Annotated in this window: 441 protein-coding genes, 24 tRNA genes, 6 rRNA genes and 1 pseudogene (2 of these 472 only partly in view); 307 read left to right on the top strand and 165 right to left on the bottom strand. The window is 28.6% G+C overall.

The window, feature by feature from the left end:
• From ATR_RS08590 to argB, 3 genes are all read right to left on the bottom strand, one after another.
• Positions 1-409 carry the 5' portion of a Rieske 2Fe-2S domain-containing protein gene (locus ATR_RS08590; protein ID WP_115429015.1) on the bottom strand. Its footprint begins 92 nt before the window's first position, so 409 of the gene's 501 nt are visible here — the first part of the coding sequence; it begins with the start codon at positions 407-409; the stop codon falls past the left edge of the window.
• A gap of 158 nt (positions 410-567) precedes the next feature.
• Complete coding sequence (gene thrC, locus ATR_RS08585) at positions 568-2,049, bottom strand: threonine synthase (RefSeq protein ID WP_115429014.1); 1,482 nt, start codon at positions 2,047-2,049, stop codon at positions 568-570.
• 8 nt (positions 2,050-2,057) lie between these two features.
• Positions 2,058-2,957: an acetylglutamate kinase gene (gene argB / locus ATR_RS08580; RefSeq protein WP_115429013.1), complete on the bottom strand. Its 900-nt coding sequence runs from the start codon at positions 2,955-2,957 to the stop codon at positions 2,058-2,060.
• 79 nt (positions 2,958-3,036) lie between these two features.
• Between argB and ATR_RS08575 the strand changes: the two genes are divergently transcribed.
• Complete coding sequence (locus tag ATR_RS08575; RefSeq protein ID WP_115429012.1) at positions 3,037-5,766, top strand: RecB-like helicase; 2,730 nt, start codon at positions 3,037-3,039, stop codon at positions 5,764-5,766.
• Here ATR_RS08575 and ATR_RS08570 read toward each other — a convergent pair.
• The 5 genes from ATR_RS08570 to ATR_RS08550 all read right to left on the bottom strand — a co-directional run bounded on the left by ATR_RS08570 (position 5,763) and on the right by ATR_RS08550 (position 10,345).
• Positions 5,763-6,329: a thiamine phosphate synthase gene (locus tag ATR_RS08570; protein ID WP_228254223.1), complete on the bottom strand. Its 567-nt coding sequence runs from the start codon at positions 6,327-6,329 to the stop codon at positions 5,763-5,765. The genes ATR_RS08575 and ATR_RS08570 overlap by 4 nt on opposite strands.
• Positions 6,330-6,385: 56 nt before the next feature.
• Positions 6,386-7,069 carry a F0F1 ATP synthase subunit A gene (locus ATR_RS08565; RefSeq protein WP_115429011.1) on the bottom strand — a complete coding sequence of 228 codons (684 nt, stop codon included), beginning with the start codon at positions 7,067-7,069 and terminating at the stop codon, positions 6,386-6,388.
• Positions 7,070-7,160: 91 nt separating this feature from the next.
• Positions 7,161-8,366, bottom strand: coding sequence for a threonine ammonia-lyase (gene ilvA, locus ATR_RS08560; RefSeq protein WP_115429010.1), 1,206 nt, complete (start codon positions 8,364-8,366; stop codon positions 7,161-7,163).
• 89 nt (positions 8,367-8,455) lie between these two features.
• Complete coding sequence (gene fbaA, locus ATR_RS08555) at positions 8,456-9,523, bottom strand: class II fructose-bisphosphate aldolase (protein ID WP_115429009.1); 1,068 nt, start codon at positions 9,521-9,523, stop codon at positions 8,456-8,458.
• 9 nt (positions 9,524-9,532) lie between these two features.
• On the bottom strand, positions 9,533-10,345 hold the full coding sequence (locus ATR_RS08550; protein WP_115429008.1) for a peptidylprolyl isomerase: 813 nt from the start codon (positions 10,343-10,345) through the stop codon (positions 9,533-9,535).
• A 193-nt stretch (positions 10,346-10,538) separates the two neighbouring features.
• Between ATR_RS08550 and hsrA the strand changes: the two genes are divergently transcribed.
• The 3 genes from hsrA (at position 10,539) to serS (ending at position 13,927) form a co-directional block, all read left to right on the top strand.
• Positions 10,539-11,219, top strand: coding sequence for a homeostatic response regulator transcription factor HsrA (gene hsrA / locus ATR_RS08545; protein ID WP_066156397.1), 681 nt, complete (start codon positions 10,539-10,541; stop codon positions 11,217-11,219).
• 17 nt (positions 11,220-11,236) lie between these two features.
• The gene (locus ATR_RS08540) at positions 11,237-12,493 is read left to right on the top strand and encodes a sensor histidine kinase (RefSeq protein WP_115429007.1); all 1,257 of its coding nucleotides are present in this window, start codon (positions 11,237-11,239) and stop codon (positions 12,491-12,493) included.
• 192 nt (positions 12,494-12,685) lie between these two features.
• Positions 12,686-13,927, top strand: coding sequence for a serine--tRNA ligase (gene serS, locus ATR_RS08535; RefSeq protein ID WP_115429006.1), 1,242 nt, complete (start codon positions 12,686-12,688; stop codon positions 13,925-13,927).
• A 300-nt stretch (positions 13,928-14,227) separates the two neighbouring features.
• Here serS and ATR_RS08530 read toward each other — a convergent pair whose 3' ends face one another.
• The 11 genes from ATR_RS08530 to ATR_RS08480 all read right to left on the bottom strand — a co-directional run bounded on the left by ATR_RS08530 (position 14,228) and on the right by ATR_RS08480 (position 24,959).
• The gene (locus ATR_RS08530) at positions 14,228-14,602 is read right to left on the bottom strand and encodes a hypothetical protein (RefSeq protein WP_115429005.1); all 375 of its coding nucleotides are present in this window, start codon (positions 14,600-14,602) and stop codon (positions 14,228-14,230) included.
• Position 14,603: 1 nt separating this feature from the next.
• Complete coding sequence (locus tag ATR_RS08525; protein WP_115429004.1) at positions 14,604-16,223, bottom strand: EAL domain-containing protein; 1,620 nt, start codon at positions 16,221-16,223, stop codon at positions 14,604-14,606.
• Positions 16,224-16,319: 96 nt separating this feature from the next.
• On the bottom strand, positions 16,320-16,706 hold the full coding sequence (locus ATR_RS08520; RefSeq protein WP_115429003.1) for a chaperone NapD: 387 nt from the start codon (positions 16,704-16,706) through the stop codon (positions 16,320-16,322).
• Between the two features lie 3 nt (positions 16,707-16,709).
• Positions 16,710-17,675: a WD40 repeat domain-containing protein gene (locus ATR_RS08515; protein ID WP_115429002.1), complete on the bottom strand. Its 966-nt coding sequence runs from the start codon at positions 17,673-17,675 to the stop codon at positions 16,710-16,712.
• Positions 17,672-18,154 (bottom strand): 4Fe-4S binding protein, encoded by a 483-nt coding sequence (locus ATR_RS08510; protein ID WP_115429001.1) that lies wholly within the window; start codon positions 18,152-18,154, stop codon positions 17,672-17,674. Before ATR_RS08510 ends, ATR_RS08515 begins: the two co-directional genes overlap by 4 nt.
• On the bottom strand, positions 18,154-18,756 hold the full coding sequence (locus ATR_RS08505) for a nitrate reductase cytochrome c-type subunit (protein WP_115429000.1): 603 nt from the start codon (positions 18,754-18,756) through the stop codon (positions 18,154-18,156). The genes ATR_RS08510 and ATR_RS08505 overlap by 1 nt, the downstream gene beginning before the upstream one ends.
• A complete protein-coding gene (gene napH, locus ATR_RS08500; RefSeq protein ID WP_115428999.1) occupies positions 18,753-19,559 on the bottom strand; it encodes a quinol dehydrogenase ferredoxin subunit NapH in 807 nt (268 codons plus the stop codon). Before napH ends, ATR_RS08505 begins: the two co-directional genes overlap by 4 nt.
• Positions 19,552-20,358 (bottom strand): ferredoxin-type protein NapG, encoded by an 807-nt coding sequence (napG, locus tag ATR_RS08495; protein ID WP_115428998.1) that lies wholly within the window; start codon positions 20,356-20,358, stop codon positions 19,552-19,554. Before napG ends, napH begins: the two co-directional genes overlap by 8 nt.
• A gap of 11 nt (positions 20,359-20,369) precedes the next feature.
• Positions 20,370-23,180: a nitrate reductase catalytic subunit NapA gene (gene napA / locus ATR_RS08490; protein ID WP_115428997.1), complete on the bottom strand. Its 2,811-nt coding sequence runs from the start codon at positions 23,178-23,180 to the stop codon at positions 20,370-20,372.
• Between the two features lie 121 nt (positions 23,181-23,301).
• On the bottom strand, positions 23,302-24,297 hold the full coding sequence (locus ATR_RS08485) for a type IV pili methyl-accepting chemotaxis transducer N-terminal domain-containing protein (RefSeq protein ID WP_115428996.1): 996 nt from the start codon (positions 24,295-24,297) through the stop codon (positions 23,302-23,304).
• Positions 24,294-24,959, bottom strand: coding sequence for a Crp/Fnr family transcriptional regulator (locus ATR_RS08480; protein ID WP_115428995.1), 666 nt, complete (start codon positions 24,957-24,959; stop codon positions 24,294-24,296). Before ATR_RS08480 ends, ATR_RS08485 begins: the two co-directional genes overlap by 4 nt.
• 86 nt (positions 24,960-25,045) lie before the next feature.
• Between ATR_RS08480 and ATR_RS08475 the strand changes: the two genes are divergently transcribed.
• The 7 genes from ATR_RS08475 to ATR_RS08445 all read left to right on the top strand — a co-directional run bounded on the left by ATR_RS08475 (position 25,046) and on the right by ATR_RS08445 (position 30,561).
• Positions 25,046-25,963 (top strand): glycosyl transferase, encoded by a 918-nt coding sequence (locus ATR_RS08475; protein WP_115428994.1) that lies wholly within the window; start codon positions 25,046-25,048, stop codon positions 25,961-25,963.
• Positions 25,964-25,978: 15 nt separating this feature from the next.
• Positions 25,979-26,950, top strand: coding sequence for a GTP 3',8-cyclase MoaA (moaA, locus tag ATR_RS08470; RefSeq protein WP_115428993.1), 972 nt, complete (start codon positions 25,979-25,981; stop codon positions 26,948-26,950).
• A gap of 80 nt (positions 26,951-27,030) precedes the next feature.
• Entirely contained in the window at positions 27,031-27,303 is a 273-nt protein-coding gene (gene rpsO / locus ATR_RS08465; RefSeq protein ID WP_115428992.1) for a 30S ribosomal protein S15, read from the top strand.
• Positions 27,304-27,420: 117 nt separating this feature from the next.
• Complete coding sequence (locus ATR_RS08460) at positions 27,421-27,819, top strand: RrF2 family transcriptional regulator (RefSeq protein ID WP_115428991.1); 399 nt, start codon at positions 27,421-27,423, stop codon at positions 27,817-27,819.
• Positions 27,816-28,859: a DHH family phosphoesterase gene (locus ATR_RS08455; protein WP_228254222.1), complete on the top strand. Its 1,044-nt coding sequence runs from the start codon at positions 27,816-27,818 to the stop codon at positions 28,857-28,859. Before ATR_RS08460 ends, ATR_RS08455 begins: the two co-directional genes overlap by 4 nt.
• 10 nt (positions 28,860-28,869) lie before the next feature.
• Complete coding sequence (locus tag ATR_RS08450; protein WP_115428990.1) at positions 28,870-29,307, top strand: CoA-binding protein; 438 nt, start codon at positions 28,870-28,872, stop codon at positions 29,305-29,307.
• A gap of 246 nt (positions 29,308-29,553) precedes the next feature.
• On the top strand, positions 29,554-30,561 hold the full coding sequence (locus tag ATR_RS08445; RefSeq protein WP_206731849.1) for a DUF438 domain-containing protein: 1,008 nt from the start codon (positions 29,554-29,556) through the stop codon (positions 30,559-30,561).
• Positions 30,562-30,574: 13 nt separating this feature from the next.
• On the opposite strand, the gene ATR_RS08440 is transcribed toward ATR_RS08445, so the two are convergent.
• The 7 genes from ATR_RS08440 to ATR_RS08410 form a co-directional block, all read right to left on the bottom strand.
• Positions 30,575-31,411 (bottom strand): DUF5718 family protein, encoded by an 837-nt coding sequence (locus tag ATR_RS08440; protein ID WP_115428989.1) that lies wholly within the window; start codon positions 31,409-31,411, stop codon positions 30,575-30,577.
• 144 nt (positions 31,412-31,555) lie between these two features.
• Positions 31,556-33,055 (bottom strand): fumarate hydratase, encoded by a 1,500-nt coding sequence (locus tag ATR_RS08435; protein ID WP_115428988.1) that lies wholly within the window; start codon positions 33,053-33,055, stop codon positions 31,556-31,558.
• 159 nt (positions 33,056-33,214) lie between these two features.
• A complete protein-coding gene (locus tag ATR_RS08430) occupies positions 33,215-34,198 on the bottom strand; it encodes an HpcH/HpaI aldolase/citrate lyase family protein (protein ID WP_115428987.1) in 984 nt (327 codons plus the stop codon).
• Between the two features lie 28 nt (positions 34,199-34,226).
• Positions 34,227-35,312 carry a MaoC family dehydratase gene (locus tag ATR_RS08425; RefSeq protein WP_179948455.1) on the bottom strand — a complete coding sequence of 362 codons (1,086 nt, stop codon included), beginning with the start codon at positions 35,310-35,312 and terminating at the stop codon, positions 34,227-34,229.
• Between the two features lie 9 nt (positions 35,313-35,321).
• The gene (locus ATR_RS08420) at positions 35,322-37,844 is read right to left on the bottom strand and encodes an aldolase/citrate lyase family protein (protein WP_115428986.1); all 2,523 of its coding nucleotides are present in this window, start codon (positions 37,842-37,844) and stop codon (positions 35,322-35,324) included.
• An 18-nt stretch (positions 37,845-37,862) separates the two neighbouring features.
• Positions 37,863-38,993: an HpcH/HpaI aldolase/citrate lyase family protein gene (locus ATR_RS08415; RefSeq protein ID WP_115429481.1), complete on the bottom strand. Its 1,131-nt coding sequence runs from the start codon at positions 38,991-38,993 to the stop codon at positions 37,863-37,865.
• Positions 38,994-39,239: 246 nt separating this feature from the next.
• A complete protein-coding gene (locus ATR_RS08410) occupies positions 39,240-39,956 on the bottom strand; it encodes a GDSL-type esterase/lipase family protein (protein ID WP_115428985.1) in 717 nt (238 codons plus the stop codon).
• A gap of 152 nt (positions 39,957-40,108) precedes the next feature.
• Here ATR_RS08410 and ATR_RS08405 point away from each other — a divergent pair, with 152 nt between their 5' ends.
• Positions 40,109-40,297: a helix-turn-helix domain-containing protein gene (locus ATR_RS08405; RefSeq protein WP_115428984.1), complete on the top strand. Its 189-nt coding sequence runs from the start codon at positions 40,109-40,111 to the stop codon at positions 40,295-40,297.
• Positions 40,298-40,350: 53 nt separating this feature from the next.
• Here the strand turns inward: ATR_RS08405 and bioD are convergent, their stop codons facing one another.
• Positions 40,351-40,989, bottom strand: coding sequence for a dethiobiotin synthase (bioD, locus tag ATR_RS08400; RefSeq protein ID WP_115428983.1), 639 nt, complete (start codon positions 40,987-40,989; stop codon positions 40,351-40,353).
• Between the two features lie 87 nt (positions 40,990-41,076).
• Between bioD and ATR_RS08395 the strand changes: the two genes are divergently transcribed.
• From ATR_RS08395 to rimM, 28 genes are all read left to right on the top strand, one after another.
• Positions 41,077-41,376: an ATP-dependent Clp protease adaptor ClpS gene (locus ATR_RS08395; protein ID WP_115428982.1), complete on the top strand. Its 300-nt coding sequence runs from the start codon at positions 41,077-41,079 to the stop codon at positions 41,374-41,376.
• Positions 41,377-41,379: 3 nt separating this feature from the next.
• Positions 41,380-43,572 (top strand): ATP-dependent Clp protease ATP-binding subunit ClpA, encoded by a 2,193-nt coding sequence (gene clpA / locus ATR_RS08390; RefSeq protein WP_115428981.1) that lies wholly within the window; start codon positions 41,380-41,382, stop codon positions 43,570-43,572.
• 62 nt (positions 43,573-43,634) lie between these two features.
• Positions 43,635-44,108 (top strand): c-type cytochrome, encoded by a 474-nt coding sequence (locus tag ATR_RS08385; RefSeq protein ID WP_115428980.1) that lies wholly within the window; start codon positions 43,635-43,637, stop codon positions 44,106-44,108.
• Positions 44,109-44,557: 449 nt separating this feature from the next.
• Positions 44,558-46,075, top strand: a 16S ribosomal RNA gene (locus tag ATR_RS08380).
• A 125-nt stretch (positions 46,076-46,200) separates the two neighbouring features.
• Positions 46,201-46,277, top strand: a tRNA-Ile gene (locus ATR_RS08375).
• 9 nt (positions 46,278-46,286) lie between these two features.
• Positions 46,287-46,362, top strand: a tRNA-Ala gene (locus tag ATR_RS08370).
• A gap of 373 nt (positions 46,363-46,735) precedes the next feature.
• Positions 46,736-49,649: ribosomal RNA gene (locus tag ATR_RS08365) — 23S ribosomal RNA — on the top strand.
• Between the two features lie 158 nt (positions 49,650-49,807).
• Positions 49,808-49,923: ribosomal RNA gene (rrf, locus tag ATR_RS08360) — 5S ribosomal RNA — on the top strand.
• The 16S, 23S and 5S rRNA genes sit together here with 2 tRNA genes alongside, the layout of an rRNA operon.
• 289 nt (positions 49,924-50,212) lie before the next feature.
• On the top strand, positions 50,213-52,282 hold the full coding sequence (locus ATR_RS08355; RefSeq protein ID WP_115428979.1) for a TonB-dependent receptor plug domain-containing protein: 2,070 nt from the start codon (positions 50,213-50,215) through the stop codon (positions 52,280-52,282).
• Between the two features lie 190 nt (positions 52,283-52,472).
• On the top strand, positions 52,473-52,853 hold the full coding sequence (rpsL, locus tag ATR_RS08350) for a 30S ribosomal protein S12 (RefSeq protein WP_066154936.1): 381 nt from the start codon (positions 52,473-52,475) through the stop codon (positions 52,851-52,853).
• A gap of 15 nt (positions 52,854-52,868) precedes the next feature.
• Positions 52,869-53,336: a 30S ribosomal protein S7 gene (gene rpsG / locus ATR_RS08345; RefSeq protein WP_115428978.1), complete on the top strand. Its 468-nt coding sequence runs from the start codon at positions 52,869-52,871 to the stop codon at positions 53,334-53,336.
• Between the two features lie 9 nt (positions 53,337-53,345).
• On the top strand, positions 53,346-55,454 hold the full coding sequence (gene fusA, locus ATR_RS08340) for an elongation factor G (protein WP_115428977.1): 2,109 nt from the start codon (positions 53,346-53,348) through the stop codon (positions 55,452-55,454).
• 119 nt (positions 55,455-55,573) lie between these two features.
• On the top strand, positions 55,574-56,437 hold the full coding sequence (locus ATR_RS08335) for an NAD(+)/NADH kinase (RefSeq protein ID WP_115428976.1): 864 nt from the start codon (positions 55,574-55,576) through the stop codon (positions 56,435-56,437).
• 1 nt (position 56,438) lies between these two features.
• Positions 56,439-57,971, top strand: a complete 1,533-nt coding sequence (locus ATR_RS08330) for an AAA family ATPase (RefSeq protein ID WP_115428975.1) — start codon at positions 56,439-56,441, stop codon at positions 57,969-57,971.
• Between the two features lie 64 nt (positions 57,972-58,035).
• Positions 58,036-60,903 (top strand): cache domain-containing protein, encoded by a 2,868-nt coding sequence (locus ATR_RS08325; protein WP_115428974.1) that lies wholly within the window; start codon positions 58,036-58,038, stop codon positions 60,901-60,903.
• Positions 60,904-61,011: 108 nt separating this feature from the next.
• A complete protein-coding gene (locus ATR_RS08320; RefSeq protein ID WP_115428973.1) occupies positions 61,012-62,301 on the top strand; it encodes a peptidase U32 family protein in 1,290 nt (429 codons plus the stop codon).
• Positions 62,302-62,306: 5 nt separating this feature from the next.
• Positions 62,307-63,563, top strand: a complete 1,257-nt coding sequence (locus ATR_RS08315; RefSeq protein ID WP_115428972.1) for a glycosyltransferase family 9 protein — start codon at positions 62,307-62,309, stop codon at positions 63,561-63,563.
• 40 nt (positions 63,564-63,603) lie between these two features.
• Entirely contained in the window at positions 63,604-64,098 is a 495-nt protein-coding gene (purE, locus tag ATR_RS08310; protein ID WP_115428971.1) for a 5-(carboxyamino)imidazole ribonucleotide mutase, read from the top strand.
• Complete coding sequence (locus tag ATR_RS08305) at positions 64,099-64,329, top strand: glutaredoxin family protein (RefSeq protein WP_115428970.1); 231 nt, start codon at positions 64,099-64,101, stop codon at positions 64,327-64,329. It begins immediately after the preceding gene.
• Between the two features lies 1 nt (position 64,330).
• Positions 64,331-65,212, top strand: coding sequence for a glycine--tRNA ligase subunit alpha (gene glyQ, locus ATR_RS08300; RefSeq protein ID WP_115428969.1), 882 nt, complete (start codon positions 64,331-64,333; stop codon positions 65,210-65,212).
• Positions 65,213-65,214: 2 nt separating this feature from the next.
• Positions 65,215-65,958 carry a Nif3-like dinuclear metal center hexameric protein gene (locus tag ATR_RS08295; RefSeq protein WP_115428968.1) on the top strand — a complete coding sequence of 248 codons (744 nt, stop codon included), beginning with the start codon at positions 65,215-65,217 and terminating at the stop codon, positions 65,956-65,958.
• A gap of 10 nt (positions 65,959-65,968) precedes the next feature.
• Positions 65,969-66,697 carry a zinc ribbon domain-containing protein gene (locus tag ATR_RS08290; RefSeq protein WP_115428967.1) on the top strand — a complete coding sequence of 243 codons (729 nt, stop codon included), beginning with the start codon at positions 65,969-65,971 and terminating at the stop codon, positions 66,695-66,697.
• A 1-nt stretch (position 66,698) separates the two neighbouring features.
• A complete protein-coding gene (gene waaA / locus ATR_RS08285; RefSeq protein WP_115428966.1) occupies positions 66,699-67,847 on the top strand; it encodes a lipid IV(A) 3-deoxy-D-manno-octulosonic acid transferase in 1,149 nt (382 codons plus the stop codon).
• Positions 67,838-68,590, top strand: coding sequence for a pseudouridine synthase family protein (locus ATR_RS08280; protein WP_115428965.1), 753 nt, complete (start codon positions 67,838-67,840; stop codon positions 68,588-68,590). Before waaA ends, ATR_RS08280 begins: the two co-directional genes overlap by 10 nt.
• A 149-nt stretch (positions 68,591-68,739) precedes the next feature.
• Positions 68,740-70,092, top strand: coding sequence for a signal recognition particle protein (ffh, locus tag ATR_RS08275; protein WP_115428964.1), 1,353 nt, complete (start codon positions 68,740-68,742; stop codon positions 70,090-70,092).
• A gap of 75 nt (positions 70,093-70,167) precedes the next feature.
• A complete protein-coding gene (gene rpsP, locus ATR_RS08270) occupies positions 70,168-70,395 on the top strand; it encodes a 30S ribosomal protein S16 (RefSeq protein WP_115428963.1) in 228 nt (75 codons plus the stop codon).
• Positions 70,396-70,409: 14 nt separating this feature from the next.
• Entirely contained in the window at positions 70,410-70,649 is a 240-nt protein-coding gene (locus ATR_RS08265; protein WP_115428962.1) for a KH domain-containing protein, read from the top strand.
• A gap of 1 nt (position 70,650) precedes the next feature.
• Entirely contained in the window at positions 70,651-71,178 is a 528-nt protein-coding gene (gene rimM / locus ATR_RS08260) for a ribosome maturation factor RimM (RefSeq protein WP_115428961.1), read from the top strand.
• A 9-nt stretch (positions 71,179-71,187) separates the two neighbouring features.
• Here rimM and ATR_RS08255 read toward each other — a convergent pair whose 3' ends face one another.
• The 3 genes from ATR_RS08255 to flgG are packed head-to-tail and all read right to left on the bottom strand — an operon-like array spanning position 71,188 to position 73,241.
• Positions 71,188-72,060, bottom strand: a complete 873-nt coding sequence (locus ATR_RS08255) for a hypothetical protein (RefSeq protein WP_115428960.1) — start codon at positions 72,058-72,060, stop codon at positions 71,188-71,190.
• Positions 72,047-72,433 (bottom strand): hypothetical protein, encoded by a 387-nt coding sequence (locus ATR_RS08250; protein ID WP_115428959.1) that lies wholly within the window; start codon positions 72,431-72,433, stop codon positions 72,047-72,049. The genes ATR_RS08255 and ATR_RS08250 overlap by 14 nt, the downstream gene beginning before the upstream one ends.
• Before the next feature lie 19 nt (positions 72,434-72,452).
• A complete protein-coding gene (flgG, locus tag ATR_RS08245; RefSeq protein WP_115428958.1) occupies positions 72,453-73,241 on the bottom strand; it encodes a flagellar basal-body rod protein FlgG in 789 nt (262 codons plus the stop codon).
• A gap of 158 nt (positions 73,242-73,399) precedes the next feature.
• On the opposite strand from flgG, the gene ATR_RS08240 reads away from it, so the two are divergent.
• From ATR_RS08240 to ATR_RS08080, 32 genes are all read left to right on the top strand, one after another.
• On the top strand, positions 73,400-73,771 hold the full coding sequence (locus ATR_RS08240; protein ID WP_115428957.1) for a response regulator: 372 nt from the start codon (positions 73,400-73,402) through the stop codon (positions 73,769-73,771).
• A gap of 12 nt (positions 73,772-73,783) precedes the next feature.
• On the top strand, positions 73,784-74,668 hold the full coding sequence (locus tag ATR_RS08235) for a hypothetical protein (RefSeq protein ID WP_115428956.1): 885 nt from the start codon (positions 73,784-73,786) through the stop codon (positions 74,666-74,668).
• Between the two features lie 10 nt (positions 74,669-74,678).
• The gene (locus tag ATR_RS08230; protein ID WP_115428955.1) at positions 74,679-75,398 is read left to right on the top strand and encodes a flagellar hook-basal body protein; all 720 of its coding nucleotides are present in this window, start codon (positions 74,679-74,681) and stop codon (positions 75,396-75,398) included.
• Positions 75,398-75,793 carry a flagellar basal body rod protein FlgB gene (gene flgB / locus ATR_RS08225; protein ID WP_115428954.1) on the top strand — a complete coding sequence of 132 codons (396 nt, stop codon included), beginning with the start codon at positions 75,398-75,400 and terminating at the stop codon, positions 75,791-75,793. The genes ATR_RS08230 and flgB overlap by 1 nt, the downstream gene beginning before the upstream one ends.
• Positions 75,794-75,808: 15 nt before the next feature.
• Positions 75,809-77,521, top strand: a complete 1,713-nt coding sequence (gene fliF, locus ATR_RS08220) for a flagellar basal-body MS-ring/collar protein FliF (RefSeq protein ID WP_115428953.1) — start codon at positions 75,809-75,811, stop codon at positions 77,519-77,521.
• 9 nt (positions 77,522-77,530) lie between these two features.
• Complete coding sequence (gene fliG / locus ATR_RS08215; RefSeq protein WP_115428952.1) at positions 77,531-78,541, top strand: flagellar motor switch protein FliG; 1,011 nt, start codon at positions 77,531-77,533, stop codon at positions 78,539-78,541.
• Positions 78,541-79,275, top strand: a complete 735-nt coding sequence (locus ATR_RS08210; protein ID WP_115428951.1) for a FliH/SctL family protein — start codon at positions 78,541-78,543, stop codon at positions 79,273-79,275. The genes fliG and ATR_RS08210 overlap by 1 nt, the downstream gene beginning before the upstream one ends.
• Positions 79,276-79,323: 48 nt before the next feature.
• A complete protein-coding gene (locus ATR_RS08205; RefSeq protein ID WP_115428950.1) occupies positions 79,324-79,611 on the top strand; it encodes a FliM/FliN family flagellar motor switch protein in 288 nt (95 codons plus the stop codon).
• A gap of 21 nt (positions 79,612-79,632) precedes the next feature.
• Positions 79,633-80,313 (top strand): flagellar hook assembly protein FlgD, encoded by a 681-nt coding sequence (locus ATR_RS08200; protein ID WP_115428949.1) that lies wholly within the window; start codon positions 79,633-79,635, stop codon positions 80,311-80,313.
• Positions 80,314-80,325: 12 nt separating this feature from the next.
• Complete coding sequence (locus ATR_RS08195) at positions 80,326-82,005, top strand: flagellar hook-basal body complex protein (protein ID WP_115428948.1); 1,680 nt, start codon at positions 80,326-80,328, stop codon at positions 82,003-82,005.
• A 96-nt stretch (positions 82,006-82,101) separates the two neighbouring features.
• The gene (locus ATR_RS09885; protein WP_170126888.1) at positions 82,102-85,194 is read left to right on the top strand and encodes a flagellar hook-basal body complex protein; all 3,093 of its coding nucleotides are present in this window, start codon (positions 82,102-82,104) and stop codon (positions 85,192-85,194) included.
• 63 nt (positions 85,195-85,257) lie between these two features.
• Positions 85,258-85,584: a hypothetical protein gene (locus ATR_RS08180; protein WP_115428947.1), complete on the top strand. Its 327-nt coding sequence runs from the start codon at positions 85,258-85,260 to the stop codon at positions 85,582-85,584.
• Positions 85,585-85,592: 8 nt separating this feature from the next.
• Complete coding sequence (locus tag ATR_RS08175) at positions 85,593-87,620, top strand: tetratricopeptide repeat protein (RefSeq protein ID WP_228254221.1); 2,028 nt, start codon at positions 85,593-85,595, stop codon at positions 87,618-87,620.
• A gap of 56 nt (positions 87,621-87,676) precedes the next feature.
• Positions 87,677-87,991, top strand: a complete 315-nt coding sequence (locus tag ATR_RS08170) for a flagellin (RefSeq protein ID WP_115428946.1) — start codon at positions 87,677-87,679, stop codon at positions 87,989-87,991.
• 11 nt (positions 87,992-88,002) lie between these two features.
• Positions 88,003-88,878, top strand: coding sequence for a FliM/FliN family flagellar motor switch protein (locus tag ATR_RS08165; protein ID WP_115428945.1), 876 nt, complete (start codon positions 88,003-88,005; stop codon positions 88,876-88,878).
• Between the two features lies 1 nt (position 88,879).
• Entirely contained in the window at positions 88,880-89,191 is a 312-nt protein-coding gene (locus ATR_RS08160) for a rod-binding protein (protein ID WP_115428944.1), read from the top strand.
• A 9-nt stretch (positions 89,192-89,200) separates the two neighbouring features.
• A complete protein-coding gene (locus tag ATR_RS08155) occupies positions 89,201-89,578 on the top strand; it encodes a hypothetical protein (RefSeq protein WP_115428943.1) in 378 nt (125 codons plus the stop codon).
• Positions 89,562-89,957, top strand: a complete 396-nt coding sequence (locus ATR_RS08150; RefSeq protein ID WP_115428942.1) for a hypothetical protein — start codon at positions 89,562-89,564, stop codon at positions 89,955-89,957. The genes ATR_RS08155 and ATR_RS08150 overlap by 17 nt, the downstream gene beginning before the upstream one ends.
• The gene (gene flhF / locus ATR_RS08145) at positions 89,954-91,123 is read left to right on the top strand and encodes a flagellar biosynthesis protein FlhF (RefSeq protein WP_115428941.1); all 1,170 of its coding nucleotides are present in this window, start codon (positions 89,954-89,956) and stop codon (positions 91,121-91,123) included. The genes ATR_RS08150 and flhF overlap by 4 nt, the downstream gene beginning before the upstream one ends.
• Positions 91,123-91,944 (top strand): P-loop NTPase, encoded by an 822-nt coding sequence (locus tag ATR_RS08140; protein ID WP_115428940.1) that lies wholly within the window; start codon positions 91,123-91,125, stop codon positions 91,942-91,944. Before flhF ends, ATR_RS08140 begins: the two co-directional genes overlap by 1 nt.
• Before the next feature lie 13 nt (positions 91,945-91,957).
• A complete protein-coding gene (locus tag ATR_RS08135; RefSeq protein ID WP_179948453.1) occupies positions 91,958-92,335 on the top strand; it encodes a hypothetical protein in 378 nt (125 codons plus the stop codon).
• A gap of 14 nt (positions 92,336-92,349) precedes the next feature.
• On the top strand, positions 92,350-92,670 hold the full coding sequence (gene fliE / locus ATR_RS08130) for a flagellar hook-basal body complex protein FliE (RefSeq protein ID WP_115428939.1): 321 nt from the start codon (positions 92,350-92,352) through the stop codon (positions 92,668-92,670).
• Positions 92,671-92,685: 15 nt separating this feature from the next.
• On the top strand, positions 92,686-93,153 hold the full coding sequence (flgC, locus tag ATR_RS08125) for a flagellar basal body rod protein FlgC (RefSeq protein WP_115428938.1): 468 nt from the start codon (positions 92,686-92,688) through the stop codon (positions 93,151-93,153).
• A 10-nt stretch (positions 93,154-93,163) separates the two neighbouring features.
• Positions 93,164-95,017: a flagellar hook-length control protein FliK gene (locus ATR_RS08120; RefSeq protein WP_115428937.1), complete on the top strand. Its 1,854-nt coding sequence runs from the start codon at positions 93,164-93,166 to the stop codon at positions 95,015-95,017.
• Positions 95,017-95,766 carry a flagellar biosynthetic protein FliR gene (locus ATR_RS08115; protein WP_115428936.1) on the top strand — a complete coding sequence of 250 codons (750 nt, stop codon included), beginning with the start codon at positions 95,017-95,019 and terminating at the stop codon, positions 95,764-95,766. Before ATR_RS08120 ends, ATR_RS08115 begins: the two co-directional genes overlap by 1 nt.
• 8 nt (positions 95,767-95,774) lie before the next feature.
• The gene (gene flhB, locus ATR_RS08110; RefSeq protein ID WP_115428935.1) at positions 95,775-96,824 is read left to right on the top strand and encodes a flagellar biosynthesis protein FlhB; all 1,050 of its coding nucleotides are present in this window, start codon (positions 95,775-95,777) and stop codon (positions 96,822-96,824) included.
• 4 nt (positions 96,825-96,828) lie between these two features.
• The gene (locus ATR_RS08105; RefSeq protein WP_115428934.1) at positions 96,829-98,829 is read left to right on the top strand and encodes a tetratricopeptide repeat protein; all 2,001 of its coding nucleotides are present in this window, start codon (positions 96,829-96,831) and stop codon (positions 98,827-98,829) included.
• Positions 98,826-100,130 carry a flagellar protein export ATPase FliI gene (gene fliI / locus ATR_RS08100; RefSeq protein ID WP_115428933.1) on the top strand — a complete coding sequence of 435 codons (1,305 nt, stop codon included), beginning with the start codon at positions 98,826-98,828 and terminating at the stop codon, positions 100,128-100,130. Before ATR_RS08105 ends, fliI begins: the two co-directional genes overlap by 4 nt.
• Positions 100,127-101,257, top strand: a complete 1,131-nt coding sequence (flgL, locus tag ATR_RS08095) for a flagellar hook-associated protein FlgL (protein ID WP_115428932.1) — start codon at positions 100,127-100,129, stop codon at positions 101,255-101,257. Before fliI ends, flgL begins: the two co-directional genes overlap by 4 nt.
• A 19-nt stretch (positions 101,258-101,276) precedes the next feature.
• On the top strand, positions 101,277-103,388 hold the full coding sequence (gene flhA, locus ATR_RS08090) for a flagellar biosynthesis protein FlhA (RefSeq protein WP_115428931.1): 2,112 nt from the start codon (positions 101,277-101,279) through the stop codon (positions 103,386-103,388).
• Between the two features lie 36 nt (positions 103,389-103,424).
• A complete protein-coding gene (locus ATR_RS08085; RefSeq protein WP_115428930.1) occupies positions 103,425-104,609 on the top strand; it encodes an MFS transporter in 1,185 nt (394 codons plus the stop codon).
• A 26-nt stretch (positions 104,610-104,635) separates the two neighbouring features.
• Complete coding sequence (locus tag ATR_RS08080) at positions 104,636-105,199, top strand: flavin reductase family protein (protein ID WP_115428929.1); 564 nt, start codon at positions 104,636-104,638, stop codon at positions 105,197-105,199.
• A gap of 54 nt (positions 105,200-105,253) precedes the next feature.
• Here ATR_RS08080 and ATR_RS08075 read toward each other — a convergent pair whose 3' ends face one another.
• Positions 105,254-105,658, bottom strand: coding sequence for a DUF350 domain-containing protein (locus tag ATR_RS08075; protein ID WP_115428928.1), 405 nt, complete (start codon positions 105,656-105,658; stop codon positions 105,254-105,256).
• Between the two features lie 186 nt (positions 105,659-105,844).
• On the opposite strand from ATR_RS08075, the gene ATR_RS08070 reads away from it, so the two are divergent.
• The gene (locus ATR_RS08070) at positions 105,845-108,754 is read left to right on the top strand and encodes a methyl-accepting chemotaxis protein (RefSeq protein WP_115428927.1); all 2,910 of its coding nucleotides are present in this window, start codon (positions 105,845-105,847) and stop codon (positions 108,752-108,754) included.
• A 58-nt stretch (positions 108,755-108,812) separates the two neighbouring features.
• On the opposite strand, the gene metE is transcribed toward ATR_RS08070, so the two are convergent.
• Complete coding sequence (metE, locus tag ATR_RS08065; RefSeq protein WP_115428926.1) at positions 108,813-111,074, bottom strand: 5-methyltetrahydropteroyltriglutamate--homocysteine S-methyltransferase; 2,262 nt, start codon at positions 111,072-111,074, stop codon at positions 108,813-108,815.
• A 157-nt stretch (positions 111,075-111,231) separates the two neighbouring features.
• Positions 111,232-111,573, bottom strand: coding sequence for a hypothetical protein (locus ATR_RS08060; RefSeq protein ID WP_115428925.1), 342 nt, complete (start codon positions 111,571-111,573; stop codon positions 111,232-111,234).
• Positions 111,574-111,682: 109 nt separating this feature from the next.
• Between ATR_RS08060 and trmD the strand changes: the two genes are divergently transcribed.
• The 3 genes from trmD (at position 111,683) to ATR_RS08045 (ending at position 113,427) form a co-directional block, all read left to right on the top strand.
• Positions 111,683-112,360 carry a tRNA (guanosine(37)-N1)-methyltransferase TrmD gene (gene trmD, locus ATR_RS08055; RefSeq protein WP_115429477.1) on the top strand — a complete coding sequence of 226 codons (678 nt, stop codon included), beginning with the start codon at positions 111,683-111,685 and terminating at the stop codon, positions 112,358-112,360.
• The gene (gene rplS, locus ATR_RS08050) at positions 112,357-112,713 is read left to right on the top strand and encodes a 50S ribosomal protein L19 (RefSeq protein ID WP_115428924.1); all 357 of its coding nucleotides are present in this window, start codon (positions 112,357-112,359) and stop codon (positions 112,711-112,713) included. Before trmD ends, rplS begins: the two co-directional genes overlap by 4 nt.
• Before the next feature lie 99 nt (positions 112,714-112,812).
• Complete coding sequence (locus ATR_RS08045; RefSeq protein ID WP_115428923.1) at positions 112,813-113,427, top strand: DedA family protein; 615 nt, start codon at positions 112,813-112,815, stop codon at positions 113,425-113,427.
• Between the two features lie 11 nt (positions 113,428-113,438).
• On the opposite strand, the gene ATR_RS08040 is transcribed toward ATR_RS08045, so the two are convergent.
• A complete protein-coding gene (locus ATR_RS08040) occupies positions 113,439-114,545 on the bottom strand; it encodes an aminotransferase-like domain-containing protein (RefSeq protein ID WP_115428922.1) in 1,107 nt (368 codons plus the stop codon).
• 117 nt (positions 114,546-114,662) lie between these two features.
• Here ATR_RS08040 and ATR_RS08035 point away from each other — a divergent pair, with 117 nt between their 5' ends.
• From ATR_RS08035 to ATR_RS08020, 4 genes are read left to right on the top strand one after another with little or no spacing between them, the layout of a single operon-like run.
• Positions 114,663-115,538 (top strand): AraC family transcriptional regulator, encoded by an 876-nt coding sequence (locus ATR_RS08035; protein ID WP_115428921.1) that lies wholly within the window; start codon positions 114,663-114,665, stop codon positions 115,536-115,538.
• Between the two features lie 12 nt (positions 115,539-115,550).
• Positions 115,551-116,327, top strand: coding sequence for an NUDIX hydrolase (locus ATR_RS08030; RefSeq protein WP_115428920.1), 777 nt, complete (start codon positions 115,551-115,553; stop codon positions 116,325-116,327).
• A gap of 35 nt (positions 116,328-116,362) precedes the next feature.
• Positions 116,363-116,746 carry a RidA family protein gene (locus ATR_RS08025; RefSeq protein WP_115428919.1) on the top strand — a complete coding sequence of 128 codons (384 nt, stop codon included), beginning with the start codon at positions 116,363-116,365 and terminating at the stop codon, positions 116,744-116,746.
• 7 nt (positions 116,747-116,753) lie between these two features.
• Positions 116,754-117,089, top strand: coding sequence for a hypothetical protein (locus tag ATR_RS08020; protein ID WP_115428918.1), 336 nt, complete (start codon positions 116,754-116,756; stop codon positions 117,087-117,089).
• Position 117,090: 1 nt separating this feature from the next.
• Here ATR_RS08020 and ATR_RS08015 read toward each other — a convergent pair whose 3' ends face one another.
• On the bottom strand, positions 117,091-117,960 hold the full coding sequence (locus tag ATR_RS08015; RefSeq protein WP_115428917.1) for a 1-aminocyclopropane-1-carboxylate deaminase: 870 nt from the start codon (positions 117,958-117,960) through the stop codon (positions 117,091-117,093).
• A gap of 60 nt (positions 117,961-118,020) precedes the next feature.
• Between ATR_RS08015 and ATR_RS08010 the strand changes: the two genes are divergently transcribed.
• Positions 118,021-118,500 carry a MotA/TolQ/ExbB proton channel family protein gene (locus ATR_RS08010; RefSeq protein WP_115428916.1) on the top strand — a complete coding sequence of 160 codons (480 nt, stop codon included), beginning with the start codon at positions 118,021-118,023 and terminating at the stop codon, positions 118,498-118,500.
• A complete protein-coding gene (locus ATR_RS08005; protein ID WP_115428915.1) occupies positions 118,497-118,889 on the top strand; it encodes an ExbD/TolR family protein in 393 nt (130 codons plus the stop codon). The genes ATR_RS08010 and ATR_RS08005 overlap by 4 nt, the downstream gene beginning before the upstream one ends.
• Positions 118,890-118,947: 58 nt before the next feature.
• Here ATR_RS08005 and ATR_RS08000 read toward each other — a convergent pair whose 3' ends face one another.
• Positions 118,948-120,444: an aldehyde dehydrogenase family protein gene (locus ATR_RS08000; protein WP_115428914.1), complete on the bottom strand. Its 1,497-nt coding sequence runs from the start codon at positions 120,442-120,444 to the stop codon at positions 118,948-118,950.
• Between the two features lie 131 nt (positions 120,445-120,575).
• Here ATR_RS08000 and ATR_RS07995 point away from each other — a divergent pair, with 131 nt between their 5' ends.
• On the top strand, positions 120,576-121,115 hold the full coding sequence (locus ATR_RS07995) for a manganese efflux pump MntP (protein ID WP_115428913.1): 540 nt from the start codon (positions 120,576-120,578) through the stop codon (positions 121,113-121,115).
• A gap of 64 nt (positions 121,116-121,179) precedes the next feature.
• A complete protein-coding gene (gene trpS, locus ATR_RS07990; RefSeq protein ID WP_115429475.1) occupies positions 121,180-122,145 on the top strand; it encodes a tryptophan--tRNA ligase in 966 nt (321 codons plus the stop codon).
• Positions 122,146-122,154: 9 nt separating this feature from the next.
• Here the strand turns inward: trpS and ATR_RS07985 are convergent, their stop codons facing one another.
• From ATR_RS07985 to ATR_RS07950, 8 genes are all read right to left on the bottom strand, one after another.
• Positions 122,155-123,471 carry a methyl-accepting chemotaxis protein gene (locus tag ATR_RS07985; protein WP_115428912.1) on the bottom strand — a complete coding sequence of 439 codons (1,317 nt, stop codon included), beginning with the start codon at positions 123,469-123,471 and terminating at the stop codon, positions 122,155-122,157.
• A gap of 35 nt (positions 123,472-123,506) precedes the next feature.
• Positions 123,507-124,675 (bottom strand): IS3 family transposase gene (locus ATR_RS07980; protein WP_115427962.1). Its coding sequence is split into 2 segments (ribosomal slippage): positions 123,507-124,423 and positions 124,423-124,675, totalling 1,170 coding nucleotides; the frame shifts between segments, so codons are not numbered across the junction.
• A 68-nt stretch (positions 124,676-124,743) separates the two neighbouring features.
• Positions 124,744-124,944 carry a hypothetical protein gene (locus tag ATR_RS07975; protein WP_115428911.1) on the bottom strand — a complete coding sequence of 67 codons (201 nt, stop codon included), beginning with the start codon at positions 124,942-124,944 and terminating at the stop codon, positions 124,744-124,746.
• 151 nt (positions 124,945-125,095) lie between these two features.
• The gene (locus ATR_RS07970; RefSeq protein ID WP_228254220.1) at positions 125,096-125,950 is read right to left on the bottom strand and encodes an SdiA-regulated domain-containing protein; all 855 of its coding nucleotides are present in this window, start codon (positions 125,948-125,950) and stop codon (positions 125,096-125,098) included.
• Positions 125,947-126,654 (bottom strand): class I SAM-dependent DNA methyltransferase, encoded by a 708-nt coding sequence (locus tag ATR_RS07965; RefSeq protein WP_115428909.1) that lies wholly within the window; start codon positions 126,652-126,654, stop codon positions 125,947-125,949. The genes ATR_RS07970 and ATR_RS07965 overlap by 4 nt, the downstream gene beginning before the upstream one ends.
• Positions 126,654-127,262, bottom strand: a complete 609-nt coding sequence (hisG, locus tag ATR_RS07960; protein ID WP_115428908.1) for an ATP phosphoribosyltransferase — start codon at positions 127,260-127,262, stop codon at positions 126,654-126,656. Before hisG ends, ATR_RS07965 begins: the two co-directional genes overlap by 1 nt.
• Positions 127,240-127,875, bottom strand: a complete 636-nt coding sequence (locus ATR_RS07955) for a type III pantothenate kinase (protein ID WP_115428907.1) — start codon at positions 127,873-127,875, stop codon at positions 127,240-127,242. Before ATR_RS07955 ends, hisG begins: the two co-directional genes overlap by 23 nt.
• Positions 127,876-128,000: 125 nt before the next feature.
• Positions 128,001-129,230: a major outer membrane protein gene (locus ATR_RS07950; protein WP_115428906.1), complete on the bottom strand. Its 1,230-nt coding sequence runs from the start codon at positions 129,228-129,230 to the stop codon at positions 128,001-128,003.
• Between the two features lie 213 nt (positions 129,231-129,443).
• On the opposite strand from ATR_RS07950, the gene ATR_RS07945 reads away from it, so the two are divergent.
• Genes ATR_RS07945 through ATR_RS07910 form a run of 8 tightly spaced genes read left to right on the top strand, consistent with a single transcriptional unit; the run spans position 129,444 to position 137,561 of the window.
• Positions 129,444-129,965: a shikimate kinase gene (locus tag ATR_RS07945; RefSeq protein WP_115428905.1), complete on the top strand. Its 522-nt coding sequence runs from the start codon at positions 129,444-129,446 to the stop codon at positions 129,963-129,965.
• Positions 129,952-131,247, top strand: a complete 1,296-nt coding sequence (hisD, locus tag ATR_RS07940; RefSeq protein WP_115428904.1) for a histidinol dehydrogenase — start codon at positions 129,952-129,954, stop codon at positions 131,245-131,247. Before ATR_RS07945 ends, hisD begins: the two co-directional genes overlap by 14 nt.
• Positions 131,247-131,549 carry a DUF2018 family protein gene (locus ATR_RS07935; protein WP_115428903.1) on the top strand — a complete coding sequence of 101 codons (303 nt, stop codon included), beginning with the start codon at positions 131,247-131,249 and terminating at the stop codon, positions 131,547-131,549. Before hisD ends, ATR_RS07935 begins: the two co-directional genes overlap by 1 nt.
• Before the next feature lie 9 nt (positions 131,550-131,558).
• On the top strand, positions 131,559-132,449 hold the full coding sequence (locus ATR_RS07930; protein WP_179948452.1) for a polyprenyl synthetase family protein: 891 nt from the start codon (positions 131,559-131,561) through the stop codon (positions 132,447-132,449).
• 1 nt (position 132,450) lies between these two features.
• On the top strand, positions 132,451-133,740 hold the full coding sequence (gene hemA / locus ATR_RS07925) for a glutamyl-tRNA reductase (RefSeq protein ID WP_115428901.1): 1,290 nt from the start codon (positions 132,451-132,453) through the stop codon (positions 133,738-133,740).
• Positions 133,741-133,788: 48 nt separating this feature from the next.
• Positions 133,789-135,492 carry a proline--tRNA ligase gene (locus ATR_RS07920; RefSeq protein WP_115428900.1) on the top strand — a complete coding sequence of 568 codons (1,704 nt, stop codon included), beginning with the start codon at positions 133,789-133,791 and terminating at the stop codon, positions 135,490-135,492.
• A 10-nt stretch (positions 135,493-135,502) separates the two neighbouring features.
• Positions 135,503-136,369 carry a mechanosensitive ion channel family protein gene (locus ATR_RS07915; protein ID WP_115428899.1) on the top strand — a complete coding sequence of 289 codons (867 nt, stop codon included), beginning with the start codon at positions 135,503-135,505 and terminating at the stop codon, positions 136,367-136,369.
• Positions 136,329-137,561: a CCA tRNA nucleotidyltransferase gene (locus ATR_RS07910; RefSeq protein WP_228254219.1), complete on the top strand. Its 1,233-nt coding sequence runs from the start codon at positions 136,329-136,331 to the stop codon at positions 137,559-137,561. Before ATR_RS07915 ends, ATR_RS07910 begins: the two co-directional genes overlap by 41 nt.
• Before the next feature lie 15 nt (positions 137,562-137,576).
• On the opposite strand, the gene ATR_RS07905 is transcribed toward ATR_RS07910, so the two are convergent.
• A complete protein-coding gene (locus tag ATR_RS07905) occupies positions 137,577-138,809 on the bottom strand; it encodes an apolipoprotein N-acyltransferase (protein WP_115428897.1) in 1,233 nt (410 codons plus the stop codon).
• 27 nt (positions 138,810-138,836) lie between these two features.
• On the opposite strand from ATR_RS07905, the gene yajC reads away from it, so the two are divergent.
• The 4 genes from yajC to ATR_RS09880 are packed head-to-tail and all read left to right on the top strand — an operon-like array spanning position 138,837 to position 141,871.
• Positions 138,837-139,103: a preprotein translocase subunit YajC gene (yajC, locus tag ATR_RS07900; protein ID WP_115428896.1), complete on the top strand. Its 267-nt coding sequence runs from the start codon at positions 138,837-138,839 to the stop codon at positions 139,101-139,103.
• 57 nt (positions 139,104-139,160) lie between these two features.
• Positions 139,161-140,726 carry a protein translocase subunit SecD gene (gene secD / locus ATR_RS07895; protein ID WP_115428895.1) on the top strand — a complete coding sequence of 522 codons (1,566 nt, stop codon included), beginning with the start codon at positions 139,161-139,163 and terminating at the stop codon, positions 140,724-140,726.
• Positions 140,726-141,694: a protein translocase subunit SecF gene (gene secF, locus ATR_RS07890; protein ID WP_115428894.1), complete on the top strand. Its 969-nt coding sequence runs from the start codon at positions 140,726-140,728 to the stop codon at positions 141,692-141,694. Before secD ends, secF begins: the two co-directional genes overlap by 1 nt.
• A 6-nt stretch (positions 141,695-141,700) precedes the next feature.
• On the top strand, positions 141,701-141,871 hold the full coding sequence (locus ATR_RS09880) for a hypothetical protein (RefSeq protein ID WP_164966704.1): 171 nt from the start codon (positions 141,701-141,703) through the stop codon (positions 141,869-141,871).
• Here the strand turns inward: ATR_RS09880 and ATR_RS07885 are convergent.
• From ATR_RS07885 to motA, 3 genes are read right to left on the bottom strand one after another with little or no spacing between them, the layout of a single operon-like run.
• A complete protein-coding gene (locus ATR_RS07885) occupies positions 141,864-142,283 on the bottom strand; it encodes a hypothetical protein (RefSeq protein WP_115428893.1) in 420 nt (139 codons plus the stop codon). The genes ATR_RS09880 and ATR_RS07885 overlap by 8 nt on opposite strands.
• Positions 142,283-143,026: a flagellar motor protein MotB gene (gene motB, locus ATR_RS07880; protein WP_115428892.1), complete on the bottom strand. Its 744-nt coding sequence runs from the start codon at positions 143,024-143,026 to the stop codon at positions 142,283-142,285. Before motB ends, ATR_RS07885 begins: the two co-directional genes overlap by 1 nt.
• Before the next feature lie 9 nt (positions 143,027-143,035).
• The gene (gene motA, locus ATR_RS07875; RefSeq protein WP_115428891.1) at positions 143,036-143,788 is read right to left on the bottom strand and encodes a flagellar motor stator protein MotA; all 753 of its coding nucleotides are present in this window, start codon (positions 143,786-143,788) and stop codon (positions 143,036-143,038) included.
• A 155-nt stretch (positions 143,789-143,943) separates the two neighbouring features.
• On the opposite strand from motA, the gene ATR_RS07870 reads away from it, so the two are divergent.
• The 6 genes from ATR_RS07870 (at position 143,944) to ATR_RS07845 (ending at position 151,163) form a co-directional block, all read left to right on the top strand.
• Positions 143,944-144,288 carry a DUF6394 family protein gene (locus tag ATR_RS07870; RefSeq protein WP_115428890.1) on the top strand — a complete coding sequence of 115 codons (345 nt, stop codon included), beginning with the start codon at positions 143,944-143,946 and terminating at the stop codon, positions 144,286-144,288.
• Entirely contained in the window at positions 144,288-146,753 is a 2,466-nt protein-coding gene (gene leuS / locus ATR_RS07865; protein ID WP_115428889.1) for a leucine--tRNA ligase, read from the top strand. The genes ATR_RS07870 and leuS overlap by 1 nt, the downstream gene beginning before the upstream one ends.
• A gap of 1 nt (position 146,754) precedes the next feature.
• On the top strand, positions 146,755-147,267 hold the full coding sequence (gene lptE / locus ATR_RS07860) for an LPS assembly lipoprotein LptE (RefSeq protein ID WP_115428888.1): 513 nt from the start codon (positions 146,755-146,757) through the stop codon (positions 147,265-147,267).
• Positions 147,268-147,269: 2 nt separating this feature from the next.
• On the top strand, positions 147,270-148,442 hold the full coding sequence (locus ATR_RS07855) for a Mur ligase family protein (RefSeq protein WP_228254218.1): 1,173 nt from the start codon (positions 147,270-147,272) through the stop codon (positions 148,440-148,442).
• A complete protein-coding gene (locus ATR_RS07850; protein WP_115428886.1) occupies positions 148,429-150,546 on the top strand; it encodes a DEAD/DEAH box helicase in 2,118 nt (705 codons plus the stop codon). Before ATR_RS07855 ends, ATR_RS07850 begins: the two co-directional genes overlap by 14 nt.
• 101 nt (positions 150,547-150,647) lie before the next feature.
• A complete protein-coding gene (locus ATR_RS07845) occupies positions 150,648-151,163 on the top strand; it encodes a rhodanese-like domain-containing protein (RefSeq protein ID WP_115428885.1) in 516 nt (171 codons plus the stop codon).
• A 46-nt stretch (positions 151,164-151,209) separates the two neighbouring features.
• On the opposite strand, the gene ATR_RS07840 is transcribed toward ATR_RS07845, so the two are convergent.
• Positions 151,210-151,620: a hypothetical protein gene (locus ATR_RS07840; RefSeq protein ID WP_115428884.1), complete on the bottom strand. Its 411-nt coding sequence runs from the start codon at positions 151,618-151,620 to the stop codon at positions 151,210-151,212.
• A 120-nt stretch (positions 151,621-151,740) separates the two neighbouring features.
• On the opposite strand from ATR_RS07840, the gene ATR_RS07835 reads away from it, so the two are divergent.
• The 5 genes from ATR_RS07835 to ATR_RS07815 are packed head-to-tail and all read left to right on the top strand — an operon-like array spanning position 151,741 to position 160,173.
• On the top strand, positions 151,741-152,043 hold the full coding sequence (locus ATR_RS07835; protein WP_115428883.1) for a hypothetical protein: 303 nt from the start codon (positions 151,741-151,743) through the stop codon (positions 152,041-152,043).
• Positions 152,043-155,027: a transcription-repair coupling factor gene (gene mfd / locus ATR_RS07830; protein ID WP_115428882.1), complete on the top strand. Its 2,985-nt coding sequence runs from the start codon at positions 152,043-152,045 to the stop codon at positions 155,025-155,027. The genes ATR_RS07835 and mfd overlap by 1 nt, the downstream gene beginning before the upstream one ends.
• A 27-nt stretch (positions 155,028-155,054) precedes the next feature.
• Positions 155,055-155,582 (top strand): GNAT family N-acetyltransferase, encoded by a 528-nt coding sequence (locus ATR_RS07825; RefSeq protein ID WP_115428881.1) that lies wholly within the window; start codon positions 155,055-155,057, stop codon positions 155,580-155,582.
• 17 nt (positions 155,583-155,599) lie between these two features.
• On the top strand, positions 155,600-157,288 hold the full coding sequence (locus ATR_RS07820; protein WP_115428880.1) for an autotransporter assembly complex protein TamA: 1,689 nt from the start codon (positions 155,600-155,602) through the stop codon (positions 157,286-157,288).
• Positions 157,285-160,173, top strand: coding sequence for a translocation/assembly module TamB domain-containing protein (locus tag ATR_RS07815; protein ID WP_115428879.1), 2,889 nt, complete (start codon positions 157,285-157,287; stop codon positions 160,171-160,173). The genes ATR_RS07820 and ATR_RS07815 overlap by 4 nt, the downstream gene beginning before the upstream one ends.
• Here ATR_RS07815 and ATR_RS07810 read toward each other — a convergent pair.
• Genes ATR_RS07810 through gpmI form a run of 3 tightly spaced genes read right to left on the bottom strand, consistent with a single transcriptional unit; the run spans position 160,170 to position 164,324 of the window.
• Positions 160,170-162,161 carry a penicillin-binding protein 1A gene (locus ATR_RS07810; protein ID WP_115429473.1) on the bottom strand — a complete coding sequence of 664 codons (1,992 nt, stop codon included), beginning with the start codon at positions 162,159-162,161 and terminating at the stop codon, positions 160,170-160,172. The two genes, ATR_RS07815 and ATR_RS07810, sit on opposite strands and share 4 nt — an antisense overlap.
• Before the next feature lies 1 nt (position 162,162).
• Complete coding sequence (locus ATR_RS07805) at positions 162,163-162,852, bottom strand: ATP-binding cassette domain-containing protein (RefSeq protein ID WP_115428878.1); 690 nt, start codon at positions 162,850-162,852, stop codon at positions 162,163-162,165.
• Positions 162,849-164,324: a 2,3-bisphosphoglycerate-independent phosphoglycerate mutase gene (gene gpmI / locus ATR_RS07800; protein ID WP_115428877.1), complete on the bottom strand. Its 1,476-nt coding sequence runs from the start codon at positions 164,322-164,324 to the stop codon at positions 162,849-162,851. The genes ATR_RS07805 and gpmI overlap by 4 nt, the downstream gene beginning before the upstream one ends.
• 70 nt (positions 164,325-164,394) lie before the next feature.
• Between gpmI and mraY the strand changes: the two genes are divergently transcribed.
• The 24 genes from mraY to rpiB all read left to right on the top strand — a co-directional run bounded on the left by mraY (position 164,395) and on the right by rpiB (position 184,655).
• On the top strand, positions 164,395-165,456 hold the full coding sequence (gene mraY, locus ATR_RS07795; RefSeq protein WP_115428876.1) for a phospho-N-acetylmuramoyl-pentapeptide-transferase: 1,062 nt from the start codon (positions 164,395-164,397) through the stop codon (positions 165,454-165,456).
• A 2-nt stretch (positions 165,457-165,458) separates the two neighbouring features.
• Positions 165,459-166,619 (top strand): UDP-N-acetylmuramoyl-L-alanine--D-glutamate ligase, encoded by a 1,161-nt coding sequence (gene murD / locus ATR_RS07790; protein WP_115429471.1) that lies wholly within the window; start codon positions 165,459-165,461, stop codon positions 166,617-166,619.
• Positions 166,620-166,661: 42 nt separating this feature from the next.
• Positions 166,662-166,737: transfer RNA gene (locus ATR_RS07785), tRNA-Phe, on the top strand.
• Positions 166,738-166,750: 13 nt separating this feature from the next.
• Positions 166,751-166,827: transfer RNA gene (locus tag ATR_RS07780), tRNA-Thr, on the top strand.
• Positions 166,828-166,885: 58 nt separating this feature from the next.
• A tRNA-Tyr gene (locus tag ATR_RS07775) sits at positions 166,886-166,970 on the top strand.
• A gap of 10 nt (positions 166,971-166,980) precedes the next feature.
• Positions 166,981-167,057: transfer RNA gene (locus tag ATR_RS07770), tRNA-Gly, on the top strand.
• 216 nt (positions 167,058-167,273) lie between these two features.
• A complete protein-coding gene (gene tuf, locus ATR_RS07765; protein WP_115428875.1) occupies positions 167,274-168,482 on the top strand; it encodes an elongation factor Tu in 1,209 nt (402 codons plus the stop codon).
• Between the two features lie 18 nt (positions 168,483-168,500).
• Positions 168,501-168,659, top strand: coding sequence for a 50S ribosomal protein L33 (rpmG, locus tag ATR_RS07760; RefSeq protein ID WP_066154917.1), 159 nt, complete (start codon positions 168,501-168,503; stop codon positions 168,657-168,659).
• A gap of 42 nt (positions 168,660-168,701) precedes the next feature.
• Positions 168,702-168,777 (top strand) — tRNA-Trp (locus ATR_RS07755).
• 75 nt (positions 168,778-168,852) lie between these two features.
• Complete coding sequence (gene secE, locus ATR_RS07750; RefSeq protein WP_115428874.1) at positions 168,853-169,035, top strand: preprotein translocase subunit SecE; 183 nt, start codon at positions 168,853-168,855, stop codon at positions 169,033-169,035.
• Positions 169,036-169,044: 9 nt separating this feature from the next.
• Positions 169,045-169,572 (top strand): transcription termination/antitermination protein NusG, encoded by a 528-nt coding sequence (nusG, locus tag ATR_RS07745; protein WP_115428873.1) that lies wholly within the window; start codon positions 169,045-169,047, stop codon positions 169,570-169,572.
• A 100-nt stretch (positions 169,573-169,672) separates the two neighbouring features.
• Positions 169,673-170,098, top strand: a complete 426-nt coding sequence (rplK, locus tag ATR_RS07740; RefSeq protein ID WP_115428872.1) for a 50S ribosomal protein L11 — start codon at positions 169,673-169,675, stop codon at positions 170,096-170,098.
• Between the two features lie 79 nt (positions 170,099-170,177).
• The gene (rplA, locus tag ATR_RS07735) at positions 170,178-170,876 is read left to right on the top strand and encodes a 50S ribosomal protein L1 (protein ID WP_115429469.1); all 699 of its coding nucleotides are present in this window, start codon (positions 170,178-170,180) and stop codon (positions 170,874-170,876) included.
• 160 nt (positions 170,877-171,036) lie between these two features.
• Positions 171,037-171,525, top strand: coding sequence for a 50S ribosomal protein L10 (gene rplJ, locus ATR_RS07730; protein WP_115428871.1), 489 nt, complete (start codon positions 171,037-171,039; stop codon positions 171,523-171,525).
• Positions 171,526-171,571: 46 nt separating this feature from the next.
• A complete protein-coding gene (gene rplL / locus ATR_RS07725) occupies positions 171,572-171,943 on the top strand; it encodes a 50S ribosomal protein L7/L12 (RefSeq protein WP_115428870.1) in 372 nt (123 codons plus the stop codon).
• A gap of 166 nt (positions 171,944-172,109) precedes the next feature.
• Positions 172,110-176,255, top strand: a complete 4,146-nt coding sequence (gene rpoB, locus ATR_RS07720; protein ID WP_115428869.1) for a DNA-directed RNA polymerase subunit beta — start codon at positions 172,110-172,112, stop codon at positions 176,253-176,255.
• On the top strand, positions 176,248-180,774 hold the full coding sequence (gene rpoC, locus ATR_RS07715; RefSeq protein ID WP_115428868.1) for a DNA-directed RNA polymerase subunit beta': 4,527 nt from the start codon (positions 176,248-176,250) through the stop codon (positions 180,772-180,774). The genes rpoB and rpoC overlap by 8 nt, the downstream gene beginning before the upstream one ends.
• A gap of 27 nt (positions 180,775-180,801) precedes the next feature.
• Positions 180,802-181,185: a hypothetical protein gene (locus ATR_RS07710; protein ID WP_115428867.1), complete on the top strand. Its 384-nt coding sequence runs from the start codon at positions 180,802-180,804 to the stop codon at positions 181,183-181,185.
• Positions 181,186-181,228: 43 nt separating this feature from the next.
• Positions 181,229-181,516: a YciI family protein gene (locus ATR_RS07705; RefSeq protein WP_115428866.1), complete on the top strand. Its 288-nt coding sequence runs from the start codon at positions 181,229-181,231 to the stop codon at positions 181,514-181,516.
• Between the two features lie 377 nt (positions 181,517-181,893).
• The gene (locus tag ATR_RS07700) at positions 181,894-182,109 is read left to right on the top strand and encodes a cold-shock protein (RefSeq protein WP_115428865.1); all 216 of its coding nucleotides are present in this window, start codon (positions 181,894-181,896) and stop codon (positions 182,107-182,109) included.
• Positions 182,110-182,168: 59 nt separating this feature from the next.
• Positions 182,169-182,309 carry a hypothetical protein gene (locus ATR_RS09875; protein WP_164966702.1) on the top strand — a complete coding sequence of 47 codons (141 nt, stop codon included), beginning with the start codon at positions 182,169-182,171 and terminating at the stop codon, positions 182,307-182,309.
• A 247-nt stretch (positions 182,310-182,556) separates the two neighbouring features.
• The gene (gene folD, locus ATR_RS07695) at positions 182,557-183,417 is read left to right on the top strand and encodes a bifunctional methylenetetrahydrofolate dehydrogenase/methenyltetrahydrofolate cyclohydrolase FolD (RefSeq protein WP_115428864.1); all 861 of its coding nucleotides are present in this window, start codon (positions 182,557-182,559) and stop codon (positions 183,415-183,417) included.
• Positions 183,418-184,200 (top strand): signal peptidase I, encoded by a 783-nt coding sequence (gene lepB / locus ATR_RS07690; protein ID WP_115428863.1) that lies wholly within the window; start codon positions 183,418-183,420, stop codon positions 184,198-184,200.
• On the top strand, positions 184,200-184,655 hold the full coding sequence (gene rpiB, locus ATR_RS07685) for a ribose 5-phosphate isomerase B (RefSeq protein ID WP_115428862.1): 456 nt from the start codon (positions 184,200-184,202) through the stop codon (positions 184,653-184,655). The genes lepB and rpiB overlap by 1 nt, the downstream gene beginning before the upstream one ends.
• Positions 184,656-184,714: 59 nt before the next feature.
• Here rpiB and ATR_RS07680 read toward each other — a convergent pair whose 3' ends face one another.
• On the bottom strand, positions 184,715-186,220 hold the full coding sequence (locus ATR_RS07680) for an aminotransferase class I/II-fold pyridoxal phosphate-dependent enzyme (RefSeq protein ID WP_115428861.1): 1,506 nt from the start codon (positions 186,218-186,220) through the stop codon (positions 184,715-184,717).
• Entirely contained in the window at positions 186,217-187,368 is a 1,152-nt protein-coding gene (locus tag ATR_RS07675; protein ID WP_115428860.1) for an aminotransferase class I/II-fold pyridoxal phosphate-dependent enzyme, read from the bottom strand. Before ATR_RS07675 ends, ATR_RS07680 begins: the two co-directional genes overlap by 4 nt.
• Positions 187,369-187,486: 118 nt before the next feature.
• Between ATR_RS07675 and ATR_RS09870 the strand changes: the two genes are divergently transcribed.
• The 5 genes from ATR_RS09870 (at position 187,487) to ATR_RS07655 (ending at position 191,630) form a co-directional block, all read left to right on the top strand.
• Positions 187,487-187,651, top strand: a complete 165-nt coding sequence (locus ATR_RS09870) for a hypothetical protein (RefSeq protein WP_164966701.1) — start codon at positions 187,487-187,489, stop codon at positions 187,649-187,651.
• Positions 187,652-187,749: 98 nt separating this feature from the next.
• Entirely contained in the window at positions 187,750-188,304 is a 555-nt protein-coding gene (locus tag ATR_RS07670; RefSeq protein ID WP_371273106.1) for an adenine phosphoribosyltransferase, read from the top strand.
• Positions 188,301-189,512, top strand: a complete 1,212-nt coding sequence (gene trpB / locus ATR_RS07665) for a tryptophan synthase subunit beta (protein WP_115428858.1) — start codon at positions 188,301-188,303, stop codon at positions 189,510-189,512. The genes ATR_RS07670 and trpB overlap by 4 nt, the downstream gene beginning before the upstream one ends.
• A gap of 8 nt (positions 189,513-189,520) precedes the next feature.
• Positions 189,521-190,222, top strand: a complete 702-nt coding sequence (locus ATR_RS07660) for a DedA family protein (protein WP_115428857.1) — start codon at positions 189,521-189,523, stop codon at positions 190,220-190,222.
• Entirely contained in the window at positions 190,212-191,630 is a 1,419-nt protein-coding gene (locus ATR_RS07655) for a leucyl aminopeptidase (RefSeq protein ID WP_115428856.1), read from the top strand. The genes ATR_RS07660 and ATR_RS07655 overlap by 11 nt, the downstream gene beginning before the upstream one ends.
• 213 nt (positions 191,631-191,843) lie before the next feature.
• On the opposite strand, the gene ATR_RS07650 is transcribed toward ATR_RS07655, so the two are convergent.
• From ATR_RS07650 to ATR_RS07640, 3 genes are all read right to left on the bottom strand, one after another.
• A tRNA-Gln gene (locus tag ATR_RS07650) sits at positions 191,844-191,918 on the bottom strand.
• 19 nt (positions 191,919-191,937) lie between these two features.
• A tRNA-Thr gene (locus tag ATR_RS07645) sits at positions 191,938-192,014 on the bottom strand.
• A 12-nt stretch (positions 192,015-192,026) separates the two neighbouring features.
• Positions 192,027-192,103, bottom strand: a tRNA-Met gene (locus tag ATR_RS07640).
• 219 nt (positions 192,104-192,322) lie between these two features.
• On the opposite strand from ATR_RS07640, the gene ATR_RS09865 reads away from it, so the two are divergent.
• Positions 192,323-192,466 carry a hypothetical protein gene (locus tag ATR_RS09865; RefSeq protein WP_164966899.1) on the top strand — a complete coding sequence of 48 codons (144 nt, stop codon included), beginning with the start codon at positions 192,323-192,325 and terminating at the stop codon, positions 192,464-192,466.
• Between the two features lie 664 nt (positions 192,467-193,130).
• Here the strand turns inward: ATR_RS09865 and ATR_RS07635 are convergent.
• The 3 genes from ATR_RS07635 to ATR_RS07625 form a co-directional block, all read right to left on the bottom strand.
• Positions 193,131-193,207, bottom strand: a tRNA-Met gene (locus tag ATR_RS07635).
• A 30-nt stretch (positions 193,208-193,237) separates the two neighbouring features.
• Positions 193,238-193,314, bottom strand: a tRNA-Gly gene (locus tag ATR_RS07630).
• Positions 193,315-193,458: 144 nt separating this feature from the next.
• Entirely contained in the window at positions 193,459-194,019 is a 561-nt protein-coding gene (locus tag ATR_RS07625) for a YkgJ family cysteine cluster protein (protein WP_115428855.1), read from the bottom strand.
• 74 nt (positions 194,020-194,093) lie between these two features.
• On the opposite strand from ATR_RS07625, the gene ATR_RS07620 reads away from it, so the two are divergent.
• From ATR_RS07620 to ATR_RS07535, 18 genes are all read left to right on the top strand, one after another.
• Positions 194,094-194,867: an inositol monophosphatase family protein gene (locus tag ATR_RS07620; protein ID WP_115428854.1), complete on the top strand. Its 774-nt coding sequence runs from the start codon at positions 194,094-194,096 to the stop codon at positions 194,865-194,867.
• Between the two features lie 61 nt (positions 194,868-194,928).
• Complete coding sequence (gene glmS / locus ATR_RS07615) at positions 194,929-196,731, top strand: glutamine--fructose-6-phosphate transaminase (isomerizing) (protein WP_115428853.1); 1,803 nt, start codon at positions 194,929-194,931, stop codon at positions 196,729-196,731.
• A gap of 168 nt (positions 196,732-196,899) precedes the next feature.
• Positions 196,900-198,108, top strand: coding sequence for a methionine adenosyltransferase (metK, locus tag ATR_RS07610; RefSeq protein ID WP_115429468.1), 1,209 nt, complete (start codon positions 196,900-196,902; stop codon positions 198,106-198,108).
• A gap of 47 nt (positions 198,109-198,155) precedes the next feature.
• A complete protein-coding gene (gene accD, locus ATR_RS07605; protein ID WP_115428852.1) occupies positions 198,156-199,019 on the top strand; it encodes an acetyl-CoA carboxylase, carboxyltransferase subunit beta in 864 nt (287 codons plus the stop codon).
• Positions 199,019-199,630, top strand: a complete 612-nt coding sequence (locus tag ATR_RS07600; RefSeq protein ID WP_115428851.1) for a thiamine phosphate synthase — start codon at positions 199,019-199,021, stop codon at positions 199,628-199,630. Before accD ends, ATR_RS07600 begins: the two co-directional genes overlap by 1 nt.
• A complete protein-coding gene (locus ATR_RS07595) occupies positions 199,620-200,075 on the top strand; it encodes a 23S rRNA (pseudouridine(1915)-N(3))-methyltransferase RlmH (RefSeq protein WP_115428850.1) in 456 nt (151 codons plus the stop codon). The genes ATR_RS07600 and ATR_RS07595 overlap by 11 nt, the downstream gene beginning before the upstream one ends.
• Before the next feature lie 62 nt (positions 200,076-200,137).
• A complete protein-coding gene (locus ATR_RS07590; RefSeq protein WP_115428849.1) occupies positions 200,138-201,148 on the top strand; it encodes a hypothetical protein in 1,011 nt (336 codons plus the stop codon).
• Between the two features lie 2 nt (positions 201,149-201,150).
• A complete protein-coding gene (locus ATR_RS07585) occupies positions 201,151-202,083 on the top strand; it encodes a tRNA dihydrouridine synthase (protein WP_115428848.1) in 933 nt (310 codons plus the stop codon).
• 67 nt (positions 202,084-202,150) lie between these two features.
• A complete protein-coding gene (locus ATR_RS07580) occupies positions 202,151-202,957 on the top strand; it encodes a 50S ribosomal protein L11 methyltransferase (RefSeq protein ID WP_115428847.1) in 807 nt (268 codons plus the stop codon).
• Between the two features lie 10 nt (positions 202,958-202,967).
• A complete protein-coding gene (gene ftsH, locus ATR_RS07575) occupies positions 202,968-205,019 on the top strand; it encodes an ATP-dependent zinc metalloprotease FtsH (RefSeq protein ID WP_115428846.1) in 2,052 nt (683 codons plus the stop codon).
• Positions 205,020-205,368: 349 nt separating this feature from the next.
• Positions 205,369-206,922 (top strand): 2-isopropylmalate synthase, encoded by a 1,554-nt coding sequence (locus ATR_RS07570; protein WP_115428845.1) that lies wholly within the window; start codon positions 205,369-205,371, stop codon positions 206,920-206,922.
• Positions 206,923-206,954: 32 nt separating this feature from the next.
• Positions 206,955-207,281: a thioredoxin family protein gene (locus tag ATR_RS07565; RefSeq protein WP_115428844.1), complete on the top strand. Its 327-nt coding sequence runs from the start codon at positions 206,955-206,957 to the stop codon at positions 207,279-207,281.
• 1 nt (position 207,282) lies between these two features.
• The gene (locus ATR_RS07560) at positions 207,283-207,702 is read left to right on the top strand and encodes a heme-binding domain-containing protein (protein WP_115429465.1); all 420 of its coding nucleotides are present in this window, start codon (positions 207,283-207,285) and stop codon (positions 207,700-207,702) included.
• Positions 207,702-210,671: a MutS-related protein gene (locus ATR_RS07555; protein WP_115428843.1), complete on the top strand. Its 2,970-nt coding sequence runs from the start codon at positions 207,702-207,704 to the stop codon at positions 210,669-210,671. Before ATR_RS07560 ends, ATR_RS07555 begins: the two co-directional genes overlap by 1 nt.
• Before the next feature lie 203 nt (positions 210,672-210,874).
• Positions 210,875-212,043, top strand: a protein-coding gene (locus ATR_RS07550; protein WP_115427962.1) for an IS3 family transposase whose coding sequence is annotated in 2 segments (ribosomal slippage) — positions 210,875-211,127 and positions 211,127-212,043 — 1,170 coding nt in all. Because the reading frame shifts where the segments join, the coding sequence is not laid out codon by codon here.
• Positions 212,044-212,354: 311 nt separating this feature from the next.
• On the top strand, positions 212,355-213,632 hold the full coding sequence (gene eno / locus ATR_RS07545) for a phosphopyruvate hydratase (RefSeq protein ID WP_115428842.1): 1,278 nt from the start codon (positions 212,355-212,357) through the stop codon (positions 213,630-213,632).
• The gene (locus tag ATR_RS07540; RefSeq protein ID WP_115428841.1) at positions 213,632-213,874 is read left to right on the top strand and encodes an FtsB family cell division protein; all 243 of its coding nucleotides are present in this window, start codon (positions 213,632-213,634) and stop codon (positions 213,872-213,874) included. Before eno ends, ATR_RS07540 begins: the two co-directional genes overlap by 1 nt.
• Positions 213,871-214,608 carry an AMIN domain-containing protein gene (locus tag ATR_RS07535; RefSeq protein ID WP_115428840.1) on the top strand — a complete coding sequence of 246 codons (738 nt, stop codon included), beginning with the start codon at positions 213,871-213,873 and terminating at the stop codon, positions 214,606-214,608. Before ATR_RS07540 ends, ATR_RS07535 begins: the two co-directional genes overlap by 4 nt.
• 1 nt (position 214,609) lies before the next feature.
• On the opposite strand, the gene ATR_RS07530 is transcribed toward ATR_RS07535, so the two are convergent.
• From ATR_RS07530 to ATR_RS07505, 6 genes are all read right to left on the bottom strand, one after another.
• A complete protein-coding gene (locus ATR_RS07530) occupies positions 214,610-215,521 on the bottom strand; it encodes an AEC family transporter (protein WP_115428839.1) in 912 nt (303 codons plus the stop codon).
• A gap of 3 nt (positions 215,522-215,524) precedes the next feature.
• A complete protein-coding gene (locus ATR_RS07525) occupies positions 215,525-216,757 on the bottom strand; it encodes a glucose-6-phosphate isomerase (RefSeq protein WP_115428838.1) in 1,233 nt (410 codons plus the stop codon).
• Positions 216,757-217,626: a UTP--glucose-1-phosphate uridylyltransferase GalU gene (gene galU / locus ATR_RS07520; protein ID WP_115428837.1), complete on the bottom strand. Its 870-nt coding sequence runs from the start codon at positions 217,624-217,626 to the stop codon at positions 216,757-216,759. Before galU ends, ATR_RS07525 begins: the two co-directional genes overlap by 1 nt.
• A gap of 1 nt (position 217,627) precedes the next feature.
• Positions 217,628-219,004 (bottom strand): phosphomannomutase/phosphoglucomutase, encoded by a 1,377-nt coding sequence (locus ATR_RS07515; RefSeq protein WP_115428836.1) that lies wholly within the window; start codon positions 219,002-219,004, stop codon positions 217,628-217,630.
• A gap of 258 nt (positions 219,005-219,262) precedes the next feature.
• Positions 219,263-220,279: an OmpA family protein gene (locus ATR_RS07510; RefSeq protein WP_115428835.1), complete on the bottom strand. Its 1,017-nt coding sequence runs from the start codon at positions 220,277-220,279 to the stop codon at positions 219,263-219,265.
• Positions 220,280-220,358: 79 nt separating this feature from the next.
• Complete coding sequence (locus ATR_RS07505; protein WP_115428834.1) at positions 220,359-221,288, bottom strand: ribose-phosphate pyrophosphokinase; 930 nt, start codon at positions 221,286-221,288, stop codon at positions 220,359-220,361.
• Positions 221,289-221,460: 172 nt separating this feature from the next.
• Here ATR_RS07505 and ATR_RS07500 point away from each other — a divergent pair, with 172 nt between their 5' ends.
• Positions 221,461-222,672 (top strand): Opr family porin, encoded by a 1,212-nt coding sequence (locus tag ATR_RS07500; RefSeq protein WP_115428833.1) that lies wholly within the window; start codon positions 221,461-221,463, stop codon positions 222,670-222,672.
• A 25-nt stretch (positions 222,673-222,697) separates the two neighbouring features.
• Here ATR_RS07500 and mnmA read toward each other — a convergent pair whose 3' ends face one another.
• The 3 genes from mnmA to ATR_RS07485 all read right to left on the bottom strand — a co-directional run bounded on the left by mnmA (position 222,698) and on the right by ATR_RS07485 (position 225,316).
• Positions 222,698-223,741 (bottom strand): tRNA 2-thiouridine(34) synthase MnmA, encoded by a 1,044-nt coding sequence (gene mnmA / locus ATR_RS07495; protein WP_115428832.1) that lies wholly within the window; start codon positions 223,739-223,741, stop codon positions 222,698-222,700.
• The gene (folK, locus tag ATR_RS07490; protein WP_115428831.1) at positions 223,692-224,219 is read right to left on the bottom strand and encodes a 2-amino-4-hydroxy-6-hydroxymethyldihydropteridine diphosphokinase; all 528 of its coding nucleotides are present in this window, start codon (positions 224,217-224,219) and stop codon (positions 223,692-223,694) included. Before folK ends, mnmA begins: the two co-directional genes overlap by 50 nt.
• Before the next feature lie 71 nt (positions 224,220-224,290).
• Positions 224,291-225,316, bottom strand: coding sequence for a M24 family metallopeptidase (locus tag ATR_RS07485; protein WP_115428830.1), 1,026 nt, complete (start codon positions 225,314-225,316; stop codon positions 224,291-224,293).
• 77 nt (positions 225,317-225,393) lie between these two features.
• Between ATR_RS07485 and aroQ the strand changes: the two genes are divergently transcribed.
• The 3 genes from aroQ to sppA are packed head-to-tail and all read left to right on the top strand — an operon-like array spanning position 225,394 to position 227,992.
• The gene (gene aroQ, locus ATR_RS07480) at positions 225,394-225,885 is read left to right on the top strand and encodes a type II 3-dehydroquinate dehydratase (protein WP_115428829.1); all 492 of its coding nucleotides are present in this window, start codon (positions 225,394-225,396) and stop codon (positions 225,883-225,885) included.
• Positions 225,886-225,891: 6 nt separating this feature from the next.
• Positions 225,892-227,115 carry an aminofutalosine deaminase family hydrolase gene (gene mqnF / locus ATR_RS07475; RefSeq protein ID WP_115428828.1) on the top strand — a complete coding sequence of 408 codons (1,224 nt, stop codon included), beginning with the start codon at positions 225,892-225,894 and terminating at the stop codon, positions 227,113-227,115.
• Entirely contained in the window at positions 227,108-227,992 is an 885-nt protein-coding gene (gene sppA, locus ATR_RS07470; protein ID WP_115428827.1) for a signal peptide peptidase SppA, read from the top strand. The genes mqnF and sppA overlap by 8 nt, the downstream gene beginning before the upstream one ends.
• A gap of 42 nt (positions 227,993-228,034) precedes the next feature.
• On the opposite strand, the gene ATR_RS07465 is transcribed toward sppA, so the two are convergent.
• From ATR_RS07465 to ATR_RS07350, 24 genes are all read right to left on the bottom strand, one after another.
• Positions 228,035-229,243: an acetate/propionate family kinase gene (locus ATR_RS07465; RefSeq protein ID WP_115428826.1), complete on the bottom strand. Its 1,209-nt coding sequence runs from the start codon at positions 229,241-229,243 to the stop codon at positions 228,035-228,037.
• A gap of 27 nt (positions 229,244-229,270) precedes the next feature.
• The gene (pta, locus tag ATR_RS07460) at positions 229,271-230,266 is read right to left on the bottom strand and encodes a phosphate acetyltransferase (RefSeq protein ID WP_115428825.1); all 996 of its coding nucleotides are present in this window, start codon (positions 230,264-230,266) and stop codon (positions 229,271-229,273) included.
• A 182-nt stretch (positions 230,267-230,448) separates the two neighbouring features.
• The gene (locus tag ATR_RS07455) at positions 230,449-231,639 is read right to left on the bottom strand and encodes an acetate kinase (RefSeq protein ID WP_115428824.1); all 1,191 of its coding nucleotides are present in this window, start codon (positions 231,637-231,639) and stop codon (positions 230,449-230,451) included.
• A 90-nt stretch (positions 231,640-231,729) separates the two neighbouring features.
• A complete protein-coding gene (locus ATR_RS07450) occupies positions 231,730-233,565 on the bottom strand; it encodes a putative nucleotidyltransferase substrate binding domain-containing protein (protein WP_115428823.1) in 1,836 nt (611 codons plus the stop codon).
• A 72-nt stretch (positions 233,566-233,637) separates the two neighbouring features.
• Positions 233,638-235,305, bottom strand: coding sequence for a cation acetate symporter (locus ATR_RS07445; protein WP_115428822.1), 1,668 nt, complete (start codon positions 235,303-235,305; stop codon positions 233,638-233,640).
• Positions 235,305-235,622, bottom strand: coding sequence for a DUF485 domain-containing protein (locus ATR_RS07440; protein ID WP_115428821.1), 318 nt, complete (start codon positions 235,620-235,622; stop codon positions 235,305-235,307). Before ATR_RS07440 ends, ATR_RS07445 begins: the two co-directional genes overlap by 1 nt.
• A 229-nt stretch (positions 235,623-235,851) precedes the next feature.
• Positions 235,852-237,489 carry a cation acetate symporter gene (locus ATR_RS07435; RefSeq protein WP_115428820.1) on the bottom strand — a complete coding sequence of 546 codons (1,638 nt, stop codon included), beginning with the start codon at positions 237,487-237,489 and terminating at the stop codon, positions 235,852-235,854.
• Complete coding sequence (locus tag ATR_RS07430; RefSeq protein ID WP_228254216.1) at positions 237,489-237,803, bottom strand: DUF485 domain-containing protein; 315 nt, start codon at positions 237,801-237,803, stop codon at positions 237,489-237,491. Before ATR_RS07430 ends, ATR_RS07435 begins: the two co-directional genes overlap by 1 nt.
• 121 nt (positions 237,804-237,924) lie before the next feature.
• Complete coding sequence (locus ATR_RS07425) at positions 237,925-238,551, bottom strand: 3'-5' exonuclease (RefSeq protein WP_115428818.1); 627 nt, start codon at positions 238,549-238,551, stop codon at positions 237,925-237,927.
• 1 nt (position 238,552) lies between these two features.
• Positions 238,553-240,373, bottom strand: a complete 1,821-nt coding sequence (locus tag ATR_RS07420; protein WP_115428817.1) for a putative nucleotidyltransferase substrate binding domain-containing protein — start codon at positions 240,371-240,373, stop codon at positions 238,553-238,555.
• Positions 240,374-240,402: 29 nt separating this feature from the next.
• The gene (locus tag ATR_RS07415; protein WP_115428816.1) at positions 240,403-242,073 is read right to left on the bottom strand and encodes a VC_2705 family sodium/solute symporter; all 1,671 of its coding nucleotides are present in this window, start codon (positions 242,071-242,073) and stop codon (positions 240,403-240,405) included.
• Positions 242,074-242,331 carry a sodium/substrate symporter small subunit gene (locus tag ATR_RS07410; RefSeq protein ID WP_164966711.1) on the bottom strand — a complete coding sequence of 86 codons (258 nt, stop codon included), beginning with the start codon at positions 242,329-242,331 and terminating at the stop codon, positions 242,074-242,076.
• A 67-nt stretch (positions 242,332-242,398) separates the two neighbouring features.
• Positions 242,399-243,061 (bottom strand): response regulator transcription factor, encoded by a 663-nt coding sequence (locus ATR_RS07405; protein WP_115428814.1) that lies wholly within the window; start codon positions 243,059-243,061, stop codon positions 242,399-242,401.
• The gene (locus ATR_RS07400; RefSeq protein ID WP_115428813.1) at positions 243,042-244,625 is read right to left on the bottom strand and encodes a sensor histidine kinase; all 1,584 of its coding nucleotides are present in this window, start codon (positions 244,623-244,625) and stop codon (positions 243,042-243,044) included. The genes ATR_RS07405 and ATR_RS07400 overlap by 20 nt, the downstream gene beginning before the upstream one ends.
• 69 nt (positions 244,626-244,694) lie before the next feature.
• Positions 244,695-244,771: transfer RNA gene (locus ATR_RS07395), tRNA-Asp, on the bottom strand.
• A 12-nt stretch (positions 244,772-244,783) separates the two neighbouring features.
• Positions 244,784-244,859, bottom strand: a tRNA-Val gene (locus tag ATR_RS07390).
• A 32-nt stretch (positions 244,860-244,891) separates the two neighbouring features.
• A tRNA-Glu gene (locus tag ATR_RS07385) sits at positions 244,892-244,966 on the bottom strand.
• Positions 244,967-244,986: 20 nt separating this feature from the next.
• A tRNA-Lys gene (locus ATR_RS07380) sits at positions 244,987-245,062 on the bottom strand.
• A gap of 10 nt (positions 245,063-245,072) precedes the next feature.
• Positions 245,073-245,149, bottom strand: a tRNA-Asp gene (locus tag ATR_RS07375).
• A 12-nt stretch (positions 245,150-245,161) separates the two neighbouring features.
• A tRNA-Val gene (locus tag ATR_RS07370) sits at positions 245,162-245,237 on the bottom strand.
• Positions 245,238-245,253: 16 nt separating this feature from the next.
• Positions 245,254-245,328, bottom strand: a tRNA-Glu gene (locus ATR_RS07365).
• A gap of 20 nt (positions 245,329-245,348) precedes the next feature.
• A tRNA-Lys gene (locus tag ATR_RS07360) sits at positions 245,349-245,424 on the bottom strand.
• A gap of 56 nt (positions 245,425-245,480) precedes the next feature.
• Positions 245,481-245,984 carry a CinA family protein gene (locus ATR_RS07355; RefSeq protein ID WP_115428812.1) on the bottom strand — a complete coding sequence of 168 codons (504 nt, stop codon included), beginning with the start codon at positions 245,982-245,984 and terminating at the stop codon, positions 245,481-245,483.
• Positions 245,985-246,026: 42 nt separating this feature from the next.
• Positions 246,027-247,385, bottom strand: a complete 1,359-nt coding sequence (locus tag ATR_RS07350) for an FAD-dependent oxidoreductase (RefSeq protein ID WP_115428811.1) — start codon at positions 247,383-247,385, stop codon at positions 246,027-246,029.
• Between the two features lie 180 nt (positions 247,386-247,565).
• On the opposite strand from ATR_RS07350, the gene ileS reads away from it, so the two are divergent.
• The 9 genes from ileS to gmk all read left to right on the top strand — a co-directional run bounded on the left by ileS (position 247,566) and on the right by gmk (position 256,848).
• Positions 247,566-250,304: an isoleucine--tRNA ligase gene (gene ileS, locus ATR_RS07345; protein ID WP_115428810.1), complete on the top strand. Its 2,739-nt coding sequence runs from the start codon at positions 247,566-247,568 to the stop codon at positions 250,302-250,304.
• A 116-nt stretch (positions 250,305-250,420) separates the two neighbouring features.
• The gene (locus ATR_RS07340; RefSeq protein ID WP_115428809.1) at positions 250,421-250,696 is read left to right on the top strand and encodes a NifU family protein; all 276 of its coding nucleotides are present in this window, start codon (positions 250,421-250,423) and stop codon (positions 250,694-250,696) included.
• Position 250,697: 1 nt separating this feature from the next.
• Positions 250,698-251,294 carry a hypothetical protein gene (locus tag ATR_RS07335; RefSeq protein ID WP_115428808.1) on the top strand — a complete coding sequence of 199 codons (597 nt, stop codon included), beginning with the start codon at positions 250,698-250,700 and terminating at the stop codon, positions 251,292-251,294.
• On the top strand, positions 251,272-252,549 hold the full coding sequence (locus ATR_RS07330; protein WP_115428807.1) for a UDP-N-acetylmuramoyl-L-alanyl-D-glutamate--2,6-diaminopimelate ligase: 1,278 nt from the start codon (positions 251,272-251,274) through the stop codon (positions 252,547-252,549). Before ATR_RS07335 ends, ATR_RS07330 begins: the two co-directional genes overlap by 23 nt.
• Positions 252,550-252,829: 280 nt before the next feature.
• The gene (gene rpsB / locus ATR_RS07325) at positions 252,830-253,627 is read left to right on the top strand and encodes a 30S ribosomal protein S2 (RefSeq protein WP_115428806.1); all 798 of its coding nucleotides are present in this window, start codon (positions 252,830-252,832) and stop codon (positions 253,625-253,627) included.
• Positions 253,624-254,670: a translation elongation factor Ts gene (tsf, locus tag ATR_RS07320; protein WP_115428805.1), complete on the top strand. Its 1,047-nt coding sequence runs from the start codon at positions 253,624-253,626 to the stop codon at positions 254,668-254,670. The genes rpsB and tsf overlap by 4 nt, the downstream gene beginning before the upstream one ends.
• 38 nt (positions 254,671-254,708) lie before the next feature.
• Positions 254,709-255,392 (top strand): ABC transporter ATP-binding protein, encoded by a 684-nt coding sequence (locus tag ATR_RS07315; RefSeq protein WP_115428804.1) that lies wholly within the window; start codon positions 254,709-254,711, stop codon positions 255,390-255,392.
• Entirely contained in the window at positions 255,389-256,177 is a 789-nt protein-coding gene (locus ATR_RS07310) for a hypothetical protein (RefSeq protein WP_115428803.1), read from the top strand. The genes ATR_RS07315 and ATR_RS07310 overlap by 4 nt, the downstream gene beginning before the upstream one ends.
• A gap of 47 nt (positions 256,178-256,224) precedes the next feature.
• The gene (gene gmk, locus ATR_RS07305; protein ID WP_179948451.1) at positions 256,225-256,848 is read left to right on the top strand and encodes a guanylate kinase; all 624 of its coding nucleotides are present in this window, start codon (positions 256,225-256,227) and stop codon (positions 256,846-256,848) included.
• Between the two features lie 74 nt (positions 256,849-256,922).
• Here the strand turns inward: gmk and ATR_RS07300 are convergent, their stop codons facing one another.
• The 3 genes from ATR_RS07300 to hisH all read right to left on the bottom strand — a co-directional run bounded on the left by ATR_RS07300 (position 256,923) and on the right by hisH (position 260,162).
• Positions 256,923-258,779 (bottom strand): GGDEF domain-containing protein, encoded by a 1,857-nt coding sequence (locus tag ATR_RS07300; RefSeq protein WP_115428802.1) that lies wholly within the window; start codon positions 258,777-258,779, stop codon positions 256,923-256,925.
• A gap of 63 nt (positions 258,780-258,842) precedes the next feature.
• Positions 258,843-259,550: a 1-(5-phosphoribosyl)-5-[(5-phosphoribosylamino)methylideneamino]imidazole-4-carboxamide isomerase gene (gene hisA, locus ATR_RS07295; protein ID WP_115428801.1), complete on the bottom strand. Its 708-nt coding sequence runs from the start codon at positions 259,548-259,550 to the stop codon at positions 258,843-258,845.
• A gap of 9 nt (positions 259,551-259,559) precedes the next feature.
• Complete coding sequence (gene hisH, locus ATR_RS07290; protein WP_115428800.1) at positions 259,560-260,162, bottom strand: imidazole glycerol phosphate synthase subunit HisH; 603 nt, start codon at positions 260,160-260,162, stop codon at positions 259,560-259,562.
• A gap of 117 nt (positions 260,163-260,279) precedes the next feature.
• Between hisH and ATR_RS07285 the strand changes: the two genes are divergently transcribed.
• On the top strand, positions 260,280-262,028 hold the full coding sequence (locus ATR_RS07285; RefSeq protein WP_115428799.1) for a Na/Pi cotransporter family protein: 1,749 nt from the start codon (positions 260,280-260,282) through the stop codon (positions 262,026-262,028).
• The gene (locus ATR_RS07280; RefSeq protein ID WP_115428798.1) at positions 262,018-262,269 is read left to right on the top strand and encodes a hypothetical protein; all 252 of its coding nucleotides are present in this window, start codon (positions 262,018-262,020) and stop codon (positions 262,267-262,269) included. The genes ATR_RS07285 and ATR_RS07280 overlap by 11 nt, the downstream gene beginning before the upstream one ends.
• Here ATR_RS07280 and ATR_RS07275 read toward each other — a convergent pair.
• Positions 262,244-262,816, bottom strand: coding sequence for a ComF family protein (locus ATR_RS07275; protein ID WP_115428797.1), 573 nt, complete (start codon positions 262,814-262,816; stop codon positions 262,244-262,246). The two genes, ATR_RS07280 and ATR_RS07275, sit on opposite strands and share 26 nt — an antisense overlap.
• Positions 262,817-262,826: 10 nt before the next feature.
• On the bottom strand, positions 262,827-264,614 hold the full coding sequence (gene lepA / locus ATR_RS07270; protein ID WP_115428796.1) for a translation elongation factor 4: 1,788 nt from the start codon (positions 264,612-264,614) through the stop codon (positions 262,827-262,829).
• Positions 264,615-264,752: 138 nt separating this feature from the next.
• Here lepA and ATR_RS07265 point away from each other — a divergent pair, with 138 nt between their 5' ends.
• The 7 genes from ATR_RS07265 (at position 264,753) to ATR_RS07235 (ending at position 274,563) form a co-directional block, all read left to right on the top strand.
• Positions 264,753-267,272, top strand: coding sequence for a heavy metal translocating P-type ATPase (locus tag ATR_RS07265; RefSeq protein ID WP_115428795.1), 2,520 nt, complete (start codon positions 264,753-264,755; stop codon positions 267,270-267,272).
• 490 nt (positions 267,273-267,762) lie between these two features.
• Positions 267,763-269,280 (top strand): 16S ribosomal RNA (locus ATR_RS07260).
• A 125-nt stretch (positions 269,281-269,405) separates the two neighbouring features.
• Positions 269,406-269,482: transfer RNA gene (locus tag ATR_RS07255), tRNA-Ile, on the top strand.
• Between the two features lie 9 nt (positions 269,483-269,491).
• Positions 269,492-269,567 (top strand) — tRNA-Ala (locus ATR_RS07250).
• A 373-nt stretch (positions 269,568-269,940) separates the two neighbouring features.
• Positions 269,941-272,854, top strand: a 23S ribosomal RNA gene (locus ATR_RS07245).
• A gap of 158 nt (positions 272,855-273,012) precedes the next feature.
• Positions 273,013-273,128: ribosomal RNA gene (gene rrf, locus ATR_RS07240) — 5S ribosomal RNA — on the top strand.
• 266 nt (positions 273,129-273,394) lie between these two features.
• A protein-coding gene (locus ATR_RS07235) for an IS3 family transposase (protein ID WP_115427524.1) occupies positions 273,395-274,563 on the top strand; the annotation gives its coding sequence in 2 pieces (ribosomal slippage) (positions 273,395-273,647 and positions 273,647-274,563; 1,170 coding nt in all).
• Here the strand turns inward: ATR_RS07235 and ATR_RS07230 are convergent.
• The 10 genes from ATR_RS07230 to ATR_RS07185 form a co-directional block, all read right to left on the bottom strand.
• On the bottom strand, positions 274,552-275,424 hold the full coding sequence (locus ATR_RS07230; protein ID WP_115428794.1) for a tyrosine-type recombinase/integrase: 873 nt from the start codon (positions 275,422-275,424) through the stop codon (positions 274,552-274,554). The two genes, ATR_RS07235 and ATR_RS07230, sit on opposite strands and share 12 nt — an antisense overlap.
• A 175-nt stretch (positions 275,425-275,599) precedes the next feature.
• Positions 275,600-275,676 (bottom strand) — tRNA-Ile (locus ATR_RS07225).
• Positions 275,677-275,678: 2 nt separating this feature from the next.
• A tRNA-Ser gene (locus ATR_RS07220) sits at positions 275,679-275,768 on the bottom strand.
• A gap of 77 nt (positions 275,769-275,845) precedes the next feature.
• Positions 275,846-276,544, bottom strand: coding sequence for an orotidine-5'-phosphate decarboxylase (gene pyrF / locus ATR_RS07215; RefSeq protein WP_115428793.1), 699 nt, complete (start codon positions 276,542-276,544; stop codon positions 275,846-275,848).
• A 1-nt stretch (position 276,545) separates the two neighbouring features.
• Positions 276,546-276,941 carry a transcription antitermination factor NusB gene (gene nusB / locus ATR_RS07210; protein ID WP_115428792.1) on the bottom strand — a complete coding sequence of 132 codons (396 nt, stop codon included), beginning with the start codon at positions 276,939-276,941 and terminating at the stop codon, positions 276,546-276,548.
• A gap of 1 nt (position 276,942) precedes the next feature.
• On the bottom strand, positions 276,943-277,413 hold the full coding sequence (gene ribH, locus ATR_RS07205; RefSeq protein ID WP_115428791.1) for a 6,7-dimethyl-8-ribityllumazine synthase: 471 nt from the start codon (positions 277,411-277,413) through the stop codon (positions 276,943-276,945).
• Positions 277,414-277,577: 164 nt separating this feature from the next.
• On the bottom strand, positions 277,578-279,005 hold the full coding sequence (gene glnA, locus ATR_RS07200) for a type I glutamate--ammonia ligase (RefSeq protein ID WP_115428790.1): 1,428 nt from the start codon (positions 279,003-279,005) through the stop codon (positions 277,578-277,580).
• 35 nt (positions 279,006-279,040) lie between these two features.
• On the bottom strand, positions 279,041-279,832 hold the full coding sequence (gene hisJ / locus ATR_RS07195) for a histidinol-phosphatase HisJ (protein ID WP_115429461.1): 792 nt from the start codon (positions 279,830-279,832) through the stop codon (positions 279,041-279,043).
• 8 nt (positions 279,833-279,840) lie between these two features.
• Entirely contained in the window at positions 279,841-280,290 is a 450-nt protein-coding gene (locus tag ATR_RS07190; RefSeq protein ID WP_306457774.1) for a molybdopterin synthase catalytic subunit, read from the bottom strand.
• Between the two features lie 2 nt (positions 280,291-280,292).
• The gene (locus tag ATR_RS07185; RefSeq protein ID WP_115428789.1) at positions 280,293-280,514 is read right to left on the bottom strand and encodes a MoaD/ThiS family protein; all 222 of its coding nucleotides are present in this window, start codon (positions 280,512-280,514) and stop codon (positions 280,293-280,295) included.
• A 70-nt stretch (positions 280,515-280,584) separates the two neighbouring features.
• Between ATR_RS07185 and ATR_RS07180 the strand changes: the two genes are divergently transcribed.
• The 5 genes from ATR_RS07180 to ATR_RS07160 all read left to right on the top strand — a co-directional run bounded on the left by ATR_RS07180 (position 280,585) and on the right by ATR_RS07160 (position 284,986).
• Entirely contained in the window at positions 280,585-281,250 is a 666-nt protein-coding gene (locus tag ATR_RS07180) for an MqnA/MqnD/SBP family protein (protein ID WP_115428788.1), read from the top strand.
• Positions 281,247-282,014, top strand: a complete 768-nt coding sequence (locus tag ATR_RS07175; RefSeq protein WP_115428787.1) for an undecaprenyl-diphosphate phosphatase — start codon at positions 281,247-281,249, stop codon at positions 282,012-282,014. Before ATR_RS07180 ends, ATR_RS07175 begins: the two co-directional genes overlap by 4 nt.
• Positions 282,015-282,148: 134 nt before the next feature.
• Positions 282,149-283,141, top strand: coding sequence for a DctP family TRAP transporter solute-binding subunit (locus ATR_RS07170; RefSeq protein WP_115428786.1), 993 nt, complete (start codon positions 282,149-282,151; stop codon positions 283,139-283,141).
• Between the two features lie 13 nt (positions 283,142-283,154).
• Positions 283,155-283,703 carry a TRAP transporter small permease gene (locus tag ATR_RS07165; RefSeq protein WP_115428785.1) on the top strand — a complete coding sequence of 183 codons (549 nt, stop codon included), beginning with the start codon at positions 283,155-283,157 and terminating at the stop codon, positions 283,701-283,703.
• The gene (locus tag ATR_RS07160; protein WP_115428784.1) at positions 283,703-284,986 is read left to right on the top strand and encodes a TRAP transporter large permease; all 1,284 of its coding nucleotides are present in this window, start codon (positions 283,703-283,705) and stop codon (positions 284,984-284,986) included. Before ATR_RS07165 ends, ATR_RS07160 begins: the two co-directional genes overlap by 1 nt.
• A gap of 25 nt (positions 284,987-285,011) precedes the next feature.
• Here ATR_RS07160 and ATR_RS07155 read toward each other — a convergent pair whose 3' ends face one another.
• Positions 285,012-286,490: a cache domain-containing protein gene (locus tag ATR_RS07155; protein WP_115428783.1), complete on the bottom strand. Its 1,479-nt coding sequence runs from the start codon at positions 286,488-286,490 to the stop codon at positions 285,012-285,014.
• A gap of 66 nt (positions 286,491-286,556) precedes the next feature.
• On the opposite strand from ATR_RS07155, the gene ATR_RS07150 reads away from it, so the two are divergent.
• Complete coding sequence (locus ATR_RS07150) at positions 286,557-287,237, top strand: response regulator transcription factor (RefSeq protein WP_115428782.1); 681 nt, start codon at positions 286,557-286,559, stop codon at positions 287,235-287,237.
• Positions 287,238-287,243: 6 nt separating this feature from the next.
• Here ATR_RS07150 and ATR_RS07145 read toward each other — a convergent pair whose 3' ends face one another.
• Complete coding sequence (locus tag ATR_RS07145; protein WP_228254214.1) at positions 287,244-288,194, bottom strand: endonuclease/exonuclease/phosphatase family protein; 951 nt, start codon at positions 288,192-288,194, stop codon at positions 287,244-287,246.
• Between the two features lie 105 nt (positions 288,195-288,299).
• Here ATR_RS07145 and ATR_RS07140 point away from each other — a divergent pair, with 105 nt between their 5' ends.
• The 38 genes and pseudogenes from ATR_RS07140 to ATR_RS06960 all read left to right on the top strand — a co-directional run bounded on the left by ATR_RS07140 (position 288,300) and on the right by ATR_RS06960 (position 323,582).
• Positions 288,300-288,623, top strand: a complete 324-nt coding sequence (locus ATR_RS07140; protein WP_228254213.1) for a MarR family EPS-associated transcriptional regulator — start codon at positions 288,300-288,302, stop codon at positions 288,621-288,623.
• A gap of 17 nt (positions 288,624-288,640) precedes the next feature.
• On the top strand, positions 288,641-289,687 hold the full coding sequence (gene galE / locus ATR_RS07135; protein ID WP_228254212.1) for a UDP-glucose 4-epimerase GalE: 1,047 nt from the start codon (positions 288,641-288,643) through the stop codon (positions 289,685-289,687).
• The gene (locus tag ATR_RS07130; protein WP_228254211.1) at positions 289,684-290,499 is read left to right on the top strand and encodes an ABC transporter permease; all 816 of its coding nucleotides are present in this window, start codon (positions 289,684-289,686) and stop codon (positions 290,497-290,499) included. Before galE ends, ATR_RS07130 begins: the two co-directional genes overlap by 4 nt.
• Entirely contained in the window at positions 290,499-291,689 is a 1,191-nt protein-coding gene (locus tag ATR_RS07125) for an ABC transporter ATP-binding protein (protein ID WP_115428781.1), read from the top strand. Before ATR_RS07130 ends, ATR_RS07125 begins: the two co-directional genes overlap by 1 nt.
• Positions 291,682-292,869 carry a class I SAM-dependent methyltransferase gene (locus tag ATR_RS07120; protein ID WP_115428780.1) on the top strand — a complete coding sequence of 396 codons (1,188 nt, stop codon included), beginning with the start codon at positions 291,682-291,684 and terminating at the stop codon, positions 292,867-292,869. The genes ATR_RS07125 and ATR_RS07120 overlap by 8 nt, the downstream gene beginning before the upstream one ends.
• Complete coding sequence (locus ATR_RS07115; RefSeq protein WP_115428779.1) at positions 292,869-294,074, top strand: glycosyltransferase; 1,206 nt, start codon at positions 292,869-292,871, stop codon at positions 294,072-294,074. Before ATR_RS07120 ends, ATR_RS07115 begins: the two co-directional genes overlap by 1 nt.
• The gene (locus ATR_RS07110) at positions 294,071-294,973 is read left to right on the top strand and encodes a 6-hydroxymethylpterin diphosphokinase MptE-like protein (RefSeq protein ID WP_115428778.1); all 903 of its coding nucleotides are present in this window, start codon (positions 294,071-294,073) and stop codon (positions 294,971-294,973) included. The genes ATR_RS07115 and ATR_RS07110 overlap by 4 nt, the downstream gene beginning before the upstream one ends.
• Positions 294,974-294,985: 12 nt before the next feature.
• A complete protein-coding gene (locus ATR_RS07105; protein ID WP_115428777.1) occupies positions 294,986-296,461 on the top strand; it encodes an MBOAT family O-acyltransferase in 1,476 nt (491 codons plus the stop codon).
• Between the two features lie 7 nt (positions 296,462-296,468).
• Positions 296,469-297,602: a hypothetical protein gene (locus ATR_RS07100; protein ID WP_115428776.1), complete on the top strand. Its 1,134-nt coding sequence runs from the start codon at positions 296,469-296,471 to the stop codon at positions 297,600-297,602.
• Complete coding sequence (locus ATR_RS07095) at positions 297,599-298,273, top strand: acylneuraminate cytidylyltransferase family protein (protein WP_115428775.1); 675 nt, start codon at positions 297,599-297,601, stop codon at positions 298,271-298,273. Before ATR_RS07100 ends, ATR_RS07095 begins: the two co-directional genes overlap by 4 nt.
• A gap of 13 nt (positions 298,274-298,286) precedes the next feature.
• A complete protein-coding gene (locus ATR_RS07090) occupies positions 298,287-299,051 on the top strand; it encodes an HpcH/HpaI aldolase family protein (protein WP_115428774.1) in 765 nt (254 codons plus the stop codon).
• Positions 299,051-300,004: a phosphoglycerate dehydrogenase gene (locus ATR_RS07085; protein WP_115428773.1), complete on the top strand. Its 954-nt coding sequence runs from the start codon at positions 299,051-299,053 to the stop codon at positions 300,002-300,004. The genes ATR_RS07090 and ATR_RS07085 overlap by 1 nt, the downstream gene beginning before the upstream one ends.
• A complete protein-coding gene (locus tag ATR_RS07080) occupies positions 299,997-300,878 on the top strand; it encodes an NAD-dependent epimerase/dehydratase family protein (protein ID WP_115428772.1) in 882 nt (293 codons plus the stop codon). The genes ATR_RS07085 and ATR_RS07080 overlap by 8 nt, the downstream gene beginning before the upstream one ends.
• Positions 300,865-301,542 (top strand): cyclase family protein, encoded by a 678-nt coding sequence (locus ATR_RS07075; RefSeq protein ID WP_115428771.1) that lies wholly within the window; start codon positions 300,865-300,867, stop codon positions 301,540-301,542. The genes ATR_RS07080 and ATR_RS07075 overlap by 14 nt, the downstream gene beginning before the upstream one ends.
• On the top strand, positions 301,543-302,031 hold the full coding sequence (locus ATR_RS07070; RefSeq protein WP_115428770.1) for a YhcH/YjgK/YiaL family protein: 489 nt from the start codon (positions 301,543-301,545) through the stop codon (positions 302,029-302,031).
• Positions 302,028-302,654: an HAD family hydrolase gene (locus ATR_RS07065; RefSeq protein WP_115428769.1), complete on the top strand. Its 627-nt coding sequence runs from the start codon at positions 302,028-302,030 to the stop codon at positions 302,652-302,654. The genes ATR_RS07070 and ATR_RS07065 overlap by 4 nt, the downstream gene beginning before the upstream one ends.
• Before the next feature lie 2 nt (positions 302,655-302,656).
• On the top strand, positions 302,657-303,463 hold the full coding sequence (locus tag ATR_RS07060; RefSeq protein ID WP_115428768.1) for a 6-hydroxymethylpterin diphosphokinase MptE-like protein: 807 nt from the start codon (positions 302,657-302,659) through the stop codon (positions 303,461-303,463).
• Between the two features lie 38 nt (positions 303,464-303,501).
• Positions 303,502-304,446, top strand: a complete 945-nt coding sequence (locus tag ATR_RS07055) for a glycosyltransferase (protein WP_170126887.1) — start codon at positions 303,502-303,504, stop codon at positions 304,444-304,446.
• Positions 304,443-305,258, top strand: coding sequence for a glycosyltransferase (locus ATR_RS07050; protein ID WP_115428766.1), 816 nt, complete (start codon positions 304,443-304,445; stop codon positions 305,256-305,258). The genes ATR_RS07055 and ATR_RS07050 overlap by 4 nt, the downstream gene beginning before the upstream one ends.
• Before the next feature lie 13 nt (positions 305,259-305,271).
• Complete coding sequence (locus ATR_RS07045) at positions 305,272-306,126, top strand: NAD-dependent epimerase/dehydratase family protein (protein WP_115428765.1); 855 nt, start codon at positions 305,272-305,274, stop codon at positions 306,124-306,126.
• Positions 306,123-307,085 (top strand): MraY family glycosyltransferase, encoded by a 963-nt coding sequence (locus ATR_RS07040; protein WP_115428764.1) that lies wholly within the window; start codon positions 306,123-306,125, stop codon positions 307,083-307,085. The genes ATR_RS07045 and ATR_RS07040 overlap by 4 nt, the downstream gene beginning before the upstream one ends.
• Entirely contained in the window at positions 307,082-307,543 is a 462-nt protein-coding gene (locus ATR_RS07035; RefSeq protein WP_328587391.1) for a dTDP-4-dehydrorhamnose 3,5-epimerase family protein, read from the top strand. The genes ATR_RS07040 and ATR_RS07035 overlap by 4 nt, the downstream gene beginning before the upstream one ends.
• 136 nt (positions 307,544-307,679) lie before the next feature.
• A complete protein-coding gene (gene pglF / locus ATR_RS07030; protein WP_115428763.1) occupies positions 307,680-309,413 on the top strand; it encodes a UDP-N-acetylglucosamine 4,6-dehydratase (configuration-retaining) in 1,734 nt (577 codons plus the stop codon).
• Between the two features lie 109 nt (positions 309,414-309,522).
• Entirely contained in the window at positions 309,523-309,987 is a 465-nt protein-coding gene (locus tag ATR_RS07025; RefSeq protein ID WP_115428762.1) for a Spy/CpxP family protein refolding chaperone, read from the top strand.
• 24 nt (positions 309,988-310,011) lie between these two features.
• The gene (locus ATR_RS07020) at positions 310,012-310,692 is read left to right on the top strand and encodes a response regulator transcription factor (protein WP_115428761.1); all 681 of its coding nucleotides are present in this window, start codon (positions 310,012-310,014) and stop codon (positions 310,690-310,692) included.
• Complete coding sequence (locus ATR_RS07015; RefSeq protein ID WP_115428760.1) at positions 310,689-311,903, top strand: ArsS family sensor histidine kinase; 1,215 nt, start codon at positions 310,689-310,691, stop codon at positions 311,901-311,903. Before ATR_RS07020 ends, ATR_RS07015 begins: the two co-directional genes overlap by 4 nt.
• Positions 311,904-311,957: 54 nt before the next feature.
• Complete coding sequence (locus ATR_RS07010; protein WP_164966901.1) at positions 311,958-313,067, top strand: aminoacetone oxidase family FAD-binding enzyme; 1,110 nt, start codon at positions 311,958-311,960, stop codon at positions 313,065-313,067.
• 49 nt (positions 313,068-313,116) lie between these two features.
• Positions 313,117-314,055: pseudogene (locus tag ATR_RS07005) on the top strand (methyl-accepting chemotaxis protein); the annotation flags it as partial.
• Positions 314,056-314,058: 3 nt separating this feature from the next.
• Positions 314,059-314,523, top strand: a complete 465-nt coding sequence (locus ATR_RS09985; RefSeq protein ID WP_407923298.1) for a CZB domain-containing protein — start codon at positions 314,059-314,061, stop codon at positions 314,521-314,523.
• On the top strand, positions 314,520-314,891 hold the full coding sequence (locus tag ATR_RS07000; RefSeq protein ID WP_115428757.1) for a response regulator: 372 nt from the start codon (positions 314,520-314,522) through the stop codon (positions 314,889-314,891). Before ATR_RS09985 ends, ATR_RS07000 begins: the two co-directional genes overlap by 4 nt.
• Before the next feature lie 35 nt (positions 314,892-314,926).
• On the top strand, positions 314,927-316,810 hold the full coding sequence (locus ATR_RS06995; protein WP_164966902.1) for a PAS domain S-box protein: 1,884 nt from the start codon (positions 314,927-314,929) through the stop codon (positions 316,808-316,810).
• A complete protein-coding gene (locus ATR_RS06990; RefSeq protein ID WP_115428755.1) occupies positions 316,794-319,211 on the top strand; it encodes a sensor histidine kinase in 2,418 nt (805 codons plus the stop codon). The genes ATR_RS06995 and ATR_RS06990 overlap by 17 nt, the downstream gene beginning before the upstream one ends.
• On the top strand, positions 319,208-320,032 hold the full coding sequence (locus ATR_RS06985; protein WP_115428754.1) for a TIGR00282 family metallophosphoesterase: 825 nt from the start codon (positions 319,208-319,210) through the stop codon (positions 320,030-320,032). Before ATR_RS06990 ends, ATR_RS06985 begins: the two co-directional genes overlap by 4 nt.
• A gap of 49 nt (positions 320,033-320,081) precedes the next feature.
• Positions 320,082-320,873 (top strand): P-loop NTPase family protein, encoded by a 792-nt coding sequence (locus ATR_RS06980; RefSeq protein WP_115428753.1) that lies wholly within the window; start codon positions 320,082-320,084, stop codon positions 320,871-320,873.
• Between the two features lie 5 nt (positions 320,874-320,878).
• Positions 320,879-321,118, top strand: a complete 240-nt coding sequence (locus tag ATR_RS06975; protein ID WP_228254210.1) for a hypothetical protein — start codon at positions 320,879-320,881, stop codon at positions 321,116-321,118.
• A gap of 38 nt (positions 321,119-321,156) precedes the next feature.
• The gene (ubiE, locus tag ATR_RS06970; RefSeq protein WP_115428751.1) at positions 321,157-321,867 is read left to right on the top strand and encodes a bifunctional demethylmenaquinone methyltransferase/2-methoxy-6-polyprenyl-1,4-benzoquinol methylase UbiE; all 711 of its coding nucleotides are present in this window, start codon (positions 321,157-321,159) and stop codon (positions 321,865-321,867) included.
• Positions 321,868-323,061, top strand: a complete 1,194-nt coding sequence (gene xseA, locus ATR_RS06965) for an exodeoxyribonuclease VII large subunit (protein WP_115428750.1) — start codon at positions 321,868-321,870, stop codon at positions 323,059-323,061.
• A 41-nt stretch (positions 323,062-323,102) separates the two neighbouring features.
• A complete protein-coding gene (locus tag ATR_RS06960; RefSeq protein ID WP_115428749.1) occupies positions 323,103-323,582 on the top strand; it encodes a chemotaxis protein CheW in 480 nt (159 codons plus the stop codon).
• Between the two features lie 16 nt (positions 323,583-323,598).
• Here the strand turns inward: ATR_RS06960 and ATR_RS06955 are convergent, their stop codons facing one another.
• Positions 323,599-324,147, bottom strand: a complete 549-nt coding sequence (locus ATR_RS06955; protein ID WP_115428748.1) for a peptidylprolyl isomerase — start codon at positions 324,145-324,147, stop codon at positions 323,599-323,601.
• 78 nt (positions 324,148-324,225) lie between these two features.
• Here ATR_RS06955 and panD point away from each other — a divergent pair, with 78 nt between their 5' ends.
• From panD to ATR_RS06905, 10 genes are all read left to right on the top strand, one after another.
• Positions 324,226-324,609, top strand: a complete 384-nt coding sequence (panD, locus tag ATR_RS06950; protein ID WP_115428747.1) for an aspartate 1-decarboxylase — start codon at positions 324,226-324,228, stop codon at positions 324,607-324,609.
• On the top strand, positions 324,602-324,931 hold the full coding sequence (locus tag ATR_RS06945; RefSeq protein ID WP_115428746.1) for a YbaB/EbfC family nucleoid-associated protein: 330 nt from the start codon (positions 324,602-324,604) through the stop codon (positions 324,929-324,931). Before panD ends, ATR_RS06945 begins: the two co-directional genes overlap by 8 nt.
• Positions 324,932-325,804, top strand: a complete 873-nt coding sequence (locus ATR_RS06940; protein ID WP_115428745.1) for a polyprenyl synthetase family protein — start codon at positions 324,932-324,934, stop codon at positions 325,802-325,804.
• A 120-nt stretch (positions 325,805-325,924) separates the two neighbouring features.
• Positions 325,925-326,182: a co-chaperone GroES gene (gene groES, locus ATR_RS06935; protein WP_115428744.1), complete on the top strand. Its 258-nt coding sequence runs from the start codon at positions 325,925-325,927 to the stop codon at positions 326,180-326,182.
• Entirely contained in the window at positions 326,182-327,813 is a 1,632-nt protein-coding gene (gene groL, locus ATR_RS06930) for a chaperonin GroEL (RefSeq protein ID WP_115428743.1), read from the top strand. Before groES ends, groL begins: the two co-directional genes overlap by 1 nt.
• A gap of 131 nt (positions 327,814-327,944) precedes the next feature.
• Complete coding sequence (gene hsdR / locus ATR_RS06925; protein WP_115428742.1) at positions 327,945-330,332, top strand: EcoAI/FtnUII family type I restriction enzme subunit R; 2,388 nt, start codon at positions 327,945-327,947, stop codon at positions 330,330-330,332.
• A complete protein-coding gene (locus ATR_RS06920) occupies positions 330,329-331,984 on the top strand; it encodes an HNH endonuclease (protein WP_115428741.1) in 1,656 nt (551 codons plus the stop codon). Before hsdR ends, ATR_RS06920 begins: the two co-directional genes overlap by 4 nt.
• Positions 331,981-333,036: a Fic family protein gene (locus tag ATR_RS06915; RefSeq protein WP_115428740.1), complete on the top strand. Its 1,056-nt coding sequence runs from the start codon at positions 331,981-331,983 to the stop codon at positions 333,034-333,036. The genes ATR_RS06920 and ATR_RS06915 overlap by 4 nt, the downstream gene beginning before the upstream one ends.
• Before the next feature lie 187 nt (positions 333,037-333,223).
• A complete protein-coding gene (locus ATR_RS06910) occupies positions 333,224-334,711 on the top strand; it encodes a type I restriction-modification system subunit M (protein ID WP_115428739.1) in 1,488 nt (495 codons plus the stop codon).
• On the top strand, positions 334,704-335,906 hold the full coding sequence (locus tag ATR_RS06905; protein ID WP_115428738.1) for a restriction endonuclease subunit S: 1,203 nt from the start codon (positions 334,704-334,706) through the stop codon (positions 335,904-335,906). Before ATR_RS06910 ends, ATR_RS06905 begins: the two co-directional genes overlap by 8 nt.
• A gap of 36 nt (positions 335,907-335,942) precedes the next feature.
• On the opposite strand, the gene ATR_RS06900 is transcribed toward ATR_RS06905, so the two are convergent.
• Genes ATR_RS06900 through exbB form a run of 3 tightly spaced genes read right to left on the bottom strand, consistent with a single transcriptional unit; the run spans position 335,943 to position 337,462 of the window.
• The gene (locus ATR_RS06900) at positions 335,943-336,659 is read right to left on the bottom strand and encodes an energy transducer TonB (protein ID WP_115428737.1); all 717 of its coding nucleotides are present in this window, start codon (positions 336,657-336,659) and stop codon (positions 335,943-335,945) included.
• Positions 336,660-336,672: 13 nt separating this feature from the next.
• Positions 336,673-337,050 (bottom strand): TonB system transport protein ExbD, encoded by a 378-nt coding sequence (gene exbD / locus ATR_RS06895; RefSeq protein ID WP_115428736.1) that lies wholly within the window; start codon positions 337,048-337,050, stop codon positions 336,673-336,675.
• The gene (exbB, locus tag ATR_RS06890; RefSeq protein WP_115428735.1) at positions 337,031-337,462 is read right to left on the bottom strand and encodes a TonB-system energizer ExbB; all 432 of its coding nucleotides are present in this window, start codon (positions 337,460-337,462) and stop codon (positions 337,031-337,033) included. The genes exbD and exbB overlap by 20 nt, the downstream gene beginning before the upstream one ends.
• 152 nt (positions 337,463-337,614) lie before the next feature.
• Between exbB and ATR_RS06885 the strand changes: the two genes are divergently transcribed.
• Genes ATR_RS06885 through ATR_RS06870 form a run of 4 tightly spaced genes read left to right on the top strand, consistent with a single transcriptional unit; the run spans position 337,615 to position 341,996 of the window.
• Positions 337,615-338,832, top strand: a complete 1,218-nt coding sequence (locus ATR_RS06885; RefSeq protein ID WP_115428734.1) for a TolC family protein — start codon at positions 337,615-337,617, stop codon at positions 338,830-338,832.
• A gap of 2 nt (positions 338,833-338,834) precedes the next feature.
• Complete coding sequence (locus ATR_RS06880; protein ID WP_115428733.1) at positions 338,835-340,094, top strand: efflux RND transporter periplasmic adaptor subunit; 1,260 nt, start codon at positions 338,835-338,837, stop codon at positions 340,092-340,094.
• Entirely contained in the window at positions 340,084-340,785 is a 702-nt protein-coding gene (locus ATR_RS06875) for an ABC transporter ATP-binding protein (RefSeq protein ID WP_115428732.1), read from the top strand. The genes ATR_RS06880 and ATR_RS06875 overlap by 11 nt, the downstream gene beginning before the upstream one ends.
• A complete protein-coding gene (locus ATR_RS06870; protein ID WP_115428731.1) occupies positions 340,785-341,996 on the top strand; it encodes an ABC transporter permease in 1,212 nt (403 codons plus the stop codon). The genes ATR_RS06875 and ATR_RS06870 overlap by 1 nt, the downstream gene beginning before the upstream one ends.
• 1 nt (position 341,997) lies before the next feature.
• Here the strand turns inward: ATR_RS06870 and ATR_RS06865 are convergent, their stop codons facing one another.
• Positions 341,998-342,579 carry a ribonuclease HII gene (locus ATR_RS06865; protein ID WP_115428730.1) on the bottom strand — a complete coding sequence of 194 codons (582 nt, stop codon included), beginning with the start codon at positions 342,577-342,579 and terminating at the stop codon, positions 341,998-342,000.
• A 122-nt stretch (positions 342,580-342,701) separates the two neighbouring features.
• Between ATR_RS06865 and ATR_RS06860 the strand changes: the two genes are divergently transcribed.
• The 8 genes from ATR_RS06860 (at position 342,702) to ATR_RS06825 (ending at position 350,366) form a co-directional block, all read left to right on the top strand.
• A complete protein-coding gene (locus ATR_RS06860) occupies positions 342,702-345,281 on the top strand; it encodes an ATP-dependent Clp protease ATP-binding subunit (RefSeq protein ID WP_115428729.1) in 2,580 nt (859 codons plus the stop codon).
• Positions 345,282-345,357: 76 nt separating this feature from the next.
• Positions 345,358-345,492, top strand: a complete 135-nt coding sequence (rpmH, locus tag ATR_RS06855) for a 50S ribosomal protein L34 (protein ID WP_024775877.1) — start codon at positions 345,358-345,360, stop codon at positions 345,490-345,492.
• Positions 345,480-345,815 carry a ribonuclease P protein component gene (rnpA, locus tag ATR_RS06850; RefSeq protein WP_115428728.1) on the top strand — a complete coding sequence of 112 codons (336 nt, stop codon included), beginning with the start codon at positions 345,480-345,482 and terminating at the stop codon, positions 345,813-345,815. The genes rpmH and rnpA overlap by 13 nt, the downstream gene beginning before the upstream one ends.
• Positions 345,812-346,138 carry a membrane protein insertion efficiency factor YidD gene (gene yidD, locus ATR_RS06845; RefSeq protein ID WP_115428727.1) on the top strand — a complete coding sequence of 109 codons (327 nt, stop codon included), beginning with the start codon at positions 345,812-345,814 and terminating at the stop codon, positions 346,136-346,138. The genes rnpA and yidD overlap by 4 nt, the downstream gene beginning before the upstream one ends.
• A gap of 1 nt (position 346,139) precedes the next feature.
• The gene (gene yidC, locus ATR_RS06840) at positions 346,140-347,723 is read left to right on the top strand and encodes a membrane protein insertase YidC (protein ID WP_115428726.1); all 1,584 of its coding nucleotides are present in this window, start codon (positions 346,140-346,142) and stop codon (positions 347,721-347,723) included.
• Positions 347,724-347,733: 10 nt separating this feature from the next.
• Positions 347,734-348,609 carry a Jag N-terminal domain-containing protein gene (locus ATR_RS06835; protein WP_115428725.1) on the top strand — a complete coding sequence of 292 codons (876 nt, stop codon included), beginning with the start codon at positions 347,734-347,736 and terminating at the stop codon, positions 348,607-348,609.
• Between the two features lies 1 nt (position 348,610).
• Positions 348,611-349,954 carry a tRNA uridine-5-carboxymethylaminomethyl(34) synthesis GTPase MnmE gene (gene mnmE / locus ATR_RS06830; protein ID WP_115429449.1) on the top strand — a complete coding sequence of 448 codons (1,344 nt, stop codon included), beginning with the start codon at positions 348,611-348,613 and terminating at the stop codon, positions 349,952-349,954.
• Position 349,955: 1 nt separating this feature from the next.
• Positions 349,956-350,366 (top strand): hypothetical protein, encoded by a 411-nt coding sequence (locus ATR_RS06825; RefSeq protein WP_115428724.1) that lies wholly within the window; start codon positions 349,956-349,958, stop codon positions 350,364-350,366.
• Between the two features lie 17 nt (positions 350,367-350,383).
• Here ATR_RS06825 and ATR_RS06820 read toward each other — a convergent pair whose 3' ends face one another.
• A complete protein-coding gene (locus tag ATR_RS06820; RefSeq protein ID WP_115428723.1) occupies positions 350,384-350,863 on the bottom strand; it encodes a SixA phosphatase family protein in 480 nt (159 codons plus the stop codon).
• 94 nt (positions 350,864-350,957) lie between these two features.
• Here ATR_RS06820 and ATR_RS06815 point away from each other — a divergent pair, with 94 nt between their 5' ends.
• Entirely contained in the window at positions 350,958-351,644 is a 687-nt protein-coding gene (locus ATR_RS06815; protein ID WP_228254209.1) for a TIGR02117 family protein, read from the top strand.
• 42 nt (positions 351,645-351,686) lie between these two features.
• Here ATR_RS06815 and ATR_RS06810 read toward each other — a convergent pair whose 3' ends face one another.
• From ATR_RS06810 to ATR_RS06765, 10 genes are all read right to left on the bottom strand, one after another.
• Complete coding sequence (locus ATR_RS06810) at positions 351,687-352,991, bottom strand: diguanylate cyclase (protein WP_115428721.1); 1,305 nt, start codon at positions 352,989-352,991, stop codon at positions 351,687-351,689.
• Between the two features lie 62 nt (positions 352,992-353,053).
• On the bottom strand, positions 353,054-354,124 hold the full coding sequence (locus tag ATR_RS06805) for an ATP-binding protein (RefSeq protein WP_115428720.1): 1,071 nt from the start codon (positions 354,122-354,124) through the stop codon (positions 353,054-353,056).
• Complete coding sequence (gene pdxA / locus ATR_RS06800) at positions 354,121-355,047, bottom strand: 4-hydroxythreonine-4-phosphate dehydrogenase (protein WP_115428719.1); 927 nt, start codon at positions 355,045-355,047, stop codon at positions 354,121-354,123. The genes ATR_RS06805 and pdxA overlap by 4 nt, the downstream gene beginning before the upstream one ends.
• A complete protein-coding gene (locus ATR_RS06795) occupies positions 355,044-355,826 on the bottom strand; it encodes a pyridoxine 5'-phosphate synthase (protein WP_115428718.1) in 783 nt (260 codons plus the stop codon). The genes pdxA and ATR_RS06795 overlap by 4 nt, the downstream gene beginning before the upstream one ends.
• A 21-nt stretch (positions 355,827-355,847) precedes the next feature.
• Positions 355,848-357,260 carry an anthranilate synthase component I family protein gene (locus ATR_RS06790; RefSeq protein ID WP_115428717.1) on the bottom strand — a complete coding sequence of 471 codons (1,413 nt, stop codon included), beginning with the start codon at positions 357,258-357,260 and terminating at the stop codon, positions 355,848-355,850.
• A gap of 9 nt (positions 357,261-357,269) precedes the next feature.
• On the bottom strand, positions 357,270-358,274 hold the full coding sequence (locus tag ATR_RS06785; protein WP_115428716.1) for an SPOR domain-containing protein: 1,005 nt from the start codon (positions 358,272-358,274) through the stop codon (positions 357,270-357,272).
• A gap of 24 nt (positions 358,275-358,298) precedes the next feature.
• Entirely contained in the window at positions 358,299-359,561 is a 1,263-nt protein-coding gene (locus tag ATR_RS06780) for a serine hydroxymethyltransferase (protein ID WP_115428175.1), read from the bottom strand.
• Positions 359,562-359,582: 21 nt separating this feature from the next.
• Positions 359,583-361,106: a lysine--tRNA ligase gene (lysS, locus tag ATR_RS06775; RefSeq protein WP_115428715.1), complete on the bottom strand. Its 1,524-nt coding sequence runs from the start codon at positions 361,104-361,106 to the stop codon at positions 359,583-359,585.
• Positions 361,107-361,117: 11 nt separating this feature from the next.
• Entirely contained in the window at positions 361,118-361,807 is a 690-nt protein-coding gene (locus ATR_RS06770; RefSeq protein ID WP_115428714.1) for a CvpA family protein, read from the bottom strand.
• Positions 361,808-361,866: 59 nt separating this feature from the next.
• Positions 361,867-363,861: a PAS domain-containing sensor histidine kinase gene (locus tag ATR_RS06765; protein WP_164966726.1), complete on the bottom strand. Its 1,995-nt coding sequence runs from the start codon at positions 363,859-363,861 to the stop codon at positions 361,867-361,869.
• 176 nt (positions 363,862-364,037) lie between these two features.
• Between ATR_RS06765 and ispG the strand changes: the two genes are divergently transcribed.
• The 7 genes from ispG to ATR_RS06730 all read left to right on the top strand — a co-directional run bounded on the left by ispG (position 364,038) and on the right by ATR_RS06730 (position 372,670).
• Positions 364,038-365,099, top strand: coding sequence for a flavodoxin-dependent (E)-4-hydroxy-3-methylbut-2-enyl-diphosphate synthase (gene ispG, locus ATR_RS06760; RefSeq protein WP_115428712.1), 1,062 nt, complete (start codon positions 364,038-364,040; stop codon positions 365,097-365,099).
• Positions 365,099-366,547: a replicative DNA helicase gene (locus ATR_RS06755; RefSeq protein ID WP_115428711.1), complete on the top strand. Its 1,449-nt coding sequence runs from the start codon at positions 365,099-365,101 to the stop codon at positions 366,545-366,547. The genes ispG and ATR_RS06755 overlap by 1 nt, the downstream gene beginning before the upstream one ends.
• A 64-nt stretch (positions 366,548-366,611) precedes the next feature.
• Positions 366,612-367,007, top strand: coding sequence for a type II secretion system protein (locus ATR_RS06750; RefSeq protein ID WP_115428710.1), 396 nt, complete (start codon positions 366,612-366,614; stop codon positions 367,005-367,007).
• Between the two features lie 63 nt (positions 367,008-367,070).
• Positions 367,071-368,174 carry a DegT/DnrJ/EryC1/StrS family aminotransferase gene (locus ATR_RS06745; RefSeq protein WP_115428709.1) on the top strand — a complete coding sequence of 368 codons (1,104 nt, stop codon included), beginning with the start codon at positions 367,071-367,073 and terminating at the stop codon, positions 368,172-368,174.
• Positions 368,168-369,157, top strand: coding sequence for a Gfo/Idh/MocA family protein (locus tag ATR_RS06740; protein ID WP_115428708.1), 990 nt, complete (start codon positions 368,168-368,170; stop codon positions 369,155-369,157). Before ATR_RS06745 ends, ATR_RS06740 begins: the two co-directional genes overlap by 7 nt.
• Positions 369,158-369,354: 197 nt before the next feature.
• Entirely contained in the window at positions 369,355-371,379 is a 2,025-nt protein-coding gene (locus ATR_RS06735; protein WP_115428707.1) for a TonB-dependent receptor domain-containing protein, read from the top strand.
• A 145-nt stretch (positions 371,380-371,524) separates the two neighbouring features.
• Positions 371,525-372,670 carry a PepSY-associated TM helix domain-containing protein gene (locus tag ATR_RS06730; protein ID WP_115428706.1) on the top strand — a complete coding sequence of 382 codons (1,146 nt, stop codon included), beginning with the start codon at positions 371,525-371,527 and terminating at the stop codon, positions 372,668-372,670.
• A gap of 53 nt (positions 372,671-372,723) precedes the next feature.
• On the opposite strand, the gene kcuS is transcribed toward ATR_RS06730, so the two are convergent.
• Both kcuS and ATR_RS06720 read right to left on the bottom strand, forming a co-directional pair.
• Positions 372,724-372,921, bottom strand: coding sequence for a KCU-star family selenoprotein (gene kcuS / locus ATR_RS06725; protein ID WP_115428705.1), 198 nt, complete (start codon positions 372,919-372,921; stop codon positions 372,724-372,726).
• 2 nt (positions 372,922-372,923) lie between these two features.
• The gene (locus tag ATR_RS06720; protein WP_115428704.1) at positions 372,924-375,023 is read right to left on the bottom strand and encodes a carbon starvation CstA family protein; all 2,100 of its coding nucleotides are present in this window, start codon (positions 375,021-375,023) and stop codon (positions 372,924-372,926) included.
• A gap of 297 nt (positions 375,024-375,320) precedes the next feature.
• Here ATR_RS06720 and ychF point away from each other — a divergent pair, with 297 nt between their 5' ends.
• On the top strand, positions 375,321-376,424 hold the full coding sequence (gene ychF / locus ATR_RS06715) for a redox-regulated ATPase YchF (RefSeq protein WP_115428703.1): 1,104 nt from the start codon (positions 375,321-375,323) through the stop codon (positions 376,422-376,424).
• A gap of 30 nt (positions 376,425-376,454) precedes the next feature.
• A complete protein-coding gene (locus ATR_RS06710) occupies positions 376,455-377,279 on the top strand; it encodes an HDOD domain-containing protein (protein WP_115428702.1) in 825 nt (274 codons plus the stop codon).
• A gap of 8 nt (positions 377,280-377,287) precedes the next feature.
• Here ATR_RS06710 and recO read toward each other — a convergent pair whose 3' ends face one another.
• The 5 genes from recO to ATR_RS06685 all read right to left on the bottom strand — a co-directional run bounded on the left by recO (position 377,288) and on the right by ATR_RS06685 (position 382,243).
• Positions 377,288-377,902 carry a recombination protein RecO gene (gene recO / locus ATR_RS06705; RefSeq protein WP_115428701.1) on the bottom strand — a complete coding sequence of 205 codons (615 nt, stop codon included), beginning with the start codon at positions 377,900-377,902 and terminating at the stop codon, positions 377,288-377,290.
• Between the two features lie 13 nt (positions 377,903-377,915).
• Positions 377,916-378,179, bottom strand: a complete 264-nt coding sequence (locus ATR_RS06700; RefSeq protein ID WP_115428700.1) for a hypothetical protein — start codon at positions 378,177-378,179, stop codon at positions 377,916-377,918.
• Positions 378,180-378,403: 224 nt separating this feature from the next.
• Positions 378,404-379,572 (bottom strand): IS3 family transposase gene (locus ATR_RS06695; RefSeq protein ID WP_115427962.1). Its coding sequence is split into 2 segments (ribosomal slippage): positions 378,404-379,320 and positions 379,320-379,572, totalling 1,170 coding nucleotides; the frame shifts between segments, so codons are not numbered across the junction.
• Positions 379,573-379,654: 82 nt separating this feature from the next.
• Positions 379,655-379,915 carry a hypothetical protein gene (locus tag ATR_RS06690; protein WP_115428699.1) on the bottom strand — a complete coding sequence of 87 codons (261 nt, stop codon included), beginning with the start codon at positions 379,913-379,915 and terminating at the stop codon, positions 379,655-379,657.
• A 63-nt stretch (positions 379,916-379,978) separates the two neighbouring features.
• The gene (locus ATR_RS06685) at positions 379,979-382,243 is read right to left on the bottom strand and encodes a GLUG motif-containing protein (protein WP_115428698.1); all 2,265 of its coding nucleotides are present in this window, start codon (positions 382,241-382,243) and stop codon (positions 379,979-379,981) included.
• Positions 382,244-382,555: 312 nt separating this feature from the next.
• Here ATR_RS06685 and ppnP (ATR_RS06680) point away from each other — a divergent pair, with 312 nt between their 5' ends.
• Positions 382,556-382,870, top strand: coding sequence for a pyrimidine/purine nucleoside phosphorylase (gene ppnP / locus ATR_RS06680; RefSeq protein ID WP_115428697.1), 315 nt, complete (start codon positions 382,556-382,558; stop codon positions 382,868-382,870).
• 33 nt (positions 382,871-382,903) lie between these two features.
• On the opposite strand, the gene ATR_RS06675 is transcribed toward ppnP (ATR_RS06680), so the two are convergent.
• Complete coding sequence (locus ATR_RS06675) at positions 382,904-383,419, bottom strand: nitrous oxide reductase accessory protein NosL (RefSeq protein ID WP_115428696.1); 516 nt, start codon at positions 383,417-383,419, stop codon at positions 382,904-382,906.
• 118 nt (positions 383,420-383,537) lie between these two features.
• Here ATR_RS06675 and ATR_RS06670 point away from each other — a divergent pair, with 118 nt between their 5' ends.
• The gene (locus ATR_RS06670) at positions 383,538-383,894 is read left to right on the top strand and encodes a hypothetical protein (RefSeq protein WP_115428695.1); all 357 of its coding nucleotides are present in this window, start codon (positions 383,538-383,540) and stop codon (positions 383,892-383,894) included.
• Here the strand turns inward: ATR_RS06670 and ATR_RS06665 are convergent.
• The 7 genes from ATR_RS06665 to ATR_RS06635 are packed head-to-tail and all read right to left on the bottom strand — an operon-like array spanning position 383,891 to position 390,013.
• On the bottom strand, positions 383,891-384,631 hold the full coding sequence (locus tag ATR_RS06665; RefSeq protein WP_115428694.1) for a sulfite exporter TauE/SafE family protein: 741 nt from the start codon (positions 384,629-384,631) through the stop codon (positions 383,891-383,893). The two genes, ATR_RS06670 and ATR_RS06665, sit on opposite strands and share 4 nt — an antisense overlap.
• Positions 384,632-384,633: 2 nt before the next feature.
• Positions 384,634-385,389: a serine O-acetyltransferase gene (cysE, locus tag ATR_RS06660; RefSeq protein WP_164966725.1), complete on the bottom strand. Its 756-nt coding sequence runs from the start codon at positions 385,387-385,389 to the stop codon at positions 384,634-384,636.
• Positions 385,379-387,190 carry a biosynthetic arginine decarboxylase gene (gene speA / locus ATR_RS06655; protein WP_115428693.1) on the bottom strand — a complete coding sequence of 604 codons (1,812 nt, stop codon included), beginning with the start codon at positions 387,188-387,190 and terminating at the stop codon, positions 385,379-385,381. The genes cysE and speA overlap by 11 nt, the downstream gene beginning before the upstream one ends.
• A gap of 1 nt (position 387,191) precedes the next feature.
• Positions 387,192-388,412, bottom strand: a complete 1,221-nt coding sequence (gene hisS, locus ATR_RS06650; RefSeq protein ID WP_115428692.1) for a histidine--tRNA ligase — start codon at positions 388,410-388,412, stop codon at positions 387,192-387,194.
• Entirely contained in the window at positions 388,405-388,971 is a 567-nt protein-coding gene (tmk, locus tag ATR_RS06645; RefSeq protein WP_115428691.1) for a dTMP kinase, read from the bottom strand. Before tmk ends, hisS begins: the two co-directional genes overlap by 8 nt.
• On the bottom strand, positions 388,962-389,456 hold the full coding sequence (coaD, locus tag ATR_RS06640; RefSeq protein ID WP_115428690.1) for a pantetheine-phosphate adenylyltransferase: 495 nt from the start codon (positions 389,454-389,456) through the stop codon (positions 388,962-388,964). The genes tmk and coaD overlap by 10 nt, the downstream gene beginning before the upstream one ends.
• A gap of 2 nt (positions 389,457-389,458) precedes the next feature.
• Positions 389,459-390,013, bottom strand: coding sequence for a UbiX family flavin prenyltransferase (locus tag ATR_RS06635; protein ID WP_115428689.1), 555 nt, complete (start codon positions 390,011-390,013; stop codon positions 389,459-389,461).
• A 163-nt stretch (positions 390,014-390,176) separates the two neighbouring features.
• Between ATR_RS06635 and ATR_RS06630 the strand changes: the two genes are divergently transcribed.
• The 14 genes from ATR_RS06630 (at position 390,177) to ATR_RS06565 (ending at position 399,696) form a co-directional block, all read left to right on the top strand.
• Positions 390,177-390,812 carry a recombinase family protein gene (locus ATR_RS06630; protein ID WP_115428688.1) on the top strand — a complete coding sequence of 212 codons (636 nt, stop codon included), beginning with the start codon at positions 390,177-390,179 and terminating at the stop codon, positions 390,810-390,812.
• A 62-nt stretch (positions 390,813-390,874) separates the two neighbouring features.
• Positions 390,875-391,321, top strand: coding sequence for a 50S ribosomal protein L9 (gene rplI / locus ATR_RS06625; RefSeq protein WP_115428687.1), 447 nt, complete (start codon positions 390,875-390,877; stop codon positions 391,319-391,321).
• A gap of 3 nt (positions 391,322-391,324) precedes the next feature.
• A complete protein-coding gene (hslV, locus tag ATR_RS06620) occupies positions 391,325-391,861 on the top strand; it encodes an ATP-dependent protease subunit HslV (RefSeq protein WP_115428686.1) in 537 nt (178 codons plus the stop codon).
• An 8-nt stretch (positions 391,862-391,869) separates the two neighbouring features.
• On the top strand, positions 391,870-393,198 hold the full coding sequence (gene hslU, locus ATR_RS06615) for an HslU--HslV peptidase ATPase subunit (RefSeq protein WP_115429445.1): 1,329 nt from the start codon (positions 391,870-391,872) through the stop codon (positions 393,196-393,198).
• Positions 393,199-393,248: 50 nt separating this feature from the next.
• Positions 393,249-393,554, top strand: coding sequence for a hypothetical protein (locus ATR_RS06610; RefSeq protein WP_115428685.1), 306 nt, complete (start codon positions 393,249-393,251; stop codon positions 393,552-393,554).
• Positions 393,555-393,564: 10 nt separating this feature from the next.
• Complete coding sequence (locus ATR_RS06605) at positions 393,565-394,353, top strand: TatD family hydrolase (RefSeq protein WP_115428684.1); 789 nt, start codon at positions 393,565-393,567, stop codon at positions 394,351-394,353.
• 35 nt (positions 394,354-394,388) lie between these two features.
• Positions 394,389-395,654, top strand: a complete 1,266-nt coding sequence (locus ATR_RS06600) for a lytic transglycosylase domain-containing protein (protein ID WP_115428683.1) — start codon at positions 394,389-394,391, stop codon at positions 395,652-395,654.
• Positions 395,638-396,534, top strand: coding sequence for a septal ring lytic transglycosylase RlpA family protein (locus ATR_RS06595; RefSeq protein WP_115428682.1), 897 nt, complete (start codon positions 395,638-395,640; stop codon positions 396,532-396,534). Before ATR_RS06600 ends, ATR_RS06595 begins: the two co-directional genes overlap by 17 nt.
• A gap of 9 nt (positions 396,535-396,543) precedes the next feature.
• Positions 396,544-397,116, top strand: a complete 573-nt coding sequence (gene hisB, locus ATR_RS06590) for an imidazoleglycerol-phosphate dehydratase HisB (RefSeq protein WP_115428681.1) — start codon at positions 396,544-396,546, stop codon at positions 397,114-397,116.
• Positions 397,113-397,610, top strand: a complete 498-nt coding sequence (locus ATR_RS06585) for a KdsC family phosphatase (RefSeq protein WP_115428680.1) — start codon at positions 397,113-397,115, stop codon at positions 397,608-397,610. The genes hisB and ATR_RS06585 overlap by 4 nt, the downstream gene beginning before the upstream one ends.
• A complete protein-coding gene (locus tag ATR_RS06580; protein ID WP_115428679.1) occupies positions 397,601-398,131 on the top strand; it encodes an LPS export ABC transporter periplasmic protein LptC in 531 nt (176 codons plus the stop codon). The genes ATR_RS06585 and ATR_RS06580 overlap by 10 nt, the downstream gene beginning before the upstream one ends.
• A gap of 3 nt (positions 398,132-398,134) precedes the next feature.
• Positions 398,135-398,635 (top strand): LptA/OstA family protein, encoded by a 501-nt coding sequence (locus tag ATR_RS06575; protein ID WP_115428678.1) that lies wholly within the window; start codon positions 398,135-398,137, stop codon positions 398,633-398,635.
• Between the two features lies 1 nt (position 398,636).
• Positions 398,637-399,239: a ribosome biogenesis GTP-binding protein YihA/YsxC gene (gene yihA, locus ATR_RS06570; protein ID WP_115428677.1), complete on the top strand. Its 603-nt coding sequence runs from the start codon at positions 398,637-398,639 to the stop codon at positions 399,237-399,239.
• Positions 399,229-399,696, top strand: a complete 468-nt coding sequence (locus ATR_RS06565; protein WP_115428676.1) for an N-acetyltransferase — start codon at positions 399,229-399,231, stop codon at positions 399,694-399,696. Before yihA ends, ATR_RS06565 begins: the two co-directional genes overlap by 11 nt.
• Here ATR_RS06565 and ATR_RS06560 read toward each other — a convergent pair.
• Genes ATR_RS06560 through ATR_RS06540 form a run of 5 tightly spaced genes read right to left on the bottom strand, consistent with a single transcriptional unit; the run spans position 399,693 to position 404,449 of the window.
• Complete coding sequence (locus tag ATR_RS06560) at positions 399,693-400,637, bottom strand: hypothetical protein (RefSeq protein WP_115428675.1); 945 nt, start codon at positions 400,635-400,637, stop codon at positions 399,693-399,695. The genes ATR_RS06565 and ATR_RS06560 overlap by 4 nt on opposite strands.
• Positions 400,634-400,912, bottom strand: a complete 279-nt coding sequence (locus tag ATR_RS06555) for an EscU/YscU/HrcU family type III secretion system export apparatus switch protein (RefSeq protein ID WP_228254208.1) — start codon at positions 400,910-400,912, stop codon at positions 400,634-400,636. Before ATR_RS06555 ends, ATR_RS06560 begins: the two co-directional genes overlap by 4 nt.
• Position 400,913: 1 nt before the next feature.
• Positions 400,914-402,605, bottom strand: a complete 1,692-nt coding sequence (locus ATR_RS06550) for a flagellar hook-length control protein FliK (RefSeq protein WP_115428674.1) — start codon at positions 402,603-402,605, stop codon at positions 400,914-400,916.
• 35 nt (positions 402,606-402,640) lie between these two features.
• On the bottom strand, positions 402,641-403,609 hold the full coding sequence (locus ATR_RS06545; protein WP_115428673.1) for an aldolase catalytic domain-containing protein: 969 nt from the start codon (positions 403,607-403,609) through the stop codon (positions 402,641-402,643).
• 48 nt (positions 403,610-403,657) lie between these two features.
• Positions 403,658-404,449, bottom strand: a complete 792-nt coding sequence (locus ATR_RS06540; protein ID WP_115428672.1) for a ribonuclease H family protein — start codon at positions 404,447-404,449, stop codon at positions 403,658-403,660.
• Positions 404,450-404,562: 113 nt separating this feature from the next.
• Here ATR_RS06540 and ATR_RS06535 point away from each other — a divergent pair, with 113 nt between their 5' ends.
• Positions 404,563-406,785 carry a methyl-accepting chemotaxis protein gene (locus ATR_RS06535; protein WP_115428671.1) on the top strand — a complete coding sequence of 741 codons (2,223 nt, stop codon included), beginning with the start codon at positions 404,563-404,565 and terminating at the stop codon, positions 406,783-406,785.
• Positions 406,786-406,800: 15 nt separating this feature from the next.
• On the opposite strand, the gene ATR_RS06530 is transcribed toward ATR_RS06535, so the two are convergent.
• Complete coding sequence (locus ATR_RS06530; RefSeq protein WP_115428670.1) at positions 406,801-407,268, bottom strand: DUF2721 domain-containing protein; 468 nt, start codon at positions 407,266-407,268, stop codon at positions 406,801-406,803.
• Positions 407,269-407,371: 103 nt separating this feature from the next.
• Here ATR_RS06530 and ATR_RS06525 point away from each other — a divergent pair, with 103 nt between their 5' ends.
• Both ATR_RS06525 and ATR_RS06520 read left to right on the top strand, forming a co-directional pair.
• Positions 407,372-407,716: an ArsR/SmtB family transcription factor gene (locus ATR_RS06525; RefSeq protein ID WP_115428669.1), complete on the top strand. Its 345-nt coding sequence runs from the start codon at positions 407,372-407,374 to the stop codon at positions 407,714-407,716.
• A complete protein-coding gene (locus tag ATR_RS06520) occupies positions 407,713-409,779 on the top strand; it encodes a heavy metal translocating P-type ATPase (protein WP_115428668.1) in 2,067 nt (688 codons plus the stop codon). The genes ATR_RS06525 and ATR_RS06520 overlap by 4 nt, the downstream gene beginning before the upstream one ends.
• Positions 409,780-409,809: 30 nt before the next feature.
• On the opposite strand, the gene ATR_RS06515 is transcribed toward ATR_RS06520, so the two are convergent.
• A complete protein-coding gene (locus ATR_RS06515; protein WP_115428667.1) occupies positions 409,810-410,187 on the bottom strand; it encodes a DUF302 domain-containing protein in 378 nt (125 codons plus the stop codon).
• Positions 410,188-410,618: 431 nt separating this feature from the next.
• Here ATR_RS06515 and ATR_RS06510 point away from each other — a divergent pair, with 431 nt between their 5' ends.
• From ATR_RS06510 to ATR_RS06500, 3 genes are all read left to right on the top strand, one after another.
• Positions 410,619-412,598, top strand: a complete 1,980-nt coding sequence (locus ATR_RS06510; protein ID WP_115428666.1) for a methyl-accepting chemotaxis protein — start codon at positions 410,619-410,621, stop codon at positions 412,596-412,598.
• A gap of 146 nt (positions 412,599-412,744) precedes the next feature.
• Positions 412,745-413,620 (top strand): ABC transporter substrate-binding protein, encoded by an 876-nt coding sequence (locus tag ATR_RS06505; protein ID WP_115428665.1) that lies wholly within the window; start codon positions 412,745-412,747, stop codon positions 413,618-413,620.
• Positions 413,617-415,605, top strand: a complete 1,989-nt coding sequence (locus tag ATR_RS06500; protein WP_115428664.1) for a putative bifunctional diguanylate cyclase/phosphodiesterase — start codon at positions 413,617-413,619, stop codon at positions 415,603-415,605. The genes ATR_RS06505 and ATR_RS06500 overlap by 4 nt, the downstream gene beginning before the upstream one ends.
• Positions 415,606-415,656: 51 nt before the next feature.
• Here the strand turns inward: ATR_RS06500 and ATR_RS06495 are convergent, their stop codons facing one another.
• The 5 genes from ATR_RS06495 to ATR_RS06475 form a co-directional block, all read right to left on the bottom strand.
• Entirely contained in the window at positions 415,657-416,253 is a 597-nt protein-coding gene (locus tag ATR_RS06495; RefSeq protein WP_228254207.1) for a hypothetical protein, read from the bottom strand.
• On the bottom strand, positions 416,189-416,497 hold the full coding sequence (locus ATR_RS06490) for an AtpZ/AtpI family protein (RefSeq protein ID WP_115428662.1): 309 nt from the start codon (positions 416,495-416,497) through the stop codon (positions 416,189-416,191). Before ATR_RS06490 ends, ATR_RS06495 begins: the two co-directional genes overlap by 65 nt.
• A gap of 12 nt (positions 416,498-416,509) precedes the next feature.
• A complete protein-coding gene (gene ppnP / locus ATR_RS06485; RefSeq protein ID WP_115428661.1) occupies positions 416,510-416,824 on the bottom strand; it encodes a pyrimidine/purine nucleoside phosphorylase in 315 nt (104 codons plus the stop codon).
• A complete protein-coding gene (gene hemL, locus ATR_RS06480; protein WP_115428660.1) occupies positions 416,817-418,109 on the bottom strand; it encodes a glutamate-1-semialdehyde 2,1-aminomutase in 1,293 nt (430 codons plus the stop codon). Before hemL ends, ppnP (ATR_RS06485) begins: the two co-directional genes overlap by 8 nt.
• Before the next feature lie 203 nt (positions 418,110-418,312).
• A complete protein-coding gene (locus tag ATR_RS06475; RefSeq protein ID WP_115428659.1) occupies positions 418,313-418,906 on the bottom strand; it encodes a cytochrome b/b6 domain-containing protein in 594 nt (197 codons plus the stop codon).
• Between the two features lie 91 nt (positions 418,907-418,997).
• Here ATR_RS06475 and ATR_RS06470 point away from each other — a divergent pair, with 91 nt between their 5' ends.
• On the top strand, positions 418,998-419,783 hold the full coding sequence (locus ATR_RS06470) for an energy transducer TonB (RefSeq protein WP_115428658.1): 786 nt from the start codon (positions 418,998-419,000) through the stop codon (positions 419,781-419,783).
• A 3-nt stretch (positions 419,784-419,786) separates the two neighbouring features.
• Here ATR_RS06470 and ATR_RS06465 read toward each other — a convergent pair whose 3' ends face one another.
• Positions 419,787-420,896 (bottom strand): FtsW/RodA/SpoVE family cell cycle protein, encoded by a 1,110-nt coding sequence (locus ATR_RS06465; RefSeq protein WP_115428657.1) that lies wholly within the window; start codon positions 420,894-420,896, stop codon positions 419,787-419,789.
• Positions 420,897-420,915: 19 nt separating this feature from the next.
• Between ATR_RS06465 and ATR_RS06460 the strand changes: the two genes are divergently transcribed.
• The 17 genes from ATR_RS06460 (at position 420,916) to ATR_RS06380 (ending at position 439,776) form a co-directional block, all read left to right on the top strand.
• Positions 420,916-421,902: an RluA family pseudouridine synthase gene (locus ATR_RS06460; RefSeq protein WP_115428656.1), complete on the top strand. Its 987-nt coding sequence runs from the start codon at positions 420,916-420,918 to the stop codon at positions 421,900-421,902.
• A complete protein-coding gene (locus tag ATR_RS06455) occupies positions 421,850-423,133 on the top strand; it encodes a fibronectin type III domain-containing protein (RefSeq protein ID WP_115428655.1) in 1,284 nt (427 codons plus the stop codon). The genes ATR_RS06460 and ATR_RS06455 overlap by 53 nt, the downstream gene beginning before the upstream one ends.
• A gap of 1 nt (position 423,134) precedes the next feature.
• Positions 423,135-424,328, top strand: coding sequence for a tRNA (guanosine(46)-N7)-methyltransferase TrmB (gene trmB, locus ATR_RS06450; protein WP_115428654.1), 1,194 nt, complete (start codon positions 423,135-423,137; stop codon positions 424,326-424,328).
• A complete protein-coding gene (locus ATR_RS06445) occupies positions 424,325-424,987 on the top strand; it encodes a cell division ATP-binding protein FtsE (RefSeq protein ID WP_115428653.1) in 663 nt (220 codons plus the stop codon). The genes trmB and ATR_RS06445 overlap by 4 nt, the downstream gene beginning before the upstream one ends.
• Entirely contained in the window at positions 424,974-425,792 is an 819-nt protein-coding gene (locus ATR_RS06440) for an FtsX-like permease family protein (RefSeq protein WP_115429441.1), read from the top strand. The genes ATR_RS06445 and ATR_RS06440 overlap by 14 nt, the downstream gene beginning before the upstream one ends.
• A complete protein-coding gene (locus tag ATR_RS06435; protein ID WP_115428652.1) occupies positions 425,785-427,026 on the top strand; it encodes a murein hydrolase activator EnvC family protein in 1,242 nt (413 codons plus the stop codon). The genes ATR_RS06440 and ATR_RS06435 overlap by 8 nt, the downstream gene beginning before the upstream one ends.
• An 8-nt stretch (positions 427,027-427,034) precedes the next feature.
• Positions 427,035-427,463: a hypothetical protein gene (locus tag ATR_RS06430; protein ID WP_115428651.1), complete on the top strand. Its 429-nt coding sequence runs from the start codon at positions 427,035-427,037 to the stop codon at positions 427,461-427,463.
• Complete coding sequence (gene mrdA, locus ATR_RS06425; protein ID WP_115428650.1) at positions 427,460-429,238, top strand: penicillin-binding protein 2; 1,779 nt, start codon at positions 427,460-427,462, stop codon at positions 429,236-429,238. Before ATR_RS06430 ends, mrdA begins: the two co-directional genes overlap by 4 nt.
• Before the next feature lie 52 nt (positions 429,239-429,290).
• Entirely contained in the window at positions 429,291-430,022 is a 732-nt protein-coding gene (gene fliP, locus ATR_RS06420; RefSeq protein WP_115428649.1) for a flagellar type III secretion system pore protein FliP, read from the top strand.
• A gap of 27 nt (positions 430,023-430,049) precedes the next feature.
• Positions 430,050-432,002: an HD domain-containing phosphohydrolase gene (locus ATR_RS06415; RefSeq protein WP_115428648.1), complete on the top strand. Its 1,953-nt coding sequence runs from the start codon at positions 430,050-430,052 to the stop codon at positions 432,000-432,002.
• A gap of 106 nt (positions 432,003-432,108) precedes the next feature.
• Positions 432,109-433,470 carry a TolC family protein gene (locus ATR_RS06410; protein ID WP_115428647.1) on the top strand — a complete coding sequence of 454 codons (1,362 nt, stop codon included), beginning with the start codon at positions 432,109-432,111 and terminating at the stop codon, positions 433,468-433,470.
• Entirely contained in the window at positions 433,467-434,183 is a 717-nt protein-coding gene (locus ATR_RS06405; RefSeq protein ID WP_115428646.1) for an efflux RND transporter periplasmic adaptor subunit, read from the top strand. Before ATR_RS06410 ends, ATR_RS06405 begins: the two co-directional genes overlap by 4 nt.
• Positions 434,180-435,733 carry an efflux RND transporter permease subunit gene (locus tag ATR_RS09955; protein WP_115428645.1) on the top strand — a complete coding sequence of 518 codons (1,554 nt, stop codon included), beginning with the start codon at positions 434,180-434,182 and terminating at the stop codon, positions 435,731-435,733. The genes ATR_RS06405 and ATR_RS09955 overlap by 4 nt, the downstream gene beginning before the upstream one ends.
• Positions 435,730-437,385, top strand: a complete 1,656-nt coding sequence (locus ATR_RS09950) for an efflux RND transporter permease subunit (protein ID WP_115428644.1) — start codon at positions 435,730-435,732, stop codon at positions 437,383-437,385. Before ATR_RS09955 ends, ATR_RS09950 begins: the two co-directional genes overlap by 4 nt.
• 77 nt (positions 437,386-437,462) lie before the next feature.
• Positions 437,463-437,960: a redoxin domain-containing protein gene (locus tag ATR_RS06390; RefSeq protein ID WP_115428643.1), complete on the top strand. Its 498-nt coding sequence runs from the start codon at positions 437,463-437,465 to the stop codon at positions 437,958-437,960.
• Positions 437,961-438,037: 77 nt separating this feature from the next.
• The gene (locus tag ATR_RS06385) at positions 438,038-439,114 is read left to right on the top strand and encodes a PAS domain-containing sensor histidine kinase (RefSeq protein WP_115428642.1); all 1,077 of its coding nucleotides are present in this window, start codon (positions 438,038-438,040) and stop codon (positions 439,112-439,114) included.
• Positions 439,111-439,776 (top strand): response regulator transcription factor, encoded by a 666-nt coding sequence (locus ATR_RS06380; protein ID WP_115428641.1) that lies wholly within the window; start codon positions 439,111-439,113, stop codon positions 439,774-439,776. The genes ATR_RS06385 and ATR_RS06380 overlap by 4 nt, the downstream gene beginning before the upstream one ends.
• Here the strand turns inward: ATR_RS06380 and ATR_RS06375 are convergent, their stop codons facing one another.
• On the bottom strand, positions 439,777-440,259 hold the full coding sequence (locus ATR_RS06375; protein WP_115428640.1) for a MarR family winged helix-turn-helix transcriptional regulator: 483 nt from the start codon (positions 440,257-440,259) through the stop codon (positions 439,777-439,779). It lies immediately after the preceding gene.
• Positions 440,260-440,359: 100 nt separating this feature from the next.
• Here ATR_RS06375 and ATR_RS06370 point away from each other — a divergent pair, with 100 nt between their 5' ends.
• From ATR_RS06370 to ATR_RS06360, 3 genes are read left to right on the top strand one after another with little or no spacing between them, the layout of a single operon-like run.
• Positions 440,360-441,592, top strand: coding sequence for a TolC family protein (locus ATR_RS06370; RefSeq protein ID WP_115428639.1), 1,233 nt, complete (start codon positions 440,360-440,362; stop codon positions 441,590-441,592).
• Positions 441,589-442,659 (top strand): efflux RND transporter periplasmic adaptor subunit, encoded by a 1,071-nt coding sequence (locus ATR_RS06365; RefSeq protein ID WP_170126886.1) that lies wholly within the window; start codon positions 441,589-441,591, stop codon positions 442,657-442,659. Before ATR_RS06370 ends, ATR_RS06365 begins: the two co-directional genes overlap by 4 nt.
• 1 nt (position 442,660) lies before the next feature.
• Positions 442,661-445,813 carry an efflux RND transporter permease subunit gene (locus tag ATR_RS06360; RefSeq protein ID WP_115428638.1) on the top strand — a complete coding sequence of 1,051 codons (3,153 nt, stop codon included), beginning with the start codon at positions 442,661-442,663 and terminating at the stop codon, positions 445,811-445,813.
• A gap of 162 nt (positions 445,814-445,975) precedes the next feature.
• Here the strand turns inward: ATR_RS06360 and ATR_RS09995 are convergent, their stop codons facing one another.
• The 4 genes from ATR_RS09995 to ATR_RS06345 form a co-directional block, all read right to left on the bottom strand.
• Complete coding sequence (locus ATR_RS09995; protein ID WP_456236513.1) at positions 445,976-446,671, bottom strand: methyl-accepting chemotaxis protein; 696 nt, start codon at positions 446,669-446,671, stop codon at positions 445,976-445,978.
• A gap of 257 nt (positions 446,672-446,928) precedes the next feature.
• Positions 446,929-447,972 carry a HAMP domain-containing protein gene (locus ATR_RS09990; RefSeq protein WP_456236508.1) on the bottom strand — a complete coding sequence of 348 codons (1,044 nt, stop codon included), beginning with the start codon at positions 447,970-447,972 and terminating at the stop codon, positions 446,929-446,931.
• A 115-nt stretch (positions 447,973-448,087) separates the two neighbouring features.
• Positions 448,088-448,585 (bottom strand): type II toxin-antitoxin system antitoxin SocA domain-containing protein, encoded by a 498-nt coding sequence (locus ATR_RS06350; protein ID WP_115428637.1) that lies wholly within the window; start codon positions 448,583-448,585, stop codon positions 448,088-448,090.
• An 8-nt stretch (positions 448,586-448,593) separates the two neighbouring features.
• Entirely contained in the window at positions 448,594-449,022 is a 429-nt protein-coding gene (locus tag ATR_RS06345) for a J domain-containing protein (protein ID WP_228254206.1), read from the bottom strand.
• Between the two features lie 86 nt (positions 449,023-449,108).
• On the opposite strand from ATR_RS06345, the gene ATR_RS06340 reads away from it, so the two are divergent.
• On the top strand, positions 449,109-449,375 hold the full coding sequence (locus ATR_RS06340; RefSeq protein WP_115428635.1) for a DnaJ domain-containing protein: 267 nt from the start codon (positions 449,109-449,111) through the stop codon (positions 449,373-449,375).
• Between the two features lie 8 nt (positions 449,376-449,383).
• A complete protein-coding gene (locus tag ATR_RS06335) occupies positions 449,384-450,472 on the top strand; it encodes a glycoside hydrolase family 3 N-terminal domain-containing protein (protein WP_115428634.1) in 1,089 nt (362 codons plus the stop codon).
• On the opposite strand, the gene ATR_RS06330 is transcribed toward ATR_RS06335, so the two are convergent.
• Positions 450,465-451,241 (bottom strand): TIGR02757 family protein, encoded by a 777-nt coding sequence (locus tag ATR_RS06330; protein WP_115428633.1) that lies wholly within the window; start codon positions 451,239-451,241, stop codon positions 450,465-450,467. The genes ATR_RS06335 and ATR_RS06330 overlap by 8 nt on opposite strands.
• Positions 451,242-451,296: 55 nt before the next feature.
• On the opposite strand from ATR_RS06330, the gene ATR_RS06325 reads away from it, so the two are divergent.
• The 5 genes from ATR_RS06325 to lptB are packed head-to-tail and all read left to right on the top strand — an operon-like array spanning position 451,297 to position 454,520.
• Positions 451,297-452,118, top strand: a complete 822-nt coding sequence (locus tag ATR_RS06325; RefSeq protein ID WP_115428632.1) for an SDR family NAD(P)-dependent oxidoreductase — start codon at positions 451,297-451,299, stop codon at positions 452,116-452,118.
• 37 nt (positions 452,119-452,155) lie between these two features.
• Positions 452,156-452,404: a S4 domain-containing protein gene (locus ATR_RS06320; protein WP_115428631.1), complete on the top strand. Its 249-nt coding sequence runs from the start codon at positions 452,156-452,158 to the stop codon at positions 452,402-452,404.
• A complete protein-coding gene (gene trpD, locus ATR_RS06315) occupies positions 452,405-453,391 on the top strand; it encodes an anthranilate phosphoribosyltransferase (RefSeq protein ID WP_115428630.1) in 987 nt (328 codons plus the stop codon).
• Positions 453,392-453,805: a tRNA (adenosine(37)-N6)-threonylcarbamoyltransferase complex ATPase subunit type 1 TsaE gene (gene tsaE / locus ATR_RS06310; RefSeq protein WP_115428629.1), complete on the top strand. Its 414-nt coding sequence runs from the start codon at positions 453,392-453,394 to the stop codon at positions 453,803-453,805. It begins immediately after the preceding gene.
• Positions 453,798-454,520: an LPS export ABC transporter ATP-binding protein gene (gene lptB, locus ATR_RS06305; protein WP_115428628.1), complete on the top strand. Its 723-nt coding sequence runs from the start codon at positions 453,798-453,800 to the stop codon at positions 454,518-454,520. The genes tsaE and lptB overlap by 8 nt, the downstream gene beginning before the upstream one ends.
• A gap of 23 nt (positions 454,521-454,543) precedes the next feature.
• Here the strand turns inward: lptB and kdsB are convergent, their stop codons facing one another.
• Positions 454,544-455,266, bottom strand: a complete 723-nt coding sequence (kdsB, locus tag ATR_RS06300; protein ID WP_115428627.1) for a 3-deoxy-manno-octulosonate cytidylyltransferase — start codon at positions 455,264-455,266, stop codon at positions 454,544-454,546.
• Positions 455,267-455,337: 71 nt separating this feature from the next.
• A complete protein-coding gene (locus ATR_RS06295; protein WP_115428626.1) occupies positions 455,338-456,213 on the bottom strand; it encodes a DUF234 domain-containing protein in 876 nt (291 codons plus the stop codon).
• A gap of 209 nt (positions 456,214-456,422) precedes the next feature.
• Here ATR_RS06295 and ATR_RS06290 point away from each other — a divergent pair, with 209 nt between their 5' ends.
• Together ATR_RS06290 and ATR_RS06285 are read left to right on the top strand one after the other, a co-directional pair.
• Positions 456,423-457,109 carry a response regulator transcription factor gene (locus tag ATR_RS06290; RefSeq protein WP_228254205.1) on the top strand — a complete coding sequence of 229 codons (687 nt, stop codon included), beginning with the start codon at positions 456,423-456,425 and terminating at the stop codon, positions 457,107-457,109.
• A gap of 13 nt (positions 457,110-457,122) precedes the next feature.
• A complete protein-coding gene (locus ATR_RS06285; RefSeq protein WP_115428624.1) occupies positions 457,123-457,338 on the top strand; it encodes a hypothetical protein in 216 nt (71 codons plus the stop codon).
• Between the two features lie 13 nt (positions 457,339-457,351).
• On the opposite strand, the gene lgt is transcribed toward ATR_RS06285, so the two are convergent.
• Positions 457,352-458,167, bottom strand: a complete 816-nt coding sequence (gene lgt, locus ATR_RS06280; protein WP_115428623.1) for a prolipoprotein diacylglyceryl transferase — start codon at positions 458,165-458,167, stop codon at positions 457,352-457,354.
• A 4-nt stretch (positions 458,168-458,171) separates the two neighbouring features.
• The gene (locus ATR_RS06275; RefSeq protein ID WP_115428622.1) at positions 458,172-459,455 is read right to left on the bottom strand and encodes a (Fe-S)-binding protein; all 1,284 of its coding nucleotides are present in this window, start codon (positions 459,453-459,455) and stop codon (positions 458,172-458,174) included.
• A 144-nt stretch (positions 459,456-459,599) separates the two neighbouring features.
• Between ATR_RS06275 and ATR_RS06270 the strand changes: the two genes are divergently transcribed.
• Positions 459,600-460,673 carry a GGDEF domain-containing protein gene (locus ATR_RS06270; protein WP_115428621.1) on the top strand — a complete coding sequence of 358 codons (1,074 nt, stop codon included), beginning with the start codon at positions 459,600-459,602 and terminating at the stop codon, positions 460,671-460,673.
• An 8-nt stretch (positions 460,674-460,681) separates the two neighbouring features.
• Entirely contained in the window at positions 460,682-461,236 is a 555-nt protein-coding gene (locus tag ATR_RS06265; RefSeq protein WP_115428620.1) for a hypothetical protein, read from the top strand.
• On the opposite strand, the gene ATR_RS06260 is transcribed toward ATR_RS06265, so the two are convergent.
• The gene (locus tag ATR_RS06260) for an IS3 family transposase (RefSeq protein ID WP_115427962.1) occupies positions 461,225-461,373 on the bottom strand (it continues 1,020 nt past the right edge of the window). Within the gene, positions 461,225-461,373 belong to an annotated coding region that runs on past the window's edge; the region does not span the whole gene. The genes ATR_RS06265 and ATR_RS06260 overlap by 12 nt on opposite strands.

Raw genomic sequence — 461,373 nt, 5'->3', positions numbered from 1 at the left:
CAAGAGGTCTAGGTGGTGGTCCAAAAGTTTGATGACCACTTGCATCGAATTCTCCACCATGACAGGCGCATTTCCATGTACCTTTTTTCCAAGCTGGAATACACCCTAGATGTGTACAAAGACCAATTGCAACAGTATATCTATCGCTTCCTACTATTAAGTCTCTAGTACTATCATCCATATCACTACTTTTCTTTAAAACAAAGATAGGTTTACCCCTCCATGTAAAAGTCTCTGGTTCTCCTGCTTTTAATGCAGTTAAATCAATAGTTGTAAATCCACCAGCTAGAACGCTAGGAAGTGGATCCCATACCTGCTTCATACCATACAAAGATGCGGCTCCTCCAACTGCAGCAACTGCTGCAAATGAGTAGCCAATAAAATCTCGTCTATTTGTATTATTAGACATATTTGGCTTCCTTTTTTTAAAATTAGAATAACTTCGATTTTATTATAAAGATACTTAATAGTTATTGATTTTGGTCAATTTTATAAATGAAAGATTAATGAAATGTATAAAAATAGAAGTTTTTTAAGAGTGATTTTTTTGATAAGTATTAGAAAATCTTATGACTTTCTAATAAACTTAATAATTTCTGATTCAATATTTTCTTTCTCTATAATTGAATCATGTACAATTTGTGATGAAAATAGTTTTTTTATACTATTTGGTAAATTTGCTCCAAATTTAGAACTAATCTCATCTAATGCCTCTTTATCACTATATTTTGTACTATTTTCATTTAGTGAATTTAAAACTGTTGGAGAAAATTTTGTCCATTCAGCAGTTGAATAAATAACAGTTTTAAGAACTTTGTTTCTTAAATCATTATATGCTTTTATACAAGTCGCTGTGTGTGGATCCATCAAATAGCCATTATCTAAAAACTCTTTTATAGTTTTTTTACCAAATATATCGTTACTAAAAGTAGCACTAAAATATTTCTGCAACTCTTTTGTCTCATCCTTGCTCATTTCAAATCTACTGTTTTTGTTTAAATCTTCCATTAACTCTTTTGTTCTAGCACTTCCAAAAAGGTCATAAATAACTCTTTCAATATTTGAAGATTTTAAGATATCCATAGCTGGAGATTTTGTTAATTTTAGACTCTTTTCTCTAATATCGTAAATACCAGTATTTATCCACTCTGTTAATATATTATTCTCATTTGAAGCAACTAAAAGTTTCTCTATTTGTAAACCCATTTTTTGTGCATAATAAGCTCCTAAAACATTTCCAAAATTTCCACTAGGAACTATTAAATAGATTTTTTCTCCATTTTTAATAGCATTTTGTCTAACTAACTCTAAGTATGACCAAAAATGGTAGATAATTTGAAAAATAATTCTTCCAAAGTTTACACTATTTGCTGCACTAAGATTAATATTCTCTTTTTTCAACTCTTCTTTAAAACTATTTGAAGCTAAAAGATTTTTCAAAGCATTTTGTGCATCATCAAAGTTTCCTTTTATTCCTAAAACTTTTAAGTTTTTTCCACTATCGCAAACCATTTGTAGTCTTTGAACATCACTTGTTCCACCATCTGGATATAGACAAACAACTTCTATGTTTTTTTTATCTCTAAATGTATCTAAAGCAGCTGGTCCAGTATCTCCGCTTGTTGCTGCAAGAATTAAATATTTCTCATCTTTTTTTTGAGCAATAGAGCTAAATATACTTCCAAATGGTTGAAGTGCCATGTCTTTAAAGGCTCTTGTTGGACCATGATATTGTTCATTTACATATAAATCATCTTTTACTTTTACTACTGGGCTTGGGTTATTTGGATTATCAAAATTATCATATAAATCTAGTGCTTTTTGAATTTCATTATCATCGATATCAATTTTAAATGCTTTTAAGATATCAAATGCTAACTCTTTATAGCTTTTATTTAAATACTTTTCTATAAAATCTTCACCTAGATTTGGTAAAGTTTTTGGTACATAAAGCCCACCAAAAGAGCTACTTGGATTTAAAATAGCTTCACTAAATGAAACTTCAATAGGTTTAATTCCATCATTTCCTCTTGTCTCTACAAAACTCATATCTTCTCCTAACTATTAAGTAACTTTTCTATATCAATTCCATTATTTGGATTATCAACTCTTATAAATTGTGTTCCTATACCATCGCTTGTAAAAAGCTCAAGTAATATTGAGTGTTCAACTCTCCCATCAATTATATGAGCTTTATTCACTCCATTATGAATTGCTTCTATACAAGAATCAACTTTTGGAATCATTCCACCAGCAATTGTTCCATCTTTTTTAAACATCTCAACATTTGCTTTATCTAAAGTTTGGATTAGCTCTCCTTGCTTATTTAAAACTCCTATTGTATCAGTTAAAAAGATAACTTTTTGGGCTTTTACTGCCATTGCTATTTCACAAGCTGCAACATCTGCATTTATATTGTAACCTGGATGGTTTGGTTCATCTCCGTTTGCAATAGGTGCAATTACTGGAATAAACCCCTCTTTTATTAGATTGTTGATTATATCTCCATTTACTTCTGTAATATCACCTGTATAACCAAATTTTCCACCATCTTTTGGAACAGCTTTGATTATTCCACTATCTTTTCCAGATATTCCAATAGCTTTTGCCCCATGATGATTTAAAAGTGAAGCAAGATTTTTATTTATCTCTCCACTTAGAACCATTTCAACAACTTTCATACTCTCTTTACAAGTGACTCTATAACCATCTACAAAATGAGAAGGAATCTCAAGTTTTGTTAAAAGTTCTGTAATTCTTGCCCCTCCACCATGAACAACTATAGGTTTTATTCCTAAAAGTGTTAATAAAACTATATCCTGAGCAAATTTCTCTTTTAAATCATCGCTTGTTTGAGCACTTCCACCATATTTTATAACTATTGTTTTTCCATAAAATTTTTTAAAATATGGAATAGCATCTATTAAAGTTTGAACTTTTGAATTTATTTGTGCCATACAAAATATCCTTGTAAATTTTAAAGCTTTGATTATATCTAAAAATCTCTTTTAAAATGAAATATAGTAAAATCTTTATATGGAAAAATATTTAGCATTAAAAGCAAGTGCAGGAAGTGGAAAAACTTTTGCATTAACAGTAAGGTATATTAGTTTACTTCTTTTAGGAGCAAAACCTAGTGAAATTTTAACTTTAACTTTTACAAATAAAGCAGCTCTTGAGATGAGCCAAAGAGTCTTTAAAACTTTACAAACTTTAGGAGATGATGAAGCATATTTAAGTGAAATTGTAAGAGTTTCAAACTTTACAAAAGAGCAGATTTTAGGAAAAAAATCATTTCTTATAAAACTTTTTATAAATGATAGTTCAAGTATATTTACTATTGATAAGTTTGTAAATAAGATTTTACGAGAGTTTTGTGGATATATTGGAATAAGTGATGATTTCAAAATTCTAAATGATGATATGGAGATTTTGAGTTATAAATTTTTGCAAAGCCTAGATGAAAATAGATTTAAAGATTTAGTTGAATTCTCTTTATATGAGAAGAAAAAATTTAACTCCATTTTTGAACTATTTAAAAGTTTGATTGAAAAAAATGAAAATATAAATCCTGTTGAAATAGATGCAAAGCTACTTAATCTAATAAAAAATGATATTTTAGAAAAAGCTTATAAGATAAAAGAGCATATTTTAAACTGTAAAGAAGCAAGTAACAGTGCAATTAAAGCTGTGAATTTTACAAATTTTGATGAACTTTTTTCAAATACATGGATAGAAAAAGAGACAATTTATGATTATTCATATTTTAAAAAATGTGCAAATGATGAGATAAATAGTGTTTTTTTAGAGCTAAAAGAGAGTTTTTCAAATTACTACAAATTAAGAGCGACATATAGTTTAAATAAGATTTTTAAGCTTTATATAAATTTTAAAGAGTTCAAAAAGAGTTTTAATATAGATAAGAATTACTTTGAGTTTAATGATATTTCAAATTTAGTTTATGAACTTCTAAATAATAAAATTAATAAGGATTTCCTATATTTTAGGCTCGATAGTAATTATAATCATATTTTAATAGATGAGTTCCAAGATACTTCTATTTTACAGTATAAGATTTTGAAGCCTTTGATTGATGAGCTTATATCAGGAGATAGTGAAAAATTTAAAACATTTTTCTATGTTGGTGATCCAAAACAGAGTATTTACAGGTTTCGTGGAGGGAAGAGGGAACTTTTTGATTATGTTTTAGAGCAGAATCATATAATTAAACTTGAAAACTTAAATACAAACTATCGTTCTAGTAAAAATATTATTGATTTTGTAAATAATACTTTTTTAAACCTTTCAAACTATGATTATATTTCACAAATGAGTGTTAGAAAAGATGGATTTGTTGAGCTTATAGAAGATATAAATTTACAAAGTGAAGATAAGTTTTTAGGTATTGTAAATAAAATAAAAGAGCTATTAGAAAGTGGAATAAATGCAGAAGATATCGCAATTTTATGTTATACAAATAGTGATGTTTTAGAGCTCTTTTACTATTTAAAAGAGAGTTTGCCAAATCTAAAAATAAGAACTGATATGAGTTCTAAATTAATTAATCAACAAAATGTAAAAGCACTTATAAATGCTATAAAATATCTCTATTTTAAAGAGAGTATATATAAGGAGAATTTTAATGTTCTTATTGGAAAAGAGATAGATAGTGAGTTTTTACTTGATATTGATTTAAATGAGTTTAGTGTAGAAAAAGTCTTATATCTTGTTGCTAGTTATTTTGATATTATTGATGAAAATATTATAAAATTAATAGAGCAATTAGATAATTATTCAAATATTGTTGATTTTGTTTATGAGATTGATAAATTGGATATTAGTATTGAAAATATTGAAAATTCTGGTCTTCAAATACTTACCATTTTTAAATCAAAAGGCTTAGAGTTTCATACAACAATTTTAATTGATAGAATAAAGAGGAAGAATCATGATAAAAGCTCACTTCTATTTGATTATGAAGATATTAACTTAAAAAATATCTACTATAAAATTTCTGCTTATGAGAGTTTTGATGAGAGTTATAAAAAAGCTCTAGAAAAAGAGAAAAGCTTAAATCTTGATGATGAAAAAAATGTTCTTTATGTAGCACTAACACGAGCTAAAAATAATTTAATTATCTTTAAAAAAGAGAAAAATAGTGTATTTGATATATTAAATTTAACTACATTTAAGAGTGGAAATTTAATCTCTAGCCAAGTTATAGAACAAAAAGAGATTAGGCAAGAGATTACTTATAAATCTTTAGATTTAGGTAAGCAAGAGTTTAAAATATCAAATGAAAGTAGTACAAATAGTGAAATATTAAAAGCAAAATATTTTGGATTAGCTACTCACTATACTTTGGAGATGATGATTCAGTTTGATGATGAAAATTTAGAACATAGTTTAAATTTGTCAAAAACTAAATATTTCAATTACTTAGAGGAGCTTGATTTTTTAGCTATAAAAAAGCTTATTCAAAATTTAATCAAAGAAGAGAAATTCAAAAATTTAATTAAAGATGCCCAAATTGTGCATGAACAAGCTTTAGTTTATAATAAAGAGATAAGAGTTTTAGATTTACTTTTATATAAAAATGGTAGATTTATTATTGTTGATTATAAAACGACAACACAAGTTTTATCTTCTCATAAAACTCAAGTAGAGTATTATAAAAAGGCTATTTGTGAAATTTTTAATACAAATAATGTAGATGGCTATTTGATTTATTTAAAAGAGGAAGGTATCCTTTTTGTAGATATTTAAATGAAATATCGAATAGAAGCAAAACCATAGGCATTTGCTTCTTCTATCTCTTGTATTTGCTCATTTGTGATTATTCCACCTAGTGCAATGATTTTTAGATTTGGGAAGCTTTTTATAGCTTCTTTTAATTTCTCAGTACCTTTAGCTTCACCTTTGTTTGGAGTGTCAAAAATTGGAGAGTATGTTACAAAATCTATATTTTCTTGCATTGCATTTTCTAACTCTTTTAATGTATGACAAGAGATAATTGTAAGGAGATTTGATTTTTTTGCACTTTTTATTTTGTCAAACTGCTGTGAATTTAGATGAACTCCATCAAATTTCAGTGTTATTGCTAAAGTGATATTTGAGTTAATTAAAACATTTTTTACTTTAAATTTTTTACAAGTTTGTAAAAATATATTTGCTAACTCTTCTATATTTTGTGAACTTTTGTCTCTAAAACAAGCAAAATCAATTTTATGATTTTTTAGAACTTCTTTTAATTTTTTCTTAAACTCTTCTGGGTTATTTGAAAAATAATTTGGATCAGATATTAGATAAGATTTTATATTTTTCTCCAATAAAAAAGGGAATAAGTAAAAACTTATTCCCTATATTTGACTGATTAAGAGAGCTATTAATGCTCTTCTTCCATCATAATAGATCCAGCAATATAAACATATGTTAGGATACTAAAAATAAATGCTTGTAAAACACCCATTACTGCTAAAAGGAAAAACCCTGGTAATGGTAAAATCCATGGAACTAGCATTAAAAGTACCATTAAGAACATATCATCTCCTCTTACAGATCCAAATAATCTAAAAGATAGTGAAATAATTCTTGAAAAATGAGAAATTATTTCTATAGGGAACATTAGAGGAGCTAATATTGGTAAAGGTCCCATAAAGTGTTTAAAATAGTTAATAAAACCATTCTTTTTGATTCCTAAATAGTTATAATATACAAAAACTATGATAGCTAAAGAAGCAGTAAAGTTAATATTACTTGTTGGTGCTTCAAATCCAGGGATTACACCCATCATATTACTAATGAATATAACTAAAGCTAAACTACCAATCAGTGGCATATAAATTCTTGAGTTTTTTTCTCCCATAGAATCTGTACCGATTGATACAATTCCTCCTACAAAAGCTTCCATAACATTTTGACTTCCTGTTGGAACTAGTTGCATTTTTCTTGTAGCCATTCTAGAAACTAGAAAAATAATTCCAATTACTAAAACAAAGTGAGATAAAATTATCCACTCTTGCCCGTGACCACCAATAGTTCCTAAGAATGTAAACAATCTTCCTTCCATTTTCTTCCTTTTTTCTTTTTCTACAAATACTAAATTATGTGCGGATTATAATATTTATTTTCTAAAATCTTTATAAATATAATGAATTAAACTAAATTTGTTTAAATCTATAACCATTTTGTTTCAAATTTTCTCTTATTTGTTCTTGATGCTCTTTTCCTTTAGTTGCTAATGCAATAGTTACATAAGCTTCACCAAACTCTAATTTTACAGAATTTCTATCAAAATCAATCTCTACAATATTTGCAGAACACTCTGTAAAGATATCAGTTAAGTGCATTAAAGCTCCTGGTTTATCCATTAAGGTTACTATTAGATTCATCTTTCTATGAGATTTTATTAAACCTTTTTCAATAATTATTGAGAGCATTGTAACATCAATATTCCCACCACTTACAATTGCGCAAACTTTTTTATTTTCAATACTAACTTTGTCATGTATAATAGCAGCAACACTAACAGCTCCTGCTCCTTCAACCATGAGTTTATGTCTCTCTAATAAAAATAAAATTGCATTTGCAGTTTCATTATCACTTACTTCAACAATTTCATCAACATATTCTAAAATAATATCTAGTAATTTTGGAGTAACATCTCTTACGGCAATTCCATCTGCAATTGTTCGTACACTTGATGAGTCAATTGGTACTCTAGCTTCAAAACTTTCTTTCATACCTTTTGCACCACTTGCTACAACACCAGTTATTTTTATATTTGGATTTATACTTTTTGCAGCAATTGCCACTCCAGCAATTAATCCACCTCCGCCAATTGGCACTATTATTTGGTCAATATCAGCTATTTTATCTAAAATCTCTAATGCGATTGTTCCTTGCCCTGCTATTACTTCATCATCAGCAAATGGGTGAACGAACTCTTTGTTGTTTTCTTTTGCAAACTCTATAGCACTAGCATAGGCTTCATCAAAGTTTTCTCCTGTTAAAACAACATTTGCACCATAAGATTTTACTCCTAAAACTTTTGTAAGTGGAGTTGCTTCTGGCATAAAAATAGTTGCTTGACATTTAAAATATGAAGCAGCAAATGCTAATCCTTGAGCATGATTTCCAGCACTTGCAGCTACTACACCAGATGCTTTTTTTTCATTATCAAGCATAGCAACTTTATTAAAAGCTCCTCTTATTTTGAAACTTCCTGTTACTTGAAGATTGTCCTCTTTGAAGAAAATTTCAGCATTTTTTTCAAGGCTTAAAAAAGGAGCTTTCATAAGAGGAGTTTTATATACCGTCCCAGTTAGCCTTTTTTGAGCATCTTTTATATCATTTAAAGTAATCATTTTTTATCTTTATTTTGAGAATTTTGAGAATATTTTAGCAAAAATTGATTAAAAGCTAGTTTTAATCAATTTTTATAAGATTTTTGATTTTAGTTTTTATTTAAAGCTAATAGATCTGAAAAAGCAGTTTCAAGCCTAGAAATCATTGTTTCTTGTCCTGATCTTAACCATTTTCGTGGATCATAGTAGTTTTTATTTGGTTTATCTTCCCCTTCAGGGTTTCCAATTTGTCCTTGTAAATAGCCATGATGTTTTTTTTCATAAGCTCTCACTCCATCCCAAAATGCCCATTGAGTATCTGTATCAATATTCATTTTTATAACACCATATGATATAGCTTCTCTAATCTCACTTAAAAGAGAACCACTCCCACCATGAAATACAAAATCAACTGGATTCTTAGAAGTGTTATATTTCTCTTCTATAAACTTTTGAGAATTATCTAAAATTTTTGGACTAAGTACTACATTCCCTGGTTTATAAACACCATGAACATTTCCAAAACTAGCAGCTATTGTAAAATTCTCTCCAACTTTACTTAAATTTTCATAAGCAAATGCTACTTCACTAGGCTGTGTATATAAAAGTGCATTATCAACATCTGAGTTATCAACTCCATCTTCTTCTCCACCAGTAATTCCTAGCTCAATTTCAATCATCATATCAATTTCATTCATTTTTTTAAAATATTCAACACAAATTTCTATATTTTCTTCTAAGCTCTCTTCGCTAAGATCAAGCATATGAGAAGTAAAAAGTGGTTTTCTATTCTCTTTAAAAAAATCAGAACCCGCATCTAACAGAGCATCAATCCAAGGAAGAAGTTTTTTTGCTGCATGATCTGTATGTAAAATTACTGGAATTCCATAAGCTTTTGCCATAAGATGAACATGTTTTGCTCCACTAATAGCTCCTAAAACTGCTGCATCATTAGATTTTAAACCTTTTCCCGCATAAAAACCAGCTCCTCCATTTGAGAACTGAATAATAACAGGAGATTTTACCTTTGCTGCAGCTTCTAAAACAGCATTTATAGAGTCAGTTCCTACAATATTAACAGCTGGAATTGCGAATCCTTGTTCTTTTGCATAAGTGAAAAGTTTTTTTGCTTCGCTTCCTGTTAGAACACCAGCTTTTACAACATCTAAAACACCCATATTCTTTCCTTATTTAATTACTATCTTTGCGTCTTTTCTTAATTCAGTTGTTAGTTCATCAACTTTTTTATTAAACTTTTCACCTATCATAGCTTGATTTATATTCTCTTTTACTTCATCAAAAGATAGTTGCTTACCAGGGAAAACATCTTTAACAAAGATTACATGATAACCAAATTGAGTTTTTGTTGGAGTTTTAGAGTGTCCACCTTTTGGAAGAGCTTTTACTGCCATTGCAAATTCAGGAACCATTTGTTCAGCTGCAAATTTACCTAAATATCCACCATTTTTATTTGTAGCATCTTTTGATTTACTATTTGCTAAATCTTTAAATTTTGTCTCTTTAACATTTAAAGCAGCTTTTTCTAACTCTTTTATAACTGCTGTTGCTTCAGCTTCTGTATTAACTAGAATATGAAATGCCTCATACATTTCTGGAATATTAAATTTTGCTTTGTTTGCATCATAAAAAGCTTTTTTCTCAGTATCACTAAACTTGATTTTGTCAATCTCTTTTTTTTGCCAAACTTGAAGAGCTAAATCCTCTTTGATTTTTGTTATAGCTTCTACATATTGAGCATCTTTTTCAATTCCATCCTTAATTGCTTTTTTAGCAATTAATTTTCTATTTATTGCACCTTCAAGGATTTGAGATTTTGCATCTTGTGGAAGTTTATCAAAATCAATTCTTGGGTCTTGCAAAAGAACATTAATATCATCTTTTGTAATTTTATCACCATCTACTGTAGCATAAAACTCTGCTGCATTTAGTGTAGAAACTAGAGTAATTGAAGCTATAAAGCTCATAACTATTTTTTTCATTTTATTCCTTAAAATTAAATTGCAGTATTTTATCCATTTGGAGTTAATAAATAGTTTATTTTTTTAAAAAAATTGCAATTTTTCCAAAAATATTTACGAAATTTAACATTTAACTTAAAAAAGCTTTAAATATTTCAAAATTTGTGTTATACTTGCAAGCAATTTTAAGATTAAATTTAACTTAAGGATTTTTATGAGAATTTTAATTATTGAAGATGAAATTACTTTAAACAGAACACTACAAGAGGGACTTATTGATTTTGGTTATCAAGTTGATACTGCAGAAAATTATAAAGATGCTGAGTATTTTATTGATATTAGAAATTATGATTTAGTTTTAACAGATTGGATGTTACCAGATGGTGATGGAATAGAGCTTTGTAAAATTGTAAAAAATAGAAGCTCTAGAACTGCTGTTGTAATTATATCTGCAAGAGATGATAAAGAGAGTGAAATAGAGGCTTTAAAATCAGGTGCTGATGATTTTATTAAAAAACCATTTGATTTTGATATTTTACTTGCAAGAATTGAAGCACGATTAAGATTTGGTGGAACAAATATTATAGAAATAGATGATTTGATTATTAATCCAGATGAAGAAAAAATTGAATATGCTGGAGAAGAGATAGAGTTAAAAGGGAAACCTTTTGAAGTTTTAACTCATCTTGCACGACATAGAGATCAAATTGTAAGTAAAGAGCAATTACTAGATGCTATTTGGGAAGAGCCAGAACTTGTGACTCCAAATGTTATTGAAGTTGCAATTAATCAAATTAGACAAAAAATGGATAAACCTTTAAATATCTCAACTATTGAGACAATTAGAAGAAGAGGTTATAGATTCTGTTATCCAAACCAAGTAGAAGAAAAATAGAATTAAATTAATTTATTATGGAGAGTAGAAGCATATATAGAGAGTTTTATCTAAAACTTATATTTGCTACCTCTTTATTTGTTGTTATACTATCCTTTATATTTTTTGAGTATTCAAGAGTTTCATTTTATGACAATCTTCAAGATAACCTATTATTTCAAGCAAAACAGATAGAAAAAGGTTATATACGTTTTGATAAGTTTCAAAATGTAGTCTCACACTCTCAAATAATAGAACTTTCTACAAGCAAAAAAATAGATAATTTTAAATTTTCTAAATTTGTAAATAAAAATAGAGCCTTCATTAAAATAGAGTTTCCAATGCATGATGGAGCAACATTAGAGATTACAAAAGATATAACTTTAGAGAAAGATATTTTATATTCTGTTATTATCAAGAACTTTTTTGCTCTTGCAATTCCAGGTTTTATTCTAATGATTATTTACTCTTTAGTGGTTTCAAAATCACTTTTAAAACCAATTATAGGGATTAATAAAAAATTATCAAATATGGATGAAAACTCTCTTTCACAAGTTGATACAAAAGGCTTACCTCAAGAGTTCTTAACACTTGCAACTTCTATAAATTCACTTACAAATAGAATAGGAACTTATTTAAAATTTAAAAAAGAGCTTTATATAGGAATAGCTCATGAACTTAAAACACCACTTGCAGTTATGAAACTAAAAAATGAGTTAATGCTTAAAAAACCTAGAGAAATTTCTCAATATGAAGATGCAATAAAGCTTACAATAAAAGAGATAGATGGAATGAATATTATGATTAGCTCTATCTTAGATATTGGAAGAACTGAAGGTGCCCAATTTGAACAACCAAAAAATATTGATTTAGTAGAGTTTATAAAATATAAAACAAATGATTATAATATGTTAGCCTCTAAAAAGAGTATTATAATTAAGTTTAGCTCAAATGTCTCTAGTTTTCAACTTCTTATTCAAGAGACACTTTTTAATCAGATTTTGCAAAATTTTGTACAAAATGCCATAAAATTTACGCCAAACGGTAAAACTATAAAAATTAAATTTAAAAAAATAGAGAATAAAATAGTATTAAGTGTAATTGATGAAGGAATTGGAATAAACGAAAATATAGATGTTTTTGCCCCATTTAAGAAGCTTGGAAAAGAGAATGGGGTAGGGCTAGGATTGTATTTGGCAAAAATAGCAAGTGATGCACTAAATGCAAAAATCTCTATAAAAAATAGAGAAGATGGTAAAAGTGGTGCTATTGCAAGGTTAGAATTAAATTTATAATATTTTTTAATTAATCTTAAAAGTCCTAATTTATCAAATTATTTATAGACCATATAGTAGAAGATGTAATTATTTAAACTAAGTCGTAAAATAAAATTTTAGTTTAATACAATTTGGTTTCATATTAACTATTTCAGTTTTATTGCTGAGTTTTTTTGATATAATCGGCAAAAAATTAGACAAAGAGACAATATGATAGATATAAAACTACTACAAAATGATTTTGAAAAGATTAGTCAAGCTTTACAAAAAAAAGGTGTAAGTAATGAACTTTTAAATAGTTTAAAAGATTTAGCTCTAAAGACAAAGCAAAAAAGACAAGAGATGGAAGAGATAACAGCTTCTCAAAATGTTCTATCAAAAGAGTTTGGAAAATATAAAAAAGAGAATCTTGATATTAGTGAACTTCAAGCAAAAATTAATGCTTTAAAAATTAAAAAACAAGATATGGAAGAAGAAGTTAGGAATTTAGAAAATGATTTAAGCTCTATTATTTTAGGAGTACCAAATACTCCTGATAATAGTGTTCCACTTGGAGCTGATGAGAGTGAAAATGTGGTTTTAGAACTTGTTGGAGTTAAGCCAGAATTTTCTTTTATCCCTAAAGAGCATTGGGATTTAGAGTGCGATTGGCTAGATTTTGAAAGAGGTGTAAAACTAGCAAAATCAAGATTTACAGCACTTAAAGGAGAAGGCGCAAGACTTGAAAGAGCTTTAATTAATTATATGCTTGATTTTAATAGAGAGAGAGGATTTAATGAGTGGTATGTTCCATTTATGGCAAACTCAAATACTCTTTTAGGAACAGGGCAACTTCCTAAGTTTGCTGATGATCTGTTTAAAATAGAGGGTGAGGATTTATACTTAATCCCAACAGCTGAAGTTACTTTGACAAATCTATACAATGATGAGATTTTAGACAAAAGTGAATTGCCTATTTTACTTACATCTTATACTCCTTGCTTTAGAAAAGAAGCAGGAAGTGCAGGACGTGATACAAGAGGACTTATGAGACAACATCAGTTTGATAAGGTTGAAATGGTAGCGATTACATCTCAGGAAAGTTCAGATGAGGTTTTTTCTAAAATGGTTCAAACTGCGAGTGATTTACTAACTAGTCTTGGTCTTTGTCATCAAAAAGTGCAGCTTTGTAGTGGAGATTTAGGATTTAGTGCAGCAGTTACAATTGATTTGGAAGTTTGGTTACCTGGACAAAATAGATTTAGAGAGATTTCAAGTATCTCAAATACTAGAGATTTTCAAGCAAGAAGAGCAAAAATTAGGTATAAAGATGAAAAGAAAAATATCTTTGCTCATACTTTAAATGGTTCTAGTTTAGCTGTTGGAAGAACACTTTTAGCAATTATGGAAAATTATCAAAATGAAGATGGAAGTGTAAGAATTCCAGAAGTCTTGAAACCATATATTAAATAAATATAAAAGTATAAAAAAGGTGGAAAAACCACTTTTTTTAATTATTAAGGGAGAAAAAAAGGGGTTGAGAGACCCCCCCCCTTTAAAATTAAGTTTTAAATAATAAATTAAAATTCTACATAAACTTAATATTTAACAGAACGACCTTTGAAAGAGGTTTTATCCAAAATTGCTACATTTTAACTAAGGAGAGATAAGTTATAGATAAAACCTCTTGATCAATGAAATAGTACACTTTATAAACTTAAAGTTTGCTATTTTAATGCTACACTTGTAAGAAAACAGACAGTTTGGTAAAAATTATTTTACAAAAACCTTTGTATCGTATAGTTTATCATCTATAAAAATTTCAAAATAACCTTTTCTTACATCTAAATGCTTGAAAGTTAGTTCATACCCATATATCTTTTTTGTTATGTTATTGTAAAGTGCTTTTGTATCTATTAACTTACCTTTTGAACCATTTATTTTTGTAACAATATTTGTATTTTTATTGTAAGAACCTATAATAGCTACTATAAAAAAGATTTCTCCTTTATATTCAAAATCTGTTTTTATCTTATGTTGTACATTTTCAACTCTGTTTTTATCATAAATTGCTACCAAAAAAGCTTTTTGAATATTTTGTGAGTTTAAAAAGGTAAAAAATAAAATAATAAATAGTAATCTTTTCATATCAAAGTTGCCTTGGTTGTCCTATATGATACCCCTGAGCACAGCTTATTCCTATCTCTTTTATAATATCTAAAATATTATCATCACTTACGAATTCAGCAACTGTTTTAATTCCTATTTTTTTTGCAAAACTTACAATAGTCTCAACTATTAATTTATGTTTATCATCTGAGACTATGTTTCTAATTAAAGAGCCATCTATTTTTATATAATCAACATCTAATCTTAGAAGATGCTCGAAGTTTGAATATCCTGTACCAAAATCATCTATTGCAATCCTAGCTCCCAAATATTTTATTTGATTTATAAATGAGATAACCTCTTCATAATTCTCAATACCTTCAGATTCTAGAATTTCAAAAGTTACCCTTGAAGCTGTATTTGTATCTTGTATAGTTTTTAAGATATATTCAACTGTATTTTTATCTTTTATATCATCAACACTTAGATTTATAGAGAATTTTTCATCTCTATTTTGAAATGTTTTACAAGCTTCACTTATAACTATCTTTGTGATACTTGAGTATAGCTTTATCTTTTTTGAGAACTCTAAAAACTTATATGGAGATATTATAGTTCCATCTTTATTTAATATTCTTACTAAACTATCATAAGAGTATATTTCACTTGTTTCAATATCTAGTAAAGGTTGATAGTGACAAATAACTCTTTTTTCTAGAATTGCTTCTTTTATTTTAGTTGCAAGTTCAATATTTTCTTTGTATTTCTCTTCAATATTTTCACTCTCTTCGTATAAAGATATACGATTATTTGAAGTTTTTGCATTGTTTACTGCGATATCTACTTTTGTTAAAAGTTTTTCACTACTTTTTGCAATGCCAACTGAAAAGGTGATTAAAATAGTTTTATCTTCTATATAAAAAGGTTCACTATCTAATAACTTTATAATCTTTTTTGCCTCATTTTGTAGCTCATCTAGATTTCTGTCATCAAAAAATAGGATAGCAAACTCATCACCATCTATTCTATAAGTTGTATAATTGTATTTTATAAATCTTAGGGCTATATCTTTTAAGATTTTATCAGCATTTTGTGTACCAAAAAAATTATTTAGCTCTTTAAAATTATCAATATTAAAAACAATAGAAGAGTTAGGTTTTTTATTTTCAATATCTAAAATTATCTTTTGTCTATTTGGAAGTGTTGTAAGTTGATCAAAATACATAAGATGTTTATTTCTCTTTTTTAATAAAACCGCTTCAGTAGTATCTCTTGCTGTTCCTATAACTCCTATTAAATTCTTATGTTCGTCAAAAAATGGAGCTTTATCTACTTCAAAATATGTTAGTTTCCCTTTTATATTTCCATGTTCCAAAAATCTTAGTGGTTTCATGGCTTTTATAGTTTCTAAATCTGTATTAGTACACAATTCTCCAAAGGTATGCCAATCTTTTACCTCTTTATATTTTTCTTTTTCTCTTAATGCAAAAAAAACATCAGTTTTTCCAATAACTTCATCCGGCTTTGCCATTAATAAACCATTACAAATAGCACTATTTGCATATAGATAACGACCTTCTAAATCTTTTATCCAGAGCATATCAGGAGAGTGTTTGGTAATTAATTCTAAAAGAGTTTTAGAACTTAGTAGAGTTTTCATATGTTCCCCTAAATTAATTAATAATTTAGGAGAGTTTATCAAAAATCATAAAAAAATTAGATTAATTTTAATTTAATAATTTTTATATATCAGCTATTATTTATTTGCAGAATCAAAAATTTTGGCAAATCCTATTAAATCTTTTTTCTTTAAATCGCCTCTATATACTATATCTTCCACTTTGATATTTTCATCAGTTAAAACTTTTGGAACCAAATCAGCATTTTCTAAAACTTCCATATGACTTGATAATTCCTCCTCGCTATAGCTCATCTGCATATCTGCACTACTAATATGTGGAATAGCTTCAATTACTTTAAGTTTCTTTAACTCTTCCTCTACATTTACACCTTCTATAGTAACAATTACTCTACCTTTTTCATCATGCATATGATACTCACATACACCAGATTTTTTAAGATTTTCTACTACACTATCGAGATATTTTGGTAAAGTTTGTACCACTATACTTGAAATATTCATTTTTTACTCCTTTAAATTGTAAACATTTATATTAAAATCATCACTTGAAACAAAAATTTCGTCTTCATTTAAAAATAAGATATTTGTCAGAATTGACTTATTATCTACTAATTTATATAAAATCTCTTTTGTAACTGTATTGAAAACTGCGACACTATTTTTTTCATCAAAACAAAATGCTGCTTTATTTGAACTAGGGCTTAAAGCTACTGTATAGATTAAAAAATCAGTTGATAAAAAGTAAGGCTTTTCTAAACCTAAAGAGTAAATAGCTGCTCTTCTATCTTGACCTGCAGTTAAAATTGTATCTTTTTTTATATCTACTTGAAAAACTCTATCAACATTTTGTCCTTTAAAGGTTTTTGTTTTTTGTAGGTTTTTTATATCTATTTGAGAGATTATTCCACTCTCATCTGCTACAAAAAGAGTATCTTTTTTCTCATTTAAAACAAAGTGTGAAAAAGATGATTGAGATACTTGAAGCTCTTTTTTTATCTTTTTATCTTTTATATTATATATAAAAATCTGATTTGACAAAAGAGCATAGATTATATTTTCATTATCAATAAATTTTGCATAGGCTATGAAAAGTCTATCATTCGCATCTATTATATTCTCAAATTTATTATTCTCATAGATAAAAATATCTCTTCCACCACTTTCACCTTGAGATAAAATTAGTATTTTATCATCAATAATATCTGTGCTATAAATTTTACTATTGATTGTTTTATTTGTAAAATCTTTTATCTTTTCTAATTCTATTTTTTTTAATAAAGTTTTATTATTTATATCAAAAATATCAATAGTTCCAACTACTGTTGAAGCTAAAAGAAGGTTATCTTTTAATACCAAATTTGTAACTCCACCACTAGCTTTTAAACTATATTTTGGTTTTAGCTCTTTTATATCATTTGAATATAGATTTAGAGTTAAAATAAAAATAAAAATATATTTTATTAATTTCATAAGTTTTTTACCTTTATTGCATTTGTTGGACATACTTTTATACAAAATCCACAAGATGTACAGCTATTTTGTATAGATGGTCTAAACATTCCTAAAAATTCAATAGCATTATCAAGACATGGGTCTTTGCACGAAAAACACATTGTATTTTGCCAAGAAAGACAAGTTAATATATCTATCTCTATTTTAACTTCTATTTGCTTTTTATCTTCTATTTTTAGAACTTCACCACTACAAGATATAGCGCATAAATCACAATATGTACAGCCACTTTTAGAAAAATCTAAACTAGGTGTTTCATCATCTAAAATTATTATAATACTCTCTTGGCAAACTTCTGCGCACTCTTTAGAACTACATAAAATACAGTTTGTCAAAAAAAGATTACTATCTTTGAAGTAAGGTGGTCTTATAGCTCTTAATTCATCTTTTTGCTTAAAAGATTTAGAAAGAGAGCTAAAAAGCTCTCTTCTTTGCACTATTTAACACCCTCTGATACATTGTCCATAAGATTTGATTTATTATTCAAATCAGTACCTCTAAAATCAGGGATAAAGTTGTTTTTTGGAACAATTTTACTATCTGATTGTGGTGCATGACATGCTGAACAGTTAAATCTAGCATTTGATAAATGGTCAAGTGGTTTTACAATAGTTTTTATGTCACTACTATTTGCTAAAATTTTACCATCTCTTTCAAGTTCACCTTTTTTATCAATACTTACATCTTCTCTAAAATTTGTAAAGTGAGATTTCGGAATTGAAGTTGCATTCACACTAGGAGCAACCATTGGATCATGACAAGAGATACATTGGTTATTATCTATTGTTATTGGAAGCATACCTTCTGTATCATGTGAAATCATTGGTGGAGCATTTTCAAATGCTCTATCTATTTTTGTACTAGTTCCAGCTGCATCTGTATTATATTGAGTTTTATCTCCTACAACATTATCTTCTTGAAAAAGACTACCTTGTCTAATACCAATAGAGTCATCTTTTATAGTCTTGTTTGCTGCATAAGCAAAAGTAAAAAGAGTTGCAATGGCAACTAGGCTCAAAGCTAATTTTGTTAATTTCATTTTTTCTCCTTCATATAATTTCTTAATTCGAAATTTAGTGCATCATCATCACAAACCTCAATACATCTAGCACACGAAGTACACTCTTGTAAAACAGGTTCACTACTTTTATCTATCATATGTAAAACTTGAATTTCAGGGCATACAACTTTACACTTCATACAAGCAGTGCATTTTTCATGATTATGATGGACTCTTAACAGGCTAAATCTTCCAATTAGTGAATAAAATCCACCAAGAGGGCAAATATGCCCACACCAACCATTTTTTAAAACAAATAGATCAAATAAAAATATTACAATAATTGTTGCAAGTCCAAATCCTAGACCAAAAACTAAACCTCTATGAACCATAGATACTGGTGAGATAAGTTCAAAAGCTGCAACTCCCATAAAATATGAGATTATAAAACTAATTAAAATCAGCCAATATCTTAAGTTTCTAGTTGCTGGTTGTTTTTTTTGTACTTCATCAAATTTTAGAACTCTTCTTAAATAGTTTGCACTATCAGTTATAATATTTACAGGGCAAACCCAAGAGCAAAATGACCTTCCACCTATTGTAAAGTAGAATATTGCAACTATAAATGCTCCTAAAGCTATATCGAAAGAGATAATAGCTCCTGCAAAAATCATTTGCATTACTGCAAATGGGTCACTTAATGTTATAGTATTTAAAACCAAAGAGGTACTTAAATTACCCATTAAGATATTTATCCCATAAATATTTGCTACAATATAAAGAGCCATAATAGAGATTTGACTTACTCTTCTTGCTATTAAAAATCTATATTTTTTAATCATTTAGTAAATCCTCCATACCACTATTTAAAGACTCAACTGCACTTTTTTTATTTATTTTTGTTTTCCCAATCTCAACAGAAGCATCTTTTACTCTTCGCTCATCTGCTTCATCCCACCCTTTTATGTAGTGGTCTCCCACTTTTCCTAAAGCATTTTCTCTAGGAAGTACAAAAATTGCTGGTTTTTCAGTAATACAAGCTTTTTCACAAAGTCCGCAACCTGTACAAATATCACTATCTACAACAGGTTTTAAAAATGCATGCTTTCCTGTTCGTTCATTTTTTTCATATACTATATCTATAGCTTCACCTAAAAGTGGACAAGCTCTATAACATGCATCACATTGAATTCCCCAAAAAGCTACACAAGATTTTACATCTACAACTGCAACTCCCATTTCCATCTGTCTTATTTCAAAAGCCCCATTTTCATCTTTGACCTTTTTTTCATCAAGGGCATCTGTTGGACAAATAGGAACACAAGGAATATCAACACACATATAGCAAGGAATATCTCTAGGAACAAAATAAGGAGTTCCTAAAGGTAAATTATCCCCTGGTTTTGCCAATTTTAGTGTATCAAAAGGACATGCCTCTACACAAAGCCCACATTTTATACAAGTAGCCAAAAAATCATCTTCTTTTATGGCAGCTGGTGGTCTTAAAATTAGACTACTAGCTTTTACTTCACTTAAATATGCACTCCATGTTAAACTACCAAGAACTACTAAACCAATAGTTCTAGCACTTTTTAGAAGAAACTTCCTTCTATTTTCTTGATAGTTTTTTACTATATTCATCTATTTACCTTTTAAGCTTTATAAACTTTTACCGCACATTTTTTGAAGTCAGTTTGTCCTGATTGTGGACAAGTTGCATCTAAACAAACTTTATTTATAAACACTTTTTCATCAAACCAAGGAACATATACTAATCCTCTTGATGGTCTATTTCTTCCTCTTGTTTCAACTCTTGCTTTTACTTTTCCTCTTCTACTTTCAACCCAAGCTAGTTCACCTTGTTTTACACCATATTTATTTGCATCTTCAGGGTGCATATAGCAAAGTGCTTCTGGAACTGCTCTATAAAGTTCAGGAACTCTCATAGTCATAGTTCCACTATGCCAATGTTCTAGAACTCTTCCTGTGCTAAGCCAAACTGGATACTCAGAATCTGGCTTTTCTGGTGGATCCATATAAGGACGTGCAAATATTTTTGCTTTATTTTTTAGAGATTTTTTAGTTTTATCTTTAATTCCTGTTAAATCACCTTGAGCTAACTCTTTTGCTAAAGTTCCATAAAATGCGAAATTACCATTTGGGTTTTCAGCTTTTGCATATGGGTCATATTTTGTATTAAATCTCCATGATGTCTCTTTTCCATCAACAACTGGCCATTTAAGTCCTCTTACTTTGTGGTAAGTATCAAAATCTGCTAAATCGTGTCCGTGTCCTCTTCCAAAATCTGCATACTCTTCGAATAGATATTTTTGAACAAAGAATCCATACCCTTTCCATGGTTTTCCATCACTTCCTTGTACATTTCTACTATCTCCAAATGCTTCTGTATTATCATAACCAGCTTGGATAGGGTCTTTTAAATCAGCCTTATATGATTTTGCTCTATCATTTGCAAATAAAATATCATACATTGTTGAGTTTTCATTATATCCCATAGCTTTTGCTGCTTCAATCATGCTAGGAAGTTTTACTTCACCTTTTGTGCTAAGTAAACTTTGCTCACCCCAAACATCTTTAACCGTAAATCTTTTTGATAATTCAACCCATTGCCATGTATCACTCATAGAATCACCAATTGGAAGAACTTGTTGTCTCCATAGTTGTGTTCTTCTTTCTGCATTTCCATAACCACCCCATTTTTCATAAATCATTGCTGAAGGTAGAATTAAATCTGAAACTTTTGCAGATATTCCAGGATATGCTTCTGAAGTTACTATAAAGTTATCCATCTCTCTTGCAGCTTTTAACCAGTGGTTTGCATTTGCAGTATTTTGCCAAGGATTATTTACATTTACCCAAGCAAATTTCATATTTCCATCTTCTAAATCTCTCATGATTTTCATAAAAGGTTGAGTTCCTTTTGGATTTAATGTTCCAAGTGGTACATTCCATACTTTTTCAGTGATTTCTCTATGTTTTGGATTTTCTGTCATCATATCAGCTGGAAGTCTATGTGTAAATGTTCCTACTTCTCTTGCTGTTCCACATGCACTAGGTTGTCCTGTTAGTGAAAATGCTCCACTTCCTGGATGTGCTTGTTTATTTAATAAAAAGTGAACATTATAAGATAGTGTATTTACCCAAGTTCCACGTGTATGTTGGTTCATTCCCATCGTCCAGAAACTTACAACTTTTCTATCTTTTTCAATATACCAATTTGCAAGTTGTTGAAGTTTTTTCTTAAACTCTTCAATGTCCTCATCAGGATTCCCTTTTGCAATTTTTGCAACATAATCAAGAGTATAAGGCTCTAAAGATTTTTTGTACTCTTCAAAGCTAATTTCCCAGTGAGCAAGACCTGTATTTTTATGAGTCATTTTATCACCAGCTTTATACCCATAAGGTGCAAGTGCTGGAGCTTCTGTTTCAGAAACAATAGTTTCCATCTCTTTATTTACAATCTCCATCTCTTTACTTGAGTATTTTCCATCTTTTATAGATTTCTCATCACTTCTTCTCATACCATAACCAATATTAACTGGACTTGCAGCAAATACTATATTCTCTTTTATAAAATCCCAATCTATTGATTCAGGACGATTATATACTATCTCTCTTGCTATATAGTTCCATAAAGCTAAATCTGTATTTGGTGTGAAAATTATTTCCATATCAGCAATATCAGAAGTTCTATGTCTATATGTTGAAATATTTATTACTTTTACTTTATCTGGATTACTTAATTTTCTATCAGTAACTCTTGACCATAAAATAGGGTGCATTTCAGCCATATTTGAACCCCAACAAACAACTGTATCTGTTAGTTCAATATCATCATAACAACCACTTGGTTCATCTATTCCGAAAGTTTGATAAAAACCAACAACAGCACTAGCCATACAGTGTCTTGCATTTGGATCAATTGCATTTGATCTAAATCCTGCTTTCATCATTTTAAGAGCTGCATAACCTTCCATAATAGTGTATTGTCCACTTCCAAATACACCAATTCCTTCTGGACCTTTCTCTTTTAAAGCTGCTTTTATGTGTTTTTCCATCTCATCGAAAGCTCTTTTCCAAGAAATAGGAGTAAATTCACCTTTTTTGTCAAACTCACCTTTTTTGTTTACTCTTAAAAGTGGAGTTTTTAGCCTATCTGCTCCATACATAATTTTTGCATTAAAATATCCTTTAATACAGTTAAGCCCTCTATTAACTGGAGCAGCTGGGTCACCCTTTACGGCAACAATTTTTCCCTCTTTTGTTGCAAGCATAATTCCACAACCTGTTCCACAAAATCTACAGGCTGCTTTATCCCAACGCCAACCACTTTCAGCTGTATTTGCTTGTGCTTGAAGCTCTGTTGGTACACTCATACCAATGGCTGCTGCCGCACTTGCTGCTGCTGAACTTTTTAGAAAATCTCTTCTTGAAAGTGACATTCCTTCTCCTTTGAAATAAATTTATAAACAATTAGATATTACTAAGAAGTAGAGATAAAAGAATTGACATTGGTCAAATTCCTAAGTTTTTAAGTTAAGATTAATCTTTTTGAGTAAAATCTCAACTCTTTTTTTCTACAAAAAGAATAATCTTTTCAAGCTCATTTTTAAGCTCATTTAATCTTTTACCAGAGTGTAAAAGTTGCTCTTGTGTTTGTATTGCAATATCTTCACTTCTATTTAACTGTTTTGATATTTCACTTTTATTTTGTAGTTCATTTATAATTTCATCAAATTCATTTGAAATCTCTTCTAATTTTATAGAAGCATTTTTTGATTGTTCTAAAGCACTATTTGAGTCTATTATTGCACTATTTATTTTGTTTAAAAATCTATTAAACATATATGAAGCTTCTATTAATTCACCTTCAGCTTCAATTTTTATAGGCTTTAAGGGCTCTTCTAAATCTTGTTCCATAACTCTTTTTGATTCTTCAAGAAAATTTAGGGCATTTTTTTCCATAGTTTTTAATTCAAGAAAACTATAAATAATTAGAAGTAGAATTAAAATAGCGAAAAAGTATTGACTATTTTTTAATAATTTTATTTTTTGTTCACTATTTATTGTATGAAGGCTAACAAGTGCATCTACTTCATAAAGAAGATTTGGATTTGTTTCGTATATTATATTTACAATCTTTTCTAACTCTTCTTGATTTTTATTACTTGAGATTAACTCTTTAAACTTAACTATATTTTTGTAAAAAATAGACCACAAAAGTTCTACTTGTAACATCTGCTTATCTATATGAATATTAGGAGCTTCTTTTAATTTTGATAAACTATTTCCGCCTTTTAAGCTTTCAAGATTGTAAATAAACTCTTCAACACTAGAATCTAACTCTTGCTGTGAAGATTTTGGGTTTAAATATATGTAGAATATATTTTTTGAGATATTTTGGCTTAACATTCTTTGTTTCCCAGCGATATTTACAATCATTGCATCTTTTTCATTTTTATTATTTAAGTAGATAGTTGTTGCAACAATGCTTGCCATTAGAAGTACAAAAAGTATTCCAATAACTTTTATTTTCGTGCTAATAGTACTTTTTTTCATATTCCTACTCCTTTAAAAATATAGTTTAATGCAGTTTTATCTTTAATCATAACTTGTTGATTTTCAACTTCAATGATATTATCTCTTGACAATTTTTTTAAAACTCTTGATAGAGTTTCAGGTTGAATATGTAGCATAAAACTAACATCTTGTCTTTTTAAGCTATTAAACATCTCTAAATCACTAACTAACATATAAGCAACTTTTGCAGTAGCATCAAAAACCAACTCTCTATTTACTAAACATTGGAGTTGATGAGTTTTGTTTAGTAGAGAATTCATTAGCTCTTTTACAAGCAGGTTGTTATCTAAAAAATGTTCTTGTAGTTTTAGGAAATCTACAGATAAAACTATAGAATCTTCCATAAAAGATGCATTTGAAAAGCAGTAGATTTCGTTTGTATTTAGATTGCTTAGTTCGCTTATTAAAGAGTTTGAATGTATGTGATATAAAAATATTTCATTGTCAAATTTATCGTATTTATAAACTTTTATTAAACCTCTTACTAAAAAAAGAAGATTAGTTTTTAAATCTGTTTCATAAAATAAAATAGAATCTCTTTCGTATTTTGAGATAAAGGAGAAATTGCTTAGAAAATCAATTTGCTTATCATCTAGATTTGCAAAAAAATCCAAACTTTTTATACTTTGGTTCAATGTCATAAATTATCCTACAAATGTTTTGTTTAAGCAAGTATATATTAAGCTTGTAAAATAAATAATAAAACCGCTATAAAATAGGATATATAATGGACTTTAAAATATTTTTAAAAGCAGTGGGGACTGGACCTAAAGGAAATAGAGATTTAACTCTAAACGAGAGTTTTGAAGCTATATCTCAGATTTTAAATAAAGAACCAACACAGGCACAAATAGGTGCTTTTTTAATTGCATGGAGAGTAAAACTAGAAACTATAGAAGAGTTTAAAGGAGCCATAAAAGCCTTAAATAGTTTTATAAAATATAAAGAGGTTCCAGACTCTTTAATGTTAGGCTATAACTTTGATGGAAGAGATACAAATCCATATCTCTTTCCTTTATATGAAGATATTTTGGATGGTTTTTTCAAAAAAAATAGTGATGTAAGAAGATTAAATCTTGTAATTAGTGGGGATTTAGTTCAACCAACAAAAAATGGAATTTGTACAAAAGATATATTTACAAAATTTGATAAGGGTCAATATTTACACTATTTTGATAGAGTAGAATATCTGCAAGAGTTAAGTGAACTTACACCTTTAAGGAGAGAGTTTGGCTTAAGAACAGCCTTTAATACAGTTGAAAAACTTTTAAACCCATCTTTGAGTGAGTATGGAATTTGTGGAGCTTTTCACAAACCTTATGTCTCAAAATATATTGATATGTATAGAGATGATTTTAAAGATATTACAGTTGTTAGAGGAGCCGAGGGAGATATTGAAGTTTTTAAAGACTCTAAGTTTTGGCAAAAAAAAGATGATCAGATTGTTGAATTTGAGTTTTGTTTAAAAGATTATGGAGTTAATTATTCGAAAGTTTTTGAAAATATCACTTTGGAAGATAACTTAAATATTTTAAAAAATTATGATGATGAGATTTTGAATTTGGCTAAGTTTAACGTTGCATTGTATTTGCTATTTGCTAAAAGAGTTAGCTCTTTGGATGAAGCTTGGCAAAGATTAAATTAAAAAAGGGTTTATAATATGTTATTAGATGGATTTGGAAGAAAGCATGATTATTTAAGAGTATCAGTTACTGAAAGATGTAACTTTAGATGTCAATATTGTATGCCTGAAAAACCTTTTTCTTGGGTTCCTAAAGAGAATTTATTATCTTATGAAGACCTTTTTAAATTTATAAAAATTGGTATTGATGAGGGTATAAAAAAAGTAAGAATTACTGGTGGAGAGCCACTATTAAGAGATGACTTAGATTATTTTATAAAGTTAATAAGTGATTATAAAAATGATATAGATTTGGCTCTTACAACAAATGGATTTTTGCTTCCACAAATGGCACAGAAATTAAAAGATTCTGGTCTTAAAAGAATAAATATCTCACTTGATACACTAAATCAAGAAAGAGCTATGAAAATAGCGCAAAAGGATGTCTTACCTACTGTTTTAGATGGAATTTCTAAAGCAAAAAATGTTGGGCTTAAAATAAAAATAAATTGTGTACCTCTTAAAAATATAAATGATATTGATATTATAGATGTTTTAGATTTTTGTAAAGAAGAGGGCTTTACTGTACGATACATAGAGTTTATGGAAAATAGTTTTGCAAAAAGTGGAGCAAAGGGTTTAAAAGCGGATGAGATTTTAAATATTATAAAAACAAAATATCCAAATATTAAAAAAGTTCCAAGAGATACTAGCTCACCAGCTCAATATTATATGCTTGAAGATGGCTATGAATTTGGTATAATAGAACCACATAAGGATGATTTTTGTTCTTCATGTAATCGTATTAGATTAACGGCAGAAGGGTTTTTAATACCTTGTTTATATTTTGAAGATGCTATGAGCATAAAAGATGCAATAAGAGCAAATGATATAGAAAAAGCTACACAAATTTTGAAAAAAGTTTTACAAAATAAGCCAGAAAAAAATAAGTGGTCAACTAAAGATGATAACAAAGTATCAAGTAGAGCTTTTTATGAAACTGGTGGATAAGTAAAATTAAAGCAAAATTTATATAGAATTCGCACCTATTTTAAATAGAACAAAATAACTATACCTATTAGGAGGTCAAAATGGCTTTAGATCAGGAATTAAAAGCGAGTATTGTTGCAAAATATGGAAGAAAAGATGGTGACACAGGTTCTGCCGAGGTTCAAATTGCACTATTAAGTGAACAAATTAAAACTTTAACAGAGCATTTAAAAGTGTTTAAAAAAGACCACTCTTCAAGACTTGGACTACTTAAAATGGTAGGAAAAAGAAAAAAACTTTTAACATACTTAAAAAAATCAGACTATTCAAGATTTACATCTGTAGTTGAGAGCTTAGGAATTAGAGCTAAATAAGTTTAGACTCTAGTTTTTAAAAGGGATTATGGTTTTTCCATAATCCCTTTTTTTATGCCAACTTAAATTAATAAGAACTTCTGTACAATATAGATAAAAATTATATAGGATATAAAGATGTTATTAACAAAAAAGAGTGAATATGCGCTACTATCTTTGATTTCTATATCAAAGCACAATGAACCTGTAAATGTAGATATTTTATCAAAAGAATTAGAAATCTCAAAATCATTTTTAGCAAAAATTATGCAAAGCTTGGCAAAAGCTGATTTAGTAATATCTCATAGAGGGGTAAATGGTGGTTTTGTTTTAAATAAACCAATAGATGAACTTACAATTTTGGAAATTGTTGTTGCTGCTGAAGAGAAAAATCCAATGGTTTTTGAGTGTTCAGATGCAATAAGCTCTTGTCCAAACAATAAAGCAAAGCTTTGTACAATTTGGCCACTTTTAAATAATTTACAATTTAAAGTAAATGACTTTTTAGCAAAATTAACACTAAAAGATATTGCATGAATAGTATAAGACTTTTTCATATTTCTCATACAGATTTAGATGGATATACTTGTCAATTTCTGACAAATAAGATTTTTAAAGAGAAGCACTTTTACAATGCAAACTATGGTTTAGAAGTTAAACAAGCTCTCAAACAAGCTATTATTGATATTAAAAATTATCAAGATGAAAAGCTACTATTTTTAATAAGTGACTTAAATTTAAATCCTCAAGAGAGTATAGAACTAGATAAAGAGATAAAAACTCTAAAAGATAGTGGTTTTGATATAACTTTACAACTTTTAGATCATCATATAACAGGAAAGGTAAGTGCAGAAAAGTATGATTGGTATTTTTTGGATGACAAAAGATGTGCTACAAAAATAGTTTTTGACTATCTTGTAGAAAACTTTTCAAAAGATATAAATGAGTATGAAGCTCTTATAAACTGTGTAAATGCTGTTGATATTTGGCTAGAAAAGGAAAAAGAAAACTTTGAATTTGGAAAAGTTTTGATGAGTTCTGTTATAAAAGCAAGAGAGATAAATCAAATACTTTTTTCTTCACTTGATAGAGAGTATAAATTTTTTATTTTAGAAAAATCAAAAGAATTTTTAAATTTAGAAAATCGTCATATAGTTTTTGATAATAGTATTCACTCAATAAAAAAAGAGTTTTTGAAAGATAGTTTTGATGATACTTTGGACAATCTAAGTGCTACTTATTTGGTAAAATCATTAGATAAAATAAAAGAGGATTTAACTATATTTTATAATGGTCAAAAAGGACTTATGACTTACTGTCTTGGTTCTATTTCAATTCCTGCAAATAGTTTTTTAAGAGCCAATAGTGATTATGATTTTTTTGTAGATATAAGTAGAAAAGGAAATGCCTCTTTTAGAGCTGATGGAAAGCTAGATGTTTCACAACTAGCCTCTAAGTTAGGAAATGGTGGAGGGCATGTAAATGCAAGTGGTTGTAAATTTGATGATTTTGTTGATACAATAAATTTACAAGAAGTAAAAGCTTATATTCAAAAAAAATTGGATAATTTGAAATAAAGGAGAGAAGATGGAGTGTGAATTTCCAACAGTAAACTCAAATAAAGATGAGATTAAAGCTATTTTTGAAGAGACAAAAACTATTGCAATAGTAGGTCTTTCACCAGATAGTGAAAAAGCTTCAAATAAAGTGGCAGCTTATTTACAAAGTAAAGGTTTCAAAATTATTCCTATTTATCCAAAAGAGGATGAAATTTTAGGAGAGAAAGTTTATAGAAGTTTGGCTGAAATACCTTTTGATATTGATATTGTTGATATTTTTAGAAAACCAGATGCTATAGCAAAGGTTGTAGATGAGGCAGTAGCTTTAAAAAATGAGAAAAATATAAAAACTGTTTGGTTTCAACTAGGGCTTTCAAATAATGAAGCTGCTAAAAAAGCTCTTGATAATGGTTTAAAAGTTGTACAAAATAAGTGTACAAAGATTGAGCATAAGGCAATTTATTAAGTAGGATTTAGAAGTTTTAAAACTTCTAAAAACTCTTTTTTTTGATATTATCATCTCCTTGCTACTTTTATTTTAAATATTTATTTATTCTTCATATTTTTTATTTTTTGAAAGTCTCTTAATAAAATAGGGAGTTAAATATAAATAAAATCTACTTTAAACTTTTTGTTTACTCTTGACTAAAATCATTAATATAGGATTTTAAATAGGATAATATTTGTCCTATATAAAACTAAAGGATTAAAGATGATAAGTGATTTAACTAATAATATAGAACAATTCCCACAAGGACATCCTGTACGTGTATATTTAGAAGAAAATATTTTAATAAAAGAGCTATTTTCTGAGCTTTTTAAAACAGACCCAGAAAAGGATTATCAAAAGTTTTATAATATTTTTAACCAAATTTGTGAAGTTGAAAAACACTTTGCAAGAAAAGAGAACCAACTTTTTCCTTATCTTGAAAAATATGGTTGGACTGGTCCTTCTCAAGGAATGTGGTCTTTTCATGATGATATAAGAGCAATAATCAAGGATACAAGAGCCTGTATTGAAGCAAAAGAGTTTGAAAATATTATAGAGAAAACTACAAATGTATATAATAATTTAATACACTTAATAAATGTAGAAGAGAATAGATTACTTCCAAATGCTTTACAACTCTTAAAAGATGAAGATTGGGAAGAGTTTTATGAAGGTGATAGTGAAATTGGTTGGATGTTTACAACACCGCCTCCTAGATATCCAGAAATTTTAGAAAAAAAGAGTGAAGATATAAATAATGAGCCTGAATATATTCACCCTAGTATGGATAAAAAAAGACGAAAACTTCCATTTTCTCTTGAAGGGCGACATCACTATGATGAGGGGTATTTAACTCCTGAGCAGGTAAATTTTATATTTAAGTTTCTACCTGTTGATATTACTTATGTAGATGAGAATGATAGAGTAATCTTTTATAACCGTGGAGATGAAAGAGTTTTTCCTCGAAGTGCTGGAATAATTGGAAGAGAAGTTAAATTTTGCCATCCACCAAAAAGTGTAGATCAGGTTTTAAAAATTCTTGAAGAGTTTAAAGCAGGTAGGCAAGACGTGGCTGATTTTTGGATTACGTTTAAAGGAAAATTTGTACATATTAGATATTTTGCCATAAGAGATGAGCAGAAAAACTATAGAGGTGTTATAGAGATGAGTCAAGATGTTACAGATATAAGAGCATTACAAGGAGAGAAACGACTTTTAGATTGGGAGTAGCAGATATAATCTGCTACTTTACTATTTGGTGAAGTTTTGAACACTGCCCTAAAAATGTATCCATTCCACACATATCATTCATAATATCTTGAAAACTATGAGCATGAGCATTATAAACATATACAAAAATCTCATCACCTTTTTTTAGAAAGTTCTTTTTACCAAAATCTGTATATGCTGTTGCACCTGCAGCTATTAAAATACCTTTTGAATTGTGAGCATATTTTAGAAATTGTCCTAACTCTTCAAGTGGTCCACAATCTTCTTGGCAATTTAAAATATCAATCATCCAGTATTTTAGCTTTTCAAAAAAATAGCTGTAAGATTTTACTGCACTAGTTGTTCCATAATCACAAACAATACCATCTCTTTTTATAAATGAAGAGATATGATATTTACCTAAAACTCCATTTTCACTAAAGTTATCAATAGCTATAATGTCTTGTGAAATTCCTTTTGTATTTGTTCCCCAGTTCTTCTTTGTACTAAGTTTGCTACCATCTTGAACTCGAATAGAGCAATCATTGAATGCTGTAAAGTATTTGGGAATAATATCTACTATTTTTTCGCTTTCATATACAAAATCACAAATTAAAGCTACTTCTGCTTCAACTTGAAGATTATCACACTCTCTTCCATGAGTTAAAATAACTTCATCACAAATAGGGTAAGTTCCTAGAAAACTATCATGACCTTTTATATAAAAAGGGAACATACCCTTTGGAGCATCTTTTTCTTTTGTCTCTATAATAGAAAACTCATCCGCTTCTCCAGCTTCTCCTAAATGATTTGCAAAGTTTCCGGCAACTGCAAATCCTAAATAATCTTTTAAATCTTCTAATAAATTCATAATAATATAGTCCTATTATTTTTTTAAACTGAAATGGTATCAGAAATTTTTATGATAAAAGTCAAAAATGAGATATAGTTTAAAGAGTTAAGAATGATTTAAGAAATATTCTATAAAGAGATTTCCTCCTTATAGAATATAAGTTTACTTATTAATAGTTCTCCATTTTGCAGGTCCTGTTGTATGAATAGAGTTACCTTCTGTATCAACAGCAACAGTTACAGGCATATCTTTTACTTCAAACTCATAAATAGCTTCCATTCCTAGCTCTTCAAATGCTAGAGTTTTTGCACCTTTAATTGATTGAGCGATTAAGTAAGCAGCACCACCAGTTGCAATAAGATAGATAGATTTATAATCTTTTATTAAATCAATTGTTGGTTGTTTTCTCTCACCTTTTCCAATCATTCCCATAATACCAATTTCCATCATATCTTTTGTAAATTTATCCATTCTTGTAGATGTTGTTGGTCCTGCTGGTCCTACAACTTCACCTTTAACAGGATCAACCGGACCTACATAGTAGATAAATTTATCTTTTAAATCAACTCCATTTGGAAGTGGTTTTCCAGCATTTTTATACTCAACTATTTTTTTATGAGCAGCATCTCTAGCAGTTAATATTTTTCCAGAAAGTAAAAGTGTATCTCCTGATTTAAATTGAGATAAATTCTCTTTTGTTAAATCTTCAATATTTACTCTTTTAATTGTGTCCATTGGAAGTTTAATATCTGGCCAAAGGTCTAAATCAGGTTTATTAAACTTAGCTGGTCCATTTCCATTTAGTTCAAAATGAATATGTCTTGTTGCTGCACAGTTTGGAATCATAGCAACAGGTAAAGAAGCAGCATGACAAGGATAATCTAAGATTTTAACATCTAAAACTGTTGTAAGACCACCAAGACCTTGAGCTCCAATTCCTAGTTTGTTTATATCTTCATAAAGTTTTAGTCTTAACTCTTCAAGTGGATTTTGTGGACCTCTTGCTTTTAGTTCGTGGATATCAACATGTCCCATTAAAGACTCTTTTGCTAAAAGCATTGATTTTTCAGGATTTCCACCAATTCCAATTCCTAAAATTCCAGGAGGACACCATCCTGCACCCATATCTTTTACATTTGCCATAACCCAATCATAAATACTATCACTAGGATTTAAAACAGCAAATTTAGATTTATTTTCACTTCCTCCACCTTTTGCTGCAACTGTAATATCAAGTCTATCAGAGTTATCAACACTTACATGAATTACTGCTGGTGTATTATTTTTTGTATTTACTCTTTTTCCTGCAGGATCTGCTACAACTGAATATCTAAGAGTATTATCAGGATCAGTATAACCTTTTGCTACACCTTCATTTAATAAATCTTCTAAATTTTTTGTAATATCTAAGTTAGCTTTTAAACCAACTTTTACAAAAATATTAACACTTCCTGTATCTTGGCATAATGGTCTATGACCCATAGCACACATTTTTGAGTTTATTAATATTTGCCCAATTGCATTTTTAGCAGCATCGCTTTTCTCATTTTCATATGCTTCAACCATACCTTTTACAAAATCTTCTGGATGATAAAACGAGATAAATTGACAGGCACTTGCAACTGAATCAATAATATCTTGTTCTGTGATCTTTTTACTCATAGTTTTTCCTTTATTTTTTAGAAATTCTAAAATTATATCAATGCCCTTTATAAATTTTGCTTTTATATGGGAGTAAATCTATAAAATTATTTTAAATTGTTTAGTTTTGAAATAAAAAAAGCTACCCTTAAAAAGAGTAGCTTCCAAAAACTTTAAAGATTAAGCAAAAAATCTTTGCTCAACTATATCTTGAAGTTTTGCTCCTGAGTATTTAGCTCTTTGAACTAATTCCCAAAAATATCTATAAGTTGCTCTATCGTGTAACTCACCATCATATTGGATTGGTCCCCACTCAGCATCTTGAGCTTTGATTAGGATATTTTGTGCAGCTTCAAGTTCTGTAAAGTCTGGTTTCATAGCATCTACAATTGCTTGAACTTGTGTTGGGTAAATTGACCACATTCTCATAAATCCAAACTCATTTCTAGCTCTTTCAGCATCTTTATATGTTTGGTATGGATTTTTAAGATCAAGTGTTACATTATGACAAGGAATTACACAATTTTGAATAGCAGCTTGTGCAACTCTTGCTTTTGCAGCACCAATAAGTCTGTGCTCAAATTGTCCAGGACTTCTCATATTTATTGCAGGAATAGCTCCTTGATAACCACTTACAAAGTCCATTAAACCAAAATCAAGTACTTGTAGCCAAGGAAGAGTTGCTAATTTTTCAACATCTTGTAGAGCTCCGTGAGTTTCTATTAAGATATGAATTGGAATCTCTCTTTTAATTCCAGCTTTTTTTGCAACAGCTTGAATATACTCAATTTGAGTTTTTGCATCTTCATAACAAGTTGATTTAGGAAGTGTAATATATGCTAAATTTTCTCCAGCACCAGCTACTAAAATATCAACATCTTGTCTCCAATCTGGATGAGAGTGGTCATGAATTCTTGTACCTGCCATTTTATATGGGTTTTCAGCAGAGTTTACAACTCTTACAATCATTTGAGCATGTTCAACTTCTTTACCAGTTTCTGCACCATCTTCACAATCACAAGTAATATCAAAAACAGGTCCTAGTTTTTTTTGCATTTCAAAACCTTTTAGGATTAGCTTTTCGCTTCCTGCAAAGTGTTCACAAGTTGGAATAATTGGTAAAGATTTACCAGATTCAAATAAAGCTTCTTTTGGGTGTGTCATTTTTTTTCCTTTTTATTAAATTAAATTTTTATTTTTTTGTTGATTTTTTTGGGATTACAACTGTGTAATCTAAATCTAAAACTACATTTGGAAGATACTTTCCATCTTCACCTTTTGCATTTTCTATCTCTTTTGGATTTTCTATCTCTTTTGGATTTTGATTTTTAAGTGCAATTGTTCTTACTCTTAAAAGAGCAATATCATCTCTATTTACCTCAATCTTCTCTAAAATTTCAGTGTAAGCATAAATAGTATCTCCAGCATATGTAGGATTACTATGGCTTCCACTATTTATTGCATATACCCACTGAGCATTAAAAAGCCCATTATGTGAGATTGCTCGTGCTATTGAGATAATAATTCCACCATACATAAGTCTTTGACCCATAGGAGTTGATTTCATCATATGGTCATTGAAATGTACCTTTGCATTGTTTTGGTAAAGTTTTGTTGCAAGGGTATGATCACTATTATCAATAGTAATTCCTTCAGGATGATTAAGTCTCTCTCCTACTTCATAATCTTCAAAGAAAAACTCTCCACCACTTGCATCTGTATCAACTTTTTTAATAGTTGGAATATTTACAATATTTATTGGGGCACTTTTTTCAAAAGTAGGAACAACATTTATATCACTTTTTATAGAGTGGTCTTTTTTGTGAACCATAACCCATCTTTTGAAGTTTAAAACCTCATTCCCATCTTGATTTACTCCAATAGAGTGAACATAAACAACTCCACTCTTTCCATTTGAGTTCTCTTTTAGTCCAATTACAGATGAAGTCATACTAACTGTATCTCCAACATAAACAGGATTTACAAAAGATACTTCAGCATATCCTAAATTTGCAATTGCATTTAAAGATATATCTTGAACAGATTTTCCAAATGTTAAATGAAACATTAAAATATCATCAATTGGTCTTTTATTATATCCCATCTCTTTTGCCACAATATCACTTGAATGTAGAGAGAATCTACTTCCAGTAAAGGCTATGTATAAAGATACATCACCTTCGCTAATAGTTCGTGGAAGTGGATGAACTATTTTTTGACCAATAGAGAAATCTTCAAAATAGTTACCAAAATTTATTTTATTACTAATCTTTGACAAGAAAACTCCTTATTTACCAAATAAATTTTGACCAAGAGCTTTATAAGTCTCATAAAGTTTAATCATTTTTCTAGCCCAAGCTATTCTTGAAGAATCAACAAGTTTATTATTGTACATAATTACCTCTTTACCTTGTTTATTCGCATCTTCATATCTTCTTATCATCTCTTCATAATCTTCAACTTCCGCTTGTTTTGGAGTGAAAATATCATTTATATACTCAATTTGAATTGGATGGATAAGTGATTTTCCATCAAATCCTAGATTAAATGCATCTTTTGTAGAGTCTTCACAAGCAAATTCATCTAAAACATCAAAGTGTGGACCATCTATTACAGTTTTATTATAAGCTTTTGAAGCAAGTGCAATTTGAGCTAAATATGTAACAATAGCTTTTGAACCTCTTTTAATATCAATTTGAAGTCTATTTGCAAGTTTATTTGAACCAACAACTACAACTTCAACTTTTGAACTAGCTGCACAAATCTCTTGAATATTTAAAACAGATAGTGGAGTTTCAATCATAATCATCAAAGTTAAGTTTGGATTAACAGCTTCTATAAGTTTAACGGCCTCTAATACATCCTCTTTTTTATCAATTTTAGAGAATAGTAAACCATCTAGCTCTATATCTTTTGCTAAAGCTAAATCTTTTTTCAAATCTTCACTTCCTAGATTGTTTATTCTTAATACTCTTTCACTCTCTCCAAATTTAGTTCCACCCTCTTTATAAACCTCTCTTAAAGTCTCTCTTGCAATCTCTCTTTGGTCTTCTAAGATAGCTTCTAAATCGAAAATAAGTGTATCAGCAAGAACAGTTCTAGCTTTTTCTACATTGTGTTTGTTATATGCAGGAACTAGTAGCATTGATCTTCTAGCTTTGTATTCAACTATCTCTTCACCTTTTACTATTGCAAAATATTGTTCATGTAGATCTTTTACAAGCTGTTTTCTAAGAACTTTTCCATTTTTTGTTCTAGGATAATCACTCATTGTAAAGATCTCTTTTGGAGCTTTGTATTTTGCAAGATTGTTTTGAGCAAATTTTAAAATATTTTGCTCTTGCTCTTTACTTAGTGTAGAGTGCCCAACAACAGCAATTGCAACAATTGTTTTCTCTTTTTCAATATCAAGACCAAAAGCAACACAATCAGCAACATCAGGATGAGTTTTTACAACTCTTTCAATTTCATGTGGACTTACTCTAAATCCAAAAGTGTTGATAATATCATCTTTTCTACCGATAAACCAGATATATCCATCTTTATCTTTTCTTGCATAATCACCTGTAAAGAAATATCCATCATGTTTTGCTTTTAAAGTCTCTTCTTCTAGTTGCCAATACTCTAAAAATAGTCCGGGATCATCTTCTCCTATACAAATCATACCTTCTTCTTCAATACCAACTTCTTCAAGTGTCTCTGGATTTAATAGTTTTACAATATGTCCTGGTTGTGGGAAACCGGCACTTCCTGGTCTTATTGGATTGTTTTTTGAGTGTGAAATATAGTATGAACACTCACTCATACCAATTGCTTCAAAAATATCTTGTTTAAATCTATCTCTCCAAAGCCCCAACATCTCATCACTTAAATGCTCTCCAGCACTCATACAATATCTTAAACTTGGACAATCATCTAGTGTAAAGTCTGTTTTTTGGATAATTTGTCTATAAATAGTTGGAACTCCAATAAAAATTGTACAGTTATGTTTTTTGATTAGATTAATCCATGTTGAAGCATCATTTGAACCTTCATAAGCAATAACTGTGTGACCGTTAAATAGTGGATCCATTAAAGCTGAACCTAATACATAAGTCCAGTTAAATTTCCCAGAGTGCATAATTCTATCATTCTCTTTAAAATCAAACCAAAAATCTGTTGCTGGTTTTCTTCCAATTAGTGATCTATGAGAGTGTAAAACTCCTTTTGGATAACCAGTTGTTCCAGATGTATATACTAAATATGCAGGTTCTCCTGATTTTGAATTGTAGTGATTTGCACTTTTTTCACATTTTTCAAAAATCTCATTTAGTGCAAAAACCTCTATATCTTTTGGTTTATTTAGATTTTCAACACTATCAATTCCTGCTACAACTATTGTTTTTAAATTATCTAAGTTTTCTAAATATGGAACTAGGTTTTCAAACATAGAAGCAGATAAAACTATTGCTTTTGCTTGAGAATCTTCAGCTAAATATTTAACTTCACTACCACTTAAAAGTGTTGAAGTAGGAACTGCAATCATTCCACCTTTCATAACTCCAAAAAATGATATTGGGTATGCTAAAGAGTTTTTAAGACAAACTAAAACTCTATCTCTAGGCTTTAGACCAATTTTGTTTGTAAAGAAGTTTGAAACTTGATCTGATTTTGTTGCTAAATCTTTATAAGTTACTGTATCAGTTCCTAGTTTATCATCTTCAATAATCATAGCAACATTATCTTCTTTTGCTGTACCAACCCAAGCAGATGTACAAGCGACTCCAATATTTAAAAATTCAGGTATATCTAATTTTACTGTTTGACTCATTTTAATCTCCTATGATTATTATAATTGACCATATGGCCAGTTTTCTTTAAATGTATTAATAGGCATTTTATTTAATACTGAAAGAGCAAAAAGCTCGTCCTCTTTTGTTAAACTCTTAAGTGCATAAGCTCTTAAAATATTTTGTAAAGATTTACCAAACATTGGAGGATCAAGCATTTCACCCTCATATCTAATTGCTCCACTTAAAAGTGCATCAGCTTCAAGAGCTGCTTTTAAGATAGATACATCTTTTGCTATCTCATTTGGACTAGGAGTAAATGCAACTTTACAGATATTAATATGATTTGGTGTTATTACTTGTTTACCTGTTAATCCCATAGAACTCTCTCTTAAAGCATGTGAATATACATATTTACTAGCTTCATCACCATGTAAATCTAACCATCTTCTAATATCTTTTTTCTCAACACAACTACTTGGTAGTGAGTGTGGTGTAAGCATAACTTCAACTCCACCAATTACCCCTTTTCCTTTAATTCTTGCTTCAAGTGTTAGCATATCAAAGTAAGTTTCAAGTTCATCAATCCAATTTTTTGGAGTGATTTTATATGCCATAGCTTTTGAAAAGTCATGAATTCCAAATACAATATGTTTTACAGTTGAGTACTCCATTAATCTATCAGCAATTTTTAAAGATTTTGGGTGTTCAACGATTGGTTGAATTGTAAGATTACTTCCAATAGAGATAAGCCAAGATGATAAATCTCTAATCTCAGCACTTCCATAAACTTCTCCAGCTTTTGCTAAAACAATTACATCTATATATTGATGAATTTGTTTAAGCATTTTTAAATCCTCTTCATACTCTTCAGTTCTAAAAGGGTTTATTCTAATAGCTATTTGAAACTCTCTTTCTGGAAATTTTGGTAACTCTTGAATTAAAAGCTCTCTACTCATAGCTTTTTGTCTACATCCATCTTCTAAGTCAAATAGAACTGTGTGAGCTCTTGTATTATAAGCATGTTTTTGAAGTCTTAATTTCGCTTGTTCTATACTCTCATAAGAACCATCTAGAGGATTAAACTTTATAGGGGGATAATAAATTTGAATCCCTGGCCAATAACCACCAAGAACTGGAGTTAAGTCATCTTTTGCTGTAAGTTTTGATAAATCTATCGCAGAAGTCATCATATTTTCAACCTTTCTTTAAATTTCTTTTGATTTTTTACGAAATGAAATTATTACATAAAAAACTAATAGTGAAGTTATACACAATTTAAAATGAAATCAATTTATATGTTTTGAAATAGAAAATATTTTTAAGCTTATTATAATAATTGAGATTTTATAAAAAAATGAAAGAACTATAATTTGGAGTTCTTTCAAAAAAATAGTTTAATCTTTATAGTCCATTTATGCAATTTTTGATTTATTTTATTCCAATATATATTTTTGAATTTCATTTGCCCACAAAATATATGCTTTTCCATTTAGATGTATTTCATCATCAGTATATATTCTTTTTAAATAATTATTAGGAGCAAAAATATAATTTAAATCAATAAAGTCTATATTTTTATCCTTTGCCATTTTCTCAAGTTTTTTATTTAAATTTTTTACTTCTTTATTAAAATGAACAGAGTTTGGATAATTTGTTCCTACAAATAAAACTGATTGAATATATACTTTAATATTCTTTTTTTCTAAATTTTCTAAAATTTTTGTATAGTTATTATAAATTTCATCAACTTCTTTGTATCCAGCTATATCGTTTATTCCTATCATAATGAATGCTTTTTTAATAGATTTATTTATAGTATCTAATCTATCTAAAACTCCATTTGTTGTATCTCCTCCAATACCTCTATTTTGGACTTCATTATTCTTTAATAATTCATACCATTCTGCTCCATCTGTAATTGAATCACCAATCATAATAATTGAAAAATCATTACTATTTTTTAATTCATTAAATTGGGAAACTTTACTTAAATAATAAGGGCTATAATTTATAAGATTACTATTTTCTTTAACATAATTTCTTATTTTAACTATTTCGCTAAATGGAAATAATTTATATTGAACCGTTAATGCTCCAAAAAAATAAGAAATTCCTCCAATAAATATAAGTAAAAAAGACTTTTTTAACATTATGTTACCTTTTAAATTAATTTTATGGGGAAATAATACCTCATAAAGAATTAAAAAGGGAAATAAGTTCATTTTTTTGAAATAAAGAGGGTATTTGTTCCTTGTTGAATATAAAAAGAAACTCTTGTATTTTTCTATAAAAAAGGTAAAAAATGACACAAAGAGATATGGCGGGATTTTTAAATATAGATGTTAAAACTTTGAGAAATTGGAGGAAGAATAAACCAAATCTTTATAAAATTATAATTCAAGGTTTTGCTATTGAAGATGCTATAAAGAAAGCTGAAGAAAATGCAATTGAGCTTAAAAAAATATTTGAAGGATTAAATGATAAAAAATAGGATTAAATTTAAATAATAAATTAAAAAAGAGATAGAGCCTTAAACTCTATGTTCTATAAATCCTGTAAAAACTTCAATTCACCAAAATAATCTTTTAAAAATGGTTTTGAAACCTCTTCAAAACTATCTTTATCTTCATACAAATTTATAAAAAAGTCAAAATCTAGTTCTCTATTTTTTAAAGCTTCATGTGAAAGTAAGGTATCATTTATAGATCCTAGTTTTGAAGAAGTTATCAAAAATGTTTTAACTCTTAGCTCTTTTATAAAATCAATCATAAAAAAATCTTTTTTAATAGGAACCATCAAGCCACCAGCTCCTTCAATAATCAAAATATCGCACAAAGTTTGTAAATACTCTTTCTTCTCTATCAAAAAATCAATATCTAAAAAGGTGTTTTGTTTTGCAACATAAGGAGAAGCAGGAAGAGTAAATTGGTAAGGAACAATATCATTTATAGTAAGTTTTAAAAAATTAGGATTTAGTTTTTTTACAAGTTCAAACATTTTTACTCCATCAAGAGGAGAGTTGTTTTCTACTCCTGTCTCAATTGGTTTAAAATATCCAACTTTCAAACCCTGTTTTGCAAAATATTTTAAAAAAACTTCACTAGCATAGGTTTTACCTACATTTGTGTTAGTTGCTGTTATAAATATCGCTTTTCCTACATAATCATTTGGGTTGATTTTCATAATAATCTCTTTTTTGATATAATATTTGGTTTTTTTAAAAAGTGATATTATCATAATTAATATATTAATAGTTTTAAGGATTTTTTAGTGAGTAATGAGATAGAAATTGAGTTAAATGAAGATTTAGAGGTAGTTGAACCAAAAAAATACAATGTTTTTTTACTAAATGATGACTACTCTACTATGGATTTTGTAATAGAGGTTTTGGTAAAAGTATTTAGAAAAAACACAAGTGAAGCAGAAGCTATAATGCTAGATGTTCACAATAACCAAAAAGGGCTTTGTGGAGTTTATAGCTTTGAAATTGCTTCTACAAAAGTGGCACAAGTAAAAAATATGGCTAGAGAGAAAGGTTTTCCTTTAAAAGCTGTTATGGAAGAAGAGTAAGAGATGATAAGTAAAGAATTAAGACATATTTTTGCACAAGCAATAAGTTATGCAAAAACAAATAAACATGAATATTTGACATTAGAACATATTTTTTTGATGCTTATAAATAGCACAACAATAGAGGATATGTTTATAGATTTAGGAGTTGATACAAAAGCTTTGTTTGATGATTTAAAAACCTATATAGAGGCAAATACTCCAATGCTTCCAGATGGTTTTAGTGATGAACCAATAGAGACAATAGCTCTCTCTTCAACTATTGAATATATGATAGCTCATACTCAAAGTAGTGGAAAAACAAAAGCAAATGTTGAAGATATGTTTGTAGCAATATTAAAAGATGAAAAAGCCTATGCTACATATTTACTAAAGAAATTGGGAATTCAAAGAGTTGATATTTTAGAAGAGATTTCTCATAAAGATGATGAAGAAACAGATACAAAAGAGCAAAAAGAGAAAAATGACAAGGTATTAGAAGAGAACTCTAGTGAATTAGTAAATTTAGCAAAAAATCAAAAAATAGACCCAGTAATTGGAAGAGATAGTGAGTTATCAAGAGTTATTGAGATTTTAGGAAGAAGAAAAAAGAATAATCCTCTTTTAGTTGGAGAGCCAGGAGTTGGAAAAACTGCAATTGCTGAAGGTTTGGCATTGAAAATAGCAAATGGTGAAGTTCCAGAGTTTTTAAAAGATTCACAACTATTTTCACTAGATATGGGTTCAATGTTAGCTGGAACTAAATATAGAGGAGATTTTGAGAAAAAACTAAAATCACTCTTAAAAGAGATAATTAAAATTCCAAATGCAATACTGTTTATAGATGAAATTCACACAATTGTAGGAGCTGGAAGTGTTGGTGGAAGTGCTATGGATGCTTCAAATATATTAAAACCACTTTTAGCAAATGGAAGTTTAAAATGTATTGGAGCCACAACTTTTGCTGAGTATAGAAATGACTTTTCAAAAGATAAGGCTCTTAATAGAAGGTTTGCAAAAGTTGATATAAAAGAGCCTAGTATCGAAGATGCAATAACTATTTTAGATGGATTAAAAGGGGAGTATGAAAAATACCATGGTGTAAAATACTCTAAAAAAGCCATAATAAGTGCAGTTGAACTTAGTAAAAAATATATCAATGATAAATTTCTTCCAGATAGTGCAATAGATGTAATAGATGAGGTTGCTGCTAGTAAAAAGATAAATAAAAAAGATGCTAAAGAGATATTAATAGATGAAAAAGATATAGAACTAACTATCTCTAAAATAGCACAAATTCCACCAAAAAGTGCAACAAAGTCAGATTTATCTTTACTAAAAAGCCTTGAAAAAAATATGAAAAAAAGAGTTTTTGGACAAGATAGTGCAGTACAGCAAATAGTAAAAGCTATAAAGATAAATAAAGCAGGTTTAGGAGTTGATAAAAAACCAATAGGAAGCTTTCTATTTACTGGACCAACAGGAGTTGGAAAAACAGAGGTAGCAAAAGAGTTGGCTTTACAAATGGGAATTCATTTTGAGAGATTTGATATGAGTGAATATATGGAAGCTCATGCTATTTCAAGACTTATAGGGGCACCAGCTGGGTATATTGGATTTGAACAAGGTGGACTTTTGACTGAAAGTATAAGGAAACATCCACATACAGTATTGCTTCTTGATGAGATAGAAAAAGCTCATCCTGATTTGATGTCAATTTTACTTCAAGTTATGGATAATGCAGAACTGACAGATAATAGTGGAAATAAAGCAGATTTCCAAAATGTTATTTTGATAATGACTTCAAATTTAGGAGTAGCTGAAGCAAATGTTATGGGGTTTGCAAAAAATGAGAAGCTAAATGAGAATAGGGCAATAAATAGATTTTTTGCACCTGAATTTAGAAATAGACTTGATAGTATCGTTAGTTTTGATAGTCTTAGCCTTGATATTGTCTCAAAAGTTGTAGGAAAATTTATAGAAGATTTAGAGATACAACTTGAAAATAAAAAAATTAAAATTGAGATAACAAAAAAAGCAAAAGATGAATTAGCAAAGTTAGGTTATGATAAAACTATGGGAGCTAGACCATTAAATAGAGTAATTGCGACAAAAATAAAAGAGCCTCTTACAGATGAAATCTTATTTGGAAAGCTTAAAAATGGTGGAGTTGTAAAGATAGATTTTAAGAGTGAATTTGTTTTTATCTATGAATAACACAATTATTTTACAATCAATTTGATACAATTTCAAAAGAATATTTAAAAAAAAGGGATGAAATGAAAAAAGGTCTTATAGTAGCAGCAACTTCATTATTACTATTTATTGGTTGTACAGAAGATAAAAAAGAGATAAAAGAGCAAGTGCCTTCAAAACAAGAAGTTACACAAGAAGTTGAAAAAAAGCCTGAAGAGGTAAAACCAGAAGTTAAAGTAGAAGAGAAAAAAACTGAAGTAAAGGTTGAACCAAAAGTTGAAGAGCCAAAACAAGTAGTAGAAGTTGCGACAACTGAACTAAGTGGTGAAGCTCTATTTAAAACATGTGCATCTTGCCATGGATTAAAAGGTGAAAAAGAGGCTTTAGGTAAATCTCAAGCAATTACAGGTTGGGATAAAAATAGAGTTATAAAAGCTTTAAATGGTTATAAAGATGGAACTTATGGTGGAGTTATGAAAAATCTTATGAAAACTCATGTTGAGACAAAAACACCAGAAGAAATTGAAATTCTAGCAGATTATATTTCAAAACTTTAAAGGAAGTTGGACAAAAAGTCCAAATTTCTTATAAAAACCAATTAAGCAAAATTAAGCAATAAAAAAACTACAGATAATTTTAAAAACCCCAAAAATACGACATTAAGAAGAGAAAAGAATTAAAAAAGCTATAAAATTCAGAATTTAAGCGTATATTAAGTGATAAGCTCTTGACAAAGAGGAAAAAAGGCACTATAATTCCCGTCCAATTTGACCGAGGGGTTAGATTAGAGTTCTTTAAAAGAGATATTGAGAGTTTAATGAAGTAATCTTTGTAAACTAAATATCATGATTGTTAAAAGTAAAAAAAATTGAACAAGAGATAAATATTGAAGAGTATTTATTAACTTGTCTATAAATTTGAGTGATAATTTTGTAATTAAGTAATTAAAAACAAAAAAGTCAGATTCAACTACTACATAAAGATTAAATTAGATTTAATCAAAAAATTTATGGAGAGTTTGATCCTGGCTCAGAGTGAACGCTGGCGGCGTGCTTAACACATGCAAGTCGAACGAGAACGGGTTATAGCTTGCTATAATTGTCAGCTAAGTGGCGCACGGGTGAGTAATGTATAGGTAATATGCCTCTTACTAAGGGATAACAAATGGAAACGTTTGCTAATACCTTATATTCCTTTTATACAGAAGTATAAAAGGGAAAGATTTATTGGTAAGAGATTAGCCTGTATTGTATCAGTTAGTTGGTGGGGTAATGGCTTACCAAGACAATGACACATAACTGGTTTGAGAGGATGATCAGTCACACTGGAACTGAGACACGGTCCAGACTCCTACGGGAGGCAGCAGTGGGGAATATTGCACAATGGACGGAAGTCTGATGCAGCAACGCCGCGTGGAGGATGACACATTTCGGTGCGTAAACTCCTTTTATATGAGAAGATAATGACGGTATTATATGAATAAGCACCGGCTAACTCCGTGCCAGCAGCCGCGGTAATACGGGGGGTGCAAGCGTTACTCGGAATCACTGGGCGTAAAGAGCATGTAGGCGGATTGATAAGTTTGAAGTGAAATCCTATAGCTTAACTATAGAACTGCTTTGAAAACTGTTAATCTAGAATGTGGGAGAGGTAGATGGAATTTCTGGTGTAGGGGTAAAATCCGTAGAGATCAGAAGGAATACCGATTGCGAAGGCGATCTACTGGAACACTATTGACGCTGAGATGCGAAAGCGTGGGGAGCAAACAGGATTAGATACCCTGGTAGTCCACGCCCTAAACGATGTACACTAGTTGTTGTGAGACTTGATCTTGCAGTAATGCAGTTAACACATTAAGTGTACCGCCTGGGGAGTACGGTCGCAAGATTAAAACTCAAAGGAATAGACGGGGACCCGCACAAGCGGTGGAGCATGTGGTTTAATTCGACGATACACGAAGAACCTTACCTGGACTTGACATAGTAAGAACTTTCAAGAGATTGATTGGTGTCTGCTTGCAGAAGCTTATATACAGGTGCTGCACGGCTGTCGTCAGCTCGTGTCGTGAGATGTTGGGTTAAGTCCCGCAACGAGCGCAACCCTCGTGTTTAGTTGCTAACAGTTCGGCTGAGAACTCTAAACAGACTGCCTACGCAAGTAGGAGGAAGGTGAGGACGACGTCAAGTCATCATGGCCCTTACGTCCAGGGCTACACACGTGCTACAATGGGGTATACAAAGAGCTGCAATACGGTGACGTGGAGCAAATCTTATAAAATATCTCCCAGTTCGGATTGTAGTCTGCAACTCGACTACATGAAGTTGGAATCGCTAGTAATCGTAGATCAGCTATGCTACGGTGAATACGTTCCCGGGTCTTGTACTCACCGCCCGTCACACCATGGGAGTCGAACTCATTCGAAGCGGGGATGCTAAAGTAGCTACCTTCCACAGTGGATTTGGCGACTGGGGTGAAGTCGTAACAAGGTAACCGTAGGAGAACCTGCGGTTGGATCACCTCCTTTCAAAGAAAAAATATTAAGATTTGGTTCTTAATATAAAAAATGAATAAAGAAACTTACTTTTAACAACATATATTTAGTTTGTAAAGATTATTTGAAGAACAACAGATAATTTATAGGTAAATATGGGGCCTATAGCTCAGCTGGCTAGAGCGCTCGACTGATAATCGTGAGGTCTCAGGTTCAAGTCCTGATAGGCCCACCAGATTATTATGGGGAATTAGCTCAGCTGGGAGAGCGCCTGCTTTGCACGCAGGAGGTCAGCGGTTCGATCCCGCTATTCTCCACCATATAGAGATAAAGAAAGAGAAGTTAGATATAAGCTTTTATAAATAAGAGTTTATATCTGGTTTTAATCAGAAAGCGTTACCTTGAGATAACTTTAGTTATTTGAAGTAGCAAGATATTTAAAAATATAATGTTAAAGTCTTTAAAATTTTTTCGTAAAGTTAAATAGAAGTATTTAATTTTAAATAAAAAAATTTCATATCTAAGATTTAATGTAATAATTAAATTTAACTATAGATAACACAACTAAATTATTAGACTTTATGTTTAATAAGATAGTAGCCAAAGAATATTATCAAATTTATAAATATAAGGAATTATATTTATAGGCAAGAAAAACTAATCTAAATAAAGTTGTAAGATTTTATTAGATTTTAATAAGCTATTAAGGGCTAATGGTGGATGCCTTGACTGTAAGAGGCGAAGAAGGACGTATTAGGCTGCGATAAGCCACGGGGAGCTGCCAAAGAGCTTTGATCCGTGGGTTTCCGAATGGGGCAACCCAATATATAGAGATATATATTACTCTACGGAGAGCGAACTTGGGGAAGTGAAACATCTCAGTACCCAAAGGAAGAGAAATCAAATGAGATTCCCATAGTAGCGGCGAGCGAACTGGGATTAGGACAAACCCTATACTTGTATAGGGGGTTGTAGGACCATAATATAAGATTAAAGAGGATAGATGAACTAGTTGGAAAGCTAGAGCGTAGAAGGTGAAACTCCTGTAATTAAAATTCTCAATAACTTTAATGGTATCCTGAGTAGGTCGGAACACGTGATATTTTGACTGAAGCTGGGGGGACCACCCTCCAATCCTAAATACTACTTACAGATCGATAGTGAACAAGTACCGTGAGGGAAAGGTGAAAAGTACTGCAGCGAGCAGAGTGAAATAGAACCTGAAACCATTAGCTTACAATCATTCAGAGCCCTATGATTTATCAGGGTGATGGACTGCCTTTTGCATAATGAGCCTGCGAGTTGTGGTGTCTGGCAAGGTTAAGCCAAGTGCGAAGCCGTAGCGAAAGCGAGTCTTAATAGGGCGACATAGTCAGATGCTGCAGACCCGAAACGAAGTGATCTATCCATGAGCAGGTTGAAGCTGGTGTAAGAGCCAGTGGAGGACCGAACCCATTGACGTTGAAAAGTCTCGGGATGACTTGTGGATAGGGGTGAAAGGCCAATCAAACTTCGTGATAGCTGGTTCTCTCCGAAATATATTTAGGTATAGCCTTGTGTTGTAGCATATAGGGGTAGAGCACTGAATGGGCTAGGGCTGCTTACCGCGGTACCAAACCCTATCAAACTATGAATACTATATGTGGAATCACAGGAGTCAGGCGGTGGGTGATAAAATCCGTCGTCGAGAGGGGAACAACCCAGACTAACAGCTAAGGTCCCTAAGTTACATCTAAGTGGAAAACGATGTGGAGTTACTGTGACAACCAGGAGGTTGGCTTAGAAGCAGCCATCCTTTAAAGAAAGCGTAACAGCTCACTGGTCTAGTGATTCTGCGCGGAAAATATAACGGGGCTAAGATGTACACCGAAGCTTTAGATTCAATTTTTAATTGAGTGGTAGGAGAGCGTTCTATTCAGCGTTGAAGGTATACCGGTAAGGAGTGCTGGAGCGGATAGAAGTGAGCATGCAGGCATGAGTAGCGATAATTAAGGTGAGAATCCTTAACGCCGAAAACCCAAGGTTTCCTACGCGATGCTCGTCATCGTAGGGTTAGTCGGGTCCTAAGTCGAGACTGAAAAGTGTAGACGATGGCAAATTGGTTAATATTCCAATACCAACATATAAGCGCGATGTGGGGACGCATAGAGTTAATCGAGCTCACTGATGGAATAGTGGGTCGAAGGATGTAGGTTGTTAAGTAGGCAAATCCGCTTAACAATAGACCGAGATCTTACAGGCTCTTGACACTCTTCGGAGGAGATGGAGAATCGATGATACTGTCGTGCCAAGAAAAGCCACTAAGTATATTATATGTTGCCCGTACCGTAAACCGACACAGGTGGGTGGGATGAGTATTCTAAGGCGCGTGGAAGAACCCTCTTTAAGGAACTCTGCAAAATAGCACCGTATCTTCGGTATAAGGTGTGCCTACCATGGTATAGAAACTTGCTTTCAAAAGCCAAGGAGGTTGCAACAAAGAGTCCCTCCCGACTGTTTACCAAAAACACAGCACTTTGCTAACACGTAAGTGGATGTATAAGGTGTGACGCCTGCCCGGTGCTCGAAGGTTAACTGATGATGTCAGCGCAAGCGAAGCATTTGATTGAAGCCCGAGTAAACGGCGGCCGTAACTATAACGGTCCTAAGGTAGCGAAATTCCTTGTCAGTTAAATACTGACCTGCATGAATGGCGTAACGAGATGGGAGCTGTCTCAAAGAGGGATCCAGTGAAATTGTAGTGGAGGTGAAAATTCCTCCTACCCGCGGAAAGACGGAAAGACCCCGTGCACCTTTACTACAGCTTGACACTGTAGCTTGGATATTCATGTGCAGGATAGGTGGGAGGCTATGATGACTAGACGCAAGTAGAGTCGGAGCCATCCTTGAGATACCACCCTTGAATATTTGAGTTACTAACTGCGATGAGTTATCCTCATTCAGGACAATGTCTGGTGGGTAGTTTGACTGGGGCGGTCGCCTCCTAAATAGTAACGGAGGCTTACAAAGGTTAGTTCAAAGCGGTTGGAAATCGCTTGTTGAGTATAATGGCATAAACTAGCTTGACTGTGAGACCAACAAGTCGAACAGAGACGAAAGTCGGTCATAGTGATCCGGTGGTTCTGCGTGGAAGGGCCATCGCTCAAAGGATAAAAGGTACGCCGGGGATAACAGGCTGATCTCCCCCAAGAGCTCACATCGACGGGGAGGTTTGGCACCTCGATGTCGGCTCATCGCATCCTGGGGCTGTAGTCGGTCCCAAGGGTATGGCTGTTCGCCATTTAAAGCGGTACGCGAGCTGGGTTCAGAACGTCGTGAGACAGTTCGGTCCCTATCTTCCGTGGGCGTAGGAAAGTTGAAGAGATTTGTCCCTAGTACGAGAGGACCGGGATGAACCAACCACTGGTGTACCAATTGTTCTGCCAAGAGCATCGTTGGGTAGCCACGTTGGGATGTGATAAGAGCTGAAAGCATCTAAGCTCGAAGCCAACTCTAAGATGAACTTTCCCTGAAGTTCCCAGCAAGACTAGCTGGTTGATAGGCTGGATGTGTAATGGGTGTAAGCCCTTTAGCTGACCAGTACTAATAGAACGTTTGGCTTATTTTTAACAATTTTTCTTTGGTTTACTATCTTATTAAGCATATTTATTATGTTTAATATGTGTTGAATATATATAGATATACAAAAAAGACTTTAGCATTAAATTTCTCAATCTCGCAATTTGAGTGTTAAGAGTTTATCTCAAGCTTTTAGCACTCAAATTTGCTGGTGGTTAAAGAGAAGTGGAAATACCCAGCCCCATTCCGAACCTGGTAGTCAAGCACTTCATCGCCGATAATACTGCAGGGTCCCCCTGTGGAAACGTAGGTCGCCGCCAGCTTATTGAGTTTTTAACTTTTACAATAAGCTTACCTTCTTTTACTCTTTCTTAGTAATTCAAGGTAAGCTTTTTTATTCCCTACAATCCTCTCTTTTAAAATATATTCTTATTTTATCAAACTATATACCTCTTCTTCGACTTTTACAACCTACAATTATATTTAAATTACAAGATATCTTATTTATGAAGAAAATAAACTAGAAAAATATATTAAATTGTTGATATAAATCAAGAAAATACAATATCTTATCTATTATGATACAAATTATCATTATTAAAAGGATTAAAATTGAAAAAGCGAATTATTGTTTCTAGTTTCGTTTCGTTTATTGTTTTAGAGAGCTTAAATGCTACTGAAGTAAGGTTAGATGAAGTAAAAATTACAACAGCAACAAAAACTGAAAAGAGTATAGACGGTGTTAGTGCATCTACTGTAATTATTACAAAAGAGGATATAGAAAAAGTTGGTGCTACAACCATTGGAGAAGTGTTAGAAAAAGTTCCATCTATAAATGTACAATTAGGAAGATTTCCACATCCAAGCTCAGCATCAAAAGGTTCTGTTTCTATAAGAGGAGTTAGTCCAAATGGAACTTTGATACTGCTTGATGGAAAAAGATTAAGTGGAGAGACGGAACAACCGTATGAGATGAATAGAATTCCAACTTCAATGATTGAAAGAATTGAAATTGTAAAGGGTTCTATGAGTACACTTTATGGGAGTGATGCTATTGGTGGAGTTATAAATATTATTACAAAGAGAGATTTAAAAGATAGAAACTATACCACTATTGATTTAAAATATGGTTCAAATGCTTATTCAAAAGCTAGACAAAAAAATGCAAATTTTACAACAATGGGGAATATAGATGGTTATAAATATAAGGTTTATGCTTCTACTTTAGATACATCTTCATTTAAAAAAGATAAAAATTATTCTCAAAAGGTAATAAACCCACAAAATGGAACTCCTATTCCACAACATTCTCAAAATGGTAAAAGTGGAGTTTTAGGAGTAAGCTATGGAGATAGTTCAACTCTAAATAGTGTGGGAGTTGCTTTGGAAAAAAATGTTACAGACAGCTTAACTTTAGGAGCTGATGTTAACTATTTCAATGAAGATAGAGAAGGAGATTATATAGGAAGTTCTCAACAAATAGGTCAAAATGGAATGGTTTTGAATACGCCGATAAACTCAAAAGATAAAAATCATAGATATGATAGTTCGATATTTGTAAAATATGATATAAGTGATGATTTAAGCACAACATTGAGATATTATACATCTATATATAAAAAAAGAAATGAGACAAAGGCTATAAATTTTGATAGTGCTGTAAGTAAGAAATTTAGTGCAAATGTAAGAATTGATGATGTAGAAAGTATTACAACTTACTCTTTGAATAACTCAAATTTACTTACTTTTGGGCTTGATTATAGAAAAGAGAGAAGAGATAGTGCAGCAATTAATAAAAATCCACAATCTAGTGAATTTGTTAGAAAAGAAATAGAGTATAAAGCTATATATTTGCAAGATGAGATAGAGTTTACTGATAGCTTAAATGCAACTGTTGGAGTAAGATATGATGATATCTCAAATGCAAATAATAAAACAACATTTCAAGCAGGAGTTGTGCAAAAACTAGGAGAAAACAATAAAATAAGAGCAAACTTTTCTCAAGGTTATAGAAGTCCTGATATTGCAGAACTTTATGTAGTAAGTCCACTTTACAAAGATGGAAAAAGATATGGAGCAGATGTTATTTTCCCACCATTTAAAACGAACTCTTATGATTTAAAGCCAGAAGAGTCAAATAGCTATGAGATAGCTTATGAAAATAATTTCAATGGTTTTATTAGTGAATTTGTAATTTTTAGAACAGATATTAAAAATAAAATAGATTTAAAAGCATATGGAACTGGTGGGACTAAATATTATACTAGTGAAAATTTAGATAAAGTAAATATAAATGGGCTAGAGTTAAATTTGGATTATAAGTTTACAAATAGTTTTGAAAGTAGTTTTAATCTTACATATCTTGATACAAAAGATAAAAGTACAAATAAAGAACTTACATTTACTCCTAGTATAAGTGCAGCTTTAAATCTTAGTTACAAAATAATAGAACCTTTAAAATCAAATATAAATATTAGATATATTGGAAAACAGTATGAAGATGCTCAAAATAAAGAGAAGATAGATGATTATACTTTAGTTGATTTGGGGCTTTCTTACGATATAAATAAGATTTTTACATTATATGGTGGAGTTGATAATATATTTAACCAAAAAGTAGATACAAATGCTGATATAAATGTAGGAACATACTATTTTGCAGGAGTTAAAGCTAGATTCTAAATAAAATAAAATGTGCTAAAGGTAGAGTAATAAAGCAAAACTTAAATATATTTAGATATAATGCAAAACTTTTTTAGAAAACACTACAGTAGTTTCCTAGAATGGTAGTATCGCTTCAAAATATTTTGAAGATTACGAGAAGCATGAGTGGGGCTATAACTACTCAAACCAAATATTATAAAGGAAAGAAATGCCTACAATACAACAGCTTGTAAGAAAAGAGCGAAAAAAAGTGGTTGAGAAATCAAAATCACCAGCTCTTAAAAAATGTCCACAAAGAAGAGGAGTATGTACAAGAGTATATACAACAACTCCAAAAAAACCTAACTCGGCTTTAAGAAAAGTTGCAAAAGTTAGATTAACAACTGGATTTGAAGTTATTTCATATATCGGTGGAGAGGGACATAACCTTCAAGAACACTCAATAGTGTTAGTAAGAGGGGGAAGAGTAAAAGATTTACCTGGGGTTAAATACCACATTGTAAGAGGTGCGTTAGATTCAGCTGGAGTTAACAACAGAACTGTATCTAGATCTAAGTATGGTACAAAAAGACCAAAAGCTAAAAAATAAGTAGAAGGATAGAAAATGAGAAGAAGAAAAGCTCCAGTTAGAGAAATAATGGCTGATCCTATCTACAATAGTAAAGTGATCACAAAATTTGTAAATGCAATTATGCTAGATGGTAAAAAATCTGTTGCTGAAAAAATCCTTTATGGTGCAATAGAAAACCTTGATAAAAGAGGTGAAGAAAAAGGTTTTGACCTGTTTGAAAAAGCAGTTGAAAATGTTAAACCACTTTTAGAAGTAAGAAGTAGAAGAGTTGGAGGAGCTACATACCAAGTTCCTGTTGAAGTAAGAGCTGTAAGAAGACAAACTTTGGCTTTAAGATGGTTAATTGATGCTTCAAGAAAAAGAAATGAAAGAACAATGGTAGAGAGATTAGCAAACGAGCTATTCGAAGCTGCAAACGAAAGAGGAGCATCTTTTAAGAAAAAAGAAGATGTACATAGAATGGCAGAGGCTAACAAAGCATTTGCACACTACAGATGGTAGGAAAAAATTATGGCAAGAAAAGTACCCTTAAATAGAGTAAGAAACATAGGAATTGCAGCTCATATCGATGCTGGAAAAACAACAAGTACAGAGAGAATCCTTTTTTATACAGGTATTTCTCATAAAATTGGTGAGACTCATGAAGGTACTGCAACAATGGACTGGATGGAGCAAGAGCAAGAAAGAGGTATTACAATTACTTCTGCTGCAACAACATGTTTTTGGAATCATCCAAAAACAAATGAGCAGTTACAAATAAACATTATTGATACTCCAGGTCACGTTGATTTTACTATTGAAGTTGAGAGATCAATGAGGGTTCTTGATGGTGCTGTTGCAGTATTTTGTTCAGTTGGTGGAGTTCAACCACAATCTGAGACTGTTTGGAGACAAGCAAATAAATATGGAGTTCCTAGAATTATCTATGTAAATAAAATGGATAGAACTGGTGCAAACTTTTTAAATGTTATGGCTCAAGTAAGAGATAGATTAAAAGCTAATCCAGTTCCTCTTCAAATTCCAATTGGTGCTGAAGACCAATTTAGAGGAATGATTGATTTAGTAAAGATGAAAGCTTATACTTATACATTAGATGCTCAAGCTGGTGAAATGTATAAAATTGAAGAGATTCCAGCTGATTTAGCTGATATGGCTGCTGAGTATAGAGAAAAACTTGTTGAAGCTGCTTCTGAATCAAGTGATGAGCTTATGGATAAATATCTTGAAGGTGTTGAATTAACTGAAGAAGAGATTGTGTCTGGAATTAAAAAAAGATGTTTAGCTATGGAGATAACTCCAATGGTTTGTGGAACATCATTTAAAAATAAAGGAATTCAACCACTTCTTGATGCAGTTGCTATGTATTTACCAGCACCAACAGAAGTTGCTGATATTAAAGGTGAAACTCAAGATGGAGAGGCTGTACTTGTTCCTTCAACTGATAAAGGTGAAGTTGCTGCCCTTGCATTTAAAATTATGACTGACCCATTTGTTGGACAATTAACATTTACAAGAGTTTATAGAGGAATTCTAGAGTCTGGAACTTATGTACTAAACTCTACAAAAATGAAAAAAGAGAGAATCGGAAGATTACTTAAAATGCATGCAAACTCAAGAGAAGAAGTTAAAGAACTTTATGCTGGTGAAATTGGTGCAGTTGTTGGTCTTAAAGATACAATCACAGGTGATACACTTGCTAGTGAAAAAGATCCTGTAATCTTAGAAAGAATGGATTTCCCAGATCCTGTTATCTCTGTTGCTGTTGAGCCAAAAACAAAAGCTGACCAAGAAAAAATGGGTATTGCTTTAGGGAAATTAGCAGAAGAAGATCCATCATTTAGAGTAAATACTGATGAAGAGACTGGACAAACTATTATTTCAGGAATGGGTGAGTTACACCTTGAAATTCTTGTAGATAGAATGAAAAGAGAGTTCAAAGTTGAAGCAGAAGTAGGGGCTCCTCAAGTTGCATATAGAGAAACTATTAGAAATGCTGTTAAGCAAGAGTATAAATATGCAAAACAATCTGGAGGTAAAGGTCAATATGGACATGTTTACTTAGAGATTAAACCAATGGAAGCTGGAAGTGAACCAACATTCAAATTTAATAATGATATTAAAGGTGGGGTTGTTCCAAAAGAGTATGTTCCTGCTGTTGAAAAAGGTTGTTTTGAAGCGATGCAAGGTGGTATTTTAGCTGGTTATCCAATGGTTGATATTGAAGTTACACTTTATGATGGAAGCTACCATGAAGTTGACTCATCTGAAATGGCATTTAAATTAGCTGCTTCAATGGGATTCAAACAAGGGTGTAGAAGTGCAGCTGCTGGTGCAGTTTTACTTGAGCCAATTATGAAAGTTGAAATTGAAACTCCAGAAGAGTACATGGGAGATGTAATTGGTGATTGTAATAAAAGAAGAGGACAAGTTCAATCTATGGATGATAGAGCTGGTATCAAACTTGTAACTGCTATGATTCCATTATCTGAACTATTTGGTTACTCAACAGATTTAAGATCTATGTCTCAAGGAAGAGCAACTTACTCTATGTTGTTTGACTCATACCAAGAGGTTCCTAGAAATGTTTCTGAAGAGATTATGAAAAAAAGAAATGGGTAAATAGTATTTACAAATTTTAAATTTAAGGGGAAGTGTGATTTCATGCTTCCCTTTTTTATTAGGTTTATACAAGAGATGTTGTAGAATACTTTTGTTTAAATTTAAGAAAAGAGGATTCTTTGAGATTAGAAGAAAGCTATAAGCACCTAGAAAAAATAGAGAATATTGGAGTAGTTTTAAGACCACAAAGTCCAAACCTAAAAGAGGCATATCTAAAAATAGAGAGGCTATTTAAAGAAAATAGTATAAATGTACTTTTAGAAGAAAATAGTGCAAATATGATAGATAAGAGTGGAATTAATTTTGATACTCTTTGTAAAAATATTGATTTCTTAATAAGTGTTGGTGGAGATGGAACTTTAATAGGAGTTGTAAGGAAATCTATTGGATATAATCTTCCAGTTTTAGGGATAAATTTAGGAACTTTAGGTTTTTTAACAGATATAAAACTTGAAGAGTTAGAGAATTTTATAGAGGATTTAATAAAAAATAACTACACAATAAGTCCAAGAATGATGATAGAAGCCACAATAAATGGTGAAAAAATTATGGCATTTAATGATTTAGTAATTGCTAGAAAAAACCTTTCAAGTATGCTTGAAATTAGAGCAAAAATTGATAATAAAGCCTTTAATACATATTTTGGAGATGGTTTAATTGTAGCAACTCCTAGTGGTTCAACTGCTTATAATCTCTCAGCTGGTGGTCCAATCGTACATCCACTCACAAATGCTTTTATTTTAACTCCAGTTGCTGCACATTCACTTACTCAAAGACCAATAGTAGTACCTGTTGATTTTGAAATAGAGTTTAAAACGCCAAATGATAAAGCAGCTGTAATAGTTGATGGACAAGAACTGTATGAGTTAAAAGAAGATGAATTAATAAGTATTAAAATATCAGAACAAAAAGCTTTAATGCTTCATAGATGTAGTAGAGACTATTTTGAAGTGTTAAGTGAAAAATTAAGATGGGGAAATTAGTTTGATAACTAGATTATATATAAAAAACTGCCTCTCTTTTCAAGAGGTGGAGTTAGAGTTTAATGGTGGATTAAATATTTTTACAGGTCCTAGTGGGGCTGGAAAATCAATACTTATGAGAGAGATACTGGCAATATTTGGTTTAGAAGATGTAAAATCTGAAATTGCTGAAATTAATTTAAACGACTCAAGAGTAAAAAATGAAGAGTTTGATATAAGTTTTGAAGAAGATATTATAATAAAAGCTATCAAAAAAGAGAAAACTAGATATTTTTTAAATAGTCAATCTTTATCAAAAAAAACATTGGGTGAAGTATCAAATAGCTTGATAAAATACTTAAGCCTTAGAGATACAAGTGATTTTAAAAGTGAAACTTTGATTGAATTCTTAGATAGATATGCAAATAAAAATTTTACAGAGTTTAAAGGTATAAAAACAGATTTTGATACAAGATATAAAGAGTTTATTGAAACTGAAAAAAGCTTAGCAAAATTAAAAGAAGATGAGAAGAATTTAGAAGATTTAAAAGAGTTTGCAAGATTTGAGATAGCAAAAATTGAAGAGATTAACCCAAAAGAGAATGAGTATGAAGAGTTAAATTTACTAAAAAAAGCTTTAGCAAAAAAGGAGAAGATAGAAGTTGCTAGCAAAAAAGCTTCAATAATTCTTGAAAATGTAAGCTCTGTAAATGAGCTACTTGAACTTTTAGAAGTTGATTCAAATTTTTTTGATGAAGCTATAAATGAGTTTACAAATATCTTAGAAAAAGCAAATGATACTTTAAGTGATCTTGAAGAGATAGATATTGAAGAGACCTTAAATAGAATAGAAAAAATCTCAGCACTTTTAAAAAGATTTGGAAGTATAAAAGAGTGTTTAGAGTACAAAGAGCAAAAACAAAAAGAGCTTGAAAATTATAATAATATTAGCTACAAAAAAGATGAATTAGAACAAAATTATAGTAAGTTAAATGAAATAGTTACTAATTTAGCTGGTAAAATTTCAGAATTTAGAGAGAAAAGTGTAGAGAATTTAGAGAAAAGTGTTAATTATTATTTGGAATTTTTATATTTAAATAGTGTAAAAATTAGTTTAAAAAATAAAAAACTGGATTTTAGTGGAGTTGATTTTGTTGAATTTGAGCTAAATGGAGTTGCTCTTTCAACTATAAGTAGTGGAGAGTATAATAGACTAAGATTGGCACTTCTAAGTGCAATTAGCCAGTTTGACATAGCAGACAATGGAGTACTTTTTTTAGATGAGATAGATGCAAATTTAAGTGGAAAAGAGAGTGAAGCTATATCAAAAGTTCTTATAAATTTAAGCAAAAATTACCAGATTTTTGCAATTTCTCATCAAATACAGTTAGCAAGTAGTGCAAATCAGCACTTTTTAGTAGAAAAAATAGATAATAATTCAACTGTCAGGATTTTGGATAATAATCAAAGAGTAAAAGAGATAGCAAGAATGATAAGTGGGGAAAATGTTACAAATGAAGCTTTAGATTTTGCCAAAAACTTATTAAAAATTTAAAATAATATAGCTTTTCTATAAAAAGTGCTATAATCATAGCATTTTATTGCATTGGAGCTACAAAATGTTAAAAAGTATATCTATAAAAGCAAAATTATTAATATTATCAATCGCTACAATTGTTTTAATATCTATAATTATTGCTATTGACTCAATATATTCACTGAAATCTTTTTCAGCTGATACTATAAATAAATACAAAGAAGAAGCTTATGCAAAAAAAGAGGAAGAGCTTAAAAATTATGTTTCACTAGCAATGAAAACAGTTGAAGCTTATTATGCAAGAACTTCTGTGGAGAAAGTTAAAGTAGAACTTGAAGAGGAGCTTCAAAAACAGACAATGTTCCTATTTTCTATCTTAGAAGCTGAATATGAAAAGTATAAAAATAGTCTTTCAGCTGAGGCTTTACAAGATAGATTGAAATCTATAGTAAACTCAACTAGATATGGCAAAACTGGCTATTTTTGGATAAATGACTTGAGTGCAGTTGTTTTAATTCATCCAATTAATCCAAAATTAAATAATAAAGATATGTATGATTATAAAGATCCAAATGGTAAACAAATCTTTAAAGAGTTTGCAGATATTGCGAAAAAAGACAAAGAGGGATTTATTGATTATGTTTGGCCAAAACCAGGCTTTGATTCTCCACAACTTAAAGTATCTTTTGTAAAGCTATTTACTCCTTATAATTGGGTTATTGGAACTGGTGAATATGTTGAAAATGCAACTGCAAAGATACAAGCAGAAGCTTTGAAAACAATAGGAGATATGAGATATGCAAATGGGGACTATTTTTGGATAAATGATTCCCATCCAAAGATGATACATCATCCAAATACTAAATTAAATGGGACAGATTTAAGCACTTATGCAGACCCTTATGGAACTAAGCTTTTTGTTGAAATGTCAAAAATTACAAATGAGAAAAAAGATGGTGGACTTGTAAAATATTATTGGGATAAGCCAGACAAAAAAAATGATCCAAAGGCTAAATTCTCTTATGTACAAAGATTTGCTCCATGGGATTGGATAATTGGAACAGGAGCTTATGTAGATGATATTGAAGCAGAAGTTGCTTTAATGGAGAAAAATACAAATAACCAAATAAAAAATATTATAGTTAGTATTTTTATATTCTCTTTAATTTCAGCAATTATTGCTATTGCTATTTATAATTTCTTTGTAAATAGAGGAATTATAAAACCACTAGATGAGTTAGATAGGGCTATAAATGATATTGCAAGTGGAAATGAGCAAACAAGCACTATAGCTAAAAAATCAGATGATGAGATAGGTAAAATTGTTGATAGTTTTAATGCATATATATCAAAATTAAAAGATGGATATATTGAAGATGGAAAAGTTATTGAAAATGTAGATAAGGTAATTGATAAGATTTCACAAGGTTTCTATGTATATAAGATAGAAAAAACATCTTCAAATCCACAAATTCAGAGATTAAGAGATTCTATTAATCATATGATTGAAAGAACAAATGATAATTTAACAAATCTAAATAACATACTAATAGAGTATGGAAACTCAAACTTCAAAGGAATTGATTCAAAAATTGATACTGGAAAAGTAAATGGCGTTATGAGTTCATTAGCAACTAGTACTCAATTAATAGGTCATACAGTTTCTGAATTTTTATCAATGATAGTTGCAACTGGAACAAAGTTAAATAATGATACAGGAGTCCTATCAAAATCAGCAAGAGAATTATCAACTTCTGCCAATGAACAAGCTGCTTCTTTGGAGCAAACGGCAGCTGCAGTTGAAGAGATTACAGCTATTATAAAACAAAGTGTTCAAAAAACTTCTCAAATGTCTATTTTGGCAAATGAGCTTCAAAAATCTTCAAAACAGGGTGAGAGTTTAGCCTCTCAAACAAATACTGCAATGGATGAGATAAATAAAGAGGTAAGCTCTATAAATGAAGCTATTGAGGTAATTGACCAAATAGCATTTCAAACGAATATTCTTTCACTAAATGCAGCAGTAGAAGCAGCAACAGCAGGAGAAGCAGGAAAAGGATTTGCGGTTGTTGCACAAGAGGTAAGAAATTTGGCAAATAGAAGTGCAGAAGCTGCAAAAGAGATAAAAGATATAGTAGAGAAAGCAACTTCAAAAGCAAATGAAGGAAAAGGTATAGCAAATAGCATGAAAGATGGCTATACAGAGCTTAATAAAAGGATAAATGAGACAATAGTTCTAATAGAAGATGTATCAAAAGGGAGTAAAGAAGAAGAAATAGGAATACTTCAAATAAATGATACAATAAATGTCCTAGATAGAGTAACACAAGTAAATGCTCAATCTTCAAGAGTAATAAGTAATTTAGCTCATGAAGCTTCTGATTTATCAAATAATCTTCTAAAAATTGCAGATAGAGCTAAGTTTAAACAAATAGACCCAAATACTATAGAAGATATAGAATTGGTATTTAAAGTTTCAAAACTTAAAAATGACCATATCAAATTTAAACTTGTAAACTTTGACAAAATAGGGCAAACTAAAACACCTTGGAGTGTTACAAAACCAACTGATTGTGATTTAGGGAAATGGATTAGTGAACAAGAACAAAAAGGTATGAATTTTACAAAAAATCAAAGTTGGAAGCATTTAAAAGAGCATCATGAGCTAGTTCATAATAGTGTACAAAACTATATAAATGAAGATTGTAAAGATGAACCAAATAGAGATTTATTAAAAAAATTATCTGAACAACTTGATATTTCAACTATTGAAGTATTTAAATCTTTAGACCAAGTAAAAGTTGATAATATAGTGCTTGTAAGTGAACAAAGTACTAAAGAGCTTGAAAAAGAAGTAAGTATAACAACAACTCCTAAGGAGAGTAATAAAAAAATAGAAGCAAAAGAGTTTAAATCAAACTCTAAAGATGATGAATGGGAGAGCTTTTAAGCTCTCTTCTTTTTACTAGATACTTAAAACTGAATATTTATTAAAAAATAGATATAATCTTCACTTAATTTTAATCAAAAATTTATTAAAAATAATCAAAGGAATTTTATGAATAAGCAAAAAGTAGAGTTGCTTAGCCCCGCTGGAAATTTAGAAAAATTAAAAATTGCAATAAATTATGGTGCAGATGCTGTATATGGTGGAGTTAGTCACTTTAGTTTAAGAATACGAGCTAGTAAAGAGTTTACATTTGAAACTTTTAAAGAGGGAATTAAATATGCTCATGAAAGAGGAAAAAAAGTATATGCCACAATCAATGGTTTTCCTTTTAATTCACAAATAGAGTTATTAAAAAAACATATTAAATCTATGGCAGAGTTAAAACCAGATGGATTTATAGTTGCAGCTCCTGGAGTTGTAAGACTTTGTAGAGAAATAGCTCCAGAGATAGATATTCATCTATCAACTCAAGCAAATGTTTTAAACTATCTTGATGCCCAAGTTTTTTGGGATATGGGTGTAAGAAGAATAGTTGTTGCTAGAGAGATATCTTTGAAAGATGTAGTTGAGATAAAAAAACATCTTCCAGATATGGAGATTGAGATTTTTGTTCATGGTTCTATGTGTTTTGCTTATAGCGGAAGATGTCTAATAAGTGCTGTTCAAATGGGAAGAGTTCCAAATAGAGGAAGTTGTGCAAATGATTGTAGGTTTGAATATACTTTATATGCTGGAAATGATGAGCATGGAAGTCTATTTAGACTTGAAGAAGAAGAGGGTGTTGGAACTTATATTTTTAACTCAAAAGATATGAATTTAGCATCTCATATTAAAGAGATACTTGATAGCGGAGCTGTTGATAGTTTAAAAATAGAAGGAAGAACAAAATCACCATACTATGCTGCTGTTACAGCAAAAGCATATAGAAGTGCAATTGATGATTATTATCTTGAAAAATTTGATGCACAAAAGTATCAAAAAGAGCTTTATACTACAAAAAATAGAGGTTTTACAGATGCTTATTTAATTCATAAACCATTTGAGAAAACTGATTCACAAAATCATAAGTATGCTCTAAGTAAAGGAAGTTATGAAGTAACTGGGCTTGTGACTGAAGATGAAAACCACTTTTTATGTAAATATAAAGTATATCCAAAGGAAGATATAGAGATTTTTACTCCACATAATACAGTTCTACAAGAGTGTGATAATGAGATAGGGAAAGTCTTTAAAAAAGATGATGGACTATATTATATAAATTTCAAAAAGATCTTAACAGAGAGTGGAAAAGAGTTAGATAGTGTTCATAGTGGAAATATAAATAAGATACAACTTCCTTGTTCTTTGCCTTATCTTACAATGTTTAGAGTAGAAAATATTGAAGATAATATAGATTAAGAAAAATGATATTTTTTAGAGTTACAAATAGTATAAATATTAAAATTACAGATGGAACTATTCTTAAGTATAATAGATTTAAAGCTCCTATTGGAATAGAAAATGAGACTATATATCTTACAACTTATGATGACTTCAATGATTTAAAAGATATTTTTTCAAAAGTTGATAAAAATAAATATAGTGCAAAAAGTATAAATGAGCAAAGTGTATTAAAGAATCAATCATTCCCAACACAATTGGGAGTAATTGTAGAAAATGAGAATATACAAAGAGTTGAATTTGAAGATCTAAAATTTTTAGAGTTAAAAGAGCAAAATCTTTTAAATCAATTAAAAAGTTTTCATAAAAGTAGTATAAAAGTTGCTATTATTGGAAGTTTAGGAAGTAGTATTAGCCAAATGATAAGTGGAATGGCTGCTCTTAGAATTTTTTATGATAAGTTAAAAGAGATATATAAAGTTGTAAAACTAGATATTTATATAAAAGCTTCAAATAACAGTTACTATAATAGGGATAAAAGTATATATTCAACTCAGGAGTATATAAATGATATTTTACCACTAGCAATAAATAGTAAAACTATTTGTGAATATGACTATTTTGTTGATAATAGTATTGATATTACAAAGATTTTGGATATAAATCCTGTAGATGCTTGGCTTTTTAAATTTGGAATAGATTATAAAAAAATACCAAATTTAGAAAAATTTTCACAACTTAAAACAGAACACTTTGAGCTTACTAAAGGTTTGAAAGAGAGAATACAAGAGAGTAAAAAAAGAGGAAAACTTCTTCTATTTCATCCATATAGTGCAAATATAAATAAATCTATTCCTCAAAACTTTGCTATAGAGATTTTAAAAGGTTTAATAGAAAAATTAGATGATTATATGATAGTTTCAACTCTTTTTATTGATAGTAAAATAAAAGCAGACAATTTCTTAGATTTATCAGCTTATTCAAAAACAATTGAAGATTTTATCTATATTGTATCATCATCAGATAAGTTAATTACTGCTTATACATCTGCTTTACATATTGCAGATTGTTTTATGATACCAACAGTATGTATAGCAACTTTTAAAGAGTACGAAGAGCAGCTAAAATATTATAACTATACAAAGACTATTTTTGTAAAAGATAGTTCAAAAAATCTATCAAAGTTTATCTATGAAAATGATATTTTAACTATAAATAAATTTGAAGAGTGGAAAAAACTAAAGCTAGAAAAGATTGTAGAACTCTTAGAAAGTTTTTGATATAATAGAGACTTTTAAAAATAAATAAATAGGAAAAAAAATGAAATTTGTATCAATAATTATGGGTAGTAAATCAGATTATGAAATTATGAAAAACTGTGCAGATACTTTTGAACAGTTTAATGTAAAGTATGAATTAATAATATCTTCGGCTCACAGAAGTCCAGAAAGAACAAAAGAGTATGTAAAAGATGCAGAAGAAAAAGGAGCAGTTGCATTTATAGCTGCTGCTGGAATGGCAGCTCACTTAGCAGGGGCATTAGCAGCAACTACAACTAAACCAATTATTGGAGTTCCTATGAAAGGTGGAGCAATGGATGGTATGGATGCTATGCTTTCAACTGTTCAAATGCCAGCAGGTATGCCTGTTGCTACAGTAGCTCTAGGACGTGCAGGGGCTATTAATGCGGCATATTTGGCAATGCAAATTTTAGCAATTAGCGATAAAGATTTAGCGATAAAACTAAAAGAAGATAGAATAGTAAAAGCAAAAGCTGTAGAGAGTGATTCAAAAGATATTGAAGTGATTTTATAATTGAAACCTATTGCACTATTTACTTTACCAAATTGTAAATGGTGCAAAGAGGCTATTATCTACTTAAAAAGTAAAAAGCTAAAATTTAATCAAATAGACTTAACAAAAAATAAGAAAGCCTTAAATGATTGCCAAAAAAGATGTTCTGGTGCACCAGTTTTTTTAGTTGGAGATGTTTGGATATGTGGCTTCGATAAAGATAAATTAAATAAAGAGTTAGGAATAAAATAAGATGATTACCTTTTCACAAATGTTATTAAAGCTTCAAGAGTTTTGGGCAAATGAGGGTTGTAATATTGTACAGCCTTATGATATACCATCGGGTGCAGGAACATTTCATCCAGCAACACTTTTAAGAAGTTTAGATAGTACTCCATGGAGTGTTGCATATGTGGCACCATCAAGAAGACCAACAGATGGAAGATATGGTGAAAACCCAAATAGGCTAGGAAGTTATTACCAGTTTCAAGTTTTAATAAAGCCTAGTCTTGAAAATATTCAAGATTTGTATCTTAAATCTTTGGAGTATCTAGGGCTTGATTTGAGCAGACACGATATTAGATTTGTAGAAGACAACTGGGAATCGCCAACATTGGGAGCTTGGGGCTTAGGTTGGGAAGTTTGGCTTGATGGTATGGAAGTTACTCAATTTACATATTTTCAACAAGTAGGAGGTATAGCTTGTGAACCTGTTGCTGTTGAGATCACTTATGGTACAGAGAGACTTGCTATGTATTTGCAAGGAGTTGATACTGTTTTTGATATTGTTTGGAATGAGAATAAATTTGGTAAAACAACTTATGCAGATGTTCATAAAGAGGGTGAGTACCAATTTTCAAAATATAACTTTGAAGTAGCAAATACAACTATGCTTTTTAGACATTTTGAAGATGCTTTTCTTGAATGTAAATCTTGTTTAGAAGCAGAGCTTCCACTTCCTGCATATGATCAATGTATGATAGCAAGTCATGCTTTTAATACACTAGATGCTAGAAAAGCAATAAGTGTAACTGAGAGACAAAACTATATTTTAAAGGTGCGAGAACTAGCTCAAAGTTGTGCTGTTATGTATAAAAACCAAGAAAAAGAGCGTCTAAAAAGAGTTGGTAAATAGTTTTGGCAAATTTAAAGATAAGTGAGATATATGATTATTTAAACACTATTAGTCCATTTGAATTACAGGAGAAGTGGGATAACTCAGGACTTCTTGTAGGAAATATGGAAGATAGTTTTGAAAACTTATATTTGAGTATGGATTTAGATTTGGAATTAGTACAAGTTTTAAAACCAAACTCTCTTGTAATTACACATCATCCGCTTATTTTTACTGGTTTAAAAAGATTAAATTATGATACATACTCATCAAAAATACTAAAAGAGTTAATAAAAAAAGATATAAGCCTTATATCAATGCACACAAATATAGATAAAACACACCTAAATAGATTTGTTGTTGAGGAGATTTTGAATTTTAAAATAAAAAATCAAAATGAATTTATTGCAAATGTTGAAGTAGATTTTAGTTTTGAAGAGCTTTTAAACTATTTGAGCAAAAAATTAAATTTAAAAAATATAAAGTATGTAAAAACTAAGGAAGATATTAAAACTTTGGCAATTTGTACAGGTTCAGCTATGAGCTTAATAGATGAGGTAGAAGCAGATTGCTTTATAACAGGAGATATAAAATATCACGATGCTATGGAGGCAAGAGCTAGAGGTTTGTCTTTAATTGATATAAGACACTATGAAAGTGAAAATCATTTTAATATACTTTTGGAAAAGCTATTAGAAGAGTATTTGAAAAAAAATAAATTAAAAGCTATAATAACAGCTTCAAAAAATCCATTTGAGTTTTTTTAAGGAGAAAACATTGAATAAATATTTACAAGATTTAATTGCTTTATCAAAGTATGATACAAGTATTAGTCAATTTGACCCAAAAATAGAGAATCAAAGAGCAAAATTAGCTGTTTTTGTAGAAACAGCAGAAGCACTAAAAGTTTCAATAAACAGTGTTTATTTAGAGATTGATGAGTTAAAATCTAAAAGAACAAAAAACAATATTCATTTAGCAGAGCTAAAAACAAAGCTAGATCAAATCGCTAAAAAGAACAAAGAAGTGACAAATGAGAAAGAGCTAAAAGCTTTACAACTTGAAGAAGAGATAGCAAAAGAACAAGTTAGCTTTGCAAATGAAGAGATTGAAAGATTTGATAAATTAACAGTTGCAAAAGAGGATAAACTCAAAGAACTTCAAGAGAAGTTAAAAACGGAAGAAGAGGATATAAAAGAGGTTAAAGTTGCCGTTGATAATGAGATTGAGGCAATAAATAAAGATAGAAATATTGTTTATGATAAAAGAAATGAGCTTTTAGGTCAATTTGATAAGAAAATTTTAACTTTTTATGAAAAAATAAAAAGATGGGCAAAAGACACAGCTGTAGTTCCTGTAAAACAACAAGCTTGTTATGGATGCTTTATGAAAATAAATGACAAAACTTATTCTGAAGTAATCAAAGGCGAAGAGATAGTAAACTGTCTTCACTGTGGAAGAATTCTTTATAAAGGCGAAGAAGAAACAACTGCAACAGAGGCTTAATTTGAGCCTTTTTGCCATTTTTTATAATTTTATATTATTTTCAGTATATATAGTATTAATACCATATCTACTTTATAAATCAAAAAATCAAAAATATAAAGATGCAATTCCTGCAAAATTTTTCTTAAAAAATAACCCAAAATTTGAAAAATCTGGTGTTTGGTTCCACTCTTGTTCTATGGGTGAAGTAAGGGCTATTAAGCCAATTATCAAAGAGTTTGAAGATAAAGCAAACATTAGTGTTATTACAAATACAGGATTTAATGAAGCAAAGGCTATTTGTAAAAATGTTAGATTTTTACCCTTTGAGATATTTTTACCATTTTGGATAAATAAACAGAAGGTTTTGGTGGTTATGGAAGCTGAGCTTTGGTATATGCTTTTTTTATTTGCCAAAAAAAAAGGTGCAAAAACTTTACTTATTAATGCTAGAATTTCAGATAAATCATATAAATCATATCTTAGATTTAGATTCTTTTATAAGAAAGTTTTTGAAAATATAGATAAAGTTTTTGCACAAAGCGAAATTGACAAGAGAAGATTAGAAGAGCTTGGAGCTTTAAATGTGGAAGTAGTGGGAAATATAAAACTAGCCCAACTACCACAAAGAAAAGCTCTTTTTAAAAAACCAAATATTACAACAATAGTTGCAGCAAGCACGCATGAAGGTGAAGAAGAGCTAATTTTAAATGCTTATAAGAAGGAGTTTGGGAAATTAATTATAGTTCCTAGACATCCAGAGAGATTTATAAAAGTTGAAGAGATAATAAAAGATTTTATAAAAGATAAAAACCTTGAGTTTCATAAGTTTAGTGTTAAAGAGGATTTCTCTAGTGATATAGTTTTGGTAGATAAATTAGGAATTCTAAATGATATTTATGAAATAGGAGATATCACAATTTTAGGTGGAGCATTTGCTAAGGTTGGTGGACACAATCCTATAGAACCTGCTTTTTTCAAAAATGTGATTATTAGTGGAAAAAATATTTTTAATCAAAAATCACTTTTTGAGTGTATAAAAAACTACTATTTAATAGAAAATAGTGAGTTAAAAGAGTATTTAGAAAAAGCAAATACTCTTTTAAAACCAGAATTAACAAAAGAGGGCTCTTTTGAGCCTATAATAAAGGAGATAAAAAGATGGCAGTAGGATATGATAAAGCATACAAACTTTTAGCAATACAAGAGAAAATATCAAATGCAAAAGCAAAAGATTTAATTGATAGAGGTTTGGTAAAAGTTGGTGATAAAAAAGTAATGATTGCTAGAGGAGAGATTAAAACTGATACAAAATTTAGTGTAAAAGAGTTAGCAAAAACAAAGATTATTTTTGAAGATGATAATATCTTAGTAGTTGATAAACCAGCATTTGTAACAGCAGATGAAGTTGCAAAGAGTTTTAAAAATGCAATACTTCTAAATAGACTTGATAAAGAGACAAGTGGTGTTATGATGTTTGCAAAAAATGAAGAGTTTCAAAAAAAAGCTATAAAAGAGTTTGCACAAAATAGGGTTTATAAAGAGTATGTAGCTATTGTTGAAGGTAAAGTAATTGAAGAGATAGTAATAGATAAACCAATTTTAACAACAAAAGATAGAGGGGTTGCTAAATCAAAAGTTGATAAAAATGGAAAAAGTGCGAAAACAACTGTTTATCCGCTTTTAGTTGAAGGAAATAAGTCAAAAATAAAATTAGTAATTGAAAGTGGAAGAACTCATCAAATAAGAGTTCACCTGAATTTTGCTGGTTTACCAATAATTGGAGATGCTATTTATGGAAGAGTGGCTTCAAATGTAAATAGAGTATTACTTCACTCAAAAATTACAAAAATTTTCGATTACACATTTGAAGCAAAGGAACCAAAAGAGTTTAAAGTGTATGACTTTAGCTAGTTTTAAGTTATATAAAATACAAAAGCCTTATAAATAGGCTTTTTTTAAAAATATAAACTAAAGAAATACTTAAAATTTTATTTTTATTTTAAACTATATTAAAGTAAAAATTAAATAAAATCCAAAAATAAAAAATATGGAGAAGCATTTTGTTTGATTCAATAACAGGTTCGTTAAAAGGAATAATAGGAAAGATTAGACATCAAGATGATGTAGCATCGTTAAATCGTGCTACATCTGAGCTGAAAAAAGCTTTTCTAAAAGCTGATGTTCATCATAAAACTACAAAAGATTTACTAAACTCTATTGAAATTGAGACAAAAAAGTTAGGAATTGGACAAAATAACTTCATAAAGGTATTAAAACAAGAGCTAGAGAGAGTTTTAACAGCAAATGGAAATCAAGGTTTTGTATTTGCTTCAACACCTCCAACTGTTATTTTAATGACAGGACTTCAAGGAAGTGGAAAGACAACAACGACTGGAAAATTAGCAAACTATTTGAAAGTAAGAAATAAAAAAGTTATGGTAGTTGCTTGTGACTTACAAAGATTAGCGGCAGTTGAACAGTTAAGACAAATTGCAAATCAAATTGATGTTGAGATATATTTTGATGAGAATGAAAAAAATCCTATAAAAATTGCTAAAGCTGCAGTTGAAAAGGCAAAAAAAGAGCATTTTGATGTAGTCTTAGTAGATACTGCTGGACGACTTGCTATTGATGAAGAGCTTATGGATGAGCTAAAAGATATTAAAAATGGTATAAACCCAAATGAGATATTTTATGTTGCAGACTCAATGACAGGCCATGATGCTACAAAAACTGCTATCACATTCAAAGAAAAAATTGGAATTGATGGGGTAGTTTTATCAAAATATGACGGAGATACAAAAGGTGGAGTGGCCCTAAGTATTGCTTCTCAAGTTGAAGTTCCTTTAAGATTTATTGGTATTGGTGAAAAAATGCCAGACTTAGAAGTTTTTATTCCAGATAGAATTGTTTCAAGACTTTTGGGGCTTGGGGATATCGCTGGTTTAGCTGAGAAAACATCAACAATTTTTGATGAGAAAAAAGCAAAAGAAGTTAGCAAAAAAATCAAAAAAGGTGAGTTTAACTTTAATGATTTTTTAGAGCAACTATCTATGATGAGTAAATTAGGTAGTTTAAAATCAATTATTGGAATGATACCAGGATTAAGTAGTGCAATGCCAGCTTTAAAAGATATGGATTTTGAAAACTCTGTTGAGATAAAAAGAATTAAAGCACTTATTTCATCTATGACACCAAAAGAGAGAGAAAATCCTGATTTACTAAATCCTAGTCGAAAAAAGAGAATCTCAAGTGGAGCAGGACTTAGTGAAGTTCAAGTAAATAAGATTTTAAAACAGTTTAAGAGTGCTTCAAAGATGGCGAAACAGCTTTCAAGTAAAGGTGGAATGAAAGGTTTACATAATATGCTTTCTCAAGTAGGAGCAAATGGAATGCCAAAAATTCCAAGATAATAAAATAAATAGTGTTGAGCTATAAACTTTTTGGGAGTTTAAAGCTCAATACTATAAATAAAAAAAGGATAAAACATGACAGTGATTAGATTAACAAGAATGGGAAGAAATAAAAAACCATTTTACAGAATAGTTGTAACAGACTCAAGAAAAAGAAGAGATTCAGGATGGATTGAATCAATTGGTTATTTTAACCCAGTTGTAGAGCCTCAAGTTCTTAAAATTGATGAAGAGAGATATAACTATTGGATAAGTGTTGGTGCAAAACCATCTGAAAAAGTTAAAAAATTAGCTTCAAGATAATAGTTTAAGCTAAAATGATAATAAATTTTATAGAAAACTATGCAAAACTAGTTGTTGCAGTCCCAGAAGATGTTGTTGTAACAAAAGAGCAGATTGATGATAATTTTATTGAAATTACAGTAAGTGTAAATAGTGTTGATATAGGAAAGCTTATTGGAAAGAATGGAAATATGATAAATGCTTTAAAAACAATTGCAAATGGTTGTAAAGCAAAAGATGGAATATCTTATAAAATACAAGTAGTTACAAAATAGAATGAGTAAAGTTTATGTTGCAAAACTTGGGAAAGCAGTTGGTCTTCAAGGTCATTTACGACTTTTTATAGACTCTGATTTTCCAGAACAGTTTAAAAAGGGTGCTGTTTTTACAACAAATAGGAATTTAGAGATTAAAGTTCTTGATTATAATAAAGAGAGAGAGCTAGTTAGATTTGAAAACTATTTAGATGTAGAAGTAGCTAAAAAACTTACAAATAGTGAACTATTTACCACTCAAGAAGCTACAAAAGAGTTTTGTAAATTAAAAGAGAATGAGTTCTTTTGGTTTGATTTAATTTCTTGTGAGATTTTTGAAAATGATTTACTGCTAGGAAAAGTAAAGGATATTCATAGATATCCACTCAATGATTATTTAGAGATAGAGACTTCTAGAGAGCTTATTTCAAAAGAGCTCCCAAAAGTATTTTTGATACCACATATTTTTGATAAGTTTATAGAAAAAGTAGATATAGAGAACAAAAGAATTTTTGTAAAAAATGCTTTTGATATTTTAGAAAACTCTTAAACTCTTTTTTTAATAGTTACATCTTTTATCAAACTCTTCTTTTGTCATCTCTAAAGAGTAAGCCTCTTTAAACCCATTCTTAAGAAGACTAGAGAGCAAATTGTCTCTTATACTATCTTCCAAAAACGGACCATAGTATAATTCTATTATATTTTCATCATCTCTACAAAGAAGTATATCTGCATTTACTATAACTATTTTATCTAAATATTTTTTGTTTAGATTACCTTTTATTTTAGCAACATTTATAAGTTTTAGAAATTCTAATGAGTCTGTTTGTGTAGAATTTTGACTAATTATTTGTATCTCATCTTTTATTGATTCTACTTGCTTTTTATCTTCATCTTTATTTAGGATAGTTAAATTTTCTTTATTGTTAATATCATTCTTTTTAGATTCTTCTATACTATTAGCTTCATTTAAAGGTAAAGGAAGTTCTTCTTTTCCCTCATTTTTATCTTTTAAATTATTTACAAGATTAAAAACAGGAGATAACTTTTTCTCCTCTTCAAGAAGTTTTTGTTCTTTCTCTTTTTGGTACTCTAAATTTTTATTTGTAAGTAGTTCTAGTTGTTCATTTAATTTTTCTGGCTCAAGATTATTAAAATCAAATTTCTTTTCAGAAATTTCTTCTTCTTGTGTTATGTTTTCAACAATATTTTCAGTTTTCTCTATAGAAGATAAAACCTCATTTTGAACTTTATCATCTTTATCGTCTTTAAAAATAAACAAGAGAATTAAGATTATTAAAAATATGATTAAAATACCAATTACAGCAAATAGTATTTTTTTTATAAGAAGAGTTTTATCTCTCTTCGCCTCTTCTTGTTCCTCACTATTTTGTATTACTTGCTCTTCACTATCTTTATTAGTTGTTTCCATTTTTTACTTCTTCTAATTTTTTCTCTTTTTGTTTTTCGTAATATCTTTGCCTATACTCTTTTAGTTGTTCTTTTTTTCTCTCTCTATACTCTTTATCGTACTCAAGTCTCTTCTCTTTATTTTGCTCGTAGTAATCTTTCTTTGAAGTTTTATACTCTTCTATCTTCTTTTTGATAGTCTCTTGTCTGCTATCCATATATAACTTTTGACTTTTTACAATTTCTTTCATTTTTTGCAAAAAGCCATCATCTTTTAGTTCATTTTCGTAATCTATCTCTTTTTTGAGCTTACTTTTTAGGTAATAAGCTCTTTTCTTCTCTTTATGCTTTGAGAAATTTCTCTCTCTTCTTTTTTTTAACTCTTCTAAATTCATAATTACTTAAAAGCTATAGTTAATTTTTCAACCTATTTACAGTATCAAGCATACTATCAGCAGTTGTGATAGCCTTTGAGTTTGCCTCATAAGCTCTTTGTGCTGTAATTAAATCAACCATTTCATTTACAAGTTTAACATTTGAACTTTCAACCATAGCTTGTCTTAATCCACCAAATTGATCTGTTGTAGGATTTCCTTCAACAACATCTCCGCTAGCATCTGTTTGTAAGAAAAGAGAATCTCCCAAAGGTGCTAAACCAGCAGGATTTATAAAATCAGCTAAAATAATTTGTCCTAAATCTATTGTATCTCCAGTCTGAGGATCTCTAGCTGTTACAATTCCATCATTTCCAATGCTTATATCTTTTGCATTTTGAGGAACAACTATTTCAGGTTCAAGAGCATAACCATTTCCATTTACTATTGTTCCATCAGCATCAAGTTTGAAGTTACCATTTCTGCTATATGCTATTTCACCACTAGGAAGTGTAATTTGGAAAAAACCTTTTCCAACAATAGCAATATCAAGTGGATTTCCAGTTGGTTTTAAGTCACCTTCTGTGAAGTTTTTTTGAATATTTGCCAATCTAACACCAAGACCAACATCAATTCCTGTCGGGTTTAAAGTGTCTTGAGTTGTTTGACCAGCTGTATAGTTTAAAGATTCATAAATTAAATCTTGAAACTCTGCTCTATCTTGTTTAAAACCAGTTGTATTTACATTTGCAATATTGTGTGAAGTTACATCAATTTGGCTCTGCATAGCATTCATTCCAGTTGCTGCTGTATAAAGTCCTCTTATCATAGGAAATCTCCTTTATTAATGATTATATATTATATTTTAAGAAGGATTAATTTTAGATAAATCTAAATCCTTAAAAAAACTATTTTTAAGTAAAATTTTAAAACAAATTAAATATAATGCATACTTTATTGGAATAATTTTAATATAAAGAGGGAAAAATGAGAATTCTAATAGTTGATGATAGTTCAACAATGAGAAGAATTATTGGAAACGTTGTAATGCAACTAGGTTTTAGCAAAGAGAGTTTTGATGAAGCTGAAGATGGATTGAAAGCTTGGAAACTTCTTACTGAAGGGCATTATGATATTATTTTAACAGATTGGAATATGCCAAATATGAACGGCCTTGAGCTTGTTAAAAAAGTCAGAAGTGAAGGAACACATCAAAAAACACCAATTATTATGATTACAACCGAAGGTGGAAAAGGAGAGGTTATTGCAGCTTTAAAAGCTGGTGTAAATAACTATATTGTAAAACCATTTAATGCGGAAGTTTTAAAAGAGAAATTAGATGGGGTTATTAAAAAATAAAAAAGGTTTATTATGAGTATGAGTCAAGAAGATATTGAAGCCTTAATGAATGGTTTAGATATACCAGCTCAAGATAGTGCTGAAGTTACCAAGGAAGAAGCTGTAGAAGAAGAGAAGGTAAACACAAAAGAGATAGAAGAGCTTTTATTACAAGTAGAAAAAAGTGAAGAAAAAGAGAGTGTTGTACCAGCTACTGAAAAAAAGATAAGTGAGATAGGTGAACTTTTAAATGATATTGAAGATGGTATTTTAACAGAAGATAATGTTTTGGACGCTAAAGACTCTTTAGAAAAAGAAGAGGTAATAAATAAATCTAAGACAGATGATGACATTGTAAAAGAGTGGTCTTCTTCAAAAATAAGTGAAGGAGTTTTCCCTTTTCCTGCTGAAAATGATACAAAAGTTGTAAGCCAATTAAGCCAAGTAGCAAATGACTCAGAAGAGAAAGTTTCTCAGATATTTGATGTCTTAAGTCTCACATTGGATAATAATACAGAGGTGAGAAAAAAGATAAAAGAGTATGAAGAGTTTATTCTGTCTCAAAATAAACTTTTAAACTCTTTATCAAATAAGTTTCCAAAAATTGGCGTTTTTCAAGAGCAATTAGATAAAGTAAAGAGTTTTGAAAGCTCAATTAAGGGTTTAAAAACCCTTTTAGATGATGAAGATATGCATATTTTTCAAGGTATGGAACTTATGCAGTTCAACGATATAAATAGACAAAAAATTGAAAGAGTTATGTCAGTTATTAGAAAACTATCTATATATCTAAATAACCTTTTTGAAGATGAAAATCCAAAAGATTTGCCAATGGCTAGGCATATCCATGGAGATAAGGATACTGAAGATCTTGTGGGTGATGATTTAGATAAGCTAATAGCTGAATTTAATAAATAAGGAAATATAAATGAACCAAGGTGTTTATCCATTAGCAGCATCAATGGTAAATCAGATCAATAGATTAGATCAAATAAGTAATAACCTAGCAAATGCAGATACCTTTGGATTTAAACAAGAGGGGACTGCTGAGACTACTTTTAATTGGTATTTAAAAAGAGCTCAAGATGAAGGAAAAAATCCATTTGTTGAATCAATTACGATAAATAATATTCCTAAAATTGATACAAGATATACAGATCCTTTGATGGGACCAATGAAAATGACTGGAAATCCTCTTGATTTTGCACTCAATGCTCCAGATACTTTTTTTAAAATTCAAAATGAAAATGGTGATATAGTATATACAAGAGATGGAGCTTTTAAAAATTTAGATGGGTTCTTAGTAGATGGAAATGGAAATAATGTCTTAAATGCAGATAATGAAGCTATTGTTGTTGAAGATGGCTTTGAGTTACAAATTGGGGTTGTTCAAGCATCTTTTAAAAATCTTGAAAAAGTAGGAGATAATACATATATAGCTTTAGTAGCTGAGGATGTTGAAAATTTTGAAAACAACGATAACAAGATTTTAAATGGAACAGTTGAACAATCAAATGTAAATAGGGTAAGTACTATGGTTGAGCTAATAGACGCTCACAGAAGATTTGATCAATCTCAAAGAGCGATTAAAACAATAGATGAGCTAAATGCTGGTTTAATAGAAAAAATTGGAGGAAATACTAGATAATGCATGCAAGTGAAGTATCAGGCAAACTTTTTGAACAACTAAATTTTAGAGGTGAAAGACAAAAAGTAATATCTAGTAATATTGCAAATGTAAATACACCAGATTATAAAACAAAAGATTTAGTTTTTGATGAAGAGCTAAAAGCACAAAATATTTTAAAATTAAAAAGAACATCATCAAATCATATGCACAATCTTGATTATAGAGGAAGTAGTAATCCAAGATTGGTTCAAGTTCCAGATTTAATAGAACAAAATGATGGGAATAATGTAAATTTGGATAGTCAAATGAGTGAACAATCAAAAAATAAAGTAATTTTTGATGCAATACAATCATCTATTAAAAAAGATTCAAGGCTTTTTAGATCAGTGATTGATGCTTCAGGTAAGAGCTAATAGGATGATTTTTTAATGAATCAACTATTAAAGTTTATAAATAACTTAAATAAAGCCCAAAGAATAGCGATTGTTGGTGGTTTTGCATTTCTAGTACTTCTGCTTGTTGGATTTTTAGTATATTCAAATGTAAAGGCTGAAGATAAAAAATTAAGCTATACAATAGCTTCAAATCTCACTCAAGCTGATGTTATGAGAGCTAGTGAAGAGCTTGAAAGTGCCGGTATTACATTTATTGTAACAGGAACTGGAAATAATCTCACTTTAAAAACTTCTAAAGAGTTTATAAATATTGCCAAAATAAAATTGGTAACAAGTGAAGCCTCAACAAATAAACATGTTGGTTGGGAAATTTTTGAAAAATCATCAATTGGTACAACAAATTTTGAAAATAAAGTAAAATATTTAAGAGCTTTAGAGGGAGAGCTTAGTAAAAGTTTAGAGTCTTTAAGCGGAGTTTTAAAGGCAAATGTAAAAATAGCAATTCCAAAAGAGACAATTTTTACAGAAAAAAAGAGTGATACGACTGCTTCTGCTGTTTTAACACTAAAGCAAGGAATATTTTTAACTCAAAAGCAGTTAGATGGGATTAAAAATTTTATAGCATCAGCTGTTCCTGATTTAAAACAATCAAATATACAATTAATTGACCAAGATGGGAATTTACTTGAGGTATCAGCTGAGGATATGAATACTCAAAGATCTACGGTTCAAACAAAGTTTAAAGATAAGATTGAAGAGGATTATGAGCAAAAAATTATATCTCTTTTAGAGCCAGTTGTTGGAGCTGGAAGAGTTATGGCAAAAGTAAATGTAATTTTAGATTTTACTAAAAAAGATATTGAAGAGGAAATTTATAGCCCAGAAGGAAGTATAAGGTCTCAACAAGTTATTGAAAATACAGCAAATGCTCAAGGATTAGGTAATAATACAGGTGGAATTGCAGGAGTTGATAATAATATTCAACCACCACAACAATTAAATGATAGCAGTAAATTATCATCAAATAGTGAAAGTTCAAATACTGTTACAAACTATGAGATTTCAAGAAAATTGATATCACAAAAAGATAGTAATTTTACAAATATTAGAAGAATTACAGCTTCAGTTACATTTGATTCAGGTGTTTTAAAAGATCATCCAGATAAAGCAGAGTTTTTGGCATCTTTAGAGTCGTTATCGGCAGATGCTATAGGCTATGATAAAGGAAGAGGCGATACAATTACTGTTAAAGATTTTAAATTTGTAGGAGTTAAATCGTACAATGAAAAAGGTGAATTAATAGACGAGAATGGAAATGTAATTGGAGGAAGTGGATATTTAAGTAGTATGAGTGTTAAAGGTATCCTTGATGAATACAAAGATTATATTCAATATCTTATAGTTGGACTTTTACTATTTATTTTTTATAGAAAATTTATAGCAAGTAGTGATATGGTAGTTTTAGGTGACCCTAAGAAAAAAGAACTTGGTGTTGATGATGAAGATTTAGTGAAAGATATGTTAGCAGGTCTTGATGATGTTTTAGATCAAAACACAGCTCACGGAAGATTAAAATCTAAAGTGAAAAGCCAAATTATAAATAATATTGATGGTTTAGATGAAGAGTCTGCAGCAAAATATGAGGTGTTTATTGAAGAGCTTGATAGAGAAATAAATAACAACCCAGCTGATATAGCTCGAATGATAGAGTTACTTTTAAGTGAAGGTAATGTTAATTTTAAATAGGAAAAATAAATGGCAGTAGATGTTTACAGTGATATTGATATTTTAAAAGGAATGTCAATGATAGAAAAAATCGCAAGATTTTTTGTCCTAATAGGAGAAGATTCAACTGTTAAAATATTTCAATTCTTAGATAAACAATATGTTGAACAAATATCAACTGCTATTACTCAAATTCAATCTATAAACAAAGAGGTATCTTTGGCTATTTTAGAGGAGTTTCATCTATATACTAGAACTAAAGGGTTTATTAGTTCTGGTGGATATGACTTTGCAAAAGAGATTTTATATAAATCTATTGGTCAAGAAGCTGCTGATGAAGTTTTAGAAAAACTTTCAAGAATGAAATTAGCAAACCAAGCTTTCTCTTATCTTGATGGAGTTAATCCAAAACAGTTAAGTGATTTTATTAAAGATGAATCCCCACATACAATAGCAGTTATTTTGGCACATATGGATCCATCTAAATCAGCAGATGTATTAATGGAACTTGATGAAGAAATTCGTGTAAAAGTAAGTATTCAAATAGCAACCATAAAAGATGTTTCACCAGATGTTGTAAGAACTATTTCAGCTGTTTTAGAAAGAAAACTAGAGTCATTACTATCTTCTATTGTAGATGTTGGTGGAGTTAAAGTTGTTGCTGATATGTTAAATAAGATGGGACCAAAGGCTGTTGATATTCTAAAAAACATAAATGGTATTGATACTTCACTTGCAACAAGAATAAAAGATAATATGTTTGTATTTGAAGATTTACTTAACCTTGATAGTGAATATATTATGAAGATTATTCAAGGTGTAGAGTCTGCTGATGTTGTAGTTGCTATGAAAAATGCAACTGAAGAACAGATAGAGAAAGTAACAGGAGCAATGTCACAAAGAGTTAAAGATAGATTTTATGAAGAGAGTGAAATGCTTACAAAAGTTAAAATCAAAGATATTGAAGCTGCCCAAAGAAGAATGTTGGCAATTGCTCAAAAGATGATGGATGATGGTATTATTGAAAGAGAGAATACATAATGGCTGAAAATGTTTACTCAAGTGCAAAAGTTATAAAAGATGATAAAAGTGTTCAAAAGTTTGAGTTGTCAAGCTTTGGAAAATCGAAAAAAAAAGAACTAGAGCCTGAACATTTTACTGAGACAAAACTTCTAGATGAACAAAAAAATGGAGAAGATGAAAATAAGATTTCACAAATAGTTCCTATACAAAATATAGTAGATAACACGACAGTTTTAGAGAAGATTGAGCCAATCTTTAGTGAATTTGAGAAATTAACAAAAAAAATTGAAGAGGTATCTTTAAAGGTTACATCTATTGAACAAGATGCTATTACAAAGGGAAAAGATTTAGATGCTCAAGTGGTAAAAGCTATAAAAGATTTAAAACAGTATGCAACATTTTTTGAACAAGCTTCTTTTCAACTTGAAAATAAACTATTAAAAACATCTATTGCAATAGCTCAAAAAATTATAAATATTGAAGTTGGAGAAAACTCTTCTAAAATAGCTAAACAGACGATAAGTCAGCTACTTTTAAAGTTAAAAAATGCTTCTAAAGTAAAAATTCATTTAAATCCAAAAGATTACTATATTTTAAAAAAAGAGTTGGAGCTAGAGCCATTTATAGATTTATATGAAGATGCAAATGTGGTAGTTGGTGGGGTTGTAATTGCTAGTGATTTGGGAAATTTTGATGGAAGTATTGAGGCAAAAGTGTCTTCAATGCTTGAATCTTTAGATTTAGTTATATGAAATCGAAATTATGATACAATCATAAGATAACACTAAAAAGTATTAAAAATGGAAATAAGTGAAAGAATTTACGATTTATTAGTAGATACAGAGATTGTTGTTGATGTTATGCTTGGCAGTACAAATATATCTATTGGTGAGTTTCTAAAACTAACAGAAGGCGATATAATATCTTTACATAAACCAGCAGGAAGTGGTGGTGAGATATATGTAAACTCAAGAATAATTGGAACAGGTGATATAATTGTTATGGATGAAAAATTAGCAGTTAGAGTTCAAGATGCTATGGATTCAGATAATGTTGTTCAATATTTCTTTGAAGAGCATATGATTTAATCTTAAACTAAGGAGTTTAAAATGGCAGATGTAAATAGTCTTAATGGTATAACAGGTACTGATGGTTATGGAAATAAATATACTGAAAGTATAACTAATGACTCTTTGACAACAAATGATTTTTTAAAGTTAATGATTGAAGAGTTAAAGCTTCAAGATCCAACAAAACCAATGGATTCAGCAAAAATGTTATCAACTCAAATGCAAATGAGTACATTAAATGCAAATATGGAGATGATTAAAGCTTTACAAAATATCCAAACAGCCTTTTCACAAAATGCATTATCTACTGCAACAGGAGTAATGGGTAAAAATATTGAAAATGGGAGTACAAATGCTGAAGGTGCATTAAAAGCATTTACTGTTGAGTCAATTGAAGTTATAGATGGTGAAGTTATGGTTGTTGCAAGAGAGTGGTTATATATGCATAATGGAATTGCATTTAAAGATGGCGATGATATAAAGGGTGCAAACTATGATGAAGCTGGGAATCTTTATGATGAAAATGGTGAAAAAACAGGACAAACTATAGTTTTAGAAGGTTTAGGAAAACCAGCTATTAAAGATGGAAAACTTATAATTAAAGATGCCGATGGAAATGAAGTAACAGATCATAAATATGTTGCAAGTGGACAAAATACAGTTGTTGTTTCTGATGATACACATACTATTCCATTTTCATCAATAACAAGAATCTTCTAAGAGGAGTATGAAATGATTGGAGCTATCTGGAATGGTGTTGCTGGAATTTGGCAACAAGAGAAAGGAATAAATGTTGAATCAAATAATTTATCAAACTCTAGTACTGTTGGACATAAAAAAGATCAGATAAGCTTTTCAGATGTTTTATATACTCAAGCTGGATTTGGAAAAGGTGTTCAAACTCACACCATATCAAAAACATTTACACAAGGACAAATTGTAGGAACGGGAGTTGGAATTGATGTTGCTATGGAAGGAAAAGGTTTTTTTATAGTAAAAAATAGGCAAGATGACTCTATATACTATACAAGAGCTGGAAATTTGGTTCAAGCAAAAGATGGCTTTTTAGTAACTCAAGATGATTATAAAATACAAGGTTTGGTTCCTCAAAGTAAACTTACAACTTCTACAAATCCAGCTGATATGATGTTTACAGATGAGTATACAAAGAGTATGATATCTAGTAATATAAATAATTCAAATGGTACAATTTATAATATAAATGCTAAAACTACAGATTACATTAAATCTTCAAAAGATGATGATTTTTTGCGAAAAGGCGATGGATATAAAACATCTCAAAGTAAGATAAATGATATAGAGGCATTGCAAAATGACTATATAGAGAAGTTAAATAAGTTTTTGATGGATCAAAATGGTGCAAATATACCGTCTGTTAGCCAAAAGTCACAAATAGATTTCTCTTCAAATTTATCTTCTCTTCAAGCAACGGATAATATTCTAAGTATAACAATAGATAATAAAACATATAGTGTAAAATTTGATGTAAATTCATCAATAAACGAAGAGGAAATGCAAAAGCTATATGATTCTTTAGATGCAAATGGAAAGGCAAAGTATAATTTAGTAGATCCTAATTCTATAAAAAGCCAAGCCGATATTGATAATATGCCTATAAATACTCCTCAAGAGATTTTAGATAAAGCTGAAGCTCAAGCTTTAAGAGATAATCAAATAAATAATTATATAAACTCAAATAGTATGATAAATGCTATGAAAGACTTATCTGATAAAATATCTTCAAAAGAGGGGATGAGTGCAAGTGTAAAAGATGGTACTCTTGTAATTGATACTTTATTTGCAGGAAGTAGCTTTAAATTAAGTGATATAAAATTAAATGATACGAATTTTAACTCTACAAATTTACAAGATGCAGTTAAAGGTTCTGGTCTTGCTATGATTGATAGTGCAAGAGATGCTTTAAAAAATGCAGTTGAAAGAGCAGATGCTAAATTTTTACAAATAACAAATGTTTTAGAGTATGGGAATTTAGGAGTGATTGGAGAAAATGATATAAATGTAAGACTTGATGCATTGGGAATTTCTGATAAAAGTACAGCTGAAGTTAGTATATCTAATGATGGTTTTGTATTTGTAAAAAGCGAAGGTCATAGTTTTTTGGTTGGAAGACTTAGTACTGCTGGATTTAGGAATGAGCAAGGTTTAGAGCCTATGGGTGGGAATTTATATCAAAAATCAAAATATAGTGGAGAGCCTTTTAATGCTGATACTATGAATAAAATTATAGGTGGCTCGCTAGAGCGTGCAAATGTAGATTATGGTACAACTTTAACTCAACTTATGGTTTATCAAAAAGCTTTTGAGGCTAGTTCAAAATCTATTACCACTTCAGATGAGTTTTTGCAAACAGCAATAGAGATGAAGAGATAAACTCTTTAGTATAAACTTAGTGTTTATACTTTTGTATAAAGTTTATATAAAAGTATGAACATTTATGTTCATTTACCTTAACAAAAAGGATTAGTCATGATAGGTGCATTATGGACTGGAATATCAGGATTAGCAGCACATCAAACAGCATTGGATAATGAGTCAAATAATATTGCCAATGTAAATACTGTTGGATACAAAGCAGGAAGAATCTCATTTGCAGATCAAATTTACCAAGGACAAATTGGTAAAGGATCTTTTGTGCAAGATGCAGAAAAAATCTTTGTAACAGGTGGTTCAAAAATCACTGGAGTTGAGTATGATGTAGCTTTACAAGGTGATGGATTTTTCACTGTAATAAATAAAAATACACTAGGAACAGCAGAGACTTTTTATACAAGAGCTGGGAATTTCCGTATGGGTCAAAGTGGAACTTTACAAAACCCAGATGGATATGAGGTACAAGGTTGGGCGATGAGTTCAATTGATCAAAAAAATGATGTAAAAAGTACAAATCAGAATGCTACAAGATTTACAGATGATTATGTAAAAAATATGGGAAATAGTATTATTAGACATGCTGATTTTATTGAAACTATTGCAGCAAAGGCTACAAATTTTGATGAGACTGCAAAATCAGATCCTACATCTGTATTTAGCGGAGCTGGTGGAAAAACAAAGGCTGCAAAACTAAAAGATATTGATTTAGCAACATTAAATTATAATGAATGGCTAAAAAAATACAAAGATGATCCAACTCTTCCCTCAAAAGGTTCAACAGCACAAATTTCTCAATTAAATTTTAAAACAGGAGTTCCACCTACTTCAATTATAGGAAAAGAAGGAGATATGATAGAAGCTGTTATAAATGGGAATAGCTATACTCAAAAGTTTGTAGTTACAAAAACAACTCCAGATTTTAGAGAAAAACTGTGGAATTCTTTACCTACTAGTCCTTTAAATGAGAGAGCTTTATATGATTTAATGGATCCTGCTCAAATTGAACTTATGCCAACAGTAACTGAAGCAGATAGATCAGCAAAAGATATGCAAATAGCAAAGTATGATAAATTAGCAGGAAAAATAAATACATATAAAGCAATGGCTGACCAAATATCAAATAAAGAAGTTGGTATTGTAGCTTATATGGCAAAAGATAGAACAAATCCTACAAGTGATGTTTTAAATCCAGATGGAATGTATGAAGAGAGTACTAATTTAGCAGATATGTTAAGAGGAGTTATTCAAGTAAAATCTTTAGTTCCAGGTCAAGAATTTAAAGTAACTCAAGTAGCTGAATACTCTGGTGAAAATACTAATTTTTCTGTAAAAGGTACATTTCAAACGACTTCTGTAGCAGTTGAGGGAAGTGGAAAACAAGCACTTGAAGATGCAAGAGATGCTCTATCAAGACTAGTAACTGGGAACCAAAGAAGTGTTTATACAACTCAAGATTTATATGGAGCAGCTGATAATAAAACATTTACTTTTAGTATAAATGTTTTTGATAAAGATTTGGGGTATACAATTCCAGTACCAAATGATGGTGCAGTTCCTCCAAAAGCAGTTCCTATTACTATTGGTAATGTACAATCAGGTGATATCGATAGTATAGTAGACGCGATAAATAGTCTAAGAACAGCTTCTGGACCACAATTAGGAGATTATATAGTAGCAAAAAATATAAATGGTAATTTGGTTATTGAGACAAATGATTCTAACTATGATGTAGAATTTGATGCAAAATTAGAGACAGATCCAACGGTTGATTTAAATGCTTTGGTAAATCAAGCAGGATATACTTATGATATAACTGTAGGAAATCAAACAATTTCAACAGTTTTTCCAACAGCAACTCCAATAGATCAAAATGCAATTTATAATGCAATTGCAACAAATATTGCTACATATAATGCAGCAAACCCAGGAAAAGAGTTGAGTATTAGCCCTATGAGTAGTGGAATTTTTACAGTAACATCTGCAAATAAAGAGAGAATAGAAGGAAATTTAAGATTAACTACTCCTCCCACACCACCTACATCAACACCAACAAACAGTCCAGGAACAAATACTGCTCTGGAAAAAGGGACATTTCAAGTAACAAGTGCAACACCTAGTACAACATATGGATTAACAATAGCTGGAGTAACTGTTAGCTATACAACACCTCCTACATTTACAGGAACAACATCTGATATTAGAAATCAACTATTAAGTCAAATTTCAAATGATACAACATTGAAAGATTTAATAAATGTAACTGCTAATGGTGGAGATAGTATTAATATTTCACAAATAAAAGTTGTAGATAAAAATAATACAGCAACTACATTAGGTATAACAGGTGCTACGGGTGGAGCTTATAATCCAACAACAGCTTATGTAGCAGGTGGTGCAGAAGAACAAGAATTTGTAGTAGATTTTCTAAATAGATCAAAATCTAATTTATCTTTAAATATTTTAGGGACAAATCTTACTATACAAACAGCAGAACAAGAAACAGCAGCAGGAGCAGCAGCTAAACTTCAAGCTGAACTTGATAAAAACCCTAATTTAAGAGATAGATACGAGATTGTTGAAAATGCTGGTAATATTGTTGTAAGAGAAAAAGCAGGTGCAACTGGATTTACTGGATTTGGAGCTACTAAACCAACTATTAGCTTTACAGATCTTTCTGTTCCAGTTTGGGATTTGCAAGATGGATTTATTGAGGTAAATGGTGATTACTCTGGAAGAAGAGGTGCTGGTGGAGAGTTTATGGAGATAACAACTAGAGTTGACCAAACTTCAACACAAGCAAGTTTACAATTAAGACTAGATGTTTTAAATATCTCTGATAGCAAATTTGGTCAATTTAAAATAGATGACACTGGACTTGTGACAATAAAAGAGGGTGGAGTTGAATATGCTGTTGGACAAGTATCAATTGCAAGATTTACAAATAATAGAGGACTTGAAGCAGTTGGAAATAATAACTTCCAAAGAACTCAAGAGTCAGGAAATGCAATATATAGTACAAACAACAATAACACTTCAGGTGTAAAAGGACAAGCACTAGAGCTTAGTAAAGCAGATTTAAGTGAAAGCTTAGTAAACTTAATGGTATTTCAAAGAGCCTTTGAAGCGAATGCAAAATCTATCACAACATCAGATGAACTTTTAAGTACACTTATTAACTTAAAAAGATAATATTATAAGTAGAGCGAGATTTTTTCTTGCTCTATTAAAATATATTAAATTATAGGAAGAAAATTGGATTTTTTAATATCAACAGTTTTAGCTATCATTTTGCTATACTTTATCTCAAGTACAAATGCCTACAAATCAATGTACAAAAAGATAAAAGAGGAAAAAGAGATCATTGATGAAGAGGTTACAAAGCTTGAAGCTTTGATACAAAGATATGAAAAACAGGTTAAAATAGGTACTAGTAGTCTTAAAAATAATCAAGAAAATCTTCAAGTAGCAAGGGATGATTTACAATCTTTAAGACTTGAAAACATTACTTTAAAAAATAAAATCAATGATTTACAAAGAAGAAATGAAGAGCTATTTGCTCAAGTAAATGCTATTATTTAGGATAATATTTGAAAAATTTTGTATATAAAATAGCTATTTTTTTTATGCTAAACACTATTTTATATGCAAATATTATAGAATCACAACCACAAGTAATCTTTGAACTAGAAAAGCTAGGAGCTTCAAGTGAAAATTTGGAGATACAAGTTGATTTTAATAAAGCAGTTTTGCATTTTAGAAAAGGTGAATATAAAGAGGCTTTAAGGCTTTTTGAAAAGACTTCAAAAGTTTTTGAAGCACCATCACTGTTGAATATAGGAATAATTCATTATAAGCAAAAAGAGGAAGAAAAAGCAAAAGAGCTTTTTTTGAAAATATACTCAAAAAAGACAAATCTTCTAAACCAACCATACTCTTTTATATCCTCTTGCTACTACCTTTTTGAAATAACTAAAGATGATAAATATATGTTAGATTTAGTAACAATTTTCCAAAATAGTAAAAAATTAGGTGAATATAATGAACTAATAACAGATATAAAAGATGCTATTTTGAAAGAGCTAGCAAACAGATATTTGCTTATAGAAGATTATGAAAATGCACTAGGAGCTCTAAATGCAATGAGTTACTCATTGGATTTGAAAAAAGCTATGATTTTGGTAAAACTAAATAACTTCCAAAAAGCTTCAACAATTTTAAAAAAGTTAAGGGAAGAAGAGAAAAACAGTGATACATTAAATAAGATATTGTGGATTTCAGCATATTCTAGTTTAAAACAAAACAATTTTGAGGATGCCAGAGAGATATTAGATTTAATAAATGATAGAAAAAAAGATTTTAATGTAAATACTAAAATGCCAATAGAGATATTTTTTAATAGAAATTTATATACATATAAAGATTATTATAAACAAGTTATGAAATTTGATGAAGAGAGAATGTATGATTTTATATACTACTTTGCTCCTTTTATTTTTTCTGATTCAAAAGAGATAATTTATGACTCTGTAAAAGGTTTTATATATGGAAAAGTACAGAGTGTAGAAAATCTTGAAAATATGGTCGAATATAACTCGAAATTTATTCATTTGGTAAAACAAGACCCAATAAAAAGGGTAAATGAGTTAAAAAATATTATAAAAACAGATTCCAAAGCATATATTTACTATAACTTAGCACTATCTTATGCTCAAATAAATGATTTCACAAATGCACTTAAATATTTTGAAAAATCATATAAATTAAGTCCAGGAAATAAACTATATTCAGTTATGTATCTAATTACTGCAAATAAAACATTTGCAAATATTCCAGAAAAACAAAGATCTATTTTGGAGAAAAATATAAAGGGTAATGGAGGTTTATATAGTTATTTTGCAAAAGAGCTATATAAACTTTTTGTAAATAGTAGTTACAATGTAGTAGAACAAGCACAATCTTATGAAAAGACAGTTTTTTATAAAGCTATAGATTTTTTAACTAAAATGAATAACAATGAAGATATTAGTAAGCATAAATTATTAGAAGAGTATGAAAAAGACCCATTTATTTATCTTTTAAAATTAGTACAAAAAGATAAAAATGAGGACGAATATAGATATGCAGCGAGAGTACAAGATGCTATAACTTTGAAATATAACAATAATTTTCTAGATAGTTCTCTTATTACTTCAAGATATTATATTGATATTTTAAAGGCATTTGGAGTTTTTACAAGAGTTGATTTTAACATAGATGGAAATAAAAATCCTAGCTATTTAGTAACAAAGGCATATAGTAATTTGTATATAAATAAACCATTTGATACTATTGATACTTTAAAAAGATTAAAAGATGAATTTGACTACGAAAATAGATTTACAATGTACTTATCAACAGCAGCATTTTTAGAGTCATTAAGATTAGAAGAGGCTTCTATCCAAATATCTTTAATCAAAGCATTTTATAAGGATAAAGATACAGATTTTTTAACAGCAATTCAGCTTTTACAAAATATGAACATTTCAAGTGCGAAACAGTTTTTAGTAAATAAGTATAATAATCCATATATAGATTTTAGAATTGTTGGATTTGAAGAGTTTATGCTCTCTTTATAATACTATTTAATTTTTTTTTGTTATAATGTTTTAAAATTCTTGCAAAGGGGTCTATTATGGAAATTGGAAGGGTATCTCAAATTGATAATGCAAAAGAGAACTACGAAATTAAAACAAAACAGATAAGCAATGTAGATGAAAAAATAAAAGTAATAGATGATGAAGAGTATAAAAAAAATATTTCAAAAGATACAAAAGAGCTAAATGAGGTTATGTTAGATAATATTCAATTTGGCTACAATAAAAACTCTAGAGATTTTTTTGTGAAGGTAACTAGAGGAGATATTGAGAGAAAATATCCAACAGAAGATATGATGAAAATAAAAGCTTTTTTACTTGAAGAGCTAGAAAAAACGTTTGAAAATCAATAAAAGGTATAATTTTGGCATCTGATTTATCACAAGTATTTAAAAATGAATTGTCAAATACACTAGAACAACTACTGGGTAAAAAGGCAAAAATATCTGAAACAAAAAAATTAGAAGATGGCTTTGAAGCTTCAAGTTTTATAGAAGCAGATGTAAAGTTTGATATAAAAGGTTTGAGTTCTGGTATAACTTTTTATATCCCTAGTGTTAGTGCTACAAAGTTTGAGTATTTAATGCTAGGAGGAATGGGCGATTTAAAAAATGATATTGATGATGAGACAATAGATGCTGTAAATGAGATAGTTTCAAATATTTGTGGAAGTTTTTGTACTGCTTCAAATGCCCAAGGTATGCCAGATGTTATAGGTATGAAATCAGAAGTTAAAGGTACTAAAAAAGTAGATAAAAATATATTAGATGAAAAAGAGATTTATCTTTTTAGTACTTTTTTAGATGAAGAGGAAACTCCTATTTTGATCTATTTTGATAAAGGGTTTGCTCTATTTTTTTCTACTATAACAGGAACGAAAAATGACACGGTAGTAACTTCACCAGCTATTAGTAAACCAGCGGTACCAACTCCAGTTGCACCAGCCTCTACAGCTATGGTTGGAGTTGCGAATCCTTCAAAAAATCTTGAACTTCTATATAATGTACGATTAAAACTAAGTGTAAGATTAGGAACAAAAATAGTACTTCTAAAAGATATATTAAGATGGGATGTGGGAGAGATTATTGAGCTTGAGCAGATGGTAAATGAACCACTTGAAATTTTGATAAATGGCGTAAAGATAGGAGAGGGTGAAGCTGTAATTGTAGAGGGAAAATTTGGTTTAAAGATTAAAAAAATTATAAATGAAGATTTAAAATTAGATAAAATAGGATTATAAAATGGAAATAAGTAGTAACAATTTATATAATAAAGATATTCTACAAACAAATAAATTTGAAAATCTAAATAGTAGTAATCTTGAAAAAGTAGAAGATAAAGAGTTAAGAGAAGTAAGCAATAGTTTTGAAGCCTTTTTTCTTAACCAAATTTTAGAAACTTCTCTAAAAACAACTAGTGTAGCAGGAGAAGAAGCTGGTAGTGATATTATAAAAGGTATGTATTTACAATCAGTTGCGGATAGCTCTAGTGGTAGCTTTGGAATCAGTGATATGTTATATAATTTTTTATCACAAAATAATAAAAAAGAGTAAGGTTAAGATATGGTTGATAAAATAGTGGATAATATGCAACAATTAATCTTAGAGTTGAAAAATGCGATAAATCAGGATATAGAAGATATCAAAACTTCAAAACATGAAGAGCTTTTTGCAAGAAATGATAAAAAGAATTCAATTATAAATGATATTATGAAAGAAAAAGTTGAATTAAATAGAGAGTTAGCCACATTGATTCAAAATAACTTTGATGTAAATATTTATAGAGATAAAGTAAATGAACTAGAAGATGGTTTAAGAAGTTTATATGAACTAAATAAAAAATTAGCAAATATAGTTTTACCTATAAAACAGATGTATAAAGAACTTTTAGATGAGGTAAGTGAACAATCTGGAGGACAGATTTTTGATATTAAAGCTTAGTTTTTTATCTCTATTTTTATCTTCACACCTATTTGCGATTTCTGTTTTTGTAACAAAAGATGCTATAAAATATGAGGAGAAGATAGATGCTTCTAAACTTATAGAAAAAGACTTTGAGACAGTTCCTAGAACTTGTATTCCTATCTCTTTAGAAGATTTACAAAATGGTGATTTTGTAACAACACACCACATAAATAAAAATAGTATAGTGTGCCAAAAAGATATAAAATCTACTGAAAATAATGAGATAGTTTTCAATTTTGGTGGATTAGAAATTGTAAAAAAAGGGAAGATTATATATGAAAATGAAGAGTTTATAAGGTTTAAAAATCTTGATGGAACAATTGAACAAATATATAAAGATGGGAGAGAAAGATGAATAGACTCTCATTTTTAGGAGAAACACCAACAGAAGCTTTAAGGAATGCACAAATAGAGTGTGGAGAAGATGCAATTGTTATCTCTACAAAGAAAATTGTGAATGCTAATGGTTACAATAAAGATATGTATGAGATAGTTGTTGCCATTGAAGATGAAGAGGTTCAAAAAAATTTAGAGCTTACAAAAACAGCAATTGCAAAAGCAACAATTGAAGTAGAACAAATAAAAGCAGAGCCTATAAAAGCACAAGTTTACGATTATAAAGAGGAGATTTTAAAGATGCAATCTCTTCTTGAACAAGTGCAAAAAACTCTTTGGAAACCAAAAAGCCAACTATATGATTTGTTAATTCCACCAGAATTTATAGATATATATACTATTTTTGAGAAAAATGAATTTGATAGTGAAATGACATATACTATTATGAAAAAGACAATAAAAGAGCTTCCTGTTTCATTAAAATCAAATCAAAAAAAGGTAAATGATTTTTTTAAATTAGTCTTAAGAAGAGTTATTCCTATTAAAATGGAGCAACCTTTAAGAAAAGAGCAGAGAAAGATTATGATGATGGTAGGGCCTACAGGAGTTGGTAAAACTACAACTATTTCTAAGTTGGCTGCTAGATTTGCTTATAAAATGGAGCAAAATCATAAAGTAGGAGTAATTACTTTAGATTCCTTTAGAGTGGGAGCTATAGAACAACTTCAAGCTTATACAAATATTATGAGGCTCCCTTTGGAGATAGTTAAAAAACCTGAAGATTTAACAGAAGCACTTTTAAGGCTTAAAAATTGTAGTTATATTTTTATAGATACAGCAGGTTCTAGTCAATATGATATTGATAAAATAGAGCTTATAAATGAGTATAGAAAACATGTAGAGGAGCTTCCTATTGAAAAGACATTAGTGTTACCTTCAAATGTGAAGCATAGTGATTTGATGGAGATTTACAAAAACTATTCAATACTTGATATTGATAATCTTATTTTTACAAAATTAGATGAGACAAAAAGTTTTGGAAATGTTATATCTTTTTCACATAAAACAAAAAAATCTATTACATATTTCTCTATTGGACAAAATGTACCTGATGATTTAATAGCAGCAGATGCCTCTTTTTTAATAGATTGCTTTATGAATAATGAGTGTAGCAAGGAGATATAATGCTTGATGTTAAACTTTCACAAGCCGAAAAATTAATTAACCTTACTTCCAAAGCAAATGATAATTTGACTATCTCAAAAACGAAACTTTTGACAATAACATCAGGAAAAGGTGGAGTTGGAAAATCTACATTTACTGCAAATTTTGCATATATTTTATCTCAAAAAGGTCTAAAAGTTTTGGTTTTAGATGCAGATATTGGTTTAGCAAATATGCAAGTCCTATTTGATGTGAAACCAGTAGTTACACTTTTTGATTATATAAATGGGCATAAAAAACTAAAAGAGGTTATTGTAGAGACAAAATATCAAAATCTATCTTTAATTGCTGGGAAAAGTGGCTATCAATATGGATCGAATAGTAATAGTTTTATTTTTTCAAGATTAGTAGAAGATATCTTGGAATTAAATTATTATGACATTTTGATTGTTGATACAGGAGCTGGATTAAATGATTATGTAAAAGAGTTTTTAAAGGTTTCAACAAATATTTTGGCAATAACTTCAACAGATCCTAGTGCTTTAACTGATGTTTACTCTTTAATAAAAATGTTAGCAATCGATAAAAAAAGTTTAATGCTCTGTTTTAACCATACAAAAAATGATCTTATTGGAGAGACAATTTCAAACTCTTTAGTAAATTTGGCAAAAAAGAATAGATTAAAAAGCGAATTTGTGATAAAATATATAGGAAGTGTGCCTAGTAGCGAAAATATTACGAGAGCAGCTAGAGCTAGAAAAATATTTGTAAATGAGTTTCGACAAGAGGAAGCAGCTCATAAGCTACAAAATATAGTAGATAGTGTTTTAAAAAATATTTAAAATTGGAGTCTAAGTGGTAGTAGAAAGATTTTCTCAAAATCTAATTAATAGTGGAATATTTAGAGTATATATAGCAATTGGTTTTTTTGCTACAATAATATTTTTTACTTTTAATACAGAACTATTCTCACCACTTCAAATGCTTTTTGGGGCTATTTTAGTAACAGTTGTTTTAAAAGGATTTAGTAATTTAATGCTCTCTTTTATAGTAAATAACTTTAGCCTTGATGAAAAAAGAGCGGCTTTTGATAATAAATATAATGAAGATAAAATAAGTCTATTATTAAATCAACTAATTACAAAAGATATGAGTGAAAATCAAGTAAATAATGATGATGAAACAAACCAAGAGCAAATCCAAGAGACAAAAAATGAAGATGTTGCAAGTTAGAATAGGAGAATAAAATGAGTATTATAGGAGCTATAAACTATTTAAATCCATTACAAGGTATAGATAGTGCAAATGCAAAGCAAACTGAATCTTTAAGCGAGAGCCAATATGCAAATAAATCTTTTAAAGAGTTGTTAAACGGTGCTATAAATGAGGTAAATGATACACAAATAGAGGGATATAATTCAATGAAAGATATAGCAACAGGAAAAGTTACAAATCTTCAAGAAGCAGTTCAAAAAATTGAAGAAGCTGAGCTAAGTCTTAAATTAGGATTGGAAGTAAAAAATAAAGCTATAAATGCTTATAGAGAAATAATGAGAATGCAAATCTAGTAAAAGGAGCAGTTTATGGGTTTTTTTGATGGATATAATGTATCAACTTCAGGAATGAGTGCACAAAGAACAAGAATAAATGTAGTAAGTGCAAATATTGCAAATGCAAAAACTACTCATACTCAAGAGGGTGGGCCGTATAAAAAGCAACAAGTTGTATTTGAAGATGTACTTTTGGCAAATAAAACTAGAAGAACAAATTCAAATGATATAGAGGTAAATAATTCACCGCAGTCTGATTTAGCTCTAAGAGCAGTTGGAGTAAAAAAGATTATTCATACAGATGCAAAACCAGTTTTAAGGTATGACCCAACACATCCAGATGCGAATGAGAAAGGTTATGTAGCATATCCAGATATAAATCCTGTTATTGAAATGGTTGATTTAATAGAAGCTATGAGGTCTTATGAAGCAAATGTTACAGCTTTTAATACTCATAAAGGAATTGATACAAAAACTTTAGATATATTAGCTGGAAACTAAAGGGTAAAAAATGGCAAATTTGGTTGATATTTTTACACAAACAAGTGGTTTAAAAGGTGAAACAACGGTTTTAGGCACGAGTGAAGATTTACCAAAAGACAAGCCATCTTTATTTGATTCTCTTTTAAAAACTTCAATAGAAGAGATTGAAAGTAGTACAATACAAGCTAAAAAGATAGAAATAGTATCTCAAAACAGCAGCACAAGCTTAACAAGTACTAATTTAGAAGATGAAGTTTTAGAACTTGATGAAACATTAATTAAGCAAACTTCTACTTTAGAAGATATGAATATAGATGAAAATATAGATAATGAAAAGATTACAAAAGAGCAAAAAAAAGATAGTATCAAAGATATAAAAAATGATACAAAAGAGCCTATAAAAAATGTTCAAAATAGTTCTACTAGTAAAAACTCTTTTTTGGATAGGTTGATTTTGGAAGTAAAAAATAATAATTTAGAACAAGTCAATCAAAGTGAACAGAGTTTGACTGAACCATCAAAAAATGTAGAAAACAGTGATATTTTAACTGATGAGAAAAGTTTTATAAAATCTTTAGACGAGATTGTAAAAGATATAAAAAAAGAGAATAATATAGAAGAAAAAGTAGATACAAGTAAAGTTGTAATCTCAGAAAATGATATGTTGGTTGAAGTTGTAGAAAAAGAGATAGTTTCTATAGATGGAGATAAAAATACTACTAAAATAGAGAATATAGCTACAAAGGTTGTTGAGGTTTTAACTCCAAAAATAGTTCAAGATTTAGAGAATGGAATAAAAGACACTGTACTTATAGAGGATGCAGTAAGTTCTGAAAATATTTTAATAATTGAAGATGAGAATATAGAAGAAAAAAGTTTAAAAAACGAAGTTGTGAAAATTGAAAATAGTACAAAAGTAGAACAAAAACTATCTCTTATGGATCAATTAATTCAAGCAAATAGCCAAAAAGATGTAACAAAAAAAGTAGAAGATAGTATCAAAGGGAACTCTCAAAATATTGAACAAGTAACTAAAAATAGTAAAGAGATAACTTCAAATATATTTTTAGCTGAACAAAAAAATAGTTTAAATAATCAACTACTATTTAACAAAAACGAAGCAATAAATATTTTAAAAAATGGCTCAAGTGTTGAAGCTATTGAAAAAAGTGCAACTATTTTAGACCTAGAAGCAACTAATTTAGAGCTGGAACAAGATATCTCACAGACTAATTTACAAGATTTAAGTAAGGATGAAAAAGAGCAAATAGATAGAAGAAATATTTTAAATAATATTTTAAATGAAAAAGATATTAGAAGTGTAGATGTTAGAAATCTGATAACAAACTCAATAGAGGCTTCAAAAGCTCTTTTTGAAGATACAATAAAAATTGTAGATGATAAAATTTTAAATATTGAACCAAATTTTGTAAACTCTATTCAATCAAGGATTGTGGGTGCAAAACAGCATTTAGCTAGTATGATGTCAGATGTTGCAAGACAGATGTATGAAAACTACAAACCACCTGTTACTGTTTTTAGAATGAATATAAATCCTGAAAATATGGGAACAATTTCTATTTTAATGAAGCAAGATAGAGCAAGTGGACTTACTATTAATATGAGTGTTTCAAGTTTGGCAACTTTGGAGCTTTTAATGGAAAATCAAAATATGTTAAGAAACTCTTTAATTAAAACTTTTAATGATGGGAGTAATTTTAATCTTGATTTTTCAAGAGGAGAAGATAGTCAAGGTCAAGGAAACTCTTCAAATAATCAAAGTCAAAGAGATAAAAGAGATAAAAGAGATTCAAATACTCAAGAGATACTAAGGGTTAAAAAAGAGAATAAAGATTATGATGAGAAAAACGACTATATGTAATGGAAGCGTTTTTTTCACTTTTAAATGAAGATGTAGTATATATGTTTCTACTTCTCTTCGCAAGAGTTGTAGCTTTTGTCGCATTTATGCCAGTTTTTGGACATACTGCTATTAGTGTTAGTGTTAGAGTTGCTTTTGCTTTTTATTTAGTAATTTTTATTTTTCCATTTATTGAAGAGGTTAAGTATATAAGTGAAACTTCTTTTATAGTCTCTTTAATAACTGAATTGACTTTGGGATTAGTAGCTGCTATGCTAGTAAATATCATATTTTCATCAGTTAAAATTATAGGTGAATTTGTAGAATATTCAACAGCTTTGTCAATGGCCATGATGTTTGATCCTACAACAGGTTCACAAGAAGGGTTAATAGCAAAGCTTCTTTTTTGGGTATCTTTAATGCTATTTTTTCAAACAGGGATGTATGAGATGACTTTAGTTTTATTAGCAAAAAGCTTTTCTATGATACATCTAGGAACTTTTGATATATTTTCTATTAATGGTATAAAACTTGCCATTGATGAGATAAATAGAATGTTTGCTTTTGCATTTACTTTTGCTTTACCTCTATTCTTTATTGGTTTTATACTAGATGTTTATTATGGTTACGGTACAAAGTCTATGCCAGCATTTTCACCATTTATAATAACTTTTCAGTTAAAATTTGCTTTAATCTTTATATTTTTAATATTTGGTTTAGAGATATTTTTTGAAGCTTTCACTGAATATTTTATAAGTAAATTTGAGTAGGAACTTTTATGGCTGATGATGAAGAAAAAACTGAAGAACCCACATCCAAAAAGATAGAAGATGCTAGAAAAGAAGGAAATGTAGGTAAATCTGTTGAAGTAGCTGGTGCAGCAATTTTAACCTTTGGTTCTGTATATCTCATATTTTTATCTGGATTCTCATTTTTAGAGATAAAAAAGCTTATGCTATATATTTATGGATTTATTGGACAAGAATTAGAAGAGAGTACCTATTTTACAATTACAATTGCAGTTGCAACAATACTTATAAAAGCTTTATCTCCTATTTATCTATTAGTATTTGTATTGGCACTTGCTTCTAATTGGATGCAGTTTGGTTTTATTGCAACCCCTTTGAAACTTGATTTACAAAAACTAGACCCAATAAAAGGGTTTAAAAACATTTTTAGCTTAAAAAAACTGTTGGAAGCCCTTAAATTAACATTAAAGTTATCTGTGATAGTTTGGGTTATGTTTTTGCTTTTTTCATTGACATATCAAGATTTTTTAATAATGATGAATAAAGAGCTAAATGCAACTATAGAAGCTATGATTGACTTGATTATAGTGTTTGTATTTACTATTTTGTTTATTATTATTATTTTTGCTATAATAGACTTCTATTTTTCTAAACACTACTATATGAAATCTTTAAAGATGAGTAAGCAAGAGATTAAAGATGAATATAAAAACATGGAGGGAGATCCTCAAGTTAAGGGAAGAATACGAAGAATTCAGATGCAAATGGCACAAAAAAGAATGATGGGAAGTGTTCCTGAAGCAGATGTTGTTATTACAAATCCAACACACTATGCTGTTGCTTTAAAGTATGAAAGTTCAAAAAATCAAGCTCCTTTGCTTGTAGCAAAAGGGATAGATTTTATAGCTTTGAAGATAAAAGAAGTAGCAAAAGAAAATGGTGTAACAATAATAGAAAATCCTACTTTAGCTCGTGCTTTGTATGAGCAAATAGAGTTGGAAAGAGAAGTTCCTCAAGAGTTTTATAAAGCAATTGCAGAGATTTTCTCTTATGTTTATGAACTAAAGAAAAAAAGGTAGAATTTTGAGATTTTTAACTATATTTATACTTCTAATTTCTCTTTTAGATGCAAAAGATAGAGATTTTTATTATAGTTTTATAGACTCAAATGGGAAGCAAATTCCAACAAAAACAAAAGAGACAATAATAAATACTTTAAATGAGTTGGATTATATAAAATCAATAGCACAAGATGGAAAACTTCATGAAGCTTTTAAAAAATTAAAACCTATAAAAGATAATAATAAAGTATCACTTTTAAATTCAGATATTTTGATACTCTACTCAGAATTAGTTTTAAAAACAAACTCAAAGCAGCATATAAATGATAGTGCAAAAGAGCTAGAGAATGCCATTAATACATCACTTATAGACCAAGAGGATTTATTAAAAGCATATTTAATTTTGATAGATTTAAAGATAAATATAAATAAAGTAGAAGATGCGAGGTATTATGCTCAAACTGTAATAGATATTTTTGACGATAAAGAGGCAAATGCGAAAGGGAAAATATCTTTAGCAAAAATTTTTAAGTATCAAAAAGATTATAAAAGAGCTTCAAAAATGCTCTTTGAAGCTTTGAGTTTAACAATAGATAAGACTATCGCCTCAATGGTAGCAAATGAACTTTTTGATATATATTTACTAGAAGGAAAGAAAGAAGAGGCAGATGAACTTATGAAACAGTTATTATTTGCAAACCCATCTTTTTATTCTAACGATTATATTTTAGCAAATCAAAGAGTTGATACACTTTTGAAACTTGATATGACACCACATGCTATTAATATTTTAAAAAATCTGATTATAAGTTCAAAAAAAGATGATGTTTTAGAGCAAACAAAATATAGATTGGCAAATTTATATATGAAGTTATATGATAAAACAGATAACTATTTAAATCTTGCTAAATTTTTATATAAGGATATTAAAGATAACTATCCAAAGAGTGAAAACTATGATAATGCTTCAATGTTTTATGATGAGATAAAGATGAGACAAAAAGCTATTCTACCAAGTGATGTAGCAGATAAATATCAAAATAGTGAAGATATGCAAAATAAAGCACTACTTCAAGAGTTGATTAACAATAATTTTAATAAAAAATATGAAGATGCAATTAAAATGCAAAAAATCTATAAAGATATACCAAAAGATATATTAAAGCGATTTGGTTTTGGAAATATTGATGAACTTTTAGATAAAACATATTTGGGAGTTATAAAAGAGTATATAGAAGAACAAGAGTGTGTTAAATTAAGTCATGTTTTAAAAGATTTAAAAACAGATATTTTTAAAGATATACTTCATGATGATAGCTTAAAAAATGAGTTTATTAGATGTATTAGAGAAGTTCCTTCTATTGAAAATTATAAGCAATTTAAAGAGATATTTAAAGATACAGAAGATTTAGATATCTATTTAGTATTGGAAGCTATGGCTTTAGATCTTGAAGAGATAGATGATGCTTTATATTACTCATCAAAAATAGAAAAATCAAAAGATAATGATATATTACAAGAGGAGTTTTTGTATAAATATCAGGTTTTAAAGATTAATAATAACTCAGTAAAATTGGATAGATTTTTTAGAAATAGCCTAGAAGATAGTAAATTAATAGATAAAAATAGGAGTAATCCAATAATAATAGATTTCTATTATGATTTTTATCTATACTTAATTAAAGAGAATAAAATAAAAGAGGCAAGAGATATCTTAAGGGCTTTATATAATAAGCAGAATGAGTTTAAGGCTTATGTATATTCTCCTTTTGTTGAAAGTGAAGAAGCAAGATTTGCAAAAGAGCAAAATAATCTTCAGGAAGCTGTAAACTATCTTGTTCAAGCTATACAAAATTCTAAAAATATAAAACCTAGTGAGGAGATAAAACTTTACTATGATATTTTGACTTTGTATGATAGCTTAGAACAAAAAGATAAAAAAGAGATATATTTAGAAAAGTGTAGAAATGTAAAAATAGAGGATAATTTTTATAAAAATATGTGTAATGGAATTGATCCATGAATATAGATGATATACTGGAAAAAATAGATTCAAATAGTTTGAATATAGCTTTTGGAAGAGTCGTAAATATATCAGCTGTTACATTAAGCGCTATTGGTTTAGATGTTGCTGTTGGGGATATTGTAAGAATTGAATCAGTACAAAAATTATATACAGTTTTAGGAATGGTTACAGTTTTAAATGATAACTCTTTTGTAATAGTTCCTTTTTCATTTGTAGATGGGTTTAAGATAAATGATAAGGTTTTTTTACAGCGAGATGGACTAACTATTAAGTGTGGAGATGGTCTTTTAGGAAGAGTCGTAAATGCTTTGGGCGAGCCTATTGATGATTTGGGAAAAATAAGGGATTTGGATACAAACTCTCCAATCAATAAAGAGAGTATGTCACCACTTGATAGAGGAATTATTGACCAAAAATTTGCAACCGGTGTAAAAGCAATAGATTCAATGCTTACATGTGGAAAAGGTCAAAAAGTTGGTATTTTTGCTGGAAGTGGTGTTGGAAAATCAACACTTATGGGAATGATAGTAAAGGGTTGTGAAGCAACTATAAAAATAATTGCACTAATAGGTGAAAGAGGAAGAGAAATTCCAGAGTTTATTCACTATAATCTAGACAATGACCTTACAAATACTGTAATTGTAACGGCAACTTCAGATGAGTCCCCTCTTATGCGGAAATATGGTGCCTTTACTGCTATGGCAATAGCTGAATATTTTAGAGATAAAGGGCATGATGTACTTCTTATGATGGATAGTGTTACAAGGTTTGCTATGGCACAAAGAGAAATAGGTCTTAGCACAGGAGAACCACCAGTAAGTCGTGGTTATCCACCTTCTGTTTTTGCACTTTTACCACAACTAATGGAGAGAGCAGGAAATAGTAAAAAAGGTTCGATTACAGCTTTTTTTACAGTTTTGGTTGATGGTGATGATTTGAATGATCCAATAGCCGACCAAAGTAGGTCTATACTTGATGGACATATAGTTCTAACAAGAGATTTAACTGAACAAGGTTTTTATCCACCAATAAATATATTAAAATCAGCCTCAAGGGTAATAGATAAAGTTGTAACAAAAGAGCATTATAATGATTTTTTAAAGTTAAAAAGAGTATTATCACTAATAAAAGAGAACGAAGTTTTAATAAGAGTTGGTGCATATAAAAAAGGTGCAGATTTAGAACTTGACAAAGCTATTGAAAAAAGAGAAAAAACTAGAGAGTTCCTTACTCAAGGAACATTAGAAAAACACTCTTTTGATGAGATTGTCACAAACTTAAGAAAGGTTTTACAATGATTTCATTAGATTCAACAAATTATAGATTGGGGAATATGGATAGATACCAATCAAAGCTAAATTTCCAAATGGGTGGAAGAAAGCTACAGTTTGGTAGTGATGATTCAGTTACTTTTGGAAGATTAGTTCATACAGATGATAAGATAAAAACTCAAACAGGTATAAAAGCACAAATAGAAAGAGCAGATGTTTTAAATAAAACATCTGATACTGCTATGAAAGAGGTTAAAAATCTTTTAGAGAAGATAAAAGCTGAAGAGTTAATAAAGGCAAATACTTCAACTACGAGTATAGAAGGACTTGAAGCCATTGCAAAGGTTATAGAAGGATACAAACAAAATATATTTGATTTAGCAAATACTCAAACAGAAGGTCAGTATGTTTTTGCAGGAAGTGATGCTTCTATTAAACCATTTTCAATGGATGCTTCTGGAAAAGTAACATACAATGGAGATTCAAGTTTAAGAAAAATAGCAATAGATGATGGCTCTTATAGAGAAAGAGGAATAAATGGAATAGATGCTTTTTTTTATGTAGCAAATAGTGGTTTAAAAGGAGATACTCTTAGTTTTAAAGAGAACGATAAAATCATAGATCAAGATGGAAAAGAGTGGATGTTTGATAGCGTAGCAAATACACTTACAAAAACAAATTGGGATGGTTCAACTGAAACATTGACAGTTACTCCACCAGTTGCTCCATCAACTGAATATACAACAACTTTACCAAATGTAGATGGAACAAAATTTGAAGCAAAAAGAAGTACTTTTGATATGCTAGATGATGCAATTAAGAGTTTAAGAGGATTAGATGCTTTAGGTAATCCTACATTAACTTATGAGGAGAGAAGAGCTGGAATTTCAGAAGCTATAGATAATGCAACAAAATCTTATGATAGTGCAATAATCGCACACTCAGATTTAGGAGCAAAAAATAAAACTTTTGAAGTGTCTCAAGAGAGATTAGAGTCTAGGATTACTCAGTTAAAAGCATTGGATATAGAACTAGGTAATTCAAATTTATCAGAGGTAGCTGTAGAGTTAAAATCTCTTGAAATATCATATGCCGCACTATATTCAACAATTAATAGAACATTTGAGTTGTCTTTAGTTAATTTTATGAGATAAATTAACTAAAATTTTTTATATGAAGTTTAATTTTAAGGTTCTTTTCTCTAGGGATTTAATAGCAGTAGCATTGTTCTTATCAATGCTTGCTATTATTATAATCCCTTTAAATCAAGTTGCTATTGACTTTTTTATATCTATCTCTTTGGCACTATCGTTTTTAATTTTATTAATCTCTTTATATATTCAAAAACCGGCAGATTTGACCACTTTCCCAACACTTTTATTGATACTTGTTATCTTTAGGTTAGCCCTTAGTATTGCAACAACAAGGTCTATTCTAGCAGATGGTCACAATGGACCAGAAGCAGTAAGTACTATTATTTCAGCCTTTGGAGAGTTTGTTGTTGGTGGTAATATGGTTATTGGAGTTGTTATTTTTATAATCTTAGTTTTAATCAACTTTATGGTTGTAACAAAGGGTGCTACAAGGGTTGCTGAGGTAACAGCTAGGTTTACACTTGACTCAATGCCTGGGAAACAAATGGCAATTGATGCTGATTTAAATGCTGGATTTATAGATGATAAAGAGGCTCAAGAGAGAAGAAAAGCACTTATAACTGAGGCAAATTTCTATGGAGCAATGGATGGATCTTCAAAATTTGTAAAAGGTGATGCGGTTGCTGGAATTATTATTACAGTTGTAAATATTATAGGTGGACTTTTAGTTGGTATTTTCCAGCATGATTTAGGAGCTAGTGAAGCTGCAAATATATATACAATTTTAACTATTGGGGATGGTTTAGTTGCTCAAATCCCAGCTCTTTTAACATCAACTGCAACTGCTATTATAATAACAAGATCAAATACAGATGATGAGAGATTTGCAACAAGAGCAGTAAATCAACTATTAAAAGATACAAAATCTTTGATTTTGGTTGGAATTGGTCTAATGCTTTTTGCACTAGTTCCAGGTTTCCCAACAGGAATTTTGATGACTATGGGGCTTTTAATGGCAGCTTTAGGTTATATTATTGTTATGATGGAAAAAGGTGAAGATAATATCATTACTAGATTCTTTAAACCACAAGTTATTAAAAAGATTGAAAAACCAGAAGATTTAAAAGAGAAAAAAAGAGCAGCAGCTGTTCCTGATGAGAGCCAAAGTATAGAGACCGTTATGAAACTTGAAGTTTTGGAGTTAAAGTTAGGAATTAGACTTTTACAATTAGTCCAAGGAAACTCTGAACTTCTTGATAAAATAAAAGCGATAAGAAAAAATATAGCAGCAGAGTTAGGGTTTATTATTCCACAAATTAGAATATCAGATGATACAAATTTAGGAGCAAATGAGTATCAGTTTTACTTAAAAAGGATTCCAATAGTAAAAGGAAGAATAGAGGTAGATAAACTTTTGGCAATGGGTGGATTATCAAGTGAAAGTCTTGATGGGATAAAAGTAAAAGAGCCTGTTTTTAATCTTGATGCAATTTGGATAGCAAAAGATTTAAAAGAGGAAGCTTTGATGAAAGGTTTTACAGTTGTAGATGCTCCTACAATTATCTCAACTCATATATCTGAGATTATTAGAAAATTTGCTGAAGATATTATTACAAGACAAGATATAGTTGATATTATAGATAGACTTAAAAAAGATTTCCCAATTGTTGTAGAAGAGGCTATGAAAGTGGCTTCTTATGGAAGTTTATTAAAAGTTTGTAAAGATCTTCTTCATGAGAAAATTCCAATTGTTGATATGCTTACAATCATTGAAGCAATCGCTGATATTGCAGAGTTTACAAAAGCACCAGAGATACTATTAGAGCATGTAAGAGCAAAACTATTTAGACTTATTACTCAAAAATATAAAGATAGTGATGGAGTTTTACATATAGTTACAATAAAACCTGAGCTAGAACAACAGTTTATAGGTAAACTTCAAGAGCAACATGGAGCTAGTCAGTTGATGCTTAGTATTTCAGAGATAAATAACCTTGTAACAAAGACAAAACAGCTTTTAGATGAGATTGAGAAAAAAGGCTTCTCAAAAGTTGCTATGGTTGTAGATCCAGTTTTACGAAAAAGAATATCAGAAATTTATGAGAAATTTGGTTTAGTAATTCCTGTTTTATCTCATGCAGAACTTGATTCAAAAGCTAACTTCGCAATAGAGGGAACATTAGAGTTCTAATATTAAATACTTTTTATACAATTTTTAAGGATTTCTTTGAAACACTATTTTCTATTTTTAAGAGATAATCAAATTATTAGAGGCTTATCTTTGGTTAATTTTATAGCATCATTTGGAGCTTGGTTTTCCACAGTTGCTATTTATACTATGGTTGTAGAGTTTGGTTCGAGCAATTTAGCAATTGCAATAGTTACAGCCATGCACTTTTTACCAGCAATTTTAATAGCCCCTTTTAGTGGAGCAATAATTGATAGAGTTAAGATAAAACCACTTATGGTCTTTTTACTTTTTATTGAGTTATCTATGACAGCTTGTTTTTTGCTAATTTCTAACTCTTCACAGTTGTGGCTACTTTTAATATTTATATTTATTAGAATGAGTGCAGCTTCTATGTTTTTTTCAAGTGAAATGTCACTTTTAGCAAAAATTGCAAGTGGAAAAGAGCTTCAAACTGCAAATGAGATACAATCGATAATTTGGTCATTTACCTATGCAGTTGGAATGGCAACTAGTGGATTTATTGTAAATTTATATGGAGTAAAGAGTGCTATTTTAATAGATGTTGTTATCTTTATCATAGCTTTTTTTGTTTTCATACAAATTAAAATAAATCTTGAGTATAAGAAGGTAGAAGAGAAAATTCTTGAGCTTATGCTTGATGGTTTAAGATATATAAGAAACAATAAAATTATAATTCATCTAATAATTTTACATGCAAGTGTTGGTCTTACTTCTTATGATGCTTTGATTACTATTCTAGCAAAAAATGAGTATAAAGAGCTAATAGCAGTTCCTCTTGCTATTGGCTTATCAAATGCAACTAGAGCAGTTGCCCTTATGATTGGACCACTATTTTTAAATAAGATTATAAATAGAGAAAATCTTCAATATCTTTTAGCATTTCAAGGAGTTACAATAATAGCTTGGGCATTTGTTCAAAAAGATTTTTATCTCTCTTTGGGAGCTCTATTTTTTGTAGGTTTTAGTACAGCTTTTTTATGGTCATATACATATGCTTTTTTACAAAATAGATGTGAAAAGAGATATTTAGGAAGAGTAATATCTTATAATGATATGTTTTTTATGTTAGCAAATGTATTAACAACTTTGTTTATTGGTTTTATGGCAAATATTACAACTACAACTATTATTACAATTTGTTTAGGAGTTGCTTTTTTGATATACTCTTTTTACTATAATAAAATAAAAAGCTATATATAATTAGCAAAAATAATAAAGGATAATTTATGATTTTAGATTACAAAAATGTAAATGATTTAGATAGATATAAGATAATGTCAGGAAGCATAGTTCCACGACCAATTGCTTGGATAGTTACAGAAGATGATGGAGTTTTAAATGCAGCGCCATTTTCATATTTTATCCCAATCTCTACAAATCCAGCTTTGGTAATTGTAGCTATTGGGAAAAAAGAAGATGGAAGTGATAAAGATAGTTTAGCAAATATTTTAAAGACAAAAAAAGCAACTATTTGTTTTCCAAATAAGGATAATGTTGAACAAGTGCAAAAGTGTGCTACCCCTTTATGCAAAAGTGAAAGTGAAGTAGAGAAGTTTCAAATTGATGTAAAAAAAGAGTTGGATGATTATCCACCAATGATAAGTTCTACGCAAACAGCACTTTTTTGTGAATACTACGATACATACAATATTGAAGGTGATACAACACCTGTTATTTTAAAAATAAATTTCCAATATATAGAAGATGATAGAATAAATGAGAGAAACCATACAAAAATTGAGAGTATTGGAAGAGTAGGGGTTACTTTTAAAGCGATGGTTGATTTGTAGATTTTTTTATCTATCATTTTAATATAAAAGTAAAATGATAGATATTTATAAGTTTTAGTAGCTCATAGATCCAGCATTTAAAAGACCAATACAAATTGATAAAAATGCCATTAAAATACCAACAGAAACAACACCTTCATTTATCTTATCATTAAAAGAGTATTTTCCACTGATTCTTGTAACTATAAAAGCATAAGCTAATTGAATAATAATAGCAATAACACCCCAAATAGCAAAATCAAAATATGATACTGAATTCTCTAGTGCACTATAAAGTGGTATAGAAACACCAATTATTGCTCCAGAAAAACCTAAAGCTGCTGCAATATTACTCTCTTTAAAAATAAGACTGTAATCATCGTATGGTGTAACTATAGAGTATAAATACAAGAAAGCAATTACTAAAATAGTTGCCGTAAAGAAAAAGCCTAAAAAGTTTAAAAATAAACTAAATTCCATTAAAAATCCTTTTTTGCGTATTCTATCTAAATCTTATTAGATAAAACTTTTAATAATAAAAATATAATCCTAAAGTTACAGTTAAATTACTGTTTAGTTACAACTTAATTACATCTAAAAAACTCTAAACTCATATTTAAATAATAAAGAATATATTACTAAAAATATTAAAGTAGGAAATAAATAATGAATAGGCTAAGACTTAGAAACAAAATTTTTCTAATTTTGGTTTTGCCACTTATGGCAATTTTTATGTTGTCATCTGTATTGATTTTTGAAAAAGTTGAGAAAGTTTTAAATATGAGTAAAACATCAAGCTATATTAATTTTACAATTGAAATATCTAAACTTCTAGAAAATTTACAAAAAGAGAGAAAGCTATCTATAAATTATATAGATAGTTATGGTAGTAAGAGAAAAGATGATTTGAAAAATCAGATAGAGCTAAGTAAGCTATCTCAAGAGAAGTTAGAAATTTTTATAAATAGTTTTTATTTGATAAAAAAAGATAAAAAACTGTTTGAGAAATATGAGATTTTTAAAACTAATATTTCACTAATAGATAAAAAACGAAAAGAGGTAGAAGATTTATCAAAAAGCAGTAAGGATATAGAGGTTTTTTATAATCAGAGCATATCAAATTTAATATCTTTTTTTGACGAACTTTTAATATATTCAAACAGTAAAGAGTTAATAGCAGCATCTAAAACTTATATTTCAATAATAGACATTATAGAAAAAACATATAAAGAGGCAGATTTAATTAAAAACATTTTTGATAGAAATTTTATATCAAATGCAAATTATAATAACTTTATCTCCTTAATAATTTTTCAAGACGCAAATATAAATGAACTAAGAAAAAACCTAACTATTGAGCAACTTAATTTTTTAAATAATAAATTAGAGAATAAAATATTTTTAGATATAGATGATTTTAGAAGAGCAATATTTTTGAAAAATGAAAAGGATAATATTTTAAATAGCATAAGAGATAATATAGGATATGGTGGAATGATTCATAACTATAAAGACTTTATTTTGACAAATGAAGAAGATATATTAAATAAGATACAACAAAATCATACAAGAATTTTAAGAGCTTTAAAAGATTATGAAAAACTTCACCATACAAAAGAGGAAGAGAGTTTTTTAAAAGATATTCAAACTGTAATAGATATATATATGTCAAAGGCTTTTAGTAATGATTATTTAGAAGATACACAAAATTTAGACAATAAAATTCTAAAAGCACTAAATACTCTTTCTAAAAATATTTATGGAGTAGATAAAGATAGTTGGGAAGAGGTATCAAATAGTAAAATAGAGATTTTTGATGATATAAAAAATAAGATAGTAGAAGATACTCTATCTTATATAAAAATAAGTACAAAAAAACTTGATAGCCAAATTATAATTTTCTTAATATCTTTAGTTTTACTTATGGTTTTGATATTTTTAATAATTTTAATAATGACAAGCAAGGTTACAAAATCTATAAAAAAATTTGAAAACAACTTAAATCAGTTTTTCTCTTACTCTATGAAAGAGAAAGATGAGATAGAGTTAAACCAAATAGAAGGAAAAGATGAGTTTGCTTTAATGACTAAAAATATGAATGTGCAGGTTTCAAAGATAGAAAAAATTATTGAGAATGACAAAAATGTTATACTTGAAATTACAGACATTATGGAAAAAGTAAATAATGGATTTTTTGAATATACAATAAAAACTAAATCCTCTACAAAAGAGTTACAAACATTAGTAGAGATTATAAATAAAATGATAGAGAGAACCAGATTAAAAATTGATAGCTTAAATCTCTTATTAAATAGCTATGCTCAAGGTGATTATATTTTAAAAGAAGATGATAATAATATAAAAGGTATGTATGGAGATTTTGGGATATTATCAAATTCAACTATTATTCTGGGTCAATCTTCTTCACAATTAATTGCTATGATTACAAATGCTGGAGAAAAACTTGAACAAAATACAAAAATCTTGACAAACTTTTCAAATGAACTATCTATTTCATCATCAAATCAGGCACAATCTTTAAAACAATCTTCAGCTGCTTTAGAACAAATAACTCAAAATATTAAACACAATAATGAGAATATGAATCAAATGTTACAAATATCAGATGAGTTAAATCAAGATTCAATAAGAGGAAGTAAATATGCATCACAAACCTTTTTATCAATGGATGAGATTAGCAAAAAAGTAAAAGCAATAAATGAAGCAATTACTGTAATTGACCAAATAGCATTTCAAACAAATATTCTTTCATTAAATGCAGCAGTAGAAGCAGCAACAGCTGGAGAAGCAGGAATTGGTTTTGCAGTAGTTGCTAATGAGGTTAGAAATTTAGCAACAAGAAGTGCAAAAGCAGCAAAAGAGATAAAAGAGTTGGTTGAAAGTGCAAATCTTGTGACAATAGATGGTAAAAATAATGTTGATACTATGATAAAAGGTTATGAAAATCTAGCTTTAAAAATCTCTGAAACAAAAGATATAATCCATAATGTAACAATTTTTAGCAAAGAGCAAGAGTTGGGAATAGTAAAAATAAATGAAACAGTTTCAAAACTTGATTATACAACACAAAAAAATGCAGATACTGCTTTGAATATAGATAGATTATCAAATGAAGTATCAGCTTTATCTAATAAATTACTACAAATTACATCAGCTTCAAAAATAGATAAAAAATATTATGAAATGGTAGAAAATGTAGATTTAATAAAAGAGATATCAACTTATAAAAATGAACATCTAAATTTCAAAAAGCAATACTTTAAGCTTTTAAACAGATATGAGAATTGTAAAGTAGAAGATTGTAAAAGTTGTAATATGGGGAGATGGATACTTTTATGTGAAGACAAAAATGAGATTTTTGTAAAAGATGAAAGGTGGAAAGTTTTAAAAGAAAACCATCAAAAATTACATGAAAAGATGCAAGAGTATATGACACAAAATTCAAAAAGAGTAGAGAATAAAATCTTAAAAAATAGTGCAATAGAGATAGAAGATATAACAATAAAGATTTTTGATAACTTAAATGACATATTGTATTTAAGCTCAAAACTTTAGAAACGCTTTTTTGAAGAATAAAGAAAAGAGTTTTTTGCTCTTCTCTTTTTAATTATTTTTATTGTTTTACTATTTTTACAGCTTCAACAAGATTTTTTAAACTCTCTTTTACTTCTGGCCATTTTCTTGTTTTTAATCCACAATCTGGATTTATCCATAGTTGCTCTTTTGGTAAAACTTCAATTAAAGCTTTTATCTGATTTACCATCTCTTCAACACTTGGAACTCTTGGGCTATGAATATCATAAATTCCAGGAGCAATCTCATTTTTATAGTTTGTCTCTTTAAAAATTTTTAAAAGTCTATTTCCACTTCTTGCTGTTTCAATAGATATAACATCAGCATCCATAGCTTCAATAGTTTTTATAATATCATTGAAATCACTATAACACATATGAGTATGAATTTGAGTATCTACTTTTGCACTACTAACACTTAATTTAAAATTATCAACTGCCCATTTTTCATAAGTTTTAATATTTTCTATTCTAAGTGGATACCCCTCTTTAAATGCAGCCTCATCAACTTGAATCATTTTAATTCCAGCATTTTGTAAATCATCTACCTCTTTATTTATTGCAAGAGCTATCTGTTTTGTAACTTCACTTCTAGCAATATCATCTCTAACAAATGACCAATTTAAAATAGTAACAGGACCTGTAAGCATCCCTTTTACTACCTTTTTAGTTTTACTTTGTGCATATTTAATCCAATCAACAGTCATAGCTTTTGGTCTGCTTACATCACCAAAAATTACAGGTGGTTTTACACATCTACTTCCATAAGATTGAACCCAAGCATTTTTTGTAAATATAAAACCATCTAACTGCTCTCCAAAATACTCAACCATATCATTTCTTTCAGGTTCTCCGTGAACTAAAACATCAAGTCCAATTTCATCTTGAAATACAATACAATCATTAATGTATTTTTTTATCTCATTCTCATATTGCTCTTTTGAAATAGCTTTTGATTTATAGTTTTTTCTATTTTCTCTTATCTCAATAGTTTGCGGAAATGAGCCAATTGTTGTAGTTGTAAGGGCATCATATTTGAAAAACTCTCTTTGAACTTTTATTCTATCTTCAAACTTATCAGCTCTTTCAAATTTTTTGAGATTTTTTACTTCATCTTGTATCTCTTTTTTATGAACTCTTGTTGATTCTTCCCTTTTTTTAATATCATCTTTATTCTTCTTTATAATTGCTTCATCATCTAAAGATAGTTTTTCATTAAAAAATATCTTAGAAATAAGTTTTAATTCAATTAATTTTTCACTTGCAAAAGCGAGAGAGCTTTTTATGTCACTATCTAAACTCTCTTCATATTTTAAACTATATGGAACATGAAGTAAAGAGCAAGAAGTTCCAACTATTAATCTATCTTTTGAAATAGTTTTTGAGATATCTTCAAGTAGAGCAACTTTTTTGTCAAAATTACTTTTCCAAATATTTCTTCCATCAATTACTCCAGCTATTAAAATTTTATTTGATTTTGAAATTAAATCTAAAACTTCTTTGTTTTTTTCTCCATAAATGAAATCAAGAGATAAAGCCCAAATTGGTGTATTTACTAATATTCTTGTAGCTTCATTTGAGTGTTCAAAATATGTACTTACAACAATTTTTATATTTGAAGAGACATTTGAAAGCTCATCATAAAGTGGTTTTAATAAAGATAGTACTTTCACCTCTACATCTTTTGCAAAAAATGGTTCTGCAAACTCCACAACAACTTCATCATCTAGTTTTGAAATCTCTTCTAATAACTCTTTATAAACAGAAGTAACTCTATTTATATGTAAAAAATTATCACTATTATCAACACTATTTGAAAGCGCTAAATATGTAATTGCACCTATTAAATTTATTTTTGTTTTAATTCCAAGCTCTTTTGCCTCTTTATATTCACTTATTACTTTTTTAGAATTTAAAGAAAACTTTGTATCTTTTTCAAGCTCAGGAACTATATAGTGGTAGTTTGTATTAAACCACTTAGTCATTTGCATAGCAACTCTTGTATCATCTCCTCTTGCCATTGTAAAGTATAATTCACTCTCTTTTAGTCCTTGAAATCTTTTAGGAATTGCTCCTAAAAGAACTGTCGTATCAAGCATATTATCATAAAGTGAAAAATCATTTGATGAGATAAAATCTATTTTTGCCTCTTTTTGGTAAGTCCAGTGCCTTTGTCTTAAATTTTTTGAAATAAATTCAACTTCATTAAAATCAACCTTTTTTGCCCAAAACTCTTCTAAAACTCTTTTAAGTTCTCTTTTTTCTCCAATTCTTGGAAATCCTAATACATATTTTTTTGACATTATTAATCCTTTTTACAAAGGTTCCTTCTAAAAAAAGAAACCATAAATATTTGAATACTTTTTATAGTGTGAATTAAAATTCACTATAAAGTATCAAAAGCCTAAAGGGCTTCGAGAATGAAGCCTAAAATAGAAATAAAGGTATCAGTAGTTGATACTAAAATGATATTAAAGGAGGATGAACGCCAGTTCTTCTAAAAGCAAAAAATGTACAATAAAATGGACATCTAGGAATATATTTAAAAAGTCTTACTGCAAGAGCACTCTTTCTTTTAAAAAAACAGTTACAATGACAAGGTTTATTTACAATAGATGAACAAGATAGAAGTAGTTCCAACTCTTTAGGTGGTTCATCTTCCTCTTTTTCTTTAGAGAGTTTAAGTTTTTTATCTAAATGGTTTTTGAAAGCTATAGAGATATTTTGCAATGTTGAATTAGTTGAGTATGCTTGAATTGAAGCAAGTGTAAAATACTTTTTCCCAAAACCTTTAACTTTCAAAACTTTTCCTTATATAAATTATAAGTGAAACTTTAAGGAAACTAAACTTAATAAGATATAAAACAGTTTTTTGCTACTCTTTTATCTTTTAATTGAGGAGAAAAAAGCTTTGAAATTTACATTTGTAACACTTTTTCCAAACCTTATTGAACCATATTTCCAAGATTCAATCTTAAAAAAGGCTGTTGAAGCAAATTTTCTCTCTTATGAGTTTTATAATCCTAGAGATTTTACATTAAATAAACATAAAAAAGTTGATAGTGCAATGATAGGTGGAGGAGCTGGAATGCTTCTTTTTTGTCAGCCACTTTTTGATTGTCTTAATGAGATAAAAATAAAAAATCCTGAAGCTTATATAGTTTTTCCGTTGGCCGCAGCTAAACCTTTTCGTCAAAATGATGCAAAAAGACTTTCTAATAAAAAACATATTGTATTTGTAAGTGGAAGATATGAGGGAATTGATGAGAGGGTTATAGAAAAATATGCAAATGAAGTTTTTAGTATTGGAGAGTATGTTTTAACAGGTGGGGAGTTACCATCTTTGGTTATGGCAGATGCAATTGCAAGAAATGTTGATGAGGTATTAGGAAATGAAGCTTCTCTTGAAGTTGAAAGTTATGAAAATAACCTTTTAGAAGCTCCATCTTTTGCAAAACCAGAAAATTTTGAAAATTTGTTAGTGGTTAAAGAATATTTAAAGGGAAACCATAGTAGAATTTGCGACTTAAAATTTCAGATGTCCGTTTATAGGACGAAATACTATAGACCTAATAAGGAAAAACGATGAAAAACAGATATATAGCAAGTTTTGAAGCAGCTCAAATAGCTTCAATAGAAGTTCCAGCATTTAGAGCAGGAGATACACTAAGATTGGGTGTTGAGATTAAAGAGGGTGAGAAAAAAAGAGTTCAAACTTTCGAAGGTGTGGTAATTGGAAGAAGTGGAAACGGTGTTGATGCTACATTTACTATTAGAAAATTAGGAGCAAATAATATTGGTGTTGAGAGAATTTTCCCACTATATTGTGAGTCTTTAAAAGCTATTGAAGTATTAAGAAGAGGTGATGTAAGAAGAGCTAAACTTAACTACTTAAGAGCATTAAAAGGTAAAGCTGCAAAAATTAGAGAGCTAAAAAGATAATTAAGGCACTCGCCTTAATATCTTTTATTAAAAAAACTCTCTAAAAACTTCATAAAAAAATTCTATTTTTATTTTTAAATATCTACAAAAAGGAAAATTTTGCTTTCTGAAATTATAAATTTTATAGTTGAAACTGTTGGTCAGTTAGGATATGCTGGTATTTTTATAATGATGTTTTTAGAGAGTTCTTTTTTTCCATTTCCATCAGAAGTTGTAATAATTCCAGCAGGTTATTTAGCCTATAAAGGTGAGATGAATATGTATCTAGTAATTCTTTTTGGAATTTTAGGTTCACTTGCAGGAGCAATATTTAATTACTATTTTGCTTTAAAAGTTGGAAGAAGATTTTTAATGAAATATGGAAAATATATCTTAATTAGTGAAGATACAGTATTAAAAATGGAAGATTTTTTTAATAAACATGGTCATATCTCTACTTTATTTGGAAGATTAATTCCAGTTGTAAGACAATATATCTCTTTGCCAGCTGGACTTGCTAGAATGAATCTTTATATATTCTCAGTTTTCACAAGCTTAGGTGCTGGAATTTGGGTTATAATTCTAGCCTTTCTTGGATATTTTTTAGGTGGAAATGAAGAGTTAATAAAAGAGTATTTACATCAAATCATTATTCTACTTTTAGTTTTAATAGTAGTATTTAGTTATATATATTATAAATTTACAAAAAGAAGAAGAGATAAAAGAAAAATTTAAGTTGTCTATTTTTATAGACAACTCTTTATTATTTTAAGACCTTTTTCAATCTGTTCAAAACTTGAGTGAGTATAGTTGAATCTTATCTCACTATTTGGCACTTTATCTATATAAAACTGATTCCCAGGAACATAAACTACCTTTTTCTTTAAACACTCTTGAACAAGAGCAAATGTGTCAATCTTATTTTTAAAACCACCATATAAAAACATTCCACCTTTTGGTGTTTGATGTATAAATTCTGGTATTATACTTTTTAAAGATTTTGAAAAAAACTCTGCTTTCTCTTTATAATCATCTCTTATTTTTTGCAGATGATTTTCATACTTTTGCTCATCTTTTAAATATTCACTTAAAATATATTGAGAAAGACCACAAGAGTGTAAATCAATACTCTCTTTTATAATCATAAGTGATTTAATTTTATCTTCATTTGCTCTAATCCAACCAATTCTTAAACTTGGAACTAAAGTTTTACTAAAACTACCTAATAAAAAAGAGTTATTTGTTAAACTTTTACTAATATATGGCATCTTTTTATCAAAAAACAGTTCACTGTATGGACTATCTTCTATTAAAATTCCATCATATTTTTTTATAATATTTGCTACTTCTTCTCTTTTAGTATCACTATAAGTTGTAGCACTTGGATTTTGAAAATCAGGAATTAGGTATGTTAATTTTGTATTTTTAAAACTCTCTTCAAATTTATTTATATCTACTCCATCATTTTCAAGTTTTACACCTTCCATTTTTAGACCATTTAATCTAAAAATATTCATAGCACCCAAATATGATGGCTCTTCAATAGTAATATTTTTGTTTTCAAAAAACTTTGCTAAAATATACATAGCTTGTTGGCTTCCAGTTGTGATTAAAATATTCTCTTTTGTTGTAGCAAAGCCCTCTTTTGTATATCTTAAAGCAATTTGCTCTCTTAATTCATCTATTCCATTACTAATTGTGTATTGATAAGTTTTTGGGTTTTCTATAACTTTTAAAGTCGCTATTTTTAACTCTTCCATTGGAAATAGTTTCTCATTTGGTAAACCACCAGCAAAAGAGATTGTTTTTTCATCTATTGCTTCAAGAATTTCCCTAATAAATGACCTTTTCATTTCTAGCCTTTTTTATTGAAAGTTTACAGCAAAAAAAATCCTTATACTTTACATAAAATGCTTTTATTATTATCAATTATTGCTAAATATATATACATTTATTGATATAATAGATTTATGAAAAAATCTACTTATGAAAAAAGAGCAAAAATTGCAAATGATGTAATGAACTATGTCTATAAATATATAGATACAAATATAAATATAGATGAGCTAAGTTTGGAGCTAAAAATTAGTAAATTTCATCTTCATAGAGTATTTAAAGAAGAGTTTGGTAAAAATATCTATGAGAGTATAAAATCAATAAGGCTTGAAAAAGCTGCGAACTTACTTATTACAAATAAGTTTTCAACTATTACAGAGATTTCAAAAATGACTGGATATAGTTCACAAACATCTTTTTTGCGAGCATTTAAACAAAGGTTTTCTATGACACCAAAAGAGTGGAAACAGGGTGGATATAAAGAGTATTCAAATAAAATTGTTGAAAAGATATCAACAAATAATCAAGTAATAGATTTTTCAAGTATCGAACCAGTGATTGTAAAAATGCCAGAAATAAAAGGGTATTATATAAGACACAAAGGGTATGATAAAAGTATTAAAAAGAGTTGGCAAAAACTTCAAACTTGGATTTATACAAATGAGATTAAATCTTATAAACAAATGGCTTTACATCATGATAATCCTATTATTACTCCACTTGAAGAGTGTCAGTATATAGCAATAGTTGTTTTAGAAGAAGAAAAAGTTTTGGAAGATTTATCTCTTCCAACTTTGGATGTTCCAAAGGGAATTTATGCAAAATTCTCTTTGAACGGAAAATATGGTGATGTTATAAAACTAATTCAGTGGGTTTATCATGTTTGGCTAATAAATAGCGGATATGAAACAACCACAAATCCATCATATACTATTTATCATAAAAACCATTTTTTAAGTGAAGATAAAGAGTTTATTTTGGATTTTTATCTGCCAATTAGATATGTTTAAAAAGGATTTTTGATGATTAATACAAGTATCGAATTTATATCGGGGTTTAAAACAAGCCTTGATCCATACAATGGGATTACAATAAAAAGTCAAGATTTAGGAAGTTTTGAAGAGTTTCAACAAAATATTGAAAATTTAATAGATGAAACAAAATCAAATAAAAATCTAATTTGGATCTATATAGATATAAGAAAATCGCACTTTATTCCTATTGCTACAAGTTTTGGATTTACTTTTCACTCTTGTAATATAGATTATATTTTACTTGTAAAAGTGCTAAAAGAAAATGCAATAGTTCCTACTTTAGCAAATCACACTTTGGGAGTTGGAGCTGTTGTAATAAATAGTAAAAATGAGATTTTACTAATCAAAGAGAAGATAAGAAATGAGTATTATAAACTTCCTGGTGGACATATTGATGATGCTGAGATGATTTCACAAGCTTTAAGTAGGGAAGTTTTTGAAGAGACAGGAGTTGTGGCTGATTTTAAAAAAATAGTATCTATTGGACATTTTTATCCACATCAATTTCATAAATCAAATCTGTATGTATTATGTTTAGCAGAAGCAAAAAGTTATAAAATAGATATAAAAGATAAAGAGGAGATAAGTGAGGCTATTTGGTTAAATGTTGATGAGATGTTTAAAAGAGATGATATTCATCTATATACAAAGACAATTGTAAAGGCTTCTATGAGTGATAATGGACTTTTTAAAAGCGAAACTCCAATTTTATCTCATCTGAAAAATCAGTTTGAGCTATTTTTTGTAAAAGAAAGCAAAAACTAAATATAATAAATTTTTTAAAAATCAAAGGATATAAAATGAAAAAAATAATAAGTACAATAAAAGCTCCTAGTGCAATAGGACCATATAACCAAGCTACAAGCTTTGAAAAGTTAATTTTTACTTCTGGGCAAATTGCATTAGATCCAAAAACTATGGAAGTAGTAAGTGGAGGTGTAAAAGAGCAGACAAAACAAGTTATGGAGAATTTAAAAGCTGTTTTAGAAGAGGCAAACTCTTCTTTTGAAAATGTATTGAAAACAACTTGTTACTTAGCTTCTATGGAAGATTTTGTAGCTTTCAATGAAGTTTATGCAGAATATTTTAAAAGTGAAGTAGCACCAGCAAGAAGCACGGTTGCAGTTAAGACTTTGCCAAAAAATGTTTTAGTAGAAGTTGATTTAATAGCTTTTAAAAATTAATATCAAAATGAGAGAAACTAGTGAATATTTCGCAAGAAAAGGTATTCTTTTTAAAGAGTTAAAAGAGATTTTACCAAAAGAGTTAAATAGTAAAAAAAAGATAAAAATATTTGTTGGTTCAAGTATTGATTTGAAATTTTATGCAATATTTGTATTATCGAGTAAAAGTAGATTTATAAAAAAAAGCTTTGAAGAGTTAGAAAATCTCTATAATCTTTTGGTAAATCATCAAGGACATAATTTTAAAGTAAAAACACTATTTATACAAAGTGAGATTTGTAGCAAAACAAAACAATATTTAAAAGATAGTAACTGGACTATAGTAGAGCAAAAAAAGCTTTAATCTATGAATTTGGGAACTTAAATCTATATCTTTCAATCATAGATATATTTCCCAAAACTCCGCCTTGATGAATGTATAAAAAAATATAGTCATCTTTGTTTTCTAAATTTTTTACAAAATTCTCAAAAATAATCCAGCCTAGACTATCATAAAGCAAATCAAACTCTATCTTTGTTTGCTCTTTTAACTCCAAATGTTTAGTGTAAAACTCTTTGTATAGTTTTCCAAAGTGATATTTTTTCTCTTTTTTTAAGATTTTTGGATGATTTTCCTTTTCTAAAGCCATAAATTGCTTTTTTAAATACTCATCATCTCCGACACAAGAGCAAGTAAGAACTTCAAAAGGTAAATAGTGTTTCAAATATAAAGCTGTTGTTCCTGTACCACTTGGAAGAAAAATTTTTAGTTTACTATTTTCAATATTTTGCTCTTTTGCCCAAGATTTTATCTCATTAGCTAAAATCTCTATTCCATATTTTGCCTCTTTTACAGCTCCACCTTCACTTATAAAAAGCTCATCTTCTTTAAAACTATTTGGTACTTCTCCTATAATTAAATTCATTCCATTTTTAATGGCTTCTTTGTAGTTTCCATTTGGATTTTCTTTTAGAAAAGATGGAAGATGTGATACATAATAATCAAATTTTAGCTTTTTTAGTTTACATAAAACAGATAAAGAGTACATTGCATTTGATTGGTTTGAGCCATAAGAGATAATTTTTTTTACACCTTTTAACTCATTTTGTAAAAAGTAGTAAAATTTTCTAGCTTTATTTCCACTAAAATCACTATGAAGTAAGTCATCTCTTTTTATAAAATATTTTTGGTTATTTAAAAAAATTTCAGATGTTTTTGAGTTTAAAAATTGCATAAATACCTATTTGTAAATAATTTTTCAATATAATATCTAAAAATTTCAAAAAGGCTTTATATGAACTTATTAGAATTTATAGACAAGGGTGGAATTATTGTCTATATTTTGATTTTCTTAAATATTATTGGATTTACAATAATTATTTGGAAATTTACAACTCTTCCTCAAGTAAACAAAACAATAGCAAAAATAGCTACGAGATTAGATTATAATCACTCTATAAATGCACAAATTGAGTATGAGATAAAAAAACTAGAAACTGGTCTTGTGATTATTAAAAATATTGCAATAATCTCTCCACTTCTGGGACTTTTGGGAACTGTTGTTGGAATTTATAGCTCTTTTGAAGAGATAACTATAAAAGGCTTAGGAGATCCAACAATATTCTCAGGTGGAATTGCAGTTGCTCTTATTACAACAATTGCTGGAATTATTGTATCAATTCCACATCAAATAGCTTATAATCATTTTATAAGCCTTGTTGATAAAATTGAGATAAAAGCAAAAAAAGAGCTAGTAAGAGAAGAGTGTAGATGAAAAGAAGAGAGCATTTAGGACTTGATTTAACTCCTATAATAGATGTTGTTTTTATCCTATTAATTTTTTTTATAGTTACAAGTGTTTTTAAAAAAGAAGAATTAGCTTTAATGCTAGATCTTCCAAGCTCAAATGCAAAAAGTATGCAAGTAAAACAAGAGCAAGTTTTTATAGAGTTAAGTGTAGATAAACTAGCTATTAGAGGTATTGAAGTCTCTTTTTCATCTTTGGAAGATAATCTAAAAGAGATTAAGAATAAAGATGAGCCTGTAATTGTACGAATTGATAAAAAAGTTCCTTATGAAAAAGTTGTAAAAGTTCTTGATTTGCTTCAAAAATATAGTTTGAATAATTTGGCACTTGTTACAAATGAAGAGAAGAAAAATTAGTTTAAATTATTTGAATATTTTTATTAGAAGTAGAGCTATTAGGCTCTACTTTTTTAATTTAAAAAAATCCTAAAGCTTTTGTATTAAATGAAGTTAAAATATTTTTTGTATGTCTATAATTATTTAACATCATCATATGAGTCTCTCTTCCTATTCCAGATTTTTTATATCCACCAAAAGAGGCATGAGCTGGATAGAGGTGATAACAATTCACCCAAATTCTTCCAGCTTGGATAGCACGACTAACTCTATGAATTTGGTGAGCATCTCTTGACCAAACTCCAGCACCCAATCCATAAATAGTATCATTTGCTATTTGTATAGCCTCTTTTTCATCTTTAAATGTTGTTACAGATAACACTGGTCCAAAAATCTCCTCTTGGAAGATTCTCATCTTATTATGACCTTTGAAAATTGTTGGCTCTATATAAAATCCATCTGGGTTTATAGTTGATTGATAAATTTCTCCACCAATTAAACATTCAGCTGCTTCTTCTTTTGCAATTTTTAAATATTTTGCAATTTTCTCTTTTTGATTAAAAGAGTTTTGAGCACCCATTGTATTTTCTGTATCAAGAGGGTTACCTAATTTTATAGCTTTTACTCTTTGTATAACCCTTTTCATAAATGGTTCATAAATTGACTCTTCAATAAGAGCTCTTGATGGGCAAGTACAAACTTCTCCACTATTAAATGCAAATAGTACAAGCCCCTCTATTGCTTTATCAAAAAACTCATCATCTGTATCCATAATCGATTTAAAGAAAACATTTGGTGATTTTCCGCCAAGCTCTAGTGTTGAGGGAATGATATTTTCTGTTGCATATCTCATAATCTCTTGACCTGTGCTTGTCTCTCCTGTAAATGCTACTTTTTTAATATCAGGGTGAGTTACAAGATATTTTCCTATTTTACCACCAGCACCATTTATTACATTTATCACACCTTTTGGAAGCACATCTTTAATTAAATCCAAAAATAGTAAAATTGATAGTGGAGTTGAACTAGCTGGTTTTAAAATCACACAATTTCCAGCAGCTATTGCAGGAGCTAGTTTCCAAGCAGCCATTAGAAGTGGAAAATTCCAAGGAATAATTTGTGCAACAACTCCATAAGGTTCAAAAATTTCTTGGGAGATTGTATTTTCATCCAAATCAGCAACAGTTCCAGCTTCTGCTCTTATAACTGAAGCAAAGTATCTAAAATGGTCTATAAATAGAGGTAAATCAGCATTTAAAGTCTCTCTTACAGCTTTTCCATTATCTAGTGTTTCAGCAACTGCTAAAGTCTCTAAATTTGCTTCGACAATATTGGCAATTTTATTTAGCAAAGCACTTTTTTGTGCAACACTAAAGTGTCTATATTCTTCAAAACCCTTTTTAGCAGTAGCAATTGCTAAATCAATATCTTTCTCATTTGATCTAGGTATTTTTGTAAGAAATTTGCCATCTACTGGAGATATATTTTCAAAATACTCACCGCTTGTTGGAGCAACCCACTCTCCACCTATAAAGTTCTCATACTGATCTTTGTATTTCGGTCTTTCATAAATCATAATAACTCCTTTTTTATATTTGTATTAAAACATTAACATATAGAAATAGCATTAAAGTTACAGTAGTAAAAAAGCTTTATTTTTACTATTTTAGTTATAATTTTGGCTTTATATTTTAAAAAAGGGAGTATATGTTAGAAGTTTTTGTGTTGGCATTTGCTTTAAGTATGGATGCATTTGCAGTTTCTATTGGGCTTGGAATAAAAAATAAGCTAGAGGTAAAAACTATGGCTTTAAAAGCTGGATTATTTTTTGGTATATTTCAAGCTTTAATGCCTTTTTTAGGTTTTTTAGGTGGAATTGGTTTAAGAGAGTATATTCAAGGATATGATAAAGTTGTAGCATTTATTTTACTTTTACTTATAGGTGGAAAGATGTTATATGAAGCTTTTAATGAAAATGTAGAAGAAGAGATAACTCAAGTAACAAATAAAATATTATTAACTCTTGCTATTGCTACAAGCTTAGATGCTATGGCTGCTGGGTATAGTTTACATCTGTTTCCTATAAATATCTATCTCTCTTTATTTATCATTGGATTTATTACTTTTATTATTAGCTATATTGGAGTTTATGTAGGAAGTCGTGGTGGTGAAAAGTATGAGAGTAAAGCTGAAATTTTAGGTGGAGTGGTTTTAATTTTAATTGGATTTAAAATTTTACTTTATTAAATAATTTATAAGTTTTAGCTAGTTTTGATATAATCCAAACAAAAAAAGATAGGAGAATTTGGTTTTGAGAATTTTATCAGGTATTCAACCATCAGGAACAATTCACATAGGAAACTATTTTGGTATGGTAAAAAAGATGATAGAGTCGCAAAATGATGGAGAATTATTTGCCTTTATAGCTTCATACCATGCCTTGACAAGTGTAAAAGATAAAGAGTTTTTAGAAAAAAACTCTTATGAAGCAGCTATAAATTTTTTGGCTTTAGGAATGGATATTGAGAAATCAACTTTTTGGATACAACATGATGTAAAAGAGGTTTTGGAACTTTATTGGATACTATCAAATCATACTTCTATGGGTTTATTAGAACGAGCTCATTCATACAAAGATAAGACTTCAAAAGGAATAAGTGCAAACCATGGACTATTCTCATACCCAGTTTTGATGGCTGCTGATATTTTACTATTTGATTCAAATATTGTTCCAGTAGGACGCGACCAGATTCAACACGTAGAGATGACAAGAGATATAGCAATATCATTTAATCATGCTTATAATCAAGAGATTTTTACTCTTCCTCTTGCAAAAGTAGATGATAATGTGGCAACTGTTCTTGGAACTGATGGAGCAAAAATGAGTAAATCATATAACAACACAATTGATATGTTTACAAGCAAAAAAGAGCGAAAAAAACAAGTTATGAAAATAGTAACAGATTCAAAAGAGCTAGATGAACCAAAAGAGTGGAAAAATTGTAATATCTATGCTATTTCAAAACTATTTATGAATGAAGATGAATTGAAAGATTTACAAAAAAGATATGAAACTGCTGGTGAGGGATATGGTCACTTTAAGCTTACACTTCTTGAAAAGATTGAAGAGTACTTTAAACCTTACGAAGAGAAAAGAGTAGAACTTTTAGAAAATCCAAAAAAAGTAAGAGAGATATTGGAGTTTGGAGCTTCTAAAGCTAGAAAAATTGCTGCTGAAAAAATGAGAGAAATAAGAGATATAGTAGGTTTAATTTAAACCTACTTATTAAAATACTTTTTTATTAACATCTTCTATTATTAACTTTGCTATATTGTTAGTAGAGATAGCTATCTCTTTTGTAGCAAAGGTTACATCCGTATTGTGTTGAGTTTTTTGATCAATTAAACTAATAGCACTATTTATATGCTCAATACCAGATAGTTGCTCTTTACTTGAACTTTCAAAATCTTTGATTAAATCTATAGTATTTTTAATATCACTATTTAGTTCGCTATATCCATTTATCATCTCATGTGCAACATCTTTTCCATCATGTGCTTTTACTGTTGCTCTTTCAACTATATCTTTTATCTCTTTTGCAGCTTCTGCACTTCTTGTTGCTAGATTTCTTACTTCCTGTGCAACAACTGCAAACCCTTTTCCTGCTTCTCCTGCTGTTGCTGCTTCTACGGCTGCATTTAGTGAAAGAATATTTGTTTGGAAAGCAATTTGGTCGATTACCTCAATAGCTTCATTTATAGAGCTTACCTCTTTATTTATCTCATCCATTGCATTTACAGTTTGTTTTGCCAAAAATTCTCCGCTACTAGCTTTTGATGTAACACTCATAGCAATATTTGACATAGTTTGTACATTTTTTGTACTATTTCTTAAGTTTACAGTGATCTCTTCAATACTAGCAGCAGTCTCTTCTAAATTTGAAGCAGTCTCTGTAGAACTACTATTTAGAGTCTCTACATTTTTTAAAAGTCTATTTGAACTATCTTCTAATATCTCTCCATTGTTTTTATTATCTTGTAACATTTTTGTAATAGAATCACCTAAGTTATTTACACCATTTGCAAGTTGTAGAATATGATTTTCAAACTTTGTTGTATCTATTTTATTTAGATAGTTATAACTACTATATTCATCAACTATTTTTAAAATATTAACTATGTTTTGTTCTAACTCTTCTGCCATTTTATTCATAACAGATTTTAATTTCACTAAATTTGGGCTTTGCACCTCAATATTTAATCTTTGAGATAAATCACCATTTTGGAATTTAGCCAAAATCTCAATTGTATTTTGAATAAAAATATTATTGTCATCAATATCTTTTCTAGTTTTTTCAATATTCATATCAACTATTTTAGACATTTGACCTATCTCATCTTTTGAATAGTTCTTTATTCGGTGAATCTCTTGTGTTTCTCCTGCTAAGTATTTGAAAAACTCACTTAGTGTATCTTGAAGTGCTTTTAAAGGTCTATTAATAATTTTACTTATAGCTAGCACTATAATAATTATCATAGCAATAGATATAAGAATTGTTATTGATAAAGCTATAGTAAGCAAAGAAGAGATATCTTTATTCATCTTATTGGAATGACCCCAAGTTAGTAGACACTTTTTTAATCAGTTAACACCTTGGGTTGAGTAACACTATCATTGTATCTTTTCTCAAATTCATTTGGACTTATAAAATCTAAAAAACTATGTCGTCTTTTTGCGTTATAAAACATTTCTATATATTCAAATATTTTATCTCTAGCTTCTGCTCTTGTATGAAATATAGTTTTTCTAACTAATTCTTTTTTTAATGTCTTAAAAAAACTCTCTGCTACTGCATTATCATAACAATTACCTCTACGGCTCATACTTGGGATAATATTATGATGCTTTAAAAATGTTTGGTATTCATAAGAACTATATTGGCTACCTTGATCTGAATGAAGAATTACTTTATGATTTTTAATTCTGTGAGTTGTTTTTTTCAAAGCTTTAATAATTAAAGATGTTGATTGTCTATGTCCTGTTGCCCAACCAATTATTTTTCTTGAATAAAGATCTATAACTGTAGCTAAATATAACCATCCTTCATAAGTTCTGATATATGTGATATCACTAACCCAAGATTCATTTGGTTTATATGTTAAAAAACATTGTTTTAAATGATTTGGATGTGCTTTATGAATTGAACCAGCCTTATGCTTTGGTTTTCTTTTATAATTTCCTATTCCACAAAGTTTTGCTTCTTTCATTAATCTTGCAACTCTTTTCTTATTTACATGTATATTTGAAGCCTTTAAATCTTTATGAATATTTCTATATCCATATATCCCATTTGACTCTCTATATGCTTTTTTTATCTCTTGTAAAATTTGTTGATTTTCAATCTCTAAATTTGAAATAGGTTGTTTTAACCATTTATAATACCCACTAGGATGAACTTTCAATACAGTACACATTCTTCTGATTGTGTACTGTATTTGATACTCCTTTATAAATGCGTACTTTAATTTGGGTTGTTTGCAAAGTACGCTGCGGCCTTTTTTAAAATATCCCTCTCTTCTGTAACTCTCTTTAATTCTTTTTGCAATCTTTTTATTTCAGCTGTTGTATCTTGAGTTTTTTTTATTTCTACTTCAGCTTCTGGTGATTTGTATTTTTTTATCCAGTTTCTCAAAGAATCATAATGGACACCTAACCTCTCAGCTGTTTCAACAACCCCATATCCATTTTCTATAACTTGTTTTACAGCATCTCTTCTAAACTCTTCACTATATTCTCTTCTTGCCATTTTTAATTCCTTCAATTGTTTACAATTTTCTCTAAATTGTTATTTTAATTAACTGAATAAATTTCTGTCTACTTTTTTGGGGTCATTCCAAATTCATGCTTTATAAGAGCCTCTTTTTGAACAATGATTGAGCTTTCAAAATCCTTCAAAGCAGTATTTAAACTAGATTCTGTTCTGTTGAAGTTTGTACCAGAAAGAATAAGAATTGCCAAAATAAAAGGCAAAATAGTAATGAGCAATAGTTTTATTTTTAAAGATTTAATATTCATAAAGAATGTCCCCCCCCACTTATTTATAATAAATCTAAAACTATCATAAATAGTATTGATAACTGGTGAAATATATATTTATATAAATTAATAATAAACTATTGTAGCAAAGCTACACAATTTATACATAAGTTATATCTGTTTGTAAATATTATCTTTTCTTTATAGATAGAAAATGGTTTGGTTCTCCAACTATATAGATGTTTCCATCTTTATCCTTTGTGATACCTTCTGGGTGTTTCATCTGTGAATATATTTCATTCTCTTCTAAATCTAAGTATTTACTAAAATTTTTATTATTATCAACTCTTCCTAGAAGACGACTCTCATCACTTAAGATATATATATTTTCATTTTCATTGTCAAAATAAATAGCAGAAAAATCTCCTAAATAATCATTATCTTCTATAATATCAAACTTTTCATCCATAACTATTGGATTATCAAGCATAAATCCTTTTATAGTAATGATTTTTTTTGGATTTCTCTCGTTTGCTAGGTAAAAGATATCATTTTTTTGATCATAGCTTATTCCTTCTAAGCCAAAATTTTCAGTAGTTCTTACATCTATTATAAAGCTTTTCAGGCTATCTTCTTTATATATTTTTGAAGTGTTACTTGTTATTTTTATAATATAAAAACCACTTAACTCTTCATCTACAATAGCAAATAAATCATCTTTTATATATGTAATATCTTCTGTGTCTCTAAACCCTTTAAGTTTTATAACTCTTAAAATATTTCCATTTATATCTAATTCATAAATATCTCTAGGGGCATTTGTTATTGCAAAAAGAGTATTTGATTTTGGATTATAAGTAATCCCAGATAAATTTTTTCTAATCTCCTTAATCTCTTTAAAATAGATGTTATTCTCTTTTTTCAAAAACATAGTTTGACTCTTTGTAGAAAATATATCAAACAGTAGTTTATCATCTAAGTCAAAGATATGAAGAAGAGTAAATATAGATAAAAACCCTATAGAAAAAATAGTTGTTTTTCTCAAACGGCTTTTTTACAAATAAATATTAGTTTATCTGCACTCTCATTAGTGTGAAGAAAAAACTCTTTTATCTCCAAAATTTTAAAACCAGAATTTTCTAATATTTTTTCTAGAAACTCTTTTTTGTGGTACTCTTGTATTATACTATCTTGTTCTTTTGTATATTTTTCACCTTTTTCTTTTTCAAAAAGTGTGATATTTGTTTGAAGTTTATTGTTTTCAAAAAAAGCATCAATTGCTATAAACTTATCTTCAATATCGATATTTATAGTTCCTTGAGCTACTTCATCAAAGCCAAAATATGTGTTTACATCAAAGATAAAATAAGCATTTGAATTTAAAACTTTAGCAACTTGTAGAATAAATTTTTCTAATTCAAGTTTAGGAATATAGTTTAAAACATCAAAGATAGCAGTTGCACAATCAAACCTCTCTTCTAATTTTTCAAGATCTTCAAGAGATATTGCCTTTGCATTTAATCCTTTTTCTTGACAAATTTTTATCTGCTCAAGACTCAAATCTATTCCAAAGGCTCTTTTTTTATTTATCTCTAAATTATTTAAAAAGTAGCCTTGTCCGCAACCAATATCTATAATATTATCAAGTTCATTTACCATAATAAACTTCAAAAACTCTTTGTGAAGCGAGTAAATTTCCTCTTCAAAATCTAAATAAGGCTCTATTTTTGCATATAAATCAAGTCCCATTATAAATATTTCTCTAGTTTATCTTTTAAATCAAAAATCAAATCTTTTTTTGCATAAAATGAGTTCTTATTTGCTATTAAGTGGGCTGTTGTTTCCATTATTGTTGGACCTACCTCAAGACCATTTTGTTTCATAGTTTCACCAGTTTCTACAATATCAACAATACAATCACAAAGTCCAACTAAAGGAGCTAATTCTATAGAGCCATAGAGTTTTATGATTTCTACTGCCATAGCTTTTTGTTCAAAATATTTTTTGGCTATTTTTTCATGTTTTGTTGCAATTGTGATTTTACTTTTATCAAAATTTAGTTTCTCGCCAGCTCTAAGGCCAAAAGCGACTTTGCAACGACCAAGTTTCAAGTCCAAAAGTTTGATTAAGTCATACTCTTTCTCTTCTAAAACATCAAGTCCTACAACTCCTAAATCAGCAGCTCCATGCATAACATAAGTTGGTACATCTTGATTTCTTACATTTAAAAACTTAAAACCACTTTTTTCTAAGATTAGTTTTCTATCTTCAAATACAAACTTCTCTCCAAAAGCTTTCTCAAATCTATCAAGAGTTTCATCTGCAATTCTTCCTTTAGGAAGGGCTATTGTTAGCATCTATTATCCTTTTCATATTTTCAAATATTAAATCTTTTTTATATATACTATTTTCAAAAAATTGGCTTAAAAACTCTCCATCTCCACCTGTAAATATTATATTTTTATCTTTACAAATCTCAATTATAGGTAAAATGATAGATTTTATTAAGGCATACAAAATAGCATCTTTTGTGAAAAGAGGTATTTTATCCAAATTTATATTTTTTTCAAAATCACTTTTTGATATTTTTAGCCTTTTTGAGATATTTTCATAACTTTTTAGAAAACTATTTAATCCCAAAAGTATAAATCCACCTATATGTTTTGAATTTTCCATAATATCAACAGTTATTGCACTTCCTGCATCAATTATAATTACATTCTCTTGAAAACTACAAGCTACAACTCTATCTACTCCTAAGCCTATATAAGAAGTTTCAAAATTTATAAAATTAGCTAGATTTATTGCATGAGGGTTTTTTTTAAGAAGTTTTTTTGTAGCTTTCTCATTTACACTTATGTAAAAAATATCATCTTTTAATTTTGGGATTTTATCTTTTTTGTAGTAATTTTTTATATTTTTATCTATTAAAAACTTTGTAGCTGTATTTCCAATATCACATAAAATCAAAATTTGCCTTTATACTATTTTTAGAATTTGGATTTTATTATATCGAATTAAGAAGAAAAAAGGCAAAAAAAAAGCTTGGGCAAAACCCAAGCTTTTAAGGAAACAAGTTTCAACTTCTAAAAAAATTAGAATGTATAAGCAACTTGTAATCTTCCCATATTTTGATCTACAGTTTTTTCACCGTCATCATAACCTTCGCTAGTCATGTTACCATATCTTAGGTAAGTAGAAAGGTTTTTAGACATTTTATATGTTAATTGTCCATAAATTTCTTCTTGTTTTAGGTCTGTTGTATTAGCCACACCTAGTGGATTTTCACCTTTCGCTCTTAAGTTACCATAGTGTAGAGTAAAGTTAAGGTTATCTAAAATATCTACTCCAACTGCTGCTTGCCAATAATCAGCATCAGCTTTTCCTAAAGAAGTTACATTCCATCCAAGAGATGTATTTTTAGCATCGTTATCTGTAGCTGTTAATCCACCATGTTTACCAGTTTTTGTATATGCAAGTCTAGCATTAACGATAGAGAATTTACCATCAACTGCAAGTCTAAACATATCATTCTTTTTCGCGTCACTAGATGCATTAGGAGCAAGGTCACTATCTAGTTTTAAATTTACATATCTAGCTTCTAAACCGATTTTTGCATTTTCTGCTAAATCAATATTTGAAGTAGCTGCTACAGTATAAGAGTTAAGAGAATCTTGTACACCTAAATACCAAGCTTCAAGTTTAACATAATCTAAATCAGCTTGAGCAGTAGCAACATAAACATCTGAACCACCATCAAGAACAGTATTAGTAATATTTCCAGACTCATTTAAGTTAGTGTTATTAAAATATCCAGCACCTAAAGTTACAACACTGAAGTTTGTAAGAGCTAAGATACCTGTTCCAGTTTGCTCATTTCCATTTATATCAAGAGCAACTGTATATGGTGTAGCTAAACCTTGTTTACCAACATTTACTACAGTATTTGGAATAGCTGTAAATCCAAAATATGCTTGAGATAAAGAAACATCAGCTCCACCATCTCCTCCACCTTTTCTATTATCTAATCCTTTACCATCATTAGCCCATCCAAAATCAGATTTACTTCCTACAATAAATCTTGAGTTAAATTTAACATAGTCATTTACTTTTGAAGATAGATTTAATCCAATTTTATATCTATTTAAATCAGTTCTTCCATCTCTTCCCGCAACTTTATCATTATCAAAATTGTCATATCTATATACAACAGATCCAGATACTTCTACATCTTTGATTGCTTGCTCTAAAGGTTGTGCATTAGCAGTACTAAAACCAGCAACTGCAACAGCTGCTACTAAACTAAGTTTTGAGATTTTTCTCATGTTTTTCTCCTAAAATTTCGAAATTAAAGTCGATTTACAAGTAAATAATTTATTTCCTTGCTTACCGTGGCAAACATTTTATATGATTAATTTTTAAACTTTTCTTAAATTCGTTAATTATTTGTTTATTTATCGTTGATTTATTTCAAAGAGTAAGCATTCATTTTCTTATGGTTATGATTTTTTACCAATATTTTGATATAATCACATCTTATGAAAAAGAATAATATTATACTAATTGGTTTTATGGGTGTTGGAAAAGGAACAGTTGCTAGAGCTTTGGTAAAAGCATCAAATATGTATGCAATAGATACAGATGATTTAATAGAGAGTTTGGAAAACAGAGCTATTAAAAAAATTTTTGCTACTGATGGAGAAGCCTATTTTAGAAACTTAGAAAAAAAGAGTGCTCTTTGGCTTGAAAATAGTGTAGAAAACACAATTATCTCAACTGGTGGTGGATTTTATAAACAAGAAAATATCCAAAACATTGGAACTATTATATATCTGAAATCATCATTTGAAGGAATTTTAAAAAGAATAAAGAAAGCTTCTAATGCAAAGAATAAGCTCAAGAAAAGACCACTTTTACAAAATAAAAAAGAGGCTTTGAAACTTTATAATACAAGAGTTTTAGAGTATGAAAGAGTTGCTAATATTGTGGTGGATGTAGAAAATAGAAATTTGGAACTAATAGTAAAAGAGATTTTAGGAAAAGTAAATGAGAATAATTAATACAAAAGAAAAAGAGTTTAAAAAAGAGTTTGAGAATATTTTGCAAAGAGCAAAAAGTGATATAAAAGGTGTTTCAAAAATAGTTGAAAATATCATAGATGAGATTGTTGAAGATGGTAATCTTGCACTAAAAAAACATATAGAAAAGTTTGATAAGTGGATTGTAAAGAGTGATGATGAACTTTTAATATCTCAAGATAGTATGAAAAAAGCTTATGATAATTTAGATGAAGATTTAAAAAAATCACTTCATACTGCATACGATAGAATAAAAGCATATCATGAGAAACAACTTCCAAAGTCTTGGTTGGATTTTGAAGAAAATGGAACAATTTTAGGACAAAAAGTAACTGCTGTTGATAGAGCAGGACTTTATATTCCAGGTGGAAAAGCGGCATATCCTAGCTCACTACTTATGAATGCAATTCCTGCAATGGTTGCTGGAGTTAAAGAGATAATAGTATGTACACCAACACCAAATAATGAAGTAAATGAGCTTTTACTTGCAGCTTGTTATCTTTGTAAAGTTTCAAAGGTTTATAAAGTTGGAGGGGCAAGTGCAATTGCTGCTATGGCTTATGGAACACAAACTATAAAAAAAGTAGATGTGATAACTGGGCCTGGAAACATATTTGTAGCAACAGCCAAAAAGTTGGTTTTTGGTGAGGTAAATATAGATATGATTGCTGGACCTTCAGAAATTGGAGTTTTAGCAGATAGTAGTGCAAAAGCAAACTATATAGCAATAGATTTACTATCTCAAGCAGAACATGATGAGATGGCTAGCTCAATTTTAATTACAACAGATGAAAATTTGGCAAAGAATACAAGCCTAGAAGTAGATAGGTATTTGGAAAATTTAAGTAGAAAAGAGATTGCAAAAAAATCAATAGATGAAAGAGGGGTTATTATTGTTGCTTCAAATATGGAAGAAGCAATAGAACTTATGAATGAGATAGCACCTGAACACCTTGAAGTTTTGACACAAAATCCTTTTGAACTTTTACCATATATAAAACATGCTGGTGCGATATTTTTGGGAGAGAATACTCCTGAACCAATTGGAGACTATATAGCTGGACCAAATCATACTTTGCCTACAGGTGGAACTGCTAAATTTTATAGTCCTTTAAATGTAGAAAATTTCCTTAAAAAAAGCTCAATTATAAGTTTTTCAAAAAAAGCTATAGAAGAGCTAGGTGAACCTTGTGCATTACTAGCAGATACAGAAGGACTTACAGCTCATGCTAAAAGTGTGAGAATAAGATTGGAAGATAAATAATGAGTAAGTATAAAGATTGGTTTACAGAAGATGATGATGATATATTTTTTGGAAGTCCAAAATCAAAGTTTTTTGATATTGTAGAGCAAACTCATAGAGATTTAGTAGAAGAAGAGATAGATAAAGTTTTTGAAAAACTTGCCATCTTGGAGCTTATTGTTAGTCAAGGAAAAGATGAAAATTTTGATATAAACTCACAACTAGAAGAGTTTAAAGATAAAAATCAAGAAGAGGTAAACTCGATGAAAAAGGGGCTTTATATGGAAATTTCTGGAGAGATTATTAGTAGGCTGGATAGTTAAGTGGAAGTTTTGGAAGAAGTTAAGAGTAAAATAGAAGAGTTTATTAGAGTTTGTGACTATCCAAAAGTAAATATACTTTTAAAAGAGCTATCAAGTGGAAAGATGCTAAGAAGTAAATTGATACTTAAAATTGCAGGTGTAAGTGAAGAGAGTATTAAACTTTGTGCAGTTGTTGAGATGATTCATGCAGCTTCATTACTTCATGATGATGTGATAGATGAAGCAAGTACTAGAAGAGGAAAACCATCTATAAATGCACTATATGACAATAAAACATCTATTATGTTTGGTGATATACTATATTCAAGAGCATTTACAGAGTTATCTCAAATGGATAAAAGAGTTGCCTATCATATATCAAATGCAGTTACAAAACTTAGTATTGGAGAGATGATGGATGTCGATTTGACAGTATCTTTTAACTCCTCTTATGAGCTATATTTAGATATGATTTATAAAAAAACGGCATCTTTAATAGAAGCTAGTGCTAAAGCTGCTGCTATTTTGGTAGGGCTTGATGATAAAAAATATGCAGTATATGGAAAAAATTTAGGACTTGCTTTTCAGATGGTTGATGATATTTTGGACATTACACAAGATGAAGAGACTCTTGGAAAACCATCAATGCATGATTTTGTAGAGGGAAAAGTTACTATTCCATATCTTTATTTATATGATAGAGTTGAAGATAATGAGTATTTGAAGAGTTTATATAAAAAAGAGCTAAACAAAGATGAGCTAGATTGGTTAAAAGTTCAACTAAAAGAGACAAAAGCTCTAGAAGATGCTATAAAAGAGGCAAAAAATATAGGGCTTTTAGCTATAAACTCTATAAAAGATGAAAAAAATAGTGAAGATTTGATAAAGATTATGAAAGCTATGATAGAAAGAGATTTTTAATATGAGTTATTTGGTAATTAGTTTTTCGCATAAAAATTTGGATATAAAACAGAGAGAAAAATTGGCTTTTAATAGTGAAGAAGAGAAAGCAAGATTTATAAGAAAACTTTTGGAAGATAGAGATACAGTTGAGTTGGTATTGCTTTCAACTTGTAATAGAGTTGAGATTATTTCAAAAAGCTCAAATATAAAACAAAGTAGTAAAAATATTATTGAAAATTTGTCTAGTTATTCATCTTTAGATTTTAATTTTTTATATGATAGAGCTGATATTTATGATGGAGATGTTGCTGTGCATCATCTTTTTTCTGTGGCTTCAGCTTTAGATAGTTTAGTTATTGGTGAGACACAAATTGTTGGACAATTAAAAGATGCCTTTAGATTTTCTCAAAGTTTTGGTTTTTGTGGAGAGGCTATTAGCAAAGTTATGCACTATGCTTTTAAGTGTGCTGCACAAGTACGAACTGCTACAAGTTTAGGAACTGGTTCTGTTTCAGTTGCTAGTACGGCTGTTGCAAAAGCAAAAGAGCTTGTAGTTAATAGTAAAGGGGTTAAAGCTTTGGTAATTGGGGCTGGAGCTATGAGTGAACTTGCTGTTAAACATCTTCTTAATGCTGAATTTGAAGTTACTATTATAAGCCGTGATATAAAAAAGGCTCAAAATCTTGCAAATAGTTTCGAAAAAGAGATAGAAGTAGAGCCTTACGCTAAACTTGAAGAGTTACTTGAAATTATGCCTGTAATGATAACTGCAACATCTGCACCATATCCAATAATCACTCAGGAGAATACTCCTAGTTCAAGTATAAATAGATATTGGTTTGATATTGCAGTTCCTAGAGATATTGATGAAAATATAGCAATGTTTGATTTAGATATCTATTCAGTAGATGATTTACAAGAGATTGTAAACTCAAATATGACACAAAGATCTGCTCAAGCAAAAGAGGCTTATACTATTGTTGGTCGTGCTACTTTAGAGTTTTTTGATTGGTTAAAAAGTCTTGATATTGAACCAATTATCAAAAATTTGTACTTAAAAGGTGATAGCATAATAGAGAAAAAACTTCAAAATGCTATAAAAAAAGGTTTTGTACCAAAAGAGCATGAAGAGAATATAAAAAAGCTTTGTCAAACAATAATTAGTGAATATCTTCATAATCCATCAAAACAACTTAAAACTATTTCAAGAAATATGGAGTGTGATTTGGTTGTGAGCTCTGTTCAAAGTATGTTTACAAAGCATAATAGTGATACAAACTTTAAGTGTGAACATCTGTCAAAAAATTAGCAAAATTTAGAGAATTCAAAAAAATATTTTAAAATATAGGAAAAATATATGAAATTTAGTAAGCTTTTTATTCCAACAACAAAAGAGACACCAAGTGATGCCACTTTACCATCTCATCAGTTTTTAGTTCGTGGTGGATTTATTTCTCAAACTGGAGCTGGAATTTATGATTTTATGCCTTTAGGCAAAATTGTTTTAGACAAAATTAGAGCTATTGTAAAAAAAGAGATGGATGAAACTCTTGCAAATGAGGTTCAATTTGGTTTTGTTACTCCTTTGAGTCTTTGGCAAGAGTCTGGAAGAGCTTCAACTATGGGAAATGAGCTTTTAAGATTTAAAGATAGAAAAAATGGTGAGTTTGTATTAAGTCCTACAAATGAAGAAGCTGTTGTAAATATGGTAAAAAATAGAGTTACATCTTATAAAGATTTACCGCTTCATTTATATCAAATAAATACAAAATTTAGAGATGAAGCAAGACCTAGATTTGGACTTATGAGAGGAAGAGAGTTTTTAATGAAAGATGGCTACTCTTTCCACTCTAGTCAAGAGGATTTAGTAAGAGAGTTTAATCTTATGGAAGAAACTTATAAAAAAATATATACAAAACTAGGGCTTGATTTTAGAGTTGTTGAAGCTGATAGTGGTGCTATTGGTGGAAGTGGGAGTAAAGAGTTTCATGTTTTAGCAAATAGTGGAGAAGATACTATTGTAGTTTGTAATAAATGCGATTATGCTGCAAACATTGAGGCTGCAAAAAGAGAAAAAAAGCTTTATAATTTTGAATCTCTTGAGTTGAAAAAAGTTGAAACTCCAAATTGTAAAACAATAGAAGAAGTTGCAAGTTTCTTACATATAGAAAAAGAACAAACAATAAAAGCAGTTATAAAAAAAGCAATTTTTGAGAATTCTTCTAAAGTTGTACTATTTTTTGTAAGAGGAAGTGACGAACTTGAAGAGACAAAGGCTTTAAACTCTATAGGTGCTTTAGAGATTATTGATGCAAATGAAGATGAGATAAAAAGTGCAGGATTAGTTGCTGGATATTGTGGAATAAAAGATTTACCAAAAGATATTTTAGTAGTTGTTGATAGTGAACTAGAAAACTCAAAAGGATTAGTTTGTGGAGCAAATGAGGAGAATTTTCATTTAGTAAATGTTGATTTAAAAACTTTAGAAAATATCAAATATTTTGATTTAATTGCTGTAAAAGAGGGTGATATTTGCTCTTGTTGTGGTGGGAAACTATCTTATACAAAAGGAATTGAAGCTGGACATATTTTTCAATTAGGTGATAAATATTCAAAAGCTATGAATGCTACATTTTTAGATGAAAATGGAAAAGCTAAACCTTTTATCATGGGTTGCTATGGCATTGGAGTTTCAAGACTTGTTGCTGCTGTTATTGAACAAAATCATGATGAAAAAGGGTGTATTTGGACAAAAAATACAACTCCTTTTATGGTTGATATTATTGTTTCAAACTCAAAAAATGAGGAAGAGGCAAAGTTTGGTGAGAAAATATATAATGAATTAAAATCTTCAAATATAGATGCTATTTTAGATGATAGAGTAAATGCTAGATTTGGGTTTAAAATTGGAGATTTTGAGCTTTTAGGTTTCCCTTATGCTATTATTATTGGGAAAAAACTATTAGATGGAATAGTTGAAATAGTAGATAGAAAAACTCTTCTAAAAACAGAAGTAAAAGTAGAGGATGTTGTTTCTGAAATTTTTAATTTAATTAAATAAAGGGGTTTTTATGAGTATTGAAGAAAATATTGTTGAACAAAATGTAGAACAATTAACAAGAGATTTTAAATCTTTTATTCCTGATAATGTTATGGAGTTACTTATAAGTTATTCTATATCATTTGTTGTTGCAGTTCTAATATTTTTTATTGGGAAATGGATTTCAAAAAGTTTAGTAAAGCTTTTAGGAAGAGCTTTGAGAAAAGTTGGCGGTGTTGATGAGACTTTGGTTAAGTTTTTGGAAAATATTGTTTATTACGCATTATTAACTGTTGTAATTATTGCCGCTTTAAATAAGTTGGGAGTTGAAACTACTTCATTTTTAGCTATTTTGGGAGCTGCTGGTTTGGCTGTTGGTTTGGCACTAAAAGACTCTTTGGGGAATTTTGCTTCAGGTGTTATGATAGTTCTATTTAAACCATTTAAAGCTGGAGATAGTGTACTTGCTGGTGGAGTTAGTGGAACTGTTACAGAAGTAACTATATTTAATACTATATTTTTAACTGCTGACAATCAAAAAATAATTGTACCAAATTCAAAAATTACAAGTGGAAGCATCACAAATGTAAATGCAAATGATACAAGAAGGGTTGATATTGTTGTTGCTATTTCGTATGAAAATAGTATAAAACAGGTAAAAGAAGTTTTAGCAAATATTATAGAGTCAAATTCAAAAGTTTTAAAAGATAAAGGAGTTGGTATTTCTGTATCTGATTTGGCACTTGATAGTATAAAAATAAGTGTTAGTGTTTGGGCAAAATCTTCTGATTTTGGTTCTTTAAGAAGCGAACTTCTAGAAGAGATTAAAACAAAATTTGATGAAGTTGGAATTATTATTGCTTATCCAAAAAATATCTCTTTACAAACAAACATTTAATATACCAAATTTTTTAATTGGTATTTTAGAAGATTTAAAAAATAGTTCATATAAGCCTTATTTTGTAGGTGGTTGTGTGAGAGATTTTCTTTTGAACAAAGAGATTAAAGATTTTGATATTGAAGTTTTTGGTTTAAATAGTTTGGAAGAGTTAAGAACTATTTTAGAAAAACATACAAAAGTTATTGAAGTTGGAAAAACTTTTGGTGTTTTAAAAATAGAAGAAAATGGTATAGAGTGTGATTTTTCTATACCTAGAGTAGAGAAAAAAGTAGGTAAAACACATAAAAGTTTTGAAGTAAAGCTTTTTTCAGATTTAAGTATAAAAAAAGCTGCAAAGAGGCGTGACTTTACTATAAATGCTATATATTATGACTACTTTAAAAATAGTTTTATAGACCCTTTCTTAGGTTTAAAAGATTTAAAAAAAAGAAAAATAAGATATATAGATAAAAAGAGTTTTGTAGAGGATAGTTTACGAGTTTTTAGAGCAATTGGTTTTGCTTCAAGATTTAATTTTAAAATAACAAAAAAGACAAAACATCTTTTAAAAGATATTGTGAAAAGTGATGAACTTGATAATTTATCAAGGGAGAGAGTTTTTGAAGAGTTAAAAAAACTATTTTTGAAATCAAAAAAACCCAGTATTGGGCTTAAGCTTTTAGATGAGCTTAAAATATTTAAAATCTCTTTTTTTGGAAAATATAGGGCTATAAATAGATTATCAAAGATCTTAGAAAATAGAGAGTTTGAAGAAAAAAGAGCATTAGTTTTATTTTTTACTATATTGTTAAGAGGTGAAAAAGAGGATGAAGTTTTGGAGTTTTTATCAAAAATAAGTTGTGATAAAAAATTTTTAAGCTCAATAAACTCTTTACTTAAAGAGAGTTTGGAAGATGATTATATAAGTTTAAAAAAACAATCTTTAAGAGTAGTTTTGGAAGATTTGATTTTGATTGAGCTTGCATTTAAGAATAAGAATCTATCTAGTATTATAAAAAAATGTGAAGAGTTTGATATTTTAAATAGGGCACTAAAACCGCATATTATGGGGGTTGATTTACTAGAGTTAGGTTTTTCTCCAAGTTGTGATTTTAGAAATATGTTAAATTTTGCACTTGATTTACAAATAAGAGAAAATATTTCAAAAGAGGAGATAAAATCCTCTATTTTGAAGAATTTTGTAAAATAGTTTGATTATCATCATTTAAGGTCTATATATTCTATTTTTGCTTCCATTTGCTACATGAAAAATAGTAACTCCATATTTTTTGGAGTAATATTTTAAAAGAAGATGCTGTAGGGTTGGCTCTATAGATGGAGTAAACCAAGCATTGTTTGAAATCATAATCATATATTTTGTGTCATTTAACTCTTCAAATATTTTATCAGTAGTCCCTTCATAGCATATTGCATTTCTATATTTTTCTCCTTTAATTATAAAATCAGTAGGAGTTGTAGCCTTTGAGTAGTCACTAGCACCATTATAAAAAGTATTATTTATTAAATCAACAAAAAATTTAGGAAGGGGTATCTCTTCTCCAAATGGTACAAGAACAACTTTCTTTGCAACTTGAACACTATTTTTACTATAAAAGTATGAAGCATTAAAAATTTGATTATCTTCTACATATAATGCTCCTGTTACAATATCTATCTCATTTGATAACTCTAAAAGCATATTGTTTAAGCTAGGGTATTTATTTAGTGCAACTGAAAATGCTGTTTCTGGCAAAACAACTAAAGTGTAACCTTTATCTATTGCATCAAAGATTTGTTTAAAATTCTCATTATTTAGGGTATTTAAGTAATCTTTATTCCATTTTAAAGATTGTTCTATATACATTTGTGGCATATAAATTTTTGCTTTTGGAGTATCTATGAATTCACCATTTTCACTATGTATAGTAAAAAGAAGCGGTAAAATAGCTATAATTTTTGCTCTTTTTAGTTTAATTAGTAGATAAAATGATAGAAGAATTAGGAAAAATGAGAGTTTTGTTGTACTTATGTAAGAGTTTATAAAAATAAGTTCCAGCTTTAGCCAGTTAAAACCAAATGGAGAGATAAATAAAAATCCAAAAATCATTAAAATTCTAAAAGAGAGCTTATCAATAGCTGCAAAAAGAGCAAATATTGTTCCAAAAACAAGACCAATTCCAAAAAGTAAAAAAGGAGCTATATAGCTAATATCATAGTATTGTAAGCTAATACCCATCCAGTAACACCAAAAAAGTCCTGTAAAGAAACCTGTATAAAAAAGTGAAACTCTAGGAATTGTCAATAAAAGATATACTCCAGCAAGTCCAAATATAGTATCAATTAGTTTACTTTCGAAACTCAAATATGATAAATATATAAAAGAGCTAAGTAAACAAGCTGTAATCAAGCCTTTTATTATTAAATTTTTGTTAAAATATTGGGTTTTTAATAAAAACATACTAAACCTCCCAAAAAAGGAAATTCGATGCAAAACGATTTATTGACTTCATTACTACCTCTGGTTGCACTTTTTGCAATATTCTATTTTTTAATAATTAGACCACAACAAAAACAAGCAAAGGCTCATAAAGAGATGATCACTAACTTAAAAAAAGGTGATAAGATTGTAACAAATGGTGGCTTAATGGTAGAAGTAGTAAAAGCAGAAGAGACATTTTTCGTAGTAAAAAATAGTGATAATTCTGAAATGAAACTTGCTAAAGAGTTCGTTGCTAGACTTATTACTGAATAATTTATGATTTAAGATATGATTTTCATATCTTAAATTCCCTATAGATAAGGACTTATATTGAAAATTTTTAATTTTAAACTCACAATTTTTCTAATTAGTATTATATTTGGTGTTGTTTTCTCATTTCCCTCTTTAATGCAAACAGATTATGGAAAAAAAGTAAATCTAGGACTTGACCTTCAAGGTGGACTTCATATGCTTTTAGGTGTAAATACTGAAGAAGCAGTGGCTTCAAAACTAAAATCAATAGCAACAGCTATTAAATATTTTAGTGATGATGAAGAGTTACTAATAGATGGATTAACTGTAAATGATAACTCTATTTATTTTTCTATTTTAGATAGTGATGAAATTGCTAAAATGGATAAGATGCTTAAAGAGATAAAAGGTTTAGATATAGCTAAAGAGGATTTAGAGTATAAAGTCTCTCTTTCAAGCGAAGAGATAGTAAAAACAAAAGAGTACTCTGTAGTTCAAGCAGTTGAGACTATTAGAAATAGACTTGACCAATTTGGACTTAGTGAGCCAACTGTTATAAGACAAGGAGATAGTGATATAGTTGTTCAACTTCCTGGGATTAAAACAGCACAAGATGAAAAAGCAGCAAGAGATTTAATATCTAAGGCTGCAAAACTAGAGCTTATGGCAGTTGATGAAGATAGAATGGATAGAGTTTATCAAATGACAAGCAAAGAGGCAACAGCTTTTGGTGATGTTATTTTAGAAGATACAAATGATAGTAATAAAAAGTATCTTGTAAAAGAGATACCAATTTTAGATGGTAGCCAAATAGTTGATGCACAAGTTGCTTTTAGCCAATCAAATCAACCAATTATTAACTTTACTTTAAATAGTGCAGGAGCTAGAATTTTTGGTGATTTTACGGCTAAGAGTGTAGGAAAAAGACTTGCAATTGTACTTGATGGAAAAGTTTATTCTGCACCAAATATAAATGAGAGAATTGGTGGAGGAAGTGGACAAATAAGTGGTGGATTTACAGTACAAGAAGCTGGAAACGTTGCTATTGCACTTAGAAGTGGGGCATTATTAGCTAGTGTGAATTTGCTAGAAAAAAGAAGTGTAGGACCATCTTTGGGTGCTGATAGTATAAAAGCCTCAATGATAGCTTTAGTTTCTGGTACTATTTTGATTTTTTTATTTATGATATTTTATTATAGAAGAGCTGGGATTATTGCAAATATCGCTTTACTTGCAAATGTATTTATTCTTTTAGCAGTAATTGCTCTTTTTGGTGCTACTTTAACACTTCCTGGGATGGCTGGAATTATTCTTACATTGGGTATGGCAATTGATGCAAATGTTATTATAAATGAGAGAATTAGAGAAGTTTTAAGAACAGGAGCTAGTGTTCATAAGGCAATTGAAGATGGATACTCAAATGCTATTAGAGCTATTATGGATGGAAATATTACAACTTTTTTAGTTGCTATTGTTTTATATGCTTATGGAAGTGGAGCTATAAAAGGTTTTGCAGTTACTATCTCTATTGGAATTTTGACTTCAATGCTTACATCTATTCTGGGAACACATGGTATTTATCAAGCAATTATGTCAAAGATTGCAAAAGATAAAAATAATAAAAAATGGTTTGGAGTAGCATAATGGAAATTTTTAATAACAATAAAACATATGATTTTATGGGTAAAAAAATCGCCTTTTTGTCAATTTCTGGAATTTTAATTGTTGCTTCAATATTTTTACTTCTTACAAGAGGTTTAAATTATGGAATTGATTTTGTGGGTGGAACTATTGTTCAAGTAAAATATGACAAGGCTGCACCTTTGGATAAAATAAGAGAAGTTCTGGAAAATAGTAAATATGCTGGTTCAAATGTGACAGAGTTTGGAACAAAAGAAGAGATAACTATAAGATTTACAGGAAGTTCAAGTAGTGTTACAAATGATATTAGTGATGAGATGAATAAGATTTTGGTACCAACAGGAAATTTTGAAATTAGAAAAATAGATATGGTTGGAGCAAAAGTTGGAGCAGAGCTTAGAGAAAAAGGTATTATGGCTTTATCTATGGCTTTATTAGCAATGCTTATTTATATTGCGGCACGATTTGAGTGGAGATTTGCTATTGCTTCGATTATTGGACTTATTCATGATGTTATTATTACTTTGGGGCTTATTAGTCTATTTAAAATTGATGTAAATCTTGATATGATTGCTGCTATTTTAACTTTAGTAGGATATACAATAAATGATACAATAATTGTAAATGATAGGATTAGAGAGAGCTTACAAATTACAAAAGAGCGAGATTTAGATGCTTTAATTAATGATTCAGTAAGTAGAACTCTATCAAGAACAGTTCTTACTTCTTCTACAACACAATTAGCAGTTCTTACTATGCTTATATTTGGTGGAGAGATTATATATGCCTTTTCATTTACACTATTTGTTGGAATTATAATAGGTACTTACTCATCTATTTTTGTGGTTTCTCCATTTATTAAATTCTTAGGATTTAATACAGATAGTTATAGAAGTAAACAAGCTATAAAAGCGGCAAATAGAAAAGAGAAAGAGAAATTAAGAGCTATGTATGAACAAGGAAGAGTTTAAGAACTTATGGATAATTATATTAAAGGTTTACTTTTAATTATAGTTGTTTTATTTATTGCTGTATATATACTATTTAATGTAGTTTTAGATGATAGTCCAAAAGAAGATAGCCAGATAAATAAAAATCCAAGCTCTATTCAAGATAGAAGAGATGCTTTGAAAAACTTATTTAAATAATTTCATCTTTTTTTAAAAGTAAAAAGATGAAATATGCACCAAAAAGATTTATTGGTGCATATATGTAAGAGTAAATAGAGTTATCAACAAAAAGATAAAGAAAAGAGTTTAAAATATATATGAATATTAAGAACTGTAAAGAGCTTTTTATATAAATATTTAAAAAGTTTATTTTTATCATCTCTAATTTTTGTAAAATAATTAATAGAAAAAATAGATTAAAAAATAGTGAAAAAATACTTAATATCGAGTTTTTATTTTGAATTATATTTGAAGATTGAATAAAAATAGATAGTAATATTATAGAGATTGAACCATATTTAACAATTGGTTCAAAGTCTATAAACTTTAAAAAACAGCATTTTTTTTTAGATTCAGGAAGAAGAGTTTGAAACCTTTTTTTATTTTGCATTACTCTTTCATTTTCTTAAAAATTGATTCTAGATTTAAATCCTCTTCACTTTGAACATCACCATTTGTATGAAGTTCAAATACAACAACACTTTTATCTTTTAGAGTTGAAGTTTTATTACTACCAAAACCACTTGAATAAAGCCTTGAAGCTTTTACATTATGTTTTATTAACTCTCTTATCACATTATTTGCTCTAGCAGTTGAAAGCTCTAATGCATCTTTAAATCTTGAACTTCTAATCTCGCTATCTTGAGCAAAACCTTTTACATTTATCTCTGTATCTTCAGGCATAGCATTTATAAGCTCTGCTAGGTTAGTTAAGAAATCATTTGCAAAAACAGATGTTATTTCTGCTTTCCCATTTTCAAAAACTAAATGTGCTGGAACACTCATTAAAGAGCCATCTGGTAGCTCAATTAAGTTTGCACCCTTCTCTTTTATCTGTTCTTGATCTTGAGGATTTTCTAAAGTATGAACTATAACTTTTTTACCCTCTTGTGTATCATCAGATGGATTGTCAGTCATAGCTTTTTCTTGTTTAGATTGCTCCTCAACTATATTTGCACTAGGAAACTTATAAATTTTTATAAACTCCTCTTTTAAAGCTTTTTGTTTCTCTATATTCACAGATGCCAAAGCATATAAAGCTATAAAAAGTGCTAAAAGAAGACTCAAAAAGTCTGCATATGGAACAGCCCATTTCTCTCCAGCTGGGCATTCACACTTTTTCTTTTTTGACATTAAAAAAACCTATAAAGGCATAGGAGTTACCATTTTTGATAACTTCAATTTTAATTCACCAGGGGCATCGCCTCTTGCCATTCCTTTACAAGCAGCAAGAATTAAGTATTGCTCTTTTACTACTATATGCCCTTTTGCTTTTAATTTAACTCCCCAAGGTCCTAAAAAAATATATGAACCAGCAATTCCCATAACCGTTGCTGTAAATGCACCAGCAATTCCAGCTGCCATAGCAGGAGGATCGTCTAGTTTTTGTAGAGCTAAAATTAGACCAAAAACAGCACCAACAAGACCAATAGTAGGAGATGTTTCACCAGCATGTAGCCAAAAGTGACTAGCTCCATGATAATACTCTTCTGTTGCTTCGATTACTGGTTCTAATTGCTCTTCTATTTGCTCCTCTTTGCTACCATCAACAACCATACTTAAGGCCTCTTTTAAGAATTGATGATCTAAACCTTGAACATCTTTTTCTAAAGCTAAAACCCCTTGTTTCTTTACTGTAATTGCATATTCAACAAGTTCATCAATTCTTGCTTCAAAATTTACAGGTGATTTTTTGAAGATATTTTTAAACTCTTTAAATGCTGCTTTTACATATTTTGAATCTGTTGCAACAACTGCTGCTAGCATAGCAGTTGGAATAACAATAATAAATGAAGAGATGTGAAGAACTCCAGCTGGATTCCCACCTTCAAGGATAACTCCTACAGAAATAGATGTTATAGCACCTATTAACCCCAACAGTACAGATAAATCCATTTGTTTTCCTAAAAAAAAATTAGTCAATATTATCTAAAGTTAATTAAAAAAGTGCTGTAATGTTAAAATTAATATTGAAATAGAGGTAAAAATTAGTTTTTTATGCAATTTTAGATAACATACTTACTTTATATTAAACAGTTAAAAGGAAAAAAATGGACTGGGGCAAGGTAACCTATATTTTTTTGACAATGATGTCTTTAACAACAACTGCTGGGTTTTTATATGAACCAAATGTTATAGCTCTTTTTGTAGCAGCTGGAGTTAATGTTATCTCTACAATTTTAAAAATTGGTGTAAAAAATCTTTTAGCTGCTGAGCTTTTGGCTAGTTCTTTAGTTGCCGATTTACACTTAATTCCTGCATTTTTGGTATTTGTTTTTACAGGGAATATGAAGTTGGTAATTGGACTTGCTATTGGTGCAGTTATTGCAAATATAGTTTCAATGATACTTTCTATGATTGAAAGTGCAAAAAATAGAGAGAAGGATGAGTATTAATGGAGTATTTGGCAAAAGATATTGAAAAAAAGTGGCAAAAATTTTGGATAGACAATAGCTCTTTTGAACCAAGTTATGATTTTTCAAAACCAAAGAAATATATTTTAAGTATGTTCCCATATCCTAGTGGAAGAATTCATATGGGACATGTAAGAAACTACTGTTTAGGCGACGCCTTTGCTAGGCATTTTAGAAAAAATGGTTTCAATGTTCTTCATCCTATTGGGTGGGATAGTTTTGGAATGCCTGCTGAAAATGCAGCAATTAAAAATAAGCTTCACCCAAAAAAGTGGACTTATGAAAATATTGATTATATGAGAGAAGAGTTAAGAAGTTTAGGACTATCTTTTAGTAAAAATCAAGAGTTTGCAACTAGTGATGAACTCTATACAAAATTTGAGCAAGAGTTTATTATTAAAATGTATGAAGCTGGAATTTTGTATAGAAAAAATGCAGCTCTTAACTGGTGTAATGATTGTCAAACTGTTTTGGCAAATGAGCAAGTTGTTGAGGGCTGTTGTTGGAGATGTGATAATGAAGTTGTTCAAAGAGAGATGCCTGGATATTATATTGCAATTACAAAATATGCGCAAACTTTACTTGATGATTTAAAACTACTTGAAAACTCATGGCCTTCACAAGTTTTAACTATGCAAGAGAACTGGATTGGAAGAAGCGAGGGCTTAGAGTTTAAATTTGATGTTACAAAAGAGACAAGGGCAAAACTTGATAAAATGTTTGCAAGTTTTAGTGTATTTACAACAAGACCTGATACTATTTATGGCGTATCATATACTGCTTTAGCTCCTGAGCATCCTATAGTAAAATATTTAGTGGAAAAAGAGCTATTACCAAAAAATAAGTTAAATGCTATTAGAAATATGCAAAAAATTGCACAAAAAGATAGAGCTATGCAAGAGAAAGAGGGGGTGGATTTAGAAATTGAGGCAATTCATCCACTAACTGGACAAACTATTCCAATTTGGGTTGCAAATTTTGTATTAAGTTCTTATGGTGATGGCGCAGTTATGGCAGTTCCAGCTCATGACCAAAGAGATTTTGAGTTTGCTTTAAAATATGATTTACCAATAAAACAAGTTATCGTTGGAGAAAATGGCTTTATAGAGAAACAAAAAGAGGCATATGTAGAAGATGGAGTTTTGATAAATAGTGAAGCTTTCTCAAATCTAAAAAGCCAAGATGCAAAACAGGCTATTATTTATCATTTTGAGCAAAACTCTTTTGGAAATAGAAAAATAAATTATAAATTGAGAGATTGGGGAGTTTCAAGACAGAGATATTGGGGAGCTCCTATTCCTTTTGTACATTGTAAAGCTTGTGGTTTAGTGCCTGAAAAAATAGAAAATCTTCCTGTCTCTCTTCCTGATGATGTAGAAATTACAGGTGAAGGAAATCCATTAGATTCACATCCTACTTGGAAAAATTGTATTTGTCCTAAATGTGGAGAAAAAGCTACAAGAGAAACAGATACTTTAGATACTTTTGTGCAATCATCATGGTATTTTTTAAGATATGCTACAAATTATAAAAAGTGGCAAGAAGAGGGAATTTCTAAAGAAGATAGTGATTATTGGATGGATATTGATCAATATATTGGAGGAATAGAACATGCTATTTTACACCTTTTATATGCAAGATTTTTCACAAAAGTTTTAAAAGATTTAGGATATACAAACTCAAGTGAGCCATTTAAAAATCTACTTACTCAAGGAATGGTTTTAAAAGATGGTGCAAAAATGAGTAAAAGCAAGGGAAATGTTGTAGATCCAGATATGCTTGTTGAGAAGTATGGAGCTGATACAGCAAGAATGTTTATCCTTTTTGCAGCACCTCCTACAAAAGAGCTAGAGTGGAATGATAGTGCTGTTGAAGGGGCTTATAAATTTATAAAAAGATTTTATGAAAGAGCTAGCAATATAACACAAACAGGTCTTGAAAATTTTAAGAGTATAGATCAAAACTCTTTAAACAAAGAGGAGAAAGAGGCTAGAAAGAAAGTTTATGAGGCTTTACAAAAATCAAATGAGGTTTTAAATAAGACTTATGCTTTTAATACTCTAATAGCTTCTTGTATGGAAGCTATGAACTCTTTACAAGCTCAAAAAAATGAGGCTATTTGGGCAGAAGCTTACTATATTTTGACAAATATATTGGAGCCAATTATTCCACATACTAGTTGGGAGTTATCAAATAGATACTTTAATTTAGAGAATTTTTCAAAACCTTTAGAGATAAAAAATGAAGTGTTTGTACAAGATAGTATAGTTTTAGCAGTTACAATAAATGGTAAAAAAAGAGCTGAAATTGAAGTTAGTATAAATGCTACAAATGAAGAGGTTTTAGATATTGCAAAAAGTGAAGCTAAAAAGTGGCTTGAAGGTGCAACTATTTTAAAAGAGATTGTTGTTCCAAAAAAATTAGTAAATATAGTAATCAAGGTATAAAATGAGAGTTACAAAATCACTATTTGTCATATTTGTGGCTCTATTTTTTGTAGCTTGTGGATATAGACCATCTACATATTATGCAAAACAAGAGCTAGGAAAAGATTTATATGTAAGATTGGATGTAAGTCCAGCAGATCCAAAAAACTCTGTTTTAGTAAAAGATGCTGTTACAAAAATTCTAATTCAAAGAGTTGGTTCAAATATGGTTGATAGTGAAGTAGAAGCTGATATTATAATGGACTTAAGAATTTCAAGTGTTAGTTTCTCTACTTTACAGTATGACAAAGATGGATATAATAAACTATATAAAGCAAAAGTTGTATTGGGAGTTAAATATTTAGATAAATCGACATCAAAAACAAAGAGTTTTACAGTTGATGGAGAATATGATTTTGCTATAGATATTGGAACTACTATAAATGATACACAAAGATTTGAAGCTATAAGTAAAGCTAGTGATATGGCAGTTACTGACTTGCTTTCAAGAGTTGCAGTTGGTTCTTTTCAATAAAAATGAGTTTAAAAACAAAATCTTTAAGTGGTTTTTTAGAACATAAAACTATGTATTATGACAAAATAGATTTTAGCTTTGTAAATAAAGCTTTCTCTATTTTGGAAAAAGAGATAAAAATTCCATTTGTTATTCATATTGTTGGAACAAATGGAAAAGGAAGCACAGGAAGATTTCTATCTCATTATTTATATAAAACTGGATTTAAAACCCTACATTATAGCTCTCCACATATAAAAAAGTTTAATGAACGGATTTGGATAAATGGAGCTGATGTTAGTGATAATTTACTACAAAATGCTCATAATTTCTTAATTAATATTTATGATGAAGGTTTACTTCAAAAGCTTACATATTTTGAATATACAACACTTTTAGCTCTTTATTTAAGTAAAGATTGTGACTATTTGGTACTTGAAGCTGGACTAGGTGGTGAGTTTGATGCTACAAATGTTGTAAAAAATGATATAAGTTTAATTACAACTATTGGACTAGATCATATCTCTTTTTTGGGAGATAGTATAGAAAAAATTGCAAAAACAAAAATGAGAGCAACAAATGCAAAGATGATAATAGGTTATCAAGAGTTTAAAGAGGTTTTTAAAGTTGCAGAAAAAGTAAAAGATGAGTTAAAACAAGAGTTTAATAGAGATATTGAAATTCTAAAAGTTGAAAATTTTGATATAGATTATGATTTTGTTTTTGCTTCATATCTAAAAAGAAATTTGGCACTTTGTATTAGATGTTTAGAAGAGTTGCCATTTTTTAGGAATAATCCTATAAATCTTGAGATTTTTAACACAACTCCACTTTTTGGAAGATGTCAAAAAATTGCAAAAAACTTATATATTGATGTTGGACATAACTCTTTGGCAGCAAAAGTTATAAAAGAGGAGTTTAAAAATAGACAAATAACTCTAATTTATAACTCTTACGAAGATAAAGATTATGAAGAAGTTTTAAAAGTATTAAAACCAATTGTAAAAGAGATTTTTATTTTAGATTTAGATGATAAACGAATTGTAAAAAAAGATATTTTACAAAAGTGTATAAAAAAGTTGCAAATTGTTGAGATTGAAAAGCTATCAATGGATTTGGAAAACGAGTATTTAGTTTTTGGCTCTTTTTTGGTTGTTGAGAGATTTTTGGAGCTAATATCTTATGAGAAGTGTTGAGAAAGAGTTAGAAGAGCTATATTTTCAGAAACAACAACTAGAAACAAAGATAAAAGAGCTAGAAGAGCATATAAAAAATCAAAAAGTATTAGATAGAAAAAGGTTTACAAAAGATGAAAAAATAGATCTATTTAGAGAAACTTTTGTAAATAGAGCTGATATATATGCAAAAAAGTGGAAGAGTAAAGATGGAAGTAAAGAGGGCTTCTCTGCTGTTACTAAAACATTTATGGGTGATGACTTTTTGCCTCTTACAAATAAAGATTTAGAAGAACATTTAAGAGGAAATATCTTTTTAGCTTCATATTTAATAGATAGAAATCAAGAGTGCTCTTATGTTGTTTTGGAGTTAAATAGTGAAGATGTTTTTAAACTTCAAAGGGCTTTAAGTGAGTTAAATATTCCAGCTTCATACTCTTTAAGTTCATATAAGTCAATTTTTGCTTGGATATTTTTTGAAGAAAAGATAAGTTCAAAAATCTCATATAGCTTTGTATATTTTTTACAAAAAAAAGCAAACATTAGTGCAAAACTCTATCCAAATAGTGAGTTTTCAACAAAAGAAAAATTAGGTTCATATATAGAACTACCTTTGCAGTTAAAGTATAGAGATAAAAATAGTACAGTTTTTTTAGATATTAATAAGAAAAAGATTTTTCATGATCAGTGGAACTATCTTGCAAATATAAATAAAGCATCTAAAGAGCAGATTTATAGTTTTGCACAAGTTTTAAAGCCACAAAATATTGAAAAAGATTTAAAAACTGTAGATTTTCCACAAAATAGTTTTCAAATAGTTTTAGATAGTGGAATAAAATTTCCAATACAAAGCTTGTCAAAGAGTTTTATAAGTAAATTAAAATCATTTGCAAGTTTTGAAAATCCTCAAATAAAACTTCTACTTAGCCTTAGAAAACCACTATATAATACTCCAAAATATTTAAAAGGTTATGAAGAGAGTGGAGATTTTTTAACACTTCCTAGAGGTTTAAAGGAGAAACTTTTTTTGTATTTAAACTATAATTTAGTTAAATATGAGATTAAAGATTATAGAGTTTATGAAAAAATAGATACAAAAAAAGTTCAGTTTACTCTAAGACCAGAGCAAGAGGATGCCATAAAAGAGATTTTGAAATATGATAGTTCAATTTGTGTGGCACCTCCTGGATTTGGAAAGACTTTAATTGGTGCAAAAATATTTGAGAAAAGAGCTGTAAAAACCCTTATAATTGTAAATAAAAATATGTTACTTGACCAGTGGATTAGCCGTTTTGTTGACTATTTTGGATACAAAAAGAGCGATATTGGTTTTTTAGGAAAAAGCAAAAATAGTCTTAATGGGAATATAGATATAGCTACAATGCAAAGCTTAAATAATAGCCCTGAATTAGTAAAAAATTATACACAAGTGATTGTTGATGAGTGTCATCATATTCCAGCTCTTACCTTTGAACAGATTGTTAAAAATTTTTGTGGAAAGTTTATTTTAGGACTTAGTGCAACACCAAATAGAAAAGATGAGCTTGATCCTATTTTATACCAGCAATTAGGAAGTATCTCTTATGAGTATAAAAAACCAAAAACTCACACAAATAAACTTCTTGTAATAAAGACAGAGTTTACAAGTAGTGCTGATAATTATGCAGCAATTATAAATGAGCTAGTTTCAAATGAAGATAGAAATAGACAAATAGTAGAAACGATAAAAGAGCATCAAAATAGAAAAATATTGCTTTTAAGTGATAGAATAGAGCACTTAAACCTTTTGGAAAATATATTAAAAGAGCAAAATATAGATTTTGTGAGTGTTCATGGAAGCCAAAATAAAAAAGAGCAAGTAGAAAATATGCAAAAAGTAAAAACTAGCTCACTAATATTAGCAACTAGCTCCTTTTTTGGAGAGGGGATAGATTTTCCTCATTTAAACACTATAATATTTGCAACACCTATATCTTTTTATGGAAGATTAATTCAATATTTAGGAAGAATTGGGCGTGGAAATCAAGAGTGTTTGGCTATTGATTTTTTAGATTTTAGAAATCCTATGCTTAACTCTACTTATAGAAAAAGGCTAGAAGGCTACAAAAATATGCATTATAAATAAGCATATTTTATAATAAAAATAAAACTATTAAGTATAATTTTTTATAATAGTTTAATGCACTTTCTTATACACTAAACAACATTTTATTTTAGGAGTTAAATATGAAATTTGGAAAAATTATAGTTGCTGGGTCTTTGATTTTTAGTTCACTATTTGCTAGTGATTTTATAGATTATGATACTTTAAGTAAAAATTTAAAGGAAGAGGCAAAAAAAGATGGAAATTTGGCAACTACTGATGATGTTAAAAAAGCACTATCTTCAAAAGATTGGGCAGTTGTAGATGTAAGAACAATGGAAGAGTGGGCAGCTGGTGCTATTGCTGGAAGTATGAGAGTAGGACGTGAAGCTCCTGAAAAAGCTCTTGAAAATATAGTTTTAGATGATGATGATAAGTTTGTAAAACGAAAGCTTATAGTGGTTTGTAATACAGCTAGTAGGGCTGTTATAAATGCTCAAACATTTAGACAAATGGGCTTTGATGAGGTTAAGGTTTATGGGATTAATCAATGGATTGATGAGTGTAATCCAGTTGTGACAAAGTATAGTGCTTCTGAAAATAAAGAGGGCAAAAAGACTAAATTTGGTGGATATTACGCTGAACACTGTAAAAAGTAGTTTAAAATAAAAGAGTAAAAATATTTTTTTACTCTTTTTTGTTTAACTATGAGTAAAACTCAACTGATTTTGGTATATTTTTGGCTCTTATTTCCTCTTTATTTCTTATAAGCTCTCCATCTTCATTTACTCTTATTTTCTCTCTTTGCGAGAATTTTTCTTCTTTTTCTTGATTTTGAATTGATATCTTCTCTTCTAGTTTCTTTACTCTATTTTCAAGTATTATAATCTCATCTAAAAGTAGATTTTTCTCAATAACCAAACCATTTAGCTCATTTTTTATCTGACCAATTCTCTCTTTATAGGCATTCTTTTCTTTTTCAATAATAGAATTAAACTCTTTTAGGTTTTTATTTTCTTGCTCAAGAAGAACAATTTTTTTTACCAAAATAAGATTTTCACTCTTTAGCCTTTCTGAATCTTGCATAGCAAGGCGACTTAGAAGTTCATAGTTCATCAAAAATCCTTTAATAAAGATTAAAATTATATAATAATATATAATAATAGCAAAAAAATAGGTAATTTTGCATAAATCTACTTTATGTTAAAATCCATGAATTTTTTTTGAGGGTTTTTGATGGTTACAATAGATGTTTTGGTTTTGTTAGATGTTGTTGGAATAGTTGATAAAGATAGATTTGAAAAACATGTGAAGAAAGAGGGTTTTATAAGAGTTGAGAATGAGGAGTTTACATATACAGGAAACTCGACAACTACAACTTTTGCTACAAAAGCTTATATTTTGGAAGTTTTCAAGAAAGGTTTACAAAAAGCTGGTTTTGATAGTGCAAATTTAGTTTTTTTATTAAATGAGACTCCATATCCAGCATACTATTATGATAAAACTACAAATGATTTTGAGTTAAGCAAAGAGAAATAGTGAAAAATATATATGAATTTTTAAAAAGTTTAAAAGATGAAAAAAATCTAAAAAAATGCCAACTTCTAATAGTAAATGATGATAAACAAGCTATAGAAGCTTCACATATTGTCTCATTTTTAGGCTTTAAGCCATTTGTTTTATCAGATTTTAGAGCAAATTTCAAAGATGATTTACACTCTTTTAGTGATGAATTACAAGATATTACAAAAGCTCTACAAGATTTTTATAGATATAAAAAAGAGGATAAGATACTTATTTCACCTCTTAGGACTATTAGCTTTCCTATGCCAAAAAAAGAGTGTTTTGATGAGTTTATAATAAATTTTGGTGATAAACTTGATTTAAACTCTTTTAAGCAAAAACTCTATAGTTGGGGATACTATTTTGTAGATATTGTTACTAGTTTAGGAGAGGTCTCTTTTCGAGGAGATATTTTTGATATTGCACCTTTGGGGAGTGATTTTGGGTATCGTGTTAGCTTATTTGATGATGAAGTTGAAAGTATTAGAAAATTTGATATTGAAGATCAAAAATCACAAAAAGATGAGCTTGAGAGTTTTAATATAACTCCTGCTTTTTTAGCTTTAAATGAAGATAGTTTTGAAGAGATAAACTCTAAAATAGAGCTTTCAACAAGTGATGCTTTTGTAAAAGATATTCACTCTTTAGGTTTTTGGTATTTAGATAATCTTGCACACTATTTGCCACAAAATATGAACTCATTTATTACACAAGAAGCTCTAAGTGAGTTAGATGAGGCTTATATTTTTGAGGAAAAAAGGTTAAATAAAGATAAGTTTTTAACTCTTCCTCAAATATATTCAAGTAAGGATTATAAAGAGGTAAGCCCTTCAAATATAAAAGAGTTTATCTCTTTTCATAAAGACAAAAAAATCACTATTATAACTACTAGTGAGGCAAGAGTAAAAGCTCTTGAACTTTCACTTGATGATAAGCTAATAAAATATCACTTTAGTGAAGAGATAATAAATCTATTAAGTAGTAAGGAACTTATAATCTCTTTAAATAAAGAGATAAATAAGAAGAGAAAAAAAAGAGTAAAACTAGTTGTTGATGAGTTAGTTTTAAATGATTTTGTGGTTCATGAAAAGCATGGAATTGGTGTATATAAAGGGATAGAACCAGTTTCAATAATGGGAGCAAAAAGAGATTTTGTTGTAATCAACTATCAAGGAGAAGATAGACTTTTAATTCCTGTTGAGAATATTGATACAATTGATAGATATGTTGCAGATGGTGAGAGTTATGCGATAGTTGATAAACTTGGTCGTGGAAGTTTTACAAAACTTAAAGAAAAAGTAAAAGATAGGCTTTTTGAAATCGCAAATGATATTATAAAATTAGCAGCTGCAAGGGAGCTTGTAAATGGGATTAAAATATTTATAGATGAATATGTGATAAAAGATTTTCAAGCAAAGGCAGGATTTGCTTATACAAAAGATCAAACTAGAAGTATAAATGAGATATTAGCTGATTTAAGTAGTGGAAAAGTTATGGATAGACTTTTAAGTGGAGATGTTGGTTTTGGAAAAACTGAAGTTGCTATGAATGCTTTACTTGCTGTTATAAATAGTGGATATCAAACAGTTTTTGTATGTCCAACTACACTTTTAGCAACACAACACTACCACTCAATTTCAAAAAGATTTAAAGATTTTGGAATTGATGTTTATAAATTAGATGGAAAAACAACAACAAAAGAGAAAAACTCTATTAAAAAAGGTTTAGAAGATGGCTCTATTAAACTAGTAATTGGAACACACTCTTTGCTTGATATTAAAACAAATAATCTTGCACTTGTAATAATTGATGAAGAGCATAAATTTGGAGTAAAACAAAAAGAGAAACTAAAAGCTCTAAGAGAAGATGTGCATATTTTCTCTATGAGTGCAACACCAATTCCAAGGACTTTAAATTTAGCTTTATCAAAACTAAAAGGAATGAGTAGCCTTTTAACACCTCCAAGTGAGAGATTAGGAGTGAGAACTTTTGTAAAAGAGTATAGTGATTCTTTAATAAAAGAGGTTATTTTAAGGGAGAAAAGAAGAGGAGGACAACTTTTCTATGTTCATAATAACATAGCTTCTATTGAAGCTAAGAAAAAAGATTTACTTGAAATAGTGCCAAATATAAAAGTAGAGATTATTCACTCTCAAATAAAAGCAGATACTACTGAAAAGATAATTGAAGCTTTTGAAAATAAAGAGTTTGATATTTTACTTGCAACTTCTATAGTTGAAAGTGGAATTCACTTACCAAACGCAAACTCAATAATAATTGATGGAGCAGATAGGTTTGGGATTGCTGATTTACATCAATTAAGAGGAAGAGTTGGACGAAGTAATAAAGAGGGATTTTGTTACTATGTAGTTGAAGATAAGAGCAAAATAACACCTGAAGCTATAAAAAGGCTTGTTGCTTTAGAATCAAACTCATATTTAGGAAGTGGAACAGCTTTAGCTCACCAAGATTTAGAAATAAGGGGTGGTGGAAACATTATTGGAGCTGAGCAAAGTGGACATATAAAACAGATTGGTTATGGTTTGTATCTTAAAATGCTTGAAGATACTTTGGCAATTTTAAGTGGAGAAATAAAAACAAATGAGAAAAATATAGATATAAAATTAGCAATTTCTGCATATATTAGTGAAGATTATATAAGTGAAGATAGAATAAGACTTGAACTTTATAGAAGGCTAAGTCGTGCTGTAAGTAAAGAGACTTTATATGAAATTGAAGAAGAGATGGAGGATAGATTTGGAAAACTTGATACTCCTACAAAACAATTTATGGATCTGATTTTAATAAAAATATTAGCAATATCAAAAAATATAGAGCAGATAAGCTCTTATGAGATGAATATTACTTTTATAAAAAATAGTGTAAAAGAGAGTATAAAATCAAGAAGCAAAGATGATGACGATATTATAAGTGCTACTTTAGAGTATTTGAGAAAATAGTTAAAAATAGAAAAGGGAGAATATATTATGAATTTAGAATTTTTTGAGTTAAAGTTAGAAAATACAAAAGATAAAGAAGAGGTTGTAAAGATAATAAATGAGGCATATAGAGGGGAGTTAAAAGGAAATGCTTGGACAGGTGAAGCACATCTTTTAAGCGGAATTAGAATTGATATAGATATGCTAAATGAGTATTTAAAAGAGAAAAATACAAAAACTTTTATAGCAAAAAATAATAATCAAGTTGTGGCTACTATACAGGCAAAACTTGAAGATAATACTATTTATATAGGACTTTTTGCAGTTGATCCAAATATTCAAGCAAGTGGAGTTGGAAGAAGACTTTTGGAGTTTACAGAGCTTGAAACTTCAAAGATTTGGAAGATTAAAAGTTTTGTTATGGAGGTAATTTCAAGTAGAACAGAGTTAAGAGACTATTATATTAGAAGAGGTTATCAAAATACAAATAGTTATATTGAGTTTCCAAGATCAGAAAAATGGAGCTCAAATAAGCAAGAAGAGTTAAAACTTTTAGTTTTAAAAAAAGAGATTTAAAATTTTAAGAGATTAATTTGAAAGTTTTTCTATTTTTTTTATTTTTAACTATAAATTGTTTTGCAAATGAGATAAAAAAAATAGAGTATATCGGAGATATAGATTTAGTTCTAGGGGATTTTTCTAAATCAAATCTTGATACTATTTGTGGCTTTTCATATGATGAGTTTTATAAGATTTGGAAAAAGAATCCAACTTTTATAAAAAAAGATATAGAAAATTGTAGTGAGCAACTAAAAGAGTATTTAGATAGTTTAGGTTTTTATAAAGCTACTGTAAATTATGAGATAAAAGATAATAATGCAAAGATAGAGATTATAAAAAATGAACCAATAAAGGTAAACTCTATAGAGGTAGAAGATGAGTATAAAAGATTTGTAAGTTTTAAAAAAGATGAGGTTTTTATCTCATCAAAATTTACAGAATCAAAAAAAGATATAAGAAAACATTTAAATGAAAATGGTTATTCAAAAGCAGATATAAATGCAAAAGCTTATATAAATTTAGATGAGTATAGAGTTGATCTAATCTATAAAATAACAAAAAATAAACTTCAATATTTTGGAGATATAAATATTAAAAATAGTGCAAATATTAGCCAAGAGCTTTTACAAAAGCATATTGAGTTTAAAAAAGGGCAGATATATAACTCAAAACTTCTTGATAAAACTTATGAAAATCTATATAACTTTGGTATTTATAAAACTATAATAGTTGAACCAGATTTTGAATCAAATAGTGAATTTATTCCTATAAATATAAATTTAGAAGAGGGCTTTTTCAAAGAGAATATGTTTGGTTTTGGATACGATACTGATAAAAAGTTTAGATTTAAAGCTCAACACAAAAATGATAACTTTTTAGGAGATTTAAAACAATTTACTTTAGGAACAAAGGTAAATAGTGAAGGTTTTGAACTATATAATAATATTTTTGACCCATATTTTATCAAAGGAAATATCTCTTTAAACAATGATGTCTCTTATGAAGATATGGATTATACAAGCTATTCACAAAAAAAACTACAAGATAGATTGACTCTTTCAAAAGAGATTTATAACTTACCAAATAGTGTTGGATTTTTGGCTGAACACTCTACAATTAAATCAGATTTAAAAGAGTATGAAAGTGGAACCTATCTTTTAAACTCTTTGTTTTATGAGATTAAATTAGATAGAAGAGATGATAGTTTAAACCCAAAGGATGGATATTTTTTATCTTTTTATATAGAAGATGGTTCAAAATTTTTAGGAAGTGAGTATGACTACTTAAAAACTGTTACTGATTTAAGATATATTAAAACCTTCGATAAACTCACTGCATCTTTGAAAACAAAAATAGGAACATTAGATCGAGATTTGCCTATTTTTAAACACTTTTTTGCTGGAGGAGCATATAGTAATAGAGGATATGCATATGAAAAAGTTGGACTAAAAGATAGTGATGATAATCCATACGGTGGGCTTAGTATGATAGATAGTAGTTTGGAGTTTGAGTATAATATTTATAAAAATGTAGGTCTTGTGACTTTCTTTGACTCTACAATGCTAAGTATGGAGACAAATAAATTTAATGATAAATTCTATAACTCTTTTGGTTTTGGTGCTAGATATTATACTCCTATTGGTCCCTTTAGAGTTGATTTTGGTTTCCCACAAGATGATGGTGGATTTGTATTTCATATAGGAATAGGGCAAGTGTTTTGAGAAGTTTAAGAGTTTTGAAATATCTATTTTTTACAATAGTAGCTCTATTTTTAGTAATATTCTTATATCTTATTACATCAAAAGATGTGACAAAAAAGATATTTGATTATATTAGTGTTGAGTTTCCCACTTTTAAATATAGTAAAGTTGATGGAACTATATTTGATGGTTTTAAGATTTATGATCTAAATTATGATGATATGGTAAGAGCAAAAAGCTTATATATAAAACCTACTATTATTCCTCTTTTATTAAAAGAGATAAATATTTATGATTTAAAGACAGAAGAGATAGTTTTTGAAGATAAGTTAATATCTTATATAAAAGATAGTAATCAAAGCCAAAGTGAAGAAAGTAGTAGTTTTGAGATACCATTCTCTTTATTTATAAAAAATTTTGAGATTTCAATTTCTGATTTTTCTTACGAAAACCAAAAGATAGATGAGATAGTTTTAAATGCTAAAAATATCAGTTCTAATCTAAAAGATAATATAAGTGCAGAGATATTTACAACAATAAAATCAAATATCGCAAATCTTGAAACAGAAATAAAGATAAAAAACAATGAGTATAAACTTAGTTCAAATATTGATTTAAAAGAGTATGCAAAAGCAAAATTTGAGTTAAATGCAAGTGGTGATTTAGAAAAAATGGGGTTTACTATAAAGAGTGATGATTTAAAGATTATTGATTTGAAAGAGAAAATCGATATAAGAGATATAAAGCTTGTAGGAAACTATGATATTAAAAACTCTAATCTTGAGATTTCAAGTTTAAACTCTATTTTAAATTATGAGCAAATTTTTACAAGACTAGATGCAAAAGCTAAAATATTAAATAATGATTTAGAGAGTTTAAATTTTGAAGCAGAGTTAAATACAACTGTAAAAAAGAGTATTTATCAATCTTTAGATAAAGATTTAGAGATAAAATCAAGTTTAATAGGTAAGCAAAAAGAGATAGTATTTAAGAATATTTTGGAAGAGAACTTAGTAAAAATAGATGATTTTATTTTAAAAATAGATAGTTTAATTTTTGATGGAGTTGCAAAAATAGATAATAAGAGTATAGATATTACTTCCAAACTTGATGTTTTTACTAATTATGCAGATAAAAAATCGATATTGGATTTAAAATTAAATTTAGATGATTTAGAAAATTTAATTTTAAATTCAAAATCGATTGTTGAAAATCTAAAATATAAAGACTTAAATATAAAAGAGTTGGGAAACTTTAGTATAGATACAAGTTACAAAAAGAACTTTTTGAATATGGATTTAAACTCAAAATATATAAAAATGAATTTAAATACAAAAAATCTTAAAAAAATTATATTTGATTTAAATATAAAAAATCTAAATCCAAACACTATTTATAAATTGGATAAAAATATAAAAGTTTCAAAGATAAATTCAAATATAAAAGGGGAGTTTGAAGATAATCTTATTTTAAAATCAAGTACTATTTTAAATGATAACTTTGATATGAATTTTGAGCTAAAAAGTAAAAAAGATAGTATTGAAGCTAAATTTCAAAATATCTCTTTTAGATCAGACTTAAAGAGAAGTGGCGATATTTTAGAGTTAAAAACAGATATAAAAGAGCTTAGTATTTTTGAAAAAGAGTTAAAGAAAATCTTAGAAATTTCTGATTTAAATCTTTTTGGTTTGTTAAATATTGATTTAAAACTATTAAAAGATAGAGTTTATTTTGAGATTGTAAGTCCTAAAATCTCTTTTGAGGATAATAGTATTGAGAAGATAGATATAAAAGGAGAATTTGAAAAAGAGAAAATTACTCTTGATAAAACAGATTTTTATATAAAAAAAGTTTATGATATAAATTTCAATAAAAAATTCACACTTTTAAAAAAAGCTTATTTAAATATATCAAATTTTTCTGGGAATTTTGAATTTGAGAATCTATCTTTGAATAGTTCAAAAAGTGGTGAAGATTTGATTTTAAATATAATTACAAAAGATTTATTTGTTGAACATCTTGTATATGGAAAAGGAGCTATAACTTCTAGTCTTGATATAAACTTTAAAGAAAATAGTAAAATCTATATATCGGGAGTTATAAACCCAAATAAAATAGAGAGTTTTTATAATATTCCAGCTTTAAATATTAGTAAAGATAGAGATATAATCATTGTAAGTAGTGGAAACAATGAGATAAAAAAAGATTTTTTTACTAAAAATATTGGATTGAATTTGAGACTTATTTCAAATGATATTAAATATATTACAAAAAATATAGAGTTAAAACTAGAAGCCAATTTACAGATAAAAAAAGAGTTTGAAAATGATTTGAGAATTTTTGGAAGAGTTTCAAATATTAATGGAACTTTTAGTGAACTTGGTAAGACATATAAGATAGAAGATTCAAATCTACAATTTAGAGGTCTAGAAAATATAAATCCAATTTTGGATATAAAAGCAAATACAAAAATTGATAATGTAGAGATATTTATTGATATTACTGGTTCTATGGAAAATCCTAGAGTAAATTTAAGATCAAACCCAGCAATGAACTCAAAAGATATTTTATCTTACTTGATTTTTGGAACAAAATTTTCAAATAGTTCAGTAAGTGAACAAAATAGAGAGGCACAAGCTTCTCTTTTTATATTAAATGAGTTATCAAAAGATTATGTCAAAGAGATAGGAATTGATGTATTACACTTTGATTATGACCCAAAAACTCAATATATTGAGACAACAGTTGGTAAAAAAATAGGTGATAAAAATCAAATTATGATTAAAGATAAAGCTACAAATGGAGAGTTGATTTTCTTAAGAGAACTTACAAAGCTTTGGAATTTGGAATTGGGTCTTATGGAAAAGACCCAAAGTATAGATTTAATATATAAAAAGAGATATTAAAACTCCATACTATTTCCATCTTGTGAAGATTGGTCTATAATTATTTGAGAATCTATATCAGGAAGAGGAGAAGTATCTGTATAAAGCTCTTCTTTTCCCATAAACTCACTACTATAAACACCATTTGGTTTTGTGAAAGTTCTTGGTATTTCAGGATGAATTTCAAGATATTTCTTGAAAAAATGTGCAAAAGCTGGTGCTGCTATTGTACTTCCTGTTTCTGATCTTCTCATTGGTTTATTATTGTCATTTCCAAACCAAACTATTGTTTGAATAGATGGAGAGTAGCCACAAAACCAAGCATCTATATTATCATTTGTTGTTCCTGTTTTTCCAGCTAGCTCTATACCTTCAACTGCTGCTCTTCTTCCTGTTCCCTTTGTTACAACATCTCTTAAAATAGAGGTAATTAAATATGATTGTTCTGGAGAATTAAGCTCTTTTCTTTGTGGTTCAAAATTTACACTTTTACCATCTTTGTTTACAATTTGTTCCACAATATATGGTTTTACTTGTACACCATTATTTGAAAAGATTGTATAAGCTTGACTAAACTCTATTAAATTTACACTCATTGAACCTAAGGTTACAGATAAGTTTTCAACAATATCTTTAAAACCATATCTTCTTAAATCATCTGTTGCAATATTTATCCCAACATCTGTTACTAAATTCAAAGTAGAAAGGTTTCTTGATTGTACAAGGGAGTCTCTAAAGCTTACAAGACCTTGAAAGTTTCCACCATAATTTTTTGGTTGCCATTTTTTTTGTTGACCATTTACTGTATATGTATAAGTTCTTCCAATATCAAAAAGTTGTGAAGCTGGATTATATCCCTCATTTAATGCAGTTTGATATAAAAATGGTTTTATTGCACTTCCTGCTTGTCTTTTTGATTGGAATGCTCTATTAAACACTGATTGATTGTAATCAACTCCACCAACCATTGCCAAAATTCTTCCACTATTACTCTCTAAAGTTAACATAGCAGCATTTAGTTCTTTTGTAAATGCATCATTATCTGGGTTTTTTGAGCCACTTCTTATATTTTTATCTCTTTGCATAGCTTCATCATATGCTTTTTTTATAGAAGCATTTGCAATATCTTGAGTCTCTAAATCTATTGTTAAATATACTTTATACCCACCATATAATATATCTGGAATATCATTTATAAGTTCACTAACAGCATAATCTATAGCATATGGAGCTATATTTTGAGTTAAAGTTTGGTTATAAATAGTTGGAGTTTCATTTATTGACTCTTCAAACTGTTCACTATTTATCCATCCTAAAGTATTCATTCTTGTGATTACCTGATTAGCACGTGCAAGCGAGACTTGAAGATTTTTTGTTGGATCATAAAAGCTAGGAGCTCTTGGAAGTCCTACAAGGATAGCTATCTCTTTTAAAGTTAATTCATATAAATTCTTTTTAAAGTATCCTTTTGCTGCAGTTTTTATACCATAATAACCATGTCCAAAATATACATGGTTTAAATATCTCTCCAAAATCTCCTCTTTTGTAAGAATTGATTCAAGTCTTACAGCTAATAAAGCCTCTTTTACCTTTCTTATAATCTTTTTTTCTCTAGTGAGAAGTAGAACTTTGATTAATTGTTGAGTAAGAGTACTAGCCCCCTCACCATATCCACCTGATTGAATATTTTTTATAACAGCTCTACTAATAGCATCTGGATTAACTCCGAAATGTTCAAAAAACTGTGTATCTTCAATGGCAACAAGTCCTTCAATTACACGGGCAGGAATATCATCATAGTCAACATACTCTCTATTTTCATCTTTAAACGTATTTGCTAAAAGTTTCCCATTTTTATCAAAAAATTGTGTACTTTGTTTTGGATTGTAGTTTACAACACTATCTATATCATCTTTTATCTCTTGATATAAATCGTATAGATATACAAATGTAATAGCTCCAAGAACTACTCCTAAAAATATTATCGCTTTTGTTAAAAATTTTAACATCTTATTTCCTAAATTGTTTGTTTTTAAAGCTTGAGTTAAAAAGCTTTTTCGTATATTCATGTTGTGGCTTATTTAAAACTTCTTGAGTCTTTCCAAACTCAACAATATGCCCATCTTTTATAATTACAATATCATCACAAATATCTTTTATTGATTCAATATCGTGAGTTACAAAAAGTATTTTAATATTTAGTTTATCTTTTAAGTTTTTTACAATATTTATAATATTTGTTTTATTTTCAAGATCAAGTGCGGTTGTTGGCTCATCAAGTAAAAGAAGTTTTATATCACGGCTTAAAGCTATTGCAATTACAACTCTTTGAGTTTGTCCTCCACTAATTTGTGAAGGGTATTTTTCTAAAATTTCTAAAGGTAAATCTAAAAGATTAAAAACCTCTTCTTTTTTTTCATCGCTACAAAAAATCTGGTTTTTAATCTTTGTCATAGATGATAGAGATGTAAAAGGGTTTTGTGGAATAAATCCAATAGTATTAAAGTTCAATTCAAAATTGCTATTTATCTCTTTTTTTAAATCTAATGAGCTAGAAAGTAGGTTTAAAATAGCTTTTAATGTAAGTGATTTTCCACTTCCACTCTCTCCTATTAAAGCTGTTGAGCTTTTTATAGTAAAAGAAATATCAACTAATTTCTTACTATTTGAACTAATTTTTAACTCTTTTATATCTATCAAATTAGTGGTTCATCCATCTCTTTTGGAATAGGAAGTTGCATTAATTTTAAAACAGTTGGTGCAATATTGTTTAGACTTCCCTCTTTTACTTTTTTTACATTTGGAGATATTACAAAACAGTAAACATCTCCAACTGTATGATTTGTAAGAGTATTACCATCTTCATCTTTCATCATCTCACAATTTCCGTGGTCTGAAGTTAAAACAATATTATAGTTCTCTTTTTTTGCCTCTTCCAAAATTAATCCAAGTTCATAATCAACAGCCTCAACAGCTTTTACTGCTGCTTCATAAACACCTGTATGTCCTACCATATCACCATTTGCAAAGTTCACAACAATAAAATCAGTTTGATTTTTCATAGCAGTTCTAACAGCCTCTCCCACTTTTGGAGCTGACATTTCTGGTTGTAAATCATAAGTTGCTACATTTGGAGATGGAACTAAAACTCTAGTCTCATTTAAAAAAGGTTCTTCAACTCCACCATTAAAAAAGAAAGTAACATGAGCATATTTCTCAGTTTCTGCTGTATGAAGTTGAGATAAACCGGCATCTGAAATAACTTGCGCCAAAGTATTTGTTGGATTGTCTTTTGGAAAAATTACAGGGATTGGAATATTCTTATCATATTGAGTCATACTTGCTAATTGAAGTTTTAACTCTTTTCTTTCAAACTCTTTGAAATCATCTTTTGCAAAAGCACTTGAAAGTTCTCTTGCTCTATCGCTTCTAAAATTACAAAAAATAATTCCATCTTTATCATTAATTCCATCAAAGGCATCAAAAGCTGTAGGAATAATAAACTCATCAAAAATCTCATTTTTATATGAACTATCAACTAAATCTAATATATTTTGTGAACTCTTAGGAGTTGCAAATACCATAGAGTTATAAGCAAGTTCGACTCTTTCCCATCTATTGTCTCTATCCATAGAGTAATATCTTCCACTAATTGTTGCAATTTTTATATTTTCGTTGCAAATATTCAATACCTGATTTATATAGTTTTTTGCACAATTTGGAGCCACATCTCTTCCATCTGTTATTAAATGAAGCCAAACTTTTTTACCATAGTTTTCAGATATTTTTGCAAGAGCAATAATATGGTCTATATGAGAGTGAACTCCACCATCACTTAAAAGTCCCACTAAATGAATATCTTTTGAGTTTGATATTGTATTTTTTACGACATCATTGTCTTTTAAACTGTTATTTTTTATAGCTAAATGTATTTTTACCAAATCTTGATATAAAACTCTTCCACTTCCAATAGTCATATGTCCAACTTCACTATTTCCCATCTGATTTTCTGGTAATCCTACAAACTCGCCATATGTATGAATAAGGCTATGTGGAACATTTTCAAACAAATAGTCATATGTTGGTTTTTTTGCATTACAAAAAGCATTAAAATTTGAAGAGCTATTGTGTCCTATCCCATCTGTTATAATTAAGACTGTTTTTTTACTCATTTTATTTAAACCTTTTAAAATATTTATTATAATATAATCCTGAATATTTTATCAAATTTAAGGTTTAATTTTGTTTTACTGGCTCTATAGACATTTAGAAATCAATATTTTTCAATATATTTCAGTTCGTGCAGGAATTAGCTTCTTTTTAGCTTTTGTTTTAACTATGTATTTAATGCCAAAATTTATAGTATGGGCAAAGAGTAAAAAAGCTTCTCAACCAATATATGAATTAGCACCACAGGCTCACCAAGCAAAAGCGGGAACTCCTACTATGGGAGGAGTTGTTTTTATATTTTCTACAATTATTGCCACAATTTTAACAGCAAAATTAAACAATTTTTATATTGTTGGTGGACTTTTAACTTTAGCTTTTTTTTCATTAATTGGAATAAAAGATGATTTATCAAAAATTTTAAAAGCAAAAAATAGTGCAGGACTTAGTGCAAGAATGAAACTTTTTTTACAGTTTTTGAGTGCAGGATTTGTTGTTGCATTGCTATTTTATTTTGGGCATACAAGCGATTTATATGTACCATTTTATAAATTTCCTATTTTTGAAATGGGAGTTTTTGCTATTGTTTTTTGGATGTTTATAATTGTGGGATCTTCAAATGCAGTAAATCTTACAGATGGACTAGATGGTTTAGCAACAGTTCCATCAATTTTAGCATTTTCAACTTTATCAATTTTAGTTTATGTTGTTGGACATATTGGTTTTGCAAACTATTTATTAATGCCAAGTATTAGTATAGCTGGAGAGTTAGCAATTATGGGAGCTGCAATTATTGGTGCTTTGATTGGATTTTTATGGTTTAATGCTTATCCTGCTGAAGTTTTTATGGGAGATAGTGGTTCTTTACCTTTAGGTGCATTTATGGGTTATTTAGCAATTGTTGCAAAATCTGAAATTTTACTTATAGCTATTGGCTTTATTTTTGTCTTAGAGACAGTTTCAGTTATGTTACAAGTTGGTTCGTATAAATTAAGACAAAAAAGAGTTTTTTTAATGGCACCTATTCATCACCATTTTGAGCAAAAAGGCTGGAAAGAGAATAAAATAATTGTGCGATTTTGGATAATATCTTTTATGGCAAATCTTGTTGCATTATTAAGCTTAAAGTTGAGATAAGAATGGAAAATTTAAGAATTTTAGGAAAAGGGAAAACAGCACTTGCTTTGAAAAAAAGATTCCCAAATGCTGATTTATATGATGACAATGATTTTGAATCTTTTGATAAAAATTCAGACGATTTAACAGTTGTAAGTCCTGGAATACCACCTTATAATAAGTTGGTACTTGCTTCAAAAAATATTATTAGTGATTATGATCTATTTTATGATGAAATGCCTTTTACTATTTGGATTAGTGGAACTAATGGTAAAACAACAACAACACAAATGTGTCAATATCTACTAGAGAAATTTGATTCATGTTATGGTGGGAATATAGGCGTTCCTCTTAGTGGTTTAAATAAAGATAAGAAGATTTGGATACTTGAAACATCCTCTTTTACACTTCATTATACAAAAAAAGCAAAACCAAATATCTATATTCTTTTACCAATAACAGAAGATCATATAACTTGGCATGGAACTTTTGATGAATATAAAAAAGCAAAATTAAAACCTTTAGAGTTAATGTGTGAAACTGATATTGCAATTATTCCAGAAATATATAAAGGTATTAAAACTTCTGCTTATGTAATATATTATAATTCAAGTGATGATTTATGTAAGCATTTCAAAATTGATAAAAGTAAAATAAAATTCAATGAGCCATTTTTATTAGATGCAATAATGGCAATGGTTTCAAGAAAAATAATATTTGATGATGTTGATTATGATTTAATAAACTCTTATACAATAGATAAGCATAAAGTTGAAGAGTTTAAAGATGCTAAAAATAGATTATGGATTGATGATAGCAAAGCTACAAACTATGATGCAACAATAAATGCATTAGTTCCATATAAGGATAAAAATATACATATTATTCTTGGAGGAGATGATAAAGGTGCAAGCTTAAAACCACTTTTTGAAAATATAAAAGAGTTAGATATTGTAGTTTATGCAATAGGGAGCAATACAAAAAGAGTTTTAAATTATTGTAAAGAATTTAATATAGCTTGTGTAGAGTGTGAGTATTTAGAAGTTGCAGTTGAAAATATTGATAAAAATTTGAAAAAAAATAGTATAGGAATACTTTCACCAGCAGCAGCATCACTTGACCAATTCAAATCTTATGCGCACAGGGGCGAAGAATTTAAGAAATTTGTAAAAAATTTAAGTTGAAATTAATAAACTACTCTGTATAATCTCACTCCAATTTATAGTGGTTCGATAGCTCAGTCGGTAGAGCAAAGGATTGAAAATCCTTGTGTCGACAGTTCGATTCTGTCTCGAACCACCATTTATTTTATGGTGCTGGTGTAGCTCAGTTGGCTAGAGCAGCTGATTTGTAATCAGCAGGTCGGGGGTTCAACTCCCTTCACCAGCTCCATTTTTTAGTCGTGCGTAAGTTTTAAAAAACAGCGCTTGACCAGAGCAATAATTTTTATGGTGAGGTTGGAGAGTGGTCAAATCCTGCGGACTGTAAATCCGCCGCCTACGGCTTCGAAGGTTCAAATCCTTCTCTCACCACCACGTAAATGTTGCGGGAGTAGCTCAGTTGGCTAGAGCTTCTGCCTTCCAAGCAGACTGTCGCGAGTTCGAGTCTCGTCTCCCGCTCCATTGTTATTGATTACTGGGAGCTGAGTTATAATTGCACATTATTTTTATAACTCTACAATTTATACTCCCAATTAATTTAAGTTTTAGTATTTTATTAATATAATACACATCACAATTTGTGAAAACAAATCCCCTCTGAATAGAGAAGCCCATTTGGCTTATCTACTCAGAGGGCAATTAAGCAAAATAAAAATAAATTTAGAAGGGGAAATTCCTATGGCAAAAGAAAAGTTTTCAAGAAATAAACCGCACGTAAATATCGGTACAATCGGTCACGTTGACCACGGTAAAACTACTACTACAGCAGCAATATCTGCAGTATTAGCTGTAAAATATGGTGGAGAGATGAGAGATTATGATCAAATCGATAATGCTCCAGAAGAGAGAGAAAGAGGAATTACTATTGCTACTTCTCATATTGAGTATGAAACTGACAAAAGACACTATGCACACGTAGATTGTCCAGGTCACGCCGATTATGTTAAAAATATGATTACAGGTGCTGCTCAAATGGATGGAGCTATCTTAGTTATCGCTTCAACAGATGGTCCTATGGCACAAACTAGAGAGCATATCTTACTTTCTAAACAAGTTGGAGTTCCATATATAGTTGTATTCTTAAATAAAGAAGATCAATTAGATCCAGCTGATAAAGATGAGATGCTAGAATTAGTTGAAATGGAGATTAGAGAGTTACTTTCAACTTATGATTTCCCAGGTGATGATACTCCAATCGTTGCTGGATCTGCATTCCAAGCTTTAGAAGAGGCAAAAAAAGGTGTTGTTGGTGAGTGGGGAGAAAAAATCGTTGCATTAATGAATGCAGTTGATGAATATATTCCAACACCAGAAAGAGATACTGAAAAACCATTCTTAATGCCTGTAGAAGATGTATTCTCAATCTCAGGAAGAGGAACTGTTGTTACTGGAAGAATTGAACTTGGAACTATTAAAGTTGGTGAAGAGATCGAAATCGTTGGATTTGGAGATACTAGAAAAACTACGGTTACTGGTGTTGAAATGTTTAGAAAAGAGATGGATCAAGGTCAAGCTGGAGACAACTGTGGTATTCTTTTAAGAGGTGTTAAAAAAGAAGAGGTTGAAAGAGGACAAGTTCTTTGTAAGCCAGGTACAATTAAACCTCATACAGAATTTAAATGTGAAGTTTATATTCTTTCAAAAGAAGAGGGTGGAAGACATACTCCATTCTTTAGTGGATATAGACCACAATTCTATGTTAGAACAACAGACGTTACAGGTTCTTGTGTACTAAATGAAGGTACTGAGATGGTTATGCCAGGTGATAATGTTGAGATGACTGTTACTTTAGTTGCTCCAATTGCTCTTGAAAAAGGAACTAAGTTCGCTATTAGAGAAGGTGGAAGAACTGTTGGTGCTGGAGTTGTTTCAGAAATTATTAAATAAGGAAATTCTATGGCAGCAATTAGAATTAAAATTGGATTAAAATGTCAAGAGAGTGGAGATATTAACTACACTACTTGGAAAAATCCAAAAACTCATACTGAAAAGTTTGAGGTTAGAAAATATTGTCCAAGATTGAAAAAACATACTACTCATAAAGAAGTAAAGTTAAAATCTTAACAATTCAATAGTTTTGAGAGAGTTACTCTCTCAATCTATTTTAGGCTAGTAGCTCCAATGGTAGAGCATCGGATTCCAAATCCGAGTGCTGGGGGTTCGAGTCCCTCCTGGCCTGCCACAATTAAATTTTTTTAAGAGATTTTATGAAAATTTCTTTAAAAAATTTGACTTAAAATTTAAAATGGAGAGAAATGTGAGTAAAACTAGTAGCTATTTAAACAATGTAAAATCAGAATTATCTAAGGTTATTTTTCCAATAAAAACACAAATAAGAACTGCTTATATATCTGTATTTATTGTTGTTACTGTTATAGCTCTATATCTTGCAATGATTGATGGAGCAATGTCTTTTACTCTGTCTTCTGTAATTAAATAAGGAATAAAAATGGCACATAAATGGTATGCAATTCAGACATATTCAGGAAGTGAATTATCTGTAAAAAAAGCTATATTAAAATTAAAAGATGAGATGGCTGATGATAGAATTGCTGAAGTATTAGTACCAACTGAAGATTTAATAGAAGTAAAAAAAGGTAAAAAAACAATTATAGAAAGACCTTTATACCCAGCTTATGCCTTTGCTAAAATCGATTTAGATACAGCTTTATGGCATAGAATTCAATCAATGCCAAAAGTTGGAAGATTTATTGGTGAATCAAAAAAACCAACAGCTTTAAGTGAAAAAGATATTAATCTTATTTTAGAAAAAGCAAAAAATAAAGCTGCTGCTAAGCCAAAAATCTCTTTTGATGAGGGAGAAATGGTTAGAATTAATGAAGGACCATTTGCAAACTTTAATGGAATAGTAGAGGATTTTGATTTGGTTTCTGGTGTTTTAAAACTGAATGTATCAATATTTGGAAGAAATACACCAGTTGAAATCTCTTATACGCAAGTAGAGAGAATAGTTTAAGGTTTAATTTAGGCATTAGGCAAAGAAACTAGCTTCTTTTTAGTTTTTTTGCCTAATGTCTAATCATTAAAATCATTATAATTTTTAAAGGAATAGCAAAATGGCTAAGAAAGTTCAAGGATATTTAAAACTGCAAATACCAGCAGGAGCAGCAAATCCATCACCACCAGTAGGACCAGCTTTAGGTCAAAGAGGTGTTAATATTATGGAATTTTGTAAAGCATTTAATGAAAAAACTAAAGATAAAGCTGGATATAGATTACCAGTTATTCTTACAATTTATACAGATAAAAGCTTTACATTTGAAGTAAAACAACCACCAATGACAGAACTTATTAAAAAAGTTTCAGGAGTTAAAAAAGGAAGTAGCAATCCACTTAAACAAAAAATTGGAAAGTTATCAAAAGAACAAATTATGGAAATCGTTGATATGAAAATCAAAGATTTAAATACTACAGATAGAGAAGTTGCTGCAAAAATTGTTGCAGGAAGTGCAAGATCTATAGGAATTGATACAGAGTTATAATTCTGTTTTGTATAAGGTATAACCACTAACCTTTATAATATTAGTGGAAGCAAAAAAAAATAAAATTGCGGAGAATAAAATGGCAAAAGTTTCAAAAAGATATAAAGCGTTAAATGCAAAAGTTGAAGATAGAAAATACTCTTTAGCTGATGCTTGTAGTTTAGTAAAAGATTTAAAATCTGCTAAATTTGATGAGAGTGTAGAAATTGCACTTAATCTAAATGTAGATCCAAGACATGCGGATCAGATGATTAGAGGAGCAGTTGTTCTTCCAAATGGTACAGGAAAAACTGTAAGAGTTGCTGTTTTTGCAAAAGGTGTAAAAATGGATGAAGCAAAAGCTGCTGGTGCTGATATTGTTGGAAACGATGATTTAGCTGAGGCTATTCAAGCTGGAAACATTGATTTTGATGTATTAGTTGCAACTCCTGATTGTATGGGAATTGTAGGAAAAGTTGGAAGAATTTTAGGGCCAAAAGGTTTAATGCCAAATCCAAAAACTGGAACAGTTACAATGGATGTTACAAAAGCAGTAAACGATGCAAAAGGTGGTCAAGTTACATATAGAGTTGATAAAAAAGGTAATATGCAAGCTGCTATTGGAAAAGTTTCTTTTAGTGCAGAAGCTATCAAAGAGAATGCAGAAGCATTTATTGGAGCTATCAACAAAGCTAAACCTTCAACTGCAAAAGGAAGATATATTGCTAATGCAGCAATTAGTTTAACGATGAGCCCATCTATTGTTTTAGATAATATGGAATTATTAGAGATTAGATAAGGTTATCCTTATCTAATTTTTTGCATTCAAGAATATTGAAGGTGTTCGATATTCTTGAGTGTTCAAAGCACTGAAATAAAACTGAAGACAGCTGGTAAGAGAGTTTCCTATTCTCTTGTAAGTCCCGCCTAGGATGATGTTTTGAAAGGAGGAATATAATATGACTAGACAAGAAAAATCAGAAATTATAGACTTTTTATCTCTTGAGTTTAAAAACTCTTTAGCTGTTGTTGTTTGTGACTATAAAGGACTTACTCATAAAGAGTTAGAAAGTTTAAGAAGAGAAGCAAAAGCAAATAATACAAAAGTTCAAGTTATTAAAAATACTTTAGTGGCTAAAGCTGTTGCTAAAGCAGATTTAGGAGATATTGATTTATGTGGAACAAATATCTATTTATGGTCAGAAGATCAAATTTCAGCTTGTAAAGTAGCTGATAAATTTGTAACTTCTATGAAAGATAAATTCTCTATTAAATCAGGAATTATTGAAGGTCAAATTTGCGATGCTGCTAGAGTTAATGCATTTGCTAAATTACCATCAAGAGAAGAACTTCTTGGAATGCTTGCATCTGTATGGATGGCACCTGTTAGAAACTTTACTATTGGTCTGGATGCACTTAGAAGAAAGAAAGAAGAAGAGGCTGCTTAATTTTAAGCTAAAAATATATTAAATTAAAAAATAAAAAGGATAGAAAATGGCAATTTCTAAAGAAGACGTTTTAGAATTTATTTCTGGTTTATCTGTATTAGAGTTATCAGAATTAGTAAAAGAGTTTGAAGAAAAATTTGGAGTATCTGCACAACCTGTAGCAGTTGCTGGTGGAGCAGTTGCTGCTGTTGAAGCTGCTGAAGAGAAAACTGAATTCGATGTAATTATAGTTGATTCAGGAGATAAAAAAATCAATGTAATTAAAGAGATTAGAGCAATTACTGGTTTAGGATTAAAAGAAGCTAAAGATGCTGCTGAGCAAACTCCTTCAACAATTAAAGAAGGAATCTCTAAAGCTGATGCTGATGCAATTAAAGCTCAACTTGAAGCTGCTGGTGCAAAAGTAGAAGTTAAATAAGTTTATTGACTTATCCGTATATAGGGATTTTTCCCTATATAAGTTTGGCATCTTTGAGGGCTAAGGTTAAGATTTTTTTATAAATTTTAACCTTATCCTTTATGGATGCTTTTGTGCTTTATAAGAAAATAAAGCAAAATAACCAAATTTTATAACAAGGTGTAAGATGTTAAACTCTTTAAAATCTGGTAATAGACTAAGAATAGATTTCGCAAAAAACCCACAAAAAATTGAAATTCCAAATTTATTACAACTGCAACAAACTTCGTATGATACTTTCTTGATGATTGATCAAAAAGATAGATCTGGTGCTGGTATAGAAAAAGTATTTAAAGCAATTTTTCCAATTCATGATGCTCAAAATAGGGTAACTCTTGATTATTTAGGAAGTGAAGTTGGAAAACCTAGATACGATGTTAGAGAATCAATGGTTAGAGGATTAACTTATTCAATACCTCTTAAAATAAATGTTAGACTTACTCTTTGGGATTTAGATGAAAAAACTGGAGAGAAAATAGGTGTTAAAGATATAAAAGAGCAATCTTTATTTATTAGAGAAATACCACTTATGACTGATAGAACATCATTTATTGTAAATGGTGTTGAAAGAGTTGTAGTAAACCAATTACATAGAAGTCCAGGTGTTATCTTTAAAGAAGATGAGTCAAATACTACAAATAATAAACTATTATATACTGGACAAATTATTCCAGATCGTGGTTCTTGGCTATATTTTGAGTATGATGCAAAAGATATTTTATATGTAAGAATTAATAAAAGAAGAAAAGTTCCTATTACAATTCTATTTAGAGCTTTAGGATACTCAAAAGAGGATATAGTTAAATTATTCTATCCAGTTATTAGTATCAAAATTAAAAACAATAAGTTTTTAACAGAGTTCAATCCTGATGACTTTATGGGAAGAATTGACTATGATATAAAAGATGACAAAGGAAATTTAGTTATTCAAGCTGGTAAGAGATTAACTGTAAGAAAAGCTAAAGCTTTAATTGAAGGTGGTCTTAAACTTATAGAGTATCCACTTGAACTTTTAATGGATAGACATACAGCTAGTTCAATCTATGACCCACAATCTGGGGAAGTTTTATTTGATGCTTTAACAAATCTTGATGAATTAAAACTTAAAAAACTTTTGGATTTAGGATTTGAAACATTCGATATTGCAAATGATTTATCAAGTGGAGCAGATGCTTCAATTATTAATGCATTTAAAGCAGATGCTGAGAGTTTAAAATTATTAAAACAGACAGAGCAATTAGATGATGAAAATGATTTAGCTGCAATTAGAATTTATAAAGTAATGCGTCCTGGTGAACCTGTAACAAAAGAGGCTGCAAAAGAGTTTATTAAAAAACTATTCTTTGATCCTGAAAGATACGACCTAACAAAAGTTGGAAGAATGAAGATGAACCATAAGTTAGGAGTTAATGTTCCTGAATATGTTACAACTTTAACTTATGAAGATGTTATTAAAACAGTTCAGTATTTAATAAAAGTTAAAGCAGGGCAAGGTCATATTGATGATAGAGATCATCTAGGAAATAGAAGAATTAGAGCTATTGGTGAGTTACTTGCAAATGAGCTTCATGCTGGACTTATTAAGATGCAAAAAACTATCAGAGACAAAATGACTACACTTTCTGGTACGCTTGAAGATATCATGCCTCATGATTTAATTAATTCAAAGATGATTACTTCAACAATTACAGAGTTCTTTACAAGTGGACAACTTTCACAGTTTATGGACCAAACAAATCCATTATCTGAAGTTACACATAAAAGAAGATTATCAGCTTTAGGAGAAGGTGGTCTTGTTAAGGAAAGAGCTGGATTTGAAGTAAGAGATGTTCACCCAACTCACTATGGAAGAATCTGTCCTGTTGAAACTCCAGAGGGGCAAAACATCGGTCTTATAAACACTCTTTCAACTTATTCAAAAGTAAATGAGCTAGGATTTATTGAAGCTCCTTATAAAAAAGTTGTTGATGGTATTGTTACAAATGAGATCTCATATTATACAGCAACTCAAGAGGAAGGTCTTGTAATCGCTCCTGGAAGTACAAAACTTGATGAAAATGGGAAAATCATTGAACCGCTTGTTGAAGTAAGATTAAATGGAGAAATCCTTTTAATGGATAAAAACAAGGTTGATTTAATAGATATTTCATCTCAAATGGTTATGGGAGTTGCTGCTTCTCTTATTCCTTTCTTAGAACATAACGATGCAAATAGAGCATTAATGGGTTCAAATATGATGAGACAAGCTGTTCCATTGATTAAACCAACAGCACCAATTGTTGGAACTGGTTTAGAAAAAACAGTTGCACGTGATGCTTGGGAAGCTATAAAAGCCACTAGAGGTGGAGTAGTAGAAAAAGCTGATTCAAAAAATATTTATATTAGTGGTGAAGATGAAAATGGACCATTTATTGACTATTACGATGTAAACAAAAATGTAAAAACAAACAATAATACATCTTTTGGACAAAGAGTAGCTATAAAAGCTGGTGATATCATAGAAAAAGGACAAGTAATTGCAGATGGTCCATCTATGGATAAAGGTGAACTTGCGGTTGGAATTAATGCTATGGTTGCATTTATGCCATGGAATGGATACAACTATGAAGATGCTATTATCTTAAGTGAAAGACTTATAAAAAAAGATGCATTTACATCTGTACACATTTATGAAAAAGAGATTGAATGTAGAGAGTTAAAACATGGTAATGAAGAGATAACTAGAGATTTACCTGGGGTTAAAGAGGAAAATTTAGCTCATCTTGATAGCTCTGGAATTGTAAAAATTGGTACACATGTAACTCCTGGAATGATTTTGGTTGGAAAAGTAACTCCAAAAGGTGAGATAAAACCAACTCCAGAAGAGAGACTATTAAGAGCAATTTTTGGTGATAAAGCAGGACATGTTATAAATAAATCTTTATATTGCCCAACTTCTATGGAAGGAACAGTTGTAGATGTTAAAGTATTTACAAAAAAAGGTTACGAGAAGTGTGAAAGAGCAAAAGCTGAGATTGAATTAGAAAAAAATGAGTTAAATCAAAAACATCTTGATAAGCTTTTAATGTTAGATAGAGAAGAGGCTTTAAAAATAAACAATCTTCTTACAAAATCTAAATTAGAAAAAGAGCTAGAGTTAGATGGAAAAGTGTTCAAAAAAGGTGATACTTTAACATTAGATACTCTTTTAAATGTAAATAGATTTGCTATGAAAAAAGTGGTATCTTCTTATGCAAAAGAGATTGAGAAAACTTATAATGATACAAAAGAGTATTTTATAAGACAAAAAGCTGAATTAAGAAGAGATCATGAAGAGAAATTAAATATATTAGAGCATGATGATATTTTATCAAGTGGTGTTATTAAACAAGTAAAAGTTTATATTGCTACAAAAAGAAAGATAAAAGTTGGAGATAAGATGGCTGGGCGACATGGAAACAAAGGTATTGTTTCGAATATCGTTCCAAGAGTAGATATGCCATATTTAGAAGATGGAACAACAGTTGACATTATTTTAAATCCACTAGGAGTTCCTTCTAGGATGAATATTGGTCAAATTATGGAAGTTCACTTAGGTCTTGTAGGAAGAAGATTAGGAAAACAAATTCAACATATATATGAAGCAAAAAAAGGTGAGTACATCGCTGATTTAAGAGCAAAAATGGTTGAAGTTGCAGGAGTTGCAAAACTTATGAATGCTAAGTCATTTGTAGAAAAACTAACTGATGATGAACTTTTAGATTATGCTAGAGATTGGTCAAAAGGTGTAAAATTTGCAACTCAAATCTTTGATGGAGTTGAAGCTTATGACTTTGAGAAACTGTTTGAAATGGCAAAAATAGATAGTGATGGAAAATCTATTTTATACGATGGAAAAACAGGTGAGAGAATGAAAGAGAGAGTAAATGTTGGTTATATGTATATGCTAAAACTTCACCACTTAGTTGATGAAAAAGTTCATGCTAGAAGTACAGGTCCATACTCTTTAGTAACTCAACAACCAGTTGGTGGAAAAGCTCTATTTGGTGGACAAAGATTTGGAGAGATGGAGGTTTGGGCATTAGAAGCTTATGGTGCAACAAATGTACTAAAAGAGATGCTTACAACAAAATCTGATGATGTTGAAGGAAGAACAAGAGCATATAGAGCTATTGCAAATGGTGAAAATGTTCCAGCTTCAGGTGTTCCAGAGACATTCTTTGTTTTAACAAAAGAGTTAAAAGCCTTAGCTTTAGATGTAGAGATTTTTGAAGAGGTAGAAAACAATGAGTAATAATGAAAAAGTACTATCACCAATTGATATAAAAGAGCTTGAAAGACCACAAGATTTTGCTGCTTTTCAATTAAAATTAGCGAGTCCTGAAAAAATTCTTTCTTGGTCTTGTGGAGAGGTTAAAAAACCTGAAACTATAAACTATAGAACATTAAAACCAGAGAGAGATGGGCTATTTTGTGCAAAAATCTTTGGACCAGTAAAAGATTATGAGTGTCTTTGTGGTAAATATAAAAAGATGAGATACAAAGGTGTAGTTTGTGAAAAATGTGGAGTTGAAGTAACTTCATCAAAAGTAAGAAGACATAGAATGGGGCATATTGAACTTGTTTCTCCTGTTGCTCATATTTGGATGGTATCTTCTTTACCATCAAGAATAGGAACTATTTTAGGTGTTAAACTAAAAGATTTAGAGAGAGTTCTTTACTATGAAGCATATATAGTAGTGAATTCAGGAGAAGCTTTTTATGATGGTGAGAGAACTAAAAAAATTGAGAAATATGATATTTTAAATGAAGAGCAGTATAGAACAGTTGCTGATTTGTTTGAACACACTGGGTTTGAAGCTAAAATGGGTGGAGAGACTATTAGAGAACTATTAGAAAAACTTGATTTATTTGAGCTTTTAACACTTTTAAAAGATGAGATGCAAACAACTAAAAGTGAAGCAAAAAGAAAAACTATAATTAAAAGATTAAAGGTTGTTGAGAACTTTATAAATAGTGGAAATAGACCTGAGTGGATGATGCTTACTCAACTTCCAGTTCTTCCACCTGATTTAAGACCTCTTGTAAGTCTTGATGGTGGAAAGTTTGCTGTTTCAGATGTAAATGACCTTTATAGAAGAGTTATAAATAGAAATAACAGATTAAAAAGATTAACAGAACTTGATGCTCCAGAGATTATTATTAGAAATGAAAAAAGAATGCTTCAAGAAGCAGTTGATGCTCTATTTGATAATGGAAAAACTGCAAATGCTGTTAAAGGGGCAAATAAAAGACCTCTTAAATCTTTAAGTGAGATAATTAAAGGAAAACAAGGACGATTCAGACAAAACTTACTTGGAAAAAGAGTTGACTTTTCTGGAAGATCTGTAATTGTTGTTGGTCCAAACTTAAATATGGATCAATGTGGTATTCCTAAGAAAATGGCACTTGAACTATTTAAACCACACTTAATGGCAAAATTAGAAGAGAAAGGTTATGCAACTACATTAAAAGCTGCGAAAAGATTGATTGAATCTGAGACAAATGAGGTTTGGGAGTGCTTAAATGAGATTGTTGATGAGTATCCTATTTTATTAAATAGAGCTCCAACTCTACATAAGTTATCTATTCAAGCATTTCACCCTGTACTAATTGATGGAAAAGCAATAAGACTTCATCCTCTTGTTTGTGCTGCATTTAATGCCGATTTCGATGGAGATCAAATGGCTGTGCATGTACCACTTTCTCAAGAAGCAGTTGCTGAGGCGAAAGTTTTAATGATGAGTTCAATGAATATCTTACTTCCAGCAAGTGGTAGAGCAATTGCTGTTCCTTCTCAAGATATGATTTTAGGAATTTACTATTTATCTCTTGTTAAAGATGGTGTAAAAGGTGAGCATAAACTATTTACTGATGTAAATGAGGTAAAAATAGCTCTTGATATGGGAAAAATTGATTTACATGCAAAAATTAGAACAAAACTTGAAGGAAGAGTTATATCTACAACTGTTGGAAGATTAATTATGCATGAAATTTTGCCTAGTTTTGTACCAATGAATTTATGGAATAAAGTTCTTAAAAAGAAAGATATTGGAGCTTTAGTTGATTATATCTACAAAGAAGCAGGTTATGAAGTAACTCCTAGATTTTTAGATAATCTTAAAAACTTAGGTTTTAAATATGCAACTGCTGCTGGAATGTCTATATCTATTGATGATATTATTGTTCCAGAGAGCAAAGTAGGGCATATAACAAAATCTAAGAAAGATGTTATTGAAGTTCAAAAACAGTTCTCTCAAGGTCTTTTAACTGAGCAAGAGAGATACAATAAAACAATTGATATTTGGACAGAAACAAATAATAAGCTTGGGCTTGAGATGATGGATATTGTAAAAGCAGATAAAAATGGGTTTAACTCTATTTTTATGATGGCTGACTCAGGTGCAAGAGGAAGTGCTACTCAAATTAGACAATTATCTGGTATGAGAGGTCTTATGGCAAAACCTGATGGAAGTATTATTGAAACACCAATTATTTCTAACTTTAAAGAGGGATTAAATGTTTTAGAGTACTTTATTTCTACTCACGGAGCTAGAAAAGGACTTGCGGATACTGCATTAAAAACAGCTAATGCTGGTTATTTAACTAGAAAACTAATAGATGTTTCTCAAAATGTAAGAATTACAGATGAAGATTGTGGAACTCATGAAGGAATAGAGATAACTGATATTACATCTGGAAATGAGTTAATTGAAAGCTTAGAAGAGAGAATTACAGGAAGAGTAATCGCTGAAGATATAATTGACCCTATTTCAAATGAGATATTGTTTGCAGAGGGTACTTTAATAACTGAAGAGTTTGCAAGAGTTGTAAAAGATAGTGAAGTTAAATCGGTAATTATTAGAACACCACTTACTTGTAAAACTGAAAATGGACTTTGTTCAAAATGTTATGGTTTAAATCTAGGTGAGCAAAGAAAAGCAAAACCAGGTGAAGCTGTTGGAGTTGTTGCTGCACAATCTATTGGAGAACCTGGAACTCAGCTAACGCTAAGAACTTTCCACGTTGGAGGAACTGCAAGTGCTACTCAAACAGAAAGAGAGTTAAGAGCAGATAAAGAAGGGTTTATTAGATATTATAACATCAAAAAATATGATACAAAAGATGGAAAATCTATTGTAGCAAATAGAAGAAATGCAGGTATTTTACTTGTTGAACCAAAAATTAATGCACCATTTAAGGGAAAAGTTACAATTGAAACTATTCACGAAGAGGTTGTTTTAACTATTGCAAATTCAAAAGAGAAAAAACAGTATTTCTTAAGAAAAAGTGATGTTGCAAAAGTAAATGAACTTGCTGGAATTTCTGGAAAAATAGAGGGAAAACTTTATATTCCACATAAAGATGGTGAAGAAGTTGAAAATAATGACTCTATTGTTGAAATAATCAAAGATGGATGGAATGTACCAAATAGAATTCCTTATGCATCTGAATTAAAAGTTTCAGATGGTGCTCCTGTTACTTCTCAAGTATTATCAGGGGCAAAAGGGATAGTTAAATACTATAAACTAACTGGTGATTATTTAGAAAGAAGACATGATATTAAAGCTGGTGATAAAGTTGTAGAGAAAGGTCTTTTTGCTGTTATTGCTGATTCAGATGATAGAGAAGCTATGAGACACTATATCTCAAGAGGTTCTTCAATAATTTTAAATGACAATAGTGAAGTTGAAAAAGGTGCTCAAATCTCAGCTCCTACAACAAAAGAGCAAATTGTTATTGCAGAGTGGGATCCTTATGCAAATCCAATAATTGCAGAACAATCAGGAACTATAACATTTGAAGATATTATCCCTGGAGTTACAGTTTCAGAACAGTTTGATGAGTTAACAGGAACTTCAAAACTTGTTGTTAATGAGTATATCCCAGCTGGATATAAACCAACAGTTCTTTTAGCAACAGATAGTAGTGAGATAGTAAGATATACACTAGACCCGAAAGCATCTTTAAATATACAAGAGGGTAAAAGAGTTGAAATCGCAGATATCATTGCTAAAACACCGAAAGCTACTCAAAAATCAAAAGATATTACAGGAGGACTTCCTAGAGTATCTGAACTTTTTGAAGCAAGAAGACCAAAAAATATAGCTATATTAGCTTCATTTGATGGAACTGTAAGTTTTGGAAAACCACTTAGAAATAAACAAAAGCTTATTATTACAGATATTACAGGAAACCAAACTGAGTATTTAGTAGAAAAAGGTAAACAAATATTAGTTCATGAAGGTGAATTTGTTCATGCTGGAGAGTCTTTAACAGATGGACAAGTATCTCCTCATGATGTTTTAAAAATCTTAGGTGAAAAAGCTTTACATTACTTTATTGTATCTGAAGTACAACAAGTTTATAGATCTCAAGGGGTAAATATTGCAGATAAACATATTGAGGTAATTACATCTCAAATGTTACGACAAGTATCTATTCTTGATGGTGGAGATACTAAATTTATAGTTGGAGATATGGTTTCTAAAAAGAGATTTAAGATTGAAAATGAAAAAATCTTAAGAATGTGTGGAAAACCAGCTATTGCTGAACCTGTACTTTTAGGAATTACAAGAGCTGCAGTTACTAGTGATAGTATTATTTCAGCTGCATCTTTCCAAGAGACTACAAAAGTATTAACAGAAGCTGCAATTAGTGCAAAAATGGATATGCTTGAAGATTTAAAAGAGAATGTTGTAATAGGAAGAACAATTCCAGTTGGAACAGGTCTTTATAAAGATCAAAAGATTATTTTTTCTGAAGAGAACTAAATAGAGGCTAGGCCTCTATTTATAAAAATGGAAATATTTTCTCTTTTTTTTATTTTTATTGCTATTGAGATTTTTGAGTCAAATTGGCAAAAATCTAATACTCTTTATGGAATGTTGGAGTTAAATTATATAGTTTTTAAAAAAAATATATTTCTATATTTTATTTTGCATATGTCATTTTTTTTCTCAATTTATTTAAGTATTACTCAAAATAACTTTGGCTTTTTGATGAGTTCAATTCTAGCTTTGAAGTTTTTTGATATTGTTTTTAAACTATCTATTATGAAGAAGCTCTCAAATGGAGTATCTTTGTCCGAAATAATTCCTTTTAATGTAAATATTACACCACTTTTTAGATATTTAAATGTATTAATCTATCCTCTATTATTCATTTTTGCAACTACTTTATAAATTTTGTGATAAAATAAAATATTTTAAAATAAAAAGGAAATAAATGCAATTTTTAATAATAGCTTATGATTATGATGATGCTTATGAGAGAAGAGTAGAAGTAAGAGAAGAACATATAAAAAATGTAAAAAGATTAATGGAAGATGGGAAAATAGTTTCAGCAGGAGCTTTAATTGAGGATGATAAAATGGTTGGTTCCTCACTATTTGTAGATTTTCCTACAGATGAAGAGCTTGATCTTTGGCTTGAAGATGAACCTTATGTTGTAAATAATGTTTGGAATATGGATGAGATACAGATAGTTCCAATTGCAATACTTAAAAAAAGTTAATTATCTAAATCATAAAATCTTTGTACCAATTTAATTTTTTATTAATTTGGTATATCTTTTAGTTTAAATTAGGATTTCTAAAAATATTTTATGGAGGATAATTTGTTTCAAGATAAGGTTATGGAATATTTAAATACCATTTAAAAATAAAGTTGACCTATTTTCTTTAAAAAATTATAATTTTCATATACTAATTTGCATTAATTTATTTATTCAGATACAATGATTTCGTTAAAGATGATTTAGAGTTTTTACACATCTTTAGTTTGCTTTTATTGATACTCACAAAGTTAATACGAACATCTATTAAAATATAACTCCTCATTACACTTTATATACAATACATACTTCGATAAGAAGTAATTTAAGGAATTACAATGGCACAAAATATTGGAACAGTAAAATGGTTCAACACAGAAAAAGGTTTTGGATTTATCCAATTAGAAGATTCAAATGATGAGTTTTTTGTTCATCATAGTGAAATTAACTCTTCAGATTATGGAAGAGTTAACTTGCTTGAAGGACAAAAGGTATCTTTTGAAATTGGTAGAAATGAAAAAGGTCCTCAAGCAAAGAATGTTGCTTCTATCTAGTGTAATATGGTTTAGTTATAAACCATATTCACAAAATATAAATATTACAAAGGAGAAAAATGTCAATAACAAATGTTAGTATGCAAATAAAACAGTTAGTACTTCTAAGACTTATAAGCAATGGTGAAAGTCTGATAGATGCAAGTTCAAAATCTGGTTTATGTATTAAAATTGCAAAAGAGTATCTACAAAATAAATAGATTTATTTATTAAATAAAATTCAGTGTTAAATAATTTTAAAGTTTCACTTAAGATCCTTTAACTCTGTTATAAAATATCCTAACTTCACAAAATATATTTTCAAGTTTTCTAACATTAGCTATTTAACAATAAGATTTAATTGTATAATTTAGCATATAAAACTTAACAAAGCTAAGTTATACTTTAATCGATTTTTAGATAAAATCGACTTCAAATTTAAAAAATCAGCAAAATAAGGTTACAAATATGATACTACTAGATGGAAAAGCACTATCAGCTAAGATTAAAGAAGAAGTAAAAGCAGAAGTTGCACAAATTGTTAAAGAAAAAGAGATAACTCCTGGACTTGCAGTAATTCTTGTAGGAAATGATGCAGCAAGTGCAACTTACGTAGCAAGTAAAGCAAAAGCTTGTAAAGATGCTGGAATATACTCTGTTGTTCATGAAATGCCAGATACTATTACTCAAGAGGAACTATTACAAACTATAAATCTTATGAATAATAATCCAAAACTTGATGGTATCTTAGTTCAGCTTCCACTACCAAAACATATAGACACAACTACAATTTTAGAAGCTATTAATCCATTAAAAGATGTAGATGGATTTCATCCATACAATGTAGGAAGAATGGTTTCAAACCTTGATTCATTTTTAAGTGCAACTCCTTTTGGTGTTATGAGAATGTTTGAAGAACACAATATTGAGTTAAGTGGTAAGAATGTTGTAGTTATTGGAAGTAGTGATATAGTGGGAAAGCCTATGGCTTCACTTCTAATAAATGCAAAAGCAACTGTAACAGTATGCAATAGTAGAACTAAAGATTTAAAATCTCACACTTTAAAAGCTGATATTGTAATAATTGCTGTAGGTGTTCCTTATTTATTAAAAGAAGATATGGTAAAAGATGGGGCAATTGTTATTGATGTGGGAATAAATAGACTTGAAAATGGGAAACTTGTAGGTGATGCTGATTTTGAAAATCTTAAAAATAAATGTTCTCATTTAACGCCAGTTCCAGGTGGAGTGGGACCTATGACAATAGCAATGTTATTAAAAAATACAATAAAAGCATCAAATTTAAGAGAAAAAAGAGAATCAAAATAGATGTTAAAAAATATTTATAACTGGTCAAGTTCTTGGACAGGGACAATTGTTATTGTTCTTACAATTATATTTTTTATAGCCCAAGCTTTTGTAATTCCTAGCGGAAGTATGAAAAATACACTTTTAATAGGTGATATGCTCTTTGTAAAAAAATTTTCTTATGGAGTACCAACTCCAACAATTCCTTGGTTAGAATTAAAGATTTTACCAGATTTTAAAGGAAATGGACACTTAATTGAGGGTGATAGACCAAAAAGAGGGGATATTGTAGTATTTAGATATCCACACAATCCTGATATTCACTATGTAAAAAGAGCAGTTGCTATTGGTGGAGATACTATATTCTTAAAAGATAAAGTACTATATCTTCATCCAAAAGAGGGAAATGAGTATGTAAATGAGAAGTTCAAAGATTATGAAACAATAGAGATAAATGGTAAACTTTTTGTTGTAAATCCTTATGCAAAAGAGCATAAAGGAATTCATAATGACCCAAATGTAACAAGAGATTTCTCTAATCCAAAAGAGCTTTTTGATATGCAAGAACTTATTATTGCTGAAGATGAAACTTTTATGATGGGAGATAATAGAGATCACTCAAATGATTCAAGATTTTGGGGAAGTGTGCCTTATAAATATATAGTAGGAACTCCTTGGTTTATATACTTCTCTTGGGACGATAATTATAAAGTAAGATGGGATAGAGTTTTAAGTACAGTTGAAAGTCTAGAAAAAAATATAGATACAACAAAAGAGTTAAAACATGAAGAGGGGATTTACTAATGAGATACTATATAGGTGCTGATCATGCTGGAATTGATATAAAAGCCTTTGTAAAAGAGTTGTTTGAAGAAAGGGGACATGAGGTTGTTGATTTGGGTCCTTTTTCAAAAGATAGAGTTGACTACCCAGATTTTGCACAAAAAGTTTGTAAAAAGGTTTTGGAAGATACTGGCTCATTTGGAATTTTAATTTGTGGAAGTGGCTTAGGAATGAGTATGGCTGCAAATAAATTTGAAGGAATAAGAGCAGCCCTTTGTCACAATGAATATAGTGCAAGAATGGCTAGAAAACATAACGATGCAAATGTTTTGTGCTTAGGAGAAAGAGTGAGTGGACAAGGTATGATTGAATCAATAATCAAAGCTTGGGATAAAGCAGAGTTTGAAGGTGGAAGACATACTCAAAGAGTCGAAAAAATCAATGCTTTAGGTAAAATGGGAAGTTGTAGAGTATAGCTTTTTATATTAAACTTTATTTTCTCCTTTTAAAAGCTATCTAAATTATCAGTTAGTAGTTAATTTAGGTTGCTTTTAACTCTTAGAAACTCTTTTTTTATCTCATTTATATCTTCAACTCCTACTGAAATTCGTATTAGATTTATAGGGAGTTCTATTTTTTCTAAAAACTCTCTTCCCTTTTTACTATTTATTAAATCATAGTGAGCTAAATATGTATATGGCATAAGTAGTGTAAACTCTGTACCCAAACTAGGACCCTTTGCAAAATTTAGAGCATTATATATTTTTTCAAAATCATTTTCTATATATATTGAGATTATTCCACAAAGGCTATTTTCATCAAACATAAGATTTTTGTAGTTTTCAAAATTCTCTTTATCTAAAGATGAATAAATTTTTGAAATATATGGTAAAGTTGGTAAAAAATCTATAAGCTCTTTTGTATTTTGTGAGATTTTTTTTACTCTTTTTTTATAATCTTTAATCTCTAAAGCCATTCTTTGCATATCTTTTATGTATGGAGTATCACAATGTTTAAAAAACTCATTTTTTATATGTGAAATATTAAACTTACTATTTAAAATAATTGCACCCATCAAAACATCAGCATTCCCACATGCGAATTTTGTCAAACTCTCCACAAAAATATCTGCATAAGGTTTTAAATCTAAATTGTATGGAGTTGCAAAGGTTGAATCAATTACTAAAACAATATTATAAGTATCGCAAAGTTCTCGAAGTCTCTTTAAATTTGCAGTTTTTACAAGAGGATTTGTAGGAACCTCTGTGATTATTGCTAAAGTTCTATTTTGATTGTTTTTTAAAAACTCTTCTAAAATATCTAAATTTGTAACATCATAAAAAACTTTACTCTCTTCAAAATAGTTACTTACAATATTTGTAGTATCTAAATATAACCAACCAAACTGTATTAAAATAGATTTTCCATTTCTTGCTTGAATATTTTTAAGAGCTTTTAATATACTGTAAATTGCATTCATTCCAGAAGGTGCTAAACAGATGTTCTCTTTTTGTTCTTTGTAGGCATTTGCTAGTGTTGATATTATAATATCTTGTGCATACTTTTTTTTCTCTAGCTCTTCATCTTGAAGATTTTCTATAAGTCCAATTTTATATAGATAATCCTCTGCTAATCTCGAAGATAGGTTGTAACCAACATATTGAATAAACTTTAAAACTTTTTGATATTGTCGCCCTTTTAGAACTTTTATAACCCCAAAATCCTCTTTAAATTGAAAGGCATTGTGAATATAGTAAAAATTACTAACAACATCTACTGCTTTTTTTGAGCTTAAAAGTATAAGTTCATAATCATTTGAAACTTTGTATTTCTTTTTTAAATAGTTTGATAGCTCTTTTAAATATGGATGAATTATAAATCTTGGATAAGCAACAGTGATTTTTTTTAAAATCTCCTCTTTTTGTTCTTCATAATCTATTACATCTTTTAAAGTTGGCATAGAGCATGAAACAGCATGAATATTATTTTGTGGCAAGGTTTCACCACAATTTATTGGATAAAAAATATAGTCTCTCTTCATCTTATTGCTTGTAATAAATCCTCTTTTAAATCTTCAAAACTCTCAAATCCAATAGCAAATCTTACAGTACAATCAGATATTCCAATAGCTTTTAACTCCTCTTTAGAAAAAGAGGCATGAGAGATTTTTGATGGAATTTCAACTCTACTATCAGGACTTCCAAAAGAGCATTTTTCCCCAAATATTTTACTATTTGCTATAAATTTTTCTGCTACTTCAACACTTTTAAAATCAGCACAAAAAAGACCAGGTATTATTTTCATCTGTCTTTTTGCTAAATTTCTATTTTTGTGAGATTTTAAAGCAGGATGAGTTACTTTTTCTATAAAATCTTGTTTCTCCAAAAATTTCGCCAGTTTAATAGAGTTTTTACTACTAACTTTTGCTCTTATTTTAAGACTAGGAACTCCTAAAGATATAAGATGAACATCAAGAGGGTTTTGATTATGGCCATGTGCATTAGAGTAGTAGTGAAGTTTGTCTGAATTCTCTTTTGTCTTTGCAACAATAGCTCCAGCAATTACACTTCCGTGACCACTAATATATTTAGTAGTTGAAAATAGTGAAAAATCAGCCCCTAAATCTAAAGGTTTTTGGCTAATAAATGTAGCAAGAGAGTTATCAACAGCAAAGAGAGAGTTGTACTTTTTACAAAGTTTTGCAACTTTTTCTAAATCAATAATTTTTAATCCAGGATTTGTAGGACTTTCACAAAGTGTTAAATCTACATTTGAAGTTTTTAAAATATGCTCTAGCATTTGAAAATCGCTAAAATCTGTAAAAATCACTTCAATATTATATTTTTCTTTAAAAATTTTCAAAAGTCTAAAAGTTCCACCATAGCAATCAGCTTCAACCAAAATTGTAGAGTTTGCTTTTAAAGTTGTCTCAAAAAGTAGTGCTACACTAGCTATTCCTGTATGAGTACAAACAGTTCCAGCACCATTTTCTGCAAAAGAAAAGAAGTTTTCTAAAGCTTCTCTTGTAGGATTGTCACTTCTTGTGTAGTCATAGATTTTATCACCACTTTGATTTTTTAAATCAAAGGTTGCAGTGTTATATATTGGAAAATGTGAAGAGTTTGTAGGATCTTTAAAAGGTGCAAAATCTTTTAGATGACAAAGAGCCGTATTGATATTTTTATACATAAATTTCCTTAGATAGTAGTAATTCTTGGCAAATTGTATCGAAATAAATTTAATCTTATTTGATAGAAATATTTGGTATAAATTTAAGTATGAAAATATAGATTTAAAAGGATAAGTAGTGCTTAAAGTAATATTATTAGTAACAATTATAATTTTATTTCAAGGGTGTGCAACTTGGTCTGGTGTCAAACAAGATAGTAAACAAGCATGGCAAGCTACAAAAGATACAACATCAGAAGCTTATGATGGAGTTAAAAAGTCAATACATAATGCTACAGAATAGCTGTTTTTTAGAAAAACCAAAATTCATCATAAGTTTTAAACTATAACATAATTTAATTTTAGCTAGAATATTGGCATTTTCAAATGAAGGGAAATATTGTGAGTAAAGAGATTTTAACACAAAAAGAGAGAGATACGCTTTTAAACTCAATTAGAACAGTAGAAGATTTTCCAAAACCTGGAATTCATTTTAAAGATATTACAACACTTTTAAACAATCATGAAGCCTTTGAACTTTTAATGCAACACTTAGAAGATAGATATAAAAAAGAGAACTTAGATTTTATTGCAGGAATTGAAGCTAGAGGTTTTTTATTTGGAACAGCACTTGCTACTAGGCTTAAGATAGGGTTTGTACCAATTAGAAAAAAAGGAAAACTTCCTAGTACCACTTTGTGTGAGAAATATGAGCTAGAATATGGTTTTGATGAAGTTGAGATTCATTTTGATGCCTTTGGAGATATTAAAAATCCTAGGGTTTTATTAATAGATGATTTAATTGTAAGTGGAGGAACAGCTTATGCAGCTTCAAACTTAATAGAGAAATTAAATGCTACTTTGGTTGAGGCATGTTTTATTTTAAATTTCTCTATTTTATCTGGAAAAGCAAAGCTACAAGAGAAAACTTCTGTATATTCGGTATTAGAAATATGAGTAACTATATTCCAAAAAAGAGCATTTTTGACCCAAATGAAAATGGAGAGTTTGGAGAAATTTTTGGTGGTCAATATGTACCTGAAACATTAATGCCAATTTTAAAAGAACTTCAAAATGAGTATAATAAATATAGATTTGATAATGAGTTTTGGGATGAGGTTAATGCTTTATTAAAAGATTATGTTGGAAGAGAGAATCCTCTTTATTTTGCAAAAAATATAAGTGAAGAGATTGGTGCAAAAGTATATTTAAAAAGAGAAGATTTAAATCATACAGGAGCACATAAAGTAAATAATGTTATTGCCCAAGGATTATTAGCAAAAAAAATGGGTAAAACTAAAGTAATAGCAGAAACAGGAGCAGGACAACACGGAGTTGCAACTGCTACTATAGCTGCACTTATGGGATTAGAGTGTACTGTTTTCATGGGAGCAAAAGACGTAATTAGACAAGAGTTAAATGTATTTAGAATGAAGCTTTTAGGTGCAAAGGTAGTTGCAGTTGAAAGTGGAAGTAAAACTTTAAAAGATGCTATGAATGATGCAATACGATATTGGGTTACAAATGCAAGAGATACTTTTTATATAATAGGAACAGTTGCAGGTCCTCACCCATATCCTATGATGGTACGAGATTTTCAAGCAATTATTGGTTATGAAGCTAGAAAACAGATTTTAGAAAAAGAGAAAAAGCTTCCAGATTTTGTTGTAGCTTGTATTGGTGGTGGTTCAAATGCTATTGGAATGTTTTCTCATTTCTTAGAAGATAAAGAGGTAAAATGTATTGGAATAGAAGCTGGTGGTTTGGGAATTGAAACTTCAAAACATGGATCTTGCTTGGCAAAAGGAGCACCAGGAATACTTCATGGTCAATGTTCATATCTTCTACAAGATGAGGAGGGACAAGTTCTTGAAGCTCATAGTATTAGTGCAGGACTTGATTACCCAGGAATTGGACCTGAACACTCTTTTCATAAAGATAATAAAACAGTTGAATATGACAATATAACAGATAAAGAGGCTTTAGAAGCTTTTGTTTGGTTAAGTCAAAAAGAGGGAATAATTCCTGCTTTTGAAAGCTCTCATGCAATAGCATATTTAAAAAAAGAGAAAGAGAGACTAAAAGGAAAAACGGTAATTGTTTGTTTATCGGGGCGTGGTGACAAAGATATGGTTCAAGCAAAGAGCCTACTAAATTTTGATTAAGGATAAAAATGAGAGAAATATTTAGAAAAATACAACCATATTCAGGGAAAATTTTTGCGGTTTTCCTTGTACTATTTGTCTCTTTTTTGGCATATAGTCTTTATTTGGCTCCTGTTAGTGGAATTGAAGAAAAATTTGTATATCTTTTAAAACAGCATGGTTATATAATACTTTTTGTATGGGGTATGTTAGAAGGTGAAGCTGGACTTATTATGGCTGGGCTTCTATCTCATTCTGGAGATATGAACCTGTTTTTAGCAATTTTTGTAGCTGGTCTTGGTGGTTTTGCTGGAGATCAAGTCTATTTTTATATTGGAAGATTCAATAAAGAAGGAGTTTTAAAAAGATTAAGAGGGCAAAGAAGAAAGTTTGCTTTTGCTCATTTACTTTTAAAAAAACATGGATGGCCAATAATCTTTACTCAAAGATATATGTATGGAATGAGAACAATTATTCCTATTTCAATAGGTCTTACAAGATATGATGCTAGAAAGTTTGCTTTTATAAATCTAATTTCTGCTTGGTGCTGGGCGTCTATTACAATTGTTCCTGTTTGGTATTTTGGAAATGAGATTATGGTTGTTCTTCATTGGGCAAAAGAGCATTGGTATCTAGCAATTCCCGTAGCTGTTGTTTTTGGCGGAGGAATTATATACTATTTTAGTAAAGCAACAAAAAAAATTGAAAAAAGGATAATGAATGAAAGTTAATATTATAGATATATCAAAAAATAAAGAGTTTGATTTAGAGATAATACTTGTAAAAGATTTAAAAGCTGTAGAAAATTTAGATAGTGAGCTTTTATCAAATCTTGACTTTAAAGTAAAAGATGAGACAGTTGCCCTTTTAGTTGAAAGAAAAAGAATCTATGTTGGATTTGAAGAGTTTAGTTATGATAGTTTAGCTATAGCCATTTCAGCTGGAGTTAAAAGATTTTTATCTACAAAGTTTAAAAGTGCAAAACTTGTAATAAATAGTGAATTAAAAACTCATTTTAAAGCTTTAGTTGAAGGGGCGATTTTAGGTTCATACTCTTTTGTGAATTATAAAAGTGAAAAAGAGAATAAAAAACAAGAGCTATCTTTTGTGCTTGAAGAGAGAGAACAAGAGTTAAATACTATTTTAAAAGAGTCATTAATTATTGCAAATGCAGTAAATTGTGCTAGAGATATGGTAAATACTACTCCACAGGATTTTACTCCAAAAACTTTTGTAAAAGAGGCACAAAAAATTGCAAAAGATTTAGATCTTGAGTGTGATATTTTGGGAGAAAAAGAGTTAGAAAAACAAAAAATGATGTCAATGTATAGTGTTGGAAAAGCTAGTATTCATGAGTCACAGCTAATTCACCTAAAATATAAGCCAAAAAAAGCAAAAACAAAAGTTGTATTGGTTGGAAAAGGATTAACATATGATAGTGGTGGTTTATCTTTAAAACCAGCTGATTTTATGGTTACTATGAAAGCAGATAAAAGCGGAGGAGTTGCTGTTTTAAATGCTATTAAAACTATTGCAGAGCTTAAACTTCCTATAGAGGTTCATGCAATTATTGGGGCAGTTGAAAATATGATTGGAGGCAATGCTTATAAGCCAGATGATATTTTAAAAGCTAAAAATGGAAAAACTATAGAAGTAAGAAATACTGATGCTGAAGGAAGATTAGTTTTAGCAGATTGTCTATGCTATGCTCAAGATGAGATAAAAGGGATTGATTATATTTTTGATTTTGCAACATTAACAGGAGCTTGTGTAGTTGGTCTAGGAGAATATACAACTGGAATTATGGGGAATAGTGAAAGCTTAAAACAAAAAGCTCTTGAAGCTTGTCAATATAGTGGAGAGTATGCAACAAAACTTGATTTTAATAGATATTTAAAAAAGTGTATAAAATCTGAAATTGCGGATGTTTGCAATATTTCAAATACAAGATATGGAGGAGCAATAACTGCTGGAATGTTTTTAGATAACTTTATTTATGAAGAGAATAAAGATAAATGGATACATTTTGATATTGCAGGACCTGCATTTGTAGAGAAAGCTTGGGGATATAATCCTTATGGTGCAAGTGGAACAGGTGTTAGAATGGCTATTCAATTTATAAAAGATTTAACAAAATAATAGTTTAATATAGGTATATATTATTAAGTTAAAGTTGGTATATTTTATACCAACTTTTATATAGTAAAATTTATTTAGTATCTTTAATGTTGGATATTTAATTGTAGCAATTCTTCTATTGTTTATTTTTTAGATTACTCTTTTATATAGAAATAGATAAAAAATATTCATAAACTAAATTTCAATAAAATCAATAAAAGAAAATTATTCTAGTGGATGGGGTAGAAGGATTCGAACCTTCGAGTGACGGTACCAAAAACCGTTGCCTTACCGCTTGGCGATACCCCAGAAGGATTATAAATAAAAGTGGAGCTGGTGAAGGGAGTCGAACCCCCGACCTGCTGATTACAAATCAGCTGCTCTAGCCAACTGAGCTACACCAGCACTTTTACTTTATGGTGTCAAAAGAGAGACTTGAACTCTCGACCTCCGGCTTATGAGACCAGCGCTCTAGCCAGCTGAGCTACTTTGACACACTATTGAAACTAAGCTTTTTATGACTTTTTCTTTGTTTCAAGGTCGAGATTATAACGGGATAAAACTTAAGAAAAGCTAAAAAACTATTACAAAACTATTACAAAAAAATCAAATAGAAAAGATTTCAATTTTTTAATCTATTAAAAAAAAGAAATAAAAACAACAACATTTTTAATACTAATAAAAAAGTAGGAAATAGGGGCAAATATACTAAGTTGCAAATAACCAATTTTACAACTATTCCTTTGATTTTTGTAGCAAAAGAGTTGAATGTTTCAAGACAAATATTGATATATTATATAAAGGCAAATTTTAAACTAGAAGTTGATTTTTATATTAAAGATAATAAAACACTTTAGAAAGGGTATTTTGCAAATATTAAGGAGCATTACAATGCTTAGGAAAATAAATCAGGTTCCACAGTTAGAGATGGTATTATCTATGTTCAAAGTAGTATCAATGGAAAATTAAAAGATATTCAACAGGTAAAAAAGATACTAAATTAAATTTGGCATGGATAAAGAGAAATGCTAATTTTGAATTATAAAGAATTTATCAAGAGAAAAATAAAAAACTAGAAATTAGTACAAATTTTGTTGAAAAAGCTTTTAAAGAATTAAAGGTTCATTTATATATGAAAAATAGGTTTATATTTTTAGATAGTGACAACAATTTTTTTATGATAGTTCATATATTAAAGAAGGTGTTTGAAGAAGAGCTTTAAAAACTTCAAAACTAGATTATAGAGCTTTATATCAAGCTAGACATACATTTGCATCGTTGATGATTAGCAAATGAGAAGATATTTTGTGGGTTTTAAAAATTTTATGACATAGTACAGTTCAAATTACACTTACAAAATATGCTAAATTTATTAAATCAGATAAAACCAAAAGGGCAACTTTTTTAGATTCAGTTTAAATTAATGAAAAAAATTGCACAAATACTGCACAGTTAAAAAAAGATCTAAAAGTATGTGCTTAAAAAATATTTATCAAAGGATTGTTTTTAGGGATTTATGATTGGTTGCGGAAATAGGATTTGAACCTATGACCTTCGGGTTATGAGCCCGACGAGCTACCTAGCTGCTCTATTCCGCGATAAAAAAATAAAAAACACACTTTTAAAAGTGGAGCGGGAGACGAGACTCGAACTCGCGACAGTCTGCTTGGAAGGCAGAAGCTCTAGCCAACTGAGCTACTCCCGCATAAATCCTAACTGAAAAAGGACTGGAATTATACTTTAAAATAATTAAAACAAACTTAATAGTCTAATTTCTTATTTAAAGTTATAAACTTCTTTTTAAATTGGAGTGGAAGTATAGTTGATTAAATATTAATTAAAACTTAATTTAAAGTAAAATATCTAAGTTTTTTAAAGAGGCTTCATGATAATTTAAATAAATAGAGTTGTTCTTACCAATATATTTATAAAATTCAACCCCTCTTATATTTAAAATTTTTAGAAACTCTTCTTTTTTTAACCCTTTAAACTCAAAATGTGTATCTATATATTTTTTTGAATAGTTTTCAAAAATATTAAGAGTTAAATCTAGACTATTTTTTCCTTTGAAAATTTCTGGACAAGAGCTATCTATATAGATGTTATCATCTATATTTGGGCTTAGTGGATATGTTTTACAAACATTTGGTCTATCTTTATATATACTACAACTACTATTTTTAAGATAAGGGCAACTATCTATTCCATTTGATAACATAACTACGGGTTTTATAAAATCTAAAGAGCCAAATATAAATAAGATTGGAAAGTTTTTATAAAGAGAAGCAAACTCCTCTTTTAAAATTTGTGAAAATATCGAACCATATGAGCCTTTACAACAAAATGCTTGACAATTTTTACAATCACCAAAAAAGATATTTTTATCTTCTATTTTTATAAAATTTTTCATAAATCGAATTTTACATAGATTTTAAAAATATTAGATAAAATTGCTAGAAATATTGAAAGTTTGGGAGAAAATAAATGCAAAAAGAGTTAATAAAAATTATAAAAAAAGCAGGAAAAATTTTAGAAAAAGGGTTTTATAGTAAAAAAGAGGTAAATTTTAAAGCAAAAAAAGATTTAGTAACTAAATATGATTTAGCAGTTGAAGAGTTTTTGAAAAAAGAGTTTAGCAAAAAATTTAAAGAGTTTAACATTATTGCAGAAGAGTCAAATAATAGTGATGTAGAGTTTAATAACTCAATCATAATTGATCCAATAGATGGTACTACAAATTTTGTAAATGGTTTACCTCACACAGCTATTAGTGTAGGAGTTTATAGAGATAAAAAACCATATATTGGAGTTGTTTATAATCCTATTTTGGATGAGTTATATTTTGCTAAGGTTAAAAAAGGCTCTTTTTTAAATGGTAAAAGGATTAAAGTAAGTAGTGAAGATAGTTTACAAAAATCACTTCTAGCAACAGGCTTTCCATATAGTAGTGGTGAAAATACAAAAGATTTAAAAGATGTCGTAAAAAAAATAGAGAATATTTTGCCAAATTGTCAAGATTTGAGAAGATTAGGAAGTGCATCTATTGATTTATGTTTAGTAGCTCGTGGTGTTTTTGAAGGTTACTATGAGATGAACTTAAAACCTTGGGATGTTAGTGCTGGAATAATTATTTTAAGAGAAGCTGGTGGGAAAATCACAAATATAGGTGGTACTAGTTTTGATATGTTTAAAGATAAGTATATAGTTGCTACAAATGGTAAAATTCATAAAGAGCTTTTAGATATTCTTGATATTTAGTAAGAATTAAATATAATCATAGATTTTAAAATTAAATATTATATAAAAATAAGGGAAAATCATGTGTGGAATAGTTGGATATATTGGCAAATATGATACTTGTAAGATTTTATTAGATGGTTTAAAAGAGTTAGAGTATAGAGGTTATGATAGTGCTGGAATTGCTGTTTTAAATGAGAAAAATATTGATGTTTTTAAAGCAGTTGGAAAACTTGTAAATCTTGAAGAGAAAGTAAATGAGTCTAAAAGTGGTGAATATAATTTAGGAATTGGACATACAAGATGGGCAACACACGGAAAACCAACTGAAGTAAATGCACATCCACATTTAGGAGAGTACTCTTATGTAGTTCATAATGGAATTATAGAAAATTATAAAGAGTTAAAAGATGAGCTTTTGGCTTTGGGACATAAATTTGTATCACAAACAGATACAGAAGTTATTGTACATCTTTTTGAACACTATAATAATAAACTAAAGGATGCAACAAAGTCTTTTAAAGAGACTATTAAAAGGTTAGAAGGTGCATATGCAATTTTACTAATAACAAAAGATGAGCCAGAAAAAATCTTTTTTTATAAATTAGGAAGTCCTATGATTGTCGGGAAAGGAATAGAAAAAGATGAGGTTTTATTCGCATCTTCAGACTCAGCTTTAATAGGATTAGCAAGTGATGTTGTATATCTTGATGATAGAGTTGGTGGAGTTGCAAGTAAAGAAAATATAGAGTTTTTTTCACAAAATATTGTTTGGTCAAAACTTCCAACATCAAAACAGTCTGCTCAAAAAGATGGTTTTAGATACTTTATGGAAAAAGAGATTTATGAACAAAGTGTTGTTGTAAGCGATTGTATGCTAGGAAGAATAAAAGATAGTGAAATTAATTTTGATGAGATTGAAGCTTCTATTTTAGATGGAATAAATGAGATAAAAATATGTGCTTGTGGAACTTCATATCATGCTGGAATTACAGCTTCATATCTATTTGAAAGATTAAGTAAAATAAAGTGTAGTGTAGAAGTTGCAAGCGAATTTAGATATAAAGAGCCACTTTTAACTACTGATACACTTTTTGTTGTAATATCTCAAAGTGGAGAAACAGCCGATACTTTAGAGGCTCTGAAAATGGCAAAAGCAGCTGGACTTAAGACTTTAGTTATTTGTAATGTTGATAACTCTTCAATGACAAGAGTTGCAGATGCTACAATTTTAACAAGAGCTGGAATTGAAAAAGGTGTTGCCTCAACAAAAGCTTTCTCTACTCAAACAGTTGTTTTATGGATGTTAAGTCTATATTTTGCAAAAATTAGAAATACAATAGATAATCAAAAACTACAAAATGAGATAAATACACTAAGAGAAGTTCCAAAGTCTTTAAAAGTTTATGAAAATATCCATGAAAAAGCAAAAAGATTATCAAAAAGATATCTACATGGTCATGGATTTTTCTTTATTGGAAGAGATGTTTTCTATCCATTAGCTCTTGAAGGTGCTTTAAAATTAAAAGAGATTTCATATTTACATGCAGAGGGTTATCCAGCTGGTGAGATGAAACATGGACCAATTGCATTAGCTGATCCAGAACTTTTTACAATAGCCTTAATGCCAAAAAATATGTTATATGACAAAATTAAATCAAATGTAGAAGAGTTAAGTGCAAGGGATAGTACAATTTGTGCAATATCTCCACTTGATTTTCCTTTGGCTGATGATTTTATAAAAATAAATGATTGTGAACACTATATGCTAGAATTCTTTGAGATATTAATAGCTCTCCAGCTTCTATCTATGGAGATTTCAATTAGGCTTAAAAACGATGTTGATATGCCAAGAAATTTAGCGAAATCTGTAACTGTTGAGTAGTACTTAAAAAAAAACTAATAAAACTTAGGTTAAACTTCTAAACTTTTTCCCTTTTTTGGGGAAATGATTTCTTTATATTTTATTTAAATTCTTTTTAGAAAAAATGGAAAACAAAGAATGGAAAACAACTCAAGCATAGCTTGTGGAAAACAAAGGATGGAAAACAAAATGGAAAAAAAATCACAATATCTATTTACAAGCGAAGTTGTAAGCCCTGGACACCCAGATAAGTGTGCAGATATAATTGCAGATTCGATAGTTGATAGACTAATAATAGAAGATAGCAATAGTAGAGTTGCTAGTGAGGTTTTTGTTGCTGGAAAGCATGTTGTTATTGGTGGAGAGGTAAAATCAAAAGCTAATTTAAGCCAAAAAGATTATGAAAAAATTGTAAAAGATGCATTGGCAAAAATTGGATATGATGGAAAAAGTGCTTTTACAAAAGAACAAGCCCTTCATCCTGATGATGTACAAGTTCAAGTTTTATTAAATCAACAAAGTCCAGATATAAGTCAAGGTGTTGATCAAACAACAGGAGAGATTGGAGCTGGAGATCAAGGAATTATGTTTGGATTTGCTTCAAATGAAGCAGCTGAATATATGCCAGCAGCTATTGTTTATGCAAGAAGATTAAGTGATACAGTTTATAATTTTGCACTAAAAAATAGGGATAAATTTGGAGTTGATATTAAAACTCAAGTTACAGTTGATTATGGAACTAAAGAAAATTTTGAAAATGGAAGCCCACAAAGAATTCATACTATTGTAGTATCTGCTCCTAGTGTTGAGGGTTTAAAAATTGAAGAGGTAAGAACTATAATTCAAGATTTAATAGATAACTCAGGGCTTCCAGATAAATTATATGATAGAGAAAATACTATAATACATATAAATCCAACAGGAAGATATGTAAATCATAGTTCACTACATGATAGTGGATTAACTGGAAGAAAATTAATAGTTGATAGTTTTGGTGGATATGCACCAATTGGTGGAGGAGCTCAAAGTAGCAAAGATTACACAAAAGTTGATAGAAGTGGACTTTATGCAGCACGTTGGATAGCAAAACATATAGTGGCTTCAGGATTAGCAAAAAAAGCGATTGTACAAATCTCTTATGCTATTGGAGTTGCACGTCCGACATCTGTAGCTGTTGATACTATGGGAACATATACAAAACACAATGATGATATTTTATCAAGCTTTGTAATGGATAATTTTCCATTAACTCCAAAATGGATTACAGATAAGTTTAAATTGGATAAACCTAGTATTGATACATTTTTATATGCAGATGTAGCAGCAAGAGGACAAGTTGGACAACCTGATTATCCATGGGAAAAACTAGATGAATTGGAAAAATTTAAAAACATTTAGTAAATTTTATATATAATGATAGCTTTATTAAAAAAGGAGAAGAGGTAGTGGATTTAAAAAACCTATTTAGCAAAATTTCATTTGATAGCAAAAAAGAGCAGGCAACAAAAAAAGATGCACCAAGTCACTGGATTAAGTGCCCTAGCTGTAGTGCTTTAATGTTTTTTAAAGAGGTAGAAAACCAAGAGAATGTTTGCCCAAAATGTGAATTTCACATGAGAATAGGAGCAAAAAGAAGAGTTGAAATCCTTGCAGATGAGAGTAGTTTTGTTGAGTTTGATACAAATCTAAAACCAAATGATCCTTTAAAATTTGTAGATAAGCTATCTTATAAAAAAAGAGTAGAAGAGGGTCTAGAAAAAACTGGAAGAGTATCAAGTGTAATTAGTGGAGAGTGTACTATAAATGGTATTCCTGTGCAACTTGTAGTTTTTGATTTTGCCTTCATGGGTGGAAGCTTAGGAAGTGTAGAAGGAGAGAAAATAGTTCGTGCAGTTAATCGTGCAATTGAAAAAAAAGAGGCTGTGATTATTGTATCTGCTTCAGGTGGTGCTAGAATGCAAGAATCTACTTACTCTTTAATGCAAATGGCAAAAACATCAGCAGCTTTAAAAAAACTTGATAGTTATAAGTTACCATATATCTCTATTTTAACCGATCCAACAATGGGAGGAGTATCTGCTTCATTTGCTTTTCTAGGTGATATTATTATGGCTGAACCAGGTGCTTTAATTGGTTTTGCTGGACAAAGAGTAATTAAACAAACTATTGGTGCTGATTTACCAGAAGGTTTCCAAAGGGCCGAGTTTTTACTTGAAAAAGGCTCAATTGATATGGTTGTAAATAGAAAAGAGATGAAAAAGACTCTTACAGATTTATTAACAATATTTGGACAAGAAAAAATTAGCTAATGCTCCTTAATTTAGAAAAGTCTTTGGGATTTACTCTCAAAGATTTTAACTACTTATATGTTTTGTGTGATTATGAATCTCTTTTAAAAAGAGATTTAACACTACATGATTTCTTAAAAATCATAAAAAAATATGATATAAAACTTTTACAATATAGAGATAAAGTATCTAGCTTAGAGACTCAAAAAGAGAATCTTTTACTTTTAAAACAAAATTTAAATATTCCTATTATTATAAATGATAAACTAGAGTTAATTGATTATGCAGATGGGCTTCATTTAGGGCAAGAAGACTTTTTGAAAATAAATAAAGATAAAAAAATAGCTACTAAACTTCTAAGAGCAAAATTAAAAGATAAGCTTTTAGGGCTTTCAACTCATAATGAATTTGAAATTCTTGAAGCAAACTCTTTAGAGCTTGATATGATTGGTTTAGGAGCATATAAATCTACAAATACAAAAGATATCTCAAATATTTTAGGAGATAAATTAAGTTATCTAGCAAAAATATCCAAACATCCTGTATGTGCAATTGGTGGAGTAAAACCTCAAGATATTATAGAAAATGTAAAGTTTAACTGTGTAGGAAGTGCTATATTAGATGAAAATTAATATCTATTCAATTGTGAAACCTACAAATGATGATTTTGATAAATTAATAAAAGAGTTTATTAAAATGTCAAGTAAATATGCTACTGTGAAAACTCACTACATCTTTAATAATGAAATAGCAAAAGCCCAAAATATAGGCGAAATTGAAGCAAAAAAGATTTATACAAAAACTTACTTACCATATTTAAAGGGATATAATATTGCTCTTGATGTTTTAGGAAACAGTGTAGATAGCTTCTCTTTTTCAAAGCTTCTTGAAGATAAAAATGAGATAAATTTTTTTATAGGTGGAGCTTATGGTTTTGAAAAAGAGTTTTTAACTCTTTGTAATAGTGTAATTAGTTTAAGTAATCTTACATTTGCTCATAAAGTAGCTACTTTAGTCTTAAGTGAACAAGTTTTTAGAAGCCTATCTATTTTAAATAATCATCCATATCATAAGTAATTTATAAACTTTTAAGTATAATAAAGCGATATTTTAACTCTTAGAAAAAAAGGAAAAAGAGGATGGGTCTTAAAAGTTATATAGTTTCTACAATATTATTAACAATAATATTATTTGGTTTCGTGCATAGTTTGGAGTTGGGTGATTATACTCTTAGTCTATTTGGTTTTGAAGAGACTTTTTCAGTATCAGTATGGTTTATTTTACCTGTAGTTTTTTTAACTCTATTAACATATATTCATATAATGTTTTATGGTGTTGTGAACTATTTTAAATTTAGACTAATAGATAGTGATTTGGATAATATGATTGATTTAATTAAAGCAAAACTTTTGAATAAAGAGCATAAGGTTGCTTTTAGAACAAAAAAACAAAAAGAGTTAGCAAATATTTTAGAGCAACTAAATATTGATGTAAAAAAAGAGAGTTTTAGCTCTTCTTTTGAAGATTTAAATAAAACTGTAGCTGCTGTACAAAATGTAAACAATGGGCTTTATGTTGAAAAAAATCTTAAAGTTGATGAAAAATCACTTTTAGGAAAACAAAATCTAATAAATAAGATAAATTCACAAGTTGATTTTGCTGTTGACATTGTAAAAAAAGCTGAAAAATATGATAGTGATATAGTAGATATAGCATTCGTAAAAGCCTTAGAAGAAAAGAGTATGACAACAATTAAAAAGATTTATAAGAATATAAATCTTAATAAAGAGCTTACTATTAAGCTTTTAGAAAAAAATGCACAAAATAGTGAGTTTGGTTTAGATATTGTTGAAATTACTGAGCTTATTAAAAATAAAAACTTTACAAAAGATGACTATTTAGAGTTAGCAAAAACTTATAAGAGTAGTTTTAATCCAGATGAGTTAATAGAACTTTTTGAAAAAATCTCAAACGAGTATGAAGAAGCTACACCAGCATATCTATATATTTTAGTTGAGTTTGAGATGAAAGATAAGATAAGAGAGTATTTATCAAATACCCAAGATAGTGATTACTCAGCTTTTAAAGCATTAGTAGATTTAAGAGATGCAGGAAAACACTATAGTTTGGAAAGTTTATCGTACAAATAAAAATGAAGAAAGAATTAGATTTTAGCAAGCCATTAATTGTGCTTGCACCCCTTGCTGGATATACAGATTTACCTTTTAGAAGTGTAGTAAAAAAGTTTGGTGCAGATTTAACAATATCTGAGATGATAAGTTCAAATGCTCTTGTTTATAAAAGTGCAAGAACTCTTAAAATGGTTGAAAAATCTCCTAGTGAAAACCCATATTTTGTACAAATTGCAGGTAATAACAAAGATTTAGTAAAAGAAGCAGTTTTAATCTTAAATGATGTAGAAGGAATTGATGGTATAGATTTAAACTGTGGTTGCCCAGCTCCAAAAGTTTTTAGCCATGGAAGTGGTGCAAATTTATTGGGAGATTTAAATAAACTCGAAGAGATTTTAGGCACTATAAAACTTTATTCAAAAAAGCAATACACTAGTGCAAAAGTAAGACTTGGAGTAAATGAAAAAATCCCTGTTGAAATAGGAAAAGCGGTTGAAGCTTGTGGAGTTGATTTTGTATCAGTTCATGGTCGTACACGAGCTGGAAAATATAAGGCACCTGTTGATTATGATGCAATAAAGCAGATGAAAGAGTCTATTAGCGTACCTGTTATTGCAAATGGAGATATAAAAGATTATAAAAAAGCTAAAGAGGTTTTAGATTATACAAAAGCCAATGGTGTTATGATTGGAAGAGGTGCTATAGGAAAACCTTGGGTATTTTATCAACTTAAAAATGAGCTTGAGGATATTGATAACTCTATTAAAAAAGAGATTATTTTAGAGCATTATGACAAAATGTTGGAATTTTATGGAGATTATGGAGCAATAATTTTCAGAAAATTACTTCATGCTTATTCAAAAGGTTATACAGGAGCAAATGAGTTTAGAGACCTGGTAAATGGTATTAGTGATACCAAAATAATGAGAGATTTGATAGAAAACTTTTTTTAGAATTAAACTAAATAAAAACTTATTTAGATAGAATATTGAGTTTTTTAAAATAATAAAGGAAAATTATTTGTCGAAAGAGTATTTTGAACTTAAAATAAAACCAAAAGATAACTATGAGCTATTTTTAAATCTAATTTTATCACTCACAGATGATGCAATTGAAGAGAATAATGGTGAGATAATTGTTAGAAGTGAAGAGAGTCTTCTTGATTTCTTGGAGCCTCTTGAAAAATTTGCTTCTGCAATAAATACAAAGTGTGAGATAAGTTGTGAAAAAAAAGAGAGTATTGATTGGATAAAAAAATATCAAGACTCAATACAAGCTGTTGAAGTTGGAAATTTCTATATAAGACCATCTTGGCTTGAGCCAAAAGAAGATAAAATAGATATTTTAATAGATCCAGCTTTAGCCTTTGGTTCTGGTCATCATGAGACAACATCATCTTGTATTTTAGCAATAGATGAGTTTGTAAAAAGGGGTGATGAACTTTTAGATGTTGGAACTGGAAGCGGTATTTTAGCAATAGCAGCCGCTAAAAAAGGAGCAGTAGTTGATGTTTGTGATACAGATGAGATTTGTATTGAAAGCACACTATCAAATTTTGAACTAAATGAACAAAAAATAAATAACTCTTGGGTTGGTTCTGTAGGGTTTGCTAAAAAGAAATATAGTGTAGTTTTGGCAAATATTATAGCAGATGTTCTTGTAATGATTTCAGATGATTTAATTAGTTCTACAAAGGATGGTGGAATTATAATAGTTTCTGGTATTTTGGATAAGCACGAAAAGAGAGTGTTAAATAGATTTTCTAAATTAGAAGAGCTTAAGATTATTCACAAAAATGAGTGGGTAACAATGGTATTTAAAAAATAAAGAGGAAGATATGATAAATAAACAACAAAATAATAACCCAAACAATAATAATCAAAACAACAACAATAATAATAACAATTTCTTTAACAATAATCCACTTTTGATTTTTGTTGCATTTTCACTTATAACTATTTTTGCTTTTAAAGCGATGTTTCCTGATAGTGAATCAAATGCTACAAACTCAAATATTCAAGCTTATGGAAGTAGTGTAAATAAGACAGTTACATATTCAGAGCTTAAGAAATTAATAAGTAGTGGAAAAATAGAGTATGTTGGTATTGGGAATACACAAATTAGAGCTGTTAGCAAAAATGATGGTATGCAAAGAGTTACATATAATGCAAGAAGAGTTGTTCCTGATGAGACTTTGATTAGTGAATTGGAAAAAAGTGGTATCTCTTATGGTGGAATTAGTGAAGAGAATGTTTTATCTGATATGCTTTTTGGTTGGATAATTCCAATTTTTCTATTTTTTGCAATTTGGATGTTTTTGGTTAAAAGAATGCAAAAATCTATGGGTGGAAGTGGAGGAATCCTTGGGATTGGTTCTTCTAAAAAAATGATAAATTCTGAAAAACCAAATGTAAAATTTGCTGATATGGCTGGGAATAAAGAAGCTAAAGAGGAAGTTCAAGAAGTTGTTGATTTCCTTAAATCACCAGATAGATATGTAAGATTAGGTGCTCAAATTCCAAAAGGTGTATTACTTGTAGGACCTCCAGGTACAGGAAAAACACTTTTAGCAAAAGCAGTAGCTGGTGAAGCTGATGTTCCATTTTTAAGTGTATCAGGTTCTGCATTTATTGAGATGTTTGTTGGAGTTGGAGCTTCAAGAGTTAGAGATTTATTTGAACAAGCAAAAAAAGTTGCACCTGCAATTATCTTTATAGATGAGATAGATGCAATTGGTAAAAGTAGGGCAAGTGGTGGTCCTATGGGTGGAAATGATGAAAGAGAACAGACTTTAAATCAACTTTTAGCTGAAATGGATGGATTCTCAACTGAAATGGCTCCTGTAATAGTTCTAGCTGCTACAAATAGACCAGAAGTCTTAGATCCAGCACTGCTTAGACCAGGTAGATTTGATAGGCAAGTATTAGTAGATAAACCTGATTATGAGGGAAGAATTGAGATTTTAAATGTACACATAAAAGATGTAAAAGTTGCTAAAAATGTAGATTTAAAAGAGGTTGCAAAGATGACTGCTGGTTTAGCAGGAGCTGATTTAGCAAATATTATAAATGAAGCTGCACTTTTAGCTGGGCGTGCAAGTAAAGATGAAGTACAAGCTAGTGATTTTAAAGAGGCTGTTGAGAGACAAATAGCTGGACTTGAAAAGAAAAGTAGAAGAATATCTCCAAAAGAGAGAAAAATAGTAGCTTATCATGAAAGTGGACATGCTTTAATAGCTGAAATTACAAAAGGTGCAAAAAAAGTAAATAAGGTATCAATAGTTCCAAGAGGTCTTGCAGCTTTAGGATATACTTTAAATACACCTGAAGAGAATAAATATTTAATGCAAAAACATGAATTAATAGCTGAAGTTGATGTACTTTTAGGAGGTCGTGCTGCTGAAGAGGTATTTATTGGTGAGATAAGTACAGGTGCAGGAAATGACTTAGAAAGAGCTACAAATATTATAAAATCTATGGCAACTATTTATGGGATGAGTGATATCGCAGGGCTTATGGTTTTAGAGCGAAGAACAAACCAATTTTTGGGAGGTCAAACTCAAAAAGATTTCTCAGATGCTATGGCAAAAGAGCTTGATAATCATGTAAAAGATACTCTAAATCAAAGATACCAAGTTGTTTTACAATCTTTAAGAGATAATAGTGTTGCAATAGAGCAAATGACAGCTGAACTTCTTGAAATAGAAGTAATTACAGGTGAAAGAGTAAGAGAGATTATCAAAGAAAATGGTGGAACTATTTTTGAAGATGAAGATTTACATACAGAAGCTTTGGTAAAAGACAGTGAAGATGGTAAAAAAGAAGACAAAACTTCAACACAAGAAGTAAAAGATTCTGAAATAGAAGAAAAAAAAGATACTGAAAACTAAAATTAGTAAGAGATTATATAAATATTAAAATCAAAATTATATTTATATTTTAATCTCTTACCTTATACTATAATTTATAAGATAAACCTAAAAAATTCTAAATAATAAAAATTATCCTTGACAAATTAAAAAAAATAAAATATACTTCTACCCTAATTAAAAAAAGGAGAGTAATATGAAAATATTTGATATTTTTAAAAACAATTTCATTAAAAGTGTAAACTCTCTACTCCTTCTTAACTACTCACTCTAAATTATAAATATTATAGTTTAAGTTTCAAAAAAATCTGTTTTTCTTTTTTTATTTAAAAAAAGATATAATCAAATGTTAAATTAAAAGGTAAATATTATGGATAAAAATAAAATTATTGTATTTGATACTACTTTAAGAGATGGAGAACAAAGTCCAGGTTGTTCTATGAATACTGAAGAGAAATTAAGAGTTGCTTTACAGTTAGAAAAATTAGGAGTTGATGTTATCGAAGCTGGATTTGCAGCTGCAAGTCCAGGAGATTTTGATGCAGTTAGTCAAATTGCAAAAACTATAAAAAACTCAAGTATTTGTTCATTAAGCCGTGCTATTGAAAACGATATAAAACAAGCAGGACTTGCAGTTTCTCATGCTCCAAAGCATAGAATTCATACATTTATAGCAACAAGTCCTATTCATATGCAGTATAAATTAAAAATGACTCCAGATGAAGTTATAAAAAGAGCTATTCATGCGGTGCAATATGCTAGAACTTTTGTAGATGATGTAGAGTTTTCTTTAGAAGATGCAGGAAGAAGTGAAATCCCTTTTATGAAAGAGGTTATGGATGCTGTTATTAGTGCTGGAGCAACAACTATTAACTTACCTGATACTGTAGGATATAGATTACCAAATGAGTTAGGTGCCATGGTTAAGGAGTTAAGCGAATTTGCAAACAATAGAGCAATAATATCTGTTCATAATCACAATGATTTAGGACTTGCAACAGCAAATACATTAGCAGCTGTTTTAAATGGTGCTAGACAAATCGAAGTTACAATAAATGGATTAGGTGAAAGAGCTGGAAACTCTGCTTTAGAAGAGTCTGTAATGGCTATAAAAGTTAGAAAAGATGTATTTGGTGATTTATATACATCTATAAATACACCTGAAATTTATGCAACTTCAAGATTAGTTGCTACAATTACTGGTGTTGAGCCACAACAAAATAAAGCAATAGTTGGGAAAAATGCTTTTGCTCATGAAAGTGGAATTCATCAAGATGGAGTTTTAAAACATCAAGAAACTTATGAAATTATGAGACCTGAAGATGTTGGAGTTATTAAAGATAGTACTTTGATTTTAGGAAAACATAGTGGAAGAGCAGCATTTAAAGATAAAATTATACAATTAGGTTTTGATACAGTTAGTGATGAAGAGTTAAATATTGTATTTGAGAGATTTAAAAATTTAGCTGATAAGAAAAAAGATATAACTGATGATGATGTTAGAATGTTAATAACAGATGAAGCTTTAAATCACGATAAAATATATGAGTTAGTTGGTTTACAAATAAGTGATTGCTCAAGTGGAATGCCAATGGCTGCAGTCTCTATAAAATATGAAGATAAAATTATTAAAGATGCAGGTTTAGGTGATGGAACTATGGATGCTATTTTTAAAACGATAGATAGAATTACTGGATTTGCTGGAGAGTTAAAAGATTATAAAGTTATCTCTGTTAGTGAAGGAAAAGATGCATTAGCAAAAGTTACAACAAGAGTTAGCTTTGAAGATGGAAGCCAATCTTTTGTAGGACATGGTTTGAGTCTTGATACTATGCAAGCGACTGCAAATGCATATTTAGGTGCTTTAAACTCATATTTATCTCAAAAAAATAGACTTACAAAAAATTGTGGTCATCAGGTATAAAAAGATAGGATTTTTCCTATCTTTTTAAATTTATGATAGAAATAGATAATAAAGAAGAAATTTTAGAGATTTTAGAAAAATCAAAATGTGTATTGCTCTATTTTGGAGCAATAAATTGTGGTGTTTGTGAAGTTTTAAAAATAAAAATAGAAAAAAAGATTTCTAAAAATTTTTCAAAGATGAAGCAATATTATATAAATAGTAATCAGAATTTTGATATAGCTTCATACTTTAATGTCTTTTCAAGTCCAACTATTTTGGTGTTTTTTGAGGGGAAAGAGTTTAAAAGATATAGTAGAAATATGAGTTTAGATATTTTTAATAGCGAAATAAAAAGATTATATGAGATGGTATTTTAAAATGAATAGAGCTTTGATAATTTGTTTGATAGTTTTTGTAGTAATGCAGTTTATAAGACCTGATAAAGTTGAATATAGTGATGACCAAACATACGAAATAGTTGTTCCTGAAGATATAAAAGAGATATTTGTAAGAGCTTGTTATGATTGTCATTCAAATAAGATTAACTATCCTTGGTATTCACATATTGCCCCTTTTTCTTGGGTTGTTACAAATCATACAAATGAAGGTGTAAACGCTTTAAATTTTTCAAACTGGGAGAAATATAGTAAAACACAAAAAAATGAAAAATTAAAAGCTATTTATAGAACAGCTCACTCATCAATGCCTCTTCCTGCATATACATGGGCTCATATAGAAGCAGAACTTTCAAAAGAAGAGAGAGAAAAAATAAGAGATTGGACGGGAGTTAGAAAATAGTGAGAGAAGAAGTAACTGCTCTTTTACAAAATAGAAATGAACTTCTAACTACTACATATTTTAAGATACAAGAGTTATTTGATAAAAAATATGGAGAAAATGCACTTGTTCTTATGGAAATAGGAACTTTTTTTGAAGTTTATGAAGTAAACAATGAAAAAGAGAAGATAGGAAAAGCAAAGGAAATAGCAGAACTTCTAAATATTCAATTAACAAGAAAAAATAAATCAATACTTGAAAACTCAAAAGAAAACCCAATAATGGCAGGAGTTCCAGCGATTTCATTTGAGAAACATTTAGCAAGAATAATAGCTGAACAAAAATATACTATAGCAATTATAAAACAAAAAGGAACTCCTCCAAAGGTAAGTCGTTATTTAGATGTAGTTGTAAGTCCTGGAACAAATTTCGATTTTGTAGTAGAACAAGATGATAACTTTATCACTTCAATAGTAATTGACCAAATAAGAGGGAATTATCTAATAGGTTATAGTGCAATAGATGTAACAACAGCAAAGTGTTATTACAACGAAGTTTTTGGAAGTGCTGAGGATAAGTTTTTTGCACTTGATGAAGTATTTAACTATATGAATATGCATAAAACAAGTGAAATAATAGTAACTCTTGTAGATAAAAATATTAATCAAAAAGAGATAATAGACTATTTAGAATTAAATCTAAAAAGTTTTCATTTGCGAAATTTTAGACCAAAAATTACATATCAAAATGAGCTTTTCAAAAATGTTTTTAGTATAGAGTCTCTTTTAACTCCAATAGAGCATCTAGATATGGAGAGATGCCCACTTTCAAGTGAAGCACTAGCAATTTTAATAGATTTTGTAATAGCTCATGATAGTTCAATTATTCAAAAACTTTCACACCCTATAAAATTAGATATTAGTAGATATGTATATATTGGAAATAATGCATTAGAGCAGTTAAATATTATAGATACTTCACATAATCCAAGCCTAATTAGACTTATAAATAACACTTCAACAGCTATGGGAAAAAGACTCTTAAAAGAGAGAATTACAAATCCAATAAAAGAGTCTAAAGAGCTTTTACGAAGATATAATCTCTCAAAAGAGTTATATGATTTTCACTCTCCTATTGAAAATGAATTAGCAAGTATTTATGATATAGAAAGGCTTACAAGAAGAATAAAGTTATCAAGACTTCATCCTTTTGAGCTAAATTATCTCTATGACTCTTTACTTAGTATAAAAGAGATTGTGAAATTTATGGAGAGTTATAAATTTATAACTCCTCCTTGTAGTAGTGAAGAGATAAACTCTTTTTTAATATCTATTAACTCTACTTTTGATTTAAGTGTAAGTGGAAGATTTATGCTTAAAGATGTAGATGAAAATATGATAACAAATGGTGTAAATCTTCAAATTGATGAACTAAATAGAGAGAATAGACTACTTTTAGATAAATTGGAAATTCTAAAAAACCATATTTTATCCTTTTTTAAATCAGATGAAAAAAGCTTTGTAACTATAAATAGGCTTGATAAAGAGGGATTTTATATCTCTATTACAAAAAATAGATATAACTTAATAAAAGAGGAACTTCTAAAATCTCATCTTATAATTGATAATAAACTACTACTTTTTAAAGATTTTTCTATAAAAACTCAAACAAATAGTGTAAAAATATCTTGCTCTTTAACTGACGATATTTCTGATAAATATGTTCATAATCTTAAAAAAATAGTTGAGATAAATAAGCTTGTATTTAAAGAGAAGCTTCTTGAGTTTGAGAATAAATTTTCAACACTCCTATCTGAATTAGTGCTATTTATAGCTGAAGTTGATTTAACTGTTTCAAATATAAAAATGAGTAAAAAATATAACTACAGTTGCCCAAAAATTGTAAAAACAAAAGAAGATGAAAATTTTTTAGAACTTATAGATTTACGACATCCAATAATTGAAGCAAATGAGGATAGAGGAGTTTATGTTACAAATGATATTGTATTAGGAGAACTAAACTTAGTTAGTAAAGAGTATGAAGAGAATATTATAGTAAAAAACTCAAATCCAATAAGTCTTGAAAGTAACAAAATGCATGGAGTATTACTTTTTGGAATAAACTCTTCTGGAAAATCTTCGCTTATGAAAGCCATTGGAATAAGTGTTGTTTTAGCTCAAGCAGGATTTTTTGTGCCTTGTAAATCTATGAGATTTTCAATATTCGACTCAATTTTTACAAGAATTAGTGGAGCTGATAATATTGCAAAAGGATTATCAAGTTTTGCTGTTGAGATGATGGATTTAAAAAATATTTTTAATCGAGCTAGTAAAAAATCTCTTATTTTAGGAGATGAAATAAGTCATAGTACGGAGACTTTAAGTGGTCTTAGTATTGTGGCAAGTGCTATTTTAAAACTAGCACGGCTTGAAGCCATTTTTGTTTTTGCTACACATTTGCATCAATTACCACAAATTACTGAGATTGAAAAATTAAAAAATATTATCTGCCTTCATCTGTCTGTTATGTATTCAAGTGATGAAGATAAACTAATTTTTGATAGAAAATTGGCTTTTGGAAGTGGTTCATCTATATATGGTTTGGAGTTTGCAAAATCTCTTCATATTGATAAAGAGTTCTTAAATGTTGCAAATGATATAAGAAAAAGATTAGCAGATGATTACACAAAGATTGAGAGAATTTCACAAAGAAATAGTTCAAAATATAATAGCAATTTATATACAAGCACTTGTATAATCTGTGGTAGAGCTTGTGATGAGGTTCATCATATCAAAGAGCAGAAAAAAGCTAATAAAGATGGATTTATAGGGCATATAAATGCAAATCATAAGTATAATTTAATTCCACTTTGTAAACTCCACCATAAAATGGTTCATGATGGAAAAATCAATATAAATGGCTTTGTAGCGACTTCAAAAGGTTTAGAACTTCATTATACTATGATAGAAGATAATGAAGTTATTTCGTAAACTTTAAAGTTAGATCTTTGTAATTTCTTAAAGTATTTTCTAGATTTTCTAAAAAAATCTCAGGAGCATAAACTAACAAATCAATTATTTTATTAAATCTATATTTATCAATATGGAATGACCCAAAAAAAGTAGACAGAAATTTATTCAGTTAATTAAAATAACAATTTAGAGAAAATTGTAAACAATTGAAGGAATTAAAAATGGCAAGAAGAGAATATAGTGAAGAGTTTAGAAGAGATGCTGTAAAACAAGTTATAGAAAATGGATATGGGGTTGTTGAAACAGCTGAGAGGTTAGGTGTCCATTATGATTCTTTGAGAAACTGGATAAAAAAATACAAATCACCAGAAGCTGAAGTAGAAATAAAAAAAACTCAAGATACAACAGCTGAAATAAAAAGATTGCAAAAAGAATTAAAGAGAGTTACAGAAGAGAGGGATATTTTAAAAAAGGCCGCAGCGTACTTTGCAAACAACCCAAATTAAAGTACGCATTTATAAAGGAGTATCAAATACAGTACACAATCAGAAGAATGTGTACTGTATTGAAAGTTCATCCTAGTGGGTATTATAAATGGTTAAAACAACCTATTTCAAATTTAGAGATTGAAAATCAACAAATTTTACAAGAGATAAAAAAAGCATATAGAGAGTCAAATGGGATATATGGATATAGAAATATTCATAAAGATTTAAAGGCTTCAAATATACATGTAAATAAGAAAAGAGTTGCAAGATTAATGAAAGAAGCAAAACTTTGTGGAATAGGAAATTATAAAAGAAAACCAAAGCATAAGGCTGGTTCAATTCATAAAGCACATCCAAATCATTTAAAACAATGTTTTTTAACATATAAACCAAATGAATCTTGGGTTAGTGATATCACATATATCAGAACTTATGAAGGATGGTTATATTTAGCTACAGTTATAGATCTTTATTCAAGAAAAATAATTGGTTGGGCAACAGGACATAGACAATCAACATCTTTAATTATTAAAGCTTTGAAAAAAACAACTCACAGAATTAAAAATCATAAAGTAATTCTTCATTCAGATCAAGGTAGCCAATATAGTTCTTATGAATACCAAACATTTTTAAAGCATCATAATATTATCCCAAGTATGAGCCGTAGAGGTAATTGTTATGATAATGCAGTAGCAGAGAGTTTTTTTAAGACATTAAAAAAAGAATTAGTTAGAAAAACTATATTTCATACAAGAGCAGAAGCTAGAGATAAAATATTTGAATATATAGAAATGTTTTATAACGCAAAAAGACGACATAGTTTTTTAGATTTTATAAGTCCAAATGAATTTGAGAAAAGATACAATGATAGTGTTACTCAACCCAAGGTGTTAACTGATTAAAAAAGTGTCTACTAACTTGGGGTCATTCCAGATATAGGTGTTGGTTACTATGCAAGAATGAATGATTTTTTTGCTAGAGCACAAATGGCATGGACAGCAAATTCTGATGAGATAAGTGATAGTAATATATCTCATAAAAACTCTAAACTTCTTCTTCAAGCTGGATGGGTATTTTAAATTTTTCGAGTTAAAATACAATAAATATAAACTATTTCTAAAAACTTTAGAAATAGTTTTATCACAATAAAAGCAAAAGCCAAATTTTTTTTAGATATAATCTTTCTAAAATATTCAAAAATTAGGAGACCTAAGTGGTATTTATTGATAATGTTTATGCTGACGAAGTTATGGATAGTAGAGGAAATCCAACTGTAAGAGCAACAGTAGTTTTAAGTGATGGAAACAAAGCTAGTGCTATTGTTCCAAGTGGTGCAAGTACTGGAAAAAGAGAAGCTTTAGAGTTAAGAGATGGAGATAGTAGATTCTTAGGAAAAGGTGTTTTAAAAGCAGTTGAAAATGTAAATACACAAATTGCAGATGAGTTAATTGGACAAAGCCCTTTTAATCAAGCAGAAGTTGATGCAATTATGAAAGAGTTAGATGGAACAAATAACTACTCAAATTTAGGTGCAAATGCAGTTTTAGGTGTGTCTATGGCCGTTGCAAGAGCTGCTGCTGCTTCACTAAATATGCCACTTTATAGATATTTAGGTGGAGCAAATGCTATGACTATGCCTGTTCCTATGTTTAATATTATAAATGGTGGAGAACATGCAAATAACTCTGTTGATTTCCAAGAGTTTATGATTATGCCAACTGGAATTGAAAACTTCAATGAAGGTTTAAGAGCAGTTGCTGAAATTTATCAACATCTTAAAAAAATTATAGATGGTATGAAAGAGAGTACAGCTGTTGGAGATGAGGGTGGTTTCGCACCAAATCTAAAATCAAATGAAGAACCAATCCAAGTTATTATGACTGCTATTGAAAAAGCTGGATATAAAGCTGGAGAGCAAATCTCTATTGCACTTGATGTAGCTGCAAGTGAGCTTATAAATGATGCTGGGAAATATGTTTTAAAGAGTGAAAATAGAGAATTAACAAGTGCAGAACTTGTAGCTTACTATGAAAATCTATGTTCAAAATATCCTATTGTTTCAATTGAAGATGGATTAAGTGAAGATGATTGGGATGGATGGAAAATATTAACTGAAAAATTAGGAGATAAAGTTCAACTTGTTGGAGATGATTTATTTGTAACAAATGCTTCAATTCTAGCTGAGGGTATAAATAAAGGTATTGCAAACTCAATTTTAATTAAGCCAAATCAAATTGGAAGTGTAAGTGAAACTATGCAGACAATTAGACTTGCTCAAAGAAACAACTACAACTGTGTAATGAGTCACAGAAGTGGAGAGAGTGAAGATGCATTTATTGCTGACTTTGCTGTTGCACTAAATTGTGGACAAATCAAAACAGGAAGTACTGCAAGAAGTGATAGAATTGCAAAATATAATAGACTTCTTGAAATTGGTGCAGAGATTGGGTATGCTGAGTATTTAGGAAAAGAGCCTTTTTCTAAAAAATAATGACAAATAAAGCAAGTAATATTTTAGGATTTATGCTAATAGTGATTTTTTCTCTGTTAGCAACTATCTATTTTGCTTATCATTGGGTTAATCTTCTTTTTGGAGATAACTCAATACAAGTGTATAGCTCTTTAAAACATAAAAAAGAGTATTTAGAATATGAAATTTCAAGATTACAAAGAGAAAATGCCTATTTACAAAAAGAGTATTTTGAACTAAAAAATTTGGAGCCAGAAGAATGAAAAAATTACTATTAATATCTATTTTATTTTGTTTAGCTTTGGAAGCTAGAGATAATCCATTTGCAAAATATGAAGAAGAGACGGGGAAAATGTATGAGTTAAATGAGACTCCAAAAACTATTGAAGAGATTCAAGAAGCACAATATATTAAAAAAGTGCAAGAGGAGATGAATGCTCAAAAAGAAACAGCTTCAACTACTCAAAAAGCTCCTGTACAAAAAGCACCAGAAAAGACATATAGTAAAAAAGAGCTAGATGCGATTATTCAAAAAACAAATAAGCAAAATGAACAAAAAACTAAAGAGATAGTAAAAAAAGAGCTTCAAAATGTAAAAAAAGAGCCAGAACAAGTGATTTTTGTAAAACCTAGAGCTGATATTGATAGTGAGAAAGCACAAACTTCTGTAGCTTCTACTTCAAATGCAACAAAACAAAAAAATATTTTACCATTCTTAAAAATAGAGAGTAGTGATACTGAGTTGATTATAAGAAGTGAACATAAGATGTTCAAGAAATTTTCAATAGAAAAAGAGAATAAATTAGCATTTGATTATAAAGCAAAAGTAAATTTTAATACAAAAAAAGAGCAATTAGCTGGAAGTAATTTTAAAAATATTACAGTTGGAAATCATAAAAGCGGTGGTTTTTATAGAGTTGCTGTAGAGTTAGGTTCTAAAGTATCTAAATATAGTATTGATGTAAAAGATGACGAGCTTGTGATTAAGTTAAAATAACTTAAATAAATAATTTTAGAAATAGTATTAAAAATAAGCTAGAAACTATTGTTTGAAGTGTGATTATACTTGTGATTAGTGGAACATCACCATTTAGTTGTCTAGCTAGTATAAATGAACTTGGAGCTGTTGGCATTATTGCAAATAGAACCAAAATAGAGATAACTAGAGTATCAAGATTAAATATCTTTGCCAAAAAATAGATAAAAACTGGCAAAACAATAAATTTAGCAAACATAGTGATTGTTAAATCTTTTTTATTACTTCCCAACTCTTTTAAAACTAAAGTATAACCAATAGAGATTAATCCCATAGGAAGAGCTGCACTACTTAAAATCTTTAAAAGGTTTTCAAAACTAAGAGGGATATTTATAGCAAAAAGGTTTAAAAACCCACCTATTAAACAAGAGATAATCAAAGGATTTTTAAAAATAGATTTTAGAAGATATATAAAATTTATTTTGAGATTTTCTTCATATAAGGCAAAAATAGAAATAGATAAAATATTCAAAAAAGGAATTGCAAAGGTTATAATAATTGCAGCAATAACCAAGCCATCTGCACCAAATATAGAGCCACTAAGAGCCAAAAACACATAGGTATTAAATCTTATTCCACCTTGAACTATTGATGTAAAAGAGCTATTTTGTGTTGGACTTAGTTTATTAAAAACTATTAAAAATATTAGAGTTAAAGATATAGCCAAAAGTGAAGATAAAACTAGATTTATACTAGAAATATCAAATTTTGCCTTTGATAAAGTCAAAATTAAAAGTGCTGGCATAAGAATATAGTAAGTTAATTTATCAGCCATTGGCCAAAAATCTTGTGATGGAAAACTTATTTTTTTAAATAAGTATCCAATCACAATTAGTGAAAAAATGGGGATTAAACTAGAAAATATATGCTCCATCTTCTAGTTTTTACTTTTTAACATCTCTTTTAAAATAATCTTCCCACCTTCAACCCCTGGTTGGTCATAAGTATTTATTTGTAAGAATTTCCCAACAATTGAAGTTAGAAGTTCATAATAAAATAGGAGTTTACCTATTTCATATTCGCTTATCTCTTCTATTTCTATTAAATCAATAGGAATATCTTTTTTATACTCTTTAACTGATGCAATTGTTGCATCTGCTTGAAGATTTATAAGCTCTTTAAAATCCAAATTATTTATATAATCAAGCTCTTCTAAGCCTTGTAAAGTTGTAGGAGCAATTTTTGTATCATCTTTAAAATCTTTGATTTTTATAAAAGTTACCGTTTTATCTCTTTTACCTTCAACAATTAACTGTAAAAATGAGTGTTGATCAACTGGACCTGTTAGTCCAATAGGAGTTAAACCTTGATTTGTATTATTCGCATCTATTTTTCCTAAGCTTTCACCCCAAAGTTGGATATACCACTTATTAAAGCCTTCAAGAAGCTGAGAATATGAGAAAACTGCATTTATATTATAAATATCTTTAAACTCAAAATAGGTTCTTGCTTTTTTTATTAGGTGAGCATATAGTTCATACTGTTCAAAAAATGAAGTAGAGATATATCTAGCACCTTTTAAAAGTTCATCAATATCAAAACCAGCTAAATATAGAGGAACTAATCCAACATTTGATAAAACTGAAAATCTTCCACCAACATTTTTTGGGATATCAAATGTGTTTATACTATTTGCTTTTGCAAATGTATTTAATTTACTATCATCTTCAGTAATAACTAGAAGATTCTCTTTGTCTATCTTAGTAATAGAGATAAGGTATTTAAAAATAGAGATAGTTTCAATAGTTGTTCCTGATTTTGAGATAACTATAAAAAGTGTATCTTCTAAATCAAATTGAGAGATTGTTCCATTTAAGTTTACTGGGTCTGTACTTTCAAAAAAGAATATCTCTTTTTTTAAAGTTTTATTTTTTTGTTTATGATATTTTAAAAAGTTATATATAGCAAATGTACCTAAAGTACTTCCACCAATTCCAATTATTGCAATATTTTTTTGCTTAAAATTAAGATTATCTAACTCTTTTTTTAGGTTTGTTATATCTACATGAGGTAAAGAGTAGTAACCTATCTCTTCTCGCTCTTTTTTTATCTCTAAAAAAATATCCTCATCACTTAGAGAAACTTTTGGATAGTAAAGATTGTTTTTCACTATTTTTCCTTGTTATCTTTTTTTTGCTTTTTCTCTTCTTCTAGAGATTTATTATAGAAATGATTAGTTGCTTTTACAAATCCATCAATACTTCCACAATCAAATCTTTGACCTTCAAATTTATATGCTAAAACCATACCTTTTTTTGCTTGTGTAAGGAGAGCATCTGTTATTTGAATCTCTCCACCTTTTCCTGGTTTTGTCTCTCTTATAATATCGAAAATATCAGGAGTTAAAATATATCTTCCGATTATTGCCAAATTTGAAGGAGCATCTTTTGGCTCTGGTTTCTCAACCATATCTTTTATCATAAAAATCCCTGGTTCTATCTCATTTCCAGCGATTACTCCATACTTATTTGTGTCCTCTTTTGGAATCTCTTCAATTGCTACTATAGAGCAGTGGTATTTTTTATATAGTTCAACCATTTGAGATAGAACTCCTTTTGAACTTGAATCACATAAATCATCTGCTAAAAGTACAGCAAAAGGTTGTTCACCAATTAGATTCTCTCCACATAAAATTGCATGTCCCAAACCTTTCATCTCAATTTGTCTTGTATAAGAGAAAGTACATTTTGTAATAACACTTCTAATCTCTGTTAAATAGTGCTCTTTACTAGTTCCTTTTATTTGATGCTCAAGTTCATATGAAATATCAAAGTGATCTTCAATAGCTCTTTTCCCTCTACCTGTTACTATTGCCATATTTTCTATACCAGCTGCTAAAGCTTCTTCAACTCCATATTGGATAAGTGGTTTTGTTAAGACTGGTAACATCTCTTTTGGAGTTGCTTTTGTTGCTGGTAAAAATCTTGTTCCATATCCAGCTGCTGGAAATAGGCATTTTTTTATTGGGTTTTTATTCATTTTATCTTCCTTTTAAAGTATTAAATAAGTTTATTAGTGCATCCTCATACAGTTTTGCATTATCTTTTGTATCTGCTTCAAATCTAGTTACTAGTTTTGGAGTTGTATTACTAGCTCGTACAAGACCCCAACCTTTATCAAAAATAACTCTCACTCCATCAACAGTGATAATATCTTTTATTTTTGGAAAATCTGCTGGTGGGTTTTTTAAAGCCCCTTTTAAATCTTCTATTAATTTAAATTTTGTCTCTTCAGTTACTGTTATATTTATTTCAGGAGTTGAATATACTTGTGGCAAAGATTCAAACTCTTTATCAAAATCAAAACCTTGGTCTAGTAACTCTAAAGCTCTAAAAGTTGCATAAATAGCATCATCATAACCAAAGTATCTATCATTAAAAAATAGATGTCCAGATACTTCAGCTGCAAAAGAGGCATTTGTCTCTTTTATTTTAACTTTTAGGTTTGAATGACCTGTTTTATACATAATAGCTTTACCGTAAGAGTTAATAATATCATACATAACTTGTGAGCATTTAACTTCACCAATAACTGTTGGATTTTCTATATGTTTTGAGAAAAATATTGCTAAAATATCACCTTTGAAATTATATTTTCTTGATAATAGAGCAATTCTATCTGCATCACCATCATATGCAAAACCAAAATCAAATTCACCACTATTTAACTCTTTTTTAATATCTTCCAAAGTATGTTCATCGCTAGGATCTGGATGATGATTTGGGAAATTTCCATCTGGTTCTTCAAATAAAATTTTATGTTTAATATTTAATCTATCTAAAATTTCTCTTAAAACAACACCAGCAACGCCATTTCCACAATCAAAAACAAATTTTTTGTTTTCAAGTCTTAAATGCTTAAAATTTTCAACTATATAGTCAATATATCTATCTTTTGAGTTTATTTTTATTGCAGTTTCATTGTCTTCTATTTTTAAACCACTCTTTAAAATCTCATCTCCTAAAGCATAAATCTCATCTCCAAAAAATGGGTCTTTATCTAAAGTAATTTTAAATCCGTTGTATTCAGGAGGATTATGTGAGCCTGTTATCATAATAGAGCCATCACATCTATATCCATCTATTTCATTGAAATTTGTAAAATAGTTTGCTGGAGTTGGTACTAATCCCATATCTAAAACCTTTAATCCAGCTTTGTTTATTCCAGAGCTAAGCCAATTTTTTAAAGTTGGTGAATGAAGTCTTGCATCATAACCAACAGCCATATAAACAGCATTTGGAACTCTTTTTAAAAGAGACTTTGCCAAATAAAACCCAATCTTTTTTACAATATCTTCGTTTAACTCTTTTTGATAAATTCCTCTGATATCGTATTCTCTAAATATAGATGCACTCATATTTTGCTCTACTCCTAATCATAAATAAAAAATTGTGAAATTTTATCTTAAAATCGTTAAAGAATTGTATAAGAGGAGTTAATTTTCTTAGAGTAAATATAACTATAAAAAATATAGATAAATAAGTAGAAAAAGTATCATATATATAAATAGGTTAAAAACTAAAATAAATGATAGAAAGTTTCAAATTTGGTTGATATTAAAAAAGGAGTGAATAAAATTCACTCCTTAAAATTAAATAGTCTATATATAGAATTATTATTTAGACATTACAGCATGAACTCTTCTGTTCTCTGCTTTTCCTTCAGCTGTATCATTAGAAGCAATTGGTCTAGATTTTCCATAACCAACAGAATTTAATCTTCCTTTCTCAACACCTAAATTTTCTAAAGCTTTAACAACAGAAGCTGCTCTTCTTTCTGATAATTTTTGATTATATGGAACACTTCCAACAGAGTCAGTATGTCCTTCAATGCTTGCTTTTAATTTTTTATCAGCATTCATAACTTTTGCAAATTCATGAATTCTTGTTCCATAAATATCTTTAATATCAGATTTAGCAGTATCAAAGTTTACATTTAGATTAACTAATGTCATACATCCAACACTATCAACTTTTGCACCTTTCATAGTATCTGGACATTGATCTAACTCATCAATAACTCCATCTCCATCGCTATCAATTGGTGCAATTACTGGAGCAACAGGTGCAACAGCAACAGGTGCAACTTTTGCAGCTTTTTCACCAAATGGAATAGCTAAACCGAAGTTATATAATAAAGTATTATCTCCATTTTGTGCAGATATTAAATGTCTTAAATCAAATTTTAAAGCTAAAGCATCTGTTAATTGATATTTTAAACCAACCCCATAGTTTCCAAATATACCATCTTTTTGGTGTTTTGTTAATTCATTATCAAAAAACTCAACTCCAAGTCCTGCTAATGCATATAATGATAAATCATTTGTTAAACCATAATCTTTAACAAAGTTACCAAATACTCTAGTGATAGAAGTATCTTGATTTCTTACAGAATTTTTTCCATCAACATCTTGAATTGTTCTTAAAAAACCTAATTCAAATTGATCAATTAATGAACCTTCAGATTGATTAAAACCTAATGCTAATCCAGCATTTGCATAATTTCTATCAATACTATGGTTACCTTCCCCTAATCCTCCACCAATTAGTGGAGTGATTTCATATTTGTAATCACTATTTGCAGCAAGTACTAAAGTAGCACAAGCTAATGAAGATAGTAAAATTTTTTTCATTTTTTTTCCTTAATTTTATAGAATATAATTCTAGAATTATATCATTATTTTATTAATTTTTTATTAACTTTTATTTAACCTAATTAAAAATAGAGTTTACAGATTCATTATTGTGAATTCTTCTTATTGCTTCTCCTATTATAGTTGAAGCTGTTAATACAGTTATTTTTTTAGCAGATGCTTTTGTTGGGATTGTATCAGAGATAACTAATTCATCTAAAACACCATTTGCAACTCTTTCATAAGCTGGTCCACTTAAAACTCCATGAGTACAACAAGCCATTACTGAAGTTGCCCCTTTTTCTTTTAAAACTTCAGCAGCTTTTACTAAAGTTCCAGCAGTATCAACCATATCATCTACTAAAATGACATCTTTTCCTTTTACATCTCCGATTATATTCATAACTTGAGACTCATTTGCTTTCTCTCTTTTTTTATCAACAATTACTAAGTCATATCCTAATTTATCAGCATATTGTCTAGCACGTGCAACTCCACCAATATCTGGACTTGCAATAATTGGATTTTTTAGATTTTTACTCTTTATATAGTTTACAAATAAAATTGAACCAAAAAGATTATCAGCAGGGATATTGAAAAATCCTTGAATTTGAGCAGCATGTAAATCTATAGTTACAATTCTATCTATCCCAGCAGCTTCAAGTAAATCAGCTACAAGTTTCGCACTAATTGGTACTCTAGGGGCTGCTTTTCTATCTTGTCTTGCATAACCGTAGTATGGAACTACCGCATTTATAGATTTAGCACTTGACCTTTTTAGTGCATCAATCATTATTAATAGTTCCATCAAATTGTCATTTGCAGGTGCACAAGTTGGTTGTATTATATAAACATCTTGTCCTCTTACACTTTGAGTTATTTGTACAGAAATTTCTCCATCACTAAATTTGTTTAATTTTGCATCTGATACACACATTCCTAAATAGTCACCAACTTTTTTTGCAAATTCTGGATTTGCACTTCCACTAAAGAGTTTAAAAGTAGACATATAATATTCCTCTAATTTTAGTTTTTAATCTAAAATATTATCAAAAAACTTCTTAATAAGTTTTTTTGAAGAATTAACTAAAAATTTATCAAATTTTAATAAATAAAATAATAAAGTTCCAAAAATTAAAAATAATGATAATAGGTATCATTTATTATTCAAGGGGTTAATTATGAAAAAGTTAAGTTTAGTTGTTTCAACTATTATGTTATCAAGTACACTATTTGCAGCTTCATCGTTTGAAGAAGAGACAAAAATAGCTCTAAATGAAGGAAGTACAAAAAAATCAACAGATGTAACTTCTATAGATGAAGCATTTAAAGAGGGAACAGTATCAGGAAGTGTAGCACTTTATGGGCAAAAAATAAAATATAATAACCATAATATTGCAAGAAATTCAACTTTTGGAAATGGGCATTTGGGTTTAGCTTACGAAACAGCATCAATTTATGGTTTTAATGCAAAAGTTGAAGCAAAAGGAAATTTAAAACTAGGTGAACAACACAAAAACGATTGGAAAGATAATGCACCTTTTGAAAATAGTGCATTAATAACTCAAGCATATTTACAATATGAGCTTGAAAATATTCTTTCAGTTAAAGCTGGAAGATATGATGGTGAGTATGAGTGGCTTACAGATTATCAGCAAGGTGGAGTTATAGAGATTTTACCAATTCCTGACACTGTTATAGCCTTAGGTTATTCAAATAAAAAAGCAGAATCAGGAATAGATTTAAGTGAAGATTTTCACAAGCCAGAGCTTACAAATAAAGGTGTTTATTTCTTAGATATTCAAAATAAGAGTCTAGATAATGTAACTATTAATCCATATTTCTATGAAATGCCTGATTTTGGAAATTTCTATGGATTGAAAGCCTCTTTAGATACAGATTTCTTTGGAGTTAATGCTCAATACGCAAAAAGTAATGCAAAGAGTACCATATATCTAGATGAAAAAGGAGATAGTTTTAAGCTAGAAGATGGGTATATTACTAACTTTGAGTTAATTGGTAAAATATCAGATTTTGAAGCTACTTTGGGATATGCAAAGAGTAGTGATAAAGGTGGCGCAAATATGATAGCTGCTTTTGGAGATAATATGTCACCATTTGAAGATGGAAACTACTTCTATGATTTAGATGCAAAAACTCACTATTTAAATCTAACTTACTCTATTTATGGAGTTGATTTATGTGCATTATATGGTATTACAAAATATAGTGATGGTACAGATAAATTCAAAGAGAAAGAGCTTAACTTAAGTGCTACTTATGGGTTTACTGATAATTTAAGTGCGGGATTAATGTGGGTAAATGTTGATACAAATAACAATAATGATACAAAATACAATAAATATTTAGCTTCAGTTGAATATAGTTTTTAAATAAAAGAGAGTTGACTCTCTTTTATTAATTGGCACTTTGTATAAAAGCACTTCCAATTACTTTTCCATCATCATAAAAAACAGCCAATTGCCCACTTGCTACTCCAAATGCTGGAGCTTCAAGCATTATAAATGCTTTATCGTTTTCAATTCTAACTTTACAAGGAGTTGTTGTACTTCTGTATCTTAGTTTTACTCCGCAAGAGAACTCTTTTTTATCAATATACATATTTATATTTTCACCTAAAACTTCATTTATCTCTAAGGCAGGTTTTTTACCAACTGTTATTGTGTTGTCTTTTGGATTTAGTTTTATTACAAAATGAGGGTCATGAGCTCCTTTTACAGTGAAGCCTTTTCTCTTTCCAATAGTATAATGTGCATAGCCTTTATGTTTTCCTACTACATTTCCATCTTCATCAAGTACATCACCTTCTACATCTATATTTGCATGTTTTTTTATAACATCTGTATAAACAGTCTCTACAAAGCAAATCTCTTGAGACTCATTTTTTTCTGTTATTTTCTTGTAAGCAACATCTAAAGAGGCACCTAATTTTATAATATCCTCTTTTTTATAATTACTCAAAGGAAACATCATATATGGTAAAGCTTCTTTTCTTATTTGTGATAGAAAGTAGCTTTGATCTTTTGATTTATCCTCAGCTTCATAGAAAAACTCTCCATCTGTTGCAGCATAGTGACCAGTTGCTAAAAATGAAGCTCCATGCTCTTTTGCAAAATCAAGCATTGCACCAAATTTTATATTTCTATTACATTTTACACAAGGATTTGGAGTAGTCCCTTCTAAATAAGAGTTTACAAAGTAATCATAAACCTCTTCATTGAACTTATTAGCTAAATCCAAAATATGGTATTTTATACCAAGATATTTTGCAACACCTTCTATATAAAAAAGATTGTTTTCGTGATAACCATCTGTTCTATTGTGAAGTTTTAGATAAACACCTTCAACTTCATATCCTTGTTGTTGTAGCATATAAGCAGTAACTGAAGAGTCAATTCCTCCACTCATACCCACCATTACTTTCTGTTTTTTTTCGCTCATTTTTTATCCTTTTTAAAGGAATAATCACTGACTCTCTATTTGCCCAATTTTTATGAGGGATAGTTAATTTTTTTGTATCTATTTTTTTATTATCAAAAAATATTATATCAATATCCAAGGTTCTAGGCGCATCTTGAAAGGATCGCTTTCTTCCAAATTTTTTTTCATATCTTTGCATGGCTTTTAAGAAGTCATTTGGACAAAGATCTGTTTTGAGCAAAATTATACCATTTAAAAACCATCTTTGTTCCAAAAATCCAAATGGAGGGTTTTGTAAAAGGGGTGAGGTCATAAGAATAGTAAATCTTAAATCTTTTTTTAGACATAAGAGAAAGTTATCAAATATTTTTTTTGTATCTCCAATGTTTCCCCCAATTCCAATAGTTACACTATATCTTTTTTTTGATGTAGTATTAAACTTTTTTGGAAAATTTGGAAAGTAAAAAAGTGTTAAATCTTCTGTTAATTTTTTTTTCAAATTTCTCTCTTTTTCTCTATAAAAAATCTGAACTTATTTAATAAGTTTAGATTTATTTTGTTTTTTTCATATTAAAGTACAGTAGCTCTACCATTTTGTATAGATATACAATCTTCAATTCTAACTCCAAAAAGATTTGGAATATAAATACCAGGTTCAACTGTAAATACCATATTTTCTTCTATAATCATCTCATTTTTACTATTTATATTTGGGAATTCATGAATATCAAGTCCAACACCATGTCCTGTACTATGTACAAAGTATTTTCCATAACCAGCTTTATCAATATAATCTCTAGCTATTTTATCAACATCTTTTGCCATCATACCACTTTTTGTATTTTTAATTGTAAGTTCTTGAGCTTTTAAAACTATATTATACACTTTTTGCTGTTTTTTATTTTTGAATTTTTGTTCTCTTTCAAAAGTAAAATTTGAGAAATCTGCAACGCTAGTACAGGTTCTATCAGAACAGTATCTTTTATATTTTATTCCAGCATCAACTAAGATTAAGTCATCTTTTTTTAGCTTTTTGGATGTTGGAAGGGCATGTGGTTTTGCTGCATTTTCATTTATAGCTATAATTGCACTAAAAGATATATCGTATTTTGCTTTTTTGCTAAGAGATTTGTAATTTTGAAAAAATAGTTCTTTTTCACTCTTATTCAAACCTTTTTCTCTTATATATTTTGCAAATTCTGAAAATCCAGAACGACCCAAAACACTAGCTTTTTTTAAAAGTTTTATTTCACTATCGCTTTTTATCAATCTTTTTAGTTTTGAAAAATTCAACTCTTCTTTAAAAACTATATCTAAATCTTTTTTTAAACTATTGTAAAAATAAGTTGTAAAATCATTTGGGTCAAATATTATCTCTTTTATATTCTGTTTTTTTAAAATATTTTTTGCCTCTTGTACTATATCGCTACTTTCAATAACTTCGCAGTTTTTTGATAGCTCTTTAGCTTCAATAGTATATCTAGCATCTGTAATAAAAAATTTCTCACTTCCTAAAGATAGAAAAATTACATTATCACAAGAGAAACCACACTCATAATATATTGCATTTTCATTTTTTAAAATAAAGTTATCCACTAAAATTGCCTTTTTTTAGGTTTTTTAACAAAAAATTAACTATAATCTTACCTAAATTTTATAAAAGGAATATAATAATGAAAATAGCAGTAATTCAAGGACCAAACTTAAATATGTTGGGAGTTAGAGAACAACATATCTATGGTGGTATGACTTTAGAGCAAATTCATGAGCAACTTTCAAATGCAGCAGCTCAAAATGGTGTTGAAATAGAGTTTTTCCAATCAAATTTTGAGGGAGAGATAGTTGATAGAGTTCAAGAGTGTTTAGGAACAGTCGATGGAATTATGATAAATCCAGCTGCATATTCTCATACTTCAATTGCTATTAGAGATGCTTTGGCTGCTGTTAATATGCCTGTTGTTGAGGTGCATATTTCAAATATCTATAAAAGAGAAGAGTTTAGACAAAAATCTATAACAGCAGCTTCAACTACAGGAGTTATTACTGGTTTTGGTGGTTTTGGTTATCATTTAGGTTTAATAGCTTTAATTCAAATGTTAAATGAAATAAAAGCTTTAAATGATGCAAGAAATGCTCAGATACAAGCACAAGAAGAGAATAAATAATCTTTTATGAAGATTTTAACTGCTTCTTATATTGTTACATTTGATGAAGATTTTACTATCTTAAAAGATGGAGCTATAGTTTTTGATGAAAAAATTATAGAAGTAGGGAGTTTTGATTATATTAAAAATAGGTATCCAAAGTTTGAGATAATAAGCCCAAAAATAAACTCTGTTTTAATGCCAGGGCTTATAAATTCACATATCCATCTTGAGTTTAGTGCAAATAAAACAAGTTTAAAATATGGTAATTTTTATTTGTGGTTAAACTCTGTAATAAGACATAGAGAAAAACTTATAGAAAAAGCAAAAACTTCTTTGATAAGTCAAGAGCTAAAAAAACTCTTAAAAACTGGAACTACAACTATTGGAGCAATATCTTCTTACTCTTTTGATTTAGAAGCTTGTTTGAAATCTCCTATAAATAAACTCTTTTTCTGTGAAGTAATAGGCTCAAAAGCTGATATGATAGATACACTATTTGCTGATTTCAAAGCAAGATTAAAAGATGCACAAAAGCATAATAGTAAAAATTTTCAAACAGGAATTGCAATACATTCACCATACTCAGTTCATCCCTTTTTGGTTCGTGAGGTTTTAAATATTGCAAAGGAGGAGAAGTTAGCAGTTACTTCTCATTTTTTAGAGTCAAAAGATGAAAAAGAGTGGTTAAACAAAGATGATGGAAGTTTCTTGGAGTTTTTTAAAAACTTTTTAAATCAAGAAAAAGCTACAACAAAACCACTAGAGTTTCTAAACCTTTTTAAAGGAGTAAAAAATCTATCTTTTACGCATTGTGTAGAAGCAGATTTTAAAGAGCTAACTAAGATAAAAGAGTTAAATGCAACTATAAATCACTGTGTGACTTCAAATAGATTTTTAAATAATAGTAGATTAAATATCTCAGATTTGGAAGAGATTCCTTTTAGTATTGGTACAGATGGACTTAGTTCAAATAACTCTTTATCTATGTTTGATGAGTTAAGAGCATGTTTGAATATTCACTATGAAAAAAATATAGTAAAGTTTTCTAAAACTTTGTTAAATAGTGCAACTGTAAATGGTGCAAAAGCTTTGGGCTTAAAAAAAGGAAGATTGGAAAAAGATTTTGATGCTGATATTATAGGTTTTTCTTTACCTGATAAAATAGAGGATATAGAAGATATTTATATGCAGATTATATTACACACAAAATATGTTGATGATATTATTATAGGAGGAGAATTTGTTTGAGTTTTTTAAAAAACTATTTTCACCAGTTATTTGGTTTTTAGATTTTATTACAAAATATTTCAAAAGTATAGTTTTTTTAACTATAGTTTATCTACTTTTTTTTAGTGGAAGTGAAGATGAAACTGTTGCAAAATATAGTGCAAATTTACAAAAAATTGATTTAATTGGACAGATAATTGATCCAGCTAAAGTATTAGAAGATATTGAAAAAGCATCAAATGATAGTAGTATAAAGGGTGTATTATTTGTAATAGATAGTCCAGGAGGTGCAGTTGCTCCTTCAGTTGAGATTGCTTATGCAATAAAAGAGTTAAGTTCTAAAAAGCCAGTTATTGCATATGCTAGCGGAACAATAGCTAGTGGAAGTTATTATGCCTCTATATGGGCAGATAAAATTATTGCAAATCCTGGGAGTATTGTTGGATCTATTGGTGTTATTATGCAAGGTTTTGAAGCTAGTAAACTTTTAGAAAATATTGGAATAACTTCTCAAACTATAAAAGCTGGAAAATATAAAGAGAGTGGAACCTTTGCTAGAAAATGGACAAAAGATGAAGAAGAAGAGCTGCAAAGTGTTATAAATAGTACATATAATATGTTTATAAGTGATGTAGCAAATGCTAGAAAACTTGATGTTAAAAAGCATACTAGTTTTGCAGATGCAAAAATATTTACTGCTCATCAGGCTAAAGAGGTAGGATTGGTTGATGAGGTTGCAACATTGAATTATGCAAAACATAGTTTAATTTTGTTGTCAAAAGTTGAAAAACCTATTTGGAAAAAAGAGGATAAATTTGAGAAATTTATGGATAAACTTATGAGTCAAGCTATATCAAAAGCAGTTATGAGTTTTTCTAGTAGTTTAAAAGCATATTAAACTTAGTCTTAAAAGGCGAAATTCGCCTTTTAAATTTGAAGATTATTTTCTTCTAGTTCCACCTGAAACTATATTGTATGTATCATTTGCTATTACATACTCTTCTTGAGTAGGAATTACAAAAATTCTAGCTGGTGATGCATTTGTAGATATATCTCTAGCTTCACTTGATCTTTTATTATTTTTTGTTGGGTCAATTACAAGTCCCATAGCATCAAGTCCTGCACAAACTTTTTCTCTAATTAATGCAGCATTTTCACCAATTCCACCTGTAAAACATAGTGCATCAATACCATTTAAAGCTGCAACATAAGAACCTACATAAGCTTTAATTTTATATGCAACCATATCAACTGCAAGCCTACATCTATCATCACCTTGGTTCATTCCTTCTAAAACCTCTCTTAAATCAGATGATTTTCCTGAAATCCCTAAAATACCAGATTTTTTATTCATAAGATCAAGTGCTTCATCAATAGTTATATCATCTTGTTTCATCATATATTGAATAGCTCCAGCTCCAATATCTCCAACTCTTGTTCCCATCATAAGACCTTGAACAGGAGTTAATCCCATAGATGTATCAATACATTTTCCATCAAAAACTGCACTTACAGATGAACCATTTCCTAAGTGGCAAACAATAATTCTAGTATTGTGTTTTTTCTCAAGCATTGCTCTTGCTTCATTTGATACAAAGTAGTGACTAGTTCCGTGGAAACCATATTTTCTAATTCCATGTTTTACATATTGGTCATAAGGAAGAGCATACATATAAGCATAATCAGGCATTGTTTGGTGGAATGCAGTATCAAATACACCAACATTTGGTTTACCTGGCATTAATCTTTGACAAATCTCAATTCCCAAAATATTTGCAGGATTGTGTAAAGGTGCAAGAGGAGATAACCTTTTCATAGCATCTATAACTTCAGGAGTTATTAAAACTGAACTTGCAAACTCTTCACCACCATGAACAGTTCTATGACCTATTGCTTCAATATCATTAATTGAATCAATAACTTTTCCTTCTCCACTAGTAAGAGTAGTTAAAACTGCTTCAATAGCTTCTGTGTGTGTTGGCATTGATATATTCATAACAAGTTTTTTACCATCACTATATTCATGTTTTAGAATACCATCTATACCAATTCTTTCACAAATACCACTTGCAAAAACTTTTTTAATAACTGGGTTCATTAGTTGATACTTAACTGAAGAACTTCCTGCATTTAATACGAAAACTAACATATTTTTCCTTTTTTTGAAATTTAATTTTTATTTTATTTGAGTTGCTGTAATAGCTACAAGATTTGAAATATCTTCAACTGAACAACCTCTTGAAAGGTCATTTACAGGTTTATTTAAACCTTGAATAATTGGTCCATGAGCTTCTGCATTTGAAAATCTCTGAACTAATTTATAACCAATGTTTCCAGCTTGTAAATCAGGGAATACTAAGATATTTGCACGTCCAGCAACTTTTGAATTAGGAGCTTTTTTTATTCCAACACTCTCAACTATAGCTGCATCAGCTTGAAGCTCTCCGTCAAAAGCAAAATCAACTTTTCTATCTTCTAAAATTTGACAAGCTTTTGTAACTTTATCTACAAGTGGATGAGATGCACTCCCTTTTGTAGAGAAACTAAGCATTGCAACTCTAGGCTCAAGTCCAACAACACTTGCAGCTGTTGCAGCTGTTGCACTTGCAATATCTGCTAGTTGCTCTGAATTTGGTTCTGGAATAACTGCACAATCTGCAAATAAAATAAGACCGTTATCTCCAAATTTTCCATCAGCTGTTTCCATAATAAATGCAGATGAAACTGTATTTATTCCAGGTGCTGTTTTGATTACTTGAATAGCTGCTCTTAAAACATCAGATGTTGGTGAATTTGATCCAGCAACTAAACCATCAGCATCTCCAAGTCTAACCATCATACAACCAAAAAATCTAGGTTCTGTAAGCATTAGATTTTTTGCTTCATCTCTTGAAAGGTTTTTGCTTTTTCTAAGTTCAACCAATTCATCAATATATTTATCAATATTTGCAAATTTTGAAGGATCAACAATCGTTGCTCCATCGATATTTACACTATATTTTGAAGCATCAGCTTTGATTTTTTCTTCATTTCCAATTAGAACTATTTTTGCAGTTTTATCTTTTAAAACTATTTGTGTAGCTTTAAGAACTCTCTCATCTTCACTCTCTGGAAGAACAATAGTTCTTAAATTTTGTTTAGCTTTTTCTTTGATTTTATCAATTAAACCCATAATGTAACCAATCCTTTCTTTTTTCAAATGTGAGAAAAATTATAATGAAAAAAAATAGCATTAAAGTAGCAAAGAAAGCTACTTTTTAGGGCTTTAATAAGTAATTAAAAGATTAAAAAAATAATAAAAAGAGCATTTTTGGGTAATTTCTACAATATTGCTCTTTTTATTTTGATGATTTTTTATTTTTTTATTAGATTATAAGTATCTGTTGCAATTACAAACTCTTCATTTGTAGGAATTATAAATATTTTAGTATTAGAATTTTTAGTATTTACCTCTCTATTTCCTTTATCTCTTTTTGAGTTTTTCTCTTTATCTATCTCAATCCCCATAAACTCTAATCCTTCACAAACTTTTTCTCTAATTAAGTCAGAGTTTTCTCCAATTCCAGCTGTAAAACAAATAGCATCAACTCCATGCATAAGCCCAGCATAAGAGCATAGATATTTTTTTATTCTATCACAAAGCATTGTGATTGCTATTTTAGATCTATTATCTCCATCATTTGCAGATTTTATAACTTCTCTTAAGTCTGAGCTAACTCCAGAAATACCTAATATTCCAGATTTTTTATTTAAATAATCAAGAATTTGAGTATGGTTTAAACCTTTTTTCTCCATTAAATATGGAATAACACCAGCATCTATATCTCCGCTTCTTGTACCCATTACTAAACCTTCAAGAGGTGTTAATCCCATAGATGTACTAATAGATTTTCCATCTCTAACGGCACATACAGATGAACCATTTCCAAGATGGCAAACTATGATTTTGCTATCTTTTTTATTCAAAAGTTTTATAGCTTCGTTTGAAACATAGTAGTGACTTGTTCCATGAAATCCATATTTTCTTAAGTGGTGTTCTGTATAGTCAGCATAAGGTACAGCATATAAGAAGTTTTCTATAGGCATAGTTTGGTGAAATGCTGTATCAAATGTTACAACATTTGGTACTTTTGGCATTAACTCTTTACAAATTTTTACTCCTAAAATATTTGCTGGGTTATGCAGTGGAGCTAGAGGAATAAGCTCTTCAATTTTTCTGATAACATCATCATCAACTAATACAGACTCTTTAAAATGCTCTCCACCATGAACAACTCTATGTCCAATAGCCTTTATCTCTTCTATTTTGTTTATGACCTTTGTCTCGTCATTTGTAAGAATTCTTAAAACTAACTCAATAGCCTCTTTATGTGTTGGAATTGATGTTTCAAAAGTTAATTTTTTATTTTCACCAATTTCATGTTTTAAAATACCATCTATTCCTATTCTCTCTACTAACCCACTAGCTTTTAGCTCTTTAGATTTTATATCAATTAGTTGATATTTTAGTGAAGAAGACCCAGCATTTAACACAAATATTAACATTAACACTCCTAATATCTTGGTTTAAACTTAAATAAAGTTTAAAAATTTAATTTAATTTTTTGAAATAATATCTTATTAAAACTTAATATTTTAGACATAATATAGTTTAAAATGATTTTCCAACTTCTTTTTTAATCTATTTACTATTTTAAATGAATCTTTTAGCAAATCTTTCTCCATAGTTGAAAGATTATTTGGATTCACATAATTATCTATTTTTTCGCCTTTATCAAGTTTATCAAGGCTAGATTTTAATTTTAAATTTGTCAAAAAATTAAAAGCCATTATTAACTCTTTTGCACTCTCATCATCAAATATATTTTTTTCTTTTAGAGCATTTATACGTTTTACTGTATTAGTATTTAAAATTTTGTTTTGAATACTTAATGATCTAACTCCTTGCACAATGATAAAAATTCCACCTCTTTTTATATCTAACTCATTTTTATTTTTCTCTTCCTTGCTATTAAATACAAAGCCATCAAAAAATCCTAGAGGAACATCAAAACTATTTATCACCTTTGCAAAATTTGTATAAAAACTTTGAGAATTTGAAGAGATTTTAAATAGATAACTTTTAAGTTCTCTAATCATCTCAATATTACCAGATACACAAAGAGCATCATAAAATATTGCAATATTCATAAAGTTATCACCACTAGGTTCATTTACCCATTTATAAATAAGCTCCTTAAAGCTACTCATGTTTCTGCACCAATAAGGATTTGAAACCATAATATTTCCTTCGCATCTAGGGAATCCAAAATCAACTAGTATTTCAGTAAAGTTATGAGTAAACTCTCTTAACTCTTCTTCTTTAATAGTACAATCATCAGAAATAATCAAAGCATTATCTTGATCAGTTCTTAATATTTGCTCGGCTCTTCCTTCACTTCCCATTACAACTAAACAAGATTTATCAATAAGCTCTTTAGGAGCCATTAATTTATAGAGTTTGTCCAATAATTTCTTATTTAATTGATTTATTAATTTTGATACAAACTCTATTTTTACACCTTTTGCATTCAATGATTTGATGATTTTAATAAATGATAGTGAAGCCTCTTTTAACTCCTCTAAAGTTTGGGCATTAATAATTTGGTTTGATACAGCAAAAGTGTTTGTTGCAAAAAATGAAGATAGAGAGATTTGGTCAAGAATGCCAACTATTTTATCTTGGTCATTTACAACAACAACTCTCTTTAAGCCATATTTTGCCATTTGAAGTTGAGCATTAAATAAGAAATCATCTTCATTTATATAGATTAAACCTTTACTTGCAATTTTTACAACTAAATCATCAAAATCCATACGATTTAATATAACTTTTTGTCTAAAATCAGAGTCTGTAACAATATACATCTCTTTATTTTCATCTTTTAGTAAAAGTGTAGGAATTTTTTCTTTTTTTATTATTGTTGCAGCCTCAAAAATTGTCTTTTTTGTATCAGTAATTACAGCTTTATGAATTTTTGCATCTTTTACTTTTGCAATCATAATATTTGCTAAATCTCTATTTTTTTCATCTAAAACATTGTTGTTTAATTTTTCTGAGATTGATTGGAAAAAATAGTTTTCTAGTATAGAGTTTGAGCTTAATATCTGCATGAAATCATCTCTTCTTATAGAGTAGCAAATACTATCTTTTATAGCAACAAAACTATTTTTGCTAAAATTTTTTATAAGTGAAATAGAGTCAAATATTTCACCTTTTGAGTAAACATTTAAAACTTCATCATCATTTATCTCTTGAATAAGACCATCAAAAACAAAGTATAAAAATTCTGGATTACTCTCTTGAGCTTGTACTAAACTATTCTCTTTAAAATATACTGTAGATAAAGATTTAGTTAAATCATCTAGTTCATATGAAACCAAATTATTAAATGGATAAATTGTTGAAATAAATTTCTTTTGTTCTTGCATACCTTGTAATCTCCCCTTTTTTATTTAAAAGTATTGCAAAATCAAAAAGAGTAAAAACTCTTTTTGATTAAATTAGTGTGAAACTGCTCCAGCAGACCCAATTCCTGTATTTGCTCTTATATTTTGAGCTCTAAATTTTGCTCTATCTTCATTTGCTCTTTTAGAATTATCTGTTATAGAGAAAAACCATATTCCTATAAACGCAACAGTAACAGAGAATAGTGCAGGATGAGCATAAGGGAAAATAGCTTCTTTATTTCCTAAAATTTGTACCCAAACATTAGGTCCTAAAATTACTAGCATAACAGCAGTAATTAATCCCATAAAACCACCTATAAATGCACCTCTTGTTGTTAACTTTGACCAATAAATTGATAAAAAGAGTATTGGGAAATTTGCACTTGCTGCTATTCCAAAAGCAAGTCCAACCATATATGCAATATTTTGTGATTCAAATGCAATTCCTAGAGTAACTCCAATAATCCCTACAATTATAACAGTTATTTTTGAAATTTTTACAACTTTTTCATCACTTGCATTTGGATTTATAACATTTGCATAGATATCGTGAGATATTGCACTAGCACCTGCAAGTGTAAGACCAGATACAACAGCCAAAATTGTAGCAAAAGCAACAGCACTTATAAATCCTAAAAATGCATTTCCACCAAGCATATGAGATAGGTGAACTGATGCCATATTAGAGCCACCAAAAAGTTTACCACCATCAAGATATGCTTTTGCTCCTTCCATGTATTGAGCACCATCTGGAGAGTTTAAGAATGCAATTGCTCCTAGACCAACTATAGAGATAATTATCCAAAAATATGCTACAAATCCAGTTGCATAAACTACAGATTTTCTAGCCTCTTTTGCATTTCCAACTGTAAAAAATCTCATTAAAACATGTGGAAGACCAGCTGTTCCAAGCATTAAAGCCATTCCTAATGAAATTGCACTTATTGGGTCACTTAAAAAGCCACCTGGTTTTAATATCTCTTCACCTTTTATGTGATTATTTACAGCAGTTTGTGCTAAAGATTCAAAGTTAAAGCCAAAGTGCCATAAAACCATAAGTGCCATAAATGAAACACCAGATAGGAGTAAAACAGCTTTAATAATTTGTACCCAAGTTGTTGCAAGCATCCCACCAAAAGTTACATAAATAATCATTAAAGCTCCAACCATAAAGACAGCATACTCATAATCCATTCCAAAAAGAATTTGGATTAGTTTTCCAGCTCCAACCATTTGAGCAATAAGATATAAAATAACAACACTTAAAGAACCAAATGCAGCTAAAGTTCTTATCTCTTTTTGACCTAATCTATAAGCTGCAATATCTGCAAATGTAAATTTTCCAAGATTTCTTAACTTTTCAGCCATAAAAAATAGAATTACAGGCCATCCAACTAAAAATGAAACAGCATAAATAACTCCATCATAACCATTCATATAGATTAAACCAGAAACTCCTAAGAATGCTGCTGCACTCATGTAATCTCCAGCAATTGCTAAACCATTTTGAAATCCAGTTATTCCACCACCAGCAGTATAAAAATCACTAGCAGATTTTGTTCTTTTTGCTGCCCAATATGTAATTCCTAATGTTCCAAGAATAAATACTAAAAACATAGCAATAGCAGAAATATTTAAATCTCTTTTCCCCTCAAAAGTAGCATCACCAGCAGCAAAACTCCATATAGCAAAAATAGATATAATTGATAATATTCTTAACATTATATATAATCCTTTACATCTTTTTTTATCTCATTTGTTAAGTCATCAAACTCACCATTTGCACGTCTTACATAAATTAAAGTTGTTATAAAGCTAATAACTAAAATTGCTAAAGCAATAGGAAATGCAATTGTAGTAACTCCATCTTCCCAAACTTTTGTAGCAAACAACTCTTTGTTAAATGCTATTATTGTAATGTAAGAGTAAAACATTACTAAAACAAATATTCCCAACTTTAATGCCAAAGAGTCTCTTTTTTTTAATAACTCTTGATATTTTGGATTTGCTTCTATTCTCTCAACCAAATTTTCTTTCATACCTTATCCTCCGACCTTTTATTTTTATCTAAAAAAGATAAATTAGCTGATTATACAAATTTATTTATGGTTTGTGAAAATAGAGTAGTTAAATAGAGTTTAATTTAAAGATATTATGTAGAATTGTAACAAAAATTTATATATTAATTATTAAATATAATTATAATTTTTAAGCTATTACTTAGCTTATAAGAATTACTAAAGAGATAAATCTCTTTAGTAAATAAGATTAGTGAGAAACTGCTCCTTCTGCACCAATTCCTGTTTGAGCTCTAATATTTTGTGCTTCAAACCCAGCTTTATCTTCTTCTGCTCTAGCTGATTTATCAGTTATAGAGAAGAACCAAATTGCAACAAATGCTGCAGTTACTGAGAATAATGCAGGGTGAACATAAGGGAAAATTGCTTTTTCGAAATGGAAAATATCAACCCATATTGTTTTACTTAAAACAACTAGAGTAATAGCTGTAATTAATCCTACAAAACCACCAATAAATGCACCTCTTGTTGTTAATTTTTTCCAGTAGATAGAAAGAATTAAAATAGGGAAGTTAGCTGATGCTGCAATAGCAAATGCTAGACCAACCATAAATGCAACATTCATATTTTCAAATGCAAATCCTAAAAGAACAGCAATAAAACCAATTACAAGAACAGTTCTTTTTGAAACTTTCATCTCTTCTGCATCAGTAATATTTCCTTTTCTAATAACAATTGCATATAAATCGTGAGCAATTGAGTTAGAAGCTGCAAGTGTAAGTCCTGAAACAACTGCTAAAATTGTAGCAAATGAAACAGCTGCAATAAATCCTAGGAATATGTCTCCACCAACAGCCTGAGATAAGTGTACAGCAACCATATTTACTCCACCAATAACACTACCTTCAGCAGAAAGATATAATTCCTTTCCAATATCACTATTAAGGAATACAATAGAACCTAAACCAACGATACCAATTAGTAGGTAGAAATAACCAATAAATCCAGTTGCATAAACAACAGATTTTCTAGCTTCCTTAGCATTTCCAACTGTAAAGAATCTCATAAGAATATGAGGTAATCCAGCAGTTCCTAACATCAATGCTAATCCTAAAGATATAGCAGAAACAGGATCAGATACGAATGGACCTGGTTTTAAAATATCAACACCAGATTTATGTAAACTTGTAGCCTCTGTTACTAATGCAGTAAGAGAGAAACCAGAATGAGCCATAACCATAAGCGCTATAAAAGTAACTCCAGCTAAAATTAAACAAGCTTTAATAATTTGTACCCAAGTAGTTGCAAGCATACCACCAAAAGTTACATAAATAATCATTAATGCTCCAACTAAAGCAACAGCCCAACCATAAGGAATATGGAATAGAACTTCAATTAGTTTACCAGCTCCAACCATTTGAGCAATTAAATAAAATGTAACAACAGTTAAAGAACCAAATGCAGCTAAAATTCTAATTTTTTGCTCATCAAGTCTATATGCAGCGATATCTGTAAAGTTAAATTTTCCTAAGTTTCTTAGTCTTTCAGCCATTAAAAATAGAATAATTGGCCATCCAACTAAAAATCCAATAGCATAGATAATACCATCATAACCTTGGAGATAAATCATACCTGAAATACCAAGGAATGAAGCAGCAGAAATATAATCTCCAGCAATTGCTAAACCATTTTGGAATCCTGTGATTCCCCCACCAGCTGTATAGAAATCTGAAGCAGATTTTGTTTTACTAGCTGCCCATTTTGTGATACCCATAGTTCCAGCAATAAATACGAAGAACATAATAACGGCATTTATATTTACACCGCTTCCATCTTCTGCTAATAGTGCTAAAGATGATAATCCTAATAAAGTAGCAATTCTTAACATTATAAAATATCCTTTACATCATTTTTAATAGACATTTCTAAGTCTTCAAACTCTCCATTTGCTCTTATAACATAAATAACAGTTGTTATAAAGGCTAATACAATAATTGTAGCACCAATAGGAATAGCAATTGTTATAATACTATCACCAATAGTATTTGCAAAAACTTCTTTATTAAATGCAATAGTTAAAATAAAACTATAATAAACTACTAGCATAAAAACAGCTAGTTTAATAGCAAAAGAGCTTCTTTTAGTAATTAACTCTTGATACTTTGGATTATTTTTAATCCGTTCTACTAATTTTTGATCCATTTTTTCTCCTAAAATAAGATTAGTTGAAATAGTAAAATATTTTAGTTGCAAAAGCATAGCATTTAAAAAAAGATTAAAGAAAATTGTTAAAAAAGCTTAGAAATACGGTTTTAACGTATTCCTAAAAGTGATTTTTTTTCTCTTTTGAGAGATTTTTTAGTTTTAAAAATATCATAGATGTCATGATGGCATCATTTAAAGCATCATGTTTACCAAGAGTTGGAATATTTAGATTATTCATAATAGTGTCAAATTTAAGATCTATAAATCCATAATTCTCTCTAGTTTTTTTAATATCATAATAGATAGATGATACTTCAACTCTCCTATTTGGAAGTTTTATCCCTATTAATTTTTTTGTATATTTTGAAATCATCTCCATATCAAAGTCTATATAGTAGCCAACTATTGGTCTTGAGCCAATAAATTCAAGTAGTTTATAAATTGCCTCATCAGGTTCAACTGCATTTTGTAAATCTATCTCTCTTAGATGATGAATTTTTATTGATTCAGGATTTATATTTTTTGATGGTTTTACAAAAATATTAAATGTTTTTCTCATCAAAATCTTATTCTCTTTTATAATTACTGCACCAATTGATAAAATTTCATCTTTTTTGGGATTTAAACCAGTAGTTTCACAATCTAAACTTACCCACTCATCTTTAGTTGATTCATTAAACAAGAAATCAAATTTTTTATCAAAAAGCTTTTTCTTTTGCCATTGTTTTAAAATATTTTTAAACATTTTAGTAAATCTTATCTAGTTTAAATATATAAGAGATGATTTTTTTAAAATCATTTACTATTTTAAAAGACTCTTTTAGTAAGTCTCTCTCTATCTTTCCTAGATTATTGGCATCTATCTCGTTTGAAAGAGGTTTATTTTTTTGTAGTAATTCTATTTGATTTCTTAACCTTAAAGTGTTTGCTATTTCAAAAGCTTCTATTAATTCAGCAGCCTTATCTTTGTCTAAAACCTTTCTTTGTTCTAAAATTTGAATTCTTTTTATTGTTGTTGTCTCTTTTATTTTCTCTTTTAAAGCTAAACTTCTAACTCCTTGAACTATTGGAAAAATTGCAGCTTTTTTAATATTTATTAAGTTCTCTTTGCCTATAAAACTTGATATTGTTGTTGGAGTTTCAAAGGCTGTTGTTGATTTTGCAAAATATGCCATAAAGATATCATTTTGAATTTTCGAGTATAAAAACTCTTTTAAATCAATTAGCATCTCTTTATCTCCAGCAACTGAGAAAGAGTCTACAAATATGGCTAAATCTAAAAAGTTTTTCATATTTTGAGTATCATTTACCCATCTTGCTATATCATTTTTAAAATCGCTATATGATTTACACCAATCTTTATTTGAAACCATGATATTTCCTTCGCAAGGAGGATAACCTAAGAATATTAAAGAATCTGTAATTTGTTGCATATATGGTCTATATTGTTCTATATCTACTCCATCTCTTACAATCAAAGCGTTATCTTGGTCTGTTTTTATAATCTGTTCATTTCTTCCTTCGCTTCCCATCACAAATAGACAAGCATCTTTTTGTAGCTCTAAAGGTAAAAGTAAAGAGAATATTTTTTGATAAACCTTAGTATTTAGTTGTCCAATAAGATTTGAAATATGGTGAATTTTTACACCTTTTGTATGAAGACTTGTGATAATATCTATAAAATCTTTACTAGCGTCTTTTAAATCTTCAATACTTTTTGCATTTTTTATTTTTGATTCAATAACATAAGTGTGATTAGCAAAATGTGATAAAATATCGATCTGCTCCAAAATTCCAACCATTTTTCCACTGTTATCAACAACTCCAACTCTTTTTATATTTTTTTTAACCAAAATTGTAAGAGCTTCAAACAAATAATCATCTTGTTTTATTGTTAAAAGAGGAAATATTGCAATACTACTTACGGGAATTGATAAATCCCGTCCTTCTAAAAGGACTTTTACTTTAAGTAAAGAGTCTGTAATAATTCCATATTCATGGTTTTCACTTTCAACTATAATTGTAGAAGTTTTATACTTCATTGATTTATCTATTGCATCAATTAATTTTGTATCTTTACTTACTATACAAGCTTCATGAATTAAAGTATCTTCAACTCTTGCAATCATAAAAGATGATAGCTGAGAAGTGTTCTCTTTATCTTTTAGTGTTCTTATTTTATTTACTAAATCTTTTAGAAAAAAATCTTTAAAAGTTTGATTTTTATCAATTAATTCCAAAAAAGTTGTTTTCTCTATCTCATAGCAAATAAGCTCTTCATTTACAATGAAACTATTTTTACACTCCCCATAAATTAGTGAATTTGAATCAAAAGTATCTTCACTTTGATAATCCATAATTACAATATTTTCTGGTGAATACTCATAAACAGAACCTTTTATAATAATAAAGAAGTAATTTGGTATTTTTTCAGGACTAATTAGAACAGTATCTTTTGGATAATATGCAATATCCATATGTTCTATACATGTTGCCATTTGGCTTGGTGTTAAAACCTCAAAGGGGTGTGTTTTTGATAAAAAACTCTCTTGATCTTGAATACTCATTTTTTCTCCTTGTGATGTATTAAACTAACTTATTTTGAAACCCTTGTAAAATCAATAGATTCATCTATATTTTTTTGTGATTTTGATGTTATTTTTGAAATAACAACATTAGTAATAATATTTAAAATAGCACCAATAGTTCCTATTCCTTCACTACTAATACCAAAAAATAAGTTATTTGAATTATCTAAATATAAAAAATAAATAATATATGTTATGGTAAAAAATAGTCCAACTAACATACCTAAAATAGCTCCTAGCTTATTTGTTTTATTATAAAAAATTCCTAAAATCAAAGTTGGAAATAGTGTAGCAGCACATATTGTAAAGGATATAGCAACTGTTTGTAAAATTGTGTAGTTTGGAATATAAAATAGAGTTGCTAAAACTATAATTAAAACTATTAATAGTTTTGAAAATATAACTTTTTTAATACTGTTTTGTATAAAGTTTTCTTTAAGTAATTCATATGAGATTGTTGTTTTTATTAATAAAATCAAACCAGTTATTGTTGATAAGGTTGCAGATAGTGCACCAGCCAAAACTAATGAAATAACCCAATTTGGTAAATTTGCAATCTCTGGAGTCAGTAGAGATAGTGCATCTGGATTTATAGATAGCTCGCTTAAATTGCTATCATTTATTAAATCTATTTTTCTATTATTGTTTAAATCATCAAATTTTACTAAACCTGTTTTTTCCCAAGTTTTTAACCATTTACCCTCATTATTCTCTATTTCATTGTTAATAAAAGCATCATATTCTACATCATTTGTATGTTTTACTAAATTCAAAGTAGAAAGGATAAATAAAGATGAGATAGAAGTATATATAATAGATACAAAAATTAGTGCCCAGAGTGAAGATTTTCTAGCATCAATTGTACTAGGACTTGAGAAAAATTTGATTAAAATATGTGGTAAAGAGGCAACACCTAAGCTTAGAGATATTACAATAGCTAGGCTATTTAAAATACTAAAATCAGAAAATGACTTAAAACCAAAATCAGTTAGAGTTTGTTCAAAAACTTCAATTAAATATCTATCTTCAAATATTGTTGATTTTGAAAAAATTGCCATCTGTGGGATATATGAATTTGTAAATTCGATTGTTAAGAAAAAAATAGGTGTCATAAATGAAAAAAGGATAATAATATATTGAGCAATTTGAGTATATGCTATATTTTTCATACCACCAATAAAAGTGTATAAAAGAGTTATACCCATACCTATTAAAATTGCAGTTGATAAATCAATTTGAAAAATTCTTGAAAATATTATTCCAACACCTTTTAGTTGGGCTGAAATATATATAAAAGAGACCAAAACAACAATAATTATTGTAAAGAGTTTAATAGATTTTGAGTTATATCTTTTTTCAAAAAAAAGTGGAATAGATAAGCACTCCATTTTTTTTAAATAAGGAACTACCAAAAATGTAAGAAGCACAAAACCAGAGGTAATACCAATAATATAGGCAAAACTTTCATATCCAGAATTTAAAAAAGCACCACATAAAGAGATAAAGGTCGCTGCACTAATAAAGTCTACAGCAATAGAAATTCCACTAAAAACTGGATTAAATGAGTTGTTTTCTATATAAAAATCTTTTGTAGAACTAGCCTTTGTCCAAAGAGCTAAACCAAAATATATTGTAAAAGATACACCTACAAAAAGGTATATTAATGATTGAAGTTCCATCTAAAAGATATTCTTATGTTTTTTTACTAATTTTAAAATTAGGTTTTTATAGATAAATATTAATAAAATAGATAGATAAATTATTACTTGAACTAAAAATAGGTATGATAATTTTTCTCTAAAAATATCAAAATTATTGAAATATGTATAAATAACTATTCCAACAATAAAAGAGAAAATAAATAATAAAAAAATATGAGCATAAATAAGAGTTGTTTTTTCTTTAAAAAAGCTGTTCTTAAATTGATTGATTTGCATAATTCTCCTTATAAACGGGCGTATTATAATCATAAATAGTTGCAAAAAAGTAGCATATTTAAATATTTTATGCAGAGTAATATCTATCTATTTTATATCCAAGACCTCTAATATTTTTAATAAAATCCTCTTTTAGGCTCTTTTTTAGCCGAGATATTTCAGCTCTTATTGTAGGGTTATCAATATTTTCTGCATCCCAAACATCTACTCTAAACCTTTCAAAATCAACTATCATATTAATATTTAAGGCCAAAATGTGGATAATCTCTAACTGTTTTTTTGTAATATTTTGTGGTTCACCATTAAAATACAGTGTCTGTTTATCTTTTGAATAAGAGTAGTTTTCTGAAAATCTAATATGAGTGGTATTATTTTGCTCTTTTTTTAATATCTGATTTATTTTAATTCCTAATTCACCCAAATGAAAAGGTTTTTTTAAATACTCTCTTGCACCTAAGTTATAAGCTTTTGTAATGTCTTCAATATCAATTTGAGCAGATATAAATATTGTAGGAATATGAATTTTTTTTCTATTTAGTTCCTCTAAAATTGAGAAACCATCAATATTTGGAACATTTACATCTAAAATCAGTAAATCATAACCATTTTCAATATTTTTAAAAACATCTAAACCATCCATAAAACTCTCAACCATATGCCCAATCCCTTTGAGATATTCACAAACAGCATTATTTAACATTAATTCATCTTCAAGTAGTAGTATTTTCATTTATTTTAAACCTATATATAAATTTTGTCTCTTTTTTATCTGATAATATTTTGATTATAACTAAGTTTTTATCACAAATCTCTTTTACAATTTTTAAACCTAAGCCAAAACCACCTCTTACACTATTCTCTCTATAAAAGTCATCAAATATTTTATCTATATCATCTATCTGTTTTGAAGTAGTTGTAACACTAAATTCTAGCTCATCATCATCCAAATAGTAGAGTTTTACAAAAATAGGGGAGCTACTAAAAGAGTATTTTACTGCATTTGAAAGATTATTGTCTATTACTCTTTGTAGTTCTATTTGATTGAATTTTATATAGACATCTTCTTCAATATTTTTTATAAAATATAAGCTATTAGATTTTACAATCTCATCAAAGAACTCTAATCTTTTTTCCAAAATAGAACTAAAATTGATATACTCTTTTTCATAAATAACTCTATCTTTTTTAATTAAATAAGATAAATCATCATAAATATATTGAATAGTTTTTGAACCAGATTCAATATTTGTAATATAATTATTATTTGGTATTTTCATTTTAAGTAGATCAATATTAGTTCTTATAATTGCTAAAGGAGTGTTTATTTCATGAACAGAGTTTTTTAAGAACTGTTTTTGACTTTCAACTAAAGTTGATAACTCTTTTGTTTTATCATTTACTTTAGTCTCTAGATTTTTATTTAATTCTTCAAGCATTGAACTTTTTAACTTCATATTGGTCATGGCATCATTTGCATAGTTTGCAATAATTTTAAACTCCCCTAAAGCAATTCTATTTTGGTTTATAGGTTCATTTTTCTCTTCACTCTCTTTAAAATATCTACCTATCTCCTTTACATCATTTACAATTAAAATAGTTGCATTTTTATATATAAAAATTGAGTATAAAATAAGTAAAATAGTTAAAGATGTAATTTGTAGAGTATAGTTTGATATTTTACTATTATACTCTTCTTCTTTTTGTTTTATTAATCTATCAATCTCATCTAAATAAACACCTTTTCCGATTGTCCAATTCCATCTATTGTAAGATTTGACATAAGATAGCTTATTTGTCTCTTTTGTTAAACTAGGTTTTGACCAAAAATAGTTAACAAAACCTCCATTTACATTTTTAGAGACACTAATGAGCTCTTCAACAACATTTTTTCCTTTAAAATCTTTATGTTTTAAGAAATTAGTACCAATCTCATTCTTATCGTTTGAGTTATCAATTAGTACACCATCAAAATCGAAAATAAAGACATATTCGTTTGGGTTTGAGCTTAAATTTAGCTGGTCTAGTGCAGTTATAAGATTTTTTCTAATATTTTTATCATCTAATTTATCTTTATTTTCTAAGTAGTAGTAATCAATAAATTTTATTACATAGTTAATGTGATTTTTAAGAAGCTCTTTTTGATTATTTGTATAATCCTCTTTTAGAGTATTTATTTTTTCTTGAAGCTCATCATGAGCATTATTTATGATAATAAAAGTAAAAAAGGATATAAGGATGATGATAAAAAAGATACTGTAAACAATTAAGTGGTATAGACTTTTAGCTTTTAACAATTTTTGCAACCTTGAAATATAAAGGTCAATATTATCTAGATTTAAATTAAGAGATTGTTAAAAATAAAATGGCGCGGCCAACGAGACTCGAACTCGCGACCTCCTGCGTGACAGGCAGGCATTCTAACCAACTAAACTATGGCCGCACCTTTTAAAAATGGTGGTCGATAAAAGACTCGAACTTTTGACATCTACCTTGTAAGGGTAGCGCTCTACCAACTGAGCTAATCGACCAAATAAAGGGGGAGTTGTTATATAATTAATCTTGGTGACCCCTAGGGGATTCGAACCCCTGTGGCATGGATGAAAACCATGAATCCTAACCGTTAGATGAAGGGGCCAAGATATATAACAAAAACAATGGTGACCTGTGATGGATTCGAACCATCGGCCTCCTCATTAAAAGTGAGATGCTCTACCGACTGAGCTAACAAGTCAAAAATAAAATGGCGCGGCCAACGAGACTCGAACTCGCGACCTCCTGCGTGACAGGCAGGCATTCTAACCAACTAAACTATGGCCGCACCTTTTAAAAATGGTGGTCGATAAAAGACTCGAACTTTTGACATCTACCTTGTAAGGGTAGCGCTCTACCAACTGAGCTAATCGACCTTTTGTATATAAATCTTGGTGACCCCTAGGGGATTCGAACCCCTGTGGCATGGATGAAAACCATGAATCCTAACCGTTAGATGAAGGGGCCAAGATATATAACAAAAACAATGGTGACCTGTGATGGATTCGAACCATCGGCCTCCTCATTAAAAGTGAGATGCTCTACCGACTGAGCTAACAAGTCATTTGCCGTTTTAAGTCTTTTACTTAAAATGGACTGGAATTATAGTGCAAATTAAATTAATTGTCAATAGTTTTTGAGACAAATTTCAAAATTTTTTTAAGAGATATTTTTGCTGATTGTTTTTGGATTGAAATTCTACTACCTTTTAGATGAAATATTTTGATTTTCTTAAATTTATTTTTTGAGGCAATACCGATTACAACACTTCCTACAGGTTTACTTTTTGTACCACCATTTGGTCCAGCAACTCCAGATATTGCTATTGCAAAATCAGCTTGAAATTTTTTCAAAACACCATCTAGCATCTCTGAAACCACCTCTTTGCTAACAGCACCAAAACTTTCTAGTGTTTGATTTAATACACCTAATTCTTGATTTTTTATTGCATTTGAATAAGTAACAATGCTTCCGTTGAAAATATCACTACTTCCACTTATCTTTGTAATCATACTTGCTACTAATCCACCTGTACAAGATTCAGCAGTAGTGATTGTTTTTTTTGATTTTCTTAAAATATTTTGTAGATTTATCATATCTTTTTTTGAGAATATTTTTGCCATAAAAAGCCTTTTAGTAAAAAAGGGCAGGGAACCCCTTTTTAATTATTGATTGTCTGTAAAATCAGCTAAAAACTGCTCTTCATTGAATTTTTTACCTAAATATTCACAAACTATTTTGATATCTCTTTCTGCATTCCCTAAACAAGAAGTTGCTCCAGGAGATGGTGTCATATTATATATAATCCCTTTTTCTTCAGTAATTGAAGCCTCTCCTAGCATTAGTTTTTTCTCAGTTTTATTTAAAACTTGAGGTCTTACACCTCCAAAACCTTTTGCATACTCAATATCATCTACACTTAGTGATGGAACGATTTTTTGTGCATCTTGAACAAAAAGTTTTTTATTAATTCCAGGAACTTCAAATAAGAAGTTTCTAAATACATAGTTTCTAATATCGCTATCTTTTAGTAAATCCCAGAAGATTTTTACGATACTTCCATCAAAATTCATAGTTTTTAAGCATTGGAAGAAAGATTTTCCACCTTTATATCTTTCTAAAACTAAAAGAGCAAGTGCTGTTGGTCCAAATCTTGTTTTCCCATCACATAAAATATCAGGGTCTCCGTGAAGTGCTGCAAATGGAAGTTTGTCATTTTGTACCATATAAACTTTACCATTTAGGTATGTACCATTTGTAATGTAAAATGAACCAGCCATAGATAATGAACCCATATGTTTCCCATGACCCATTTTATGAGCTAAATATAGTGAGTGTGCTCCAGCGTTTACAACTACAAAATCTGCTGTATAAACAGTACCATTTGTAGTAGTTACTTTAAATTTCTTATCAATTTTTTCTATTTCATCAACTTCTGAGTTAAAAAATACATCTGTAATTTTTGAGTTATCTGCTTCAGTTGCTGCTTTTACAAGCTCTTTTGTCATAGCTCCAAAATCAACTGTTGTATATTGATCACTAGCTCCCATAGCAACTATTGGTTCTGGTCTATCTTTTGTTCTCTCTTTGTCTGCATAAACTAAAAGTGGCTCTTTCTCTCTTAAAGTTTCTTTATCCCAAAGCTCTAAATATGGGAAGATTTCTTTAAATTTATTATATCTATCAGTAATAAATTGAACTTCTTTTTCACCAACTCCTAGAGCCATTTTTTGATGTTTGAACATAATTTTATCTTGTAAATTATACATAAGATTAAATTTTTCAATCATTTTTGCAGTTCTTTTTGTGATTTTTGCTTTATCAAAAGTATAGTTTGTCTCAATATCACCAACATGGATTGTTTGAGAGTTACTTGTTCCTTTTGAGTTTAGTGTTGCTAAATCCTCATATTTTTCTAAAAGACACATACTATTTACATCTGAATATTTTGCTAATTCAAAAAATAAAGCAGCCCCAGAAATTCCACCACCTACAACGATTACTTCATAATGTTTTGCACTCATTTTCCTATCCTATAATTAAAAGTCGAAATTTGACAAAGATTTTAACATATAAACTTTTAAATAATAGATTGATTTTTCCATATATATGAAAAAGTATAGGATTAAATTAATAATTTAACTAAAAATTAGATACAATCATAGCTTTAAATAAAACTAGAAACAATAAATTAAGGTAAGAATATGGATTATAAAGATAGTTTGCTACTTCCAAAAACAGATTTCCCAATGAGAGGTTCTTTACCTCAAAATGAGCCACTAAGATATAAAAAATGGGATGAAGAGAATGTTTATGAAAAGATGAAAGAAAATAGAGTTGGGTGTGAAAGTTTTACTCTTCATGATGGACCACCTTATGCAAATGGAAATATTCATATAGGACATGCTTTAAATAAAATTTTAAAAGATATTATAAATAAGTTTCACTATTTTGATGGGAAATCGATAAGATATACTCCAGGTTGGGATTGTCATGGGCTTCCAATAGAACAAAAAGTTGAAGAGAAAATAGGGAGTGAAAAGAAAAAAACTATAGCAAAATCAAAGTTAAGAGAACTTTGTAGAGAACATGCGACAAAATTTGTAGATATTCAAAAAGCTGAGTTTAAATCTTTAGGAGTAATTGCTGATTGGGAAAATCCTTATTTAACAATGGATTTTAGATTTGAAGCTAATATCTATAGAGAACTTTGTGCAATTGCTAAACAAGGATTACTTGTACAAAGGAGTAAACCAGTTTATTGGTCTTGGGCAGCACAAACAGCATTAGCTGAAGCAGAAGTAGAATATGAAGATAAAACTTCTCCATCTATATATGTGGCATTTAAGCTTCAAAATATGGATGCAAGTGTGATTATTTGGACTACAACTCCTTGGACATTACCAGCAAATCAAGCTATTGCTTTAAATAAAGATGAAGAGTATGTATTAACAAGTGATAAGTTTATAGTGGCACGTAAACTTTATAACTCTTTAATAGAACAAGAGGTTATAAAAGGAGAAGTTGTTGAAACAATAGATGTATTAAAACTAGAAAATACAAATGCTACAAATCCTTTAAATGGTAGAGATTCAAGAGTAATTTTTGGAGAACATGTATTAATGGATAGTGGTTCAGGTGCAGTTCATACAGCTCCAGGTCATGGAGAGGATGATTACAAAGTGTCTCTTAAATATGGGATTGAAGTAATTATGCCAGTAGATGCATACGGAAAATATGATGAGACAATTGTAAGAGAAAAGCTTTTTAAAGATAGTGATAAATATTTAGGATTAAATGTATTTAAAGCAAATGATTTAATTCTTGAAGAGTTAGGAGAAGCACTTCTTAAGAAGCAAGATATAAGACACTCATATCCACACTGTTGGCGAACACATACTCCAATTATTTTTAGAGCAACAAAACAGTGGTTTATCTCTATAGATGATAAATATGGAGAGAAAAACCAAACTCTAAGAGAAAATGCAATGAAAGTTGTAGAAAATCTTAAATTCTATCCAGAATGGGGTAGAAATAGATTAAAAGCGATGCTTGAGGGACGACCTGATTGGTGTATCTCAAGACAAAGAGACTGGGGAGTTCCAATTGCATTTTTTAGAAATAAAAAAACAGATGAGATAGTTTTTGATGAAAAAGTTTTAAACTATACAGCTATGATTTTTGAAAAATTTGGTTGTGATGCTTGGTATGATATGGAGATTAAAGATTTATTAAATCCAGCAAGTGGCTTAAATCCTGATGATTTAGAGAAAACTTTAGATATTTTAGATGTTTGGTTTGATAGTGGGAGTACTCAAAATGCAGTTTTAAGAAGTGGAAACTATGATGCTGGAACATTCCCAGCTGATATGTATCTTGAAGGAAGTGACCAACATAGAGGTTGGTTCCAATCTTCTCTTTTAACAACACTTGCTTCAAGTGAAGTTGCACCATATAAATCTATATTAACTCATGGATTCACTGTTGATGAAAAAGGTGAAAAAATGAGTAAATCTAAAGGAAATGTTGTAGCTCCTGATAAAGTTTTAAAAGAGTATGGAAGTGAGATTTTAAGAGTTTGGGTTGCTATGAGTGATTATCAAAGTGATCTTAAGATTTCTGATAATATCTTAAAACAAAATGCAGAACTTTATAGAAAAATAAGAAATACTGCAAGATTTTTATTAGCAAATATAGATGGTCTTGAAAAGATAGTTGAAGTTGAAAAAATGGGTGTTTTAGATAAATGGATTTTATCAAAAGCTAAAAGAGTTTTTGATGATATTGAGTCTAGTTTTAAAGTTTATGAATTTTCAAAAGGTTTAAATAGATTAAATAACTTCCTAGTAGCTGATTTATCTGGAATATATTTAGATGTTTGTAAAGATAGATTGTATTGTGATAGTAAAGATGATATTCATAGAGTTGCAAGTCAAAGTGCAATGGCTATTATTACAAAAAAACTAATAGGTACATTAGCTTGCATCTTAACTTATACTATGGATGAGCTATTGGAGTTTGCACCAAGTATTATAAAAGAAGATGCAAAAAATATTTTTGATTTCAAAAAGTTTGAACTTCCTAAAATTGAACTTACTGTTGACGAAGAGCTATTTATAGAAGCAAAAGAGAAATTCTCTGAAATTAAAGATAGTTTAAGCAAAGAAAAGATAATTAAATCTACACTAGAGTTAGAAATTAGTACAAATAGTGAAGAGTTTTTGGCTTTAGATGAGGTTGAATCAAGTGATTGGTTCTTGGTTAGTAAAATAAGTAATGTTTCAAGTACTACTTCAAATAGTGAAATATTAGGAAGTTTTAAAATAGATGAAAAAGAGTTTAAAATATTTAAATCTAGTGGATATAAATGTCCTAGATGTTGGAAATTTACTTCAAAAAATGAAGAGTCTCTTTGTTCTAGATGTGAAGAAGTAGTAAAATAATGTTTGAAAATGAAGTTACTCTTACATTTATATTTCAAACAATAGCGGTAATTTTAATATTTATTGCTATTGGAATATTTCTTGTAAAGAGGTTTGAGAAAAAAAAGGATTAAAATATGTTTCCATTTACAGATGAAGATTTACAAGAGCCTGTAAGCAATATTATAAAAATAAAAATAGCTCCAATGATAGCAAGAGATGGTGGAGCAATAGAACTATTGGCTATAAAAAATGCAAAAATTTATATACAACTAAAAGGTGCATGTGTTGGATGTAGTGCTAGTGGAAGCACTTTAAAGTATGTGGTAGAAAAAAATCTAAAAGAAGCTATTCATCCAGATTTAAAAATAGTAAATGTTCCTATTGGGAAAAGTGATTATTTAGAGGATTAAATTGATAAATAAAAAAAAGAGATTAGAAGAGGCAAATTCACTATTTTTTCAAAAAAGATTTAGTGAAGCACTTTTTATATATTCACAACTATATAGTAGTTTTCCAGATAATAAAGAGTACAAAATATATATTCTTTTATGTGATATTGCTTTTGAAGATATACAAAAAGCTATGGCACTATATGACTATTTTTCTATTTTAAAAGATGAAAATCTGCAAGATGCTATAAAATATATGGAAGATACAATAGAGGCTTATGATGGAAATATAGAAAAGATGATGAGTATTCTAAAAGATATAAATAGGCAAACAGTAGAAGATTTAAATGCTATAAAGTATGAAGAGTTTAAAGCTTTAATAGAAAAAAGAGGTTCTTTTAAAGTAGCTTTTGAAGATATCATGTTCTCTACAAAAGTTGCTATTGAAAAAAAAGAGGATTTTTATGATTTTATTAATAGATTAATAGAGAATGGTTTTAACTCAACAGCTTACAATTATCTAGAGGGATTTAATGAGTATTTTATCTATGATAAAGAGATAGTGAAACTATATGAAAAACTACAAGAGAGACAAAATGATACTAGAAATAGAGAATAAAATATTTACAGACAATACAAAAGAGCTAAAAAGTGGCTCTACTTTTGTAGTTTCAAAACAGAATGAGATTTTTGAAGAGATGGCAAAGAGTAGTGGTTATGAAACTATCTCTTCTGAAAATTTAAAGAATTATTTAGATATGAGTAGCATAAAAATTATAGGAATTACAGGGACAAATGGTAAAACTACTACTGCTACAACAATTTATACTCTTCTTTTAAATCTGGGTTATAAAGTTGCTCTTCAAGGAACTAGAGGATTCTTTATTAATGGTGTTCAAGTAGAGGAGTATTCTCTTACGACTCCAGTACAATTAGGAAACTTTGCAAATATACAAAAAGCTATGAAAAACTCTTGTTCTTTTTTTATTATGGAAGTAAGCTCTCATGCAATTTCTCAAAATAGGGTAGAAGGCTTAGAGTTTTTTTTAAAGATTCATACAAATATTACTAGAGATCATTTAGATTTTCATAACTCTATAGAAGAGTATATTGATGTGAAAAATTCATTTTTAAGTGATGAAAGTTTAAAGCTTGTAAATATAGATGATAAGGTTCTAAAATACAATCAGAAAAATTCTTTTACATATTCATTAGAAAAACTATCAAATTTCAAGGTTTTAAACTATAAAATAGATAAAAAACTTAGTGTAGAGTTCAGTTTTTTAGATAAAAACTATAGTTTTTCTTCAAATCTTTTGGGAGTTTTTAATATATATAATCAAATAGCAAGTATAGCAGCTGTTTATTTAGCGACAAAAAAACCAATAGATGATATTTGTGAAGCATTGAAAGATTTTAAAGGTGTTAGTGGAAGAGTAGAAGTTGTTTCTACAGAACCTTTGGTAATAGTTGATTTTGCTCATACTCCTGATGGAATGGAAGAGGTTTTAAAAAGTTTTCTAAATAAGGATATAGTTTGTGTTTTTGGAGCTGGTGGTAACCGTGATAGTGCAAAACGACCACTTATGGGTCAAATTGCAAAGAAATACTCAAAATATGTAGTGGTAACTAGTGATAATCCACGATTTGAAAACCCAAATGAGATTATAAAAGATATTTTAAGTGGAATAGAAGATATGTCAAATGTTTTTGTGGAAGCTGATAGAAAAGAGGCTATAAAAAAGGCTTTAAATTTAACAAATAAAAATAGTGTAGTCTTGGTACTTGGAAAGGGTGATGAGGCAACTCAAATAATAGAAGATAAAAAAATAGCTTTTAGCGATAAGAAAGAGATATTAAATCTTCTTAAATAGTTAAAAATCTCTACAGCTTTAATATATAAAATAGTAGATAAACTTTATATCTTATTTAGATCTATATATTAAAGTTAAACTTTTATAAGTAATATATCTTAAACAACTTTTAATATTTTTTAGATATAATCGCAGTTCTATTTTCCAAATTTTTGGAAGTAGTACCTCACATGTATCAATCCTTGCTCGGGTTGTGTTAAGTTTAAATCTTAGCATTAAGGGATACAGAGGCTAAACCCTAGAAAAAAATAAAAACAAACATAATTCAAGGAGAATTAACATGGTTACAATGAAAGACCTATTAGAGTGTGGTGTACACTTCGGACACCAAACAAGAAGATGGAATCCAAAAATGAAAAAATTCATTTTCGGTGTTAGAAAAAATATCTATATTATAGATTTACAAAAAACATTAAGATATTTCAGATATACATATAATGTTGTAAGAGATAGAGCGGCTGAAGGTCAAACAATGATTTTTGTTGGTACTAAAAAACAAGCTAGTGAAACTATCAAAAAAGCTGCTGAATCTTGTGGAATGCCATATGTAAACCACAGATGGTTAGGTGGAATGCTTACAAACTTTGGAACAATCAAAAAATCAATTAGAAAATTAGAGATTATTAAAAAAATGAGAGAAGAGGGACAGTTAGATCTTCTTACAAAAAAAGAGGCTTTAATGCTTACAAGAAAAGAGGAGAAATTAGAGCTTTATCTTGGTGGAATTAAAGAGATGCACAAACTTCCAGATATGATGTTTGTACTTGATGCAGTTAAAGAAAAAATTGCTATTGCAGAAGCTAGAAGATTAGGAATTACAGTTGTAGCTCCTCTTGATACAAACTGTGACCCAGATGTTGTTGATTTACCAATTCCAGGAAATGATGATGCAATTAGAAGTATTCACTTATTCTGTAATGAAATGGCAGCTGCTATGAATGAAGGTAAAGCTGTATTAGCTGAAAGTGGTGAAGAAACTTCAGGAGAACCTATTTCTCAAGCTGAGCAAGATGAACTTATAGCTGAAGCAGTAGCTGAAGGAGAAGAGATTAACTTTGGTGAAGGAGAAGAGGCATAATGGCAGCAACTCCACAATTAATCAAAGAGTTAAGAGAGCTAACTGGTGCTGGAATGATGGATTGTAAAAATGCATTAAATGAGACTGGTGGAGATTTAGATAAAGCAGTTCAGGCTCTTAGAGAAGCAGGGCTTGGAAAAGCTGCAAAAAAAGCTGGAAATGTTGCTGCTGAAGGTCTTATTGCTATTGAAATAAATAGTGATAACACAAAAGCTGTAATTTTAGAGTTAAACTCTCAAACAGACTTTGTTGCAAAAAATGAAAACTTTATTAATATCACAAAAGAGATTACAACTCATGCATTTGCAAAAAATATAAATGATGCTACTACTCTAAATAGTTCAACTATAAATGGACAAGAGTTTCCAACATATTTAGCAGAAAAAATTGCAACTATTGGTGAAAATTTAGTTGCTAGAAAATTGCAAAGTGTTGAAGGTCAAGTTGTAAATGGTTATGTGCATGTAACTGGAAGAACAGGAGTTATCTTAGCAGCTTCTTGTGATGCTAGTGTAAAAGAGAAAGCAACTGCACTTTTAAGAAATATAGCAATGCACGCAAGTGCTATGAAACCAACAGTTATCTCTTATAAAGATTTAGATCCAGCTTTTGTTGAGAGTGAAAACAGAGCTATTAGAGCTGAAATTGAAGCTGAAAATGATGAGTTAAGAAGATTAGGAAAACCACAAAAGAAAATTCCAGATTTTGTTTCAAAATCTCAATTAACTGATACTGCAATTGCTCAAGCAAAAGCAAGATTCGAAGATGAATTAAGAGCTTCTGGAAAACCTGAAAAAATTTGGGCAAATATTATTCCAGGACAAATTGAGAGATTTATTGCTGATAATACTCAATTAGATGGAAGATTTGCACTTTTATCTCAAGCTTATGTAATGAATGATAAACAAACAGTTGAACAAGCAATTGCAGAAGTTGATGCATCAATCAAAATTACAGGCTATGTAAGATTTGAATTAGGTGAAGGAATTGAGAAAAAAGAAGAAGATTTTGCAGCTGAAGTTGCAAAACAAATGGGTAAATAATCTATAGTTTTAAAAAACTATTATAAAAAGGATATGCAATGAGTGAAGAAAGAAATAACAGACCACTCCTTGCACCCTTACTACTTGAAGCAAAAAATCTATCTCACAGTTTTGATTATGAACTTTTTAAAAATATAAATATAAATTTACATAAAAAAGAGTCAGTAGCAATAATTGGAACAAGTGGAAGTGGAAAATCTACTCTTTTAAATATATTATCTTCACTTTTAAAGCCAACAACTGGAGATGTTGTTTTTCAAAGTAAAGATTTGTACTCTCTAAAACAGAATGAACTTTTACGAATAAGAAGAGATGATTTTGGTATTATCTTTCAAGCTCACTATTTATTTAGAGGATTTAGTGCCATTGAAAATTTAAATATTGCAACACTATTAAGCCATGAAGAGGTTGATTATAACCTTTTAAAAGAGTTAAATATTACACATGTTTTAAATCAAGGTGTTGGTGAGTTAAGTGGTGGACAACAACAAAGATTATCAATTGCTAGAATTTTAATGAAAAAACCAAAAATAATATTTGCAGATGAACCAACAGGAAATTTAGATAAAGAAACAGCAAGTATAGTTATGAGTACTCTTTTTAAATATATAAAAGAGAATGATGCAGCACTTATTTTAGTAACTCATGAAGAGGATTTGGCCTTTAGATGTGATAGAGTTTTTAAGCTTGAAGAGTTAAATTTAAAGGAGATTAAAAAGTGAAAATCCTTCTTATTTGTGATACAGCAATAATAGAACATATTTTTATACTTGTTTGTAAGAGGTTAAAAATAGATTTAAGTGTTCAAAAAACGAATAGTATTGAGAGTAAATATGATTTAATAATAGTGGATCAGCCATTTATTGATAATAAATTTAATAAGATAAAAGCACAAACATATAGATTAGGAGCAATTAGCTCAGAAGAGCTAAGCTTTGAAAAGCAGAGAGATTTTTTAATTCCAAGACCATTCTTACCTACAAAGCTAGAAGCAATTTTAAAAGAGCAGATAGAGTTTTTGATAAATGAACAAAAAGAGAATAAGAGTTTATCAAAATTTATCTCTCTTGAGGAAGAGGATTTAGTTCTACCTGTAGTTGATTTTATAAATGACACTTTAGATGATAGTGATGATTTCAGTGATTTAAGCTTTGTTGATGACTCTTTTGATGAGATAGAAGAAGATGAGAGTATTGTTAGTTTAAGTGCATTACAAAAAGGTGGGGTTTTAGATAATCTTGAATTAAATAAAATTAATACAATTTTAAAAGATAATAAAAAAGAGATAGAAGAAGAAACTGATTGGAAAGATATAAGCGAGATAATAGATGAAGCTTTAGATGAAGTAAAAGATTATGAGTTCTCTTTGGATAACCACAAATATAATTTAGTTTTAAATAAATTTAAAGTTGATGAGTTAAGACCTCTTCTTACAAAACTTGATCAAACAATAATTGATAAATTGATAAGTGGTGAGTCTATTGATATAAATATATCTATAAAATAGGTTATATTTAAGTTTCTATAAAATGGAACTATTAGAAAGGAATAAAAATGATAAAAGAGATTAAAGGTGCAATTTTAATTATTTCAGGTCCATCTGGATGCGGGAAATCTACACTTTTAAAAGAGATATATAAAAATATACCAAACTATTATTTCTCTATCTCTACAACTACAAGAGATATAAGAGGCGAAGAGGAAGATGGGATTGATTATCATTTTGTAACAATTGAAGAGTTCGAAAAGAATATAGAAGCTGGGAATTTTTTGGAGTATGCAAGAGTTCATAATAACTATTATGGAACTATGTTAGAACCAATTACTAAAGCTTTAAATGATGGAAAACTTGTAGTTTTTGATATAGATGTTCAAGGGCATAAAATTTTAAGAGAAAAATTGGGAAATTTGATAACTTCTGTTTTTATAACAACTCCTACACTGAAGATTTTAGAACAAAGATTAGTAGCAAGAGATACAGATACTAAAGAGATTATTGAAAAAAGAGTTGAAAGTGCGAAGAGTGAGATTTGTGAATTTCTTGATTATGATTACTTAATTATAAATGATAATATCCACAAAGCAACAAAAGAGATACTATCTATTGCAAGTATTGCACGAGCTAAGACAAAACTTTTTGATAAAAATAGTATAGTTAAAGAGTGGTTAAATAGTTAAAATATCATAAACGATATAATAATATATTAATTTTGAGTTATTAACTTAATAAAAAAGGCTTTGCCTTTTTTATATTAGTAGTCTAGTTTATCACCATTTTTTAGGATATCTTTAGAGAATTTTACAACTCTATTTCTTCCAGTTGCCTTTGCTTCATACAGTGAAATATCTGCAAACTTAATACATTTCCAAAATTGATCTGTATCTATTGGATAGAAAGAGTATCCAATACTTACAGTTTTAGTGAAGTTATCTCCACCATAGTTAAATACAATTTTTGAGAATTCATTATTAATCTTTTCTGCTAGCTCTTTTGTATTCTCTTGTGTGGCATCTTTTTTAAGAATCAAGAACTCCTCTCCACCATATCTAATTAAAGTCTCATTAGGACCAATTGATTTTTTCATGGTAATTGCTAATTTTCTTAAAATATCATCTCCAATATCGTGGCCATAACTATCATTTACCATCTTAAAATAGTCAATATCTAAAAACATAATTGAGTAGATAACTCCATTTTTAACATCAAGAGCTAGTTTTTTCTCTACAATTTCATCTAGGTATTTTCTATTATATAGTCCTGTAAGAGAGTCTGTGAGATTTTTTTGTCTTAAAGCATCCATTAGAAGTTTACTTTCTAAAATAGGTTTTGTCTCTTCTAAATATTTTTTGATAATTCCTATTTGATACTTTAAGTTGTTTAATTCTTCTTTTGAGTTTGAAACTATATGTATTGTTATATTTGTTTGATCGTTTATATAAAATGGAATACAAATATGTTGCTCATCTTTATTGCATTTTGCTACTCTACAAATTTCAGAGAAATTTTCAGAAGAGACAATACTATTTATTCTTTCTGCTCTACAACTCTCTTTTATACTTTTCTCAAGGCTACAATAAGGTTTTGTATTTGGTGCAGAAAAAATTGTTTTTCTCTCATCTTTTACCAAATCAGTCTCAAAAATAATAAAGTGTTTGATTCCCAGTTTATCCCTTAAAACACTAATTAATCTATAATATATATCATCAATACTAAAATCATTTTCAATAGTTTTTTTGTAGTGATAAATCTCACTAATATCTTCTATAATATCTTTTGCACTTATTAGCTTATCGTGGTTTACATTACTAGCACGGTTATGTACAAAAGATGTTAGATTTTTCTCTATTCCAGTTAGTACAGTTTCTAGCTTTTCTATTAATTCATTTAGCCATAAACTAGCTTCCTTATCCTCTTTTAAAATACCTGCTTGAGCTCTTACACTATAATCACCCTCGTGAACTCTTTTTAAAACTTGTACTAAACTATTAAATGAGTTTGTAAATGGTTCTATTTTTTTTTGTATAAATATAAGAAAAAAGATTAAAAATAGTCCAATGATTAAAATAATATAGAGTAAAATCATGATATTTGAGCCTCTATCCTCACTTATATCAAAGTTAAGTGAAATAGCACCCAAAACATCTCCCTCTTTTGCATTATGACAGGCTAAACAGTTTGGTTTATCAAAGCTAGAAGCAGTATATGGAATTGTAATTCTTAAGGTTGCTCCATAAAGACTCTCATTAATTATAATTTTTTCTTTTCCAGAGTTTAAAACTTCAATATCTATCTGGTCTTTAGGATTTTCGTTTGCTAAGTGTGATGGACCAAACTGTTCACTAACACTTTTTGCTCTTACTAGCCAAAGAGATTGAACATCTTTTAAAGAACTAATACTATTTAAAAATACATCCCTTTGATCCATATTCCCATTTAACATATGGCTAGTAAGCGATTTTTTTACTACTTCAGCAGTTAAGTGAGCTTTATTTGTAACTCCATTATATCCTGTTTCTCTTGAGCCAATGGCAACTATTACAACTATAATAGAAGTTAAAATAACAACTAAAGAGAATATAATTAGTGTTATTTTTTTGTTTGAATCCATCTTAAACCTTTGTTTAGTGATTAAGATTGGATTCTATCTAAAGTTAAATAATAAATTATTTAACTATAGTATAGAAAATGCTTCTTTTAGATTTAAAGTTCCCTCATAAAAAGCTTTTCCAACAATTACACCACCTATTTGCCCATTTTTCTTACAAGAAATTATGTCATTTATATCTTTTACACCACCACTTGCAATTGTATAAAGCCCACTTTCTTTCGCAATTTCTTCTGTAAAGTTTACATTTACTCCACAAAGCATTCCATCTTTACTGATATCTGTACAGATAATTGCTTCAACGCCTGCATTTGCAAACTCTTTTGCTAAAGCTGTGGCTTGTATTGTTGAAACTTCTGCCCACCCTTCGACTGCTACCATTCCATTTAATGCATCAATACCAACTGCAATTGGATATTTTTTTGCCATATCTTTTACAAATTGTGGGTCTTTTAATGCAATTGAACCTAAAATTAATCTATCAACTCCTAATTCTAGGTACATCTGAATAGTTTTTTCATCTCTTATTCCACCACCTAATTCGATTTTTAGATTACAATTTTCTCTTATTTTTTTTATCTGTTCTAAATTTGCAGGTTCTCCCATAAAAGCACCATTTAAATCAACTATATGAACCCATTTTGAACCTAATTCTTCAAATCTACGAGCAACTTGCCATGGCTCATCTGAATAGATTTTTGCACTATCCATAACTCCTTTACTAAGCCTTACTGCTTTTCCATCTTTTAAATCAATTGCAGGTAATATATCCATTTTTCTCTCCTATAAATTTATAAAATTTTCTAAAACTTTTAATCCATTATTGTGTGATTTTTCAGGGTGTGGTTGAAAGCCAAAAATATTATTTTTGTTTACAGCACTTGCAAACTCATACCCATAAGTTGTTTTTCCAATAATATATTTATCATCACAAACAGTATGAAATGAGTGTACAAAATATAAATAAGGGTTTTTTAGACCTTCAAATAATATATTGTTTTTTGTTTCTATAGTATTCCATCCCATGTGTGGAATTTTTAACTCTTTTGTTTTATCTCTATTAAAAGCTATAACTTTTCCTTCAATTAAGCCTAAACCTTTCGTATAACCAAACTCTTCACTACTTTCAAATAATAGTTGCATTCCAAGGCAGATTCCTAAAAGTGGTTTGTTACTATTTGAGAATTCTAAAATAGCATCTTTTAAACCATTTTTTTCTAAATATTTCATAGCATCTTTATATGCTCCAACTCCTGGAAGAATAATCTTATCACATTTTGTTATATCATCTTTTGTTTTTATGATTTTTACATCTTTTGTAAATTTAGAACAAGCATTGTAAACACTTGCTAGATTACCCATTTTGTAGTCTATTATTCCTAGCATTTAGCTCCTTTTAAAGATAAAAGTGTATCTTAAAAGAGATTTAATTTTTGTTAAATTTTAAATAATATACTAATGCTATTAAATTTTTATAAAATTTCTTAAAAAATTGAGGTGACTATGATAAAAAGATTTATGTTTCCGCTACTTTTTTTGGTTCTTGCATACTTTGTGTTAAATTATGAGAGTGCAAAGGTAATTATTGCAGGAATTGCAATTTTTTTAGTTGGAATGTTTTTTATGGAAGATGGTTTTAAGCTATTTTCTGGTGGTTTTTTAGAAAAAATTCTAGAAAAATTTACAAATAGTATGCCAAAGGGAATTTTAAATGGTTTCCTAATAAGTTCGATAGTGCAAAGCTCTTCACTTACAAGTGTTATTTTAATCTCATTTTTAACCACATCATTAATTGCTCTTGAAAGTGCTATTTATGTGCTTTTAGGTTCTAGTTTAGGTTCTTCTACTACTGCTTGGTTAATAGCACTTTTTGGGCTTAGAATAAAAATTTCACACTATGCAATGCCTATAATTGCTTTTGGTATATTTTTTAGATTTTCAAAAAATTTAAAGCAAAAAGGTTTTGGGAATATTCTTTTGGGGCTTGGTTTTATATTTTTGGGAATTTCTTATATGGTAAATGGTTTTGATGATTTAAAACAGAGTGTTGATTTATTGGCTTATTCAAATGATAGTTTTTTAACAATGTTTTTGTTTTTTATTTTAGGAGCTATTATGACTTTTGTTGTACAGTCAAGCTCTGCTAGTATTGCAATAACTCTTGTAGCACTTGCAAGTGGTCAAATACTATTTTTAAATGCAGTTGCTTTAGTTATTGGTGGAAAAATAGGAAGTACAACAACAACTATTTTAGGAAGCTTAAACTCAAATTCAAATGGGAAAAGATTAGCTTTAACCCAATTTATTTTAAATCTAATAGCTACTGTTTTTGGTATAGTTTTCCTATTTCCAATTATAAATTTTATAGATTTTTTAGCTTTAGAATTTGATATTTCAAGTGATGTGATAAAGCTTACACTATTTATTACAATTTTTAATTTAAGTGCTGTAATAATAATGATTCCATTTTTGAATAAAATTATCTTGAAGATGAAAACTATGTTTATTCCAAAGGTAAAATCATGGTCAAAATTAGAATTCTTGGATGCTAGTTCTTTGGAGAGTTCAAAATCAATTTTAAGTGGGCTTAAAAAAGAGAATGAAATTTTATTTAATAAATTAATAAAGTCTATAAGACATCAACTTTCAATAAATAGTGATATTTATATTAGTAAAAAAAATTTAGATAAAAAAACTCTAAAAAAAGAGAGTATTAATAAACTTTATAAAATAAAAATAAAAGAGCTTCATAATGAAATTTTAGATTATTTAGATTTTGCGAATAAATATATAAATAGTGAAGATATGAAGGTATTAGATAAAAGTAAAGCACTTACAAAAAAAATATATCTACTTTTAAAAAATATAAAGACTTTAAATAAAGCCTTAAATCTTGGAACTCAGAATGAAAATATAGAGCTAAAACAAGAGTATAAAAATATAAAAGATATTTTAATAATTTGTATAAATGAGATAGAAAATATAATTTCAAATCATGCTTTTGATGATATAGATAAACTTTATAAAATAAAAACTATCCAACATAAGCTTATATCTTTTGATAATATGGCAAATCAAAGAGTAGATAATTTATTTGAAAATAGAAAAATAGATGCAAAAGTTAGTTCAAAAATATTAAAAGATAGCTCTTTTGCTATACTTCTATGTCAAAATTTACTTAATATAACAGAAAAAATGTTTATTGATGAGAGTATGATATTAGAAGATGAGGAAGAGGAAGATGAAGATTAATAAATTTCTAAATAATATAGAAGAGTTTTTTGAGATAAATAAAAAAGAGGAAGAGAGTTTACTTGAAGCTATACAAAAACTTGAAGATAAAAAAATAAAACTTTTGGAAAAGATAAATAAAGAAGATTTTAAAGAAGAAAATAGGCAAAATCTTGAAGATAAATTAAAAATGGTTGATGATTTAAAAAGAAAAATAGAGAAAAAAATAGTAAAGATTAACTTAAAAAGGAACATAGAGTAAGAGCGAAAAGTACATTTACCTTATGTTTTTTTAAAGTTTTTCTAGCTTCTAAAATTGTTGTTCCTGTTGTAATTACATCATCTATTAAAATTACATCGCAACTTTTTTCTCCACTATATGTAAATTTTCTTGGATTTTTTTGTCTAAATTCTAAGTTTTTTCCAGCATATTTGACAATATTTGAAGCTTTTAAGCTATTAAAAACTGGTTTGATAAAGGTACTTTTTAGATGTTTTGCTAAAATTGCGGTTTGTGAAAAATCATGTCTTGTGTGGTCATCTATGGGAAGTGCCAAAATAGGGTGAGTAAACTCAAAATTTAAAGCAAACTTTTTAAAACTAAGTTTTCCTAAAATATTAAAAACTCTATCTCCATAAAAATGGTATTTACTTTGAATTAAATCTTCTAAATCTTTATAATCATAAAAAGAGTAAACAAAGAAATCTTTATCTAACTCTTTTTTATAAAAATTTGGAACTAAAAGTTTATTTTGACAAGTTTCACAAATTATAGAAAAAGATAATTTATCACAACTTGTACATTTCATATTTATTGTTTTAAATTTTTAATACAGCCATAAAAGCCTCTTGAGGCACATTTACTTTTCCAATAGCTTTCATTCTTTTTTTACCAGCTTTTTGTTTTTCAAGAAGTTTTCTTTTTCTTGTAATATCCCCACCATAACACTTTGCAGTTACATTTTTACCCATAGATTTTACAGTTTCTCTTGCAATAATTGTATTTCCAATACTTGCTTGAATTGCTACTTCAAAAAGTTGTCTAGGAATAAGCTCTTTTAGAGCCTTTACAAACTCTCTTCCTCTTGAAACTGATTTATCTTCAGGAACTATGATTGAAAGTGCATCTACTATATCCCCTGCAACTCTAACATCTAGTTTTTTAAGATTTCCCTCTTTAAAACCAATTGGTTCATAATCAAAAGAGGCATAACCTTTTGTTGTAGATTTTAATTTATCATAAAAATCCATAACAATTTCATTCATAGGAATATTATATTCAAGTAGAACTCTAGCCCCTATATAGTCCATTTTTAGTTGAACTCCTCTTTTATCATTAAGCAACTTTATAACATTTCCCAAAAATTCATCAGGAACCAAAATTGTAGCTTTTACATAAGGTTCAAAAATGCTTTCTATATAGTTTGGTTCTGGTAATTCACTTGGATTTTGGATTACAATTTTTTCTCCATCTTTCTTTAAAACTTCATAAACAACAGTTGGAGCAGTCGCTATTAAGTCTAAATCAAACTCTCGCTCTAACCTCTCTTTTATAACCTCCATATGAAGCATTCCTAAAAATCCTGTTCTAAATCCACTTCCAAGAGCCATTGAACTTTCTGGCTCAAAAGAGATTGAAGAGTCATTTAATTTTAGTTTATTTAAAGCTTCTCTTAAATCCTCGAATTTATCAGTTTCAATTGGATAAAGTCCTGCAAAAACGAATGGTTTTGCAGGTTCAAAACCATCAATAGGTTCTTTTGTTGGATTTTTTGCATCAGTCATTGTATCACCAACCGCAATTCCATCTAAAGTCTTAAGGCCTAATACAACAATTCCAATTTCGCCTGTTTTAATCTCCATTGTATCAGCTCTTTTTATAGGATGTGGATACATCAGACTTAAAACTTGATGTTCAACTTTTGTATTCATCATTCTAAGAGTTTGACCTTTTTTTATGCTTCCATCATAAACTCTTACAAGAGCTAAAGCCCCTAAATAGTTATCAAACCAACTATCATAGATTAAAGCTTTTGTGGCTGCAGTTTCATCTCCTATTGGTGCTGGAACTCTTTTTATAATTGATTCAATTAAATCTTTTACTCCAAGACCTGTTTTTGCTGAAATAAGATTGTGCTCTGTACAATCAAGCCCAATAGCTTCTTCAACCTCTCCTAAAACTCTCATAGGATCAGCACTTGGCAAATCTATTTTATTTACAACAGGAAGAAGCTCTAAATCATTATCCATAGCAATATATACATTTGCAATAGTTTGAGCTTCAACTCCTTGCGTTGAATCAACAATTAGTAGTGCCCCTTCAGACGATGCTAAAGAACGGCTAACTTCATAAGAGAAATCGACGTGTCCTGGTGTATCTATTAGATTTAAAACATATTTTTCACCATTTAAAGAGTAATCTAATCTTACACTTTGTGCTTTTATCGTAATTCCTCTCTCTTTTTCTATATCCATATTATCCATAACTTGCGAAGTCATTTCTCTATCACTAATTCCTCCACACTCTTGAATAATTCTATCTGCTAAAGTTGATTTTCCATGGTCAATATGAGCTATGATACTAAAATTTCTAATATTTTTTTGCAATTTTTTTCCTAATATATTGAGTAGCTTTTTTTAAAATAGTGCGATTATACCTAAATTTTTGTAATTTTTACTTGAATGTTTATTTATAATTAATTATGCTTTGATAATATTGCATTGATTAAAAAATTAGGAAAATTTATGAAGTCGCAAAAATTTGATATTAAAGGAATGACTTGTAGTGCTTGTTCTAATGCTGTTGATAGAGCTATCAAAAAGCTTGAAGGAGTAAGTGAAGTAAATGTAAATTTGCTAAGTAATAGTATGCTTGTAAAATATGATGATAAAGTATTAAATGATGACAAAATCATAAAACGAGTAGAAGATGCTGGATATGAAGCTATATTAAATAAAGTTGATAATATAAAAATAGAAAAAAAAGATAATATTGCAGAAGATGAGATAAATGAGTTAAAAAATAGATTAATAGTATCTTTAATCTTTTCAATACCACTATTTTATATAGCTATGGGACATATGTTAAATTGGCCACTTCCATCTATTTTTCTTGGAGAAAAAAATTCAATAACATTTGCTTTTACTCAGTTTTTGTTGGCACTTCCTATTGTTGTTATAAATATAAAATATTATAAAGTTGGATTTAAAACTCTGCTTAAAGCTTCTCCAAATATGGACTCTTTAATAGCTATTGGAACAGGAGCAGCTATGCTTTATGGAGTTTTTTCTATATACAAAATTGGCTTTGCTTTAGGAGTTGATGATTTAAATATGCTTCATAAGTATTCAATGAATTTGTACTTTGAAAGTGCTGCTATTGTTTTAACTCTGATCACTTTTGGGAAATATCTTGAAGCAAAAGCAAAAGGAAAAACATCTGAAGCAATAAATAAACTTATAGATTTAGCTCCAAAAAAAGCTTTAATATTAAGAGATAATATAGAAGTTGAAATATCAGTTGAAGAATTAAAATTAAAAGATATTGTAATTGTAAAACCAGGAGCTAGTATTCCAGCTGATGGAGTTATTATTTCAGGAAATACATCAATAGATGAATCAATGCTTACAGGTGAGAGTTTGCCAGTATCAAAAAAAGTTGGAGATAGAGTTATTGGAGCTAGTATAAATAAATATGGTTCTATAAAGTTTGAAGTTACAAAAATTGGACCAGATACAGTTTTGTCACAAATTATAAAGTTGGTTGAAGAGGCAAGTTCATCAAAAGCACCAATTTCAAAACTTGCAGATAAGATAAGCTCTATTTTTGTGCCAACTGTTATTTTAATTTCAGTAGTAGCCACTATTACTTGGTTAATTTTGGGATATGATTTTGAGTTTGCTTTAGGGATAGGAATTGCAATTTTGGTTATATCTTGCCCTTGTGCTTTAGGATTAGCAACTCCAACAGCAATTATGGTTGGAACAGGGAAAGGTGCACAAAATGGTATTTTGATAAAAAATGCGGAAGCACTAGAAGTTGCAGAAAAAATAGATACTATTGTTTTAGATAAAACAGGAACTATAACAGAGGGAAAACCAAGAGTTACTGATATTCTTGTAAATAGCGAAATAAGTTACAATAAACTTCTTCAAATAGCATATTCTCTTGAAAAGAATTCAGAACATCCTTTAGCTGATGCAATTGTTAAAAAAGCAGAAGATGAAAATATAGAACTTTTAAAAGTAGAAGAGTTTAAAGCGCAAAATGGTTTTGGAATAGAAGCTAAAATTGATGATGAAACTATATTTATTGGAAATAAAAAACTACTTGAAAAAAACAATATTTTACTTGAAGATTTTTTTGAAAAGAGTGAAAGACTAGCAAGTAGTGGTAAAACTCCAATATTTATCTCTAATAGTAAAAAGATATTAGGAGTTATTGCTGTTGCTGATGTTGTAAAAGCTACAAGTAAAAGAGCAATAGAAGAGTTTTATAAGATGAATTTAGAAGTAATAATGCTAACAGGAGATAATCAAAAAACAGCAAAGGCAATAGCAGATGAATTAAATATAAAAAACTTTATAGCTGAGGTTTTACCAGAAGATAAAGATAAAGTAATCAGAAAACTTCAAGAAGATGGTAAAAAAGTTGCTATGGTTGGAGATGGAATAAATGATGCTCCAGCTCTAGCAAGAGCAGATATAGCAATTGCAATTGGTGCTGGAACAGATGTGGCAATTGAGTCTGCTAATATTGTTTTAGTAAGAAATGATTTATTAGATGTAGTAAGAGCAATACAACTTAGCGCTGCAACTCTTAAAAATATAAAACAAAATCTATTTTGGGCATTTATTTATAATATTATTGGTATTCCTTTAGCAGCAGGAGTTTTTTACTCTTTTTTAGGATGGAAATTAAATCCAATGTTTGCAGGTGCTGCTATGAGTTTAAGCAGTGTTTCTGTTGTTCTAAATGCATTAAGATTAAGGTTTTTTAAATCAACAATAGACAAAAATATAAAAGTAATTGAAAATCAAAATATAAAAGGAGTTAATATGACAAAAATTTTAAAAGTAGATGGTATGAGTTGTGGACATTGTAGTGGAAGAGTTGAAAAAGCTTTAAGCAAAATTGATGGTGTTGATAGTGTGAAAGTTGAATTATCAACAAAAGAGGTTATTATAAATATGTCAAAAGATATAGAAGAACAAGTTTTTGTAGATGCTATAAGTGAAGCTGGATATGAAGTTATAAAAATTTGAAAATATAAAAGAGTATTATAAATTCAATATTAAAATTTTAAAGGAAGTTGGACAAAAAGTCCAAATTTCTTATAAAAACCAATTAAGCAAAATTAAGCAATAAAAAAACTACAGATAATTTTAAAAACCCCAAAAATACGACATTAAGAAGAGAAAAGAATTAAAAAAGCTATAAAATTCAGAATTTAAGCGTATATTAAGTGATAAGCTCTTGACAAAGAGGAAAAAAGGCACTATAATTCCCGTCCAATTTGACCGAGGGGTTAGATTAGAGTTCTTTAAAAGAGATATTGAGAGTTTAATGAAGTAATCTTTGTAAACTAAATATCATGATTGTTAAAAGTAAAAAAAATTGAACAAGAGATAAATATTGAAGAGTATTTATTAACTTGTCTATAAATTTGAGTGATAATTTTGTAATTAAGTAATTAAAAACAAAAAAGTCAGATTCAACTACTACATAAAGATTAAATTAGATTTAATCAAAAAATTTATGGAGAGTTTGATCCTGGCTCAGAGTGAACGCTGGCGGCGTGCTTAACACATGCAAGTCGAACGAGAACGGGTTATAGCTTGCTATAATTGTCAGCTAAGTGGCGCACGGGTGAGTAATGTATAGGTAATATGCCTCTTACTAAGGGATAACAAATGGAAACGTTTGCTAATACCTTATATTCCTTTTATACAGAAGTATAAAAGGGAAAGATTTATTGGTAAGAGATTAGCCTGTATTGTATCAGTTAGTTGGTGGGGTAATGGCTTACCAAGACAATGACACATAACTGGTTTGAGAGGATGATCAGTCACACTGGAACTGAGACACGGTCCAGACTCCTACGGGAGGCAGCAGTGGGGAATATTGCACAATGGACGGAAGTCTGATGCAGCAACGCCGCGTGGAGGATGACACATTTCGGTGCGTAAACTCCTTTTATATGAGAAGATAATGACGGTATTATATGAATAAGCACCGGCTAACTCCGTGCCAGCAGCCGCGGTAATACGGGGGGTGCAAGCGTTACTCGGAATCACTGGGCGTAAAGAGCATGTAGGCGGATTGATAAGTTTGAAGTGAAATCCTATAGCTTAACTATAGAACTGCTTTGAAAACTGTTAATCTAGAATGTGGGAGAGGTAGATGGAATTTCTGGTGTAGGGGTAAAATCCGTAGAGATCAGAAGGAATACCGATTGCGAAGGCGATCTACTGGAACACTATTGACGCTGAGATGCGAAAGCGTGGGGAGCAAACAGGATTAGATACCCTGGTAGTCCACGCCCTAAACGATGTACACTAGTTGTTGTGAGACTTGATCTTGCAGTAATGCAGTTAACACATTAAGTGTACCGCCTGGGGAGTACGGTCGCAAGATTAAAACTCAAAGGAATAGACGGGGACCCGCACAAGCGGTGGAGCATGTGGTTTAATTCGACGATACACGAAGAACCTTACCTGGACTTGACATAGTAAGAACTTTCAAGAGATTGATTGGTGTCTGCTTGCAGAAGCTTATATACAGGTGCTGCACGGCTGTCGTCAGCTCGTGTCGTGAGATGTTGGGTTAAGTCCCGCAACGAGCGCAACCCTCGTGTTTAGTTGCTAACAGTTCGGCTGAGAACTCTAAACAGACTGCCTACGCAAGTAGGAGGAAGGTGAGGACGACGTCAAGTCATCATGGCCCTTACGTCCAGGGCTACACACGTGCTACAATGGGGTATACAAAGAGCTGCAATACGGTGACGTGGAGCAAATCTTATAAAATATCTCCCAGTTCGGATTGTAGTCTGCAACTCGACTACATGAAGTTGGAATCGCTAGTAATCGTAGATCAGCTATGCTACGGTGAATACGTTCCCGGGTCTTGTACTCACCGCCCGTCACACCATGGGAGTCGAACTCATTCGAAGCGGGGATGCTAAAGTAGCTACCTTCCACAGTGGATTTGGCGACTGGGGTGAAGTCGTAACAAGGTAACCGTAGGAGAACCTGCGGTTGGATCACCTCCTTTCAAAGAAAAAATATTAAGATTTGGTTCTTAATATAAAAAATGAATAAAGAAACTTACTTTTAACAACATATATTTAGTTTGTAAAGATTATTTGAAGAACAACAGATAATTTATAGGTAAATATGGGGCCTATAGCTCAGCTGGCTAGAGCGCTCGACTGATAATCGTGAGGTCTCAGGTTCAAGTCCTGATAGGCCCACCAGATTATTATGGGGAATTAGCTCAGCTGGGAGAGCGCCTGCTTTGCACGCAGGAGGTCAGCGGTTCGATCCCGCTATTCTCCACCATATAGAGATAAAGAAAGAGAAGTTAGATATAAGCTTTTATAAATAAGAGTTTATATCTGGTTTTAATCAGAAAGCGTTACCTTGAGATAACTTTAGTTATTTGAAGTAGCAAGATATTTAAAAATATAATGTTAAAGTCTTTAAAATTTTTTCGTAAAGTTAAATAGAAGTATTTAATTTTAAATAAAAAAATTTCATATCTAAGATTTAATGTAATAATTAAATTTAACTATAGATAACACAACTAAATTATTAGACTTTATGTTTAATAAGATAGTAGCCAAAGAATATTATCAAATTTATAAATATAAGGAATTATATTTATAGGCAAGAAAAACTAATCTAAATAAAGTTGTAAGATTTTATTAGATTTTAATAAGCTATTAAGGGCTAATGGTGGATGCCTTGACTGTAAGAGGCGAAGAAGGACGTATTAGGCTGCGATAAGCCACGGGGAGCTGCCAAAGAGCTTTGATCCGTGGGTTTCCGAATGGGGCAACCCAATATATAGAGATATATATTACTCTACGGAGAGCGAACTTGGGGAAGTGAAACATCTCAGTACCCAAAGGAAGAGAAATCAAATGAGATTCCCATAGTAGCGGCGAGCGAACTGGGATTAGGACAAACCCTATACTTGTATAGGGGGTTGTAGGACCATAATATAAGATTAAAGAGGATAGATGAACTAGTTGGAAAGCTAGAGCGTAGAAGGTGAAACTCCTGTAATTAAAATTCTCAATAACTTTAATGGTATCCTGAGTAGGTCGGAACACGTGATATTTTGACTGAAGCTGGGGGGACCACCCTCCAATCCTAAATACTACTTACAGATCGATAGTGAACAAGTACCGTGAGGGAAAGGTGAAAAGTACTGCAGCGAGCAGAGTGAAATAGAACCTGAAACCATTAGCTTACAATCATTCAGAGCCCTATGATTTATCAGGGTGATGGACTGCCTTTTGCATAATGAGCCTGCGAGTTGTGGTGTCTGGCAAGGTTAAGCCAAGTGCGAAGCCGTAGCGAAAGCGAGTCTTAATAGGGCGACATAGTCAGATGCTGCAGACCCGAAACGAAGTGATCTATCCATGAGCAGGTTGAAGCTGGTGTAAGAGCCAGTGGAGGACCGAACCCATTGACGTTGAAAAGTCTCGGGATGACTTGTGGATAGGGGTGAAAGGCCAATCAAACTTCGTGATAGCTGGTTCTCTCCGAAATATATTTAGGTATAGCCTTGTGTTGTAGCATATAGGGGTAGAGCACTGAATGGGCTAGGGCTGCTTACCGCGGTACCAAACCCTATCAAACTATGAATACTATATGTGGAATCACAGGAGTCAGGCGGTGGGTGATAAAATCCGTCGTCGAGAGGGGAACAACCCAGACTAACAGCTAAGGTCCCTAAGTTACATCTAAGTGGAAAACGATGTGGAGTTACTGTGACAACCAGGAGGTTGGCTTAGAAGCAGCCATCCTTTAAAGAAAGCGTAACAGCTCACTGGTCTAGTGATTCTGCGCGGAAAATATAACGGGGCTAAGATGTACACCGAAGCTTTAGATTCAATTTTTAATTGAGTGGTAGGAGAGCGTTCTATTCAGCGTTGAAGGTATACCGGTAAGGAGTGCTGGAGCGGATAGAAGTGAGCATGCAGGCATGAGTAGCGATAATTAAGGTGAGAATCCTTAACGCCGAAAACCCAAGGTTTCCTACGCGATGCTCGTCATCGTAGGGTTAGTCGGGTCCTAAGTCGAGACTGAAAAGTGTAGACGATGGCAAATTGGTTAATATTCCAATACCAACATATAAGCGCGATGTGGGGACGCATAGAGTTAATCGAGCTCACTGATGGAATAGTGGGTCGAAGGATGTAGGTTGTTAAGTAGGCAAATCCGCTTAACAATAGACCGAGATCTTACAGGCTCTTGACACTCTTCGGAGGAGATGGAGAATCGATGATACTGTCGTGCCAAGAAAAGCCACTAAGTATATTATATGTTGCCCGTACCGTAAACCGACACAGGTGGGTGGGATGAGTATTCTAAGGCGCGTGGAAGAACCCTCTTTAAGGAACTCTGCAAAATAGCACCGTATCTTCGGTATAAGGTGTGCCTACCATGGTATAGAAACTTGCTTTCAAAAGCCAAGGAGGTTGCAACAAAGAGTCCCTCCCGACTGTTTACCAAAAACACAGCACTTTGCTAACACGTAAGTGGATGTATAAGGTGTGACGCCTGCCCGGTGCTCGAAGGTTAACTGATGATGTCAGCGCAAGCGAAGCATTTGATTGAAGCCCGAGTAAACGGCGGCCGTAACTATAACGGTCCTAAGGTAGCGAAATTCCTTGTCAGTTAAATACTGACCTGCATGAATGGCGTAACGAGATGGGAGCTGTCTCAAAGAGGGATCCAGTGAAATTGTAGTGGAGGTGAAAATTCCTCCTACCCGCGGAAAGACGGAAAGACCCCGTGCACCTTTACTACAGCTTGACACTGTAGCTTGGATATTCATGTGCAGGATAGGTGGGAGGCTATGATGACTAGACGCAAGTAGAGTCGGAGCCATCCTTGAGATACCACCCTTGAATATTTGAGTTACTAACTGCGATGAGTTATCCTCATTCAGGACAATGTCTGGTGGGTAGTTTGACTGGGGCGGTCGCCTCCTAAATAGTAACGGAGGCTTACAAAGGTTAGTTCAAAGCGGTTGGAAATCGCTTGTTGAGTATAATGGCATAAACTAGCTTGACTGTGAGACCAACAAGTCGAACAGAGACGAAAGTCGGTCATAGTGATCCGGTGGTTCTGCGTGGAAGGGCCATCGCTCAAAGGATAAAAGGTACGCCGGGGATAACAGGCTGATCTCCCCCAAGAGCTCACATCGACGGGGAGGTTTGGCACCTCGATGTCGGCTCATCGCATCCTGGGGCTGTAGTCGGTCCCAAGGGTATGGCTGTTCGCCATTTAAAGCGGTACGCGAGCTGGGTTCAGAACGTCGTGAGACAGTTCGGTCCCTATCTTCCGTGGGCGTAGGAAAGTTGAAGAGATTTGTCCCTAGTACGAGAGGACCGGGATGAACCAACCACTGGTGTACCAATTGTTCTGCCAAGAGCATCGTTGGGTAGCCACGTTGGGATGTGATAAGAGCTGAAAGCATCTAAGCTCGAAGCCAACTCTAAGATGAACTTTCCCTGAAGTTCCCAGCAAGACTAGCTGGTTGATAGGCTGGATGTGTAATGGGTGTAAGCCCTTTAGCTGACCAGTACTAATAGAACGTTTGGCTTATTTTTAACAATTTTTCTTTGGTTTACTATCTTATTAAGCATATTTATTATGTTTAATATGTGTTGAATATATATAGATATACAAAAAAGACTTTAGCATTAAATTTCTCAATCTCGCAATTTGAGTGTTAAGAGTTTATCTCAAGCTTTTAGCACTCAAATTTGCTGGTGGTTAAAGAGAAGTGGAAATACCCAGCCCCATTCCGAACCTGGTAGTCAAGCACTTCATCGCCGATAATACTGCAGGGTCCCCCTGTGGAAACGTAGGTCGCCGCCAGCTTATTGAGTTTTTAACTTTTACAATAAGCTTACCTTCTTTTACTCTTTCTTAGTAATTCAAGGTAAGCTTTTTTATTCCCTACAATCCTCTCTTTTAAAATATATTCTTATTTTATCAAACTATACAGTGCCTCTATCTCTTTTACCCAAATACTTTCATCAATAGTCTCTAATACTTGGAATGACCCCAAAAAAGTAGACAGAAATTTATTCAGTTAATTAAAATAACAATTTAGAGAAAATTGTAAACAATTGAAGGAATTAAAAATGGCAAGAAGAGAATATAGTGAAGAGTTTAGAAGAGATGCTGTAAAACAAGTTATAGAAAATGGATATGGGGTTGTTGAAACAGCTGAGAGGTTAGGTGTCCATTATGATTCTTTGAGAAACTGGATAAAAAAATACAAATCACCAGAAGCTGAAGTAGAAATAAAAAAAACTCAAGATACAACAGCTGAAATAAAAAGATTGCAAAAAGAATTAAAGAGAGTTACAGAAGAGAGGGATATTTTAAAAAAGGCCGCAGCGTACTTTGCAAACAACCCAAATTAAAGTACGCATTTATAAAGGAGTATCAAATACAGTACACAATCAGAAGAATGTGTACTGTATTGAAAGTTCATCCTAGTGGGTATTATAAATGGTTAAAACAACCTATTTCAAATTTAGAGATTGAAAATCAACAAATTTTACAAGAGATAAAAAAAGCATATAGAGAGTCAAATGGGATATATGGATATAGAAATATTCATAAAGATTTAAAGGCTTCAAATATACATGTAAATAAGAAAAGAGTTGCAAGATTAATGAAAGAAGCAAAACTTTGTGGAATAGGAAATTATAAAAGAAAACCAAAGCATAAGGCTGGTTCAATTCATAAAGCACATCCAAATCATTTAAAACAATGTTTTTTAACATATAAACCAAATGAATCTTGGGTTAGTGATATCACATATATCAGAACTTATGAAGGATGGTTATATTTAGCTACAGTTATAGATCTTTATTCAAGAAAAATAATTGGTTGGGCAACAGGACATAGACAATCAACATCTTTAATTATTAAAGCTTTGAAAAAAACAACTCACAGAATTAAAAATCATAAAGTAATTCTTCATTCAGATCAAGGTAGCCAATATAGTTCTTATGAATACCAAACATTTTTAAAGCATCATAATATTATCCCAAGTATGAGCCGTAGAGGTAATTGTTATGATAATGCAGTAGCAGAGAGTTTTTTTAAGACATTAAAAAAAGAATTAGTTAGAAAAACTATATTTCATACAAGAGCAGAAGCTAGAGATAAAATATTTGAATATATAGAAATGTTTTATAACTCAAAAAGACGACATAGTTTTTTAGATTTTATAAGTCCAAATGAATTTGAGAAAAGATACAATGATAGTGTTACTCAACCCAAGGTGTTAACTGATTAAAAAAGTGTCTACTAACTTGGGGTCATTCCAGTTCATTTTCATCTTATCTGCAGATATTTCAATATATTCTTTTTCAAAATTTATTTCTGACCATTCCAATTTTCTTAAATTATAAGGACGTAAAGCAAGATAAGGAGATAGTTTTAAAGCATAAATGGTGCTTATATCTGCTTTAAAATTAATTCCATAACTATCAATATCTAAAATTAATTGTTGCACTTCTGAGTCTTTGGTTAGTGCAGGTACATTTTTACTTTGCCTTTGTTTTAAAGAATTTTTCTTATCAATGTCAGATATTATATTGTGTTCAGTGTACTCATTTGTAACAGCATATTTATATATTCTTTGTATATTATTTAGCAATCTATTTGCATATTCAATTGCATCTCTTTTTTCCATACGTTCTGCAAGTAATAAAATATCTCTTCTAGTAATATCTTGGATATTTTTATTACCAATAAATGGATAAGCATTATTTTCTAAATTACTTTTAATTTTATTATAATTAGATATGCTCCAGCCATTTTTTTGTAGTTCAAGCCATTTATCAGAAATATATTTAAATGTAGTTTCTAATTTAAAATTAGAATTTTTTGTTTCAATGGGATTAATTCCATTTTTTAAATTTTCTTTTGCTTTATTTCTTTTTTCTCTAGCATCTTTTAAAGTAACTTCAGGATAAGATCCTAAGCTCATACTTTGTCTTTTGTTATTAAAAGTAAAATCAAATCTAAAATATTTACTCCCACTTTTTCTAACAACTATAAAAAGATTGTTTCCATCACTTAATTTATAATCTTTCTCTTTAGGTTTTAAATTTTTTACTTCAGTATCAGTAAGTGTTTTAATGTGTTTAGGCATTTTTTACGGTACAAATCCTATTTATAAAGTTTATACCGTAAATTGTACCGCAATTTTTTTTTGTTATAACTGAATTTAGTAGTATTTTGATGAACGTCATAGGACTTAAGAATCCCTATTCTATGGTAAGTTTAAAACGTTATAGTACTTTGTTGGATTTTGAAGAATTAATAGCTGGTGGGTCGTGAAGGACTCGAACCTTCGACCACTCGGTTATGAGCCGAGTGCTCTAACCAGCTGAGCTAACGACCCAGTGGCGGACAGTGAGGGATTTGAACCCTCGGTACCGTTGCCAGTACGTCTCCTTAGCAGGGAGGTGGTTTCAGCCACTCACCCAACTGTCCGTTTCTAAATTTAAATTGATTAAATTTGGACGGGAATTATAAGGAAAAACCCCTTAAAACCCCCTTAATTAAATAAATCAGATATTATCTATTATTTTTTTTACTATATCTCTTGGGTTTTCATCTTTATATATAGGACGACCTACAACTATGAAATCTACTAAATTTTCTTTTGAAAACTTTATATCAGCAACTCTTTTTTGATCACCATTATCTTCTCCAAAAGGACGAATCCCAGGGCATAGGGTAATAAAATCTTTATTTGTGCTATTTTTAATATCTAAACTCTCATAAGCAGAACAAACAACACCATCAAGTCCAGCTTCAAATGTCTCTTTTGCAAACTCTCTTGCTTTTACTTCGATATCTTCACCATATATTTTTTTAAAACTATCATTATCAAAGGATGTAAGAGCAGTTACAGCCAAAACTAATGGTCTGTTTGGAATATCTTTAATTCTTTGCATAACTGTCTTCATAGCTTCTTTACCAGCACTTGCATGAACATTAAACATATCAACTAGTCCAAAGTTTGAAATATCAAAAGCAGCGTCTGCCATTGTATTTGGAATATCATATAGTTTTAGGTCTAAAAATATTTTAAAGTTTGGATTTATTGCTTTTAAATCTTCTAAGAATTTTTTGCCATCTCTTAAATATGTTCTAAAGCCAACTTTTAGCCAAACATCAAAATCTTTTATTTTTTCTACTAAAGCTAGATTTTCACTACTATTTTCTAAATCTAAAGATACACAAAGTTTCATATCCTTTTTCATTTTAAACCTTTTTTAGTTGATCTAAAATTGCATTTATAAACTTTGGAGCACCATCACTTGCTAGTTTTTTTGCCAACTCTATTGCTTCATTTATAACTATTGCTTTTGATAATTTTTCAAATTGTATTTCATAAATCGCAAGTCGTAAAATAGATTTTTCTACACTTCCAACATCTTCTAAAGTTCCTTGAGTAAGATGTTTAATAATATCCTCATCTATAGAGTTTAAGTTCTTAACTGTTCCATTAAATAGATTTAAAGCAAACTCTTTTTGGCTATTTCTGATTTTTTTCTCTTCTAAAATATCGTCGACAAATTTCGCTATTTCAGTATTACCTAAATCATATGCATATAAAAGACCAATTACTGACTCTCTTGCTTGTGTTCTTGTTGCCAAATTATTTTTCCATTTCGCTATATAAATCTAGCATTTCGATTATTGTAAGCATAGCTTCTGCACCTTTGTTTCCTACTTTTGAACCAGCTCTCTCTATCGCTTGTTCTATTGTATCTGTTGTTAAAACACCATTTGATACAGGTTTTCCAAATTTTAAAGCAACTGTTGCTATTCCTTTTGTTGCTTCTGCACTAATATAATCAAAATGAGGAGTTGCTCCTCTTATAACTGCACCAACACAGCAAACAGCATCATATTTTCCACTTGATAGTGCTTTTTCAAGTGCAAAGGGAATTTCAAAAGCTCCAGGAACTAAAATCAAATCTAAGTTTGCTTCATTTCCTCCGTGTCTTTTGAATGAATCTTTTGCACCTTCTACTAATCTATCAGTTATTATATGGTTGAATCTTCCATTTATTATGGCTACTCTTTCGTTTCCTTTTAGCCTTAAAGAACCTTCTATTACTCTCATTTTAAACTCCAAAATCTTTAATAATAGCTTACATTATACAAAAATAGTGCTTAATTGTTAAAAGTATTAAATTGTTATATAAAAAGATAATTATAAATTGATTTTGATATTGGAGTAAATTGAATATAAATTATTAAGATAAGAGATTAACCCTTATCTTAATATTAGCAAGAGTACATAGTTTTAAACTCAAATGGTGTAGGTCTAGCTTCATAAGGCCAAACTTGTGTAGAGAATTTAAAGTGCTGATATGTATCTATCATTTTTTTAGTAAATACAGGTCTTAAAAAGTCATTGTGTCTGATTAAAGCCTCTAAAGAACCTCTTAATGTATGAGGCATTTGAGGAATATCTCTTTCTCTAATTTCATCTAAAGATAGTTCAAATAAATCATCATCCATAGGACCAATTGGCTCATATTTATTTTTTATTCCATCAAGTCCAGCCATAAGCATAGCTGAAAATGCTAAATACGGACAAGCAGTTGAATCTGGAAATCTCATCTCAACTCTTGTTGCTTTTTCTCCTGCGCCATAAGGAATTCTACAAGAGGCACTTCTATTTTGAGATGAATAAGTCAAAATTGATGGTGCTTCAAAACCAGGTATTAATCTTTTATAAGAGTTTGTAGATGGGTTTGTAAATGCAGCAACAGCACGTGCATGTTTAAAAATTCCACCAATATACCAACGTGCAATATCACTTAAATTTCCATATTCACCCTGCTTATAAAATAGATTTTTACCATTTTTCCAAATACTTTGGTGAACATGCATTCCACTTCCATTGTCACCATAAAGTGGTTTTGGCATAAATGTTGCACTTTTTCCATTTAAATGAGCTACCATTTTGATAACATATTTTAATTTTTGAACATTATCACTAGCTTCAATTAAATCTCCATAAACTATTCCAATCTCGTGTTGTCCTTGTGCAACTTCATGGTGACCTAAAATTACTTCAAGACCAACTTGCTCTAAAACTTGCATCATTTCTGCTCTTAAATCAACTCCATTGTCAATAGGAGCTACAGGGAAATATCCACCTTTTAGACCACTTCTATGTCCAATATTTCCACCTTCATAATTTTTTGCACTATTCCACTCACCATCTTCACTATCAACTCTATAGTAAGACTCATTTCCATGATCTTTAATTTTTACATCTTCAAAAACAAAAAATTCATTTTCAGGTCCAAAATATGCAACATCTCCAATGTTTGCTTCTTCTAGGTACTCAACAGCTTTTTTTGCTATAGACCTAGGACATTTTTCATACATATTTTTTTCATAAATATCATAAACATCACAAATTACTATTATTGTACTATCAGCTGTAAATGGGTCTAAAAATGCAGTTGGAACATCTGGTTTTAATATCATATCTGATTTATGAATTGGTTGCCATGCATCTATTGATGAACCATCAAAAGGCATTCCATTTGCTAGTAAATCACTATTTACTGCTTTGATATTATAAGTCACATGATGCCATGTACCTTTTAAATCTGTAAATCTAAAATCTACAAACTTTACTTCATTTTCACTACAAAACTTAAAAAACTCTTCTATACTATTTACAAATTTTCCCATTTTTAACTCCAAAAAATTTTAAGGTAAGATTTTATCTAAAAATCTATTAAACTCATCTCTTTTTTATAAAAAGTAGCACACTTTTTATAACCAATATCTTTTGCTAAATTTATAGCATCTTCATATCCAAATCCAACATGCTCTACACTATGGGCATCTGAACCAAAAGTAATCTCAATTCCTAAATTATAGGCTTCTTCTAATAGTTGTTTTGAAGGATAAGTTTCTCCTATAGGCTTTCTAAGACCTGCTGGATTTATCTCCAAAACCATATTTGCTTTTTTTATCTCTTTTAGAGCATTTCTTGCTAATAATCTAACATCTTTTTTTGGTAAAAATTTAAAAACCTTTATTAAATCCAAATGACCAACTATTTGGAAATAGTTTGTTTTTGCCATAGCTTCAATTGCACTAAAATAATCTTCCCAAATCTTATTTATATCAACACTTTCATAAACACCTATAAACTCAGGGTTATCAAATCCCCATAGTTCATTTTTATTTTGTAAAAAATGTATTGATCCTATTAGATAATCAACATTTGCATTTAAAATCTCATCAAGCATAAAACCTTTTAGATAATCAACTTCATAAGCTAAAAGAACTTTTATCTTATCTTTATATTTATCTTTTGCTTCATTTACCCAATTTTCATATAAAGCTCTCTCTTCTAGTTTCATTCTATATTTTGGGTCAAAATTCATTGGTGCATGACAGGCAAAACCATATTCATCAATTTTTAGCTCTATAGCTCTTTTTACATACTCATCAACGCTACCAGTTGCATGGTTACAAAGTTTTGTGTGATTATGTAAATCTACTCTTATTTTTTTACTCATGCTAAAATTCCTGCACCATCTATTTTTTGGCTTCTATCTTTGGCATAAATTCTCTGTTTATTTCTCATATCATATTTCCAAATAGGAGCATTTTTCTTAAAATCTTCTACAAAACTATCAATAAGCTCTAAAGCAACTCGCCTTTGTGGGCTACAAACTCCTGCAATATATGAACTTGTATGATTTAAAACATCACCACGACTATGAGCTAAAAATACTATTGCATTTTGTTTTTTTGCTCTTTCTTGCCACGATTTAAACCATTTTTCTAAAAGTGGTTCATATACATCAAAACTTAAACCATCTATACTGTTTTCATCTCTTATAATTCCTACAAATGTAATAAAAGCACCATAATTTAGGTTCTTATATTTTTCATACCAAGAGTTGTGAATTTTTTCTATCTCTAAACTTCCATTATGAATTTGTAAATCTTTGCTAAACAAAATCAACCTCCACAAACAGGAGGAAGAAGTGAAACTTTGTCTCCACCTTTTAGTTCAAAATCTTTAGAAAAAACCAGTGTATCATTTACTGCAACTGCACAAGTTTCAAGCCAAGATGATATTTTTTCATCATTTTTTAAAATATTTGATAATTCATTCAAATTTTTTATATCTAAATTAATACTCTCTTTATTTATAGGTCCTAAAAACTCTATTTTTACCATTTTAATCCCTTATAATTATTTTTATACTATTATATCGACTTTAATTTTAAAGACTAAAGGCAACAATTTTATGATATTTTCAAAAATTGATTTTATAAACCTATTACCTTTTCACATTTATATCAAAAAAAATATAAAATCAAACCAACTTAAGTCAATAATAGAGTACAAAAAATCATACCCAGCAAAAATTACAAATAATTTTAAAAAAAGAAAAGTGCATAGTGCTTTTATCTCTTCAATTGGCTCAAGAGCTGAGAAGTTTTTGGACTTTGGAATAGTTGCAAGAGATGAAGTTTTATCTGTTTTGGTTTTACCAAATAAAGAGGCAAAAGATGATTTTCAGTCTAAAACTTCAAATGCTTTAGCAAAAGTTTTAGAGTTAGAAGGTGAGGTTATTATTGGAGATAAAGCTTTGAAATTTTATCTTGAAAATAAAGATGAAAAGATTATAGATTTAGCAAAAGAGTGGCAAAATAGATATAATCTTCCTTTTGTTTTTGCAACTTTGTGTTATAACAAATACGAAAAAAGATTGAAGAACCTCACAAAAAACTTTGATAAGAAAAAGATAAAAATTCCACAATATATTTTGGAAATCTATTCAAAACGAAGTGGAATAAGTAAAAATGATATTTTAAACTATCTTACAAAAATAGATTATGATTTAGGCTATAAAGAGAAAAGAGCTTTAAAGCTCTTTTTAAAACTTTCAAAAGAAAAAGGAGTTTTATGACAATATTTGATGCAATATATTTAGGAATAATAGAAGGGTTAACAGAGTTTATCCCTGTATCTTCAACTGGACACCTAATAGTTTTAAGTGAACTTTTAGGACTTGAACAAAACAATGTAAACAAAGCCTTTGAGATAATAATACAGTTTGCTGCAATTTTGGCTTTAATTTTTGTATACCCTAGTAAATTTACATTTAAACACATTAATCTTTGGCTTAAAATAGCTTTGGCATTTATCCCTATTGGGATGGTTGGATTTATCTTTTCAAAACAAGTAAAAGAGCTATTTAGCATGGAAATTGTTGCATATATGTTTATTATTGGTGGAGTTATTTTTTTAATTGTTGAAAAGTTTTATGATGAGAGTAAAAAACATATAAATGATGTTGAAGATGTTAGTTTTAAACAAGCTTTCTATATAGGTTTGGCTCAAGTTTTTGCTTTAATACCTGGAACTAGTAGAGCAGGAGCTAGTATAATTGGAGCTATGATTGTTGGGCTAAATAGAAAAGCAAGTGCTGAGTTCTCTTTTTTACTTGCTTTTCCTGTTATGGTTGCTACAACATTTTATGATATTTATAAACACCATGAAGAGATACTGCAAGATGGAAATTTTTTAACTTTAGCTGTTGGTTTTGTTGTATCTTTTTTAGTTGCTCTATTTGTAATAAAATTATTTCTAAAGTTTTTAGAGAAATTTACATTTGTTGCTTTTGGAATTTATAGAATTTTATTTGGAATTTTGATTTTAGCTCTATTTTAAAAAGCAAAATTCTAAATTTATACTTAATTTAATTTATAAAGATTAATAATTTATCAAAAATTTATCTATTGTGACACAATATTTACATAATTTTTGGATAAACTTAAAATCAAACTTTTAATTTAGGAGTATTTATGAAAAGAAGTATATTTGGAATAGCTGCTGCTGCAATACTTGCAACATCAAGCTTTGGTGCTGATTATGTTATGAAAATTAGCCATGTTGTAAGTTCTAGCACACCAAAAGGTATGGCTGCTGACTATTTAGAAAAAAGAATAGAGGAGTTAACTGCTGGAAAAATTGATGTTCAAGTTTTCCCAAACTCTCAACTATATGGTGATGCAGATGAGATGAAAGCTTTGGCTATGAACAATGTTCAATTAATTATGCCAAGTTTATCAAAATTCCCATCTATTGTACCTCAAATTCAACTTTTTGATTTACCATTCTTATTTAGAGATAAAGATCATTTATACAAAGTTATGGATGGAGAAGTTGGAGCAAAACTTAAATCTTATGTAGATGCAAAAAAACAGATGAAAGCATTTGATTATTGGGATGCTGGATTTAAACATTTTTCAAGTAGTAAAAAAGCTATCTTAAACCCAGAAGATGCAAAAGGTCAAAAATTTAGAATTCAATCTTCAAAAGTTTTAGAAGCTCAGTTTAAAGCTGTTGGTGGAAATCCACAAATTTTACCATTCTCAGAAGTTTACTCAGCACTTCAACAAGGTGTTGTTGATGCAACTGAAAATCCACTATCAAACTTCTATACAAAAAAATTCAATGAAGTTCAATCTAGCCTTACTTTAAGTAGTCATGGATATTTAGGATATTTAGTTGTAATGAATCAACAATTTTGGGATAAATTACCAAAAGATTTACAAGAAAAAGTTTCAATTGCTATGAAAGAAGCAACAGAGTTTGAAAGAAAAGCAACTGAAGAAGATGATGCAAAAATTATGGCTGGATTAAAAAAATATGCAGAAGAGTCAAAAAGACTTGAGATTTTTGAATTAAATAAAGAGCAAATTGCAAATTGGAGAAAAGTTATGGAAGTTATCTATCCAGAATTTTATGATGTAATTGGTGAAGATTTAATCAAAAAAGCTATTGAGACAAAATAAGTAAAGCGGAATAATGAGTAAAATTTTTAAAATTATGGATATTATAGTTGGTACAATAAACCAAACCATAGCCGTTTACGGTATGGTCTTGGGTGTTTTATTGGCATTTATAAATGTAGTTCTCAGATATGTCTTTGACATGAGCCTTCCTTGGGCTGCTGAGCTTACTAACTATTTTTTTATTTGGTCAGCACTCTTTGGTGCGGCCTACGGATTTAAACAAGGGGCTCACATCTCTGTTACTTTATTAATAGAGAAGTTTTCTCCTACTGTCATGAAAGGGTTTTTAATCTTTGCAAACCTTCTTTCTATTATTTATCTTCTTCTAATTTCATATTTTGGCTATAAACTAATTTTAATGTTAATGGATTTTGGTGAAATCAATGTAGATTTACAAGTTCCACTTTGGATACCACAATTGGTTATCCCAATAGCATTTTTATTAGCAGCTTATAGAGTTGCAGAAAAACTAGTAGAGATTTATAGAACTGATGCTGAAAACATCAAACTATTTAGTGAGCATGAAGCTATAATAGAAGAGATTAAAGGAGAAAATAAATAATGGTTATTGCAACACTTTTTATTTTACTTTTTGGTTTGATGTTGGTTGGAGTTCCAGTTGCTGTAGCATTAGGAGCTAGTACATTAGTTTCTGCATTTTTGTTTACAAATAATGATTTGATGGGAATTTCATCTTATATTTTTGATGGATTAAACAAATATACACTTATGGCAATTCCTATGTTCGTTTTGGCTGGTTCATTACTTTCAAGAGGAAGTGCAGCTGCAAGAATTATAAATTTTGCTAAAAGTTTGGTTGGGCATCTTCCAGGTGGTTTACCAATAGCTGCTATTTTGGCATCTATTATTTTTGCTGCTATTAGTGGAAGTTCTCCTGCAACTGTTGCTGCTATTGGTTCAGTAATGTATGGAGCTATTAAAAGTGCTGGTTATAATGAACAGTTCGCTATTGGTACAATTACAACTTCTGGAACATTAGGAATTTTAATTCCACCTTCTGTTGTATTTATTGTATATGGAGTTAGTGCTGATCAATCTATCGGAAAACTATTTATGGCTGGTGTAATTCCAGGTCTTATGATAGGTGGTATGATGATGCTTGCAACATATATCCTAGCAAAAAGAAGTGGATTTAAAGCTGAAAAAATGGCTAGTGTATCTGAAATCTTTAAAGCTTTTAAAGAGTCATTTTGGGCTTTACTAATTATATTTGTTGTTATTGGGGGAATTTATGGTGGTATATTTACTCCAACAGAAGCAGGTGCAGTTAGTGTTATGTATGCCTTTTTTATCTCTTTCTTTGTTTATAAAGATATAAAAATAAAAGATTTATACAAAATTGCATTAGATTCAGCACAAACAAGCTCTATGATTTTCTTTATCATTGCAAATGCTATGATTTTTGCACATTTTTTAACAGATGAGCAAATTCCACAACAAATTACTCAAATGATAATAGATGCACAAGTAAGTCCTTTAATGTTCCTTTTAATTGTAAATATTTTACTTTTAATTATGGGACAATTTATGGAACCTAGTTCAGTTGTTATGATTACAGTTCCACTACTTCTTCCTATTGGAATGGCTCTTGGAATTGACCCTATTCATTTGGGAGTTATAATGGTTGTAAATATGGAAATAGGAATGCTAACCCCACCTGTTGGATTAAACTTGTTTGTTGCAAGTGGAATCACAGGATTATCTATGGGACAAGTAATAAAAGCATCTATTCCTATGACTTTAGTTTTATTATTTGGATTAGTTTTAATAACATATATTCCAGCTATATCTCTATGGTTACCAAATTTAATGTTTGGATATTAATAGTTAAAATAGGATTTTTCCTATTTTAGCAATTTTTCAAAACTGATATTTCAAAAACTGCACCAAAATCACTATTTTTTACTTTTATATTTCCCTTTAGACTTTTTTCTACTATCATTTTTGACATATATAGACCAATTCCAGTACCAAGACCATCTTCTTTTGTAGAAAAATAGGCTTCAAATATTTTATTTATAGGCTCTACTTTTATACCTCCTGCATTATCTTCTATAAAAAGAGAGATACTATCTTGATTAGTTTTTGAGTAGATTTTAATAGTTGGTTTTTCTATATTTTTCTCTATCAAAACATCTTTTGCATTTTTTAAAATATTTAAAACTACTTGCTGATATTCATTTAGGAAATTGTTTATTTTTATATTTTTATCTATATTTATATCTATTTCGATACTGTTTAATTCAAGTATATTTCTATTTATATTTATTACATCTTCAATAAGGTCTTTTAGATAAAACTCCTCTTTCTCTTTGTTTGTAGAGAAAAATCCTTTGAAATCATCAATTGTTTTTGACATATACTCCAAAACATTATTTGCTTCATCTATTTTTTTATCCATAGTTTTAAAATCAAGAGAGTTTGTATCATATTTTATTTTTATTAGCATTAAAATAGATGATATCTCAGCTAAAGGTTGCCTCCATTGGTGAGCTATATTGCTCATCATCTCTTCAAGTGATTTGTTTAAAACTTTTAGCTCTTTTTCATTTTCTTTAACTTTTTGTCTATATTTTTTTAAGATTTTATATATTGCATTTGAAAGAAGAGCTAATGCTAAAAGTGCAATAATTAAAAAGAGTACAAATAGGATAATATTTTGTAAAATCTGCTTTTTTATCTCTTTTCTAAGTTCATCATTTTTAATTTTGAGTTCATTTTCAATATCATCAATATAGACTCCAGCTGCTAATATCCAGTTGAATGTGGGATAATATTTGAAATATGAGAGCTTATATTGGAAATCTTTGCTATCTGGTTTTTTATATGAGTATCTAGTATATGATTCTCCATACTTTTTTATATCTTCTAAAAACTCTTCTCTAAATTTTTTTCCATTTCCATCTTCCTCATTTGTTGAGATATCTTTACCAAATAAATCTGGTCTATTTGGGTTTACCAACATTTTTGCAAAATTATCTCCACCCTCCCAATTATTTATCTCATAAACAAAAATATAGTTACTGCTATTTTGCTCAAAAGTAAGATTGCTTAGAAAATCTATTGTGTAGTTTTTTATCTCTTCTTGGCTTAAGTTTAGATGTTTTGTGTTGTAATCTAAAATATCAGTTACCATTCTTAGTTTCATCTTTAGTGTATCTTTTATCTCAAGATAATAGTCATCTTTGTACTTTAACATCTGTTTATCAAAATAATCTTTTGTATTTTCTACATAGAAAAAAGATATTGCTAAAATCATAGATGAGCTTATGGCAATAAATGTAAAGATTATTGTTTTGAGTAGATTTTTTTCTATTTTGTTGTTCAAGATAACCTCATTAATTAACAGTTTGCTATAATACCATATCTTAACTAATATGGATTTTTATAAAATATGAACAATCAACTTAAAAAACTTAAAGTTTTTACAATTTTATATGTTGAAGATGATAGTGGAATAAGAGAGAATTTTAAAGAGATTTTAAAACACTATTTCAAAGATGTTTTTGTTGCAAAGAGTTCCAAAGAGGCGTATCAAAGCTATATTAAGCAAAAACCTGATTTATTAATAACTGATATAAAGATGGAGAATATGTCAGGAATTGATTTAATAAAAAAGATTCGACAAACAGATAAAAATATAAAAATTATAATAACTTCAGCATATACAAATTTGGATTATCTTTTGGTTGCAGCTGAACTTAATTTGATTAAATATATAGTAAAACCTATCACAAATGCAAAACTTTTTGAGGCATTTGACTCTTTTTTAAAGTCAAATAGTGATGAAACAATACATATTTTAAAAGATAATTGGTATTTTAATAGTAAAAAATCTATCATCTCAAATGAGATTGAAGAGTTTATTTTGACAAAAAAAGAGATTCTGTTTTTGGAGCTTTTACTTTCAAAAAAATCAGTTATCTCGTATGAAGAGATTTTCAATCATATTTGTGATGATAATCTAATAATGAGCCAAAATGCAATGAGACAATTTATAAAAAATCTTAGAAAAAAACTACCTTTGAACTATTTGAAAAATATTCAAGGAGTTGGTTATTATATTGATGTATAACTTTTTTTAAATCTCTATTTCGCATAAAACTTGTGCATGGTCACTTGTTTTTAGGCTTCCATTTCTATTTTTTTCTAGATGTTTATCAAAAACTTTATAGCTTGTTACACTGTTTTTTAACTCTTTTGATACAAAAATAAAATCAAGAGTATTCCCATATCCTACAAAATAGCTTGTAGGTGTTCTTTTAATCTCTTTAAGTTCAGGATGAGGATTGTAAATTTTTTTTGGTGCAAGATTATAGGTATCAAAAAGAATAAACTCATCTTTTTTTAAATCTTTATTATAAAACCTATGATTACACAATGCTTCAATAGTAATAGAAAACTCTTTGTCATTTAAATCACAAAGTAAAATAGCGGGAATATCGCTATTTTTTATATCAAAGTGAAGATGTTTTACTTCATTTATTCTTTGGTTTAATGATTTGCTATAGGAGTTTTTTTGAGAAATTCTTAGTTTTTCTATCTTTTCTTCAAAATTAGAGTTTTTTGTGAACTTATACTCAAACTCATTTAAACGATTTGATTTAAGATGTGCTACATATATATTCAATTTTTTGTTATTTATTATTATTTTTGCTTTTATTGGTTCTCTTGCAAAAGAGAAATTATTTTTTGTTTTTAATTTTTCTATATTTGTTATAGGAAACTTACTAGCCATTGCTACAGTTGTAGTTTTGTAGGTTTTTGTTTGTTCGTCTAAAAGTGGAATATCTGCTACAATAAACTTTTTAAAGCCACACTCCTTTACTAAAATCTCAAGCTCTTTTTGTGAAAAAACCTCTTGAAAACCAATAATATGTGCATCTAAATCTAGAATTTGATTTTTTATCCAAAGCTTTTTTTCTTCCCAATCTTGTATTGTAAATTTCTCTTTTTTTGAGTAGAAAGAGAAGTTTGGTTCACAAAATTGGAAAAGGTTAAATGTGGCTACTTTTATTTTAATTATATTCATTTTTAGATTTTATCTAAAAAAGTTATTAATTTAGATTATTTAATATTATCTTTATATAAATAAAAGTAGAATTCAATCTTTGAAAAGATAAAAAAGGATAGCTTTTTGCAAAAAAATCGTGAAGTTTTAGATGAGACTAGTTTTGATATTTTAAGAAAAGTCCCAGACAGCAGTGGACAAATGTCACTAGCAAAAGAGTTAGATATTAGTATAGGTAAAGTAAACTATGTATTAAATGCCTTAATAGATAAGGGACTTATAAAAGTAGAAAACTTTAAAAACTCAAATAATAAAATAGCATATAGATACCTTCTAACTCAAAAAGGTGTAATAGAAAAATTTGAGCTTACAAAGTATTTTATTGAGAGAAAAAAGCTTGAGTATGATGAACTTCAAAAAGAGCTTGAGATATTGAGTAAAAAAACTTAATAAATGGGAAATAAAATTTGAAAATAAAAAATAAAAAAATATTAATTACAGGTGGAGCTGGATATATAGGAACACATACTTTAATAGAGTTACACAAAGAAGGGTTTGATTTTGTAGTATATGACAATCTATCAAATTCTTCAAAAGAAGCTCTAAAAAATGTAAAAAAAATTATTGGTTCAAAAGTAAAGTTTGTAAAAGGTGATATAAGAGATAAAAAATCTTTGAGAATGGTTTTTGAGAAATATAATCTGGACTCTGTTATTCACTTTGCAGGACTTAAAGCTGTAGGGGAGAGTGTTGCAAAACCACTAAATTATTATGATAACAATGTTGTAGGGACTATTATACTTTTAGAAGTAATGAGAGAATTTAACTGCAAAAAAATAGTTTTTTCTAGTTCAGCAACAGTATATGGAAATCCAAAAAGATGCCCAATAGATGAGAGTTTTGAACTTGGTGGTACTACAAATCCATATGGTACTAGCAAATATATTATTGAAAGAATCTTAGAAGATTTGTATATTAGTGATAATAACTTTAAAATTGTCATTTTAAGATATTTTAATCCTGTTGGAGCACATGAAAGTGGATTGATAGGGGAGAATCCAAATGGTATTCCAAATAATCTTATGCCATATATTTCTCAAGTTGCTGTAGGAAAATTGAAAGAACTAAGTGTTTTTGGAAGTGATTATGAAACAAGAGATGGTACTGGAGTAAGAGATTATATCCATGTCGTAGATTTAGCATCTGCCCATGTTAAAGCAATAGAGTATTTAAGCAGTAGTAACTATAGTTTTGAAAATTCAAGACTAAATATTGGAACAGGAATTGGGTATAGTGTTTTAGAGATGATAAAAGCTTTTGAAAAAGTAAGTGGAAAAAAAGTGCCATATAGATTAGTTGATAGAAGAGTAGGTGATATAGCTGAATGTTATTCAAATCCAAAAAAATCAAAAGAGATTTTAGGCTGGAAAGCGAAATTAACCTTGGATGATATGTGTACTGATAACTGGCGATGGCAGAGTAATAACCAAAATGGGTATAAGGATTTATATTGATTATTATATTAAAAAGTTTTTTTAGATTTTTTAAAGATTTGATAAAAAGCAAACAATTATTATATGTTTTAGCAAAAAATGATTTTAAGGAGCAGTTTTTAGGTTCTTACCTAGGTATACTTTGGGCTATTCTTAGACCAATACTATTTATGATTATTGTTTGGTTTATTTTTTCTATTGGTTTTAAAAGACATTTAGAAAATTCAGAAATACCTTTCATACTTTATTTAATGTGTGGGTACATACCATGGTTCTTTTTTTCCGATGCTATAAGTGGAGGAATGAATTCCATTATCACAAATAAATATTTAGTTAAAAAAGTAAATTTTAGAGTAAGTATTTTACCAATTGTAAAGATATTATCTGCTTTATTTCTTCATATAATCTTTTTACTAATTTTAATAGTGGTATTGTTTTTGTATGGATATAGTCCTACTATCTATTGGTTGCAGTTACCTTTTTACACTTTTATGATGTTTATTTTAGTTTTGGGTATAAGTTGGTTTACCTCTGCTTTGAGAGTTTTTATGAAAGATATTTCACAGATAATAAGTGTAGTATTACAACTAGGTTTCTGGGTAACACCTATTTTTTGGTCTATAAAAATGGTTCCAGAAAAATATATGTTCGTATTAAATCTTAATCCTATGGTGTATATAGTTGAAGGATATAGAAATAGCTTTTTATATAATAAGTGGTTTTGGGAGTCAACAGATTATTTGATTTGTTTTTTATCAATAACTTTATTTCTTTTGATATTAGGAGTTGTTGTATTTAGAAGACTTAGACCTCATTTTGGAGATGTATTATAATGAACAAATTAACTATAGTAAAAGTAAAAAATATTTCTAAAACATATAAATTATATAATAAACCAATTGATAGAGTTAAAGAAACATTAAACCCATTTAAAAAGAAATATCATAAAGAGTTTTATGCACTAAATGATATCTCTTTTGAGTTAAAACGTGGAGAAACACTAGGTATTATAGGAAGAAATGGAAATGGTAAATCAACTCTTTTAAAAATAATATCAGGAGTATTGACTCCAACAAAAGGACATGTAAACACTAAAGGTAAAATTTCAGCTATACTTGAACTTACCTCAAGCTTGAAACCGGAATTAACAGGTCTTGAAAATATAGAATTAAATCTTAAAATAAGTGGTTTTAATAAAAATGAATTAAAAGAAAAGATAAAAGAGATAGAAGAATTTGCTGAAATTGGAGAATTTATTACTCAACCAGTAAAAACATATAGTAGTGGTATGAAGTCTCGACTAGGTTTTGGTATAGCAATTTCTAGTAAGCCAGATATCCTTATACTTGATGAGGTGTTAGCCGTGGGAGATTTTAATTTCCAGCAAAAATGTTTATCTAAAATAAATGCAATGAGAGAAAATATATCAATGATATTTGTTTCTCATTCTATGAATAGCGTAAGACTTTTTTGTGATAATGTATTGGTATTAGAAAAAGGTAAAAAAGTTTTTTATGGAAACGCAGATGATGGCATAAAGTATTATATTGAACAAGAAGAAAATGAAAAACAAGAATTGAATAAGAAAAATACACCTAAAGTTGTTAAACCATTTTATGGAGATTTATTTCATAATAAAGAAAAAATTATAAATGTAAAACATAGTTGGAGTAAGGTGATGTATAAACTCCAAGAAGAGATGATTTTAGATTTTAGTTTTGAATTAAAATTTGATCCAAAGAATTTGATAATTGGTTTACCTATTTGGGATAATTTAGGAAATAATATAACTTCATTTAATAGTGATTTTTATAAAATAAGATTATTTAAAGATAGATATAAAATTAAAGGTAGTTTAAAAACCAATTGTTATTTTAATCCAAATGAGTATAGTTCAATGTTTGTTGTAGTTGATGGAAGTGAGTTTTTATATAGACAATTAAATAAAAATTTTACTGTAGCAAATAGAGAGAGAGTATTTGGATATGTAACATTAAATCATGAATGGGAGATAAATGGATAATTTATTAAATCAAGATTTTAGAAAAGAACTTCTTAGAACGGATATTATTCCTAGAAAATTAAATGAAATATCTCAGAAATATAGAAATATGTTTTTAGAAGATTTTAAAAATAAAGTAATAAAAACGGAACTTGTAGAAAAATGTCAATGTGGAAGTCTTAATCTTGAAGAACTAACAAAAATTGATAGGTTTGGTTTACCTTTTGGTAGTTTGATTTGTAGAGATTGTGGTTTAGTTATGACAAATCCTAGAATGTCTCAAGAATCATTATCTTATTATTACGATAAATATTATCATCCTCTAAATTATGGGGAGGAACACTTAGAAAATCAAGTAGCACTTTTTGAGGATGGACAAGGTAAAAAGATATTTACTATTATAAAAGATTTTTTACCCAAAAAAGAGAAAATAAGTGTTCTTGAAATTGGAGCAGGTACAGGAAATGTACTTTCTGAGTTTAAGGAAGAAGCTAAAAAAGAAAATATTATAGTTGAGGAACTTGGTACAGAGTATAATAATAATTGTATCAATAAATGTAAAGAAAAAAGTATAAATACAATTTTTGGGAATATCCAAACTGTAATAGGCTTAAATAAGAAATTTGATTTAATTATATTAAGTCATGTATTTGAACATTTTATAGATTTGAATAAAGAACTAGATGATTTAAAACAACTTATGGTAGACAAAACTTTATTATATGTTGAAGTGCCTGGATTGTTTGTGATTCATGAAAAAGATTATTATAATAATTCATTTTTAGGCTATCATATTCATGCACATATGTTTAATTTTAATAAGGATTCGTTAAATAATTTAATGCATATGAGTGGTTTTGAATCAAAATTTATTAATGAAAAAGTTGAGTCAGTTTATTCTTTAAAGCATAATATTAATGGAAGTATACAAAATAATTTTATAAAAAACTCATATTCTAAAGTTTTAAATTATTTAGAGTTATTATCAGAAGGTATTTTAACCAATTTTTATAAAACTTTAAAAAGATGGCATGAGACAGAAAAATCAAAGAGAGAAAAATATCAAAGATGGAATCAACAAAATAATAAGAAGTTGGAAAAAATTTGTATTCAATATGATAAAGTTAAAAGAGCAAGTTATATTAGAAAAATTTCTGAATTAAAAGAATTATTTAAAATATTAGGAGATTTAAAAAGTTAATGAGAATAGTAGTTTTTAGTGAAAACAATTATGGCTGTGGTGCTTCAATAGCAGCTTATAGGTTGGTAAAAGGTTTGTCAAAAAATAATGAAGTTTTTTTTATTTATGAAAAAAATAGAGCTAAGTTTAATATATTTAGAAATATTAAATTTAGTGTTTGGCATTTAGGAAAATCTACTAGTATATTTAAAAATAGTATATTTATAGGCTTCAATATATTATCAAAACTAACTAAGACAAATATAAACAGATGGTTTTTATTTAAAGTATTTTATAAAAAAATAAAAGATTTTAAGCCAGATATTATTCATTTTCATAATACATATTTTACACATGAACAAATAGCAAAGTTAAGCGAGAATTTTCCTGTGGTTTGGACAATGCATGATCAGTTTGCTCTTTTTTTATATAATTATAAAGTAATTAAGTTTGATGGTAATGAAAAAGTATATTGTCCTATTAATGATTGGCGAAGAAAATTTTATGATGTTGATAAACTTTTAAATAATAATGATGCTAATATAGTCTTTACTCCACCATCTCAGTGGTTAGCTGATTTAGGTAAAACAGTAATTAATGGTAGAAAAAGGATAGAAGTAATTCATAATGGAATTGATATTAATGAGTTTTTTCCAATTGATAAAAAAAAGGCAAGAACTAATTTAGGATTAAAAAATAAGTTTACATTCCTATTTTTAGCTGGAACAGGAGCTTGGGAAAGGAAAAATTCAATTATAATTTTTAAGGCTTTAAAATTAATACCAGATTTGGATATTCAAGTTGTAGCTATAGGATCTGTTACAAAATATAAATTTGATGATAATAGAATCATAAATAAAGGTGCAGTTTATACTTCAGAAGAATTAAGAGAAGTATACAATTCTGCTGATGTTTTTTGTATTCCTTCTGTATTGGATAATTTACCAAATACTGTTCTTGAAAGTTTATTATGTGGGATACCAGTACTTGGTTCAAATAAAGGAGGAATTCAAGAAATGATTATAAATGATAAAACAGGATGGAGTTTTGATCCTTATTCAGCAAGTGACTTAGCAATAAAAATTGAGTTTCTTTATAATCATCGTGATAGTATTATTAATAAAACAGAAGAATGTAGAAATTCAGTAATAAATAAATTTAGCGAGGATAAAATGATTAATAGTTACACAACACTATATAAAGAGTTAAAAAAGGATCAAAGATGAGAGAACAATTAAAAAGAATTACACCAATATATGAAACTTATAGATTATATCGTAATATTAGAAGTAAATTAATAGATGGGTATACAAGACCATATAAGGATAAATATAATTCTTCAAATTTATATTTAGCATTTGAAACATTTGGCTATAAAATGGCATCTAGAAATATGCCAATAACACAAAATCATAAAGATATACTTAAATACCATAATGTATATAAAGGGAAAAGAGCATTTTTAATAGGCAATGGACCTAGTTTAAATAAACTTGATCTAACAAAGTTAAAAGATGAAATTACAATAGGAGTAAATAGTATTTACTTAAATAAAGATAAAATGGGATTTTTACCTACACACTATGTGGTTGAAGATAACTATGTTGCAGAAGATAGAGCAAATGAAATAAATACAATGAGAGGACCACAAAAATGGTTTGGTAATTATCTAAAGTATTGTCTGAATAGTGAAAAAGATGATAAGGTAAATTGGATAAATGTGAGAATGAGATATGATAATTATCCAAATTTCCCATATTTCTCAGAAAATATAGCAAGACAGGCATGGACAGGAGGTTCTGTAACATATATTTGTATGCAACTAGCATTTTATTTAGGTATAAAAGAACTTTATTTAATTGGCTTTGATCATCATTATGATATTCCAGATGATGCTGATATTGAAGGATTACAAATTACATCTCAAAGTGATGATCCAAATCATTTTCATCCAGATTATTTTGGTAAAGGTTATAGATGGCATGACCCGATGGTTGATAGAATGGAGCAAGGATATGCTAAAGCAGGTGAGTTTTTCGAAAAACATGGAAGAAAAATTTATAATGCAACAAGTGGTGGAAAGTTAGAAGTTTTGGAAAGAGTGGATTATAATAGTTTGTTTTAAGGATAAAAAAGTATGTTATTTAATAGTTATGAATTTATTTTTATATTTTTACCAATAACCTTTATAGTATATTTTTATCTATTGAGCCAAAGATTAATTCTTGGTGCAAAGATATTTTTAGTAATAGCAAGTTTGTTTTTTTATGGATATTGGAATTTTAATTATGTTCCTTTGATACTATTATCAATATTTGTAAACTATAGTGTAGGGTTAAGTTTAGTAAATCATGAGAAGATAAAAGTAAACAGTAAAACAATTTTAATATTTGGTATATTGTTTAATGTAGGATTACTAGGATACTTTAAATATACAGATTTCTTGCTTGAAAACTTTAATGGTATATTTGGATCAAACATTCCATTGCCACATATTATTCTTCCTTTAGGTATTAGCTTCTTTACCTTTACTCAAATAGCATTTTTAGTAGATGCATACAGACGTGAAGCAAAAGAGTATAGTTTAGTAAATTATATGCTGTTTGTAACATATTTTCCACACTTACTTGCAGGTCCAATTCTTCATCATAAAGAGATGATGCCACAATTTGCAAGTAAATATAATTGGGTAAAGAATTATAGAAATATAGCATTAGGATTATTTATATTTTCTATTGGGTTGTTTAAAAAAGTTGTAATAGCAGATACCTTTGCAGTATGGGCAAATGCTGGATTTGATACAGCAACAACTTTAAATTTAATAGAAGCATGGGCGACATCATTATCTTATACATTCCAACTATACTTTGATTTTTCTGGATATACAGATATGGCAATTGGGATATCTTTAATGTTTAATATAAAACTTCCAATAAACTTTAATTCTCCATATAAAGCTCTAAGTATTCAAGATTTTTGGAGAAGATGGCATATGACTCTAAGTAGGTTCCTTAGAGATTATATTTATATTCCATTGGGTGGTAATAGAAAAGGTGAATTTAGAACATATACAAATTTATTGGCAACTTTTTTAATAGGTGGGCTTTGGCATGGAGCTGGATGGACATTTATAGTATGGGGAGCATTGCATGGAGTTGCATTAGCTATTCATAGATTTTGGCAAAGATTAGGATTTAAACTAAATAAGATTTTGGCTTGGTTTATTACTTTTAACTTTATAAATATAACATGGATATTTTTTAGAGCAAAAGATTTTGAGAGTGCAATAAAATTATTAGGAAGTATGTTTAGTTTGGATAATGTTGTGTTATCTGAGAAATTACTTACTAAATTTAAGTTTCTAAGAGAAATTGGTATTAATGGTGAAAAAATGTTTATTGATATAGGTGCAAAAAATAGTGAAATTTTTATTTGGATTTGTATAGCCTTTATTTTAGTCTTAGGCTTTAAAAATTCTATGACTTATTTGAATAGTAGTTTTAAAGCTAATTATACTTATATGTTTTATATGATAATTCTCTCTGTAATTCCTTTATACTATATAGTATATTTGCAAAATAGAGTTTCTGAATTTTTATATTTTGATTTTTAGGGTAATTATGAAAGTAAAAAGAAATATAATTTTAAGTTTAAGTATAATTTTAGTTATTATATTAAGTCCGGCGATTTTTGTTTTTATTGTGGATCCAATTCAAATTTATCATAGTCAAATTTCTTTAAATAATAGTAAAATAAAATATTTTAAAGAACAAAGATATCAAAATATAGGTTTGATAAATAACTTTATAAATAGAAGTGATGAAAATTATAATACAATAATTATGGGTACATCTATGTCAGAAAACTTTATTCCATCAAAATTTGAAAAGTTATTGAATAATGGAGATAAAGTATTAAAATTAACTATGAGTGGAGGAAGACCACTAGAACAATATACATTAATAAGAAAAGCTTTGGAAACAGGAAAAATAAAAAAAGTTTTTTGGGATATACATTCTTATTATATATATTTAAATGAGACACAAAAAGATGAAAAACACAATTTTCCTTATGAACTTTATTCAAATAATTTATTTATTCAAATTGGATTTTATCTATTTAATGAAGATTATATAAGATATTCATGGGATATATTTATTGGAAAAGTTAATTGGACAAAATGGAGCGAGAGTTTAGATACACTTTATTTTTGGTATGATAGAGATGTTAAAAACAAAAAATTTGAATTATATGGAAATGATAATAATTTAGACAAATTAAATAAAAATATTATACATAGAAATATTAATTATGAAGAAATAATTCATAAAAATTATGAATATCCTAATATAGAAAATTATATATTAAGTGTAATTAAAGAATTTCCAGATATAGAGTTTAATGTATATTTCCCACCATATTCAACATGGTTTTATAGGAATAGTAAGGTAGAAGATGTTAATAGATTTTTATATGGAAGAATATATTTAGTTAGTAAGTTAAAGGAGTTTAATAATTTAAACATATATGCCTTTGATAATATTTATGAAATTGTAAATAATATATATAATTATAAAGACTATGGACATTATAGAGCTAGTATAAATGATTTAATCATGACTTCAATGATAAAGAAAGAAAATTTATTAAATGAACAAAATATAAATGAATATCTAAAAAATATGATAAATAACATAAATTCATATAATCAAATATATTATAAGAAACTAGAAATAAGTAAAGGAAAACAATGAACATAAAAGCACTATTACCAATGAAGGGAAATTCGCAAAGAGTTCCAAATAAAAACATGAAGAGTTTTAATGGTTCACCACTTTATCATGCTATAGTAAAATCACTCTTGGCTAGTAAGTATATAAATAATGTTGTTATAAATACAGATAGTGAAGTTATAGCAAAAGATGCAAAAAAAACTTTTGGAGATAAAATTATAATAATTGATAGGCCAACTGAGATTCAAGGAGATTTCGTTTCTATGAATGATATCATAGCTTATGATTTATCAAAATTAGATGGAGAGCATTTTTTACAAACTCATAGTACAAATCCTCTTTTGAAGAGTGAGACTATTGATAGTGCAATAGAAAACTATTTTACTAAAATAGATAATTTTGATAGTGTTTTTGGTGTTACAAAGGTTCAGACAAGATTTTATGACAAAAATGCAAAGGCAATCAATCACAATCCAAATGAGTTATTAAGAACACAAGATTTAGAACCTATGTATGAAGAGAATTCAAATTTTTATATTTTTTCCAAAGAAGCATTTAAAAATTCCAATAATAAAAGAATAGGATTAAAACCTCAAATTTTTGAAGTAAATAAACTAGAAGCAGTAGATATAGATGAGCCAGAAGATTTTATAATGGCAGAACTTTTATATAAAAATAAAGATAAACTATAATTTAGGATATAAAATGAGTTTAAAACAAAAATTAAAAAATGGTGAACTTACAATTGGTTCATGGGTAATGATGGGAAATTCCTTGAGTATTGAAGTGATGGCATTGGCAGGATTTGAATGGCTTGTTATTGATATAGAACATACTTCCATAGATTTGCAAACTGCTGAAAATCTAATAAGAACTATTCAAGCAAATTGTATAAAAGCACTCGTTAGAGTTAGTAAGAATGAAGAAGTAATCATAAAAAGAATATTAGATATGGGAGCAGATGGAATAATAGTGCCTATGGTATGTTCTAAAGAAGATGCAATTACTGCTGTAAATTATGCAAAATATCCACCTATTGGTAAAAGAGGTGTTGGTTTATATAGAGCTTCTGGATATGGTACGAGATTTGAAGAGTATAAAAAATGGGTAAATGAAGAGTTAGTAATAATAGCTCAAATAGAACATATTGAAGCAGTAAATAATATAGATGATATTTTACAGGTTGCTGGTATTGACGGAACAATAATTGGACCATATGATTTATCTGGTTCTATGGGATATCCAGGTGAATTTGAAAGAAAAGATGTAAAAATTGCTGTTCAAAAAGTATTGGATAGATGCAAAATTCATAATATTCCATCAGGATTTCATGTAGTAGATACAAATCCAGAAAATTTAAAACAAAAAATTGATCAAGGGTGTACTTTTTTAGCCTATGGAATAGATTACTTTTTTTTGAGAGATTCAGCTATGAACGGTATGAAAAAATTAAAAGAAGGATTAAATTAATGAAAGTTTTTGTATCAACTCACCCTTTTAGCTCAACATCAAAAGAACCAATGGAATTACTAAAGAATAATGATTTTGAAGTTAAATTAAATCCTCTTGAGCATAAAATGAATTCTCAAGAGTTGGCAATAGAAATAAAAGATTCTGAAATTCTTATTGCAGGAACTGAAAAAATCACAGAAGAAGTATTTCAAAATGCTCCAAATCTAAAACTTATTTCAAGAGTAGGTATAGGACTTGATGGAGTTGATTTTGAATTATGTAAAAAATATGGTGTAAGAGTTACATATACTCCAGATGCTCCTACTATGGCTGTAGCTGAACTTTGTGTTGGTATGATTTTAGATTTAGCTAGACAAATTACAATTACTGATAAGAATATTCGACTTGGTATTTGGAAAAGACATATGGGAACTTTACTATATGGAAAAACTATTGGTATTTTTGGAATGGGAAGAATTGGTAAAAGTTTAGTACATCTTTTGTCTTCTTTTAATATTAAGTTTTTAGTGCATGATACTAATCCTGATATTGCTTTTGGAAGATTATACAATGTAAATTTTGTTTCAAAAGAAGAAGTTCTAAAAAAAAGTGATATTATTTCAGTTAATATTCCTCTTAAAAAAGACACTTTAAATTATATTACTACAAAAGAATTATCTATGATGACTTCACATACTATTTTAATAAATACTGCCCGTGGAGGAATTATAAATGAAAATAATTTATATATTGCATTGAAAAATAAACAAATAGCAGGTGCTGCTGTAGATGTATTTGAAGAAGAACCATATAAAGGTAATCTTTGTCAATTAGATAATTGTTTGCTAACATGTCATATGGGAGCAAGTACTATTGATAGCAGAAGAGATATGGAAATTCAAGCAGTAGAAGAAGTAATAAGATTTAAAAACAATGAACCTTTGAAAAATGAGGTATTTAACAATGACTAAAAAAGTAGTAGTTTTTGGTGGTTGTGGATTTATAGGAAGTTATGTAGTTGAAGAACTTATTAATAATGGATACGATGTAGTAGCAGCTGATCTAAATATTTCTAAATATGTAAATATAAAATATTTTATCAAGTGTGATATTTTAGATGTTAAAAATGTGAATGAAGTTATAAAAGGTGCAAATATAGTTTATAATTTTGCAGGGTTTGCAAACCTTGATGATGCTATAGCTAATCCTACAAAAGCCTTAGAATTGAATGTAATGGGAAATTTAAATATTTTAGAAGCTTGTAAAATAAATAATATAAAAAGATTTATTTATGCAAGTAGTGCTTATTCTATGAGCGATAAGGGCTCTTTTTATGGAATTAGTAAACTTACATCAGAAAAACTTACAGAAGAGTATTACAAAAAGTTTGGTTTAGAATTTACTATTATTCGATACGGTTCAGTATATGGAGAAAGAGATTATCAAAATAATTATATTTACAATTTAGTAAAAAGTGCTATGCTAACAAGAACTATCAATCATAGTGGAGATGGAGAAGAAGTAAGAGAATATATTCATGCAGCAGATGTTGCAAAGTTAGCAATTCAAGTCATAAAGAGTGAAGATTTTGTAAATGAACATCTTATTCTTACAGGAGTTGAGAGAATGCATAGAAAAGAATTATTTACTATGATTAATGAAATATTGGGTAATAAAATAGAAATAAATTTAAATAATGATGGATATCACAATCACTATCAAACTACACCATATTCATTTCATCCTACAAGAAGTAAAAAACTAGTAGCAAATCCATATATCGACATGGGACAAGGAATCTTAGAGTGTATGAAAGAAATAGAGAAAAATAATGAATTTGAGTAAATTTGTGTATCTTTCACATATTTTAGATAATAATACACCTAGTTATGGAAATAAGAATAAATTTATTTCTAGTAAAAAATCTGATATTTCAAAAGGTGATATTGCAAATGATACAACAATAGAAACAACAGTTCATATAGGCACTCATATAGATATGCCTTATCATTTTTTTGAATATGGGCAGACCATTGAAAATTTTGATTGTGGATATTTTAATTTTGAAAATGTGCTATTCATAGAATTTGTTCCTAAAGAGCTTGTTATAGGGGCTAAACTCATAGAACAATTGGATAAAATAAAAGACAAAAATATATATGAGATTCTGATAGTAAAAACAGGTATTTGTTATAAAAGAGATACTCAAGAATTTTGGGAATTAAATTATGGATTTGATCCGTCGATAGCTGAATATTTAAGAAACTCATTTCCAAATATAAGAGTGATTGGATTTGATAGTATTTCGGTATCAAGTTTCCAAAATAGAATGATAGGAAGAGAAGCTCATAAGGCTTTCTTAAATCCTAAAAACCCTATTTTATTGCTTGAAGATATGGATTTAAAGCAAATAGATATAAATACAAAATTTAAAAGAGTAATTATTGCACCATTAAGAATATCAAATTGTGATGGATTACCTTGTACAATAATTGGAGAAATAGAATAAATGGCAATATTTGGTAATATAGAAATTTTAAAAAAACAAATTAAAGATACTAGATTTTCTACTGCTTTTGAATATTTAACAAAAGTTTTAAATGAAAAAAGTGAAGAGTATAAAAGATTAAAGTCATATAATCTAAATGCATTTGAAAAAATAGTTTTAGATAAAAATAACTTTGCACTAGAACAAACATATTTTTCAAAAGATAGAGAAAAATGTTTTTTTGAAGCACATATAAAAAATATAGATGTTCAGTTTATCCTTGAAGGTGAAGAGATTATAGAAGTTGATAATATAAAAAATCTTAATGTATATTTTAAATACAATGAAAATATGGATTTAATTAAGTATGGAGATTCAAATTTTTCATCATCTATTAAACTAAAAAAAGGTGATATAGCTATTTTCTTTCCAGATGATGCCCATATGCCTTGTATTAAAATAAATGAACCAATAAAAGTTATTAAAACTGTTGTAAAGGTTAAAGTTTGATAAAAAATATAATATTTGATTTTGATGGAGTAATACTTGATTCTGTCCCTATAAAAACTGAAGGGTTTAAAAAACTTTTTGAAGGATTTCCAAAAAACAAAGTAAAAGAGTTTATTCAATATCACGAATTAAATGGTGGAAAATCTAGATATATAAAAATTAAATATTTTTTTAATAAATTATTAAATGAAAATATTTCAGAAGATGATATTTTAAAGTATGCTAATAGGTACTCTTTAATAACAAAAGAAGAATTGACAAATTCAAAATATATTATTGAAGATACAGTAAGCTTTATAAATCATAATTATAAAAAATATAATATGCATATAGCATCTGGTGCAGATGAAAATGATTTAAAATATATCTGTGAAAGATTAAACTTGACAAAATATTTTTTATCTATAACTGGATCTCCAATCATGAAATCAAAAATAGTAAAAAATATTTTAGAAATGAATAATTATAAAAAAGAGGAAACTATTTTAATAGGTGATAGTATAAATGATTATGAAGCAGCTGAAGAAAATCACATTGAATTTTTTGGTTATAATAATGTAAAACTTAAAAAAAACAATACATATATAGATAAATTTGTTGAGATTAATTTACAGAGTTATTAATTATGAAAAATTTTATAAAGAGTTTAATAAATAAAAGAATAATTTCTTATAAATGGTTTGAAGTTCCATTTTGGCTTCCAAAAGCGGATATAAATAAGTTAATATTGCTAAAAAATAAATTTAAAAATAAAAGATGCTTTATAATTGGAAATGGTCCTTCCCTTAATGATATAGATCTAACGTTATTAAAAAATGAGTATACTTTTGGGGTAAATAGTATATTTTTAAAAAATAGATCTGATAATTTTAAACCAACATTTTACATAGTAGAAGATAAGCATGTTTTTTATGATAATCTAAAAGATATAAATGATTTCGATGTTATGTACAAATTTTTTCCAACAAAATATAAATCTTTAATAAAGAATAAAAAAAATACATATTTTTTTAATATGAATACTGGATTTTATCAAGTTAATTCACCATACTATGAGATACCAAGATTTTCAATAGATATTTCTGAACAGTTATATTGTGGACAATCTGTAACTATACTAAATCTACAACTAGCATATTATTTAGGTTTTTCAGAAGTTTATTTAATTGGAATGGATTTTTCATATGAAATTCCAGAATCTGCAATTATCGATGGTGACACAATTATTTCTACAGAAGATGATCCGAATCATTTTGATAAAACATATTTTGGAGTAGGTAAAAAATGGCATGATCCAAAAATATACAATGTACTAAAAAGTTATAAACTTTGTAAAACAATGTTTGAAATAGATGGAAGAAAAATATATAACAGTACTGTAGGTGGCAAGCTAGAGTTGTTTGATAGAAAAAACTATTACGAACTTTTTTAAATTTAGGAAAATTAATGCGAGACCTGATTTCAGTTATAATGAGTGTTTATAATGAAAAAGAAGAATGGATTATAGAGTCAATAGATTCAATTTTAAATCAGACTTATTCAAATTTTGAATTTATAATAGTATTAGATAATCCGGAAAATAAAATATTGAAAGAGATTCTAATAAAATATCAATTTATAGATAAAAGAATAAAAATAATTATAAATAAAAAAAATAGTGGTTTAATATTTAGTTTGAATAGAGCTTTAAAAGAATGTGAAGGTTTATATATTGCTAGAATGGATGCAGATGATATTTCTCACAAAAATAGATTTGAAAAGCAACTTCAGTATTTAGTTGATAATAATTTAGATTTAATTGGCTCTAACATAACACTATTTAGTAATAAAGAAGTATTTTTTAAAACTGATAAGCTTTTGACACATAAATATTTAAAAAGATTATTAATGAGAGGTGCTATAGGCATAGTACATCCAACATTTTTTGTTAGGAAGAAGGTCTTTGATAAACTTGGTGGGTATAATAATGCTTTTCACGCAGAAGATATGGAATTTTTATCGAGAGCTATTTTTTTTGGTTTCAAAGTTGGAAATATAAAGGATGTTCTTCTCAATTGCAGATATAGAAACAATAGTGTAACTAAAACAAATGCTTATATAATGTATAAAACAGCACAGTATTGTACGGAAATCTTTAAAAAGAGTTTGGCAACAGGAAAGTATATTTTTGACGATAATTATAAGGAATATTTTGTCATAAGTGAAAAAGAAAAAAACAAATTGAATAAAAAACAAATACTAATGGTTGAAGCGAGACAAAAGTTAAATAGAAAGAAATATTTTGCTTCTATGTTAAAAATTATAAAAGCAAGTATATCTTCAAATTCGGTTTATTTAAGTATAAAAATAAACTTATATTTAAAAATGTATAAATTCTTTGAAAATATTGAATTAAAAAGAAGTAATAAGAGATGAATTTTTCATTATTGATGTCAATTTATTATAAAGAAAAAGTAAAATATTTTAATAGAGCGATGGAAAGTATTTGGGATGAACAAACTGTAAAACCAGATGAGATAGTATTGGTTCAAGATGGTAAATTGACAGATGAATTGTATTATGCAATTGATGAATGGAAGAATAAACTTGTTGGTATTTTAAAAATTATTCCTTTGAAAGAAAATTTAGGTTTAGGGGATGCATTAAATATTGGGATGGAACATTGTAGCTATGAACTTATTGCTAGAATGGATACAGATGATATATCGTTGCCAAATAGGTTTGAAAAACAGTTAAATGTCTTTAAAAATGGTAATATTGATATTTGTAGTTCATGGATAAGTGAGTTTAATGGTGATGAAAATGAAAATTTAGGATATAGAAGACTTCCAGAAATGCACGAAGAAATAATAAAGTATGCAAAAATAAGGTCTCCAATAAATCATCCAGCAGTAATGTATAAAAAATCTTTTGTTTTAAAAGCAGGAGGATATAAAAGAATGATCTATTTTGAAGATTATTATCTTTGGGTAAGGATGATATTGAATAAATCAAGATTTTATAATTTACAAGAAGTTTTAGTAAAGATGAGAGCTGGGCAGGGACAGATTGAGAGAAGAAGTGGTTTAAATTATGCTAAAAATGAATTTATTTTGTTAAATGAATTTAGGAAAAATGGTTTTTTTAATTCTTCATTTGAATATTTAAGAAATATTATTAAAATCCCAATAAGATTTTTACCAAAAATGGTTATAAGAATAATTTATTATTTTATAAGAAAATTATAATTGAGGGGGTGTCATTATAATTTTAATTACAGGTTCAAATGGTTATTTAGGAAGTAACTTTATAAATCAGTTTAAAGATAAATATATATTTGAAAAATTTTCATTAATAAATCAAAAAATTGAAGATATAAAATTTGATAATATTAATATAGTTTTGCATTGTGCTGCACTTGTACATCAAAAGATAGAGTATTCTTATGAAAAATATTATGAGATAAATGTAGAGTATCCAGTAAAGCTTGCAAAACTTGCAAAACAGAATGGAGTAAGACAATTTGTATTTATAAGCACTATTGCTGTTTATGGTGAAGATATAGAAAAATTAGATGAAAATACAATCTGTAATCCAATTACACCATATGGAAAGAGTAAACTAGAAGCAGAAAAAGAGCTTTTGAAACTAGATGATGGTGATTTTATAGTAAGTATAGTAAGACCTCCTATGATATATGGAAAAAATGCTCCAGGTAATATAGATAATTTAGTAAAATTAGTTAAAAAATTGCCTATTATACCTCTAGGAAGTATTGGAAATAAAAGAAGTTTTATATTAATACAAAATATTTTAAATATTATAAATGAAATAGTAATTCAAAGAAAAGAAGGAGTGTTTTTAGCTTCAGATGATCAACCTCTTAGCACTTCAAAACTAATAGAACTCATAGCTAATAATTTAGAGAAAAAAATATATCTAATAAAAATTCCATTTTTTGAAAGCTTACTAAAGCTAGTAAAGCCATCATTTCACAAGCGATTATATGGAAGTTTGGAAGTAGATAATACTCTTACTAAAAAGAAATTAAATTTATCTAATCCATATAGTGTAGAAGATGGAATAAAACTTATGATAAAAGGAGAAAAGAATTGATTTATTTAATACTTTTTTTAATCTCATTTTTACTAACATATTTTATAAAAAATTATATGATAAAAAAATCATTGGTTGCAACTATAAATGAAAGAAGTTCTCATACAGTTCCAACTCCTCATGGTGGAGGAATAGCACTTTCAATTACTTGGTTTATAGGATTGTTTTATCTTTATTTTATAGGTGAAATACAACAAAGTCTTTTTTATGCTTTGCTTTTTGGTGCAGTTATTTCAATAGTTAGTTTTTTTGATGATATTTATGATTTAAGCCCAAAACTAAGGCTTATAGTTCAAGCTATTGTTTCTGTTGGTGGATTATATTTTTTAGGTGGATTTGAAACTCTTACTTTTGGTATTTTTGATATACAAAATCAAATATTAGCCAATATTTTTGCTTTTTTACTTATTATTTGGTTTATAAATCTTTATAATTTTTTAGATGGTATAAATGGCTATGCAGGAAGTGAAGCAGTTTTTTTAAGTCTTGCTGGATTTATTTTATTTGGTGGAAATCATTTTTTAGTTTTAGCTGTTGCAGTTTTAGGATTTTTATATTGGAATTGGAATAGGGCTAAGATATTTATGGGAGATGTTGGAAGTACGCTTTTAGGATATAATATAGCTATTTTTACAATATATTATGCAAATCAAGAAGCAACAAACTTTTGGATATGGATAATATTATTTGGTGTCTATTGGTTTGATGCAACTTTGACTTTAATACGAAGAAAATTAAATAAAGAAAAATTATCTCAAGCACACAAAAAACATGCATATCAAAGATTAACTCAAGCAGGGTGGAGTCACTATAAAGTTACAAATTATTCTATAGGATTAAATTTAGGTTTATTTATAATAGTTTATTTTATAGGAAATATTTTTGTAGCTCTTATACTAGCTTTGATAGTTTTAGCTTTAAGTATGAAGTTTGTGGATACTAAAAAAGTATTTGAATAATTGATTATAAAAGATTAGATATACCCGAGCTTATTCTTTGTGAACCAAAATTACACAAAGATAATCGAGGTTATGTTTTTGAAGCTTTTAAAAAAGAGAGTTTTAATTCATTTGTTGGATTTGAAGTAGATTTCTGTCAAGATAATATCTCATACAGTAAATATGGAGTTATCAGAGGACTTCATACAAATACTTTAAACTATGCTCAATCAAAGCTTGTAAGTGTATTAAAAGGAAAGATTTTAGATGTAGTAGTTGATTTTAGGCTTGGAAGTCCAAGTTTTGGTAAAGTAGTAAGTATAAAGTTAAATAGTGAAGAAAATAAGCAACTTTTTATTCCTAGAGAATTTTTACATGGTTTTTTAGTATTAAGCCAAGATGTTATTGTAAATATAAAAATAGATAGATATTTTGCATCTGGAGGAGTATTGGTGTTAGATAGGATGATAGAGATTTAAATATTGATTGGAAAATAGAAAAAGAAAATATAATATTGGGTGATGGTGATAAGGACTTAAAAAGTTTTAAAGATGTAAAATCACTTTTTCTTTATGAAAATAATTTATATAAAATGATAGCCAAGGAACAAATAATATGTTAAAAGATAAACGATTTTTAGGGGTAATTGTAAATGTAGTAGTATCTGTATTTTCACTTTATTTAGTTACCTTTTTACTAAATAAAGAGCTTACTCTTATTATTTTACTTGTAGTGATAGGATTTAGAATATTAGCCTCTTTTATATTTTTTGATGACTATAAACTCTCTTGGTCAAAAGCTTCTACAAAAACAGGTTTAATGAAAATAATATTAGCAGTGATTAGTTTTGCTGTTTATACTCCTATTTTGTATTATGTTTTTAAAGTTCATTTTAATATTTTATTTATAGATTTGATTTTTTATACTTTTATTACAAATATATTAGTCTATGTTTACAAATATTATCATTCAATAAAAGGAAATAAAAAGACAAAAATATTTGTGATATATGGAGCTGGAAGAGCGGGGCTTCAACTCCAAAGAGAGTTTTTAAGTAGTGAATATAAGCTTCTTTGTTTTATAGATGATGATGAGATTTTACACCATAGAAGTATAGATGGAATTTCAATTTTTTCAAAAGAGAAATACAAAAGTAATTATAATAAAACAAAATTTGATTTGATGATTATAGCTATGCCTTCAGCAAAAAAATATGAGATAAATAAAATCTATGAAGATATGCAAGGTAGTTTTGAGACTATTAAAATTCTTCCATCTATGAATAATATCCTAAAAGATGAGAACTTCTCAAAACAGCTAAAAGATATAACAGTAGAGGATTTATTAGCACGTCATCCAAAAGATTTGGATAAAACTGCTATAAAGAACTTTATTTTTGATAAAAAAGTTCTAATTACTGGTGCTGGTGGAAGTATAGGAAGTGAAATAGCTAGAAAATGTGCATCTTTTGGGGCAAAAGAGCTAATACTATTAGACCATAGTGAATTTAATCTTTACTCTATTGCAGAAGAGCTTTGTAGCTTTAAACCAAAACTTGTAATGCAATCTATTTTAAATAAAGAGTTTTTAGATAAAACTTTTGAAAAATATCTTCCAGATATAGTAATCCATGCAGCTGCTTATAAACATGTCCCGTTGGTGGAAGAAAATATTGAAGAGGGGATTTTAAATAATATTATAGGTACAAAAAACTCTATAGATTTAGCAATAAAATATGGAGTTAAAAAGTTTGTTCTAATCTCAACAGATAAAGCAGTTCGTCCGACAAATGTTATGGGAGCTACAAAAAGAGTTTGTGAACTTTATATTCAAAATGTTGAAAATATAAATACTGAAATAGTTGCAGTTAGATTTGGAAATGTCCTTGGAAGTAGTGGAAGTGTTATTCCAAAATTTAAAGCTCAAATTGAAGCTGGAAAAAATATTACTGTAACTCATCCTGATATTACAAGATATTTTATGCTAATTCCAGAAGCCTGTGAGTTGGTACTTCAAGCAGCAAGTATTGGAAAAGGTGGAGAGATTTTTATCCTTGATATGGGAGAACCTATCAAAATTGTTGATTTGGCTAAAAAAATGATAGAACTTAGTTATAAAAAAGATATAAATATTGAATTTTGTGGCTTAAGAGCTGGTGAAAAGTTATTTGAAGAGCTATTAATAGATGAAAGTGATAAAAAAACACAATATGAATCAATTACTGTTGCTAGTAAAACAGAGTTTAATATTGAAAAATTAAATCAAAAAATAGAAGAACTTCTAGCTAGTAAAGATAAGATAGCAAAGTTAAAAGAGATAGTTCCAGAGTTTGATCATAAATTGAATTAATAAAAAGATCTTTTTATCTCTAAAAACATTAAGTTTTTATTAAGATAGAGTTTAGTTTGAGTTAATATTGACTTGTAATAATTTCTTATATCAAAACAAAGGATAAAAGATGAAAAAGATTGTAACAAGTATAGCTTTAGCTTCAATATTAGTAAGTGGTTTATCCGCTCAAGGTTGGCAAAATTGTGATTTCAATCAAAATCATAATTACAGTAAAAAAGGTGATAGATATTATCAAAAAAACTATATGCCACAAAGACATTATGGAAATGGAAATGGAATGTTGTGGATGTTTGGTGAACTAAACCTATCAAGTGATCAAAGAGCAAAGATTTATGATATATTAAAAGATAGTAGAGCAAATCAAGAGTTTCCTTGTGATGCATTTACAAAAGATAGCTTTGATAAAAATAAATTTGCAAAGATTATGAAAGATAAACAAGAGAAAAGATTTGAAAGACAAGCAGATGTATTAGAAAAAGCTTATAAAGTTTTGGACAGTAAACAAAAAGAGCAACTAAAAACTCTACTTGAATTAAGAAAGAATAATATGCAACAAAGATTTGAAGATTAAAATTCAAATAAAAAAGGAGTTACTTTGATAAAAATTGCAATGATAGAGGATGATTTAGAACTAGCAGAAGTTTTAATAGAGTATTTAAAGCAGTTTAATATTGAAGTAGTTAACTTTGAAGAGCCATTTTTGGCTCTTTCTAGTTTAAGCCTACAAAAGTTTGATTTGATAATTTTGGATTTAACACTACCAGGAATGGATGGATTAGATGTTTGCAAAGAGCTAGTAAAACTTGATGTTCCTATAATAATCTCAAGTGCTAGAAGTGATATTACAGATAAAGTAACAGCTCTAAAACTAGGAGCTGATGATTACTTACCAAAGCCCTATGACCCAAGAGAGTTGGAGGTAAGAATTACTACAATTTTGCGAAGATTTAATAAATCACTAGATAAAACTGTAGAGGAGACAAAAGAGAAGATTTTTGTTCTAAATGAAGAAAAAAGAGAGATTTTAAAAAATGATAAGTATCTAAGACTTACAGCTGCCGAATTTGAAATATTAAGCCTTTTTATAAAAAGAGAGGGTTTTGTAGTAAGTAGAGAAGATATTTTTGAAAATAGTGATGTTTTAAATAGTGATTATGAAAATAGTGGTTCATTAGCAGTAATTATAAATAGAATAAGACATAAAATAGAGGATAATCAAAAAGAGCCAAAATATCTTCACACAATTCGTGGGATGGGGTATAAGTTTATACAATGAATAAAAGTTCGATAATTTTTTCAACAACTCTAAACTATTTTATTACAATATTTTTATTAATCTTCGCCTCTGTTTTTTTAATCTCAAGTGAAAAAATTGAGAAAAAAGAGCAAATTTTTGAGAGATACAAACCTATTATAAGAATGGTTCATAAGCAAAGAGGAAACTTTGATAATTTCTTTATAAATAGCCTAAAAGAGATGAATTATGAGATTTTTATTGGTAAAAGCATAGATGAAACATTAAAAACAAAAAATAAGAGAGTACTTTTTGCTAGAAAAAATGACAGAGAGAGTTTTAAAATTTTTGAAATAGATGATAAGAACTATATTTTATTTGAAAATAGAGTAGATAGAATGTTAATAAAAGATCTTGATAGCTTTGATTCTTCAAATAACTTTTATACTATTATTGTCTTTTTATCTCTATTTTTTGTGATTAGTTTTTTATATTTTAGAACTCTAAAAAAACTAAAACCATTAAAAGTTTTAAAAGATAAAGTAGTAAATCTAGGAGAGGAGAACTTTGATTTTGATTTTAAAAGTGAAAAAAGCAACGATGAAATAACACTTTTAGCAAATGAGTTTAAAAATAGTGCAAAAAAATTAAAAGGTATAAAAGATGCCAGAAATATATTTATACGAAATATTATGCATGAGTTAAAAACTCCAATTACAAAAGGAAAACTACTTTTAACTTTAGAACAAAATCCAAGAAACATAGAGAGATTAAAAGAGGTTTTTATAAGACTTGAAAATCTTATAAATGAGTTTGCAACTATAGAGGAGATAATTTCTCAAAGTAAAACTTTGCAAAAAAAGAGCTATTATTTAGAAGATTTAATAGATGAAGCAAAAGATATTTTAATGCTTGAAGATGAGAATATTATAAACTCTTATGCAAATATAAAGTTAGAGGTAAATTTTAAACTCTTTTCAATAGCGATAAAAAATCTAATAGATAATGCAATAAAATACTCAAATGATAAAAAAGTAGAGATAAAAACAGAAGGAAATAGTATCTGTTTTATAAATAGTGGAGAAAAATTAAAAGGAGATTTTGAGAACTATTTAGAGCCATTTTATGGAAAAAATCAAAAAGGCTCTTTTGGTTTAGGGCTTTATATAGTTTTTAATATTTTAAAAGCAAATGGATATAATCTTTTTTATGAATATAAGGATGATAAAAATATTTTTATTATTAAAAAGTAAAAAGGATTTAAAATTTACGATATAGCAATAATTGGAGCAGGAGCAAGTGGGCTTATGTTTGCTTCAAATTTAGATAAAAATAAGTTTAAAAATGTCTGTTTGATTGAAGCAAATAGCAAAATAGGAGCAAAAATAAAGGTATCTGGTGGTGGAAATTGTAATATTACAAATAAATTTGTAAAAGAGAACCGCTATTTAGGAGATGAAGAACTTATAAAGAAAATTTTAAAAAATTTCTCAAAAGATGATATGCTAGAGTTTTTAGCAAAAAATAGAGTATTTCCCAAACTAAAAGAGACAATTGTAAAAGGTGCATACTTTTGCAACTCTTCAAATGAGATTATAGAGATGTTTTCGCTTCTTACAACAAATATAAAAAAGTTTTTTGATACAAAGGTTTTGGATATTGTTTTTGAAGATGAGATTTTTACTATTTTTACTTCTAAGCAAGAAATAAGAGCAAAAAAGCTTGTTGTTGCAAGTGGAGGATTATCCTTTCCAGTTTTAAATGCTAGTGATATTGCTTTTAAAATAGCACAAAAATTTTCTCATACAATAAAGAGTTTAAATCCAGCCCTTGTAGGCTTTACAGTTCAAAAAGAGCAATTTTGGTTTAAGGAGTTATCAGGACTTTCTCTATTTTGTAATATTTTTGTGGAAAATAGAAAAATAGAGGGAAATCTTCTTTTTGCTCACAAAGGTTTTAGTGGACCAGCTGTTTTGTCTAGCTCTTTATATTGGACAAAAGGAAAAATTATTATAGATTTTTTACCAAATAAAAATATAGAGAGTTTTTTAAATACAAATAAGCTTATTAGTAGCTCTTTGCCTCTACCAAAAAACTTTTTAAAAGAGTTTTTAAAAAGCATTGATTTAGAAGATAAATCTTGTAGTAAATTAAATAATAATGAGATAGAAAATCTAAAACTTCTAAACTCTTATAGTTTTGCACCTGCTGGAAATTTTGGATATACAAAAGCAGAAGTTACAAAAGGTGGTATTTGTTTAGATGAGATAGATATAAATAGTTTTGAAAGTAAAAAACAAAAAAACTTATATTTCCTTGGAGAGTGTTTGGATATAACAGGAGAATTAGGGGGGTTTAACTTTCAAATAGTTATGGCAGAAGCTTATATTTGTGCAAAACATCTAAATAGAAATTAAGTTATTTTTTGGTAACTTCTCATAATTATTTAAAAAGAGGGGATATTAAATGTTTTTTGGAAGTAAAGTAGATAATAGTTTGATAGAAGGCTTAAAAAAAGAGATTTTAGAACTTAAAACTAGTTTAGAAGAGAAAGATAGAGAGTTAGAGCTTAGTAAAAAAGATTTTATTATTAAATTAGATAGTGTTACTAAAAGTAAAGATAAAGAGATAGAGTTATATAAAACTATCTCAAGTTTTTCTCAAGAAGAGGGGCTTGTAATTTTCGATGAAAATTATAAACTTTTTTTTGCAAATGATTTATCTAAAACAAATATAAAAGATTTTTCTCCAATTGTAGATGCAGTAAAAGATAATGAAGAGAGAGTTGTTCTAGAAGAGTGTGAAGCAAAAATGTTAGTAAAAAAATATGATAACTATACTATTGTATCTTTGCAAAAAACTTCAATTCATGATAATAAAGAGGGTGGACTTTTAGAAAGACATAATAAAAATATGACTAAGTCTCTAAGTGATACACAAAACACATATTTAGAGCTTTTAAAAGAACTTCAAGATATGCAAAAAGAGTCAAGAGAGACTGCAAATGGTTCAACTCAAGGATTAACTCTTACAAAAGAGGTTGTAATTGACACAGAGAACTTATACAAAGAGATTGCTAGTGAAAATGAAGTTGTAGAGTCTTTAGTTTCAAAGAGCAAAGATATTGCTTCTGTTATAAATATCATTCAAGAAATTGCATTTCAAACAAATATTCTTTCACTAAATGCAGCAGTAGAAGCAGCAACAGCAGGAGAAGCTGGAAAAGGTTTTGCAGTTGTTGCACAGGAAGTAAGAAATCTTGCAAGTAGAAGTGCTGATGCAGCAAAACAGATAAAAGATGTTGTTACAACTATTCAAAAAGAGACTGAAAAGATTAAAGAGAGCTCAGATATTGTAACAGGTGTTGTAAATGAGACAAAAGGAAGAATAGAGTCTTTAAGTAAATTGATGAATACATTCCAAAAAAATTCAAATAGAGCTGTTTATGAAGTTGAAAGTATCTCAAATAAAATCTTTATAAATCTTGCAAAACTTGACCACGTAATTTATAAAAACAACCTATATCAACTAATCTTTGGAAATACACACAACTTCAAACCAGTTGATCATACTCAGTGTAGATTGGGACAATGGTATAACACAGGGCTTGGAAAACAAGAGTTTAGCTTCACACAATCTTATAAAGGCTTAGATACTCCACACACAATTGTTCATAAAGAGGCAAATATCCTTGCAAATGAGTGTTCTGGTTCTGAAATTGCTTGTTCAAAAGAGTTAATTGAGAATAAAATTGATCTTGTTGAAAAAGCAAGTGAACAAGTGTTTATATTCTTAGATAGAATTCTTGAAGAGAAAAATGAGCAAGTTATGAAAGAAGCTGCTAGTAAACTATTTAATGAGGAGAAAAAATGAATAAAATAAATATAGCAATAATAGATGATGAGGTAGAGATTCTAGATATGTTAAATAGATTTCTAAGTAGAAATCCAAAGTTTTCTGTGACAACATTTTCAAATCCACTTTCAGCACTATCTTCAAATAATGGTACAAACTATGATTTAGTATTACTTGATATTATGATGCCTCAAATGAATGGTTTGGAAGTTTTAGAAAAATTAATAGAAAAAAATAGTGAACAAAAAGTTATTATGATGACTGCTTATTCAACACTTGACAAAGTTCTAAAATCTCATAAAATAGGTGCAACAAACTATATTATGAAACCTTTTAGTTCACTAGATGCATTAGAAAAAAAGATTTTTGAAGTATTAGAAGCTTAAGAATGCGAGAACAACACCTATTTTATAGGTGCTTGGTGCTCTTTTTTATCACCTCTTTATTAGCTATTATAGGTTTAAACAGTTTTAAAACAAATAGTTTGAAAAACTTAGAGGAGAGTAAAAAAAATGAGATACTAAGTAGCTACGATAGTTATTTTAATGATCTAAAAAAAAGAGCAGATTTTATATATTTTAATGAGTTTGTACAAAGCAATAAGATAATCTCAATTTTACAAAATAACTCACAAAACTCTCTTAAAGAGAGACTTTATTTAGAATTCGAACCACAATTCTCTTTTTATAAACATATAGAGTTGTATGATATTAGTTTTTATACAAAGGATGCTATTTATATCTTAAATTTCAAAGATGAGCAAATAGAAGATAAATTTGCAGATGAGATAGTTTTAAAGACAAAATCTACAAAAAAAGATAGTAGTGATATAAAAATGGAAGATGATAAACTATATATAATCTTTTCAAAAGCTATTATTGATGAAAAATTAGAGCTTTTAGGTTTTGTTAATTTTGAGTTTGACTTTGAAAAGTTCCTTGAAAGTATAAATGGAGATTTAAACAAAAAAAGTATTTTACTTTTAGATAATAATAAAATAGATAAAAACTTTATAGAGGTTTTAGTTCTAACAGATAAAAAAACTATATATCTAAATAAAAATAGCTTTGAAGATAGTGTAAAAGTAATAGAATTAGAGAACTACTATCTTTTTTTAACTATATTTTCTATAGTTATTTTAGCAGTTCTAAGTTTTTTGATATATTTAATCAGGATTTTAAAGTATAAAAATAGAGAGATAGAGCATAAGTATAGTGAGCTTTTTTCTCAACTTGATGAATATGTACTAAAGTTAGATACAGATTTAGATGGGAAAATTACATTTGTAACAAAATATTTTTGTGAAGTTTCTGGATATTCAAAGTCTGATATTTTGGGAAAAAATGTAAATATCTTAAGACATCCTGATATATCAATTAACTTCTATAGAAAGTTTTGGAAGGATCTTAAAAAACTTAAAATTTGGAATGGAGAGCTAAAGAATAAAGATAAATTTGGAAATACATATTGGATTAGAACATCTTTATTTCCTATATATAATAGTGATAAAACAATTTGTGGTTATAGTTCAATTAGAACAGATATAACTGCTATAAAGCAACTTGAAAAGGCAAATAGAATTTTAAAAGAGGATTTGTCAAATAAGTTAAATGAGCTTAGAGTTCAGGATAAAACTGTTTTAAACTCTACAAAAATTGCTCTAATGTCAAAGATTTTAGATAGTTTTTCTCATCAGTGGAAAACTCCAATAGCAAAAATTTCTTTTGAGTTACAAAAATTAGATAACATAAAAGATATTTATGAATTAAAAGAGATAAAAAATAGTGTAGAGAGTGAACTTTTAGAACTATCAAATCTTTTAAATGACACAAAATCTCTATTTTCAAATAAGTTTGGTAAAAAAGCAAATATATCTAAAATTGTAAAAGAGTTGGTTTTAAAGCTAAATAGTGAAGAAGTAGTTGTTTTAGATGATTTGAAAGAGGATATTGAAGTTAATATTTTAAATAGTGAGTTAAAAAGTATAGTATCAAATATTGTTTACTCTATTTTGGATTTATCAAAACTTTACTCTATAGAAAGAGTAAAAATAATAATTTCGATTGAGTATGATACAAACGAAGATTTTGTTTTAAAAATTGAAGATAATATTAAAGATATTAGGAAAGAGAACTTTTTAAAAGAGATACTAAAGTTTGAAGATGATAAATATTTTGATACAAAACTACATCTAGCAAAGCTTTTAATAGAGAAAAATCAAGCTATTTTCTGGTCTAAAGTTTTAGAAGAGAAAACAAGCTATTACATAAAATTTAAAAAGAGCAACAATGAAGATGACTTTTAATATAAAACTTTTTAGTGCATTTATTCTGCTTATTATAATAATCCTATTGGTTATAAATATTGCATTTCATAAATACTATACAGAGTATAGCAATAAAGTTGAGAGTGATAAATTAGAGTATATTTTAGATGCAAAAAGTGATAGCTTTTTAAATTTTATAAGAAAATATGATGAAAAGCTAGGATTAGTTGAGAGATTTTTATCTAATAATAGTGATAAAAAGGATGTCACTAATAATATAAAAAAGTACATATTTGAAGATAAAAATATTTTAAATTTCAAGATAGTCTCTTTCTCTTCAAAAGAGAGTTTAAAGCTTTATAATCAAAATGCAAATAGAAATATACCAGTCAAGGGACTTAGAACTTTATATATGGAACCATATTTTAAAGAGTTACAAAACTTAGATAGGTTTGAGATTTTTCACTTTTGTGAAGATGGAAATAGAGATTTCTTAAATTTTGCAATAAGAGGGGAAAAAGAGTTCTATATTATTAAAGTTGATTTAAAAACACTCTTTGACGATATTTCAAGCTCATATAGTAATAGAATTTTAATTCAAGATACACACGGTGTCTTTTTTGACTTATCTAAAACAGAGATAAATAGTAGTGATTATATCTCTAAAAAAGTATATATAAAAGATAATAAGTTTTATACATTTTATATAAAAAAAGCTTCTAATACGCAAGATGTATTGAGAAATGATTATTATAGTTTTATAACACTTTTTATATTTATTTTAGCAATAGTTTTAGCATATATTTTTACAACAATTATAAATAGAGATAACAAAAAAGTAGAAGATGAAAATAAAAAATTAAATTTTGATATAGAAGAGAACTCTTTGGCTTTAAATGAGAATCAAAAAATAATGAATGAACATATTATGTTTATACAAATAGATAAACAAGGAGTTATATCTGATATAAGTCATGCTTTTAGTAGTTTTTTAGGATATGAACAAAGTGAACTTATTGGGCATAAATATACTCTATTTATCTTTAAGGATATGAAGCAAGTTCTAAAAAAGGCTCTAAAAAATAGTTTAAATAGTAAAACTTTTGAACTAAGAAATATTCAAGGTAAAAGAAAAAATCTAGAGAGTTTTTGGGTCGATATTTTTGTGGAAGAGATATCTTTAGCTGATGAGTCGTTCGTATATAATGTTATTTGCCAAGATGTTACAGATAAAAAAAGAATTTATAATTTATATCAAGATTTAAATACAAAAATAGATGAGTATGATGCGATTTTTGAAAATGTTGATAGTGGAATTGCTCTATTAAACCTTGGGGGACAGTTTGTAAAAATAAATAATAAAATGATGACTCTTCTAGGATATAGTGAAAAAGAGCTACTAGGTTTATCTGCTATTGATGTAATAGTGCCTAGTTCAAAAGATATATTAAGCAAGATGTTAAATAGTATTGGAGATTTGACAAAAATTTTAAAAGTGGAGAAGATTTTTATAAAGAAAGATAAAACTCCAATTCATCTTGAACTATCTTTGATACTTTTATCAAAAAAAGAGAGAATTATATTTATATTAAACTCTTTAGAGGATAAAAGAGAGCTTCAAGAACTTAATTTTAATCTTGAAAAAACTATAAAAAAAGAGATAAAAAAGAGTAAAGCAAAAGACATAATACACTATCAAGAGCAGATTAAAAGTGCAAAACTTAGCTATATAGGAGCTTTATCTGCTGGGATTACTCATGAGATAAATACTCCATTAACATATGTAAAAGGGAATTTAGAGTTAATGCTCTATGATATAGAAGATTTAGAACCAAGTGCGATAAAAGATAGAATGCTTCAAGATAGTCAAAAGATGAAAGAGGGCTTAAATAGAATTGCAAATATAGTTGAAAGTATGAGAGAAATATCACATTCAAAAGAGGGTGTAAAATCCAATTTTAATATATATGCGACTATACTTACAGCTTTAACAATGGCACATAATAGAGCAAAACATATTTCAAAAATATATCTAAATGGCGAAGTTTTTGATATAAATAGTGTAAATAGTGATAAATATATATTTATGAGTAATGTCCAAAAACAAAGAATTGAGCAGATTTGGATAATAATTATAAATAATGCTTTAGATGAGTTAATAAAAATAGAAGATTATGATAAAAGAGAGCTAAAAATAGATATCTTGGAAGATAAAAATAGTATTCTTGTAAGATTTAAAGATAATGCTGGTGGTTTAAGTAAAGATATACTAAAAAAACTATTTGAACCATTTACTAGCTCAAAGACTCAAGGTGGAATGGGAATAGGACTATCTATTGCTAAAAAAATAGTTGAAGAGCATAATGGTAGTATAAAAGCTTATAATGAAGATAATGGTGCACTTTTTGAAATTAGATTAAAAAAAGAGGATAATGTTTGAGAATAGGATTTATAGGTGATATTGTAGGTCGCCCTGGAAGAAAAATAATAAAAGATAGTTTAAAAAATATAAAAGAAGAGAACAATATTGACTTTATAATAGCAAATGGTGAAAATGCAAGTCATGGTTTTGGGCTTACTCTTGATAGTTTTAAAGAGTTAATGTCTAGTGGAATAGATATAATAACAGGTGGAAATCATAGCTTTGATAAAAAAAAAGATGTTCAAATTTTACATGAAAGCGGGAAAGTGTTAAGACCTGATAACTATCCAGAAGGAGTAGTTGGAAGTGGAGTAGCTATTTGTGATGTAAAAATTGGAGATAAAAGTGAGAAATTGGCAGTTATAAATCTAATGGGTCAATTTGCTATGCCTTTGGTTGAAAATCCATTTAATTGGGCTACAAAATTAATACAAAATTTAGAAGAACAAAATATAAAAAATATTTTTGTAGATTTTCATGGTGAAGCAACAAGTGAAAAAAGAGTTATGCTTATGATGTTTAAAGGCAAAGTTAGTGCAATTTGTGGGACACATACACATGTAGGAACAGATGATTTACAAATTTTTCAAAATACTGCCTATTTGACAGATATTGGATTAACTGGTTGCTATGATAATGTTATAGGAATGGATGAAAAAGCACCAATTAAAAGAGCAACGACTGGAATAGGTTCTCACTTTGAAGTTCCAAACTCTTGTAAAGCAATACTTCAAATGATGGTTGTAGATATAGAAGATGGAAGAGCTATAAACTCTTTTAAGATAAAAAAATATTGTAATAGCGGTAAACTGCACATTAGTGATGCAATAATTATTTAATGATAGTTTAGATAAAATCAAAGAATATCTGTTTAAAAAGGCTTATGAAATGATAATAATTCCTCAAACAAAGGGTGGAGTAGGTAAATCTACTGTTGCTATGCAAGTTATTGCTCCATACTTATATAAAAAACATGGTAAAAAAATCACTTATATTGAAATTGATGATGAAAATAACGATTCTCAATCTTTTACAAGAACTGAAATAGTAAATAAAAGAATGCTTGGAACTAATAAAATTACAGAACTAGATGAACTTATTTTGATGGATGATAAGCATGAAGTTATTGTTGATGTAGGTGGAAATAAAACTTCAAGTTTGGTTTTAGATGAGATAAAAAAAGTTGGAAGTTTTGGAAATGTTAAGTGGATAATTCCTTTAGGAGATGGTGAACTTGATGGAAAAAATGCAATTGCAACTATGAAAAAGATAAAAAAAATAGAGAAAAATCCTGAAGATAATCTTATTTTTGCACTAACAAGGGCTATCTCTATGGAAGAGGATTATTATAGTGAGCAATTTATAAACTTCTTTGGACATAAATATCTTGATTCAAACTCAGTAATTTGTGATTTTGTAAAAGACCCAAAATATTTTCCTGTTAAAAATGATAAAATTATTACAATGAGTAGATATTTGGGGAGTACCGTTTGGGAAATGGCTTATAATAATACTGACTTTGCAAAAAAAGCTATTGAGGCAAAAGAGTTAGGAGATGTTGAAGCTGCTAGAAAATATCTATTTTTTAGAAGAATACAGACAGAAGCAAAGGATTATGTATTAAATACTCTAAACAAGATATTTTGTGATTTAGATAAGTGGATAGAGATTAAAAAATGAGTGAAATGAGCTTTAAACAAGCAAAAGAGCTTGTTGAAAGAATGGAGTTTAGTGAAATTGCTATTAGAACATCAATTGATAGTTTAGAAAAGGCATCTTCTAGTTTTCAAGAGAGTTTAAAACTTCAAGAAGATATTGTAAATAGGCTACCTTACTCAGATAAAAAATTATCAATTATGAAAGTAGCAGTTGCTTTAAATATTGGTTTAATTATCGGTATTTTAATAGGAAAATATCTTTTATAATATAGTATAAAAAAATATACAAAATAGGAAAATTTTATATGGAAAAACAAGAAAAAATAGTATCAATGTTTAATAATATAGCACCAACTTATGATAAAGCTAATAGAGTTTTATCAATGGGAATTGATATTAGTTGGAGAAATAAAGCTTGTATAAAAACTTTTGAGCTATATGGGAAAAAAACTATAGATAAAATAGTTGATGTTGCTTGTGGTACAGGGGATATGATACTTTTTTGGAAACAAAATGCTAACAAAAAAGAGATTACTTTGAAAAATATTGTAGGAGTTGATCCTAGTGTTGGTATGATGGAAGTAGGTAAAAAGAAGCTTCCAGAAGTTGAATTTATTGAAGCCTTTGCAACATCTATACCACTTGAAGATGAGAGCGCTGATATTTTATCAATCTCTTATGGAATTAGAAATGTAGTGCAAAGACAAGAGGCTTTTTTTGAGTTTGCAAGAGTGTTAAAAAAAGGTGGTTTAGTGGTAATTAGTGAATTTACAAAAAATCAAAAAGAGACGCCACTTGATTATTTAACAGCATTTTATATGGATAAAATTCTGCCAGTTGTTGGTGGAATAATCTCAAAAAATAAAGAGGCATATAGATATTTGCCCGATAGTATAGATGAGTTTTTAACAACTTCAAATCTTCAAAAAGAGCTGAGAAATGCTGGTTTTGAGATAGTTTATACAAAAGCTTTCTCTATGAAAATATCAACATTAATTATTGCAAAAAAAATCTAAATGAAAGCCTTTAGTGTAACTATTTTAAATACTCAAATAAAATCTCTTTTAGAGACAACTTTTATGCAAGTTGTGGTCTCTGGAGAGATTTCAAATTTGGTAAATCATAGCTCAGGGCATATCTATTTTTCACTAAAAGATGAAAATTCTACAATCTCTTGTGTGATGTTTAAGGGAAATACAAAATATTTAAAATTTGAGTTAGAAAATGGACAAAAGGTAAATATTACAGCAAATATCACTGTATTTGTTCCAAGAGGAAACTATCAACTTTTATGTACAAAAATAGAGCCAGATGGTGTTGGAAGTTTGGCTTTAGCTTTTGAACAATTAAAAGTAAAATTAGAGGCTAAAGGCTATTTTGATAAAAGCATAAAAAAACCTCTTCCTAACTTTCCAAAAAAAATAGCAATAGTTACAAGTCCAACAGGAGCTGCTATTGAAGATATAAAGAAAGTTGCAAGTGCAAGGTGGAGTTTGTGTGAACTTATTTTAATCCCAACTTTAGTACAAGGAGTTGGTAGTGTTGAAGATATTTCAAGAAATATAGTTTTTGCAGATAGTTTAAACTGTGATATTATAGTTGTAGGTCGTGGTGGAGGAAGTATAGAAGATTTATGGTCATATAATAGTGAAATGGTAGCAGATGCAATCTTTAATGCAAAAACTCCAATAATTTCAAGTGTAGGGCATGAAATAGATTATCTAATAAGCGATTTTGTAGCAGATATAAGAGCTGCAACTCCATCAAATGCTATGGAAATAGCACTTCCTAGCCGTGAAGAGTATCTTTTATATATTGATAGCTTAAGAGATAGTTTTAGTTTAAATCTTAAAAATATATTTTCAAAAAAAGAGGAAGAGTTAAGAAATCTAAAACTACACTTTGAGCAAAACTCTATTAGCTCTAAGCTTTTTTTTGTAGAGTCTCAAATAAAACTTTTAAAAGAGCAGTTTTTTCAAAGTTTAAACCAAAAGTTTCAGATAGCTTCTAATATTTTAGAAAATTTAAAATCAAACTACTCTTTAAATAATCCTGCAACAAGACAAAAGGATGGATTTGTTGAGTTGAGTAGAGATAAAAAGATTATTAATTTAAGTTTATTAAAAATAGATGATATTGTAGAGTTGCAATCTATTGATACTATTGCAGAGTGTAAAATTATTAGTTTAAGTAAACAAAAGGTAAAATAACATAATTTTGCTTGTTAAAATATTGAAAAAAAGGGATTAAAATGGAACATAATCACGAAAAGAAAACTCTTGGTTCAAATATAACTGAGTTTATGACATTTGAATTAGGGAAGATGAAATATGCTATAGAGTTACCAAAAATAAAAGAGATATTGACTTATCCAGATAATATTACAACTTTACCAAATACTTCAAATTGGGTAAAAGGTTTAATTAATTCAAGGGGAGAAGTTGTTCCTATTTTAGATATTAGGATTAAATTTAACACAGGACCAGCAATTTATGATGTAAATACATCTATTATTACAGTTATTACTGAAGATAAAAGGATGATAGGAATTGTTGTTGATTTAGTTGATGATGTTCAAAAAATTGATACTTCAATGTTAGCTCCAGTATCTGAAATGGGTTCAGGAATTCCTGCAAGATACTTAAAAGGTTATGTAAGACTACACGATAATAAGATGTTAGTTCTTATGGATATTGAAAAAGTTGTTTGTAAAGAGGAGTTAGGGGATTAAAACTTAATCCCACTTTTTACTCTTCTATAGTTATTTTATTTATCTTTACATCATCTAATGGCTTATCGCCACCATTTCTTCCTGTTGTTTTTACATTTTCTATATCTTTTACAATATTTTTACCATCTATTACATAACCAAAAATTGTATGCATTCCATTTAACCAATATGTTGGAGCTGTTGTTATGAAAAACTGACTTCCATTTGTGTTTTTACCTCTATTTGCCATAGCTAAAATATATGGTTTATCAAAAACTGCATTTGGTGCAAATTCATCTTCAAAATCTTTATTCCAAATTGATTCTCCACCAGCTCCTGTTCCTGTTGGATCTCCACCTTGTATCATAAATCCTTTTATAACTCTGTGAAAAATTTGACCATTATAGTAGCCTTTTTTTGATAATGCCACGAAATTCTCAACAGCTTTTGGTGCTAAGTTTGGTTTTAATTCAACTTTAATGATACCTTTTGTTGTATCAAAAACAGCAACTGGATTCTTTTGTACACTCTCATTTGCAAATAAGAAAAGTGTAAAAGACAAAAACAAAAATATGATTTTCTTCATAAATTATTCCTTTAATTTAGTTTTATAATAAATTAGTATAGTATAATAGCTTTGAAAAATTAATAAAGGATTTTCTAAATGACTTTTGAAATGTTATACAGCAAAATTCATAGAGCGACTGTTAGTGATGCAAATTTGAATTATGTTGGTTCAATTACTATTGATGAAGAGTTGATGAATGCTAGTAACCTAAGAGTTGGGCAAAAAGTTGATATTGTAAATATTAATAATGGAGAGAGATTTCAAACTTATGTAATAAAAGGTGAGTTTGGAAAAAGAGATATGTGTTTAAATGGTGCAGCTGCTAGAAAAGTGGCTATTGGAGATAAAATAATTGTAATCGCTTATGCTACATATAGTGAAGAAGAGTTGAAAAATTATAAACCAACAGTAGTTTTAGTTGATGATAAAAATAATATTGAGCTTATTACAAATGAGCTTGTAGGAAGTGATTATGTTTGATGGAATTGATTTAAAAAACTTAAATCTTGGAGATATGATAAATAAGTTTCAAGATATGGCAAAAGAGCAAGAGAAAAACAATGCCTCAAATTTATTTACAGCAAAAGCTGGTGGGGGAATGGTTGAGATATCAATCAATGGAAACTCTGAAGTTGTTGATTTGAAAATTGATGACTCTTTGCTTGAAGATAAGGACTCTTTACAAATTTTATTAATCTCTTGTATGAATGATATAATAAAACAAAGTGAAGAGAATAAAAAGCGTATGGCTCTAGGAATGTTAGGAGATATGGGCGGTTTTGGGAATTTTGGTCAAAAATAGATGAAAGAGCTTTTAGGAGAGTTTGAAGAATTTTTGCTAAAAAATCTTCCAAAAATAGATAGTTTTCATCCACATTTTGAAGCTGCTATGCAAGATATGTTGATAGCAGGTGGTAAAAGATTTCGTCCAATGCTACTTTTAAGTATCGTAAAGGCAAAAAAACCTTTGCTTTTAGAAAACTCATTAAAAGTTGCTTTGGCAATAGAGTTTTTGCATACATACTCTTTAATTCATGATGATTTACCTGCCATGGATAATGCAAGTTTGAGAAGAGGATTTCCAACACTTCATATAAAATATGATGAAGTAACAGCTATTTTAGTAGGGGATGCTTTAAATAGTGAAAGTTTTAATCTAATAGCAACTGCAAGTTTACATAATGATATAAAAATAGAGCTAATAAAACTTTTGGGGCATAATGGCGGATTAAATGGTATGGTAATTGGTCAAGCAATAGATTGCCACTTTGAAAAACAAAAATTAGAGTTAGAAAAGTTGGAGTTTTTGCACTTAAATAAAACAGCAAAGTTAATTGCTGCAAGTCTTAAAATGGGTGCAATTATCGCTTCATGTGGTGAAAAAATAGAAGAAGAGCTTTATAGTTTTGGTTTAGATTTGGGACTTTTGTTTCAAATCCAAGATGATATTATTGATGAACTTGAAAGTAGTGAAGAAGCTGGAAAAACGACACAAAATGACAGCTTTAAAAACTCTTTTGTAAATCTTTTAGGTTTAGAAGAAGCGAAAAAAAGTGCAGATGATTTGGCACAAAAATGTTTAGAGAGACTAGAAGTCTTTGATGATGAGTTAAAAGATAGTTTAAAAGATTTATTAGTAAGCTATATAAATAGGCATAAAAAATACAACTCTTAGTTAAAATGACTAAAGTTTATTGACAAAAAAGAAAAAATTGTATAAAATTTGGCACTTAAAACTAGCAAGTGCTAATTTTAAGCTAAATTATAAAGTTTAAATTATAAAAAAGGAAAAAAGATGAATTTTAAACCACTAGGTGAAAGAGTTTTAGTAGAAAGAGTAGAGGCTGAAAACAAAACAGCAAGTGGAATTATAATTCCAGATAATGCAAAAGAGAAACCAGCAAACGCAAAGGTTATTGCAATTGGAACTAAAGTTGAAGATATAAAAGTTGGAGATACTATTATATTTGAACAATATAGAGGAACTGAGATTAAAATTGATGGTAATGATTACCTTGTATTAAATGTTGAAAATATTTTAGGAGTTATGTAATGAGTAAAGAGATTATATTTAGTGATAATGCAAGAAATAGACTTTTTGCAGGTGTTGAAAAATTAGCAGATGCTGTAAAAGTGACAATGGGACCTAGAGGAAGAAATGTTTTATTACAAAAATCTTTTGGTGCACCAACGATTACAAAAGATGGTGTAAGTGTAGCAAGAGAGATTGAACTTGCTGATACTTTAGAGAATATGGGTGCTCAACTTGTAAAAGAGGTAGCTAGTAAAACAGCTGATGAAGCTGGAGATGGTACAACAACAGCAACAGTTTTAGCTCACTCAATCTTTAAAGAGGGTCTTAGAAATGTAACAGCTGGTGCAAATCCAATATCTTTAAAAAGAGGAATGGACAAAGCTTGTGAAGCAATTTTAGTTGAACTTAAAAAAGCTTCGAGAGTTGTTGAAAATAAAACTGAAATTGAGCAAGTTGCTACAATTTCTGCAAACTCTGATAGTGCAATTGGAAAGATGATTGCTGAAGCTATGGAAAAAGTTGGGAAAGATGGAGTTATTACAGTTGAAGAAGCAAAAGGAATTTCTGATGAACTAGATGTTGTTGAAGGAATGCAGTTTGATAGAGGATATTTAAGTCCATATTTTGTAACAAATCCAGAAAAAATGACAACAGAGTTTGATAATCCTTTTATCCTTTTATATGATAAAAAAATCTCATCTTTAAAAGAGCTATTACCAATTCTTGAAGGTGTAAATAAAGCTGGACGTCCACTTTTAATTGTAGCTGAAGATGTAGATGGAGAAGCTCTTGCAACTTTAGTTGTAAATAGATTAAGGGGTGCATTACAAATTGCTGCTGTTAAAGCTCCAGGTTTTGGTGATAGAAGAAAAGCTATGCTTGAAGATATTGCTGTTTTAACAGGTGGAACAGTTATTTCTGAAGAGATGGGAATGAAACTTGAAACTACTGATTTAAGTGCATTAGGAGTTGCTTCTAAAATTGTAATAGATAAAGATAACACAACAATAGTTGATGGAAATGGAACTAAAGATGCAGTTTTAGCAAGAGTAAATCAAATTAAAGCAGAGATTGCAAATACAACAAGTGATTATGATAGAGAAAAACTTCAAGAAAGACTTGCAAAACTTAGTGGCGGAGTTGCTGTTATTAAAGTTGGTGCTGCAACTGAAACTGAAATGAAAGAGAAAAAAGATAGAGTTGATGATGCATTAAGTGCAACAAGAGCTGCTGTTGAAGAAGGAATTGTAATTGGTGGAGGAGCTGCATTAATAAGAGCTGCTGCAAAAGTAAAACTAGAGCTAAAAGAAGATGAATTAATTGGTGCAAATATCGTTTTAAGAGCTATTAAAGCACCATTAAAACAAATTGCTTTAAATGCTGGATATGATGCTGGTGTTGTTGCAAATGAAGTTGAAAAATCTTCTAATGATAATTTAGGATTTAATGCAGCAAGTGGAGAGTATGTAGATATGTTTGAAGCTGGAATTGTGGATCCTGCAAAAGTAGAAAGAGTTGCTATGCAAAATGCAGTATCTGTAGCTTCACTTCTTCTGACAACAGAAGCAACAGTAACTGAAGTTAAAGAAGATAAAGTTCCTGCAATGCCAGATATGAGCGGTATGGGTGGAATGCCTGGTATGATGTAAAAGTACCAAAAAAGAGATAAAAACTTTTAAAAGAGGAGTGGCTTTCACTCCTCTTTTTTTTATTATTTTTTGATAAATCTATTTAACTTATTATTGGATATAATCTAACATTTTTTAAATATAGGGAAAATATGGCTTATAGTGAATCTGATACTCGTGCAAATTTAATAGATCCAAAATTGGAAAAATCTCAATGGAAATCTTCAAATATAGTTAGAGAATACTATTTTACAGATGGTAGAAAATTAATAGGCGGAAAAAGAGGAAATAGATATTTTGTAGATTATCTCTTAGTTTACAAAAATACAAATCTAGCAATTATTGAAGCAAAAGCCCAAAACAAAGATCCACTAGATGGACTTCAACAAGTTATAAACTATGCACAAAAACTAAAAATCGATTTTGTTTACTCTACAAATGGAACTAAGATTTATGAGCACTCACTTATTAGTGGAAAAGGTGACTTTATAGAAGATTATCCAACTCCAGATGAGCTTTTTTATAGAAAATTTGGAAAATTAAAAGAGCAAGAAGAAAAAGTAATAACTCAATCTTTCTATTTTGAAGGGAATAAAAAACCAAGATTTTATCAACAAATAGCAGTTCAAAAAGCAGTTGAAACAATAGCAAATGATAAAGATAGAGTTCTTTTAACTTTGGCAACGGGAACAGGAAAAACATATATAGCTTTTCAAATTGTATATAGATTGTTTCAATCGAAGTGGAATAAAGATAAAACAAATAGAAGACCAAAAATCTTGATTCTTGCAGATAGAAATGTTTTAAAATCTCAGGCTATGAATGAGTTTAATCCTATGGAAAAAGATTTGGTGGATATAAATGGAAAAGATATAAAAAGAAGAGGTGGAAAAGTTCCTACAAATGGAAATGTCTTTTTTGCTATTTATCAATCAATTGCAGAGAATAAAAATAGAAATATAGAAAGTTGTGAAGATGAAAATGAAGATGATGTAATAGCTTACTACAAACAGTATCCATCAAACTTTTTTGACCTAATTATCATAGATGAGTGCCACAGAGGAAGTAGCAACGATGATAGCTCTTGGAGAGATATTTTAAATCATTTTTCTAGCGCTACTCATTTGGGACTTACAGCAACTCCAAAAAGAGATGACAACGGCGATACTTACAAATACTTTGGAGAACCAGTTTATGAATACTCTTTAAAAGATGGAATAAATGATGGATTCTTAACTCCATATAAAGTAAAAAGAATTCAAACAAATATAGATGAATATCACTTCAATCCTGATGATATAATCACAGGTGAGTTGGATAAAAATATAGTAACACTTCAAGAGTTTGAAAAGAGTGTTGTTATTCCAAAAAGAACAAGACTTTTAGCAAAAACAATTTTAGAAAATATAAATCCTTTTGATAAAACAATTATTTTTTGTGTAAATCAAAAACATGCGATGGATATGAAAATATCAATAGATAGATATAAAACTATAAAAGATAGCAACTATTGTGTAAGAGTTACAAGTGATGAAGGGGAGTTAGGAAGAGAATTTTTAGAGAAATTTCAAAACAATGATTTGGATATTCCAACTATTCTTACAAGCTCAAAAATGCTAACAACTGGAGTTGATGCAAAAAATGTACGAAATGTAGTTTTAACTGCACCAATTGCTTCTATGACTGAGTTTAAACAGATAATTGGAAGAGGAACAAGAACTTATGAAGGAAAAGATTTCTTCACTATTATAGATTTTGTAGGTGCTACAAATCTCTTTTATGATAAAGCTTGGGATGATGACCCTTTGAGTGTTGATATAAAAACAACAAAGATAGAAGATATTGAAGATGATGAGCTTAATGAAGAGAATAAAATAGATGAAGAAAAAAAAGAGCAAAATAAAAAAGAAAACTCTTTTAATGATGATGAATTTGAAGCAAAAACAAAAGAGGAAAAGGCAAAAAAAGAGCAAGTAATCATAGATATAAAAGGTAAAAAACTAAAAGTAATAAATATAGAGACAAGATATGTAGGAGTAGATGGAAAGCCTTTAAGAAGTTCTGAATATCTTGAACTTTTAATAGGTGTTTTGGGAAGATTTTATAATGATGAACAAACTCTAAGAGATATTTGGAGTAATCCAAAAAATAGAAAAGAGCTTTTAGAGAAACTAAAAGATATGAATATAGATGAGTCTCAACTTGAAGATTTAAAAGATATTTTTGAAGCAAAAAATAGTGATATTTATGATGTTTTAGCTCATTTGTCTTTTAATTGTGATATAAAAACAAGAGATGAGAGAGCAATAGCTGCTTTAAACTCAAAATTTATAGAGAAATATCAAAATGAAAAAGCAAAAGATTTTATAGAGTTTATCTTAGAAAAATATAGAAAATATGGCTTCAAAGAGTTAGAAGAGAATAAACTCTCAACACTTATAGAGCAAAGTGGATTTGATAGAAGAGAACTTATGACTTCATTTGGTGATTTTAAAATAAGAGATGAGTATTTTGAGCTTCAAAAAGAGATTTATAGATGAGTAAAAGTATGAATAAATGTTATTTATGTGGAAAAGAGTTTGATGATAAGGATGTGAAAAAACATGATGAACATATCATTCAGCAATCAATAGGAGGAAATTTAACTGTAAATGACATATTGTGTTCTTCTTGTGGTAGTAAATTAGGAAATGAAGTAGATGTACCTTTTGTTAAAATATTTGAAGACATAGCTACAAGATTAGATATTAAACAAGATAGAAAAGGTAATAATCAAAGTACTAAATCTGTTAAAGGTAAAATGGGGAATATAGATGTAGTTTGGAAAGACTTTAAAGTATCTCCCGTAAAACCATTTCATCTTTACACGATTGATAAAAGATTCGTGATTATTTATGCTAATGAACAAACTGCTGAAAGCTATAAATCAAAAAAAGTAAAAAAAGAAATTAATGAAAATTTACTTAATCAAATTTTTATAAAATCAAAAAAATTAAAGTGGTTGAATGAAGTTAAAATTTTAACTTTAAAAGATTTTCAATATCAGTTTAGTGAGTTTTGCAGGAAACCTGAAGTTATCATTTGTGATGATATAGATGGGCTTGTAAAGTTTCCTTTTAATATGGACAATAAAGCTTTCAAAAAAGGATTAGCAAAAATTGCTATTGGATTCGCCTCAAGTTTTGGTGTAGAACGAGAAGATATCCCACTAGTTTTAAACATTGATAAAAACACAAATGAAGCTAAAATTCATGATAAAATATTGGCAATTCCTTTTTATCCTTTGGGAGTGATTGATGAGTTAATTGAGGTTCAAAAAAATGAATTTGAACATTATCCATTTCATAATCTTATTTTATTTACGATTGATTATGACCCAAAAGTTTCAAAAGGCAAAAAAGTTTTAATTTGCTATATAGAGTTATTTTCTACTTTTGAATGGTATGTTATATTAAATGAAGAATATTATGGAGATTCAATATATGAATTTTATGCTCAACAAATATTAAAAAAAGATGATTATAAAGTTGAATTTGGCAGACGCTACTACAAAGAGAGAAATATTTGGTTAAATTCCTTAGGTATTACAGAAGAATATATAAATAAAAAAATCAAAAATCAAAAATCAAAAATGCTATCAAAATTAAAATGGTCTCAAAAATCAAGTATTCCATTAATAACTCAACAAGCTGATATCTTTTTAAATTTAATGTGTTGTTTTGGAATTGAACATGAAATAATACAAGAAGAAACAATTAAACAAAAATACAAATTTGATTTTGAAGGATATATCCAAAATACGGTAAGTGGAATAAATAATCAAGTTTTGATTTTTAAAGATAAAGAAAAATTTTCGCACATAAACAACGATATTACAAAATTTTTAAATAACAAAGATATAGTGGCTACTTATAATAATGTATTGAGTAGCTTTGAAGAACATCAAAATTTAAGGAAGAACTTTTTCTTATTTTATAGTTTAGATGAAGAAGAAAATGAAATATTCTTAATTAATAGTTTTAGAGTATTTTATTACAAAGAAGGTAAATTAAAGAATTATTATTCAGAATTGTTAGACAATTTTCAACTTTTTCAAAATGATGGTTCATTAAAAGATTATAATCATAAAAAAATGTATATGCTTGAAAAACATATTTTTCAAGAAAATATTAAACAAAAGATAAAAAAATGATAATTACTTTACCACTAACACAATCTATCGAAACCCCAAAAGTTCTAAAAAAAGCAATATCAACAAATAGAGCTTTAGCAAATTTAAACGGAGTTGCAAGGATTATTCCAAATAGTGCTATTTTAATAAACTCTTTGGTATTACAAGAAGCAAAAGATAGTAGTGCTATTGAAAATATCATCACAACACACGATGAACTCTATAGAGCAAATTTGGATATAGAAAGCGTAACAAATGAAGCAAAAGAGGTACAAAACTACAAAGAAGCACTTCTAAGAGGTTTTGCCCTTGTAAAAGATACAAAACTACTTTTAAAAAAACATATAGTAGATATTCAAGCTATTTTAGAACAAAATGATGCAGGAGTTAGAAAACAAGCTGGAACAAATCTAAAAAATAGTTTGACAGGAGAAGTGATTTATACTCCACCACAAGATTATGAAACTATACAAGAACTTCTTACAAATCTTGAAAATTATATTAATGAGCCAAATGATATTGACTCACTTGTAAATATGGCAATTATTCATCATCAGTTTGAATCAATCCACCCTTTTTATGATGGAAATGGAAGAACTGGAAGAATTATAAATATTTTGTATTTGATACTAAAAGATTTATTAGATATTCCTGTACTTTATCTAAGCCGTTATATCATCACACATAAAGCCGATTATTATAGACTTTTACAAGAAGTAAGAACACAAGATAAATGGGAAGAGTGGATTTTATATATGCTTGATGCAGTTGAACAAACTTCTCTTGAAACAATAGAACTTATAAATAATATTAGTAATTTGATGACAAAAACTCAAGATAAAATATCGCAAGAGTTACCAAAAATTTATAGTAAAGATTTAGTAGAGATACTTTTTATGCACCCATATACAAAAATAGATTTTTTGGTTGATAGATTAAGTGTTACTAGAAAAACAGCATCTAAGTATTTAAATGAACTTGAAAATATTGGAATATTGGAAAATATACAAATTAAAAATAGTAAATTTTTTATGAATATTGAATTGTTTAATTTATTACGAAAAGGTATATAGGTAAAATTCATCAAAAATTACTCATATTTGTTAAGCTATGAGTAAAAAAATATAAAATTTACCCATAGGTATAAAGCTATGAGTAAAAAATTACAAAATTTTTACATATAGTAGATGATATGTTAAAAAAAGAGCAAAAACTTTACATATAAATATAAAATTTATAAATAATAAAAGGAAAAGAGATTTGGAAAGCAAAATAAACAGAATAACAGACATCCTAAGAAGAGATGATGGAATAAGTGGTGCGATGCACTACACAGAGCAAATCTCTTGGATTTTGTTTTTAAAATTTTTATCAGATTTAGAAGATAGTAAATATGAAGATGCACAGCTAGATGGAGAGAACTATACATATATCTTAGAAGAAAAATATAGATGGAATATTTGGGCAACTCCCAAAAAAGATGGAAAAATAGATGTTTTAAATGCACAAAGTGGAGATGATTTACTTGATTTTGTAAATAAAGAGTTATTTCCATATCTAAAAAGCTTTAAATCTATAAACGAAAATCCAAAATCTATAAAGTACAAAATAGGTGCAATATTTGAGTTTTTGGATAACCGTATTGCAAATGGTCATACTCTTAGAGAAATCCTTGATATTATTGATAATATGGATTTTCACAGCCAATCAGACCTTTTTCAATTATCAATTATTTACGAAAAACTTCTAAAAGATATGGGAAGTGATGGTGGAAATAGTGGAGAGTTTTATACTCCACGACCACTTATAAAAGTAATTACCGATGTTGTAAATCCACAAATTGGGCAAACTATTTATGACCCAGCAGTTGGGTCTTGTGGATTTTTGATTGAAGCTTATAATCATATAAGATATGAAGATGTAGAGAAAAACATTCAAAGAGAGTTATCAACAGACCAACTAAAATTTTTAAATGAAGATACTTTTTTTGGAAATGAAAAAACTCCACTATCTTATGTGATGGGTGTTATGAATATGATTTTACACGGAATAGAATCTCCAAATATAAGTAAATCAAATACTCTTACAAAAAATATTAGAGGACTTGAAGAGAAAGATAGATTTGATTGTATTTTGGCAAATCCTCCTTTTGGTGGAAAAGAGAAAGAGCAAATACAAAGCAACTTCCCTATAAAATCAAATGCAACAGAGTTGCTCTTTTTGCAGCATATGATGAATCATTTAAAGCAAGGTGGAAGATGTGGAGTTGTAATTCCTGAGGGAGTTTTATTTCAAACAAACAATGCCTTTGCAAGTGTGAAAAAAGAGTTGCTAGAGAAGTTTAATATACATACTATTTTATCTCTTCCTAGTGGAGTTTTTTTGCCTTATAGTGCTGTTAAAACAAATGTTATTTTCTTTGATAGAGCTGGAAGTACAAGTGATATTTACTACTATGAGGTAAATCTTGCCTCTAAACTTACAAAAAACAAGCCAATTGTTTTAGAACATTTTTATGAGTTTTTAGAGTGTTGGAAAGATAGAAAAATCACAGAAAATTCTTGGATAGTAAATGTAAATGATATAAAAGATTTTGATTTAAGTGCAAAAAATCCAAATAAAAATGAGAAAATAGAGCACAAAAGTCCAATAGAACTTGTGGAAAATATAAAACTAAACAACGCTTTGATAAATGATTTGCTAGATGAAGTTGAAGATATTTTGATTGGAAAAGATATAGATGAGTGAATTATATAACTTGCCGAATGATTGGGAGTGGGTTTTTATCGATGATAAAAACTCAAATAAAATTAAAGCTAGTGGAATAAATAAATTTATTGGAGAAAAAAACTATTTATCGACTAAAAGTATTCAAAATAATAAAATTTGTTCGGTTGAAGAGATTATAACTTATGATAATAGACCTTCTAGAGCAAATTTACAACCATTATTAGGAGATGTTTTTTTTGCAAAAATGCAAGCAACAGAAAAGGTATTATCAGTAAATTTAGATATATCAAATTCATATATTATTTCAACTGGATTTATTGGAATAGAAATTTTGAATAATAAATTTGAATCTAAATATCTAAAGTACTATTTTAAAACTAATTATTTTAATTCAAAAAAAGATGAACTTTGTGGAGGTGGTACACAAAAAGCGATAAATAATCAAAATGCAAAATTAATTTCTATTCCATTCCCACCACTTGAAGAACAAAAAAGGATTGTGGCAAAGTTGGATATTTTATTTGAAAAAATAGATAAAGCCATAGCTTTACATCAGAAAAATTGTGAAGAGGTAGATATTTTTATGTCAAGTATTTTAAATGATGTTTTTGGAGAATTAGAAGAGAAATATGAAAAAAAACAATTAAATGAGATTATCAAAATAATTGGTGGAGGAACTCCATCTAAAGCAAATAAAGAATATTGGGAAAATGGGACTATTAAATGGGCAACAGTTAGAGATATGAATGTTGAAAAAATTATAAAAACAGAATTGTCAATTACAGAAATTGGATTAAAAAAAAGTTCATCTAATATAATTCCTAAAAATGGAATCGTTATTGCTACAAGAGTAGGATTAGGAAAAGTTTGCTATTTAGAAGATGATACTGCAATAAATCAAGATTTAAAAGGATTAATACCTAAAAAAGCCGATAATTTAAATATTAGATATTTATTTAATTTTTTTAAAAATATAGAAAAACATATATTAAGTAATGGAACAGGTGCAACAGTAAAAGGTGTTAAATTAGAATTTATTAAAGAATTAAAAATTCCACTTCCACCCCAAAAAATCCAACAAAAAGTAGTTACATATTTAGATGAAATTTCAAATAAAATGAAGAAAATAAAAGAGCTTCAAAAATCAAAAATGCAAAGCCTAAAAGAGCTAAAAGCATCTATTTTAGACAAAGCATTTAGAGGAGAGTTGTAAAAAACTTACTAAGTTTAAATTTATTAAAATCTAGTTTTAGTTTATTTGATAATTTATAGGAATTTGTATATTCCAAACTGTTTTATTTAGCTCATTTGGGATAGCTTCAAAAAAACCTATATTTGCAAGAAGTTCAATACTAGCATCATCCAGTTTTTCAAACTTTGATTTATGAATAATTCTTATATTTGTAACTTTTCCATCTTTTAAAATATCAAATGAAACTATCACTTTTCCTGTTTGATTTAATCTTTTTGCAGATTTTGGATATATTTTATTTTTCTCTATCTTTGCTTGTACTTTTGCTAAATATTCACTCTCTAGTTTTTGGTTTTTTTGTATATTTGAATTAGCTAAAGCAGAGTTTTCCTGTTTTGTTACTGTTTCGTTTTCAACAATTTGTTCTGTTTTTTCAATATCTTCACTTGGCTTTTCAATAACTTTCTCAACAACTTTTTCAATCTTTTTCTCTTTTTTTACAATCTTCTTTTCAACTTTTTTTGGTTTTTCAATAACTTTTGGAGTAGGGATTTCAACAATTTTTTCAATAACCTCCTCTTTTATCTCTTCTTTTATAGGATCTTCTACTTTTTCTACTGCTTCATAAATAGCAACGCTGTTTAAAGAGATTTTTGTAACACTCTCCTCTTTTTTTTGACTAATTTGTATTTGGTTTATAGAGTATAAAAAAACAATACCAGATACTATATATAAAGAGCTAGTTATAAAAAAAGAGTTTAAATATCGTTTCATTTTTATAAACCTTTTACTTCTTTGTTACAATTGATACATTTGAGAACTCATTTTTCTTTAACATATCTAAAACATTTACAAAGTGTTCAAATTTTGTATTTTTATCTGTATTTAGATGAATTGGTGTCTCTTTTGATTTTTGTAAAAGCTCAAACTCAATATTCTCTAAAGCAATTTGCATATCTTCTAAAAATAGCTGACCTTGTTCATTTATTACAATTATCATCTCTTTATCACTTTTTAGTTTACTAGCATTTTGTGCATCTGGTAAATTTACAGGAATAATTCCTTTTGTAATAAATGTAGATGTTAGCAAAACTATAGCTAAAAGCACTAATAATACATCAATAAATGGAATAACATTTATTGAATCAAACTTCTGCAACTTCATATTCACTCTCCAAAACTTCTGCAAATCTACTTAAGATATTATAAAAAACCATAGATATAATAGCAACAACAAGTCCAACAGCAGTTGCTTTTAAAGCTAATGCTAAACTCTCCATAATTTTTGCTGCATCTATATCTCCTGCATTTCCCATAGTCATAAATGTAAGCATAATTGCTAAAACAGTTCCTAATAGACCAATATATGGTGAATTTGAAGCAATTGTTCCAATTATTGTAAGATGTTTTGTAAGTGCAACATCAAGTGCTTTTTTTGTTTTATAAGAGTTTACATTAATGTTTTTGTAGAAAATTACTCTTTCAATAAAGAAAAAAACAGCTACAAAACTCATAAAAATTAAAAGAGATATTACTCCATAATCTACTAAATGTTTTAAAGTCTCAATATCTTGCATAAGCTAACCTTTTTTTTAAATTGTGTAATATTATATCAATATTGATAATAATTATCTTAAATGTTAATATAAAATTAAAAATATGTTAAAGTTTTATTAAAAATTATAGCATATAATGTTTTTGTTAATTTAGTATAAATATAGGAAAGAGTTTGAAAAAAATATTAATTATTTTACTTTTTGTAAATATTTTTGCCCTTTCAAAAGAGTTAGAGTTGTTACAAAAAGATAAAAAAGAGTATAGAGAGCTTGAGAGTGAGGCTATAAAGCAAAGACACAATAGTCAAAAATATGATTGGATAGGAACTTTGGATTTTAATTCAAATATAGATAGAAATCACTCTTTTTCAGATGAAAAGGATAAAAATATATCAAATAAGAATAGAAAAGTAGCTTCTATTGGTTTTACTCAATCTATCTTTGAATCAGGAGGAATTGGTTTCAAAATGGATTATGCAGATAATAGATTTATTTATGAGAACCTATCATGGGAGAATCAAAATTCACAACTAATCTATACAATTTATAATATTTTGCTTGAGATAAAAAAGAGAGATATAGAAATAGAGCAGATAAAAGTTAGATTGATAAATAAAAATATTGAAGAGATTATCAAAAGAATTCAATATGATGCTGGAAAAACAGATATTATAGAGTTAAATAATGCAATTATGAGTAAAAATCTAGTTCAAAAAGAGCTAATCTCTTTAGAAAATATAAAAAAAGATAGAATTCAAGAGTTGGCAAAATATACAGATTTAGACTATGAAGAAATAGATATTTTGGACTTTAAACCTAGTTTGAAAAAGGATTTTTTGGATAAAAACTATGCAATTTTAGAAGCCAATGCAAAAGTTGATGCATTAAATAGTGAATATTTAGTAAAAAAGAGTCAATATCTTCCAAAACTAAGCTTAAGTGCAAAGGCTAGTTATTCAAACCAAGATGAGAAGTTTAAGAGTATGATAAAAGATACAAATCAAGATGATGCAAGTTCTAGTGGAAGTTTAATTTTATCTATGCCTTTATATGATTATACAAAATCTTCAAAATTAGAAGAGAGTAAAATAGAGGTTTTAAAGCAAAAAGCTTTAGTAAATGATTTAAAAAATGAAACTGCTTATGAGTATGAGCAGATTTTTACTAAAATTGATACATATATAAAACAAAATGAGACTACAAATAACAATATTAAGCTATATGATGAGTTAATAGTTGCAAATAAAATTTCAAGTGAAGTTGGAATGACTTCAAAGTATGATTTAGAGATTTTAGAGAATACAAGAATAATAAATATTTTTGATTTAAAAATAAATGAGATTAATATTTTGCAAGAGTATGCAAATCTATATTTTAAGATAAAAGAGTAAAAATGAGTAAGTTAAGAGATGAGTTAAATCTTTATAGAGGTTCAAAGAGTAGATATAAATATATTAGTTTTGCCATTGTTGCTTTGGTTATTTTTTTGATGATATATATTTTTTTACCAAAAAACAAAGATGAAAAAGTAGAGTACAATACCCAAAAAGCTACTATTGGTGATTTAACTGTAGTAGTTAGTGCAAGTGGAAATATAAAACCTACAAATAGTGTTGAAATTGGAATTGAGGTTAGTGGAACAATAAAGGAGATTTTTGTAGATTTTAATGATGAGGTAAGAGTTGGACAAGTTTTAGCAAAAATTGATACAACAAAACTTGAAGCTGTAGCTGAAAGTTCAAGGGCAGCTTTGGCTATTGCAAAAGCAAATCAAAAAGAGAGTGAAGTAAATTTAAAAAATAAAAAACTTCTATATGATAGAACAAAAAAGATGTTTGATAATTCAAATGGTAAATATCCATCACAAAATGAGTATGATAATGCAAAGTTCTCTTATGAGGCAGCAATTTCTACTCTTGAAGCTTCTAAATCAAAGGTTCTTCAATCTCAATCAAATTTAAAAAATGATTTACAAAATTTAGAAAAAGCAAGTGTAAAATCAAGTATAGATGGAATAGTTTTAAATAAAGAGGTGGAAATAGGGCAAACATTGGCTGCTACTATGCAAGCTCCAAAGCTTTTTACTTTAGCAAAAGATTTAACAAATATGGATTTAGTTGTAAGTATTGATGAAGCTGATGTTGCAGATATAAAAGATGGTTTAGATGTAACTTTTACTGTGGATGCTTATACAAACAAAGAGTTTAATGGAAAAATAAAGCAAGTAAGATTAAATCCAATTACAACAAATGGAGTTGTAACTTATGAAACGGTAGTAAGTGTTGATAATAGTGAACTTCTTTTAAAACCAGGAATGACTGCAAATGCAAAAATTATTACAAAACATAAAAGTAAGCAACTTTTGATACCAAATAGTTCTTTACGGTTTATTCCGAAAATAAATAGTGAAACTTCTGCTTCTAAAAAGCCACCATTTAGTGGACCACCAAATTTCCAGAAGTCTCAAGCAAATAGTAAGCAAAAAGCTTCTAAAGATGGTTTTGTCTCTATTTATATTTTAGAAAATGAGAAGCCAAAAGAGTTAAAAGTAAAAGTTATTGATAGTGATTCAAAACAGAGTTCTATTCTTTCAAAGGAGCTAAAAGAGGGTGATTTAGTAATACTTTCTCAAAAGAGTCAAAATGCAAAGTGATGTTTTAATAGAGTTTAAAAATATCAAAAAAATTTATGGTAAAGGTGCGAATGAGACCTTTGCTCTAAATGGAGTTGATTTAAAAATTTATAGAGGAGAATTTGTAGCAATTATGGGTGCTAGTGGAAGTGGAAAATCTACTTCTATGAATATTATTGGCTGTTTAGATAAACCAAGTAGTGGAGAGTATATCTTTGATGGTGTAAATGTGGAGAGTTTAAATCTAAATCAAATGGCTATTTTACGAAGGAATTATATTGGTTTTGTATTTCAAGGATTTAACCTTTTAGGTCGTACTAGTGCTTTAGAAAATGTAGAGTTGCCTTTAATTTATAGAAAAGTTGATAAAAATAGAAGATTAAAGTTAAGTAAAGAGGCTTTAAAAAAAGTTGGACTAGAAACTGTAGAAAAAAATACACCAGCTGAGCTAAGTGGTGGACAACAACAACGAGTAGCAATTGCAAGAGCAATAGTTACAGATCCACTTTTACTTTTAGCAGATGAGCCAACAGGAAACCTTGATAGTATAAAAAGTGTTGAGGTTATGGAGTTGCTTAAAAAATTAAATGAGGAGTTAGGAATAACTATTATTATGGTAACACATGAGGAAGAGATGGCAGCTTTTGCTTCAAGAGTTATCTATTTTAGAGATGGAAATATTGAAGATAGTTTAAAAAAAGGGTTTAAATAATGGTTTTAAATGCTTTGTTAATTGCAATAAAAGAGATAAAAAGAAATATTTTAAGGTCAATTCTTACAATTTTGGGAATAGTAATTGGAGTTGCTTCAGTAATCGCTATGGTAGCAATTGGAGATGGAACAACTGCAAATGTAACAGCAAATATAGAAAAGCTAGGAAGCAATATGCTAAATATTAGAGTAGGAGAAGAAAAAAGAGGCTCTCCAAGAGATGATAATAGTGCAAAACCTTTTAAGCTTGAAGATATAACAGCTATTAAAAATGAGATAGCAAACTTAAAAGGTGTAACAGCTGAAAACTCTAGTATGGTAAATGTAGTTTTTGGAAATAAAAGTAATTCTAGTTTAGTAGTTGGAACTACAAATGACTATTTTATTATTAAAGATTGGGGTTTAAAAGATGGGCGAAACTTTGAAGAGAGTGAATTAGCAAGTGGGAAAAGTGTTTGTATTTTAGGAACTACTGTTGTAAAAAATATTTTTGGAGATGAAAATCCAATAGGTGCAACAATAAGAATTAAAAATTTTCCTTGTAGTGTTATTGGTATCTTGGAGTCAAAAGGTGCTAGTAGTTTTGGAAGAGATCAAGATGAGGTTGTAATTACTCCGCTTAAAATGTATCAAAGAAAAATTCAAGGAAATTTAGATATTTCAACTATTATAGTTTCTGTGAGTGAAGATAGATATATAGAAGAGGCTAAAGGGCAAATAATATCTCTAATGCAAGATAGAAGAGCTATAAAAGTTGGAGAAAATGACAATTTTCATATTCGAGATATGAAAGATATTTTAAACACAATGACAAGTACAACTAGAATGCTTACTTATCTTTTAGGCTCAATTGCTGGAATCTCTCTTTTGGTTGGTGGAATTGGAATTATGAATATTATGCTTGTATCTGTAACTGAAAGGACAAGAGAGATAGGAATAAGATTAGCAATTGGAGCTATGCAGAGTGAAGTTTTAATGCAGTTTTTAATAGAAGCAGTCGTACTTTCAACTTGGGGTGGAATTATTGGGATATTTTTAGGTCTAGGAGTTGGATATATTGCTGTTGGAGCTTTTGAATTGCCATATATTATAAATAGTCAAATTATTATAATATCGTTTGTTTTTTCAACTCTAATAGGTGTGATTTTTGGATATTTTCCTGCAAGAAAAGCTGCAAGATTAAATCCAATTGATGCTTTAAGATATGAGTAGTTTAAAAACTAAGTAGAGTTTGATTTCCAAACTCTGTTTCACCTAAAGCTTTTAGTTTAAAAGTAACTCTATGAATATCACTTCTTCCAAACTCTTTTATGGCTTCTATATGTGCTTTTGTACCGTAGCCTTTATGTTTATCAAAATTATAATTTGGATAGTTACTTGAAATCTTATCCATAAATCTATCACGACTCACTTTTGCTAAAATTGAAGCGGCACTAACACAAGTATATTTTGCATCTGCTTTTATCTCTTTTTGTAGATTTTTTATACCAAAATTTGTATTTCCATCCATCAAAAAACTATCACTAAACTCTTGTAAGTTTTGCATTATTTCTAAAATTGAAGATTTAAGGCAAAAACTAATACCAAAATCATCTATCTCTTTAGCACTTTTAAAAACTATATGATATTTTGAACTCTCTTTTATCTCATCAAAAAGTTTCTCTCTTTTTTTCTCGCTAAGTTTTTTTGAGTCATTTAATCCTAAAATATCTTTTTTTAAAATAACACCAGCAACAACTAAAGGTCCAGCAAGTGGACCTCTTCCCGCTTCATCAATACCACATAAAAATTTCACAAAAAACCTTTTATTTTTTATATAAAAGTATTATAATTTAAAATATATTTTTTATAAGACTTGACAAGTATTGACTAAAGATATATAATATCATTAGCAATTAAACTATAGGAGTGCTAATTATGAATGAAAATATTTTTGAAAAAATGACAAATCAATTAAGAGAGACAATAGATAGCAGTGTAGCTTTGGCTTTACACAATAAAAATCAAGAGGTACAAATAGTCCATTTAATTTGGGCATTGCTTACAAATACCAACTCAGTTTTAAATCAACTATTAAATAAAATGAATGTGAATAGAGTTGCAATTGAGCTTGAAGCAAAATCATATGCAAGCAAACTTCCAAGTGTAAGTAGTGTTACAAAAGATAGTATTAAGTTATCAAGAAGTTTATATGAGAGTTTTCAAAAAGCACAAGGGCAAATGGCAAGTAATGGAGATAAATTTATAGCTATTGATACTTGGCTTATTTCAAACTTTGATAATCAGACAATAAGAGATATTTTAGGGAAATATATAGATTTAAAAGAGGCAAAAAAAGAGCTTGAGGCATTAAGAGCTGGTAAACAAATAGATAGTCAAAGTGGAGATGATAATTTAGAAGCTTTAAATAAATATGGAATAGATTTAAATAAAAAAGCAATTGATGGTGAACTTGACCCTGTTATTGGAAGAGATGAACAGATAACTAGAATGATGCAAATTCTAATAAGAAAAACAAAAAATAATCCTATTTTAATAGGAGAACCAGGAACTGGAAAAACTGCAATTGCTGAGGGTTTAGCTCAAAGAATTGTAAATAAAGATGTACCTACAAGTTTATTAAATAAAAGAGTTGTAACTCTTGATATGAGTGCTTTAATAGCTGGTGCAAAATATAGAGGAGAGTTTGAAGATAGATTAAAATCTGTTATTGATGAGGTTAAAGAAGCTGGAAATATAATCTTATTTATAGATGAAATTCATACAATAATTGGTGCAGGTGCAAGTGAAGGAAGTATGGATGCTGCAAATATTTTAAAACCTAGCCTTGCACGAGGGGAACTACATACTATTGGTGCAACTACTTTAAAAGAGTATAGAAAATATTTTGAAAAAGATACTGCAATGCAAAGAAGATTTCAGCCTATAAAAGTAGATGAGCCAACAGTAAATGAAGCATTACATATATTAAGAGGAATAAAAGAGAAGCTTGAAACTCATCATAATGTTACTATAAATGATAGTGCATTAGTTGCTGCTGCAAAACTTTCAAATAGATATATAACAGATAGATTTTTACCTGATAAAGCAATAGATTTAATAGATGAAGCAGCAGCAGAACTTAAGATGCAAATAGAGAGTGAACCAACTGCATTATCAAATATTAAAAGAGAGATTCAAACTCTAAATGTAGAAAAAGAGGCTTTAAGAATGGAAAAAAGCCAAAAGAATGAAGATAGAATAAAAGAGATTGAAAAAGAGTTAGCAAACAAAAAAGAGGAGAAACAAAATTTAGAAGCTAGATTTGAAAATGAGAAGCAAACTTTTAATGCTACAAGTGAGCTAAAAATAAAAATTGATGAGCTTAAAACAAAAGCAAATATAGCAAAACGTGAGTCAAAATTTGAAGAAGCTGCAAAAATAGAGTATGGAGAGATCCCAGCTCTTGAAACAAAAATTAAAGAAAATAGTGAGAAATGGGATAGAATGCAAAAAGAAGGAACACTATTAAGAAATAGTGTAGATGAAGAGAGTATTGCTTCTATAGTTTCAAAATGGACTGGGATTCCTGTAAATAAGATGATGGATAGTGAAAAACAAAAGGTTTTAAAAGTTGAAGAAGTTCTAAAAAAAGATGTTATTGGTCAAGACGAAGCAATAAAAGCAATTAGTAGAGCAATAAAAAGAAATAAAGCTGGACTTAGTGAGACAAATAGACCAATAGGAAGTTTCTTATTTTTAGGACCAACAGGAGTTGGAAAAACTGAAAGTGCTAAAACTTTAGCAAAATTCTTATTTGATGATGCAAAATCACTTATTAGATTTGATATGAGTGAATATATGGAAAAACATGCAGTATCAAGACTTGTTGGAGCTGCTCCTGGATATGTTGGATATGAAGAGGGTGGGCAATTAACAGAAGCTGTTAGAAGAAAGCCTTATAGTGTTATTTTATTTGATGAGGTTGAGAAAGCACATCCAGATGTATTTAATATACTTTTACAAGTTCTTGATGATGGAAGATTAACTGATAATAAAGGTGTAACAGTTGATTTTAAAAATACTATTATAATACTTACTTCAAACATTGGAAGTGCTAGAATTATTGAAATTAGTGACAAAGAAGAAAGAAGAAAAGCTGTTTTAGATGAGTTAAAAGTACATTTTAGACCAGAATTTTTAAATAGACTTGATGATATTGTTATTTTTGAACAACTGGGAATTGAAGCTATTTCAAATATTGTTGATATCTTATTTGATAATATCAAGAAAAAAGTTCAAGAAAAAGAGATAGAGATATCTTTAACAAAAGAGGCAAAAGAGTATATTGCAAAAGTTGGATTTGATCCTGTTTATGGAGCTAGACCACTTAAAAGAGCTATATATGAGATTGTAGAAGATAGATTAGCTGATTTAATTTTAGAAGATAAAATAAATGAAGGAAGTAAAGTGGAATTTGATTTAAAAGATGGTGAAATTCTTGCTAATATCTCTTAAGGAAAAGAATAGTTTAAGTAAAATTTGCCTATAATCCACAACTTAATTTTGAAAAATATAAAAGGGTAAGAGTAAGATGAAAAGAACATATCAACCACATAACACTCCTAAGAAAAGAACTCACGGGTTTAGAGTAAGAATGGCTACAAAAAATGGTAGAAGAGTAATAAATGCAAGAAGAGCTAAAGGAAGAAAAAGATTAGCTGTTTAAGTAAGGACTTTAGGCTAAATAGCCAAAAAGAGTTCAACAAACTTTATAAAAGCGGTAAAAGTTGGCATACTCCAACCTTTGTCGCTTTTTTTATGCCAAAAAATGAGCTTAAATTGGCTTTTGTTGCTTCAAAAAAGATTGGAAATGCAGTTTTTAGAGCAAAGGCAAAAAGAAGGTTAAGAGCCGCTATTTTGAACTATGAAGATAGGCTAAAAGAGGGAAGCTATATTTTTGTGGCAAAAAATCAAATTCATGAAAAAAATTTTCAAGAGATAAAAAGAGATTTCAATTTTGCTTTTAAAAGGCTAGAAGTTCTTAAATGAAAGAGATTTCAAAACTTTTTGTAAGGTTTTATCAAAAATATTTATCGGTTTTGTCATATGGTTCGTGTAGATACTATCCAACATGTTCTCAATATGCACTTTGGCAACTAGATAATAATGGTTTTTTTAAGGCTATTTTTTATACAATGGTTCGCATTTTAAAGTGTAACCAACTTTTTGATGGTGGTTTTGACTATCCAGTAATAAATAGGTTAAAAAAAAATCAAAATATCAAATATAATAAAATTAAAATAGTATATTGGTATGTGCCTTTTAAAAATGGAAAATTTTTAGTAGTAAAAAACAGGGAGTGGAAGAAGTAGGATGAATAGTAATAATCAAAACAATGGTTTACAAAAACGAATGATAATAATGACCGTATTGGTTTTTGTATTTTTTATAGCTTATGAGTTTTTGGTATTAAAACCAAAACAAATAGAGAAGATAGAACAACAAAAAATTGAGCAAGAGCAAAAAGCAAATGCTGCTCCAGAGATTAAAGAGCAGATAATAAGTGATAATACAAGCTCTATAGCACCAGTAGTTAATGAGAGTAAAAACATTGTTGCTACAATTAAAACAGAGAAAAATATAATTGAAATTGACAATTTAGGTCGTATTTATCAAGTTACTTTACTTGAAGAGAAGTACAAAGATGATAAAAGTAATCAGATTAAGCTTTTTGCTTCTAATCAATTAAGACCTTTAGAAGTTAGATTTTCAAATAGAGCTTTAAATGAGGAAGCTTTTAAAGTAGATACTGTTGCTAGTTCTTCAAATATTGATGCTACAACAAACAAACAAGAGTTAACTTTAACTCAAACTCTAAGTGGTACAACTTTAACAAAAAAGTTTACTTTTTATCCAGATGGACATTATGATTTAGATGTTAGTTCTACAAATAATGAGCAGTTTTTTATTACAAATGGATTTAGACCAAATGTTTTAGCTGATATGTATGCTGTTCATGGACTTATTGTAAAGTTAAATGATGGAAGTTTAGAGACAATAGAAGATGGAGATTTAAATAATAATAAAGATTTAGTAGGAATTAAATTTGTATCAAATTTTGATAGATACTATACAACTGTTATTTATAATTTTGAAAAATCAATGCAAGTTACTCTTATGCCAGATGATAAAAACAATCCTCAAGCATTTATTCAAGCAGGAACAGGTATAAATTTTAGTGGGTTTACAGGTCCAAAAAATCATAAAGATTTAGAGTCTTTAAATCCTGAGTTAATAGATGTAATTGATTATGGTTGGTTTACATTTATTGCAAAACCAATGTTTGTTCTTCTACAATTTTTACAAGGATATATTGGAAACTGGGGTTGGACTATTGTTGTTCTTACAATTTTAATAAAAGTAGTTTTATATCCTTTATCATACAAAGGTATGATGAGTATGCAAAAACTAAAAGATTTAGCTCCAAAAATGAAAGATATTCAAGCTAGATATAAAGATGATAAACAAAAACAATCTATGGCTATGATGGAACTTTATAAAAAACATGGTGCAAATCCTATGGGTGGATGTTTACCACTTCTTTTACAAATTCCTGTTTTCTTTGCAATATATAGAGTTTTAATCAATGCTATTGAGTTAAAAGGTGCTCCTTGGATTTTATGGATACACGACTTAGCTGAAATGGATCCTTGGTTTGTATTACCAATTTTAATGGGTGCAACTATGTATATTCAACAAAAAATTACACCAAATACAATGCAAGATGAGTTACAAAAGAAGATTTTCCAACTATTACCTATAGTATTTACATTTTTCTTCTTATGGTTCCCAGCAGGACTAACACTGTACTGGTTTGTAAATAACTTGTTCACTATTGCTCAACAATATACTATTAATAGAATATTTGAGAAAAGAAGAGTCGCAAATACTAAATAAGTAGGAAGTAATGAAAAAGTTTGAAGCAGATAGTTTAGAAAAAGCCTATGAAATGGCGACTTTAGAGTTTGGATGTTCAATTACAGAGCTTGTAATTGAAGTATTTCAACAGCCAAGTAGTGGTTTTTTGGGGTTTGGGAAAAAACGAGCGATAATATGTGCTGTTTGTAAAACAGATAAAACTGGTGATAGTAGTATTTTAAAATCTTATAAAAATAAAAGTGTAAAAATAGAAGATGTTAGTACACGTTTAGAAAACTCAAATATAAATGGTGTTAAAAAAGAGCAAACGGTAGTTTCAAATATTGAAGAAACTACTTGTAATGTTCCAAAAGTTGAACCAAAAGAGAAGATTTTTGATAAGTTTTATCATGAAGAGAAACAAAACGATATTTCTAAAATTATAATTAAAAAATCAAAAGATGAAATAATCTCTGAAATCAAAGCTGGGTTAAACCTTTTATTTGATAAATCTTGTTTTAAATTAGATGAGATAAAAGTTAGTTTTTATGATGATGAAACAATATTTATTGAATTCTTAGGGGAAGATTCAGCACTTTTAATAGGTAAAGAAGGGTATAGATATAAAGCTTTATCATATATTTTATTTAATTGGATAAATGATAAGTTTGGTTTAATGCTTCGTCTTGAAGTAGCCGAATTTTTGAAAAACCAAGAAGCTGCTATTTTTCTATATTTAGAGCCAGTTATTGAGATAATAAAAGAGAAAGGAAGCTTTAAAACTAAGCCATTAGATGGTATTTTAGTACATATAGCACTTAAAAAACTAAGAGAAGAATTTCCTTTGAAATATGTTGCAGTAAAAACAAATATCAAAGGTGAAAAATATGTACTTGTAAATGAGTACAAACAAAAAGAAGATTAATTTGTATCAAGACGATACTATTGTAGCAATTGCTACTGCATCAGGAATAGGTTCAATTTCTATAGTGAGAGTTTCAGGAGCAAAAGCTCTTGAAATCTCACTTAAAATATCACAAAAGTCTACTATAACTCCAAGAGTAGCAACACTCTCTTATTTATACGACAAAGATAAAAGTATTATTGATGAAGCCATTATCTTATATTTTAAAGCTCCAAACTCTTTTACAGGAGAAGATATTGTTGAGTTTCAAATTCATGGTGGGGTTGCTATTGCTTCACTTATTTTGGATAGTGTTTTAGAGTATGGTGCTAGAATGGCAACTGCTGGAGAGTTTTCAAAAAGAGCCTTTTTGAACAATAAAATAGATTTGAGTAAAGCAGAAGCTATCTCAAAAATAATTGAAGCAAGAAGTAGTGATGCTGTTAAATTATTAGCTAGACAGCTAAAGGGTGAGTTAAAAGATTTTGTAGAAGAAATTAGAGAAGATTTACTCTTTATGCTTGCATATACAGAGGTTTCTATTGATTATGCTGAAGAAGATTTACCTACAGATATTTTTCTGAAAATAGAGGAAAAAATAGGAAAGATAGAACAAAAACTAGAAAATACACTAGATGCTAGTAGAAGAAGAGAAGGTATGATAGATGGCTTTAAAGTTGCAATTATTGGAAAGCCAAATGTTGGAAAATCTAGTCTTTTAAACAAGCTACTTAATTATGATAGAGCTATTATTTCAGATATTGCTGGAACTACAAGAGATACTATTGAAGAGAGTGTAAAGATAGGAACTCATATTATTAAAATAGTTGATACTGCTGGAATTAGAGAAAATACAAGCGATATTATTGAGCAAATTGGAATTGAAAAATCAATAAATGCAATAAATGAAGCAGATATTATAGTAGCTTTATTTGATAATAGCAGAATCAAAGATAGTGAAGATGATAAAATTTTAGAACTTTTAGCTTCTCAAGATAGTAAAAATATTATAAAAGTTCTGAATAAAACAGATTTACCAAAAATATTTGAAAATGAGTTATTGGGTGATTTTATAGAGCTCTCAACAAAAGAGAGTATAAACTTACTTATTAAAAGAATAGAAAAAGTATTAGATGAAAATAGTGGAACAGATGAGCTTACATTAGTTTCAAAGAGACAAATAAGTAGTGTAGAAAATACATTAAATAGTATAAAAATGGCAAAATCTCCACTGTATAGTGGAGAATTAGAGTTCTTTGCACACCACATAACAGAAGCCTTACATGAGATTTCAAATATTACAAGACCTTATGAAAATGATGAGATGCTTGATGTTATGTTTGGTGAATTTTGTTTGGGAAAATAGTATGAGAAAAATATTAGCTCTGTTTTTAATTTTGTTATCTTCAAGCCTTTTTGCAGATAAATGGGATGATTTTTTAAAAGATAGTGGATTTCCAAAAAAAGTAGTTGATGATGGTAGTTTAGTAAGTGGAAAGATTTTAGATGCAAAAGTTAGCTATCAAATAAAAAATAATGATGGAATAAAAGGAAATTTTGAAAATAGTGATAGTGCAAAAGTTATAATCACAAATAAAAAAGGTGAAGTTTTAAGCACTGAAAAGTTTTTAAATGTTGCAGAACTTAGAGTTTGGGGAAGAGAGAACTTTTTAGAGATTTTTAGTTTTGTTATTGGAGATAGAAAACTAGATACTAAAACCTTAACAGAGCTTACAAATTTGGCAACTATTGCTTTATTAAATAAAAATATAAAGTAAGTAAGAGATAAACTAAACTATTTAGGAATAGTATAGCTTATTAGTTTTGCATTGTTTTTATCAATATCAATCCAACTATCGCAATTAAAATCTATTTGCATAATTGCACCCTCTTCAAACTTCTCTTTAAAACCCAAAAGTGTAACAGCTAAAGCAGTTAAAGATGGGTTGTGACCTACTATTAACATACTATCTACACTATCATAAGTATAGGTAATAGTTTCAATTAATTCATTTACAAATGCCATATATAAAACTTCATTTAGCATTATAGTTTTGTTATATTCTAGCTCTTTTGCAAAAATTTCAGCTGTGTGTCTTGTCCTTACTGCTGGACTTGCAACAATTAAATCAATTTGATGATTTTCTAAAGCCAATTTTTGAGCCATTTGAGTTGCTTTTTCTATTCCTTCTTTAGTTAATTCTGTATCATAATCATATTCGTTTGGTACTTCTCTTTGTTTTGTTGTATGTCTTACTATGAAAAGTTTTTTCATTTTTCCCTACTTTAAATAAAAATGCTAAATTTTAACTATATTTTTATAAATTAATAATAAAATTATCAAAAATAGATGTAAGGAAATAATTATAATGTTTAGAGAATTTTTGAAATATGTTTTTTTTACTCTATTGTTTATCTTTTTATCTGTATTTATATATTTATTAAGTGAATATACTTTTTCAAAAATTACAACAAATTATGGTACAAATGAAGATTTAAAGTATGAGATATTTATAAAATCAAATGGAGTGCATACAGATATAGTTTTGCCAATAAAAAGTGATATTATAAATTGGTTTGAGTTTTTTGATTTTGAAGATACTTTAAGTAAAAGAGACAATTTTACATATATTAGTATTGGTTGGGGAGATAAAGGATTTTATTTGGATACTCCAACTTGGGCTGAGTTAAAACTAAGCACTGCTTTAATTGCAGGATTTGGACTTGGAAATGCAGCTTTGCATATTACATATTATGATGAGATTATAAAAGATGAATTAACATATAAAATAGATATATCAAAAAAGCAGTATATTTCAATAATCTCTACAATAAAAGAGTCTTTAAAATATAGTGATGAAAAACCAATAAATATTAAAACAACAGCACAATATGGACAAAATGATGCTTTTTATGAGGCAATAGGAAGTTATAGTATTTTCCATACTTGTAATACATGGACAAATAATCTACTTAAAAAAGCATCTTTACCTGCTTCTTTTTGGGTAGCTTTTGATGATGGAATTTTGTATCAGTATAAAAAAAGCAACCCTTAACCAAAGAGTTGCTTTTAAGATGTAATTATAGTTAAAACTATCTTAACTTTTAAAAGCAATTACTCTATTCCTTCCCTCTTTTTTTGCTTTATATAAAGCAATATCTACTCTTTTTAGAAGTTCTGTACTTGTAATTGGTTCAGTTGCTTCTGCTACACCAAGGCTAATTGTAAGTTTTGGAATATTCTTAAAATTATGCTCTTCTATATTTTGTTTTATCCTTTGAGCTATATAAAAGGCATTTTCAATATCTGTATTTGGTAGAGAAATTAAGAACTCTTCTCCACCAATTCTAGCAAAAATATCATCTTTTCTTAGAGATTCTTCAACAACTCTACAAGTTTCATGTAGCACATAATCCCCAACATCATGCCCATAGGTATCATTTACATTTTTAAAATGGTCTAAATCAAACATTATCAAACTAAAACCTATTTTATCAGACTTTAGACGTGCAAGTTGTTGGTTAAAGGCATTGAAAAAATAGAACCTATTATATATTTTTGTTAAATCGTCAATAGAGGCTAAGTTTTGCATTTTTTTGTAGGCATCTTTTAATTTACTAGTACGATTTTCAACCTTTATTTCCAATTCACTATTTAATTTTTGAAGTTCAATAGATTTTTCTTTTAGTGAACCATTTAAAATATTAAACTCATTTAAAAGCATTTTTGAAATAATATAAGATAAAACAAAAGATAAAAGAGTAAAAATAATAGCCAAAGTCAAAGTAATATTTATACTTTTCTCATGTTCTCTTTCTTCAATATCTTTTTTATACTCTACAATTTTATTAATATCTCCTAAATAAAATCCACTACCAATAATCAAATCAGTATTTGGAAGTTGTCTTACAAAAGAGACTTTCTCCTCTTCTAAATTTGTGTTTGGATTTAACCATTTGTATGATACATATCTATCTTCTGTAGAGTTGGTTGTAATTAATTTTACTACATTATTATAGTTTTCATTATTAAAAATAAATAGATTTTCACCCTCAAGATGGCTTAAAAAGGAGTGTATAATAACATCACCTTTTGTATTAAAGATAAAGTAATAATCACTTGCAGTGCTATTTATATTTTTTATTAAGTTGAAGAATGATTTATAGGCTTTCTCTTTATTGTCTGCCAAAAATATTTGATTCTCAAATATCTGTGTAGCAATTTGGATATTTGTTTTTACTAAGCTTTTTTGTTTATCTATTAAGTCATTTTTATAGACTTCAAAATTACTATTTAATGTAGATTTATAACCTGTTATTATTAGATAAAAAACCAAAAAAACAATCAAAGGAATAAAAATCATAGGAGCATATTTTATAAAATTTATTAATCTTTTTTCCATGATATAATCTCTCCATTTTTTATCAAAGGTGGTTTGATTATATCACAAAAGAGGAGCTAATTTTAAATTAAAGCCCATTCATAAAATACAATTGTTTCAATATGTATCTTTTTGTTATCTATTTTTTGATTATTTGAGATAGTAATAATCTCTATTTTTTCTATATCTACTTCTAAAGCAGTTTTAATGATTTTCTTTAGTAAATTAGAGTTTAAATCAATATTAAAAAAAGGAATACAAACAATAGCTAAATTATCTTCTTTTATATAAAAATCGATATTATCAAGATAATAGATAGTTTTATTCTCTTTTAAAAGTTCCAAAAAAACCATATTTGTGAACTCTTGCTTAAATTTCTTTGAAAAGCTAATAGCTCCCAAAAAAGCATAGTTATATGAGTATATTTTTTTTAAACTTTTCTCTTGATTATACTTTTCAATAAAAAAAATGGAGTTTTTATCTTCTAGCTCTTTACACTCCTCATAAAATCTATCCTTTGATATTTTTATCTTTGATTTTAGTTGATTAAAGAGTTGAAAAATAGACTTTTTTTCATCAATATTTTCTATTAAAATTTTTGAAATCTCATAACTTGTATTATCTTTTGAGTTTAACTTTAATATCTCTTGTAGTTTTAAAACTTTTTTATGCTCTTCTAAATTTATTGAAAGTGGTAAGTTTCCATATTTTAAAAAGTTATTAAAACTTTGAGTGATATTTTGATTTTTGTTATCAAATAATAGGTACTCTTCAAAATCTAATGCAAAGAGCTCTATTATTTTGAAATCTTTATGCTTGATATTTTTTTGAGAAGTTAAAATAATATTTTCACAATTTGGAATTTTACACTCATAATTAAAATTTTCTAAAATTAGAACTTTTATATCTTTAGAAAAAATAAACTCTTCTAAAAAATCTAACTCTTCAAAGATAGTTCGATTTCTGAAATCAAAGAAATCGATATATAAATACTCTTCACTCTTGAAGTTTCTTAAATAATCAAAAATTAAATAAGATTTACCAACTTTTGAAGCTCCACAAATGATTGTTTTTTTATTTTCTATTTTTGTTTTTCTCTCCAAAAAGTTTATTTTTGAAAAGTTTAATTGATAGTTCTCTTCAAGTAGTTTCATTTTTTGCTTAGGCTAATAGCCTCTTTTATTGCATTTATATAGCTTTTTGTATTTGGGTTCTTATTTTTATATGCTATATCAAAAGCTGTTCCATGATCTACACTTGTTCTTATAATAGGAAGATTTAAACTTACATTTATACTTTCATCAAAATATAGTGCTTTTAGTGGAGCTAATCCTTGATCGTGGTACATAGCTACAAAATATTTATAGTTCTTTCTATTATTTGGAGAAAAAGCAGTATCAGGTACAAGAGGATTTGAAAAGATATCAGAACCAAAAATCTTATTTGCTTTTTTGATAGCTTTTCTTATTTTTTTCTCTTCTTTCCCCAAAACTCCACCATCTCCCGCGTGTGGATTTAGAGCTAAAACTGCAACTTTTGAAGCACTAGTACAAGATATGAAATCTTTTAAGAATTTTACTAATTTATTAGTTTTTATATTCTTTGCAACATCTTTTAGTGCAATATGTTCTGTAAAAAGTGCTACATACATAGAAGAACAGCCTAGCATCATAATTGCATCTTTTTTGTAAAAATCTCTTAAAACTTCAGTATGTCCTTTATATTTTAGCTTTGCTTTACCCCAAGCTTCTTTGTTTATTGGTAAAGTACAAATTGCATCTACATTTTTGATATTTGCTAGAGTTATTGCATCCATAAAAGATAGATATGAAAAGATACCAGCTTCTTTTGTAGCTTTTGAAGGAATTATTTCAAAATCACCAAAGGTTTCATATATATTAAAATCATCAGGAATAGAGATATTTAAAAGTATTGATGCTTGTTCTAGCATTTGTCTATTTATGCAATAGATTGGTTGGCAAAACTCTTTGATAGTATTGTGAGATTTTAGAGCTATTTCAATTCCAATACCATTTAAATCTCCAACACTAATAGCAATTTTTGGGAAGTTTGTCATTTTGAAATAAGATTTTTCATCTCAACTATTGCAGAAGATAGACCTGTAAAAACTGATCTAGCAATAATACTTTGACCAATATTTAGTTCAATAATATCTTTTAACTCACAAATATTTTTTACATTTTGGTAATTTAATCCATGACCAGCTGCTACTTTTAAACCTAGATTTACAGCAAGAGAAGAAGAGTTTTTTATATTTTCCAAACTAGTATCAAGCATATTTTTTAATTTTTCATTTGGAAGCTCTAGCTCTTTTATTGAGTGTTGAGTATGTTTCAAATTTGTATAAAGCATAGCAAATATATTTGCATAGCTTCCTGTATGAAGTTCTATCCAAGAAGCTCCTAACATATTAGCAAGTTCTACAGATTTTAAAGTTGGATCTATAAAAAGTGAAACTTCTATACCACTATTTTGTAATTGTGCAATAGCACGACTAATTTTTTGAAAATTATTTTCTAAATCAAGTCCACCTTCTGTTGTGACCTCTTTTCTATTTTCAGGAACTAATGTCACTCTATAAGGTTTTAATTTATAAACTATATCAATAATAGTACTATTTATAGAACATTCCAAATTTATAGGAAGAGCTGAATGCTCAATAATTGCTTTTGCATCTAAATCATGAATATGTCTTCTATCCTCTCTTAAGTGAATAGTTATTTGATCTGCACCACTAAGTTTACAAATACTTAGAGCATCCAAAGGGTTTGGGTCATTTATTTTTCTAGCTTCTCTTAAAGTTGCTATATGGTCAATATTTACTCCAAGTAACATCTTATTTCCTCTTTTTTTTAATTACGATAACTCTTTTAAAGTTGCAATATTTGCTGCTAGTTTATTATGAACTTCTAAGTATTCATCTTCATTTACGGAGTCTGCAACAATTCCAGCCCCAGATTGAAAAATTATCTTATCTTTTGTAATAAGTGAAGTTCTAATAGTAATTGCACTATCCATATTTCCATCAAAACCAAAGTAAGCTATGCTTCCTGAGTAGAAACTTCTTTTAATCTTTTCAAAGTTTGCTATTAGTTCCATAGCTCTTATTTTTGGAGCACCTGTCATTGTTCCAGCAGTAAAAGTTGCCATAAATAGGTCAAACATATCATATTTTTCATCCAAAACAGCCTCAACATCTGAAACTATATGCATAACATGAGAGTATCTTTCTACTCTCATAAGCTCAGTTACTTTCACACTTCCAGCACGAGCTACACGACCTACATCATTTCTTCCTAAATCAACAAGCATTAAGTGTTCTGCACGTTCTTTTTTATCGTTGATCAGTTCATTTTCCATCTCTAAATCTTTTTCTAAAGTAGAACCTCTTTTTCTAGTACCTGCAATTGGTCTTAAAAGTAGGTGACCATCTATTAGTCTAATCATAACCTCAGGGCTACTTCCAGCAATAGAAAAATCTTCAAACTCAAGAAGATATAAGTATGGACTTGGATTTTTACTTCTTAAGGCTCTATAAAAAGATAGGTTATCTACTATAGCTCTTTGAGTAAATCTATTTGAGATTAAAATTTGGAAAATATCTCCAGCTCTTATCATCTCTTTAGATTTTTCAACAATAGAGAAAAACTCATTTTTTGTAAAGTTGAATTTCCCTTCATCTAAAAGTTTCGCTTTTTTTAGTGGAGTATGATAGTATGGTTTTAAAAGCTCATTCTCTATATTATTTAACTCTTCTTTTAGTTCATCTATTGATGTCAGTAGCACTAGTTTAGAAGTTTTATGAGAGTACCCTAAAACTATTTTTGGTCTTATTAAATCTAAATCAGGAATATTTAACTCATCTTCTAAAGAGTTCATAGAAGCTTTTAATTTTGGCTCAAACTCTTTTCCTATATCATAACCAACATTCCCAATAAATCCATCTATTAAGCCAATTCCTAGCTCTTTTGCTTTATCCTTATATATACTTTTATCAAAATTTTTATAATACTTTTTTAAGAATATTAGAGGATTGTTGTCAACTTTTTCTATTTCTCCACTCTCATTTTTAAAAAAACATTCACTATTTTTATGCCAAATTCTCTCTCTATCTCCAATTATTATATATGAAAAATTACCATCGTTATTTGAGCTAATACTACTTTCAAATAGAAAAGTAAGCTCTTCTTTATAAAGAGCTTTTATTTTTTCATATATTGAAACAGGTGTAAATTGGTCTAAAAATAGAGTTTTACTATAAAAATTCATAAATATCTTCTAGTAATTTACTATAAAAGTATTTTGAATATTTAATTTACTTTTTACAGATGATACATCGTTTAAAGCAGCGGCTCTACTACTGTATGGACCAATTAAAAGCTTATTAAAAGCAGTACCTTTTATATCTTCTTGGATTATTTTATATTTAAAACCTTGATTTGTTATATTCTTTAAATAGCTCTCATTTGGTCTTTTTGAGAATGCTCCAATTTGAATAAAGTAACCACTTGCACTAGTTGTATCTTGAGTTGTTGTTTTTGTCGCTTGATTCCCCTCAACTAAGTCTCTTATAGATTTTTTTTGTTCAGTTTGTGCTTTTGCAGTTGTTTTTGCTTCACTAGGTTTTGTAACTTGTTTTTTCTCTTCTATTTTCTTTATAGTTTCATCTAGAGTTTCATTTGAAATAGAGTTATCTTCAAAGTTCTCATTTTGAGCAAGTCTAGTTTCCTCTTTTGTCTCTTTGATCATATCAAGTTTCTCATTTGAGCTATTTGTAGGTTGAGTTACTACTGGTTCAGAACTCTCTTTTTTTGCTTTATCATCTAATATTCTTTTATATCTATCTTCAATATTTCCACTATTTTCTGATAGAGTTTTCATTTCAGAAGAGTTTTGATTATTTGATGTAAATGGGTCCTCTTTTTTTGAATCACTTGTTAAAAGTCTTATTATAATAATAGTTAGTAAAAAAAGAACAACTAAAACAATACCTAAAATTAAGTATTTCTTTTTATTATCTTCTCCACTTTGTTGTTGATTTAACATAATATTATCAAACTCATTGCTATCATCATAATTGATATTTTGCTGTAGTCTATTCATCTCATTCATATCATCACTATTACTATCTATACCTTTATAGGCATTGTTTAGATTATTTGTAAGATTTATATTTCCCATAGATATCCTTGTTTCATCAAGTTCGCTCAGTTTTTTTTCAAGTTCTTCTTTCTCTTGTTTTAGTTGAACTTTTTTTACGAAATCATCACCCATTATTTGCATAATACACTCCTTGTGTCAAAACTTTCAATAAGTCGATTTAGAATAGATAACAAAGTTATTAGCTAGTTTTTCAAGATCTTTGTTAATTTTAGCATGTAAATTTGTATCTTCTATGTTATCTAAAACATCACAAATTTTATTTGCGATATATTTAAACTCCTCTTCTTTCATTCCACGTGCTGTTAATGCAGGGCTTCCAATTCTAATACCACTTGTTACAAAAGGGCTTCTAGTTTCTCCAGGAACAGTATTTTTATTTACAGTAATTCCAGCATTACCTAATGCAGCATCTGCATCTTTACCTGAGAAAGGTTTATTTAAGAATGATACTAAAACAAGATGATTATCAGTTCCACCACTTACAAGTTCATAACCTCTACTTACAAGAACTTCACCTAATACTTTTGCATTTGCTTTAACTTGAACAGCATAATCTTTCCATTTTGGATCTAGTATCTCTTTAAAAGCAACAGCTTTTGCAGCAATTACATGCATAAGAGGACCACCTTGAAGTCCTGGGAATATTGCACTATTTATTTTTTTAGCAATATCTTCATCATTTGTCATAATAACTCCACCTCTAGGACCTCTTAGAGTTTTATGAGTAGTTGTTGTAACAACATCTGCATAAGGGAAAGGGCTCATATGTTCACCAGCAGCAACTAAACCAGCAATATGTGCAATATCAGCAAATAGAATAGCACCAACTTTGTTTGCTATATCCTTAAATCTTTTAAAATCAATCTCTCTTGCATAAGCACTAGCTCCACAAACAATGATTTTTGGCATAACAGTTTTTGCTATCTCTTCTACTTTATCATAATTTATTCTTCCATCAAGTTCTACCCCATAATAAAATGCTGAGTAGTTTTGTCCTGAAAAACTAGGTTTTGAACCATGAGTTAAATGCCCACCATGAGATAAATCCATACCTAAAATTTTATCTCCTGCTTTTAGTAGTGCTGCATATACTGCACCATTTGCTTGGCTTCCACTATGTGGTTGTACATTTGCAAATTTACAATCAAAGATTTTACAAACTCTATCAATTGCTAGTTGTTCTACTTTATCAGCTTGTTCACAACCACCATAATATCTTTTATATGGATAACCTTCTGCATACTTATTTGTAAATACTGAACCCATAGCTTCCATTACTGCTGGAGATGTGAAATTCTCACTTGCAATCATCTCTAAATGGTTTGTCTGTCTAGCTAACTCTGCTTCAACTATTTCAAATACCTCTTTATCCGCTATCTCTAATCTATCATTCTCTATATAACTCATCTCTTTTCCTTTATCTTTTTTCTATTTTTCTTCTGTTTCATCTAAAAGTAGATCAAAATCTTGTTTTACAGGTTTCATAGCAGGGAAAAGTAAAACATCTCTTATTGAGTGCTGATTTGTAAGCATCATTACAAGTCTATCAATACCAATTCCTTGCCCTGCAGTTGGAGCCATACCATAAGATAGTGCATTTACAAAATCTTCATCCATCTCGTGTGCTTCATCATCTCCACTATCTTTTGCTGCCATTTGTCCTTCAAATCTTTGAAGTTGGTCAATTGGATCATTTAACTCACTAAAAGCATTTGCAATTTCTCGTCCAGCTATAAATAGCTCAAATCTATCTGTTAAGTGAGGTTTTTCATCACTTCTTCTAGCAAGTGGTGAGATTTCTACTGGATACTCTGTTATAAATGTTGGATTAATAAGTTTATTTTCTACAAATTCATCAAAAAGTTGACCTTGAAGTTGACCTAGATTTAGTTTATTATTTGCTTCAAGTTTACTTGCTTTTAAAAATTCTAAAATTTTTTCTTTATCCTCAACTATATCTTTTGGAACACCACCAATTTCATATAAAGATTGAATTAGTGGTATTTGTGTAAACTTACTATAATCAACTTCAAGCTCTCCATAAGGTAAAACTGTAGGAAGATTTAAGTTTTCAAATAGATATGCAAAATACTCTTTAGTAAGCTCAATTAAATCTTCATAAGTTTTATATGCCCAATAAAACTCAATAGAAGTAAATTCAGGATTATGTGTTGCATCCATACCTTCATTTCTAAAATTTCTATTTATTTCAAAAACTGCTTCAAATCCACCAACAATTAATCTTTTTAAATATAATTCAGGAGCAATTCTTAAAAATCTATCAATTCCTAATGCATTGTGATGAGTAACAAATGGTTTTGCATTTGCTCCACCAGCAATTGGGTGCATCATAGGCGTTTCAACTTCTAAGAAGCCTTTATTTTCAAAAAATCTTCTTGTTAAACTTATAACTTTACTTCTTGTATGAAAAGTATCTCTAACACTACTATTCATAATTAAATCTAAGTATCTTTGTCTATATCTTAGCTCTTTATCTTGTATTCCATGAAATTTTTCAGGAAGTGGAGAGATAGCTTTTGTAAGAATTTTCAAACTATCAACATGAAGTGAAAGCTCACCTTGACCAGTTACAAATGGATAACCACTAACTTCAACAATATCTCCAACTTCAATATATTTTTTGAAAATATCATTATAAAAGTTCTCTTCCAAATTATCTCTTGCAACATAAACTTGAAGCATTCCACTTTCATCTTCAAGTTTAAGGAAACTAGCTTTTCCCATAAGTCTAAAAAACTTAATTCTTCCAGCTATTGTAAAATTTCTACTCTCATCTCTTTTTGTTTCAAGATTAAAAACATCTTCATTTTTTGTAAAATACTCTTTTATGCTTAGCTCTCTTTTTGTCTCATTCGCATATGGATTTATTCCTAAATCTCGTAAATTTTGAGCTTTTTCTATTCTTTGTTGTATATATTTATTTTCAAACAATTTTTAAATCCTTATTCATCTTTATTTCTAATATCTTCTAACTTATCTTTTGTACTATCTAAATCTTCTTTTAGATTGTCAAGTTGCTCTACATTCTCTTTTATATCATTTAATGCTGGTTCTATACTCTGTTTTGTTTCATCAATGCTATTTTGTATTGAAATAGAACTGTCAGTTGCATTTTGAATAGTTTTGTCAATAGTATTTACAATTGCTGTTGTATCAAATTTTATTATGTATGAACCAATACTTAGTAAATGTGGCATCATAACAGAGTTGCTAAATTTCTCATCAATTACTTTTTTAAATGAAGCTACTTGATTTAATGAATATGCAATAACAGAAAATATAAGGAATATTTTTAACATTCCAAAGATAAAACCAAAAATTCTATCAATAATTCCCAATCCACTAGCACTAAATATTTTGCTAACAACAACTCCAGCACTATAAACAATCAGCCAAACAGCAATTAAAGATACTACAAAACCTATTAATTTAATTGTTGATTGGTTTTCTATTACAAGAACTGGTGCCAAAAGTCCACCAACTTCTGTTGAAATTCTTGATGCTACAAAAATAGCACCAATAATACCAATTATTCCAAATACCTCTTTTATTAAACCTCTAAAAAGTCCTTTTAAACCAAGTAATAATGTAATAAGAATAATAACTAAATCGAAAACTTCAATATCTTGCATATAAACAATCCTTTTTTCAATAATCCGTGCATTTTACCTAAAAAAGATAAAATAAAAGTTTAATTAAAATTTATAATAATATTTAAACCTTTTAGTTTTTTATTTTTAAATTCAAACTCTTCATTTTTTAATTCAATTTTAAAATTGAGATTTCTTACAAAAAATTCATTCACTGTGAAAAGACCCAATCCTAGACCAAAAGATTGATGTTTTGTACTAAAATATGGTTCAAATATTTTCATTATAAGTTCTTCCTCAATACCATTTCCACTATCTTTAATTGATAGGATTTTATTTGAAAAGTTGATTAAAATATATCTGTCTGCTTTATTTTTATTATTAACTAGTGCATAAATTGAGTTGTCTAAAATATTCAAAATAGAGTCAGAAAAATCACTTTGGCTACAGTTTATTATAAAATCCTCGCTATATGTGAATTCACAATTAATAGAGTTCTCATCAAATATAGTTTCACAAAAGAGGATTACATTATTAACCATTTCAACTAAAGAGTAGCTAGAAGCCATATCATCTTTTTCAAAAAAGTTTGAAAAATTCTCTATAGTATTTGAGAGTTTTTTTGTATTTAAAATGATTTTATCACAAGATAGTAAAATATCATTTTTAGTTAGTTGCTTGAACTCCTCTTTTAATTTCATCCCACTTGCTATTGTGCTAATCACACTTAAAGGTTGTCTCCAATGATGAGCTATACTATTTAAAGTATTTTCTATAGCATTTATTTTTGATTGTTGAAATAGATTTCTCTGTTCATTTTTCTCTTTTTCAAGCTGTAAAATTTCATTTGTAATATCAATAAAAGTAACAATAATAGATAAATCAATTTTTGCAGTAGAAGTTTTTATACTAAAGTGTCTTAGCTCATTTTTTGAATTTTTTATAGCAGCTTTAAAGTTTTTATCTTGATTTTCAAAGATATATTCAACCCAATTTTTACCATCATAATCTTTGTTTACAATATAATCATCTTTTTTTAAATCTTCAAAAGAGTTACAAATACAAATATATTTTTTCTTAAAATCTTCAAGATTTTTGGCTAAAGGGAAAAATGACAATAGTTGTTTATTTGCATCAATTATCTCTTCTCCATCTGTTATTATTACAATATTTGGTTGAGAGTCTAAAAGGATTTTATTTTTATGATTTTGCTCTTTTATATCTCTTAGATAATATGCCAAAATAGCTGTAAATAGTATGATAAGTGCTATAACAGAAGCCAAAATTGCTTGAATTTTTACATATTTCATATTTTCTAAATTTATACTATTTAATTCCATAAAATTTATTATGTATGCTAAGTTATTGCCCTTTTCATCAAAAAGTGGATATTTTGAGATTAAATAACCATTCTCTACAATAAAATTTTCAATATTTATGTAATTCTCAATGCCATTCTCTTTTATATAGTTGTATAAATTCATATCAACATTTTCATTTGCAATGTAGTAATCATCAATGAAAAGTTTAGATAAAAGAGGATTTGTTAAATTCTTTTTAATACTTTTATCTCCTATTACAATAGGAGAGATGTTGTTTTTTACCAAATCTTCTGTGATTGAATCAAAATGTGTAATAACTTCTAAAGTCCCATAAAAATTGTTATTTTCATCGAAAATAGGAACTCTTGCTTTTATTCCTACATTAAATAGTCCAGCACTAATTGAAGTTGAAATATTTTTTAAAGCTTCTATTTTTTTTAGATCAGGTCTAAAATTAAGGCTTCCTCTTATATTTGTCCATGATCTATAAATACTATTTAAGTTACTATCAAAAATCTGAATCCAGATATTTTTATATTTTGAATTTGTCTCAATTAGTTTTGCAATTTGTTCATAATTTAGCTTTTTAAAATCTTTATTTTCTAAATTTTCATATAGATTTTTATCTTTTGATAAAGATATTGCAATAGCTAAAGATGTATTTTGTTTATCACTTATCAAATTTTGTGTTTTTTCAAAAATATTTTTGTGAGTAGCTTGATATATTGTTTCTAGTAGCTGTTTTTGTTTTTTATTTATATAATAATTTGTCAATATTATTGCAAAAAAGGTTGAGACAATAAATGCCAGTATAATTAATAATATATTTCGCTTTGTATTCAAGATATTTCTTTGTAGTTTATTTTGTGTAGATACAAGCATATAAAATAAATTCTTAGGTATAAATTAAACTTCACTTTTATTTAAACTATTTTAGATAAAATCCCAAAATGATAAAAAGATACCCAACAAAACAGATAAAAGTAGGAAATATCCTAATAGGTGGTGATGCACCAATTAGTGTACAATCAATGACATATACTAAAACATCAGATATAGAAGCAACAATTGAGCAGATAAATAGACTACATTTTGCAGGTGCTGATATTGTAAGAGTTGCAGTTCCACATATTGAAGATGCTCATGCTTTAAAAGAGATAAAAAAACAAGTAAGTTTACCAATAGTTGCAGATATTCATTTTCACTATAAATTGGCTTTAATTGCTGCTGAAGTAGTTGATTGTATAAGAATAAATCCTGGAAATATTGGAGATAAAAAAAGAGTACAAGAGGTTGTAAAAGCTTGTCAAGCTAGAAATATTCCAATAAGAGTTGGAGTAAATTGTGGAAGTTTGGAAAAAGAGTTTGAAGATAGATATGGACAAACAGCAAAGGGAATGGTTGCAAGTGCTGATTATAATATAAAATATCTGGAAGATTTGGGATTTACAGATATTAAAATATCTTTAAAAGCTTCTGATGTTCAAAGAACAGTTGAGGCTTATAGGCTTTTAAGACCTATGAATAACTATCCATTTCACTTAGGGGTAACAGAAGCTGGTACACAATTTCACTCTACAATAAAATCTTCAATTGCATTAGGAAGTTTACTTCTTGATGGAATAGGTGATACTCTAAGAGTTTCAATGACAGGAGAGCTTGAAGAGGAGATAAAAGTAGGAAAGGCTATATTAAAAGATTTAGGCATCTCAAAAGAGGGCTTAAATATTATTTCATGTCCTACTTGTGGAAGAATAGAGGCTGATTTAGTAAGTGCAGTTGCAGAGATAGAAAAAAGAACAGCACATATAAAAACTCCATTAGATGTTTCAGTTATGGGATGTGTTGTAAATGCTATTGGAGAAGCAAAAGCTGCTGATGTTGCTATTGCTTTTGGAAAAGGTAGTGGACTTGTTATGAAAAAAGGTGAAATAATTGCGAAACTTAGTGGAGATGCTTTGATTAATAAGTTTGTAGAAGAAGTTGAATTTGAAGCAAAAAGAAAAATATAATGGATAGTATTTATAGTATAAACATCGAAAGAGCAGTTTTAAGCTCAATATTTTTTAATCCTGAAGAGCTTGAAGATGTTTTGGGAGTTTTAAAAGCAAAAGATTTTTATCTTCCAGCACATAAGGCTATATTTGAAGTAATAATGAAACTTCATAGTGAAGATATGCCAATTGATGAGGATTTTGTAAGAAACAGAGTTGATAAAAAAGATGTAAATGATGAGGTTTTACTTGAGATATTAAGTGCAAATCCTATTACAAATACAAGCGCCTATGTAAAAGAGATAAAAGATGCTTCTGTAAAAAGAGAGTTAGCCTCTTTAGCAACAACTATAAAAAAAGTTGCAATTGAAGATGAAGTTAGTGCAAATGAGGCTTTAGACACTATTCAAAGTGAACTTTATAAAATCTCTACAAATAGTGCAACAAGTGAACTAAAAGATATGCAAACTGTTACAAGTGATACTTTGGCATATATTGAAAAGATGAAAAAACTAGGAAATAAATATTTAATAGGACAAACAACAGGTTTTGAATCATTAGATAGAAGAACTACTGGTTTTAATGAAGGAGATTTAGTAATTATTGCAGCACGTCCAGCTATGGGAAAAACAGCAATAGTTTTAAATATGGCTTTAAAAAATGTAGAAGCAAACAAAGGAGTAGTTTTTTTCTCTTTAGAGATGCCAGCAGAACAACTAATGTTGAGAATGTTAGCTGCAAAAACATCAATACCTCTTCAAAATCTTAGAAAAGGTGATATGGATGATAAAGAGTGGTCGAGTTTAAGTGCTGCTTTTGATGATTTAAATAGTAAAAAACTTTTTGTTGATGATGGTGGAAGTATAAATATAAATCAATTAAGAGCAAGAGTAAGAAAATTGGCACAAATTCAAGAAAACAATATTAGTCTAGTTGTAATTGATTATCTTCAACTAATGCAAGGATTAGGAAATAAAGATAGACATCAAGAGGTTTCAGATATTAGTAGAGGTTTGAAAATGTTGGCAAGAGAGCTTAAAATTCCTATAGTTGCACTTTCACAGCTAAATAGAGGACTTGAAAGCAGACCAGATAAAAGACCAATGTTAAGTGATTTAAGAGAGTCTGGAGCTATTGAGCAAGATGCCGATATTATCATGTTTGTATATAGAGATGATGTTTATAAGCAAAGAGATGAAGCTAGAAAAGAGAAAGAGGCAAAAGATAAGGGTGAAGATTATAAATCTAAATTTATAGATAAACCAATTGAAGAGGCTGAAATTATTATAGGAAAACAGAGAAATGGACCAATAGGTACAGTAAAACTAGATTTTCATAAAGCTTTAACTAAATTTATTGATAAAGATAATGAACACCATGGACAAGCTCCAATTGAGGTTGTTTTTGAAAGTGTTGCTGATGTCCAAAAAGAGACAAAAATAGATTTTCCTGATGGGGTTTTATAAAATAATATTTTTTTAAGTTATAAAATTTTACAATCAATATAAACTTTTAAAAAAGGAAGAAGCTATGAAAAGAGCCTTTTCTCTAATAGAGATTATATTTGTAATTGTGATTTTAGGGATAATTGTCTCTTTTGCTGCTCCAAAGCTTATGGATACGAAAGATAGTGCTTTGGTTTCAACTTTAAAAAGAGATGTAACTACAGCTATAAACACTATTCAAAGTTACTATTTGTTAAATCAAGAAATAGAAGATATAAAAGATGTTATAAATATTGGTGATACAAACTGGGATATAGAAAAATTAAAAATGAGTGATAAAAACTCTTGTATAAAATTAGAAATTAAGAAAAATCAAAATATTGTATCCATAGATGTTCAAGTTGATAGTACAAAAGATAGTACTATTTGTAAAAAAATAAGAGATAGTGGTTTGGTTTCAAAGGTTTATGAGGTCTATTAAAAATACTATAAGATTAAGTGATTTTTAAGTACAATTCGCCTTATTTTTTACTTAAGGAATCAAATGCAAATAGATTTTGCCAACTTAAAAATCCAACATAAATTATACCAAGAAGAGATAGAAGGGGCTATTATAAAAGTTGCACGGGATTGTAACTTTATAATGGGTGCTCAAATAGATGAACTTGAAAGAAAGCTAGAAGAATTCACAGGTTCAAAATATGCGATAACATGTTCAAGTGGGACAGATGCTTTGCTTCTTGCTATGATGGCTTTAGATATACAACCAGATGATGAAATAATCACAACACCATTTACATTTTTTGCAACAGCAGAAACAATAGCTTTCCTAAAAGCTAAACCAGTGTTTGTTGATATTGATGAGAGAACATATAATATAGATCCAAAAAAGATAGAAGAGAAAATAACTTCTAAAACAAAAGCTATTATTCCAGTATCTTTGTATGGGCAACCGTGTGATATGGATGAGATAAATGAGATAGCAAAAAAATATAACCTTAAAGTGATAGTAGATGGAGCTCAAAGCTTTGGCTCTACTTATAAAGGTATTAGTGACTCAAACCTTGGTGATATATCTTGTACTTCTTTCTTTCCTGCAAAACCATTAGGTTGTTATGGAGATGGAGGGGCAGTTTTTACAAATGATGAAAAACTAGCAAATAAAATAAAATCTCTAAGACTTCATGGACAATCAATTCGTTACCATCACCAATATATAGGTATGGGAGGGAGACTTGATACAATTCAAGCAGCAGTTTTAAATGTAAAATTAAAATACTATCCTAAAGATTTAAAACTAAGACAAGATGTTGCAGTTAAATATACAAAAGCATTAAATGCAAAAAATATAGAAACTCCTTTTGTAAAAGAGGATAGAACATCAGCTTGGGCACAATACTCAATAAGAGTAAAAAATAGAGATGAGCTACAAACAAAATTACAAAACTTAGGAATTCCAACAGCAGTACATTACCCAATGCCCTTACATGTACAGGAGTGCTTTAAATACTTAAATTTAAAAGAGGGAGATTTTCCAATTTCAGAGAGAGTATCAAAAGAGATAATGAGTTTACCAATGAACCCTTATGTTACTGATGAAGAGGTTGAATATATTGTAGGAAATTTAGTAAAAGAGATACAATGTTAAATGTTGCACTTGTAGGATTTGGTTATTGGGGACCAAATATTGCTAGAAATATAAATAATAATCCAAACTTAAATCTTCATACTATTTGTGATATGTTAGATGAAAATTTAGAAAAAGCACATAAAATATATGCATCATCAACAAACTATGAAAAAGATTTTAGCAAAGTTTTAGATGATAAAACTATAGATATTGTAGCTGTTGCTACACAAACTAGTAGTCACTATTATTTAATAAAACAAGCACTATTGGCTTCTAAAAATGTATATGTGGAAAAACCTTTTACCGCTACTTTAAAAGAGGCAGAAGAGCTTGAAGAGTTAGCAAGAAAACAGAATAAAATCATACATATAGATCATATTATGATTTTTCATCCAGCAATAAAAAAGATAAAAGAGATAATCTCTAGTGGTGAAATAGGGGAAGTTTTATTTATAAATTCAACTAGAAAAAGTTTAGGACAATTTAGAAAAGATGTGAGTTCTATGTGGGACTTAGCAGTTCATGATTTATCTATAATAGACTATTTAATGGATGGAAAAAACCCAATAAGCATAAAAGCAAGTGGTGAAAAATTTTACAATCCAAAAGAGAGTATCACTTTTGTAAATCTAAAGTATGATAGCTTTTCTGTACATCTTGAATCAAACTGGCTAAGCCCAATAAAAGAGCGAAATATAACTATTATTGGTTCTAAAAAAATGCTTGTTTATGAAGATTTAAAATTAGAGAATAAACTTACAATTTATGAAAAAAGTGTGGAGGTTGTAAGCGGACAAAATATTATGGATGAAAACTATTTGGTAAAAACAAATGAGTTTGGAACTTATTCTCCTTATATAAAACCAGAAGATGCTTTGTATAATAGTATAGAACATTTTAGAATTGCAATTATAAATCAAAAACAATCTTTATCAAACCCATCTCAAGCAATTAGAGTTCATAAAATTCTAGAAATCGCAGATAAAAATATGAGTATGTAAGATTTTATCTTACATATTTTTAAAATATTTTAATAATCACTATCAATTTTACCTTACTTTAAGAAAAAACTATTAATATTTCATTTCCTTTTTGTTAATTATAATAATGATTATCAAAAATAAAATAGATTCTCCTAAAATCTATTTTAAAACAATTAAAGTTAAAAAAGAAAGAAAATATATAAAAGGAAAGAGAAATGAAAATAAAAATGGTATTAAGTGTAGCTTCTATCTTAGTTACACAAAATCTACTTTTTGCAAATGAGACTACAAAACTTGATGATATTCAAGTTGTAACTACTGCTTCTGGATTTGAGCAAAATGTTGCTGATGCACCAGCTTCAATTTCAGTAATTACAGCAGATGAACTACAAAAAAAATCATATACAGATGTTATAGATGCTGTTAAAAATATACCAGGTGTTGCTGTAGCTGGTGGTGGGAATAATCAAGAAATCACAATTCGTGGAATGGGAGCAAATTATACAAAATATTTAATTGATGGTAAGCCAATAAGTGCAGGAAGAGCTATAAATGGAAATGGTACAGATGGTGGAAAAATTGGTGCATATTTACCGCCAATAGATATGATTGAAAGAATAGAGATTGTAAGAGGACCTATGAGTTCACTTTATGGAAGTGATGCAATGGGTGGAGTTATAAATATTATTACAAAAAAAGCTTCTAGTGATACTTGGAAAGGAAGTATAACTCCTGAATATACAAAATCTGCAAATGATTACTCAAATGATAATTATGGAGCAAGTATGTTTTTGACAGGTCCTCTAATCAAAGATAAATTATCTTTAAGTTTAGATGGAAGTTTTCAAGGTACTGATGAAAGTGATTATGTAGGTGGAGAAGGGCAAAAATCTGGTTCAAGTGAGTCTGAAAAGAAAGTTAGAAAAATAGGAAGTGAGCTTACTTGGAATGTTGATGAACACAATGATTTAGGCTTAAGATATGACTTTATAAGACAAGAGTATAAAACAACATTAGGTAAAAGTGTAGATGTTGCTAGTCAAGCTTCAACTAATGAAAATGAAAAAGATGTTTATACAGTTAGCCATAAAGCAAAATATGATGATTTTATAGTAAACACTTATTATCAAGATGAAACAACAAAAAAAGTGTATGACTTAGGTGGTACAGACGAAAAAAAAGAGGAGTTAAAAACTTTTAATACTCAAGGTTCATTCTTTATTGGAACTCATGCTTTAACAGTTGGTGGACAGTATCAAAAAGAAAAAATTATAGATACTACAAATGGTTTAGCTAGTGTAACAGGAGTAACAGAACTTGATAGATGGCTTTTAGCATTATATGCAGAAGATGAGTGGAGTATAACAGATAGTTTTGCTTTAACTTCTGGAGCTAGATACAATAAAGATGAGTATTTTGGAAGTGAAGTAACTCCTAGAATTTATGGAGTTTATCATTTAACAGATAATCTAACTTTAAAAGGTGGTGTAAGTACAGGGTATAAACAACCAACAATTAGCCAAATTTCAGAAGGTTTTGGTAGCAGAACTGGAAAAGGTAGTGCTGTAATTATTGGTAATCCAGATTTAAAACCTGAAAAAAGTATTAGTTATGAAGCTGGAATAAACTATTCTAATGATGATATAGGATTATTTAGTAGTTTAATGTTTTATCAATCAGATTTTAAGGACAAGATTGTTGAAAGCAGACTTTGTGACTCTCCAGGTACTAATAATGGTTCACCACAAGCTCAATGGAAATGTTCTGCAAATGGAAAACCTTATAGATTTGTTAGTCAAATGGAAAATGTTGATGATGCTGAAATGAAAGGTATAGAGTTTAGTTTAGATTATGATTTACTTGAGAATTTAACTGCAAGTACAAGTTATACATATACTAAAACTGAGCAAAAAAGTGGAGATTTTAAGGGAGAAGCTTTAAATAAAATGCCAAAGGATATGATAAATGCTGGTCTTGATTGGGATATATCAAAGGTTTGGAATGCTTGGACACAATATAATTATAGAGGTAAAACAAGTGACTATTTAAGTAGAACTTCTATGAGCAGTGGAACACCAGGATATGGTACTTTTGATGCAGGAATTGTATATAAGGCTACAAAAGATTTAAGCTTAAAAGCTGGTATTTATAATATTGCAAATAAAGAGATTACTAATGATGATTATGATGTTGTTCTTGAGGGTAGAAGATATACTGTTGGTATGAATATGAGATTCTAAAATATATTTTAATTTTCCAAAAAGAGATAAGTAGATTACTACTTATCTCTTTTTTATTAATATTATAATAACAATTATCAATCTTGTTAAAGTAGTGTTAAAATTGCTTAGATAAGATTTTTCTAAAATAAAGGAGTATAGCTTTATGCATAAGTCGATTTGGTTTCAGCTTCATTGGTTTTTTGGAGCAATTTTTGGAGTTTTACTATTACTAATTGGAGTTAGTGGAGCAGTTTTATCTTATGAAAAAGAGATATTAAATCTTATCAATAAAGATACATATTATGTACAAAATCTAGATAATAAATCAAGATTAGAGCAAAGTGAAGTATTAAAAATTTATCAAGAAAATAATATAGATACAAAGATAAATAGTATCTCTTTTTCAAGTTTAGAAAACTCTAGTATTGTTTTAAATATAGAAAAAGAGGGTGCTAGGAAAGGCTTGAATATATATTTAAATCCATATACAGCTGAGGTTTTACCACAAATTGTAGGAAAAGATTTTTTTATGTTTTTCTTCTCTTTACATAGATGGCTTACCTTTTCAGGTGATACTCAGTGGATAGGAAAACAACTTGTTGCAATTTCAACTATTGTTGCTATTTTTTTAACTATTGGTGGAGTAGTTGTATATTGGCCACGAATTAAAGCAAACTTTCTAAAAAGTTTTACCTTTAGTTTTAAATATAAAAAGAGAGCATTTGTCTCAATACTTCATAGCTCTTTGGGTATGTGGGTAGTTCCATTTTTTATTATAATGTGTATTACAGGGCTTTACTGGTCGTATGATTGGTATAGGGGAGCAATGTTTACAGTTATGGGAGTAGAACAGCCAAAAAGAGTATCACAAAAAGTAGAAGCCAATAATAAGCCACAAACAATAGTTTATGATAATATAAGCAAATCTATTGAAATATTTAAGCAAAATGTAGCAAAAGAGTATAAAAATGCAAATTTAAGATTAACTCCTTCAAAAGATGGTATATATACAATCTCTTATTTATATGCAAATGCAACACACTTTAGAGAGACAAACTCTATGGAAATTGACCCAAATAGCTCTTTAGTAGTAAAAGATACAAAATTTGAAGATAAAAAATTAAATGAACAACTAATGGCTAGTATGTTGCCACTTCATAGTGGAGAGTATTTTGGTTGGTTTGGACAATTATCATACTTTATATCCTCTTTTCTTATGGCACTTTTTGCTATTACTGGATATATGTTATATTATGATAGATGGAAGAAAAAAAAAGCAAAAGCTTTAAAAGAAAAAGTTAAAAGCTAAGGTTATAAACCTTAGCTTTTTTTATGTTTAGTAGAAACTCTACTCTTAAAAGTTTAACAACACTTCTTAAAACCGCCTGTGTTATACTTTCTATCTAAGCTCTCTTTAAAAAACTCTCCACGACTTAAAACATCTCTTCCTGGATGAGTTCTTTTCATATGTTCAAGATATTTTTCATAGCTAGAAAGCCCCACAAGGGGATGAAAAAACTTTTCAGATTTTTCATAAAATGCCTTTATCTTGTCTAGCACCTTTAACTCTTTTTAAGGCTATCAAGTGCTACATAAGGCTCTTCTTTTAGAGGAATTTTTAGTTTTCCAATAGCTATTAAAACTGTAGAAATAATTACAAGAGAAGTTGCAAACATAAAGAAAATAGCTAAGATAGCATTTACTATATTTGAAATTTTAATTTTACTAGCTGAGCTAATGCTAGCTTCTAGTTTTGCTTTCTCTTCAGGTGTAGTTACAAGTTTTAATTCAGCTTCAAATTTCTCTATATTTTTTGATTGAATTTGAGCAACAGCTACGTGGCTTACAGCATTATGAACTCTATCTCCCTCTTTATATGGAAGTACTTTTTGAACTCCACCTGTTAATGTTGCAGTTAATACAAAAACAGCAGGGATTAATGTAACCCATGTATATCTTGTTTTCCCCATTTTAATTAAAACAACTGTTCCTAAAAGTAAAGCCATACCAGCTAACATTTGGTTACTTACTCCAAATAGTGGCCAAAGTGAATATATTCCACCTTTTGGATCAATTGCTCCTTGGTATAAGAAATATCCCCATCCAGCAACACTTAAAAAAGTAGCGATAACACCTGCAAAATAGTTATTTGTATTTCCTAAAGGTTTATAAACATTTCCTAAAATATCTTGAACCATAAATCTACAAGCACGAGTTCCTGCATCTACAGCAGTTAAAATAAATAGAGCTTCAAATAAAATAGCAAAGTGGTACCAAAATCCCATCATATCTATTCCACCTATTAACTCATGAAGTACAAGTGCAACCCCAATAGCAAATGTAGGAGCTCCTCCTGTTCTTGATAAAATTGTTTGTTCACCTATATTTTTTGTAAGTTCAATTATCTCATTTGGAGTTACAGTAAATCCCCAAGAAGAGATAGTTTGAGCTACTTGAACTATATCAGTTCCTATAAATGCAGGTGCAGAGTTTATAGCAAAATATAATCCTGGATGTAAAATAGTTGCACAAATTAGAGCCATAATAGCAACAGCACTCTCCATTAACATAGAACCATATCCAACAGAAAGAGCATGAGTTTCATTTTCTAGCATTTTTGGAGTTGTTCCACTTGAAATTAGTGCGTGAAATCCACTAATAGCACCACAAGCAATTGTAATAAATAAAAATGGGAAAATAGCACCTGCGAATACTGGACCTGTTCCATCAAAATATTGTGGATTTGTTTTTGGCATTTGAATATCTGGTGCTACAATTACAATAGCTATTGCCATAAGTACAATTACTCCAATTTTCAAAAATGTTGATAGATAATCTCTAGGAGCTAATAAGAACCAAACAGGCAAAATTGCAGCTATAAATCCATATGCCATCATAATAAATGATAGAGTAACAGCATCAAAAGTAAATCTAGCCGCCCAAACTGGATCAGCTGCTATTACACTTCCATAATGAATTGCAAATATCAGTAAGATAAATCCAATAATTGAAGCTTCTCCAACTTTACCAGGTCTTAAAAATCTCATATATAGACCCATAAAAATAGCAATTGGAATAGTCATAGCAATAGTGAAAAGTCCCCAAGGAGAAACTGCAAGTGCTTTTACAACAACCATTGCTAAAATTGCAATAATAATTAGCATAATTCCAAATATTGCAATCATTGTTACTGCACCTGTAAAAGTTCCTAACTCCTCTTTTATAATCTCACCTAAAGATTTTCCATTTCTTCTTGAAGATATAAATAAAACTACAAAATCGTGAACTGCTCCCGCAAATACTCCACCTACAAGTATCCAAAGCATTGAAGGTAAATATCCTAATTGAGCTGCCAAAATTGGACCAACAAGTGGACCAGCTCCTGCAATTGCAGCAAAATGGTGACCAAAGAGAACAGATCTATTTGTAGGAACAAAATCTCTTCCATCATCATGAATTTGTGCTGGAGTTGCTCTATTTTTGTCTAAACCTAAAACTGTATAAGCTACAAATCTTCCATAAAATCTATATGCAATCATATAGATACAAACAGCTGCAACAACCAAATACATGGCTGATACTGTCTCTCCTTTTTGCAATGCCAAATAACCAAAGCAGACAGCTCCAATTACGGCAATTGCACCCCATAATAATTTGTTCATACAAAATCCTTTTCTCTATAAAATTTAAACCATTAAGTTTACTCTTAAAAAAATAAAATAAAAGTTAAATAAAAAAGCTATTTAAAGGCTTATGTTGATTTTTTAACAATTTTTATATTTTAATTATGAGTGGTTTTTATAAATTTTATATAAGGCTTTAATGGATACAAAAAAAGATTAATCTTTATAATCTAAAGAAATATTGAACAATAGATAAAATATAACTTTAAAAGAAAAATTATAAATATTTAGCTAAAATGTAAACTTCATTAAAAATAACATAATAAAGGGAAAAAAATGGGATTAGGTGTAGGAATAGTAGGTTTGCCAAATGTAGGAAAAAGTACAACTTTTAATGCTCTAACAAAGGCACAAAATGCAGAAGCACAAAACTATCCATTTTGTACAATTGAGCCAAATAAAGCTATTGTACCAGTACCAGATAAAAGACTTGACGAATTAGCAAAAATTGTAAACCCTGATAAAATTCAGCATTCGACTATTGACTTTGTGGATATTGCTGGGCTTGTAAGAGGTGCTAGTAAGGGTGAAGGTTTAGGAAATCAATTTTTATCAAATATTAGAGAAGTTGAAGTGATACTTCATATGGTGAGATGTTTTGAAGATGGAAATATTACTCATGTTGAAGGAGATGTAAATCCACTTAGAGATATAGAAATTATTGAAACAGAGCTTATTTATGCAGATATCTCTCAACTTGAAAAAAAGATTGAAAGACTTAAAAAACAAGCAAAGGGAAGTAAAGAAGCAGCGGCTCAGCTTGTAATTGCTGAAGAGTTATATACTCACATTGGAGAGTTAGAACCTGTTAAAACATTTGAAAATTGTGATAATGAAGCGTTTATAAGTTTAGATAAAGAGCTTAGATTTTTATCTAATAAAGATGTTATTTATGGTGCAAATGTAGATGAGGATACTTTAACAACTGGAACAAACAAATATGTTGAAATTGTAAAAGAGTATGCAAAAAGTGTAAACTCAGATGTTATAGTTTTATGTGCAAAAATAGAAGAAGAGCTTGTTGGACTTGAAGATGATGAGGCAAAAGCATTCTTGGATGATTTAGGAGTTGCTGAGTCTGGACTAGAGCAAATTATTCAAAAAGCATTTGATAAATTAGGACTTCAAAGCTATTTTACAGCTGGAAAAGTAGAGGTGCGTTCTTGGACAATAAGAAAAAATACAAAAGCTCCACAAGCTGCTGCGGTTATTCATAATGATTTTGAAAAAGGTTTTATAAAAGCTGAGGTAATCTCTTATGAGGATTATATAAAGTTTGGTGGTGAGACTAAATGTAAAGATGCTGGAAAACTAAGACTTGAAGGAAAAGATTATATAGTGCAAGATGGTGATGTTATGCACTTTAGATTTAATGTTTAGAGTTTTTAAAAATCTTAATAGGAGAATGCTTTGGAAATTGAGGAATTAGTAAGAAGGGTTGATGCACTTCCACCTCTTCCACGAACTATTATTTTAATTGAAGAGTATCGAAGAAAAAGTGAAAAAGAGATAAGTGAGTTACATGATATTATAAGTAAAGATGCTCTAATTGTAACAAATCTCTTAAAAATAGCAAATTCTGCAATGTTTGGATTTAGAAGTAAAGTTGAAACTCCTCTTAGAGCGATATCTTTGTTGGGAATAAATTTTACAATATCTGTTGCAATATCTGCTAGTAGCCAAAAAATATTGATAACAACTCTGGCTCCTTACGGACTTACAAATGATAATTTTATGAACTCTTCAAATATTGCATCTGTATTAGCAAGTTTATGGTTGGGAAAAATCGATGAAACTCTTAGAGATGAGATTATTTTACCTGCATTGTTACTTGATATTGGAAAATATATTATTGCTGATATAGTTATGAATGAGGATAAACAAAAAGAGTTTAAGGCAAAAATAGATGAGGGGATTTTCTCTATAGAAGAGGTAGAAAAAGAGATTGTAGGTTTTTCTAGCTCATTTGTAACAGCTCAGATATTTAAGCATTGGAAATTAAGCCCAAAATTAGTTAATGCTATAGAGTTTGTAGATGATGTAGAAAATGCTCCAGAAGATTTTAAAGAGAAAGCAAAAATCTTAAATGTTATAAAAACTGTTGCAAATATAAAAGAACCTTTGAGTGAAAAATATATAAAAGAGGCTATTGTTAAAGCAAAAAAATATGGATTTGATGTAAAAATATTATCTCAAACTATAGAAAACCTTAAAAGAAAAATAGAGTTATCTTAAAAGCTATTTTAAAGTCCAAGAAGTAGAATCTCGAAAAGATTTTCTACTTCATCATCATTTAGATTTATAGCTTTTTTTGTAGAGAAAAGTTCTTTTATCTTTTTATAATCAAAAACCTTACCTCTTATACACTCTTTATGAACAGGTAAAAAACCTCTTACAATAGATAAATTACTATCTATCGCAACTTCACAAATAAGACATTCAAAATCTGTATGAAGTCTTCCTTCATGCTCTAAAAGCGATAGATATGACTCTAAAATAGCTCTATAAACATTTTGTTTCTCTATTCTTGAAATTAAATTTTCTAGAAGAAAAAAGTAAAATGGCTCTAAATCATGAAGCTCTTTTAAATGAACATAAAAAAGCTTAAGATATCTTTGCCAAGCATACATTTTTTGACTATTCAAAATCCAAGGGAAGCCTAACTGAATTACATCCTTTAGTCTTGCAATGGAAGATTTTGTACTTTCAAGCTCAAAATCTATTTTATATCCAATATTTATATTTGAGTGCCTTGCTCCATAAAATCTGTATGTTGTAATAAGTTCATTTTCACATATAATAGTGACAATTAAATCATCATCTTTTACAGCTTTTATATCAATAATATAGCCTTGCACATCTTAATCTTTTTTAATCTGCATCCATTCCTTCAAGCATCTCAACTATTTCATCATAAATCTCTTTTGCCTCTTCATCATCTATCTCACCTGCATCTAAATCATTTAAAAGCTCTTCAAACTCTTTTTTCATCTCTTGCATATTTGCTAACTCCTCTTTTAGCTCAGGAGTCTCTTTCTTTGCAGCAATTATTTCAAAAATATCATCTATATACTCTTCGATTTCAACTAAAACTTCGTCATTTATTATATCTTTAAGTTCTTTCTGGATACTCATATTTACACCTTATTTAAATTTCCGAATTATATCAAAAAGTTTATAGCCTTTTGCTTCAATAAAAACTTATTTATCTCCTAGTTAGAAACTATAAAAGAGTTAAAAACTTGGCTTAGTTCCTGGGTTGGTAACTTAATTCCACCATCTTTTAGCTCTATATTTGTATCTCTTTTTTTATGAATTATGTTTATATCTGGAATGACCCCAAGTTAGTAGACACTTTTTTAATCAGTTAACACCTTTGGTTGAGTAACACTATCATTGTATCTTTTCTCAAATTCATTTGGACTTATAAAATCTAAAAAACTATGTCGTCTTTTTGCGTTATAAAACATTTCTATATATTCAAATATTTTATCTCTAGCTTCTGCTCTTGTATGAAATATAGTTTTTCTAACTAATTCTTTTTTTAATGTCTTAAAAAAACTCTCTGCTACTGCATTATCATAACAATTACCTCTACGGCTCATACTTGGGATAATATTATGATGCTTTAAAAATGTTTGGTATTCATAAGAACTATATTGGCTACCTTGATCTGAATGAAGAATTACTTTATGATTTTTAATTCTGTGAGTTGTTTTTTTCAAAGCTTTAATAATTAAAGATGTTGATTGTCTATGTCCTGTTGCCCAACCAATTATTTTTCTTGAATAAAGATCTATAACTGTAGCTAAATATAACCATCCTTCATAAGTTCTGATATATGTGATATCACTAACCCAAGATTCATTTGGTTTATATGTTAAAAAACATTGTTTTAAATGATTTGGATGTGCTTTATGAATTGAACCAGCCTTATGCTTTGGTTTTCTTTTATAATTTCCTATTCCACAAAGTTTTGCTTCTTTCATTAATCTTGCAACTCTTTTCTTATTTACATGTATATTTGAAGCCTTTAAATCTTTATGAATATTTCTATATCCATATATCCCATTTGACTCTCTATATGCTTTTTTTATCTCTTGTAAAATTTGTTGATTTTCAATCTCTAAATTTGAAATAGGTTGTTTTAACCATTTATAATACCCACTAGGATGAACTTTCAATACAGTACACATTCTTCTGATTGTGTACTGTATTTGATACTCCTTTATAAATGCGTACTTTAATTTGGGTTGTTTGCAAAGTACGCTGCGGCCTTTTTTAAAATATCCCTCTCTTCTGTAACTCTCTTTAATTCTTTTTGCAATCTTTTTATTTCAGCTGTTGTATCTTGAGTTTTTTTTATTTCTACTTCAGCTTCTGGTGATTTGTATTTTTTTATCCAGTTTCTCAAAGAATCATAATGGACACCTAACCTCTCAGCTGTTTCAACAACCCCATATCCATTTTCTATAACTTGTTTTACAGCATCTCTTCTAAACTCTTCACTATATTCTCTTCTTGCCATTTTTAATTCCTTCAATTGTTTACAATTTTCTCTAAATTGTTATTTTAATTAACTGAATAAATTTCTGTCTACTTTTTTGGGGTCATTCCATATCATCTATATTAAATCTATCTTTTTTATAGATAAAACTATTATAAGCGATACTTTTTATAATTTCACCATGTTTATCACCTTTAGCATATTTATTAGGTTTGCTAGGCTTATTAGGTTTTTCAACTTCACTTGGAGTATCTACAGGTTTGATTACCCAATTACCATTTGAGTCAAATGTTGGAATATCTAGAGCATTTTCATCAAGAGTTATAGTCCATCCATGGCTTTTATAAAGCTCTATATCTGCCATCTCATCAGTTGTTTTAGAATATACCCAAGATTGATTTGATTGGTTATTTCCTATACCATTTGTTTAAGTTGATTTTTCTTTATTATAAAAAGAGCTAAATATCTCTCCCTCATTAGTTCCAGCAAATCCTCCAACAGAACTTCCTATTCCTCTTACAGCTCCTATTGAATAACTTTTTTTAATAGTTCCAGCATCGTTCCAACCAACAAATCCTCCAACAAAATCTTCTCCAAATACATCTCCAGTTGCATATGAATCTTTTATCTCTGAGTTTCGATTATATCCAACAAGTCCTCCAACAGAAGTATTACCTGTTACAGTTCCTGTTGCATATGAGTTAGAAATATTAGAGTTGTCTTTATTTTCTCCAATAAGCCCTCCAACCATTTCTTCTCCACTTACATTACCTGTTGCATATGAATTAGATATAGTAGAGCTATTATAATTAAATCCAACAAGACCTCCAATATAATATTCTCCAGTTACAGTTCCAGTTGCATGTGAATTTGTTATATTAGTTTTCTCATTTACTCCAACAAGACCTCCAATATAATCTTCTCCACTTACATCTCCTGTTGCATATGAGTTAGATATAGAAGAGTTATAATTACTTCCAACAAGTCCTCCAACAGAAGTATTACCTGTTACAGTTCCTGTAGCATATGAGTTAGATATAGAAGAGTTTTCATTAAATCCAACAAGCCCTCCAACATACTTATTTCCTTTTATATCTACATCTGTTAATCCAACATTTCTTATAGTAGCACCTCGGGCATATCCAAATAGTCCTACATCAACACTATTTTCTCTATTTATATAAAGATTTGAGATAGTATTACCTAAACCATCAAAAATTCCTGTAAATGGATTGGAAACATTTCCAATTGGAATAAATCCTAAACCACCATTCCAACCTGATGTAGCATTAGCATGTATATCAACACCTAATACATAGTTTTTATTTAAGTCTAAACTGATATCTTGTAAATCTTGTAAATCAGTTATTATAATGTAATCTTTTAAATTACTACTATCACTTCCTTTTTGTGTAGAGAAACTTGAAGTGCCAAATAACTCTACTTTTGCTCCATTCTTACTATCTATATAGTAGTTACTATCTCCTCCATCAGCTGTTTTTTGTCCATATTTTAAAAATAGTTTTCCATTACCACCAACAACTATTGTATTATTTATAAAAATATCATTTTGAGCATTTAAAACAAGTGCACTATTATTATTCCAAGAGATATCATCATTTACATAGATATTACCTTTACCATTTGTTTGTGTTGTTCCTAGTATACTTTGGATAATAACATCTGTAGAGTTTAGATTATTAGAAAGAGTAGTTCCACTTATATCTCCACCACTAGAAGCTACTATAAAGTCTGTTGGGTCAATTAACCATTTATTTGCATATACTTTAAATCCATCAGCTACTTTTACTCTATCTCCACTTGTTTCTACAAAGCTACCTTTTGCCTCTATTGTTCCATCTATATTTGCAGTTCCACCATGGGCAAAGATAATTACTTCACTTTGTAAATCATCTAAAGAGTTTGCTTTTATTACTCCTTTTTGGTTTATTACACTTTTTAGTATCTCATCTTTTGCGTTTGTTGTTAGATATACATTCCCTCCATTAGCAATTATCATATTATTATTCTCTACTAATGCATTCATTGCACCTTTATTCACTTTTAATGATATTAAAGAGTTATCATTCAAGCTTATTGTTACATCTTCTGCTCCAACTAGGTGTATTACTCCTTTATGTATCTCTATTTTCCCATTATTTATTACACTATTTGCTACGAATGCTGCGTATGCCTTATCTTGCAATAATATATCTGCATTATTCTCTATACTCTCATTTGATTTACCTTTAAAGTTATAGTTTCCTTTATTAAAATCCTCATCTGAAAGCTCTTTTGTTGTAACTAGCAATCCTGCTGTATTTATCTTTGCATTCTTCCCAAACACTGTACCTTTTGAGTTCAACAACCATACTTGTCCATTTGCATTTAAGGCTCCATCTATTATTGATTTCTCATTCCCTATTACTCTATTTAATGTGATTGAATTCTTATTTGGTTGATTAAAGTTTACTGTCTCATTTTTATTTATTGAAAAATCTTTCCAATTTATTGTAGCTTTATTACTTAACTGGTCTATATTTGTTACATTACCATTCTTTGAGATATTTGCATTACCACTTGTTACATTCCCTCCACTTGGTGCTCCATACAAACAACTTGAAATAACTAAAGATACCAATCCACCTTTTAGTATTCTAAATCTATTTTTATACTCTTTATTGAAATTCATCTTATACCTCTTTATAATTTATTTTATTTATGTTTAGACTTTGAAAATAAAAGTTTTATTAAGTACATAGTAATTAGTCGTATAAATAAAACAATCATCCTTAAAAATATAATTGTGAATATTATAAAAATAAAACTTTATTTGTTATTAATAGTGCAAAACTAATTTATTTAAAAGATTTTTATAAATTAAGTTAAGAAAAAAATATTTTGATGTTTGAAAATTTAATTGATTAGATACTTTTTTATCATTTTCATAAATATCGTATAATTGATTTGATATAATATTGCGATAAATTTTAAGGAGACTAGAATGTCATATTTTAAAGGTGTTTCTATAGCAAAAGCTGCAAATATTTTATATGAAGGAAATATTACAAGTAGATCTATCACATTTGAAGATGGAAGTAAAAAGACTTTAGGGATTATGTTGGCTGGTGAGTATGAACTTAATACTGTAAATAAAGAGATTATAGATATTCAAAGAGGAAAAATTGATTTGTTGCTTCCTGCATCTGATTGGCAAGAGTTTGATGGACCAGCATCTTTTACTATTCCTGCAAATACTAAATTTAGATTAAGAGTTCATAGTTTAGTTGATTATTGTTGCTCTTTTATTAAAGATTGATTTGTTTAAACAATGCGAAAAAATCGCATTTGTTTAATGATGTTTTGTTGGTAAGATATCTAAACTTATTTCGTTGAATTTTAAAACTTTAGTTCCAAAATGGTCTTTTAAAAACTCATTTGCACTATTTTCATCTTTGAATGGAACTAACTCATTTCCCATAGGTCCCATAACATTTGAACCAATTACAAAAAATGCATTTCTTGCATCTACTTGCTCAAGAGTATAGTAATCAATAACACTTATAATTGAATTTTTTAAATCAATATTTTTTATATACTTTGTTGGCTCAGAGTAAAACTTTATCATATCTTTTACTCCATCAAAATAGAAAATCTCTTTTTCTACTTGTATAGTAGCTACCCATTTATCATATTTTGCTACAAACATACCACAAACAGAACATTTTGCATCTTGTGGAATAGTTAAACTACTGTGCTCACTATTAATCTGATTTGTATTGTGATTTTGCATATTGTGGTTTGAATGATCCATTGCAAACATAGTTGTACTTAAAAGTAACATTGAAATAAAAACTTTTTTTCTCATAATCTACCCTTTTAAAAAATTTTATAAGTATATGAAAAATTAGTTAATTTTTAGTTAAGTGTTTACCCTTTTTTACGAAGAATGTTTGTATAATTTACAAAAATAAAAGGTGATTTAGATGTTATTGGGAAAATGTCCATATTGTGATGATGGAGAGATTGAAGTAAGAAAAAAAGAGGTTAGGGGCAAAAAGGTTGAACTCTATGCTTGTAGCAATGCTTCTTGGACGACAGAAGATGGTGAATTTTTTGAATTAACATCTACTTCAAAGTGTGGCTTTAAAATTTGGCAAAATAGTCTTGGACGATATGGGCATTGGTTAAAACATAAAGAGATAAGAGAGCTTTTAAGTGAAGGTGAAATAAATATAAAATTAAAAACTCAAAAAAAGTTTGGACTTAAAAATGAAGATAGAAAAGAGTACTATAAAACTGCTATTTTACACTCAGAATATGGTATTCAGATTTTGTTTTAAAAATTTACTGTCTTATAAATCATAATTCCTAAAACAAAAAGATTAAGAAGTAAAACAAATTTTTTATAGCTAGTTGCTTGTGTTTTTTCTTTTATTTTTATTCCAAAATATACTCCAAATAAAGAGCCAATCCCAATAATAGCTCCCTCATAATAGAGCATATTTCCATAAATTGAAGTTGATATAAATCCACCAATAGAAGAAAAAATAACAAAAAATAGCCCCAAAGCAGTAGCTATTTTTAAATCATATTTTAAAAATTGAACTAAGATTGGAAGAAGCATAAGTGAGCCACCAATCCCAATACTCATAGCAAATATTCCAACACAAAAACCAATAAATGCAAGTAAAAATATATTTTTATCTGGTTGTACTACCTCTTGAGAAGCAGGGGCTTTAAATAGAGTATAAACTGTATAAATAAGTACTAAAATAAAAAGATATTGAAGATAAATATCTGGAATTGAAGGTAGAAAGTAACCACTAAAAAGTCCTCCAAGACTAGCACCAAGACCTAAGATTATACCATCTCTAAATAGACCTTTTATTTTTTTTGAGTTTAAAAAAGAGCCATATATAGATGAAAAAACCATTTGCATAATTGATATAGCAACAGCTTCTTTCATAGCAAATCCAGCAACCAAAAGCATTGGAATTAAAATACTTCCACCACCAATTCCAAAAAAACCTGAGGTAAAGCCAGTTATTAATCCAAATGCAATTAGTTCAAATTCCAAAATTATCCTTTTTTATTAACAATTAATGCTTCAATAAAATCATTGTACTCTTTTTCTAAGACTTCATTTTTTTCATTTATATCACAATTACAATCTTGCTCTTTTTTAACACTATTTTCTAAAATAGAGATTCTTTCAATTAGGTATTTAAACATCTCTTTATTAATATCAGGTAACTCATTGTGAGCCAATTTATCTTTTTTTGCATCTTTTCTAATAATTCTTGCAGGTACTCCAACAGCAGTTGAATTTTCAGGAACATCTGTTACAACTACAGAGTTTGCCCCAATTTTTGAGTTAGAACCAATTGTAATATTTCCTAAAACCTTTGCTCCACTTCCAATAACAACATTAGATTTAATTGTAGGGTGTCTTTTTCCTTTATTAAGACTAACTCCTCCTAAAGTCACACCTTGATATATTAAAACATCATCTTCTATAATTGAAGTTGAACCAATAACAACTCCAATAGCATGGTCTAAAAATACTCTTCTTCCAATTTTTGCAGCTGGATGAATATCTGTTTTTGTGAAAAAAGATGATATTCCAGAAATAGCACGAGAAAGCTTTTCAAATCCTTTGTTGTACAGTCTATTTGCAACTCTATAGTTTATAATAGCCCAAACACCAGGGTAGTTAAAAAATATATCAAAATTTGAGTCAAATGCTGGGTCATTCAGCTTTGGAACAGAGAAATCCTCTTTTATTTGTTGCCATAGAGAGATTTTTTCTTGCTCAATTATTTCTTCACTCATCATAATAACTCCAGATAGTTTTTAAATAGCTATTGTCTTCTAGGTACTTTTTTAATGTCTCATATGTCTCATGCGGAAGACTTCTGCTTAAAATTGTTTGAATCTCTTCAGTGTCATAATCAATATCATCTAAAATATCTATAACTTTTTGAGACTCTAAAAGTTTTTCTAAAATTACCTCTTCATCTTTAAATACAACATTTACCTCTGTTGGATGAGAGAAAAGATTATGTTTCATTCCTAAAGTATCTTGATATGCTCCTACATTGAAAAAACCTAAGAAATAATCCTCTTTATTTAGGTTTACATCGTGAAGATATAGAGGTTTTTTCATATCAAAAGGAATTTCTCCATCACTATCACAAGTTATATCCCATAAAGATGCACTTCTAGTTGGTTTTTTATCCAAATGAGTTATTGGCATGATTGGAAACTCTTGGTCTATTCCCCAATAATCTGGAAGAGATTGGAATAAAGAGAAGTTAAGTAGATACTTTTCTTGAATATTTTTATCAAATTTTCTAAGCTCTTCATAATCATCAACTTGAAGAAGTGAAATAGCTTTTTTGATAATTTGATGCGTTAAAATTTCAGCATTTGATCTATCTTGTAAATCTATATATCCTAAATCAAAAAGAGTTAAAAGTGACTCTAAATGGTCCATACTATCATGCATAAACTCATATGCTTTTTTCTTTGTCATATCTTTGAATAAAGCGTTTAACTCTTCAATTAAAGGTGGATTTTTATCTTTTAATTTTAGGTGATCTAGCTCATATTCAGCTGAAAAAAGTTCTAAAACAGGAGTTATAAGTACAGTTGAAGCAGCACTTATAAATCTTCCTGATTCTGTAAAAATATTTGGTTCTTCAACCCCTTTTTGTCTTGCTATCTCTTTTAAAGTAAATACAACATCACTTGCAAATTCGTTTAGAGAGTAAAATCTTGATTGTTCATAAGCACTATATTCAACACTTAAACCACCACCAATATTTATAGCTTTTAGCTCTTTTGCTCCTAAGTTCTTAAGCTCTGCATAGATATGTCCTGCTTCTCTAAGAGCTTTTTTCAAAGGTTTAATAGTATTCATAGCAGAGCCTATATGAAAATGAATCATTGTTAATAAATTTTCAAGACTATTCTCTTGCATAAGTTCAAAGGCTTCTAAAATCTCTGTTGAAGTTAGTCCAAATTTTGAATCAATTCCTCCACTTTTTGCCCAAACACCACTACCTCCACTATGAAGTCGTACTCTTATACCTACATTTGGAGCTTCCATTTTTGTCTCTTTGAGAACTTCAATTATCATCTCTAGTTCATTTAAACCTTCAATAATAACTGTAATATCATGTCCCATAGCTTTCGCAATAAAACAAAGATGTATCATCTCTTTATCTTTAAAACCATTTATCGTTATTGGGCTTCCCATATTGTTGTATGTCATCGCTATTATTAATTCAGCTTTACTTCCAGCTTCAAGTCCATAGTTATACTTTTTCCCAGCATTAATAAGTGGATGAATAAAATTTGGTAGCTGGTTTACTTTTAAAGGGAAAACAGCATTGAATTTTCCTTTATAGTCATACTCTTTTATACTTGCATTAAAAGTATTAAAAAGTGTTTTAATCTGCTTTTTTGTGATATGTGGAAATCTTAAGAGTAGAGGTCCTTTGAAGCCCTGTTTTCTTACATCTTTTACAATTTTTATTAAAGATGGATATGGTTTGTAGTTTACCTTTACAATACCATCTTCAACAAAAAAGTTATCATCACTCCAAATATCTATCCCATATCTATTTTTCATATTAAAAATCCCCTAAATTTATATTTTCTTCTTCTTTTGTATCTAAATTTTTTATGTAAATAGTGCCATCATTTAGCTCTTTTTCTCCAATAAGTGCTACAATATTACATCCTAATTTTTGGGCATTAGCAAAATGTTTTGCAAATCCTCTAGGAGTGTACTCTAAGTGAGTTTTTATTGTTTTTCGTTTTTTAATTGCTACTTCAAAGGCCTGATTTAAACTAATTTCATCTAAAACACCAATATAGATAAAATCCTCTTTTTTCTCTTTTATTTTTACTAACTCTAATAATCTTTCTATCCCGATTGCAAAACCAATTCCTGATGTACTTTTACCACCTAAAAATTCAACTAATCTATCATATCTTCCACCACCAGCTATTGCACTTTGAGCACCAATTTCAGAGCTTACAAACTCAAAGGCTGTTTTATTATAGTAGTCTAGTCCACGAACTAAATTGCTATCTACTTCATAAGATATATTATTAAAATCTAAAATCTCTTTTAATTTTTCAAAATCATTATTACAAGAGTTACATAAACTATTTGTTATTTTTGGAGCATTTTCTAGTAATTGTTTACAAGACTCAACTTTACAATCAAGCACTCTTATAGGATTTGTCATAAGCCTTTTATTGCAATCTTCACACAGTTTTTCTTTAAAATTTGAAATATGTTTTACTAAGTTTTCTTTATATTTTGGCATACAATCAGCACAACCTAAAGAGTTTAGTTTTAGTGTAAATCCAATACCAAAGAAATCTAAAATCTCTTTGATTAAAGAGATAATATTTGCATCTTCATAAACACTTGATATACCAAAAACTTCACAACCAAACTGATGAAACTCTCTTAATCTTCCTTTTTGAGGTCTTTCATATCTAAACATAGGACCATAATAGTACCATTTATAAGTTCCACCAGCACGGTCTAGCTTTTTTTCAACAAAATGTCTTACAACTCCAGCAGTTCCCTCAGGTCTAAGACAAACATCATTTTGCCCTTTGTCAATAAATTGATACATCTCTTTATTTACAATATCACTACTCTCTCCAACACTTCTTTTAAATAAAGCAGTTTCTTCTAAAAGAGGAGTTTCAATATAAGAGAAGCCATATTTTTGGGCAATCTTTGAGGCATTTTCTATAAAGTATATAAAAAGTTCACTCTCTGTTCCTGTTAAGTCTTTCATTCCTCTTAGGCTTTGAATTGTATTACTCATTTATAAAATCCTCTATTTTTTTCTCTATATCTTTTATATTTAAACTAGCATCTATAAAAATATGCTCTATATCTAGTTTTATAATTGTCTCTCTTAGTCTTGCTTGGATATCTAAAAGATAATCCAATCCTCTTTTTTCTATACTATCATTTGGCTTTTTAGATAATCTTTTTTGTAATTCATCTTTTGTAAGTTCTAGTAGAATAACTTTTTTAGGAAAATTATTTGATGTTGCTAAACGATTTAGTTCTATTAAATCCTCTATCTTTTTATCTTTTGCATAGGCAATTCCAGAGATAAATGAACGGTCACTAATAATTAGCTTATTTTGATTTTTTACAATTATCTCTTTAGTGTGTTCAGCTCTATCTGCTAAAAACATAAACATTTCAGCTAAACTACTATTTGCTTCTCCATTTAAAATCATCTCTCTTAGTTTTAATCCTAGTTTTGTTCCACCTGGTTCTTTTGTAAAAACTGCATTTGGGAATTTCCCTTTTAAAATATCTAGTTGTGTTGATTTTCCTGCTGTATCAATTCCCTCAATAGCTACATACATTTTAAAACCTCTTTTGGAACTAAGTGCTCAAATTTTCCTTGAAATCTTATAATTTCTCGAACAATAGTAGAGCTTACAAATGCATGGTCTAGTGTTGGCATTAGGTAAACTGTTTCAAGATTGTGATTTATTGAAGAGTTTGCATATCCCATTTGAAGCTCAAATTCAAAATCACTAACAGCTCTTAATCCTCTGATTATAGTATTTATCTGTAAATCTTTTGCTAAATCAACTAAAAGAGTATCAAACCCGACAACTCTCACATTTTTAAGATGTTTTGTAGCCGCTTCTACAAACTCTACTCTTTTATCATGAGAAAACATAGGTTTTTTTAGTTCACTTTTTGCAACACTAATAATTACTTCATCAAAAACTTTTATTGCTCTTTCAATAATATCTAAGTGACCAATAGTAATAGGATCAAAAGTCCCACTATAGATAGCTTTTTTATAAGAACCTGTATAGTTATAATCGCTATTTTTCATATCTATTTCCATCTTTTATATAGTTTATTTTCTATTTTTAATAAATCCATCCACTTTCCAATAATAAAGTTTTCCATCTCTTCTAAAGTTTGCTGAGAGCTATAATATCCTAAAATAGGTGGTGCGATTACAACTCCTAGCTTTGATAGTTTTAGCATGTTTTCTAGCATTATTGTATTTAGTGGTAACTCTCTAGGAGCTAGGATTATCTCTCTTTTTTCTTTTAACATAACAGAAAAAGCTCTAGTAATTAAACTATCAGCAATTCCTATACTGCATTTTGCCAAAGTATTTGAACTACAAGGAAGAATAATCATTTTATCAACTTTAAATGAGCCAGATGCCAAAGCAGCTCCAATATTTTTGTCTTTAAAAATTGTTATATTTTCGTGATTTTTGAATATTTCCTTTGTTTTTATACCATTTTCAAGTTTCAAAGCCTTTTTAGAGCTTTTTGAAAATACAACAAAAATTTCAATATCTTTTGGTATTTGTTTTATAAACTTCAAAGCTAGATTTACTCCACTAGCTCCTGAAATTCCAACCGTTAATCTCAATATTTACCTCTTATAAATTTTAATTATAAAAAGCTTAATATTATCAAATAAAAGCTTCAACTTTTATTTGATATAGAATATGTATAAGCTTTTATTAAATATTAAATAGATAACATTTTGTATAAATCTATATATACAAAACTATTACAAAAAGGTGTGTACTATGTCAAAAAATTTTATATACATTAGAAAAAATCAGAATAATATGAACTATACAAAAGAGCAAGAGAAGTTGATTTCAAATTATGTTTTGAAAAATTCTCTCACTATTTATAAAAATATTGAAATAGAGATAAATCGACCATCACAAGAGAAGAATATTATTCAACTTTTAGAAAATTGTGAAAAAAACTCTACAATAATTGTTGCAAATTTAAATGTTTTTGGAAGAACTATTGATAGAATTTTAGAGATTGTAAAATTCTTATTATCAAATAAAATAAGAATAATTGTAGTTGAAGAAAATTTAGATCTTTTAAGCAATGAAGATAAGCTTACACTTATGATTTTAAATATTATAAAAATGACAATAAAATTAGAAAAAGGGCTTCAAAGTTTACGAACAAAAGAGGCTCTGAATGCAAAAAGAGAGGATGGAATTGCTCTTGGAAAGCCAAAAGGAACTATTCAAAAATCTAAGTTTGATGAGCAAAGAGATAAGATAGAAGAGCTGTTAGGTATGGGCTTAAGTGTTAGAAAGATTGCAAAACTTCTAGGATATAACAACCATATAGGTTTAAATAGTTATGTAAGAAAAAGAGACATAAGAGCAGTTGTAAGTAATAAAAAAGAGATTTAGATATTTTTTATATGGCTTTAAAAATATTATTGTAGAATATTGAGTTAAAAAAAAGGAATAAAATGAAAGTATTATTAATAAAAGATGTAAAAAGTTTAGGAAAAGCTGGAGAGATAAAAGAGGTAGCAGATGGATATGGTAAAAATTTTTTAATAGGAAAAGGCTTAGCTCTTCAAGCAACAAATGAAGTTCTTGCAAAACATAATGCTGAGCAAAAAAGAGCAAAAGCAAAAGAGGAAGAAGATATTGCAAATGCAAAAGATTTGGCAGAAAAATTAAACTCTACAAAACTTACAATTAGACATAAAGTTGGAGCAAATGACCAATTAATAGGAAGTATCACAAATAAAGAGATTAGCGAAGAGCTTGAAAAACAGTTCTCTATTATGGTTGATAAAAAAAATATAAGTATTGATAATAAAATTAAACATGTAGGAATTTTTGAAGTATCTTGTAAATTGGGACACTCAATAAATGCAACACTAAAAATTGATGTAATTGCAGGTTAAAACATGTTTCATGCAACTACGATTTTAGCCTATAAAGGCAAAAATAAAGCGGTAATTGGTGGAGATGGTCAAGTATCTTTTGGAAATACAGTTTTAAAAGGGAATGCTACAAAAATAAGAACTCTATATCAAGGTAAAATATTAGCTGGATTTGCAGGAAGTACAGCTGATGCATTTAATCTTTTTGATATGTTTGAAGCACATTTAGAAGCTTGTAAAGGTGATTTATTAAAATCTGTAATTGCTTTTTCAAAAGAGTGGAGAAAAGATAAATATTTACGACGACTTGAAGCTATGATGATAGTATTAAATAAAGAAAAAATATTTATTTTGAGTGGAAATGGTGATGTAGTTGAACCAGAAGATGGAGAGATAGCAAGTATTGGAAGTGGTGGAAACTTCGCAATATCGGCTGCACGAGCCTTGGCAAAGCACTCACAACTTGATGAGGAAGAGTTAGTTCGTGAAAGTTTGATGATAGCTGGTGAGCTTTGTATTTATACAAACCAAAATATAAAAATATTAAAACTAGAGGATTAAATAAGATTATGGATATGACACCTAGGCAAATTGTTGAGTATTTAGATGATTATATTATTGGACAAAAAGATGCCAAAAAAACTATAGCATTAGCTTTAAGAAATAGATATAGAAGAATGAGAGTTGAACCAATCTTACAAGAAGAGATCATGCCAAAAAATATTCTAATGATTGGAAATACAGGAGTTGGAAAAACTGAAATAGCAAGAAGAATGGCAAAGATGATGGGACTTCCTTTTGTAAAAGTAGAAGCTAGTAAATATACAGAAGTTGGATTTGTGGGAAGAGATGTAGAATCAATGGTTAGAGATTTAGTATATGAGAGTATTAATCTTGTTACTAAAGAGTATGAAGATAAGATTAGAGATAAAATCGATGATGAAGTAACTAAAAGAATAGTTGAAAACCTTGTTCCACCTCTTCCTGAAACTGCTAGTGAGAGTGCAAAAGAGTCATTTATAAAGACTTATAACCTTATGGAAAAAAAGTTTTTAGCTGGTGAACTTGATGATAAAAAAATAACTATTGAAGTTCCTAAAAAAGCTCATGTTGAGATACTTGACTCAAATGTTCCTTTTGATATGAGTTCTATGCAAGAGAGCCTTAATAAAATGCTAGGAAGCCTAAATAAAGATAAGATAAAAAAAGAGGTAAGCATAAAAGATGCAAAAGTTCTTTTAAGAGGAGTTGCTAGTGAAGGTTTACTTGATACAGAAGCTATAAAAGTAGAGTCTATAAAAAGAGCTGAAAATGGTGGAATAATTTTTATTGATGAGATAGATAAAATTGCAACAAGTAAGAAAAATAGTGGAAGTGACCCATCAAAAGAGGGTGTTCAAAGAGATTTACTTCCAATAGTTGAAGGTAGTTCAGTTCAAACAAAATTTGGTCAAATAAAAACAGACCATATTTTGTTTATAGCTGCTGGTGCATTTCATGTATCAAAACCTAGCGATTTAATTCCAGAACTTCAAGGAAGATTTCCTCTTAGAGTTGAGTTAGAAAGTCTTGATGAAGATGCACTATATAAAATCTTAACAAATACAAAAAATTCACTTTTAAGACAATATAAAGCTCTATTAAAAGTTGAAGATGTTGATTTAGAGTTTGATGATGAAGCTATCAAAGCTTTTGCAAAATATAGTGTTGCTGCAAATGAAAAAACAGAAGATATAGGCGCTAGAAGACTTCATACTGTTATTGAAAAAGTAATAGAAGATATATCTTTTGAAGCAGATAGCAAAAAAGGTTCAAAAGTAGTTGTAACAAGTGAACTTGTAACACAAAAGTTAGAAAAAATAGTTGATAATATAGATGTAACAAGATATATATTATAATTTAATACTATTTTGATAGAATACAAAATTATTTAAAGTATGGGGGATATATGAAAATCATAACTTTTTGTCAAATTGATGAGTCTCTTTTTAATCCAGAGTTTGATGTTGAGTCTTTTCACTCAAAGGGTGGAGAAAAAGCTGATGTAGCTATTATAGATATAGAGAGTATCTTTGAATATGAAGAGAATAAACATAGTGTTTGTAAAGAGAAATATGTATCTGTTGCTGTAATAGATGATGAGAGCGATTATGATGCATTTAAAAACTTTGGAATAGATGCTTGGATTAAACAAGAAGATATTGCACAAATTAATAATTTAATAAATCTTCTAAATAAAAGATTTTTATCTTAAAGGCTAAAGTATTATTATAGATACACACTGTCATCTAGACAACGAAGCATATTTAAGTGATATAGATGGTGTTATAAGAAATGCAAAAGAGGAGGGGGTTAAAGCTTTTTTAATCCCTGGAGCTGATTTTGATACACTTCCTAGAGCTATTGAGCTTAGTGAGAAATATAGTGAAGTTTTTTTTGCTGTAGGAACTCATCCTTATGATATAGATAAATATGATGAAAAAATTATAGAGAAATATGTAAATCATCCAAAATGTGTAGCTATTGGTGAGTGTGGTTTAGATTACTATAGACTACCAGATGATGAGAGTGAAAAGAAAGAGAATATAAAAAAGCAAAAAGAGGTTTTTATCTCTCAAATAGAGCTATCTAAGAGATATAAAAAACCTCTTATTATCCATATAAGAGAAGCTTCAAATGACTCAAGAGAGATTTTAGAAAAATATGCTTCAAAAGATTTGGGTGGAGTTTTACACTGTTTTAATGCAAGTCCTCATTTGCTCCCTTTATCAAATATGAATTTCTATTTTGCAATAGGAGGAGTTCTTACTTTTAAAAATGCTAAAAAGTTAGTTGAAATTTTGCCACAAATTCCAAAAGAGAGGCTTTTAATAGAAACAGATGCCCCTTATCTTACTCCACACCCATTTAGAGGTGTAAGAAATGAACCATATTATACAAAATATGTATCTTTAAAAATGGCAGAAATTTTTGGTTTAAATGATGATGAGATACGAAGTATAACAACAAAAAATGCTAAAAATCTTTTTAAAGAATTTTCTAATATTTCTTAGATATAATCAAAGAATTCTAAAATGAAGAGGAAGCCTTGAGAAAATTTCTAGTAGTAGTAACAATTTTTATAACTTCTATTTTTGCAAATAATCTTGAGCAAAATATAAAAATACTAGAGGAGTTAAATCTTCCTAAAGATTTTTTAAATGAACCATCTTTTAAGTTAAAATATAATGAGCTATCATCTTTAAAGAAAATTAAATATTATGATAATTTAATTAAAAAATCATCACTAAATGCAAAAATAGTAAGAGAAGAGCTTGAGTTAAAACAACTTCCAAATTCACTTTTTTTTATACCTTTAATTGAGTCAAGCTATACAAATATAATAAAGAAAAAGGGACCTTCTGGACTTTGGCAAATTATGCCTTTGACTGCAACTAATCTTAAATTAAAAAGAAATGAGTTTGTAGATGAGAGGCTTGATTTAATTAAATCAACAGAAGCTGCTACAAATTATTTAAGAAAATATTATAAAAAATTTGGAAAGTGGTATTTGGCTGTTTTGGCATATAATGCAGGTGAAGGAAGAATAATACACGGAGTTGCAAGAGCTACTTTGGATAAATATTTAGAAGAGAATCCAAATATGTATCATGATAAGGTTATAAAAATCTATAATCTATATATTTTGGATTATGCAAAAAATAAAACAGGAATTGATAACTTATATACTGTATATAAAGATTTGGGTATAAAAAATGGTCATTTTGATTATACTTATCTTTTGAAACATAATATTAGAAGAGATTATCTACCAAAAACAAGTACAAATTATATAAATATGTTAATCACTTTTTCAATTCTTGCAAGCAATGATAGATTTAAATATTTAGATAGAAAAGTAAAATATGATTTAGAAAAGGTAGTTGCAAATAAAGGCTTGAAGCTAAAAACTATTGCAGATGCACTTGCTATGAGTTATGAAGAGTTAAAAACTATAAATAAACATCTTTTAAAAGAGATTATACCAACAGATAAAAATAGTTATAATTTATACATTCCTCATACAAAGATTGAACTATTTAATAATAGAGTTGCAAATATTCAAGGTCTTGTTTCTGTTGAAGATAAAACAACTTTAGAAAATATAAAAAAAGAGTCTAAAAATAGTGATTTAAATATAAAAAAAGATAATATTCAACAAAGCAGAAATAAAATAGCATATAAGGTAAAGCAAGGCGATACTCTTGAAGCTATTTCAAAAAAATATAAAGTTAGTGTAAAAAAACTTAAGACTGACAATAAAAAAAGTACTAGCAAGTTGAAAATAGGAGAGATTATTGAGATTAACAAATAAAATTTATACTGTAGCTTTTTCGCTCTTTTTTTCGCTATTCTTATTTACAGGTTGTTCTACTAAGCAAAGTTATGATTATAGTTCATATCGTAAAGATACAGGAGATAAAAGTATAAATAATAGCGAAGCTATGCATAGAGCTACAATGCGGCCTTATAATGTTTTTGGAATAAGATATTATCCATTTGTTGCAAATGTTGGAGATGATTTTAAAGGTATTGCCTCTTGGTATGGACCAGATTTTCATGCAAAAAAGACTTCAAATGGAGAGATTTACAATATGTATGCTATGACAGCTGCTCATAAAACCTTACCTATGAATACAGTTGTAAGAGTTGATAATTTGGACAATGGAAGAAGTACTATTGTACGTATAAATGATAGAGGTCCTTTTGTTGCTGGAAGAATTATAGATTTATCAAATAAAGCTGCACATGAAATTGATATGGTTAGAAAGGGTACGGCAAATGTTAGGGTTACAGTTTTGGGGTATAATGGTTTAGTTGATGATAAAAATGCTCCAAATGTTAACTCTATAGAGCAAAAACCAGAAGTTGAAAGAATAGAAGTTATTGAAGATGATATAGTAGCTACAAATATTAATACAAATATTGGTATGGCAACACCAGTTAGTACTTCAAAACAGTCTTCAAAAGCTTCAGGTTCTAGCAAATTTAGCATTCAAGTAGGAGCCTTTAGTTTACAAACAGGAGCTTCTAAAACTGTAGATGAGTATAAGTTAAAGTTTCCATCAAGAAAGATAGAGTATGTTGAAAATGGTGGAATTTATAGAGTATATATTAGAGGTTTTTCATCTTATGAAGATGGACAAAATTTTAAAGCAAAAAATAGTTTAACAAATGCAATTGTAGTTCAATAAGGATTTAAAATGGTAGAGATAAAAAGAGATACTAAAGAGACGCAAATAAAGTGTAATTTAGAGTTAAATGGATGTGGAAAATTTTCTATAAATACAGGTGTTGGTTTTTTTGACCATATGATTGAAGCTCTAAGCAAACATAGTGGAATTGATATAAATTTGGAGTGTAAAGGTGATTTGCATATAGATGCACACCATACAGTTGAAGATTGTGGAATAGTTTTAGGACAAGCACTAAAAAAAGCAATTTTCCCAATACAAGCTATTGAACGGTATGGAAATGCAACAGTTGTTATGGATGAAGCTTCTACTACTTGTGCTTTAGATTTATCAAATCGACCATTTTTGGTTTATGAGGTAAATATTAGTGGAAAAGTTGGAGAGTTTGATGTTGAACTTGTAGAGGAGTTTTTTCATGCTTTAAGTGGAAATGCTGGAATTACTCTTCATCTAATTTCTGAAAGAGGAAGAAATAAGCATCATATTATAGAAGCTACATTTAAAGCCTTTGCAGTTGCACTTAGAAGAGCATTAGTGAAAAACGAGAAACTAGGAGTTCCTAGTACTAAAGGAGTTTTATGATAGAACTTTTAATCTTTGATGTAGATGGAACTTTAACAAATGGTGATATTATGTACTCAAGCGTTCTTCAAGAGTATAAGACTTTTAATGTAAATGATGGTTTCGCTATTGTTTTTTGGACTAAATATTTAGGAAAAAAAGCGGCTATTATTACAGGAAGAGAGTCAAAAATTGTTGAGTATAGAGCAAATGAATTAAAAATAGAGTATGTTTATCAAAATGTAAAGGATAAACTAGCAGTTCTTGATAATATTCTAAAAAAAGAGGGTTTAAATTATAATCAAACAGCTGCTATTGGAGATGATTTAAATGATTTAAAAATGTTGAAAAAAGTTGGATTATCTTTTGCTCCACAAAATGCTCATGAATTAGTAAAAAATAGTGTAAATGTAGTTTGCAAAAAGAGTGGTGGAAATGGAGCTGCAAGGGAGATGATAGAGTATATACTAAAAGAAGATAGTTTATATGAGGAGTTTTTAAATCAATGGCTTTAAAAATATTTGTCTCTTTATCTCTTTTTTTATCAATAGTTTTTTATTTTATACCAGTTGATAAAATAAAAAAAGATTTAAAGAAAGAGGATATAGCACTTTTTATATTTGAAAATCCTATTATGTATAGTTTAAATGATAGTATGGTTACCAAAAAAATAATAGCAAAACAAGCATTAAGATATGAGACTAGAGATGAGATGTATTTTGGTGATATAACAGTAAATAATCAGGATATTAGAAAAGAGTTTAAGAGTGAAAATATTAAGGCAGATTTTATAGTAAAAAAAGGTGCAATTTATAATTTAAAAGATAATGTAGAGTATAAAAGAGATAATTTTATAAAGATTGATACGCAAGAGATGATTTATGATGATTTAAATAAAATTGCAAAAAATAGCTCTCCTTTCAAGGCTGAGTATTATAAACATAAATATAATGGTGAAAAACTATATTTAGAGACTGAAAAAAATATTATAAATTCAAAAAATACTCACTTTGAGATAGACATTGAAAAAAGGTAAAAAATGGTAAAAAATAGTATAAAGATTATAGCAGGTTTGGTTTTTTGTTCATCTCTTCTGCTTGGGAAAAGTGAGACTTTAATAATAGATGCTTTGGATTTTAAGGCTGATGATAACAGAGGAATTTCAACTTTTACAGGAAATGTAAAGATAAGAATGGGAGAAGATAAGTTAAATGCACAACAAGTTGATGTATTTTTTGAAACAGATAAAAATAGTAAAAACAAGGTTGCAACAAAGTATGAAGCTACAAAGGATGCAGATTTTGAAGTAGTATCAAAAGATAAACACTATGTTGGAAAAGGTGACAAAATTATCTATATTCCTTTAAAAGAGGAGTATATTATCATAGGAAATGGTTTTGTTCATGAAAAAAATGATGATAGAAAAGTTTATGGAGATAATATCTATATAAATCAGCTAACAGGTGAAGCGAAGGTAAAAGGTAGTGAAAATAAACCTGTGAAGTTTATTATAAATGTAGAGAGAGGCGAGAAAAAATAGTATGAATTTAATAGATGCAAAATTTCTACAATCGGCTCAAAGTATAGAAGATTCTCCTCCTCCATCAGTAGCAGAAGTTGCTTTTTTAGGTAGATCAAATGTTGGTAAATCATCTATTTTAAACTCTTTATGTAAGCAAAAAGGTTTAGCAAAATCATCTTCAACACCTGGGAAAACACAACTTATAAACTATTTTGAGATTAAATTCAAAACTCAAGATTTAGAAGCACCTTATGTTTATGCTAGATTTGTAGATTTACCAGGTTTTGGATATGCAAAAGTTGCTAAGACATTAAAAGCAGCTTGGAATAGAAATCTTACAGGATATTTGGAACAAAGAGTAAATTTACAAATATTTGTTCATTTAATAGATTCAAGACATCCAGAGCTTGATATTGATAAAAATGTTGATGAGTTTGTAAATCATATAAAAAGAGGAGACCAAATAATCATAAATGCTTTTACAAAAATAGATAAGCTAAATAGTAGTGAACTACAAAAATTAAAAAGAGACTATCCAGATGGTATTTTTGTTTCAAACCTTAAAAAACAAGGTATAATTGAGCTTCAAAATAAAATTACGGAGCATCTATTTGGAAATTAATTTCTATAAACCAACAGTTCTTGATATTCCTCTTATGCAAGAGTTAGTAAAGCCTGAAGTTGAAAAAGGAATAATACTTCTTAGAACACAAGATGAGATGGCTACAACAATTAGATCATATATTATAGCTACTGTAGATGGAGAGATGGCAGGATTCACTGCAACACATATTCACTCTCCTAGAATGGCAGAAGTAAGAAGTTTGATTGTAAATGAAAAATTTAGAGGCTTAGGCTTAGGCAAAAAATTAGTTGAGAAATGTGTAGAAGAGGCAAAGTTTTATGGTATAAAACAAGTTTTGTCTTTAACTTATGAAAAAGACTTTTTCCTATCTTGTGGCTTTAGAGAAATTCCAAAAGAGGATATTCCAGAGCAAAAAATATGGGCTGATTGTATTAGATGTAAACTTTTCCCAATTTGCAATGAAATAGCAATGGTTAAGGATATAGAGTTCTAATCTCTAGCTTCTATAACCCTTTTTAGAAGCTCCTCTTTTGTAAATATTTGAGATATTTTTTGACTTGACACTCCATTTGATAGAGTTATATTGATACCTCTATTCTCTAGAAATTGAGCATTTTTTATAACAACTTTTACTCTATTTTTAAATTCATCTAAAATATAGATTTTTCTTCCTATAAAAAGTTCATATAAACTAGGCTCTTTATAAACTCCAACTAGCTCTTTATTTGAGTATAGATATTTCCAAACTTTAAGCTCTTGCTCATAGTTTAGAAAAAACTCTGTATAGTCTGAAAAAACTCTATTCCCTTTTATATAAAATTTTGTTTCAGGGAAAAAGCTAGGAACACAGTTACACAAAAACATATCTTGTTGTTTTTGTTTGATTTTTGCAATACAAGCATATTTAAACTTTTTCAATTTTTCTATATAAAGAAGAGTTTGGCTATCATGATTCTCTAAAATAGCCAAAGTTGTAAAAAGCTCTTTAAAATCATCTTGATTTGAGGCTAAAATTTCTAAAACATTTAGAGATAAAGTTCCTTCAAAAGAGGAGTTTTTTACTTTTTTATAAGATTTAAAAAGAGTTTTCTTTAAATCTAAAATATTGATAGCTTTTTCATTTTGATTTAATAAATATAGTTTTGAATTACTTAGTTTCTCTACTATAAAAAGATTATTCTTATCTATTTGTAAAATTTTATATTTTGCAGTTATCTGCTTTTTGAAATCAGTTATTTTTTCTTCCTCTATAGTAAAAGAGAAACTATTGTTTTTTAAAAATTCTATAAGTTCAAACTCAATTTCAAAGCTCAAATTACTACTATTTGAGTACTCTTTTTTTGTATTATTAAACTCTAAATCAAGAGTTAAGAGATAGTTTTTATGTCTATAAAGCTCTTTTTGCTCTTTTATAATAATCTTTTTTAAAATCATCGCTTATCCTTATTTGAAAGTTCATAAATAAAAGCAAAAATCTCTGCAACAGCCTTATACATAGAGTTTGGTATCTCTTTGTCAATATCAATTTGTGATAAAAGTTCTACTAGATCTTCATCTTTTTTTATTGGAATATTGTTCTCTTTTGCTATTTTTATTATATTATTTGCTGTTTCACCTTTTCCTTTTGCAGTTATTTTTGGAGCATTATCTATAGTTTTGTCATATTGTAGAGCTACTGCTTTTTGTATTTTTTGATTTTCATTTTCCACTTTAAACCTTTATATCCACTCTTTGACTTGAAAACATATCGTTGTTATAGTGATTTTGATAGATATTGTTTGGTTTGTCCTCTTTCTTTTCGTCATAATCTTTCATATCTAAAAGTTTTACATTCATGGTTATAATATTCGCATCATTTAGTGCCAACTTTAGTTTTTGTAAGTTTTCTCTAAGAGCTATTTTAAAATGCTCTCTTTGAGCATAAATTGTGATATCTAGTTTATTTTCATCATATAAAGATAGCATTAAATCTATTTTTCCAAAATCTTTTAAAGTTAGTTTTATTTGGCAAAAGAACTTCTCTTCATCTTTTTGTTTTATTTCAATAGAGCCATCTTCTAACATCTCCCAAAAGAAAGGTATATATACAAAATTAGAGTTTGAAACTATTGAGCCTAACTGGTGCATATCTATTTGAGTTAAAAGATTATTTATGCTCTTTAGACTATCTTGAGATTTTATATCTGTTTTTGAAGCAACTTCCTCTTGCATTTTTAAAAGCATTGATTTAAAATCATCATCAAGTTTTGGACTATTTTTATTTAGATTATGGTTATTTAAATTATCATTAATAATATTTTCAACTTTTTTAATAAGTGTGTTTAACTCTTTTAGAATCTCTTCATTCTTTGGATTCAAAGAGTGTAAACTCTCTTTTAAAGTAGTTAAAAGTGGAGTTAAATTTGAAGAAAAATTGTTTAAAAAATTTGAGATATTACTATTTTGAACACTATTTAAAATAGCTTCACTTTTTGAAAATAGATCAGGCATAGCTAAAAGTTTATCTAAAATAGGGGCTATATTTCTATTTTGCAAAAGTAATGGGTTTTGTGATATTTCTTGTTTTATTTGTGATAAAAGCTCTTTTGTTTGATTGTTTATAAGATTTTTAATATCAATATTCTCTTTTAAAATCTGCTCACTTAAAATAGGTTTTTCTACATTTTGTTGTAAATTTTGTTTTGATAAACTTTCTATTTTAGCTTCTACTAATTGTCCACTATTTATAAAGTTTTTAAGTTCATTTGCTAAAGATGTTAGATTTAAAGACTCTTTATTTGTTAAAGAGTTGCTAAGATTTTGTAAATTTGTAATAAGATTTTTAAGTTCATTTATGGATGTTTGTGGACTGTTTGTGTTGTTTGATAAAGATTTTAAAATATTATTAACACTTTGAGTAATCTCTTTTGCTATAGGTGTATCAATGTTTTTTAGGAGATTAGAGATATTTTGTAAAAGATTTTCTAGTTTAATATTTGAATTTTGTGTAAGCTTATTTTCTAAAAAGACTCCACTATTTTTTATCTGTTCTTTTAAATTTTCAGGATTTATATCTTTTATGTTTTTTAAAAAATTTTCTAAAAGAGGTTTGAATTTTTGTAGAGTTTCATCATCTTTTATACTATCTAATAAAGAAGATATATTTGTAGATATAGTGCCTAAATCTTTAAAAACATTTGAGTTTTTTATAATATTTTCTAAAGTAGAAGCAGATTTTGAACCATCTTTGATAGCATTTAAAACCTCTTTTAAAACCTTACTTGCGTCTATTGAAGAACTAGAGCTATCTTGTTTTAAAAGATTATTTAAAGTCTTATTATCTACCTCTTTTAGGGCATCATTTAAAACTCTATTGTTGTTTGCTAAAAGTATATTTAGGGCAGTTCCATTTGATATTAACATTTTTGATTATAACATAAATATTACGAAACAGAAAATTATTCCATGTGGATATTTTTATAAAACTCCCTATATTTTGTATCACCTTCATCTCTTGCTTTCATAGCAGCTCTTGGATGTTCATTTAATTGACCAGTTATCATATATGGAATACTATATCCCCAATCAAGTTTTTTTTCTAGCTCAACTATATGGTTCTCTATAAACTCAAATACAGGCATTTGATTATATTTAGGATTTTTCAAAAAACCTAAAAGAAGCTCTAAAGGACAGTTTCCAGCACCTCTTCCTAAGCCACTTACTGTAACATCTAAAAAACTAGCTCCATAAATCATAGCTTCTAAAGTATTTGCATATGCTAGTTGAAGATTGTTGTGTGCATGAATACCTACTTTTTTACCACTTTTTTCTGCAAAACTTAGATATTTTTCTGTAAGGTCTCTTATTTGTTCTGGATAAAAAGAGCCAAAGCTATCAGCTATGTAAATTACATCAACAGGAGTTTTGGCTAAAAGTTCTAAAACTTGATTAAGTTCATCATCAAATGATTTTGAAATCGCCATAATATTTACTGTTGTCTCATATCCTTTTGCATGGGCATCTTCAATTAGTTCAATTGCTGCTGGAATTTGATGAATATATGTTGCAATTCTAATCATATCAACTACACTTTCACTTTTTGGTCTAAGCTCCTCTTTTAAGCTTCTTCCAATATCACTCATAACTGCAATTTTAAGATTTGTATTATTTTCACCCACAATTCTTCTTATATCTTCTTCTTTGCAAAAGTTCCAAGGACCATATTCTGCTTCACTCATAAGAGTAGGAGATACATTTTTCCCTATCTCCATATAATCGACACCAGCTTTTATGCACATTTCATAGTGAGCTTTTACGAACTCATCACTAAAGTGAAAATTATTTACTAATCCACCATCTCTAATAGTGCAGTCAAAAACTTTTAAGTCTTCTCTCACACTTAAAATTGTCCCTTTTTTTTCTAACATAATTTCTCTTCCTTAAAGTTTCAATGGATTATAATAGCTAAGAATATATTAAATTTTTATTTTTAATACATCATTTAAATTTTTATAAACAAACTCTTTATACTCTATACTTCTCTCTTTTATAGAGATATTCGCCATAATATCTGCTAACTCATTTCCAATATTTCCACTATGCCCTTTTATGTGTTCTAAAATTACACTATCTTTTATCTTTAGATAAAGTTCATGAGCTTCGATAATAATATCTAGGTTTTTTATCTCACCACCTTTTTTACTCCAACCATTTCTTTTCCACGAATATGCCCAAGTGCTTATACAATCTATTGCATATTTTGAGTCTGCATATATAGTAATTTTATTTTCTGTTATATTCAAAGATGCAATTTTTAGGGCTTTTAAAAGAGCAGTTAGCTCTGCTATATTATTTGTAGCTTCTTCCTTAAAATCTCCATAGAGCAAAGTAGGGTTTTGATTTTTATAAAAAATAACAACACCACTTCCACTATTTCCAGGATTTCCCTTACTAGCTCCATCACAAAAAATTTGCAAAATATCACTATTTGTTTTTTTACTCTCAACACTTTTATATACTTTTGCTTCTATATTGTTGTATTGTAAAACCATATGGTAATTTTTTATTACTTGCTCTTGAGAGCCCAAATCTTTTATACCTTTTAAAAGCATTAGAAGGTTTTTATTATTCTTTGTAATATCTTGTAAAACTGCTAGATTTTTCCAATTATTTTCATCATCTTTTTTTATACCTAAAATATCAAACTGTTTTTGGTTTAAAGTGCCGTTATATTCGATTAGGCTTAAAAATTCTAAATCTATTTTCATATCATTTTTTCTTATAATTAAATTAAATTAATTACAATTATACACAAATAGCCTTTGAAAAAAAATCTATTTTGGATAGAATTGCTCCTAAATTCAAAAAATAGGATAAATTTATGATATCTTCACTATCAATAAAACAAAAACTGATTTTAATAATGCTAATACCACTTTTAATAGTAATTCTTTTAGCTGCTAAACTAGCTTTTGATTCATATGCCAGTTTGGAAAACCTTAAAAAACTAGATAAAGTTGTTGTTTTATCTACAAAGGTTGGAGCTTTAGTTCATGAAACTCAAAAAGAGAGAGGTATGACTGCTGGGTTTATTGGAAGCCGTGGCGCAAAGTTTAAAGATGAATTACCAAAACAAAGAGATGAAGTAAATAAACAATTAGCAAACTTAAATATTTATCTTAAAGATTTTGATAAAAATTTATATAGTGCAGATTTTATAAAAAATCTAGATGATGGTTTAACAAAACTAAAAGATTTAGAAGAGATTAGAGCAAAGGTAAATGCTTTTGATATTCCAGCACCAAAAGCAATAGCATATTATACAGATACAAATACCTTGTTATTAAATATTTTAGGAAATATAGTAAAACAATCAAATAGTTCAAATATTACAAAAGAGTTAGCAAGTTATATGAATTTCTTACTCTCAAAAGAGAGAACTGGAATTGAAAGAGCAGTTGGTACAAATACTTTTGCACAAGATAAATTTACACCTGAGTTAAAGGCTAAATTTTATAATTTAGTAGCTGAACAAATCGCATATTTGGATATTTTCTCAAAAATAGCTTCACAAAATATAAAAGATTTTTATAGTAAAACTGTGGTTGGAAAAGCAATAGATGAAGTTGAAAGAATGAGAACTGTAGCTCTTTTTTCAAATATAGATGAGAAGTTTGGAATAGATCCAAACTATTGGTTTTCTACAATTACAGATAAAATAGAACTTTTAAAAGAGGTTGAAGATTTTGTAGCAAATAGCCTTTTAAATCAAATAGAGAGTGAAAAAAGTGAAGCAAATTTTCATCTTTTAATATTTTCACTTTTAAGTGTTTTTGGGGTTGCTATTACTATGATACTTGCAAGAACTATAGCATTTACAATTTTGATTGATGTTGGAAGTGTAAGAGCTGGAGTTGAAGAGTTTTTTGCATTTATTAATTTTGAAAAAGAGGATATTAAGCTTATTGATGTAAATTCAAAAGATGAGCTAGGAAATATGGCTAGAATTATTAATAAAAATATAGAAAATACAAAAGCAAATATACAAAAAGATAGAGCGTTGATAGCTGATACAATTAGAGTTGCAAATAGTATAAATAAAGGGTATTTAAATCAAGAGATAGAGGCTAGTTCAAATAATCCAGCACTAAATGATTTAAAAAATATTATAAATGAGATGTTAAATACTTTAAACTCAAATATTTCTAATATTTTAAATGTACTTACATCTTACTCAAAATTAGATTTTAGACCAAAATTAAAAGATAACGAGTTGGAAGGTATTATAAAAGAGCTAGAGAATGATATAAATATTTTAAGAGATGTTATAACAAAAACTTTATTAGATAATAAGAAAATAGGATTAACTTTACAAGATAATGCAAATATTCTTAGTCAAAATATGAAACATATTTCTAACTCAGCAAATACACAAGCAGCTTCTTTGGAAGAGACAGCAGCTTCTTTAGAAGAGATTACTTCAAATATTACAAATAATACACAAACAACTGCAAAAATGTCTGATTATGGACAAAGAGTTAAAACATCTATTGCTATAGGTCAAGATTTAGCAAATAAAACTGTAAAATCTATGGATGATATAAATAGTGAAGCATTGGCAATTAGTGAAGCTATTACTGTAATTGATCAAATTGCTTTCCAAACAAATATCCTAAGTTTAAATGCAGCAGTTGAAGCTGCAACAGCTGGTGAAGCTGGAAAAGGATTTGCTGTTGTTGCTGGTGAAGTTAGAAATCTTGCAAATAGAAGTGCTGAAGCTGCAAAAAGAATTCAAGAGTTAGTTGAGAATGCTCAAGATAAAGCAAAAGATGGTAAACAGATAGCTACAGAGATGATAGAGGGTTATGCAGAATTAAATGAAAATATCTCAACAACTATAGATTTAATACAAAATGTAACAACTGCTTCAAAAGAGCAAAATAGTGGAATGGTACAGATAAATAGTGCAGTTAATAGTCTTGACCAAATAACTCAAAAAAATGCTCAAAATGCTAATATTGCAAATGATATTGCACAAAAAACTTTAGAGATTTCAAAAGAGATTTTGGATCAAGTAAACCAAAAAACGTTTGAAGGAAAATAGAAAAGAAGAGCTATATTATGGAATATAGCTCTCTTTATTGTTTATAAATTTTGTAGTATAAAAAAGCTCTCTTAAGAATAAAATTAAAGAAATTACTAAAGAACTCATAGATAAGATAAATAAAATAGCAATAAAAGAGGTATGAGAAAACTCCAAAAAAGAGCTTAAAAAGATTGTAATAATTACTAAAGCTACTAGAAGTCCAGTGGTTGTTCCAAAAAATATAGCTCTATTTGTATTGTTCATTCTCATAGTTAAAAAATCTCTTCTATTTTTTATCATAGCTTTTAGTTCACTATTTATCTCCTTTTTCTCTTTTTTATCAAGTTCAAATTTATCTAATTTATCGACTTTATCTATTATTCTTACTAATCTTCCTGTAAAAACATTTAAAAGTCCAGCAACTCCAGCTAGTAAAAAAACAGGAGCAACAGAGAGTTGAATCATACTTGAAATTGTGCCTATTTCAGAATTTGTAATCATAAATTTTCCTAAATTTTTTTTTAAGATTATAGCAGATTTATTTATAATGTTTTAAGACAATTCCATATATGATTATATGTTCATATATAGAAAAGGAATTGATATGGGAAAATTGTGCTGTAATGATAGAGATAAAGAAGAGATTATAGAAAATCTAGTTGATGAAGAGGTTTTATATTATGTAGCTGAGCTTTTTAAAGCATTTGCAGATAGTACTAGAATAAAGATAATTTCACTTTTAAAAGATCAAAGACTTTGTGTAAACTCTATTAGTGATATTTTAAATATTAGTCAATCAGCCATTTCGCATCAATTAAAGATTTTAAAAAATGCAAAAATTGTAAAGAGTAGAAGAGAGGGTAAATGGATTTTTTACTCTCTTGACGATTTACATATACAAAAAATATTTGATATGGGATTAGAACATATAGTAGAGGGTAAAAAATGAAAAAAGTAAAACTAGAAAATTTAGATTGTGGCTCTTGTGCCATAAAACTAGAGGATGGTTTAAATAAACTTGAAGAGTTAGAAAATGTAAAGGTAGATTTTTCTACTTCAACTTTGATATTTGAAGAGAAAAACAATAGTGTATCTTTAGATTTTTTAGAAAAAGAGATACAAAAAATAGAGAAACATATAAGTATAGAAAAAGAGAAAAAAGAGAAAAAAAACTTTTGGCAGAATTTAGATAAACAACTTCTTTTTACAACAACTCTTTCTATATTTTTAACAATTCTTGCATATAACTATATAGGAAATAGCTATTTCAAAATCTCTGTTTATTTTGTAGCTTATCTTCTAGTTGGTTATGAGGTTCTTTTTACTGCATTTAAAAACATTTTAAATGGTAAAATCTTTGATGAAAACTTTTTGATGAGTGTTGCAACTTTGGGAGCTTTTGCATTAGGTGATTTTGTAGAGGGAATTTCTGTTATGATTTTTTACTCTATTGGAGAGATGTTCCAAAGAGTTGCTGTTAATAACTCAAGAGATAGTATAAATTCCCTAATAGATATAAAACCTGAAAGTGCCTTTGTAAAAGAGGGTGAGAATGTAGTAGAAAAAAGAGTGGAAGAGATAAAAATAGGTGATATTTTACTTGTAAAAAAAGGTCAAAAAGTACCAACAGATTCTAGATCTTTAGGAACTAGTTTTTTTGATACAAGTGCAATTACAGGTGAGGGTGTTCCAAAAAATATCAAAATAGAAGAAAATGTTTTAAGCGGATTTATAAACCTAGGTGAGAGCATTTATATAAAAGCAACTTCATTATTTAAAGATTCAACAGTGGCAAAAATAGTTGAATTAATAGAAAATGCAAGTTTAAAAAAAGCAAATGCAGAGAAGTTTATAACAAAATTTGCTAGAGTTTATACTCCAATAGTGGTGCTTTTGGCTCTATTCATTGCAATTTTCCCACCTCTTCTTATTGAGGGAGCAACTTTTGAAGAGTTTATAAAAAGAGCATTAGTATTTTTAGTAATCTCATGTCCGTGTGCTTTGGTTATATCTGTGCCACTCTCATTTTTTAGTGCAATTGGTGCAATATCAAGAGAGGGAGTTTTGGTAAAAGGTGCAAACTATATAGAAAAACTAACAGAGATAAAAAACTTTGTTTTTGATAAAACAGGAACTCTTACAAATGGAGTATTTGAACTAACAAAAATCAAAAGTTTTAAGCTAGAAGAAGATGAATTTTTAAAGCTTATTGCAACAGCTGAAAGTTTTTCAAATCACCCAATAGCAAAAGCTATAGTAAACAGCTATAAAAAAGATTTAAATTTAAAACTACTTACAAATACAAAAGAGATAAGTGGTTTAGGAATTTCTGCAAAAATAGAAGATATAGAAGTTTTAGTAGGAAATAGACAACTTTTAGAAAAGTATAGTATAGAAATTGAAGAAAATGTTTATGAAAATGGGACTATTTTTGTAGCTATAAATGGTGAGTTTGATGGGTATTTAGTTTTAACTGATACTATAAAATCAAATGCAAAAGAGTTTATAGAGGAGTTGAGAAATTTAGGGCTTGAAAAAACTTATATTTTAAGTGGAGATAAAAAAGAGATAGCTATCAGTGTAGCAAAAGAGCTAAATATAGATGAGGCAAGATATGAACTCTTACCACATGAAAAGCTAGAACATTACAAAGATATTAAAAATAGTTCAAAAACTACAACAGCCTTTGTAGGAGATGGAATAAATGATGCTCCAACTTTAGCACTTTGTGATATTGGTTTTGCAATGGGAGATGCTGGAAGTTCAATTGCAATAAAAAATGCTGATATTGTGGTGTTAAATGATAATCTTAACTCTATAGCAAAAGCTATAAAAATAGCAAAGAAAACAAAAAAAATTGTATATCAAAATATTATATTTATAATCTTTATAAAAGTGCTATTTTTAATCTTAGGTGTTGAGGCTATTATTGGGATGAAAGAGGCTATATTTGCTGATGTTGGAGTTGCACTTTTGTCTATATTAAATACTCTTAGAATTTTAAGAAGATAAAATCTTCTTAAAAGAGTAATTTTAGAAAAGCTATTTTGCTTCCTCTATTATTTTTAAAAGCTCCTCTTGAGCTCTTTGTGCTAATTCGATTAACTCAGGGTTTATATCATCAACTAGTTGAACTAAAGAGTTTAAAGTTATATTTGTCTCATTATCATTTGTATAAACTGCTATTTTACAAGGCATAATAGAAGATAGACTAATATCCTCATTTAAAAAAACTTCTGCAACATTTGGATTACAAATATCTATAACTTGGCAATCTTCATTTAGAACTTTCCCTTTAGATGTTAATGTCTCTTTTAGATTGTGGATATGTTGAACTCCAAAACTATATTTTGGTGCTATCTCTTTAATACTATTTACTACTTCCTGTACAGTTTTACTTGAAACTTCAATATACTGCATATTTTTCCTTTAAATTTTTGATTGATTATAACTAAATAAATTTCATATAACTTTAATAGCTTTGTTAATATAAAAATATTATTTTAAAAAATTACTTTTGCTTAATATATGACTAAACTAAAAATTTAACTGCGAATATTTATAAGTTTATATTAAGAGCATATTATATATTATTTCCAGAATCAATAAAAATAATAGTAAAATCAATTTTACTATTATTGATTTATATAGGAGTTTGTAGTGGATATAGAGTACTTGTATAAAATCGAAATTAATTTAATAACCATTTTAGAAGAGGAAATTTTCAGCTATAAAGATAATTTTAAAGTCGTTTCGACAAAAAATATATTTGAGATAAACTTTATAAGCTAAAATTATTAGCAAAAACAGACAATACAAAATTTACAAGAATCATTAGGAGTAGAAAAATCATGTTTAAAAATTTAAACACAAGAAAAAAGTTATACTTTTTCCCAATATTATTTATTGCAATAGTAATTGCTTCAAGTTGTATATATTTATACTTTATAGATATTGCCCATAAAAGAAATGCAGCGGCACAAGCAAGTGAGAAGTTTGTTTTAGATATTGCAAAGACTAGAATATCTGTTTACCAGTTTCTTAGAAATCCAAATAGTGAAACTGAAAACATAGTTGATGAAAATATGAAATATCTTGAAAATAGTCTAGTAGATACTAAAAAAGATTTTTCTAACCAAAAAAATATAGATTTAGCGAATCAATCATTGATTTTAGTAGATAAATATGCAGAACTTTTTAAATCTTTTTCTAAAGAGAAAATACAAAATACACAAAATGGTATAGAAATAGAGAGTGAAACACTAAAAGATAGTATTACAAAAATGGCAAATATAGGTTTAGAGATGGAAGATAAACTTTATGAGATAAATAGTTCAGCTGTAGAGTTAGAAAAAGAGGCATATAGTAACCTTGACACTAATCTTGCTATTATTTTAATATTTGCTTCAATTCTCTTTGTAGCTATTTCAACTTTTGTAGCAAATAATATTTTAAATTCTGTAAATAGATTTAAAGATGGACTTTTAGGTTTTTTTGCATACTTAAATAGAGAGGAAAAAGATAGTGAGCTTTTAGATGATAGTTCAAAAGATGAGTTTGGACAGATGTCAAAAGTTGTAAATGAGAATATTATAAAGACTAAAAAAGGTATAGAAGAGGATAGAAAATTAATTAGTGAAACTATAGAGGTTTTAGGAGAGTTTGAGCAAGGTGATTTATGTAAAAGATTAGATACAAAAGTAGAAAATCCAGCTTTAATGCAACTTTCAACAGTGATAAATGGTATGGGGGATGTTTTAGAGAAAAATATTGAAAATATTTTAGATGTTCTTGAGAAATACTCTTCATATAACTATGTAGGTAGAGTTTCAACAAAAGGTTTAAAAGAGCAACTTTTAGGTTTGGCTAATGGAATAAATTCTTTAGGAGATTCTATTACTTCAATGCTTTGTGAAAATAAGGCAAATGGTTTAACACTAGAAGATAGTTCAAAAATTCTTCTATCAAATGTTGATAAATTAAACTTAAGTTCAAATGAAGCAGCAGCATCACTAGAAGAGACAGCAGCAGCATTAGAAGAGATAACTTCAAATATAAGAAATAATACAGAGAGTATTGCAAAGATGTCACATCTTTCAAATGGTGTTACAAAAGCAGTAAATGAAGGACAAGCTATGGCAAATCAGACAACAACTGCAATGGATGAGATAAATACACAAGTAAATCTTGTAAATGAGGCAATAGGAGTAATTGATAATATAGCATTTCAAACAAATATTCTTTCACTAAATGCAGCAGTAGAAGCAGCAACAGCAGGGGAAGCAGGAAAAGGGTTTGCAGTTGTTGCACAAGAGGTAAGAAATCTAGCAACAAGAAGTGCAGAAGCTGCAAAAGAGATAAAAGAGATAGTAGAAAGAGCAACAGTAAAAGCTAATGAAGGAAAAACTATTGCTACAAATATGATAGATGGATATAAAAACTTAAATACAAATATCTCTTCAACAATGAATTTAATATCTGATATAGAGAATGCTTCAAAAGAGCAACTATTAGGGATTGAACAGATAAATGATGCAGTAAATCAATTAGACCAACAGACACAACAAAATGCTATGATAGCTAGTCAATCACATGATATTGCTCTAAGTACAGATGAGATAGCAAAACTAATAGTAGAAGATGCTAATCAAAAAGAGTTTGTAGGTAAGAGTGAGGTAAAAGCTAAAGAGATAGGATTAAAGAAAGAGGTAAAAGAGCATATAATAAACTCTACAGCTAAAAAGACAGTAAAACCAAATCAAAATACAAACACTTCTAAAGTAAAAGAGATTAAAGATAACTCTAATAGTGATGAGTGGGAAAGCTTTTAAGAGATCTTAAATCTCTTAAAGCTAAAGCTTAAATATAAGGAGAAGAATTAAGCAAGAATTTTTCTTATCTTAGAATACTATAAGAGTTGCCACAAGTCTTGAATAAAAAATAAAAGGATTAATCTATAAATTAAGGAGAGAGTTTTATGATTAGAGTTATTTTGGTAAGTTTGATATCAATTATATTTTTTACATCATGTGGTGAAGATAAAAAAGAGAAATTAAAGATTGTTACATCTAACTGGATAGGTTATACACCATTATTCTATGCAAAAGAAAAAGGGCTTTTAGATAACTTAAATATTGAACTTTTAAGCGTAGTCTCTTTAAGTGAGAGTCTTTATACTTTTAATTCAAATCATGCAGATATATTTTTGGGTACACAATATGAGTATAAAATGAGTTCTATGAAAAACAGTCAAGTTGTTCCAATAATGTTATTAAATAAGTCAGATGGTGGGGATGTTGTTATGTCTAACAAAACACTACAAGAGCTTTATGAAGAGAGAAATAAAATAGATGTATATTTAGAACTTAGTTCTATTAACTCTATTGTATTTGAAGAGTTTATATCTAAATATAAATTAGAGACAAAATACTTTAATTATATAAATAAAGATCAATCTTTTATTGCAAATTTAAAAGAGTTCACAAATCCTACTATTGTAGTTACATATAATCCATATAATATTGCTTTGGAAAAAAGAGGTTTAATAACTTTAGAGAGTACAAATGATAATAAAGATTTATTAATAATTGATGCCATGTTTACTACAAATGATATTTTAGTTAAATATAAAGATGAGTTAAAAGAGCTTAAGAAGATAGTAAATATTGCAATTTCTGAGATAGAAAAAGATCCAAAGCAATATTATGAACTAATAAAAGTTTATCTCTTTGGGATTACTTATGAAGAGTTTACAAATAGTATCTCAAATATTAAATGGTTGAATAATAATCCAAATCAAAATATTCTGCTCAACTTAAAAGAGCATAATTTCCCAATAAAGGATCTATTGTGATTTTTACAATTCAAAGATTTGTTTTAACCCTTATTCTAGTAGTGATTTTTATATTAAGTTCTATATTTATATACTATTTTAAAAATCAAGTGGAGAATACTTCAAAAGTTATATTTACTACAATGGAAAATGAAGTAAAAGAGAAAGCTTATACAATATCAAAAACTATAGAAAAAAAAGATGATATATTACTTTATATGGCACTTTTAGGTAATGTTGCTGCAAATAGCCAATTTGTAAAGGCAATTTTGGTTTTTGATGATAATGAACTTTTACTTACAACAGATCCAAAAGTAGTATCTATAGAGAGAAATAGTAGCTTAACTAATATAAAAACATATAGTGAAAAGTTATCAGAAATATCTTATATTCAAGAAGATATTAACTACTATGAACAGAATAGATTAAAAAAGTTAGATTTAGTATTTTTAATTGATAAAGAGTATATAAATACCTATTTTGTAAAAAATAGATATGAGTTTTTTGTATATTTCGGAATTTTACCTATATTCTTGGTTTTAATTATGTACTATATTTTTAGAAAATATATTACTATTCCTCTTGAAAAACTGAGACAATTGGCATACTATAACACTAAAATTCCAAAAGCTTTTAAAATAAAAGAGTTAGAGTCTATTAGACACTCTATGGTTGATTCTTTTTCACGATTAGAAAATGAGAAAAAAGAGTTTTTTTTAATGGCAAGAACAGATTCATTAAGCGGTTTAGCAAATAGAAACTCTCTACAAGAGTTTTTAGATAGATTAATTCCAACTGCAAAAAGAAAGAAAGTGGAGTTTGCTTTTTTATTTTTAGATTTAGACCACTTTAAAACTATAAATGACTCTTTGGGTCATAATATTGGTGATGAATTATTACAAAAGATATCAACTATATTAAAACAAGTGTTAAGACCAAATGATTTTATTGCAAGAGTAGGAGGTGATGAGTTTGTATTAATTATTCAAGATTATAAAACTACTGTTGAATTGACAAATATTATAAAAAGAATACAAAAACAACTAGCAAAACCTTGGGTTATTCAAACTCACCCTGTTGAGACAACTTGTAGTGTTGGAATAGCAATTTTCCCACAAGATGGAGAAGATCATGTATCTTTAATGAAAAGTGCAGATATAGCCATGTATGAAGCAAAAAAACATGGTAGAAATAGATATCATTTTTTTACAAAAGATTTAAATGAAGCTATCTTAAAAGTGATTAACTTAAATAAAGAGATGCGAACAGCTCTTAAAAATGGTGATTATAAATTATTTTACCAACCAAAAGTTTGCCTAAAAGATTCAAAAATAATAGGAGTAGAAGCACTAATTAGATGGATTGATAAGGAAAAAGGGTTTATTCCCCCTTCTGATTTTATTCCTCTTGCTGAAGAGAATGATTTTATTCTAGAATTGGGAGATTGGATAGTAGAAGAGGCATTAAATCAATATTTAGATTGGAAAAGTAAAGGTATAGATATAGTGATGTCTATAAATATTTCAGCTAAACAGTTTTTACAAAATAATTTTGCAAAAAATTTAATAGATAAAATAAATAGTAAAAAAATAGAGCCAAATAGAATTATTTTAGAACTAACTGAATATATTTTGATTGACCAAAATAATAGTGTATATGCGACTCTTAGAAAATTAAATAAGTTTGGTATTAGTATTTCATTAGATGATTTTGGAACAGGATATTCATCTTTATCTTATCTTAAAAAATACCCTATTGATTATTTAAAAATAGATAAATCTTTTATTGATGACTCTTTTAATGAACAAGGAAAAGTATTTATTGAAACTATTGTAAAAATGGGACAGGCATTACATATGAAAATAGTAGCTGAAGGGGTAGAGCAACAAGAGCAAGTTGAGTATCTAAAATCTATAGATTGTAATTTATATCAAGGTTACTATTTTTCTAAACCAATAAAAGCAAAAGAGTTTGAAGAGTTTTATAAATCTTTAGAAAAAAATTAATATCTATATCCCAATTTTATATAATAGAAAAATTGGGATAAAATCTTTACTCTATTTGTTCAAAAATTTAGTAAATAAAACTCCAATAGGAACAATACTAAGTCCAGTAATAAAAGCAATAGGAATAAGAATTTTATTGTTATTTAATGCAAAAAAACCAAAAATTAAAATTCCATATCCCAAAACTCTATAAATTGAGATAAAACCACCAGCGCTAAAAAGAGTATTTTTAAAGCTATTTTGCTTCACTCTTTTTCTCTCTTCATCTATTATCTCTTTGATTTTTTCAGGTGACAATTGCTCTTTAGGAACCTCTTCATATTCACTATATAAATCAAAAGGGTCATCTATTTCATCAATTTTATCTCTATCTTCAATTGAGTTTTTTTGTTTTTCATCATAAGAAGATAATCTATTTTGTATATTTTTTTTATAAGATAAGAAAGAGGCAAGAGTTACAAATAAAGATGAAAAGAATGCAACTTGAATATTTAAAAGCCAAACACTATTTTGAAAGAGTAGGGCATATATAGTTAAACAAAGATTTAAAAATATAAAAACCTTTGCAAAATTTACAGTTTGCTTACTTATCTTCATCATCAAAAGATTTATCACCATATTTTGCTCTATGTGCATATCTTGGATCATTTTCCATACCTTCATACACTTTTTGAGCTCTTTTATATGCTTTATAAACATTTAAGCCAGCTGCAGCAATACCCCAAAAAACACCTAACCAAAGTGTCCATGTATATCCTGTAAAGTGTTTTAAAGCCAAACCTATTCCAACCCCTATTACAATAGCGGCAACCATAGAAATTCCAACAGATAAACTATCTAAAGCTTCAATCTTATCTCTATGTTTTGGCTTAGTATCTTTTCTCTCTTCCATAAATACTCCAATCTATTTTATATAGCTACAAAAGTAATCAGTTATTTCTAATACTTTTATATCAAAGCTAGAGTTTGCAACAACTTCAAATGAGCTTCCACTTCTATATGTTTTCCACTCTTTTTCGCCTTTTAGTTTTACTTCAACATGACCTTCAATAATCTCCATTATTTCAGCTTCAACAGTACCAAAGAGATACTCTCCTTTCATCATAATTCCAAGAGATTTTTTACTTCCGTCTGTATCTATAAATGTTCTACTTGTAACATTTCCATCAAAATAGATATTTGCTTTTTTTATTAATTCAACACCTTTAAAACTATGCATTGTTTTTTAAACCTTTCATAACTTTATCTGCTGTTTTTATACAATTTTCTATCATTTTATTTGTAATTTTTGTACATATAAATCCAGCTTCATATTGGCTACAAGCAAAGTAAAAACCATGTTTTAGCATCTCTCTATGGAAAGTTGCAAACCTTTCAAAATTACATTTTCCTACCTCTTTAAAGTTTTTTGGCTCCTCTTCGCAAAAGAAAAATCCAAACATACTTCCTCTTGTATTTACTTGAAGAGCTATACCATTTTTAGTAGCTACTTCTTTTAGACCATTTACAAGTTTTATAGCTTTTTTACTTAAATCTTCATAGATTTTTGGATTTGCTTTTAATTTTTTAAGACTCTCTAATCCTGCTGCCATAGCAACAGGGTTACCACTTAGAGTTCCTGCTTGATAAATTTTTCCTTCAGGTGATAAGTGGCTCATAATTTCTTTACTTGCTGCAAAAGCACCTACTGGCATTCCCGCTCCTATTACCTTTCCAAAAGTTAAGATATCAGCTTGTATATTTAAAATTCCACTAGCTCCTTTTAAAGATGCTCTAAATCCACTCATAACTTCATCAAAAATCAATAGTGCTCCATGTTTATTGCAAAGCTCTCTACATTTTTCTAAAAACTCGTTTGTAGCAGGAACTAATCCCATATTCCCAGCAATTGGTTCAATAATTATACAAGCTATGTCGCTACTCTCTTCAAAACATTTTTCAAGTTGAGATATATTGTTGTATTCACATAAAAGAGTATGTTTTGTCAAATCTGCTGGAACACCAGGGCTACTTGGACTTCCAAAAGTTGCCATTCCACTTCCGGCTTGAACTAAAAGAGAATCACTATGTCCATGATAACACCCTTCAAACTTTACAATATCATTTTTATTTGTAACACCTCTTGCAAGTCTAATAGCACTCATAGTAGCTTCTGTTCCAGAGCTTACAAATCTAATTTTATCTATATTTTTATACATAGAAACTATCTCTTGTGCTAATTCTGTCTCAAGAAGAGTTGGAGCACCAAAGCTTAAACCTTTTTTTACAGTTTTAATAACAGCTTTTTCAATATCTTTATCGCAATGTCCAAAAATAAGAGGTCCCCAACTTTGAACAAAATCTACATAAGCATTTCCGTCAATATCAAATAGATAGGCACCTTCTCCTTTTTTGATAAACGGAGGAGTTCCACCTACACTTTTAAATGCTCTAACAGGGGAATCTACTCCTCCTGGAATTACTTCACAAGCTTCTTTGTAGGCTTTTATAGATTTTTTAAACATATTTTTTCCTAATCTTGATTTATTTAAATTTTAAATATTCTACAATAAACTATATAAGCAATAGTTTATTAGAGTATTTTTAGGTTTGTATAAATTTTGTAAGTTTTTATAAAGATTGAGGGTTTTGTAGATTTAATATCATTAAAGAGTAACTTTGTTAAGTTTATTGAATTAATTTAAAATAGGCGTTAAAGCCTATTTTATTATTTCCCACCATTAAACATCTCACTAATTAATCCTTTATCCGTTGTAGTTTCAGCTACTATAACTCCAAAAAGATGAGTAGCTATAAAAAATAGATAGAAGAAAAAAGATTGTTTATGCATATCTTTCATAAAGCCAACAAAACTTTTGGCTAAGTTTAAATCATCTCTAAAATATAGTAAAACTCCTGTTAAACAAACAAGAAAAGTAACTATATAAAAGAGTAAGTGCATAATTTTTGCACCTTTTTGATGAATATTCTTGCTCTCTTTTATTTTTGTTAAAATTCCAGTTTCACTTCTACTTAAAAATGCAAAAAGTCTAAAAATAATCAAAAAAACTAGAATAAAACCAAAGATATAGTGCCAGTTCCACATCTCTGATCTTAAAAGTTTTGCAATAACTACAGCATTTTCATTTGTAAGAGATAAACCAAATTCACTTAACTTATTTTGAATAATTAAGGCATTATCATTCTTATTAAACCAAGTACTTCTAAATATACATGTAAAGATTAAACCTATAATTGCTATTGAATTAAGCCAGTGCCAAACCCTTAAATTTAGGCTTCTTTTTTCATTAAAAACTCCCATTTATTGCTCCTTTTTAGTTTTAAAATGATACAAAGATTACTTTAATGAAATTTTAACCAAATTCAATAATTTTTTTACTATAATTCGACCAATGAAAAAACTATACTTAGCCTTTTTAATATCACTGTTGCTACATATTTTGCTATTTTTAAACTATAGTTTTATAAAAGAGGATATTGAACCAAAAGAGAAAGAGCATTCTGAAAAAAGTGATATTAAGTTTGTTAAATTAGTAGAAGATAGACCACAACAAGAGCAAAATATTAAAGCTATTGAAACTTTACCACAAATAGAGCAAAAATCTGTAGTAGAAAAAAAAGTTGAGCAAAAAATAGAAAAAGTAAGCCCTAAAAAGACAAAAGAGATAGATAGTCCCAAAGTTGTTACAAAAGATACAAATAGTAAAAAACAGATAGATATAAACAATGCAAAAAAAGTACAAAAAGATATCTTAAAAGAGAGTAGCACGTTTCAAGAAAATACTTTAGAAAAATTTTTATCTCAAAAGTCCCCTATAAATCAAGAGGTTTTAAATGAGTTACAACAACTTTATGGAAAAGAGTATGATAATTTTACAAAGGTTCAAAAAGCATATTTAGAAAAAAACTTAAATAATTTTCAAGTAATTACACAAAGAGTTTTAAATCGTATGGGTTATCCAAAATTAGCTTCAAAATTAGGAATAGGTGGGATTAATATTATAGAGTTTATGTTTCATCCAAATGGAGATATTAGTGGTCTTAAAATAATTAATTCAAGTGGATATACTATTTTAGATGATTACTCTTTAGAGTTAATACAAATAGCATATAAAGAGTATCCAAAGCCTAGTGAACCAACAAAACTTAGATTTAAAGTATTTTATAGAAATTATTAAATACTACATCTTTCTTTCATAATTATACATATCCATATATCTAAAAGCTATAAGATTTTCTAAAATTGCAAAAGTTATAATAAAGTTTATAAAAGAGCTTCCCCCATAAGAAAAAAGAGGTAAAGGAATACCAACAACTGGAGCAAAACCAATAACCATCAAAATATTTATACTCATATTTAAAAAGATAAGTAAGGCTAGACCTGAAGAAAAGGCTTTTACTACAAAATCTGTTTTAAAAAAATAGTTTATTGTAAATAGGTGTAAAATTATAATTACATATAAAAGAATTAATCCAAAAGCCCCTAAAAAACCATGCCTTTCTACTAAAAAAGCAAAAATAAAATCGCTTGTAGCAATTGGTAAAAACTTAAGTTGAGTTTGAGTTGCATCTTCACTCTTTTTTCCAGTAAGTCCTCCTGAACCAATAGCTATAATACTTTGCTGGACATGGTAACTAGGCTTTTCTGCTACTATAAAATCATGAACTCTTTTTTTTTGATAATCTTTCATAACATAATTGTATGAAAATGGTAAAAATATAGATAAAATAAAGCCAATTCCTAACCATATCTTCCAATTTACACCAATTATAAAAAGTATTCCATATCCTAAAAGAAGCATAACAAGAGCAGTTCCTAGGTCTGGCTCTTTTGCTATTAAAATGAATGGTATAAAAATATATATTGAAAAATATCCAAAATCTTTTAATCCATATCCACCAATTGGTGGTGGTTTTCTCTGAATTAAGTAACCTAACATTAATATATATATTGGTTTTACTATCTCTGATGGTTGAATAGTTGTATCAAAAAGTGGAATATGTATCCATCTTTTTGCTCCTAACTTTGTAACTCCAATAAATTCAACTAAAATTAATAAAAAAACACCAAGCCAGTATAAAATAGGTACTAACCTTAAATTCTTTCTAATTGGAAGCATAAAAACTAAAAGAAATATAAATAAAGATACACTATAATAAAAAACTTGTTTACTTGCTAATGCCTCATTTGCCTCTTCTATTAATACATAAGAGAGTATTATCAAAGGAGCTATAAAGATTAAAATTAAATAATCAAAATGTGACATAATTCTTTTATCAAGTAAACGCATAAAGAAAGAGTAGCATAATATGTATAAAAATTTTATTGTAGATGAAGAGATTAGATTAGATAAGTTTTTAAGCTTAAAAATAGATGCTTCAAGGAATCAAATCGAGCAACTAATTGAAAAAGAGTTTGTAAAAGTAGATGGAAAAACTACAAATAAAAATGGCTTAAAACTAAAATTAAATCAGCAAATAGATGTTTTTTTCCCAGAAGCAAAAACATTTGATAAGAAAGATAGTGAATTTATAAAAGATTCACTAAAAGATAAAGAGATAGAGATAATCTATGAAGATAGTGATATTTTAATTATTAATAAGCCACGAGGGCTTACAGTTCACGATGCTCCTAGTGTAAAAGATGCTACTTTGGTTGATTGGTTGAAACTTCAAAATATAAGTTTATCAACTATAAGTGGAGAAGAGAGACATGGAATTGTACATAGATTGGATAAAGGAACTAGTGGTATTTTAATAGTAGCAAAAACAAATGAAGCTCATATTGAAATATCAAAACAGCTAGAAAGAAGAGAAGCAGGACGGTATTACTTAGCAGTAATTGATTTGCCTTTAAAAGATAATATTGAAGTAGAAGCACCAATAGCTAGAAATCCAAATAATAGGCTTAAAATGGCTATACAAAAAGATGGAAGATATGCAAGAACCTCTTTTTGTAAAATCGAACTTAGTAATAATTCAAAATATGAACTAATAGCTTGTAAGCTTTTTACTGGAAGAACACATCAAATAAGAGTTCATTTAAATAATATAAATAGACATATTTTAGGAGATGTTTTATATGGATTTAAGGGCAATTTTGATAATATCAATGGATTTTTTTTGCATGGATTTTGCTTAGTATTTACTCATCCTAGGACAAAAAAGAAGATGAGCTTTACTGCAAAACTTCCAAAAGATATGCAAGATTTTTGTGAAAGTAATTTTGATAAGGAGAGAATATATGAAAAAATTGAGACTTCTAGCCTCTTTGAGTATTTTAATTTTAATAATTAGTGGTTGTTCAAATGTTTTAGATAGCTTAAGTACAACAACTTCACCAAAGGTTAATCAAAATTTCCAAACGGTAGATTACTCTTCAATAAAATCTATTCCAGATATGAATTCAATTGGTTTTGAGTGGCAAAAGATTGATGACCATAGAGTTGTAGGGTATAATTTTTATAGAACAGAACTAGATCAAGGTGGAAATACTTTAAAGCTAATCAAAGCAACAGATAGTAGATATGTAACACATTATGTAGATAAAGGTTTAGAGCCAAAAACAAGATATGCTTATCAAATCTCTGCTAGATTAAATGATGGTAGCGAATCAGCTACAACACAAGCTTATATAGTTGAAACACTCCCTAGAATTGTTGCTGTTAGTTTTGCACAAGCTATATCAAATCTTCCAAAAAAAGTAAAATTAGTTTGGCAACCACATCCTGATCCTAGAGTTAGTTACTATAGAGTTGAAAAGTATAATACATTTTTGAAAGAGTGGGTTTGGGCATCTGCTTCTAAGATAGAAAATAGATTAAGTGCAGAGTTTATAGATACAGGCTTAGATAACAATACTACATATAAGTATAGAATAAAAGCTTTCTCTTTTAGCGATGTTGAATCAGCTCCTACAAAAGTATTAGAAGCAAAAACAAAACCACTTCCTATTTCACCAACAAATGTAAGAAGTTCAAATAATATTCCAAAAAAAGTATATATAACATGGAGTGCTTCACCAACATCTGATGTAGTTCAATATAGAATTTATAGAAGTAGCTACCAATCTTTTGGATATAGTAATATAGCAGCTGTAAACTCAGATACTTTAGAATATACAGATGAGATAAATGCTGATAAAAAGGAGTACTACTACAAAGTTTTAGCAGTTGATAAAGATAATCTTGAAAGTACTTCAGATGTTGATTCTACAAAAGGTATAACACTAGCTCCTCCTTCAAAACCAATATTAACTTTAGCTCAGATACAAGGAAACAAAGCTATATTGAATTGGCAAGCAGGAGATAATAGAACAACATCTTATAATGTTTACAAAAGAGTGAAAAAATATTGGCTTTTTTCAGATACAGTAAAATTTAATAATATAACTACTTTAAGATTTGAAGACCATGATATTGTACAAGGAGTTGATTACTACTATAGTGTTCAAGCAATAGATGAATTTGGTGTTCTTTCTGCAAAAAGTGATGAGGCAAAACTAACTCTTCCTAATACAAGAATATAGTATGCCTCATATAGTTTTTGAAAAAAATAATTTACTTGAAACTCCATTAAAAAAAGGAGAGATTGAGTTTTTATTTACAGCAGTATCTTATCATCCAGAAGATAAAAATAGAAAGATTGAGTATAAAATAGCAACAAAAAATAGAAATGTGGATTTTTTGTTAGGAATAAAAGAGAAAGATGATAATTACTTAATAAAATCAGATAAAACAACAAGAATATCACCTGTTTCATATATAAAAGATGCTTTAAACTCTTATGTTTTGGAAAATAAATCAAAAATTGTATTTAAAAATACTACAAATTTAAAAGAGAAAAAAGAGCAAGAAAATAGATATCTAAAGGATATTGATTTTTTTGTAGAAGATTTTAAAAGTGATAAAGAGATTCAAATTGAGATTGGTTTTGGAAGTGGAAGACATTTATTGCACCAAGCAAAACAAAATCCAAATATACAGTTTATAGGTCTTGAAATACATTATCCTTCTATTGAGCAACTTTTAAAACAGTTGGAACTTCAAAATATTACAAATGTTTTAGTTGTAAATTATGATGCAAGACTTTTTATGGAGTTTGTAGAGTCAAATCAAGTGGGAAAAATTTTTGTACATTTTCCAGTTCCTTGGGATAAGAAACCACATAGAAGAATATATTCAAATGAGTTTATCTTTGAGGCTTTAAGAGTTTTAAAAGTTGATGGAACTTTGGAACTAAGAACAGATAGTAGAAACTATTTTGATTTTTGTGTAGATTTACTAACAAATTTAGATAAAGCTTCGATTAAAATCGATGTAAATAGGGATTTAGAAGTTATTAGTAAATATGAAGATAGATGGAAAAAACAAGGTAAAAATATCTATGATGTAATTTTAACTTCTCAAAGAGAAGATAAAAAAAGAGAGATTAATTATGATTTTGGTTTTGATTTTTCTATAAATTTTGATAATTTTATAAAAAATGTTTTTTCAAAAGCTCTTATAATTAAAAACTTTTTTGTACACATTGAGGAGTTTTATAAGATATTAAATAGAGATAATTCAGGTCTTATTAAAGTTACTATGGGAAATTTTGATAGACCAATTACTAAATATCTTTTAGTAATAGATGGAAAAATCTCTTATTATCAAGGTGAACCACTTCCTACTAGCTCAAATATAGAAGCTGATAAAAAATTAAAAGAGATTTTGGCTAAATGATAAATGCAAAGGACTTATATCTTACTTATGATAGCAATAAGTATATAATTAAAAGAGGAAATTTCTCTATAAAAGAGAGAGAATTTGTATTTATTGGTGGAAACTCTGGAAGTGGAAAATCAACACTTTTAAAATCTTTTTATGGAGATATTCCAATAAAGCATGGAAGTTTAAAAATAGCAAATCAAGAGGTTTTTAAAATAAAAGGGAATAATCTTAGATACTTAAGAAAAGATATTGGTGTTATTTTTCAAGACTATAAACTTATAAATGATTATACTATTGAAGAAAATATTATGATTCCTCTTAAGATAAATAACTATTCAGATGAAGTTTCAAGACTTCAAGCTGATAATCTTTTAAAGCATGTAAAACTATCTCATAGAAAAGGTTTTTATCCAAATCAATTAAGTGGTGGAGAGCAACAAAGAGTGGCAGTTGCAAGAGCTTTGGCACATAATCCAAAAATTATTATTGCAGATGAGCCAACAGGTAATTTAGATGATTTTAATGCTGATGTAGTTTGGAATTTACTAAAAGGTGCAAATGAACAACTAGGAATTACAGTTGTTGTAGTTACTCATAGAGTTCCAAAGAATTTAGGAATAAATTTCAGACAACTCTCAATAGAAGATGGGATTATTTATGAAGTCTCTTAAAGCCATTTTTGCCTTTTTTGTACCGCTTTTAGCAATGCTTATTACTTTTTGTATATTCTTAATTATTGATAATATTGTAGATAACTATAAAAAGAAAATATCAAGAGATTATAGTATTGTTTTGGTTGCAACAAGTCCTATAAAAAAAGAGTCTTTAAATGAGTTAGCTGGAATAAAAGTTGAAAATATTCAACTCTTACCAAATGAGAAGATAATTGAAAATATTAAATCAAATTTATCTGATAACTCAATTGAGCTTTTAAGGCAAAAATTGCCATATTTTTATCAAATATATCTTGAAATTTTTCCTACAAGTAGTGAATTAGAAGTTATTAAAAAGACTCTACTTTCAAATAAAGATGTAAAAAATGTGGAGGTTTTTTATAAAAATCACAATCAAATATATTTATTGCTACTTATTTTAAATAGTGTTTCTTTTATACTGTTTTTTATAATTACAATTTTTGCAATTATAATTATTGCAAAACAGATAAAGCTTTGGTTTCATGAACATAATATAAAAATCTCTATTTTAAGGCTTCATGGTGCCTCTATTATTTATAGTGCATCTTCTGTATTAAAATATGCATTAATAAGCTCCTTTATGGCTTTTTTAATCTCTTCTCTTTTTTTGATATATGTATCAAGCAATATTGAACTACTTTTTCCATTAGAGTTACAAGAGATAGTTAATGTAAATATAAATGTTGAGATAGAGATTTTAAAAATCTTTATTCTATCTTTTTGTATCTCTGTATTTACTATTTTTGGTGTACTTTTTAAATATAAGATAAACAATGATTAAATCTATTTTTACTCTATTTTTAGCTATAAATTTTATCTTTGCTTCAGCAATAGATAAAAAAATTGAACAAAATCAAAAAAGCTTAGAAAGTAGTAAAAAAACAAAAGATAGTGCAACTGTTAAAATAAAAGAGATAGCTGATAAAATAGAGGTTTCAAATACAAATTTATCAAAGCTTGAAGAGGATATTATAAAAATAAATGAAGATATAGAACAACATCAAAAACTTTTAGAAAGTTCTCAAACAAAATTAAATGAGCTTCAAACTAAATCAAGTGATTTAATAAAAGAGAAAAATAGTAGTGAAGAGGAGATAATAAATACAATAGTAGAACAATTTTCTACATCTTTAGCACTACAACTAGCTTCAAAAGAGTCTCTACAAGAACTTATAGATAATGAGATGTTTAATCTTCTCTCAACAAATGCAAAACAAAAAGTTTTAAAGCTAAATGAAAATTATAATAGATTAACAGAAAATACAAAAGCGAATCAACAAGAGATAAATAAACTAAATAGTTATATAAAAGATAGGCTAAAGACTAAAGAAAACTATAAAGCTCTGCAAATTAAGCATACAAACTCTTTGGCAACTTTAGAAAAGGAGCATAAACTCTATCAAGCTGAGCTAAAAAAAGTTATAGAGCAACAAGACTCTTTAAACAAAATACTATCTGATTTAAAAATTGTAAAACAGCAAGAGCTAAGAAAAGCACAAGAACAAAAAGTAGCAGATAATCAGCAAGTACAAACAACAAATGTAAGAAATCAGAAATATGCAAAAGATTTGGATCTTGATGTTAAAAAAATTGGTTCTTCAACAGATGGAGTTCAAATTGTAAAATATAAAGGGGTAAAGACAATAGCTCCTTTAAAATCATTTAAAATTGTAAAAAATTTTGGAACATATTATGACCCTGTTTACAAAATAAAACTTTTTAATGAATCTGTTGTTTTGCAATCAAATGAGAGAGATTCAAAAGTGGTAGCAGTTTTAAATGGGAAAGTTGTTTATGCAAAGAAAAATGCTGGAATGCTTGAAAACGTTGTAATTATTCAACACGAAGGTGGAATTCATACGGTTTATTCACACTTAGATGATATTGCTCCAACTTTAGTTGTTGGTAAATGGGTACAAAAAGGTAGTGTGGTTGGAAGAGTAAATCAAAATTTAACCTTTCAAGTTACAAAAGATAGTGCTCATATAGATCCAAAAGATTTGTTTAACATCTAGGAAGTATTATGGTAAGAAATAGTATAGATAATCCAGTTTTTCTAATATTTTTGCTACTTTTTTCTGTTAGTATAAATTTTTTAGCATCTACTCATTTTGTAGTTATTTTATTTGCTGGAGTTCTTTCAACTGTTTTTTATAGAACATTAAAACAAAAGTATTACTACTCTTTTGCTTTAGTCGTTCTCTCCTTTTTATTTATTGAGTTAAATATGGGTTTAAAACCATTTTCACTCTCTTTGTTGTCATATTTTATATATCTTTTTATTATTCCAAGATATGAGCAAAATCAAATAAGTATACTTTTAAATATACTTTTTTTCTATTTTGTTTTAGGAATTATATGGTATGTTTTTTTTAATTTTGAATCATTCTTTAGTTATATTCTAATTATAAATTTAATGATAGATTTAATCTTAGTTGGAATATTTTTATGAATTATAGATTAACTTTCATATATATATTTGTTGGATTTATTGCAGTAGTTTTACTTTCAAGAGTATATTTCTTATCTATTAAATCAAATACATATTATGAAGAGTTATCAAAAAATAACTATATAAAAAAGACATATTTAGCACCTACAAGAGGGGTTATAGAAGATAGAAATGGTGAGCCTTTGGCATTAAACCAAATAGGTTTTTCAATCCTTATAAAACCACATTTAAGGGCTGATAAATATAGAGAGAAATTAGAAAAACTTATTGATATTGTTGTAGAACAGTTTCCTCAATATGATAAAAATAAACTAATAAAAGATTATTTAAGAGAAGACTCACCATATAATCATGAGTTTATAAAAATTATAGATTATGTTCCTTATGAGGATATTTTTTCAAGATATACATTTTTGGCAACACAAGAGGATATAAGAGTTGAATCATCTTCAAAAAGATATTATCCGCACAAAGAGTTAGCAGCACATGTTATTGGGTATGTAAGTAGAGCTTCAAAATTAGATGTTGCAAATAATGAAATTGCAAAATATAGTGGAGTTGTAGGGAAAAGTGGAATTGAGAGATACTATAATGATAAGCTTCAAGGAACATTGGGCTTTAAAGATACAAAAGTGAATGCTTTAAATAAAGAGATTGAAATTATAGATGAAAAAGAGCCCTCAAATGATAACAATGTAAGAATTACAATAGATGTTAATCTTCAAAAATATATTCAAGAGCTATTTATTGATAGAGCAGGTTCAGTTATAGTTATGGACGCAAATAATGGTGAGATATTAGCAGCTGCATCTTTTCCTGAATATGATAGTAACCTTTTTGCAAGAGGAATTACTCAAGATGAGTGGAATATTATGAGAAATGATTTTAATCATCCATTTACAAATAAGATTATAAATGGTCTTTATCCTCCAGGCTCTGTTGTAAAAATGGGAGTTGCACTATCTTTTTTGGAAAATGGAATAAGTGATAAATTTACAGTTCAATGTAGTGGGTCTTTACCAATAGGAAATAGAAATTTCAGATGTTGGAAAACTACAGGTCATGGACATATAGGATTTAGAAGTTCAATTGAGCAAAGTTGTGATGATTTTTATTATAAAGGGAGCTTAAAAATAGGAATTGGAAAGATGTCTGCAACCTTAGATAAATTAGGTTTTGGACAAAAAACAGGAGTAGATCTACACAATGAATTTATAGGAATTAATCCAAATAAAGAGTGGAAAGAACAAAGATTAAAAAAACCTTGGTATATTGGTGAAACTGTTATTAGCTCTATTGGTCAAGGAAATATGCTTACAACCCCTCTTCAAATTGCAAGATTTACAGCATTTTTTGCAAGTGGAAAACTTCCAAAACCACATTTTGCAAAAGAGGCTTATGAGGAACCAAAAGAGTTGGATTTTAAAAAAGAGCATATAAAACTTATGCAAGAAGGTATGTTTGATGTTGCAAACTCACCATCTGGAACAGCTAGAAGATATATAAACTCAAAAGTAAAAATAGCTGCAAAAACAGGAACAGCTCAAGTTGTATCAATTCCTCAAAGTGAAAAAGTAAGGATGAAAGAGAGTGAATTGGAGTATTTTCAAAGATCACATGCTTGGATTACAGCATATGGTCCATATAAAAATCCAAAATATGTAGTAACTATTGTACAAGAACACGGAGGTGGAGGAGGAAGTGCTACTGGTGGAGTTGCTAGTAGGATTTTTGATAAACTTTATGAACTAGGGTATATTACAGAATTAGAGTAAGGTTTAATCATATATTAGATAAAATGATAGCCATTTAATTTAGGATTTATATTTGAAGATAGTTTTTTTAATACTTTTTTTATCAATTTTTGGCTTTGCAGCTCAAGACCCATTACCAATGATAAATCTATCTGTTGCAGCAATTGATCAGCCGATACAATTTGTAAAAACTATAAATATAGCAATTATATTAGCTCTTATGGTTCTTGCACCATCTTTATTATTGATGGTTACATCTTTTACAAGAATTATAATAGTTTTAGCCCTTTTAAGACAAGCACTAGGACTTCAACAATCTCCACCAACTCAAATAATAATATCTTTAGCACTTATTATGACACTTTTTATTATGGAACCATATGGAAAAAAAGCTTGGGATGAAAGTATTGTTCCTTATATGGATGAAAAAATATCGTATCAAGAGGCTATTTCAAAAGGTGTTGCACCTTTTAAAGATTTTATGATAAAAAATACAAGAGAGAGTGATTTAGCTCTATTTTATAGGATAAAAAAAGAGCCAAATCCTAAAAATATAGAAGAAGTTTCTATGATAATTTTAATGCCAGCATTCATTGTAAGTGAACTTAGAACTGCATTTGAAATAGGATTTTTAATCTTTTTACCATTTTTAATCATAGATATTATTGTTGCTTCTATTCTTATGAGTTTGGGTATGATGATGCTTCCCCCTGTTATGATCTCCTTGCCCATAAAGATAATATTTTTTATTGTAGTTGATGGATGGCCTTTAATAATTGGGAATCTTGCACAATCCTTTAAATAAAGTAGATTATTGATTTAGGTAAATAATATGAAAAAAATTTTATACTTTAGTTTAGGCTTTATATTCTTATTGTTAATTTTTCAGACTCTTTTTTATACTCCAAATATAAAAAAGATAACAGAAGAACTATATTTAGAAAAAACATACACTCTTAAAACTCTCTTTTTTGATGAACTTAAAAAGAAGCAAGAAAGTACAAATACTATGGCCTTTTTATTAAGCCAAGATAGTACTTTAATAGATGCTTTAAGTAGAGGAAATAGTGAAAAATTAGATTACAAAAATATTTTAGACTATCTTGGAGAGAATGGTTATTATAAGAATTTATGGATACATGTAATTGATAAAAATGGAAATAGCTTTTATAGATCATGGACAAATAAAAAAGGTGATGAAATTTTAAGTTCAAGAGAGGATATAGAAGAGCTTTTAAAAGAACCAAAAGCAATGCAAAGTTTAAGTGCAGGACTATATGATTTGAGCTTAAAATCTATACAACCTATTTATGATAATAACAACAATTTTTTAGGTTTTATTGAGATAAATTCAAAACTAAATTCTATTGCAATAAATTTAAAAAAAGAGAAGGTAGAACCTATCTTTATACTTAGTAAAGATAAAAGTAAAAAATTAAAAGAGCCATTTTCTAAAATATTTATCAAAGATAACTATATTGCAAATATAAATGCAAACAGAGAGATTTTAGAACTTATAGAAAGAAAAAATATAGATAGTTTTATACAAATAGATGACTATATTTTAATGGATAATTATTTAGTTACAAATATAAAATTAAATGATACAAGAGGCGAAGACTTAGCTCTATTTATAATGTTTTTTGATATAAAAAATTTAGATAAAAATGAGATAAATAGTTTTAAAAATATTTATCTTACAGGTTTAATAACATTTTTACTAATTTACGGTTTAATCTTTTTATATCTTTTAAAAACTATCTATGCAAAAAGTTTAAATAAAGAGGTTCAAGAGAAAACAAAAAGCATAAAAAATCAGCAAAAGAAAATGTCAAAACTTTTAGATATTTATGATAAAAATGTAATTTTTTCAAGGACTGATTTAAAAGGTGTTATAACACATGCAAGTAGTGCTTTTTGCAAAATCAGTGGATATAGTAAAAAAGAGTTAGTAGGAAAACCACATAGTATTGTAAGGCATCCTGATATGCAAAAAGAGCTTTTTGAACATATTTGGAGTGAAATAAAAGAGAAAAAAAGAGTAACTGTAGAGATAAAAAATCTTAGAAAAGATGGCTCATATTATTGGGTAGTTGCTGATTTTGAACCTGAATATGATGAGAATAATAAGCATATTGGCTACTTTGCAATAAGAGAAGATATCACAGCAAATAAGGATATAGAAGAGCTTCAAAGAGAGATTATTTTTACTATGGGGAGTATTGCTGAAAGTAGAAGTAAAGAGACAGGAGAGCATGTAAAAAGAGTTGCAAAATACTCTAAACTTTTTGCAAAAGCTTATGGTTTATCAAAAGAGGATGTCTCAATGCTTGAACTTGCAAGTCCTATGCATGATATAGGAAAAATAGCTATTCCTGATGAAATTTTAAATAAACCAGCAAAGCTAACTTTTGAAGAGTTTGAGATTATGAAAACACATGCACAAAAAGGTTTTGAGATGTTAAATGTCTCTTCAAGACCTCTATTTCAAGTTGCTGCAGAAATAGCTTTAACTCATCATGAAAAATATGATGGAACAGGTTATCCAAATGGTTTGAAAGGTGAGGATATACCAATTTTTGGAAGAATTACAGCTATTGCAGATGTTTTTGATGCAATTAGTAGTGATAGATGTTATAAAAAAGCTTGGGAACAAGATAAGGTTTTAGAGTATATAAAAAGTGAAAAAGGAAAACATTTTGATCCAAAGCTTGTAGATATTTTATTTGAAAACCTTGATGAAATCCTAAAAATTAAAGATAGTTTAAAAGATATATATAATTAAAACTTATTTTACTACATATTTAAAATATTACAATATTTTATAATTATAGTTTGAAAAATATATTTTTTTGGCTATAATCTCTTCATTAAATTATCTTAGGAATTTTATGAAAAAATTATATCTATTATTATTAAGCTCACACTTATGCTTTGCTCAAACTATAAGCTTTGAAGAGGTTCTAAATCAGGCTATTGAAAATAGCAAGGATTTACAAAAACAGAAGATTAATATAGATATTGCAAAAACAAATAGTGATTTTATAGATGGAATGAACTTTGGAAAATTAGCTATAAATAGTGATATTAGCCGTACAAATCATGCTGGATATGTATTTATGGGAAAATTATCAAGTAGGGATGCTACTTTTAAAGATTTTGGAGCAGGGGAGTTTAACCCTTCAAATTCAAATGTTTTAAATATAAAACCAAAGGATTTAAACTATCCAGATTCATATACAAGTATAAATAGTTATATATCTTATGACTTACCACTTTTTACTGGATTTGCTTTGTATCACCAAAAAGGTATTTTAAAACTTCAAGAAAAAGCAAATGAAACTTTATATAATCTTGATAAAAAAAATCTTGAATTTGAGGTTTTAAAAGCTTACAATAGTGCAGTTTTAGCTAAAGACTTTGTTAAAACTATGGAAAAAGCAAAAGATGCTATAGAGTTTATAGAGCAAGGTGCAATAGAGTTTCACAAAAATGGTTTGGTTACTAAAATTGATGTAAATGAAGCAAAACTACATCTTTTAAATACAAATTCAAGTTTAATAGATGCTCAAAATAACTTTAAACTCTCTCTTGCTTATCTTAAATATTTAACTTCAAATGAAAATATTAGTGATGTAGAAAATTTACAAAATAGCTATTTGGAACTAAAAGAGTTTGAAGATTTATATAAAATAGCTTTAGAAAAAAGAGATGAGATAGCTTTACAAAATATATCTATTGAAGCAAATAGTAAAAATATAAAATCAAACCAAGGTTCATACTATCCATCTATTTTTACACATTTAGAGTATGGATATAGTGATGATAAATTTTCAACAAGCAAAGATAAAGATTATTATATGGCACTTTTGGGAATTTCTTTAACTCTTTTTGATGGAACAAGAAGTGCTAATGTTGAAAAAAGTAAATTGGAGTATTTGAAATCTAAGTTGGACTTTTCAAAACTTCAAGATGGAATAAAACTTGAAGTAGAAAAATCTCTTTTGGATTATAGAGCAAAACAAGAGATTTTAAAAGAGAAAATTGCTTCAAATAACCTAGCTCTTGATATTTTAAATCAAGCAAAACTTCAATATAAAAATAGACTTATATCTATGACAACTCTTTTATTGCAAGAGACAAATTATAGGAAGAGTCAAACTATGCTTTTAAATGCAAAATATGAGAACTCTTTGGCATTGGCTAAACTAAATTTAGTTTTGGGACAAAATTTACAAAAGGAGCAAAGGTGAGATTTTTAGCTTTAATATTTTTATCCTTTTCAACTATTTTTGCAAATAGTTTGGAGTTGGATGGAGTTGTAGTTTCTCAAAATGAGAAGATTATCTCGAGTAAAATGATGGGTTTTATTACAAAAGTCTATGTTAACGAAGGTGATATGGTAAAAAAAGGTCAAATCTTATATGAGATAGATTCAATAGATTTAGCATACAATAGTGAAATTTTGAAAAATCAGATAAAAAACCTAGAGTTAAATTTAAAAAGATACAAAGATTTATTAAATCAAGATTTAGTTTCAAAGTTTGACTATGAACAACTTGAACTAAATTTGACTACTGCAAAAGCAAAACAAAATGAACTAAATGCAAATTATAATTATCTAAAAATAAAAGCTCCAAATAGTGCTCTTGTTGTAAAAAAATCAATAAAAGAGGGCGAAATGGCAATGCCTGGTATGCCACATCTTATTCTTACAGATTTAGATGATTTAGTAATAAAAGCAAATATTTCTGAGAGTAGTTTAAAAGATATAAAAATTGGGAAAAAAGTGGATATAGAAATAGCATCACAAAACTTTAAAAATAAAGGAGAGATAATAGCTATTTATCCAAACTATATAGAAAATGCTCACTCTTTTATAATTAAAATCGCATTTAATAAAGAGGATTTTAATATTTTCCCAGCTATGTATTCAAAAATTACTATAGATTTGGATGAAAAATGAGCAAAGAGTTAAATAGTGCTGGAAAAATTGCAAAACTATTTATAAACCATCCACTTACACTTATTTTAGGTGTTTTTATTTTGATTTTAGGATATTTTTCTTTAAGCTTAATGCCAAAAGAGGAGAATCCACAAATAAAAGTGAGTGGTGGAGTTGTAATTGTGGCTCTTCCAAATGCAAAAGCTAGTGAAATTCAAAAAGTAATTATTGAGCCACTAGAGAAAAAAATAAGAGAGATAAAAGGAGTTGAACATATATTCTCATATGCAAATGATAGTGTAGCAATTGTACAGGTTCAATTTTATATAGGTGAGGACAAAGAGCTTTCTAATCTAAAATTATATGATCAAGTTATGAGAAATATGGATTTGATGCCAAAAAATGCAATGCAACCAATAATAAAAACTATGGATATCGATACAGGTATTCCAATAGCTACTATAGCTTTTTATAGTGCAAAAAAGGATGGAAAAGAGCTTGTAGATATGCCTACAATTTACAATGAAATAAGTCGTTTATCAAAAGAGATAAATAGGATAAAAGATGTAGCAATGACTGATTTTAAAGGTGAAAAAAAAGACCAGTTTAATATTCTTGTAGATATAAATAGATTAAGCTCATATAATCTCTCTTTAGGAGAGATTAAAAAAGCAATAGAGAGTTTAAACTTTAATACTCCAAATATAACAACAAATACAAAGAGTAATGAATTAGTAGTTTTTTCTATAGAAAAAGCTATAAAAGAGCCAAAAGATTTAGAAAATCTAATTATCTCTTATAATTTCCAAACTCCAATATACTTAAAAGATATAGCAAAGATTGATTTAGGTTTTGATATACAAAACAAAAAAGATGCCTTTATCTATACAAAAGATAGCAATTTTGAAGAGCAAAAACAGATAACTTTAATGGTATCAAAACTAAAAGGTGCAAATAGTGTAGTTATAAATGAGGAGATATTTAGTTACATAAATAGTATAAAAGAGGATTTACAAAATAAAAATATACTGTTTACAATCACAAGAGATGATGGTTATACCGCAAATAGTGCAGTAAATGCTTTGATAAAAGATTTGATAACTTCAATTGTAATTATTTTTATACTTTTAATTTTAACTTTGGGGTTTAAAGAGGCTTTAATAGTATCTTTGAGTGTTCCTATGATTTTGTCTTTGACACTATTTATTGGGTTTTTACTAGGAGAAACTGTAAATCGTATTACCCTTTTTGCATTGATTGTATCTTTGGGAATGCTTGTTGATGCTGCAATAATTGTAATTGAAAATATCCATAGGCATAAAAAAGAGGAACCAAATAAAAATATAGAAGATTTAGCAATAGAGGCTACAAATGAGATAGGAAATCCTACAAATATAGCTACAATTGCTATTATTTTAGTATTTATTCCTATGTTCTTTGTTGGTGGAATGATGGGAGAGTTTATGCATCCTCTTCCTGTTTTTGTACCTATCTCTTTGGCTGTTTCCTTATTTGTTGCATATGCTTTTACTCCATATTTGGTTAAGAAGATTTTGGGGGCAAAAAAATGAGACTAGAGAGAGTAATATATGATATTTTAAATAGTAAAAAAAAGATTTTTTTGGTCTATTTTATAACTTTAGCTCTTTTTATTTTGGCAATTCTTACTTTTCCTACAAAAATAGTAAAGGCAAAAATGCTTCCAGATAAAGATTCTGATAGTTTTTCTATCTATCTTGACTTAAAAGATGGGAGTAGTAGTTTTGAGACTAAAAAAAAGATAGATTGTATAGTAAAGAGTTTGCAAAAAAATGAGAATATCTTAGATATTTCAGCTTTTATATCTCAAGGGCAACCAATAGATTTTGCAGGACTTGTAAAGCAAAGTTCATTAAAACATAAAGAGAGCCAAGCTGAACTTATGATAAATATTAAAAGAGCAAAGGATAGAGAAATTACAAGCTACTCTTTGGTAAATGAGTTAAGACAGGAGGTTTATGGCTCTTGTAAAGATGATGATACTATCATAAAATTCATACAACTTCCCGCTGGTCCTCCTGTTTTGGCATCTTTGGTAGCTGAAGTTTATGGAGGAGCTAATTTAAAATCTCAAAGAGATTTTGCAATAAAAGTTGCAAAAATATTAAAAAGTGAAAATAGTTTAGTTGATATTGATATTTTAACCTCTAAGGATTACCAAACATACACTCTAGAGATAAATAGCAATAAAGCTACTATGAGTTTTGTTGATTTAGAACATCTAAAAGCTACTTTGTATTTGGCTTTTATAGGTATGCAAATTGATGTTATAAATGATGACAAAAAAGAGAGTCAAATACCAATATTTTTAAGATTGGATGATAGTAAAAATTTATCTTCAAACTCTATATCATCTTTGAATTCAAAGTTAAATAGTCTAAAAATTATGAATAATATGGGAAAAATGATAAGTATTAGTGAACTTGTAACTATAAAAAATAGTATAAAAGAGCCAACAATAAACTCAAAAAACTTAAATCAGATTATAAATGTAATAGCTGAAACGCAAAACGATAGTCAAATATATCCACTTTTAAGCTCAAGAACAAAAATGATAGAGGAGTTTAGCAAAGATTATGAAGTAGTAAAAACAAATATGCTAAACCTAAGTTTTATAGATAAAAGTAGCAAAGAGAGATTTGATGTAGTTTTTGATGGAGAGTTACAAGTAACTCTTGATACATTTATTGATTTAGGAACGGCATTTATCGTAGCCTTGGTTTTAATCTTCTTACTTATGGTTGTTTATTATAAAAATTTTGCTTTAAGTGGTGCTATTGTACTTTCAAGCTTTATCTCTATAATTGGAGTCATTATTGCTCATATTATTATGGATATTTTTACAAGTGATACTTTTTATCTAACTGCAACTAGCCTTATTGGATTTATTGCTTTAATAGGTATAAATTCAAGAAACTCGACTTTAATTATAGATTTTGCAAAACAGTTGGTACAAGAAAAAGGCTTAAGTGTAAATGAAGCAATTGCAAAAGCAGCAGCTACAAGGTCAAAACCTATTATTCTTACAGTTTTAGTTCTTGTTTTTGCAAGTTCTTTAATAGCAAATGATGCAGTTTTTGGTGGGCTTGGAGTTGCTTTAATTGGTGGAACTTTAATCTCTTATGTGGTTTCTATGTTTTTTGTTCCAGTTGTTATAAGGAATAGTTTGAAAAAAATAGTTTAGAAAAGAGTATTTAACTATTTTAGTTAAAAGCCATTTACAATAAAATGATAAAATCTATAAAATTTTAAAGGTAATAAATGATTGAAAAGATAAAAAAGATTTTAAAAACTCTAATAAAATATACTATTTTATTTATAATAGTTTTAAATATAGTAAGTTATTTCAAAGCTCTTGATTTAAATAAAGAGAAGCTTGATATCAAAACTTTTACTCTTTTAGATGGTTCTAATTATATAGTAAAAGATGATAAACCACTACTTTTAAATGTTTGGGCAACTTGGTGTCCTATATGTGCATTAGAAGAGCAAAATATAGAAGAACTTTCAAAAGATTATGAAGTAATCACAATAGCAACTCAATCAGGAAGTAATGAAGAGATAGAGAAATATTTAAAAGATAAAAATCTTAGCTTCAAAGTAGTAAATGATGAAGATGGACTTTTAAGTCAAAAATTTAATGTAAAAGCTTTCCCAACAACATTTATATATGATAAAGAACAAAATCTAAAGTTTAGTGAAGTTGGATATAGTTCAACTTTAGGCTTAAAACTAAGGCTTTGGTGGAGTAGTTTTTAACTCTATTTTGAACTCCTATCATTGACAAAAAAAAGCTTCTTTGATAGGATAGAAAAATTTTTATAGGATTTAAACTTATGAATAGTTATCAAAAAGCAATAGAAAACTCAAATATAGTCTCAAAAACTGATATAAACGGAGTTATAACATTTGTAAATGATGAATTCTGTAAGCTTTTTGGCTTTACAAAAGATGAGTTAATTGGAAAAAACCATAATATAATTAGACATCCAGATACTCCAAAAGAGAATTTCCAAACTTTGTGGGATACAATTTTAAACAAAGAAGTTCATAAAGCAACAGTGAAAAATCTATCAAAAAATGGGAAAGATATCTATTTAAACACAACTATTATTCCTATTTTAGATGAGAATGAAGAAAATATTGTTGAGTTTGTAGCTATAAGATATGATATTACAAATGAAGTAATGCTTCAAAAAGAGTTAGAAGAGAAGCAAAAAATTATATTTTTACAAAGTAGAATGGCAAGTTTAGGACAGATGCTTGCAAATATTGCTCATCAGTGGAGGCAACCTTTAACAGAGTTAAATTTAAGCTTGTTTAATCTTAAAAAGGCATTTGAAAATAGAAATCAAAAAGAGTTTGAAAATCTTTATGGAAACTCAAAAAATCTTATTTTAGGTATGTCAAATACAATTGAAGAGTTCACAAACTTTTTTTCTCCACAAAAACAAAAAGAGAGATTTTTATTAAATCAGAGTATAAATGAGGCTTTAAAGATTTTAAATAGAGTTTTGCAAGAGGAAAATATAAATATTAAATTTGATATTGTAAAAGATTTGGAGATTTTTGGATTAAAAAATGAGTTAACTCAAGTTCTTTTAAATCTTATAAATAACTCAAAAGATGCTTTTATTCAAAAAAATATTACAAAAAAAGAGATAACTTTTAAAACATATAAAAAAGATGAATTTATTATTTTTGAATATATTGATAATGCTCAAGGCTTACATAAAGAGCTATTTGATAAAATTTATGAACCATATTTTACAACAAAGCATAAAAGTAGTGGTACAGGACTTGGACTTTTTATTTGTAAAATAATTATTGAAAATAGTTTTAAAGGTGAGATTATGCATGAAAATATAGAAAATGGCTTGAAATTTACTCTAAAGTTTCCAAAAATAGTATGAAAAATCTAAGAGTTTTAATAGTTGAAGATGAGCAAAAATTAGCCAATTTAATAAGAAGCTCAATAAAAGAGCTATTTTTTAAGGTTACAACTGCAAAAGATGGATTGGATGGTTTTAATAAATTTAAAACCTTTAAACCAGATATTGTAATAAGTGATATTACTATGCCAAATTTATCTGGCCTTGAGATGTGTAAAAAAATAAAAGATCAAAATAGTTCTATTTCTATCATAATTTTAAGTGCATATAGCCAAAAAGAGATGTTACTTCAAGCTATTGATTTGGGAATTTCTAAATATTTTATAAAACCTTTTGATATTGAAAGTTTTATTGACTACTTAAAAGAGTTATCAAATAAGATAAATAAAGAGAGAAGCTATAAGCTAAGAGATGGTTTTGTATTTGTAAAAAAGACAATTAGTTTATATAAAAATAGTGAGCTTATAAACCTTACAAAAAGGGAAAAAGAGTTTATAAATCTACTTGTAGAAAATAAAAACTCATCTGTAAAGCTACAAAAAATCAAAGAAATTTTATGGGATATAGAAGATATAAGTGATGAAAGAGTTAGAACATTTATAAAAAGGCTAAGAGTAAAAACTTCTAAAGATTTGATAGAAAATGTATCATCACAAGGATATATGGTATCTATTTTAGATTAGTTATATCATAGAAAAAAGAAGCTTTTGTAAAATTTTTTTTAACTCTTTTTGCTCTTTCTCTTTAAGTACACAAAAAGTATCTTTTAGCTTTTTTGAGCTAAGTTCTATTCCTTCTACTATTAACTCTTCACCTTTTTGGCTTAAACTAACCTCTTGGCTTCTTTTATCCTTTTTTGAACTCTGCTTTAATATAAGCTCTCTCTCTTGTAATTTTTTTAAAACTTTTGTCATACCACCACTTGAAAAAACAGTTGCATCGTAAAGCTCTGTTGGGGTCAAGGTATGTTCATTGTTAGCAAAATATAGAGCTGCTAATACATCAATATCTGAGTGTAAAAGGTCATATTTTGTCTTAAAAAAACTCTCTTGGGAATTGTGTAAATATTTATTTATAAGTAACATTGGTAAAGATAGTGCAAAAATATCATTGCAATTATTTTGCTCGACTTGTTTATAAAACTCTTCTATATGTTGTTTCTTCATACTTGAAATAGTATCGAAGAGAAGATTAAAATTATCTTTCTAGCAAGACAATTTTAAGAAAAAAATAGATAAAATCTCATTTTATTTATAAAGGAGCAAAATGAAAAAGATATATTTTACATTTTTAGTACCAATATTTTTATATAGTCAAAATTTAGAAGAGTTAGTAAATTTAACAATTGAAAATAGATTAGTTCAATCTTCTAAACAAAATTTAGATGCTTTAAAAGATGAGTATAAAAGTGTACAAAGAGGTTATTTACCAAAATTAGATACAGGAGCTTCTTACTCTATAAACGAACATGAATATGCTGGTAATCCTAAAAAAGGAGCAAATATTTATGGAAGTTTAAATTATATGCTTTTTGATGGTGGAAAAAAATATGATATTTATGATGGATATGAAAGTGATATTAAAAGTGGTGAGAAATCAGTAGATGCACTTAGAAATGATTTATCTCTTACAGTTGTAAATTATTATTTTGATTATCTCTCTTTTATAGCAAGAAAAGATGCTAAACAAAAAGAGATAGAGCAACTAATAGCTCAAGAAGATAGAGTTGGAAGATTTTATAGTGCAGGAACAGCAACAGAAGATGAACTTCAAAAGATAGTTTCAAGATTACAAAATGCTATTGTTGAACTTCAAGAAGTAGAGCTAGATATTATTACAATTATTCATAATCTTGAGTATGTTACAGGTACAAAAGTATCAATAACAGAGGGTTCAAAACTTGAAGATGTTAGTAGTCTTGTACAAAAAAATCCTAGATTTGATATTCAAGCTTTAGATTTTGGAACTCAATCAAAACAAAGTATTGCAAAAGCACAAAAAAGTGATTACTATCCAACAATTACATTGGATAATACATATAACTATTATGATAGAAATTATGATAAAGAAAGTAATGATACAGATATAAAAAATCATCAAAATATAGCAAGTGCAAATATGAAATGGAATCTATTCTCTTTTGGTGAAACACAGTATAAATATGAGTCTAAACAGAAAGAGTATTTGGCTAGTAGATCAAATTTTGAGTATGAAAAAAATAAAGCAGATGTTGATTTACAATTAGCTTTAAAAGCTTATGATATATCAAAAGCAAAGATAAAATCAACAGAAGCAACTCTTAGAGCTTCTCAAACAGCTTATGAGATTATAAAATCAAAATATGAAAATGGTTTAATAGATAATGTTGCCTTTTTACAAAGTTTAAGTGAAAAATTTGATGCAATAAGCCAACATAAAAAAGCTATAAATGATTTAGAGGTGAAAAAAGCAACAATAATTTACCATAGTGGTGAAAAATTACAGGAGTATATAAGATGATAAAAAGTAGTAAAACAAAATTCCACATTGTATGGACAAAATCAATAATGTCACTTTTTGTGGCAAGTATGGCATTTGCAAATCTAAATGCAGATGAGACACCAGCCATTCCAGTTCAAGTATTTAAAGTAGAAAAAAAAGATTTTACTACAAATAAAACTTACCCAACAATTTTAAAATCTGTTGAACAGGTTGATATTATTGCAAGAGTTTCTGGAACTTTGCAGGAGAAAAATTATACAGAAGGTGCTTTTGTAAAAAAAGGAACTCTTTTATATAAAATAGAACCAGATACATATTTGGCAAATCTTAACTCAAAAAAAGCGAACTATACAAAAGCAAAAAAAGATTTTGATAGAGCAAAATCTCTAATATCTACAAAATCAATTAGTCCTCAGCAGTTTGATGAATTTACATACCAATATGAGAGTTCAAAAGCTGCTTTAGATGAAGCACAAATTCAATATAACTATACAAAAGTTACAAGCCCAATAGATGGAATTGCTGGAATAAAAAGACAAGATATTGGAGATTTAGTTGGAACGAGTTCAGCTAATTCAACACTTGTAACTATTACAAATACAAATCCAATTCATGCTGAATTCTCTCTTCCAAAAGATGATATGAATAAATATTTAAGTCAAATTAGAGAGAATAAAGCAAAAGTTACTTTATCTGTAGGTGATAAGCTTTTTAATGGAACTATTGATTTTGTTTCGCCAACTATTGATATTAATACAGATACACTACTTTTAAGAGCAAAAATAGATAATCCAAATGGTGATTTAATTGTTGGAAATTTTGCACAAATTGAGATCTCAAATCTTGATTTAGGAGATATTTTTGTGGTTCCAGAAAATGCAATATTAAAAACTGCACAAGCAACAGTTGTAATTGTTGTGGCAGAGGGTAATATCTCAAAACCAATACCAGTTGTTGTTGGTGATTTGATAAAAGGAGGAGTTATAGTTAAAGGTGGTTTAAAAGGTGGTGAGCAAATTATTATTTCAAATATTGCTAAACTTAAACCAAATACAAAAGTTCAAATAGTAACTAAAGAGAAATAGTATGATTTCAGCATTTTTTATTAGAAAACCCGTTTTTGCTGGAGTTTTAAGTATAATTATTTTCCTTGTTGGAATTATATCTATGTTTAATCTTCCAATTGAACAATATCCAAGAGTTTTACCACCTCAAATTGTTGTAAATACAACTTATCCAGGAGCTAGTGCTAGTACTATTGCAAAAACTGTTGCAGCTCCATTAGAACAACAAATTAATGGTGCAAAAAATATGATTTATATGAATTCACTAGCAGAAGATAGTGGAAGATTAAGTATAAATGTATATTTTGAGACAGGAACAGATCCTGATAGTGCAAAGATTGATGTAAATAATAGGGTTCAAGCAGCCTTAGCTTCTATGCCTGAAGAAGTTCAAAGAATGGGAGTTGTTGTTAGAGAACAATCTCCTAGTATTTTACTTTTTGCAATGCTTCAATCTCCAAATAATACTTATGACTCTATTTACTTGTCAAATTATGCACTTTTAAATATGGTTGAGACTTTAAAAAGGTCTGAGGGTGTTGGAGATGCTATGATCTTTGGAGCAAAAGATTACTCTATTAGAATCTGGATGGACCCAGCAAAATTAGAGAAGTATAAATTAACAACAACTGATATACTAACTGCAATAAAAGAGCAAAATAAGCAGTATGCAGCAGGAAAAATTGGTGAAGAGCCAATTTTAAATAAGCAGATGTATACTTACACTATCAAAACTCCAGAGAGATTTGATAATCCTTCTCAATTCTCAAATATTATTATTAGAGCAAATGAAGATGGTAGTAGTTTAAAACTAAAAGATGTTTCAACTATTGAATTAGGAAGCAATGATTACTCAATGCAGACTAAACTAAATGGCTCACCATCTATTCCTATAGGGGTATTTTTACAAAGTGATGCAAATGCTTTAAATAGTGCAAATGCCATTAAAAAAGCTTTAGAAGAGGCTAGTAAAACTTTTCCAGATGATATGACTTATAGTATTCCTTATGATAGTACAGATTTTATTACAGCTTCAATTACAGAGGTTGTAAAAACTTTTGTGGAAGCCCTTATATTGGTTATTTTAATTATATACTTATTCTTACAAAACTGGAGAGCTACAATTATTCCTTTAATAGCAGTTCCTGTTTCTATTATTGGAGCATTTGCTGGAATGTATGCTTTAGGATTTAGTATAAATCTTTTAACTCTTTTTGGTCTGGTTCTTGCTATTGGAATTGTTGTTGATGATGCTATTATCGTTATTGAAAACATAGAACGACATATGCATATGGGAAAAACTCCAAAAGAGGCAGCTTTTGCAGCTATGAGAGAGGTTACTGGAGCTTTAATTGCTATTATATTGGTTTTAGGAGCTGTGTTTATTCCTGTTGCCTTTATGGGTGGATTAAGTGGGGTTATGTATAGACAGTTTGCTATTACCATTGTTATATCCGTTGCCATCTCTGGATTTGTAGCTTTAACTTTGACACCATCTTTATGTGTAAGAATTTTGAAAAATAGCCACAATGAACCAAAAGGTTTCTTCAAATGGTTTAATACTATGTTTGATAAATTTACAGATGGTTACTCATTTTTAGTTAAAAAGACTATTAGATACTCTTTAATCTCACTTTTACTATTTGGTGGCTTACTATTTATATCATGGGATATGTTTAAGGGTATGAAAACAGGGCTTGTACCTGATGAAGATCAAGGAACTATCTTTGTGTTTGGATTTAATCCTCCAGGTTCTTCTCTTTCAAGAACAATTGAGCTTAGTGAAGAGATAAATTCAATTATTGAACAAGATCCAAATGTAAAAAATATTATTACACTTGCTGGTTATGACTTTACAACATCAGCATATAGAAGTCACACTGTGGCAACTATTATTAAGCTTAAAGATTGGAAAGATAGACCAAATGATGACCAACATGCTATGAATCTTTTGACAAAATTTAGTGGGCAACTAATGGGCACTAGTGAAGGTTTCTCATTTGCTGTTGTACCACCTGCTATTATGGGAATGAGTGTTACTGGTGGATTTGATATGTATATTCAAGATAGAACAGGTGGTTCTGTTGAAGAGCTTCAAAAAGTAACAAATGCCGTAATTGAAAAAGCAAAAACAAGACCAGAACTATTTGGTACTAGAACATCATTAGCAGCTAATATTCCACAATATCAAATGGAAGTTGATTTAGAAAAAGCAAAATCAAAAGGAGTTAGAATTGATGATATTTATAGCACTATAAATGCAACTTTTGGAAGTTATTATGTAAATGATTTTACACTTTATGGAAGAACATATAAAGTAAATATGCAAGCAGTTGATAGCTTTAGAGATAATCCAAATAATATGCAAAATATATTTGTAAGATCAAAAAATGATGAGCTTCTTCCTCTTAGCTCTTTTGTAACTTTGAAAAAGCAAGTTGGTGCTGATATTATTGAGAGATTTAACTTATTCCAAGCTTCAAAAGTATCAGGACAACCAGCACAAGGATATAGTTCAGGAGATGCTTTAAATGCTATTGAAGAGGTATCTAAAGAGGTTCTACCTGAAGGTTATACAATTGCTTGGGTAGGAACGGCATATCAAGAGAAACAAATAGGTGGAAGCTCTGCACAAGCTTTTATTTTTGGAATTATTTTCTTGTTTTTAATTCTTGCAGCTTTATATGAAAAATGGCTACTTCCAATAGCTGTTGTATTGGCAGTTCCTTTTGCTATATTTGGAGCTATTTTGGCAACAAACTTACGAGGATTGGATAATAATATATATTTCCAAGTTGGGCTTTTAGTTCTTGCTGGATTGGCAGCTAAAAATGCTATTTTGATTGTTGAGTTTGCTCTTCAAAAAAGAAAAGAGGGGTATAACTTAGTAGATTCAGCACTAGAAGCTGCAAAGGTAAGACTAAGACCAATTGTTATGACTTCTTTAGCATTTACTATTGGAGTTATGCCTTTAGCGATTAGTGAAGGTGCTGGAGCGGCTTCTAAACACTCTATTGGAACAGGAGTTGTTGGTGGAATGCTTACAGCAACATTTATAGCAATAGTATTTATACCACTATTTTATATATTAATATCAAGATTAAGTAGAGAAAAAGAGGGAAATATTGCTGAAGATTTAAGAAAAGAAGAGGAAGAAAACAATAGTGAGAAGTAGTCATTCTCACTACTCTTTTTAAGATAAGAGATTTAAGTCTCTTATCTTTTTTTATTATTAACTAATTAGAAAATCATTATTTGTTAGAAAATAGAAATAGATATCTTATTTTATAAAATAAGATTAAGTTTTAAGTGTAAAGCCTAAGAGATTTAAGATCTCTTAAAAGCTTTCCCACTCATCACTATTAGAGTTATCTTTAATCTCTTTTACTTTAGAAGTGTTTATATTTTGATTTGGTTTTACTGTCTTTTTGGCTGTAGAGTTTATTATATGCTCTTTTACCTCTTTCTTTAATCCTATCTCTTTAGCTTTTACCTCACTCTTACCTACAAACTCTTTTTGATTAGCATCTTCTACTATTAGTTTTGCTATCTCATCTGTACTTAGAGCAATATCATGTGATTGACTAGCTATCATAGCATTTTGTTGAGTTTGTTGGTCTAATTGATTTACTGCATCATTTATCTGTTCAATCCCTAATAGTTGCTCTTTTGAAGCATTCTCTATATCAGATATTAAATTCATTGTTGAAGAGATATTTGTATTTAAGTTTTTATATCCATCTATCATATTTGTAGCAATAGTTTTTCCTTCATTAGCTTTTACTGTTGCTCTTTCTACTATCTCTTTTATCTCTTTTGCAGCTTCTGCACTTCTTGTTGCTAGATTTCTTACCTCTTGTGCAACAACTGCAAACCCTTTCCCTGCTTCCCCTGCTGTTGCTGCTTCTACTGCTGCATTTAGTGAAAGAATATTTGTTTGAAATGCTATATTATCAATTACTCCTATTGCCTCATTTACAAGATTTACTTGTGTATTTATCTCATCCATTGCAGTTGTTGTCTGATTTGCCATAGCTTGTCCTTCATTTACTGCTTTTGTAACACCATTTGAAAGATGTGACATCTTTGCAATGCTCTCTGTATTATTTCTTATATTTGAAGTTATCTCTTCTAATGCTGCTGCTGTCTCTTCTAGTGATGCTGCTGCTTCATTTGAACTTAAGTTTAATTTATTTACATTTGATAATAGAAGATGTGAACTCTCTTCTAGTGTTAAACCATTTGATTTGTTCTCAGCTAACATTTGATTTATAATTGTTGATAGTTGATTTATACCACTTGAACTTTTCCATTGTCATTTTCTATCTTCTTTGTAAAGTTTAGTTTTGCAAAGTTATCAAGAACATCAACAACTCTATTTATATCAGAACAAACATTTCTTTTTGTAACTTCAAGCATCTCATTGAAGCTACTTTTTAACTCTTCTAGCTCTTCATTTATAGTTGATTTTTCTATTTTTGAATCTAAATTCCCAGATTTTACCTCATTTACAACTCTTTTTACATCTTCTATTAAAGCATTGTCTTGAGTTATTAAATCTTGTGTTTTTACAATGTTTTGGTTTATTACTTTTGTCATAGTTCCAAACTCATCTGTACTATTAAGATTTATTAGCTCAACTTTTGTACTCTCTTTATTTGAAAAAGCAAAAAAACTTAGAAGACCACTTTGAAAGATATTAAGGCTAGTTACAATATTTCTAGAAATTAGCTGGATTATTATTAAGATACTTAAAATAGTTATTCCTAAAATAGTCACAATAAAAGATGTAGTAGTTGATATAGTATCGTTGAATTCACTCCTTATCTCTCTATTTCTTTCATAATTTCTCTCTTGCCACTTTAGTAAAGCAGCTTTTAATGGTCTCCACTCTTTTGTTGATAGAGAGTTGTCCTCTTTTGTTAAAGTTTCGTTATTTTTTAGCTTTTCAACTATTTTATTCAATACCTCAATTTGTGAAGCATATAAAGAAGCAATTTCAAATTTCTCGAAACCTTGAAAATTTTTAGAACTATCTTTAAGAACTAAGATTAAATCATCAAGCTCTTTTACTGCTTGAATGAAGTTGTCTTTTGCTTTTGTATCACTAGGATTTATAATTATTCCCCTTAGAGCATTTGAGACTTGAAGACCTTGTTCACTAGTTTTTGTAATATTAATTGCTAAATCAGAAATTAAACTACTATTTTCATAGCTATTGTTGATTTTAGACATACCATTGTATAAAACTGCTGTTACAATAGCTAAAAGAATTATTGTAATAATAGATATGATATTTATCTTATAATTTACTTTTAAATTCTTTAAACCCATTTTATCACCTCATTAAATTAAAGTTAATAGAAATGGTAGCCAATAGTTACTTGAATTATAATTATTAGATAAAATTAATTCTTTAAAATAAAAAAATATTATAATTTATAGATTTTTAGAAAATAATTTCATTAGTATCGCAAGCTCGTACTTTTTCAAGTTTAAAGGACTCATTTGCAAGATTTCTAACACTTGTATCTTTATATAAATTTATAACTTTATGTATAGATTTTAGCTCATCAATCGAAAAGATAGTTTCGTCAAAATCTTCGTCTAGTTTTTTAAATTTAAGCTCTTTAAATGTCGCTTTTTCAACTATTTCAATCTCTAAAAAATCCATTAACTCTTGAATAAAAAATACTCTATCATCCTCTTCATCTTCAAACTCTACATCATCTAATATTAGATTAAAAAGTTCATCTAAAATATCAGCTTTTACTCCTCTTGGAGTTTTTATAAAGCTTTCACCTAAAATCTTTTTTTCACAAAAATTTAGATGATTTTGCTCTATGAAAAATATCATTAGCTCTATCTTTTTGTGATTTAAAGCTTTAACTTGTTTGTGTAACATATATAATATAATATTTGCTACTTTTGTCATATCTATACTCATAAATTTCCTTATTCTGTGTAGGCTTGTATTAAAATATCTCGATATTCATTTAATCTCTTCATCTTCTCTTCATCTCCTCCATTTAAATCAGGATGATAAATTTTTGCTAACTCTTTATATCTCTTTTTTATATCCTCTTTTGATGGAGTTGATGAAAAACCAAAAAACTCTTTTGCTTCTTGTAGTTTTGAAGTTTGATTATAAAAATTTCCTTGAAACCCTCTATTATTAAAATCTTGATTAAAGTTTTTAAACTCAAAGTTTTGATATTGGTATTGAAACTTTGATGCATTTTTTAAAAAAGCTTTTCTTATAAAATATATTGCAATTGCAAAAAATAGGATAATCCCACCAATTATCATTAAAAAAGCACCAAAATTTGTAAAAATTAGATATAAAATAAAAATTGTTATTGCTAAGTTTATAATTTGTCCCATAAAATACCTTAAAAATTTTGTGAGCATTATACAATAAGTAGATTAATCATAATATTTTTGTACAATATATTCTTTAAAGGATTTATATGAATTATGATGATTTTATCAAATCTGTTGAACTGTTTGGAATTATCTCAAATATGAGCAAAAAAGATGTAAAAAAAAGATACTTAAAACTTTCAAAAAAGTACCATCCAGATATGGAAGGTGGAAGCCATGAGAAGTTTACAGAACTTAAAAAATCTTATGAAATTTTGCAAGAGTATATGGATAGTTATAGTTTTTCTTTTGAAGAAAAAGAGTTTAAAAAGCAGTTTCCAGCATTTACAAACTATAAAAATTGGGTTAAATAGGAGATTTTATGAAGAGTTTGGTTGTAGTTTTATTTTTGATTGTTTCATGTTTTGCACAAGAGAACTACTCAAAAAAAGATATAGAAAAAATGATAGCAAAAATGGTTGTACTTGGATTTTCTGGTACTAATATAGATAAAAACAGTAAAATTTACAAAGATATAGAGTTTGGTTTGGGAGGAGTTATACTATTTGATAAAGACCCAAATGATAAGACAAAAGCGAAAAATATAGAGAACAAAACTCAATTAAAGAGATTAAACCAACAATTACAAAATATTTCAAATAGAAAGCTTCTTATCTCAATAGACCAAGAAGGTGGGATAGTTCAAAGGCTTAAAAGTGATATGGGTTTTGTAAACACTTTAAAAGCTAGTCAAATATCGCAAAATGGAGAAGTTTTTGCAAAACAAAGTTATGAAGCAATGGCAAAAGATTTAAGTAGTGTTGGAATAAATCTTGATTTTGCTCCAGTTGTTGATTTAGCTATAAATAAAGATAATAAGGTAGTTGTGACTCGTGGACGAAGTTTTGGTGAGACTTCTAAAATTGTTACAAAATATGCATCTATTTTTGTAGATGAGTTAAAAAAAGAGGGTGTAATTTCAACTTTGAAGCATTTTCCAGGTCATGGTTCCTCTTTGGCTGATTCTCATTTAGGTTTTGTGGATATTTCTAAAACATGGGACAAAAAAGAGCTTGAACCTTATAAATATTTTATTAAAAATAATAAAGTTGATATGATTATGACGGCTCATGTTTTTAATGAAAACTTAGATAAAGAATATCCAGCAACACTATCTTACAATATAAATACAAAGCTTTTAAGGGAAGAGTTAGGATTTAATGGAGTCTTGATAACAGATGATTTACAAATGAGTGCTATTAGTAAACATTATGATTTAAAGCAGACTTTGACTTTAGCTATAAATAGTGGCGTGAACTTACTACTTTTTGCAAATCAGTTAGCAAAACCGATCTCTTTAGAAGAGATAGTAAATACAGTTTATAGTCAAATTTTAAGTGAAGAAATTCTATTAGAAAAGATAATTGAGTCAAATAGAAAAATAGATTTATTACAAGAGAAACTTAAATAAGTTTTTCTTGTCCCAATCTATATATCGCAAAATCATACTTTATAGGGTCTTTTATATCAAACTCTTTTAATTTTTCTGATATCTCTAATGCAGATTTTAGATTGTAAGTTCTATTTTTAAGAAGTCCCAATTTTTGTGAAACTTTAAATGTATGAGTATCAAGCGGTAAAATCAAATCTTTTTTATCTATTTTTTGCCAAAGTCCTAAATCCAAACTATCTTTTCTAACCATCCATCTTAAAAACATATTCCATCTTTTATATGGTGCATTTGAATCTTTTATTCTTCCATTTTTATCTCTTTTTAGTGGATTTCCAACCAAAAAATCAAATCCTTGAGAAGAGTAGTTTGCTTTTTGTTTTATCTTTTGTATCACAAAATCAATGCCTTCTAAAACACTATTTTCATTTTTATAACCTTCAAAAAATAACTCTTCCAAACTATTTTCTTGTTTTAATCTTCTAAAAGTTTTAAAAACTGCTATAACATCAGCACTATTTTGAAATCTATAATAGTGATTTTTAAGCTCCTCTTCGATTTTTATTTCACTCTCATTTAAAAGTAAGAAATTCAAACTATCCAAAAATTTCACTATTAATTTTGCATTTCCATAAGCAAACAAAGCACATAAAAGTATTGCAAACTCATCATTTTGTCTTTTTGCAACCATCAAAGGGTCAGGTTTTTCATAACTTAACTCTAAAACACAATTTCTACTATTTACTTCAATATCTAAAAGTTCTTTTAACTCTTTATCTTTTTTTGTCATTTTTTTACTCAAATAATTTTTGGATATAATAGCAAAAAATTTATTAGGAATAAAATTGCGAAATATATTGATAACTGGATGTTCTAGTGGAATTGGACTTGAAACAGCACTTTTTTTGAAAGAGAATAATGTAAAAGTATATGCAAGTGCAAGAGAGCAAAAAGATGTAATAATGCTAGAAAAATTAGGATTAATAGCTTTTAAAATAGATGTTAGAAATAAAGATGAGATAAAATTTGCTTTAAATGAGATATTAAAGCAAGATAATAAACTAGATTCTGTTTTTAATAATGCTGGTTTTGCAGTTCCTGGAGCCATTGAAGATATAGATACGGAGGTTTTAAAAGAGTTATTTGATACAAACTTTTTTGGACTTCATGAAGTAACAATTCAAGCTATGAAGATTTTTAGAGAACAAGGGTATGGAAAGATTATTCAACATAGTTCTGTTTTGGGAATTATATCTTTGAGATTTAGGGGAGCATATAATGCAAGTAAATATGCTATTGAAGGACTTTGTGATACTTTAAGACTTGAAACTTCAAATAGTAATATTTTCATAAGCACGATAAATACAGGTCCAGTTACTTCAAAGTTTAGAGAAAATTCACTAATAAATTTTAAAAAACATATAGATATAAAAAATAGTTTTTGGAGAAGTTCTTATGAAAAAGAGTTACAAGCAAGGCTAGAAAGCAGTGATAATAAAGGGGTTTTTACTCTTCCTCCAAGTAGTGTTGCAAATGTTGTCTTAAAAATTTTAAATGTAGATAATCCAAAACCTAGATATTATGTAACAAAAGCCACATATATTTTGGGTTTTGCAAAAAGAGTTTTAAGCCAAAAATGGCTTGATAAGTTGCTAGAAAGAGTATAAAAAATCATTTTAGTTTAAATTTGTTATAATCTTTTTTATGAGAATAGATAAATTTTTAAATGCCGTAAATATAACAAAAAGAAGAGCCGTTGCTGAAGATATGCTGGAACACAAAGTTGTTTTTCTAAATGATATTGCAGTAAAAAAAGCAAAAGAGGTAAAAGTTGGGGATATTATTGAAATAAAATATCTTGAAAATAGTGAGAAGTTTAAAATTATTCAAATTCCAACAACGAAATCAACACCAAAATCAAAAATAGATGAGTATGTACAAAGGGTAAATTAGATGTTTTTAGAGACAAAAGTGAAATTTGATGAGATTTTTGAAGATAAATTATCTCATAATGAAATAAGAGATTATTTTTTAGCTCTTTATGAAAGAGGAGAGACTGCTAGTGAATTAGCAGGTGCTGCTAGTTCTATGAGAGATTTTGTAATACCACTTCCAATAAGTGAGAGTTTAAGAGAAAAAGCTATTGATATTGTAGGAACTGGTGGAGATAAAAGTTATAGTTTTAATATTTCAAGTACGGTTTCTATACTTTTAGCAAGTGTTGGCTGCTTTGTTGCAAAGCATGGAAATAGAAGTGTTACAAGTAAAAGTGGAAGTGCTGATATGTTAGAAGCACTTGGAATAAATCTAAATTTAAGTTTGGAAGATACTGCTAAAATGCTGGAAGAGACTGGTTTTGGATTTATGTTTGCTGCAAATCATCATCCTGCAATGAAATATATAACACCTGTACGAAAAACAATAGACCATAGAACTATTATGAATATAATTGGACCACTATGTAGTCCTGCTGGAGTTGAAAAGATAGTTTTAGGAGTTTATACTAAAGATTTTATAAATAAGATTGCGACAGCTCTTGATATGTTAGGTTGTAAAAGGGCTATGGTTTTATCAAGTGATGATGGGATGGATGAAGTTTCAATCTCAAGTATAACATATGCTACATTTTTGGAGAATGGAAAGCTTAAAGATTTGATTATAAATCCTATTGATTATGGTTTTAAAATTGCCTCAAAAGATGATATAGTAGGTGCTGGACCAGATATAAATGCACAAATAACAAGAGATATATTAAATGGAAAACAAAAAGGTGCAAAACTAGATATTGTTCTTTTAAATGCAGCAGTAGCTCTTCTTGTAGATGGAAAAGCAAGAGATATTAAAGATGGTATAGAAATAGCAAGAGATGCAATAAATGGTGGAAATGCAAAGAGAAAGCTAGAAGAGATTATTAAGTTTTCACAAAGGCTTAGTTGCTAAATGAGAGAGTTCTTACTAGAAGAGAAAGAGTTAGATCCCCTAATTACTTGTCTTAAATCTATTTTGGAAAATAGAGATTGCATTGTTATTTTAAGAGGAGACTTAGCAAGTGGGAAAACTACACTTGTAAAAGAGTTTGTAAAGAGCTTGGATTTAAAAGATATTGTAAACTCTCCAACTTTCTCCTTACAAGTAATTTATGGAGAAGATATTTTTCATTATGATTTATATAATAAAACTTTGGAAGAATTTATCTCATTAGGTATGCTTGAAGAGTTTGAAAAGAGTGGTTTACATTTTGTAGAGTGGGGAGATGCTAAGTTAGAAAATATTTTAAATGACTATGGTTTTGATGTGGTTATTATAAATATTTTTAAAAATGATGATAAAAGGTTGTATAAAATAGATGAATAATTTAAGAATTGTTGATATTAAAAAAAGAATTAAAAAGACTGAGATATTGCATGGAATCTCTTTAGAGATAAATTCAGGTGAAATAGTTGGACTTTTAGGACCAAATGGAGCTGGTAAAACTACAACTTTTTATACAGTTTGTGGTCTTGTAAAACCAACAAGTGGAGATGTTTTTTTTGATGATGAGAATATCACATCTTTGCCACTTCACAAAAGAGCTTTAAAAGGAATAGGCTATTTACCACAAGAGTCATCAATTTTTAAAGATTTAAGTGTAGAAGACAATCTTCTTTTAGCAGCTGAAATTGTAATAAAAGATAAGGATGAGCAAAATAGAAGAGTTGAAGAGCTATTAGAGCTTCTTGATATTGAGCCTATTCGTCAAAGAAAGGGAATCTCTCTTTCTGGTGGAGAGAGAAGAAGAACTGAAATAGCTAGGTCATTAGTGTCAAAACCTAAATTTTTACTATTAGATGAGCCTTTTGCTGGAGTTGATCCAATTGCTGTAAAAGATATTCAAGATTTAATAAATGAACTTACAAAGATAGGAATAGGGGTTTTAATTACGGATCATAATGTAAGAGAGACATTACAAATTTGTCATAGAGCTTATGTTATGAAAAGTGGAAGTTTACTTGCTAGTGGAACATCTGAAGAGATTAAAAATGATATAAATGTAAAAGAGCACTATTTAGGAGAAGATTTTAATTTTTAATAAAATCTTTCTCTTTTTTTAAGCTACTTAGCAAATATATTTAAAGCTCTTTCTAAATCCTCTTTTGTATCTATACCAAAAGATTTAGAGTTTACTTCTACCATGGCTATTTTATAACCATTGTCTATCGCTCTTAGTTGCTCTAGCTTCTCTATATTTTCTAATTTTGAAGAGATTAAACTACAAAATTTATTTAAAGATTTCTTTGTAAATCCATAAATTCCTAAATGTCCAAAATATGTAGAGTTTTCTTCACCATCTCTATGATATGGGATCTTTGCTCTTGAAAAATATATTGCTTCTTCAAGAGAATTTAGAACTACTTTTACTAAATTTGGGTCATTTGCACTTTTGCTATCTATTTTCTTATAGCAAGAAGTTATCAAAGTATTTGGGCAATTTCTTATCTCTTTTACTCTATTTATTACAGCTTTTACAACATCAATTTCAATAAATGGTTCATCAGCTTGAACATTTATAATAATTTCATCATCATTTATATTTAGACTATTAACAGCTTCATTTATTCTATCTGTTCCACTATTGTGCTCAATACTTGTCATAACTGCTTCAAAACCATGCACTTTTGCTAAATCATAAACTTCTTTTGTATCTGTAGCAATTACAACTCTATCCAAAGAACTAACCTGTTTTGCAGTTTTTATAACCATAGGAAGTCCAAAAATATCTACTAAAATCTTATTTGCAAATCTACTTGAATTTAATCTTGCAGGAATTATTATCATACTGTTTTCTCTTTGTTTTTAAATTTATTTTGATTATATAATTTTGTCTCTTTAAGTTGCAAATTTTAAGTTTAAATTATAGAGTTGAAATTTCTTATAGTAAAAAGCATTAAAGAGTTGCTTTTTAGTTGTTTAAGCTCATTTGAATAACCACTCTTTGAGAATATAACAATAATATCTGCACTTATATCGGCATTTTTTAAATCTTCTAAAAATCTGTTTAACTCACTTTTTTTAATTTTATTATCACTATATTTACAAAATCCAACTACTATTTTTCCTGAAACTGTTTTTGCTACTATTGGAATTTGTATCTTTTCATCCCAATATTGCCCATGTTGTTTTATAGGGTCTTCTAAAAAACTATTTTTTATAAAAGTTAAAGCTAACTCTTCAAATATAAAATCGCTAAAATCTGCCTCTCTTCCTTGAAACTTTGTTTTAAACTCTTCATAGTTTCCATCTTTAATCCCTTTATAAATTGGAGATACAAATGCAAACCAAAATCTAAGAAAAGGGTTAGTAAAGAGTAGTTTTTGTGCAATTTTAGAATCACCTCTTTTCCCTAATAAAAAATGTTCAGAAGAGTCAATATCTATAATCTCTTTTTCATAAAGGTTATCTACACATTTACTTCCCTCTTCAAAACTAACATGAGCTCTTTTGAATGCATTTGTTGTTTTCCTATCTCCTAGAGCAATTCCTGAAAGAATTGCATGTTCTACATGGTATCCACCAGTTAGGCTATTTACTTCACTTCTAAGATAGTTATAGTTATTTAAGATATGTTTTTCAATTAGTTCTAAAATAGGTTTTGATGTGTCAATTTCTATATCAAGCCCACCAAATACAGAGAAGTATTTAACTGCAATTTGCATATTTTCTATATTGTTTATTTTACAAAAATGTCTAAATAGCTCTTTTGGAGATTTTTCTAATATTATCATAGTAGTTGTGATTCCTTATCTTTTAAAAAAATTGATTCTACTATAACAAATATCATATATTGATAAACTGTAAGGTGACTCTAATGTTTAAAATATGGAAGTTTTAGAATTTATTATTAAAAAATACAAATTATTTTGACATTAAAACATTTTTTTGTTATTATTTCGTATATTAAATTATTTATAGAGAGTAAAAAATGGAAAAAAATATGAAGAGTATAAGAAAAATCAGTAATACAAAAATCATCATCGTAAGTGATGATGAAATTTTTAATGAACAAGAGCTTAAAGAGTTCTATTCTGATTTTAAAGAGGTAAAAATCATTTCAACTAGAGATACTATTAATTATAAAAGTATATCTTTTAATGATGTGGTTGTTGTTGATATGGATATAGCAAAAGAGAGTTTTACTAAAATAGCTGCAAAAGCAAATAGCTTATTAGCATTAACTCCAAAAATTGTTGTTTCATCAATAAGTGATGAAGAATATATCTCTAAAGCTGTAAATATACAAGCATACACATTTTTATTAAAACCTTTTAACCCAATGAATTTAAAATTAGCAATTATTATGTGTATAAATCAAACAAAAAGAACTGATAAAGTAGAGCTTGGTAATGGTGTATATTTTGATGAGTATAGAGACCAGTTTTTCAAAAAAGGTGGAGTTATGATAGACTTTACTAGACTTGAAAAAGGATTTTTAAAACTTTTAATAGAAAAAAGAGATGAAATAACTAGTTATGATACTATAAAAGATGTAGTATGGAAAGGTAAAGAGATGTCTATTTATACTATGAGAAATATTGTAAATAAGATAAGACAAAAAACATATTATGAAATAGTAAGAAATCACTCTAGTAGAGGATATACTATAGATCTTTTAAAAAAATAAAAAGGCCTAAGATTTGCAAGAATTGATTGTTTCAAAAGAAGAGCTTGTAGAGTTATTTAAAGATGAGAAAATTGTAGATACAGGCAGAGGCTGGTATATGGATGATGGATTTGTTGATATTATAGCTTTACATGAAGTTGAACCAAAGTTTCTACAAGATCTTGCAAATGCAAAATTATATAAGATAGTTCCAACTTCTTATAAAAATCATATAAAACTAAATAAATAGATAAAAGAGATGTTTATTTTAACATCTCTTTTGTTTTATAAACATATAAAGATATACAAACAAATAGTATAGCAAATGATTGTAACATCCCCATTGTTAGCCAATTTCCAACTAAAAATCCAATTTGAGCATCAGGTTGTCTGTAAGTTTCTGCAATAATTCTTGCTATTGTATAAAAAATACCATACATTAAAGCTAGCTGCCCATCAAATTTTTTTCTATTTCTAAAGTATAAAAGTATTAAGAATACTACAACACCTTCTAAAAATGCCTCATATAGTTGAGAAGGGTGTCTTAAAACACCATTTACATAAATAGCCCAAGGAACATCTGTAACACGACCAACTAACTCTTGATTGAAAAAGTTTCCAACTCTTCCAAAAATATATGCTGCACTTACTCCTAAAACTGCAATATCTGTTATAAACCAAAAATTAATATTTTTTCTTTTACAAAATAGTAAACTAGCAACTATAAATCCTATAAATGCTCCATGATAACTCATCCCTGATATTCCAACATAAGTTCCATTTACATAAGGATTAAAGATTTGCCAAGGATTTGTAAGATAGTAAAAACTATTTGGGTCATAAAATAAAATATATCCAAATCTAGCTCCTAAAATTACACCAATTTCAGCCCACCAAATATATGAATCAAAAATATCATCTTTAATATTTATATTGTCGTATTTTATAAACCATTTTGCAATAAAAATAGCACTTAAAAGAGCCATTGCATACATAATTCCATACCAGTGGACTTGTATCTCACCTATAGAGAAAGCCACAGGATTAAAATGAGAGTAGATGTTTTGCCAAAATTCCATAAATTTAATCTTCCAAAGCTTCAGCTATTAACTCAATAGGATTTTTAAACACTACATCAACATCAGCTCTCCATAAACTATCAGTTATTTGCATTCTACAGGCACTACACTCAGCACTTACTATTTGAGCCTTTGTATCTCTAATCATTGCTGCTTTTGGAGCACCAGCAGCTTTTGCAAAACTAAATTTCTCTGTTTGCATAGTAACTCCACCAAAACCACAACATCTATTTGAATCACTCATCTCTTTCAAAACATAGTTTTGTTTTAAAAGCTCTCTTGGCTCTTTCCAAACACCTTGCATTTTTTTAGCATGACATGGGTCGTGATAAGTTACCATTTGATCAAATTTTTTACCACTTTTTGCTAATAAATTTTTTAGTTCAGTGTTATTTTCTAGCCATTTTGTAGCTAAGAATATCTTTTTTGATAGATTGATTGCTCTTTCTTTCCAGTCTGGTTGATCATGTAAGTAATGTTCCCAATCTTTATTTATCATAGCACTACAAGTAGCTTCTGGAATAATTACTGCATCAACTTCATCTATCCACTCTTCAAAATATGTAATATTTTTTTTAGTTAAATAATCAACAGTATCAAAAGCACCTGTAAAATATGCAGGTGCAGAACAACAGAGTTGTTTTTTTGGAATAAAAATATCTAAATCTAGTTTTTTTAGGATTTTTACTAGACTATCCCCTGTATTTGTATAAGTATAGTTACTCATACATCCAATAAAAATTGCAACTCTTCCCTTTTTATTACTCTGCTCTTTTACTCTAATATTTTCTGGATATTTATTTAAAAAGCTCTTACTATCTGCAAATGGTAAAGCTCTATCTTTTTTTATAATAGGTAGAGAAAATCTAGGAGTTGCACTTTGCTTCTCTTCATCAATTTTAATACCGCAAGTTTGGAACATATAACCTAGTTTTGACATAAAATCCATAATTTTTCTATGTCTTAAAAGGAAGAAAAATAGTCTTTTATACCAAGCTATTCCATATTTTTTTGCAATATCGGCACGTACTTGCTCTATTATCATATCTGTTGGTAAGTCATTTGGACAAACTTCAACACAGTTTGTACATAAAAAACATGATTCAAATATGTTTTTTGCATTTTCATCAAGTTCTAGTTCATCTCTTTTATATGCTCCTAAGAGGTCAATAAAACCTCTAGGACTTGTTGCTTCATCTTGATTTATATTAAATATTGTACAAACAGGTTTACATTTTCCACACTTTACACAATCATCACTAATTGCTGTATAATCAAATTTCTTCATATTTTAAATAACCTTATAAAATCTATAAATAAAGAGCTTAATATACTTAAATTTGTGTTAAAAGCTCTTAAAGATAGAATAAAAAGAGTAAAAAAAGATATAATAGATATAGATACTCTCTATCCTTAAAAAAAGGAGTATATTATGTTTTTTATTAGTTTTTGTAAAAGAACTTTCCAAAAAGTTGGTATTGGATTTGTTCTTATCTCTATTGTATCTTTTCATATTATCATAATCTCTTTAAATACCTTTTTTATAAAATATGCTATGAATCAAATAGAAAATGATGCCAGACTTATTAATACAACTGGAAAGATAAGAAGTGGAGTTCAAAGAGTTGTAAAGCTTGAATTCGCACAAAAAGATTATAAAAGTGATATAAAAAGAGTTGATGAAATTTTTCAAAAAATTTTAGATAAATCTAATTATAATCTAGACTCTTTAACAATGCAAAACTATTTAGAAATGATTACTCTTTTATCTAGTAATTGGGAGGAGTTAAAAGAGGCTCTAAAAATTTATTCAGATGATCATTCAAATAAAAACCAAGAGCTTGTTTTATTGAAAAGTGAAGAGTTTTGGTTTTTAAGTGAAAATTTAATGAATACTCTTTCAACTATAGCTACACAAAAAACTTATATATTTAAATTTAGCTTTATAATATTTGCTTTTGAGTTTTTTTTAATACTTTTTGTAATTTTTATAATAAATAAGTTTATAAGAAAAAAATTGGAGATTTTAAGTAGAGTTGACCCACTTACAAATGCTTATAATAGAAATGTTTATAATGAGTATATGGAGAATGAATTAGAGGCCTTTTTAAGATATAAAAATAGTGTAGCTTTTATTATTTTTGATATAGATTTTTTTAAAAACATAAATGATACTCTTGGACATAAAGCTGGAGATACAGTTCTAAAAGATTTAGTAAATCTTATAGCAGTGAATATAAGGAAAACAGATAAACTTTTTAGAATTGGAGGAGAAGAGTTTGTGATTTTGGTAAAGAATTTAGATAAAAGTAATTTAGAAAATTTAACAGATAAATTAAGAAAAAAAGTACAAGAGTATGATTTTGGCTTGGATAAAAATATAACTATTAGTTTAGGTGCTACATTCTTTAAAGATAATGATACAAAAGAGAGTATATTTAAAAGAGCAGATGAAGCTTTGTACTGTTCAAAAAAAGATGGTCGAAATAAGGTAACGATTTATTAGGAAAAATCATGAAAAAATTTTTAGAGTTTAAAAATGAGATATTTTTTATTCTATTTTTACTTCTGATTTTTTTTGTAAATATATCTTTTAAATATATTGATTTTCAAAATTTCAAAGAAGAGACAGTTTTTGTATCAAAAGCTACTATTTTAAAAATATATAAAAAAGAGAAGTTTGATATTCTTAAGTTAAAAGGTGAAGGTTTTGAGTTTTTTGGAACTATTTCTAAAAACGAAGAGCTTGATATTTTGGATTATATTGAACTCGCAATTGATACTAGAGAAGTTGATTTTCTAAATTACCTTAAAGGGTTTTTTACAAAAATTCTGTACTTTGATAGATTAGATAAAAAGTATAGTGTAAAAGAAAAAATTGTTAAAAACATAGAAGAAAATCACGATGATTTGATGATAAAAGAGCTTTTTAATGCTCTATTTTTAGCAATTCCAGTTTCTAGTGAATTAAGAGATGTTATTACAGCTTATCGAGTAGCACATGTTGTAGCTCTGTCAGGTTTTCACTGGAATGACCCCAAGAGTGTAGATACTTTTTTAATCAGTTAACACCTTTGGTTGAGTAACACTATCATTGTATCTTTTCTCAAATTCATTTGGACTTATAAAATCTAAAAAACTATGTCGTCTTTTTGCGTTATAAAACATTTCTATATATTCAAATATTTTATCTCTAGCTTCTGCTC

It is taken from the genome of Aliarcobacter trophiarum LMG 25534 (genome assembly GCF_003355515.1).
GTDB classification, from domain to species: domain Bacteria; phylum Campylobacterota; class Campylobacteria; order Campylobacterales; family Arcobacteraceae; genus Aliarcobacter; species Aliarcobacter trophiarum.
This window is presented reverse-complemented; position numbering and strand designations above follow the sequence as displayed.

Coding starts and splice junctions, on each gene's coding strand:
- thrC (WP_115429014.1), bottom strand. CDS start 2,049: ATGAGTTTTGTAGAGACAAGAGGAAATGATGGAATTAAACCTATTGAA.
- argB (WP_115429013.1), bottom strand. CDS start 2,957: ATGGCACAAATAAATTCAAAAGTTCAAACTTTAATAGATGCTATTCCA.
- ATR_RS08575 (WP_115429012.1), top strand. CDS start 3,037: ATGGAAAAATATTTAGCATTAAAAGCAAGTGCAGGAAGTGGAAAAACT.
- ATR_RS08565 (WP_115429011.1), bottom strand. CDS start 7,069: ATGGAAGGAAGATTGTTTACATTCTTAGGAACTATTGGTGGTCACGGG.
- ilvA (WP_115429010.1), bottom strand. CDS start 8,366: ATGATTACTTTAAATGATATAAAAGATGCTCAAAAAAGGCTAACTGGG.
- fbaA (WP_115429009.1), bottom strand. CDS start 9,523: ATGGGTGTTTTAGATGTTGTAAAAGCTGGTGTTCTAACAGGAAGCGAA.
- ATR_RS08550 (WP_115429008.1), bottom strand. CDS start 10,345: ATGAAAAAAATAGTTATGAGCTTTATAGCTTCAATTACTCTAGTTTCT.
- hsrA (WP_066156397.1), top strand. CDS start 10,539: ATGAGAATTTTAATTATTGAAGATGAAATTACTTTAAACAGAACACTA.
- ATR_RS08540 (WP_115429007.1), top strand. CDS start 11,237: ATGGAGAGTAGAAGCATATATAGAGAGTTTTATCTAAAACTTATATTT.
- serS (WP_115429006.1), top strand. CDS start 12,686: ATGATAGATATAAAACTACTACAAAATGATTTTGAAAAGATTAGTCAA.
- ATR_RS08530 (WP_115429005.1), bottom strand. CDS start 14,602: ATGAAAAGATTACTATTTATTATTTTATTTTTTACCTTTTTAAACTCA.
- ATR_RS08525 (WP_115429004.1), bottom strand. CDS start 16,223: ATGAAAACTCTACTAAGTTCTAAAACTCTTTTAGAATTAATTACCAAA.
- ATR_RS08520 (WP_115429003.1), bottom strand. CDS start 16,706: ATGAATATTTCAAGTATAGTGGTACAAACTTTACCAAAATATCTCGAT.
- ATR_RS08515 (WP_115429002.1), bottom strand. CDS start 17,675: ATGAAATTAATAAAATATATTTTTATTTTTATTTTAACTCTAAATCTA.
- ATR_RS08505 (WP_115429000.1), bottom strand. CDS start 18,756: ATGAAATTAACAAAATTAGCTTTGAGCCTAGTTGCCATTGCAACTCTT.
- napH (WP_115428999.1), bottom strand. CDS start 19,559: ATGATTAAAAAATATAGATTTTTAATAGCAAGAAGAGTAAGTCAAATC.
- napG (WP_115428998.1), bottom strand. CDS start 20,358: ATGAATATAGTAAAAAACTATCAAGAAAATAGAAGGAAGTTTCTTCTA.
- napA (WP_115428997.1), bottom strand. CDS start 23,180: ATGTCACTTTCAAGAAGAGATTTTCTAAAAAGTTCAGCAGCAGCAAGT.
- ATR_RS08485 (WP_115428996.1), bottom strand. CDS start 24,297: ATGAAAAAAAGTACTATTAGCACGAAAATAAAAGTTATTGGAATACTT.
- ATR_RS08480 (WP_115428995.1), bottom strand. CDS start 24,959: ATGACATTGAACCAAAGTATAAAAAGTTTGGATTTTTTTGCAAATCTA.
- ATR_RS08475 (WP_115428994.1), top strand. CDS start 25,046: ATGGACTTTAAAATATTTTTAAAAGCAGTGGGGACTGGACCTAAAGGA.
- moaA (WP_115428993.1), top strand. CDS start 25,979: ATGTTATTAGATGGATTTGGAAGAAAGCATGATTATTTAAGAGTATCA.
- rpsO (WP_115428992.1), top strand. CDS start 27,031: ATGGCTTTAGATCAGGAATTAAAAGCGAGTATTGTTGCAAAATATGGA.
- ATR_RS08460 (WP_115428991.1), top strand. CDS start 27,421: ATGTTATTAACAAAAAAGAGTGAATATGCGCTACTATCTTTGATTTCT.
- ATR_RS08455 (WP_228254222.1), top strand. CDS start 27,816: ATGAATAGTATAAGACTTTTTCATATTTCTCATACAGATTTAGATGGA.
- ATR_RS08450 (WP_115428990.1), top strand. CDS start 28,870: ATGGAGTGTGAATTTCCAACAGTAAACTCAAATAAAGATGAGATTAAA.
- ATR_RS08445 (WP_206731849.1), top strand. CDS start 29,554: ATGATAAGTGATTTAACTAATAATATAGAACAATTCCCACAAGGACAT.
- ATR_RS08440 (WP_115428989.1), bottom strand. CDS start 31,411: ATGAATTTATTAGAAGATTTAAAAGATTATTTAGGATTTGCAGTTGCC.
- ATR_RS08435 (WP_115428988.1), bottom strand. CDS start 33,055: ATGAGTAAAAAGATCACAGAACAAGATATTATTGATTCAGTTGCAAGT.
- ATR_RS08430 (WP_115428987.1), bottom strand. CDS start 34,198: ATGACACACCCAAAAGAAGCTTTATTTGAATCTGGTAAATCTTTACCA.
- ATR_RS08420 (WP_115428986.1), bottom strand. CDS start 37,844: ATGAGTCAAACAGTAAAATTAGATATACCTGAATTTTTAAATATTGGA.
- ATR_RS08415 (WP_115429481.1), bottom strand. CDS start 38,993: ATGACTTCTGCGATAGATTTATCAAAACTTACAGCAAAAGATGACTTA.
- ATR_RS08410 (WP_115428985.1), bottom strand. CDS start 39,956: ATGTTAAAAAAGTCTTTTTTACTTATATTTATTGGAGGAATTTCTTAT.
- ATR_RS08405 (WP_115428984.1), top strand. CDS start 40,109: ATGACACAAAGAGATATGGCGGGATTTTTAAATATAGATGTTAAAACT.
- bioD (WP_115428983.1), bottom strand. CDS start 40,989: ATGAAAATCAACCCAAATGATTATGTAGGAAAAGCGATATTTATAACA.
- clpA (WP_115428981.1), top strand. CDS start 41,380: ATGATAAGTAAAGAATTAAGACATATTTTTGCACAAGCAATAAGTTAT.
- ATR_RS08385 (WP_115428980.1), top strand. CDS start 43,635: ATGAAAAAAGGTCTTATAGTAGCAGCAACTTCATTATTACTATTTATT.
- rpsL (WP_066154936.1), top strand. CDS start 52,473: ATGCCTACAATACAACAGCTTGTAAGAAAAGAGCGAAAAAAAGTGGTT.
- rpsG (WP_115428978.1), top strand. CDS start 52,869: ATGAGAAGAAGAAAAGCTCCAGTTAGAGAAATAATGGCTGATCCTATC.
- fusA (WP_115428977.1), top strand. CDS start 53,346: ATGGCAAGAAAAGTACCCTTAAATAGAGTAAGAAACATAGGAATTGCA.
- ATR_RS08325 (WP_115428974.1), top strand. CDS start 58,036: ATGTTAAAAAGTATATCTATAAAAGCAAAATTATTAATATTATCAATC.
- ATR_RS08320 (WP_115428973.1), top strand. CDS start 61,012: ATGAATAAGCAAAAAGTAGAGTTGCTTAGCCCCGCTGGAAATTTAGAA.
- ATR_RS08315 (WP_115428972.1), top strand. CDS start 62,307: ATGATATTTTTTAGAGTTACAAATAGTATAAATATTAAAATTACAGAT.
- purE (WP_115428971.1), top strand. CDS start 63,604: ATGAAATTTGTATCAATAATTATGGGTAGTAAATCAGATTATGAAATT.
- glyQ (WP_115428969.1), top strand. CDS start 64,331: ATGATTACCTTTTCACAAATGTTATTAAAGCTTCAAGAGTTTTGGGCA.
- ATR_RS08280 (WP_115428965.1), top strand. CDS start 67,838: ATGGCAGTAGGATATGATAAAGCATACAAACTTTTAGCAATACAAGAG.
- rpsP (WP_115428963.1), top strand. CDS start 70,168: ATGACAGTGATTAGATTAACAAGAATGGGAAGAAATAAAAAACCATTT.
- ATR_RS08265 (WP_115428962.1), top strand. CDS start 70,410: ATGATAATAAATTTTATAGAAAACTATGCAAAACTAGTTGTTGCAGTC.
- rimM (WP_115428961.1), top strand. CDS start 70,651: ATGAGTAAAGTTTATGTTGCAAAACTTGGGAAAGCAGTTGGTCTTCAA.
- ATR_RS08255 (WP_115428960.1), bottom strand. CDS start 72,060: ATGGAAACAACTAATAAAGATAGTGAAGAGCAAGTAATACAAAATAGT.
- ATR_RS08250 (WP_115428959.1), bottom strand. CDS start 72,433: ATGAATTTAGAAGAGTTAAAAAAAAGAAGAGAGAGAAATTTCTCAAAG.
- flgG (WP_115428958.1), bottom strand. CDS start 73,241: ATGATAAGAGGACTTTATACAGCAGCAACTGGAATGAATGCTATGCAG.
- ATR_RS08240 (WP_115428957.1), top strand. CDS start 73,400: ATGAGAATTCTAATAGTTGATGATAGTTCAACAATGAGAAGAATTATT.
- ATR_RS08235 (WP_115428956.1), top strand. CDS start 73,784: ATGAGTATGAGTCAAGAAGATATTGAAGCCTTAATGAATGGTTTAGAT.
- ATR_RS08230 (WP_115428955.1), top strand. CDS start 74,679: ATGAACCAAGGTGTTTATCCATTAGCAGCATCAATGGTAAATCAGATC.
- flgB (WP_115428954.1), top strand. CDS start 75,398: ATGCATGCAAGTGAAGTATCAGGCAAACTTTTTGAACAACTAAATTTT.
- fliF (WP_115428953.1), top strand. CDS start 75,809: ATGAATCAACTATTAAAGTTTATAAATAACTTAAATAAAGCCCAAAGA.
- fliG (WP_115428952.1), top strand. CDS start 77,531: ATGGCAGTAGATGTTTACAGTGATATTGATATTTTAAAAGGAATGTCA.
- ATR_RS08210 (WP_115428951.1), top strand. CDS start 78,541: ATGGCTGAAAATGTTTACTCAAGTGCAAAAGTTATAAAAGATGATAAA.
- ATR_RS08205 (WP_115428950.1), top strand. CDS start 79,324: ATGGAAATAAGTGAAAGAATTTACGATTTATTAGTAGATACAGAGATT.
- ATR_RS08200 (WP_115428949.1), top strand. CDS start 79,633: ATGGCAGATGTAAATAGTCTTAATGGTATAACAGGTACTGATGGTTAT.
- ATR_RS08195 (WP_115428948.1), top strand. CDS start 80,326: ATGATTGGAGCTATCTGGAATGGTGTTGCTGGAATTTGGCAACAAGAG.
- ATR_RS09885 (WP_170126888.1), top strand. CDS start 82,102: ATGATAGGTGCATTATGGACTGGAATATCAGGATTAGCAGCACATCAA.
- ATR_RS08170 (WP_115428946.1), top strand. CDS start 87,677: ATGGAAATTGGAAGGGTATCTCAAATTGATAATGCAAAAGAGAACTAC.
- ATR_RS08160 (WP_115428944.1), top strand. CDS start 88,880: ATGGAAATAAGTAGTAACAATTTATATAATAAAGATATTCTACAAACA.
- ATR_RS08155 (WP_115428943.1), top strand. CDS start 89,201: ATGGTTGATAAAATAGTGGATAATATGCAACAATTAATCTTAGAGTTG.
- flhF (WP_115428941.1), top strand. CDS start 89,954: ATGAATAGACTCTCATTTTTAGGAGAAACACCAACAGAAGCTTTAAGG.
- ATR_RS08140 (WP_115428940.1), top strand. CDS start 91,123: ATGCTTGATGTTAAACTTTCACAAGCCGAAAAATTAATTAACCTTACT.
- fliE (WP_115428939.1), top strand. CDS start 92,350: ATGAGTATTATAGGAGCTATAAACTATTTAAATCCATTACAAGGTATA.
- flgC (WP_115428938.1), top strand. CDS start 92,686: ATGGGTTTTTTTGATGGATATAATGTATCAACTTCAGGAATGAGTGCA.
- ATR_RS08120 (WP_115428937.1), top strand. CDS start 93,164: ATGGCAAATTTGGTTGATATTTTTACACAAACAAGTGGTTTAAAAGGT.
- ATR_RS08115 (WP_115428936.1), top strand. CDS start 95,017: ATGGAAGCGTTTTTTTCACTTTTAAATGAAGATGTAGTATATATGTTT.
- flhB (WP_115428935.1), top strand. CDS start 95,775: ATGGCTGATGATGAAGAAAAAACTGAAGAACCCACATCCAAAAAGATA.
- fliI (WP_115428933.1), top strand. CDS start 98,826: ATGAATATAGATGATATACTGGAAAAAATAGATTCAAATAGTTTGAAT.
- flgL (WP_115428932.1), top strand. CDS start 100,127: ATGATTTCATTAGATTCAACAAATTATAGATTGGGGAATATGGATAGA.
- flhA (WP_115428931.1), top strand. CDS start 101,277: ATGAAGTTTAATTTTAAGGTTCTTTTCTCTAGGGATTTAATAGCAGTA.
- ATR_RS08080 (WP_115428929.1), top strand. CDS start 104,636: ATGATTTTAGATTACAAAAATGTAAATGATTTAGATAGATATAAGATA.
- ATR_RS08075 (WP_115428928.1), bottom strand. CDS start 105,658: ATGGAATTTAGTTTATTTTTAAACTTTTTAGGCTTTTTCTTTACGGCA.
- ATR_RS08070 (WP_115428927.1), top strand. CDS start 105,845: ATGAATAGGCTAAGACTTAGAAACAAAATTTTTCTAATTTTGGTTTTG.
- metE (WP_115428926.1), bottom strand. CDS start 111,074: ATGTCAAAAAAATATGTATTAGGATTTCCAAGAATTGGAGAAAAAAGA.
- rplS (WP_115428924.1), top strand. CDS start 112,357: ATGAAAAACAGATATATAGCAAGTTTTGAAGCAGCTCAAATAGCTTCA.
- ATR_RS08040 (WP_115428922.1), bottom strand. CDS start 114,545: ATGAAAAGGTCATTTATTAGGGAAATTCTTGAAGCAATAGATGAAAAA.
- ATR_RS08035 (WP_115428921.1), top strand. CDS start 114,663: ATGAAAAAATCTACTTATGAAAAAAGAGCAAAAATTGCAAATGATGTA.
- ATR_RS08030 (WP_115428920.1), top strand. CDS start 115,551: ATGATTAATACAAGTATCGAATTTATATCGGGGTTTAAAACAAGCCTT.
- ATR_RS08025 (WP_115428919.1), top strand. CDS start 116,363: ATGAAAAAAATAATAAGTACAATAAAAGCTCCTAGTGCAATAGGACCA.
- ATR_RS08020 (WP_115428918.1), top strand. CDS start 116,754: ATGAGAGAAACTAGTGAATATTTCGCAAGAAAAGGTATTCTTTTTAAA.
- ATR_RS08015 (WP_115428917.1), bottom strand. CDS start 117,960: ATGCAATTTTTAAACTCAAAAACATCTGAAATTTTTTTAAATAACCAA.
- ATR_RS08010 (WP_115428916.1), top strand. CDS start 118,021: ATGAACTTATTAGAATTTATAGACAAGGGTGGAATTATTGTCTATATT.
- ATR_RS08005 (WP_115428915.1), top strand. CDS start 118,497: ATGAAAAGAAGAGAGCATTTAGGACTTGATTTAACTCCTATAATAGAT.
- ATR_RS08000 (WP_115428914.1), bottom strand. CDS start 120,444: ATGATTTATGAAAGACCGAAATACAAAGATCAGTATGAGAACTTTATA.
- ATR_RS07995 (WP_115428913.1), top strand. CDS start 120,576: ATGTTAGAAGTTTTTGTGTTGGCATTTGCTTTAAGTATGGATGCATTT.
- ATR_RS07985 (WP_115428912.1), bottom strand. CDS start 123,471: ATGAATAAAGATATCTCTTCTTTGCTTACTATAGCTTTATCAATAACA.
- ATR_RS07975 (WP_115428911.1), bottom strand. CDS start 124,944: ATGAATATTAAATCTTTAAAAATAAAACTATTGCTCATTACTATTTTG.
- ATR_RS07965 (WP_115428909.1), bottom strand. CDS start 126,654: ATGGGACTTGATTTATATGCAAAAATAGAGCCTTATTTAGATTTTGAA.
- hisG (WP_115428908.1), bottom strand. CDS start 127,262: ATGCTAACAATAGCCCTTCCTAAAGGAAGAATTGCAGATGAAACTCTT.
- ATR_RS07950 (WP_115428906.1), bottom strand. CDS start 129,230: ATGAGAAAAATCTCAAAACTTAGTTTAGTAGCAGCTGTTGCAGTTGCT.
- ATR_RS07945 (WP_115428905.1), top strand. CDS start 129,444: ATGAAAAAGAATAATATTATACTAATTGGTTTTATGGGTGTTGGAAAA.
- hisD (WP_115428904.1), top strand. CDS start 129,952: ATGAGAATAATTAATACAAAAGAAAAAGAGTTTAAAAAAGAGTTTGAG.
- ATR_RS07935 (WP_115428903.1), top strand. CDS start 131,247: ATGAGTAAGTATAAAGATTGGTTTACAGAAGATGATGATGATATATTT.
- hemA (WP_115428901.1), top strand. CDS start 132,451: ATGAGTTATTTGGTAATTAGTTTTTCGCATAAAAATTTGGATATAAAA.
- ATR_RS07920 (WP_115428900.1), top strand. CDS start 133,789: ATGAAATTTAGTAAGCTTTTTATTCCAACAACAAAAGAGACACCAAGT.
- ATR_RS07915 (WP_115428899.1), top strand. CDS start 135,503: ATGAGTATTGAAGAAAATATTGTTGAACAAAATGTAGAACAATTAACA.
- ATR_RS07905 (WP_115428897.1), bottom strand. CDS start 138,809: ATGTTTTTATTAAAAACCCAATATTTTAACAAAAATTTAATAATAAAA.
- yajC (WP_115428896.1), top strand. CDS start 138,837: ATGCAAAACGATTTATTGACTTCATTACTACCTCTGGTTGCACTTTTT.
- secF (WP_115428894.1), top strand. CDS start 140,726: ATGGAAATTTTTAATAACAATAAAACATATGATTTTATGGGTAAAAAA.
- ATR_RS09880 (WP_164966704.1), top strand. CDS start 141,701: ATGGATAATTATATTAAAGGTTTACTTTTAATTATAGTTGTTTTATTT.
- ATR_RS07885 (WP_115428893.1), bottom strand. CDS start 142,283: ATGCAAAATAAAAAAAGGTTTCAAACTCTTCTTCCTGAATCTAAAAAA.
- motB (WP_115428892.1), bottom strand. CDS start 143,026: ATGTCAAAAAAGAAAAAGTGTGAATGCCCAGCTGGAGAGAAATGGGCT.
- motA (WP_115428891.1), bottom strand. CDS start 143,788: ATGGATTTATCTGTACTGTTGGGGTTAATAGGTGCTATAACATCTATT.
- ATR_RS07870 (WP_115428890.1), top strand. CDS start 143,944: ATGGACTGGGGCAAGGTAACCTATATTTTTTTGACAATGATGTCTTTA.
- leuS (WP_115428889.1), top strand. CDS start 144,288: ATGGAGTATTTGGCAAAAGATATTGAAAAAAAGTGGCAAAAATTTTGG.
- lptE (WP_115428888.1), top strand. CDS start 146,755: ATGAGAGTTACAAAATCACTATTTGTCATATTTGTGGCTCTATTTTTT.
- ATR_RS07855 (WP_228254218.1), top strand. CDS start 147,270: ATGAGTTTAAAAACAAAATCTTTAAGTGGTTTTTTAGAACATAAAACT.
- ATR_RS07850 (WP_115428886.1), top strand. CDS start 148,429: ATGAGAAGTGTTGAGAAAGAGTTAGAAGAGCTATATTTTCAGAAACAA.
- ATR_RS07845 (WP_115428885.1), top strand. CDS start 150,648: ATGAAATTTGGAAAAATTATAGTTGCTGGGTCTTTGATTTTTAGTTCA.
- ATR_RS07840 (WP_115428884.1), bottom strand. CDS start 151,620: ATGAACTATGAACTTCTAAGTCGCCTTGCTATGCAAGATTCAGAAAGG.
- ATR_RS07835 (WP_115428883.1), top strand. CDS start 151,741: ATGGTTACAATAGATGTTTTGGTTTTGTTAGATGTTGTTGGAATAGTT.
- ATR_RS07825 (WP_115428881.1), top strand. CDS start 155,055: ATGAATTTAGAATTTTTTGAGTTAAAGTTAGAAAATACAAAAGATAAA.
- ATR_RS07810 (WP_115429473.1), bottom strand. CDS start 162,161: ATGTTAAAATTTTTAACAAAAGCGATAATATTTTTAGGAGTAGTTCTT.
- gpmI (WP_115428877.1), bottom strand. CDS start 164,324: ATGAGTAAAAAAACAGTCTTAATTATAACAGATGGGATAGGACACAAT.
- murD (WP_115429471.1), top strand. CDS start 165,459: ATGGAAAATTTAAGAATTTTAGGAAAAGGGAAAACAGCACTTGCTTTG.
- tuf (WP_115428875.1), top strand. CDS start 167,274: ATGGCAAAAGAAAAGTTTTCAAGAAATAAACCGCACGTAAATATCGGT.
- nusG (WP_115428873.1), top strand. CDS start 169,045: ATGGCACATAAATGGTATGCAATTCAGACATATTCAGGAAGTGAATTA.
- rplK (WP_115428872.1), top strand. CDS start 169,673: ATGGCTAAGAAAGTTCAAGGATATTTAAAACTGCAAATACCAGCAGGA.
- rplA (WP_115429469.1), top strand. CDS start 170,178: ATGGCAAAAGTTTCAAAAAGATATAAAGCGTTAAATGCAAAAGTTGAA.
- rplJ (WP_115428871.1), top strand. CDS start 171,037: ATGACTAGACAAGAAAAATCAGAAATTATAGACTTTTTATCTCTTGAG.
- rplL (WP_115428870.1), top strand. CDS start 171,572: ATGGCAATTTCTAAAGAAGACGTTTTAGAATTTATTTCTGGTTTATCT.
- rpoB (WP_115428869.1), top strand. CDS start 172,110: ATGTTAAACTCTTTAAAATCTGGTAATAGACTAAGAATAGATTTCGCA.
- rpoC (WP_115428868.1), top strand. CDS start 176,248: ATGAGTAATAATGAAAAAGTACTATCACCAATTGATATAAAAGAGCTT.
- ATR_RS07710 (WP_115428867.1), top strand. CDS start 180,802: ATGGAAATATTTTCTCTTTTTTTTATTTTTATTGCTATTGAGATTTTT.
- ATR_RS07705 (WP_115428866.1), top strand. CDS start 181,229: ATGCAATTTTTAATAATAGCTTATGATTATGATGATGCTTATGAGAGA.
- ATR_RS07700 (WP_115428865.1), top strand. CDS start 181,894: ATGGCACAAAATATTGGAACAGTAAAATGGTTCAACACAGAAAAAGGT.
- ATR_RS09875 (WP_164966702.1), top strand. CDS start 182,169: ATGTCAATAACAAATGTTAGTATGCAAATAAAACAGTTAGTACTTCTA.
- folD (WP_115428864.1), top strand. CDS start 182,557: ATGATACTACTAGATGGAAAAGCACTATCAGCTAAGATTAAAGAAGAA.
- lepB (WP_115428863.1), top strand. CDS start 183,418: ATGTTAAAAAATATTTATAACTGGTCAAGTTCTTGGACAGGGACAATT.
- rpiB (WP_115428862.1), top strand. CDS start 184,200: ATGAGATACTATATAGGTGCTGATCATGCTGGAATTGATATAAAAGCC.
- ATR_RS07680 (WP_115428861.1), bottom strand. CDS start 186,220: ATGAAGAGAGACTATATTTTTTATCCAATAAATTGTGGTGAAACCTTG.
- ATR_RS07675 (WP_115428860.1), bottom strand. CDS start 187,368: ATGTATAAAAATATCAATACGGCTCTTTGTCATCTAAAAGATTTTGCA.
- trpB (WP_115428858.1), top strand. CDS start 188,301: ATGAGTAACTATATTCCAAAAAAGAGCATTTTTGACCCAAATGAAAAT.
- ATR_RS07660 (WP_115428857.1), top strand. CDS start 189,521: ATGAGAGAAATATTTAGAAAAATACAACCATATTCAGGGAAAATTTTT.
- ATR_RS07655 (WP_115428856.1), top strand. CDS start 190,212: ATGAAAGTTAATATTATAGATATATCAAAAAATAAAGAGTTTGATTTA.
- ATR_RS07625 (WP_115428855.1), bottom strand. CDS start 194,019: ATGAAAAATTTTATAAAAATAGAAGATAAAAATATCTTTTTTGGTGAT.
- ATR_RS07620 (WP_115428854.1), top strand. CDS start 194,094: ATGCAAAAAGAGTTAATAAAAATTATAAAAAAAGCAGGAAAAATTTTA.
- glmS (WP_115428853.1), top strand. CDS start 194,929: ATGTGTGGAATAGTTGGATATATTGGCAAATATGATACTTGTAAGATT.
- metK (WP_115429468.1), top strand. CDS start 196,900: ATGGAAAAAAAATCACAATATCTATTTACAAGCGAAGTTGTAAGCCCT.
- ATR_RS07600 (WP_115428851.1), top strand. CDS start 199,019: ATGCTCCTTAATTTAGAAAAGTCTTTGGGATTTACTCTCAAAGATTTT.
- ATR_RS07595 (WP_115428850.1), top strand. CDS start 199,620: ATGAAAATTAATATCTATTCAATTGTGAAACCTACAAATGATGATTTT.
- ATR_RS07590 (WP_115428849.1), top strand. CDS start 200,138: ATGGGTCTTAAAAGTTATATAGTTTCTACAATATTATTAACAATAATA.
- ATR_RS07585 (WP_115428848.1), top strand. CDS start 201,151: ATGAAGAAAGAATTAGATTTTAGCAAGCCATTAATTGTGCTTGCACCC.
- ftsH (WP_115428846.1), top strand. CDS start 202,968: ATGATAAATAAACAACAAAATAATAACCCAAACAATAATAATCAAAAC.
- ATR_RS07570 (WP_115428845.1), top strand. CDS start 205,369: ATGGATAAAAATAAAATTATTGTATTTGATACTACTTTAAGAGATGGA.
- ATR_RS07565 (WP_115428844.1), top strand. CDS start 206,955: ATGATAGAAATAGATAATAAAGAAGAAATTTTAGAGATTTTAGAAAAA.
- ATR_RS07560 (WP_115429465.1), top strand. CDS start 207,283: ATGAATAGAGCTTTGATAATTTGTTTGATAGTTTTTGTAGTAATGCAG.
- ATR_RS07540 (WP_115428841.1), top strand. CDS start 213,632: ATGACAAATAAAGCAAGTAATATTTTAGGATTTATGCTAATAGTGATT.
- ATR_RS07535 (WP_115428840.1), top strand. CDS start 213,871: ATGAAAAAATTACTATTAATATCTATTTTATTTTGTTTAGCTTTGGAA.
- ATR_RS07530 (WP_115428839.1), bottom strand. CDS start 215,521: ATGGAGCATATATTTTCTAGTTTAATCCCCATTTTTTCACTAATTGTG.
- galU (WP_115428837.1), bottom strand. CDS start 217,626: ATGAATAAAAACCCAATAAAAAAATGCCTATTTCCAGCAGCTGGATAT.
- ATR_RS07515 (WP_115428836.1), bottom strand. CDS start 219,004: ATGAGTGCATCTATATTTAGAGAATACGATATCAGAGGAATTTATCAA.
- ATR_RS07510 (WP_115428835.1), bottom strand. CDS start 220,279: ATGAAAAAAATTTTACTATCTTCATTAGCTTGTGCTACTTTAGTACTT.
- ATR_RS07505 (WP_115428834.1), bottom strand. CDS start 221,288: ATGTCTACTTTTAAACTCTTTAGTGGAAGTGCAAATCCAGAATTTGCA.
- ATR_RS07500 (WP_115428833.1), top strand. CDS start 221,461: ATGAAAAAGTTAAGTTTAGTTGTTTCAACTATTATGTTATCAAGTACA.
- mnmA (WP_115428832.1), bottom strand. CDS start 223,741: ATGAGCGAAAAAAAACAGAAAGTAATGGTGGGTATGAGTGGAGGAATT.
- aroQ (WP_115428829.1), top strand. CDS start 225,394: ATGAAAATAGCAGTAATTCAAGGACCAAACTTAAATATGTTGGGAGTT.
- mqnF (WP_115428828.1), top strand. CDS start 225,892: ATGAAGATTTTAACTGCTTCTTATATTGTTACATTTGATGAAGATTTT.
- ATR_RS07465 (WP_115428826.1), bottom strand. CDS start 229,243: ATGTTAGTTTTCGTATTAAATGCAGGAAGTTCTTCAGTTAAGTATCAA.
- pta (WP_115428825.1), bottom strand. CDS start 230,266: ATGGGTTTAATTGATAAAATCAAAGAAAAAGCTAAACAAAATTTAAGA.
- ATR_RS07455 (WP_115428824.1), bottom strand. CDS start 231,639: ATGTTAATATTTGTGTTAAATGCTGGGTCTTCTTCACTAAAATATCAA.
- ATR_RS07450 (WP_115428823.1), bottom strand. CDS start 233,565: ATGCAAGAACAAAAGAAATTTATTTCAACAATTTATCCATTTAATAAT.
- ATR_RS07445 (WP_115428822.1), bottom strand. CDS start 235,305: ATGTTAAGAATATTATCAATTATATCTATTTTTGCTATATGGAGTTTT.
- ATR_RS07440 (WP_115428821.1), bottom strand. CDS start 235,622: ATGAAAGAAAATTTGGTTGAGAGAATAGAAGCAAATCCAAAATATCAA.
- ATR_RS07435 (WP_115428820.1), bottom strand. CDS start 237,489: ATGTTAAGAATTGCTACTTTATTAGGATTATCATCTTTAGCACTATTA.
- ATR_RS07430 (WP_228254216.1), bottom strand. CDS start 237,803: ATGGATCAAAAATTAGTAGAACGGATTAAAAATAATCCAAAGTATCAA.
- ATR_RS07425 (WP_115428818.1), bottom strand. CDS start 238,551: ATGTTTAAAAATATTTTAAAACAATGGCAAAAGAAAAAGCTTTTTGAT.
- ATR_RS07420 (WP_115428817.1), bottom strand. CDS start 240,373: ATGAGTATTCAAGATCAAGAGAGTTTTTTATCAAAAACACACCCCTTT.
- ATR_RS07415 (WP_115428816.1), bottom strand. CDS start 242,073: ATGGAACTTCAATCATTAATATACCTTTTTGTAGGTGTATCTTTTACA.
- ATR_RS07410 (WP_164966711.1), bottom strand. CDS start 242,331: ATGCAAATCAATCAATTTAAGAACAGCTTTTTTAAAGAAAAAACAACT.
- ATR_RS07405 (WP_115428814.1), bottom strand. CDS start 243,061: ATGAAAATACTACTACTTGAAGATGAATTAATGTTAAATAATGCTGTT.
- ATR_RS07355 (WP_115428812.1), bottom strand. CDS start 245,984: ATGGCAAAAATATTCTCAAAAAAAGATATGATAAATCTACAAAATATT.
- ATR_RS07350 (WP_115428811.1), bottom strand. CDS start 247,385: ATGAGTGCAAAACATTATGAAGTAATCGTTGTAGGTGGTGGAATTTCT.
- ileS (WP_115428810.1), top strand. CDS start 247,566: ATGGATTATAAAGATAGTTTGCTACTTCCAAAAACAGATTTCCCAATG.
- ATR_RS07340 (WP_115428809.1), top strand. CDS start 250,421: ATGTTTCCATTTACAGATGAAGATTTACAAGAGCCTGTAAGCAATATT.
- ATR_RS07330 (WP_115428807.1), top strand. CDS start 251,272: ATGATACTAGAAATAGAGAATAAAATATTTACAGACAATACAAAAGAG.
- rpsB (WP_115428806.1), top strand. CDS start 252,830: ATGGTTACAATGAAAGACCTATTAGAGTGTGGTGTACACTTCGGACAC.
- ATR_RS07315 (WP_115428804.1), top strand. CDS start 254,709: ATGAGTGAAGAAAGAAATAACAGACCACTCCTTGCACCCTTACTACTT.
- gmk (WP_179948451.1), top strand. CDS start 256,225: ATGATAAAAGAGATTAAAGGTGCAATTTTAATTATTTCAGGTCCATCT.
- ATR_RS07300 (WP_115428802.1), bottom strand. CDS start 258,779: ATGGATTCAAACAAAAAAATAACACTAATTATATTCTCTTTAGTTGTT.
- hisA (WP_115428801.1), bottom strand. CDS start 259,550: ATGGATATATTACCTGCAATTGATTTAAAAGATGGAAAAGCAGTAAGG.
- hisH (WP_115428800.1), bottom strand. CDS start 260,162: ATGCTAGGAATAATAGACTACAAAATGGGTAATCTAGCAAGTGTTTAC.
- ATR_RS07285 (WP_115428799.1), top strand. CDS start 260,280: ATGATAAAAAGATTTATGTTTCCGCTACTTTTTTTGGTTCTTGCATAC.
- ATR_RS07280 (WP_115428798.1), top strand. CDS start 262,018: ATGAAGATTAATAAATTTCTAAATAATATAGAAGAGTTTTTTGAGATA.
- ATR_RS07275 (WP_115428797.1), bottom strand. CDS start 262,816: ATGAAATGTACAAGTTGTGATAAATTATCTTTTTCTATAATTTGTGAA.
- ATR_RS07265 (WP_115428795.1), top strand. CDS start 264,753: ATGAAGTCGCAAAAATTTGATATTAAAGGAATGACTTGTAGTGCTTGT.
- ATR_RS07230 (WP_115428794.1), bottom strand. CDS start 275,424: ATGCCTAAACACATTAAAACACTTACTGATACTGAAGTAAAAAATTTA.
- pyrF (WP_115428793.1), bottom strand. CDS start 276,544: ATGAAAAAGGATATGAAACTTTGTGTATCTTTAGATTTAGAAAATAGT.
- ribH (WP_115428791.1), bottom strand. CDS start 277,413: ATGAGAGTAATAGAAGGTTCTTTAAGGCTAAAAGGAAACGAAAGAGTA.
- glnA (WP_115428790.1), bottom strand. CDS start 279,005: ATGGGAAAATTTGTAAATAGTATAGAAGAGTTTTTTAAGTTTTGTAGT.
- ATR_RS07185 (WP_115428789.1), bottom strand. CDS start 280,514: ATGGTAAAAATAGAGTTTTTAGGACCTATAAATAAAGAGAGTATTAAT.
- ATR_RS07180 (WP_115428788.1), top strand. CDS start 280,585: ATGATATTTTCAAAAATTGATTTTATAAACCTATTACCTTTTCACATT.
- ATR_RS07175 (WP_115428787.1), top strand. CDS start 281,247: ATGACAATATTTGATGCAATATATTTAGGAATAATAGAAGGGTTAACA.
- ATR_RS07170 (WP_115428786.1), top strand. CDS start 282,149: ATGAAAAGAAGTATATTTGGAATAGCTGCTGCTGCAATACTTGCAACA.
- ATR_RS07165 (WP_115428785.1), top strand. CDS start 283,155: ATGAGTAAAATTTTTAAAATTATGGATATTATAGTTGGTACAATAAAC.
- ATR_RS07160 (WP_115428784.1), top strand. CDS start 283,703: ATGGTTATTGCAACACTTTTTATTTTACTTTTTGGTTTGATGTTGGTT.
- ATR_RS07150 (WP_115428782.1), top strand. CDS start 286,557: ATGAACAATCAACTTAAAAAACTTAAAGTTTTTACAATTTTATATGTT.
- ATR_RS07145 (WP_228254214.1), bottom strand. CDS start 288,194: ATGAATATAATTAAAATAAAAGTAGCCACATTTAACCTTTTCCAATTT.
- ATR_RS07125 (WP_115428781.1), top strand. CDS start 290,499: ATGAACAAATTAACTATAGTAAAAGTAAAAAATATTTCTAAAACATAT.
- ATR_RS07120 (WP_115428780.1), top strand. CDS start 291,682: ATGGATAATTTATTAAATCAAGATTTTAGAAAAGAACTTCTTAGAACG.
- ATR_RS07115 (WP_115428779.1), top strand. CDS start 292,869: ATGAGAATAGTAGTTTTTAGTGAAAACAATTATGGCTGTGGTGCTTCA.
- ATR_RS07110 (WP_115428778.1), top strand. CDS start 294,071: ATGAGAGAACAATTAAAAAGAATTACACCAATATATGAAACTTATAGA.
- ATR_RS07105 (WP_115428777.1), top strand. CDS start 294,986: ATGTTATTTAATAGTTATGAATTTATTTTTATATTTTTACCAATAACC.
- ATR_RS07100 (WP_115428776.1), top strand. CDS start 296,469: ATGAAAGTAAAAAGAAATATAATTTTAAGTTTAAGTATAATTTTAGTT.
- ATR_RS07095 (WP_115428775.1), top strand. CDS start 297,599: ATGAACATAAAAGCACTATTACCAATGAAGGGAAATTCGCAAAGAGTT.
- ATR_RS07090 (WP_115428774.1), top strand. CDS start 298,287: ATGAGTTTAAAACAAAAATTAAAAAATGGTGAACTTACAATTGGTTCA.
- ATR_RS07085 (WP_115428773.1), top strand. CDS start 299,051: ATGAAAGTTTTTGTATCAACTCACCCTTTTAGCTCAACATCAAAAGAA.
- ATR_RS07080 (WP_115428772.1), top strand. CDS start 299,997: ATGACTAAAAAAGTAGTAGTTTTTGGTGGTTGTGGATTTATAGGAAGT.
- ATR_RS07075 (WP_115428771.1), top strand. CDS start 300,865: ATGAATTTGAGTAAATTTGTGTATCTTTCACATATTTTAGATAATAAT.
- ATR_RS07070 (WP_115428770.1), top strand. CDS start 301,543: ATGGCAATATTTGGTAATATAGAAATTTTAAAAAAACAAATTAAAGAT.
- ATR_RS07060 (WP_115428768.1), top strand. CDS start 302,657: ATGAAAAATTTTATAAAGAGTTTAATAAATAAAAGAATAATTTCTTAT.
- ATR_RS07055 (WP_170126887.1), top strand. CDS start 303,502: ATGAGTGTTTATAATGAAAAAGAAGAATGGATTATAGAGTCAATAGAT.
- ATR_RS07050 (WP_115428766.1), top strand. CDS start 304,443: ATGAATTTTTCATTATTGATGTCAATTTATTATAAAGAAAAAGTAAAA.
- pglF (WP_115428763.1), top strand. CDS start 307,680: ATGTTAAAAGATAAACGATTTTTAGGGGTAATTGTAAATGTAGTAGTA.
- ATR_RS07025 (WP_115428762.1), top strand. CDS start 309,523: ATGAAAAAGATTGTAACAAGTATAGCTTTAGCTTCAATATTAGTAAGT.
- ATR_RS07015 (WP_115428760.1), top strand. CDS start 310,689: ATGAATAAAAGTTCGATAATTTTTTCAACAACTCTAAACTATTTTATT.
- ATR_RS07010 (WP_164966901.1), top strand. CDS start 311,958: ATGTTTGCTTCAAATTTAGATAAAAATAAGTTTAAAAATGTCTGTTTG.
- ATR_RS09985 (WP_407923298.1), top strand. CDS start 314,059: ATGAATACATTCCAAAAAAATTCAAATAGAGCTGTTTATGAAGTTGAA.
- ATR_RS07000 (WP_115428757.1), top strand. CDS start 314,520: ATGAATAAAATAAATATAGCAATAATAGATGATGAGGTAGAGATTCTA.
- ATR_RS06990 (WP_115428755.1), top strand. CDS start 316,794: ATGAAGATGACTTTTAATATAAAACTTTTTAGTGCATTTATTCTGCTT.
- ATR_RS06980 (WP_115428753.1), top strand. CDS start 320,082: ATGATAATAATTCCTCAAACAAAGGGTGGAGTAGGTAAATCTACTGTT.
- ATR_RS06975 (WP_228254210.1), top strand. CDS start 320,879: ATGAGCTTTAAACAAGCAAAAGAGCTTGTTGAAAGAATGGAGTTTAGT.
- ubiE (WP_115428751.1), top strand. CDS start 321,157: ATGGAAAAACAAGAAAAAATAGTATCAATGTTTAATAATATAGCACCA.
- xseA (WP_115428750.1), top strand. CDS start 321,868: ATGAAAGCCTTTAGTGTAACTATTTTAAATACTCAAATAAAATCTCTT.
- ATR_RS06960 (WP_115428749.1), top strand. CDS start 323,103: ATGGAACATAATCACGAAAAGAAAACTCTTGGTTCAAATATAACTGAG.
- ATR_RS06955 (WP_115428748.1), bottom strand. CDS start 324,147: ATGAAGAAAATCATATTTTTGTTTTTGTCTTTTACACTTTTCTTATTT.
- panD (WP_115428747.1), top strand. CDS start 324,226: ATGACTTTTGAAATGTTATACAGCAAAATTCATAGAGCGACTGTTAGT.
- ATR_RS06945 (WP_115428746.1), top strand. CDS start 324,602: ATGTTTGATGGAATTGATTTAAAAAACTTAAATCTTGGAGATATGATA.
- ATR_RS06940 (WP_115428745.1), top strand. CDS start 324,932: ATGAAAGAGCTTTTAGGAGAGTTTGAAGAATTTTTGCTAAAAAATCTT.
- groES (WP_115428744.1), top strand. CDS start 325,925: ATGAATTTTAAACCACTAGGTGAAAGAGTTTTAGTAGAAAGAGTAGAG.
- groL (WP_115428743.1), top strand. CDS start 326,182: ATGAGTAAAGAGATTATATTTAGTGATAATGCAAGAAATAGACTTTTT.
- hsdR (WP_115428742.1), top strand. CDS start 327,945: ATGGCTTATAGTGAATCTGATACTCGTGCAAATTTAATAGATCCAAAA.
- ATR_RS06920 (WP_115428741.1), top strand. CDS start 330,329: ATGAGTAAAAGTATGAATAAATGTTATTTATGTGGAAAAGAGTTTGAT.
- ATR_RS06915 (WP_115428740.1), top strand. CDS start 331,981: ATGATAATTACTTTACCACTAACACAATCTATCGAAACCCCAAAAGTT.
- ATR_RS06905 (WP_115428738.1), top strand. CDS start 334,704: ATGAGTGAATTATATAACTTGCCGAATGATTGGGAGTGGGTTTTTATC.
- ATR_RS06900 (WP_115428737.1), bottom strand. CDS start 336,659: ATGAAACGATATTTAAACTCTTTTTTTATAACTAGCTCTTTATATATA.
- exbD (WP_115428736.1), bottom strand. CDS start 337,050: ATGAAGTTGCAGAAGTTTGATTCAATAAATGTTATTCCATTTATTGAT.
- exbB (WP_115428735.1), bottom strand. CDS start 337,462: ATGCAAGATATTGAGACTTTAAAACATTTAGTAGATTATGGAGTAATA.
- ATR_RS06880 (WP_115428733.1), top strand. CDS start 338,835: ATGAGTAAGTTAAGAGATGAGTTAAATCTTTATAGAGGTTCAAAGAGT.
- ATR_RS06875 (WP_115428732.1), top strand. CDS start 340,084: ATGCAAAGTGATGTTTTAATAGAGTTTAAAAATATCAAAAAAATTTAT.
- ATR_RS06870 (WP_115428731.1), top strand. CDS start 340,785: ATGGTTTTAAATGCTTTGTTAATTGCAATAAAAGAGATAAAAAGAAAT.
- ATR_RS06860 (WP_115428729.1), top strand. CDS start 342,702: ATGAATGAAAATATTTTTGAAAAAATGACAAATCAATTAAGAGAGACA.
- rpmH (WP_024775877.1), top strand. CDS start 345,358: ATGAAAAGAACATATCAACCACATAACACTCCTAAGAAAAGAACTCAC.
- yidD (WP_115428727.1), top strand. CDS start 345,812: ATGAAAGAGATTTCAAAACTTTTTGTAAGGTTTTATCAAAAATATTTA.
- yidC (WP_115428726.1), top strand. CDS start 346,140: ATGAATAGTAATAATCAAAACAATGGTTTACAAAAACGAATGATAATA.
- ATR_RS06835 (WP_115428725.1), top strand. CDS start 347,734: ATGAAAAAGTTTGAAGCAGATAGTTTAGAAAAAGCCTATGAAATGGCG.
- ATR_RS06825 (WP_115428724.1), top strand. CDS start 349,956: ATGAGAAAAATATTAGCTCTGTTTTTAATTTTGTTATCTTCAAGCCTT.
- ATR_RS06820 (WP_115428723.1), bottom strand. CDS start 350,863: ATGAAAAAACTTTTCATAGTAAGACATACAACAAAACAAAGAGAAGTA.
- ATR_RS06815 (WP_228254209.1), top strand. CDS start 350,958: ATGTTTAGAGAATTTTTGAAATATGTTTTTTTTACTCTATTGTTTATC.
- ATR_RS06810 (WP_115428721.1), bottom strand. CDS start 352,991: ATGGAAAAAAGATTAATAAATTTTATAAAATATGCTCCTATGATTTTT.
- ATR_RS06805 (WP_115428720.1), bottom strand. CDS start 354,124: ATGAAACTACTTGAAGAGAACTATCAATTAAACTTTTCAAAAATAAAC.
- pdxA (WP_115428719.1), bottom strand. CDS start 355,047: ATGACAAACTTCCCAAAAATTGCTATTAGTGTTGGAGATTTAAATGGT.
- ATR_RS06795 (WP_115428718.1), bottom strand. CDS start 355,826: ATGTTACTTGGAGTAAATATTGACCATATAGCAACTTTAAGAGAAGCT.
- ATR_RS06790 (WP_115428717.1), bottom strand. CDS start 357,260: ATGAATTTTTATAGTAAAACTCTATTTTTAGACCAATTTACACCTGTT.
- ATR_RS06785 (WP_115428716.1), bottom strand. CDS start 358,274: ATGCAAATAATGGGTGATGATTTCGTAAAAAAAGTTCAACTAAAACAA.
- ATR_RS06780 (WP_115428175.1), bottom strand. CDS start 359,561: ATGAGTTATATAGAGAATGATAGATTAGAGATAGCGGATAAAGAGGTA.
- ATR_RS06770 (WP_115428714.1), bottom strand. CDS start 361,807: ATGCAAGATATTGAAGTTTTCGATTTAGTTATTATTCTTATTACATTA.
- ispG (WP_115428712.1), top strand. CDS start 364,038: ATGATAAAAAGATACCCAACAAAACAGATAAAAGTAGGAAATATCCTA.
- ATR_RS06755 (WP_115428711.1), top strand. CDS start 365,099: ATGGATAGTATTTATAGTATAAACATCGAAAGAGCAGTTTTAAGCTCA.
- ATR_RS06750 (WP_115428710.1), top strand. CDS start 366,612: ATGAAAAGAGCCTTTTCTCTAATAGAGATTATATTTGTAATTGTGATT.
- ATR_RS06745 (WP_115428709.1), top strand. CDS start 367,071: ATGCAAATAGATTTTGCCAACTTAAAAATCCAACATAAATTATACCAA.
- ATR_RS06740 (WP_115428708.1), top strand. CDS start 368,168: ATGTTAAATGTTGCACTTGTAGGATTTGGTTATTGGGGACCAAATATT.
- ATR_RS06735 (WP_115428707.1), top strand. CDS start 369,355: ATGAAAATAAAAATGGTATTAAGTGTAGCTTCTATCTTAGTTACACAA.
- ATR_RS06730 (WP_115428706.1), top strand. CDS start 371,525: ATGCATAAGTCGATTTGGTTTCAGCTTCATTGGTTTTTTGGAGCAATT.
- ATR_RS06720 (WP_115428704.1), bottom strand. CDS start 375,023: ATGAACAAATTATTATGGGGTGCAATTGCCGTAATTGGAGCTGTCTGC.
- ychF (WP_115428703.1), top strand. CDS start 375,321: ATGGGATTAGGTGTAGGAATAGTAGGTTTGCCAAATGTAGGAAAAAGT.
- ATR_RS06700 (WP_115428700.1), bottom strand. CDS start 378,179: ATGAGTATCCAGAAAGAACTTAAAGATATAATAAATGACGAAGTTTTA.
- ATR_RS06690 (WP_115428699.1), bottom strand. CDS start 379,915: ATGGCAGATATAGAGCTTTATAAAAGCCATGGATGGACTATAACTCTT.
- ATR_RS06685 (WP_115428698.1), bottom strand. CDS start 382,243: ATGAATTTCAATAAAGAGTATAAAAATAGATTTAGAATACTAAAAGGT.
- ppnP (WP_115428697.1), top strand. CDS start 382,556: ATGTCATATTTTAAAGGTGTTTCTATAGCAAAAGCTGCAAATATTTTA.
- ATR_RS06675 (WP_115428696.1), bottom strand. CDS start 383,419: ATGAGAAAAAAAGTTTTTATTTCAATGTTACTTTTAAGTACAACTATG.
- ATR_RS06670 (WP_115428695.1), top strand. CDS start 383,538: ATGTTATTGGGAAAATGTCCATATTGTGATGATGGAGAGATTGAAGTA.
- cysE (WP_164966725.1), bottom strand. CDS start 385,389: ATGATGAGTGAAGAAATAATTGAGCAAGAAAAAATCTCTCTATGGCAA.
- speA (WP_115428693.1), bottom strand. CDS start 387,190: ATGAAAAATAGATATGGGATAGATATTTGGAGTGATGATAACTTTTTT.
- hisS (WP_115428692.1), bottom strand. CDS start 388,412: ATGAGTAATACAATTCAAAGCCTAAGAGGAATGAAAGACTTAACAGGA.
- tmk (WP_115428691.1), bottom strand. CDS start 388,971: ATGTATGTAGCTATTGAGGGAATTGATACAGCAGGAAAATCAACACAA.
- coaD (WP_115428690.1), bottom strand. CDS start 389,456: ATGAAAAATAGCGATTATAACTATACAGGTTCTTATAAAAAAGCTATC.
- ATR_RS06630 (WP_115428688.1), top strand. CDS start 390,177: ATGTCAAAAAATTTTATATACATTAGAAAAAATCAGAATAATATGAAC.
- rplI (WP_115428687.1), top strand. CDS start 390,875: ATGAAAGTATTATTAATAAAAGATGTAAAAAGTTTAGGAAAAGCTGGA.
- hslV (WP_115428686.1), top strand. CDS start 391,325: ATGTTTCATGCAACTACGATTTTAGCCTATAAAGGCAAAAATAAAGCG.
- hslU (WP_115429445.1), top strand. CDS start 391,870: ATGGATATGACACCTAGGCAAATTGTTGAGTATTTAGATGATTATATT.
- ATR_RS06610 (WP_115428685.1), top strand. CDS start 393,249: ATGAAAATCATAACTTTTTGTCAAATTGATGAGTCTCTTTTTAATCCA.
- hisB (WP_115428681.1), top strand. CDS start 396,544: ATGGTAGAGATAAAAAGAGATACTAAAGAGACGCAAATAAAGTGTAAT.
- ATR_RS06585 (WP_115428680.1), top strand. CDS start 397,113: ATGATAGAACTTTTAATCTTTGATGTAGATGGAACTTTAACAAATGGT.
- ATR_RS06580 (WP_115428679.1), top strand. CDS start 397,601: ATGGCTTTAAAAATATTTGTCTCTTTATCTCTTTTTTTATCAATAGTT.
- ATR_RS06575 (WP_115428678.1), top strand. CDS start 398,135: ATGGTAAAAAATAGTATAAAGATTATAGCAGGTTTGGTTTTTTGTTCA.
- yihA (WP_115428677.1), top strand. CDS start 398,637: ATGAATTTAATAGATGCAAAATTTCTACAATCGGCTCAAAGTATAGAA.
- ATR_RS06560 (WP_115428675.1), bottom strand. CDS start 400,637: ATGATTTTAAAAAAGATTATTATAAAAGAGCAAAAAGAGCTTTATAGA.
- ATR_RS06550 (WP_115428674.1), bottom strand. CDS start 402,605: ATGTTAATATCAAATGGAACTGCCCTAAATATACTTTTAGCAAACAAC.
- ATR_RS06545 (WP_115428673.1), bottom strand. CDS start 403,609: ATGTTAGAAAAAAAAGGGACAATTTTAAGTGTGAGAGAAGACTTAAAA.
- ATR_RS06540 (WP_115428672.1), bottom strand. CDS start 404,449: ATGAAAATAGATTTAGAATTTTTAAGCCTAATCGAATATAACGGCACT.
- ATR_RS06535 (WP_115428671.1), top strand. CDS start 404,563: ATGATATCTTCACTATCAATAAAACAAAAACTGATTTTAATAATGCTA.
- ATR_RS06530 (WP_115428670.1), bottom strand. CDS start 407,268: ATGATTACAAATTCTGAAATAGGCACAATTTCAAGTATGATTCAACTC.
- ATR_RS06525 (WP_115428669.1), top strand. CDS start 407,372: ATGGGAAAATTGTGCTGTAATGATAGAGATAAAGAAGAGATTATAGAA.
- ATR_RS06520 (WP_115428668.1), top strand. CDS start 407,713: ATGAAAAAAGTAAAACTAGAAAATTTAGATTGTGGCTCTTGTGCCATA.
- ATR_RS06515 (WP_115428667.1), bottom strand. CDS start 410,187: ATGCAGTATATTGAAGTTTCAAGTAAAACTGTACAGGAAGTAGTAAAT.
- ATR_RS06510 (WP_115428666.1), top strand. CDS start 410,619: ATGTTTAAAAATTTAAACACAAGAAAAAAGTTATACTTTTTCCCAATA.
- ATR_RS06505 (WP_115428665.1), top strand. CDS start 412,745: ATGATTAGAGTTATTTTGGTAAGTTTGATATCAATTATATTTTTTACA.
- ATR_RS06495 (WP_228254207.1), bottom strand. CDS start 416,253: ATGATCCAAGATATGCACATAGAGCAAAATATGGTGATAAATCTTTTG.
- ATR_RS06490 (WP_115428662.1), bottom strand. CDS start 416,497: ATGGAAGAGAGAAAAGATACTAAGCCAAAACATAGAGATAAGATTGAA.
- ppnP (WP_115428661.1), bottom strand. CDS start 416,824: ATGCATAGTTTTAAAGGTGTTGAATTAATAAAAAAAGCAAATATCTAT.
- hemL (WP_115428660.1), bottom strand. CDS start 418,109: ATGTTTAAAAAATCTATAAAAGCCTACAAAGAAGCTTGTGAAGTAATT.
- ATR_RS06475 (WP_115428659.1), bottom strand. CDS start 418,906: ATGGGAGTTTTTAATGAAAAAAGAAGCCTAAATTTAAGGGTTTGGCAC.
- ATR_RS06470 (WP_115428658.1), top strand. CDS start 418,998: ATGAAAAAACTATACTTAGCCTTTTTAATATCACTGTTGCTACATATT.
- ATR_RS06465 (WP_115428657.1), bottom strand. CDS start 420,896: ATGCGTTTACTTGATAAAAGAATTATGTCACATTTTGATTATTTAATT.
- ATR_RS06460 (WP_115428656.1), top strand. CDS start 420,916: ATGTATAAAAATTTTATTGTAGATGAAGAGATTAGATTAGATAAGTTT.
- ATR_RS06455 (WP_115428655.1), top strand. CDS start 421,850: ATGAAAAAATTGAGACTTCTAGCCTCTTTGAGTATTTTAATTTTAATA.
- trmB (WP_115428654.1), top strand. CDS start 423,135: ATGCCTCATATAGTTTTTGAAAAAAATAATTTACTTGAAACTCCATTA.
- ATR_RS06445 (WP_115428653.1), top strand. CDS start 424,325: ATGATAAATGCAAAGGACTTATATCTTACTTATGATAGCAATAAGTAT.
- ATR_RS06440 (WP_115429441.1), top strand. CDS start 424,974: ATGAAGTCTCTTAAAGCCATTTTTGCCTTTTTTGTACCGCTTTTAGCA.
- ATR_RS06435 (WP_115428652.1), top strand. CDS start 425,785: ATGATTAAATCTATTTTTACTCTATTTTTAGCTATAAATTTTATCTTT.
- ATR_RS06430 (WP_115428651.1), top strand. CDS start 427,035: ATGGTAAGAAATAGTATAGATAATCCAGTTTTTCTAATATTTTTGCTA.
- mrdA (WP_115428650.1), top strand. CDS start 427,460: ATGAATTATAGATTAACTTTCATATATATATTTGTTGGATTTATTGCA.
- ATR_RS06415 (WP_115428648.1), top strand. CDS start 430,050: ATGAAAAAAATTTTATACTTTAGTTTAGGCTTTATATTCTTATTGTTA.
- ATR_RS06410 (WP_115428647.1), top strand. CDS start 432,109: ATGAAAAAATTATATCTATTATTATTAAGCTCACACTTATGCTTTGCT.
- ATR_RS09955 (WP_115428645.1), top strand. CDS start 434,180: ATGAGCAAAGAGTTAAATAGTGCTGGAAAAATTGCAAAACTATTTATA.
- ATR_RS09950 (WP_115428644.1), top strand. CDS start 435,730: ATGAGACTAGAGAGAGTAATATATGATATTTTAAATAGTAAAAAAAAG.
- ATR_RS06390 (WP_115428643.1), top strand. CDS start 437,463: ATGATTGAAAAGATAAAAAAGATTTTAAAAACTCTAATAAAATATACT.
- ATR_RS06385 (WP_115428642.1), top strand. CDS start 438,038: ATGAATAGTTATCAAAAAGCAATAGAAAACTCAAATATAGTCTCAAAA.
- ATR_RS06380 (WP_115428641.1), top strand. CDS start 439,111: ATGAAAAATCTAAGAGTTTTAATAGTTGAAGATGAGCAAAAATTAGCC.
- ATR_RS06375 (WP_115428640.1), bottom strand. CDS start 440,259: ATGAAGAAACAACATATAGAAGAGTTTTATAAACAAGTCGAGCAAAAT.
- ATR_RS06370 (WP_115428639.1), top strand. CDS start 440,360: ATGAAAAAGATATATTTTACATTTTTAGTACCAATATTTTTATATAGT.
- ATR_RS06365 (WP_170126886.1), top strand. CDS start 441,589: ATGATAAAAAGTAGTAAAACAAAATTCCACATTGTATGGACAAAATCA.
- ATR_RS06360 (WP_115428638.1), top strand. CDS start 442,661: ATGATTTCAGCATTTTTTATTAGAAAACCCGTTTTTGCTGGAGTTTTA.
- ATR_RS09995 (WP_456236513.1), bottom strand. CDS start 446,671: ATGGCAAATCAGACAACAACTGCAATGGATGAGATAAATACACAAGTA.
- ATR_RS09990 (WP_456236508.1), bottom strand. CDS start 447,972: ATGGGTTTAAAGAATTTAAAAGTAAATTATAAGATAAATATCATATCT.
- ATR_RS06350 (WP_115428637.1), bottom strand. CDS start 448,585: ATGAGTATAGATATGACAAAAGTAGCAAATATTATATTATATATGTTA.
- ATR_RS06345 (WP_228254206.1), bottom strand. CDS start 449,022: ATGGGACAAATTATAAACTTAGCAATAACAATTTTTATTTTATATCTA.
- ATR_RS06340 (WP_115428635.1), top strand. CDS start 449,109: ATGAATTATGATGATTTTATCAAATCTGTTGAACTGTTTGGAATTATC.
- ATR_RS06335 (WP_115428634.1), top strand. CDS start 449,384: ATGAAGAGTTTGGTTGTAGTTTTATTTTTGATTGTTTCATGTTTTGCA.
- ATR_RS06330 (WP_115428633.1), bottom strand. CDS start 451,241: ATGACAAAAAAAGATAAAGAGTTAAAAGAACTTTTAGATATTGAAGTA.
- ATR_RS06320 (WP_115428631.1), top strand. CDS start 452,156: ATGAGAATAGATAAATTTTTAAATGCCGTAAATATAACAAAAAGAAGA.
- trpD (WP_115428630.1), top strand. CDS start 452,405: ATGTTTTTAGAGACAAAAGTGAAATTTGATGAGATTTTTGAAGATAAA.
- tsaE (WP_115428629.1), top strand. CDS start 453,392: ATGAGAGAGTTCTTACTAGAAGAGAAAGAGTTAGATCCCCTAATTACT.
- lptB (WP_115428628.1), top strand. CDS start 453,798: ATGAATAATTTAAGAATTGTTGATATTAAAAAAAGAATTAAAAAGACT.
- kdsB (WP_115428627.1), bottom strand. CDS start 455,266: ATGATAATAATTCCTGCAAGATTAAATTCAAGTAGATTTGCAAATAAG.
- ATR_RS06295 (WP_115428626.1), bottom strand. CDS start 456,213: ATGATAATATTAGAAAAATCTCCAAAAGAGCTATTTAGACATTTTTGT.
- ATR_RS06290 (WP_228254205.1), top strand. CDS start 456,423: ATGAAGAGTATAAGAAAAATCAGTAATACAAAAATCATCATCGTAAGT.
- lgt (WP_115428623.1), bottom strand. CDS start 458,167: ATGGAATTTTGGCAAAACATCTACTCTCATTTTAATCCTGTGGCTTTC.
- ATR_RS06275 (WP_115428622.1), bottom strand. CDS start 459,455: ATGAAGAAATTTGATTATACAGCAATTAGTGATGATTGTGTAAAGTGT.
- ATR_RS06270 (WP_115428621.1), top strand. CDS start 459,600: ATGTTTTTTATTAGTTTTTGTAAAAGAACTTTCCAAAAAGTTGGTATT.
- ATR_RS06265 (WP_115428620.1), top strand. CDS start 460,682: ATGAAAAAATTTTTAGAGTTTAAAAATGAGATATTTTTTATTCTATTT.